This window comes from Acinetobacter sp. SAAs474 (genome assembly GCF_032823475.1).
GTDB lineage: Bacteria > Pseudomonadota > Gammaproteobacteria > Pseudomonadales > Moraxellaceae > Acinetobacter.
Map to the genome: position 1 here is coordinate 346029 of NZ_CP127915.1, position 461373 is coordinate 807401.

A 461373-nucleotide genomic window follows, 5' to 3' on the forward strand; every position below is an offset into this window, starting at 1 on the left:
TTTCATGATAACCAATAATTGTCAGTGTTTGCTTGCTGGGCTGTAATTGATTTCCGGCGATTGCAGGAACTGAACAGAGAGCGCTAGAGAGAAGTGCTGCGAGCACCTTCGAAAAAAAACGAGTTTTCATGTAATATTGCTCAAGATAAACAATATGATTAAGGTATGGGTTGCATATTATCTAGACATAATTGCTTTATTTTTTGCGATCATAGCCGTTCATCATTCTTGGCTATTTTAATGTAATTCAGCTTAAACGAAGCTTAAAAAAATATAATGCACAGTTATTTTTTATGATAATAACAATACTTTTTATAGGAAAAATAAAATTTACTCGTAAGATTAAACCGACCAAACAAGGCCTTAAGCCTGTGATGAATGCATATTTTCTATAAAATCATATTATTTTTTTCTTGGACATTTTTGACCATTACCACCAGGTAAACAGTCACAGGCCTGACCATCGCGATCACGATCAAGCTGTCGAGCTTTATGCTGAATAAAATAGGCTTGTGCTTGCTGCTGTGTTTTAAAATTTTTACATGAAACACGCTGTGCAAAAGTCATACTATTGATACACAATAGCGCAGAAAACAATGTCAAATAAAGCCAGTTATTCATATCAATTTTACACCATAATCTATTCAATATTGTTTAAATTACAAGCATTATCATAAGGAATTAAACACAATAAAACTAGGCTATTTAACGCAATATATCCAACAAATCAATCCAAAATATAAAATGATTTGAAATACCAAATTCAACGATAAAATCCGTTAAAATATCATGATTCATAGCGTTATATAGAGCAAAGCTGCATGTCTACACTCGATTGGTTATCTCAAGGAACACTGGTTCTTGCCAGTAATAACAAAGGTAAAATTGCCGAATTTGAAAAGCTTTTTGCTGAATTAAATCTTCCTGTAGATGTTGTTGCACAAGGTCAATTACAGATTGAAGATGCCATTGAGGATGGTTTAAGTTTTATTGAAAATGCCATTATTAAAGCACGCCATGCTTCACGTATCTCTGGTTATCCTGCAATTGCAGATGATTCAGGAATCTGTGTCCCGATATTATCTGGTGCACCAGGCATTTATTCAGCACGTTATGCAGGGGAACATGGTGATGATTTGGCAAACAACCAAAAACTCTTGAGTGAATTACGTCCACTGCGCCAACATGCTCAGCCTATTGAGGCAATGTTTGTTTGTGTATTAGCATTGGTACAACATGCAGATGATCCTTTACCACAAATTTTCCAAGGCATTTGGCAAGGCCAAGTACTTGAGCAAGCACGTGGTGAACATGGTTTTGGCTATGATCCTTTATTTTGGCTCCCAGAACTTGGCGTTTCCAGTGCAGAACTCAGCAAAGAAGAGAAAAATAAAATCAGTCATCGTGGGCAAGCCATGCAATTATTTAAAGCCAGCTTAAAACAATAACGGCATGGTGTATGTGTGTCTTCTCTCATAGAGAAAACGCACACTACAGACACCACTTGATGTGATGTTGTTCATCTAATGTCCAGCCTGATAAAATTTTTAAACCCAGAACTGCCATAATGCGCCATAAAATAAAATCACAATTACACTGGCAATCGTGCCTGATGCAATGATTTTAGCAGAAGATCCAGTCCCTCGATAATGCGTTTCTAAAGCAACAATATTGGCTGCTGGTGGTAAACAAAAAAACATCATCATCACAGCATAGGTCAATAGTTCATGAGGAATTGGCAATAAAAAATAAGCCATTAGACACAGTAGCATTGCAGCCCAGAGGCGATGACCGATCAACTTTAAACTCTGTTGTAAATCTGACCATGTCACAGCAACATGACTCAACCACATCCCCAAAATACACATGCCCGAAAAAGTAACTAAAATTTTATCAAGTTGATAGATGGCTTGAATTATGGGATGTGTTTCCAATGATGCTAAAGAATAAAATGACAATAAACCTGCTAACATTAAAGCAATGATCGGGGGAGATTGTAGAATATTTTTACTGATGTTCGTCACAGACTGCTGATGTTCACTTAATGCGATCACAGCACATACATTACCAAATACTGACCCACCAATATATAAAGCCACAATGATACTACTGGCCTCTGCACCAAAGACCACTAATGCCAATGGAAAACCCAACCATGCACCATTTAAGTAACTAAAACATAACGCATTTAATTTATCTTTTTGCAAATAATAAAAAATACTAAATAGTAGGATCGAGCTTAAAAAACTAAATCCAATCAACCATAAACGACCTGGTTGATAAAATACCATGTTGTAAACAATGATGACTGGAATAAAGAGACGGGCCAATAAACTCGAGAGTAATTTTTTTAAATAACTGCTCGCATCACTATATTTTCTAGCCAGCACAATCCCGCATAGAAATGCACAAAATGGCAGGATTAAGCCCATAATAATATCCAATTAATTTCATGCTGTTATGGTATCACTGCTGCAGTAATCGACCCATCATTCTTCTTTAATTGTTCAAAAAACTGTCATCGGAATGTCATAGAGAACTGATGAGATAAACACATCATTTAATCTATGAGTAACTGGATATGGCAGGTTTATCGATTTGGCATGTTGTAATTTTTGCAATTGTTGTCATTTTACTTTTTGGTACCTCAAAATTAAAAAATCTTGGTAAAGATGTGGGTGGCGCAGTTAAGGATTTTAAAAAATCAATCAAAGATGAAAATACTGAACCGCCTCAACTGCAAGATGCTCGTATTATTCAAGCTGATGTTAAAAATACTGACAGTACCATAAAAAGTTAAAAGTGATTATTTATGCTGAATATAGGAATGACCGAACTCTTGGTCTTTGGCATTATTGCATTATTAATTTTAGGCCCAGATAAGCTGCCAGAAGCAGCACGCTTTATGGGGAAGTGGTACAGTAAAATTAAACGCACCATTAATAATGTTCATCAAGATATTGACCGTGAATTACGTTTATCGGAATTACGTGCACAAATGCAACAAGAAATGCAGCGTATTCAGGCCTTAGAAGTAAAAATGCAGAATCAGCTCAATGCGTTGGAGCATCACCAACGACTTGATGAACCAGAGGTTAAGGTGCATCAAACATATCATTTTATTGCACAATCACCCAATTATGTCTTTCGCCCGTATGGTCGGCAACTGGCTTTATCTTGTCGTGCTATTAATAGTACGACAGCACAACAGATCAATCATCAGCATTTTAGTTCCCATGATTTAAACAATAAAAACTATCAGGTTGCACTATGAATCCTATTGTTCCCTCATCAATGACACCTGAAGCACAGCAAACAACGACTGAAACTTTAGCAGAAATGCCTATCACCAAACATTTGGTGATTCTTCGTCGCTATCTTTTTCGTAGTGTCGGTGTATTGTTAGTGCTATTTTTTTGCTTATTACCTTTTGCCAATCAAAGTTATCAAATGCTTTCTGAACCCCTGAGAGCGCAACTCCCATTGAGTTCAACCATGATTGCAACCGATGTCACTGCAACATTCATGGCACCATTTAAACTTAATTTTTTTCTGGCGCTGACTTTAGCAATGCCCTATTTGATTTATCAAGTTTGGTCATTTGTTAAGCCGGCCTTATATCAGAAGGAACGATCTTTGGCACTGCCTTTATTATTGGGTAGTATCAGCTTATTTTATCTTGGTATTAGCTTTGCTTACTATATTGCATTACCGTCGATTTTACATTTTTTCATTAGTGTCTCACCTGAAACGGTTGCGCCAATGACGGATATTAATAGTTATTTAACATTCTGTTTAAAGCTTTTTTTGGTTTTTGGTTTAACCTTTGAAATTCCAATTATCACCTTATTATTAATTTTAATTGGTGTTGTAACAACAGAACAGTTGATCGAAAAACGACGTTTTGTTGTAGTTGGCTGTTTTTTTGTCGCGATGTTTGTGACACCACCAGATGCATTATCTATGATTATGCTGGCAATTCCTATGTGGATTTTATTTGAAATCGGATTATTGTCGGCAAAACTGATTGAAAAACGTCAAACAAAGCAAGAGGCATAGCGACATCATTTTAATCTCAGCTATACCCACGATTGCATCATGATTGTTCGAATCAACTATCATCATGATGCAATATCATAATCGTGCAATTTACCGCCATAGCGTTTAAAAAAAATGCGATTCCCCAACAATATACTTGGCTAAAAACAAGCAATATTTCACTCAATCTCTACTTTGATTTTATTCAGTAAATACAACTATTTATTGTACCTCTAAGAATGAGTGGAGATTTAATCTGTTCTGGATTAAATCGCCATTCTTATTGATTAAAAATGCTTTGATGCCCATCACAACAATAAACATTTTTTAAGCGAAAAAATCCCAGACCATCTGAATAATTCATCATGATCAGCTTTAATCACATTGCAATATTAACTTCAAAAGCTTGTCATATTTAACGTCTATTTTGAGGGTAACTTTTTAAACCCAGCATAGATGCGCACTGTTAATATGATGAATAAACCTTATAACGAAGCTCAAGAACTTGACAATAATACGTCAGATAATATTCATTTTCGTGACATTCTTAGTCAACGGATGACTCGCCGTAGCCTAATTAAAAAAACAGCCAGTGGCGTTGCTGCATTGGCATTGGCCTCCACTTTGACTGGCTGTAATGATGACGACGATTCCTCATCTGGGAACGAACAAAATCCAACACCTCCCATCAAAGACCCCAATCAAAAACCAACTAAATTAAGCTTTAATCCTGTTGCAAAAAATTTAAATGATATCGTCACTGTACCTGAAGGCTATCAAGCGACTGTATTGTATGCGATGGGTGATTCAATTCATCCAGACTATCCTGCATGGGATGATAATCAGGTGCCGAATGGCGCAAGCTTTCAGTTCCGTTCAGGGGATTGTCATGATGGCATGAGCTTTTTTGGTCTGAATAGCAATACAGGTCGTTATGATCCGCAACAATCAGAACATGGTTTACTGGTGATGAACCATGAATATATTAATCCAACCTTTCTTCATCCCCAAGGCCCGACTAAGATCAATGGTCGACGTCCCGAAGATGAAGTGATACGTGAAGTCAATGCTCATGGTGTTTCAATTATTCAAATTAAAAAAAATACCAATACGCAAGCTGTCGAATTAGTTAAAAATTCACCTTTTAATCGTCGTATTACTGGTTCTACAGTGATGGATTTTAAAGGTCCTGCTGCTGGATCCGCATTACTCAGTACGAAATATTCTCCTACAGCGAAACAAACACGTGGTACACATAATAACTGCGGTAATGGCTACACGCCTTGGGGAACGTATCTCACGACAGAAGAAAACTTTATTGGTTATTTTGCACGTCATCAAAATGATAATAGTAAACGCTCACCACAAGAAATTGTGGCTTTAAATCGTTATGGTCTAAAAGAGGGTGCCAATTCTCGTTATGGTTGGGAAACTGCTGAAGGACGTATTGATCTACAGGATTCATATGATCGCTGGCTTGCCAATGTCTCAGCACAAACTGCAGCAGAAGACTATCGTAATGGTCCAAATACATTTGGCTGGATTGTAGAAATCGATCCATTTGATAGTCGTCAAAATCCTGTAAAACGAACCGCATTAGGACGTTTTGCTCATGAAGATTGTCGTGCCAGCCGTTTACGCGAAGATGATCATTTAGCCTTTTATATGGGAGATGATTCACGCGGTGAATATATTTATAAATTTGTCTCAGATCAAAAATGGGATAATCGTGATATCAATGGTGGCTATACTGTTGGCGATAAGTATATGAATAATGGCAAGCTTTATGTTGCAAAATTCCATAATGATGGCCAAGGTCAATGGATTGAACTCAGCTATGGTAAAAATGGACTGAATGAAAGTAATAGCGTTTATCCGTTTAGTTCCCAAGCCGATGTGGTTACATTTGCACGCCTAGCAGCAGATGCCGTCGGAGCGACGAAAATGGATCGACCTGAATGGGTTGCTGTCAATCCTGAAAATGGTGAAGTGTATGTAACCTTAACCAACAATTCTAATCGCGGTAGTAATGCGCAGCCACTAGATGCTGCTAACCCACGTTACTATGTTGATCCTGAAGGAGGTAAGGGTAATGTCAATGGTCATATTATTCGCTTCCGTGAACAGGGTGATACGACAACAGCGGAAAACTTTAGCTGGGATATTTATTTATTTGGAGCTGAAGCCGCAATGGCCAGCAATATTAATCTCTCAGGTTTAAGCGATAATAATGACTTATCTTCTCCAGATGGCATGTGGTTTGATCCACGTGGCGTGCTTTGGATTCAAACCGATGATGGTGCATATACCGATGTAACCAATTGTATGATGCTGGCAGCATTACCTGGTCAAGTGGGTGATGGTAATACAGCCATTACCTCTGCGGGTCAGCAAACCATTGTCGGTGCACAGGTCAATGATGAAAATTTAAGACGCTTTTTAACAGGTCCTAAAGAATGTGAAATTACAGGTGTTACCATGACGCCAGATTATAAAGCGATCTTTATTAATGTGCAGCATCCAGGTGAAGATTCCAAGTCTTATGCCCAACCAAGCAGTCATTGGCCAGCATCACAAACCGATGCAAATGCGACCTCACGACCACGTTCGGCCACTGTGGTTATTACGCGCCAAGATGGCGGTGTCATTGCAGGTTAATAGCGTTTAGCCGGTAATATAAAATGCCAACTGATGTTGGCATTTTGTATATTGCAACTCAAGCAATAAAGCTCACCAGTAACTTTTCCTGATCTATTCCAAATGAAATAACAGCAGATTGCATCAAAATATGTTGCCATTTATGGTCACGATATAATTTTACCATAGAGCTGGACAATATCTGACTGCGTTAACCCTTGCTGAGATTTTTCTGACCATTGCCAACTCGATGAAGTCATTTTAATCAAATTGGAACAACGGGTACCATAATCAGCACTCTGAATAAATGTAGAGGATAATAAAGCCTCCATTGCAGCATCAATTCCTGTATCAGGTAATAAATCGGGTACAACTTGACGCTGATCTTGTAATAAATCCCATGCCAAGCGTTGTAAGTCAATTAGATTGGTATCAGCATATTGCAACATCGGTAAAAATTCTTGAGTAAATCGATGCCGTAAATGCTGAGTTTTTTGCCAATATTGACTCATTAAAGTATTCGATAATACATAAACACCCGGTGCTAATATTTGTGGAGCTTCGCCACGATTACTCATATAAACGGCTTGCTGTTGATCACCAAGCACTAAATTAAATCCGGCATAATCACATTGTACTTTTTCTAACTGCTGTGCAAAGCGTATAGGTGTTAATGTAGATTCAAGAAACTTTTGCACTAAATGACCTCTGGACGTCGAATAGTGAGCTCGCTCATGACCATCTCTAAAATTTGTGATGACTGCCCAGCGACCTGTTAATGTCACCCCCATCCATGTACCACCTGATGTCAGATCTTGGCCAGCAATGACAGGGCTATTATGCCAAAAACCAAGTTGCTGTGTCGGCCGAGCATAGAACTCATCTCGATTTGATAACAGACATAATGGTAAATCATCCAATAATTGCCAAGCAATCGCGACAATACACATAACAGATTCCCTTTGATCTTTACACATCGAATGTACAACATTTTTTATAACATTGAGCTAAAATCGAGAGCAACATAATCAAAAGGAACAGGAATGCTGACCTATCCCAATATTGATCCGGTAGCGATTGCAATCGGCCCACTACAAGTACATTGGTACGGACTCATGTATCTATTGGCATTTTTATTTGCTTGGGGTTTAGCAACCTACCGTACCAAAAAACGTGATGGCTGGACCTCTGAAATGGTCTCAGATCTAATTTTTTATGGTGCACTAGGTGTTGTTATCGGAGGGCGTTTAGGCTATGTCTTCTTCTATGGATTAGACCAATTTTTAGCTAATCCACTATGGTTATTTGAGGTCTGGACAGGTGGAATGAGTTTTCACGGCGGCTTCCTCGGTGTCATGATCGCCATGATTTTTTGGTGTAAAAAGTATCAAAAGACTTGGTTTGAAACTTTAGATTTCATTGCACCATGTGTCCCCACAGGTTTAATGTTTGGTCGTATTGGTAATTTTATTGGTGGTGAGCTCTATGGACGTCCAGTCAGTGATCCTCACTTTGCACTCGGTATGATTTTTCCAACTGATCCTTTACAACTGGTACGTCATCCTTCACAGATTTATCAAGCCATTGCCGAGGGATTAATTCTTTTTCTTGTATTATGGTGGTTCAGTTCTAAGCCGCGTCCTCGTTATGCTGTTTCTGCCCTGTTTTTAATTGGTTATGGTATTGCACGCTTCGTGGTTGAATTCTTCCGTGAACCAGATAATGGACAACTTTTCATTGCTTGGATGAGTAAAGGACAATTTTTAACCATTCCAATGATTTTAATTGGTCTATGGATGATGTGGTATGCCTATCAGAAAAAAATCTACGACTGGGGACCTCAAAAACAACATTAAAATATATCCCGATCAATAAAATGGCGAGGCAGATGTCTCGCTTTTTTATATTTAAAATATGTTAAAGTTTGCACTGTCTACCACATGATTGATGCAAAATATGCTCGAATTCTGGTTTAATCCACAGCTTTCTATAGCAAAAAAAATACTATTTTTGATGCTGATCATCATTATTACAGCAGGGCTATATTTAAAATATCCACTTTCTCTTGACGCTATTTTAATGTTTCTAGGCACTGGGATTATTTTTTTGATCTGCCGCTATTGTCGCCTCCATTTTGTGGCGAATCGTCCAACTGGAATGCTCTATCGCTTACTCACTTGGATTCCAATCGCATTATTACTGGCACTCATTTTTATGAATATTAAAAATAATGAGATTCTCATGCCAGGTGTCCAAGGTCTAGGCTTTATGTGTATTGCCATCTGCGTATTTTCCCCTATGGCTTTATTGAGGAAAAATAGCTTAGAGGATCAATGATCATGCTCAATTTTTGGTATTCTACACGTTGTACGCGCCCCATAAAATTAATGTTCTGTCTAGGCACCTGTCTAATCATTTTACTCAGTGCAGATCCAATCAAACTTTCCTTACAACATAGCATATGGGCATTATCACTGGGTGCTTTACTACATGTTCTCTATATACTGCATCAGCAATTTAAGCAGCCCTATATTGAACGTCATGTGAATCTAATATTGATTGTCTTAATCAGCCTTATACTGCTATTGGTTAGTTCTAGCTTTCCTTCAGTGCAACGTACAATATTGACGATTCAATATTTTGCCTTCATGCTTTTAGGCTTTTTTATTCTTTCAATCTATAGCAATCGTAGCAAAAGAATGAGCGACTAACATAACTGTATAGATCATCAAAATATCAGCAATCACCACGATTATTCGCATTCGATTGCTGATTTGCGTTAAGTAATAATTACTCTAAACGATAGTATTCATATTTAATATTGTGATCTTTATAGACATCATAGCTGCGCTGTTTAAAATCAGACACCCACTCAGAACCGGTGAAACCAGCAATATGTCCATAATTATGTTTGGCGGTCCGCTGAATAATATAAATATCACCACGCCGTGGATTGGAAAATTCAGGGTGAATTTTACGAAAACCCAATTGAGTTAAAGTCGCCCCCCAATCTGCAGCAGCAACAGGATGTTTTTGAATTTGTGCACCTGCGGATTCCAGCGCAACACGAATACTACGCGCACATTTTTGAGAGCTTCTTAAACTATGAATACCACTTAAATATTGGCTAAATTTTTTGATATCAATTGCACTACGACTAAGAAATAATTTGGCTCGTTGTAAATGTGAATTTAACTGGGGGCTTTCCTCATCATCAGAACGATGTGCTTTATTATTACGAATGGTATAGTGAATCTCTGTAACATCTACCGCTTGATCTGCGTTAGAACTTATATAACTTGCCATTTTAAACAATAACCTTACAATTCAACTCAAATAAAACAGCAATCTTGCCGTATCTCTCTTAGAGGCTAGATATTACGCCAATCAGTTCGGTTTTTTACTAAAAAATGAAAAATACATCAAACTCACCCCCATTTATAAAAATCATAACTATCTGATAATTAATAATATACAACCAAAAGTAAATTACATTTTTTTACATTTAATTTATAACACTGCTTAAAAAAACACAGATTAATTTTTTCGATGCAGAGAAACTTAAAATTCACTTTTACTTTATTAATGATAATGATTATTATTTAAATATCTAAACAATACGATGATTTGAGGAATATCATGATGGCGAATATACACAATTTTTTAAGCAATCATCAGCGCACGCTTAAAAAAACATTTAGTTATTATATTATGCATATTAGTGTTGCCATGATTGTGGCTTATTTAGTGACAGGAAGCTGGATCATTGCCGCAACATTAAGTCTGCTTGAACCTACCGTACAAGCTGTTGCTTTTTTTATTCATGAACGGATCTGGGAACGTAAAGCAATCCTTCCTCAAGAAACCGAGATACCTTAAAACCATCGATCGGCTATATGAACAGATATCCTCAAAGATCATCATGGTGATGATCTTTTTTATTCACTCTATTATTTTGATGTCAAATACGAATTAATTTGAATATTTGATGACAAGACATCATTGCATCATCAACATTAAAATATAGGTAACCCAGTAGATTAGGATCGCAATTATTATAATTTTATTTTATAATTAATTTAAATTTTCATAACCCTTTTTTTATTATGAATCTTGCAGCATTTGAGGCCTTTGTTAAGGTCATGGAAACTGGCTCTATTTCTTTAGCAGCCGATCAACTTTTTATTACCCAGCCCGCTGTAACAAAACGTATTCATAGTCTAGAAGATTATTTCGGTGTGAAACTTTTTGAATCCGCAGGTCGTGGGGTACAAGCAACCCATGCTGCGCACTCGCTGTTGCCAAAAGTCAAAAATTGGTTGAATGAGCTCGGTGATATTCATCACACCTTAAGTCATGAACAAGCGCAAGTTCAAGGCAAATTAAAAGTAGGCACCAGCCATCATATTGGTTTACATCATCTGCCCCATCATCTCAAACACTATACGCAACATTATCCAAATGTGACTTTAGATGTTCATTTTGTTGATTCCGAACAAGCCCATGAACAAGTGTTAGCAGGTGATTTAGAATTGGCATTTTTGACGCTGCCGCCACAGGGCGATGAACGTCTACATTATGTGACGATCTGGAATGATCCTTTAATTTTTGTGACTGCACCCTTCCATCCTCTAGCGAAAAAGCACAATTTAAAGCTTGAAGATTTATTAGAATACCCAAGCCTACTCCCTGCAGCACAAACGTATACCAGTCAAATCACATTAGCTGAATTTGAAAAAAGAGCGTTAAAGCCAAAGATTACCATGAGTAATAATCCCCTTGAATCGATTCGCATGCTGGTGTCTATTGGATTAGGTTGGTCTGTTTTACCAAAAACTTTACTCAATCAAGATCTGCAACAGCTTGATATCCCATTTGAAATGAATCGCCGACTCGGGATGGTCTGGCATCCGGGACGTACTCAATCTCGTGCAGTGCAAGCGTTGATTGAAATGATGCAATAAAAGCTCAAGTGATCATCGTATGTTAATCTTGCGATAATCACCAGAGATCTCATGCCAATCGTACTGCTCATCACGGCATTAAATTATCAGCCCTGTACGATTGACATGATTAAACCGAGTCTTCATGCAAAGATTCATTTAATTGATCAACCACGATTGCCCATTCACCATCTGATTTAATTTTTTCAGCTAAAAATTGTCGCTGTGCTTCAGACCAAAAATCCGCTTCGGTAATTTTAGTATCGGCAGCAAGTTGGTGGGTCACGATAAATAACGCAATTGCGTCTGCAGAAGAATCTAATCCTAGTTGTTCAAAGAGGTGTGTCATTCTTGGGCGTGTTGACATTGTTATTCTCCTTTTTGCAGATTTATAAATCACTGAAACTAATGTAATCAATTTTGAAATCAATAACAATCCTCTCGCATCATCATTGACACTTCATTGCTTCACATTCAGCACCTTAAAGTGCTGAAGTAGAATAAACTAGCATGATGAATTGAATCATCTTTAATTTTTAACTCAGGTTAAATCGACCAATCTTGAATTTGCCATTCTTGCTGCTGTGCCAAATGTTTGAGGCGCTCATCGGGATTAACTGCAATCGCATGGTCAGCATATTCCAACAAAAAGCGATCATTGATCGAATCTGAATATGCCCAAGACTCAACCACATTTCTTCCTGCTAACCATTGATTTAAACGGACAAGTTTGCCTTGTTGATAACAAGGAATATTAATGACTTTTCCAGTATATTGCCCATCTATGACTTCTGCATTGGTTGCAATCACTTCAGTAATACCAAATTCATGAAAAATAGGTCGGGTAATAAAATCTGATGTTGCCGTAATCCCAACCAGTTGATGGCCTGCCTGTTGATGTTTCTGAATGGCCTTAAAGCCTTCAGGGCGCATTTGTGGTCGAATGACCTTTTGCATAAACAATTGATGTAATTCGGTTAAATAAATAGAATCATGCTGTGTTAAAAACTCAAAAACAAATTCGTTATACGCTATTGGATCAAGCTGACCTGCCTTATAATCCTCATAAAATTGATCATTCATTTGACGATGACGAACTGGATCAACAAGACCTTCATTCACGAGAAACTCTCCCCATGAATGGTCTGAATCTGTATTTAATAGGGTATGATCGAGATCAAATAGCGCCAATTTCATAAAAATACTCGTAAAAGCTTTAATTTAAGAAAAAAATTGTAAATCTATCTCCGCTAGTCGATAGAAATTCGTTAAGATCATAGCAATTTTAACATTTTTAAACTTTGCTTTTTTTCGAGTTGGATAAAGAAATAAAAATCCCCGAATGCAAAGAATTGAATTAAACATATTTTAGGTAGCCAAATGATCGATTCTGAAGGTTTCCGACCCAATGTCGGGATCATTTTGGCAAACGAATTTGGACAAGTTTTATGGGCAAAGCGCATTGGTCACAATGCATGGCAATTTCCACAAGGAGGTATCCAAAATGGAGAAACCCCTGAACAGGCACTTTATCGTGAGCTGAGAGAAGAGGTTGGCTTACTGCCCGAACATGTCGAAATTATAGCGCAAACAAAAGGTTGGCTGCGTTATCGTTTGCCACATCGATATATACGTATGGATTCAGATCCTGTATGTATTGGTCAAAAACAAAAGTGGTTTTTATTAAAACTAACAGCGCCTGTACAAAATATTCAACTGGATTTATCTGATCCACCTGAATTTGATCAATGGCAATGGGTAAGTTATTGGTATCCATTAGGGCAAGTCGTTAATTTTAAACGTGACGTATATCGAAAGGCCATGGTGGAGCTGTGCCATCAGTTACCACAAAATAAAATTTAAAAATCGCATTTTAATGCAGATTTTTCAAAAAACTATTGCTATAAATAACGGTAACAATTTTAGGGAGTAACCCCATGTCAAATATGCAACTGGATACATTAAGACGCATTGTTCAAGAAATCAATGCGTCGGCCAGTTTGCATGAGTCCTTGGATATCATGGTCAACCAAGTTGCTGAAGCCATGCATGTAGACGTCTGCTCTATTTATTTGCTGGATGAACGGAATCAACGCTATTTACTCATGGCATCTAAAGGGCTAAATCCAGAGGCAGTAGGACATATCTCTTTACATACCAGTGAAGGCTTAGTGGGCTTAGTCGGTCAACGTGAGGAAATTGTTAATCTAGATAATGCGCCTAAGCATGAACGTTTTATGTACTTTCCTGAAACAGGTGAAGAACTATATAACTCATTTTTAGGCGTCCCTGTGATGTATCGTCGCAAAGTCATGGGCGTATTGGTTGTACAAAATAAAGAATCTCAAGATTTTAGCGAGGCAGCAGAGTCCTTTTTAGTGACATTGTGCGCACAATTATCAGGCGTCATTGCACATGCACATGCAGTGAGCAATATTGACGTATTTCGTAAAGCCAGCAGTTTACCTGCCTATAAGACCTTTCAAGGTGTTTCTGGTTCTGGCGGCATTGCAATTGGTCGTGCTATTGTTTTATATCCACCAGCCGATCTCAATGCCGTTCCAGATCGTGAAGCAGAAGATATTAGTGAAGAACTGGCTTTACTCGATAATGCACTGGGTACTGTACGTAAAGAAATTCAAGCACTTGATGATAAAATGCAAGATGCCTTAATGGCTGAAGAACGGGCATTATTTAGTGTTTTTTTAAGAATGCTGGATGAAAATGCCCTACCGACCGAAATTAAAGATGAAATTCGTGCAGGCAATTGGGCACAAGGTGCTGTACGTAATGTCATTGATAAACATATTGCACTCTTTGCCCAAATGGAAGATGACTATTTGCGTGAACGTGTATCTGATTTAAAAGATTTGGGACGCCGTATTCTTGCATCCTTACAAGAGGCAGATTCAAGCCATCGTGAATTGACAGACGAAAGTATTTTAATTGGTGAAGAAATTTCAACGGCTGCCTTGGTTGAACTTCCTGTCGATAAAATTGCCGCGATTGTCACCAGTGAAGGTGCGATGAATTCACATATGGTGATTGTATCACGTGCCTTGGGTATCCCTACGGTTGTTGGTGTCACTGAATTACCGATCAGTACCCTCGATGATGTCGAGATGATTGTTGATGCCCATCAGGGTCGTGTCTTTATTAATCCGCCACGACGCTTACGTACACGCTATAAGGAAATTCAAAAAGAAGAAGAACAAATTGCTAAAGACTTAAAACAGTATGAAACCAAAGATGCTATTACGCCCGATGGTGTTGCAGTACGTTTATTTGTCAATACAGGCTTAATGATTGATGTCGTTCGTGGTGTACAACGTGGCGCTAAAGGTGTGGGATTATATCGCTCTGAAATTCCGTTTATGCTGCGTGATCGTTTTCCTGGAGAAGAAGAACAACGTGCCATTTATCGCCAGCAGCTGAGTCATTTTGCCAATAAATCAGTGGTTATGCGTACACTGGATATTGGTGCAGATAAAGATTTACCCTATTTCTCAATTGAAGAAGAAAATTCAGCTTTAGGATGGCGTGGTATTCGTTTTACACTAGATCATCCCGAAATTTTTTCTTCACAAATTCGTGCCATGCTAAAAGCCAGTATCGGTCTTAATAATTTACATATTTTATTACCGATGATTACCAGTGTGAGCGAGGTCGAAGAGGCACTATATTTACTTGATCGTGATTGGCATGCCGTACAGGAAGAAGAACAGGTTAAGATTACCAAACCGAAAATTGGCATTATGGTTGAAGTACCCAGTGTACTTTTTCAAATTGATGAGTTTGCAGATCTGGTTGATTTTTTCTCTGTAGGTTCAAATGACTTAACACAATACCTTTTGGCGGTGGATCGCAATAACTCACGCGTTGCCAATGTCTACTCTCACTTTCATCTGGCCGTATTACGTGCTTTAAATCGCTTGGTACAAACCTGCCATCAATATGATAAACCCGTCAGTATTTGCGGAGAAATGGCAGGTGACCCACTCTCTGCTATTTTACTCATGGCGATGGGCTTTAATACACTATCCATGAGTTCGAGTAATATCTTACGTGTTAGGAAAGCCATTTGTCATGTGCCAATGACCGATGCAAAAATGCTTCTAGAACGTGCATTAACGATTAATAATCCGCTTATTGTCAAAAGTATGATGGAGTATTATTTTAAAACACATGGTTTGGGAGAAATGGTGAAATCAAGTACACGAATAATTGGTGCTTAATCAAGAGATGAGTATCAATTTGGTTGTCATTAGACCATCAAAGCAACAGATAAAAAAGGGAGATAATCATTCGAATATCTCCCTTTTTTATGTTTACAATAGCCACGTTTAGCATTTTTCTTTCGATCAACAAAAACCTGACTCTGGTTAACTTCATGCATATATTTGGCAACAAAATTATGCTGAATCGGTTTCATCTCTTTCTGAGTGATTTTTTTGGCCATGATATTTACCTCTATCTATCATGAGATCATTGATATATCGTTATATTACGCCATCCTGTTTATTTTTCAAGCACAGTTGAGTGATAAGGTTTAGATTTATTCTTTTATACATTTTCGCCTATAATCAAAAATATAACGAATACTGAGAAGCAAAATAATGAACGAGATATTACTGATTAAATATTCAGTAGGTGTCTGTATTGCGGCCCTATGTATTGTCGCTTATGTTTTTAGTATTTTTCTGATCGATAAAAAGAAGCATTTAAAAGGTAGTATTCTCTTTCACCTCAGTCAAGCTTTTGCCTTATGTTGTTTAGTTGTTGTAGTGGGATTATATACCCAAATGGCAATCATCGACTTTAAACTGGCTTTTATCTCAATCAAAATTGTAGATTTTCTGATTGTACTGTCAATTGCCCTGATTTTAATGAGAAAGTTATTTTTACTGATTAACTTATTGGAACGTACTCAAATCCAAAAAGGCAGCGATCCAACATCAGCAAAAATTATTTCGCGTATATTTAAAATCAGCATTTTTTTGATACTTACCTTGCTCTTTGGTGAACACTTTGGCATGAGTTTATCTGGCCTGATGGCTTTTGGTGGTATTGGTGGTATTGCAGTTGCCATGGCCAGTAAAGATATTCTCAGTAATCTGTTTTCAGGGGTAATGCTATATTTTGATCGACCATTTAATATTGGCGATTGGGTCTGCTCACCTGATCGAGAAATTGAAGGAACAGTGGTGGAGATTGGTTGGCGCCTAACCAAGATCGTTACCTTTGATCATCGCCCTCTCTATATTCCCAATTCAGTCTTTTCATCGATTAGTGTTGAAAATCCGGGGCGCATGTCCAATCGACGTATTAAAACAGATATCGGTTTACGTTATGAGGATGCGAATAAAATTGCGGCTATTGTTGATGATATCTATAACATGCTACTACATCATCAAAAAATTGACACCAGTCAAACATTATTGGTCAACTTTAATGCCTTTGCCGATTCATCTCTCAATATTATGGTGTATTGTTTTACCAAGACCACCAATTGGAGTGAATGGCTCACTGCACAACAGGATGTGTATTTGAGTATTATTGAAATCGTCCATGCACATGGCGCTGACTTTGCCTTCCCATCACAAACGGTTTATCTCGATAAATCTTCACTCACTTCACAGCATAATGCATTCACCAATCATTAATATGATCGAACTCAATGCATTGTATTATGCTCATCATACACAGAAATTTATGCGATAGCTTTACACATCATCTTACCAAGCTAAGCTTGGCTCAATCGGCTGTTGACATGGCCATCTATGCAATCAATCATTTACTGAGACAGCATATCATCATGCTTGTTTCTTATAGCAATAAAATGGGGATAAGCGCACATAGCGGTTATCCCCTTTAGCATGAAAGATGATGACTTTAAAGACTGTTGATTGGCTTTAAAGTACCTTCTCATCATCGCTCGAACATTTATTTTACATCAAATCGATCTGCATTCATGACTTTGACCCATGCCGCAACAAAATCGTTAACAAATTTTTCTTTATTATCGTCTTGTGCATAAAATTCAGCATAAGCACGTAAAATCGAGTTAGAACCAAAAACTAAATCGACACGTGTTGCAGTCCATTTTACTGTTCCTGTTGCACGCTCAATGATCTGATATAAATTTTTTGCAACTGGTTGCCATTGATATGCCATATCCGTGAGATGAACAAAGAAGTCATTGCTCAATACCCCCACACGATCGGTAAACACACCTTCTTTTGCAGCTGCATAGTTAGCACCCAATACACGTAATCCACCGACCAATACTGTCATTTCAGGTGCAGTCAAGCCTAAAAGCTGCGCACGATCCAATAACATTTCTTCAGGATGAACCACAAAGTCCTTTGCAACAAAATTTCGGAATCCATCTGCCTTAGGCTCTAAATCCTCAAATGAATCAATATCAGTTTGCTGTGCTGTTGCATCACCACGACCGGCAAGAAATGGAACCTGAATATCAACACCTGCGGCATGTGCAGCTTGTTCAACAGCAGCTGTGCCAGCCAATACAATCAGGTCTGCCATACTGACTTTTTTGCTAAATCCTGCTTGAATTTCCTCAAGTTTTGCTAAGACTTTAGCTAAACGTGCTGGCTCATTGGCTAACCAATCTTTTTGTGGTGCCAAACGAATACGTGCACCATTTGCTCCACCACGATAATCCGAGCCTCGGAAGGTACGTGCACTATCCCACGCTGTGGCAATCAAATCAGCAGCAGATAAGCCACTATTCAATAACTGGCTCTTTAGCTGTGTAATTTCTGTTTCAGACAGCGTGTAATCTACGCTAGGAATAGGATCTTGCCAAATCAGCTCTTCATTGGGTACATCCTGACCTAAATAGCGTGTTTTAGGTCCCATATCACGGTGGGTCAATTTAAACCAAGCACGCGCAAAGACTTCTGCAAAATATGCTGGATCATGATAGAAACGTTCTGCAATCTGACGATATTCAGGATCAACTTTTAATGCCATATCGGCATCCGTCATCATTGGATTACGGCGTATATGTGGATTATGTGCATCAACGGGTTTATCCTCTTCTTTAATATTAATCGGCTCCCACTGTTTTGCACCTGCTGGACTGGTGGTTTTTTCCCATTCATACGTAAAGAGTAAATAGAAAAACTCATTGTCCCACTTGGTTGGATGCGTTGTCCACGCCCCTTCCAAACCACTGACCATGGTGTTTTCACCATTGCCCGTTCCCTCTGGGTTATGCCAACCTAAACCTTGAAATTCGACATCCGCAGCTTCAACATCTTTACCCAATAATTCAGCTTTACCATTGCCATGTGCTTTACCAACCGTATGGCCACCAGCGGTTAATGCCACTGTTTCTTCATCATTCATTCCCATACGGTCAAAGGTAACACGCATATCCTGAGCAGTTCGTAATGGATCCTGTATACCATCAACGCCTTCTGGATTAACGTAAATCAATCCCATTTGTACTGCAGCAAGTGGATTTTCTAGCGTTGAACGATCTTGATCATTGGCATAACGTTGTTCTGTCGGTGCCAGCCATTCACGCTCTTCGCCCCAATAAATATCTTTTTCAGGTGCCCAGATATCTAAGCGACCGCCACCGAAGCCAAAAGTTTTTAAACCAGCTTCTTCATAAGCAACCGTACCTGCCAAAATAATTAAATCGCCCCATGAAATTTTATTGCCATATTTCTTTTTAATTGGCCATAATAAACGGCGGCCTTTATCGGTATTGACGTTATCGGGCCAGCTATTCAATGGTGCAAAACGCTGATTACCGGTATTGGCACCACCACGACCATCTTGCTTACGATAAGAGCCTGCCAAATGCCATGCTGTACGTACAAACATGCCAATATAACTGCCATAATCTGATGGCCACCAATCTTGACTACTATTAATTAATTGGCGTAAATCTTGTTTTACTGCCTCTAAGTCTAAAGATTCAAATGCCTTTCGATAATCAAAATCGGTATCCATAGGATCCGTTTTTCGATCATGCTGTGACAAAATATCTAGATTTAAAGCATTTGGCCACCAGTCTGCATTTGAACGGGTCATATCTGTATTTCCACCTGCTTGGTGAAAAGGGCATTGACCTGATGTTGTTGCTGAATTTTGAGTCATAGTATGCTTCCCAATAAATGATGATTATCGTGAATTATCTTTTGTATATTAGAATTAACATACCTCGTTTTTATGACAATCCAAAGCTGGTTTTACGAATAAAAACAATCTCTAAAACCGATGTATATTACCCAAAAAACTAAGGACAACAACAAAGTCATCATCAAAATAATAGATGATAATTTTTAAGTTTTAATTAATTTTTAAATAAATAGACCAGCTTAAAGCATGCTGGATTGATGAGAGATAAAAGACAGCAGTCAAAATATTTTAGCAAAATAAATGCGATGTTAAGCCGTATCAAAACTTACAATAAAACAACATATAACAGCACATTAAATCAAAAAATCACTAGCTTTTTCTCCATAATCACCAGCATCATTGCCCGAGCTGGCAGAGAAAAATATACTGAAACAGCAAATATTTTTACGGTAGATAACGATACTATTGGCTCAATTTTCTAAACAATAATTTTTTTCCCTTCACGGATACAATAGAAAGGATTCACTAATTTTGAAGAATGGCGCATCGCTTTATGCAATTCAATTTCTGGCTGTTCTCTGGACTCATCTGTCAATTGAAAAGTTCGATAGCGAATGGCTAATGAGGATTTTGCTTGTAGGTCTTTATGTGCCTGAAATGCGTCCTCTGGATCCATATGCATATAGCGCATCAATTCACGTGGTGCATATCCACCAATCGGTAACATCGCGATCCGCGGCGCACCAAACTTTTGCTTGATTTCTTTAAAATGCCTTGAATATCCGGTATCACCAGCAAAAAAACAATGTTGATCTTGGTATAAAAGTGAAAAACCGCCCCATAATGCATGGTTCTGATCACGAAAACCTCGTCCTGAACCATGCTGTGCTGGCGTATATACAATTTTTAACTCTTTAAAATTAACTGTTTGCCACCAATCCATTTCGGTGACATGGAAATGTCGTGGTAAATACCAAGCATTGCCTAAACCGGTATAAATCATCATACCAAATTTATCATGCAACCAATTCAGTGTGGCTAGATCCATATGATCATAATGATTATGACTGAGTAAAACTGCATCTATTTTCGGTAATTCATCTAAACGTAATCCAGCTGGACATACCCGCTTAGCGCCAGTTCGATGGATTGGACCTGCGTAATCACACCATACCGGATCAGTGAGAAAATTATAGGGACCGATTTGTAGTAAGACCGTAGCGTGTCCAACAAACCAGACTTGCCAATCTTTTAAGTGAGCATGAGGACGTGCTTCAGGGACTATTTTCTTTTCATGAAGAGATGCATGGTGCACTTCAATGCTTTCATTTTCCCACTTCGGCACTTTTCGAGTAAACAACCAGCGAAACATATCTGTTTCAGCCTGCGGTGAATTTGGCTCAACTAAATTAGTGAATTTTACGCCATTACAATGTAGAGAATGACCAAATTTAAATTTTGGTTTTGTCCAGATATGCATCCAACTTCCCTGGGTTGGTAAATAAAGTGATTGCTTCTCTACAACGTCTTTCATATTGCTCACTCACCACCCTCATCTAGCGAAAACTTTGATTTTTTAAACAATTATTAGTATTTACAATAAATCTTGATGTCCAATCATAACGAGCGACCTAAGCCTATTAGCTGTATTTTTTGTGTTTTTATGTAGTCCTTAACTTGAGTGTTTATTTAAGTTTTTTTCCTACGATAGCAGATTAACATGCTTTAAATATGACAAAATCACATATAGATTAAATGATTATAAACATGAATTCTATCACATTTACTAACATTTAAAAGGGGGAATCACTTTCCCCGTATCTGCGATATTCCATCAAATTTAAGTGAAATATTGTGTTTTCCAATCGTTCCAAAAATATAAAATAATACCGAACATCACCACAATAATTCCAAATAATGCATGCTGGCTAATTTGTTCATGATTCAGTGTTGCACCTAAAATCAAGGCAATCACAGGGGTCATGACATTACTCAATGAAACCGTAGATGCACTTAAACGCTTGATCAACCAGAAATAACACAGCATCGCAACAATTGAAGACATAATCATGGTAAATACAAACCCCATTAGCGCATGTGTACTCGGAAGCTGTCGTGGTATATCGTGCCAAACAAAAGGTAAAATCAATAAGGATGCTACAGCAGAAATAATTAAAGAACCTGTTGCTTGAGACATTGGGCTCAAAGGTGCATTAATCTGTTTCACCCAAAAAATTGAACTAACATATGAAATAATACTAATCAACATCAGGACAACGCCCCAAGGATTTATGTGATTATCAGCAGAATCAACAAATACAAAACTCAGTCCAGAAACTGCAATCGCCATTCCTAGCCACTGTAAAGCGATCAATTTTTGTGTTTTTAAAATCATATGCCCAATCAAGCCTGCAACCAAGGGCGAAAAACCAAAAATCAGCGCCATTAGACCTGAGGTTAAATAATTGGCAGCTAAATAAATAAATAATTGAGCACCAATCAAATTTAAACTTCCCGCCAAATAACTTTGTATCGATATAGCATCTAAAGGTAATGGATCACGCATGATTTTGAGTAATGCCAATGCAATCAGCGATGCACCCAAATATCGAATCATTAATACCCACATGGGATGAACTTCTTGTACGCTCCATACTATCGCCAATGGCGTCGTCGCCCAAATCAGCACCAATAAAGCATAAATACTTGCCGTCACGAGCATGGGGGAAGAGTTTAAACGCATAATTTACTCAATCTAGAATCAGAACATTTTGACAGGCATAAAAAAATAGACTTAAGTTTCCCTAAGTCTATTTTTTTATCATATAAATTTATTTCACTAATTTACGCAAATCTTGGTTGAGATCCAAATACTGATCAGCTTCAAATACAGCTTGCTTACTAATCAGTTTTTTCAAATGACGCATTTCTTTAGCTGCATTTACCGTAATGCCTGCAACAATCACCCCATTGGTGACACCAAAGAGTACAAATGAAGACTGTGCGCCATGCGCTGGATTCATTTCACCACGTATCATCCATGCTGTAGCAGCCATATCACCAACAAATTGGTAATTAATCTCAAGCTGATCCGTCCAGAACCATGCTGGATTTGCTTTAGGATGCTCCACATTCATAACATGACGAGCAAAAATACCGGCTTGTAGATTGGCATTTTCCCAAGTCTCTACCCGGCGGTATTGACCACATTCACGTAATTGAGTAGCAACATCACCTGCTGCATAAATATCTGGATTTGATGTTTGACAGTTTTCATTGACTTTAATTGCAAAATCAACGTCTAAACCGGCATCAATCGCCAATTGAGCATTCGGTATAATCCCAATACCATAAATCACAGCATCGGCACGAAGTTGTTCGTTACCGTCTAAGGTAATAAGCACTTCTTCACCTTCCAGCTGGCAATCGATGATCTTGGTATCTAAACGCACATCTATGCCCGCTAGACGTTGCTGTGCCAATAAAAATTCGCTCAAAATACGTGGTGATGAGCGACCCATAACCATCGATCCCTGTTCAATCACCGTCACTTGGCAATCTCTAAAACGTGCAGATGATGCTAGTTCCAGCCCAATCACGCCACCGCCTACTAGAATAATACGTTGACCAGCTTGTAATACTGGAACCAATGCTTGAGAGTCTTCTAGATTACGTAATGTGTAAACATGTTTACCCAAGGCATCTAAGCTAGGTAAGCGACGTGCAGCTCCGCCTGTTGCAAGTAATAATTTATCATAAGCAATCTCATCACCATGTTGTAATGTCACTGTTTTAGCAGCAGGATTGATTTTGGTCACAGCATTTTCACGGATGGTCACCACATCTAACGCTGCTAATTTTTCATCCGATAAAATCTCGATTTTAGTTTCAGCAGGTTTTAAAATGACATCTTTCGATAACGGTGGACGCTCATATGGCAAATGTTTTTCATCACCAATTAAAATAATTTTACCGGCATATTTATTTGCACGGAGTTCTAAAATTGCACTTGCGCCCGCTTGACCAGCACCTACGATCACGATAGTTTCGACATTGCTCATGTGCTTAATCCTTACCAACAATTATTTCAATTCAGCAGATACGATACCGAAGCCCGCAATCCACTCACTAATATCTTCATAACAATGCGTCGTCATTTCATACGCACCTAATTCATCTAATGCAGCAAATGCAGCCATCCAAGAACGGACTTCTTGACCACCTCGGCCACCTTCTTGACGAATATCTGCTTCAGACATGGCTTCGATACGAGCAAAATCGGCTTGGGCAAATGTGGCTAATAAGGCACGATCCCATTCAGGGTTAAGTGGTACAGCGACAGATTGATCGCCAGCAGCAAGTTTTTGCCCTACAGCAATCACTTTGGCTTGACGATTATTACGCGCCTCCACACTCGGATTACGACCACAAATCAAGAATTCTTCTACTTCTGGTGGTACTGAACCCATTTGTGGTGTCGGTGGATCATGAGATAAACCACCTGTGCCCAAAATTAACACACGTTCATTTTCCAGGTTCAGCGACTGGATAAAACGTCCGACTGCACGACCTAAAGCCACAGTACGTTTAGTCGTCGGCATTGGTGCAGCAGCACCATTAATAAAAATGGGAATGGTTGGATAACGATCTAGCTGACCGCTACATAGAAAATGTAACGGCTGAGTTACACCATGATCAGCCTGCATACGATATGAATAAGCAACATCTACCCCTTCATCCAATACACGACGTACCAATGCAATCGCGGTATCTTCAGGGACATCTATCTTATTATTGTCTTTACCATAGTCCCAGTCACCCGCAGCTGTAGCACGAATACCGACACAGAAACTTGGCATCAAGTCATAAAAAAAACCATTAAAATGGTCTGGACCAAAGGTAATGATCAGCGTTGGGTCATAAGCTTTGACCTCGCCAGCAAGTTGAGCAAAAGTTTCACGTACTTTTTGCTCTTTATATTGCGCTTGAGGAGCAGCAAATTCCATTAAAGGGCTGTGCGATGCGCAAATGAGTTTAACGGCCATGTGTGACTCCTATATATGGAAGGCAGCCAAAAGGCTGCCAAAGAGATCCATAAATCTATGACTTACTCGTCAAAAAATCCTGCACGCGGCTGGCGTAAACCGCGAATACCTAGACCGCATTCTGCATTGATCAGAACACCAGTCAATGGACGGTTATTGGCACGAGACGCCAATAAGACATATGAACCAGTCATGTCTTCAGGTTCTGGTAAGAAATTGAGTGGCATGCCACGTGCAATCTTCTCTGGATCACGTGCATCCAGTAAACCAAGATTTTCTTGACCTAAAGATGCAGCACCCTTGATATTGACATTCATACCTGATGGTGCAACAGCATTCACTCGTACTTTAGGTGCAAGCTCATATGCCAATTCTTTCATAACACCCACACCAGCATGCTTAGATGCTGTATATACAGGGCCTCCGCCTGCTGAGTACAATGCAGAATTAGACAAAGTAAATATGATAGAACCTTCAGAAGCTATTAATGCATCAAGTGCTGCTTTAGCACCTAAAATTAAAGACTTGGTATTAATGCCCATAATTTCATCAAATGCTTTTTCCAGTTGTTCACCCGAAGTATTGACGATATCGGCATAATGATCCCAAATACCAGCATTACCAATAAAACAATCTAGCTTACCAAAACGTTCAATGGTCGCATTAACAGCACGGACATTATCTTCATAGCTGGCAACATCACCGGCGATCGCAATGATCTTGTCACCAAAATGTGCTTTCAATGCATCAACTTTGGCTTGTGAACGCTGAAGAACAGCAACATGTGCGCCTTCTTCTAAAAAACGCTCAACCAACGCCCAGCCTAAACCTGAACCACCACCGGTAATCAGTGCAACTTCGCCTTGTAGCCAACCCATGATTATGCTCCTGCCATTTCTACAAATAATGCACCATCTTCAATCACTACTGGGAATGTTTGAATTGGATCAGTTGCTGGCAAGCATAAAGCCTGACCAGTTTTTAAACAAAATCGAGCAGAATGTAATGGGCATTCCACAGTACCATCATCTTCTAAATAACCTTCAGACATTGAGGCATTACCATGTGAGCAACGATCATTCATCGCAAAGAATTCACCAGCATTATTAAATACTGCTAGAGCTTCAATACCATTGATACCACAATCTACTTTTAATGCTTCGCCTTCATCTAATTCATCAACTTGGCAAACAAAAATTTTATTCATCAGAAGAATACACTCAGGTTATGTGAGTTATAGGTCACTTGATCAAGAATAATCTTGCGGTTAAAAATCTGGAAACCAAGTCCAGTTTCAACTTTACGCAGCTTGTCATGACGCTTACCACAGTAAATGGTTACATCTTTCTCTTTTTGTGTACGATAAAGTAAATACGTCACGTATACATCGTATTCACCATCGACCTCAGTCGCTTCAACCATTACATTACTTACCATATGCGTGGTCCGTGATGGAGGCTCTTCAGCCCAAGCCATACCTGTTTCAAGACGAGCAACTCGACGTTCTAAAAGGTCTTTTGAGTCATTAAATACCCACGTCGTCGGTGGTTCAACAGAACGACGGCGATCACGTGTTTGTGCATTCGGTGTGGTACGCAAGGTGTAAGAGATATCTTCAGCCAAGGTATCTAACCAGTCACGAAATTTCCAGTCATCCAGAAGCTTCGCCTCTTGATATAAAAACTGACTAATTTGGTGATGAAGTTCTAAACTGATCTGACTCATTTCATAAGCTCCTTCTCATATTGGTCAGCGGCTTTTTCCACATCTTCCCATTTTTCATGGATTAATAAATCTGCCCAACGACGATACATACCACGTGCAGCAGTTTCAGAGAAAATATAGTTGGTAATTCCTGGAATACCATCTTCACGTACTTTTTCGTTACCTTTACCCATTTCCATAATGAGTTTATTTTGACGTGCTTTATAACCACGTAAAACTTTTTGAATTTCGATCCAGTTTTCTGAGTCATCTTGCTCCAAGAAACCTGCAGGACCAAAAGCGCGTGTTGCAGAACGCTCAAAAGCCTCTTTGACTTCCTGAGATGCTTCAGCATCCGCAATACAAAATGCCCAAACTTCTGTCTTATTTGGGCCACGTGGATGCCATACACGTAAAGTCGCGGTACCATTTAACCAAGATAAGGTTGGAAACATGGTATTATGTCCAGCCAGACGTAAAGCACGAACTTCGCCTAAACGTTCTTTTACTTCGTCATAAGTTTCACGGAAGTAATTGGCAACTTCACCATCAACCCATACGTTTGCATCTGGTTTTTCAGTAAAAAAGAAACCAGAACCATGACCACGTGAACCATATTGAATGGCATCCTTAGCCGTTTCCCATACTGGACGTGCGGTTTGTGCAGCACCTAATTTTTTCGATGCTTCATCATCTGGTTTTGCACCCAATACTTGAATGGCAGATGCATGTGAGAACAAAGCATGATATTGGTCAGATGCAAATTGTTCTGCGGCAAATTTCCAGTTACAGTCAATTTCCCACTTATGTACACCACCAATGATTTCCGTACCCCCTGGACGACGGTCAAGTACACCATCTAAGTACCAAGCGATATCACCCATATATTCTTCTAAGTCTGGTGTTGTTTCATCCCAGCAGCCGAAAATTAGCCCTTTATAGGTTTTAACACGGTTGACTTCCACTAAACCCCATTGCTCTTTACATGCACCATGTGGATAAGCACGCTCTTCAAGTGGAATATCTTTAAGTGAACCATCGATCCCGTAAGACCAGCCATGGTATGGACAGGTAAATGCACGGGTATTACCACAATCGGCAAAACTCACACGCATCGAACGATGACGACATTGGTTTAGAAATGCTTTGATTGAGCCATCTTTTTGGCGTGCCACAATGATTGGATCTTCACCCATATAAGTGTTGAAAAAATCACCTGCTTTAGGAATTTGACTTTCATGGCAAAGGAATAACCATGTACGACCAAAAACACGTTCAAGTTCTAACTCGTAAATGTCAGGATCAGTATAAATAGATGGCGTAATACGTCCATTTTGTGCATCGACTAATACGTCGATTTCTCGCACATCAATTTTTCCACTCATGAAAAGCTCTCCTGTGACCAATATATGGCACAAAGTAATCGACTCAACTTTTGCTTGATAATGGATTTAGGCTGGTTTTTGGTGAAATATTTTTTTTGTTTTAATTAATATTTTTTACTAATAAATTTAAGTTTATTTGTCTAAGTTTTTTAAGCCCAATTTTACGACCATCATTTATTATCTAAATACCAGAATAATCTTCACCTCATAGTTGTTTATAGATTATACTACCGTTCCTTATTTATAAGACTTTTTTTGGATAAATCTTTGGAATGGTTATATGGAATTACGTCATCTCAGATACTTCATTACCGTTGCTGAAGAACTAAACTTCAGCAAGGCTGCCTTAAGGTTATATACGGCTCAACCCTCTTTAAGCCAACAGATTAAAGATTTAGAAGAGGATGTTGGTGTAAAGCTATTACATCGTACAAAACGTAAGGTAGAACTTACAGAAGAAGGGGCCGTTTTTCTCGAACAAGCACGTCTTACGCTTGCACAAGCAGATAAAGCCGTATCTATGGCACGTCAAGTATCTCAGGCCAAACAGAAAATTTTGCGTATCGGTTTTGTCCCTGTTGCTGAGATGAAAGTATTTCCATATGTTTTACCCAATTTACGTGTACAAAGCCCTGATTTAAAAATCGAATTACTGAGTTTAAATAATACTGAGCAAATGAAGGCATTAAAACGAGGTGATTTAGATATTACCTTTACCCGCCATAATTTTCATAGTGATGAAATTGCCAGCCAATTTGTACTTCGTGAGCCTTTAATTTTTATCCTTCCCAAAGATCATCCCTTAGCAAAATTTGAAAGAATACCAGTTAAAGCATTAAATAATATAGATTTTATTATCCCATCCGATGAGGCATCCAGTACATTACACAACACCATCTTAAACTTTGCGAAAGAGCATGGTATTGAGTTTAATATTGTACAAAAAGCAGATAATATTTTATTTAATATTAATTCAATTGGTATGGGCTTAGGCTGTACAATTTTACCAGGTTATATTACGCCATTAGCCATGAATAATACGGTTATTCGTCCACTTAGTGTTGAACTGCCACAACTTGATTTATACGTTAGTTATCACAAAAACAACCAATCCACTGCCGTACAAAAATTCTTGGAATTATTGACCAAAGTTTTTTATCTCGACTTTGAACGTAGCAGTGAAATTTAAAAAACATATAATAGCTGACAAACACCATTATTTTTCAACTAAATAGTGGTGTTTGTTTTTTAAGCATAAACACCATTAAAGCCATTATTTATTAATAGAAAAAAAGTTATTTAAATGATCGTTCTTTGATATTTAAACATAATAAATATTGATCATTTCAGTGAAGTAGCCAGATCAGTTGAAAAAACAATCTAGCTTACCACTTAAGTCTAATACGATTTCCGATATATAGATCACACAAATAAATACGCATATTTAATCATTAGCCCACACTATTGATAATTATAATCATTTACATAATTAACAGATCTTTTAAAATAAAAAAAGATGACATTTGTCATCTTTTTAAGCAGATTAATTTCACTGTGACAGATCATTTATCTGGCAATATGCTGATTATATACACGTGAAAATGATCTATTGTCGTTATTTCACACCATGAACTGCCAAATAGTTCTTAATTACAGTGTTAAATTCTGCTGATTTTTCAACTTGGGACCAGTGACCACACTGACTAAAAATATGAGCATCCGCATGAGGCACAATATTTAAAATATCCCAAGTACGAGAAACTGGAATCACGACATCTTGAGTACCATGAATTAACAAGACAGGGACTGTAATCTCTTTCATCTTGTCAAAATCAAGTGGAAACTCAAAACGATCGCGATCACGCGCACCAACAACTTCCATCAAGCGATCAGATGCGTAATCATTTTTTGCAGAATCAAAACGCACTTTAACCAACTCATCTGTAATTAAGTCTTTGTTAACTACAAACATTGAAAGTGTTTTTTTAATCCCTTCTTCAGTTAATACAGGATTCGCATGTGCTTTAAGTGCAGCCGTTTGTTTTGCACCTCCTGTACCCATAGATACAATACCCAAAACACGCTCTGGATAATCTAAAGCCAGTTGGAATGCCAACCATCCACCAAGTGAGTTACCGACTAACCATGTTTTTTCAATACCAAGTGCATCCAAAGTACGAATCGCATGATCCACCCATGCACGGATACCATATGCAGTATTTGCTGCAACAACGGTTTGACCATAACCAATGGTATCAATTGCGATACAACGCGCCTGCTCACCAATAGAAGGTAAATTTAACCACCAGTTTGCTGCTGCAGATACCCCTGTACCTGAACCATGTAAAAACAGGATCGGTGTGCCTTCACCAATTTCATGATAGTGAGTCAACTCACCTTCTGCTGTTTCAATCCATTTATCTTCTAAACCGAAAAATGCGTCTGTCTTATATTCAGGAATTTGAACAGTACTCATACCTACTCCATTATCTCGCTGTACGTATTCTTTGCTGAGAATACACATTCAATTGTTGTAAAATGCCGATTTGACTTGAGTTATATTACTCGTTCAATTGCTAGAAATTCATACAAAATTTGAATGACATTGAAGAAAAAATATATTATTTAACCATTTGAATTTATTAAATAATATATTTCCAATACATTTGTTAGCCTAAAAAGGCGACCTCATCAAACCGTCGCCTTCTTTTCGAATAAACTTAGAATTTATAATTGTAGGTGGTTGCGATACGATACTCTTTTAAATCTGTTTTCCAGTCAAAGTCTGCATCAATATACATGGCTTGAACTCCCAAACCTTTGAGCTTACCTTCTGGAACCGTATAATTGACAATCAAATTCAATTCATTGGATTTTTGATCTTTTTTACCTGCGACCTCAGCACCATATCCGGTAAAGTAAGTTGCTGTGGTATTAAAACCTTTGATCCCTAAACCGGAAAAATCATATGCATAGGTAAAGCCCCATGATTTTTCTTTGGCATTGGTAAAGGTCGCAACTCCCCAGTTAACCAAGTAAGGCTGTGGAACCCAGCCACCTAATGTTGGGAAAGCATTTTCACCAAACATTTGCTGATAACCTAAAGCAACGGTATGTGAGCCATGCACAACTTTTCCACTTAATGATACGGCCTGATTATCAATCTTGCCATATAAGTCATTACTTGATGCTGAATTATCAAAATAACGTGCATAACTGCTTAACTTGGTTTGATCTGTTAAATTGGTGTTGTAATTGACACCCACATAATTTTGTTTATAGATATCTTCAACATTGGCAAACCAGTAGCTTGCACCCCATTGTTTATTAAACTGATAATCAACGCCTGCAATCCACATTCCATCAGCAGCAGGGCCATTATCATATTGTGGTGGGCTAAATTTGGTTAAGCGTTCAAAACTGTCATCATAACGATTGTTAATTCGATTGACATAAGCCAAAGTAAGTTTAGTATTTTTAATCTCTTTCGACTCTAACCATGCACCGCTAAAAGTGGTCAATAATTGTCGTGATGGATCATAAACCAACACAGGCGAAACAGGTAGTAACTCACCTACTTTTAATTCAGTTTGCGAGACTTTGGCTTTTAAGGTTGCGCCAATTTTACCAAATCCTGATTTGGCTTTATCACCATCATACTTTAATACAAAATCAGGTTTATCATGTAGTTGTTTAAGTTTAAATGCATATTGCGCAAGTAAATCAACGCCAACTTCAACACCACCAAGATCGTAATATCCTGATTTTGCATCTAAAGTCACGCCTTGAGACCAGCTTCCCCAGTCATTTTGTGGCGCATCTGCATACTGACGATCCAAATAAAAATTACGCAATTTCAATTGGACTTGGCTATCGTCAATAAAATCTGCATAAACGGCAGATGTTCCTAAAGTTGCTGTCGCAGCAAAAAGTGCTATCCATAATGTTTGACGACGCATGGCTAAATTCCTAATCATTCAATCAAGCTACGACATCATCATGCTGGACGATGATGACTTTAAAAATCAGACCACAGTCTTAAATATTTTTAATTTTTACTAATATTTTGAATTACTTAATCATTTTCCACTATGACTTATTTGTTTTAACTCTAAGATACTTCGGGCTAGATATGCTTCACTATGGCGTAATTTATTGTAATTCAATCGTTTTGTTTTGTAAAAAGCCTAATTATTTTAAATATTTAATATTTATTATCGTTTTTATCTTTAACACTATTTTTTAGATACTTTTTATATAAATATCAATTATAAGAAAAAACTTAGTTAATGTTGTTATTTTCTATGATGAATACGGCAATGAATACAATATTCTAATCCCACACCCTGTATCTTTCTCAGTCAATCACAGCTCCCTATCATGTTAAAATCATAAAAAATGCCAATCTCTCGATTGGCATTTTCAATACATTTAATTCAAATCAGCATTTCAAATGCTGTCTGCCATTAAGCTTGAAGTTCACGTACTTTAGACATGGTTAAAGCTAGATCTTCAATCATATCTTCCTGACCACCAACAGTACCACGGCGGCCTAACTCCATCAAAATTTCACGCGCAGATACACCGTATTTCGCTTCAGCACGTTTAGCAAATAATAAGAATGAAGAATACACACCTGCATACCCTAAGGTTGCTGCATCACGGTCAGCACGAATAGGCTGATGCATCATCGGAATAACTAAGTCTTCAGCAACATCTTGAACTTTAAACAGATCAACGCCTGTTTCCATGCCCATACGATTTGCCACAGCCACAAACAATTCTAAGGGCGTATTTCCTGCACCTGCCCCTAGACCAGCAGAAGCTAAATCAACACGAATCGCACCAGCTTCAACTGCTGCTACAGTATTGGCAACCCCCATACCCAAGTTATGATGACCATGGAAGCCTAATTCAATTTCTGCTGGAAGATGCGCACGTAACATAGCGACACGGTCAGTCACATCTTGTGGCAACATATAACCTGCCGAATCCGTCACATAAATACAGTTTGCACCATAAGACACCATTTTTTGCGCTTCTTCAAGCAGCTTTTCAGGTGATGCCATATGTGCCATCATCAAGAAACCGACCGTATCCATATTCAACTTACGTGCCGCAGTAATATGCTGCTCTGAAACATCAGCTTCAGTTGAATGAGTCGCCACACGGATGGTTGAAACCCCAACGTCATGCGCCATTTTTAAATGATCAACAGTCCCGATACCAGGTAATAATAAAGCTGACACCTTGGCTTGTTTTAAATTTGGAATCACTGCTTTTAAATATGCTTCATCACTTGCAGCAGCAAAACCATAGTTAACCGAATTCCCTCCTAAACCATCACCATGCGTCACTTCAATTAGAGGGACACCAGCATCATCAAGTGCAGTTGAAATCGCAATCATCTGTTCGATTGAGGTTTGATGGCGCATTGGATGCATACCATCACGTAACGTCATATCGTGAATAATAACCTTAGACATGTGACTACTCCTTAAGCTTCAACTGAATTGAGAACACGTTCTGCAAACATTTCTGCTGTACGTGCTGCGGCTGCTGTCATAATATCTAAATTACCTGCATATTTAGGCAAGAAATCTCCTAAACCTTCAACTTCCAAGAAAATTGATACACGGTTACCATCGAAAACAGGACCATTCACTAATTTATAACCTGGCACATATTTTTGAACTTCGCTGATCATGGCATGAACAGAAGCGGTAATCGCGGCTTGATCTGGCTCGCCTTCTACCAAGCAATGTACCGTATCACGCATCATGAGTGGCGGTTCAGCTGGATTAATAATAATAATGGCTTTACCTTGTTTGGCACCACCGACTTTTTCAATTGCACCTGCCGTGGTACGCGTAAACTCATCAATATTCTTACGTGTACCAGGACCCACTGATTTAGTGGATACTGTTGCAATAATTTCACCATATTCAACAGGTTGAACACGTGAAATTGCCGCAACCATTGGAATCGTTGCTTGACCGCCACAGGTCACCATATTGACATTAGGAACTTCACCGGCCGCCAATAATTCATCTAGGTTGACTGGTGGCACACAAAATGGACCGATTGCAGCTGGGGTCAAGTCAATCATTAATACGCCCAGCTCATTTAACTTACGACTATTTTCTGCATGAACATAGGCAGAAGTCGCATCAAATGCAATTTTAATCTCATCTTCAAGCACATGAGGCAATAACCCATCTACACCTTCAGCAGTGGTTTTTAAGCCCATTTTTGCAGCACGTGCTAAACCCTCCGAAGTTGGGTCAATTCCCACCATCCATACAGGTTCCAACCATTCACTACGTTGAAGTTTATACAGTAAATCAGTCCCAATATTACCTGGGCCAATCATTGCACATTTAATCTTTTTCATGGACAACTTCTCTTTAAATTGCAATTTATTCAGCAGCAAATGTTGCAGTCACTGAGGCAAAACCTTCAATTTCAACCTTAAACTCATCGCCTGGATGTGCGACAACCATCGGGCCTAATGCACCAGTTAAAATGATGTCACCTTTTAATAGTGGACGACCACGACGTACCATTTCATCTGCAAGCCAAACAGCCGCATTTAATGGATTAGCAAGACATGCTTTGCCGATCCCTTCCGAAACAATCTCACCTGAACGTGTCATCACCATTTTGCAGTTCACTAAATCCAACTGTTCCAGCGACACAGGTTGAGACCCCAAAACAAATGCCGCAGATGAGGCATTATCTGCCACTGTATCAATTAAACTGATTTTCCAATTTTCAATACGGCTATCTACGACTTCAATTGCAGGCAATGCATATGCTGTTGCACTAATAATGTCGGCAAAAGTATGTTTTTCTTTGGTCAAATCTTGCTGGATCACCAATGCAATTTCTGCTTCAACCTTAGGTTGAATCAATCGACCTGCAGGAATTGCTTCACCATCACCATATGCCATATCCGCAAATAACATCCCAAAATCAGGTTGATCCACACCAAGTTGTGCTTGTACAACTTTTGAGGTCAAGCCAATCTTACGCCCTACCAAACGTCGTCCTTCACCTAATGCACGTTGGGTATTCACTTCCTGCACAGCATATGCAATATCGACATCGGCATTTTCACCGCCCAATTGTGGGCGGATAGGTGCAATCGCAGCTTGTGACAATTCAGCAGATCTAAGTGATAAAGCAACTGATTCAACAACAGCAGAATTCGACATTCATGTTTCCTTAAACTGCAAAAATTGGATGAATACGTTGCTGACTGAGACATTGGGGAGATCGATACGTGAGCTACAACACCATTTTAATGACTGAGCACATCTCTATAAATGCTCATCTCAAACAACGCAATATAGATAAACTGCTTTAGCATGAAAAAATTGGTCGTGTTCTACCAATACTTATTTTATTTTTTACAATAGTTAGAAGCTATGAATATGATTGATAACTTTAAGTAATTAAAATAAATCTTATAAATCAAACACAAAAGTACATATTAAATAAAATACGCAATCCAATGATCCGTATAAAATAGATTTTATCTACGACTAAAAGCTAATAAAATAATCGTTTTACGTGTCCTGTACTGTCTTTTAAGGATGATTTGATGATGTTGCAATCCGCACCTCATCGATCAATGGCTTCAACACAGCCATTGATTAAGTCTGCACTAAAGATTTATCAAACTGCTGTGCTTAAACGCACTTGATGATTTAAAGCCTGATGTAGCATTTTGATATTATCAACAACACAAAGCGGTTGGTATTGCGTCAGGATATCAGTGGAATGTACCCCATAACTCACAGCAATACGCGGCATCGCAATATTTTGTGCCATTTCTAAATCATAAGTTGTATCACCCACCATAATGGCCTGCTCTGCCAAAACATCTGTCTGCGATAAAATCTCACTCAACATCTGTGGATGTGGTTTTGATCTTGTTTCACTTGCAGCACGTGTAATATCAAATAAGTGAACACTCTGGGTTTGTGCCAATACACGATCTAGACCTTTACGACTTTTACCAGTGGCAACTGCCAACTTTAAGCCTTGCTGTTTTAAATCTATTAACATTTCTGCCACACCAGCAAACCATGCATCATTTTTAGAATGTGCAACATAATGATCAGCATAGCATTCAAGAATCTGCTGATGTAAATCAGGAACGGTAGGAAATAAGATTTGTGCAACCTCAGGTAAACCCAAGCCGATAATACTTTTGGCTGCTTGATCAGTTAATGGTTGTTGAAATTCGGCTGCAGCATATTTTAAACTGGCTACAATTTGCCCAACTGAATCAAATAAAGTTCCATCCCAATCAAAGACAACCAGTTTGATATTTTTTTGCATGATCAAGGTCCAAAATAAAAAATTGACCTCGCTGATGATTGAAGCGAATCATCAAGCCAAGCCAGTATGGAGATTTGATGTTCGAATTCAAGCATCTTTCTTTTGTGCACGAAGCTGCGCCACTAAACTTTGCATATCCTCTGGTAAAGGTGCTTCAATGGTTGGATATCCTGGAATATCTAAACGCATCGCATGCAAACACAATCGACGTGGTGTCGGCCCACGATATTCTGTCTGATGACCATATTTATCATCACCCACTAAAGGATGACCAATACTGAGGCCATGAACTCGAATTTGATGGGTCCGACCAGAAAGTGGAGCGGCATACACTAAAGTTGCATGCATAAAGCGTTCTTGTACACGCCACTGTGTTTGTGATGCTTTACCTGCCTGCGTCACGCGCACACGTCGCTCACCATTGGCAAGTTCATAACGTAATAATGGCGCATCAATTAATTGCTGATCCAAACTCACCTGCCCTTTGACAATCGCAGCATAGGTTTTTTGAATTTTATGTTCACGCAATAAATCTTGCAGTGTTTTTAAGGTACTGCGCTTTTTACTGATCATCACTAAACCAGAGGTATCACGGTCGATCCGATGGATGAGCTCCAAATATTTTTTCCCGGTTGCGGCACGCATAGCCTCGATCAATCCATAAGCGACACCACTCCCGCCATGGACAGCAATACCTGATGGTTTATTGACCACGATCAGACCTTCATCTTCATATACCACACGGTTTAAAAGACCCTGTGCAACCTGATCAGATACCGGTGCGGCAGACTGATCTTTTTGCTCATAACGTATTGGTGCAACACGAATTTGATCACCAATCGCCAGTTTAGTTTCTGCTTTAATACGCTTTTTATTGACACGTACCTGACCTTCTCGAATCAAACGATAAATTCGACTTTTTGGTACGCCTTTTAAACGACTAAATAGAAAATTATCAATTCGCTGACCTGATTGATGTTCATCCACTTCAAACCAAGTGACACTTTGCCATTGCTGTGCAGAATTCATACAGTTACTGTGACCTAAAAAAAATAGTTTTGATTAAAAAATAATCATTTGAGCTATACTTTTCACAAGAAACCTTTGCTTAACCCATAGGCAGATGATTCAAGGTTTGGTATAGTCAGCGCACGGAAACCATCGTTCAAGAGTAACATTGCATTGATCCAGTTTTTACTGAACACTCAATTGCATAAAAGCTCTAACTCGGGAAGGTCCCAAACGAATTATGCCGAGGCCGAAGGCTTATTATATCGGTAAAACAGCAAACTGTTAGGTTTAATTGTATTTTCACGACCAACAGTTTGCATGAAAATATGTTGTCAACAGATATGTTGGCTTTTTAAACGTTAACTGATACACATCAGACAAGTTGCTCTCTAAAGTTTAATTCAGGCTACAGTGTTGATACATTGGATCTGCACAAATGATAAGATGCGATGATTAATTCCGTATCTCACTACTCTATCAACTATCAAGGGATGATCTAGAGTAATGTGACAGTGAAAGTTACTCACATCCAATGTACCGCTTATCCGCCAGTGAATGAAACAGAGAAGTTAAATCGTTTAAAGGTGCAGTCGTATTGCCATCATCAATACGTGAATCAAAACCGAAGCCCAGTTAAAGAGGCCGGTCATCATGCTCAGATCGCAGTCGGTTTATTTGAGATCTAAGATTGATCCACCGTTATTGATGTTTGCTACACTGATCGCGATGTTTGTTGTGTATCACTATAAGGTGTTACACCCATGAAACGTATGTTGATTAATGCAACACATGCAGAAGAAATTCGCGTTGCACTTGTCACTGGTCAACGTCTTTATGATTTTGACTTAGAAAATCGCACCCGTGAACAAAAAAAATCAAATATTTATAAAGGTCACGTGACTCGTGTCGAGCCATCTTTAGAAGCTGTATTTGTCGAATATGGTGCAGGCCGTCAAGGCTTTTTATCCATGCGAGAAATTGCCAATGCTTACTATCAAGCAGATCCACGTCAGACCTCAAATATCAGAGAATTAATCACGGAAGGTACAGAACTTCTGGTTCAAGTCGAAAAAGAAGAACGTGGCAATAAAGGTGCTGCACTTTCTACTTTTATTTCGCTTGCTGGACGTTATTTGGTACTGATGCCGAATAATCCAAAAGGTGGCGGAATTAGTCGTCAAATCTCTGGCGCTGTACGTGAAGAGTTAAAAGAAACCTTAGCAGCTTTAAATGTACCGCGTGGTATGAGTGTCATTGTACGTACAGCCGGTATTGGACGCTCTCAAGAAGAATTACAACTTGATCTGCAACACTTGCTAGATCTTTGGACTCAAATTCAAGATACTGCGAATTCTGGCCCATCTCCAATGCTGGTTCATCAAGAAGCAGGGGTCGTGACGCGTGCCATTCGTGATTATTTACGCGATGATGTTTCAGAAATTTTAATTGACTCAGAGCAAGCTTATAACGAAGCCTATAACTTTGTAAAAGCAGTCATGCCACGTCAACTCGACAAATTAAAAACCTATACACTGAATGAGCCACTATTTGCCCATTTCGGTATTGAAAGCCAAATCCAAACCGCTTATGAACGCGAAGTAAAACTTCCTTCAGGTGGCTCGATTGTGATTGATCAAACTGAAGCATTAGTTTCTATTGATATTAACTCTGCTAAATCAACACGCGGTCATGATGTTGAAGAAACTGCACTCAATACCAATCTAGAAGCGGCCGAAGAAATTGCCCGTCAATTACGTTTACGTGATATTGGTGGATTGGTGGTCATTGATTTCATTGATATGACTAAAGATCGTAACCAACGCATGGTCGAAGCAAAATTACGTGAAGCAACACAAAGTGACCGTGCACGTATTCAATTTGGTCAATTATCCCGTTTTGGTTTAATGGAGATGAGTCGTCAGCGTTTACGTCCATCTTTAGAAGAAGCAACGGGTTACGTATGTCCTCGTTGTCATGGTACAGGCATGGTACGTGATCTACGTTCATTGTCGCTCTCTATTATGCGTAAGGTTGAAGAAATTGCATTACGTGAGCGCCATGGTGAAGTTCAGGTTCAAGTTCCTGTCGAAATTGCTGCATTTTTACTAAATGAAAAACGTCATAGTTTAGTCTATCTAGAGCAGACCTCAAATGTTCGTGTGACTGTATTACCGCACCCACATTTAGAAACACCACACTATGAAATTTCTTATAACCCTGAAGGTTTTGCACCAACCAGTTATGAACGTACCGAAGCAGCACGTTCTAGCGAAAAAGAATTGGGCTATGAGTCATCTGAATGGCATTTAGATGATGAACATCAATTGCCTCATGTAGCGCAAGTTCAAGATAAACACCCTAAAAAAGCCAAAGCACAACATCAAACCAATGCACAATCTGCTATTGCAGCAGCTATCCCATCAACCAGTCCATGTGCATGGTTAGAAAATTTATTTGTACAAAAGCAAGCCACCACCATTGATCAAACGCGCACTGCAAATCATGCTGCTGCTGCAATTGAACAAATGATTAACAATGGCGCTGTAAGCCGTGGACAATTTGGTCAAGTCAATACAGCAATGACCACAACATTGCCGACCACTACCACAGCAAATAACAGTAATAATGCCTACTTAGCACCATCAACTGTAGCACAAAAAACTGAACGTGAATCACCAGAGCGTGTTGAACGTGAAGACAAACGTCCAAACAATAAAAAACGTAGCAAGCATAAAGAAACACGTGAGCAAAATCCTCAAACTGATCAGCAACAACATCAGATCCATGAGGAAGTAATTCAGGTTTCTCGTCAGGAACAGCGACAAGAAGCGCGTGAAAATAAACGCAATTCACGCCGCCAACCCTCACATGAACACAATGATGCTCAACAACAGGTAAATCCTGAGCAAAATAGTGTTCCACGTCGTGATCGTAACCACCAACAACGCCCAGCGAGACCAAACCGTCATCGCGATCAAAGTGTTTTAAATGAAGCACCTGTTGTGGCTGAAGTGGTAGAAACACCGATTAAACATGATCAGCAAACCAAGCAACCACGCGTTGAACTGATTGATACTCCTCAAGCTGACGTGATCACCACTGCATTAGTGGTTAACATTGATCAGTCACAAAGTGAAATCAAGGCATTGACGCATCAAGCTGCTGATTTAACCACAGCGAAACCTGTAGCTAAAACAGTAACTGAGAGCACTGCTGCGCCTCAAACTCAGTCTAAGGCTGAAGTTGAGAAAAAAGTGGAGCATCAAGAAGCACCCGTACAGCCGGTAAAACGTGCTAGCAATGATCCACGCCAACGTCGTCGTCACAAAGACGCCAATAAACCACAAACTGCGAAATTGAGCCCTTCTCAAATTCCGACGTTACGTAACTATACGGTGGATAGCTTAATTCGTCATATTTATGGTGAAGATTGTTCAGTGCTGATTGAGCAATTTGGTTTAATTCCAACCTTTAATCGCGCATTACAAAAATTTGCCGATCGTTACAGCACAATGGCAGTCGCTACGCCAGTCGCTCCTCAGGCTGAGAAAAAGCCTGTGACACGTGATGTACAAATTAAACACGTGACAGCAGAAGCAGAACCCGCACCTGTTTTGGATTTAACACCACCAAAACCAGTGTCGGCAAATCGTGTCGCCAATGATCCACGTGAACGTCGTCGCTTGGCAAAACAGGCAGCAGAACAAGCATTGGAGCAAGCAAAAAAAGCCCATATAGAAGCTGAAAAAGTTCAAGATGCCATTGTTGAACAACCAAGTTCAACTACTGAGCATCATGAAGCTGAAGTTGCTGCGGTGACACATGATGAGCCTGTAGTCAACATCATCACTGAAGTCACTACTGCTGTGCCTGCAGAGACCAATAGCCAGCCTACAGCAGTGACTGAAACGGCGACAGAAGTAGCGCAAGCCGCACCTGTCGCACAAGCTCAGGAAGCTCAGGAAGCTCAGGAAGCTCAGGAAGCTCAGGAAGAAAGTACAGCAGTTGCGGTAATGACAGCAACGACTGAGCAAAATCCTGCAATCCATGATACAGACGCTACTGATCAAAAAGTGGAAAAACCAAGTAAGGAAAAAGTGGTTCGTCCACGTCGTCCACGTGGTCGTCCACCTAAAAAAGTAGATACAACAACTGAATAAGTTGTCAGCCAGCACCTTTAAAATCCAGTCATTCAGATGACTGGATTTTTTTATGAATTTAGAAAATTAGGTTGATTGCACTAGAAATAAAGGATTAAAAGACAATTGTATAGAGAATAATGATCCATGGTCTCTATGACGCAAATTGTATTTGATGACAAACATTAGGATTCCTATGCACCATTCTCAACCAAATAACTGCATTGGTTTTGCAGATATTGCGACAAAATTACCAAAGTTTATCAGCAAAGTACCACATATACTCTCGGGTCTAAAGCAAGCCTATTTACGTACACCGCATACTCCGACTGGTCTTGGTATTGCGTTTGAAAAAGCCGTTAGACGCAATCCGACAGGTTATGCATTAAAATTTGAACAACAGCAATTTACGTATGCCGAGCTCAACCAATGGGCCAATCAAATTGCTCACTTTTACTTATCTTTAGGACTTCAAAAAGGTGACGTGATTGCCATCATGATGCAAAATCGTCCAGAATTGATTGCTACAGTAATTGCGCTGGCAAAAATTGGCGTAATTTCAGCCCTTGTCAATACCTCACAAGCAGGACAAGTGCTCAGTCAGAGCATTAATCTGGTTCAACCTACTGCAATCATTGTGGGTGAAGAGTGTCAAGATGTACTCATTGATATTCAATCACAGCTTAATCTAGCAGCTGAACATTACTACTGGTGGGCTAATCAAGCATTATCCATCGATTCTGGGATAGCACCTCAAGGATTTAATAATCTCCATCAATTAAGCCAGAGCTTTGCGACGTTTAATCCAGCGACCACGCATCAAGTGCAAGGGCAAGATGGTTTATTTTATATTTATACCTCAGGGACAACAGGACTACCTAAAGCCGTTATTTTTACACATAGTCGCTGGATGCTTGCCTATGGTACCTATGGCCATATTCTTAATCTTAATCAAGATGATGTCATGTACTGTACTTTACCGCTCTATCATGCAACAGGTATTGTGGTATGTTGGTGTGGCGTGATTGCTGCCAGTGCAACTTTTGTTATTCGCCGCAAATATTCAACATCCGCATTTTGGTCAGATATCCAAAAATATAATGTCTCCGCATTTGGTTATGTCGGAGAGTTATGCCGCTATCTACTGGATGCGCCTGTGCATGAATTAGAACAAGGACATCGTGTACATACCATGATTGGTAATGGGATGCGTGCACAAGTTTGGGATAAGTTTAAAACGCGTTTTGCGATAAATGAAGTCTTAGAGCTATATGCCTCTAGTGAAGGCAATGTCGGTTTCAGCAATATCTTTAATTTCGATCATACCATGGGCTTTTCTCCTACACCCTATGCCATCATTAAGTTTGATCAAACGACCCAGCAAGCTATTCGCGATTCCAAAGGCTGGTATCAAAAAGTTAAAAAAGGTGACGTAGGCTTATTAATTGGAAAAATCACATCTCGCTCACCCTTTGATGGCTACTCTGATCCACAAAAGAATCAATCTGTGATCATGAAAAATGTATTTAAAAATGGCGATGCATATTTTAATACTGGTGATTTAGTACGTGATATCGGCTTTAGGCATGCACAGTTCATCGATCGTGTAGGGGATAGTTTTCGCTGGAAAGGTGAAAATGTATCCACACTACAAGTAGAAAATATACTCAGTGAACATCCTAAAATTGCCGAAGCAGTCGTATATGGGGTTGAAATTCCAAATACTGAAGGTCGTGCTGGTATGGCAGCAATTACATTGATCGCAGATACACAGTTAACGACAGATGATTTTAAAGAAATGTATCAGCAATTTAAAACAGTACTACCTGCTTACGCCATACCTATTTTTTTACGGATTCAACATCATCTGGAAACGACAGCGACATTTAAGTATCAAAAAAATACGTTAAAACAGCAGGCATTCGATCTCAATCAGGTTAATGATCAAGTTTTAATCCTACTGCCTGGCCAAAACAGCTACTGCCTCCTCAATGATGAAATTTTCCACAATATCCAGCAACATCAATATCGCTTCTAAATGGATAAAGTTGGCTATTTTTTAGCTAGATAATACTATTTTGTTGTATTTATAAACAAACATAGCCAACTTTTTTTATTTTTTACTTGCGCTCGTTGCATATCTTGCTACAATACGCACCATCAAACAAAGTGGTGCATCAAAACTTTTTAGTTTTCCTGCATTATACAGTTGAATAAAAATCAATTGTTAATCAAGGGTCGTTAGCTCAGTTGGTAGAGCAGCGGACTTTTAATCCGTTGGTCCCGCGTTCGAGTCGCGGACGACCCACCATTTTATTTGAAACCTCAGATGGGTCGTTAGCTCAGTTGGTAGAGCAGCGGACTTTTAATCCGTTGGTCCCGCGTTCGAGTCGCGGACGACCCACCATCTTGATAAAATTGGCCAGATCTTGTAAAAAATTCGACTAATTTTACTATAAAATCTAGAATGGGTCGTTAGCTCAGTTGGTAGAGCAGCGGACTTTTAATCCGTTGGTCCCGCGTTCGAGTCGCGGACGACCCACCATTCACTGCATCAATTTAAAGATTACTCTGAATATCACTTAGCTGTATCTCATCACCGCTAATAACCAACATCATCTTGTTGAATATACAATCAATATAAGTTAAAAAGTTCGCTTAGACACCCACTGCCTTTTCTCAATCAATACAATGATTTTTCCATAGCTTAAGGTGCTTTTACTAAAATATAATTTTGCTGTGTTTGAGGATTATTGTCTTGTGCGTAAAACTGACGATTTGCCTGCATTACAGTTAACCGCTTGTCTGTATTCATCACCAAATGTCCTGCATTATCCACCTTAAAAAATAATTGTATACCGTCATCTTGCTCTAAAATCACTTCATGACGACTTTCATCATAAAACCAATGATATTGACGATACAAATTATTGGATAACTGCCCCATCTCTCCCAAATGTATAATCACACGATGTGCTGTACCATCAGGGAGTAAATTTAAAACTAGATCTGCATTGCCCTCATCGCAGTAAATCAACTGACCCAAGCAATCAATTTTAGTATGGTATCGACCAATATACTGTTTTGCCTCAGCGGTCAGATGCTTTTGAGTATGCTCACGATGATGTTGTTGTACATTGACTTGCCCTGCAATATCAATCAATTTTTTTGCAGAATAGACCATTTGCTCGTGATCATCATGATGGCTGATATGCTTTTGCACTGTATTTTGATTATCACAAGCGCTTAAGCCCAAGATACTGAGCATGACTAAACATGAAGGGTATACAATTTGATTTAGCACCAACTCATCCTATACATCCGCGGATCTGATCAATAGCCTAGTTTACATTGATAATTTTTCAAGAAAAACTCAGATGTTATCTATATTTTATTTTATTATTTGTCCGAAGATGCGGCAATTTTTTTTACATATCATAACTTTTTTAACTCATAAGACTTTATAGATTAAAAAACATCACCATATTAAGATTAATAGCACATAAATCTAGATGAATGATTGCGAATCATTGTAAACAATATACCAGATGAAAATAGTGATGGCGTGATATAAGCTATCAGTCAGCTCATACACCACCTCTTCATCTGTATATTATCGCTAATATTATTGCATATCATTTTTACCATCTAGTGAAATATATTTTTTGAGGAAACCAAAATGTCTCATACTGGCTTATATCGTTCAGACCACTCAAAAATTATTGCTGGAGTAATGGGAGGCATTGCACAACGTTTTGGTTGGAATGCCAATCTATTACGCCTTATTTTTATCTTGGTATCCTGTTTTAGTGCGGGCTTTCCAGGTATTTTAATCTATCTTATTCTTTGGTTGATTATTCCAAAACAGCCACATGCTGTTTTAAAATCCCCCTACTCTCAGCCAATTCGCACCATTCAATCAGAGACTAAACATTAATTAAATGTTTAGCCGCTATTTAGCGACGAATTGTTGATGTAAAGCAGCGATCATATCTGCCCGACTAATAATACCCACGAGACGTTTTTGCTCCACAACTGGAATATAATTAAATGATCGTTCAACAAAATACTCGATTAAATCGTGTAAGGGCTGTTGTGGCGTTACTGTAATCACTTGATAATTCATAATCTGATAAACTTGCTCATGCCAGACTGTATTGAGATCGGTTGTATGTTGCACTCGATCCATTACATCGGATAAAGCCAACGTACCCACCAAACGATCACCATCAGTCACGACAGGTAAACTCATTAAATTCGCTTGCTTAAATTGTGCAACAGCAGTTGCCAAATGATCTTCGGCAGCTAAAGAGATCACCTGTCGCGTCATAATATCTTGACAGCGATAACCATGATCTAGACGCATATTGGCAATTTTTTGCGCTTTTAGAATCATGTTTGCTAAATCATATTCACTAATATCTAATAATTCAGTCTGTTGATCAAATGCCTGTTGAATATCTTGCGGTAAAATTGTCGCTTTTTGCATGGGCGTTGGCTTTAACGGTATCGTTGCAATTTTAGCCTGTTCAGGGTAACGCTTTCCCATGATTTGATTAAATATAATGGCAATAGCAATCAGTAAAACTGAATTTAACAGCACTGGATAAAGTACAAAAAAGTAACCTAAATGATGAATTTCACTCCCACCTAATACAGCCGTAATTGCGACTGCACCACTTGGTGGATGCAATGCATCAGTAGTCATCATCAGAATAATCGACAGTGCAACAGCAACACTAAATGCTTCAGTCAAATTTACGATATATAAAGCACAGGTAATCCCAATAATTGCTGCAATGATATTACCCACCAACATATTCCAAGGCTGTGCTAATGGACTAGCTGGAATCGCAAATAATAATACTGATGAAGCCCCCATTGGCGCGATATACCATGGATTAAGATCGCCAAGTATCAACCAGCTAATAAAAGAAGATAGAGCCAGTCCCAGTAAAGCACCCATGCCACAAATTAGACGTTCTTTAATGGGTAAGACTTTAAAATTTGGTTTTAAGATATTTAACCAGCGATCATAAAAATGTAACACAGTTGCGTCAAGGCCCTAAATCAATCAGTGTCGCTATTATAAAAGGCTTGTTGATGCAAATATACCCGTATTAGCACTGAGATTGATGAGTTTAACTGATAGAGATCATTAGGCTTGCTCATACCATATCCTCAGTTAAAACATCATTTTTTCAATCAATTCATCAGATCGATGGCAAAATCAATAGAACCTTTGCCAGCCTTGTGGAAAATCCTTATAATTGAGCACAATTTTATCTAATTTTAAGTGGATGACCATGAGTCGCGCCATATCGCATATTGATACCTTTCAAGGCTTGATTCTTGCCTTACAAAACTATTGGGCGGAGCAAGGCTGCGTTGTTCTACAACCTTACGACATGGAAATGGGCGCTGGAACATTCCATACTGCAACTTTTCTACGTGCATTAGGACCAGAAACCTGGAATGCAGCCTATGTACAACCATCACGTCGTCCCAAAGATGGACGTTATGGTGAAAATCCAAACCGCTTACAACATTATTACCAGTTTCAAGTGGTACTTAAACCAAATCCAGATAATATCCAACAGCTTTATCTAGATTCACTGAAAGCGATTGGTATTGACCCACTGATCCATGATATCCGCTTTGTTGAAGACAACTGGGAATCCCCAACACTGGGTGCATGGGGACTCGGCTGGGAAGTCTGGTTAAATGGTATGGAAGTAACACAATTTACCTACTTCCAACAGGTTGGTGGTGTGGAATGCTATCCTGTCACAGGTGAAATCACCTATGGCTTAGAACGCCTTGCCATGTATCTACAAGGTGTTGATTCAGTTTATGATTTAGTCTGGACTAAAGGACAGTTTGGTACTGTTACCTATGGCGATGTCTTTCATCAAAATGAAGTTGAACAATCAAAGTATAACTTTGAACATGCCAATATTGAAAAAATGTTCGAGTTATTCGATTTTTATGAAGCAGAAGCCAGCCGTTTAATTGCAGCTGAATTACCTCTACCTGCTTATGAACAGGTCATTAAAGCATCACATAGCTTTAATCTATTAGATGCACGTGGTGCGATCTCTGTGACTGAACGTCAACGCTATATTTTACGTGTCCGTACATTGGCACGTTCAATTGCACAAAGTTATGTTGCAGCCCGTGCCAAACTTGGCTTCCCGATGGCTGAGCCACATTTACGCGATGAAGTACTGGCACAATTAAAAGCCCAAGTTGAAGCTGAAGCAAAAGAAACACAGCAGGAGAGCAAATAATGTCTAAACATACAGTATTGTTCGAGTTAGGCTGTGAAGAACTTCCGCCAAAAAGCTTAAAAAAATTACGTGATGCCTTACAAGCAGAAACAGTAAAAGGTCTGAATGATGCAGGTCTTACATTTGAGCATATTGAAGCTTATGCCGCACCACGTCGTTTGGCCCTTAAAATTGTCAATGTTGATGCTGCACAAGCAGATACGCAAAAACGTTTTGATGGCCCAGCAGTGCAAGCAGCCTACGATGCTGAAGGTAAAGCAACCAAAGCTTTAGAAGGCTTTATGCGTGGTCAAGGTATCTGTATTGATCAAGTCTCAACCTTTCAAGCAGGTAAGGTTGAAAAAGTATGTTATTTCAAAGATGTTAAAGGCCAAAGTCTAGACGTTTTACTGCCGCAAATTCTACAACATGCACTTGATCAATTGCCGATTGCCAAACGCATGCGTTCTGCAGCGAGTCGTACTGAATTTGTTCGTCCAGTTAAATGGGTGGTTTTACTGAAAGACCATACGGTTATTCAAGCCAATATTCAGGATCATCCAAGCAGTAACATCAGCTACGGCCATCGCTTCCATGCGCCTGAAGCGATTGTATTGAACCATGCAGATGAATATTTAAGTCAATTAAAAGCAGCACATGTGGTGGCTTCTTTTGAAGAACGCCAAGCAATCATTGATCAACAGGTTAAAGCACTGGCAGATGAAGTCAATGCCATTGCCATTGTACCAACTGAGCTACGTGATGAGGTGACTGCACTGGTCGAATGGCCTGTCGCATTACGCGCAAGCTTTGAAGAACGCTTCCTTGCCGTACCACAAGAAGCCCTGATTACCACCATGCAAGACAACCAAAAGTATTTCTGTTTGGTGAATGCTGAGAATAAGCTACAACCTTATTTTATTACTGTATCGAATATTGAGTCGAAAGATCCAACTCAAATTATTGAAGGTAATGAAAAAGTGGTCCGCCCTCGTTTGTCTGATGCAGAATTTTTCTTCCTGCAAGATCAAAAGCAACCCTTAGCCTCACGTCAAGAAAAATTAGCCAACATGGTGTTTCAAGCCAAACTAGGTACATTATGGGATAAATCAACCCGTATTGCCAAACTAGCTGTTGCATTGGCTAAAATTACTGGTGCTGATGCAGCAGATGCTGAAAAAGCAGCATTACTGGCAAAATGTGATTTAACCTCTGAATTGGTCGGTGAGTTTCCAGAACTTCAAGGAATTGCTGGTACCTACTATGCACGTCTTGAAGGCGAAAACAATGAGGTTGCACAAGCCTTAGGTGAACAATACCTACCAAAATTTGCAGGCGATGTACTACCACAAACCAAAACAGGTACCACTATTGCTTTGGCTGATCGACTAGATACCCTCACAGGTATTTTTGGGATTGGTCAAGCTCCAACAGGCTCTAAAGATCCATTTGCACTGCGTCGTTCTGCAATTGGTATCTTGCGTTTAGTCACTGAAAATGAGCTGGATGTTTCGATTGAAGATTTAATCAAACTGGCTTTAGCTGCATATGGCGATATCATTCAAGATCATAGCAAAACCCTCAATGATGCAGTGTCTTTCTTAGAAGGACGTTATCGTGCCAAATATGAAGATCAAGGTGTCTCGATTGATGTCATTCAAGCCGTACAAGCACTCTCGCCAAAATCACCTCTTGATTTTGATAAACGCGTCAATGCTGTTAATCATTTCCGCACATTAGCAGAAGCTGCAGCATTGGCCGCAGCAAATAAACGTGTGGCAAATATTTTAGCTAAAGAAGCTGCACCAGAAGGCCAAGTCATTGAAGCCGACTTAATTGAAGATGCTGAAAAAGCACTTTTTGCAGAGCTTAATCGCATTAGTCCTGAAGTCGAACCATTATTTGCCAACAAAGACTATACAGCGGCACTGTCTAAATTGGCTACACTTCGCGCAGCAATCGATGCCTTCTTTGATCATGTCATGGTCATGACAGAGGATGAAAAGCTTAAAGCTAACCGCCTACGCTTACTTGCTCAATTACGTGATTTATTTACCAAAGTGGCAGATATTTCTGTGCTTCAGCACTAAATTATTTTATCGTAAAACCGCTTATGATTATGCATGCCTAAGCATTTAAGTAATCCATAAGCGGTTGTACTATATAGATAAAAAATATAATAATCAGGCCGTCATCATGTTTATGAGTTTAAAAATACAGCTCTATTTTTAATCTTAATGCTTCATACAGAAATTAATTTTTTTAACCTTATCCATACACTATAAAATTTAAGTTGTCACTAATGTATCTTTAAATCTGCTTTATCTTCTATTTATTAATCATGGATCATCTCATGAGTATTACTGGTATAAAAATTTCTGCTGTCGAAATGTATCATCCTGCAACAATACGCGATAACGATTTTTATTTAAATAAATTTGAAGACAAAAACCAGTTAAAGCATATTTTTAATAAAGTTGGAAGAAATACAAGATTTGTTATTGATAATAAAGAAGAAAACTCTCTAACAATGGCAATGAATGCATCTGAAAAACTACTAAAATAGCATAATTTAACAGGCAATGATATTGATATTATCATATTTGCATCCTCGACTTTTGAGTATATATCTCCAACCAGCGCATTACTGATTCATGCCAAATTAGGGGTTAAAAAACAATGTATGTGTTTTGATATTAATGCAAACTGTTTAGGAATGTTTATTGCATTAGAACAAACCTCTATTTTATTAAACTCTAAACATAGCTATCAACGTGCATTGGTCATTGGTTCCGATTATTGAACAAAATTGGGAGATGAAACCAAACCCATTCCCTCTACCATTGTTGGTGATGCTGCTGCAGCGACTATCCTAGAAAAAAGTAGGGAAGAATCTGGCATGATTGACAGACTCTATCAGAACGATAGCAGTTTTAATGATACGATTGTTCTTCCACCACAAGGTGCATCCTATTCAAAACAGGATGAAAAAATTCATTGGGCACCATTTACAGGTATTGAAAGTGTTGAATTTGCTGCTGACGCACTACGAGAACTATTAGATAATCATCATTTAAAAATAGATGATATTTCGTGTCTTCTACTATCACAATTTACCAAATCAAATATTGATTTACTACAAAGTAAACTCAATATTCCCAGTGAAAAAATTGAATACATTGGTGATAAATATGGCTATACAGGTGTTAGCAGCTTTTTTATTGCATATAAAAATCGCTTAGAGAAAGGCCTACTCCAATCAGGAGATATCATTGTTTTTTGGACATTAGGCGCAGGTTATCAAACAGGTATAATGTTATGGCGGGTTTAAAAAAACATTTAAAAAAGTAAAGCAATTAAATTCAGACTAGACGCTTGGATGCTATGTATTTGATGATGGTGTTGCCCCAATAAGTCCTGACAATCATGGTCATTATAGAGGGCAGCATAGCCATCACAACAACAGCATTATTGGCTAATTCAGCAATGGATCATCATTCTATCATTGACATCCTCTCCGACCTAAAGTACGGAGATTCCTACAGCTAGACGCTCATGTCCGAGCGCAAGTATGTTTTTTGCGGAGTTTAAATCGCGTTGATTTATGCTACCACACTCACATTTCCATACTCTTATTCCAAGATCTGCCCTACCTTTCGGACTATTGCCAGATATTTTCTGACAGCACGAACAAATCTGGGTTGTGAAACTTTCGTTTACTTCTTCAAACAATACTCCCGCGTTCTCGCATTTATACTTGAGCATTGTTTTAAATGCTGAAAACCCTGTATCTAATACGGATTTTGCCATTTTAGTTTTTACAAGTTTTTTAGCACTCAAATTGCCAACAACAATCATTGCATTTTCTTTAACAAGCTTAGTGCTTGCCTTATGCAAGTAATCTTGACGGCTGTTTTTAATCTTTGCATGTATCGCACGTACATGACGTTTATTCTTTGCCCGTTGTGCAATCCCTAATTTTTGCTCATATTGACGATAATATTTAGGATTACTAATGACCATACCGTCCGAGCATATAGCAACGTCTTTTAAGCCTAAATCAATCCCTATGGCTTGTTTCGCTTGTGTTTGTTGTTTGACTGATTCAACAACTAAACACACGTACCAACGCCCACGGCTATCTTCTACAAACGATCCAGTTTTAACTGTGTACTTACTTAATCCGTAGCTATCCCATAGTTTGAATTGAGTTTTACCATATTGAATAAAACCATCGGCATATCGAATAGCTGACTTTTTAAAAGGTATCCATCCTAAAGAACATCTAGCCGATTTTTTATTACTAACACGCCAATTTAATTTAGCTTTTTTAAATTGTTTCCGGCGTATAACTAATTCTTCTGTAACAGCTTGCACTGTTTGACTATGAAGATTGCATTCTTTTGATGTGCCTTTTGTGTACTTAGCAATATCGTATGCAGAAAGAAACTCACGTTTTCTTTTTAAATGCTTAAAACTCAAATCATTTACATAATTCCAGACAAAATTAACCTCTGACGCTAATTGATTAAGTGCCTTAACGTGTTTGTCTTTTATGCGGATTTTAAGAGTTTTCATAGCTTAATATAGCACAAAGAAAATACGCATAGCATTGTAAGTCGAAGCTATGCGTCATAGGATGTCGTATTGCTTAACGTCACTCGCTTATATCCACGTCTTAAAAGACGAGGTTTTATGCTCAATGTGATAAAATATATCTGAATTAACCTTACAATCAAATAAGCTGAATATTCTGAATAATGTATTAGAGCATGATCTTGGATTGTTAATCACTTGATTATACTACTAAATTTATCAGGAAAACTAAATGAAGTGATCATCAATCATGATTAATATTGATGATTATTTATAATAACAATAAAATGAATTTAATCATTAGATATGATATTTTTTTAATTATCATAAATAAATAATGACTACTCACCATCATCAAAATTAATCAGCTTAATTAATACCGCTGCTAGATATATTTTATACTTTATTTTTTATTTATAAAAATTTAAATATCAATTACTTATTTCTAAATCTCTCTCTTTTTACATCTATTTAATTTCTTATATCCAATATAATCAACCAGCCGTTTAATTATATTATCATTGCTATTACAGTATTAAATACTGTTGAAATATAATCAATTAAAAGCAAAATTAACTTAAATAAACTCTCTGTGACATATTCAATACTGTTGTTAATAAAAAAGTGATTTATACATTAAAAAAACAACATGATATAAAAGAAAAGGAAAAATTAGAAATGAAATTTAACAGACACTTATTAGTGGTATTTTCATCAACGATAGAAAAAATACACCCCGCCTATCAATATCTACTACAAATCAATCAACATTTGGCTGAACGTGGTTTTCATGTCACGATAGCTGATAGTATTGAAGATGGTTTAAAGCTGGTCAAACAAAGTCCGAGATATAGCCTGATTGGCTTGGTGTGGGATAATTTAAATAACAAGATGAATACGGAGAGTGAATCTCTGGTTAACCAGATACGTGCACGCAATGAACATGTACCTATCTTTTTATTTTCTGAAGAAAATATTACAAATGACATCTCTCTTCCCATTTTACAACAAGTGAAAGAATATGTTTATCTCTATTCTGAAACACCTGCATTTACCGCGAACCGTATTTATACCGCAATTTATCAGTATGCAGAAAATCTACTCCCACCTTACTTTAAAACCTTAAAAAACTTTACTGAGGATGGCGATTATTATTGGGATTGTCCTGGGCATATGGGCGGAATGGCCTATTTAAAGCATCCTGTTGGCGTTGAGTTTATTAACTTTTTTGGCGAAAACATCATGCGCGCTGATATTGGTGTTGCAACGGCTGAAATGGGAGATTATCTCATTCATGCAGGGCCATCCAAAACATCAGAAGTCAAAGCTGCACAAATGTTTGGTGCTGATTGGACCTTCTATAGCGTTGCTGGATCTTCTGGCTCAAACCGAATTGTTGCACAAGGTGCTATTGGTGAAAATGAAATCGTATTAATGGACCGTAATTGTCATAAATCATTAAATCATGGTCTTACATTATCACGTGGTCGTCCGGTCTATTTAACGCCAACACGTAATGGCTATGGCTTAATTGGCCCAATTCCGTTACATCGTTTGAAAAAAGCCTATATTGATCAAATTGTCAATGAAAGTCCCTTAAAACATGATGCAGTCACCCAAGATCCAACTTATGCCGTGATTACCAACTGTACCTATGATGGTTTCTGCTATAACGTTAAAAAAGTCGTGGAAGAGTTAAAATCCAGCGTACCACGTATTCATTTTGATGAAGCTTGGTATGCCTATGCCAAATTTCATCCATTATATAAAGATCGTTTTGCGATGGATATCGATGAAGATATGCCAGATCGCCCAACGCTATTCGCTGTACAATCAACCCATAAAATGTTGCCAGCCTTATCCATGGCGTCAATGATCCATGTGCGAAAAAGTGACCGTGCACCATTAGATTTTGATGATTTTAATGACTCATTTATGATGCATGGTACAACCTCACCATTCTATCCAATTATTGCGTCAATTGACGTTGCTGTGAGCATGATGGAAGGAAAACCCGGCGAATCCTTAGTTCAAGAATCAATCGAAGAAGCCATTTCATTTCGACAAGCTGTGGTCAATATAAAAGAAAAACTCAAAGAAAATAACGGGCCATCCGACTGGTTTTTTGATGTATTACAACCGACTCAAGTCGAGGATCCAACCACACAGCAACAATATGCTTTTGGTTCTGCACCAATGTCATTATTAAGTACCACAGCGGATATCTGGACATTAAAAGAAAATGATGCTTGGCATGGTTTTGACAATGCTGATGTTGCAGAATCAGATATTATGCTTGATCCTGTAAAAGTCACGATTACCTGTCCGGGATTAAGTTCAGATGGTCAATATCAAGATATGGGCATTCCCGGTTACATCGTCACCAAATTTTTAGATGATCGTCGTACTGAAATTGCACGCACTGGTGACTATACCCTACTGATTTTATTCTCTGTCGGTACGACAAAAGGAAAATGGGGTACCTTAATCGAAAGTTTACTTGAATTTAAAAATCTGTATGACTCTGGTGCATGTGCTACAGATGCCATTCCATCTTTAAAATCTGCATCAGCAAAATATCAAGAAATGACCCTGAAAGAGTTATGTCAACAGATGCATGAAACCATGCGAGAACTTGAATTAATTCAACATATTAGCAGTGCAGTTAATAGCACACCTGTACCCGTGTTAACTCCATCTGAAGCCTATCAAAAAGTTGTTCGTTATAAAGCTGAACATATTCGTTTAGCTGATTTTACTGGCCGTATTGCGGCAAGCATGCTGGTTCCTTATCCACCAGGGATTCCTGTATTAATGCCAGGAGAACGTTTATCTCACGGAGATACAGGAATTTTAGGCTATCTACAGGCATTGCAAACTTTTGATAAAAAGTTCCCAGGATTTGATCATGAAATTCAGGGAATCAATGTAGATCAAAATGGCGATTATTGGGTAAGAGCAATTATTGAAGATGATCAAGTTGCTACCGCATTACCAAAACATATTCGTTTTAATCGAAAAACATCAACCTCAATCAAAAAAGGTCGCCAATAACCCAGCACAGAACTAAGCATGTTTATGCTTAGTTCTGATGGCTTATATCAAGGAATGTCTAATGGATGAAAATAGCAAAAAAACGACAGCTACAGATTCAAATAACGGTGCAAAACTTGGTTTATTGGCATTAATCGCAATCGTTGTGAGCTCAATGCTTGGCGGTGGTGTTTTTAGCCTGCCACAGAATACTGCAGCATCTTCAGCAGTTGGCCCAATCATCATTGCATGGATTATTGCAGGTATTGGAATTTATTTTATTGCCAATTCATTTCGTTTGTTGTCTGATTTAAGACCAGACTTACAAGCAGGCGTATATATGTACGCACAAGAAGGGTTTGGTTCATTTATTGGTTTTAATGTGGCTTGGGGATACTGGCTCATGACCTGCTTTGGCAATGTTGCTTTTGCAGTTATTCTCATGGACGCATTTAATGAATTTTTTCCTGGTGTTTTTACAGGTGGTAATAATTTAACCTCAATTATCTGTGGTTCTGTACTTATCTGGGGATATAACTTTTTAGTTCTTTCTGGTACGCGTGTTGCTGGCGCACTCAATACAATTGGTACGATAGCAAAGTTAGTTCCATTGATTTTATTTGTATTTATTTTAGGTTTTTTAATTAACTATACACAATTGTTTAGCAATTTCTGGGGTACAGATCCGGCTGTTTTAAGCACATCAGGCAATCATAGTGCACCCGTATCACTGGCGATGCAAATTCTGGCACCAATGACAGTAACGCTCTGGGCCTTTATTGGTGTTGAAGGTGCAGTGGTACTTTCTGGACGTGCCAAAAGAAAATCGGATGTCGGTAAAGCCACTTTAATTGGCTTTATTTTGGCCTTAGTGATTTATATTCTACTTTCCATTTTACCATTTGGTGCCATGACACAAGCAGCATTAAGTCAAGTGGCCAATCCATCAACTGCTGGGGTATTAAGTGCTGTTGTCGGTGAATGGGGAAATTGGTTAATGAGTATAGGACTCATTATTTCTGTGGTCGTGAGCTGGTTGGCTTGGACAATGCTATGTGCTGAAATTCCAATGGTTGCAGGTAAAAATGGCGCTTTCCCTAAGGCATTTGCTAAAACCAATAAAAATCATGCGGGTTCCGTTTCATTATGGACCAGTAGCTTTGTGATGCAGGCAGCCATGTTATTGGTTTATTTTTCCAATGATGCGTGGGTCACAATGTATAATATCAGTGCATTAATGGTTGTACCGGCATATATTACAACAACGCTGTTTATGGCCAAAATCTGTCTCAATAAGCAATATGATCAATACGCGAAAACAGGTAAAAATTTAGCGCTATGTAGTGGTATTTTAGGTGCCCTGTTTTGCTTATTTATCTTATATGCGAGCTCATTTAAATATGTTGCCTTAATCCCAGTGTTATTAACCTGTGGTCTACCTATTTATATTTGGTCACGAAAAGAGAAAAAAGATCAAAAACCAATATTTCACGGTATTGAAAAAGTTTACTTACTTATTTTACTTGGCTTGGATATTTTAATTCTTCTGTTATTTTTCACGACTAATCTATTTAAATAATTTTAAGCCATGTCCATGAATAAAAATCGATCAGAATATTTAGAATAAAGGAATAAAATGAAAATCATCTCGATATGGGTCATTCCGTTCATTTTTGGAGCCAGTAGTGTGATACATGCTACAGATTTTGCTCCAAATGGATCGATTAGTTTTACTCAAACCTTTTATGGCGATGCTGGTCCATATAAGACACGAACATCTCATCCAGAAATTATGCTGAGTTATAATTTTTCACCGCAATGGAATGTTCAATTTGAATGGGATCGTACATGGAATATGTTTGAATATACTGGTGCTGAAAATGAACAAAATAATAGCTACAGTGCCCCTAAACTGACACTCAGCAATAACTATGGCAAACTAGGAAATTCCAAAGTTAACTGGTCATCTTCATTATTAGCCAAATATGCAAATGATTTTGATGGTACAAGTCAAACTTTTATTTTGGCTGAAACAGGTTTTGATTTTTCAGAATATTTACCTAAAAAGAAATATTTAGATATCACTCAGTTTGCCATTACACCCATGTATTACTATGCTTGGAATAGCTCAGGCCCATCTGGACATAGCAATACTGCGGTCATGAGTTTATTAACGGAAAGCCAGATTACAGACCATCTATCGTTTACATTTAATGCCTATGGCTTTAGAAGCTGGAATCAAGGCAATTCTTTTGTAACGAACCCAGATGACAGTAAGGAAACCAGCAATTATTTTATGATTATTTCATACTTAAATTATGCGAAGGAAATACACAAATTCAATGATCATACATCATTAGACTTTAATTTTATTAGCGGTTTTGATCCATGGATTTCATCAAATAAGCGCACCACAGTGACCCCGTTTTTAATCAGTAACGAAATGTACGAGTGGCTTAGCCCAACCGTCTTTGAAGGTAGTTATAAACAGACATTTACATTTTTTTCACTGCCACAACTACAACTTAATTATGAACTATCTAAAGATTTATCTTTAAATTTCTTTGTACAGGCAAAATACTCCAATCAAGTTTGGGGGGATAAAGAAAAAGGCTGGAAATTCCAACCACAAGGCGGATTTAGTGTGACGCATAATTTTTGATCATCATGCTGCCACGATATTATCTATCAGGGAAGATCATGCTCTTGCCTGATATTTTTTATCGTAAATCATGTCTCATCCTAAAAGACCAGTGTCCCAGTTGCATACAACATGATAGCGATAACATTGCATAAGAGTAATACTGCAACACCGACCTTTTCATAACCATGGAAGATGGATACTGATGACGTATGTTTTTTAGCCCAAATAAAGAAAGGCAGTCCCAAAGTTAATAATAAAGGGGTGAGCACAACATAACGAATATCACTGGCATACAGCATAAAACAACAAAAAATAATACTGATAACGCTACTGATCACAGCAAAAAAACGACCTTTTACAAAGTACTGCTGTGCTGATGTTTTTTGTGAACTGATTTTAAATAGATATGCAGCAGATGAAAAGTATGCAGGCAATACTGTAATGGCTGAAATAGCCAACATCGTTAACCATGCATTTTTTGAAAAATAAACCAGAATAATAATCGCTTGCATAATGAGGCTACTGACCCATAATGATATGGATGCAGCCTCATTTTTATTCTTTTTGGCAAATGCCTGAGGAAAAGTACCATCTTTTGCAGCGACCATTGGAATTTCAGCACAAATCATGGTCCACGCAAGCCAACTGGCTAAAATAGAAATCAATACACCAATATTAATTAATAACTCCCCCCATGTACCTGTAATTATTTTGAGTACACCGGCGGTAGATGGAGTTGCAATTTGACTTAATACAGTTTGAGAAAGTACACCAAAGGGTAATATCGAGACTAAAACACAGATACTGAGTGAAATCATAAAACCAATAAATGTAGCTTTACTAATATCTTTTTTATTTTTTGCTCGATCAGACAATGCTACTGCACTTTCAACACCAATAAAGCACCATAAGGCAACATCAAGCGGATCAATGACTTGCTTTAAGATAGGACCTAAATTTTGTGATGTATCCGGAGATGAATGCCCCCAAACATTGCTGGTAAATTGCATCCAATTCAAATAATATAACACGATAAAAACAAACATAATCAACGGTATCATTTTAGCCAATGTACCTATTAAATTGATTGAACCTGCAACCTTTGTTCCCGACAATACTAAAAAATTAAATCCCCAGATTAATAATGATGCACCAATTAAGGATGGAATATTATTACCACCGATAAAATCACCGGGTAAAAAGTAATTCAAGACATCCATCACCATAATAGCAAATGCCACATTACTAAACATGGTCATAAACCAATATCCCCATCCAGAGATAAAAGCGGTTAATGGTCCAAATCCTTCACGAGCATACATATAAATGCCTGAAGATAAATCAGGGCGAATATTAGATAAGATCATGAATGTTTTCGCAATAAAAAACATACCAAAACCACAAATCAGCCATGCAATAAGCACTGGTGCCAATGCTGAATTTGCTGCCATATTTTGCGGCAAACCATCGACACCACTACCGATCATGGAACTTACTACAATTGCAATTAAGGCAAATAATCCGAGTTTCTTACCATCCTGAGTGCTTTTATCTGACATGTAGTGCTCCTGTTATAGTGTGTCTTTTATCGAGATCTTATACACTGACTGTTCATTCTTAATATTTTTAACGTTAATCATTATGTTAAATAATTTATAATAATCATATATATTATTACATTTTATATCGATAAAAAATTTCCTTTAAACGGATAGCCTACTCCAGATTTATTCCAGAATAACTTGATTAAAAATAAATAATTAAGTCATTATATTATTATTTTGAATGCCCTATTATTGCGTTAAATTTTATATATTATTCAAATTATAATTAATTTTATTCAATAAATTTATTAAATGAATTATATAGCTAAATAAACGATAAATTTTAATTACAAGTATCGAAATATAAGATAAAAAATCGTAGGCTAAATCACCACAAAATAATGGTTTTGTTTCCTCAATAAAGTCTCTATTATTCACAATATTATTTAACAGAAAAAGATAGGATTTTGTATGTTGATTTCCTATACTTAATCTAACAATATTCAACCAACAAGAATGAGCTTATGAAATTTAAAATACTTCTTTTAACCACCATCACAACTTTGGCCCTTGCAGCATGTAGTTCTGCACCAACGATTCCTCAATTGAATGCAGGTGTACTACAAGAAGTACAAAATGTGGATGTTTATCCAAATACAGTCAATAATAAAGCACAGCTCAATAAGCTTAATGACAAATGTGTGATTGAATTTACGGGTCATTTAGAAAATGGAAAGGTCGTTGAGCAATGGGCCTTTAAAGGCCTAACTTTATTTTCTGCAGGGTCTGCGGTATTTGCCAAAGATGGTACCAGTACAGCACAAAAATTTGATTTACATGATCAAGATGTACAGAAAAATTTCCTGTCTTTACGTAAAAATTTTGCACAAGCTGCTTTAGATCAATGTAACTAAACAGCAATGGGTCATGATCAATATCCTTGAAGCATGACCCTAGTCTCATCGCCATCAGCTGAAAATATGGATCACACCCCGACCATTTTTCTTGTCATCATATTGACAATCATCTGCTATTTATACACCTCATTATCGTTATAATTTAGATTGGAGATCCGCCAATATTGTTTAGCTTAGGAAGATTTAATCCTCATGAATAAAACGAAATATATACTTGCAACCCATTTATTTTTACTTTCTACAACATTATTTGCAGCAACAGCAGATCAGGATACTCAAGGCCTGATTACACCTTATGGTGATAATCCTAATATTTTTCACGTTTTTGCATATAAGACACAAACAGGGATCGTCAATGGTGTAACTCGGATGGGTGCCGCAACACAACGTGGTATAGATAAATTAAAACCAGCAGCAAAAACAGCACAGCAAGATCTTAAAACTGCTGCACAAAACACCGAACAAAAAATAACCGATGCCAAAGATATCATTTTAGCAACACCCAGCCAAGGTGCTGCACCAATCAGCCAACAACCATTAAGCCAAGATACGCATATAGCAGCGTCATCAACTTTATCTTCCGCACCAAATCAACCAAGTACAAAGACTTATGCGCTAACAGACTGATTATCAATCAGGTGTATTATGTAAAATCTTAACGGAATTGACTTGACGAAGAGGTTGAGCACTTTGAAAGGCTTGTACATTTTCGATCAGTTGATGAATGATACGTTGCCTTGCATCGATACTCCCCCACGCGCTATGTGGTGTGATAATCAAATGAGGAAGCGTAGGATCTAATAATACATTGCCAGCCCGTGGTGGCTCTACACTCAATACATCCACTGCTGCGCCTGCAATTTGATTTTTACGCAAAGCATCCGCCAATGCATCTTCATTGACAATTCCACCTCGTGCACAATTAATTAAAAATGCAGATTTTTTCATTTTTTGTAATGCAGCTGCATCAATTAAATGACGTGTTTCATCCGTTAATGGGCAATGTAGCGTTAAAAAATCAACCTGAGCAAGTAGTTCATCTAACATGATACGATCTGCTTGTGGTGGACGATGAGGTAATTGAGCAATTAAAATCTGCATACCAAATGCGGTTGCTAATTGTGCAACTGCATGACCTAGCTCACCATAGCCGACCACTCCCAATGTTTTTCCGGTTAATTCAACAATCGGATAGTTTAATAAGCAAAACTGATTGGCTCGCTGCCAATCCCCCTGTTGTACTGCTCGATCATAGTCACGAAAAGAAGTGGCTAAATTTAACATTAACATCAATGTATGCTGGGCAACTGCTGCTGTACCATATGCCTGACAATTACAGACGATGATATTTTGTGCATCACTTTGCACCAAATCAACGTTATTGGTTCCTGTTGCTGCAATTAAAATCAATTTTAATTGCGGACATTGCCGTATAGTATCAGCATCCATGATGACTTTATTGGTGATCACCACATCTGCATCTTGAATACGTTCAATCCGTTGATCTGGCGTAGTTGCTGGATAAAGTATTAATGCTGTAAATGCCTGCTCTAAATGAGTAAAATCCAGATCATTTTGATCTAAAGATGCATAATCTAAAAATACTGCTTTCACGTTCAATGTCCTTTTTGCTGATTGCTAAAGCAGACGATATCATCCCTGATATTGAATGAAGTCCTCTCTGCTGCTGAGATCAAGGATCCTCTATCAGGTTGGCTATGCTTCAAGCTCATGGATAAATTTGGCTGTTTCTGGAATATCTTCCACAAAAATATTACCACCGAACTCATCACTGCTTAAATTTAAATTTTTATAGCTAATCACTAAATAATCACTATATTTTTTGATAACTAAAGGATGCATTCCCAAACTCAAGTCTTCATGCTCTTTAAATAGTTTCATCACATGACGATCATTCATCGCCACAATATAACGCTCATCATTTAAGTAAATATGCACCAAACCACTATTTTTGGCATAAATCGGAATTAAAAACTTATGATTGAGTGCAATCGCATTCGGTGCATAACTTTCTAGCTTTTGAGTAATGACATTAAATACCAAGCCATGACCAAAATCATCAAGTAATAAGCTACGTGTTTCTTGTGGGACATTGACCTGCATGCCCAATTTTTTTAAATCATGCTGATCAACTTGTTTATTACTAAACAATGAATGAATTAAACTTTGTTTGAGTTTTGCATCAAAAAAATTGCTGTCGAGCTGAAAATCATTATTTTTTAAAATCTGTCCCAATGAGCGACGATGATTTGGTAATAATCCTTCAATCACCTTACGATAATAAAATTTACTATTTTTCTTTACTTGACGAATTTTTTTATAAAAATAAGTCTCATTAAATTCACGAGTCAGAAAATCATTTAATAATTCTGAACTGGCTAAAATAGCAATCGCATCATGGCCAGTATGTGCCAAATGTAATGTTTTTACTTGAGGTAATAATTGCTTAATTTTTTCATAATGAATTCGGTCTTCCTGATAATAAGGATCATAGACCACAATATATTCCCTAGATACAGACACATCTTGTGGGCTAATTTTCATATCTTTATTTAAATCAGCATGATAGAACATATTATAACGCAAATCGACCACATCATTTGGATCAATTGAAAACTGTGGCACCAACGCAACCACTCGCTGTAAATCTAACAAATTAGAATATTTAATTGCGGCATATCCGCCCATGGAGCCACCATAGCCAATACGAATTTTAAATGGGGCTAAATAATCTTGTATCGCCACCAACATATTCTTCATTGAGTATTCAGGAAACCATGATTTTTCTTTTGGCATAATACCAATAACATTATATTGAAACTTTTCTAACGATTTTTCTGCATTAATCGATAAGCCTTTTGCACGTGTAATTAAATCACCAAAAGAAATAATCAATTCTGTGGATGAACCTTTCAGAAAAATAGCGCGGATATGATCGTCTTCAAAAATTATGTGTTTATCCATTTCCACACCAGAGCGCATGCGCTGAGTTAATATGATAATTTAACAAATCAGTCATAGGATCATGACCAAAAAATGATTATGTTATTTTATAGATACACAACAGATTAAAAATCGCAAAATATGACACAATCTTTACATCCGAGTGCACAAAAAGGTTTTAGTTTAGCGGCTGAACGTTATCAACAAGCACGTCCTCACTATCCTGAAAATATTACCTACTGGCTCAAAAACCACTTACAGCTCACACCCAATCATATCATTCTTGACTTAGGCTCAGGAACAGGCAAATTTTTACCTTATCTACAACAAATTACATCTCATATTATTGCCATTGAACCGATTTCAGCAATGTTAGAACAACTGAAAATCAGTTATCCGCACATTCAAACGCAACAAGCTTATAGTCATCAGCTACCATTTTCAAATGAATTTGCTGATGCGATTACCTGCGCCCAATCCTTTCACTGGTTTGCTCAGCCTGAAACACTAACGGAGTTATATCGTGTATTAAAACCCAATGCACAGTTGATCCTCATCTGGAATCAACGCGATATTGATATTGCTTGGGTTAAACAACTTGATGATGTACTACAAACACTTGAATCAGATACACCACGTTATCATAGCCATCAATGGAAGAAGGTATTTGAGCAACAAACACAATTTAAGCCAATAGCTGAAACGACTTTTTCTTTATCTCATCATGGTACTGTAGAACAAGTGGTCTTGCAGCGTTTATTATCTACCAGCTTTATTGCCGCTTTACCCCATGCAGAGCAAAATAAATTAAAACAACAGTTTGCAGATATTGTTTATACACATACAGGCAAGACTGCACAAGATGAAATTGATTTCCCTTACACCACGCATGTCTATGCATTTCAAAAAATATAAAATCGCTTGGAGGATCGCTGATGTTAAATTTACGCACTGGTATAATACTCATTACCCTGATTAGCACCACATTATTGCTGAGCGCATGCCAACAAAAAAATACTGAACAGGCCAATGAAATGACGCCTGAAGATCAAGTTATGCAGGAAATAAGTTCTGAGCAAATTCGTAATTTTAGTAAAACCAGCAATGACGTACATGATATTCAACAATTAATTGACTATGATCATCGTTATAGCACCATGACCGAAGAACTTGAAAATGAACTCAATCAAATGCAAAAAAATGGTTCTTTAACTGCCGATTTTGCCTACAACCGTAAACGCGATAATATTTTATCTGCATTACAGATGCTCAAACAACTCGATTTAAAAACTCAACAGGGGCACTACATCCAAGGTCTATTATCGCGTTACTGGGAACAACAATCACAATGGATTGAAGCACATAAGACACAAGCCAATCAGGATACTCAAGTAACGGACAATAGTTTACAAAGCGCACAGGATTTTCTTCAGGCACAGGAACAACTCGAATACTGGCGTGATCAATATCCCGAATTAGAACCTGCGCATCAAAAAGCATCATAATGCTTCTTTTTACTGGTTAGGAAAAGTCTCATATTGGGGAAGATCATCATGAATTTCATCCCACTGTGCTTTTGACGCCACAAAAATATGCTGCGTGGGTTTTTCAGTCAATGGGGTATCCAAACTACCAATACGCAAACGATAAACGTCAGGATCATGCGCTTTAATACTGATGAGCGGTGAACCACATTCACGACAGAAACATCGTTCAGTTGTCGCTGTAGATTTAAATTTTTTTAGATATGCCTCACCTTGAGTCCATTGAAATGCTGCTTTGGCAACGGGTGCATTCGTGGCAAATGCTGTGCCATTGGCTTTACGACATCGTTGACAATGGCACTGAATAATAGGGCCAATTTCACCACAGATTTGATAATGAATAGCACCACATAAGCAACTCCCTGTATAAATTTTATTTTTGTCCATGATTATCTCACTGTGTGATTAATGCTTAATCATAGTATAAGCGGAAAAAATCCAAATCGTTGCAGAAAATCAAGTTAAAAACTGATGTACACCCTGTGCTGCCGCACGTCCTGTCGCAAAACACGCTGTTAATAAATATCCCCCAGTTGGTGCATCCCAATCTAACATTTCACCACACAAAAACACGGCTGGATGGGTTTTAAGTTGTAATTGTGTCGTTAAGCTGTCACGGCGAACACCACCTGCACAACTGATCGCTTCTTCGATGGGTCGAAAACTCTCTATATCAACGCAAAGATTTTTAATTTGAGTCGCCAACTGTAAAGGCTGATGCCATAATGGTTTAGGAACCAATTCACGGACCAAACTTGCTTTAGCCACATCTAATCCCGCTTTACGCCATACATTACTCAGTGAATGTTTTTTATGAGGTTGTAGTTTCTGTTGTAACTGTTGCACACTCTGATCAGGCAATAAATCGAGATATAACTGCATCTTTTGCTGTTGCTGATATTGCTGACGTAGGGCTCGACCATATTTATAAATCAAACCACTCTCTAAACCATAATGGGTAATGACCACATCACCGACTGTGGCAATCGAATCCTCTACCCAAACCGCAACTCGTTTGAGCGGTTGCCCCCATATGGGCTGCATAAATGATGACCAGCGGCGCTGTACGCCAACATTACTGGCCTGAAAAGGATTGATCTCTTTTGGATTTAACCAAGCTTGCCAGTGACCATCACTCCCCAATTGTGGCCAAGAGACTGCTCCACATGCCAAAATAATGGCATCAAATGGCAATTGTTGGCAATCTTGCGTTGTTAAATTACAGACGGTTAATTGTTGCTGAGTGAGATCCATGACCTGATGGCGATAATAAAATTTTACCTGAGCATTCAGCAAACGCTTTAACCATGCCCGTAACAAAGGTGCGGCTTTCATTTCAACGGGGAAAATACGACCTGAAGAACCGATATAAGATGCAATACCAAGATCTTGCATCCATGCTTGAATCCACGCAGCATCGTATTGCTTAATCCAAGGTTGCAGCCAATCGACTTGATCATAGCGCTGTATAAACTGTGCAATCGGTTCAGCATGTGAAATATTTAAGCCGGTTTTACCTGCCATTAAAAACTTACGTGCAGCAGATGGTTTTTGCTCAAAAACATGAATTTCATAATCATATTGGCTTAAATAATCTGCAGCCATTAATCCAGCAGGTCCAGCACCAACAATTGCAATTCGTTTGGCCATGAGATTAATCTACCTGAACAGGATTTTGTCCCAATAAAGGTGCAAAATCATCAAAGCGTGTCCGATATGCTTCTGGCTTGGTGATTTGTAATTGTTGACATAATTCACCGCGCTCTAAATATTTAATTTCGAAATGTGTCCGTGTTGATGTCGATGGAACAACTTCCTTCACAAAAGGCAAATGCCAGACATGGTTTAATTGTTGTTCTGCTTCTGCAATATAGTCAGGAATATTACTGGCTAAGGTAATTTGTCCTCCCACATTTAAACGCGATAATAAAAATTCAAAAAATGGCATATTTAACCAGCGCTGTGCTGGATTATGTGGCTCTGGATTCGGATATAAAATAAAGAACTGCTCGACTTGTCTAGGATATAAGGCATGGACTGACCAAGCGATTGCATCTGCATGGACAATAGACAAGTTACTTTGACCCTCTAATCCATGTTGCTTTTGCATAGCCAAAAATTTTTCTCGTGTGCGTTCAATCGCAATCAGCTGATGTTCTGGATGTTGACGACTATACGCTAATGCATGTTTTCCTTTACCTGCGCCAATTTCGACCCATACAGGCTCATGGCGAATCACATTAAAATCACGAGGGGCATGCATACGATGCGCTTGAAATTGACGAATAGACATAATCAGATCAAACTAATGAAAAACGCCACAAGTCTAACAAGAGTGGCATCATTTATCTAACGCTATGATGATTTTTCATTGGAGTATTTAATATGTCAACCCAACTCAACTGCCCTCGCTGTGGAAAACTGACCACTTGGCAAGACAATGACTATCGTCCATTTTGTTCAGAACGTTGTAAATTAATTGATCTCGGTGCTTGGGCCAATGAAGACTATAAACTTCCAACCCAAGATGCACCACAAGCCGAAGGCTGTCGTGAAGAAAATCAATTTTAAATTGAGCTCAAATGATCCCGTATGAATATAGGATGGTAACAATACCTATTTAACTGGATTTCCACAGCACTTGCTGCTGTAAAAAAATCAGTACTCATTGTTTAAAAATCATATAAATACTGGACAGATAATTTAAACCCGATCTTCAACTTAGCCTGCTGTTGCTGCCACAAAAGGATTATGTTGCTTTTCAAAACCAATGGTACTTACAGGACCATGTCCTGAAATAAATTGTGTTTCGTCAGGTAGGCTAAAACATTCACGTTGGATAGAATCTAACAGTTGTTGATGATCGCCACGTGGAAAATCAGTACGGCCTATCGAGCCTTTAAATAATACGTCCCCTGTCCATAACAAGCCATGTCCGTCATGATAAAACATGACATGTCCTGGCGTATGTCCTGGTGCAAAACGGACCTGAAAATGCTCATTTCCTAATTTTAATATTTCTCCACCTTCAAGCCATTGGTCTACTTCTACTTTTTCTGGAATGGGAAATCCATAACGTGCAGAGACCTCCTGAATCATATCTAACCAGAAAGCATCCTCTTTATGAGGACCAATCACAGGTACCTGCCATTCTTGTTTTAATGCACCTACTGCACCAGCATGATCTAAATGACCATGTGTAAGCCATAATGCTGTCACCTTAAGCCCCAAAGCCTCAACTTCTGCTTTTAATTTTTCAGGTTCACCACCTGCATCAATTAAAATGGCCTCTTTCGTATCTGAATCCCAAACAATCGAACAGTTTTGCTGAAATGCCGTCACAGGCACAATTTTCACATGTAACATCTGAATACCTCAAGGCAATCAATGGGCTAAAGTCTGTTTTAAGCTATCAAGGTTTGCTTGTAGCAAGGTTGTCAATAACTGTAAGTGGTCATCACGCGTATTTAATGCCGGAATATAAGCATAGTGTTGCCCACCCGCAGCTTTAAATGTTTCTTCATTTTGAATGGCCAATTCTTCCAGTGTTTCCAAACAATCTGCAGAAAATGCGGGACTCATAATCTGCACAGATTGTACCCCTTGTTGTCCCCATTCTGTTAATAATACATCGGTATATGGCTTGACCCATTCCTGTTTACCAAAACGCGACTGAAAACTAATCGCCCACTCATGTGCCTGCAAACCTAATGCTTCAGCCACCAAATTTGCGGTTTGACGGCAACGGTCAGCATAGGGATCGCCTTTATCAGCATAAGGTTGAGGAATACCATGAAATGACATTAAGAGTTTTTCAGCTGGACCATATTGCTTTTGATAATCGCGCACACTTTGTACTAAAGCTTGGATGAATAAAGGATGTTGATAATAATCGCGGATAATCGTTAAGCCCGGTAAATTACGTTGCAGCGGAATCCATCGTGCAATCGCATCATAGAGCGGTGCTGTTGATGTGGCAGAATATTGAGGAAATAATGGCAATACAATCAAATGATCCTGTGGATTTGTTTGACAGTTTTTTAAGACCTGATCAATCCCTGGACGACCATAGCTCATGGCTGGGACAATATTGAGATCAAACTCAGGATTGTGTTGCAATAACTGCTGTGCAACACCGTCCACTTGCTGCAATAAGATTTCTCGCATCGGTGAATCTTGCTTCCATACCATTTGATAAGCATGTGCAACACGTTTCGGCCGAAAAGGCAAAATAAACAGTCTTAAAATAATTTGCCAAATCGGTTTTGGAATCTCGATGACACGTTGATCAGACAAAAATTGCTTCAGAAAACGACGCACTGCAGCTGCAGTGGGTTCATCTGGCGTGCCTAAATTTGCAAGAATAATCGTGACTTTAGGTTTAACCATCGTAGCCATTAAGCCCTCTAAAAATTTGACCAAACACTTTACTTTAACAGTATTTTTGGCTTTATCAAACGAATAAACAGCTAGATCTATTCAGCCCACTCAAAGCATGTTCGACTCAAATCCTTTGATCAATCCGATATCGACTTAACGCAATTTGACTGCAATGATTATGTCTAGATCACTTGATCTTGTAAATTGGTCACTCGCCAAGAAATATCATTTGGAATCATACGTGCCAAGACGGGATATAAATGATCTGCATTATTGCCACTTAGATAACAGTGAATCTGTACACCTACAGGACGTCGATGTTCAAAAAGTAGTTTATTTTTACTTAAAATACGTGCAGTCTGGCGTGCCACGGCCACACCAGAATCAATTAAGGTCAATTGCTTAGCAAATAAACTTTCGATTGCTGGTTTTAAAAATGGATAATGGGTGCACCCTAACACAAGATAATCCGCATGCTGGTCGAGCGCTGGTTGTAAAATATCGCTTAATGTCTGTAAACATTGTGGTTGCATTTGTTGTCCAGCCTCCACAAAAGGAACCAAGTCTAAACATGCAATCTGTAACACATTGACGTGTAAAGGTTGGGCAAAACGCTGCATAACATCTTGAATCAATTGCCCACGAAATGTTGCTGGTGTTGCCAATACCGCGACAGTCTTGGTTTTAGTTTGTAACACAGCCGGTTTTAATGCGGGAACCAGCCCAATAATCGGAAAATCATCACCATAGTGTGCACGTAAATACTCTAGGCTAAATGCAGATGCGGTATTACATGCCACTACAGCAATTTTACATCCCTGACGATATAACCATTCAATCGCATGTGCTGTTAATTCCCGAATATCTTGATCATCTCGTGGTCCATAAGGAACATTCGCCGTATCCGCATAATAGAGAATCTGTTCATTCGGTAAATAACGGGCAATTTCAATTGCAATCGATGAACCACCAATGCCAGAATCAAAAATTCCAATAGGTGCAGCTGAATGTGCTTTTGGCATAGCTTGATTTAAAGGCGCGATGGGATGAATGGCTTTCATAAATCTCAATGAAGAAAGAATAGTCAAAAATAATTGCTCAAGCTTAAACCTCAAGTGCCTAATTGCAAGCAAAAATCTCCACTTTGTAACATTAAAATGGTGTCACCTTGCTCATTTTCAATCAACTGTCCCATTTCAACCAAATGGAAAAATGCCGCACGCTGAATCAGCGCATTCAAACCAAAGCGAACATAGATATAGGGTCTTGATTCACCTTCATAATCACGCATAAAAATAGGATGATCTGTATCCATGATAATCATATCTTGTGTCGTGGTGGTCAACTGGATATAACTGTGCTGGCCAATTTGGATCTGATCAACTTGATTAACAAATAAGGCTTCATCTTCGACCTCAATTTCAATTTGTTCAGCAGGCGTTTTTAAATAAAAGCGATCATCTTGTTTGTAAAGTACACTGGCAAATAAATCAATTAATGCTTGACGTTTGATTTTTTGTCCTTCATGCCACCATTCGCCATTGGCTAAAATTTTTAAATCCATTGCACCACAATGTGGTGGATGCCACTGATCTAAAGGAGGAATTGACTTTTTATGACCGGCCTGTACATCTTTTAAGTATTGTGCAATGTCCATTAAATTTTTATCATCCAAAGACGTTGCATTTTTTAACGATTTTGGTGAATTATTTTGAATTACCATAACTTAATGCTCTGATGATGTAAAATAATCGAGTTCAAGCAATTGGCGAGAACACGGTTTAAAACTATACTACCCCACAAGATAAAAGGCGCATAACAAATTTGCGTCTAGAATTTGCAGAACACTCATGGCAGCACCGCTTTTTAGTCTGCGGATGCCACCTTCGTTACGTATGAGGAGTCTTAAATGGAACACATCGAACGTGAATCGATGGAGTTTGATGTTGTTATCGTCGGTGCAGGACCTGCGGGCCTGTCAGCTGCGATTAAAATTCGTCAACTTGCGATTGAAAATAACCTCAATGATCTTTCGGTTTGTGTCGTTGAAAAAGGCTCCGAAGTTGGTGCGCATATCCTTTCAGGAGCAGTACTTGAACCTCGTGCTATCAATGAACTTTTTCCAAATTGGCAGGAAGACGGTGCACCAATCAATGTTGCCGTCACCGAAGATAAAACCTACTTTACGCTATCAGATACAGCCTACAAGGAAGCACCGCATTGGATGGTACCGAAAACCATGCACAATGACGGAAATTATGTTATCTCCCTAGGAAATGTAGTGCGCTGGCTTGGTCAAAAGGCAGAAGAATTAGAAGTCTCTATTTTTCCAGGTTTTGCTGCAGCAGAAATTCTGTACCATCCTGATGGTACAGTCAAAGGTATTCAAACGGGTGACATGGGGATTGGCAAAGATGGCGAACCGACCCATAACTTTGCACCTGGCTATGAACTGCATGCCAAATACACCTTATTTGCTGAAGGTTGCCGTGGCCATTTAGGCAAACGTTTGATTAATCATTTTAATCTTGATCAAGATGCTGATCCTCAGCACTATGGCATCGGGATTAAAGAGCTATGGGAAATAGATCCCGCAAAACATAAACCCGGCTTAGTCATGCATGGTGCAGGTTGGCCATTAAGTGAAACCGGTTCTTCAGGTGGCTGGTGGCTATACCACGCGGAAAATAATCAAGTCACACTCGGCATGATTATTGATCTTTCTTATCAAAATCCACATATGTATCCATTTATGGAAATGCAGCGCTGGAAAACCCATCCACTAATTAAACAATATTTAGAAGGTGGTAAGCGTATTTCTTATGGTGCACGTGCCGTGGTCAAAGGTGGCTTCAATTCATTACCTAAATTTACCTTCCCTGGTGGCTGTTTAATTGGTGATGATGCAGGCTTCCTTAACTTTGCCAAAATTAAAGGCTCGCATACAGCCATGAAATCAGGCATGTTATGTGGTGAAGCTGTATTTGAAGCCATTCAGGCCGGTGTTACACAAGGTGGTGATTTAGCCATTGCACGTGTTACAGAGGGTGAAGACTTTTTCAGCAAGGAATTAACGGGTTATACCGATAAATTCAACCGTAGCTGGTTAAAAGAAGAGCTCTATAATGCACGTAATTTCGGTCCAGCGATGCATAAATTTGGTCAATGGATGGGCGGTGCATTTAACTTTGTTGACCAAAATGTCTTTAAAGTACCATTTACCCTACACGATTTACAGCCTGATTTTAGTGCATTAAAAACAGTTGATGCGGTTCAGTTTAAGCCAAATTATCCAAAACCAGATGGTAAACTTACCTTTGATCGTTTATCTTCAGTGTTTATTTCAAATACGGTACATGAAGAGAATCAGCCTTCACATTTGAAATTGACGGATGCGTCTATTCCAATTGATGTGAATTTACCAAAATGGGATGAACCTGCTCAGCGTTACTGTCCTGCTGGCGTATATGAAGTCATGGAAAATGATGATGGTTCTAAGCGCTTTCAAATTAATGCTGCAAACTGTGTACATTGTAAAACCTGTGATATTAAAGACCCATCGCAAAATATTACTTGGGTTGCCCCGGAAGGCGGCGGCGGTCCAAACTATCCAAATATGTAAATCGCTATGATCATTAACCGAATGATCCTACAATGATGACTCCAATGCCAATGACGTTAACGTCATTGGCATTTTTAATCATTATTTTTCTCTGTATTTTTGACACCATCATCATCTCATGAATGACCAGCAGCATGGCTTCTTTTAATTCGGTAAAATTTTTAAATACTTATACTACAAAGCATTAACAATCGAAGTGCGACATAGGCTTTATGATGAGATTATCAATCATCGTTAAGTCGTATAAATATCTTAGTTATTTTTGGATATGCCGGCATTATCACTTGATTAATCATTATTTATTATTCAACTTAAGGTGAACATATGTTTCCAGAATATCGCGCTCTGATTAGTAAACTCAAGCAAGAAAATGCACATTTTTCTAAAATATTTGATGAACATAATGCTTTAGATCATGAAATCATACGTTTAGAACAAGATATCGTAACCAATGCCAGTACATCGGATGAAATTGAAGTATTAAAACGTAAAAAACTTAAACTTAAAGATGAAATTTATCTGATGCTCAAACAAGCAGAAGCCTAATAGCGTACAAGCTATCGTCTATTGTCAAAATACCCTTCAATATTCAAGGCAGCATACTCAGCAATTCATTTTCAACCATGTGATAACAAATAAAAAACCCGCATCATCTGATGCGGGTTTTAACGCTATTCAATCATTACAGCGCTTGTTCAATATCTTTCATGGTCAATTTAATACGACCACGATTATCAACATCTGCCACTTGTACTTTAACCTCTTGACCTTCAGTCAATACATCGGTCACATTGGCAATACGTTCATTCGAGATTTGTGAAATATGTAATAAACCATCTGTACCAGGAAGCAGGTTAACAAATGCACCAAATTCAACAATACGAATCACTTTACCGGTATAAATTGTACCTGGTTCAATCTCAGCAGTAAGCGCTTGAATTTTTGCAATTGCTGCAGATGCTGCTGCTTTAGTTTCACCAAATACACGAACCGTACCATTATCTTCAATATCAATTGCAGCTTTGGTTTCTTCTGTAATTTGACGAATGGTTGCACCACCTTTACCAATCACATCACGGATTTTATCTGGATTAATATTAATCACTTGGAATGTTGGTGCATGGATTGAAATTTCAGGACGGGCACGAGAAATCACTTGGTTCATCGCATTTAAGATATACATACGGCCTGCATATGCTTGATTTAATGCAACTTCCATAATTTCTTCGGTAATACCTTCAATTTTGATATCCATTTGAAGTGCAGTAATACCATTGGCTGAACCTGCAACTTTAAAATCCATATCGCCTAAATGATCTTCGTCACCCAAGATGTCAGAAAGTACTGCAAAACGTTCACCTTCTTTGACCAAGCCCATCGCAATACCCGCAACAGGTGCTTTAAGTGGTACACCCGCATCCATTAAAGATAAAGACGCGCCACATACCGATGCCATTGAAGAAGAACCATTTGATTCCGTAATATCAGAAACAATACGAATCACGTAAGGGAAGCGATCAACAGCTGGGAGTACTGCTTGTACACCACGACGTGCCAAACGACCATGACCAATTTCACGACGTTTTGGACCAGATTCACGTCCAGTTTCACCTACAGAATATGCAGGGAAATTATAGTGCAACATAAAGTTATCTGTTTTGGTGCCCGATAATGTATCGACCATCAACGCATCACGTGTATTCCCTAAAGTGGTGGTAACCAATGCTTGTGTTTCACCACGAGTAAATAATGCTGAACCGTGTGCACGACCCAATACACCAACCTGAACATCTAAAGCACGCACGGTTTTGGTATCACGACCATCAATACGTGGTTTACCTGACAAAATATTGTCACGCACTGTACGATATTTAAGATCTTCAAATAATTCATTCACTTCATCAGCAAGACCAGTATCGTCACCTTCTGGAACGAATTGTGCCAATGCTTCTGTATGTAATGCATCTAATGCTGCATAACGATCTTGTTTTACTGCAATCGTATATGCTTCAGAAATCTTCGCTTCAAAAGTTTCTTTTAGTTTTGTACGTAGTTCTTCATTTTTTTCAGGTGCAACCCAATCAGATGCTGTTGCGCCTGCTGCAGCTGCAAATTCTTTAATCGCTTGAATCGCAATTTGCATTTCATCATGGCCAAACAAGACCGCACCCAGCATTTGGTCTTCTGAAAGCTCTTTAGCTTCAGATTCAACCATCAATACCGCTGACTCTGTACCAGCAACAACAAGATCTAGATCTGAAGCACTCAGTTGTTCGTGATTAGGGTTTAAAATATATTCGCCATTAATTAAACCTACACGTGCTGCACCGATAGGACCACGGAAAGGTGTGCCTGCAATTGCCAATGCTGCAGAAGTACCAAGCATCGCTGCAATATCAGCTTCCATGGTTTTATCTGACGAAACAACCGTTGCCGTTACCTGAATCTCGTTATAATAACCTTCTGGGAATAATGGACGGATTGGGCGGTCAATTAAACGTGAAATTAATGTTTCTGCTTCAGAAGCACGGCCTTCTCGTTTACCATAACCACCTGGAATACGACCAGCAGCATATTGTTTTTCTTGATAATTTACAGTAAGTGGGAAAAAATCTTGACCCGCTTTAGCAGTTGGCTGAGCAACGACAGCAACCAATACCGTTACACCGCCCATGGTGATTAAAACTGTTTTTGCTTGACGTGCAATACGGCCTGTTTCTAAAACAACATTATATTGACCATATTGGAATTCTTTACGAACAATATTAAACATTGACATATTTTTTTGTTTCCTGATTTTATTCTAGTGGAGACCCCTAAGGTTTAGCATTCACTAGCCCATAAATATGGGCATTAAATGACAAAACTTAGAAGCCGACCTCACTAGACTTATGATTTTAAACACAAAGAAGGAGCGAATCATCGCCCCTTCCTCATCATCTAGACGATGCTAGATATAATTTTCTTTTCAGTCTTATAGCACATAACATGCAATAACACGAAAACATAGCTTTAATCGAATTAACGACGTAAACCTAAAGCACCAATCAATGCAACATAACGACCATGGTCTTTACCATTAAGGTAGTCAAGAAGCTTACGACGTTGGTTAACCATACGGATCAAACCACGACGGCTATGATGGTCGTGTTTATGTTCTTTAAAGTGACCTTGTAAATCATTAATTTGAGCAGTTAAAAGTGCAACTTGAACTTCTGGTGAACCAGTGTCATTTTCAGCGCGAGCAAATTTAGCAATGATCTCTGCGCGATCTGCGTTTGTTAAAGCCATTCGATTTCTCCGAGATGCTTAAAGTTAAAAATTACGATATAAATCAACTGTTATACAATTGACTGCCGTGCATCACTACAGCAAGTAAAGTATTTTAAGGGAAAAGGGTTTAAATTGCAAAACAAGAAATAAAAAAGCCTTGTAGTCTCTCCCAAAACTACAAGGCTTAGCGGCTGTAAGTTCCTCTATTACCTACGTCTTTGTAAGTTCGTTGCCTTTGGCTATAATTATCATTCTACGATTATATCCAGCTTTCCTTGCCAGATTATTTTATAAAGTCATCTTCTCAAAAAGTATCAGCTTCTTCATGAGCAAATATCTCGAATCCTTGTAAGCAATTTCCTACAAAAATGTTTACTTTTTAGATCACATATACAATTAAAGTAATTGATTAATTTTACTTAATAAACCGCTTTTTCTCGTGGTCCGATGCGTTAATGCACAGTGTAAGGCAGAACGATGGGCCAACAAGCTCACGACTGATTTAGCACGGGTAATTGCAGTATATAATAATTCCTGACTTAATAATTTAGTTGCTGTTTCATCTAAAACAATCGCGGTATGCTTAAACTCAGAACCTTGAGATTTATGAATCGTTAATGCATAAGCCGTTTCTATATTTTTAGGTAAGCGGGTAGCCAATACCCATTTTTGTAAACTCGGAAAATACACTTCAAATACACCATCTAAAATATCACCACGTTTTAAACAAATACCAATATCACCATTCGAGAGACCCAATTGATAGTCATTATAGGTCATCATTACAGGACGTCCGATATACCAATCTCCTTGTTTAATTTGATGAGTATCAGATAAAAATCGCTGTTCAATTTGTTGATTTAAATGATAAAGTCCGAATGCTGCATGACGAATTGCGGTCAAGATTCGATACGCATCAAAATGGTGCATAATGAGAGTTAAATCCTGCTCTAAGCTATTATTTTCTATATTTTTTTTAATTATTTCAGCATATGCGGAAAAACCATAGAACAGTTGATCATAACAGGATTGCCATGCTGCACTGGATTCTGTTTCATCAGCTAAATATTGTAGTTGAATAAAATCTGACATTTCATCATGTAATGTCACTGCTTTTAACTGTCCAGCCTTAACGATTTGCTGTTCAAATTGTGCTAAAACATCACCAGATGAATATTGATTTTGCTGTTGAATAAATTGTGCCATTTGACCAATGAGAGCACCTGCTTTAAAACGTCGACTCGTCACTAAATGTGCTCGATGAGATGCCAAAGCAGGAATCTGTTGTAAATCCGCCAATACATTACCAACATCAACAGCAGCCAACTGCTGTGCATCACCCAATAAAATCAATCGTGCTTGATCTGGTACAGCACAAAACAGCATATTGGCCAAATGAAGATCAAGCATCGATGCTTCATCAACTACAATTAAATCATAAGGTAATGGTTGTTTAGCATTAAATTTAGCTTGCTGATGATGACCCAAGCCCAATAAACGATGAATGGTAATAGGGGTAATATTTTTTAATTCATCACTGACAAAAGCCGCTAAATGGGGATCATTTAAAGCATATTGTAAAGCCTCTTTCATCCGCTGTGCCGCCTTACCGGTCGGTGCAGCTAAAGCAATACGCAGATCAGACTGAGTCTGACTTAATACCGCGATAATACGTGCCAAGGTATATGTTTTTCCTGTCCCTGGCCCCCCCGTAATCATCGTAAAGGCATGTTCTATGACTGTTTGTAAAGCTTGTTTTTGATAAGAATCACTTAACAGTTGCTCTATACCAGACAAAGCGATCGTGGTAATTTTCTGTTGTTTTAACCGCCAAACCTGTTGTGCCAATTCATGCTCTAATGCCCAATAACGATACAAATATAAATATTGTGCATCATAAATAAAGGGCGCGATATGTGTAGCGTTCACTTGATCTGCAGCTAAAACCATTCCCGCTAAATGCTGAATATCATCAGGTATCCGCTCAATACAGCTATCCCCTTGCTGAACAGCCATTGCTATTTTCGCAATAATTTCATGAAATACTTCGGAAGGTTTTTGATATTTAACACATTGTTGATATAAGTATGTTCCCCAAGTTTGATACCATGCTATAGATTGATCTTCAGATGATTGTTTAATCATTTTTTGATTGTTTTCCACACAATTATCCTCAAAGTTATCCACAAGTCATGCAAGAATGGATCTGTTATTAAACTTATTTTGACTTTACTCATCGTTTAAACTCACTCTCGATTGATGGCCAAGTAATGCATCCAATCGAAGAATAAGCTCTTTATCTGCTGGCCAATAATAATAACCATAGCCCGCCTCAGCATTCATTCCTCTTAAATATAAATAAATCGCGCCACCTAAATGTTGATCAATATTATAACCAACCAACTGCACAGTTAAATAACGATGTAATGCCACCAAATACAACGCTGCTTGTAACCAGTAACTTGCTTGTGACATATTGTTTTGAATGGCATCTACACCATAATCACTTTGTTCATTTCCTAGGAAATTACTTTTATAATCAGCAATATAATATTTTTGACCATCAAAAAAAACCAAATCAATCGAACCGGTTAAATAACGTGCTGACTGTGCCTGATTTAACTCCAGCATATAAATGCCATGTTCAATAAATAATTGATGTATTCTTTGCGTGGATAACACATGATCAGCCAATGCCAACTGAAACGGAAATTCTGTCAAATACTGATTTGCATCAAGATGCTTTAATTTAAAATGAGGATATAACGGTGTCTCTAATACATCATGTAGCCATTGTACAATTAACTCAATTAACTGCTGCTCAGTATGATCTGGAAAATCACGATACCATGCCTGACATAACTGTGCCCATAAAGCAGGATAGTCATTTTTAAAACGACGATGAATCTCTAGAGACCACAGCGTCGCATTCTGAAAATCAATATGCTGAAAAATCTCATGTAAAAAATTTCCAGCCACAGTACCCATTGGAAAATGCTGTTTAATCCAATCTAATGGCTGTTGTAAAATTTTTTCATTGGTCAGTACAATATTGATCTCATCAGTTGCTGATGATTGTTGTTCGGTTAAGGCAGCCAAAGCATCTTTGGCCTGCTGATGGCTTAAATGTTGTGATAGCGCACTAAAACTGGTTTTACTGCGTGGATAAAAACGTTGCTGTGGAAATGGCCGTGCAGATAACTGTTGCGGTATTGTGACTTGAGTTACATATTGCGCTGGACGTTGTGTTAAAGCAGGTTCATCACCACTCAAAAGATGCTGAAAAATCTCTGTGCCATGACCGCGCCAAAATGCCAATCCAGATAAAGATTGAGCATCTTGCTGATTAAGCAATACATATACACGATAACTGGCTCGGGTTAATGCCACATACCAAAGTCGGTGTTGCTCTGCCTCTGCACGAGATTGATGTTGCTGTTGTGCCTGATCTGAAAGTAAGGCTTTATCATTGATGGTAACGACACGATAAGGTTCGGTTTGCTGTGTTGCAGGATTGATAATGGTCTGTGTCGAAAAATTTAACGTCTTTGCAGGCTCCCTAAACGCCTTATTTGCACCCAGTAAAAATACAATTTTATATTCCAAGCCTTTAGATTGATGAATGGTCATCAATTGTATACCTGCGGCATTCGACAGTTTACGCTCTAATTCCCACTCTCGCTCACTGGGTGATTGCAATTGTTTTAAATACCAATCATATAAATTTTGTACACCCTGATGAGCTTCACTATGTTGATTTAAGATATCGGTAATATGACGTAAATTCACTACATTACGCTCATTGTCACGGCTTTGACTCGCCACTAAATTTTGCCAAACATGAAATAAATTTAAGGTAAATTGCCATGCAGTAACAAAACCTTTTTCTAACCACATTTCACGAATAAGATCAAAATCAGCAATATATTGACTCAAACCTTCCGGCTGATGTTGACATGCAATTAATTGCGCCAGATCAAAATTGAACAATCGACTGAGTAAAGCACGTTTAACTTTTTCCTCATCATAAGGATTCATGATGGCAATCAGTAATGCCCCGACATCTTTGGCCACCTGACTGTCAAATACACTTTTTTTCGAAGGACGATTAACGCGAATGGCTAAACGTTCTAATTCATATTGAACTTTATCTAAAGCATCATGATTTTTCGATAATATTGCAATATCATCTTCAATAATCGGTTGTTGCTCGGTAGCGTGCTCAATATACAGTTGTCCCTGTAAACTTTGATTGAGTAAGTCGCGAATCTGCCAAGCCACCTGTATTGCTTCATCTGCTTTATCTTCTAGCATCAACCAACGTAAGGGTAAATGATTGTTACCTTGTGTATCCACTAAGGGTGGATGCTGACGACCTGCTGCCACAGGATGATAAAATACATCCTCACCAAAATCCGTTTGACGTTGAAATAATGCATCAACCACCTGTACCAATTCGGCTACGGAACGATGGTTATATTTCAAGCTATAACAATGCCCTTGCTTGGCCAATACATCTTGACGTGCCTTGTTATAGGTCAGCATATCTCCACCACGAAAACCATAAATGGCCTGTTTAGGATCACCTACCATAATCATACATCCCTGCCAATAACGTGAACGATCACGCCATATTCGGGCCAAAACATCATCTTGGTCCTGATTGGTATCTTGGAATTCATCCACTAAAATCAATGGATATTTGGTATGAATAAACTGTGCCAGTCGCTGTCCCTGTACACCCTGTAATGCTTCAGACAAGTTGCGAATTTGCTGAGAAAAAGTCGTTTCACCTTTTTGATGTAATAAAGACGGTAAACGATATTTGACTTGTTGACTTAAATAAAATTTTAAATGGCTGTCTAAATGTTCAAGATGATTAACGAGCTGTTGAAATTGTTCAAAAAATTGTCGTAATGTCACAATGAGCGGATGGTGATTAAATTGTAGTAAAATATTTTCTGCACATTTATTTAATACTTTTTTACAACTAAGCTCCATCAATGCTTTTACCGTCGCTGAAAACTGTGGTGAAAATACGGCATAGCTTCTTTGTTCTTTTAATGCCGTTAACCATTCTCCAAGATCAACGCATAAAAGCTGCTGCAGCAAATTGTGATTGCGCCATTTTTTGGCCACTACGGTATAATGAGCACCATCAATTAAATAATAATCACTCAATTGATCAATTTGAGTCATATCTAATTGTAAGACCGCGTCAATGGCCGCTTCAAATTGCGCAATATCGATATTTGGACATGGAATTTCCTGAAAATGTGCCGAGCTAAAATTCAGACTTTGTTCTACCACACGACGATATTGATCAATCGACTTTAATTTTTGCTGTAACAACAAATAGTCAATTATCTGTTGCGGCTGATGTTGGATCCATTCACGTAAAACATCATGAATCAGTTGATCGGTATACGCCTTTGCGTCTTCAGTAATTTGAGCCGATTCAATTTTGCCACTTTCAAAGGCAAATTCACGTAAAATTGTCTGTGTAAAGCTATCCAATGTGCCAACAAATAATTCATCAAGCTGATCAATAACCAGTTTTAAACGTTCTTTGGCATAATCAATTCTTGGTGCATAGTCCTGTAGTACTTTTTGAAATAGTGGATCTTTTTCATGTTGTAAATGCTGCTGGATTTGCTGTTGGCTATCAGATTGCAAACGGACCAAAAAGTTTAATGTTTCCACTAAACGAAGACGGATACGATGTTTTAACTCTGCTGCTGCTGCACGGGTGAATGTGGTGGCAATAATTTGATTGGGTAAATATGCACCCAGTAAAATACGAACCATTAAACTCGATAAGGTATAGGTTTTTCCTGTACCAGCAGAAGCCTCAATCCAATGTAAACCTTTAAACTGCATATCATGGATAGGTTGATAAGACCATGCGCCAGTATGATGATGAAGCGTCATAACTTAATCCTTAATCGCATGTTGATAACAAAAAATAGGAGCATACAATCGATAAGCATAGTCTTCACATGCTGCTTGCAACAGCAGTAAAGCGTCCTGCTGCTGTAAAATAAACTGCCAATCGCGATGAAATTTACTGGCCTCATTGGCCGTAACATCAAAAGAACTAAACTGTCCGTTATCATTCCATAGCTTTAAGATTTCAGGCATCTGATCCAGCAACATCCGCCCCTGCTCATCGCCATGCCAGCTCAAGACCTGATCCTTTTCCATACATTTTAAAAGCAACGCAGCAGGCAATACCAAAGGTTGAGATTGTCCATAACGCCAAGCCTTTAACCATTCAGTTAAATATTGTCTGGCTTGCTCTGAACTCACGCCTTGACAGATAATCGTTTGATCACTAAAAACCATAATACGTTGATAGTCTGTACCTCCCTGACCTAAATTTAAATAAGCCAACCAAAGTAAATATTCTAACCAAAGTTTGGCACGACGATTGGCACGTGCACTGGCAGCACTGAGCGTTACCCAGTCGGGATGATGTTGTTTGGGTAAGCTAATATTCATATATAACTGAGCTTCTATACGCCATAACTGTGATGTTGTGACGGTTTCAGTCGCTGCATAACACTGTAAACGCTGCTGAAGTTGGCGTTGTTCTAACTGGCTCATCTGCCATGCACTGTGCTGAATTTTACCTACAGGCAATTGATCCATCAGTAATGCTGGATCCGCCAGACCATCATGTTGATGTAAAAAATGTCGTATGCTATAGCGTGCTAAACCATCCAGTAATAAAGGCTCAAATTGATCAGGAATATCCTGAGGATTTAAATTTTGTACGCCTATACTTTTTAGATATAAACGTGCAGGAAAGGTAATATCGTTAATCCATTGCTGGCTATCTAAAACTTGAACATCTTGATCTAATACAGGATAGGCGACATTGGCCCATTGTTGAGCTGAACCTTGTGCATAACGAATTTGCTGTGCAACCCGAAACCATTGATCTTGATAGCGAATTTTAGATGAATTTTCAAAACCATTCGGATCAAAAGGCTGTAAGGGATGAACATGATATAAAGATTGTAGATGTTGAGGTACGGCCAAACCATTGAGCATTACCGTTTGCATGGTGGCATGATGTGGATCTGGTCTAATAATCAGTGTTAAGTGTTGAATAAGCTCTTGTAAAACATGTGATGGCTCTCGAACCTCACCATCACTGACGTCAAAACCATTATAAAATAACCACAGATTCTCTTGAGCCAACAACAATACATCTAAAAATGCACCTTGATCATCCTCTAAGCGTGAACGATCGCCCAATTGAGGTTTGAGAAGTTGCATCAAATCAAAAGGTAAATGAACATTACGGTTGGGAAATTTACCACTATCCAAGTTAAGCATGACAACCAGTTTATAAGGCACTGGACGAATTTGTCCAATTTGACTAAACGTAATATATCCTGTTGGTTCTGCCTGCTCTAATTGCCCCTCAATCATTTGATTAATTTCTGCAATTAAATACGGTAGTGGTAATGATAGATAATCTAAAGCATGCTGTTGATCTTGATCATAAAAGTTAGCCAAAGTTAACATACGTTGATACTTTTTAATGATGGTATATACCGTATTTAATGCCTCCACTCCAGCCTGTATAAACTCAGAGACATCTTGCATTAAACGTTCAAACCACTGCTCCACATGCAATATTTCGCCCAATTCATGCCCAATCATCCAGTCACGACGATGTAAAAAATCTTGGTAGATTTCGATTAATTTTGCAATGAGTTCAAAATCACTGGGTAATACTTGTCCATCACTGAGTATATTTTGAAATACGGTATGTTCAGGGATGGCAATACCCAAAGCTAAACGATCTAAAGCAAATTTAAAACTAAAACGATAATCTTGATCTGAGTGACTTAAGCTTTGCTGTAAATGAATATCATCAAAACCACGTTTAAAACCTGCTTTTTCCAACAGAATCACCATACGGCGCACTTGATTAATCTCTAAATCATAACGACATAAGGTGGCATTTAAACTTAACCAATCGGCAAAATCTTCTAAATAAAAACGCCCTTGAACCAATTCAATACGCCCCAACACAGCACGCCAAGCATGTTGAACATCTAAACGCATGACCCCTGCAATTTGAATTGGTAAATAAATCGAATCCGTACTTAATCGTTCCTTGCTATTCGCTGTATAAGGTGGAGGAGCAAAATGACTGCGAATCAGTGGTTCTAACTGCTTTAAATTTGGCATGAGCACCAAAATATCACTCGGTTTACGAGGCTGTTGTATGGTGCTTTTCGATAGCCAGTCAATTAAATGATCTTTTAATACCTCTAGTTGACGTTGAGCAGAATGACAGACATGGATTTGTATTGAATCATCGTTGGGTTGTAAAACATAATGATGAGGCTCAGGTTCGGCCAAATATAAAATATCTGATTGTACTTTGGCCAATAAATGATCAGCATATTCGTTGACAAATAAGTCTGCCCACATCCCCTCTTCACCAGAAGACAAACTGGATAATAAGGAAAAATGATCACGTGCCTGTTTACCTAAACGAGTCAATAGCGGATGACGGGATTCACGGTTCTGTGCATTAAAATTTAAACTAAACTCGGCAAAAAATTGCTGAATTTCAGCATCGGTAGCGTGAGGATTTTTTTCAATAAAACGCTCTTTAACACGTACATCATAACGTGTCTTCCAGTGTGGATCGACACTATCTGCCCAGTATTCTTGTGAAGGATTATAATGAAAGACAAAAATATCAATATATTGCCCCAGTTGTCTTAAAAAGTTTAATTGGCTGGGAGGCAGATCTAACAAAGTAAATACCACCAATTGTGGTGGTAGTTTTTTAAGTGCCTCATCAGGCCGAAGAGGATCTCCCAATGCTTGCCAAAACAACTGATCAATCTGTTGTATTTCGATAAAATCCTGTGAAAAACCCTGTTGCCATAACCAACGTTGCCATCCTTCTAACTCTTGTGCCTGCTGTAAAGTAAAAGCAGAAATTTCTGTATTGCTATTAAAAAACATGTGCTCAATATCTAAAACACCATGTTCATGCCAGTGATTCAACCATTCACTACGATAAGTCATATAATGACTAAATAACTTAGAGACTTGCTCTGCAACCCAATACAACATATCTTGTTTTTTAAGCTGTTGTGCCATGCCATATTCGACTTGCTCGGCACTGGCATAAATACGTTGAATTATTGGAAATAATGGATGTTGTTGATCTAGGTGAGATTGTTCATGTTCAATATAGGGCTTGAGTAATTGGAAAATGCGCCATTTAATAATAATACGTGGGATATTGGCTTTACGTACTTTATCTTTATGCGCATCTAAAACCCACTGATAAGCAGACCACTGGAAACCACGAATACGGTGATAAAACTGTATATTGGCGCTAATTCCTTGTTGTTCAGCAATCTGTGTATTGAGCCATGTCTCAATGGCCGCAGAAGGAACAATAATATGCTGTGTTTTTAACGCGTCAAATGGACTTAATGTGCTCTGTTTTGTAGTCTTTAACATTGCATGTAATAAAACATCAATGCGTTGACTTTGAATCACATGAATCCCCATTTTGCGTTTCCTTTCTTTAATTACTCAGTCAATTTTTGGATTATTGATGATATCGTGCAGTGTGTCTATGATGCATTTGCAAAACTGCTTGTGCATAAATTTTTAAACAAAATTGTCATTTAACTATTATAAAGTGATTAATATCACAGTGTTTCAGCAAAAAATATACAAATTACGATAACTTAGCACTAAACTCTTATAAAACTGCGTTATACACTTAAGCCATACGATGACTTTTGATTTGATCTTCGCTAGACATAAAATACCGCCATCTTTTAATCAATAAATACAATGGATTTATATGATGAAAATAGACAATCTTCCTCAATCAATTGATAGCAATTTAAATTTAGAACAAGTACGTGAAGAATGTCTTGCACTCAGCAAAAAACGTGCTTACTTTTCTGCTGGTGCAGCAATTGTTCCACTGCCTTTTTTTGATGTGATGATTGATGTGAGTATTTTATCGCAACTGATTCCACAAATTAGCGCACGATTTGGATTAGCACCGGAACATATCAGTGTTTATGATCCTGCCACCAAGCAGATACATTGGCAAGAATTACGTAAACGTGGCATTGAATTCTCTGGATTAGTGATTGCACGTACGGCGATTAAAAAATCTATCAATAATGCGGCTGCCAAATATATCACCAAGCAAGTCACCAAATTTATTCCAATTGGTGGGCAAATCATTGCTGCAAGTTTAGGTTACTTGGTGATGAAAAAAGTCGCTGAAGCACATATTAATGACTGCTATCAATTAGCCAAAAAAATTCAAGCGAAGCAAACGATACAACAGGTTAATTAAAACGGTCATCGTCTTTAATTCAATACCTCAGCTAAAGTCGCTAACGCGACTTTATACAATACAATCCGTAAATAACTTCAGCAAACCAACAGGCAGCATGCCTGTGATCTAGACGTCTGTTAGATACTGTTGCATGCGATATACAAGCGCGCAAGCTGTAAAACTCACGCTTTTAACTGTGTCAGAATATGCTGTAGCACGTCCAAACGTGCACGATATTTATCATTGGTTGCAATCACATGCCATGGTGCATATTGCGTATTCGTCCGTTGCAATAGATCTGCAGCTTGCTGTAAATACTCATCCCAATGGCTACGATTACGCCAATCTTCATCGGTAATTTTAAAGCGTTTATGCGGCATACTTTGACGTGCTGTAAAACGTTTTTCCTGCTCATCTTTACTAATCGCTAACCAAAATTTAATCACGACAGTCTGATGATCCGATAAATCTTTTTCAAAGCGATTAATTTCAGCATAAGCACGTTGCCATTCAACCTCACTGGCAAACCCTTCAGTTCGTTCAACCAGAACACGACCGTACCAACTACGATCAAAGATCGTAATTTTTTCATCCGGTTGAATTTTAGTCCAAAACCGCCATAAATATGGCCGAGCAAGTTCATATTTATGTGGTGCAGAAATACTATAAATTTCATACTCACGTGGATCAAGCTTCTTTACAATACGTTTAATTGCACCGCCCTTACCCGCAGCATCCATTCCTTCAAATAAAATCACGATATTACGTGCATCTTGACGTAATGCATCAGCAACTTTTTTACTCAATTTTTTTAATTCTATTTTATATGCTGCTTTATCCATACTCGCTTCAGTTGGGTGCAGTAAGGATTCTGGAATGATCGCTTGCTGCCAAACACTTTGAGCTTTACGTAAATGTGCTGGGCAATGCTTTAACGCTTTTAAAATATGTTGGGCAAATTTTTGATCGCGTTGTTTTTTATCTTCACAGTCAATCACCAACCAATCTTCGGTAAAGCGTTGGCGTAATTTTTGTACTGTGTCATATTGCTTTTGGCTACGCCAATCCAAACCATGTAATTTATGCCAACGAATCTCACTTGGATCCATACTATCTAGACGTTTTTGTAATGATTTCCATGACAAATCAAACCAAACTTTAATGACATCAACATGATTGTTTTTTAAGTCTTGCTCAAAAGCACGCATACGATCAACATAATGATCAAATAAAGTTTCATCTATGGGTAACACCACATTCATGGTGGTGGATAATAAGTCACCATACCAGTTGCCAAACATCACCAATATTTGTCCTTCAGCAGGAATAAATTGGGCATAAGGACGCCAAAATGGATAATGATCAGAAAAAGGATGTGGCGCATCTGCTTTTACTTTTAAATACCGTGGATCAACCCATTCTCTAAGCTGCTTTACGGCCTCACCTTTACCCGCCAATTCAATTCCACTGACTAAAATCACTAAACTTTTTGCTTTTGCAGTGCCTTGGGTATTTTTTAAGGCATATTGTGCTTCAATCAGGTCAACCGATAATTGGTCTTCAGCAATCATTTTAAAATCATTATTTTCAGTGACCATTATTATACTCTTGGCTTTATAGTCATGTGATTATAACTTGATCTATATCATTTTTTTGTGTTTTTACATTATTAAAATAATATAATTAAAATAATATATTTTTATCATAAAACTATTGGATTATTCACAATTAGTGATCCAATGCTATAGCTGCTTTAAACAGATCGTTTTACACTTCCTGTTTAGCTCAACATCTTAAGGACATATATGGCTAAGCTTGCTGTATTCGATACGCTTTTAGAACGTTACCATCAGTTGGATTATCATCGTGATCAAAAAATTTTTCAGCGATTACAAGAAGTACAATCATGGAAACGTACACGTCTTCAATACACGCATCGACAACTATTCTCAGAAAAAGCCAATGTCATGATGGCAGAATATTTTTTAAATCGTTTATATGGTGGTCCAGATTTTGATCAATTGGCAGCACAAATTGCACGCTTAATGCAATTTGCCCATAAGGCGGAAAAACTGATTCCAGAAAATGCGCTTAAAACAGGAACATTAGCCATTTCATTGGCAATTTTAGCCGTACAGCTCGATGAGGATATTGCCGTACAACTATTAAAAGACTACCCAGCATCCCAAGCCATTGATGATGAAATGATGCGTCTAAGCTATTTAAAACTCGACCAGCTGAATAGCCGTCAAACCCAATTAAAGATGCTTAATGAACTGGGGCTATATTTAGATCGATATATGCGTTCATTTATGATTTATACCGCCTTTAAAATGTGTAAAAGTACCGCATATAAATATCAGTTTATAGCCATGTATCAATTTATAGAGGAAGGTTTCGCTGCGATTAAGCCACTCAAATCTGCTGAAAAATTTATTCATCTATTTACCTCACTAGAACAAAAAGTGATTGAGAAAGTGCATACAGGCCACCCAGATCCATTTAAATAAGCTAAACTAGGACGATTTTTCTGTATATTATTCATAACAATCGTATGATGATTGCTGTACAACGACCAATAATCTGTCATCATGCATGCACTGCAACATTTAACCCTATTTTTTGTTAGGAGTGACTCGAATGTCGAATGAAGACCAAACACTGACTACAACAACCAAGTCGACACAACATACAGACACAGTGAGTCCATTCTTGACTGAGCCACTTCCTCAAGGTGCGCCTCAAGGACAACAACAGTCTTTACAGCAGCAAGTAGATACTCCGACGAATACAGCTATTCCTAAATATAATCTACCACGTGGTGCCGATAGTGGCCGTGTAGGTCATACTACTCACTTTGGCTACCAAACGGTAAACAGTGAAGAAAAAGCACAAAAAGTTGCTGAGGTTTTTCATTCTGTTGCCAGCAAATACGATATTATGAATGACCTGATGTCATTTGGTATCCATCGTTTATGGAAACGTTTTGCCATTAATATGTCTGGTGTACGTCGTGGTCAGCATGTCCTTGATATTGCTGGTGGTACAGGTGATCTTGCCAAAGTATTTAGTCGTGAAGTTGGTCCAAGCGGTCATGTGGTGTTGTCAGATATCAACGAATCAATGCTGAATGTAGGACGTGATCGTTTAATTAATGCAGGCTGTAGCAATGTTGATTTCGTACTGGCCAATGCAGAAACGCTGGAACCTTTTGCAGATAACAGTTTTGATTTAGTCACTATTTCTTTTGGTCTACGCAATGTAACAGATAAAGATGCTGCACTTGCTGCAATGTATCGTGTCCTCAAACCAGGCGGCCGTTTACTAATTCTAGAGTTCTCTAAACCAGTATTTGAACCATTCTCTAAACTGTATGACTTATATTCATTCACAGCATTACCAATCATGGGTAAAATTGTTGCAAATGATGCGGAAAGTTATAAATATCTAGCAGAATCGATTCGTATGCATCCTGATCAACGTACCTTAAAAGGCATGATGGAACAAGCAGGTTTCCAAAATTGTGACTATCATAATTTAACTGGCGGTATTGTTGCTGTCCATCGTGGTTTTAAACTATAAAAGAAAAGGCATATAGCTCATGTGGTCTATTCTCGTACTGGGTGCTGCTGAAAAATGTATAAATCAGCTGATTGATTTGGACGCCATTACGCGAATTCAAATCAATGGCTTGCAAGGTCAATTATTACGTGTGGTGATTGATTCGCCACAAATGGCGATTGATGTCTTCTTTGATCAAGGAAAAGTCCGTTTATCAACAACACCCACTGGTCAAGCGACGCAGTCGACCTTGTTTGAACAACGTCCGTTTGATCAAGCGGATACAATTATGGATGCAACAGCAACCTTACATGTCACAAACTTGGTTGAACTGATTAAATTACTAATCACAGATGATGTAGGTAATATTCCATTACAAGGTGATTTTCGTATCTTACAAGAAATTAAACGGATTATTGATCAGGCTGAACCTGATCTTGCCGCGCAATTATCACTGTGGGTCGGACCGGCATTAGCACATGAAATTTCTAAAATTCAAAAGCTCCCGAAACAGATCAAACGTAGCGTTTCCAGTCATTTATTTTTTGCTCAAGACGCCTTAAAAGAAGACAGTGGTCTATTTGCGCTGCGTTGGCAAATGGATGATCTCAATCAAGATACCCGTATTTTCAATCAAAACTTAGATCGTGCTGAAGCAAAAATTCAACGACTGCAGCAATTGATTGAAACACTTCCAAAAACTCCTCACAACTAGGTAATTACATCTATGATTCCGCATGTTTCACGTTTACTCGAACTTTGGCGTATTGCTGCGCACTATAGACTCGACACGTTGTTTCCTGCAGATGAATTACCCGAAAAAGCTCGCCATGTTATCAGTATTATCCGGATGCATCCTGCGGCTTGGTCAAGCAAGGAACGTAAAAACCCGCTCAAGCTGAAACAAGCACTTGAAGATATGGGACCTTTGGCGATTAAGTTAGGACAGTTATTATCTACCCGTCGTGACTTAATTCCGCCAGAAATTTTACAACAACTGGTGTTATTACAAGATCGTGTTAAGCCCTTCCCTTCCAATATTGCCAAAATGCGTATTCAACAGGGATTAAAAGCGGATATTGCGACATTGTTTAGTCGTTTTGATGAACAGCCATTAGCTGCGGCTTCTATTGCACAAGTGCATACAGCTGCTTTACATGATGGCCGTGAAGTCATTGTTAAAGTGACTCGTCCTCATATTCGCGCACAAATTTTACAAGATTTCGAGATTCTGGCTTGGTTAGGAGAGCGTCTAGAAAAACGTCTAGAAAGTGCTCGTGCACTGCATTTAGCTGAAATTATTCAAGACTATCGGCATATTATTTTAAAAGAACTGGACCTGAGTTTAGAGGCCGACAATACCCGTCGTATGCGTCATTACTTTACCGGTTCAACCATGATGTATGTCCCTGAAGTCTATATGGACAGTAAAGATGTGATGGTCGCTGAGCGTATTATCGGCGTACCGATTTCAGATACTGCAACCTTTGACCGTTTAGGCATGGATCGTGCAGATTTGGCGCGTAAAGGATTAACCATTTTCTTTACCCAAGTATTTCGTGACAACTTCTTTCATGCAGATATGCATCCTGGCAATGTATTTGTTGAAACCCTGCATCCAGCAAACCCACGCTTTATTGCACTCGACTGTGCCATTATGGGGGAGCTATCTAAACATGACCAAATGACTGTGGCACGTATGCTATTGGCTGTGATGAATAGCGATTTCATGCAACTGATTCAAATTGTGCATCAAGCTGGATGGATTCCGCCAGGTACAGATCAAGATGCACTGGCACGTGAAATGCGACGTACTGTTGGTCCAATGGTCTCTAAGCCCATGCATGAACTCGATTTTGCTGGCATCTTATTAGAAGTGATGGACATTGCGCGACGCTTTCATTTAGAAATTCCGCCACAATTAATGCTCTTACTCAAAACATTGGTACATGTTGAAGGTTTAGGAACAGATTTGTATCCAGATCTAGATATTTGGAGTTTGGCTAAACCCATCTTAACAGATTGGGTAAAAGCACAAATGAATCCACAAAAAAATCTGAAAGAACTGGGACAAAAATTACCAGACTTGCTGTTAGGTGCACAAGATTTACCTAGCCTGATGATTGATAGCTTAAATGGTTTAAAAAATCAATCTGCTTGGCATGCAAAACAAATTCATGAATTACAAACTATACGTTTGCAAATGGAAAGCCAGCATAAACGTAGTTGGATTTTTGGTACCATCATCGCCATGCTGTTAGTCATTGCGATCATTACACCTTGGTATGTTGGCATCATCATGCTGATCTTAAGTAGCCTATTGTCGATATGGCGACTGGCCAAACCTTAAATCATCTATTGATTTGATGCATGCTTAATTGGCAGTGTAATTGACCAAACCATAAATTGATTTGGTCAATACTGCATCATACTCGATATTCAATATTGCTATTCGGCACATCTCAGCATGATTGATGCATTAGACACCTTCTGTTTGTGGCGTTGGTACCACTGTCACATCGGGTTCTGAATCAGTAAAAGCCCAAATCATTCCTGCAACCAATAACAGAATAATACAAAACCATGCCATTATTTGATTGGTTCGAGATGGCTTTTCACCACAATTTTCACATGCTTTACTCGGATGGGTCAGTGTTGCATGACATTTTTTACATTTTTTTGACGTCATAATCGTTCCAAATATATCGATTTATACTATTAAAAGACTTTAAATTTATGATTTATCTATTCTATTAAAATGGCATCATAAATATTGATTGCTCATCAAGCAAGCCTAAAATACTAATAGTCTTATCAAGTGATTTATTTTGTAATAAATCCAAGATTACTCGCCATAAAATGGCAGGATAGTGCAAAATTTTTCATTGTTATCATTCTACTTAAAATAACAAAATGATGCTTTTATTTTATCCAATAATCACGCTATTTTAATTCTGCACATCCATAAAATTAGAGACTTAACTCGTGAATAATTTATTCCAAAAATTAATTGAAAATCGTCGTAGTATCTACGCAATTGGTAAACAGGTACAACTGAGTAATGAACAATTAACAACACTTATTCAGCAAGCGATTATCTACGCACCTTCTGCCTTTAATTCTCAATCCTCTCGTGCTGTGATTTTATTTGGTGATGAGCATGAAAAATTTTGGCAACTGGTCTTTGAAAAATTACAAGAATTTTTGTCAAATGATGATGCCATCAAAGCCACTCAGCAAAAAATTGCTAGCTTTGCTGCTGGTGTCGGTACCGTGTTATTCTTTGAAGATCAAGAAATCGTACAAAGATTACAAGAGCAATTCCCATTATATGCCGACAATTTTCCAGTTTGGTCAGAACATTCCACAGCAATTGCTCAATTTGCTGTATGGACTGCACTCGCAGAACAAGGGATCGGAGCATCACTGCAACACTATAATCCAATTATAGACAATAACGTCCATGCTGAATGGGAGATACCATCAAATTGGAAATTACGTGCTCAGCTTGTTTTTGGTTCAATTGAAGCTGCAGCAGGCGAAAAATCATTTATTGACAATGATACTCGCTTTAAAGTCTTTCAATAACCACTGAACCAGCCTCTTCAGGCTATGCTTAATGATCTATATTATTAAAGCAGTTTAAAAATGATGTGACTAAAACAACGGCATATACACAAATCTTGATACTGTGGTATGCCGTTGGATTAAACATCTTATTTAAGCTGATAAGACATCAAGCATCGCATTGTGTTGGTGCTATTTTTATCAATTGCATCGTGTAGATGTTATTTTAAATCACATGACTATCAAGTCACGCTGTGATTTTTATCGCCATTGCTGTCCTTCAATACTTGATTACAATTTATATATATCTTAATAATTTACATTAATTATGACTTATATTCTCAAGCAACACCCCCCTGCACTTTCGATTCGTGCAGGATCTATTGCAAAGCAACTGATTCAGCAAGAAGGTTTACATGCCGCACAAGTTGATATTCTTCCCGGTGCAGCGGGTGGTCCTAAAGGACTGGGAATTCAAGGTTTAGACCAAGCCATTTTTGGAGATTTTTTACCACAAGCGCCTCAACGCCGAACATTGATTGGTTCTTCAATTGGTAGTTGGCGCTTTGCCAGTATTATGGCTTTAGGTGCCAAAGCAGGGACCGAGCGCCTTGCACAGTTGTATACACAACTGTCTTTTCATAACAAGATGACCCGCTTTGAGGTGGGTGAAATTTGCCAAAATATGATTAATACACTGATTGATCATCAACAACACCAATTGATCCATCATCCAGACTACCATTTAGCCGTACTTGCTGTGAAATCACAACATATCTTTAATAGTGATAAAACCTTTGCATTGTTTGCCTCAGTTTTAGGGATTGTTGGTAGTAATGCCATTGCCCGAAAACATAATCGTTTCTTTATGCAACGTGTAATTAGTCAACCCCAGTTTGGTGCACAATTTCAGGTTAATGATGACTTTCCCACACTCTATCAAAGCTTAACACAAGAAAATGTCATTCCATGGTTAATGGCATCGGCTTCAATTCCAATTGCAATGTCTGCTGTACGTAATATTCCAGATGCCCCAGATGCCAGTTATCGTGATGGTGGACTGATTGACTACCACCTCGATCTACCTTTTCAAAGTAAAGGGATTGTCCTCTATCCTCATTTTAGTGAGCAGATTATCCCGGGTTGGTTTGATAAAATGTTTAAAAGCCGTCAGGCCAATCCTACAAATCAAGCACGCACATTATTACTGTCACCATCTGCCGAATATTTACAAAATTTACCGCTAGGGCGTTTGCCTGATCGTAAAGACTTTACTCAAAAAGGCTTGAGTAATCAGCAGCGTATAAAAATGTGGCAACAATGTATTGCTGAAAGTCAGCGTCTTGGAGATGAGTTTTTAGAATTGGTTGAAAAACAAAATATCGCAGCAGTACTGCATAATTTATAATATAAATGAAAAGCACATGATGGTATATCCAGTCATATACTGTCATGTATCATCCAGCAGATCTCGGTGCTGTTTTTTCCCTGTCGATACACAATATAGCCCAACTAAAATTAAACTCACTGCTGGCACCAACATATTGCTTAAACGTTCATGTAAAAAAATAAAACCCAAAAAAATACCGACTAAGGGCACTAAATAATTGGTTGTGGCAGTAAACACGGTACCGATCTGATCAATTAAGTAATACATTAAGATTAATGCGCCCGCAGTTGAAATGAAAGCTAATCCTAAAATAGACCACCATGGAGCAGTCCATATGAGTTTAGGCAATGGCATCAAAGATAACATCGGCAATAACAATAAAGAGGCTAAACTTAAAACACCACAACCAATTAACGCAGGTGCTAAAACCGAAAGAGCCTTACTTTTATAGATTGAAAATGCATAACAAATTGCAGCCACAAAACAAGCCACATGCCCCCACAACCCATGAGAAAAATTACTCAGTAAATCATTTATAAACAATAAAATTACCCCAATAAAACCCAAAAACAAACCGAGATAAGCACGTAAACTAAAACCGATATTTTTTCTAAAAATCACTTCAAAAATAGAGACAAAAATTGGAATCAATGCCATATAAATTGAAGCAACACCGCTTGCAATATACTGACCCGCCCAAGCAATCAATAAAAAAGGTATGATCACTGAACTTAAACTGAGTAATAATAAAATAGGAAAATGTGCTTTTACGACTGAAAAAATATCGCTATATCGATAAAAAACAAATAAGTAAATACATGGTAATGCAAGTATTATCCGTAAAAAAACTACATTAAAAGGATTCAGGAAACTTACGGCTATTTTAATAAATAAAAATGCGGCACCTTGTAATACGCCCAATAATAACAATAAAAATAGATACTTTTTTTCCACGATTTAATCTCGAAATGCAAATGTTTCGTGTATGAGGATTTGAGTAAATTTTTAAGCATCTTCTCATTCAGACTTATCTTGCATAAAGCCCTCACTTTTCTATTTTTAATTAAATGTGATGCATTTCACTTTTTATAACATAAAACAAGATAAAAGAAACAAAATAGTAAAAATCATCCAACCTATCAATCAATCTAGGGATAAGAATTACCGTACGATTGATCTAGATCATCGGTCAATCAGCGAGATTACCCATGCTTTATCATCTGGAATCTCGTCTTTTAAACTGAATATCCTCATAGCGCTAAAACAGTAATCTCACTACTCAGTGGCACTGCAATCGATTACAATAGGCTTAGATTTTTTCCCTCTTACGCTATGAATGCCGTAGACTATAAAATCTACTCGGTATTCCAATCGATATTTTTTCAACATTTTTGGTGAAACACTCATGAATAATATGCAATGGCTCGATGAAGTAAAATTTAACGAACAAGGATTAATTCCTGCCATTGCTCAACATCATCAAACTGGACGGGTATTGATGGTGGCATGGATGAATCGTGAAGCACTTGCATTGACGGCTGAAAAAAATCAAGCTGTTTATTTTTCACGCTCACGTCAAAAATTATGGCATAAAGGCGAAGAATCTGGTAATTTTCAAACCGTACATGAAATTCGTTTAGATTGTGACGCTGATGTCATTATTTTACAGATTGAACAACAGGGTGGTATTGCCTGCCATACTGGTCGTGAATCGTGCTTCTATCGCAAACTGACAGCCAACGGCTGGGAAATTGTCGATGCACAACTCAAAGATCCAAGCCAGATTTACGCTCATCAATCAAATCATCCACATAGTCAAGTCATGAATGCATCAATCGCCCAATCAGAACAGGTTGAAGTGTTATCTTATTTAGGTAACATGATGGCGGAACGCAAAAAAGCAGATCCAGACTCATCTTATGTGGCCAAGCTTTATCACAAAGGCTTGAATAAAATTTTAGAAAAAATCGGTGAAGAAAGTGTTGAAACGATCATTGCAGCGAAAGACTTCAACTTTGCGGCACACTTAGATCATCAAAATGATCTGATTTATGAAGTTGCTGATCTTTGGTTCCATACCATTGTCATGTTGGGTTATTTTGATTTAGATCCACAATTGGTACTCAATGAATTAGCACGTCGCCAAGGTTTATCTGGCTTAGTTGAAAAAGCCAATCGCCCAAATTAAATGACTCAATCTTCTGTCGGCCACACAGCCACTTACGAACAAGCCATTGCCATCGACAATGCGCGTTTGGGAGAGTCATTTAAGGTCGTTGCTTATGCTGGCACGGGAAAAACCACGACCTTACAAATGATGAGTGATGCCATGCCACGACGTCGTGGCATGTATCTGGCATTTAATAAGTCGATTGCCACTGAAGCACAACATAAATTTGCCGCCAATGTGGATTGTCGTACTTTTCATTCACTGGCATTTCGTAGCGTACCACGCGGGATTACGGATAAATTACGTTTACCTCGTCTGAGTCCAAGTTTTCTTGCCAAAGAATATGCCTTAGTCCCCCTGACATTACGACGTATGATGGGTGGGCGTTATGAAAAATATGTATTAATGCCTTCACGTTTGGCCAGTTTGGTCGCAGATGCAGTCAGCTATTTTTGTTCCACCAGTTCACAGTATCCAGCCCCACGTCATGTACAAGCACCCAACTGGTTACATCCAGATGATATTGATAGTCTACAAAAATATCTCTATCCAGCCGTAGAGCGTCGCTGGCTAGAATCGATTGATCCCCATCATCAAGCTGGTATTGGACATGATATCTATTTAAAACTATGGGCCTTATCTGAACCGAATATTCCAACAGATTATATTTTATTTGATGAAGCACAAGATGCTGATCCACTCATGCTCGGAATTTTACTGAGACAACGTCAAACACAAGTGATTTATGTTGGAGATGCCCATCAGCAGATTTATGCTTGGCGCGGTGCAATTAATGCCATGCAACAATTACCTTTACCTGAATCACGCCTCACCACATCATTTCGTTTTGGTGCTGAAATTGCACTCCATGCCAATGCCATTTTAACCGCACTTAAAGAAACCGTACCACTTTTGGGTAATCCTGCTCTCAATTCTAAAGTGGTCAATAAACCCCACACACAATTACGTGATGCTATTCTCTGTCGTACCAATGCACGTGCCATGGAGCTTCTACTGGCTGGTTTGATTCATGGCGACAAAGTTAGCCTGCAAGCAGATCATCTACGCTTAAACCGCTTTGTTGATGCGGCAAATATGCTAAAACAAGGTAAACGTGTCATAGATGTACCAGAATTGGCTTGGTTTAATTCATGGCATGATGTACATGAGTATTGTGAAACCAATGAAGGTAGTGATATTAAACCTTTAGTCAAACTGGTTGATGATCATGGCATTGATCCTCTCAAGAAAGCATTAGCGAAAATCACCCCCATTGATCAAGCGGACTATATTATTTCCACCGCACATAAAGCCAAAGGTCTAGAATGGAACCGTGTTCATATTGAAGATGATTATCAATTTAAACTCAATCAACACGATCATAAAATCAGTCCCGAAGAATTACGTTTACTTTACGTTGCTTGTACCCGCGCCAAACTCAGCCTCAATATTCATCATATTTATGACTTAATGCAGCAACTGAAAAAACAAGCTGTAAAATAAGCGTCAACAGATAGCGGCTCAATATGCTGCTTAGCTTGGAAAAAATATAACCGCGACAATGATTGTCATAGCAAAATCGACCACATTTCAATCATAATCGGCGGTATATGGGCTAAAGTGCTGAGAGTGCAAAAGTATGAATCTTCGTGATATTGAATCGATAATGTACTTCAATCACCGTATGATGATGCTGAAAAAATTACATTATTTACATATATTCATCATCAGTTCAATCTAAAATAATTTAAATCAAGCATATAATCACATCGATCTTTATAAAAAAGATTGATGTTGTTGTTTTGCTGTAATATGATCGGTTTTATTTGCGATTTTTAAAATGAAATCGGAAATTACTATCGAATAACAAGTGGTGCGATACCCTTGCTTTTCAATGCATTATATATGCAATGGCTTTTAAGATTGAATTTTGGGCCTCTCTTTGACGTCCTATAGTCCTTAAAAGATTAAGATTTACTGCGGTTTTCAACCGATTTCTCAACAATGGATACGAGTGTGCTACCAATTATTATATTGTTACCGTTAGTACTGGGCACAATACTTGTCTCGTGGCTGAATAAATTTTCACGCGAGGTAACGGCTTTAGGTGCAATCGGAGTCAGTTTAGCAAGTTTTATCTTGTTACTGACTCAAGCAAAAAAAGTATTTGATGGCGCTACGCTATCAGAAAGTTGGGCCTGGCTGCCTCAACTGGGTATTGAGTTAAGCTTTCGCTTAGATGCCTTAAGCCTGTTATTTTCATTACTGATTACAGGAATCGGCACACTCATCTATATTTATGCTTATTATTATCTTAGTCCTAAAAATTCACTCAAAAAACTGTATGTATTGCTGATGCTCTTCATGGCAGCAATGTTAGGTATTTCATTATCCAATAATTTAATCGTGCTGTTGGTCTTTTGGGAATTGACCAGTATTAGTTCATTTTTATTGGTCGGCTATTGGAGTAATTACGAAGCAGCACAACGTGGTTCACGTATGGCACTGACGATCACCGGATTTGGTGGTTTAGCCATGCTGGGTGGATTTGTGCTGATTGGTCAGATTACTGGTACCTATCAAATTGATCAAATTACCCAAATGACAGCATTAATTCAGGAACATCATTTATTTGTTCCTGCGCTATTACTTATTTTACTTGGGGTATTTACGAAAAGTGCTCAGTTTCCATTTCACTTTTGGTTACCCAATGCGATGGCAGCCCCCACGCCTGTATCAGCATATCTGCATTCTGCAACCATGGTCAAAGCTGGGATCTTTTTACTCGCCAGATTAATGCCAATTTTTATCGGATCTGCAATTTATCATAATTTAGTGACCTTTATTGGCTTATTCACTTTATGTATGGCTGCATTTTTTGCCATTTTTAAAGAAGATCTAAAAGGATTACTGGCTTATTCTACGATTAGTCACTTAGGACTGATTGTGTGTTTGCTTGGTATTGCGTCTCCACTGGCTGTTGCCGCTGCTATCTTTCATATTATTAACCATGCGACATTTAAAGCGGCATTATTTATGATTGCCGGCACTATTGATCATGAAACAGGTACACGAGATTTACGCAAACTCAGTGGTTTATGGCAGTTATTACCATTTACCGCAACCCTCACCATGATTACCGCTGCCTCAATGGCAGGTGTACCATTGACCAATGGATTCCTATCTAAAGAAATGTTCTTTACTGAATTATTGGCCAATTTATCTGGTCCAGTGATGATTTTCTCTGCAATCATCGCAACATTGGCTGGTCTGTTTGCTGTAGCTTATTCCGTACGTTTGGTACACGGGGTATTTTTTGATGGTCCGCTAGGTAAAAATATTCCGAATCAAAATGCACATGAACCCGCATTTGGTATGCGTGCACCCGCAACATTTTTGGCTATTTTATGTATTCTGGTCGGGATATTTCCTGCCCTTTTAGTACAAAAAATCATTAATGCCTCCACACGCTCAAGTACCCAGCTTAGTGATTTTCCAGGGGTACATCTGGCGATTTGGCATGGATTTAATGCACCATTGCTGATGAGCATGATTGCCTTAGTTGGTGGTTGTCTATTCTATTTTGCATTGGCTAAAAATGGTCGAATTCGACATATTGATTTGGATGTTTACTTAGGTAAATTCCAAGGCAAAATACTCTTTGACTTATGGCTAAAATCTTTACTACTGTATTCACGTCGTTTAAAACGTGCCAGCGAAAATGGTAAATTACAAAGTTATCTGATTTGGATTATTTTATTCAGTTTGGCATTGGTTGCCATGCCTTTTATGATACAAGGGCTGAGTACAGGTACACGTGAACTCACCTATGCACCACCTATTGCAATTGTACTGTGGCTCATTTTATTTTCATCATGCTGGATGATGCTTTGGTTTCATCATGAACGAATTAAAGCCATCCTGATCAGTGGTGCTGTCGGTTTAGTGGTGACTTTAGTTTTTATTTGTTTTTCAGCACCCGATTTGGCATTAACACAAATTACAGTTGATGTTGTCACGACTGTTTTATTACTGATGAGCCTTTCCCTGTTACCTCAATTGACCCCTTATGAGTCAAGTGTCTCACGGCGTTGGCGTGATGCCCTAATCGCCATTAGTGCTGGCTTAGGTATCGCTTGGATTACTTGGTTAATCTTAACGCGAGATCATCAATCTATCTCTTGGTTCTTCCTACAGCAATCTATTCCATTGGGTGGTGGCAGTAATGTCGTCAATGTCATTTTAGTCGATTTCCGTGGCTTTGATACCTTTGGTGAAATCACGGTATTGGGAATCGCAGCAATTGGCGCACTGTGTATGATGGATGGCATGCGTACCCATGGCAGTACCATTACGCAAGGTCTTACCTATCGTTTTAATCCATCTCCTCTGATGTTTCGTATTACTTCATCATGGATTTTACCACTGGCTTTAGTGGTCAGTTTATATATTTTCTTACGTGGGCATAATTTACCAGGAGGCGGCTTTATTGCGGGTTTAATCACTGCATTAGCACTGATTATTCAATATATTGCCATTGGTCAAGATCAAACAGAAACCATGCTTAAAGCAAAATCTGGACGTTTATATGAGATCTGGATTGGTACAGGTTTGAGTATTGCTGGCTTGACTGGCGTTGCTGCATGGTTTTGGGGACGACCATTCTTAACCAGTGCACATATTTATATCTCTCCACCGATAATTGGTGAACTGCATCTAGCTTCAGCAGCCTTATTTGATGTCGGCGTTTATATTACCGTTGTCGGTGCCACGATGTTGATGATTTCAGTTCTGGGAGACTCGCGTCATTCAAGTATGACAGGCCCTGTGCTTAGGAGAAGAAAATAATGATTAGCCTCGAATTTTTACTCACCTCAGCAATTGGCTTATTAACGGCAACAGGTATTTATCTTATTTTACGTGCACGGACCTTTCCTGTAGTTTTAGGGCTGGCAATGCTCGGTTATGCGGTAAACCTATTTTTATTTGCCATGGGACGTATTCAGATCAATGCGCCTGCCGTTTTGACTGAAACAACTAAATCAACTGACCCTTTGCCTCAGGCATTGGTTCTAACCGCGATTGTTATTGGTTTTGCAACTACGGCTTTTATTGTCCAGCTTGCACTACGTACTCGCTATGAAACAGGTACAGATCACGTTGATTCAAAAGAAGAAATATCAACAATTGACCCACGTGAGGATGAGCCATAATGACTGATCTTACTCAACTGTGGATACAACATACGCCTATTATTAGTATTTTAATTCCTGCCTTTACTGCTTTTATTTTAGTATTGCTTGGTAATCCTGGTTCTGGTTCACTTGCTCAGGATTGGCGTCAACCTTGGCGTCGTACCATCAGTAATGTATCTGCAATATTGGGATTATTAACAGCCATTAACTATCTGATCTTTGCAGCAAATGGACAGATTACAGTCTATAACTTAAGTGAATGGGCTGCACCCTTTGGTATTGTTCTGGTACTGGATCAACTATCGGCATTTATGTTGGTATTGACCTATACACTCGCTGTACCTGTGCTGTGGTTTGCCAGTAAAGAATGGGATGAAAGAGGCCGCTACTTTCATGTCATGTTTCATTTTTTACTGATGGGTCTCTGTGGTGCTTTTCTCACAGGCGACTTATTTAATTTATTTGTTTTCTTTGAAATTTTATTAATGGCATCCTATGTACTACTGCTACATGGACAAGGTAAAGCACGTTTTCAACTTGGCATTCATTATGTCACCATCAATCTCTTGGCATCGGCATTATTTCTGATTGGCTTAGGAATGATTTATGGCAGCGTCGGCAGCTTAAATATGGCCGATGTTGCTCGTCTAATGCCGATATTGCCAACCGATCAACATACCATTGCGGTTGCAGGAGGACTGCTGTTATTTGTGGTATTTGCGATTAAAGCGGCAATACTGCCGGTCGGTTTTTGGCTCCCTAAAACCTATGCAGTGGCAAGTACTCCTGTGGCTGCCCTCTTTACCATTATGACCAAAGTGGGTGTATATGCGATTTTACGTGTCAATGGTACAGTCTTTGATGATTTCATGAGTCGTGAGATTTTACAAAACTGGTTATTAGTGCTTGGTTTAATCACGTCACTATATGGTGCGATTGGTGCGATTGGTGCTGAACGCTTACGTCGCTTTGTAGGCTTTATGATCTTGTCATCTATTGGTACGATTATCATTGCCATTGCCCTCTTTAATACTCAAGCTTGGGCTGCTGCATTATATTATCTGGTTCATAGTACGCTGATTGGTGCCGCATTCTATCTACTCTGTGGATGGATTACTTCACAACGTGGTGAATTTAAAGATCATCTTAAAATTGCACCAATGATTAAGCAGCATAAATTGGTTTCTATTGTTTATTTTATGATTGCTTTAATGATGGCAGGCTTACCGCCGTTTAGTGGCTTTTTTGGTAAAGTATTTATTTTACAGGCAACACAATTTTCGCCTTACCAAATCCCCATTATTATTGTCATATTGACAGTCAGTTTACTCAGTATCATTGCCTTTACCCGAGTAGGTTTTATCTTATTTTGGCGTGCTACACGCCCAGAAAGTGATCCAGATACACAGGAATATCAAAAGTATCAGGCACTGCCTTCACATGCACCTGCACGTAATGATAAAACCATTTATATCTTGCTGGCTAGCTTAATCATCTACATGATTGGTTCCAATCCGGTCTATCACTACCTATTTAATGCTGCAGAGCAAATACAAAATAATGCGCTTTATAACGTGGCTATTTTGAAAAAAGACGAGCATGATCAAGTGATCAGTGTACAACCATTCGATCCAAGCAATTTACCAGAAACCAAATATGGCGGTGAAGTCATTGATCCAAATGCACATTTGATTCCATACTTGATTGCACCTAAAACTTTAGATGGTGAACATATTTCTAATTATAAGTTACGACAAATTGAAGAACAGCATGATCTTGATATCAACACAGAAATAGATCAACTTAAACCGACGGAGGGACCATAAATGGCTATATCATCGTTTTTAAATCGTTGGTTTCCGCATCCTTTAGTGTCCTTTCTGGTTGGGATAAGTTGGTTAATGTTGGCGCATAGTGCCGATGCCGCATCACTAACGATGGCATTATTGCTGGCTATTTTTATTCCTAAACTGATTAATCCATTTATTGATCGAACCCCCAATATTGATTGGAAAGCAGCCAACAAACTGTTCTTCATTGTGTTATGGGACATTATTATCAGTAATATTACTGTGACCAAACTGGTACTTGGGCCAACAAAAAACCTACATCCTAAATGGTTTCGTGTCCCTTTAGAAACACAGCATGAAGAAGTCAACTCATTACTGGCAATGATTATTACCACAACGCCGGGTACTGTTTCTGCAGGTATTGATCAGGATCGTGGTGATATTTTGGTTCATGCATTAAATACCCATGATGCAGATGAAGAAATCAAGACTATCAAAGCACGCTACGAACAACCATTAATGCTTATTTTTGGTGTAAAAGCAGGAGATCAATCATGACTATTCTCTCTTATGCATTAGCGATCTGTATGATTGCGATTACGCTGTCAATGCTACTATGCCTTATTCGTTTAATTATGGGACCATCTATTGTTGACCGATTACTGGCACTAGATACCTTATTTTTAAATGCAATCTGCTTAATGGTCATACTCGGAATTTATTGGGCCACCAGCTCATTATTCGAAGGTGCGTTATTGGTGGCAATGCTAGGCTTTGTTTCTACTGCTGCATTGGCTCGCTATTTTACGACCAGCCATGTCATAGACTAGGAGCCTCATCATGCAGCTCACCATAGAAATTTTCGTTTCAATTTTTTTGATTATTGGTGCATTTTTTATGTTGGTCGGTAGTATTGGTATGGTTCGCCTTCCCGATCTTTTTATGCGACTCCATGCACCGACCAAATCAAGTACACTGGGTCTTGGCAGTTTTTTAATTGCTGCCATTATCTTTTCTGCATTTCATGGTCGTATTGGTTTTGCAGAAATTCTAATTACCCTATTTTCTTTTATTACCGCACCCGTATCTGCCAATTTAATTGCGCAAGCTGCACTTCACTTACGCTTACGTTCAATGAGTGGTGATGTACCTGAAGCATTGGAGCGTCCACTCCCTTGGCAACGTACCCGTCGCCGAGCGTTTTATGCCAAACATAAATCCAATAAAGATGATACACGCTAAACTCAATCCTGTTTAGATGTTCGCGAGTAGGAGAGATGATACCCTATCGAATACTCGCCCTAATCCTTCACTATTACGCTACTTTAACAGCAGTAAATAACTTCAGGACCATGGCAACAAGCATGATCTGTCATGGTGTTTTTCCAATCTAAAATTAAAAAAACAGTGCAACGAGATCTTCAAAACTCAGCTATGTCGTGATTGCCAATCACAATTTTAAAGTGCTGTTTATAGCTCAATACGAGATATTTTGAATATCAATCCCAGTGAGTCCAACCAAACAAGATGCTGCTATTGCAATTTATTAATATTTAGATCGATGTGAAAAATATGATAAATAATACATTAATAATATAATTGTCTAAATCAAACACAGTATTAAGCGATATCGTGTAAATTTTCCAACGCTATGTAGTACAAATGTTAAGCAGAGCCTTAATTCAAGCTGATATATTGACAACCTACCTTCTAGTAGGTAGATTTGTCTTAACGACGATATTTTCATCACAGAAGAGTATTAAAATGAAATTTATATCTGCACTATTCTTTGTTATTGCATCAAGTACATCTTTTGCTGCCATCAGTAGTCAACAATTTACCGAGAGTACTCAATTAAATCGTACTGAAAAACAACACCAATTCTATAATGATGTCAAAACATCGGATAGTGATTGGGCTGATCAAAATAACGGTTAATAATCCTGCCATTTTTCGAGGCTTATATAATGAATAAATTACTCTATAAATTCACCAACAGTAATATTGATATTGGCATATTACGTTTTGGCGTGATCATGATTTTTATGTTATTTGGTACCTATAAATGGTTTGACTTTGAGGTAAGAGCATTAGAACCGATTATCTCAAACTCATGGTTAAATATCTTATATACTGGATTGGGTATGCATGGTGCCAGCTATCTGCTCGGTATCGTTGAAACCATTGCATTTATTGCCTTAATTATTGGATATATGAGACCCAAAGTCGGAATTTTAGGTGATATTCTGATTATTATTACCGGAGTAACCACCTTAAGCCTGCTACCACAATTAGGTAAAATCGACAGCTTTATTTTTAAAGATATTTTACTGATTGGTGCAGGATTAGTACTGCTTAAATATGATTTAAAAAGATCTGGCCTTGTCCACTCACCCTCTCATACACATTAAATCAAGGAGAATTCAGATTTCTACATACGATAAAATCTTAGATGTTGCGAATATTTATATTCAAAAGTTTGGTTTTGAGGGATTTAGTTATTCTGATCTCGCACAAGAACTGGGGATCAAAAAAGCCAGTATCCACTATCATTTTCCCAATAAAATGGATTTGGGTCTGGCCTATTGTCAACTCAAACGAGAGGCACTGATACAACTTGATCAACGCATGTCATCTCACACCACTATTCAAGAAAAAATATCAGATTATTTGGCTGCATTTGCGATCTGTGCTGAACAAAATATGATGTGTGGAATCTATGCCATGTCGAGTGATAGTGCTTTATTTAGTCCAGTACTACAAGATCAAATTAATGATGTGGTACAAACTGAACTCAACTTACTTGAAAAGGCCTTTAGTGAAACACAAGCTACATTGCCCTGCCCACTAAACCATTTAGAACCGAAGGCACTGGCGGTGATGGTCAACTCTACGGTTAAAGGTGCACTGATGTTAAATCGGATGTTTAAAGATCCTCAGCAATATACACAAACCACTACAGCATTACTAAAAATGCTCGGTTAATGCTCAATGGACATGACATTATCAGCTATTAAAAAAAGGCTGCCTTATAAAAAGACAGCCTTTTTTAATTGAAACATGTATCTCGGCAGATCAAAATTTTCAGTGATCGACCAAGAACAAGATAAAATTACTGATCCTGTTGCTGATCATCTGTTGGAGGTAAATCCTTGACAGCTTCTGCAATCAGACCAAACATATAGTTACCATATGCATTGGTTTTATCATAATGAAAACGTAAACGTGGTGTAATCCGCGTCTTAATACGACGACTCAGTTCATGGCGCAAGAAACCAGATGCTTTATTTAACACCTCTAAAGTTTCTTTATTAGCTACTTCACTTTGTTCATCACCCAATTCACGTCCCATTACAGTGACATAAACTTCAGCATAACCTAAGTCTGGGCTTACTTTCACGGCAGAGATGGTCACTAGACCACCTAAACGTGGATCTTTCAGCTCTTGACGGATCAATTCAGATAACTCACGTTGTACTGAATCCGCCATACGCTTCAGACGTTGACTACCCGCCATTAAAGACTCCGTTTGATTAATTGAACATCATATACTTCAATCTTATCAAGTGCTCTGATATCGTTATAGCCTTTAACTGCAAGACCACACTCCATCCCTGCTCGAACGTCTTCAACCACTTCTTTATAACGACGTAGCGATTCAAGTTCACCTTGGAAAATAACCACATCATCACGTAATACACGAATTGGTTTATTACGATGCAAGACACCTTCAAGAACCATACAACCTGCTGCTGCACCAAATTTACTTGAGTGGAAGACTTCACGTACTTGAGCAACACCTAAAATCGTTTCACGATGTTCTGGTGCTAACTTGCCACTCATTGCAGCTTTCACATCATCAATCAATTGATAAATGATACTGTAATAACGAATATCAATGCCATCAGCTTCTGCTTTTTGACGTGCAGTATTATCAGCACGAACGTTAAAGCCAAGTAATACCGCTTCTGAAGATTCAGCCAAAGTAACATCGGATTCAGTAATTGCACCTACACCCGAACCAATCACACGGACTTTTACTTCATCTGTTGCGAGCTCAGCCAATGCAACATGTAGTGCTTCTAAAGTACCACGGACATCTGTTTTTAACACGACATTAACAATAGGGACTTCTTTTTTACCCATAGATGCCATGATATTTTCAAGACGCATTGCAGACTGACGTTCAAGACGTTTTTGACGTTCACGATCCATACGTGCATCAGCAACTTCACGTGCTTTTTTCTCATCATTCACAACAAGAACTTCATCACCAGCCATTGGTGCTTCTGGAAGACCCAAAATTTCCACTGGAATTGAAGGACCCGCAGATTGAATACGCTGACCATTTTCATCGACCATGGCACGGACACGACCATAAGATGAACCAGCAAGCACAAGATCACCTACTTTTAAGGTACCATTTTGGACTAAAATAGATGTGACTGTACCACGGCTATTATCAACACGTGCTTCAATTACTACACCCTGTGCAGCGCCTTCTTCTGATGCTTTCAACTCTAACAGTTCTGCTTGAATCGAAATCAAATCTAAAAGCTCATCAATACCTTGACCGCTATGTGCTGAAACCATAGCTACTGGAACATCCCCACCCCATTGCTCAGGAACAATTTCTTTGGTGGTTAATTCATTAAGTACACGATCTGGATCAGCAGATTCTTTATCCATTTTGTTGATCGCAACAATAATTGGTGTTCCTGCTGCACGTGCATGATCAATCGCTTCTGCAGTTTGTGGCATTACACCATCATCTGCTGCAACGACAAGTACCACGATATCAGTTGCTTTGGCACCACGTGAACGCATTGCAGTAAATGCCGCATGTCCTGGAGTATCTAAGAAAGTGATAATGCCTTTGTCTGTCGTAACATGATAAGCACCAATATGCTGGGTAATACCACCTGCTTCACCTTGTGCAACTTTGGCACGACGGATACGATCAAGCAATGATGTTTTACCATGGTCAACGTGACCCATAATAGTGACCACTGGTGGACGTGTTGATTGCACACCACGAGCTTCTTCAGCCGCTTCAAGTAAGTTATCTTCCGCTTGTGTATCAGATACTAAGACTGGATTATGTCCCATTTCTTCCACGATCAATGCAGCAACTTCTTGATCAATAGCTTGGTTTTGTGTCACTAACTCACCCATTTTCATGAGAGATTTAATAACTTCACGTACCTTAACTGCCATTTTCTGAGCAAGATCAGCAACAACAATCGTCGAACCAATTTCAACATCATAAACTTGCTTTTTAACAGGTTTTTCAAAACCATGCTTATTGGCTTGGCTGGTTTTAAAGCCACGTTTAAACTGGTTATGATTAAATGACTGTTCTTCTTGACCACGACGACCACCTTTTTTAGGTGAACGTGCATTATTGGTATTGGTACCACGTTTAATTTCACGGTCTTCTTTGGCGAAAGAATCTTCATAAGCTTGACCAACTAGGCCTGCTGCTAATGGAGAATCATCCACAACCCGAATTGTCGCTGTAGAATCTTCTGAAGAATACTTCGATGCCATTTGACGCATCTGCTCTAAGGTACGCTGTTGCGCTTCCTCAGCAGCCTTACGACGAGCAGCCTCTTCTGTTGCTTTTAACTGTGCTGCCTGTGCTTCACGCTCACGTTTTTGCTCAGCAGTTTCAACAACTTTAGTTTGTGCTTTAGTGATTGGCTTATTGGTTGATTTACGTTTTACCACAACAGCCGCTTTAGGAACATCCTGTTTTGCAGTTTCTTGCTTTGCTGCTGCACGCATTGCATCTAGCGCTTGTTTTGCTTTTGAAGCGCCAGATTGGTGATCTTCTACTTTAGCTTTACTAGTAGCTTCTTCACGTGATGATTTTTGCTTGTCACGCGATTGAGCTTCTGTCTCAGCTTGTGCCTTCGCTAAAGCTTCTGCTTTAATTTGTTCTGGGTCTGGCTTTACAAATGTATGTTTTTTACGAACTTCTACATTAATAGTTTTCGCCTTACCCGATGTACTCGCCACTTTAGCAGTACTGGTAGTTTTACGTTTCAACGTGATTTGTCCTGCATTACCTGCTTCTTGACCATGAATTTTCTTCAAATGGTTTACAAGTGCATCTTGTTGTTCAGTAGAAATAATATCGTCAGCTTTGCGTTGTGGCAAACCTGCGTCACGAACCTGCTCTAGGAGCTTCTCAACGGGACGACCCACGCTGAGAGCTAACTCTTTAATCGACTTGTCCGTCATATATTACCTCCTAGTTAAACCATGATTCGCGCGCTTTCATGATAAATTGACCTGCCTTTTCGGCACCTAAACCGTCAATATCTTCGATATCATCGGTTGCTTGATCAGCAAGATCATCGATTGTTATGATTCCACGAGCAGCAAGAGCATAAGCAATTTCTTGTGTCATTCCTTGCATTGCGAGAAGTTCAGCACTCGGATCTTGGATATTTTCTTGTTGTTTTAATGCATCAGCTAAAGCCACTTCTTTAGCACGACTTTGCAACATTGCAACAACCTCAGCATTTAATTCGATTTCTTCGAATGTTTCAGCTGGCACATACGCAATTTCTTCTAATGAAGTAAAGCCCATTTCAACCAATGCCATCGCAAGCTCTGGTGCAATTTCTAGACGTGCAATAAACATATCTAAATATTGTTGTGCTTCATTTTGCTGACGTGCGTAATATTCCTCTTCTAACATCATATCTAGCTTATAGCCAGTTAATTCAGATGCTAAACGAACATTTTGTCCTTGTGAACCAATTGCACGCGCCAATTGATCACTGGTTGCAAAAATAATATCTGCAGTATGTGCATCTTCATCAATCACAATACTCGATACATCAGCAGGCTCTAAAGCACTGGCAATATATTGGGCTGGATCATCTGACCATACAACAACATCAATACGTTCACCATTTAACTCTGATTGTACCGCTTGGATACGTGTACCACGCATACCAATACATGCACCCACAGGATCAATACGATGATCATTGGTTTTTACTGCAATTTTTGCACGTACCCCAGGCTGACGAGCAGCCGCTTTAATTTCAATGATTTCTTCAGAAATTTCAGGAATTTCTTTTTTCATCAAAGCAATTAACATTTCAGGTTTAGAACGTGAAAGTAATAATTGAGCACCACGTCCTTCGCGATTAACACTATATAAAATAGCATTAACACGTTGTTTAGGACGTAAAATTTCTCTTGCGATCATTTCTTCACGTGCTAAATATGCTTCTGCATTATCACCTAAATCAATAATAAAGCCATCTTTGGTTTGTTTTTTAACTTCACCATAAATGAGCTCACCCACTTTAGCTTCATATGCATCGGCAACTAAGGCACGCTCTGCTTCACGAATTTTTTGAACAATGACTTGTTTCGCAATTTGTGCAGCAATACGACCAAAATCAATCGACTCAACTTCAAGCTCACGAATATCGCCAATAGCCCATTTTGCAGGATCTACATCTGAAATCGCATCTTGACAAGCAGGCATCTCATGATCTTCATCAGCAACAACTTCCCATTGACGGAAAGTACGATAGTCACCTGTTTTACGATCGATTTCAACACGTAAACGTGCTTCTTCAGAGTGCGTTCCTTCGTAAAATTTCTTTTTAGTCGCTGCAACAAGAGCCTGTTCAAGCGCCTCAAAGATTGCTTCACGACTTACACCTTTTTCGTTACTAACCGTTTCTACTACGGTAAGAATTTCGCGTGCCATAAGTCACCTATTCGTTAAATTCTTATTTACATTAGTCTTGGTAGATTAAGTTCGCTTTATCGATATTGTGACTATCAATCTCCAATATCTGTTGCTTTTCTACTTCAACTTGAATCATTTCATTTTCTAGATCAACAGTCACAAGCTTTGCCTGGAATTTACGACGATTATCGACTGCGCTAATAAGACGCAAAGCAATCTGCTGCCCAATATACCCTGACATTTGTTCAAGTTTAAAGAATGGTCGATCCCATCCTGGAGATGAAACTTCCAGCGCATATTCACCAGAAATTGGATCATGTACATCAAGTATTGCCCCTGCCTGTTGTGTCACGCGAACACAATCCTGCACGCCAATACCTCGGCCTAACTCAACTTCACCATCTTCATTTATAATAGGCTCTGCATTTTCATCAACAGTTTTATCTATATAAATACGTAATAATGAACGTTTACCTTGTGGGATAAATTCAATCCCCCAAAGTTCTACATCACATGCTTGCACCGCTGGGGTGATTAAATCCTGAAGTGCTTGAGTTTTATTTGATAGCTTCATTTACTCTCGTCAATTTTGTGCGAAAAAGTGGTCTGATTAACCATAATAAATTTACTATAGTGAAGCATTTTGACCTTATGCCGTAACCGGCTCATATCGACACTACACGATAGCCAATAAAAAAGGGCGTAAATCGCCCCAATTACTGCATATTAGATATTTGATAAAACCTAATGTGCAAAAAGGCCCACCTTGTTGTGAGCCTCTTATAAGAAACTTGGTAGCGGGAGCTGGATTTGAACCAACGACCTTCGGGTTATGAGCCCGACGAGCTACCAGACTGCTCCATCCCGCATCAACGTGCAAAAATTATATACAAAACACGAACTATTTTCAATCAAATTCTATGTTTTGCCCAATTAAGTTGCAACTTAATTGGTGATTGGTAGCGGGAGCTGGATTTGAACCAACGACCTTCGGGTTATGAGCCCGACGAGCTACCAGACTGCTCCATCCCGCATCCATGTGCATGTTTTAATCTCAACTTATATAAAGTTGTCTAGTTTAAGTATGCCACTTAAAACCAGTGTTGATTGGTAGCGGGAGCTGGATTTGAACCAACGACCTTCGGGTTATGAGCCCGACGAGCTACCAGACTGCTCCATCCCGCATCAACAGATTAGTTGCTTCACCAATAAATAAATTCTGGATTATTTATTGGTGCGGAAGGGGGGACTTGAACCCCCACGCCCGAAAGCACTACCACCTCAAGGTAGCGTGTCTACCAATTCCACCACCACCGCAACTGTGACGCATTCTAGTCTGATCACAGCAAAAAAGAAAGGCCTAAATAGAATTATTCAGTACTTTTTGGCGCATTTGATGAAGTTTCAGGCAACTTGGCTGGTACAGAGTTGGTCACTGGATGTGGATTTAAACTATATGCATCTGCAGTTTGTTTTTTGGCAAATACCGCCAAAGTTAGGCTGGTCACAAAAAACAATGCCGTTAAAATTGCAGTTGCACGTGTTAGAAAGTTTGCAGAACCATCAGCACCAAAAACAGTAGCAGCACCGCCACCACCAAAGGAAGCACCTGCATCTGCCCCCTTACCGTGCTGAATTAGAATTAAACCAATAATCAAAACAGCTAAAATAATATGCACGACTAACACAAAAGTTTGCATGCTGTACTCCTAATTATTTTGTATTCGCAAATGCCTGAGCAATTTGATAAAAAGACTCAGCATTCAAGGATGCACCACCGACAAGTGCACCATTAATATCTGGGCAGGCGGCTAACTCTACTGCATTTTCAGGTTTAACACTACCACCATATAAAATTGCAATTTGTGCACCATAAGGACTAATTTGACAAAGACCGGCACGAATCTGAGCATGCATCATTTGAGCATCTTCTGGCGATGCTGTCTTTCCTGTACCAATCGCCCAGACAGGTTCATAAGCAATCACAATATTGCGCCATTGTTCAGCTTGAACGACAGCAGCGATATCACAAATTTGTTGCAACACAACACTTTCAGCTTGACCCGTCTCACGCTGTTCTAAACTCTCACCAACACAATAAATGACAGTTAAACCTGCATTTAACGCATTTTTTATTTTTCGATTTAAAATCTCTGCATGTTCAGCAAAAATTTCACGGCGCTCTGAATGGCCTACCAAAACATAATTAATTTGATAATCTTGAAGTAGCTCAGCACTGATTTCACCAGTATATGCACCCATTCCTGCCATCACAGAAACATCTTGTGCCACGGTATATATCATTCGATTTGCAGATTCAAAATCAGCCTGTACTTTTGTTAAAGCAACTGCAATGGGCGCCACACCTAAATGACAGCGATGCTCGTCAATAGGGTTAGTTTGCAATAATTGTTTAAAACCTTCAATAAGTTGTACTGTATCGGCTTTCATTGGATTCATTTTCCAATTGCCCACAACCCACGGTGTAATCGTCGACCCCGACATACAAAAACTCACAAAAAACTATTTTTAAATCGAGCACATTCTACACTGAAATCAATTTTCTGTTAAAAAAATATGATGTTTATATTTTTATCAATTAAAAAGAAAAAACTATTTTTAAAATCCTGTTAGAATCCAATGTCTAATAAAACTCAAACACATTAAAATTGTGCCAGATGATACAACCATATTATGGCATTTGTGTATAACAAACGTATTTTAATAAAAAAAAGAATTATTTTTTTCACTTTTGATCTGTTGGGGAGAACATTAAGTTGATGCATCTGCAACCTAAATTCACAGGCTTTATTCAGCGTCTGGTCGATACTGGTATCGTAAGTACTGAGCTGATGCGTAATGCATTAGAAAGCACGAGAAAAAATCAACAAGATATTGTTGCTCATTTGGTACAAAACCATCATATCTCATCCTATTTGATTGCACAAAATATTGCCAGTGAGTTTGGTGAGCCTTTTTTTGATTTATCTGTTTACGATACCCGCTTTTTGGTTAAAGCCAATATTGATGAAAAAATAATAATAAAATACAACATACTGCCAATCTTTAAACGTAAAAACTTACTTTTTATTGCTACGGCAAATCCAATTGATCTGGATGCTTTAGAAGCCATTCGTTTAAACAGTAAAATGCATATCGAAACCATTATTGTCGAGTTTGATAAATTAAAATGGCTCATTGAACAACATTATACTGGTCGTGCTTATGTGGCATTAAACAATGATGACACTGCATTTGACTTACACTATGAACCCATAGAAACAACAACAAATGAAGAAACGACGTATGATGAGTCACCTATTGTCAAATATATTAATCAATTACTATTAGATGCGGTTCATATGGGGGCATCTGATTTACATTTTGAACCTTACGAAAAACTTTATCGTGTGCGTTATCGTATCGATGGTATTTTAAGGCAAATCGCAACCCCGCCTTTAGCACTGGCCAATCGCTTAACTTCACGTTTAAAAATCATGTCACAAATGGATATTTCAGAAAAGCGCATTCCTCAAGATGGGCGAATCAAGCTAAAACTTTCTCAACAGCAAAGTATTGATTTTCGTGTGAATGCTTTACCTACCTTATTTGGTGAAAAAATGGTATTGCGTATTCTAGATCCATCAAGTGCCATACTGGGCATTGACATTTTAGGCTATGAACATGATCAAAAAACACTTTTTATCAATGCATTAAAAAAACCACAAGGGATGCTACTGATTACTGGTCCCACTGGCTCTGGTAAAACAGTTTCACTCTATACCGGCTTAAATATTATCAATCAAGAAAATATCAATATTTCTACTGCAGAAGATCCTGTAGAAATTAACCTCGAAGGTATTAATCAGGTCAATGTCAATACTAAAGTGGGTCTAAGCTTTAGCGCCGCACTCAAATCTTTTTTACGTCAAGACCCAGATATTATTATGGTCGGTGAAATTCGTGATCTTGAAACCGCCGAAATCGCCATCAAAGCAGCGCAAACAGGTCATATGGTCATGTCTACATTGCATACCAACAGTGCCGCTGAAACACTGACACGTTTACGCAATATGGGTGTGGCAGCATTTAATATTGCCACATCGATTAACTTAGTCATTGCACAGCGCTTGGTTCGTAAGCTTTGCGAACAATGTAAAATACCGCTTGATATTCCTGCTGCCAGTTTATTTGAAATGGGATTTACAGCAACGGATTTAACACGCACTGACTTTCAAATCTATCAAGCAAATGGATGCATGGCTTGCAAAGAAGGCTATAAAGGACGAATAGGTCTCTATGAAGTCATGCAAATTACACCTAATCTTTCTACACTGATTATGCAAGATGCTAATGCATTACAAATCGTACAAGCAGCGCAGCATGAAGGTTTTTATAATTTAAAACGCTCAGGATTAATTAAAGTCATGCAGGGACTCACCTCTTTACAAGAAATCAATCGTGTCATTTTGGAATGAATTGCATCTCCAGCGTAGAGTAAATTTACCATGAAAATAAATAAAAATAAGAAAATGTATCGCTTTCACTACGAGGGTATTAATGGCAAAGGGATAAAAATTAAAGGAGAAATAACGGCAATCAACTTAATTATGGCAAAAATTACTTTACGTAAACAAGGCCTTAATATTCAATTTATACGAGAAAAAAGAGCAAATATTTTCGAACATCTCGGTGCTAAGAAAGTCACCACATTGGATATCGCTATTTTTACACGTCAATTGGCCACCATGTTAAAGTCGGGTATACCTTTAGTACAAAGCTTCGATATTGTTCATGATGGCTTGGATAAACCTGCAATGCGCAGGATAATTCTGGGGATTAAAAGCGAAATCGAAAGTGGTCACACCTTAGCAGATGCATTAAAAAAATATCCACAATATTTTGATCGTTTATTCTGTGCCTTGATTGAATCGGGAGAACTCTCTGGCTCACTTGATATCATGCTTGATCGAGTTGCAATTTATAAAGAAAAAAATGAACTCCTTAAACAAAAAATTAAAAAAGCCATCAAATATCCGCTCACTGTCATTATGGTTGCCATGATTGTCACGTTAATTTTAATGCTCAAAGTTGTTCCCATTTTTGAAGAACTTTTTATTTCATTTGGTGCCGAACTGCCTCTATTTACCCAACTGATTGTCCAACTGTCTAAATGGGTACAGCAATATTGGCTCATTTTGATCTGCACAACCACGATAAGCATCATCAGTACTGTAACATTAAAAAAACGTAGCCAAAGATTTCAAGATCTATCCGATCATCTGGCGTTAAAATTCCCTATTTTTGGTCAACTCGTCTATAAAAGTATTATTGCACGTTATAGTCGAACTTTAGCAACAACCTTTGCTGCTGGGGTTCCGCTCATTGATGCTTTAGAATCGACTGCAGGCGCCACAAATAATGTCATCTATAAAGCAGTGGTCATGCAAATTCGTGATCATGTCGCTGCAGGTCAACAGCTACAACTGGCCATGAAAATGAGTAACAAATTTCCCAATATGGCGATTCAAATGGTTGCAATTGGTGAGGAGTCTGGAGCATTAGACTGCATGTTAGATAAAGTTGCTATTTATTATGAAAATGAAGTCGATCATGCTGTTGATGGCCTGACATCAATGATGGAACCCTTAATCATGGCAATTTTAGGCCTTTTAATCGGTAGTTTAGTGATTGCCATGTATTTACCAATTTTCCAAATGGGTTCAATTATCTAATGTACGTGTTTTTTTCTTATTTTGCGACTCATCCTGTTGCACTCTATCTTGCTGTTGGATTGTTCAGTTTATGTATTGGAAGCTTTCTTAATGTTGTGATTTATCGAATACCGAAAATCATGCAGCAAGAATGGCAACAAGAATGTCACCTATTACTCCATCCCGAGCAGGTGATCATTGATCCAGCTAAGCTAAGCTTAAGTACGCCCCCATCGAGTTGCCCTCACTGTCAGACCACCATTCGCTGGTATCAAAATATCCCCCTCATCAGCTGGTTGATTTTAGGTGGGAAATGTGCGCATTGCCAAACCCCAATTAATATACGTTATCCATTCATTGAACTACTCACTACACTGTGTGGGCTGGTGATCGTCATGGTCTTTGGCCCTAGTATCAAAATGCTGTGTGCTTTATTACTCAGCTATGTCTTGATTGCTTTAACCTTTATCGATTTTGATCATCAACTGCTTCCTGATCGTTTAACATTAACACTCGCTGCTGCTGGTTTAGCAATCAATAGTTTTACGATTTTTACCACAGCCACTTTGGCCATTTGGGGCTATATCATCGGTTTTTTATGTTTATGGATTGTGTACTACCTATTTAAACTATGTACAGGCAAAGAAGGAATGGGATATGGCGACTTTAAACTTCTTGCAGCATTAGGTGCTTGGCTAGGCCCCTTTATGCTGCCCTTGATTATTTTACTCTCCTCTTGCATGGGGGCAATCATCGGTTTAATCCTCATCAAAGTACGCCAACAAAACCTGCCATTTGCTTTTGGTCCCTATATTGCTATTGCAGGATGGATTGCTTTACTCTGGGGCGAATCAATTATGCGTATTTATCTCACCCCATAAGGCAGATTATGAAATTTATTTTAGGATTAACAGGTGGAATTGGCAGTGGAAAATCTGCCGCAAGTCAATGGTTTGAATCACAGAATATTCAAGTGGTCGATGCAGATATTGTGGCCAGAGAAGTCGTTCAAGCAGGGCAACCTGCTTTATTACAAATTCAACAGGTATTTGGCGACTGGGTATTATTGGCAAATGGCGAACTGAATAGAGCTGCACTACGTGAATATATTTTTGCAAATACGACTGCACGCCAAACACTTGAGGAAATTACTCATCCCGCCATACGTCATCGTATCATTCAACAACTCAATCAGGCACACAGTCCTTATGTGATTTTGGTTTCACCTTTACTGTTTGAAACCAATCAGCATCAACTCACCCAACATACCTTATTGATTGATGCAGCTGAATCATTACAAATTCAACGTGCAGTACAACGTGATGGACAGAGCATTACACAGATTCAAAACATCATTCGCGCACAAATGTCACGGCAACAAAAACAAAAACTGGCTGATGATGTTGTCGTCAATGATGGCCATTTAGATCATTTATATGCCAAACTGCTGCCTTTACATCAACAATATCTGGCTTGGGCAGAGCAAGAGCATTTTATCCCCCAGTCAGTCACTGATAAATCAACAGAATAAACCTTAAGAAGAATGCTTTTTTTGCTGTAGTTGTTGCTGCAAGCTATCTTGTCGATTCAACCAGCGCCATGGCTGCAAAGCACCAATCGCCATGCCGACCAAACCACAAATAATGGCAAAACTCAGTGGCTCACCCAACAAAGGAACGGCTAATACCGCTGCAAGAAAGGGAGCTAATGTCACAATACTGCCTGTTTTAAAGGCACCTAAACGCTTAATGGCTTCAATATAGGTCAGTGTTGCGACAATCACCACAAAAATGCCATGAAAAAGTGTTTGTAACAGCAAATGTAGTGGCGCGGGCTCTGTTAAATGTTTCGGTAAAAATAATAAATAAATTGGTACATAAATTACGGCCGACCAAATTGCAACACCCGACATGGCATGCCAAGCTGAAAGCTGCCACTGGCGTAATAAGACCGTAAATATCCCCCATAACACCGCACTAAAGAAAAAAAGTAAATCGCCGAAACTAAAAGCAACGCCAGTTTCTTGATACATTAACCAACTCATCATGCTTAAGACGATCAACATGATTGTCAAACTGAGCCAAGTATGACGATCAAAAGGCTGTTGAAATAACAACAGTCCGGCAAATGCGGTACATAATGGAATACAACCATTTAAAAAAATGGCGGCATGTGCGGCAGGAACATAATGAAAGGCGCTATAAGCCGTTAAACAGTAAGCTACACCACCAATCAATGCCAAAATTAAAGGCTCTTTCTTCCATAAAAAAGCGGTATCTTTTTTCCAAATCAACAACGGCATCAAGATACAAAATGCCAAGGCAAACCGTAGTGCAGTAATATCCCACGCTTCAATTTTCCACTGTACATTTAATCTTGAGGTCAGGATAAATCCGCCCCAAATACACATGGTAATGAGAATATAGAAATATCCCTGAGTTTTTGTGGTCATAACATCGTCTTAATAGGAATAAGCGTTTAAAAGTAAGTTAATCGCAGCGACGTTGACGACAAGCCTCATACAAGGCCATACCTGTTGCTACACTGACATTTAGACTCTGTAACTGTCCTGCCATTGGAATATATACGGTTTGATCACACTGCGCCTGTGTAATTGGACGTAAACCCGTATCTTCAGCTCCCATCACAATACAAATAGCCGTTCCAGTAAAATCAAACTGTGCTAATGGCAATGCACTTTCATCAAGCATAGTGCCCACGACACGCACATTAAAATCTGCTTTAATTTGGCTGAGTGTACGTGCCAAATTGGTCACTTGAATAAATTTAACTTGTTCTGCACCACCAGCAGCAACTTTACGCGCTGTTGGTGTCAAGCTTGCTGAACGATCACGTGGTACAATTACGGCAGCAACGCCCATGGCAGCGGCAGTACGAATACAAGCACCTAAATTATGTGGGTCAGTCACTTGATCCAATGCCAGCAATAAAGGCTGTTCTGCACTATTTAAGAGATTTTCTAAATCACGTTCATTTAAAGTCGGATGTGGGCGAACAGCAGCAACAACACCTTGATGAAAAGGTAAACCTGCCAGTTTCTCTAACTTATCACGACTTGCTTGTTGTACACTAATCCCAAAAGGTTCCGCCAACGTTAAAATATGCTTTAAACGCTGATCATCTCTTCCCTTTAGGGTAAATAAAGTCAATACGCGTTCAGGCTCAATCGTTAACAATGACTCCACTGAATGAACGCCATAATAATATTCTGGTTTCGCCATGAACGACCTCTGCTCAAACCTAGTATCAATGAAAAAATCCTGTAAATAAGCTTTACAGGATTTATATAAGATGAATAGTTTAACCTATTCAGGTTAAAAATTCCTTGCTGTATTTATCTTTAGCGCTAAAGTTGTGGTCTATTTTAGCCATATACCCTTTATATCAGTACAAGCTATATCGCCTTAATTAAACTTAACCTTCTAAATGACAAACATAATCTAGCACATCATCTGTTTCAATTTTAAAACGGCTATTGCCTGGCACATAAAAAGATTGACCTGCACGAAATAATTCGCTTTCCTCACTGTCTGCAATCAAAACACGACATTCACCTGAAATAATTTCCATGCGTTCAGGTACATGTGTTTCGAAGGTTAAAGGTGTTTCTGTTGGTAAAATAACACCTAAGGTTTTTTTAGTCCCATCTTCAAATTGAACAGTATGACTAATACATAAGCCACCAAAATAAACATTTGATTTTTTTACAACGGATACATGATCAAACTGAACAGACATGTGCGCATTCTCCAGCTAACGCTTTTCTTTTATACCATTGAATAAGTCTAAAAAACTAGAAATAAACAATCCATCTATGCCAAGGCTATAAATCTCTTTTATAACAGTTAGGTAATTGCTTAGTCCTACCCACAATTCACATAAAATACAGCTAGATTTATAACAATTTTCCGAAAGTCTAAATCAACTCTGAATGAATCACAAATAACTTTTTCTATAACCGAATAAATAATAATAGCGAATTTTATCTAAATCGTGATCCGTGCTATACCAGATTAAATGTCGGCAGATTGAATCGTGAAATCAATTTCATTCAGACATAAAATAAAGCAAATCATATGCCACCCTATTCTGGCTTAATTGAGCATTTAAATCAAAATCAACAACAAATTTAACGGCCATGACGGATGAGCATCATTTATTGCAAAATCGCGTTTCAAATCTATGAAATTCTGATGATCTTCAAACAATGAATACAATAATTCGATTTTTGGCTTTAAAATTAAGATAAACTCATTGGGTTTTGAATCAAATTCGAATATAAATAACATTGTGACTCAATCCTGTTACCTTCAATTCAAACTTTTCGCAGTGCGGATGCGTTTATGCTGACACATTTAACTTTGATTAATTTTGCTTTAGCCGATCAACTTGCCATCGATATTGAACAAGGTTTTAATGTCCTTACTGGTGAAACTGGCGCTGGGAAATCACTTTTACTCGATGCACTTTCAGCATGTCTAGGCGAAAGAACGGATACTCACTATGTCCGTTTTGGTTCAGATAAAGCAGATGTGACTGCGACTTTTAGCTATCAGATAGACTCTCCTGAAGCACAGTGGATTCAAGCACATGAACTGGATGATGAGTCTGGAGAGATTCATTTACGTCGTGTCATCTTTGCGACAGGTCGTAGTAAAGCTTGGATTAATGGCCGTCCAAGCAGTTTATCTGAGTTAAAAGAAATTGGCCGTCTTTTGGTACAACTCTATAGCCAACATAGTCAACAACAACTGTTAGATCCCCCTTATCCTAAGCATTGGCTGGATAAATATTATAGTTTTCACCAACCTGCACAAGCCGTACGTGACGCCTATCAACAATGGCAAAAAGATATTCGCCAACATCAAGCTGCACTAGATGCTCAAACGACACGTCAACAGCGTATTCAAACCTTAGAGCAACAGCTTGAAGAATTAGAAGCAGTGCTTGAAATACAATATCAAGAGATTGAACAAGAATTTGACCGTCTCAGCCACCATGAACATATTATGCAAGACTGTGGTGCCGCACTGAGTGCATTAGATGATGCAGAGCAAAATATTAATCAAGAGCTCTCTTCAATGCTACGTCGTATTGAATCTCATGCTGGACGCAGTGAACAATTATCCGTAATTTATACTTCTTTACTCAATGCGCAAAGTGAGCTTGATGATGCGACTGCGAATTTACGTCAATTCATCGATCGTCAAAGCTTTGATCCTGAACGTATGGAAGAACTCAATAGTCAATTAGAAATCTTTCATCGTTTAGCACGAAAATATCGTACTCAACCAGAACAATTACAGACGGAATATGAATGCTGGCAAACGGAATTGGCACAATTACAGCAATTACAAGATCCTGAAATGTTGGCCGAACAAGTCAATATATCCTATCAAGATTTCCTAGCGAAAGCACAATATTTAGACCAAATTCGTCGTGATGCTGCCCCTTCATTAGCCCAACAACTCACTGAACAGGTTAAACAACTGGCACTGCCTGAAGCTTATTTTGAATTTAAATTTGAGCCTTTAGAGCATGCATCTGCTGAGGGATTAAGTTTTATTCAATTACTCTTCACAGCCAATAAAGGTATTCCGCCTCAACCATTGGCCCGTATTGCATCAGGTGGCGAATTATCACGTATCGCACTTATCATGCAAGTCATGAATGCTGAAAAAACGGAGGCAGAAGTTCTTGTATTTGATGAAATTGATGTCGGGATTAGTGGTGGAACTGCAGAGATTGTTGGCCGTTTATTGGCTGACTTGGCTCAACATGTACAAATCTTGTGTATTACGCATCAAGCACAAGTTGCAGCACAATCCGATCAACACTTATTGGTCAAAAAACGCCAGACAGATCCTGCCAGCAGTACAATTCTCACACTCGACGAAGATACACGTATTTTTGAGCTGGCACGAATGAGTGGCGGTGTAGAAATCAATCAAACTACCTTACAACATGCCAAACAGTTACGACAACTCAAGTTTCAATGACTTGATTAAAAAATCAAGGTGGACATCCTCCCCGATCTCAAGGGACGGGGCTTTATATTAGATGGATGCAAAATACCAGAGTCATCTATATATAGATGCAATATCCGTGACACTCAATCTCATCAAAATGCAGTATCACACATATGAAAAGATTAAAAATAATCGCATTATAATTTTTTTTAAAGTTGCTCTGTTACATAAAATAGTGCTATGTTGAGTTTCACTCACATTGACGATGACACAAACAAAAATTAAAAAGTTAAACGGTCTTGATCCCAAAGATGAAAATCGATTGATGGATTCAAGCGGTCATCAGCATATATCGCGATGACAAACTTATCTTTATCAATTCATTACATAAATATTCATTATTGAATTAAAATCAGTTTAGTATCTTGCTATAGATCAAACGATTTAAACTCACAATCAATCTATCAGGAGAGTCTATTTGGTGGCCAAATCATATCTGACACATCGCTGTCTTATAGCTCCGCCCAATATGGATGATGATTTTTTTGCAAATACCGTCATCTATTTGGCACGCCATGATGAAGATGGCGCTCAGGGTATTATTATTAATCGGCCTTCTGGTATTCAAGTCAAAGAATTACTCAATGATCTTGATATTGAAGCCGATAATGTTAATCCTCATGAAGTTTTACAAGGAGGACCTCTTCGACCGGAGGCCGGTTTTGTATTACATACAGGACAGCCGACTTGGCATTCTTCTATTGCAGTCGGTGAAAATGTCTGTATTACCACATCTAAAGATATTTTAGATGCGATCGCACATAATCAGGGTGTAGGACGTTATCAAATTGCATTAGGTTATGCCAGTTGGGGGAAAAATCAGCTCGAACAAGAAATTGCACAAGGTGATTGGCTGGTATGTGATGCCGATATGGATTTGATTTTTAATCTTCCTTATAATGATCGCTGGGATGCTGCTTATAAAAAAATAGGCATTAACCGTATTTGGCTTTCTTCTGAGATTGGACATGCCTGACTTAAATACAACTGAAATGATCATGGCATTTGATTTCGGTACACAAAAGATGGGCATAGCTGTAGGTCAGTCTTTGATTGCAAGTGCTCATCCATTGGCTTTATTTCCAATGCGAGATGGTATTCCCAGTTGGGATGCATTGCATAAAATCATTAAACAATATCAACCAACATTATTGTTGGTTGGTTTGCCCTTAAATATGGATGAAAGTGAATCCGAACTGTCGACACGTGCACGTAAATTTGCACGACGTCTCCATCATCAAACCCATATTCGTACTTGGATGGTCGATGAGCGTTTAACAACACGTGAAGCGCGTGATGAGCTTGATCATTACCAGACTCAAGGTCGTGGTAAAAAAGTGTCTGCAGATAGTCTCGCTGCAGCTTTATTGATTGAAAGTTGGTATCGTGATCCTCAAGGCGTAACACCTTAAATCACATAAAAAGCGTATCTTATCGATACGCTAAAATAGACAACTAAGAACAAAGCTGTTTTTGAAATCCTTTGACTTTCTGCCCACGTGCACATTGATATTCTTTAAGCTGATCAATCTGCTGCCATTGCTGATTATGATATTTAAAACGGTATGTGCTACGAATTGCACGAACCGAATCATCCAATAAGCCGGTTTGTACAATCACGACACGTGCTGCTGTAGGTGACTCAGTGGCATTAAATACTTGACGAATTTCAATATTATTTAATTCAGATTTAAGTTCAGGCTGAGCTTTAAGAACCAATTGTAATGGAGATATTGTCTTATTATCAACTTGTGAGACCCATTGCTGGGTAGCTGCACATCCAGCTAAGGCTGTAGATGCCAATGCTAACAGCATGATTTTATTTAACATATAATGCTTATCCAGTTCAGTTTAATCGACCATAAAAAGCATAACGTGGAATCATGTTATGCCTTGATAGAATAGCCAGAGAATAGGCTTAATATGACATCGTCAATGCAATCATTAAGCACGTCAATTGAATCTTATTCAAGATCAAATAATTTACCAGGATTCATAATGCCATTTGGATCAAAAACCTGTTTAAGTGCTTTCATGTAATCAATTTCTGCTGCAGAACGTGTATAGGCCAAATAAGGTTTTTTCGTCATGCCCACGCCATGTTCTGCTGAAATAGAGCCATCATATTTTTTAACTGTCTCAAATACATATTTATTCACATGCTGACACTTATCAAAAAATTCATCTTTGCTTAAATTATCTGGCTTTAAAATATTTAAATGTAAATTACCGTCACCAATATGGCCAAACCAGCAAATCTCAAAATCAGGATAATTTTCACTGACAATTGCATCAATTTCTTTAATAAATGCAGGAACATGTGTAATCAATACTGAAATATCATTTTTATATGGTGTAAACGGTGCAATCGACTCAGAAATATCTTCACGTAAACGCCATAAACTGTGTAATTGATCCAGACTTTGACTCATTACACCATCGAGTACCCAGCCTTGCTCCATACAATGCTCAAAAATTTCCATCGCTGCATCCATAATAGGCTCATATGGTGCTTCAAATTCAAGTAATACGTAGAATGGACATTCCGTTTCAAATGGACGCTGTACATGACCATTGGCTAAAACTTTCTGCATCGAAAGTTCGCCAAAAAACTCAAATGCAGTTAAATCAATTTTATTTTGAAAGGCATGCAACACTGGCATAATGGCATCAAAATCAGGAACACCAAGTACCATCACCTGTAAATCATGCGGTTGACGTTCTAACTTAATTTCTGCTTCAGTGACTAAACCTAAAGTTCCTTCTGCGCCAATAAATAAATGCTGCAATGCATAACCTGTTGCATTTTTAATCATGCCTTTATTTAAACGAAGTATATCACCTTGACCAGTGACCACCGTTAGACCCAATACCCAGTTGCGTGTCATACCATATTTAATGACTTTAATCCCCCCCGCATTGGTTCCAATATTGCCACCAATTTGCGAAGATCCAGAAGAAGCAAAGTCAACAGGATAATACATCCCTTGCTCTTCAGCATAATTTTGTAATTGCTCAGTCACCACACCCGCTTGTACACGCACCATACGATCTGCAGGAAAAAATTCCAAAATTTGGTTCATTTTATCCATGCTCACCACAATTTCGCCATTGGCAGCAACTGCACCTGCAGATAACCCTGTACGGCCACCACTTGGTGTAATCGCAACATGAAATTGATTGGCTAATTTTACAATCTGCTGAACTTGCTCAGTGCTCGATGGAAAAACAATCACAGATGGATTTGGATCAAAGTGTTTGGTATGATCACGTCCCCAATTTTGTAGGCTATCCGCATCTGTTTTTATGCGGTTTTCACCCACAATGGCAGTTAATTGTGTCAATAACTCTGGGGTTAAAGCGACTGGAGCATTCATCGTTTTCAGACCTTACAAGAAGTAAACAGGTGGTTTTTTAAAACGTATCATCATGGAGTTAAAAGCATCACTTTGCCTTTTAATTCCGCAAATAGATTAATACATCATAAAAGTAAAATTCATCGTTTGCACGGCTACACTTTTATGAAATGCTATTATAAGGCATTTTTATGAAATGCCATATAAAATCGTGTTTTTAGCATGATACCTTTGAAATTACACAGTTAATTAGACCAAATATCAGAAGTCTTGATATCTTTTAGCTAAAATACCTTTGTGGATGATGCTAAAGGAAATGTCAATAAGATTACTTCCTATGCTATGATATGGCTACTAAATTTGGCCTTTGTAGCGGAGCAGTAATGAGCCAACATCTTTCACTTCCTAAAGATAAAATTCGTTTCTTGTTGTTAGAAGGCGTGCATCAAAATGCAGTTGATACCTTAAATGCTGCTGGATACACCAATATCGATTACCGTAAAACTGCACTTGAAGGTGATGCATTAAAAGAAGCCATCAAAGATGCTCATTTTATTGGTATTCGTTCGCGTACTCAATTGACTGAAGAAATCTTTGAGGCAGCAAATAAACTAATCGCTGTCGGTTGTTTCTGTATTGGAACCAACCAAGTGAATTTAAATGCAGCTATGATACGTGGTATTCCTGTATTTAATGCACCATATTCAAATACACGTTCAGTGGCTGAACTGGTACTTGCTGAAACCATTCTATTACTCCGTGGTGTGCCAGCAAAATCAACAGCATGTCATCGTGGTGGTTGGGAAAAATCCGCAGTTGGTTCATTCGAAACTCGTGGTAAAACTTTAGGTATCGTGGGTTATGGCTCTATTGGCTCACAACTTTCAGTCCTTGCCGAAAGTTTAGGCATGCACGTCATTTATTATGATGTAGTGACTAAATTGCCAATGGGTAATGCACGTCAAGTGGGTTCACTTAACGAATTATTGGCCAATGCAGATGTGGTCACATTACATGTTCCAGATTTACCATCTACACGCAATTTCTTTACTAAAGACCAGTTTGCGCAAATGAAATCAGGCTCTATTTTCTTGAATGCTGCACGTGGTACATGTGTCGTGATTGAAGATCTTGCTGAAGCGATTAAATCTGGTCATATTGCAGGTGCGGCAGTCGATGTATTCCCGAAAGAACCAAAAGCCAACGGTGAAGAATTTGTTTCTCCATTACGTGGTTTAGACAACGTGATTTTAACGCCTCACGTGGGTGGTTCTACCATGGAAGCACAAGCCAATATCGGTCTGGAAGTTGCTGAAAAATTTGTTGCTTATTCAGATAAAGGAATGACGCTCTCTGCAGTAAACTTCCCAGAAATTGCATTGCCATTAACTGAAGGTAAACATCGTTTATTGCATATCCATAAAAATGTTCCTGGTGTTTTATCTAAAATTAACAATCTATTTGCAGAGCATGGCATCAATATCTCTGGTCAGTCATTAATGACTAAAGGTGATGTGGGTTATCTGGTAATGGATGTTGATGCAACTGCATCTCAAGAAGCGCTTGATACCCTTCATGAAGTTGAAGGCACAATTCGTGTGCGTGTATTATTCTAGTCCATGTTTAAAATATAACCACAGCATTGATGCTGTGGTTTTTTTTATTGCGCTTGAGCAATATAAAAATTAAGCATGCCTATCACTGTAATAAAGAATTTTAATTTACCTTGGCATGATGAAAACAAATTCCACACTCAATGCACTATTACTATTATTGATTGCAATGATCAGTTTACAAAGTAGTGGTTCACTGGCCAAATTTTTATTTCAACAATTTCCTGTACTGAGTGTTTCCTTGATACGCTTAATGTTGGGTAGCCTGATTTTATCAATTATTTTTAAAATATGGCGTATCAATTTTAAAGCCGTACAATGGCGCGCTATTATCAGCTATGGCATTGCCTTGGCCGGAATGAATGCATTATTTTACTTATCGATCTCCCGCCTTCCCTTAGGCATTGCCGTTTCTTTTGAGTTTATTGGTCCATTGGCCGTTGCCTTATATTATGCACGACAAAAATATGATCTGATTTGGGTCTGTATGGCAATACTGGGATTAATGTTACTGTTTCCGTTTCAGGAGGCACAACATGGTTTAGATCCTCTTGGCATTATACTGGCATTAAGTGCGGGTGCTTGCTGGGCCTTATATATTATTGCTGGACAAAAACCGAGTGGTATCTCAGCCAATCATACCGTTTGCTTGGGCATGTTTGTCGCTATGCTCTGCATGTTACCGATTGCACTATATTTTAACTTTCCTCTACAACAACTGTTACAAACTGAAAATTTATTGGCATTTTTGGCCTTAGCCATTTTGGCCAGTGCCTTACCCTTTTCATTAGAAATGATTGCTTTACGTCGATTAAGTCCTTTAGTTTTTGGCACACTCACCAGTTTAGAGCCCGCTATGGCAGCACTGTCTGGCTTTATTTTTTTACATGAGCAATTACTTTGGACACAGTGTCTGGCACTCGCTATTATCATCTCTGCATCAATTGGATGTACCATTACTACCCATCAAGCCAAGCCAATGACTTAATTGTTTATGCTTTAAGCCTGTCTATGTGCTGAGTCATCTATGCTTAACTCACAACTCCTTGCAGTCTTTTTCATGGTCTTATCCATGATTTCCTATCAAGTTAGTGCGGCATTTGCCAAATCACTGATTGCCATTTTAGATCCCTTATCGGTCACTATTTTGCGGCTATTTTTTGCAGCAATAATTGTCTGTTTAATGTTTCGTTCATGGCAAATTTTATCCCGCTTAAGCCACTTAAAATGGAAAAGCTTACTCTGCTATAGTGCAGCATTAGGCTGTATGAATATTTTATTTTATATTTCTTTAGGTAAATTACCCCAAGGCATTGCTGTGGGTTTAGAGTTTATTGGTCCTTTAGGTCTGGCACTATTATCCACCAAAAATAAACAAGATTATATTTGGGTGGCTTTGGCTATACTGGGCATTGCACTCATGGTTCCTTGGGGCAGTAATCAAGATCATCAATTCTCAATCATTGGTGCATTATGTGCTTTGGCTGCAGGTCTATGCTGGGCTGCCTATATTCATTTTGGTCAACAGGTGGTACAACAAAATATCGGAATGCATGCACTGACGATCGCCATTAGCTTATCTGTGATTTGCTTGTTGCCGATTGGACTCTACCAACATGCTGAGATTTTATTTGACCAGCGCTATTGGGGACAAGCACTGATCATTGCTATTCTCGCGACAGCCTTACCCTATACACTCGACTTACAAGCATTAAAGCGCTTAAATAAGGCCAGTTATGGCGTACTGTCCAGCCTGTCACCAGTATTGGCCGCATTGACTGGTTTATTATTATTGGGCGAAAAAATTACCATGGCACAGTGGATTGCGTTGCTCTGTATCATGTTGGCCTCGATTGGCATAACCTATCGCTCAATACAAATTGCAAAAAACACTGCAAAAACCTAAACTTAAAAGCAGATTGACGAGATGTTCACATCAGGCCAATATCGCCAAAGCCAGTCTATCTGGCTGGCCTATTACATCTATTTGGATCTGATTTTGCTTAAAAATTGACTTTTTTTATGAAAGTATTTTGGTCAACGGTATTTTTTTCTATGATTACCGATCTGTTTGTTGATTCGGTGTTAAATCGCCATATATGACAATTTGATCATTTTATATTTAAACAAATAAAGACATAATTTTTATAGTAATGATGCATATAATCATCTAAAAATTATACTACAAATTAATCAGGTGCCATCTATGAATACCATCTTTTACTTATTGTTGATTATTGTCAGTGATACGGGTTCATCCATTGAAAAAATACCACAAAAATCCTTACAAGAATGCCAACAAAATGCCGCTAAAATCAATACGGCTAAACTACCGGATTCACAAGGTATGACTATACTATGCCTATCGGGAATTAAACAGTAATCACCAAATCAAATACTCACTAAAAATTCAAGTGAAAAATGAGAGGATCATCTCTCATTTTTTTATCCATTATTTTGTCATTTATTAACACTATAAACAAAAAAATGATGCATATCTTTCTAATCTCATTGATCTACAAATTTTAGTCTCTATATGACTTTTATCGTCAACCATGATGATTTATTCATGACCATCTAACATATATTTTCAATAATATTTTGCTAAAAAAAAACCGACTTGTAGCCAAGTCGGTTGAACGAGATCGTTCTAGAGGGTATAACTTATAATAGGATACTGAGCTTAAAGTAATATTAAAAAATAGGGTAATAATCAAACAAAAAAGTGCTGATCTAACATCAAGTTCAGCTAATTTATAGATGACGTACAAGATGTTATAAATATCATCATGCTGATACAAATTTTTAAATCTCTTGAATGATAAATAATATTATCGAGTATTTACATTCTCTATCATCGGTATGATCATCATTTTTAAAATGCTTAAATAATGCCAAGATTTTCTAGTGATTTATAGGCAATCTCATGACGCATAGCACCTGGCATATTGGGCTTCATCTCTAAATTTAACGAGAATGATATTATTTTGCCAGTAGGCTGCTCTACCCAACCAGTTAACCAACCCACTTACGGACTAACATCCATTCCCCAACCACTTTTAGCATAAATTTTACTGCCATTTATTTCTTTGATCAGAAGCATCTGTTTAACTTTTTCTTGAGTTTCGGCTTTAAAGGGCAATGTGTTATGTGCAAGACCTTCAACAAATTCAACCTCTTGTATAGGGGTAATCGTTAAAGGTCCAACCAGCCAAAAATTATCAACTTGGCGACCAATAATCGTCAGGTTAAATCGCTATTAACATTTATGTTTTACATCACACCGATGATATTAAACGAGGATTGACTATTTGATATAACACATGCTTTTCAAGATCGTGGCCTGAACTCAGTTTTGGATGATTGAACTCACCCACTTTACTCATTCCGATTCTTTTCATCACAGATTGCGAAGGCAGATTGATCTCTGCAGTAAAGGAAACAATTTTATTGAGATTGAGCTGATTAAAGGCATATACTATGGCTGCCTTAGCACCTTCTGTGGCATAACCATTGCCCCAATATTGTCTCGCTAAGCGCCATCCTATTTCAACACAGGGAGAGAACTCAAATTGCTCTGGTTGATGATGTAAGCCAATAAAACCAATAAACTCCCCTGTTTGCTTTAACACTACAGCCCAAAATCCCCATTGATTTTGATCAATAATATCTTTCACTGTATCAATGAATTGAAGACTTTCCTCCCGAGTCAAAAGATCAGGAAAATATTGCATAACTTCTGGGTCTAATCCCATGTTAATAAAAGGTAGATAATCTTGCACTTGCCATTGCCGCAATATTAATCGCTCAGTTTCTAACATCTTCGGCCTTAGAATCGGTATCAAATTTTATGTTTTCATCCATTTTGGATGAAATGAAAATTTAAATCAAATTTATGGCTGAGTATCATATTTTTAATATTGTTATGGGTAACTTTAACATCATAAATATAGGCTAAAATTAACATCTCTTGTAATGGTATTCCAGTCATGGCGGTTAAATGACTATCCTCTAAAATATAATATTCTAGATTTTTTATATGTTTTCATCTTGCATACGACTGATCCATCCATGTTTTATCATGCTATTTGATCATTAATATCACGTATTTTTTTGCTTTTTATTTAGATTTTAGCGTTACTTGTGATGATAAGTAACGCTATCCATCCGCTTAATTCACGCCCATGACAATTTGATAGCTTAAACGGATAATCAATACACTGACTAAAATTAAAAATAAAATACGAATAAAACCACTGCCATATTTTAATGCAGCACGTACGCCCACTAAAGAACCAATAATATTGGCTGCAGCCATAGCTAAGCCAATACCAAACAATACATGCCCTGTTGGAATAAAAAAACTTAACGCAGCAAAGTTAGTGGTAAAGTTTGCAATTTTAGACAATGCAGATGCATGTAAAAAATCGACCTGTAAATAACGAATAAAGAAAAAGATAAAGAAACTACCTGTCCCTGGACCAAAAATACCATCATAAAAGCCAATCAATAAACTACCAACTGCAGCTAAAATCAACATTTTTGTGGTCAGTTGTTGTTGTACATGGACTTGGCCAAATTGCTTTTTCATAAAAGTATAAATCGCAATAATCACCAGCATCACCAACACAAAGGGTTTTAAAATCTCTTTGGGAATTAAAGGGACACAGGCTGCACCAACAAATGCACTAATTAAAGCACAACTCGCAACGACTGCCATTAACTTCCAGCGTAATTTAACTTTACGTAAAAAACTCCATGCAGCAGAGGCTGTACCAAAAATCGAAGAAAGCTTATTGGTGCCAAAAACTGTTGCGGGTGCTAATTGCGGCATACCGCCCATAATGGCAGGAATTTGAATTAAGCCTCCACCCCCTACTGCAGCATCAATCGCACCTGCGCAAAAAGCAAAAAATATCAGACTGAGTAGAATATCAACATCTATCACAACAACAACCTTGTTTATAAAAAGTAAAAATATTAGAGATTAAGCACACGTTTAGGAACGAGTCTTTTCTGCTCAGTAATTTCAGCCAAACCTAAGCAGCGCTCACCATCAAAAACTAAAACTTGTGTTTCAGCTGCATGATCAATATTACTTTCCATACCACGACTAAAATATTCAGCACGTCCTTCAGGTACTTGTATCTGAGGAAAATGTGCAATCGGCGAATAGACACTGAGCAATAATGCTTCACGCTGCTGTTCGGTTAAACTTTCTAAATACTCAATGGTATATTCAGGAATTAAATGGAAATGTCCTGTCTGTGTTCGTTTTAAATAGGTTAGATGGCCATAACTATTTAAAGCTTTGGCAATATCCTCCCCTAACACTCGAATATAAGTTCCCTTAGAACAAGTCACGTCCAAGTCAATACTGTTGGCAGTAAACGAGAGCAACTCAATGGCGTAAATAGTAATTGGACGTGCTTCTCTTTCTATTTCAATACCTTGTCTCGCCAATTCATATAAAGGACGCCCTTGTTTTTTTAAGGCAGAATACATGGGAGGGACTTGTTGAATATCGCCAATAAATTGCTGTAATACATTGTTAATCTGAGCTTCATTGAGTTCAGCAATTGGTTTTTCCAACAGAATTTCACCTTCGGTATCACCTGTCGTCGTACTATGTCCTAAATAAATTGTGGTTTGATAACGCTTCGTCGAATCCAAAAGAAAATGAGAAAACTTAGTTGCCTCACCTAAACAAATCGGTAATAAGCCTGATGCAAGTGGATCAAGTGCACCAGTATGTCCTGCTTTTTGCGCACGAAAAAGCCAACGTACTTTTTGTAAGGCAGCATTTGAACTAATTCCCAAAGGTTTATTGAGTAAAAAAACCCCACTAATAGGACGACGTTGTATTTTTGACGAAGATACTTTCATAACAAGAATATTCAAATTTTGGACCATGCCATGGTATCAATCTGCCAAGAACTTTTACAACCTATGAATCGAGTTGTTTGGCTATGTTATCGCTAGACTGATCCACCATATAAAAAAAGACGCCCTAAGGCGTCTCTTTATTTGATTTAAACCGATCTTATAGACCGTTGTTAAATTCTTCGTTAAATGCTTGGCTTAATGCTTGATCAACATCAGAGAAATCATTTTGTAGCTCAAGCTCTGCAGCTTCTGCTTCTTGACGACGACGCTCTAAATGATAAGCAAGACCTGTACCTGCTGGAATTAAACGACCAACAACCACGTTCTCTTTTAAGCCACGTAAATCATCTTCTTTGCCTGTTACAGCAGCTTCAGTTAATACACGTGTTGTTTCTTGGAACGATGCAGCTGAAATAAATGAGTCTGTTGAAAGCGATGCTTTGGTAATACCCATTAATTGACGTTCAAATTTCGCAGGGAACTTGTTTTGAGCCAATAATGCTTGGTTCTCTTGAACCACACGAATGTAGTCCACTTGCTCACCTTTGATAAAGCTTGAATCACCACCATCAGTAATATCAACTTTACGCAACATTTGACGTACAATGACTTCAATATGCTTATCGTTAATTTTTACACCTTGCAGACGGTAAACATCTTGAACTTCATTCACGATGTAATTCGTCAATGCAACTTCACCTTTCAAGCGTAAGATGTCATGTGGATTTTGTGGACCATCAGAAATGGTTTCACCACGGTTCACATGCTCACCCTCAAACACGTTGATTTGACGCCATTTTGGAATCAATTCTTCGTAAATTTCAGAGCCATCATCTGGTGTAATGACCAAACGGTTTTTACCTTTTGTTTCTTTACCAAAGCTCACGATACCTGAAATTTCTGCCAAAATCGCATGCTCTTTTGGTTTACGCGCTTCAAATAAATCGGCAACACGTGGTAAACCACCGGTAATATCACGGGTACGTGAAGATTCTTGCGGTACACGACCAATAACATCACCCACACCAATCGTTTCACCGTCACGAACAGTAAGAATGGTATTTTGTGGTAAGAAGTAGAACTGTTCATCACCATCGACTGTATCCAGTACAACCGCAGGACGTAAATCTTTACCAGATGCAGGACGAGACGTCACTGGTAAAATTTCTACCGTAGTCATCCCTGTTGCATCATCAGTTTTCGATGTTGCAGTCACGCCATCAGCAATTTGGCTAAAGCGTACTTTACCGGCAACCTCAGTCACCAATGGATGTGTATGCGGATCCCAAGTTGCGACAATACCGCCAGCTTCAACAGATTCACCATCTTTTAATAAGATTGATGCACCATAAGGCAATTTATAACGTTCACGCTCACGACCTAAATCATCTGCAATACCAATTTCACCTGAACGGGAAACTGAAACCAAATGACCTTTAGCATGCTGTACTGTTTTCACATTATGGAAACGTACTGTACCTTTATTACGGACTTGCACACTATTGGCAGCAGAAGTTCGGCTCGCAGCACCACCGACGTGGAATGTACGCATGGTTAACTGTGTACCAGGCTCACCAATCGACTGTGCAGCCATAACCCCAACAGATTCACCTGGGTTCACCAAATGACCACGGGCTAAGTCACGACCATAACATTTCGCACACACGCCAAAAGTAGATTCACATGCTACAACTGAACGTACTTTAACTTCATCAACACCAGCTTCTTCTAAATAAGCTGCTAATTTTTCATCAATTAAAGTATTACGTGGCAGAATGATTTCATCTGAACCTGCTCTCTTCACATCTTCAGCAACCACACGACCAAGGACACGTGTACCCAAGTTCTCGATGATATCGCCACCTTGGATGAATGGTGTCATCACCAAACCACCTAAAGTGCCACAATCTGGCTCAGTAATCACCAAATCTTGAGCCACATCGACTAAACGACGTGTTAAGTAACCTGAGTTTGCTGTTTTTAATGCAGTATCGGCCAAACCTTTACGTGCACCATGTGTTGAAATAAAGTACTGAAGTACGGTCAAACCTTCACGGAAGTTTGCCTTAATTGGTGTTTCAATGATCGAACCATCTGGTTTCGCCATCAAACCACGCATACCAGCCAACTGACGAATCTGTGCTGCCGAACCACGGGCACCCGAGTCAGACATCATATAAATCGAGTTAAATGATTTTTGCTTCTCGTCTTCACCCTGTTTATTTTTCACCGTGGTAAATGACAAGTTATCCATCATCGCTTTAGCAACTTGGTCGTTAGTACGTGCCCAAATATCGACCACTTTGTTATAACGTTCACCAGCAGTTACGAAACCTTGCTCAAACTGTTGTTCAATTTCACGAACTTCAGTTTCTGCTTTTTCGATAATTACTTCTTTAGTTGGTGGAATCAACATATCTTCCATACCAACCGATACACCTGAACGTGTCGCTTGACGGAAGCCAAGATACATCAATTGGTCAGCAAAGATAACAGTATCTTTTAAACCCAATTTACGATAGCAAGAGTTAATCAATTTAGAGATGTTTTTCTTGGTCATCTCAACATTAATTTGCTGGAAATCCATACCTTCAGGTACAACTTCCCAAAGTAAACAACGACCTGGTGTGGTATCCACAATAATCGTTTGTTGCTCACGCTCACCATCATCATTAATCACAGTTTGATGTACACGTGCTTTGACACGCGCATGTAAATCAACTTGACCTGTTGCAAGTGCGCGGTTAACTTCATGCGTATCCGCAAAGACCATGCCTTCGCCCTTCGCATTTACTGCATCACGTGTGATGTAGTAAAGACCCAAGACCACGTCCTGAGAAGGTACGATGATCGGCTCACCATTGGCAGGAGACAAAATGTTATTGGTCGACATCATTAACGCACGCGCTTCTAATTGCGCTTCAAGTGTTAATGGTACGTGTACCGCCATTTGGTCACCATCGAAGTCGGCGTTAAACGCAGCACAAACGAGTGGGTGTAAACGAATCGCTTTACCTTCAATCAGAATCGGTTCAAATGCTTGAAGACCTAGACGGTGAAGTGTTGGCGCACGGTTTAACATCACTGGATGTTGACGAATCACAGATGCTAAAACATCCCAAACCTCAGGGGTTTCGCGCTCAACCATTTTTTTCGCAGCTTTAATGGTGGTTGCTTGACCTGATGCTTGTAATTTCGCAAAAATAAATGGCTTGAACAGTTCCAGTGCCATTTTTTTCGGTAAACCACATTGATGTAAACGTAAATTTGGACCTACGGTAATCACCGAACGACCAGAATAATCGACACGTTTACCCAACAAGTTTTGACGGAAACGACCTTGTTTACCTTTGATCATATCTGCCAAAGATTTCAATGGACGTTTATTCGAACCTGTAATTGCACGACCACGACGACCATTATCAAGTAAAGCATCTACAGATTCTTGTAGCATACGTTTTTCATTACGTACAATAATATCTGGTGCTGCAAGATCAAGTAGACGTTTTAAACGGTTGTTACGGTTGATTACACGACGGTAAAGATCGTTTAAGTCAGAAGTCGCAAAACGACCACCTTCAAGTGGTACCAATGGACGTAAATCTGGTGGAAGTACTGGAAGTACATTCATCACCATCCATTCAGGTTTGTTATTTGATTCTTTAAACGCTTCCATTAACTTCAAACGTTTCGATGCTTTTTTCAGCTTCGTTTCTGAAGTTGTATTTGGAATTTCTTCACGTAAACGTGAAATTTCGTTTTCAAGATCAATATCTTTTAACAAATCTTGAACAGCTTCTGCACCCATTTTCGCAGTGAATTCATCACCGTGCTCTTCTAATGCATTAAAGTATTCTTCGTCATTCAGAAGTTGATATTTCTCAAATGGCGTCATACCTGGATCGGTAACCACATAAGATTCAAAATACAATACACGTTCAATATCACGTAGCGTCATATCGAGCAATAAACCGATACGGCTTGGTAATGATTTCAAGAACCAAATATGTGCAACTGGAGAAGCAAGTTCAATGTGCCCCATACGTTCACGACGAACTTTGGCAGTGGTTACTTCAACGCCACATTTTTCACAAATGACGCCTTTATATTTCATTCGCTTGTATTTACCACACAAGCATTCATAATCTTTTACTGGACCAAAAATTTTGGCACAGAATAAACCATCACGTTCAGGCTTAAACGTACGATAGTTAATGGTTTCTGGTTTTTTAACTTCACCATGAGACCACGACTTAATCATTTCTGGTGACGCAAGACCAATGCGGATGCGATCAAACTCTACAGGAGCATGACCGTCTGAATCCGTCTTTTTGCGCATGATATCGAGCAAGTCTTTCAATTTTTTTCTCCGTGTGTCGGTAAGTTTTTCACTTGCCGACTGGGTCACAAATATTGTTTTCTAACTGAATACCCCCTCACTTCTTAGCTTGCTGAGCACTAAGCCTTGGGTGAATACACACAAGGCTTAATATAAACAAGGACGAGGAGGATTTAGGTTACTTAGTCACCATTTTTCAGTTCAATGTTGATACCTAAAGAACGGATCTCTTTGGTCAATACGTTGAACGATTCAGGCATACCTGGGTCCATATAATGGTTACCATCTACAATATTCTTATAGATACGGGTACGACCTTCGACGTCATCCGATTTCACAGTCAACATTTCTTGTAATGTATATGCTGCACCATATGCCTCAAGTGCCCATACTTCCATCTCACCAAAACGCTGACCACCAAATTGAGCTTTACCACCCAATGGTTGTTGAGTCACTAATGAATAAGAACCTGTAGAACGTGCATGCATTTTATCATCAACCAAGTGGTTGAGTTTCAGCATATACATATAACCTACAGTAACTGGACGATCGAAACGTTCACCGGTACGACCATCATAAAGTACAGTTTGACCAGTACGTGATAGACCACCAAGCTCTAACAATTCTTTAATTTGTGATTCTTCAGCACCATCAAATACTGGTGTTGCAATCGGTACACCTTTACGTAGATTGCCAGACAATACTAAAATTTCTTCATCAGTTAAGCTATCAAGATCTTCTTGTTCGCCACCAACTTTGTTATAGATTTTGTCTAAGAAATCACGCAACTCGATGATTGTACGCTGCTCTTTCATCATCTTGTCGATTTGATCACCAAGACCTTTTGCAGCCATACCTAAATGCGTTTCTAGAATCTGACCCACGTTCATACGTGATGGTACACCAAGAGGGTTTAATACCACATCTACAGGAATACCATTGGCATCATGCGGCATATCTTCAACAGGTAAGATGTTAGACACAACACCTTTGTTACCGTGACGACCCGCCATCTTATCACCCGGTTGAATACGACGTTTAACCGCTAGATAAACCTTAACAACTTTTAAAACACCTGTTGTTAACTCATCACCAGTAGAAAGTTTGCGTTTTTTCTCAGCAAATTTTTCATCAATTTCAAAGCTCTTCTCTTTTAAGAAAGCTTGAATTTGAGTTAAACGTTCCGCAATACCTTCATCACTTGGTTGAATTTCAAGTAAATCAACTAATGCTAAACCAGACAATACATCTTCTGAAAGTTTATCACCGCGTTTTGTTGTACCGCCACCATTTGACTCTTGGCCTTGTAGTAGACGAATAATACGTTCACGTGCTGCTTCTTCAAAGATCTTGAATTCTTCTTTCAAATCTTTACGGTAAGCATCTAATTGTGCTTTCTCAATCGCTTGAGCACGCTCATCTTTTTCAAGACCATCACGTGTAAACACTTGTACGTCAATGACAGTACCTTTAACACCTGAAGATACACGTAAAGAAGAATCTTTAACATCAGCTGCTTTTTCACCAAAAATTGCACGAAGCAGTTTTTCTTCTGGTGTTAATTGTGTTTCACCTTTTGGTGTAACTTTACCTACCAAAATATCGCCAGCAGTTACTTCTGCACCAATATAAACAATACCAGACTCATCCAGTTTTGATAATGCAGCTTCACCTACGTTCGGAATATCGGCAGTAATTTCTTCCGCACCCAATTTAGTATCACGTGCAACACATGATAATTCTTGAATGTGAATTGAAGTTAAACGATCTTCTTGTAAAACGCGCTCAGATAATAAAATTGAGTCTTCGTAGTTATAACCATTCCAAGTCATAAATGCGACACGCATGTTTTGACCCAATGCTAACTCACCGCCATCTGTCGATGGACCATCAGCTAACACATCACCACGACCAACTTTATCACCTAGATTGACCAATACTTTTTGGTTAATACAGGTGTTTTGGTTAGAACGTGTATATTTGATTAAGTTATAAATATCTACGCCCGCTTCACCTGCGATCATTTCGTCTTCATTGACACGAATCACGACACGTGACGCATCAACATATTCAATACGACCACCACGCTTAGCAATGACACACACACCAGAGTCATGCGCTACGTTCGCTTCCATACCGGTACCCACAAGTGGTTTATCGGCAATCAGCGTTGGAACAGCCTGACGCTGCATGTTTGAACCCATCAATGCACGGTTAGCATCATCGTGTTCAAGGAATGGAATTAATGATGCAGCAACAGAAACAACCTGCTGTGCAGAAACATCCATATGGGTCACTTTTTCTGGTGGCATGCGTACAAATTCGCCTTGATGACGAACAGATACCACTTCTTCAGTTAAGTGACCATCTTGATCTACAGCAGAATCGGCCTGTGCGATCACAGTACCCACTTCTTCAATTGCAGATAAATACTCAACATCATCTGTTACACGGCCATCAACAACTTTGCGGTATGGTGTTTCCAAGAAACCAAAGTTATTCGCTTTTGCATACACAGACAATGAGTTGATCAAACCAATGTTTGGACCTTCAGGTGTTTCAATTGGACATACACGACCATAGTGAGTTTGATGTACGTCACGTACCTCAAAGCCTGCACGTTCACGTGTTAAACCACCAGGACCAAGCGCTGATACACGACGTTTATGCGTGATTTCAGACAATGGATTGTTTTGATCCATAAACTGAGACAATTGGCTTGAACCAAAGAATTCTTTAATCGCAGCAGCAACTGGCTTGGCATTGATTAAATCTTGTGGAGACAAGTTATCTGTTTCAGCTTGTGATAAACGCTCTTTAACTGCACGCTCTACACGAACTAAACCAACACGGAATTGGTTTTCAGTCATTTCACCAACTGAACGAACACGACGGTTACCCAAGTGATCGATATCATCGACTTCACCTTTACCGTTACGAATTTCAACCAATGTTTTTAAGACATCGATGATATCGTCATTCGATAAAATACCTTCAACTTCGCGAGATTTTTGATCTGTACCCACTTCGTAAGGACGACCCAAACGACGGTTAAACTTCATACGACCTACTGGAGATAAGTCATAACGCTCTGAAGAGAAGAATAAGTTATTAAATAAGTTTTCAGCGGCTTCTTTTGTTGGCGGTTCGCCTGGACGCATAACTTTATAAATTTCAACCAGTGCTTCTTCACGGCCTGTGGTTGTATCTGCACGTAATGAATCTGCAACGAATGAACCACGATCGATATCATTGGTAAAGAGAATGTTAAATTGTTTAACACCACCTTCTGCCAATTTCACCATGATTTCATGCGTTAATACAGTATTTGCTGGAAGTACATCACCATCTCTTAACGTGATATTTTCAGCAATAATACGCTCATACAAATATTCATCAGGTACTGAAAGTTTACTTAATCCAGCAGCTTCCATTTGACGTACATGGCGCGCGTTGATACGCTTACCTTGTTCAACAATCACCTTACCATCATTATCGGTAATATCGAATTGCGCCATTTCGCCACGTAAACGTTCAGGCACAAGGTCAATTTGATAACTGCCCATATCAAGATATACAGGTACTTTTTCATAGAACAAATTCAAAATTTGCTCATCTGTATAATCTAAGGCACGAAGAATCACAGTTGCCAATAATTTACGACGACGGTCAATACGTACATAAACTAAATCTTTGGCATCAAACTCAAAATCTAACCATGAACCACGGTAAGGGATAATACGTGCTGAATAAAGTACTTTACCACTTGAATGTGTTTTACCTTTATCATGGTCAAAGAATACGCCTGGAGAACGGTGTAATTGTGAAACAATCACACGTTCAGTACCATTGATAACAAAGGTACCATTATCCGTCATTAATGGCATTTCGCCCATGTAGACTTCTTGTTCACGTACATCTTTAATGGTTTTCGTTTCGCGATCTTTTAAGATCAAACGAATTTTTACACGCATTGGTGCAGCATAAGTTGAACCGCGAAGAATACATTCGCGAACGTCAAACTCAGGCTTACCAAGACTATACTCAACAAATTCTAAAGCAGCATTTCCAGAATAACTTTCAATAGGAAAAACTGAACGAAATGCGGCTTGGAGACCGATATCTTCGCGGTTTTTTGGTGATTTGCCATCTTGTAAAAATGTTCTGTACGAATCGACTTGAATCGAAAGCAAGTACGGAACATCCATCACGCTAGGCAATTTACCAAAATTCTTACGGATCCGTTTCTTTTCGGTATATGAGTATGCCATCTGGAGTCCTCGGAAAGTGTAAACCAAGCCCGCCTGCAGAACGGGCTTAGAAGGAATTACGCAGGCCGATATGGCCACCACTTTTACAAATGCTGCAATTTATAGTGGTATTAAAACGCTTAACAATATTTTCAAATATGAAAAAATATTGGTAAACATTTGAAAAATAAAAATATTTTTAATTTGATGGTTTTTTAAACCACTTAAGTAAAAATCGAGCCGATTATTGTAACGCAAAAAGGCTGATGACCCAAGAGCCATCAGCCATTTTTTGGAGTCGATAATAAAAAAATCGACTCCGCTTAAGATTACTTAAGTGTAACTGTAGCACCAGCTTCTTCAAGTTTCTTCTTAAGTTCTTCGCCTTCTTCTTTAGAAACAGCTTCTTTAATCACTGAAGGAGCGCCTTCAACGATGTCTTTAGCTTCTTTAAGACCAAGACCAGTTGCTTCACGAACTGCTTTAATTACTGCAACTTTGTTTGCACCAAAAGAAGTCAATTCAACATTGAATTCTGATTGTTCTTCAGCAGCAGCAGCGCCAGCGCCAGGAGCAGCAGCAACAGCTACAGCAGCAGCAGAAACGTTGAATTTTTCTTCGAATGCAGAAATAAGTTCAACAAGTTCAAGAACAGTTTTTTCAGCAACTGCGTTTAAGATTTCTTCGTTTGTTAAAGCCATGAGAATAACTCCAAATGGAAATTGAATGGTGTGAAAATAGATTTAAGCTTATGCTGCTTCTGACTCGTTTTTCTCTTTGAGTGCTGTAATAAGGCGACCCAATTTCGAAATAGGAGCTTGAAGAACGTTTGCAAGCATAGTAAGCGCTTTTTCTTGGTTTGGAAGATTCGCGATAACGCTGACTTCAGCACCTTGATAAAGCTGACCATCAAATGCAGCTGCTTTTAGTTCAAATACTTTATGAGTTTTCGCAAATTCTTCAAATAAACGCGCAGCAGCGCCCATATCATCTTCAGAAGTTGAGAAAGCCAAAATTGTTGGACCAACAAGGTGGTCATTCAAGATCGTAAATTGCGTATCTTGAAGTGCACGTTTAGCCAAAGTGTTACGTACAATACGTGTATGAACACCAAGTTTACGCGCTTCAACACGAAGAGCAGTTAACTGCTCAACAGTCAAACCTTGATAGTCAGCAACAACAGCAGCAAACGCTGTAGAAGCAACTTCCGCTACTTCTGCTACGATCTGTTTTTTGCCTTCGATAAGAAGAGCCATTGTAAAACCTCCTAACGGTGATTTATGTACCTTAAAGCAGTACACTCCCAATTCGTTAATTCATCGCTGAATTAACACGCGGAGGATGAACAAATCACACCACCGCGTCTACTCAGGACAGTACATTAAGAGCGAAGCATAAAACTCCCCTCGCCTGAGGTCTTTGACGCTGATAAATCAATATTTATCAATTCAAAGTTTGCCTAAGTTTGTAATTAATTGATTGCAATCTTTTACATGTCTTTGCACACCATGGTGCAAAAACAACTCAGGGCTTTAAAATTCTATTGGTCTATACAGACTTATTTAGAGACATTCGCTACGTCAACGATAAGGCCAGGACCCATAGTTGAACTTAACGTAATCTTTTTAATGTATACACCTTTCGATGTTGCAGGCTTCAAGCGTTTTAAGTCAGCAACTAATGCTTCAACGTTCGAACGAACAGCTTCAGCAGAAAAACCAACTTGACCAATTGAAGCATGGATGATACCTGCTTTGTCTACACGGTAACGCGCTTGACCAGCTTTTGCATTTTTAACTGCTGCAGCTACATCAGGAGTTACTGTACCCACTTTAGGGTTTGGCATTAAGCCACGTGGACCAAGAATTGTACCAAGCTTACCAACAACACGCATTGCGTCTGGAGCAGCAATCACAACATCAAAGTCTAAGTTACCAGCTTGGATGCTTTCTGCAAGATCATCAAAACCAACAACATCTGCGCCTTCAGCTTTAGCAGCTTCAGCAGCAGCACCTTGTGCAAATACAGCAACACGTACAGTTTTACCTGTACCTGCTGGCAATGTTGTTGCACCACGAACCACTTGATCAGATTTACGCGGATCAACACCAAGGTTTACCGCGATATCCATAGATTCTTTAAATTTAGGCGCAGGAAGACTTGATAAAACTGCAACCGCTTCTTCTAGCGTATAGACTTTTTGCGCTTCAACTGCAGCAGCAATCGCTTTTTGACGTTTAGTTAATTTAGCCATGTCTTAAAGCTCCACTTCCAAGCCCATAGAACGCGCAGAACCAGCAATGGTACGTACACGAGCGTCTAAGTCAGCACCAGTTAAATCTGGTTCTTTAGTAGTCGCAATTTCTTCTAACTGAGCACGAGTCAACTTACCAACTTTAGTTTTGTTTGGTACAGCAGAACCCTTTTGGATACCAGCAGCTTTCTTAAGAAGAATCGCAGCAGGTGGAGTTTTCATGATAAATGTGAACGACTTATCGTTGTACACAGTAATCACAACAGGAATTGGCAAGCCTGCTTCAAGTTTTTGTGTAGCAGCATTGAATTCTTTACAGAATGCCATGATGTTTACACCACGTTGACCAAGTGCAGGACCGATCGGTGGAGATGGATTTGCTTTACCAGCTGGAACTTGCAGCTTGATATAGCCGTCAATCTTCTTAGCCATTTAAAATTACCTCTGGGTACAAGCGCCGTTAGGCTCCCCATTTTTTAAGTAACGCTACTGTTACAACATGAACTGATGCTTACAATAAACAACAGTGTTTTCAACCCACTCTTTAAATTGTTTTTTCGACTTGACGAAATTCCAATTCAACTTGAGTTGGTCGATTAAATACATTAATCGTGAGCGTTAAACGCGATTTTTCGTATTGAACTTCTTCCACCACACCTTTAAAGTCTGTGAATGGACCGTCAATTACCAGTAATTCTTCCCCAGGTTCAAACATCGTCTTCGGACGAGGTGCTTCACCCTTATTATGGACACGTGCCAGAATTGCATCTGCTTCTTTTTGCGTAATTGGGGCAGGTTTTTCTGCGGTACCACCAATAAAACCAAGAACTTTTGGACATTCTTTGACAATATGCCAAGTGTCATCATTCATTTCCATTTCAACCAATACATAGCCAGGAAAGAATTTACGTTCTGATTTACGCTTTTTACCATCCTTCATTTCTACCACTTCTTCGGTAGGAACAAGAACTTCACCAAAGCTATCGGCAACAGCGCTACGCTGGATTCGATCATTAAGCGAACGCATCACTTGTTTTTCATAACCAGAATAGGCATGAATAATGTACCAACGTTTCATAGCTCTTCTATCCGATAATTAACTTAATTGCCCAGCCTAAAATCGAGTCAAAGCACCACAACACCAAGGATGCAATTACCACCACCACAAGAACATGCCAAGATGTGGACACTGTCTCTTGCTTTGTTGGCCAGGTCACTCGACGCAATTCAATACGCGAATCTTTGAGTAAACGCACAAAGCTTTTACCTTGATGGGTGGCGTATAATAAACCTAAAGCAACAACGATACAAGCCAAAATTATCGCTACTCTGACCCAAATATCATTTGCAGGAGCCCAGTGTGCAGCCAAATTTTGACTGACATAGATTGTTCCCGCCAATAAAATCAAGGCAATAATCCACAGAACATAGTCAAGTGGAGAACTAGAATTAGCAACTTCAGCTGAATTATTTCTTTGAGGAATTGGCGCGTCGCCTAATGCGTCGCGCGATTTATCATTCGACATTTTTGTACTCGTCGTAGAACTCGCGACTTATTATATGACCAATTTAGCCAGCATCAAGTTTTTTTAAAAAAAGTGGCAGGCCAGGAGGGACTCGAACCCCCAACATTCGGTTTTGGAGACCGACGCTCTACCAATTGAACTACTGACCTATAAAGAAATCGGAAACCTTGGCTTCCGATTTTAATTCTAACGCATTTTACAGCTTATGCAATTACTTTAGCAACTACACCAGCACCTACTGTACGACCACCTTCACGGATCGCAAAACGTAAGCCTGCGTCCATTGCGATTGGGTGGATTAATTCTACTGACATTTCAACGTTGTCACCAGGCATAACCATTTCAACGCCATCTTTAAGTGAGATCGCGCCAGTTACGTCAGTTGTACGGAAGTAGAACTGTGGACGGTAACCGTTAAGGAATGGAGTATGACGACCACCTTCTTCTTTAGAAAGTACGTATACTTCTGCATCAAATTTAGTGTGCGGCTTGATTGTACCTGGTTTTGCAAGTACTTGACCACGTTGTACGTCTTCACGCTTAGTACCACGTAGAAGAATACCACAGTTCTCACCTGCACGGCCTTCGTCAAGAAGTTTACGGAACATTTCAACGCCAGTTACAGTTGTTTTAACTGTATCTTTAATACCAACGATTTCAACTTCTTCGCCAACTTTAACGATACCAGTTTCTACACGACCAGTAACTACTGTACCACGACCAGAAATTGAGAATACATCTTCAATTGGCATTAAGAATGGAAGGTCAATTGCACGCTCTGGCTCTGGGATGTAAGAGTCAAGTGCTTCAACAAGTGCAACTACTGCATCTTCGCCATACTGACCCGCTTCACCGTTAAGTGCAGCAAGTGCAGAACCACGGATTACTGGAGTGTCATCACCTGGGAAGTCATAAGTAGAAAGAAGTTCACGTACTTCCATTTCTACTAATTCAAGTAATTCTTCGTCATCAACAAGGTCGCATTTGTTTAAGAATACAACGATGTATGGTACACCTACTTGGCGAGAAAGTAGGATGTGTTCACGAGTTTGTGGCATTGGACCATCAGTCGCAGCACATACAAGGATCGCACCATCCATTTGCGCAGCACCAGTAATCATGTTTTTAACATAATCGGCGTGTCCTGGGCAGTCTACGTGCGCGTAGTGACGGATTGGAGAGTCATATTCTACGTGTGAAGTATTAATGGTAATACCACGTGCTTTTTCTTCTGGAGCAGAGTCAATTGCAGCGTAATCTTTTGCTTCACCGCCGAATTTTTTTGCACAAACAGTTGCAATCGCAGCTGTTAAAGTTGTTTTACCATGGTCAACGTGACCAATTGTGCCCACGTTAACGTGTGGCTTATTACGTTCAAACTTAGCCTTAGCCATGTTTCACCTTCCTCGTTTACGTCGAACACAATACCTGAGCAAACTCAGCCTCGACATATTATCCAAAAAAATGGACGCCTAATACTCGAAAAGCAGACTAATAAGCCTGCTTCTTGGAAATCTTGTGCAATCAAGTTGCTAAATTGTAATCTGGAGCTCTTATCGAGATTTGAACTCGAGACCTCTCCCTTACCAAGGGAGTGCTCTACCACTGAGCTATAAGAGCAAAACTAATGCTTCAATGGAGCGGGAGACGAGGGTCGAACTCGCGACATGTAGCTTGGAAGGCTACCGCTCTACCAACTGAGCTACTCCCGCACGGTGTTGGTACAAAACCACTTATTGAAGTATTAAAATTGGTGGTGAGAGAAGGATTCGAACCTTCGAAGCTTACGCGACAGAGTTACAGTCTGTTCCCTTTGACCGCTCGGGAATCTCACCATTTTACACTTACTTTCAGTGCCGTTCTTTACTTTACGTTTTAAACTACCTAAGATGGTGCCGGCACACGGATTCGAACTGTGGACCTACTGATTACAAGTCAGTTGCTCTACCAACTGAGCTATGCCGGCGTTTCTTAGTGTTTCGTACGTTTCGTATCGGAACGGTGTGCAGTTTAGCAAAACTTAGAATACTTGCAAGTGTTTTTTTTAAAAAAAGTGCAAAAAACTTATAAAATCAATCCATTTGATGATAATTCAACCGCTTTGATCACTGCGCGAGCTTTTATTTGCGTTTCATTCCATTCAGATTCGGGATCTGAATCTGCAACTAGACCCGCTCCTGCCTGAACAAAGACTTTATTTTGACAAATAACACAGGTACGAATCGCAATCGACATATCCATTTCACCATGCCAGCCTAAATATCCCACTGCCCCGCCAAAAACACCACGTTTTACAGGTTCAACCTCATCAATAATCTCCATTGCACGTATTTTAGGTGCACCTGAAAGTGTACCAGCAGGAAAAGTGGCTTTAAAAACATCTAAAGCATCAACATCATCACGCACCTCTCCTTGCACATTAGACACAATATGCATCACATGCGAATAACGTTCGATTACCATTTGATCTGTGACCTGAACTTTACCAATTTTTGAGACTCGTCCAATATCATTACGACCAAGATCAATTAACATTAAATGTTCGGCAATTTCTTTTTCATCCGAAAGTAAATCCCGCTCAAGTGCCAAATCTTCTTCTTTGGTTTTACCACGTGGCCGTGTCCCAGCCAATGGGCGTACTGTCGCAATACCTTGCTCTAAACGAGATAAAATTTCCGGAGATGAACCCACAATATGAAACGGCTGTTGATGATCTAACGTCCGTCCTTGCACCAAAAATAAATAAGGTGATGGATTTAGATGACGTAAAGCACGATAGACTTGCAAAGGTTCACCATCAAAATCAGATACCATACGATGTCCAGGCACCACCTGCATCACATCACCAGCACGGATATACGCTTTAACAGTTTCAATCGACTCAAGATACTTATCTTTGCCTGTCAACGATTCAAAATGGGGCGCAGTATGAGGTTTGGCCTGTAAATCAACTGGTGTTGCCAACAAGGCTTCTAGGGCATCCAGTTGCTGCTGTGCAGCAGCATATGCCTCTGGATGACTAACATCTGCATGTACAACTAAGAATAAAGTATCTTTTAAATTATCAAAAACAATCACTGTTTTAGATAGCATCATCCAAATATCAGGCAATCCTACAGGATCTGCCTCAGGAGCATTATTCAGTTTTGGCTCAATATAACGAACAGCATCATAACCAAAATAACCCACCAAACCACCAGTAAAGCTCGGTAACTCAGGTAAATCTTGTTGGGTTGGAACATTAAACTGTGCTTGAAAGTCACGAATAAATTGAAATGGATCTAAACACGCTTGCTGCTGAACTTCGCCATTACTTTGCTGTATGGTCAATACGCCTGCATTACAAGAAAAAACGGTCGACTCACCCAAACCAATAATTGAAAATCGTGCCCAGTTTTCTCCACCCTCGACTGACTCAAACAAATAGGCTTGTTGATGTTGCTTGAGTCGTGCAAATACTGAAAGCGGTGTTTCTGTATCCGCTAAACGACGACGATAAACAGGAATCAGATTATAACCCTGTGCTTTAAGTGCTGAAAATTGAGCTAGTGTGGTCATAGTGATGTACTCTAAATGTATTTAAATATAAGGTTTGACTTGTATCGATATTTAAATTGAGCTTCGCCATCGAAAAACCACACACTGACGCATTACAATATTCCTTCACTCAGCTTTTTGATTTTACTAACATTGTTAAATTTTCTACCACTTGTTGTGGCTGACAATCTAAAATATTTTCACCATGATTATACCCATAGCTCACAACAATACAATCAATGCCAGCACGACGAGCAGCCTCAACATCATTACTTGAATCACCAATCATTAACAGTTGCTGTGGTTGTAGCCCATAATGTTCAATACAGTAGAGCAATTGACGTGGATGAGGCTTTCTTTGTTCAAAACGATCCCCACCAATGACATCATCAAAATAATGATCTAATTTTAAGGTTTCCAGAATTGCTTTCGCAGGTATTTCAGGCTTATTGGTTACACAAACCAACGTTTTATGATGCATTTTCGCCCATATCAAAAATTCAACAACCCCCGCAAAAGGTTGTGTCGTTACACATGGCTCAGCATTATAGACCGTTAGAAATGTTTCCAAGAGTCGCTGATGCTGAAGCAAATCTACTTGTCCAGTTAAATACTCCAGTACACTATGACAGAAAATAGCACTGCCCTTGCCAACCCAGTTACGAACCTGTTGTTCTGTTACACACGGAAGTTGCAAAATTTTCAAGCTCATATTCATCGCTCGATATAAATCAGACGCTGAATCAACTAGGGTTCCATCCAAATCAAATAAAATCACTTGACGTGTATCTAACTGAGCAATAGACATATATATTTCCATAAAGAAAAGGCATGCCATTGCATGCCTTTAAAGATTCTTAAGTTTTATTGCTGAAATAATACCCAAGCAATAATCGCCACAATAATCAGAACAACAAGACTAATCAAGCCAATAGAGGCATTTTTTTGCACTTCTTTTTGTTGTTGTTCTGCATGATCTGCAACAGGTTCAACTGCTGCTGGTTCCGCTACAGAGGGAACAGCATGAATATCGATACCTTCTGGAATAGGTGCTGGTTTTGGTACAGCAACACCTTGTGGCATACCATCACGATTAAGTTGTACCGAGTGATCACGCTCTTTTAATTCAGGCATACCTTGATCATTCATTTGCTGAGCTGGATTTTTCTCGATCACTGATGTTGCTTGATCTTCTGGCTGGACAACTGCCACCACATCAACTGAAGATGGTGGTGATGCAACCTCAGCAGTCACAAGCTGCTCAGCCACGGCAGCTTCCTGCTGCGGATTCACATTCGATAATACAGAGAATTTTAGACTTGCAAACTGAACCATATCACCATGATTTAAGATGGTTTCAGTATTGATGCGCTGATCATTGACAAAAGTACCGTTAGAAGAACCTAAGTCCTGTACAGATAAAACGTCATCTTTGAGTAACAATGCTGCATGTTTACGTGAAATTTCAGCAGATTGCAAAATTAAATCAGCACTCTGATGTCTTCCAACTAACATATCATGCTGAATCAAGATCTGTTGCCCAGCTAATTCATCCGTAATGGCTTGTAGTGTCCAAGTCATAAAAAAGCTCTCTAATATGATGTTTGACCATCATAACATGACCAAGAATAATTTGAGATTCTCATCAAATCAAAGCCTGAAATGATGCTGATTGAAATCATCACTTACCCCTCACCAGCAACTGGTGTGATAGTCACGGGTGTTTTAATGCCTGAGGGAGTGGTGATTGCTGTTGTCCCACCGGATGGCAAAGTTTGAAATTGTGTCGTCGGCTTCACTGTCGATGAACTTACAGGAATACGCTGCTGATAAATATCAGTCACATTTTCAGGCAACTTGGCAAATGAGCCATCTTTATCTAAAGCCAATTGCAAGCTATATAGTTGTTGATAACGTTGTTGGGATAATTGCTGAACACTCTGCCCATCGCCGATAATGGTCGGATGTATAAATACCACTAAATTTCTTTTTTCATTTTTCTTAGCATCTGCACGAAATAAACGACCAATAAAAGGGAGTTCACCCAAGCCGGGTATCGCTTGTCGGCTGTGGATCGAGTTATCTGAAATTAATCCCCCTAATACAATCGTTTGACCATGTTCTGCAAGAATTGACGTTTTAATCGCACGTTTACTGGTTACCAAATCAGAAGCTTGACCTTTATCTTCTACTGCTGAAACTTCTTGTGCAACTTGCAATCGAATAGAACCACCCTCACCGATATGTGGTACAACCTTTAACGTCACCCCGACATCCTTACGCTCAATAGATGTATAAGGGTTGGCTGTGCCACCTTGTGTTGAGACAGAGCCAGTAACAAAAGGCACATTTTGTCCCACCACAATATAAGCCTCTTCATTATCCATCGTCACAATCGAAGGCGTCGACAATAAATTTGATTTACTGTTCTTTTTTAAAGCCTGAATTAATGCACCATAGATTTGTCTTGATCCATCCGCTGTTTCTTTTGATGTGCCCAATAATAAATTAGAACCCGTCATACCTGCAGCAGCGCTGCCCAGACCTGCAGCACCACCTGTTAAATATCCAGATGCCAACTGAGTTAAACTGCTCCCAACGTTATCAAAACTGACCAAGCCAATACCATGACTTAAATCACCCAATGCCCATTGTACGCCCAGTTGATCTGCATCGTTGCCGGTAATCTCCACAATGGCAGCCTCAATTAACACTTGTTGACGCCGAATATCTAACTGCTGAATCGCAGATTCAATTTCACGCATCAATTGTGGATCAGCTTTAACCACCAAAGCATTTTGTGCACTATCTGCAATAATACTGACACCATTGGCACTAAAACTATGAATATCATTTTTCTGCTGTGTCGAAAAATCTGAATTGAGTGCAACGCCTTGATTAGATGCTGTCGCTGAAAGTGCTTGATTATCACCTGAAACGATACTTTGAATCGGATTTTTTTCTGAAGTTTTTGTCGTCGTTGAACGACTATCATCGCTCTTACCTGAAACTAAACCTTGTAAAATTTTCGCCAAATCCTGTGCACTGGCATATTTTAGACGAAAAACTTTAAGGCCATCTAGACGTTCTGCAGAAGGCACATCCAATGTTTTAATCATCTGACCAATACGTTTTCTGGTCGCTGGATCACCTTTAATGATAATACGATTGGTTCGGCTTTCTGCCACAATGCGTACCCGAGATCCCAGTACATCTTTAGATGTCCCTGTACCACTCATCGCTTCGAGTAAACCAATCATTTCTACCGCTTGGCTAAATCGTAGTGAAACAGCTTCAATATCATTTTGCCCTGTTCCATCTAGATTACGAATAATATGTTCTAACTGATTAATATTACTCGCACGATCAGAAACAATAATTGCATTGGTTCCCGCAACTGCAGAAATATGGGCATACTGTGGCATTAAAGGACGCAAGGCTGGAATTAAGTCTTGTGCATTGGTATTGTCTAACCAAATTACGCGCGTCACAAATTGTTCGCCTTTAATATTTTGTCGAATATCAAAAGGCACGGCCGAATTTTTAACCAAACTATCCGGTGTAATTTTAATGGTATTGCCAGAAGGAATGGCCACAATACCATTCACATTTAAAACACCTAAAAAAAGATCATAGACTTCAGCTTTATTTAAAGGTTTATTGGAAATAACCGTTACATTCCCTCTTACACGGGGATCAACTGCAAAGTTTTTTCCTGTAATATCAGCAACCTCATTAATAAAAGCCGTTAAATCTGCATCACGCAAATTAATTTTCCAAGTTTGCGCCAATGTTGCTGAACTCGCCAATACCATTAAAGGCGCTAAAGCACATGCAGCAATATAAGGATTATTATGAATAAAGCGCATAAAATTATATAATTCCTAATTTTATTGTGATCATCTATCACTCAAAATTCTGTTGCACCGTGATCACTTGATCACCACGTTTTACTTCTAATTTCACTTGACCCTCTCGCTTCGCTTTCTCCAGTAAATCTATTTCATTTTGACCCTGTACCTTTTGACCATTTAAGGTCAGAATTTGATCACCATCTTGTAAACGTAATTTCTGTTTTAAAGCATTTGGTGTTTTAGCCGTGACTTGATAACCATGTTCACCCTTATTTTGAATTCCGATATCTTTTAAATATCCTGTCTTATCTTGCTGTAAGTTCTGTATGGCTTGATTCATGGCCTGCTGAGTTGATGTATCAGTCGATAGCGTAGCGGATGATGCATTGAGGCTGTTTGTTACTGGCAACATCGGCTGATACAGGCCATTCTCAATTGCTTTAAACTGAATCACTTGTGGGCTACCTGAAGGACCCATCAACACCACATGATCCCAATGCACAGCAACCAGTTGATAATTTGTCGATGCAACCATATCACCCACACGATATCGTTCAGCGACATCATTAAGCATAATGACTGCTGAAGATTGCTGTGGTGTATCTGCCAACATCACACCTTGTAACTGAAAATTTAAATTTGATTGGGTAAGGTTCTGCTGTGTTTCAGCAAATAAGGCAAATGAACTAATATTCGGTATGCTCAGTTGTTGTGAGCCCAATTTAACTGGTGCAGTTTGCATCATTTGGGGTGGCGCAATGATTAACCAAAATAGGCTAGCCAATCTCCAGCATAAATAAAGAATCACTAAAACCAATAATAAGGGGGCGATTTTATTAAGCTTTTGCCACTGAATATACTGAAGTTTTTCTAACCAAATATTCATTGCATACGCCCTTTAATCAATGGCTGACGCATACTAATCACATAACTATCAATCGCTGCTTGACCTGTATAACCCGAGGCATGCTGCATCATGCGTTGTGTCACTTGTAAATCTAATATGCCATTTGCATCCAATACCAGATATAACATTTTATGTGTTTTCTGATTACGTATATCCGCAATCAGTTTACCTTGGTCACTCAAAAACTGACCATTTAATGCGGGCAATAGCATTTGCTCTTGATGCATCGCAAGACGATAAACAAGTTCACCACCTTGCCATTGCAGCTGACCACTACTGTTTTCAAAACCTGTTTTTTTACGATAGCGGGTATTAAAATCATGAATAAATAGGGTTGAATTTGGCCAACGCCATGAATTCAATTTACGCAAAGTGTCAGGGCTAATTTCTCCCTCTATCGATTGAAATATCCAATCACCCAAGCGATAGCCAACAATACCCTCTAATTGGCTTTTATCACTATACAGCTGGACATGACTAGATACTTTAAATAACAGTAAGTCTAATGGACGATAATGCCAATGAATTGTGCCCTTTAACTGCCCTTTTTCCCAATCTGCCTGACCATTCCAGACATTACCCACAACATTATAAAAATTTTGATTGTTCTTATTAAATTGATTCATCAACCATGCGGCAGGTATTTGTAAAACAATACAGATTAACAAGACACTTACTGCAAAAAACCACCACAATGCATACTTTGCTTTTTTGCGCATGACACCATAACCAATTTAAATTTAATATCGCTCTTTCTATCTCTCTTATCCTTTGCTGCGCTCATCATGACTACATAACTTTCTCCATCAAAACTTTTTGGTAATAAAAAAACCAAGTTAAATAACTTGGTTCTTTTATTAAAAACAGTTTAGATGACAATCTAATGAAACATTAGATCAAAAAGTCTTCTAATTTTGCACCTTTTTCCAATTCAGCAACTAACCAGCGTGGTTGTTTACCGCGACCTGTCCAAGTTTCTGCAGGATTCTCTTTACTACGATATCTTGGTTCAACTGCTTTACGCGAACCTTTTTTACGTTTAGATGCACCAAACTCTAAAATTTCTTCAACAGTTAAACCTACGCTTTCTGCAGTCTCTAAAATTTGATGATATGCATCTTCAATCGCCTGATCTTTTTTAGATGCAATTAAAGCCTCAGCTTCAAGTTGTAATCTTTTTAACTCTTCGACAGATAAATTACTAATATCTGGCATTTCATTTCTCCAAAATAAACTTTAAATTCAGCAAAATAATAAACTATATAAATAATGTAGAAAAATACTTTCTAAAATAATATTTCATTAAAAAATACTTAAATAACTACAATAATAAAATACCAATCTTATTTCTCGTCTATTATAAATCATTATGAGAATCTATTTCTATAGCGATAATCTTTTCTCTAATAGCATTTGGTAACGGAATTTTAATACCATTATCTTTATTTACACAAACAAGTATGGCTTCAGCTTCTGCAACTATTTTTTGCTGCTGGCGACTCCATATAATATAAACCATTCTAAATCCAGAAGTTCTTAGTTCTGATATTTTTACTCTGATCTCAAGTATATCCGGATATAAAACAGGACTTAAATATTTACATGAATTAAAAGCAACAACAACATAAATAGGATAATTAAATATATCTAGCTGATCTAAATATGAAATTCTCGCATTCTCAATATAGCGATAATAAATGACATTATTGATATGGCCAAATGCATCCATATCTCCCCAAGCTACATTTTGTATATAAATATGATTATAATTTTCACAATTCTGCATCTATTGTCCTAAATTTTAATTTCTAAATAATTAGAATTATTTTGAAAAACAATATTCAATTGCTGAACTAAATCATCTTGATCCTGTAATTTTGATTTTATTCGTAAATAACTCATTAAAACATTATCTGGATATAAATCTAACAATTGATTTGCTTCCTCATAACGCTGTGTGGCCATATATAGATGCCATTTTACAAAACTAAATATAGGCATAGTTAAATATTTATCTTCCCATGCATATATTCGCTGCTCAATGTCTGCATAGTTTGGATTTCCCTTTAATATTTGTTGTTGAAACCACAAGTAAAATACGTCTTGATCAAATTTTTCATTCAGTAAGGCAATAACCAGTTGTTCATATTCATCATTAAATTCAGTCAATCGAGATAAAATTTTTAACCATAAAACACGAATTTCATAAGATTGCTGCGCAAAATTATCTTTTAAATTTAAATAATATTGTTTAAGTCGTTGGATATCTTCTCGATCTGCTTGATCAAAATGAGATAGAATTAATTCTAACCACTTTATTTTGATAGACGCCTTAAGAGCAGTTGATGAAGCTGCTGTTAAATATAACCAAGGATAATGCAGCGCAAATTCTCCCCATAAATCAATTAATTTTATTTGATATGCAGCTTTTACATCATTTAACCAAGGTGATAGCTGATGCTGATCAAGAAACTGTAAATGCGTCAATGCTTTTTCAGCCTCTCCTTGAGCCAAATATATTTTAATTCGTTGTAATTCAGCCAACTCAAAAGCCATGATATTGGTATGATCTAAAGCATGTAATGCTTGTGAAAAGTCTTGTTGTATAAAGTAAAGATGAGAGTCCATTACCCCTTTAAGCAAACCGGATTGTGTAAAAATTTGACTGACAAAATCCTTTTGCTCTTTTTCTGCATCTAATAATAAAATCACAGTCAATTGTTCATAAGGATGTAAACTCGAAAAATCTAAAATAGTTTCAGTTTTCCTTCTCTCTTTATATATATAGACTTTTAAAGTTCTCACTATAATATGTAAAGTAAGACTTACAATAATCAATAAAAAGGTAAGGCCCCAAATGGTTGTTTGTAACTGTATATCACGCCAATATATATAAACATAACCAGCACTATAGCCATAACTAAATACACTTAATAGTGCGATTAAAAACAAAGATAATAATAAGTATGTTAAAAAAATAGTTTTCATCACTTAACCTATTAATGATCGTGTATTTAATGTTGGCTGAGGAATTACTGTATTTGATCTTAAAGTCTCAATTTGTGCCAAAATTTGTTTAGTTTTTTGATCAGGTAATGGCTTCAATAAATCAGTAATTTCGTTCAATTCACGCTGATACTGTGCATATTCGCCATCCATTAATAAATTACGTGCCATCAACAATCTTAACTGTGCTTCTTTCATCATTAATGGACGATTAATCAGTTCAGTTGCGGGCACAGTTGCTGTATTTATACTGAACCATTTTTGCCAAAAATATTCATTATTTTGCTGATCAGGCACTAAATGATGATTTAAGCTTTCATTTTTTAACTCTAATGAAATTTTATTTAATACTTTTTCAATTTTTTCATCTTGTTCAGTTTTTCTTACAATATATTGTTTAATTAAATCAATATCTTTATTTATGGCTTGCTGCAAGCTTTGTTTTAACTCTGGTGAAAGTGGATACGTCGGTATCACACGACTTAATTCAATGAGTTTTTCTAACGCATAATAAGGTTGCTGCTGCTTTAAAGCAAACTCAATCAATAATAATTGTTGCTTCATCAAATTCTGTGATAAATCATTAAAATGGTCTGTCAATAATATTGGCGTTGTTGATTGAATAGTTTTTACTTGATTGAGTTCAATCCGTTGTAATGCAGTTAATTGATCATTTAATTTTGAATTTGATTTTTCAAGCTGATGAGTTATTTGCACTAAATTATGTTGTTGCTCAGATATTTTAAATACATCATAACTTAACTTAGCGATCCAAATTACAGCGATGCCAAGCAATAAAATATAAAGCTTCTTCATAATTTTCCTTGCAGTTGAATAACGTGTTCAAGAATTGATTCTATGCTAAGACTATTGAGTTTTATAATTTCAAAATTAAAATCATAGCGCTGTTTATAGTCGGATAAAATACAAAATAGTCGCTCACCTAATACCCAATACTGTGCTTTATTTAATAAGCTTGAATCAAATTGAATTAATTCCAACCAATTTAACCAACTGGCTTCACTACTCACCAAGACAATATAATGCTGCTGTTGTAATATCGGGATAATCTGATGAATTTTATGCCTTGATTGTATCGGGCATTTTCGTTCATATAAAACAAAATTTAATACCTCTATCCCATCATTTTGCAATTGTTGCATCATAAATTGTCGTCCACCATGACCACGCCAAAATGCAACCTTAGTAAACGTATTTAATTGCTTAAAAATAGGTAAACTCAACATTCCTTCAGACGTTTCAACCTGAGGAACAAGACTAGAGATATGATATTGTTTTAAAGCCTGTGCTGTCTTTTCTCCAACCGCAATCCATTCAATATGTGCCAATACAGTGGGATCAATCTGTAATTGCTTTAAATATTGCATCCCAATCTCAACAGCGGTTGGGCTAACCACAACAATCACATCAACTTGAGATAATTGACTATATAACTCAATAAGTTGATCAGATAAAGGACAGGCATGCAATGCTAACAAAGGCAACTCAATCACTTGTACGTGATGATCAAAAAGAGCTGAAGTTAATGCTTCAGCTCGATCTTGTGGTCGGGTATTCACAAATAGCATTGTTAATGCAACGCTTTCAAAAGTGCTCCTGCACCTTGATCCAGTAATTGTTGCGCTAAGCGTTCACCAAGTTCAATCGCATGGTTTGGATCATCCTGCGACTGTACTTGTAATAAGGTTTGTCCATCTACACTCCCCACACGCCCTTCCATATGAAGTCGACCCTGATTTAAGGTCGCATAGCCGGCAATTGGAACTTGACAGCCGCCTTCCAAATACGCATTAAAAGCACGTTCTGCACGAACACAAATATCTGTTTCAGGATGTAACAAAGGTAGGATTAAGTCCAAAACAACCTGATCAGTTGCCCGACATTCTAATCCTAATGCACCTTGTCCTACAGCTGGTAAACTTAATGCCGGATGTAATGTATGACGAATACGCTCTATTAGGCCCAAACGCTTTAAACCCGCACTGGCTAAAATAATAGCATCATATTGTCCTGCATCTAATTTAGATAAACGCGTCCCCACATTTCCTCTTAAATCAATTATTTCCAAATCGGGACGCGCCTTTAATATTTGACATTTACGACGCAAACTTGATGTACCTACTTTTGCACCTTGAGGTAAGTCATCAAAATGTAGATAGTGATTCGATACAAATGCATCCAAAGGATCTTCACGTTCACAAATGACCGCAAGTGCTAAACCTTCAGGCAAAACCATAGGTACATCTTTGATTGAATGTACGGCAATATCTGCGCGACCATCAAGTAATGCTGCTTCAAGCTCTTTAACAAAAAGGCCTTTACCGCCAATTTTAGCTAATGGCGTATCTAAAATTTTGTCTCCTTGCGTGACAAAATGAACCAATTCAATTGCTAAATTAGGGTGTATACTTTTGAGGCGTGCACGAATATGTTCAGCTTGCCATAATGCAAGTGGGCTTTGCCGGGTCGCAATTTTCAAAGTTTTCATCATGCGATTTAAAATTCTAAATTAAATTACTCATCATAAACTTAACTTGAAATATAAAAAATGCAAGCGGATTAACATAATCCTATTGATAATAGATCAAGTACTAAAGCTGGCGGATATAAGCTTTTAATGCAGGTAAATAGCGCCGACTCACCATTAAACGCTCTTCTAGCTCAGTACATCTGACTTGATATTGACCCGAGCCTACGGACTCTAATCCAGCTAAAAAGCGTACTGCGACCAATGCATTACGATGAATGCGAATAAATTGCTGACAAAACTCTTGTTCTAAATTTTTTAAGGTTTCATTAATTAATAATGTGCCATTTTTATGACGAACTGCAATATATTTCTGATCCGCTAAAAAATAGTAAATATTTTCCACTGAGATTAACTCAATACCACGATGTGTCTTTGCAATAATTTTATTGCGTTGAGATTTTAATTCATTCATATTATCTTATTATTTTATATAACTTATTTAATTTATTTTATATTAATTCAATCTAATTTTTTTATTTTTATTCTATGATGATCTCACCTCATATTCATCAATATATTTATCCTAAAGGCGATTGATTGGCATGTCAATTTTAGTTGAACTCTTAACTATTACAGATAAATCCCCCATACAACATAAAATTTTAACGAAACGACTACGATACAATGAAATCATCTGCAATCACATGAAGAATTTGACCAATGCGTTACACGAGAGTAGCAAATCACTGTGAGATATAAAAATACTATTTTATGACTAAGTTTGTAAAGTTAATCGGTATATCTCACGCTATAAAAGGTAAATAACAACCTGAAATATTAATTTAACATTGCACAATATAAACAGCTAAGTACTTAAAATTTATTTTTTTATGATGAAAATTTAAAAAAAATACTAAGTTTAAATAAATTATTCATCATATATATTATATCCATATAGCTATACAGCTCATTTTTTGGATAATAAGTTAAATCCCCATCGCGATCAATTTTTTATTTTGGCTTACTCTCACCCAATTTTATCAGAGATGAGCACTGAGATCTTCCGCACTTAATCCAATAGGATTTATTTGTTTTACGTTATAAATAATTTAAAAAATCAAATAAATATATTTTTTGTACAACTTTGTACTTCGGCAACTGAATTTGAATTTGGTATACTCTTTATCAAATTATCGCTTTATTTTATTGAGCCATCATGACCACATCTTCTCATTCATCAAATCCATCACACAGCCAAACCTCTGGTATGTGGGGCGGTCGTTTTTCTGAAGCTACCGATGCATTTGTTGCTGAATTTACAGCCTCTGTTCAATTTGACCAACGTTTTTACAAACAAGATATTGCCGGTTCTATTGCACATGCCACCATGTTAGCGAAAGTTGGTGTTTTAACAATACAAGAACGTGATGATATTATTGATGGGTTAAATACCATCAAACAGGAAATCGAAGCAGGAAATTTTGAATGGCGGATTGATTTAGAAGATGTTCATATGAACATTGAATCACGCTTAACACAACGTATTGGTATCACTGGTAAAAAATTACATACTGGCCGTAGTCGCAATGATCAGGTTGCAACAGATATTCGTCTCTATGTCCGTGATGAAATTGACGCTATTTTACAATTATTGGAAAAATTACAAAAAGGTATTTTAGGCTTAGCTGCAACAAATACCACCACCATCATGCCTGGTTTTACCCATCTACAAACAGCACAACCTGTCACTTTTGGCCACCATTTAATGGCATGGTTTGAAATGCTAGTCCGTGATTCAGAACGTTTAATTGACTGCCGTAAACGTGTTAATCGTATGCCATTAGGCTCCGCTGCATTAGCAGGGACCACCTATCCAATTGATCGGGCCTATACTGCTGAATTATTAGGCTTTGAAGCCGTGATTGAAAACTCATTAGATGCCGTTTCTGATCGTGATTTTGCAATTGAATTTAATGCTGCTGCATCTTTAATTATGATGCACTTATCACGTATGTCAGAAGAAATGATTTTATGGACTTCAGCACAATTTAAATTTGTGAATATTCCAGATCGTTTCTGTACTGGTTCATCCATTATGCCACAAAAGAAAAATCCAGATGTTCCAGAATTAATTCGAGGTAAAACTGGTCGTGTTTATGGTGATTTAATCAGCTTATTGACTTTAATGAAGGGACAACCTCTCGCATACAATAAAGACAACCAAGAGGATAAAGAGCCATTATTTGATGCAATTGATACCGTTCGTGGCTCATTAATGGCATTTGCTGACATGATTCCAGCATTACGCCCTAATATAGACATTATGCGTGAAGCAGCATTACGTGGCTTTTCTACCGCGACAGATTTAGCTGATTATTTGGTAAAAAATGGCGTTGCTTTCCGTGATGCACATGAGATTGTGGGTAAAGCAGTTGCTTTAGGCGTACAAGAAGGCAAGGACCTCTCTGAACTTACTTTAGCACAGCTGCAGCAATTTTCTGACTTAATCCAAGCGGATGTCTATGAAAAAGCATTAACACTTGAAGCATCTGTAAATGCACGTAATCATATTGGTGGAACCGCACCTGCGCAAGTTAAAGCTGCAATTGAGCGCGCTTATCTTCGTTTAGAACAACTGTATGCTTAATTGGGAAAAAATAGATATGTCTAGACAAGTATTTTGCCGTAAATATAAAACCGAAATGGAAGGTTTAGATTTTGCACCTTTTCCTGGTGCTAAAGGTCAGGAACTATTTGATACGGTCTCTAAACAGGCTTGGCAAGAGTGGTTACAACATCAGACCACATTAATTAATGAGAAACGCCTCAACGTTTTTGAAGCTGATGCTAAAAAATTTCTTGAAGAGCAACGAGAAAAGTTCTTCAACAATGATGCTTCACTCGAAAAAGCGGAAGGCCTTAAACCGCAGACTTAACCAGATCAGCAGCGTACTTAATGTATACATAAGTATATAAATGAGCAATCCTAAGAAAAGCTGAAAGGTATCATTGTACCTTTCAGCTTTTTTTATATTTTAACGCTATTGAGATTCAACTCACTCTGTAGAAAAAAGTATTATTCAAGATTAAAATAACTTTAAAGAAAATAATTATTTTCAACTAAGTAGCAAAAATTACCGTGTATTTACTCGGACTAAATATGATTAAGCTATCGAATAAAAACACTATTTTTTGTAACTGAGCTCATACATTTTTAAAGTAAATATAACATTAAAATACATTAAACCACATGTATTTTAAATGTAAACTTACTACTATATTAGACATAGAAGATATTAATCATAGCTTAATATCTCCAATTTTCAATCTCAGATTTCCCCCAAAATCTGAGATTTTTTTTATGATGAATCTCAGATTTATTGGTATGCTGGCGAGTGTGAAAATATACTGATCAATGATGACAGAAGATACAGATGCAAAAATGCCATGCGTGCGATGACTGCTATGGCATTATCTAGATGTCAGATTATTTTTGTACTTTTTCTTCAATTTCAGTCAAGCTGGTATGTCGGACATCTAAACCTTTTACAATATAAATGACTTGCTCTGCAATATTGCGTGCATGATCTCCAATTCGTTCTAATGCTCTTAATACCCACATTACATTGATAACACGCGTAATATGGCGAGGATCTTCAATCATATATGTCATTAATGTTCGTGTTGCAGACTGATATTCTCGATCAATATCTGCATCGGCAAGCAGAACTTTTAAAGCTTGATCAACATCTAAACGTGCAAAAGCATCTAGTGCATCATGAATCATGACCCGCACTTGATTACCAATATGACGCGTTTCCATATAGCCACGTGGTGACCCACCCTCTTCACATAAATTTTGTGCAATACGGGCAATTTTTGCAGCTTCATCACCAATGCGTTCTAAATCAGTATTGGCTTTTGACATTGCAATCACCATACGTAAATCAATTGCGGCAGGATGGCGTCGTGCTAAAATTAACGTCAATGCCTCATCGATTTCTGTTTCTAAACGGTTGACGACGTTATCTTGAAACTGTACATCAATTGCAAGCTCAACATTTGTATCAAGTAAAGCATGAATAGCATTGGCAACTTGTTGCTCTACCAATCCCCCCATGGTCATAAACTTGGTATTTACACCATGTAATTCCTCATTAAATTGTGAAGAAATATGGTGACTTAATACGGGATTACTTGGGCTCAACGAATCTCTCCGAACAGCAAATTGATGAATTAAACCACTATTAAAACATAAAAATAATGACGCTTATATGACAACCTGCATAAATCAGCTTAACTTTTTTTATCCTATATAACCCGAATCCTGCTTAAGCCGATGACTTCATAATTTTAATTATTGGCTTATTTAAATGAGTGAATTGATATGCACATAACGAGGCATAAATTCCACTTAGAAATCCATGAATACTACGTGCTTTACTCGTGACCAAATTGTATTGCCCTTTCAATAAGCTGAATAAAGTTTCTATCTTGTTACGTTGTCTTAAGTGATATTCATCTGACGCAGTAAACTGAATTGTCTGCATGTTTTTCCGATGATAGGTAATCAAATCAATATTTTCCTCCTTTAATCTGCTTTTTAAATCTTGGCTGATGTAGCCTCGATCCGCATAAATCTTAGCTTCTAAGCCGTTAACCAATTGCTCAACCATTTTGATGTCAGCAACATGACCATTTGATAAAGCTGAACATGCTATTTCACCCAATTGATTCATCGCAATATGTAATTTACAACCATAAAACCAACCCATCGAACTTTTACCACGAGTTGCGATTTTAGCTAGAGATTTATGGCGCTGAATCCGTTGATTTTTACAGACTGGTAGTGTTGTTGAATCAATCCATAAATATTGTTTATCTTGACCTTTCATCAGTGACACATGTAAAGCATGTAGGGCGAGTTGGTGCATATTGATCAAATGAATCATACGTTGATAACAAGGTAAGTACTTAAATAAATGAATTTTGTCTTCTTTGAGCCATGCGAAAAAGGCTTTGAAATTATTGAAATGAGAGCATTTGTACCAAATGGCAATAAAGCAGATCTCTGAAATTGTGAGTTGAGCTGTTCTAATTCTTAAGGAATTACGATTTTGTTTGAGAAACTGCCAATAAATTGCTTCAAATTTAAGAAAAAAATCATCAATTACGCAGAATAATTCGGTATTATTAAACATCGGGATTAGAGCTTTATGTTTAGTGTGGTAACTCAACTGATGGCTCTAGTCCTCTTATTTTTCAAGTCAATTTCTTATCCGCGATTTGGGTTATATAATATTTATTGCTATACATATATCCAAACATAGTCGCGTATCAATATTAATAAATAAGTATCTAAAACAATTAAAATTAAAGCTCGATTATTTTTTATTAAAAATCTGATTTAAAAAAAATAGATCATGTAATAAAAAATATCATTACCTCAAAAACACCAAATCCCTTATAAATAATCAAAGCAAAAATGTTATATTTATTACTGATAAATTTTATTGTCTAAGTCTCTTTAACAAAATACTTGCAAGTATTGCAACAAATCCACCGATAAAAGTTTCATAAATTCTAGAATAAGGTAATTGATAATTAGGATCATGCAAATATAATGTTTTTTCAAGCAACAATAAAACAAAAATAGTAATTGCAAAAGTTTTCAACATATAATTCATTTTAAAGAAACTAGGCAAAATAAAAATAACAGCAGCTAAAATAATAAAATAAATATAAATATGTTTAAAATTTAAAATCTGCAACAATAAGATCACAAATAAAGCACCTAAAAAACTACCAATAAAACGATGACATGTTATTTTTAATATATCTGTTTCCTTTGGTCTTAATAAAATAATAAAAGTCAGAGGTGCCCAATATGGACGATATAAATCAAAATAATCAGGTAAAAACAAACTTAAAAAAAGAAAAAAACTATATGTAAATGATCTTAAAAAAATATTTCTGTTGCCAATATAAATCTTTCGTGCCAATAGACCATTTCTAAATGATTTATTATCATAATTTTTATGCCGTAATAAACTAAGACATAGCAAACTGATTGTAATACCTGTCAGATAGGCAAGAATAGAGTCTAAATTCGCACTGGGTATCACTGTTCCAATACAAGAAAAAATGAGAATAAAAGGCATTGTGCTATCAAAATAGGGATCTTTATCGTAAGAAATATAATAAAAATATGAAATTGCAAAAATATATAAATAAAATTCAACAGAAATTTTTAATAAATGCCCTACTGCTCCACCAAGAATAACCAAACACAATAAAAACCAAACATAGAATATATTTTCTTCTTCTTTTTTTACTTCATAGACAATATTAGAGAAAAGAACAGTAATAATACCAATAACAACACCAATTACACCAAAAATAACTGAACAAATCAAACTGTTAATAATAGCAGTAATAAGAAAAACACCATTGTCACGAAAGTTTATTTGTATATATTTATTGTTTAATATATTTTCTTTCATATCATTTCCTAGATTAGGACAAATCCATTATTTCCAACATTTAAAAATAAAAATATTTAATTATAAAGTATTTAAATTATTTTTAATTTTATTATTCACTTTAATTATTCACATTATAAAATAAAAGCTTTAACTATGATGCTATATAATACTGACACAGTATTAAAAGGGATTAAAAATATTATTTATTCTTTAAATGATTTAATAAAATATATTTATTTTTAATCATCATTCTACAGTGAAAATTTTATTTTACATTTAAACCTAAATCGCGACAAGACAGCACTTCGATCATTAATCAAACCCAGATTTTTTATCAAAAATAAAACGATTGGTTTTTTAATTATATGATGATAAGTGAGTCTACAATAATACTAGCATTGATCGGAAGTACACACCAATCAATATATAATTAAAATTAATCTCATTAAATCGATATTTTCACAGTAAAATAAAAAATTGTAGACCATTTCAATTAAATTTTAATGATGTATTTCGATAGCAGTAAAATTGCTGCAAAACATCAGTCATTAATCATATATGGCTACATCAAAACTCATCTTTCTGATATATAGTACTCGCAAAGCATTACTCATCGATACGTTATTCAAGTAATTTAATTTTAGAAAAATGATACCACCATCTTGTTATATCTCTGTTTTCAATCTACTACATCGATATATGTCTTAATGTACCGACATCAATTATATTAAAAATCAATAAATTAAACAAATATATATGCGGTATAGCACAACAAAATATTGAATATAAATCTTTTGTGTTAACATGCATCTATCGCTTGACGGAGCGCGAGTAATTTCTCGCTGAGATCATTCAAATCAATTGTGAAATACAAATGTAAGAATGAGTACCGTTGAACCTGATCAGGTTAAGACCTGCGTAGGAATCAAGCCATCTAAAAACTAAAGTTTCAATTTATCTTTAATTATATAAGATATCTCTATCACGTTTTTAGTCGTGCTTGATTCGTTGATGTCATTCATAAGGATCATTGCAATGGACCAATTAACGAATCGCTCTGCTTCAGATATTTTAGCGCAACATGAGCAAGATGCTAAAGATCTCACCCGTATATTACCGGCCTCTCGAAAAGTTTATATTCAAGGTTCACGCCCTGATATTCAAGTTCCTATGCGTGAAATTACCCTCACAGATACCCCTACTGGATTAGGTGGGGAGAAAAATCCTGCACTTTGGGTGTATGATACTTCGGGTGCCTATACAGATCCAAATATTACCATTGATTTAAATCGTGGTTTGCCTAATATCCGCGAGTCATGGATCACAATGCGTCATGACACTGAAACGCTAGCCAGCTTAAGCTCTAGCTTTGGCCAAGAACGTCTCAAAGATATTCGTACAGAAAACATTCGTTTTCGTCATATTCAGCAACCTAAACGGGCTAAATCAGGACGCAATGTGACCCAGATGCATTATGCCAAACAAGGCATAATTACACCTGAAATGGAGTATATTGCGATTCGTGAGAATCAACGCCAACGTGAAGGTGTCGATATGCGACAACATACAGGGCAAAATTTTGGTGCTAAAAATTTAACTGAAATCACCCCAGAATTTGTCCGCCAAGAAGTTGCTGCTGGTCGTGCCATTATTCCTGCCAATATTAACCATCCTGAATGTGAACCCATGATTATTGGTCGTAACTTTCTGGTAAAAATTAATGCCAATATTGGTAATTCTGCACTGGGATCAAGTATTGATGAAGAAGTTGCCAAAATGACTTGGGCAACTCGTTGGGGTGCAGACACCATTATGGATCTATCGACAGGAAAAAACATTCATGAAACACGTGAATGGATTATTCGTAATTCTCCTGTACCGATTGGTACCGTACCCATTTATCAGGCATTAGAAAAGGTCGATGGTATCGCTGAAGATCTCACTTGGGAAATTTTTAAAGACACGCTGATTGAACAGGCTGAACAAGGTGTAGACTATTTTACCATTCATGCAGGGGTATTATTACGCTATGTACCACTGACAGCGAATCGCCTGACTGGGATTGTATCTCGTGGTGGCTCAATTATGGCTCAGTGGTGTTTGGCACATCATCAAGAAAACTTCCTTTATACCCATTTTGATGAAATTTGTGAAATCATGAAAGCCTATGACGTATCATTTAGCTTAGGTGATGGTTTACGTCCTGGATGTATTCAGGATGCTAATGATGAAGCACAATTCTCCGAATTACGAACTTTGGGTGAGCTGACTCATCGCGCATGGCAACATGATGTTCAAGTCATGATTGAAGGACCTGGCCATGTTCCTATGCATATGATCAAAGAGAATATGGATCTACAACTTGAAGTCTGCCAAGAAGCACCTTTTTATACACTTGGGCCACTTACCACAGATATTGCGCCAGGTTATGATCATATTACGTCTGCAATTGGTGCAGCAATGATTGGCTGGTATGGTACAGCAATGCTCTGTTATGTTACCCCCAAAGAGCATTTGGGCCTACCAAACAAGAAAGATGTTAAAGATGGCATTATTACCTATAAAATCGCAGCCCATGCTGCTGATTTAGCTAAAGGACATCCTGGTGCACAGGCACGTGATAATGCTTTGTCTAAAGCACGTTTTGAATTCCGTTGGGAAGACCAATTTAATTTAAGTTTAGACCCAGATACAGCACGCGAAATGCATGATGAAACGATGCCTAAAGAAGCACATAAGTCAGCACACTTCTGCTCCATGTGCGGTCCTAAATTTTGTTCAATGAAAATTACACAAAATGTTCGTGATTATGCGCAAAATCAAAAGCTCAAAGCCGATGAAATTGAAGTGGGTTTAAGCACGATGAAAAATGTTTATCATGAACAAGGACAAAAGCTATATCACAAAGTCTAAGCTAAAAAGAATGTTGAACGATTAGCACCAGCCAATATGCAAAACTATACGCCTAATCACAGCAGATTAAGCCAGCAGTTTGCATCTAATTCAATACCAATATAAGCCAGCAACCGCTTAAGAAAAATTTTAGATTTTTCTTAAGCTCAATCTGTCACGAGATGTCATTTTTATCACGATTATATTTAAACTCGCGACAGCATTGAAAACTCAAGCTCGTTACAGCGCTCAAATTCGTCGACAACAACGATAATCTTTGTGATAGATGTCTGCTCAAGCTGCAAAAATTGCAGATTTAAATGTATCCTGCTTATCATTAACGATAAACTGGATTAAAATTCTTGGACGATATCTTGATGACGATTATGCAGCACGCAAGCTATAACAAACATGACTTTAATTTACATCAACGCCAATACATCTATCGTGGTTTTATTCAAGTTGAAAAAGTAAGTCTCTCACATCGTTTATTTAATCAATCCCAATATACACCGATTTTAGAACGAGAACTGATTCATCGACCAGAAGCAGCCGGCGTTATTCTCTATGATACTACCCAGAAAAAATTTGCTTTAATTGAACAGTTTCGTATTGGTGCGATCAATGATCCCGATTCTCCTTGGCAATTGGAAATTATTGCAGGCGTTCTTGATCAAAATGAAACAGCTGAAACATGTATTCGTCGCGAAGCATTAGAAGAGTCAGGTTGTCATATTGAGCAATTACAGCATTTATTTAGTTTTTATCCATCTGCTGGCGCATGTGATGAACTGTTTCATCTCTATGCAGCAACAGCTGACTTACCCGTAGAGGGCGGAGTTTTTGGTATGCCAAATGAGGGAGAAAATATTAAGTTACATATTTTTGCGTATCAAGATATTGCCCAACTATTACATCACGGTAGAGTTAAAAATGCACCAGTGATTATGGCATTACAATGGTTACATAGTATGATAAAAACCAATTCCATCTAGGGAAATGAATATGGCTTTATCGGCAATTCATCAACATGATTTTACGATCATTCAGATTTCAGATACACATTTAATGGATCAAGAGCATTTAGCTTTTGCACAGAGCAATCCTGCTGAAACATTAAAAGCTGTACTGACCGATATCAAGCAACGCTATCCGCACGCAGATGCTATTTTTCATACAGGTGATTTAGCTCAAGTCGCTGTTGATTGCACCTATCAATATTATCTCAACTTAATGCACAGTTTGGCGATAGCTCACTATCAGATTCCAGGCAATCATGATGATTTAACGCTATTTCCATTTCATCAAGGATCTGATCAAGTACATGCCATACATCTAGGTCAATGGACCATCATTTTACTGAATAGTGCTGTTGATAATGAAATTTATGGCTGTATTAGTTCCACACAATTACAACAACTCGAATCCTTACTTAAACAATATTCACAACAACATATTATACTGACCTGTCACCATCATCCTTTTGAAATCCAGTCAAAATGGATCGATCAGCATATGCTAAAAAATGCAGATCATTTCACGGCAATGCTTACACGACACATGCATATCAAAGCTGTTTTATTTGGTCATGTTCATCAGGAATCATGGCAAAATTGGAACGATATTCAATTTTATTCAACCCCATCAACCTGTATACAATTTAAACCGAATAGTGATATTTTTGCTTTAGATCAAGCGGCACCAGGTTATCGTGTGCTACATTTAAGTAAAAATGGTCATTTTAAAACTGAGATTCACCGCATAGAGAATGCAATAATATCAATAAATCCAAATATTTCAGGTTACTAACTTTTAATTTTTATTTTTTTGCATTATGTTAATGCGTGCTAAAGGAAACGTGATAGGTCTATTCTAAGCATCAAAAGACTATCAAAATAGTTAAAAAGTCTATATGATGACGCCCCCGAAGAGAGTATTTTCTCTGCTGGTTGTAAATGAAAGACACTTGCATATCACCATATTTTTTACGTATCGCAAATACGTATATGATGAGGAATGCCCTATATGGCGAATGACAATCAAAATCAAGTCCTAGACGAACAAGTTGAGATTGTAGATGATAAATCTACAAAACGTGTGCGTAAGCCAAAATCAAAGGCAGAAGGTAGTGGAACAACTGCTAGCTTATTTGGTATTGAGCCTTATCAGCTTAAAAAAAATGAAGAATACATGTCTGAAGGACAATTGGAACATTTCCGTAAAATTCTTTTGGCGTGGAAAACTGAGTTAATGTCTGAAGTTGACCGTACACTCAATACCATGCAAGATGAAAACACAGCTCTTCCGGATGTGAATGACCGTGCTACACAAGAAGAAGAGTTTGCGATTGAACTTCGTACACGTGATCGTGAACGTAAACTGATTCGTAAAATCGAGCAGTCTATTGAAGCGATTAAAAATGATGACTATGGTTTTTGCGAAACATGTGGTATTGAAATTGGCTTACGTCGCTTAGAAGCACGTCCAACAGCAACCCTATGTATTGACTGTAAAACTTTGGCTGAAATCAAAGAAAAACAAAATAACGGTTAATTCTGTGTTCGAAGATGCCTCCCTTCCTTTGATCAAGGAAGGGAAAAACGCACAGCGTTACGTGGGCCGTTTTGCGCCATCACCCACAGGCCCACTGCATTTCGGTTCATTAATTACCGCTGTTGCAAGTTACTGTGATGCACGTGCACATCAAGGGATATGGCATGTCCGTATTGAAGATACTGATATTCCAAGAATATTCCCAGGTAGTGAAACACATATTCTAAAATCGATTGATGCCTTTGAGTTTGAGCTTGATTTAGAGATTATCTTTCAAAGAAATCGTTTAGCATTATATGAAGATGTAATTGAGCAATTAAAACAAAAAAATGCACTCTATGCCTGTCAATGTACCCGCAAAATTTTAGGCTCAAACCATATCTATAATGGAACTTGTCGCCATCTCGATCTTCCTTTTGCACATCAAGCCATTCGAGTGAAAGTGAATCATGATGTCATTTGTTTTACAGATCGCTTACAAGGGCAATATTCTTCTAATCTCGCCAATGAATTAGGCGATTTTGTGATTAAACGTCGTGATGGTATTATCAATTATCAACTTGCTGTTGTTGTCGATGATTATATGCAAGGTATTACCGATGTGGTGAGAGGCGCAGATTTATTAGACAATACAGCCAGACAAATATGGTTAGCGCGATTACTTAACTATTCATCATTGCGCTATATGCATCTTCCGCTTGCCATGAATGCACAAGGACAAAAACTCTCTAAACAAAATATGGCACAGGCCTTAGATTTAAATCAAGCACCTCAATTATTACAACAGGCATTACAGGCATTACAACAACCACCTGTTGCATTAGATCGCCCTGCAAAAATGCTACAACAAGCCATTGCACAGTGGGATACTGATTTGATTCCTCAAACCATGCAATTCAATGCAATCTATCAATAAAAAACCGTGTATATCATCGTTATACACGGTTCTGATTCGCTATAAAACCTATATTAAAAGCTAGATTCTTCTCGACTGGGATTGGTTTGATGGGTCGTCGCTTCAATTTTAAGAATCAATGCAATCATCACAGCACAAATAATCAAGGATGAACCGCCATAACTGATAAATGGCAAAGTTAAACCCTTCGTCGGCAATAATCCCATATTCATACCCGCATTCACCAAAATTTGCAGTAAGAAAATAATACTAATTCCATAGGCCAAATAACCTGCACGTAAATACTGATGCTGTAAAGCACGATGTCCTATACGAATACAGCAAATCAGCATACTAAAAGAGAGAATTAATACCGTTAAAATACCAAAGAAACCAAACTCCTCCCCCAGTACAGCCAGCATAAAATCAGTATGTGCTTCAGGTAAATACGACATTTTTTGGATACTATGCCCTAACCCAACGCCAAACCACTCACCACGACCAAATGCCATTAACGCGTTGGAAAGCTGATATCCAGCACCTAATGGATCACTCCACGGATTTGAAAATGACATCAAACGCTCAAAACGATAAGGTTCAAACACCACTAAAAATACAAATGCAGCAATAATAGCGCCAAAGGCAATTGCAAATTGAATCAATGGTGCACCTGCTAAAAAGAATACCCCCAGCATGGTCAAAGCAATGACCACGGTAGCACCTAAATCAGGCTCAGCCATCACCAAACCAACTGTAGCGGCCATAATGACTGCTAAACGGATAAGACCCTTAATATTATTACGCACTTCTGCAGCACGGCGTACCACATAATCAGCAGTAAAAATAGCCATCATCACTTTGGCGACTTCAGAGGCCTGTAACGTAAAACCAGCGATACGAATCCAGCGTTTAGAACCATTGACTTCTGTTCCAACCACTAAAACAGCTGCCAACAAAATAATCGTAATAATCCATAGAAAAAATGTGTTATTGAACCAGACATTTAAAGGCACCCGATAAACGACCAGTGCTGCAACTGCTGCCACAAAAATTGAAATACCATGTCTACTCACATAATGAAAGGCATTTTCATGCATGCGATCTGCATACGGCATTGAAGCGGAAGCCACCATAATGCTACCAATACACAATAATGCTAAGACACAAAAAATCAGAACATTACGTACATTGATCTCTTGAGGTAATCGAGGTGCCCAACGTTGTAATGTCTGATAAAGTTTTTGTATAGTATTCTGAGCAAACCCAGCCATACCGTTAATCCTTATTCTTCTTGATTTAAATGATTGACCAGTGCAACAAATTGTTGCCCACGTTGCACATAACCAGTAAACATATCAAAACTTGCACATGCAGGTGATAATAAAACTACATCATTCGGCTGAGCATGTTCTTGACATTGCATGACGGCATCAGCCAATGAGTCTGCATGTAAAATCGTAGTTGTACCTGAAATAGCTTGTTCGATGATGGCACGATCTTGTCCGATTAATACGGCACATTTTACATATTTCTGTAATGCCGTTCTTAATGCTGTAAAGTCTTGCCCTTTGCCCTGTCCACCTAAAATAAGGACCACTTGACCTTGTTGCACTGCAATTGCAGCACCTAAGCCCTCAATTGCCGCAAGCGTTGCACCAATATTTGTGCCTTTAGAATCATTGTAATAACGAACCTGATCTAACTCGCGAACAAACTCACAACGATGTTCTAAACCTTTAAACGTCTTCAGTGTTTGTAACATACCCTCAAGCGGTAATCCAATTGCCTCACCTAATGCCAAACACGCCAATGCATTGGCAATATTATGTGTCCCCTGAATATATAGCTCAGTACTTTTTAATAACCGCTCACGTCCACGTGCGAGCCAAATCATACCGTCTTGATCTTTTAATATGCCATATTGATTGATATCAGGTGCATTAAGTCCAAAACTCTGCATGATGGTCGTATCCGGAACCAATGGCCGTGTTAATGCATCGTCACGGTTATAGACCACTTTTTTTACACCTTGGAAAATACGGTGTTTTGCCGCATGATAGCCCAGCATGTCACCATGACGATCTAGATGATCTTCACTCATGTTTAAAACGACTGCCACTTCAGCATTTAACTGTGATGTACTTTCTAATTGAAAACTGGAGAGTTCTAAAATATACATCTCAGGATCATCTTTGACTAAATCAAGCGCCGGACGTCCTAAATTCCCACCAACAGCCACTCGAATTCCTGCATCTTTGGCCATGAGGCCGATTAAAGTGGTTACCGTACTTTTAGCATTAGATCCAGTAATCGCAACAATAGGACGATCTGTCACTCGACGTAAAACCTGAATGTCACTGATTACAGGAATTCCCTGAGCAAGTGCTGCTTGAATGGCAGGAAGTTTAAGATCCAGTCCTGGACTGACCACAATCTCTTCAGCTTGTAATAAAAGTTCTGTATCTAAACAACCAAAATGACGCTGAATATCTCGTGGGATTTGATCATGTCCTGGCGGATTTTCACGTGAATCGGTTACTGCAACGCGATAACCTTTTTCATGTAAAAAGTTAACTGCGGCAACACCAGAAATCCCAAGCCCAGCAACGACTTTTAACCCACCACGCTGAATTAACATTTTTATTTCACGATCCGATTATTTCAAATGATAGAAATGTTAGCACTTTGGTGTTTTGTTTGCTTTTTCTGTTTGCATTTTCTTGCATATTTTTGTGTCAGCGCGTAAAAAAGCCGTCAAAATCGACGGCTATCATGGAGATATTTAACGGATTATTTCCATTTAACTGCTTGTACTTCAACTTTCTTATTGGCTTGCTCATCAGATGCAGCACAACCACAATGACCACCACAACCACTCGCGAGTGCGGGTTTCAACCATTTCGCTAGTTTTAACCATCCTTTTTGCTCACAATAGTTGGCAAGTGTAGTAAAGACTGAATTTGATGTTCGAGGAAAAACCTTCTTAAACACCACAACAGCGCTCCAGATCACCAATAATGCAACAACAACAATTTCAATCATTTTCAACCTCCACTTTTGGACTGTGATTAGCCCCAGTAATGTGATGCAATTTGATAAGTTAATAATGACATCAAATAAGCCAAACCGAATAAATATACGGTCATAAAACTCACCGTTTTCCATGATCCTGTTTCACGGCGAACTGTTGCCAACGTTGCTAAACAATGTGGTGCATAAATAAACCACACCAATAACGATAAACCCGTTGCCAATGACCAACCCAGATCACTGCTACCACTGATGATCGAAATCAGTCCCTCAGACATGGTATCTTCATCTACTGCAGATAAAGCATATACAGTGCCCAATGCAGCAACAACAACTTCACGTGCAGCCATTGCAGGGATCAATGCAATACAAATCTGCCAGTTAAATCCTAATGGTGCAAAAATAGGTTGCAATAAATGGCCAAGCATCCCAGCAAGGGAGTAATCAATTGCAGGTAATGTTGCACCTTCGGGCGGCTGTGGAAAGGTACAAAGGAACCAAAGCAAAATTGATAATGCAAAGATAATCCCACCCACGCGCTTTAAGAAAATTTTGGCACGATCAAGCAAACCGATCCAAACATTCTTTAAATCAGGAAAACGATAGCTCGGTAATTCCATCAATAACATCTGTTGTGATTTATCTTTTTGGAAAAATTTCAAGACAAAGGAGACGGCCAATGCACTTAAAATTCCAGCCATATATAAACCAAACATGACCAAACCTTGTAAATTAAAAATCCCCCATACTGTTTGGGAAGGAATAAAGGCAGCAATTAATAAGGCATATACAGGCAAACGTGCCGAACAGGTCATCAATGGTGCAACAAAAATGGTCGTCAAACGATCACGTGGATCTGAAATACTACGTGTTGCCATAATGCCTGGAATTGCGCAGGCAAAACTCGATAATAATGGGATAAATGCTCGGCCGCTTAAACCCGCTTTATACATTAATTTATCAAGTAAAAAAGCAGCACGTGGTAAATAACCTGACTCTTCTAAGACTAAAATAAAAAAGAATAAAATTAAAATCTGAGGTAAAAATACCACCACACCACCAGCGCCAGCAATAATACCATCAACCACCAAGCTATTCAGTAACGGTTGAGTAATATACTGCCCTGCTTGTTCACCTAACCAGCTAAAGAAATTTTCAATTCCATCCATAAAGGGTGCTGCCCAGGCAAATACGGCCTGAAAGATGACAAACATCATCACTGCCAGACTCACTAAGCCCCATACGGGATGCAGAAAAATTTTATCGAGAAAATCCGATCGCTTATCTTCTTCTTCAACATAATGAACCACATCATTTAAAATGCTTTCAATTTGCTGATGTTGCTGGCCAACTAAACCACTAAGTTCAGTCGCTGGTTGAGTATATTTTTGTTCATCTAAAGCATGCAATAAGGCTTCAATACCCGTTTGACGCACCGCGACCGTTTCCACAATTGGAATGCCTAAACGCTGTGACAATTTTTGGGTATTAATTTGCATACCACGACGGCGTGCCTCATCCATCATATTAAGAACGAGCAGTATAGGGCGGCCTACTGCAATCATCTCAAGGACTAAACCTAAATGAAGTTTCAAGTTTGTGGCATCCACGACACATAAAAATGCATCCTGCATCCCTTCTTCTTGAATTTTTCCCAAAACAACATCACGGGTAATCACTTCATCAGGGCTGGCAGCATTTAAACTATAGGCACCTGGTAAATCTAGGACACGAACTGCACGCCCAGAAGGAAGCTTAAATTGACCAATCTTTCGTTCTACTGTCACACCTGCATAGTTTGCAACTTTTTGTCGCGTACCCGTTAAATGGTTAAATAACGATGTTTTACCACAGTTAGGATTACCCACTAGGGCTATACGCAATGCATCACTCATGCAGACACTCCTGTAATTTCGACTTTTTCAGCCTCAACTTTACGTAAGGCAAAACGAGTGAATCCAACTTGAATTAAAATAGGATCTCCACCAAAGATACCCTTAGTAATCACCTGTACTTTGATACCTGGCACAAATCCTAAAGTTTCTAAACGACTTGCAACAAGATCAGCCTCAGCGTTATGATCACTCACACGATGTACTTTATGAATGATGGCTGTCTGTTTGACTTTTAAATCAGATAAACGCACGCACCTAATCCTAAAAAATTTTGAACATTATACAAGCAAATGAGAATAATTCACAAATCGCATTTGATTTACTTTCCCATTTAATTATCAAACATCGACAGTGGTCAAAAATTCAATTACAGTGATGACTGCTTAGATCTTGATGATCCATTTTAATACACAATTAGATCCTTATGATGCTGAATAAAAAACCGCGTATTCCTGCTGCTGTGATGATTCCTGAAACACTTAGTTTTTTAGAAGGTTATCGAGATTATTTAATTGCACAGACTGTTAGTCCACATACGCGCAATGCCTATTTATCAGATCTGATTCAATGTAGCGATCTGCATCAGCAAGCCATGCCAAATTGGTCAAGTGAGGATATTACCGAGGTATTATTTAACTTAACGCAACAAGGTAAAAGCCCACGCTCAATCGCCAGAAGCCTTTCTGCACTACGCTCATTTTTTAAATTTTTACGCGAACAGAAACTACGTTTAGATAACCCAGTTGCCCTACATAAAACACCAAAACTTGGCAGAGCATTGCCTAAAGATCTGTCAGAGCAAGACGTGGAAAATTTAATTGCTGCACCGAATATTGATACTGCACTTGGTCTTCGGGATCGTGCGATGTTTGAAGTACTTTATGCTTGTGGTCTACGTGTCTCCGAATTATTAAACCTTCGATTGGAACTGATTAATTTAAATCAAGGTTATTTGCGTATTGTGGGTAAAGGTAATAAAGAACGGCTAGTTCCTTTAGGCGAGCTCGCTTGCCAATGGGTTGAAAAGTATCTTCAACTGGCTCGACCAAACTTATGTAAAACAGCAACCGATTATCTATTTTTAACTCAACATGGCGGTATTATGAGCCGTCAAAATTTCTGGTATGCGATTAAACGTTATGCATTACAAGCCGGGATTCAGACTGAACTCTCTCCTCATACCTTAAGACATGCCTTTGCCACCCATTTACTCAACCATGGTGCAGATTTACGTGTTGTACAAATGCTATTAGGACATAGTGACTTATCCACCACTCAAATCTATACGCATGTCGCACAAGTTCGTATGCAGCAACTGCACGCACAACATCATCCTCGCGCCTAAAACATCTACGGATATCAGCCACCTTGATCCGTTGGATAAATAAGTTTTATCGCTATGCAACATTTTTTTGTTATGCTAGTGCACTATTTTTAATCTTGACTAGAAAGGGTTAGCCATGACATTTACCCGCTCAAAATTCTTCCTCGCATGTGCGGTGGCCTCTAGTATATCTATTTCAGCATGTTCTAATTCAGATAATAACGATCAAAAAAATGATACATTGACTGCAACTGTTCCTGCCACTGGCGAAGCATCTACGCTCTCTGAACGTAATGCACAACAACGACTGATCAAGACACTCAATCAGCATTTTAAAACTGCAGGTATCAATGCCAAAGTGGAAAATATTCAGCCCACTGAGGTACCTAATTTATTTTGGGTCAACATTGAGGGTATGCCTGCGATTTATGCCACTGCAGATGGCAAATATATTATTCAAGGTGATGTGATTCGTTTAGGTGATAAACAACCTCATAATGTCAGTGAATCATTACAAGCTGCTCAAAATAAAATACTTCTTTCACAATTAAAACCTGCAGACTTAATTACCTATAAAGCCAAAGGTCAAACCAAACACATCATTTATGTCTTTACGGATGTGAGTTGTCCTTATTGTCATAAATTACATGAGCATATGGCTGAAATAAATGCACAAGGCATTGAAGTACGTTATATTGCTTGGCCACGTGGTGAACAGTTTATACCAGCTATGGAAACGGTATGGTGTAGTCCAGATCGCCGTGCTGCATTTGATAAAGCCGTGACAGGTGAAGTACTCGATACTATTAGCTGTAAAAATCCTGTTGCTGAACAATATCAATTAGGTATTAAAATGGGTGTCAACGGTACCCCTGCAATTTATGATGAAAATGGTAACTATTTAGGTGGCTACTTAAGCCCTGAAGAACTTTCAAAACGCTTAAATAACTAATTTTTATATTTCAATATACTGTTTTTTATAGGTAAATATATTATTCAATATTTCCTAGAGTCCTAGCGTTTTTTTAGCTATGATCTATGTTTGCCTATAATTGATTAATATGGAGTGTGACGTGAAACCAGTTCGTCTGGCAATCATCGGTCTAGGTACCGTTGGTGGTGGAGCCCTTAAACTCTTAGAAGAAAATGCTGCTGAGATTAAACGTCGCACCGGTCGTGAAATTCAAATCACTTATGTGGGCACGCGTCGCCCGCGCCCAGATTTAGGATTACCCGATTCAATCAAGCAAAGTGCTGACCTACTTGATATCGTACGTCAACCCGATGTTGATGTTGTCGTTGAACTCATGGGCGGTATATCACCGGCTTATGAGGTGATCAAAGAAGCTATTTTAAATGGTAAACAAGTCGTTACAGCCAACAAAGCTTTACTGGCTGAACATGGCAATGAACTCTTTAAACTCGCTGATGATCATGCTGTACAAATTGCTTATGAAGCAGCTGTCGCAGGCGGTATTCCAATTATTAAAGTCATGCGTGAAGGTTTAGCAGCCAATAAAATTGATTGGTTAGCTGGCATTATTAATGGTACCGGTAATTTTATCTTAACTGAAATGCGTGATAAAGGCCGTACCTTTACGGATGTTTTAGCAGAAGCACAACAACTCGGCTATGCAGAAGCAGATCCAACCTTTGATGTTGAAGGTACTGATGCCGCACATAAACTTACGCTACTGGCGTCAATTGCATTTGGTATCCCGTTACAGTTTGATAAAGTCTTTACTGAAGGCATTAGTAAAATTACCGCTCAAGACGTCAAATATGCTGAAGAACTGGGTTTTCGTATCAAGCATTTAGGTATTGCCCGTCGTGCTGCAACAGGAATTGAGCTGCGTGTTCATCCCACATTAATTCCTGAAGACCAACTGATTGCAAATGTCAACGGTGTTAAAAATGCTGTATTGGTACAAGCCAATGCTGTCGGTCCAACATTATATTATGGTGCTGGTGCTGGTGCTGGCCCAACGGCATCTGCTGTTGTTGCTGATATTGTCGATATTGTCCGTGATATTTCTTATACTGAAGATGGTGCAGGCACAATTCCACAACTGGCTTTTGAAAATTTAACCGATTTGCCAATCCTGCCACGTGAAGAAATGACCACAGGATATTACATCCGTATTAATGCAGAAGATCAAACGGGTGTTCTGGCTGATGTCACCACGATTCTTAGTCGTGCAGGAATTAGCATTGATGCCATTATGCAACAACCACGTTTAAAAGATCTCATTCCTATCGTGATTCTCACTGATCCAGTGAAAGAATCAAAAATGGATGAAGCATTAAAACAAATTCAAGCCCTTCCTGTTATTCGTGGCGAAATCGTCCGAATTCGTTTAGAATCGCTTGATAACTAATCAGGTTAAGGGAAAACATAGCTGTTTTCCCCCTCACCAAGCTCTACTCATAATTGGAACATCATCATGTCGAATGCCAATCGTTATACTGGTTTAGTTGACCGCTATCGCGACCGTTTACCAGTGTCTGCAACTACTCGTGCAATTTCTTTAGGTGAAGGAAATACCCCACTGATTAAACTGGAAAATATTCCACGTATTATTGGCAAAAATGTTGAAATTTATGTGAAGTACGAGGGCTTAAACCCGACTGGTTCATTTAAAGACCGTGGTATGACCATGGCTGTAACCAAAGCCGTTGAAGATGGTTCTAAAGCGATTATTTGCGCATCTACAGGTAATACTTCTGCTGCCTCTGCTGCCTATGCCGCACGTGCAGGTATTAAAGCATTTGTTTTAATTCCGGAAGGTAAAATTGCCATGGGCAAAATGGCACAAGCGATGATGTATGGTGCAATCACGATGCAAATTCGTGGTAATTTTGATGATGGTATGCGTCTTGTTAAAGAAGTTGCTGATCAAGCGCCAGTGACCATTGTTAACTCGATTAATCCATATCGTTTACAAGGTCAAAAAACGATTGCTTACGAAATTGTAGAAGCTTTGGGTCGTGCGCCAGATTATCACTGTTTGCCTGTCGGTAATGCAGGTAATATTACTGCTCACTGGATGGGATATACAGAGGCTGTTGCAAATCAACCTAAAGATCAATTCCAGCAAGTAGTTTATGATCCTGAAACAGATCAATTTACTGGTCCTAAACCAGCAGGTTTACCGATCATGGCAGGTTATCAAGCGGCTGGTGCTGCACCATTTTTACGTGGTGCTCCAGTTGCAAATCCAGAAACTGTTGCAACAGCAATTCGCATTGGTAATCCACAAAGCTGGAATCATGCCAAAGCCGTTGTGCGTGACTCAAAAGGTTGGTTTGATGAATTAACTGATCATGAGATTCTAGAAGCTCAGCGCCTACTTTCTATGTATGAAGGCGTATTTGTAGAGCCAGCTTCTGCAGCGTCTGTTGGTGGTGCAATTCGCGATATTAAAGCAGGTAAAATTGCTGAAGGTTCCGTGATTGTATGTACGGTAACAGGAAATGGATTAAAAGATCCAGATACTGCAATCAAACAATGTCAAGATGCTGTAATGCTTTCCATTGATGCAACAATGGATCAAGTGAAAGATTCTATTTTATCAAATATGTAATTGTATTTGATATCAAAAAAGCCCTATCTATTCATATAGGGCTTTTTTGATTTAAGATATTTAAATGTTGAGTAAATTCAAATACCGCAGCACATCCATATCCATTATAAATTTTTAGATAAATGGCTTACCCAAGTCATTAAACTGACAGCATCTTCATTACGTGCTTGTGTAGTAGGTGCACCTAAAAGTACCACAACAGCAGGACGATTTTTTAAGGTGGTATGCATAACGACACAGCGCCCTGCTTCATTAATATAACCCGTTTTCGATAAGTTAATATTCCACCCTCCATTACGTACTAATGCATTGGTATTATTGGACTTCAATACACGATAACCGAGATTAAAATCATAGGTTGGTGTAGTTGAAAATTGACGAATCAAACCATACTGTGATGCAGCCGTGACTAAAATACCTAAATCACGTGCAGAAGAAACGTTTTCTGGATGCAGTCCTGTTGATTCGATATAATGGGTATTCAGCATGCCCAACTGTTTGGCTTTTTTATTCATTGCAGCAATAAATGCACTGCGTCCATTTGGATAAGTCCGTGCTAAAGCTGAAGCTGCAGGATTTTCAGATTTCATCAAAGCAAATAATAATGCTTCAGCACGATTCATTTTATCGCCAGCACGCAAAGTTGAACTGGAGCTTTTACATCCGCTACAAGAAAAATCACTCGGTAATAAAGTGATTTCTTCTGACATATTTAAACGTGCATCTGCAATCACCACTGCAGTCATCAACTTTGTGATAGATGCAATTGGTAATGACGTATTGGAATTTTTACTATAAAGCACCTCACCTGTTTGTGCATCCATAACCAAAGCAGCTTTTGCATTCACACTTGGCTGATTACTATAACCACTGGTATCAATAATTCGTACCGTATTTGCTGGGACTTGAGCTGTACCGCTACGAATCGTAGTCGTCACACTAACCGCAGCTGGTGGACTAACTTCAGTATGAGAGACATCATCATTCAATAAATTATTTACATCTTCAGATGACCAGCTAATATTTGCTTGACCTGAAGATGGATTCATTACAATATCAGCGTACGTCGCTGCGGTCATGGAAAAGAGACATGAAATCCCGAATACACGTATCCAAAAAGTTTTAGATGTTTTCACTGGCATTTACTCAACGTTGAAATAAGATAATATACATTTGCCTATTACCTTGAATATGGCTTACATTTACAATAATGGTAAACAGTTTGCATTCTTAGGTCATGAGATGGCGATTTTCTATTAAGGTACTTTATAGCATTGCTAATTTTAGTATTTCATTGCAAGCTTATTTTGCGTTATGTAACAAAAATATGAACAGTAATCAGAGGGAGAACTTCGGTGATCACAGTTTTAGTGGTAGATGATCATGAATTAGTGCGTACAGGTATCTGTCGCATGCTTGAAGACCATGCTGAAATTCAGGTCATTGGACAAGCTGAATCTGGTGAAGAGGCGATTAATCTTGTTCGACAAAATCAGCCCAATGTGGTGTTGCTCGATGTAAATATGCCTGGTATCGGTGGTGTAGAAACTACACGTCGTCTGTTACAGACCGTCCCTATGACAAAAGTTATTGCTGTCAGTGGCTTGGCAGAAGAACCCTATCCATCGTTGTTACTAAAAGCAGGCGCTAAAGGCTATATTACCAAAGGTGCACCAGTAACAGAAATGGTTCGCGCAATTAATAAAGTCATGCAAGGTGGTAAATATTTTAGTGCTGATATTGCAGAACAAATTGCCAGCTCTTATTTATCTGATAGTCAGCAATCGCCATTTGATAATTTATCAGAACGAGAAATGCAAGTTGCAATGATGGTGGTCAATTGTATTTCAACCCAAGAAATTGCGGATAAACTGTTTGTCAGTGTAAAAACTGTAAATACCTATCGTTACCGTATTTTTGAAAAACTCAATATTGATAGCGATGTTAAATTAACACATCTGGCCATTCGTTATGGTTTAATTAAGCCATGATCATGACAATCCAGTATTCTCGTTTAGGCATCTGCCCTATCCACGTGTAACTGGATGATTTTATCCACGCCACATGTCGTCTACTTGATCGCTTTGTGGCACAGGATTGTACTATAACCTCAATCAAATCATGTACTCAAAAAGGATGGAGAGATTGTATGACGATCATTTTCCATTTAATGATTTGACCGTTAGAATTCATTCAAACCGCCATAAAAGGTGACTTTTACGCTCTTCAGATATCTTAGTACAATCGATTAACATGAAGGTGTTTCATTCAATCGACTAAGACACATTTTATCATCATTATTAAACTCAAGTCTCAGTATAATAAGTGATCATTGACACTTTATCGTAAATATAGATCTATCCTTTATCGTCTTAACATATCATCTTAGAATATCGTCATAACATCCAATATAACATCACTATTTTATCGCTATTTTAGCTTTTGTTTGCTTAGTATTTAGCAAGAATTCAACACATAATGAAATACTCATACCACTTAATGTCTTATGCTCAGCATAGAATGAATCGTTACCATCTTGGCTTAGGATATGCATCATATCGCTGCCTAATTGCGATCGTTCTACTGATTATTTTTATGATGATCGAGATAAAAATCGTCTATTTATACCCGACATTTTATGCAATTACATTAATCATTTATTTAGCGATCAGCAGTTTACAATTACTCATCTATAGTCTGCTACAACATGACATCGCGCTCAAACAGACCAATATACTGTTGATGATCGATGTCGTGATCTATAGTGTACTTATTTTGACAGGCCATGGCTCTGAGCTACATCTTCACTGGCTATTTATTATCGTAATTTTTGCTGCATCTATTTTATTGACGGCACGCATGGCATTTATAATGACCTTAATGGCGGTAATTAGCTTAATCTATCCACATGTCATCTATCATTTTTTTCACTTTTCTTTATTGAATCATTTCGCGCAGCATTTATTACTTTGCGTATTATTTTTATGTATTTATATCTTTGCACAAATGATAGCCAAATATTTTCAAAGCCTAGAATATTGCTATATGAGACAGGCATTTACCTTAGAACGTTTACAAGGTATTAATCATGTCGTTTTAGAGCAGAGTGAAACTGGATATTTAGTTTTGGATGAACATCAACATATTATTCTCATCAATCCAGCTTCACAATTATTACTGGGCATTCAAGTCAATTTGACCACTACGCCATGTGCTTTAAAAAGCATACATCCTGAACTGTTTAAATTTTTACAGCGTTACACACAAAAAGAACTAACAAAAATGCCATTTAAATCCGCTATCAGTGAATATTCTACATTGATTACAATTCAAAAACTCAATATGACCAATCATATTCTGAGCTTATTGGTGATTCAAGATATTAAGACGATTCACCAACATGTTCAGCAACTTAAATTAGCCGCTTTAGGTCAATTGGCTGCCAGTATTGCACATGAAATCAGAAATCCCCTCAGTGCAATTATTCAAGCCAATCAATTATTTTTAGGCAGTGCCGCTGCCACACAAATACAATTAAACATGATGATCAAAAAACAGGCTGAACGTATTAATAGAATTATTGAAGATACTTTGGCAATGGCTAAAAATAAATCAACCTCTCCTGTACATCTTGCTTTAGATCATTTTTTTAAACATTTTATGAGAGAGGATCTATTTGATATCCACGATCAAATAGAAGTCGAAATCCAATCTCAATTAAGCCTATATTTTGATGAAATGCAACTTAGACAAGTACTGATTAATCTTATTCGTAATGCGGTACGCCATCATCACTCACAGCATGAACTGGTCAAAGTTAAAATATATCAACAAGATCGCTGTATAAGAATCGATATACAAAATTGTGGTCAGCCAATTTCTGGAGCACATATTAAACAGCTATTTCAGCCATTTTTTAGTACAGAAATTAACGGAACAGGATTAGGATTATATTTATCAATGCGCCTTTGTGAAGCAAACCAAGCACAGCTCAACTATATACCACAACCATCTGGTACATGTTTCAGAATTGAATGCTCAACGTTAAACATAACTTGATTTTTGAGGAAACATGATGACTTTAAACCCAGTCGTATTATTGGTTGACGATGAAGAAGATTTATGTACGCTGATGTCGCTAACATTAGCACGCCTTGGTATCCAAACACAGTGTGCTTATGGTCTTCAACAAGCAAAAAAATTATTACAAATACATCATTTTAATGCCTGTCTAACAGACTTAAATCTACCTGATGGTAACGGTATTCAACTGGTAGAACATATTACCGCCTACTTTCCTAACTTACCTGTCGCCATACTCACTGCTTATGGCAATATGGAAACTGCAATGCGTGCACTTAAAGCTGGCGCTTTTGATTTTCTGAATAAACCACTGTCAACCCAACATTTAACACAAGTATTGACCCAAGCCTTCAATTATACCCATTCAGTGAATATCACGGATCCTTTAGCACGACACCCACAACTGATTGGTGAATCTAGCTGTATGCAGCAGCTCAGAATAACCTTAAAAAAACTAGCACGCTCACAAGCTCCTGTATTTATTACTGGTGAATCTGGCACAGGTAAAGAAGTTGTTGCCCACTTGATTCATCACTTAAGTAAACGTCATCAAGGGCCTTTTATTACCATTAATTGTGGTGCAATCCCCGCTGACTTAATGGAAAGTGAATTCTTTGGATACAAAAAAGGCAGCTTTACGGGTGCAACACAACATCATACGGGATTAATTGTTGCAGCAGATCAAGGCAGTTTATTTTTAGATGAAATTGCCGAACTTCCCTTACACATGCAAGTCAAATTATTACGTGCTGTTCAAGAAAAAAAAATACGGCCAATTGGTTCAGATATCGAAATTAAAGTCGATTTTCGTATTATTAGTGCCAGTCACCAAAATTTAGAGCAGCTCATACAACAAGGTAAATTCCGTCAGGATTTATTTTTCCGTATTCATGTTATGACGGTTGCACTTCCTGCTTTACGTGAAAGAGGGCATGATATCCTGTTATTAGCCCATTATTTTAGCCATCAAATTGCCACTGAATGGGGTATTGCAAATAAACCTTTAAGTCAGCAAGCTCAAGATTATCTGTTGAGATATAATTATCCAGGCAATGTTCGTGAATTAAGAAATATCATAGAACGAGCAATGACTTTATGTGATGATCAAGTTATTGATATACAGCATTTAACAACAAAAATACCCTCCTTCTTTAGTACGACAACACAACACCATACCGTACAAGAAAAAAACGTAGCGATACATCCATCTGCGACGAACAGCCCGACAAGCCTGTTACCAAACGAAGGATTAGAAGCACATTTAGCACAAATCGAGAAAGATATTTTACTTCAGGCACTCTCTTTAACACATTGGAATAAAACCTTAGCTGCCAAAAAATTAAGAATGTCTTTCCGCTCACTCCGTTATCGTCTAAAGAAATTTAAACTCGATCTTCCTGAGTAAATATCATCATTTAAATAGCCGGATAGATCTTATTCTGCTATACAAAGTCCCCAGTCTAACTGGGGAATCTATGTTACAGCCAGACTAAGATGGCAGTAAAAAAGTACGGATTGTATCTTGCATAGCAGTCGTTGCTCGGCCAATTAATCTCGATAAATCCAAACTGTCACTGTACAAATCACCTTGTGATGCACCTTGATCTGAATTGGCCAGTACAGCAGCAAAAGTCTCTGGTAGACCTTCTTTGATCAATAATGCCTGATATTCCAATTCAGATAAATCTGTATAAATTACTGGTTTATGACTGAATCCACTGGCCCAAGATGCAACATCATCCAATGTATAGTACTGATCTCCAGCCAATTCATACGTTTTATTGTCATGGCCTGCTTGCATCAATACCACCGCAGCAGCAGTTGCATAATCTAATCGTGATGCAGATGCAATTTTTGCATGATGTGTAGCACCAAAAATTTTACCGTGTTCAACTGCATCAGCAAGCCCCATTGCATAGTTTTCACTGTACCAATTATTACGCAGAATCGTATATGGTTGTAAAGATGCTTTTAAATATTGCTCCGTCACCACATGTTCTTGAGCCAAAACTAATGTTGATGTATCTGCTTTTAATAAACTGGTATATACAATCAATTTGATCTGTGCCAATTGAGCTGCATCAATTACATGTTGATGTTGTATAACACGCTGACCAATTTCACTTGATGAAATCAGTAGCAGTTTATCAATATCTTTTAATTGCTCTGCCAATTGTGCTGCGGTTTGGTTGTAATCAAAAGGCCGAACTTCAATACCCTGAGTGGCTAGATCTGCTAATTTTTCCGGCTGACGAGCCAATGCCACGATATTTTTAGCTTCAGTACGTTCAAGTAGTTGAGCGATTACCAATTGACCCAGTTGGCCTGATGCTGCTGTTACTGCAATACGCATCATGTTCTCCATTAATACTATATTTATTGCGTGTTTTTTATGCTAATATAGAGCAATACTAAAAGTAAGTACTTACCAAAAAGTAAGCTTAAAAATAATGGTATTTTTTTTACTGCTCGAGGCAAATAGCTATGCAAGGACAGGTTTTTTCAGCGGATTGTCCATCACGAAAAATTTTAATGGATTTAACCAATCGTTGGAGTGTACTGATTTTAGTTGCCTTACGTGAGCAACGTTTACGCTTTAGTGAGTTAAGGAATACCATCGATGGGATTAGTGAGAAAATGCTGGCACAAACTCTAAAAACACTTGAACAAGACGGTTTTATTCAGCGCACTGACTATGCTGAAATACCACCTCGTGTTGACTACCAATTAACCCATTTTGGTCAAGAAGTTTCTAGCCGATTCTTTGATCTCACCACTTGGCTAGAAAGTCAGTTACCTAATTTATTAAATCAACAACAGCAGAACATCATGGAGCATGATCGCTCATCAATCCCATCAAAATAAATTGAATTGACCGCGGGTGATTATGCTTGGACTTAAGGTTTATGATGCAATAACAACTCTGCGACATGTTGTAAATAAACATCATCTTTCATTTCATAAGGTAATGGATAAACTTGATTAGGCTCAATACCAATCCCTTCAATTTCCTTTCCTGATGGCGTGTAATAATGTGAAACTGTCATTTGTAATGCAGAATCATCAGATAATGGAAATAGTTTCTGTACCACACCTTTACCATAACTTTTTTCACCAATCACCCAAGCACGCTGGTGTTCTTTTAATGCTGCGGTAAATACTTCTGCAGCAGATGCCGAACGATGATTAATCAGTATTCCAAGTTTTAACTGATCAAATTCAAAACTGGGCAATGCTTGAAACTGTTGATCGCTTTCCGAGCGACTTTTGGTTGAAACAATCACACCTTGATCTAAAAATAAATCGGCTGATTCAACTGCCGCAGACAATAAACCACCGGGGTTATTTCTTAAATCGATTAATACTGCCTTAATACCACTACTTTGATACTGCTCAATTAAGTTTTTAATTTCACTTGCAGTACTCTGCTGAAATACTCGAATTTTTAATACCAATACATGATTGGATAAAAGCTGTGCTTGAATATCTGTTTCTATTTTTTTATTCCGTACCAATGTCATCGGTTGACTACGATCATTGAATTGAATACTCAAAGTACTCCCGATGGCACCTGATAAAAGATTGTTGACTTGACTTGGATTTAATTTAAGCAGTTCTTGATCATCAATCTTAAAGACACTCATACCATTACGCAGACCTTGCTTATAGGAATCACTGCCGGATTTTAGTGCTTGAACCAACCATTGACGGGTCGCAGTATTATAGATGAGTTCAAAATCTACAGAAGCAATATCACCTTCTGTATATTGGACTAACTGTTTATATTCTTCAGGTGTCAAATAACGTGAGTAACGATCTAAACCACCAACGAGCCCTTGAATTGCCTGTTGAAAAAGTTGATCATCATTTTTATCTTTTACATAATTATCTTTAACCAGACTATAAATCCGAACGAATTTCTGAATGGACTCTACAGGAACTTCACCTGTATTTGTTTCAATATCATCATCTAAATCCAAAGGATTCACAGGTGGCCGCGCAGCACAAGCTGAGAGGCTCACACACAATAATATCATTGCGAATATCATATTTTTGTGTGGAGCCATAGCGTTACCTTTTCTAACTAGGGGGTAAGGGTAATGATATTTCTACCCTTCATATCTTCAGGAATAGCCAACTGCATCAGATTTAAAAGTGTGGGAGCAACATCTGCCAGCACTCCATCTTCGGCAATGACGGCCTGTGTTGGACCTACATAAATAAATGGCACAAGCTCTGTGGTATGTTGAGTATGAACTTGCCCACTTTCATAATCTTGCATTTGTTCAACATTACCATGATCTGCAGTGATAATCATATGGCCTTTTTGTGCCATTACAGCGTCATAAACACGGCCTAAACAACGATCAACGGCCTCAACGGCTTTTACGGCTGCATCAAATACACCAGTATGGCCAACCATATCGCCATTGGCAAAATTCACCACCAATAAGTCAAATTCTCCAGATTGAATCGCGGCAACAAGTTCATCGGTTACTTCGAAGGCACTCATTTCTGGCTTTAAATCATAAGTTGCTACATTTGGTGATGGAATTAAAATACGTTTTTCACCAGGATATTCTTCTTCGCGACCACCACTAAAGAAAAAAGTCACATGTGCATATTTTTCAGTTTCCGCAATACGCAACTGGGTTTTGCCTAGCTTAGATAAATACTCGCCAATTGAATTTTTTAATTCTTCTGGCATATAGGCAACAGGTGCATCAATAGTGGCTTGATAGCGCGTTAACATCACGTATTTGGCTAATTGCGGCACAACTTTACGGCTAAAACCAGTAAATTCTTTTTCAACAAATGCTTTGGTTAATTCGCGTGCACGATCTGCGCGAAAATTCATAAAGACAACACTATCACCATCTTGAATCGTCGCTGGCTCACCAATACGTGTTGCTTGTATAAATTCATCACTTTCACCTGCTGCATATGCCAAAGCCAATGCTTCATGAGCAGAGTCTGCATTACGAACCGCTTGGCCTTCAGTTAAAAGCTTATAGGCTTGTTCAACACGATCCCAACGATTATCCCGATCCATGGCAAAATAACGCCCAATCATGGTAGCAATTCGGCCCTGTCCTGGATATTGCGCAAATAATGCATCGAGTTTGGCTAATGAAGGTTCTGCACTTTTCGGTGGTGTATCGCGGCCATCTAAAAAAGCATGTAAATAAACTTGAGCCCCACGCTTCAATGCAAGCTCGGCCATTGCCACGATATGATCTTCATGCGAGTGTACACCGCCTTCAGACAGTAATCCCATAATATGGACTGCACCATGTGCAGCTTTTGCTTGTTCCACAGCATCAATCAATACTTGATGCTCAAAAAAAGCGCCACTACGAATGTCTTTGGTAATACGGGTGAAATCTTGGTATAAAACACGCCCAGCACCTAGATTCATATGTCCAACTTCAGAGTTACCCATTTGCCCAGCAGGTAAACCAACGTCTTCACCAGAACCAGAAATTAGGCCATGCGGATGTTTTTCCTGTATTGCAGTCAAATTCGGGCGTTTTGCTGCCAGAAAAGCATTATCTTTTTCATCAACACGGTGTCCCACACCATCCATAATTACTAATACGTGAGGGACTTTACCAGCATGTGCATCCGTCATGACATTTACTCTTTATGTTTACAAAATCATCAATATATCTTACCGAATTTTCGGTAAGGACTCTATGTTAAGCATAGGGTTAAAGACTCATCGATATTGTTTTGTTCATCTAGCGATAAATCAAGCAGAATAATTGCCACTATATTTCACCGTAGATTACTGATATTACTCATATATTAAAAATGATAAAAGATAATCAAATCTCGATTGAGTCGTTAACGCTACGCAGGATAGTTAAAATCATCGATCGTTTCTATCTGGCTTTATGCAGTAAATATCCACCAATCATAAAAATCACGACAATCGGTAAAAATACAAACCAGAACGGTGATGGTGCATATACTAAACTTGCATAACCAAAGAAATCTTGAAGATAGTAAAAGCCCAAACCCGTAAATAAAGCAATGACTAAACGAAATCCCATCGATTGTTGACGTAAGGGACCAAAAATAAAAGAACAGGCGATCACAACCAGCGCAATCAAAGAAAATGGTGCAGCCACTTTACGCCAAAATGCCAACTGATAAGTCTTAGGTACCTGACTATATTCCTGCATATAACTGGTAATACTGACCAACTGGCTCGGTGATAACTCATCAGGATCAACGGTAACCATATGCACATATTTTGGCTGTAAGGCTAATGCCAAAGGTAATGTTGCATAAGCCGTCACTGTGGCATTACCGTTGGTTAAAATATCCATCTGTTTCACGGCATTTAAATCCCAACGACCATTTTCTACAAAATGACCTCGTGCTGCAGTCATATTTGATCTAAGATTATACTGATCATCTAAATCGATCACTTCAATATTACTTAATTGACCTTGAGCATTGGCGTAATCAATATAAATAAAGCGTTGGCCTTCACGTGACCAATAACCTTGAACTGTACCAAGCTCGGCCACAGTACGATGTTTTTTAACATTTTTTGCTTGCTGATTGGTATAAGGTATAACCCATTCACTTAACATAAAAGAAAATACGACCAAGATCAGCGCAGATCGAATCACCCATCCAACAATACGCCATAGGCTAATACCTGAGGCACGCATCACAATCAGCTCACTATTGGATGCCAAAGTCCCTAGACCCAAAACCGCACCAATTAATGCTGAAATTGGTAAAATTTCATTAAGATATTTGGGTGCATTCCACAGTACATATTTTAATGCTTCCCATGCACCATAATGATCTTCAAGTGAACCCAGCTCACCTAAATAACTAAACAGTACTTGTAAGCCAGATAAAACCAAAGTGGTTCCTAACATTGCAAGTGCGGTCGTTTTCGTTACATGTTTTGCAACAATTCGACGAGCCAACATAATTAAGACCTCACTTGCTTATTTGGATTTTTAAATTTTGCCGTCAACTTTTGTTTTCGTGCAAACAAAGCAGCAAAAAGACTATAAATCAGTAATATTACGGGATATGTCCAAGCCCCTACTTCATCTTTACTAATCCGTGTTTTCAATGCCATCAGAATCACAATCAAACTGGCAAAGATCAGTAATGAAGGAAAAAGTTTTAAATAACGCCCTTGACGCGGACTGACTTCAGAAAGTGCGACTGCCAAAAACAACGCCACAAAGATAGAAAAAGGAACAAAAACGCGCCACCATAATTCACTGGCAACAACGGGATTATGCCGATTTTGCCATAATTGTGATGTCGGTAATGCAGTAACTTCATCGGTAACAAATTCAGCTTTTTTATTATTTTCTAACCGTAATCGGTAGCTTTCAAATTCAATATGCGTATATTTGGGACTACCTGGAAATATGGCGTAGCGTCGACCTTGACTTAAATCCACCACGCTGGCAGTATCATTAGGCATATCAATACGCTTAGCTTCTTTCGCCATGATGATCACATCGGGCTTGTCTGCTGTTTGTGCGCGTTGATAAACAAAAATATCTTTGAGATTTTGCCGGTCTTCAGATAAATCACCTGCATAGATGGTATAAGGACCTGATGAGATAAACTCTCTCGGTCGAACCAAATCAAATCCTGAACGTACGGCTTGTATCGAGGTTAATTCCTCATATTTACGCAAGCCCCATGGTGATGCCCAGAACATCAAAAATGCTTGTAATACAAGAAATACCACTGTTAACGGTACTAATAACTTTGCTAAATATTGACGACTAATACCACTACTGTTAAGTACTGCCATTTCATGGTCAACATATAAACGGCCAAACACCAACATTAAGGCAATAAAAAATCCTAATGGTAAAATGAGCGTTAGAAATTCTGGTAAGCGATAGCCAATGATACTAAATAAGATACTAACATCAAGTCGGCCCTGTGCTGCAACGCCAAAATACTTGATCAGACGACCACCCATCATAATCAACGTCAATAAGGCGATGACTACTAATGATGTCGAAACCACTTGTTTGACCAGATAACGCCGAATAATCAAATTGAATCTTCCAAAAATGGGATGAAAAAACTATCACTAGTTTACCCTAAAGTTGAAAATATAGAACTATACTGATGTTGAAGATTGAAACTGATTTTATAAAAATGTTTCAATGAAACTTAAATTGATATAAGGTCCAAGATCCAGCATATGAAACTTACGCTTACATCTGCAGCTCAAAGCTCGCTGCACCACGGTCAGCCGATATTTATCATCACTGATTCTGCACAAATAAATCATGTTGCAACACGTTATGCAATTGATCATCTTGAAAACTTAGTAGAATCAACACAATTTCAAGCCAGCTTAAATGACACTTTGCCATTACTTCAATGCATCGATAATCATTGCAATAGTATGCTGATTGGTATGGGAAAAGTTGATGAGTTATCAGCGACTCAAGTGGCTAAAATTGCCCAAACAATTATTCAGGCAGCTCAAAAAAAATTTAAGCATATTCACATTGATATCAATGCTCTCCCTGCTGAGCTACACTATATTTTCGCACTAAGTTTGACTCAAGCAGCCTATGGATTCGATGAGTATAAATCAAAGAAAAATCAGTTTATTCTTGAAAATATCCACTTTATTACTGAACAAAGCACATTAACACAATCACAACTTGATTTAATTGAAGCGATCCAATCTGGGCAAAATCTGGCACGTGATCTCGGCAATCAACCTGGCAATATTTGTTTTCCAGAATACCTAGCGGCACAAGCACAAGCCTTGGCAGCAGAATATCCAGATTTACTCACAGTGACTGTACTTGAAGAACAACAACTTGCCAATTTAGGTATGGGTGCATTTTTAGCAGTGAGTCAAGGTTCTGATCGTCCTGGACGTATAATTATCCTTGAATATCATTCAGATCGTACAGAAGATCCAGTCGTTCTGGTCGGTAAAGGGATTACTTTTGATACCGGAGGCATTTCATTAAAACCTGGTTTAGGGATGGATGAAATGAAGTTTGATATGTGTGGAGCGGCTTCTGTACTCGGTACAATACGTACATTATGTGAAGCACGTTTAGCGATTCATGTGGTCGGTGCGATTGCAGCAGCAGAAAACATGCCGTCGGCTAAAGCGACTCGTCCAGGTGATATCGTCACCACAATGAGTGGACAAACTGTCGAAATTTTAAATACAGATGCTGAAGGGCGTTTAGTGTTATGCGATACCCTCACCTATGTTAAACGCTTTAATCCTGCACTGGTTATTGATATTGCAACACTGACAGGTGCATGTGTAGTTGCACTGGGTTCAGTATTAACCGGCATGTTTACACCAGATGATGAATTAGCTACAGACTTAACAACTGCAGGCAAAATTAGTTTTGATCGTGTATGGCGCATGCCTGTCCTTGAGGATTATCAAGAACAGTTAAACTCGCCTATTGCAGATATTGCCAATATTGGTGGTCCCAAAGCTGGTGCTGTCACAGCCGCGTGTTTCTTACAACGTTTTACCCGTGACTATCGCTGGGCACATCTAGATATCGCAGGAACAGCTTGGAATTCAGGCAACCATAAAGGTGCGACTGGTCGTCCCGTTCCACTATTGGTCCAGTTTTTAGCCAACCGTGTAAATCTTGATGACTAAAATCAACTTTTATCTATTTGAAAAAAGCCCTGAACGGCAAGTACTTGCAACTTGCCGTTTATGTCGGAAAATTCTTCGACAAGAGGCACAAAGAATTTGGCTATGGTGTGAAGACTCAAATACACAACAGGATTTAGATACTCAATTATGGTCATTTGATCCAAGTAGCTTTATTGGGCATGGCATTGATCGCAGTCAGGATCCAGTGTGTATTTCAGCGACATTACCCGAAGAAAGTGATTGGATTATCATTAATTTTAACAAGCAGCCACTTGAACAATTCAGTAAATTTAGTCACATTATTGAGATTATTGAAAATCACGATATTGCCAAAGCATTGGGACGTGAAAAATTTAAATATTATCGTAAGCTAGGCCTTCAGCCTAAAACATATAAGTTATAGTGATTCACTTAAGGAGATCTGCGGTGGCGTTAAATGTCGGACCCGATTTTAAACAGCGTTGGTTACAGGTACCTGAAGCTGTTCGTCAGGCATATCTTGAAGATTTCAAACGCATTTCTGATCTATTGAAACCAGAAACATCCTTAGATGACTGGATTGCTCATGATGATGAGCAACAACAATATTCTCTGGATAAAATTGCAACTGCTTATGCAGAGCTTAAAGCCCACTTAATTCAAGAGGCGAAAATTCGTCATCAACGAATTTTAGAACAAAAATTAGCACAAAAACGTGCAGAACAGGCAGCCTATGCAGCTCAACTACAACAAGATGAAGTAATCAAATTTGCCAAAGAAACAGAAAAGTTAACTCAGCTTCGACAAAATTTAGATCAAGAAATTTGTCAATATACTGCACGCTATCAACAAAATCCTGAACAAACAACCACTGCAAACCAAGCCACGCAACTACTGAGTCAAGCTGAAATTCAGACACAACGTGAAAATCTAAAAATTCGTCTAGAATTGGAGGCTGATACGTTAATTGAGCAAGCCGTAACTATTTTTAGAGCTAAATTACATAGTGCTGCTCAAGAAGAAATAGAATATATTTTAAAAAGTGCTGACCAGATCATTGATACGAGCAATGAAAATCATCAATCATGAAGATTATGCATTTCAGGTACCTTACACCCTAAAGGACTTAAAAAACATCTGCAACTGCATATAGCGTATGCCCTACGCCATAACCAATGGCCAATAATAGACCAATCCAAATAAAACCACCAATCACGTTATAAAAGGTAAAACTTGCCAGATTCATTTTTGCTGAGCCTGCTGCAAAAGGTGCAAAGGAACGTACAAAAGGAACAAAGCGTGCAACGAGAATTGTTTTTCCGCCATGCTTTAAAAAATAGTTATTGGTTTTCACCATATATTCAGGCTTGAAATACCGTGTGTGCTTATTAAAATACTTAATGCCTAAAAAACTTCCCGTATAGTAATTCACGGTATAGCCTAAAATACTTGCTGTAATTAACGTAATGCCCATATAATGCAAATGAATCACATCTGTGGTAGAACATAATGCACCGATGGCGATAAGTAAGCTATCTCCTGGTAGAAAAAACATAAACACTGAACCTGTTTCAGCAAAAATTACCAGAAATAAAATGGCATAAATCCATACTCCATAGTTTTCTAATAAGACGGGAAGCCATTGTTCAAGGTTCAATAAGAAATCAAGCATACTTTTGGTCCAAATCTTAAATTTTTCTCGAATCACACGTGAATCATTGATAAAAAATAAAATAGTCTGATCTATGCTCGACTATTTTATAAACTATCCTTTATTTTAAAAATCCATGTTCGGCCAAAAAGTCGACACTGATTTTAGATGGTTGCGATATAGACTCTGCTGCCTTATCACCTAATAATAAACGTTCAATATATCGAGCAATAACATCAACTTCCAAATTTACTTTGCAACCTACTTGCCAGGTTGCAATATTCGTTCGTTCGGCAGTATGTGGAATGAGGTTAAGACTAAGAATATGACCACGCAAATGATTAATGGTAAGACTAATACCATCGACCGTGATGGAACCTTTTTCAGCAAGATATTTAGCAATTTCAACAGGTGCCGTAACTTCAAAATATAATGAACGTGCATCATGTCGAACCAATGTAATTTCACCAACAGCATCAACGTGACCACTCACAATATGACCACCAAAACGTGTTGTCGGTAACATCGCTTTTTCAATATTTACAAGCTGGCCAATACGCCAATGTTCGAGTGTCGTTCTTTGTAGACTTTCTCTAGAAACATCTGCGCTATACCAGTTGTCACCCCAATCAATCACAGTTAAACAAATACCATTGGTTGCTATTGAATCTCCTAAATGTACATCGGACATATCAAGGTCAGTTTCAATGCGCAAACGGAGATCTCCTCCTAAATTTTGCAAGCTTTCGACCCGACCAAGACTTTCAATAATGCCTGTAAACATTTTTCACCTGTGAGATGTGTAATGACAACATTATATTTTAAATATTGAAAAACACATATTTTCAATATGTTATAAATGTTGCAAGTCAATTTTTTTTCATTGCAAAATATTTTACTTTCGCATTTTTTTAAGACTATCATAAATTACATCATGTCTTATAGCAGCAGCCATAAAGTTCTATCGTTTCATCTGTATGACGCAGCTATGATTTTACAATATTTATATTATGCTACTGAATACGAAATTATTCACAAAAACCAAAGATGAAAACAGCATATAAAGACGAGTATACAACCCGATATAATTAGATAAACAATTAAAATATATAATTTTATTTTTATTTGATATTTTTTTGACGGTCATAAAGACCGTCTAAACCATTATAAAATTCATAGCGATAATCAGCAAAACATCCTCTTAAATCCAGATCATTTATCGATACTGATAGTATTGATAATACCCATCAAGATGCTTAATTTAATATATTTTACAAGATATTTTACGAGATATTGATCACAATTTTATAGCAGAAAAATTGTGATTTAACAGAAAATAACGCGATAACGATCTTTACTAGTGCTGGGATAACGTCTCTTTGATTACCATAACGCCAATTGCGTACTGACTCCACTGGTGTCTACACCACCTAACTCGGCAAAATGATGTAACTGAGTCAATAATTGACGCATAGATGGTCCAGATTTACGATGCGTATCCGTAATCACGATAAATTCTAAGACCCGTGCACGTTCAGATTGTCGTTGTTTGCTTACACGATAACGCGGTACATCTTGTGTTAATAATGTAACATGGCCACGGGTTAAATTGGCCTGTAATAAATCAACTGCATCGATATTGCCATCTGTCGAATAACTAGTCAAAATAAAGCGTGCATTAATCGTTTCTAAAAGCTTTTCATAAGCTTCTTTTGCGTACTTTGAAGAATTATATGGACTTGGTCGCTCTTTTCGCCAAGCACGATCAATACCACTTTTAAATCCTTTGGTATCAGGTGATGGTAAATCGACTTGATCCCACAGCGTCAATGCATTTAAAACATGATAATTACTACTATAAGCATGTTGATTATAGGGTGGATCCAAATAGGCAACATCAACTTCAAAACTGCTCATTTGATTGGCAAGATGTTGTGCATCCACGCACCACATTTCGGCTGCTGGACGTTTAGAATCGCCACGCTCACAAAAACGACTTGGTGTTAGCCAAAGTAACGATTCTATACGCTCTAATGCTGTTTGGGTTTTTCCTCCCCAACCATGATGAAAGCTTTTAAATACTCCACTGGTATTACTCACAAAACTGGCTGAATAAAGTAATGGTGCCAATAATGCACTCATTTCAACATCATCAATCGCACCTTGTGCCTGCCATGTTGCAATTTGCTGACGAATAGCATCAATTCGCATACCATTACGGCGTTTAAAAAATAAACGATCTTTTGCCGGATCATAAATTTCATCGTTACGTGGACAAAGATTATGCGTGACCCATCCCTTAACTTCAGGTAATCGATTTAAATAATCAATTGCATGCTGATAGCTGCCTAATTCTTTAAATGCTGGTGCATCAACACAAGATAAAATAGCACTATTTAATGCATGGCTATAGGGTTCCCAATCGTTGGCAATGACACGATAACCATTTTGTCGTGCCAAACGTGATACCACACCTGAACCTGCAAAAAAATCCGCAAAAATAGGAGATCGGCCTTCTGAACAATTTAAGGTCCCCGTACTTTCTAATGCCTCAAGAATCAGATGTAATAAGCGCCGCTTATTACCTAAATAAGGAACCAACTGATGGAATAAATATTCATCTGTAGTACGCGCTGCATGACGGCGTTTATGATAAACCGTAGACTCTAAATTCATACTGTCTCTTGAGAAGGTTTTAATCTTAAACGAATATCCTCACCCAATGGTGTGACATCAATAAGCTTAAAACGGAGTTGTTCTGCCATATGATTAAACTTTGCATGAAACATTGCAGATGCAGATTGACCTAAAAAAGTAGGTGCAACATAACTGATCACTTCATCTACAAGTTTTTCTTGCAAAAAAACTGTCGATAAGGTTGCACCAGCTTCAATCATTACGTCATAAATTTGAAAGTCTTGCACTAAACAACGGCATAAATCAGACAAATCTTGTATTGCAAGTTGCGTTACGCCAAGATCTGCCAATGCTTGACGATAAGGCCCCATCACCATGACTGTTTCAGGCTGTTGTAAAATTTTTGCCTGTAAAGGCAAACGACCTTGTCGATCTAAAATAAGGCGTTTTGGCTGTACCACGTCAGATAAATCATCGACACCGATCAACTGTCGCACATTAAGTTGGCAATCATCAGCAAGAACGGTATTAATTCCAGTGATCACCACACCCGAGATTGCTCGCCAGTGTTGTACGTCCTGACGTGCCTCAGGACCTGTAATCCACTTGGATTCACCTGAAGCCATCGCTGTTCGGCCATCTAGGCTTGAAGCAATTTTTAAACGAAGATAAGGCATACCAGTAGCCATTGCCTTTAAAAAACCTTCATTTAACTGATGGGCTTGTGGCTCACAGCATCCCACTTGAACATCTATCCCAGCCTCACGCAAAATACTGACACCTTTGCCAGCCACCAATGGATTTGGGTCAGGACATGCCACGATTACTCTTTTAATTCCTGCATTTACTAAACCTTTGGCACAGGGTGGTGTACGACCATAATGAGCACAAGGCTCTAATGTGACATAGGCTGTTGCACCTTGAGCCAACTCACCGGCTTGTCTTAATGCAAATACCTCAGCATGTGGCTGTCCCGCTCTAGGATGGAAGCCTTCACCAACTTTTTGTCCATGATTGACAATCACACAGCCCACATTAGGATTAGGTTTGGTGCTATATTGTCCAAGTCGTGCCAATTCAATCGCACGCTGCATCCAAACTTGATCTAGATCAGAAAAATCTTGGCTTAACTTAGACATAATCAATACAATCTCTTTGGCGACATTTTAATCTTTAATGATCACGTTGTTGCATTTGTTCAATTTGACGACGAAATGCTTCAACATCTTGAAAGTCTTGATATACTGATGCAAAACGTACATAAGCAACATGATCAAGCACAAATAATGTTTGCATGACAATTTCACCAATGGTACGTGATTTAACATCACGCTCTCCAAGCCGGCGAATCTGTAACTGAATATCGCTTAATACCGTTTCAATTTGTTCTTGCGTGACTGGACGCTTTTGTAAGGCATGCATCAAAGAACGGCGTAATTTAGCCTCATCAAAGGGCTCATTCTTACCATCTGACTTAATCACTCTTGGCATCACGACTTCATAGGTTTCAAAAGTCGTAAAACGTTCGCCACAACTAATACATTCTCGACGTCGACGAATTTGACAGCCTTCGGCAGCCAAACGAGAATCGATCACTTTACTATCTGCGGCGTTGCAAAAAGGACAATGCATAGCGGTTTTATTGAACACATCTGAACGAATTCTGAGTGTAGCAAAAAAACCAAGTTTTGTAGAGTCTTCTTCTACATATAGAAAAAAAACAGCCCAAATGGACTGTTTTACACAATATATTGATAATATGATTTTATTCGACACGTTCGCCATGTTGACTTAAATCGAGTCCCATTCGTTCATCATCAGAGATAACACGAATACCAATCACCAGATCAATCACTTTTAAGATGATAAAGGTTAACACGGCAGAATAAGCGATCGTTGCCAAAACACCTTCAACTTGAACCCAAAGTTGCAACAGTAGATTACTCGGTGCATTTTCTCCCATAATAAAATCACTGGCAAAAAATGCGGTTAAGATTGCACCAACGATTCCCCCAATACCATGCAAACCAAAAGCATCCAGTGCATCATCAGCTTTTAAGGCACGTTTTAATGCAGTAATTGCCCAAAAACATACCACACCCCCAATTAATCCCATCACTAAGGCACCACTCACGGTCACAAAACCTGCCGCTGGCGTAATCACCACCAAGCCCGCAACTGCACCTGAAGCACCACCTAATACAGAGGCTTTACCACGAATGATTCTTTCAACCAACAACCAAGAGATGGTCGCCGCTGCCGCAGCAACTTGTGTCACAATTAAGGCGTATCCAGCCGAACCATTGGCACCTAAAGCCGAACCACCATTGAAACCAAACCAACCTATCCACAGTAAACTGGCACCAATCACTGTAAGTACTAAATTATGCGGTGCCATGGATTCACGTCCTAATCCCATACGTTTGCCAAGCATATAGGCAGCAACTAAACCAGCAACACCAGAGTTAATATGAACTACTGTACCACCAGCAAAATCTAAAGCACCATCACTGCCAAGCCAACCACCACCCCACACCCAGTGAGTAATCGGGGCATAAACGACAATCACCCAAATGGTAATAAAGGCAACAAAAGCACTAAATTTCATTCGTTCAGCAACAGAACCACTAATAATTGCGACAGTAATAATGGCAAAAGTCATTTGAAAAATAACAAATAAAATTTCTGGAATTGTCCCCGTAAGTGCTTGGGTTGTGATGCCGCTCAGCATCACTTTATCCAGTCCGCCAATAAAAGCATTACCTTCGGAGAATGCTAAGGAATAGCCAATGACCACCCAAGCAATACTGACAATTGCCGCAGCAACCAAACTATGTGCCATTGTACTGAGGACATTTTTTTTGCGTACCATTCCCCCATAAAATAACGCTAAGCCAGGAATGGTCATTAATAAAACAAGTGCTGTTGAGATTAAAATCCAGGCAGTATCACCAGTATTTAATGTTTCTTCTGCTTGTACAACTGGTGTTGGCTCTTTATCGGTTTCAACTTCAGGTGTTAATGCCGTTGTAGCTGCTGGTTTGACCTCGACGACAGTGATATTTTCTGTTGCTGGTGCCGATACGTCTTCAGCCCAAACCACAGATCCACCTAAAAGTGCGCTTGACAAACTCAGCGCAAATAGTATTTTCTTCATTCGTGTCCCCCGACCTAGTTATAATGAGTGATTTATTACTCAGCAAACTTTATGCAATATTAATTAAACAGCATCTGCACCTGTTTCACCGGTACGGATACGAATGACTTGCTCTAAATTGGTAACGAAAATTTTTCCGTCACCAATTTTTCCTGTGCTAGCAACACGAGTAATTGACTCAATCACTGAATCAACCATGTCATCACTAATCGCAATTTCAATTTTGACTTTAGGTAGAAAATCAACAACGTATTCAGCGCCACGATACAGTTCTGTATGTCCTTTTTGGCGACCAAAACCTTTAACTTCAGTTACAGTGATCCCTTGAACACCGATGTCAGATAATGCTTCACGCACATCATCTAATTTAAAGGGTTTTACAATAGCAGTTACTAGCTTCATCTGTATTTTCCTTAGGCTTATTTCACCAGTAAGATTTTATGTTCAAATTTCATGCCAAATTTCTTAAGTCGGGGGAAATAAAATATTAGCAATCATTTTTCGTTCTTCTATTTTATACACTTAAATACTTTTGTTCTGTATAAAATCGACTTTTTTTTACAACAACAATAACGATTTTAGTGATCGAATCCTCCTAGAACGATGATAAAATGCTATAGTCATCCTCTCAATAAAATGATTTTGAGCGAACGCTTTTATGATTGAAACTTTATTACAAGCGATTCTTGAACAAATGGATCAGCCTAAAAAAGACCTAGAACATAATCTACGGGCATTATTAAATGAAGCGGTTAGTAAAATGGATTTGGTTTCTCAAGATGAAATTGAACGTCAACGTACACAATTACATCAAGCCAATTTACGTTTAGATCAATTATTAGAACAAATTGCGCTACTTGAAACACGTTTGAGTGATAAAAAATAAGCACATTTTTTGTGTGCGCAAATAAAAATTAAAATAAAAATGCACCAAAATGGGATCATTATAAATGTCGCTTGCCAAAGTTTATACCCGTGGCCTATTCGGTATTTACGCCCCACAGATAGAGGTTGAAGTCCATATTAGTCAAGGACTTCCCTCTCTAACTATTGTTGGATTAGCTGAAGCTGCTGTCCGTGAAAGTAAAGATCGTGTACGTTCTGCCATTATTAATAGTGGCTTTCAATTTCCCACTAAACGCCTCACGATTAATCTTGCGCCAGCAGATTTGCCCAAAGATGGTTCAAGACTCGATTTAGCAATTGCATTAGGCATCTTGATTGCCACAGAACAGTTACCACAAAATGCAACAGAAAATATTGAATTTATTGGAGAATTAGCACTAGATGGACACCTTCGCCCTGTTACTGGTGCATTAAGTATTGCAATTGCTTGTCAAAAAGATGCACATCAACTGATCTTACCACTCGACAATGCTGATGAAGCAGCTCAGCTTAATGCATTAACCGTTTTTGCAGCACAGCACTTAAAACAGGTTTGTGATCATTTACAACAGTTAACTTTAATGGATGCTCACCATCTTTCTCCTCAAGCAACGATAGCAAGCCACGCACCTGATCTGGCAGAAGTCAAAGGTCAAATTCGTCCACGGCGCGCATTAGAAATTGCAGCTGCTGGTGGTCACTCTATTTTATTTAGAGGCCCACCGGGGACTGGTAAAACCTTATTGGCTTCTCGCTTAGCCAGTATCTTACCTCCGCTAAATTTACAAGAAAACTTAGAAGTTGCCAGTATTTATTCGGTCGCCAATATGCCGCATCATTTTGGTCAAAGGCCCTTTCGTGCACCACACCATACTGCTTCAGCGGTGGCTTTAGTCGGTGGTGGTTCTCAGCCTAAGCCCGGGGAAATTACTTTAGCCCATTTGGGCGTATTATTTTTAGATGAATTACCAGAGTTTGATCGTAAAGTGCTAGAGGTATTAAGACAACCTCTTGAATCAAAGCAAATTATCATTTCAAGGGCATCTAGGCAAATTAGCTTTCCTGCAAATTTTCAACTGATTGCAGCCATGAACCCATGTCCCTGTGGCTATGCTTTTAATCAGGATCAGCGCTGCCAATGCTCTGCCACGACCATTCAACGCTATCAACAACGGATTTCGGGACCACTACTTGATCGCATTGATTTACATATTGATGTGCCGCCATTATCTGTAGATGAATTACATCGTCATCAAGTCGTCGAAAACTCCGCAACTGTTCAAAAACGTGTGATCAATGCCTATGAAAAACAAATACAGCGACAACAATGCTTAAATATGGCTTTAAACCCTCAACAATTAGAAAAATTTATTGTTTTAGATCATGTTGCGATGCAAATGCTACAGCATGCCCAGCAACGATTAAAATTATCAGCGCGCAGTTATCATCGTGTACTACGCGTTGCTCGTACTATTGCGGATTTAGCTGATGCTGATCAAGTAACAACGACTCATCTAAGTGAAGCCCTTTCCTATCGTCATGCTGAACACTAATATTTTTCATTGATTAATGATCATGGAATACAAAAATAACCGTTTAAAAACAGAGGAGTAGATAAATTTAAGTTTTGACATGATCAAATTTTATATAGCCTAAAATACCTAAAACAGGCCCAATTAACATGATCCACAGCGCATTTATACCCAATTGGTCAAAAGCCATGGTCGTGATTGCAATTGAAATAATCGTTAAAAAAAATCCAAATGAATTTTGTAACGCTAAAGCACCCCCAAGTTGCTCAATTGAACAAGCCTGAGCTGATAATGCTGAAAATTGAGGTGAATCAGCAACAACCGTCATTCCCCAAATAATTAAAATGATCAATAAAAGCCATGTTGGGATAATATCCCAACCCAATACAAAAAATAAGCAACACAAACCTGATGACGCTAAGGCCACTAAAGCCACGACACGATTAGATACATATCGACTGAATATACCACCAAAAATACACCCTATTGCACCTACAGCAATAATAAAAAAAGCCAGTAATGAACTATGAATCATAGTAAAACTTGTATCTATGTTTGTTTTAACTATCAGTAAAGGGACCAGTGTCCAAAACGTATATAATTCCCACATATGCCCAAAATATCCCACTGCGGCTGCTTTAAAACGAGGAATTTTAAATGCTGAAAAAGGACTGACTAAACTACTTTTACGGCATTTTTGCCGCACTTTTAAATTCTGTTTATCGCCAAGATAAAATATACAAATCGCTGCAATTATGGCAAGTATTGAAGATATTGAAATAATATATTGCCATGACAAATCTGTGGATATGCTATTGAGTGCATAAGGTAGTGCTGTACCAAGTGTAAGCATTGCTACCAACTGTGATAATGCCTGTCCTGCCTTATGAGGTGCCCATTCAATAATAAGTTTCATCCCGATGGGATAAATGCCAGCTAAGCTGATTCCAACCAGCAATCTAAAAAATAATGCTTCCATGATATTTTGAGATAACCAAGCAAAACATAAGTTAAAGATGCTGCCAAATAAAGCTGAACATGAAAAAATCAAACTTGCTTGATAACGATCCGCAACTCCCGAAAAGGCAATCAAAAATGTGCCTAAAATAAATCCTGCTTGTACGGCATTGGTTAATAAGCCAATATCTGAAATATCAATCTGCCATTCACGTATTAAGTCAAATCCCGCACTATTGGCACTAAACCATAATGATGTGGCAAATAATTGAGCAATACTAATCATTAAAACAGGATGTGCCCTTAAATATTGAAGCATCCTTGTAAATTCCTTTTCATTTCAGTCATTCATATTGCAAATCTTCATGACGTTATGGATCATAAAATTATTTTATTTCAGGATATATCACTCTGTATTGATATGCTAATTCAAATGATTACTTCAGGATAAATTGATGTGTTAATACCTGAGATCCTCTATCCCTAAGCACTCAATCATGGATTTATGCGGATTGTTTAACTGAATGGGCTAGAAATATAAATGCCCATCTAAATATATACAGTGCATATACTTGGGCTTAGCGCTGATAAAGCGTTGCTCTATCACATGATTTATCAGTATAGGTCTGATATCGAAAGGGACAAAGATATGTGTATAGCTCGTTGCCCCACGATAAGCTACGGTTTAATGGTGGACGTCTGTCAGGTAGACTTTTGCAGAGCGAATATAAAATCACTCCATCCTTACTCCAAATGAAGTGATCGATATATTGCTGAACTAGATAAGCATAAACTGTATGCGCTTAAAATTGATATTTAATACCAAATACGACTTTATTTTTAAGACTGGTATCATCACGAAGTTTGCCACCAATAATATAATCCATTGATACCGTTGCCCCTGTATCACCAAGAGGATGACTCAAACCTAAAGTCACATGACGAAAAGCAAATTTTTTCTGTGTATTTAACGCAGATTCAAAATCACCTTTATCACGATAATAATATGCTCCTAATAGTGCATTTAAGCTAAAATCTTTAGGTAACGCATGATTATAGCTAGCGACCAAATAGGTATCACCTTTATTTCCCCAAGTGACATCACCCAATAAGGTCTGAGTATTAAAAGCAAAATTTTTATAATTTAAACCAATTAAAGTTTCCCATGTATTACTTTTAACGTCTGATTGATAGTAATAATAATAAGTTGCGCCAACGGTATAACCTAAATCCTCAGTAATTGTCCCTTTATATCCCGTATAAAAATCATGTTCAAATGCTTTACTGCCTGTAAATTTTTGCTCTGTATCATTCCAATTTGTCAATGAATAGCCGAGCGTAGAACCCCAATATCCTAAATAGAAACCAGAGGCATGTTGATAATCCAAACCACCTTGAATTGTCGCATTATCATTTTCAGGTGCTGCGGTATTACCACGTAGGATATATTCAGAAATAACACCAATATTACCTGAAATACTATGTTCAGACGTAGATTGCTGTTCAGCAAATAACCACGGCGAGGTGACCAATGTCAGCACAGATAAATTGAATCGATTTAGAATAAAGCTCATTATATTTCCCCCAGTATCTTATTTCAGGATCATTTTTCCTGATGATGTCATCACTCTTCTAGTGATTTGCAATTGCTATGCCAGCGTATAAAAAAATGCCGGCAAATTTAAAAAAAATATTTTAAGATACTGATTTAAATTAATATTTACTTTTTTATTCTAAAAAAAATAAGGTTTTTTTATCCTGAAGCACAACATGATTAGAAAAATTGTAAAAAAAAATAATGTTTTGTCAGTAAAATCAATAAGACTGAACAAAAATAGTGCATATTGAGATGAAATAAGCACTGAATCTTAACGCTAAGATCATGCAATCTCCCAACCATGACAGTCAATCATGACTCATTTAGTGATGAATTGAATCATCATTAAAATAACAAAAATACTACTGACAATTGCATCATTAGGATTCATCTTCATGATTAAAACCAATTAAAATTTAAAAAAAATTAAATAAGATATTGATTATTATAATAAAACAATTTTGCATAACATTTTATTTACCAAGATCAATTTATTTTTTATGAAATATTTATGTAATAAAACTTTAATTAGCGATAAAATCTTGGCTTTTTCGTCATATGCAAAAAGAAATCGGATTTCTTGATCATTTTATTATTATGAGGCTCTCCATGATAAAAACACAGAAAGTTGCACTGGCAATCTTGATTCAGGCTATTTTCATAACCCCAGCTTTTGCCAGCGAACAAAGTGATGCAAAAGGATTTATTGAAGATGCTGAAGGCTCAGTTTTATTCCGTACTGGTTTTATTGACCGTGATCTAAAAGGTGTTGACGCAGGTAAAGATACACGTTCTACAGCACAAACTGCGATTTTTGATCTCAACTCTGGCTTTACTCAAGGTATCGTCGGTTTAGGCATCGGTGTGATTGGCGACTGGTCATTTAAGTTAGGCAGCAATCATCATGCTGGAAATCAAATGATCCCAATTAAAAATAAATTAGCAAATAATGAAGTAGAACCTTATAACCAATGGACACGTGGTGGTGCAAACATTAAGGCACGTTTTTCAAATACCACCCTGACTTATGGTACACAAGTACTTGATATTCCTATATTTGCTAGTAATACTGCACGTTTAGGGCCAGAATATTTTACTGGCGTATTGGCCACCAGTCGTGAAATTAAAGACCTAGAACTCATTTTTGGTAAATTTACCAAAGACCAAATGTCTGATCAGATTTCAACCGATGGCAATGACTTAAAGCGTGCTTATGTTTGGGGTGCGAAATATAAAATCAATGATGCGGCAAAAGTGTCATATTATGGGCTAGACAGTAAAGATCGCCTTAAGCGCCACTATATTAATACCAACTATCAACAAGCCTTGGCCAACAATAGTAGCTTAACTTACGATTTTAGTGGTTACTATACCAAATGGAATCGTGAAGCCAATAATCGTTTATACTCTTATATTGGTTCAGCAGATGATAGCTACCATAACTCTATTTGGGCGGTCTCTGCGACCTATGCCACTGGTCCACATAGTGTGATGCTTGCCTATCAACAAAACGATGGTAATGTTGGCTATGATTATGGTCAACATGCAGATGGTTTCCAAAGTATTTATTTACCAAACTCTTATATGTCTGACTTTATTGGTAATAAAGAAAAATCTGCACAAATTCAATATCATCTAGATTTTAGCAACTATGGTATTGCTGGTCTAAATTGGACTTCAGCTTATGTATATGGTTGGAATATTCACACGAATACAGCGACCGAAGAGGGTGGAAAAGTTATTTATCGTAGACCAGGGATAACAAATGCCAAAGAACGTGAATTCTTTAACCAGCTAAAATACACGGTACAAAGTGGCTTTGCCAAAGATGCCAGCTTACGTTTACGTTACTCACATTATCGTGCAGATAAAGCCTACAGTGAGAACTATTTACCAGATACCAATGAATGGCGTATTTTCTTAGATATTCCGGTTAAATTATTTTAATTTTTAAGTCCGATTTTATCTCTGAAATAAAAAAACCTGCACATGCAGGTTTTTTTATTTCAATCGAATGCCACCACAATTAAATGATAGCGATATTCATTATTGTGCAGCAGCAATTGCTTTTAATACTTCTTCTTTAGCGACTTCTGAACCTTCCCAACCGGTAAGTTTTACCCATTTTCCTGGCTCTAGATCTTTATAATGTGCAAAGAAATGCTCCACCTGTTGAATCAATAAAGGCGGAAGATCAGTATATTCTTTTACATCTTTATATAATGGTGTTAGTTTTTCATGCGGCACTGCAATTAATTTTGCATCGATACCACCATCATCTTCCATATTCAATTTACCGACAGGACGGCAACGAATCACTGAACCTGGTTCTACAGGATGTGGTGTTACCACCAATACATCTAATGGATCGCCATCTTCAGATAATGTATTTGGCACATAACCATAGTTTGCTGGGTAAAACATCGCAGTACCCATAAAACGGTCTACAAATAATGCATCAGAATCTTTATCAATTTCATATTTGATTGGTGCAGCATTCGCAGGAATTTCAATAATTACATAGATGTCATTTGGAGCATCTTTACCAGCAGGGATATTGCTGTAACTCATAGTATTACTCTTTAACGTAGTTAGTGTATCTTCAACCATTAAACATTATAACGGTTTTAAAACTTGATCGAGATCCATTATACATCTGCAACACAAAAATATACTTTCTAAGCGTATATTTACGTCGTAATTTTAATCACTATCCATAATAAACTGACAGGACATAATGTAGCGAGTATCCACATAATAGAACGAAGTGTGGCAAGATTTGCTAAATAACACAGGCCATATAATACTCTAAAGACCAAATAAGCAATCCCAAACAGCATAATCCAAGATTGTGCAACCACCATATATTCTGCCATTAAAATCGCAGCAATAAATAGCGGCAAACCTTCAAAACTATTTTTCTGTACATCATTCGCTCGAGCAGCCAGTCCTGTAGCCTTGGCTAAAAATTCGCGAGGATTACGATTATCTGCAATTTTAAATCCGGCAGCAATCCTCGCAATCAAGGCAAATACATAAGGTAAAAAACAGGCAGCTAAAATTAGATAAATTATTCCACTTATGCTTTGCATTTAAATCATTCTCATCTGTTTTTTATCGTTCTATCATAACATGGCATTTATTTAATAAATTTTGTTAAATATAGTGTTTCTAGATAAAATCTGTTAAGGGTCTATATATGGTCACACCTGATCAAAAAAATATGTTCGATGTACTGGCTAAGCAACAACAACACCAAGGTCAAGTAAATCGTGTCTTAAAAATTGTACTCCCTATCGTTGCATTTTTATTAACGGTCATTTGTGCCAATATGAATGTTTGGTCAACTGTTTTAACTTTTATAATGCTCTGGGTGACTTTTTATATCACCGCTATTAAAGGTTTTAGTTTATGGTATGGCATTATCGCCATTTTTGCTTATACTTTAATCGACAATTTACTGAGTTATACAGTATTTAATCTACCAGGCTTTAGTCGTCAATTTGGTACTATGGCGGCTTTTGTTGCAATATTTGCAATTGGTCGGCCTTATTTTGATCGCTGGTTAATGAAATAAATAGGCTTAGCCTACTACTGTCGTGTTACAACAGTTGAGCATCGTTTTAATCTAAAACAGATATTTGGCCAAATCATTGATGATTAAAAATGCCAAACAGTAATCTGCTTGGCATCTATGGATAAATAATTGAAATACAATGACTTGATATTTTTATTTAACTATTTTTACGTAAATCCTTACGTAAAATTTTACCCACATTAGATTTTGGCAATTCAGTCATAAACTCTACATAACGAGGACGCTTATATCCTGTTAAATTAGCTTTGGCATAAGCCAAAATTTCTTCAGTGGTTAAAGATGGATCTTTTTTCACCACAAATAATTTAGGAACTTCACCTGATTTTTCATCAGGCACACCAATTGCAGCAACCTCTAATACTTTCGGATGTTTAGAGACTACACTTTCAATTTCAGCAGGATAAACATTAAAACCAGAAACTAAAATCATATCTTTTTTACGATCAACAATTTTAATATAGCCACGTAAATCCATTACACCGATATCTCCCGTACGGAAGAAACCATGAATCATGACTTTTTCTGTTTCATCAGGGCGATTCCAATAACCTTTCATGACCTGTGGGCCACGGATACAGATTTCGCCTTGTTCTCCTTGTGCCACCTCATTGCCATCATCATCTAAGATAGCAACATCAGTCAATGGAATAGGAATACCAATTGATCCTGTAAACTCTTCTGAATTTGGAGGATTTACTGTTGCGACAGGCGATGTTTCCGATAAACCATAACCTTCAATAATATGAGTACCGGTAATATCTTGCCAAGCTTGTGCTGTCGATTGCAGTACCGCCATTCCACCACCCATTGCCAGTTTTAAGTGACTATGATTAAGCTGCCTAAATTCTTCATTATTCACTAAGGCATTGAATAAGGTATTCACAGCAGGGAAAAAGGTTGGCTTATATTTACGCAGTTCTTTAATGACCGAATTTAAATCGCGTGGATTTGGAATAAGAACGTTTGCTTGCCCTTTATACATTCCATAAAGTGCACAAACCATAAATGCAAAGATATGATATAGCGGTAAAGCACAAAAAATTCGATCATCTGGTGAACCATCTTTTTTACCAAATTTACTTTGGAAAATCGCATCACACTGTAACATATTGGCAACAAGGTTACGGTGGGTCAGTTCAGCACCTTTAGAAACACCCGTCGTTCCGCCCGTATATTGCAATAATGCGGTATCACTTAAGGTTAATTGCGGACGTTTATAATGACTCGGGCTGACTTTGCTAATCGCAGTATTATAGGTAATATGGCCTGGAATATTCCACGCAGGAATCTGTTTACGTACTGAACGTAATACAAAATTAACAAGGCTGCCTTTTAAGAAACCCAACATATCGCCTACAGAAGAAACGATGACATATTTAACGGGTGTTTTACCTATAATCTTTTGATATACAGAAGCAAAGTTTTCAATAATCACCAAAACTTCTGCACTGGCATCATTAAGTTGATGTTCAAGTTCACGTGCAGTATATAAGGGGTTAACATTGACCAAAACCAGACCAGCACGAAATACCCCCAATGCAACGATTGGATACTGAAGCACATTCGGCATCATTACGGCAACACGAGAACCTTTAGGCAAACCAAGACTCTGTAAATATGCAGCAAATTTACGACTTTCTTGCTCAAGCTGATCAAATGTGATCACTTTATCCATAAAGATAAAGGCATCACGCGAGCCAAATTTTTGGAAATTACGTTCAAAAATATCGAGTAATGACGTATTTTCAGCAGGAAGATCAACCGTTTCAGGAATACCCGTTCTTTGATACTCAGCTAACCAAATTTTCTCCATACAGCTAATTCTCCTATTTCATAATCCTTAATCGTTGCACTGTTATTCCCAATATTAAGCATATTAATTATTTAAATTTTTTACTTAATATTGCACCTATTTTAAAATATGTCTCATATATAACGTATTTCAATATATGGATGCTAGTCTTAATTCTGAACCAACAGTTTATTTGCTTTTTGATAGCCTCGTGGTAAAAGCTGCCCTTTTGAGCCTCTTTTACCGACATATTTCAATAGGTCATCCCCTTTTAATTTTAATTGTTGTTGGCCTGAAATAACATGTATGACTTCATTCAAGCTTAAGGTTAGCATGGCAACAATATGATCTTTCGTTTCAAGTTGTATTAATTTATTACCTTTACCTTTATTTAATGATGGTAAATCATCGAGTTCAATAATAAGAATGCGCCCAGCAGAGCTTAAAACAGCCAGATGAGTCGCCTGTTGTATTGCGATTAATGCTAATGCAGTACTTCCCTCAGGGAGAGTTAAAAATGCTTTCCCTGCTTTCGCACTGGTATCAAGTTGTTTGGCTTGGGTCTTAAAACCATAGCCTTTGCTACTTGCCACCAATAATTCCACATCATCGTCAGCAATAAAGACTTGTTTAAAAGCAATACCGTGTGCTGGGGTCAGTTTAGAACTTAATGGCTCACCCAAACTACGGGCTGAAGGTAATGCATTAATCGGTAATGCATAACTACGGCCAGCTTCATCTAAAATATACACACGTTGATTCGATTTACCCAAAGCATGGCTCAAGTATTTATCACTTGCACGGTAATTTAAATTTTCAACATCAACATCATGTCCTTTAGCTGCCCGAATCCAGCCTGCCTCAGATAACACGACTGTGACCGGATCAGCAGGTAACATTTCATGTTCACTAATCGCAATCGCTTCAGCACGTTGTACTAATGGAGAACAACGATCATCACCAAATTTTTTTGCATCCGCTTTTAATTCCTCAATCATCAAAGCTTTTAGAGATTCTGGATTATTGAGTTGTTCACGGATTTCTGCTGCACGTGCTTCAAGTTCATTTTGTTCACGGCGCATTTCCATTTCTTCAAGTCGAGCTAAATGACGTAATTTTAATTCTAAAATTGCTTCTGCTTGAATATCGTCTAAAGCAAATCGTTGAATTAAAGCAGGCTTTGGTTGATCTTCTTGACGAATAATATCAATTACTTCATCAATATTTAAATAGGCTATAATTAAACCTGCTAAAATATGTAAGCGCTTTTCAATTTTATTTAAATGGTACTGTAAACGACGTGTGACCGTCATTTTACGAATTTCAATCCATTCCAGTAAAATACCACGAATTGATTTGACTTGTGGGCGCCCATCTGCACCAATCATATTCATATTGACACGATAACTAGACTCTAAATCCGTTGTGGCAAATAAATGGCTCATTACCGATTCTGCATCAATACGATTTGACCGTAAAACAATGACTAGGCGTGTTGGATTTTGATGGTCTGATTCATCACGTAAATCTGTAACCAAAGGCAATTTTTTGGCCTGCATTTGATCTGCGATTTGTGCAATAATTTTCGACCCAGAAACTTGATAGGGTAGCTCTGTAATCACAATTTCATTTTTTTCAACGTGATAAATCGCACGCATACGATAACTACCACGACCTGTGGTTTGAATTTTTAATAAATCTTCAGGTGATGTAATAATTTCAGCTTGAGTTGGTAAATCTGGAGCAGGAATATATTCAGCCAGTTTTTCATGACTTAAATGAGCATTACGAATTAAGGCAATCGTGCCCTTTACCACTTCACGTAAGTTATGGGGCGGAATATCAGTTGCCATCCCAACGGCAATACCCGTGGTACCATTCAATAAAATATTCGGTACCCGTGCAGGTAAAGTAATTGGCTCTTTTAATGAACCATCAAAGTTATCTTGCCATTCACAGGTCCCTTGTCCCAACTCAGACAATAATAATTCACTGTATTGAGAAAGTTTAGCTTCAGTATAACGCATGGCAGCAAAAGATTTGGGATCATCAGGTGATCCCCAGTTACCCTGCCCTTCAATAAAAGGATAACGATAACTAAAAGGCTGTGCCATAAGCACCATGGCTTCATAACATGCTGAATCACCATGTGGATGATATTTACCCAGTACATCACCAACCGTACGCGCAGATTTTTTGGGTTTACCGCTATATTTTAAACCCAATTCACTCATGGCATAGACAATACGACGCTGGACGGGTTTTAGACCATCACTGATATGTGGTAATGCACGATCCATAATCACGTACATGGCATAATTTAAATACGCTTGTTCTGTAAATTCAGCTACGGAGCGGTTTTCTGTCGCATGATGCGCAAGGCTTGTCATAACAACTGCTAATCCTAAAGTCGTTTTGTCTATTTGAAGTTCTTATGCTATGTCGCAGGTGCACACGACACAAGAGTATGAAGTCACACTCTACGACAATTTATTCTTTATGGCGTAAAATTATCCATTTTAGTACAAGAATTCAACTAAAAAATGATGAGATTACTTTGCTATGGATTCTAATTGCTTACCTTTGGTCTCTTCACCCAGCACTAAAATAATCACCGCAACTGCAATCAAAACACTGGTAAACATTAAAAATACATGGCTAAAGCCATTTTCCATCACCATAATATTGGTCACCACTAAAGGTGCAACAATACCGCCAATACGACCAATTGCTGCTGCCCAGCCAGAACCGAAAGCACGGATATGCGTTGGATACTGCTCTGGTGTGTAGGTATATAGCACTCCCCATGCACCCAAGTTAAAAAATGACATCAAGCAACCCCAAACAATGATTGATGCTACGCTATCGGCTTGACCAAAAAAGTATGCCGATAAGGCACAACAGGCAATGAATCCTGCCAAGGTGAGTTTACGCCCCCACTTCTCAACCAACCATGCCGCAACGATATAACCAGGTAATTGCGCTAAGATCATCACTAAAACATATTCAAACGATTGTATAATGCTATATCCTTGTTTCACCAAAAGACTCGGTAACCAAGTAAAAATGCCATAATATGAATAAACAATACCAAACCAAATTAACCATAACATTAGGCTACGGCGTATCATTGGACCTGTCCATAATGCTGAAAAGGTAATTTTATGTTGTTGAGTCACGGGTTGTACTTTAAAAATTTCAACCACTTCAACTCCACATTGCGCTTCAATTTTTTTGACCAACCGATATGCTTCTTCAAAACGACCTCGATTGACCAAATAAGGAACTGATTCAGGCACCATCTTCCAAATGACGATGGCATATAATGCGGGTAATCCACCAATTAAAAAAGCCGTATGCCAATCAAATCGAGGAATCACAAAATAAGCCACCAGTGCAGCAGCTAACCAACCGAGCCCCCAGAAACTTTCCAGTAATACAATAAAACGACCACGTACAGATGCTGGAATATATTCACTCACCAAAGTGACTGCAACAGGAAGCTGTCCGCCTAGACCTAAACCAACAATAAAACGAAAAACCAATAACCAAGTTAAATTTGGTGCAAATGCACAGGCTGCTGTGGCTAAACTATAGATCACTAGCGTTGATGCAAAAATCGTTTTTCGACCATAGCGATCTGCTAAGCCACCAGAAAAAACAGCACCAATCGCCATACCGATAAAACCAATTGAAATTACCCATCCTTTTTCATTAGGGGTCATGGCCCAATCTTCAGCCATTTTAGCCAGAATAAAAGAAATTAAACCGGTGTCCATGGCATCAAACATCCAGCCCAGTCCAATGACCCATAGCAAGGTATAATGGAATTTACCAATTGGTAAGCGTTGTATACGTGAAACTAGATCCATAACAAAATCTCTGATTTGGTGAAAGAATAAATGCTGCTTTCCCAACAGGATGTATAATTTTCATGTGGTTAAAATCAATCATGTCTGGCTGCTGATTGTATACACGACATCAAAAAGCAATGTGTGATCTACCAACCGATTCATCAAATGGAATAGATCTATTTGCGATCAATTATCTCAAATGTCAGTACATCCTCGAGCAAATATCGAATCAATTATCCTAGAGATTATATCGAGCGATCAACAACAGATAGATGACTGTTAAAATGAGCCTATATTCATGATAAGTCTTTTGAAGATGCGGATTGATCATCATCATCTTTATAAATAAATTTCGGCATTTCTAAACCAAAATAAATTGCAATTAAACGCAATGTAAAACCAAAAATAAGTGTAGCAATAACCGTTAACTCTAAAGATAAACCAGCAGCAATACAGAGCCAATAACAAATCACCGCAACAAATGAAATGCTGGCATATAATTCGCGTCGGAAAACTAAAGGAACATCATTACATAGAATATCGCGTAAAATACCGCCAGAAACACCGGTTAATACGCCAGCAACAGCAGACACGACAAAACCATGGCCCATTTCCAGTGCAATTTGGCACCCAATAATGGTAAAACCAATCAGTCCTAATGCATCTAATATTAAGAAGATAGAGCGTAAATGACGCATCCATTTAGCGATAATAATGGTGACAAATGCCGCACAGCAAGTCAGTACAAGATATTCGGGATGTTTAACCCATGTCAGTGGATAATGTCCTAACAGCACATCACGAACAGATCCGCCGCCTAATGCAGTCACACAGGCAATTAAGGTGACTCCAAACCAATCCATACTTCGCCGACCAGCTGATAAGGCTCCTGTCATTGCCTCTGCTGTAATTGCGATAATATAAATAATTGTCAGCAACATCGCCCTGATTCCATAACATATAGGGTTATTGATGAACGCTATTCTAAGCGATTACACCATAAAAGTTATAGAAAATGTGCACAACATTGCTTAAATTTTTTACCAGATCCACAAATACAGGCTTGTTTCATGCTAAGTGACTGATCAAGTGTTGGATCTAAAAAATACCAATTTGTTTTGAATTGGACAAAATACGAAAGCTCATGATGAATATGATTTTGCCCATTCTGTTGGTAATAGGCTTTAAACTCTACCGAAGCATGTTGTTTATCGAGTTTTTCATGGGTTTGTATAATCTCTAATTTTAACCAATGATTTTCTTGACTCCATTGTTGAAGTGCCATGACATCAAGCATAGCCTGTTGTCCCAAGGCAGTCGTTTTTACAATATAGTCAATCTGTTGTAATACAAATGCACTATAGCGAGAACGCATCAGTTGCTGTGCTGTTTGCGCGGTCTTTAATCCCAGATGCAGTGGTTGACAGCAATCTGTATAGAGCGCTAACCCACAAGGGCATGGTTGTTGATACATGTAAGCATCTTCCTTAAATCTCTCGCTTGCAGCATAAGACGTTAAATATGATATTTTGCCATCACAGCATCAATCATACAGATAAAAATAGCCCAATCTTTTGGGCTATTTAAATTTAATCCAACCAACCATCATGATTAACGTGGATGGATGGTGATTTTATGCTGATGTGGCATAATATGCACCTTTTCAATTTTATGCCCATCCATCGTCACCACTTCAAAAATATAACCATCCATCTCCAGTTTTTCACCATTTTGTGGTAAACGACCTAAATGAAACAGAATATAACCTGATAAAGTTGAATATTGCTCGGACTCATCCACCAAATCGCAGCCCAATAATAAAGAAAGGTGACGAATGTCCGTCGAACCATCCAACATTAATGTGCCATCATCCAGACTTTCAGCCACTGTTTCCAATTCATCTTCATCTGGAAACTCTCCAGCAATCGCTTCAAGTACATCAATAGGTGTAGCAATTCCTTCAATTGAACCATATTCATTTAAAACAATCGCCATTTGTAAAGGGGCCTGACGTAACTGTTCCATCACCATCAAGACCTGTGCATTTTCATGTACAATCACAGGTTCACGTAAATGCGCTTGGAAATCTAAGCGACCAGTTTCAATATATTCATTCATGATTTTATGGGTCAAAACAACACCAGCCAAATTATCCAGCTCGCCATGTGCCACAATTAAACGTGAATGAGTCATACTTAATAGACGTTCTTTGATGACCGTCTCTGGTTCATCCAAATCAATCCACTCTAATTCCGGACGCGGAGTCATTACTGATTTCACTGGACGTTCAGACAATCCAAGTACACCTTGAACCATTACACTATGATAAACACCATTCTCTTCCTCATCAAAAACCTCATCCGCAAAAGCACGTGTTGCTAACACATCTTCACGATTATCATGGGATGATTCAGGGTTAATACTTTTTCCCCCCAGCATTCGCATTACTGCAGAGGCGGTCCGATAACGTAAATCAGTAGTTGTCACCATTTTTTCTTGATTATGGCGCATCGTTTGATTTAAGAACTCAATCAGTACCGAGAAACCAATTGCGGCATATAAATAACCTTTTGGAATATGGTATCCCAATCCTTCAACCAATAATGAGAAACCAATCATCATTAAAAAGCATAGACACAGGATCACCACGGTTGGATGGCGATTAACGAAATCCATTAACGGTTTAGATGCCCAAAGCATGATCCCCACCGCCAGAATAACCGCAATCATCATCACAGAAAGATGTTTAACCATTCCCACTGCAGTAATGACACTGTCTAGTGAGAAGACAGCATCTAATACCACAATCTGAATAATGACCATCCAGAATGTGGCATGGACAGGACTCTCTTCCTTCAGACCACTATTGCCTTCCAAACGCTCACGTAATTCCATCGTTCCTTTAAATAACAAGAACACACCACCAAATAGCAGGATCAAGTCTCGGCCTGAAAAAGGATGATTAAATATATGGAATAAAGGATTGGTTAACGTGACGACCCAAGCAATCGATGCCAATAAAATTAAGCGCATCACCAAAGCCAATAAAAGGCCGACAACACGTGCTTTACCGCGTTGTTCTGGAGGCAATTTTTCTGCTAAAATTGCAATAAAAACAAGGTTATCTATACCTAAAACAATTTCAAGCACAACCAGCGTCAATAAGCCGACCCACGCCGCAGGATCAGACATCCATTCAAAAATCATGGTGTCTTCTCCTGAATTTTAAGCCATTGATACTGTATATGGTCATTTGCATGACAAGCATCTAAATTTAAAAATGTGTTTATTTTAATGGACTGAATTTTGTTGGACTCCCAACTGCCACTACCCATATCGATTCTATTGTTGTGAAACACAATTTCAGTATAGGAAAGATTCTTGATTTTGGCATCTTTTTTTTATTTTTTATTTGATTTTAGCCATGATCATTTGGCCTTTATCGCCATCATGTCATGGTTTTAGATCTTATCACTAAAGTCATAGCATCATGATCAATTTTCATTATCATTGATCATCATCGCCTCTGCTACCCATTGAGTAAATGGACGATTAGATTAGTCCACAACAGCACTATGCCTTATTGCTGCTCTGAATCATTAAAACTATTTTAAATATAGCATTCATATTTTTGTCATCTGCTAGAGAGATCATATAGAACATGATAATGTTAAAAAAAACATCACAATGATCGAGGAAAAATGACCAATCAATATCAAAATCCTGCAGCAAAAACAACTCAACCACTCATTGCACTATATTGTGGCTCACGTTTAGGTAATCAGCCTATTTATCAAGAAAAAGCCATTGCACTTGCTCAAGGTCTTGCAGCGCATGGATTTGGCTTGGTTTATGGTGGTGCCAGTATTGGTTTAATGGGACAAGTCGCAGATACCATGATTGATGCAGATGCAGAAGTTGTGGGTGTGATACCAGCCTTTATGCTTGATTATGAAATTGCCCATAATCATCTCACTGAATTACATATTGTAAAAACTATGCACGAACGTAAAGCCATTATGGCTGAACGTGCTTCTGCATTTATTGCATTACCCGGTGGTTTGGGTACATTTGAAGAAATCTTGGAAATTGCAACTTGGGCTCAACTCAATCAACATCAAAAACCCATCATGCTTTATAATGTCAATGGTTTTTATAACGCACTGATTCAACAATTAGATCATGCTGTTCTAGAAGGCTTTTTACCTCCACAACATCGCGCAAAACTGATTGTTTGCCAATCATCACAACAAATTTTTAGTGTCTTGAAAAATTTAGATGCGCCACAAAATGTCGTGGTTTAAATCTGACCTTACTCGGCAGTTCAGTCTCTGCTTCTGCCGTCATCGACATACTTTAATCATCAATCTACACAATTAGCATTAGCAGATGGTTTTATGCGATTATGATTATATCAACCAGATGATCAAGACACTGCGTATAGTTTCCTATAAAAAATAATGATGTGATGCTTTTTATCTACCGTGAGCTCGGCTAGAATAAATTATATTTTTTAACAATTTACTTACGTTTTAATACGCTTATTGCATTTTATATCCTGTATAAGATATTGAAATATCATTATTTTAATACCATAAGATACCGTTTTTTACGCGTATCATGAGATGCCACTGCCTATGAATGCCTCAACATCACATCAACCTTTACAACGTGAGTTTAGACTCCTTGTACTTTTGGTGTCTATTGGCTTTTTTATGCAAGGTCTAGACAGTTCAATTGTCAATACTGCACTCCCTGCAATGGCAAAAGATTTAGATGAAAGTCCATTACAAATGCATAGTGTTATTGTGGCGTATGTATTGGCAATGGCAACCTGTATTCCTTTAAGTGGCTGGCTGTCAGATCGATTTGGACCCAAAATCACCTATTTAAGTGCCATTATTATCTTTACCTTAGGCTCTCTAGGCTGCGGCTTATCTGAAAGTGTCAATCAATTACTGTTTTATCGTGTGATGCAAGGGATTGGCGGTGCTTTACTGCTACCTGTCGGTCGCTTGGCCATGTTAAAAGTCATTCCCAGAACACAGTTTTTATCTGCAATGAGTTTAATGAGCCTTGCTGGTTTAATTGGTCCTATGATTGGCCCCACGTTAGGGGGCTGGATTGTGGAAGTATATACTTGGAACTGGATCTTTTTAATTAATATTCCGATGGGGATATTAGGCGTCTTGATGACTTTGAAAGCAATGCCAGATACCACTGAGCCAAATGTACCTGCATTTGATTTAAGAGGATTTATTTTCCTGATTATTGGTATGATTGGATTATCTCTCGGAATTGAAAACTTTTCTGACCCCAGATATTCAATATTTTCCAGTATCATTTTAATTGTGGTTGGATTGGCTGGATCAGTAATTTATGCATTACATGCGCATAGCCATAAAAATGCATTATTTCGCAGTAAATTATTTAAAAATAAAATTTATTCGATTGGTATTTTAGGAAACTTTTTTGCCCGTTTAGGGGGCAATGCGATTCCATTTTTATTACCACTGATGCTACAAGTCGCTTTTGGTTTTTCACCGCTGCTGACTGGTATTTTAATGATTCCAACCGTTCTAGGTGCATTAATCTCTAAACCAATCATTCGGCCTTTAATCCAAAAATTTGGTTATCGCCACGTGTTACTGATCAATACTGTTTTAGTCGGTGCGTGTATTGTCAGTTTTGCATTAAGTACGGCAGATACCCCTTTATGGCTTAGAAGCATTCACTTTCTGATTTTTGGTATTCTAAATTCAATTCAATTTGTGGCAATGAACACGCTCACACTCAAAGATTTACCTCAACAAGATGCCAGTAGCGGTAACAGTTTTTTATCGATGATTATGATGTTATCAATGAGTATTGGCGTTGCTTTGGCAGGGACTTTAGTCAATATTTTTGAAATACATTTAGGTCAAGCGTTGATCACCACTGCTTTTCATTATACTTTAATCTGTTTAGGATTTATTAACGTCATCACAGCCATGATCTTCTGGACGATTCCCAAAGATACCACTGCATAATATACGATTGGCTCTAAATAGCCATATCCTATTAAGCAGCGTATGATCCATATTGAGGCATAGTGATTAATCGCTTAAATCAAAACGTGATGATGATAAAACCACCACAATGAAACATTACGCTATAATCGAATACAGGTAATTTGCAATCTTCAAGCTCACATATTACCTGTGACTGACCCTGTTTGATTCATGATTCGACTACTCACGATGATCCAACATAACATGATATTGAAATCTAAAACGCTACTTGGCTCACTGTTAGGTTGTAGCTTCATGGGGCTAAGTCTCATTATATATATGGTCTTTTTTCAAAATCATATTGCAGCTGCAAGCGAATATAAAGTGCAAGGATTTGATGTCTCACATCATCAAGGCAATATTGCTTGGCATAAAATTTCCCTGCAAAATTATGCTTTTGTATACTTAAAAGCAACCGAAGGTGGAGATTTTCAAGATCGGAAATTTCAAGATAACTGGTTACAAGCAAGAGAACAGGGTTTATTAGTCGGCGCCTATCATTTTTATCGTTTATGTCGTAACGGCAGTATTCAAGCTGAAAACTTTATCCATACTGTTCCCAAAAAAGCGGATGCCCTTCCCCCTGTTATTGATCTTGAATACGATAGTGATTGCATCAATACATTCACTAAACAACAGCTTCTGCAAGAAATTCAGATCATGCATGATCAACTGTATCAACATTATGGCAAAGCACCTATCTTTTATACTTCAAAAGCTTTCTATAATATTGTTCTAGCTGGCGAGTTTCAAAAAACGCCATTATGGATTCGTGAGTATAATGGTCAACCCAATTTAAAAGGTGAACCAGATTGGCTATTTTGGCAGCATACCAATCAAGCTAAAATAACCGGCATTAATACCACAGTAGATCTTAATGTTTTTAATGGTGATATGGACGATTGGTTAAAGTTTTTAGAAAAAAATCAGTTAAGTCCACCATCTAAAATCCCATAAATCATCTGATCAGATGCAATGATCTAGATCAGCATCACAGTGAATATCGTAATCATGAAAAAAATTATTCACATTGATATGGATGCTTTTTTTGCATCTGTAGAATTACGTGACCGACCTGAACTAAAACAGCATCCTGTGGTGATTGCGAGCCATCATCCACGTGCCGTAATTGCAGCAGCATCTTATCCTGCTCGTGCTTTTGGGCTACATTCAGCAATGCCAATGCATCAAGCCAAAAAACGATGTCCTGAACTGATTGTCATTGAACCCAATTTTAAAAAATATCGTGATGTTTCACGCCAAATTCATCAAATTTTTCAAAAATATACTCAATTAATTGAACCCATATCTTTAGATGAAGCTTATTTAGATGTAACAGATAACCTACAGCAGATTACCAGTGCAACTGAAATCGCGGTACAAATTAGAGCTGCCATTTTAGATACAACAGCACTCACTTGTTCTGCGGGTGTCGCACCCAATAAATTTTTAGCAAAAATTGCCTCAGACTGGCATAAACCAAATGGCATTTATGTAATAAAACCTTCACAGGTTCAAAATTTTATCAAGAATCTGCCACTAAAAAAAATTCCTGGTGTCGGAAAAGTGACTCAAGAAAAATTACATCATATGAAGCTATTCACCTTAGGCGATTTACAGCATCTTGATGAGCAGATCTTAATTGACCATTTTGGTAAATATGGTCAGCAGTTATTTTTATATGCGCAAGGCATTGATCATCGCGCAGTACAAATAGAACGCGAACGACAACAAATTTCTAAAGAAATCACATTTAATCAAGATCTTTATTTACATCAATGTCATCACTACTGGCCCCAATTGGTTCATCGTATTTGGCAAAGCCTAACTGAAAAAAAATTACATGCCCACGGTATTTCAGTGAAATTAAAGTTAAAAAATTTTCAGGTTTTACAACATAGTAAATGCTTTAAACAACCTTTTTATACATCAGATCAATTATTAAATGGCATCACATTATTACTTAACGAAATGCATATCACGGCACAGCAACAATTTCGATTGGTTGGTGTTGGGGTATATCAATTATGCACTCAACAACCACAATCCCAACTAGATTTCTGGTATTAATACAATAATTAGACTATTTCTTGTACAAATAAATCAAAAATCATAATTTTATCTGCATAACTGTTATTTTTAGAGTAATCTATGACCGCAATACATTATCCATGTATCTGCTCAGATGCTAAAAATCACCTCTACTTTTAGCATGCTGTCCTGTGATTAACGTGACGATCAAATCCGAATATTACAGGGCAACTGTAAGGTGATATATTGACCTGTCCATTCTCAATGATTCTGCTATTTTTTTTCATTCTATTCTAATTATCAACCAGCACTAAATCTCACCCACTCTATATTAAATACATGATCATCCTCGCATGTCTCTTTGGTTATGCCTGTTTTATTATCAATTTATTGATAGATGTGCAATTCTTGATGCTACGCTATATCAATCAGTGGATGATATTCATCTTTAAGACGCCATTTAACCCTTAAATTCATGGCATGATCAGCATTCGGTTTATTCCCGATTTGATCTCCAGCGTATGACGCTGACTTAACCATCAGGATATTTTAATGAGCATTACACGTTTACATGTACAACCTCGCTTTTCTGAAATTGCCATATGCGGTAATTTAGTTCATCTCGCTGGACAACTTGCTTCAGATTTAAGCCTAGATATTCGCGGACAAACACAGCAAACACTCGATACCATTGATCAATTTCTGGCAGATGCTGGTACCGATAAAAGTCATATTTTATCGGTGATGATTTTTATTAAAGATATTGCACACAATTATGCAGCGATGAATGAGGTCTGGGATGCTTGGGTGGCAGATATGGATGCTTTACCACGTACTTGTGTAGAAGCCAATATGTATCAGGATGATGTTTTGGTTGAAATGACTGTCGTTGCAATCAAACCAGATTAATCATCTTCACGACCTAAAAAACCTCACTGTGCTTGCGATGTAATACATCAAGGCCTAAAAAAGGAGATGTTAAACATCTCCTTTTTGAATAATTAATTTTTCTTAGCCTTGGTCTTTTTGCCACCAAATGGCTTTTTGCTATCACCGGTTTCACGTGGTGGCAAACCGGTATGTTGCGTCAATATCTGCCCACGTTGCGGCTGTTTTTTTGTCCGTGTTGTTGATGCTACAGATGTACGCTCTGTCTGATGACGTTTAACAGAATCACCTGCGAGCGTTGAGTTCTTTCTACGTGCAGATTGGTATTGTCCTTCCGTACCACTTGCTGGCTGATAGGTTGGAATTAAATGCTGTTTAGAATTGCCAATTAAATCAGCACGCCCCATTTCTTTCAGCGCATCACGTAATAATGGCCAGTTATTTGGATCATGATAGCGTAAAAATGCCTTATGTAAACGGCGACGTTTTTCACCTTTAACAATATCCACATTTTCGGTATAACGGGCCACTTTAGCTAAAGGATTTTTACCTGTGTAATACATCGTGGTTGCCGTAGCCATTGGCGAAGGATAGAAGGTCTGAACCTGATCGGCACGAAAACCATTTTTCTTTAACCAAATCGCCAAATTCATCATGTCATAATCCGTTGTTCCCGGATGTGCCGCAATAAAATAAGGAATTAAATATTGTTCTTTGCCTGCCTCTTTGCTAAAGCGGTCAAACATTTGCTTAAAACGATCATAAGTCCCAATACCGGGCTTCATCATTTTCGATAATGGCCCTTTTTCAGTATGTTCAGGCGCAATTTTTAAATATCCGCCCACATGATGTGTCACCAACTCTTTGACATACTCAGGATTTAATACCGCAAGGTCATAACGTAATCCAGAACCAATTAAAATCTTTTTAATGCCTTTTAGTGCACGTGCTTTACGATATAACTGAGTTAATGGTGCATGATCGGTATGTAAATTTTGACATACACCTGGAAAAACACAGGAAGGTTTACGACAATTCTTTTCAATTTCTGGATCTTTACAATGTAAACGATACATATTGGCAGTAGGACCGCCTAAATCAGAAATAATGCCAGTAAAACCAGGGGCTGTATCTCGAATTTTTTCAACTTCACGTAAAATTGATTCTTCTGAACGATTCTGAATAATCCGGCCTTCATGTTCTGTAATGGAACAAAAGGTACATCCGCCAAAACAGCCGCGCATGATATTGACAGAAAATTTAATCATATCAAAGGCTGGAAAGCGCGCATGGCCATACGCTGGATGTGGCAAACGTGCATAAGGCAAGTCAAAGACATAATCCATTTCTTCTGTGGTCAATGGAATCGGTGGTGCATTTAACCAGACATCACGCTCACCGTGTTTTTGAACCATCGCACGCGCATTACCTGGATTGGTTTCCAAATGTAAAATACGATTGGCATGTGCATACAACACTGGATCATTGACCACTTCTTCAAAAGCAGGTAAACGAATTACCGCCAATTCACGTGGTGGCAATTTATGTTTAATTGCTTTAGAACTGGTTTTTAACTGAACAATCTGAGTATCTGCTGCTAAATCATCTCCTGCACGAACAACAGGGTTAACAACCACTTCTTTTTCAAAACCTTGATACTGGGTGAGGCTATCTTTACCTTTTTCAATCTCACAACCTTCTAGATCTTCAGTCATGACATATGGATTAATGATCGGATCTACTCGACCGACTTGATCTACATCATTAGATGCAATTTCAATAAATTTTGCTTTAGAGGCACGATTATTTTTATTTACAATAAATGCTGTACCACGAACATCGGTAATCTCATAAATTTTTTCACCGCGTGCCAAGCGGTGCATAATCTCAGTAATCGATCGTTCCCCATTACCATACATTAATAAATCCGCTTTAGAATCCATTAATACCGAACGACGTACCTTATCAGACCAATAGTCATAATGTGCAATACGACGCAATGAAGCTTCAATTCCCCCTAAAAGTACAGGTACATCAGGATATGCTTCGCGTACACGTTGACAATACACGGTCGCTGCACGATCTGGACGTTTATTCGGTACATTATCAGGAGAATAGGCATCATCTGAGCGAATTTTACGATCAGCCGTATAACGGTTAATCATTGAATCCATATTCCCAGCTGTTACGCCCCAAGCTAAATTTGGTTTACCTAAAGCTCGAAATGCCTCAACATTGGTCCAATCTGGCTGCGCAATAATACCGACGCGAAAGCCCTGTGCTTCTAAAACACGGCCAATAATACCGGAACAAAACGAAGGATGATCAATATATGCGTCCCCACAGACCAAAATAAAGTCACAACTGTCCCAACCGAGTTGATCCATTTCCTCACGCGACATCGGCAAAAATGGTGCGGGTTCAAAACATGACGCCCAATATTTGTCGTAATCAAACAACGCCTTTGGCGCAGTTTGCATGGTATAAGCAGTAGACATGGCTAGCAATTCTCGGCTGGCAAGTGGAAGATCAGAAAAGATCAAAGATGAAAGCCGATCATTTTAACATGAAAGTAGCTCAAGCTAACAGCTTAAAATTTATGCAAAATAAAATTTTATTTACATGCAGTTTAATTTTTCTTTATAAAATTAAATCAAATATTTAAATATGAAAATGCAGTTTATCCATATCACATAAACTGCATCTTCCGATCAAATAACGCTATTCCATATTTAATTTGTTGTTACAACTTTAACTGAATGATGATCATATTTATTTTTTCAATAGTCTTAAACCATTTGCCACGACCAATAAACTGACACCTACATCCGCAAAAACTGCCATCCACATCGTTCCTAAATTCATTAAGGTGATGATCAAAAAAACTAGCTTGGTCAGTAAAGCCAAACTAATATTTTGTATTAAAATTTGATGCGTTTTTTTAGATAAACGAATAAAGGTTGGAATTTTACGTAAATCGTCATCCATTAAAGCAACATCTGCAGTTTCAATTGCAACATCTGTTCCCATAGTTCCCATCGCAAAACCAATATTGGCACGTGCCAAAGCGGGAGCATCATTAATGCCATCACCAACCATTGCAATAGAACTATGAGTCGCATATTGCGCGACCAGATTTAGCTTATCTTCGGGTAAGAAATTACCTTTGGCCTCATCAATTGCTAACTGCTGAGCAATGGCTTGTACAGTATGTACATTATCACCACTGAGCATCAGTGTTTTAATACCCAACTGATGTAATTCATCAATCGCTTGCTGACTGGTTGCCTTAACTGTATCTGCAACAGCAACAATCGCCAGAATATGCTGATCTTGTGCAAACAGTACTACGGTTTTTCCTTGTTGTTCAAGTTGAGTAATCTGTTGTTCTAATGCTTCAGAACAATATTCTAATTCATGTATTAAACGATGATTGCCTAAATAATAACGTACGCCTGCAATTACTCCGGAACTACCTCGACCAAGTAATGCTGTAAAGTCATCCACATCGACAAAATCATGGCGCTGCGCTGCTTGCACAATGGCTTGGGAAACGGGATGATCTGAACAGTTAGCCAAACTGATTAATGCAGTAATAATATCTGGCTGATTAATTTCACTCAGCAAAATAAGATCAGTTTGTTTTGGTTTGCCATAAGTTAATGTACCGGTTTTATCAAATGCTAAATATTTAAGTAATCGGCCTTCCTCCAGATAAACACCCCCTTTAATCAAAATACCTTGACGTGCAGCAGCAGCTAAACCACTCACTACGGTAACAGGCGTTGAAATTACCAATGCACAAGGACAAGCAATCACCAGAATAACCAATGCTTTATAGATCCAATCTAACCATGCTCCCCCCATCAGTAAAGGTGGAATAATGGCAATTAAAATCGCAAAAAGAACCACTAAAGGGGTATACACTTTTGCAAAACGATCAACAAAACGTTGTGTTGGTGCCTTTTCACCTTGTGCCTCTTCTACGGCATGAATAATCCGTGCCAAAGTAGTATCTTGTGCTATCGCAGTCACACGATACTCTAATGCACCAGCTTGATTAATCGTTCCCGCATACACTACGTCACCAATCATTTTATCAACGGGTAAACTTTCACCGGTAATTGGCGCTTGGTTAATTGAAGATTGCCCTTTAGTGATTTCACCGTCTAAGCCAATTTTTTCACCAGGTTTAACACGCACAATCTGTCCAAGTCTCACCTCATTGACTGCTTGTATTTGCCATTGCCCTGCGGCATTTAATACAGTCACTTGTGTAGGTGCCAGTTGCATAAGTTGGCTAATCGCCTGACGTGCACGTGCCAAAGAACGTGCTTCAATCAATTCAGCGACAGCAAATAAGACCATAACCATTGCAGCTTCAGGCCAATGTCCAATCAATAATGCACCTGTGACAGCAATACTCATCAGGGCATTAATATTCAAATTAAAGTTCTTAAGCGCAATTAAACCTTTCTTATAGGTTTCAATTCCAGAAAGTGCGATAGCGATTACACTGGCTACAAATGTAAACCAAATAGGCAAATCAAACCAAGCACCACATTCAGCAGCAAAAGCCACAGCACCAGCCAAAACAAGAATCCAAATTGATTTATGCTGTTCTGGCTGAGTTTGATTAAATTGCCCTTGTGCATTGGCCACTTCAGGATCAAAACCTAAATCACGAATGGCATTAAGAATATCGGTTAAAGCAGCAGGTTCATGTACTACCGTCAGTACACGTTGAATAAGGTTAAAATCCAATGATTTTACTGCTGGCATCTGTGCGAGTTTTTTTTGAATTAAGCCTTCTTCAGTAGGGCAATCCATTTGCATAATACGTATCGAAGTTTTTAAATCATCACCCATATGCTGTGATTCAGGTAATGGATTTAAGTCTGAAAAACGCATATCTGTTGTTTCACAACACGTGGTTTTTTGCTTCGTAGCGCATTCTTTAGTTATTGATTTTTCGATCACACCACAACATGAAGATTTTACATGCTGATGCGGAGCTGTATGTGCATTTGGCAATTTTGCATCTTTTTTGTCCATGACTGATCCTGATAAATGTTATACTGTCATTAAACACCCTGAAGTGACTTCAGACTCAAGCGGAAAATGATAAAATGAAAATTGGTGAAATAGCACGACAAATTGGTTGCAGTGTTGAAACCATACGATTTTATGAAAAAGAAGGGCTATTGCCGAAACCCTTACGTAATACGCAAAATAATTATCGAGAATATCAGCAACAGCATCTGGATCGCTTACGTTTTATTCGTCGTTGCCGTTCTTTGGGTATGACCCATCAAGAAATTCGCACACTATTAATGATGAAAAATAATCCAGATCATTGTGATGCAATTAATGATTTAATTGATGTACATTTACAACATGTACAACATCGTATTCATGAAATACAAGCGCTAGAGCAAGAACTCCTAAACCTAAGAGAACAATGTCAGGGAACAACCGCCATGCAAAAATGCGGTATTCTAAAAGAACTTGAACGTGAAGTCCCGATACATGATAGTGCTGATCACATCCACTCGACTCAAGTTTGCGGACATAAACTATAATGACTATAGCCGATTCCATCGCACTGTTAATTATGAAAATCCGTGAGCTAAAAACCATAAATTAAATGGTGGATTGAGGATCATATTATATGGGCAATAGATAGTCCTTAATACAGCTCAACAGCACGATCGATCACTTACGCTCATTCTCGCTTTTGTAAATAGCATGCAATAGCAACACCCAAGCATAAAATTGTTGCAATCGATAAGATTAAGCCAAACCATCCCAAAGATTCCCAAATTGCACCACTACTGCTACCTAAAATACTCGAACCACAGTAATAAAAAAATAAATATAATGATGATCCCATTGCTTTATATTGTAAGGACTGTATTGCAACCCAACTACTTACTGTGGAATGGGCTGCAAAAAATGCAAATGTAAATATCATTAAACCCAATAAAATAAATCCAATATGACTAATTAACATGGTCATTAAACCAAGTAACATCAATAATAACATGGCGATTAAAACATGATTCCGACCAAACCTTTTTCCCCACGCTGCTGCACGTGGTGAACTATAAATTCCGCACAAGTATGCTATTGAAATTAAACCAATCATCGATTGTGAAACATGAAATGGATGTTCTAATAAGTGATAGCTGATATAGTTAAAAATCGATACAAAACATCCCATTAAAATAAAACCCTGTACAAATAACAGGCATAATTTAGGATCTCGTAGATTGTGCATTAATGCTGTTTTAAAACGTGTAAAACAAATTGGATAAGCTTTAAAATGTTTTGATGCTGGTAATAATAAGTAAAAAATAAATGCAGCCAATAAGTTAAGAATACCTATAAACAACGTTGCTGATTGCCAAGAAATAAAATCAACCAGTACCCCAGCAATAAGGCGTCCCCCCATCCCCCCGATTGCGGTTCCTGAGATATACAGCCCCATGGCAAAACCAATATCTTTTTGTGCAATTTCCTCACCAATATACGTCATTGCGACAGCTGCTACACCACTTACTGTGAGGCCAAGTAATATCCGTGTCAGTAAAAATATATGCCATTTGGGAAAACAGGCACTTAAAATCAGTAAACTTGCTGCACAAAATAATGAATAGACCATAATCGGCTTACGGCCAAAACGATCGGAAATCAACCCCGTAAAGAGCAACCCTATAGCGAGGGCAATGGTTGAAACAGATAACGTTAAACTACTCTGCGTGGGTGATATCGCAAAAAATTGAGTCAAAATAGGCATCATTGGTTGTACACAGTACAACGAAGAAAAAATTGCAAAACCCGCTAAAAATAATGAAACTAAAATTGCAAAGAACGATTTAGAACTATATTCAATGTATGGCGCTGTACTAGCTGTACTATCAGACATGAAGACTCCTCATATCGATATAGTATAATCAGCTGCTTTATGAAAATAAAATCATTCAATAAAAAGTTAAATCAGTATCACAACTAAAAATAAAACCAAAAAAAAATCCCCCAAGCGACTGCTTGAGGGATTTTCGAATAATGAGCTGGCGATGACTTACTCTCACATGGCTAACGCCACACTACCATCAGCGCGAAGAGGTTTCACTTCTGAGTTCGGGAAGGGATCAGGTGGTTCACTCTTGCTATTGTCGCCAGCACAACTGTTTATGGATACTTGCTTAGACTTACCTATTGCTAAGTTTTCTACCAAATGAGTTATTAACAGAGATTATATCTGAGTTGGATATGATGTTCGATCAGCGATACTAAATCAAGTATTTTCATCGTTAGATGATGTTTTATGAATCGATTGATGCTTTGTATACAACTGTTTGGGTGTTGTATAGTCAAGCCTCACGAGCAATTAGTATTGGTCAGCTTCACATGTCACCATGCTTCCACATCCAACCTATCAACGTCGTAGTCTTCAACGGCTCTTTAGAGGACATAAAGTCCAAGGGAAATCTTATCTTGAGGTAGGCTTCCCGCTTAGATGCTTTCAGCGGTTATCCCTTCCGAACATAGCTACCCGGCGATGCGACTGGCGTCACAACCGGTACACCAGAGGTTCGTCCACTCTGGTCCTCTCGTACTAGGAGCAGATCCTCTCAAATTTCCAGCGCCCACGGTAGATAGGGACCGAACTGTCTCACGACGTTCTAAACCCAGCTCGCGTACCTCTTTAAATGGCGAACAGCCATACCCTTGGGACCTGCTTCAGCCCCAGGATGAGATGAGCCGACATCGAGGTGCCAAACACCGCCGTCGATATGAACTCTTGGGCGGTATCAGCCTGTTATCCCCAGAGTACCTTTTATCCGTTGAGCGATGGCCCTTCCATACAGAACCACCGGATCACTAAGACCTACTTTCGTACCTGCTCGACTTGTGGGTCTCGCAGTTAAGCGCGCTTTTGCCTTTATACTCTACGCGTGATTTCCGACCACGCTGAGCGCACCTTCGTACTCCTCCGTTACTCTTTAGGAGGAGACCGCCCCAGTCAAACTACCCACCAGACATGGTCCTCGTCCCGGATTACGGGACAGAGTTAGAACCTCAATATTACCAGGGTGGTATTTCAAGATTGGCTCCACCGAAACTAGCGTCTCGGTTTCAAAGCCTCCCACCTATCCTACACAAGTAAGATCAAAGTTCAATGTCAAGCTGCAGTAAAGGTTCACGGGGTCTTTCCGTCTAGCCGCGGGTACACCGCATCTTCACGGCGATTTCGATTTCACTGAGCCTCTGCTGGAGACAGCGCCCCCATCATTATGCCATTCGTGCAGGTCGGAACTTACCCGACAAGGAATTTCGCTACCTTAGGACCGTTATAGTTACGGCCGCCGTTTACTGGGGCTTCGATCAAGAGCTTCGCTTACGCTAACCCCATCAATTAACCTTCCAGCACCGGGCAGGCATCACACCCTATACGTCCACTTTCGTGTTTGCAGAGTGCTATGTTTTTAATAAACAGTTGCAGGGGCCTGGTTTCTGTGGCTGCCATCAGCTCAGGAAGCAAGTTCCATCACCGACAGCAGCGTACCTTCTCCCGAAGTTACGGTACCATTTTGCCTAGTTCCTTCAGCAGAGTTCTCTCAAGCGCTTTGGTCTACTCGACCTGACCACCTGTGTCGGTTTCGGGTACGATTCCTGTGTAACTGAAGCTTAGAGACTTTTCCTGGAAGCATAGTATCAGCCACTTTGCGAGTAAACTCGCTTGCTATCAGATCTCAGCATAGAGTACCCCGGATTTGCCTAAGATACATGCCTACATCCTTTCACCTGGACAACCAACGCCAGGCTGACTTAACTTTCTCCGTCCTCTCATCGCATTACACAGAAGTATTGGAATATTAACCAATTTCCCATCGACTACGCCTCTCGGCCTCGCCTTAGGGGTCGACTCACCCAGCCCCGATTAACGTTGGACTGGAACCCTTGGTCTTTCAGCGAACGGGTTTTTCACCCGTTTTGTCGTTACTCACGTCAGCATTCGCACTTCTGATACCTCCAGCAGACTTCTCAATCCACCTTCATCGGCTTACAGAACGCTCCCCTACCACGTATACAAAGTATACATCCGCAGCTTCGGCATATAGTTTTAGCCCCGTTACATCTTCCGCGCAGGCCGACTCGACTAGTGAGCTATTACGCTTTCTTTAAAGGGTGGCTGCTTCTAAGCCAACCTCCTAGCTGTCTATGCCTTCCCACATCGTTTCCCACTTAACTATAATTTTGGGGCCTTAGCTGGCGGTCTGGATTGTTTTCCTCTTGACTACGGACGTTAGCACCCGCAGTCTGTCTCCCGGATAGTACTCATTGGTATTCGGAGTTTGCATCGGTTTGGTAAGTCGGGATGACCCCCTAGCCGAAACAGTGCTCTACCCCCAATGGTATTCGTCCGAGGCGCTACCTAAATAGCTTTCGGGGAGAACCAGCTATCACCAAGTTTGATTAGCCTTTCACCCCTATCCACAAGTCATCCCCTGGCTTTTCAACGACAGTGGGTTCGGTCCTCCAGTTAGTGTTACCCAACCTTCAACCTGCTCATGGATAGATCACCTGGTTTCGGGTCTACACCCAGCAACTAAACGCCCTATTAAGACTCGGTTTCCCTACGGCTCCCCTATACGGTTAACCTTGCTACTGAATGTAAGTCGCTGACCCATTATACAAAAGGTACGCAGTCACCGAACAAGTCGGCTCCCACTGCTTGTATGCATGCGGTTTCAGGATCTATTTCACTCCCCTCACAGGGGTTCTTTTCGCCTTTCCCTCACGGTACTGGTTCACTATCGGTCAGTCAGGAGTATTTAGCCTTGGAGGATGGTCCCCCCATATTCAGACAAGGTTTCACGTGCCTCGCCCTACTCGTCATCATTATGTGTGCCCTTTCGTGTACAGGACTATCACCCACTACGGTTGCACTTCCCAGAGCATTCCACTAAAACACACATAACTTAATGGGCTGTTCCCCGTTCGCTCGCCGCTACTGAGGGAATCTCAATTGATTTCTTTTCCTAAGGGTACTGAGATGTTTCACTTCCCCTCGTTTGCCTTGCAACACTATGTATTCATGTTGCAATACCTACCTTATGGTAAGTGGGTTTCCCCATTCAGAAATCTCCGGATCACAGGATATTTGCCGCCTCCCCGGAGCTTATCGCAGGCTATTACGTCTTTCATCGCCTCTGACTGCCAAGGCATCCACCACATGCACTTAATTACTTGACTATACAACCCCAAACAGTCGTTTGTTCCTACAAGTAGAACAACCAACATTACAGTTTAGAGCTTTGTGAACTTAATCACTATACAGCTTCAATTAGATTCATATACCAAAACGCTTGATTCAGTTTAATCGCTAGTAACTCATTTCTTGTAATTACTTACTTGAAACGAGTATGAACAAATTATTTCAACTCAAATATATTCTGTTAATGATTAACTACTGCCTCGTCAGCACGTAGTAAACTGTGATAAATCACAGAGATTAATAACAATGCATTATACAATGCTTTATCACTAAGCTCTATAATCTAGCTTTCGTTCGATTAAAGTCTAAACACTCAGAGTAACGCTACGCGCAGCATAGCTGCTTGTCTTGCGTTTGGGCGAAATATATTTCGCTATTTCCAAACTCTGGTGGAGACTAGGAGAGTCGAACTCCTGACCTCCTGCGTGCAAAGCAGGCGCTCTACCAACTAAGCTAAGTCCCCAGCTTAAGATCTCAATATATCTTGTTTCTTTTCACTCAGAATCCTTGAACCCATACACTACGCACTCACTTTCGTTCGTTTGTCTTGCACTTCGCCTTAAAGTAGTACTTTAAGTCTTGTTCATGGTGGGTCTGACAAGACTTGAACTTGTGACCCCACGCTTATCAAGCGTGTGCTCTAACCAACTGAGCTACAGACCCTCAGATATATTGCATGAAGAACAACTTGTTGTGGATTCTTACCAATCGTCAATCTTTCGTTAAGGAGGTGATCCAGCCGCAGGTTCCCCTACGGCTACCTTGTTACGACTTCACCCCAGTCATCGGCCACACCGTGGTAAGCGTCCTCCTTGCGGTTAGACTACCTACTTCTGGTGCAACAAACTCCCATGGTGTGACGGGCGGTGTGTACAAGGCCCGGGAACGTATTCACCGCGGCATTCTGATCCGCGATTACTAGCGATTCCGACTTCATGGAGTCGAGTTGCAGACTCCAATCCGGACTACGATCGGCTTTTTGAGATTAGCATCCTCTCGCGAGGTAGCAACCCTTTGTACCGACCATTGTAGCACGTGTGTAGCCCTGGTCGTAAGGGCCATGATGACTTGACGTCGTCCCCGCCTTCCTCCAGTTTGTCACTGGCAGTATCCTTAAAGTTCCCACCCGAAGTGCTGGCAAATAAGGAAAAGGGTTGCGCTCGTTGCGGGACTTAACCCAACATCTCACGACACGAGCTGACGACAGCCATGCAGCACCTGTATGTAAGTTCCCGAAGGCACCAATCCATCTCTGGAAAGTTCTTACTATGTCAAGACCAGGTAAGGTTCTTCGCGTTGCATCGAATTAAACCACATGCTCCACCGCTTGTGCGGGCCCCCGTCAATTCATTTGAGTTTTAGTCTTGCGACCGTACTCCCCAGGCGGTCTACTTATCGCGTTAGCTGCGCCACTAAAGCCTCAAAGGCCCCAACGGCTAGTAGACATCGTTTACGGCATGGACTACCAGGGTATCTAATCCTGTTTGCTCCCCATGCTTTCGTACCTCAGCGTCAGTATTAGGCCAGATGGCTGCCTTCGCCATCGGTATTCCTCCAGATCTCTACGCATTTCACCGCTACACCTGGAATTCTACCATCCTCTCCCATACTCTAGCTTCCCAGTATCGAATGCAATTCCCAAGTTAAGCTCGGGGATTTCACATCCGACTTAAAAAGCCGCCTACGCACGCTTTACGCCCAGTAAATCCGATTAACGCTCGCACCCTCTGTATTACCGCGGCTGCTGGCACAGAGTTAGCCGGTGCTTATTCTGCGAGTAACGTCCAGTACTCTTGGGTATTAACCAAGGTACCCTCCTCCTCGCTTAAAGTGCTTTACAACCAAAAGGCCTTCTTCACACACGCGGCATGGCTGGATCAGGGTTCCCCCCATTGTCCAATATTCCCCACTGCTGCCTCCCGTAGGAGTCTGGGCCGTGTCTCAGTCCCAGTGTGGCGGATCATCCTCTCAGACCCGCTACAGATCGTCGCCTTGGTAGGCTTTTACCCCACCAACTAGCTAATCTGACTTAGGCTCATCTATTAGCGCAAGGTCACAAGTGATCCCCTGCTTTCTCCCGTAGGACGTATGCGGTATTAGCATCCCTTTCGGAATGTTGTCCCCCACTAATAGGCAGATTCCTAAGTATTACTCACCCGTCCGCCGCTAGGTCCAGTAGCAAGCTACCTTTCCCCGCTCGACTTGCATGTGTTAAGCCTGCCGCCAGCGTTCAATCTGAGCCATGATCAAACTCTTCAGTTAAAATCATTTTGTAGCTTTAATCTAAGCTACTAAATCTGGCTCATCAATTTTCTGACAAATTCTCTCAAATAAACTTCGAGTAATTTAAACCAATCAATCAATGATAATATTTCGATCAATCAATCAGTAAAAATCCACACAAGTTGTTCTTCATAATTTCTTAATGATCTTCTTGTTGGTTCGTCACCAGCAAGCTAGGTCGGCTATATTACGCTCTTCGGTAGAAAAGTCAACTGGTTTTGTTAATTTATTTTCTAACAAATCTAAGTTTAACCTTAAACTCAAAACCCTAATCAGAATCTTAACACTTAAGCAACTTATTGATTTATCAGAAGTTTTATTTAACATCACCGCCGATGGATGTGCATTCTACAGTATTTCACATCGAACACAAGCCCTTTTTTGAATTATTTTTTTTGCCTGATGTTTTTTCAAACCAACAATACTTTAAATACATGTTTTATATAAAAAATTATTTTTATATTTATTTTAAATCACTTAAAAATATAGATAACACATTGATTTTTAAATATTAATACTAAAAATATTATATAATTAAAGTAAATGTGTCGTAATAATAAACATATTTTGCTGCTTTACTGATCATAACTAAATATTACTTGGCTTTATATCAATAGCACTCAATAAAAACAGACAGCGCTTTCGCCCTGTCTGCTTCTCTTTCATGGTGATTTAGTTGATTAACTCTTTTTGTTTATCCATAACCAAAAAGATTAATCCATTCTCAGAACAGTTAAAACTTCATTGACATTCTTGCCCAATAATTCCGACCAATATTATTAAATTGTTCATTACTGGCAAAACCAAAACCTGAATTACCTGCTTTGTTTAAATGTTCCGCATAATTTTTATTCAATAGATTATCGATTCCAACAGATAAATCGATACCTTGCTTAATATGGTAGGTACCATTCAGTGCCAATGTCGCAAAACCTGCACTTTTCCCCATATCATAACCAACAATATTACCTTCATTTAGACTAATACGATTTTGACGATCAACCACACGCCATAATAAACCTAAGTTATATTTATCCTGAATATAACGTAAGTTAAAACGTCCTTCTAATGGCGCAATTTGTGGTAGTGGAGTATGGTCTGTGGTATTTTCACCCCAAGCATACATCGCACTTACATCTGCCTGAATATGATCGCTAAATTGATAAGCGACGCCTGCTTCTGCACCCGCAATAGTTGCATCAACATTACGCGAGTCTACCGTATTATTTTTCCCACTATTATTACTCATTGAATGCCCATGCATATTATTCTGAGTATTTGGATAAATCATCAAAATATAATCTTTAACCAGACCTGCATATGCGGATACCCATGAGCTTAATGCACCATGTTGATGTTGATAACCTAAATCAAGTTGTAAAGTTTTTTCAGTTTTTAACTGGCTAAAAGTATTTGCACCGACACCTTGGTAATCTGTTTTAAATAATTCCCAATAATCAGGCATACGTTCAACATAACCCAAACCAATATAAGTTTTTACATCATTGCGCTCTGGATGTGAGTTTTCCAACCGTATAAAAGCACTAGGTAGATTTTCTGTACGCTTAAGACCCGTTTTTAATCCATTTACTTCTACATGGTCCAAACGGATACCTGTTACGACTTTATTTTGATCTGAAAATTGCTGACTAAGCTCTGCAAACGCACCGTAAGATTGATATTTCATATCAGCTGTTAATGGCATATTCATCATTTTAGAACGCATGCCGCCTGCATGCTTATTATGTTGTGAGTCAACACCAGTAATCAGCTCTGTAGCATTCCACGCACTGGTTAACGCTAAACGTGTATTTAATGTACGTCGCGTTACTTGCATTGAAGAAGGATTATCAACCATTTGATGAGTCTGCATATCATGAGTTTTCGGTACAGTACGCAAACTATAGTTATCCATCACATGGTCATTAAAACTATAATTTACTTGTCCTTCTACTTTTTTAATTACTTCACTGATATTTTTCTTTTCAAAACGTAAACCCAAGCTCTTACGTGCAAACTGTGAGCCATCCATTGCTCTACCTGCATAAACTGCTTCACCATCTGCCTTGCCGCCTGTTAACTCCAGCCAAGTATCTTCATCAGGCGTCCAACCCAATGCTAGATCTGCATTCCAGCGTTTCCAGTCGGAAGGCACTGTATTTCCTGCACCATCTTGATAACTATCTGCCACAGATCGGCTGGCATTAAGGCGAATATACTTGGTTTCATCACCGATTGCTGTTTCAAGATTATGATCTAAACGACCAAAAGAACCGAATAAAACACTGGCTTGACCACGGTACATTTTTTCAGAATTCAGTTGTTCTGGCTGACGCTCAAAAAGTACTGTAGCGGCAGAGCCAGTATTGGCATACTGAACAGTTTGCGGACCTTTAATGACCGAAACACGGTCGTAGCTTTCTGGGGAAATATAGGATGTTGGTGCATCCATACGACTTGGGCAAGCACCTAAGTTTTCACTACCATCGGTTAAAATTTTAATCCGCGAACCAAACATCCCACGGAAAGTCACATCACCATTGGTTCCTGCACCACTTTGCACAGCATTAAAACCGACAATACTTTGTAAATAATCAGCACCATCACTGGCTGGAATGGGCTGAGTCGGTTGTTTTGGATCTGCACGTACAATCAAGCCATTGGCATCATTACCATGCTGAGCAGTCACCACAATTGGTGCCAAGGTTTCAACTTCACTACTGTCAATAGTAGGTTTAAGCTGGGTTGGTGTTGCTAAAATTGTCGTTGAATAGACAACACAGATCGCAGCCGCTAAAGGCTGTAATAAAAATTTTGGCTGTAGCATTGTTGTTTCTCATTGAATGTGTAAATAAAACGCAACTAGAGTCAATAGGGACTCGCAATAAAATGTTTTACCTTATACAAACAATGGTGGTGCTCGACCTTGTGGCAGCAGAAACAGCCGCTGTAATACAAACCAGACATAAGCACATGACTTTTGAAAGGCAAGTAAACGAACTTGAATACGATCAAGTACTTCTTTTACAGCTAAATCTGGTGGTAATACCAAATTACCATAGACTGTACAATACTGACACTGATGACCGATATCATGATCGTGTTCAGTATGTGAAGATAGGCTAGATTTAAAGGTGGAATGATCTGATGCAACTGAATGTTGAGCATGTTGCATCGTCGTGGATTGTAAAAGTGCACGCGTAATGGTTTCACATACCGGAGCAACCTGATATTGCTTTGGTAATAATGGCTGTAAAAACACAGCTATTTGAAAAAACACTGCTATACAAGCAAATAGCAGACCAATACGTAATAACAATTACAAACTCTAAAATTATTTTACGGAAGTATAACAAAATTCGATCAATATTGAACTTTGCTATACTATTTTATAGCAATAATTTTAGCGACGTACATCAACTTTTTGACGCTGACGTATAACTTTTTCTACTTTTTCACGTGCACGTTGACGTTTGAGTGGTGATAGATAATCAACAAATAATTTTCCATTTAAATGATCAATTTCATGTTGAATACAAACAGCCAACAGACCATCAGCTTCTAAGCTAAATGATTCACCCTCAAGATTAACTGCTTCAACTTTGACACGTGATGGACGCTCCACCTTGTCATAAATTTGTGGAACCGATAAACAACCTTCCTCATACGGTTGAGTTTCTTCGGTTAATGGCGTAATTTGAGGATTAATAAATACCATGGGTTGATCTTTTTCTTCAGACAAATCCATGACAATCAACTGAATATGTCGATCGACTTGAGTCGCTGCCAGACCAATACCAGGTGCTTTATACATGGTTTCAAACATATCTGCCGCTAACTGACGAATTTCATCAGTAACTTCTTCGACTGGCTGTGCAATGGTACGAAGACGGGGATCTGGAAAACTCAGAATAGGTAATAAGGCCATATTGCTCCTCACTTATGCCATTGATCAAAAAAACCAAAATGAAGGAGTACTTCATCGAAAATTCTGTGTAAGCTAACTATTATAACGCAACTACAGCAATAATTTTACAGATTATCATCATGAAAAATATGTAAGACAATCATCATTTTTTTGATATTTGAAGATTTAAAGCCAATATTTTTGAATTAAATTTGAGTTTAAATAAAATTGACACAACAATATATATAGTAATTTCATTTAATTAAGCTAATTATTTTGGCCCAATAACCATATTGTAATCATGCATTAATAGAGATATTGAAAACACAGTATGAGGCTGATAAAAATAGCGATTCGCTTAACACGCTTGGCGAGGTGATTACAGCAAAATATGAGCACATATTCCAATAGAATCCTGATCTAGCGTATAACTTAACTAATAATTAAAATATAAATCAATATGTTAGAAAAAATATCCACATCACATCTAGAGCACATTATCTTATGGTATGTTATTCAACACTCTGTATCCAGTTTTTATAAACTGAAAGCTTATTTTAAGACACCAAGGCAAGCATTATGTAAAGCAAACCAAACACAATGGCAAAAATTAGGTCTACATAAAAATCATCTACTCAGGTTACAACAGTTAGATTCCCCCTCCACACAACAGTTACTACAAAAAATCATTGAATCTATTCAACAACATTGTGATTTTATTTTAACAGAAGATGATCCCGCCTATCCGACACAGCTATGCCCCTTTGAAGATCGACCACCGATTATTTTTGGACAAGGAAATCAACAAGCACTATTACAACCACAAATCGCTTTGGTGGGTAGCCGTAAAGCGAGTCCATATGGTCGACAAATCAGCTATGACTTTGCGTATTATTTAAGTGAAAAAGGCTTTTATATTACCAGTGGTTTAGCATTAGGTATTGATAGTGCAGCTCATCAAGGTGGTTTACAACATCATAAAACGATTGCCATTATGGGCACAGGAATTGAACAAACCTATCCTCAACAAAATCGTACTTTGCGCGCACAAATTCTGCAACATCATGGCGCAGTCATTACAGAGTTTTTACCTTATAGCAAAGCACTACCAGCACATTTTCCAAGGCGAAATCGTTTAGTCAGTGGTTTAAGTTTAGGCGTTATTGTCACTGAGGCTCACGTAAAAAGTGGTTCATTAATTACAGCAAAATGGGCAGCCGAACAAGGACGCAGTATTTTTGCACTTCCTGGACATATTTATAATGCTTCATCTCATGGCTGCCATCAATTAATTCGTGATGGTGCTATTCTTGTCGATCATCCTGAACAGGTGATTGAAGATCTCGCCTTACCTACACAATGGCATCAGCAAAATCTTATTGCGTCAGATTTAAACCAACATGCTCAAATACCCCAACATTTAATGGCAATTTATAACCAGCTTGATTGGATCGGACAGAGTCTAGATCAATTAACCATACAACTAAATATTGAGATTGCAATGTTAACCGCATATTTAACTGAACTCGAGTTATTAGGATTATCCATGCAACAATCTGGGCTATATTTACGTTGTCGTTCTACTCAATAAGGTTCAAAATAGTATTTTTATTTTATCAAGGTGATCTGGTCATGATTACAACCTCTGTTACAGAAGCTGCAAAATGTCTAAAAGAAGGACAGGTTTTAGCATATCCAACAGAGGCTGTTTGGGGTTTAGGCTGTGATCCTTATCAGCAACAGGCATTTCAGCAGATTTTAAAATTAAAACAACGCCCGATTGAAAAGGGTGTCATTTTACTTGCTGGTCATATCTCACAAGTTGAACATTTACTTCAGCATATTGATCCGGCAATACAACAAAAAATAATTGCTTCATGGAGTAATCGACAACCCACTGAAAGAGCCACAACATGGCTTTTACCTGCTGGTGATGATATTCCTCAATGGATTAAAGGCAATCATGCCAAAGTTGCCGTTCGTGTAACAACACATCCTTTATGTGTGGCACTTTGTAATTCATTTAATGGCTTTATTGTCTCAACCAGTGCCAATATTGCAGGTCTAGAGCCTGCTCGTTCCTTACAAGAAGCCAATGCTTACTTTCAAACCGAATTAAATTACTTAAATGGTGATTTAGGTTTAAGCCATGAACCCAGTAAAATTATTGATGCTGAAACAGGAATCGTTATCCGTGCTTAATGCAAGATAAATCCGTATCTTTGATCTACATGACGCTGTGAAATCAAATGAAAAAAAATCGCTTAAATTGATATAAAGATAATGCTGTAAGCGGATTGAATATATTATGGTGTTCAGTTTTTTATCAATCATCAGTATCAATTCTTATTTGCTGTTTTATAAGATGCAAACTAAGCTTTTCATAAATTTGAACCACTTTATCAAGTCATTTGCTGATAAAAAAAGCAATCATTGTTGAATATTTAGACAAAAAAAAGCCCAACCATATAGGGATGGTTGAGCATAAAAAAGGATGTGAATCACATCCAGAGGGTCTGAAATCTCTGATGAATAACAACATTTTTCATGATAAATGTTGATTTATTCAATGGAGGGCATTATCTAGTATTCTGATTTTGAGTAGAAATACAAAATAACTATTACAAAAAACTTAAAAACTATAATTTAGATGAAATTTTAAACTATTAGTAAAAATATCTTACTCTTTTACTGATATTTTTTTGCAATATCTCATTTAGATAAAAATTATGCATGGTAATATAACTAATACATTTTAGTTTATTATGATCTTTTATCGATCAAAAAAAAATCAAACAAACCATCATATATAAGCTTAATATTTAATCATATTACTCATACTGGCCACTTTATATCGATTAAGCCCATACTTAATTGCAAATCAATCATCCGTTTTAAATATCCGATACTCAATTGGTCCTTATTTTTTTCTGTGCCAATCCTACCCCAGCAATTGCCATCAATGTCCCTACGGTATGATAAATGCTCCATTGTTCACTTAACCATACATAGGCAATAATTGCAGTAAAGATAGGCATTAAATTCATAAAAATACTGGTTCGATTTGGCCCTAATTGCTGAACAGCCAACATCCATAATAAAGGTGCAATCAATGATGGAAAAACACCAGCATAAAGTACACTCCAGACATTATCTGGGCGGATATAATCCAGTCCTTGCCATGCGACCAAGGGAATATGATATAAAACAGCAAAAACTATTTGCACATATAAACTAATGAATAATGGAATTTGTAATTGCCATTTTTTTAAAAATACACCATAAAATGCATAAAAAAAGACTGCAGCAATCATCATCAGATCACCCGTATGCTGTCCTAATTGTAACAACTGCATAAGGCTGCCTTGCGCAATCACTAACAATAGACCGCTAAACGAAATTACACTACCAATGATGGCAAAACGATTCGGCCATTCTTTTAAAATCACAATCGAAATAAAGATAGTAAATATTGGAATAAAGGCATTAATAATACCCATATTGGTCGCAGAGGTATAATGTGCTGCACTATAACTTAGACCTTGATAAAGCAACATACCAAAGGCAGCCAATACTGCCAGTTGCCATAAATGCTGCCAAACCAACATACGATGCCGCCAAACTTTTGGCAATAAAAATGGCGTCAAAATAATACAGGCAATCAACCAACGATAAAAGCTGATACTCAGTGGTGAAATAAACTCTGTCACATAACGTGTCACCACTATATTTAAAGACCAAATTAATACAGCAATTAAAGGGAAAAATATTGCTGCTTGGATATTTTTATAGGGGAATGACATATGAATGAGCTAAATAATAAATTGAATCCTATTGTGAATAATTTTAATAAATATTCAACTTTAATCTAAAGCAATTCAAAATCAAGAGATTGTGTAACACTATTATGCCAAGTATTTGACACAAGATTGATTATATCGTGCTTAAATCAAGCAAATAATCATCATAAAACAGTTCACATCATGTTGTATTCATCAATATTTACATCAGATAAATAGAAAAGATTGCATTAGAGATAATGCTGAAAAAGTACCATCCATACGATATTTTCAAGTGAAAACGATGCGGCTACATAAAATCAATATCAATACAACTTGCTTAGCTTAAAAAATAAAGCTACAACATCTATGCATATATTTAGGATGAATTGATTATGAGCTCAATATACGATATTTCAGTCAAAACCATTGATGGTCAAGAAACCACGCTACAACCTTTTGCAGATAAAGTCTTACTTATTGTTAATGTTGCATCCAAATGTGGATTAACCTCTCAATATGAAGGTTTACAACAACTTTACCACAATAAAAAAGATACTGATTTTGAAATCTTAGCCTTTCCTTGTAATGATTTTTTACAGCAAGAACCGGGTTCAAATGAGGATATTCAAGCTTTTTGTAGTTTAAATTATCAAGTTGATTTTCCATTATTTTCTAAAATCACCATTGTTGGTGAAAATAAACATCCGCTCTATCAATATTTAACGACACAAGTACCTGAGCGTATTGGGGAAGGCCCATGGTGGAATGACTTAGTAAACTATGGTTTAACACCGAATTCTCCGCCAGAAGTTTTATGGAATTTTGAAAAGTTTCTTGTCAATAAAAAAGGACAAGTCATTGCTCGTTTTGCACCTGATATTGGTGCAGATGATCCAAGATTATTAGATTTAATTGATCAAGAGCTTGCTCAATAATTACGATCAATCACATTGACCATAACAAAAGCACCACATCATGGTGACTTTTGTTATCGATCAGCTGATATTAACAGATTTAATTGATGGTTTATTATTAATTGAATTTGTTAATTTTTTGTAATTATAACATTTTTCTCCATGATCCAAATTTATAGTCAAAACTAAATTTAGCTACACGTTGATTATGAATAAACAATTTTTGCAAAATAGCATCATATCGTTATCATTATTTAGTTTTGGACTGCTATTAGCAGCCTGCGACCAAACGCATTTATCATCAGAGAATAATTCAGCTGACAATGATCAACAAACGATATCGACAACACTGGATACTCAACAACAGCGAACAAGCGGTAAGCTATTAGATATAGTACAAGACATTGCTAATTTACAATTAAAAGCAGGCAATTATATTGAACAACTACAACAAACACAGCAGCAACTCAAAGATGCTGTCAACATGCAAGATTCAATAACATTACAGACAACTGCAGAACAGCTACAGACACAACTGCATCAACTTAATCAAACTTTAAATGTATTGGATCTAAAAAGTCAGGAAATTAACGAAATTCGCCAGAAAATGATGATTGCCAATCAGCAAATATTAGCTTCACCTTTTTTAAATGGACAAATTCATCTGACTCAAGTGGATTTTAAAAAACTTGAACAGCAAATAAATAGTGTACAAACAGAAATGCTTAAACTTGCCGCTTTGCTACTAAGTGAACAAACACCTCATACAGATACATCTATAGAAGATGCTTAAGTACATCTATAGAAGGTGCTTAAGGTAAATCATTTTCTCACCAGACCAATTTAATGATTAAATTGGTCTTTATCCAGCAATAGGCTTGAATAAACTTAAAGACTTAAATCAACGACAACTCGGCCATCAATTTTACCTTTTTCCATACGCTCAAAAATATCATTAATATTTTCAAGTGGTTCAACATTAATATGTGCTTTTACTTTACCCTTAGCAGCAATATCAAGTGCCTCTTTAAGATCTAGACGTGTACCCACAATTGAGCCACGTACCGTAATACCTTCTAGAACCATATCAAAAATCGACAAATCAAATTTACCTGGTGGTAAACCATTTAATACCATGGTACCGCCACGACGAATAATGGATACAGCTTGCTCAAAGGCTTTGGGTGAAACAGCAGTCACCAAAACACCATGACAACCTTCACCTGTTGCTGCTAAGACCGCTTGTTTAACATCTGTTTGAGCAGCATTCACCACCACATCGGCACCCAATGTTTTTGCCAGTTCTAGTTTGGAATCATCAATATCAATGGCAACAACATTAAATCCCATGGTTTTTGCATATTGAATCGCTACATGTCCTAAACCACCAATACCAGAAATTGCTACCCAATCGCCAGCCTTGGCATCTGTCATCTTTAAGCCTTTATAGACAGTGACACCAGCACATAAAATTGGCGCTATCTCTAATAAATTAACACCTGATGGAATTACACCAACATAATCACCATCTGCTAAACAATACTCAGCAAAACTACCGTTCACTGAATAACCAGAATTCTGTTGTTGTTTACATAAGGTTTCCCAACCCGCATAACAATGATCACAATGTCCACATGCTGAATAAAGCCAAGGAATACCCACAATATCACCCACTTTTAAATGGGTAACGCCCTCACCAATTTCAACAACTTCTCCTACTCCCTCATGCCCAGGAATAAAAGGTAATGTGGGTTTAACTGGCCAATCACCATGCATTGCATGTAAATCTGTATGACATACTCCTGTGGCAATCATTTTGACCAAAACTTTTCCTGACTGAATTTTGGGAATCTCAACCTGTTTAATTTCTAATGGATGATTAAATTCTGTCACCACTGCGGCTTTCATTAATTGCGCCATATTATTTTCCTTTTAATTTATTTATTCACGTTATATACAATTCAATTCAGTGGACCTGAATGAATCTGTCTTATGCTACATAAGCAGATTATTCATCCATATGATGATTTGCAAAAATCATAACTAAACCAAAGAATAGTTACAAAGATGCAGGATTGAATCGTGTGATCGCAAGAGTTATTGATTGGTGAATGTCATTCTGTTCGATAAAATAGTCAACTTATTCTATGACTTCACATTAAAACTAAGGATGTTTCATGAAATTTCGCAGCGCCATTCTCACCGTATTATGCTGTGCCAGTATACCTTTACATGCAGAATTTGTTGCGGAGCAACCGTTGACTCCTGCCCCACCTTTAAGTCTATTTGAAGGCTGGAATACCCCAATAGAACCATTTCAGATCGTAAATCAATTGTATTATGTCGGAACAGAAAATCTTTCATCAATATTGATTGATACTGGTGCTGGTTTAGTCCTGATTGACAGTGGCATGGATCAGTCAGCAATACAAATTAAGCAAAATATTGAAAAATTAGGATTTAAAATAACGGATGTTAAATACTTGCTTAATAGTCATGCCAGACTAGATCAAGCCGGTGGATTTTCCAAATTAAAGCAATGGACAGGCGCTCAACTCGTCGCCAGTGCAGAAAATGCTAAAATGCTTAAAAATGGCGCAGCGACAGATTTTGCATTGGGCAATCAACTGCCATTTCCAGCAGTAAGCGCTGATATTATCGTTAAAGATGGAGATCAAATTACTTTAGGTCAACAGATCTTCACTGCTCATCTAACTCCTGGCCATCTTCCTGGCTCTACCTCATGGACCACAAATATTTCTCATCAAGGTAAAAACTATCGTGTAATTTATGCAGATAGTCTATTTACTGGTGGTTATTACCTGATCAATAACAAAAACTATCCCAATATTGTGCAAGATATGCAACAAACTCTAGCTAAGCTCAACTCAATTCATGTTGATATTTTCCTTGCCAATAAAGCTGACCGCTTTGATATGCAAAAGAAACGACAACAATTACAAGCTGGCAACCCAAATGCCTTTATTGATCAACATGCATTACAACACTATGTTGCAGAAGGTAAAATCGCTTTTGAAAAACAATTGGCTGAACAACAGCAATAAAATAATACACGGATTATCCTATATCTCGCCATGTAAATTTGGACATAAAAAAACCACCCTTTCGGGTGGTTTTTTATCTCAAACCAACACTTATTGTGCGCGGTTTTTGATTTTGCGGATCGTTTCCAATTGTGCAGCAGTTTCTGCAAGCGCAGCCAATGCAGCAGCTGAATCCAAGTCGCTCTTTTGATTTGCAAGCAATTGCTCAGCATTTTTACGTGCTTCAATAATTGCAGCTTCATCTAAATCAGTCGCACGAACTGCTGTATCAGCAAGAATCGTAACCACATGCGGTTGAACTTCTAGAACACCACCAGATACATAGATCAACTCTTCTGTACCATTTTCAAGCAAAACACGAATTGCGCCTGGCTTGAGCAAAGTTACTAGCGGTGTATGACCAGGCATGATACCCAGCTCACCACCAGCACCTCTAGCAATTAGCATAGTCACTGTGCCAGAGTATAATGACTCTTTTACACTAACAACATCACATTGCATTGTCGCCATGAGAACCTCCTAAATTAGGTAGCTAATTAAAGTTTCTCGGCTTTAGCAATCACTTCGTCAATACCACCAACCATATAGAACGCTTGTTCTGGAATGTGATCGTATTCACCAGCTAGAAGACCTTTAAAGCCACGAATAGTTTCTTTAAGCGGTACAAGTTTACCAGGCGCACCTGTAAACACTTCTGCTACGTGGAACGGTTGAGAGAAGAAACGTTGAATCTTACGTGCACGATAAACGATAAGTTTATCTTCTTCTGACAATTCGTCCATACCAAGAATTGCGATAATGTCTTTCAATTCTTTATAACGTTGAAGAACGTTTTGAACTGAACGTGCAATTTCGTAATGCTCAGTACCCACAACCAGTGGATCTAATTGACGTGAAGTTGAGTCAAGTGGATCGATCGCAGGGTAAATACCTTGAGATGCAATATCACGGCTCAATACAACAGTCGCATCTAAGTGAGCAAACGTTGTTGCTGGTGATGGATCTGTTAAGTCATCGGCAGGTACGTATACCGCTTGAATTGACGTAATAGAACCAGACTTAGTAGAGGTAATACGTTCTTGAAGAACACCCATCTCTTCTGCAAGAGTTGGCTGATAACCTACTGCAGATGGCATACGACCTAGCAGTGCTGATACTTCAGTACCTGCTAGTGTATAACGGTAAATGTTGTCAACGAATAATAATACGTCACGACCTTTACCATTTTCATCTTTTTGATCACGGAAATATTCAGCCATGGTCAAACCAGTTAACGCAACGCGTAAACGGTTACCTGGTGGCTCGTTCATCTGACCGTAAACCATTGCTACTTTATCAAGAACGTTAGAATCTTTCATCTCGTGATAGAAGTCATTACCTTCACGAGTACGCTCACCAACACCAGCAAACACAGATAAACCTGAGTGAGCTTTTGCGATGTTGTTGATCAATTCCATCATGTTGACAGTTTTACCAACACCAGCACCACCGAATAAACCAACTTTACCACCTTTCGCAAACGGGCAAAGTAAGTCAATGACTTTAATACCTGTTTCTAAAAGGTCAGTAGACGCTGCTTGTTCAGCATAAGAAGGTGCTTGACGGTGAATTGGCAAACGCTCTTCAGTTGCAACTGGACCAGCTTCATCGATAGGACGACCAAGAACATCCATAATACGACCAAGTGTCGCTGTACCAACAGGTACAGAGATTGGTGCATTGGTATTGGTTACATTTAAACCACGTTTAAGACCTTCAGTTGATCCCATCGCAATTGTACGTACAACACCGTCACCAAGTTGTTGCTGAACTTCTAAAGTCGTTTCAGTACCATCAACATGGAGAGCGTCATAGATCTTTGGAACGCTATTGCGTTCAAACTCGACGTCGATAACCGCGCCGATGATCTGAATGATACGACCGCTACTCATTGCTGTCTCCTCATTTCAAAATAATGTTAAACGGCAGCGGCACCACCAACGATTTCAGAAATTTCCTGAGTAATCGCGGCTTGACGCAGCTTGTTATAAATAAGTTGTAGGCTCTTAATAAGCTCACCTGCGTTATCAGTTGCAGCTTTCATTGCAACCATACGAGCAGATTGCTCACATGCGATATTTTCAATCACACCTTGATATACCACAGACTCGATATAGCGAACCAATAAGCCATTTAAAAGCTCTTCAGCTTCTGGCTCATAGATATAATCCCAACCATATTGACGATTAAGATTCTCGTCATCTTCAGCTGCCGCTAAAGGAACAAGTTGTTCCACTTTTTGATCTTGAGTCATGGCATTGACAAAGCCGTTTGATACGAGATAAATACGATCTAATTCGCCTTTATCAAACGCATCTAACATCACTTGCACAGAACCAGATAACTGTTCAAGACTTGGTGCATCACCTACATTTGTAGTTGCGCCAAGCACTTTACCGCCGTAGCTTTTAAAAAACGAAACCGCTTTTTGACCAATCAAAGCAAATTGAACTTCAATTGACTGCTCTTGTTGTTGCTGTACATGTTTAACAACTTTCTTGAACAAGTTAATGTTCAAACCACCTGCTAAACCGCGATCTGAAGACACAATAATATAGCCAACGCGTTTTACTGGACGCTCAACCATATAACGGTGTTTATATTCAGGATTTGCTTGTACTAAATGAGCAATTACACGGCGCATATTTTCGGCATACGGACGGCCTTGAGCCATGCGCTCTTGCGCACGACGCATCTTAGAAGCTGCTACCATCTGCATCGCGCGAGTAATTTTCTGCGTGCTTTTGATACTAGCTACTTTGGCGCGAATTTCTTTTAAATTTGCCATACGCTTAACCTAGTATTCGAAAGCCCTGACGAGCTCTCGAAGGTTGATCCGTGAACCAAACCAAAACTAAATTCAACATCGTTGAATCTTAGTAAGTTTGAGTCGCTTTAAAGCTTTCAATACCTGCTTTGAATTCAGCTTCGATGTCTTTGTCATAAGCACCAGTTTCATCGATTTTTTGCATCAATGCAGCATGCTCTGAACGGAAGTAAGGAATTAATGCAGCACTAAAATCTACAATTTTCTTCACGTCAACGTCAGACATATAGCCTTCGTTTGATGCATAAACTACAATAGCTTGGTCAGCAATTGAGTAAGGAGCATATTGTTTTTGCTTCATTAACTCAGTTACACGTTGACCATGTTCAAGCTGCTTACGGGTTGCTTCATCAAGATCTGAAGCAAACTGAGCAAATGCTGCTAATTCACGGTATTGTGCTAAAGCGGTACGGATACCACCAGACAATTTTTTGATGATCTTCGTTTGTGCAGAACCACCAACACGAGATACCGAGATACCTGCGTTCACTGCAGGACGAATACCCGCATTGAATAATGATGTTTCAAGGAAGATCTGACCATCAGTAATCGAAATTACGTTCGTTGGTACGAATGCAGATACGTCACCAGCTTGAGTTTCAATAATCGGTAATGCAGTTAATGAACCTGTTTGGCCTTTCACTTCACCGTTAGTGAATTTCTCAACATATTCAGCAGATACACGAGAAGCACGTTCAAGAAGACGTGAGTGTAAATAGAATACGTCACCTGGATAAGCTTCACGACCTGGTGGACGACGTAAAAGCAATGAGATTTGACGATAAGCAACTGCTTGTTTAGACAAATCATCATAAATGATCAATGCGTCTTCACCGCGGTCACGGAAGTATTCACCCATTGTACAGCCAGAGTATGGAGCCAAATACAACATTGCTGCTGGATCGGCTGCAGCTGCTGCTACAACAGTTGTATACGCCATAGCACCAGTTTCTTCTAACTTACGTACTACGTTCGCAATGGTCGATTGTTTTTGACCGATAGCGACATAAATACATTTAATGCCAGAATTTTTCTGTGCGATGATCGCGTCGATCGCCATTGCTGTTTTACCAGTTTGACGGTCACCAATAATCAACTCACGTTGACCACGACCAACAGGGATCATTGTATCTACTGAAATATAACCAGTTTGTACAGGTTGATCCACTGATTGACGCCAAATTACACCTGGTGCTACTTTTTCAACAGCATCAGTGAGTTTTGCATCAATTGGGCCTTTACCATCAATTGGGTTACCTAAAGCATCGACTACACGGCCTAAAAGTTCTGGACCAACCGGAACTTCTAATACACGACCTGTACAACGAGCTTTTTGACCTTCTTGAAGGCTTAAGTAGTTTCCTAAAACAACGACGCCCACTGAATCCTGTTCTAGGTTCAGTGCCATACCGTATAAGCCGCCGTCGAATTCGATCATTTCACCGTACATTGCGTCAGCAAGGCCGTGAATACGCACAATACCGTCGGAAACCATAACAATGGTTCCTTCGTTCTTTGCAGTCGCGCTGGTGTCCAGATCGCCGATACGCTGTTTAATGAGCGCACTGATCTCGGATGGATTCAGTTGTTGCATTGCGCTATACCTCAATCTTTTTTAAGTTCAGTCTTTTTATACGCAGCTATTTTCAAGCTCTATTACGCAAGAAGACGTGTCCGCATTTTTTCAAGCTTGTTAAGCGCAGAATCATCTATCACTTGGTCGCCTGCACGAATAACAACACCAGCAATTAATGCCTGATTTACTTCAACAGTCACACTTACCTTTGCTTCGAATTTTTTCTCTAATGCAGTAGTCAGTAATTGTTCCTGTACTGAAGTTAATGGGAATGCTGATTCAATCACCACATCCACACTATTGTTATTTTGTGATTTGAGCTGTTCGTATTCCACTTGAATATCTGGAAGAAGTGCCAAACGGTTATTTTCTGCAAGCAATGTCAAAAAGTTTGACACCGCCGCCGTTTGCTCTTCACCCAATACTTTCGCAAAAACACTTACCTGCTCTGCAGGAGTAAGCTCCGGGCGATTTAAGTAAGCTGAAAATGCTTCATCTTGTACCGCAGCACTGAGCAATTGAAGTGCATTTGACCAGTTGTCAGTTGCACTTTGCTCAGATGCGTAAGCAAATGCTGCTTTTGCGTATGGGCGTGCCAACGTCAAGAGTTCAGCCATAATCCGCCTCGCTTAAAGTTTAGCAGCCAGCTGAGTAAGCATGGCATTGTGAGCTTCTGCGTCAACTTGCTGGCTAAGAATTTTCTCAGCACCAGCAACTGCAAGTGCAGCAACTTGTTGACGTAATTCTTCGCGAGCAGCATTGATTTCTGTATCAACAGCTTCTTTCGCTTGTTGACGAATACGCTCACCTTCAGCAGTTGCTTGAGTACGAGCTTCTTCTACCAATTGCGCTGCGCGACGGTTCGCTTGTTCGATCAATTGAGCCGCTTGTGCTTTTGCTGCATCTAACTCAACTTTTACCTGAGCTTGCGCATCAGCAAGATCAGCTTTCGCTTTGTCAGCAGCATTTAAGCCATCAGCGATTTTACGCTGACGCTCACTAATCGCATTGATTAGTGGTGGCCAAACAAACTTCATGCAGAATGCGACAAAAATCGCAAATGCAATCGCTTGGCCAATCAATGTGAGGTTGATATTCATTGCTCTCTATTCCTCAAATAGTGGATTTTTCGGAATTAAGCTGATTAACCTACAAATGGATTAGCGAAGATGAAGAACAAGCCAATACCAACACCAATCATAGGCACAGCATCAAGAAGACCCGCGATTAAGAACATACGAGTTTGAAGTTGTGGCGCCAATTCTGGTTGACGAGCAACAGCTTCTAAAAAGCGACCACCTAAAAGACCGAAACCAATCGCTGTACCTAAAGCACCAAAAGCAATCAAGATAGCAGATGCAATTGCAACTAGACCTAAAGTGAGTTCCATGAAAAATTCCTCAGAGGTTAGGTTTATACCCAATTAAAGTAAAAATTTGTGCCTCGCTATCTTCAAATATAACGAGGCAATACCATTAATGTTTTTCGCTTGCCATGCTCAAGTATACGATGGTCAGCATCATAAAGATAAATGCCTGCAACGTAATAACAAGAATGTGGAAGATCGCCCAAGGCACAGATAACGCCCATTGAATCCAGAACGGTAATAATGCAATTAAGATGAAGATCAATTCACCTGCATACATGTTACCGAACAAACGAAGAGCCAATGAAACTGGACGTGCAAGGAAAGTTACCAATTCAAGGAGTAAATTCACTGGAATTAAGCAAGCTCTTGCAACTGGGTTACTTGGATTAAATGGATTCAGTGCCAATTCGCCTACAAAACCACCAACACCCTTCTCACGGATGCTGTAGAACAAGATAAGTACAAATACTGACAATGACATACCAAGGGTAACGTTCGGGTCAGTAGTTGGAACAAACTTGAAGTAAACGTGGTGTGGATCCATGCCAAATACATGAGCACCAATCAATTGAGCTGTATACGGGATAAAGTCAATTGGGACTAAGTCCATTAAGTTCATGAGGAAGATCCACACGAAAATGGTCAGTGCTAATGGCGCAATTAAGCGTGATTTGCCATGGAAAGTGTCACGGACACTTGAGTCAACAAACTCGATAATGATTTCAATTGCAGCTTGGAACTTGGTTGGAACACCAGAGTTTGCAGCTTTCGCTACAATCCAAAACAGCAAACAGAAAATAATACCTAAGCTAATTGACCAACCCATTGAATCCAAGTGAATAGCAGTGAACCCCATCTGTTGAGCTTCATCAGCAGTCTCAGCCAACTTCCACGTACCATCAGGCATTTTGCCATAGGTCATGTTGGTCAAGTGATGCTTGATATACTCGGTCGAAGTAAGGGCATGTTCTTCAGCAGCCATAAATCACACCTGGTCAATGTCAAATACTAAAGAGACAGTGAATATCGCGTGCTGCTTGATATCTCACTTATCTCCCCAAAAACTTTTCAATTTTTGTTGTGTTTACACTCGCTGTTGTAGACGTGACACCCAAAATGGAGCGACCCACGACATGGCTTGAACGAGAATAAAACCACAAAACAATGCTACCGGGGATAACGGTTTAACATTGATTAAAATTAAAATGAATCCTACGATCAAAATTGCAAACTTCCCCAGCATTCCTCTATACATGTTTGCTAAAACTTGTTTAGATGCTCTCGCGCCTGCGGCACGAAATGATTGCCATGAAAAATAACTACTTGCAAGCCAGCATACCAAAGCACCCAGTGCCGCACTTAATGCTGCAGTTGAATCCTTGATACACCATGCAATCACGGCAGAAACAGGAATCATTAATGCTTGTAAATAGACCAAAGCTTTCGCTAATCGTCGGTCAATCAAGCGCCTATTTGGGCTCATTGTCTTATCCATTCACAGCATAATGCTTGACAAGTTTAACTGATGATCGTTTTTTATCGCAGGCATTATAGAGTTACACCCCTGAACATGCAATCTTTTCCCGACCTTAGTCGAGAATTTTTACATGTGTAACAAATAACCTGAAATGTATAATTTGTTTAAAAAGCACATTACTTCTGTTCACTTAACACACACTTCTGTGTTTCTGCTGCAAGTTTTGACCATGCTTGAATAAAATTCTGCTCCCCTGCCATACTCTCATCGACCTTTTGAAACACAATCGGTTGTAATTTTTGGTATTGATTTGCACTGGCATGCCCTTCTGCCAAGAGACACATACGACGATATGGACGATGATCATTCAAGTATTTAATTTGTGCTAAAGTTGGTGCAACATGAGGATCTGCTGTTAATGCACCAGCAAATTTCAAATTCAGTGGTCGCTCTAAATATTGGTAAGCATCATGATAAGCCCAATAGGGATGAGACATGCTATCGGGACGATATTTTGCCGATGCTGCCAACATATCTTTGGCAAAATTTTGTGCATTATTCCAATATTGTGTTTTAAATTCAGGTTGTTGCTGTGAACGCAATGCCGCAATAAAAAAACCAATCCGAATGGCATTGTTTGGATCTAACCAAACATGAGTATTCATGGTATTTGCAAGTACTTCACCCCGCGTATTACGCTGTGGTAAAGTCTGAACCAGATCTGAATTCAATATGGAAATGGCTAAAGGATTTTTTTCAAGTAATTTACTGAGTGGTGCCTCATGCTGTGGACCTAGCCAAATCACCAATGAAGCATCATTGATCATTTTCCGATGTAGCGGAGTTAAGGTCACATCATGTCCAGATTGATTTTCAAGTAGCAATGTTGGCTGTTCCACACCTTGTGTTACTTGTTTGGCAATTAAATAAATAGGATAAGTAGACACAACCAATCCCTGGGTCCATCCCAAGGAGCTACAGATCAGTAAAGATAACAACATAAATAAACGAGACATAAGCGAAATCATCAACAAGTCTTTTACTGTTTGTTATAATATAACACATGAAGAAAAATACCTACGTAGATTCGTAAGTCAATTCGCTTCATGCTAAAATAATCAGTCTAATTTTAATTCTAAGTAAATGAGATGGCTATGAGTATTTGTTCTCACGAGCATCATGATACATTACATGGCGTACATGACCATGATAATGTAAGCCAACGCTTAGCAGAAGCTGAAACCATTTGCGCGACTATGGGAGCGCGTTTAACTCCTTTACGTAAAGAAGTTTTAGCGCTCATTCTCAAAGCCTCTGGCCCTATGGGTGCTTATGATCTTTTGGCGAAAATCAAAAGTAATGATGATCGTCCTGCTGCACCACCAACGGTGTATCGTACACTCGATTTTTTATTGGAAAAAGGCTTGATTCATCGTTTAACCTCGATTAATGCCTATATTCCATGCTGTCATCCCCGTGAAGGCCATCAAGCAGCATTTCTCATCTGTATGCAATGTAAAGCTGTTAAAGAGGCCTCTGCTCAGGGCCTAATGCAACAATTAAATACACTTTCTGCATCAGATCACTTTACAGTTCATCATAGTATTATTGAAATTTCCGGAATTTGTCAGCAGTGTCGCAATCCATAAAAAGTTCTTTGCCACTGATCGAATTACGCCAAATTAGCGTAAATATTGATGGTAGAACGATCTTAAAAAATATTGACTTCAGTCTTTATCAACAAGAAATTGTGACACTGATTGGTCCAAATGGTGCAGGTAAATCAACATTAGTAAAAGTACTATTAGGGATTCAAAAACCCAGTTCAGGAACCATACAACACGCCAATCGCCTAAAATTTGCGTATGTTCCACAAAAATTTAATCCATCACATAGTTTACCTCTACGTGTTAAAGATCTACTTGATCTAGAAAAATGTTCAAGCGCATTTAAACAAGAAATTATTGCCGATACGGGTATTGTTAAACTACAAAATTCAAAAGTGCAGCAACTCTCTGGTGGTGAACGCCAGCGTGTTTTATTAGCACGTGCTTTATTACGCCAACCTGATGTATTGGTGTTAGATGAGCCAATGCAAGGTCTAGATATTCAATCTGAAGCAGAACTCTATGCCTATGTACGGAGTTTACCTGAGCGATATCATTGCGCTATTCTGATTGTTTCTCATGATTTGCAATGGGTAATGCAAGGAACGCAACGTGTTATTTGCCTTAATAAGCATATCTGCTGTAGTGGCTTGCCAGAGAACATACAACAGCATCCGGAATACCAAGCTATTTTTGGCAAAAATCGCGTCTTTTATCAGCATCATCATGACCATTGCTTACATAGCGATACTGCAACCACTTGCCAGCATAATACCCAACCACACATCCACCCCGAACCGGAAGCTTAAACCATGATGGAATGGTTAGAACTCTTATTACCTGCATGGATTATGGGTACCTTATTGGTCTTTCTGACCGCACCTTTAGGCTGTCTAATGCTATGGCGACGTATGTCATTTTTTGCCGATACTATGGCACATGGCACATTATTGGGTGTTGCAATCGCAGGTATATTACAACTACCTTTATGGCTTGGTGTCGGTTTTTTAGCAGTTTTATTGGTTGGAATTTTATGGATCTTGCACGACCAACGATTACCCAATGATGCCCTTTTGGCGTTATGTTCCGCAACCCTGCTCTGTTCTGGTTTACTGCTCATCCAAAATTTACCGAGCTTGCGTCCTGAATTACTCAGTTATTTATTTGGTGATTTATTACAAATTGCGTGGACAGATCTACCCTTTTTTATCATCATTATTTTTGTCGCTTTGGCGATATTATCTTATTATTGGCAAGCACAAATTCAAATTGCTATTGATCCAGATATTGCCATGAGTGAGGGAATTAATGCCAAATGGCAACGCTTAATTTTTATGCTCCTACTTGCCTTATTTACCGTCTTGGCCTTACGTGCGGTAGGTTCGCTGCTCATGGGTGCATTGTTAGTCATTCCAGCACTGAGTGCCCGCTTACTGGCCCACTCCCCTAAACAAATGGTCATCTGGGCATTTATTTTAGCGCAATTTGGTGTCACGATAGGTCTATGGTCAAGTGCTGCTCTAGACACATCCACAGGATTAACCATTGTATTGACTATGGCCATCATCTTTAGTGGTATTTTTTTAATACAAAAATTAAGGAAGCCTGTAGTCACCGACCAGGCTTAAAGCTAGTCAGCATGACCTTGAGCTGTATACCCAAAAGATCAGTATTCTCACAAGGTCATATCTAGTACAAAATCAGTCCTTGTATTGCTCTAGTGTCCATCACAAAAATCATCGCATTATACTAAACAGTAAAATTTTAATACCATGAACCCGTTCTTTAAATACCAAATGATCAGAATCCATTGCATCTAGATTAAAGCTTTATCTCCAAGTATCTGCATCACTAAGCCTATACGGGTTCAGGATCCATAGCGTTTATAAGCACTTAAAACCAACAGGATCTTATCCAGCGCTTGGTATATATTTAATAAAGTATTTGCTCAAACAAAATTAAATCCATATCCACAAGGAAATTACGCTTTTATAGCCTACTTATAAAAATAAGCGACTTAAACTGACATAGGCACCATATACAGCAATCAGTATTAAGATCAAACCACATAAAGCCAATATCTTCTGATAATAAGCTGTTTGAGATAAACGATTAAAAGCAAAATAAACCACAGACAGTGTGATAAAGTCTAAAATAATCCAAGTGCAAACTAAAATGCTTAAACTGATATTGATATTGCTATGTACTGTAATAAACTGCGGGAAAAAAGCAGAAAAGAATACAATATCTTTAGGATTAGAAATTCCGACTAAAAAACCTTTTTTTAGTCCAACTGTACGAGGGATTACTTTTTCGGTCGATGATAACTGGGATTGAAAAAACTCGTTTAACATCCCCCATCCCAAATATGCAATATAACCACAGCCCAACAACTTAATCAGCACAAACCAAAGCTGATCTAGACTAAACAAACCTTTTAAAATCAAAATCGCTACTGCAATCAAAACCAGTGAAGCTAAATTTGTGCCAACAATTGTACGTAATGCACTACGATATCCCCCTTGCAAACCTGCACTTGCCACCAGAATCATCACTGGTCCGGGCATCGCAATCATCAGAATCACCGTGATCACATAGACATAGAAATCAAAATAATGCATCACTCAATACCATGAGATTCAGAATTTAAATGCGTTCATACTAAAAAATACACATTATCGATCAGTACAGATATTTACCAGCAAAAATTAAAGCAACAATATGGCATGAATTTATGATTGATGTAGCAGACTTAATAATCCAGCTGCTCCAGCAAATAACGCTGCAAAGGTACGATTCATATATTTTTGCTGTTGAGGTGATTTTAATAATCTCAGTACTTTCGCAGCCAAACCGGTGTATCCAGCCATGACAATCAAATCAATACTAATCATAGTGATCGCCATTAGAGCATATTGTCCTGTTTGTGGTTTCGAAAGATCTAAAAATTGTGGCAATACTGCCAATAAGAATACAATTGCTTTTGGATTACTCATATTCACCAAAAAGCCATTCAATACCAATTTGAATGCTGATTTATGGGTGACATCCTGGTAAATTACGATTGACTGTACCGCTGCTGTCCACTGCATATAAGCCAAATATAATAAATAACCCACGCCAAACCATTTCACCACTAAAAAGGCCCACGGTGTCGTTGCAAATAATACACCAGCGCCTGCTGCAACAATGACAAACTGTACCAATAATGCTAATTGCAAACCAAATGCATTCCAATACCCATGACGAAAACCATAATGTAATCCACTGGACATTGACGCGATTGCACCAGCACCTGGTGAAATACTAATCACCCAACATGCCAACATAAATGCAATCCACATTTGATAAGCCATCTTTTGCACCACCAATAAAAAAACCATAAAAGTATACGTTTTTTTATACGGTAAAACTTACTAAGTTTACATAATATACGCTACTCAGTTGTTTTAGATTCAGGCACAATAATGCTTAGCCACTGATGAATATAATTATTTTAGGAGCTATCAATGACCGCCCAATCTGTGATTTTACCTTTACCTTCAGATCATGCACGTTTTATTGTTTTACGTTTAAAAGATTTATCACTTGAAAAATTAAAAGCAAAACTCTCTGATTTAATCAGTACTCGCAACCGTTTAATTGCATCTTACCCACAGCTAGAAATTAAAACAGCAATTGCTTTTGGCCCTGAATTATGGTGCAAATTATCTCCTGAACTTCCACCAGGATTTAAAGCATTAGCACCAATCAACGCAGCTTTTGAAATGCCAGCAATTGCCGCAGATGTACTCATTCATATCGCCAGTACACGTGCAGATTTATGCTTTACTTTAAGCCAAGCATTTTTTGATGGCATCCAAGATCAAATTGAACTTTTGGATGAACGTGTATGCTTTCGCCAAATTGAAGGACGTGATCTCACAGGATTTATTGATGGCACCGAAAATCCACAATTTCCAGATGATCGCGCAGAAACGGCATTACTTGGTAAAGATACGGGTATTTTTGCCGATGGTTGTTTTGTTTTTGCTCAACGTTATGTACATCATTTAGATAAATGGAAAAAACTAAAAGTAGATACTCAAGAACAAGTCATCGGTAGAACCAAATTAGAGAGTATTGAACTGGATGATCAGGTCAAACCAGAAAACGCACATATTGCACGAGCAGTAATCGAAAATGATGAAGGTGAAGAGCTGGAAATTTTGCGTCATTCATTACCTTATGGTGATGGCCAAGGTGAACAGGGCCTATTTTTTATTGCCTATACTAAAGATTTAGCCATTATCGATCGAATGCTGGCACGTATGTTTGGCAACCATGGTGATGGTATTCATGATCGTTTATTACATTTTGTAACTCCACAAGATGGCGCTTATTTTTTTGCACCAAGCGATGAGTTATTAACAGATATTATTGAAACAGCATAAATCTATTCGTCATTACTCAACATTTAAATCATAGACCGTATAGAAGCATAAACCATTCATCTACACGGTCTATATTAACTGCACAAATAATAAATATTTATATATCAGTAGTTTAATTTTAGAAATATATCATATAACCATAGTTTAATAGGTGATTCGCTTATAATCTCGGTACTCAGGTTTCCAAAAGTTTTGCTCAATCGCCTGAATTAACAACTCATCACTCATCAAACTCGCAACACCAGCCTGCATAGCTGCTTTAGCAACTTGAAATGCAATCATTTTAGATACTTGTTGGATATCATCAAGATCAGGCAATAAATCTGCCTCATGATCAATAATTTTTGGAGAACAAGCAGCCAATGCATTACTTGATGCCATCAACATACTATCCGTCACTCTGGTCGCACCTGAAGCGATTACACCTAGACCTATTCCAGGAAAAATATAAGAGTTATTACACTGTGCAATCGGATAAATCTTGCCATGATAATTCACTGGTGCGAATGGGCTACCTGTTGCAATTAATGCACGGCCTTCTGTCCAGTTGATAATATCTGAAGGTACTGCTTCAACACGTGAGGTCGGATTAGATAATGGCATCACAATGGGTTGATCACAATTTTTTGCCAAAGTACGAATCACATCTTCAGTAAACAATCCGGGTTGACCAGATACACCAATCAACACCGTTGGTTTGGCATTTTGTACGACTTCAAGTAATGAAATACTACCTGCAGCATCTGCCCATGCAGAAACATGCTCTGCTTGCTGTGCTAAAGGACGTTGAAAATCGAGTAAATTAGGCTGATTTTCGGTAATCAATCCAAAACGATCAACCATCAATACACGACGACGTGCTTCTTGGTCAGTTAAGCCTTCAGCGACCATTTGAGCAATAATTTGTTCAGCAATTCCACAACCTGCAGAACCTGCACCTAAAAATGCGACAATCTGATCTTTTAATTGCTTACCTGCCGCATGTGAAGCTGCAATTAAACTCCCGACTGCAACAGCAGCAGTGCCTTGAATGTCATCATTAAAACAACACAATTGATCACGATATTTATTTAATAATGGCATGGCATTATTTTGTGCAAAATCCTCAAACTGAATCAATGCTTTTGGCCAACGTCGTTTAATTGCATCGATCACCTGATCAACAAAGCGATAGTACTCATCACCACTAATACGAGGCTGTTTAAGTCCCATATAAATTGGGTCATTCAGTAGTTGTTGATTATTGGTGCCAACATCTAAGGTAATAGGTAAGGTATATGCCGGACTAATACCACCACATGCCGTATATAAAGATAATTTTCCAATCGGGATTCCCATACCACCAATACCTTGGTCACCTAAACCAAGAATACGTTCACCATCAGTAATCACAATCACTTTAACGTTCTTTTTATTAACGTTATATAACAATTGTTCAATATGATCACCATCAGGATAAGAGATAAAAATACCGCGATGACGACGATAGATATCTGAAAACCGCTGACATGCCTCACCCACTGTTGGTGTATAAATCACCGGCATCATCTCACTGAGATGTTGCTCAATGAGATGATAAAACAACGTTTCATTGGTATCTTGAATATTGCGTAAATAGATATGTTTATTGATTGCATCATTAAATGCAGTAAATTGTTGATAAGAACGCTGACTTTGCTCTTCAATTGTTTCAATGACCTGTGGGAGAAGACCATATAAATTAAAATCTGCTCGCTCTTGCATTGTAAATGCAGAGCCCTTGTTAAGTAACGGTAATTCAAGAAGCGTATTCCCTGCATAAGGAATATATAAAGGTTTTTTTATAACTGTTGTTTCTGCGACCATTTCCAATCTCATTTTAGCCAACATCAATCCAATATTCTAAAAAGAACATGATCAAGCTCGTTTCGAGTGAATAGCTTACCTGTATTTCCCTAAAAAATGTCATTTTGTAATTTGATAGTAAAAACATCTCTATTTTATTAATAAATAAAAAATATAATCGCAAAAAAATGTGGTTTTTATCAACGAAAATTTGTTTTTTGTTAAAAATTAACCTAAATACGATATATGATAAGATTCATTTATGGTATTTTCACGTTGATACATTTATTTAGCGCACCATAACTGTGCAGTATATATTTTATTAATAAATACCTTTGCGATTGCTATAAGCTATATTTCATCATGAAATCAATCTAATCCCGCCAGACCAGTATCATTGATTTTATAATGATCATGACAAAATAATCACAGCCAATCGATTGTATACAATTGCATTTAGCTAAAAATCAGGAAATTTGTTATATTTATACTTTCTCTGCGACTTTTATTTTTGACTGATTATGAATACGGCTATACAAGCAGCACTAGAGCATGCGGTACAATCCCTTCAAGCAGAAGGTGTACTCCCATCTGACTGGAACAACACAGGCAATTTAACCCGTACTAAAGATCGAAGTCACGGTGATTTTGCCTCAAATATTGCCATGATCAGTTCTAAAGCTGCGGGTATGAAACCGCGCGACTTAGCAGAAAAAATTCTAGCGAATCTGCCAGAGGTTGCAGATATCAGTAAAGCAGAAATTGCAGGCCCTGGCTTTATTAACTTCTTTTTAAATGCCAATCAGCGTTTTGCAATTTTAGATCAAATTCAAGCACAAAAAGATCAATTTGGCCGGACAACCGTCAATGCGGAAAAGCGTATTCAAGTTGAATTTGTCTCGGCAAACCCAACCTCTAGCTTACATGTTGGCCATGGTCGTGGTGCTGCTTACGGTATGACCGTTGCCAATTTACTTGAAGCAACAGGTGCAAAAGTTGATCGTGAATATTATGTCAATGATGCCGGTCGTCAGATGGATATTCTTGCCACTTCAACTTATTTACGCTATCTAGAACTTACGGGTCAAAGCTTAGTCTTTCCTAAAAATGCCTATCAGGGCGACTATGTCAAAGAAATTGCTCAAAGTATTATTGATCAAGACGCTGATGCGCATGTTCGTCCTGTAACCGATGTCTACTTTGATGTGCCAGAAGATGTGCAATATGCTGCAGAGCTTGATGCAGATGGCAATAAAGTCATTGTTTCGGGTGATAAAGAAAAACATATTGATGGTTTAATTCATAATTCACAACGATTACTAGGTTCAAGCTATCGCGTCTTTCATCAAGCTGCTTTAAAAGCGATTCTAGATGATATTAAAGACGATCTTGGTGAGTTTGGCGTTACATTTAATCAATGGTTTAGTGAAGCGTCTTTAACTGCAAAAATTGATGAAGCACTACAAACCTTAGACCAACGTGGCTTTTTATATGAAAAAGAAGGCAATATTTGGTTTAAATCGACAGAATTTGGTGATGAAAAAGACCGTGTAGTAAAACGTCGTAATGGACAAACGACTTATTTTGCATCAGATATTGCTTATCACTTAAATAAACTACAACGCGGTTATACAGACTTAATTGATATCTGGGGTTCAGATCATCACGGTTATATTTCACGTGTTAAAGCTGCCATTGATGCAATGGGCTATGATTCTAAAAAACTGACCGTATTACTGGTACAGTTTGTTAGCTTATGGCGTGGTGGCGAAATGGTACAAATGTCGTCTCGCTCGGGACAGTTTGTTACTTTACGTGATTTACGTAAAGAAGTTGGCAATGATGCGGCTCGTTTTTATTATGTTATGCGTAAATCTGAGCAACATATTGATTTTGATTTAGACCTTGCGGTTTCACAAAGTAAAGATAACGCCGTCTATTATATTCAATATGCGCATGCACGTATTTGCCGTATGTTAGAAAAAGCGGCCAATATGAATATTAACCCGACATCTACAACGGAATGTTCTCATCGACTGGTATTAGATGCTGAAACAGAAATTTTAGCTAAACTTGCTGCATACCCAGAAATTTTAGTTCGTGCAGCCAACTGTTATGAACCGCATCAAGTGGGTAACTACCTAAAAGAGTTAGCAGCACTATTCCATGGTTGGTACAATGAGCATAAAGTACTGAATGAAGATGATCTTGAGTTAACTCAAGCACGTTTACTACTTTCTGTAAATGTACAACAAGTCTTACATAATGGTTTGGAGTTACTCGGCGTTTCTGCACCTGAATCAATGTAAAACAATATGACTATTGTTTTGTCATGATGATGACAACAATATAATTTCATCCTAATTTAGTAAACAGGACCATTCGTCCTGTTTACTTCTTTAAATGACTCAAGTAATGTTCAAAAGATCAAACAACCATCAATAACCATGAGGTTTTCACGTGTTTGGAAAAACGCAACGCGGTGTATCAGAAAGACCCAATAAGCCTAAAAAATCTTTAGTGCCAACATGGCTAGGAACACTTGTCGTAATTCTTATTGTGTTATGTTTTGGGCTGGCCTTATTGTTATGGAAACCTTGGGAACCTGTCAAACCAAAGGATGAAGTAACCACAGAACAAACGCAAGAGGATACCAATCATGACTATCGTTTTTATGATTTACTCCCGCAGCAGCAAGTAACACCTATTCCAGAGCAGGCAGTACCTGAAAATAAAAACCCTTCTGCTGTGGTGATTGTTGAAGCCCCTGAAACACAAGCCAGCTCTGAAATCAGTGATTTAAATCAAACAGAATCAGCCCCACACAGTAGTTTTATTTTACAAGTACGCAGCTATAGTGATCCTGATGCAGCAGATGCGCGTCGTGCTGAAATTATCTTAAATGGCCTCTCTGCTGATGTAATTAAAACCACTGAAAATGGCGAAACATGGTATCGTGTGATTTCTGGTCCTTATGAATCACAACAAGCAGCGATTATTGCACAGCAAACCCTACAAAATAGTGGTATAGACTCGATTGTGATTAAACGACAATAATCCATCACCAGTGCATAGTGCCCGCCCTACTCAGCACCAAATGGATTATAGTCTGCCAAATAATCTGCTATTGATGACTTAACAAAATAGGCGCATTTTTACAGCTAAAATAGTCAACCACCTCATCATAAAAAAGAGCACCGTAGTGCTCTTTATAGGTATTGATTTAGTCCACTAAATGGCGTAAATCTATTATTCCCACTCAATGGTTGCAGGTGGTTTTGATGAAACATCATAGACCACACGAGAAACATCAGCAATTTCATTCATGATACGCGTTGAAATTTTATCTACCAGATCATAAGGTAAATGGGCAAATCGTGCGGTCATAAAATCAACCGTTTCGACCGCACGTAAAGCAATTACCCATGCATAGCGACGACCATCACCAACAACACCGACAGATTTAACCGGTTGGAATACTGCAAATGCCTGTGCTGTTTTGTCATACCAACCACTAGCACGAAGCTCTTCCATAAAAATTGCATCAGCAAGACGCAGGATATCGGCATACTCTTTCTTGACTTCACCTAGAATACGTACACCTAAACCTGGGCCTGGGAATGGATGGCGATATAACATTTCAAATGGTAAGCCTAAAGTGGTACCTAAACGACGGACTTCGTCTTTAAATAAATCACGAATAGGTTCAACCAATTCAAAAGCTAAATCTTCAGGTAATCCACCAACATTATGATGTGATTTAATCACATGTGCTTTACCTTGTTTGCTGGCAGCAGATTCAATCACATCTGGATAAATCGTCCCTTGTGCAAGAAACTTTACACCATCCAGCTTACGTGCTTCTTCAGCAAAAACTTCAATAAACTCACGACCAATAATTTTACGTTTTTTCTCTGGATCCACTTCACCCGTAAGCGCAGTTAAAAAACGCTCTTCAGCATCAGCACGAACCACACGAATACCCATGTTTTTAGCAAACATGTCCATCACCTGATCACCTTCGTGTAAACGGAGTAAACCATTGTCCACAAAAACACAGGTCAACTGATCACCAATGGCACGATGTAAAAGTGCAGCCACAACAGATGAGTCCACACCACCAGAAAGGCCTAATAATACTTTTTCATCACCAATTTGTTGACGTAATTGCTCTACACGCAAATCAATAATATTTTCTGCAGTCCATAAGTTACGGCAACCACAAATCTGATGGACAAAGTTTGAAAGAAGCTCTGCGCCTTTTGCAGTATGTGTGACTTCTGGATGGAATTGAATTCCATAGAAACGACGGGCTTCATCAGAAATCATGGCCACTGGACAACTTGGTGTACTTGCCGTAATTGTAAAACCTTCTGGAATCGCAGTGACTTTATCGCCATGACTCATCCAAACTTTTAGCGTATTGGCACCATCTTCAAGATCACCAATTAACTGATCACGAATTTGAATATTTACTTCGGCATAACCAAATTCATGTACTGTACCAGGCTCAACTTTACCACCCAGTTGTTCTGACATGGTTTGCAGTCCATAGCAAATACCCAATACAGGAACACCTAACTCAAAAATACATTGTGGTGCACGAGGACTATTGGCTTCATGAACACTTTCTGGTCCGCCAGATAAAATAATACCGTTTGGATTAAATGCGCGAATGTCTTCTTCAGACATGTCATAAGCATACATTTCAGAATATACGCCAGCTTCACGTACGCGACGTGCAATCAGCTGACTATATTGTGATCCAAAATCTAGAATCAGGATACGATCTTCAGTAATTTGAGTATTGGTAGTCATGACAAACAACTATGAAAGGCAAACGGAGATAAGCACATTATTCTAACATTTTTATTAGGATTACGCACATTATTCGGACAAAGTCTGTGATTAAAAGCGGGATTAAAATCATTTGATCTATAAATAATTTAATCTGAAATACAATACAAAGCTTAAATTGCTATTTTGATTCTATGCCATCCACATGAATCAGATTGAATTTTTAGCTCAAATCACTATATTTTTATTGAAGTTATTCAGTATATCGATTGTCATTACCCATATATTGAATATTACAAAGTTTGATATCACTGTAATAAATTTATTTTTATCTAGAACAAACAACGCATTAATATTGACTAATCATTAAATCTATAGCGATAACTCACCCATAAATCGACTTGTCTCATCCCATCTCAATGCAGCATTCTATTTTTACAACCAATATAAATAAAAATAATTGATTTTTGATACTGACTTTCTATATCTAGGCTGCTAGGATTTGTGTACTTTTTTGTATTATTGTCCAGCATGGAACTGATTGATTTTATCTTACATATAGATGAGCATTTACTTGAATTTATTAGAAATTATGGTATTTGGATCTACGCAATTTTATTTTTAATTATTTTTGTAGAAACGGGCTTTGTGGTAATGCCCTTCCTGCCAGGTGATAGCCTGTTATTTGCCGCTGGTGCTTTAGCAGCATCTACAGGTGCTATGGACCCTATCTTACTGATTATTCTTTTATTTTTTGCAGCTGTTCTTGGTGATACACTCAATTATCATATTGGCAAGTATTTAGGGCCACGTGTTTTTGAGCTGGAATCTAAACTTATTAATAAACAACATTTAATCGCTACGCAAAAATTCTTTGCAAAACATGGTGGTAAAACCATTATTTTTGCACGCTTTATTCCATTTGCACGAACTTTTGCCCCTTTTGTCGCTGGGGTAAGTCATATGAACTATAAGTTTTTTATTACGTTTAATATTATTGGTGGTTTTTGCTGGGTAGCTTCTTTTATTGTTTTAGGTTATTTATTTGGTAATATGCCAATCATTAAAGATAATTTTACTTATCTTATCTTCGGTATTATTATTTTAAGTATATTGCCTGGTATCTTAGGTTTTATTAAACAACAATTTAAGAAAAGAAATAATGCTTAGATCTAGATTGATCAAAAAAAACCAATCACGATAGGCAACATACAAAGAATGAGAATTAAAGCCGATCCTTTATAGAGATAGGCGGCTTTAATTTGATCCGTTTTTCCCGCTAAAATTGCTCGACCAAATGCCATCCAAAATATGGCTGTTGGGATCAATACAATAGAAAATACCAAATAGACCCACAAGCAATGTGCCACACTATTCCAAGTTTGATCTGGAAAAATACCTGCAGCAAACAGCAATGCTTTGGGATTTTTAAAAGTTGCAAAAAATAATTGTCTTGGGCGAATATGATGATGTTGCTGATTATATTGCTCTAAATAAGACAGTTTCCATAAACGAAATGCTAACCATCCAACATAAATGATACTTAAAATATGTAAAATTGGTACTAAATGTGGCCAAGTAGGTTCACCAATATGAATAAATAACGCCCAGATACTAATTGCATATAAATAACCAAATAGCTCTGCGGGAATAAATAGGCTCGTTTTAATAATACCTTGTTGATGTGCTGAGCTCGCCAATAAAGCATTGGTGGGTCCAGGAATCATCAAAATAGCAATGATTGCTAAAACAAAAAGCCAATTTTCAATCATAAAGACTGATTATTCCAAATCAAGTAGCTGCACACCTTATATGAAACAGAATAAAAATAACAAGTTATAAATTTAAAAAAATGATCAATAGTCTAATTTTTCAATGAAAATTTTAAATAAAAAACTGTTTTTTAATCATGTTTAAGTCTATTTTAGATATTGTTATTGAATACAAATCCCATAACAATATCAATATCTAGTTTATTTTTTTGCTGTGGTACGAACAATCGGACAACCTTTAAACTGGGCTGCCTGAACCAACGCTTCTTGCTCTCCTAATAGGCGTGCAAGCTCAGTATTCTTGGTATTAGAAGATTGCCCCATATTGACCGAAATACTCGGACCAAATCCCCATCCACCACGACTTCCCCAACCGCCACCTAAACCAACGCCTACGCCAACACCAGTTCTTTTTGCAGGTTGTACGCCTTGCTGAATATATTGTTCAATCCGTTGATATTCACTATGCAACTGACCACAGTTGAATGCTTGATATTGTGTCGGAGAAACATAGCTAGGTTTCACTGTCGTGGTACATGCACTTAAAAGCAGTGCAGATCCGACCAAAATTAGAAAATACGTTGCTTTCATGGTATGGCTGGCTCTATTGATTGAATGATGTATTTTAATTGAACAACGTTTCATGCATACAGTCAATTTATCTTATTGGGTAAAGTTTAAGATCATCGCATCAATATAGAATAACTTTCGCTAAAGCATCCGAATCCTGCTGAAGCAAATGAGGATATTTATCATGAAACTGATTTTTGATTTCAAGAATAAAAAAAATCTTTATTGGATCAAACCATAGTCAAAATCAAGCATAAAATTACAGTTACTTTATGCTTTAAAAGAAAAATCCTTATCCATAATTTAACTTAAATAAGCTAAATATCATGACTGTAGCTATAAACAGAGTTGTCGATTAAGTAAAATTGGGCTGCAATATAACTAAACCATAAATTGCAACAAATGCAATACACGCTAAAAGCCAGCCTGCTTTACGCTGAATCAATAATATAGATGAATCATTTTTATATGCTTTAATTAAAGAAGAAAACAAAACTAAAAATAAAATGATTTTGGCATAAAACCAAGTTTCTATTTTAAATTGCATCATCACCAACAAAGCAATGCCGGAAATCAATAACAATGTTAAAGCTAGATGCTGTAAAGCAATCAAAAATTTACGCCACTTTAACGTGACCACTTGCTGCTGTTGAGTTTGAAATAATGAGATCCCTCCTAAGACCAAAGCACTTAATAACAGAATCACACCCATAATATGCAAAACACTTAACCATGATGTCGCTAACATATATGATACCTTTTGCCTTATTTGGCTGCATGTGCACATTCAGGACTTGAAGTATCCTGATCTTGCCATTCTGAAGGAAGGAATGCATGAATTGCTAAAGCATGAATTTTGTCAGATGCCAGTAAATTACCTACGGCTTCGTATACTTTTTGATGACGCTGGACCAAACGTAACCCGCTAAAAATATCACTTACAATGACCACTTTAAAATGTGATTCCTTGCCCGGAAAATAACCACCATGACCTGCAGATTCATTGACGATCTCTAATTGACTCGGCGATAAAGTTTGTAAACGCTGTGTCAGTTCTTGTTCTAAGCTCATGGCATTACTCCAACCAAAATCAAAATGATATACGTTTTAGTATACGTTAATTTTCTCAATATTCACGCTTAAAACAAGATCATTTAAGCAACAGTATTTGTTCTTTAAAGCAGTGACTCTCTCAGCTATATACGATTAAGATGATAAAAATTGATGATATTTTAGTCCATAGAATCAGATATTAATGACCTCTAGCGCATTTTTTTAATGGATTTGCTTCTTATTTATGCAATTGATACAACTTTTTGCATAAAGTTATTGACCCTAATGCTGCATAATGTATTATACACCGCATGCGGGAATAGCTCAGTTGGTAGAGCACAACCTTGCCAAGGTTGGGGTCGCGAGTTCGAGTCTCGTTTCCCGCTCCAAATTCTTTTTCGTTTAGTTTTTATAGTAAAAATTATTCACCCTGCGGGAATAGCTCAGTTGGTAGAGCACAACCTTGCCAAGGTTGGGGTCGCGAGTTCGAGTCTCGTTTCCCGCTCCAAATTCAAAAAGCCCTAATCGAAAGATTAGGGCTTTTTTCTTGTTGATTACTAATAATATTTTTTCTAAAACCTATATGTTTTAGCTTTGGAAGAAGCTCAAAAAAAATTTAGACAACGTGTTTTTTAAGCTGGTTCGTGACCAAAAGTGCCCTAAACGTGCCTTCCCTTTATTATATACGAATCAATTCATTCGCTATTTTGGTATTTTTTAATCAATTTTAGTATACATAATCAGAACACCCTCCCCATACACCTGACTTCCCTTTTTTCCATCTATTTTAGTATTTCTTTATTTGCTTTATTTTGATGGTGACCAAATTTGGTCACCAAAAATATATAATTAAAACAATTACTTATTAACGAAAAACTCAACTTAAATCTCTTTTAATCAAGCATTCTGCTCTTCATTTTTCTGAAGTTTTAATAAATCACCCACTTCAACATTAAGTAATACACACAATTTTTCTAAGGTATCAAAATCTATTCGAGTCGATTGACCATTATATAACTTATGCAATGTTGTCTTACTCATTCCAGTTGCTCGAGCTACATCTGCTACTTTCATTCTTCGTTCCGCCAAAAGAACAGGTAAGTTACAAACTATCATTAATTACCACCATTGTGTAATAAAGTACTTGCATGATGTATTAAATGCATTTATTATCGCATTGTGGTCTTAAATAACATCATTGTGATACTTTGTTAAAGGATACAAATATGAATCTTACTTATATTACTACAAAAGAATTGGCAGAACGAATCCATTATAACGAACGTACCATCCGTAATCAGTTAAAGGATAGCGTTTTGATCGAGGGCATTCATTACATTCGCCCTTTTGGTGGGCGCAAAATTTTATATGTATGGGAGCGTATTGAAGAAGATATGACTAAAACCACTTTAGGCTCGTTACATAGCCTACAACTTCAGTAAGGAGAACATATTTATGGCTGCTATTCGTACTAGGTACGGTAAGTTATGTGTCGATTTTCGATACTTAAATATTCGTTGCCGTGAAACCACCGCTCTTGAAGACAATACTCAAAATCGAAAAAAGCTTGAAAAAGTGATTGAACGAATGGAAGCAGAAATCTTATTGGGTATTTTTGACTATGCCAAATACTTTCCAAAAAGTTCTCGTTTAAAAGAAATCAAAAATGCAGAAAACAGAGTAAATGAAATCAGCTCAAAAACACCTCTATTTTCTAAGTTCTGTGAAATCTGGTTCACTGATAAAGAAATAGAATGGCGTACAAGCTACAAGGAAAAAATTCAAATTGTGATCAGAAAGTATTTAATTCCTTTTTTTGGCACAATTCCGGTTATTAATATCAAAAAGTCAGACATTCTTGGATTCCGTTCATCCCTCGCCAAAGTGACTTACGGGAAAAACCAAGAATGCCTTTCACCATCAAGAATCAACCAGATTATGATAGCACTTCGTATGATACTCGATAGTGCTGCCGAACGATATGACTTTGACAGTCCTTATAAGAATATCAAGAACTTAAAGCAAGGAAAAATTGAAGTCACGCCTTTTTCATTAAAGGAAGTACATGCAATCTTGGCCACAGTTCGTGATGATTTTAAGCCTTATTATACTGTTCGATTTTTCACAGGTATGCGCACCAGTGAAATTGATGGGTTGCAATGGAAAAATGTGGACTTGCAACGTCGGGAAATCCATATTCGTGAAGCCTTGGTGAATGGGGAACTGGGTGGAACCAAAACCTATGGTTCTGACCGCACGATCCAAATGAGTGACCGCGTTTACCAAGCCTTTCTACAACAGAAAAGCTTAAATAATAGTAAATCAGAGTTTGTATTCTGTAATCGTGATGGTGGACCTCTCGATTATCGCCTAGTGAATAGACGTGTCTGGCATCCTTTATTACGCTATTTAGGCCTAAAGCCACGTCGTGCCTATCAAACACGTCATACAGCAGCAACGCTCTGGCTGTCAGCAGGAGAAAATCCCGAATGGATCGCACGTCAATTAGGACATTCAACGACTGAAATGCTATTCCGGGTCTATAGTCGTTATATCCCCAATGTTACGCGTCGCGATGGCAGTGCTTTTGAAGCCATGCTGGAAAAACTGAATAGAGGAGCTTGCACATGAATAGTAAAGCTTTCTTTGGTGGTGTGGTCGTCAGTCCTGAAGCTGATACTGTCGCTCGTGAATTAATCCATGAGCTACACATTCCTAAACTGCACAATCTGGCGTTTTTGCTGGAGATCAACAAATGCTTCGATGATCACCAGGCATTGAGACTCTGGTTACAGCGACTGCTGGATGATGGACAAGCCCATTACGATGATTTAGCCCAACAGGCACGCCTCCGGTTAATGAGCTTAACTCCCTGATCACATAAATATACAAGGTCATCTGATTGATGACCTTAGCCCTCTATACCTATAAAAAAGGTGAACACATGCATAAAGACATTTCAATTTGGATGCCACTCTATATTGGTGACCTACAGGCGAAATTTGCACGAATGACAGCAGAACAAATTGGTGCAGCACTACTGTTAATGATGGATTTCTGGAAAAATGGTGCTATTCCTCATGACCTAGCAACAATATGTAGCATCACAAAATTATCGCAACATACCAAGGCTAAAACCTTGTTGAATACGCTAATAGCCCTAGAATTGTTTGAAGTCGAATCTGAGCAGATTCATTCAAGTTTTTTAACCAGTTTAAAAAGCCAGGCATTGCAAAATCAGCAAATGAAATCTGATAAAGCTAAAAATGCAGCTCAAGCACGTTGGGGGAAATCCGCCAGTAATGCTCAAGCATCAGCCAAGCAACGAAAAGTAAATGCTCAAGCAGCTCCTGAGAATAGCCCGAGTATTACTCAAGTCATGCTTGAATCATGCCCTTCATCTTCATCTTCATCTTCATCTTCATCTTCATCTTCATCTTCAAATTTTGAAGAAAAAAATGAGGATTTTTTAGAAAATTCCAAATGGATTTAGGAGAATAATCATGAATACCATGCTTAAAACGCTCCAGTTTCGCGCAGAAACAACGGAAACACTTTGCCCTACCCATCATATACCCCTGATGGAAATTGCCGGTTACAGGCTCTGTAAATTGTGTGCCAAAGAAACCGTCCAACACTCACATGCAGCCTATGAGAATGAACTGCAACAGCGATTGCTAAAACAGAAAATTAAAAATTCAGGGCTCAATAAACGCTACCTGGATCGGGGCTTCAAGAATTATGTAGTTGCATGCCCTGCACAAGACAATACCATCAAACTATGTCAGGCCTTTGCACAGCAGATTATTTCTGACCACAACCCGAACATGTTGATGATTGGTACACCAGGTACAGGTAAAACCCATCTGAGTGCATCAATTATTCGCAACATTCTGCATAACAGTACAAAATCTGCACGCTACTATACCAGTGCAGAAATTGCTCAAAAAATGATGGACACTTGGTCAGATGCTTCACGCTCTGAAAAGGAAGTCATCGACCATTTCTCCAGCTTTGATTTATTAGTGATTGATGAATATGGCTTGCATGACCGGCATGAGAAACGTCTGGAGATGGTGCATAAGGTTCTGTATAGCCGTTATGACAATATGAAGTCCACGCTGCTAATTTCCAATTTCACATTACAGAATATGCAGCGGGATTTAGGTGTCCGATTATGGTCACGGTTGCATGAAAACAATTTGATTGTAGTGCCGTGTTATTGGGATGACAGAAGATTAACTGGGTAACAAAATCTGCATAGCCAATCACCCTAAGAGCAGGGTAATTGGCTTTTTATAATAAAAACGAATTTTATATATATAATCTAACCAGATCTAGATTTAATTATTAAAAAAAATAACTTCCATATATATTTTTTTAACTTCCAAAAGCCAATATGCTGATATAATTTTATTTTTTAGCGGTTAAAATTTTCTTAGCATGGACGGAAATTGGTTCGAATTCATAGCAATACAAGGCTTACAAGCTCGTAAAGCCTTTTACTGAATAGCCACCGATTTTGTAGACACCTTTTAGTTAGATAAAATGGCTAATTAACGAGGTGCTTATGAGCAGTAAACGATATCCTGAAGAATTCAAAATTGAAGCAGTAAAACAGGTCACTGAGAAAGGTCATAGTGTGGCCGAGGTTGCTACGCGTTTAGGAACCACCACCCATAGTTTGTATGCTTGGATTAAACGTTATGATCCACAGCAGCCCAAGACGATAGAGTCTAATGATCCAAGTGCAGAATTAGCAAAGTTAAAAAAAGAGCTGCAACGGGTTACTGAAGAAAGGGACATATTAAAAAAGGCCGCGGTGTACTTCGCAAGCCAGTCCAAATGAGGTACGCCTTTATTCAGGACAATCAGCACATATGGCCTGTTCGTCGTTTATGTTCAACATTAGATGTTCACCACAGTGGTTATTACGCATGGTTAAAGCAACCCACTAGTGAAACTGCAAGGAAACGGCAACAGCTTTCAGAACTGATTAAACAATTCTGGCTGGAATCTGGCGGAGTCTATGGCTATCGCAAGATTCACTATGATTTGAAAGATGTTGGCGAAAGTTGCGGGATCAATCGAGTACATCGACTGATGAAAGCAGATGGTCTTAAATCACAGCGTGGTTATCGTAAACCTAGAGCTCACGCTGGTACTCCAGCGGTCATTGCCGCAAACAGCTTAAATCGACAGTTTAATCCAACTCAGCCGAACCAATTATGGGTGACGGACATTACCTATATCCGTACACATGAAGGGTGGTTGTATCTTGCAGTTGTGATTGATCTATTTTCACGTCTTGTTGTTGGTTGGTCTATGAAATCCAGAATCACGACAGATTTGGTTTTAGATGCGTTATTGATGGCTTTGTGGCGAAGAAATCCAAAGAACAAAGTCCTAATTCATTCTGATCAAGGTAGCCAATATACCAGCCATGAATGGCAGACATTTCTCAAGCATCATAATCTTGAAAGTAGTATGAGTCGTAGAGGTAATTGCCATGACAATGCTGTTGCAGAAAGCTTCTTCCAGCTATTAAAGCGGGAACGAATTAAAAAGAAAATCTATGTAACTAGAACTGAAGCAAGATCCGATATCTTTGAATATATAGAGATGTTCTATAATTCAAAACGCAGACATGGTTCCAATGGTCAACGTTCTCCATTAGATTATGAAAAGGCCCATCAAAAGATGGTTATGTGTGTCTAGAATTTTGGTGGCTATTCAAGGTATCTTCTTTTCTAAATTCGTTTGTAAACTCTCAGTTAGAGCTAGTATAGGAAAAATTGACTCTAAACTTTTCTCTACTTGCTTATAACCTCTTTGCAAGCAAACCCTCTCTCTACTAGCTTTTTCACTATCTAAAATAAAATAGCATTCCTTCACTAAAGGCTCTTTAGCTTCTTTCCATCCATTGACAGATAAAGACAATTGAGTGGTGTAGATGAACATATATAGTTCTAAAAATAACTGTATATTTTCTAAAAAATATTTTGATTTAGTCGTTAAAAAATCTAAATCCTTAGAAAATATATTTGATATTTTAGGTAAATAACTTATTACATCTGCAGTATTAGGTTTTTTTGTTGGAAAATATTTATTGAATACTTCATTGATCTTATTTTCAATGAAATTCAGATTTGGCATGTTATCTTCATAAATTTTATCTTTGGAGAATAATGTTTTCATTAAGGACACTATTCTTTTCTCCACTGCAGAGTTATCTACATTATCTGCTAATGAATATATACTCAGCTTAGGTGAAACTTTAGCAATATTTTTTCCATTGAAATAAATTTGCTTAATGAAAGAACAAGCATCATCACTACTAAGTAAAACATTAAACTCATCCTCGCAGATATTTTCAAAACTTTCTAATTGAGCGTGAATTTCTGAAGATTTTTTTTCAGTGAAATTCAAACCATATAAATTACTTAAAAATAACCCAGATATAATACTCCAATTAAAATCATCACTATTTTCTTGTGTTCTAATTGGATAAAATGAAGCCATACTAGTCCTAGTATCCACCTTAAGATCAAGATTTAGACTCATTTTACATACTCACTTCAATATAATCATCTTCAAAGGTAAATGTCATTTCTTTAATAGAATCTTTCTCTATATTTTTAAAAGTTAACTCTTTTGATTTATTACCTAGAGTAATAATTCGATTAACTATCTCATTTAAGAGTATTACAACACTTCTATCATTCTTATTGGGTCGATAACCAGATTTAAGTTTCATTAATAGTTCAAAAAGATTAATATCTACTGGAAATTCAACCTCCCCACAATCTTTTACTTTTAAAAATACATAAAATGAGGATCCATTCACATTGACTACATTTTGTTTCAATGCACCCAAATCAGCTGAAAACTTTAAATTAGCAATAACCTGATAACCTCCATATTCGCGTATCAAATATTGATCCATACTCAAATAGGGAGATTTTTTATTAATGTAATTTCTCAAAGATGCCAATAAATCATTATTATAATAGTCTCTTAGTTTCTTTATTAAAGAACTGTCAACTTCTAAAAATTTATGATATCGATAAATATTTAGAAAATCATTCAAAAGTTTCTCTGAAAAATCATCTTCGAATTCCTTGTGGAAATTATATTTTAATTCATAAAATTTCAAAAAATAAAACAATCTAATATATGAATGAGAACTATCTAACGGTTCAAGATAAAATTTTTCAAAAATTTCTCTCTTAAAGTTTTCAAATTTTTCACTAGTTTCTTTTAATTGATAAGAAATCAAGAACCGATCAATTAGTTTAGTTTTTAAAAAAACTGGGTCAAATTCACTTAACTTTTCTAAAATCTCATTGTTTCTTGAAATAAAAATGTTATCAAATATATACCCTTCACCTATTACTAGTTCATATATCAAATCTAATAATGTACGTGTAGTTATGAACTGGTTCCGATATAATCTTACCTTTAACAATAAATCAATTATCACCTTTTGAATTTCATTAGAACAAAGAAGGTTATAATTAATAAATATTATTTTTTCCTGTGATTTAAGTCCGGCATCTTTACTTTCACTATAAACTTTATAAATTAGAGATTCTGAATTAGTTATTTTTTCAAAAATTTTAGATATGAATTCAGCATGATAATCATCTCTAGTAATATCAAATTTTGGATAATCTTCAAAACTTAAAAATTCATAACCATCTGAAACTTGTTTTTTTTCTAAATATTTTTTAAGAACATAACCTATATTTTTATTTTCTGCTGCTGCCGCATAGTTTCCCAACATCCCAATATTTATTGCTATTACTAGTGAATGGTGTCCAACTTCATATTCATTAAATAATTTATTTAGAGTATCGACTGCAGAATCATGCGGAGCAAAACTATGTGTGGCATCTAAATGAAATTTGATATATGGCCTATTAAATTTTTCTCGAGCCCTTAATAAAAGTTCAGATTTTCCATCGCCACTACTACCACAAAGGAATATGACTTTTTTAGAGTCTTCTTTAATGGATTCTAATAATTCAAAAAGATGCTCTTCAATTGGCATCACAACATATAAATCAGATTTTATTGCAGATAAAGCCGCATCAAGGTCACTTTCAGTAGAAACTGCGTAAGAAGAGGATTTAGACAACACACTTATTGCATCAATAAAATTCATTCTTAACCTGTGTTATATAAATATTTTAAAATTATTCTATTCTGCCATGCCCCAACCCTGAAATCACTAAATAATACCTAATAATCTTTTTTAAACATACAAATACGTATACCAACATAACTCTAATCTATTTCAACCCAAACCCATCTAGGGTCGAAGGGTCAAAATTTTCATCAAACATAAACTCATCAGCTCGCTCTTTTTTTAATGTCACCAGGGCATAAAAGAAACATTTCTCACATAACTGCAACTCATATCTTTCCCCATCATGCCTGGAACCATAGCCCCAATGTGCCGATAATGTTCCAAACTCCAATTTCGTTGATTGGTTGCATACATCACATAAAACATCTGTAACGACTTCTACCTGTTTCAATTGTTTAATTTCCATATTAAGAACCTCTAAGTTTTAAAATAAATAGCATTGCTATAAGTTGTGACCCAGTTCCTAAAAATACAAAAAATCACAATATATTGTATATGAGTTGTAAATAGACACAAAGTATGGGGTAGGTCAATCTTGTTTAATATTTCAAAAAATTATAAGAATATTCACGTGATTATTTTTTACACTTATAGGGGACTATGGAAACAGCTTTTGATTTCAATGAAAAATGTGGTACACCTAAAAAATTGTTGTGCAAAAATTTTAATAAAATCCAAATCAGCATACATCCTGATTTTTCTGGAATTTATCTTTGCTATCAAGAGGCTTTCAAAGCTTTAAAAACAGATCTAGGTATGTTGAATCCAAGTCCCGAAATTCACGTCTGGAAAGATACTAATCTATCCGGTTATACCATCGCCAGTAATTTCCAATGGTTCCTATATTGGACTCAGAATGCACCCAAAGAAATTAATCTAATTATCCATTCTCTTCCCAAAGATAACAAAAAAATCGAACTATTAAAAAATGTGGTTAGTTCAGAATTTCTAAAATTTCTATCATCTACTTATCATGATCTTAATCGATTGAATCCCAAAAGGTTACATAACTTAATAAATGAATATATTTCTGCCGAGGCTATTTACAAGTTAAACAAAGAAAACTCTTTCAAACCTCACCGTACAATGAGTTTGGATCTGCTTGCCAATCTGCTGTCATGCACTCGAAATCAACTGAATCACCGCAATAAAGTTATACATCAAAAAAGACAGAATGTGCTTGATCAACTGCAACAAACCAGTGGAATTGTGCAACAGCTTTTAAACAATGTAGACTTCGTTCTCACGCCTGATCAGCTATGGAAAACATAATGTCAGAATCTAACCCAAGCCATCAAAATGCTGCTGATATTCCGCGGGTATCATTAAAACAGACACTGGAAAAACTCTTTGATGATGAGCAACTCCAACGTACCGAACATATTCAATATGTTGCTGATTTACTGACTTCACACCCAATCGATCAATGTCTACAGGGTCTCAATCTCGATCTATTAGATTTTGATCTAGTAACCAATTCTGTTGTTGCTAGACCAGCTGCCTTGGTCTCATCTCGAAAACATACTGTTAGCGCAACACCAGTCACTTGGTATGTGAACTCAATTGCACAATTAGCAAAGTCAGAAGAAAATGCTTTAATCTGGAATATCCTGGTCTTAAAAGCAGCAGTTTACCTAATTGCGCTTCCAGACATTCATCCTGAACTTTTTAAAGAGGATCACACTGAACATTTCAACACTGTAAAACGTTTATTCCAGCGCTTCCGTACCGCCAATCGGGTTCTGAGTTCCGAAAAAGAATATCAAAATACTCCTGAGTATATGCTTCTTTGGAAAAAGTATCTTAAAGATCCCTCCCTTTCCTTAGTTGAATTTATTCGGTATTTGAATGAGGTTATTGATGAAGAACGTGATAAAGAGTCATCAAATGATTTTATGCAAAACCTGCTAACAGTGATCCGCATCACCTTTAATTATGTTTTGGAAAATAAGGCAAAAATTGCCAAAGAGAGCATCGAGACTCAACTGCAACATGAATTTTTAGACGAAGATCAGCTGATTGTAGAAAGTTCAGAAATTAAAAAAGGGCAAAAGTCTAAAGCTCTCAATATAGAAAAACAACTAGATGACCAAGATACACGCCAAATACTTGTAGACCCAACCATCATTACCCCCATTGCTGCATATTCAGAATCCAGCCAGAGCTATGTGCTGCCTCTGGTTGCCAAGCATATTCAACGAAAAGAACATTTGCTGGCATACAGCAGTCTCTTTCCTAATACCGCAAGTACAAGTGCCCTAATTACTGAACTCTATAAAAACTACCTTGTTGAAATTAAAGAAGACTCTAAAGACAAGGATAAAGAAACCAAAAAAAAGAAGGCTTCCTTGATCCTGATGCTGTCATTTCTGACAGGAAATAAAATCCAGGAGTGGCTACGTCTACAAAGTAAACGTGCTAAAAATTTAAATGCTCGCCAACAGATCAAGCAAAGCAATGGGCAATATTTTCTGAGAAGTAAATTTTCAATTTTTGAAAATAAGGATTTTGCATATCCAGATGGCTTGCTCAACCAAACAGTCTATCTGGATATTCCAATTCCAAATTCATTTATTGCTTCGCTACGAGATGGTGACACCGTTACTGAAGAGGACCTCAAGCAACATTTGAAACAGCTGAGAACCAAACTTTATATTCCAAAATTATCATTGATAAGAATTAGCTCTCTTTTACATCAGACTATTTTGCAAAGCACTGGAAATAAACAGCTTGCTGACCTCCTCACTGGTATTGATGCAAATAAGTCTTCTTCTACTTCTTATTGCCATCAGAATATTCCGGCTTTACAGACCGAGTATGTCTCAATTTTAAAAGAGCTGTGTGAGTCGTTATCCGATGACTACCAGAGCATTGATTATAGTAAAGAAAAAAACTTTGGGAGCCGCAAAGCACCAACTTCAAATGTGATTAAAAATACCTTTGCCACACTCAAATCCAGAATAATTTCACAAAAAGAAGGTGACTGGATAGCAATTTTCAATCATTACAATCTGTGGATGTGGCATTTCTTGTTGCTCTTTACTGCTGCACGACCCGTCGCTGAATTTCCAGGTTTTTTAAAAAGCTTTAACCTGAAAAGAAAAATATGCATGGTTTCTGATAAAGAGGTGGGGGGGCGGCAGGGCTATGGGCGTTTAATTCCCCTAGGTCATTTTGTTGTACAAGAACTCCAGAAATTCATAGATTTTTTAGATTATTTTAAAACTCACATTGTTCCTAGTCAGCCAGAAATTCCACAACGTATTCAACAAATTTTAGAGAGCAAGCTCCCACTGTTAAATATCTTTCAGAATGGTCAATGGCAACCTTTAAGGCCGTCGATTATAAAAAAATTTAATCCTGAGTTAGGTTTGCATCATGAAAACTGGCATCGACATACTGCCAGTGCGTTTCTCAGTCATAAAATTAGCGAAATTGAAATTTTAGCTTTATTTGGTCATGAACCGATGCAGCAAGAAGCTGCTCATCCTTATTCCAGCTTATCTATTTCACAATATTCAAGCATTGCCCATGTTCTTGAACAAATGAAAGATCATTTTCAAATTACCGGTATTGAACTCGATGTCCTCACTCAATAAACGTACTAAGCAAACTCGAACACTATATGCCGAAGTACGTAGAAAACAAGACCGACTCGATCAGGAAAAACAGCTTCGAGCAGATGCAGAACAGGAGCTAATTCAATATTTTCAAGAGCAAGATTTGGAACAAAAAGAGCATCTTGAGTCCTTCTATCCAGCAATTTATGAGTTTATTAAACGCAAAGCTCCAAGCTTGGCATGGAAAAAATATGCGCATGAATTTTTTAAGTCATATATCAAGCAAATCAATTTAAATCGTCGTGAGACTTTGCCCCTACCGAATCTGACATTTGAGATGCGGCGTGATCAGCCGGTTTTTACCATGGACTGGATCGAGAAGGGACATCAGGTTGATGAAGTTCTTGATAAGCTTTAGGACTACTGGATTCTAGCGAAAGATAGTAAGACATTTTCTGATGATGAAATCATTGGAAATATTGTTATTTCTGCCCTGCTTTACTCAGGCTTAAATCAAAAATCCTCTTTAGAAGCTTTGCTTGAACATTTAAAAGATCCGGCAAAAATCAGAAAGATCGAGGATCTGAACATTATATTTTTAGAACCCCTCTCCCCCTCCTATGGAGATCTATTTATTGATGAAAAAATCATCCGTAAATCGCGTAATTTTATTCCGGATCAAATTACCCGCTTATGGTTGATTCATTTCAATAGCAGAAATATTCGCACAGTAAATCAGAATGTAGAAGATTATCTACAGCTTATTTTTAATAAGATTAAGTTACCATTTAATCTCAAAACTTATAAATTATTACGCGACTATGCCAACTTTAACTGGATGCAACTCCCGAAAGTTGACATTGATCCTGCTCTCTCACAATGTCTCATTGAAAATACTGCAACCTGTGGCTTATCAGAAATAGAATTTGAAAGATTTCTTCATCCAAAATTTAAATATCAGCAAGACACTCTTATTGATTCAAATGTAGAAAAATCACCATCTATTGTGGGTCAATCCTACTCTAATGATGACATTCAGCAAGCCTTGGATGATGTTATAAAGATTCACAAAGATCTTTTACAACTGATTCGTACATCACAAACTGATCGCAGTATCGATGCATTAATCATTAAATATTGCATTGAAAATACTAATAAATTTAATGAGTACAGTAAACGTGTCGCCTTATGGCTCATCAGCCTTTATAAACCTGAATTAGAACAGATTCAGCCACTGGCTGAACGTTTTAATTTTTGCGTAAACCAATTTCAAAAATCGTTTCAGCAGAATAAGCGTTTAAAAGACGGTTCGATTTACACTTATTATTCACGTATTGCCGAGCCATGGTTAACTCACTCTTTACAATATCTAGATAGCGAAGATGATCTGAATACAATACTGGCGAAGATCTACCCACAAATCATTACGAATACTCGACTTGCAGATGAGGCAGGCGAGCTTAACTTTAAAAAATCCAGTGGTCAGACCGTCAGGATGTTGAAACGCTTCCATAGCTTTCAACAAACAGTTTTTGAAGCTGAGTCTCTCGAATTAGAATCAATTGCCATACAAAACAGACCGAGAGCACGTATCGTTGGCCCCATGACTTATCAAGCTTTCATGAACAAGTTAGATACCTTATTCTCAGCAGCTAATTGTCAAGAAAATACTTATAAGACATTAAAAATTATCTATATCTTAGCTTACCGTACCGGTATGCGTATTAATGAAATTCTCGGCTTACGTGTGCGGGATATCGAGGGCTTGAGCTGTTTATCCGTTTGGATTCAGCCCTACGGCTCAAAAAAGAAAGGAAACTTACATCAACTTAAAACAGATAGTGCTGAACGCAAAGTCCCTGTGTATTGCTTATTAAAAACTGATGAATATCAACTATTTCATAATCATGTAGTCGAGCAACGTCTACTCAATCAGGAAAACTTATACCTATTCAGCAACTGGAATGAAAATAGCAAGCTGAACAAACATACGGTGACAACACCTTTTAGAATGATTATGAACGAGCTTTTTAAAACTCATGATTATTCTTTTCACTCATTTCGACACACGGCTGCCAATCACTTATCCGTTATTCTGAACTGTAATTACGCTCCCCTAGTCAAGAATCTGACGGATTATACTGAAGAAGAATATCAGTCTATTCGGACAGAGTTACTCCGTAATACGCATGGTCAAAATCATTGGTTTATGATTGCCCATTTACTGGGTCACATTGACCCTACGGAAACCTTTAAAAGCTATATTCATCTGAGCTACCTGATCGCTGGACATAAAATACTGCAATATCACCCAGACATTGATACTCAATTAGCAAAGAAGATGATGGGCTACCTACCTTCTTTCAATTTTTTAAACACAGTAAAAGATTCTGCTCCATTCAATTTCGAAAAATATGCTGTCCATTTAAGTCAGCAGTTACTCAACGATCAAACTGACTGGTTAAAAAGTAACGTAGAAGACATTCTAGATGAGGTTTCATTTAACTCTCAGCCTCATGATTTTTTTAAATATTTCGCTGGAACAAAGGAATCCAAAGTTTCATTTGCATGGTTTTTTAAGTGCCTAAATTTACTGGAAATTCATCATGATCCAGATCGGGTATCACAAGAAATGAGTTTACCTGTCGAACTGGTTAACTATTGGTATGAAAATGCAAAACAACTAGGCCAGCTCAAGTCTCAAAAAAACAACCCAAGATTATTTGATCTCAGCAACATAAATCATCTGGATAAACCTTTGAAACCCGCCATGATTGATACCGTTGAAGAGCGCACAGCAAGGAACTATTTCTTTGAAAATATTCAAAATATCTTTGAAAAAAAGCCAGATCAAATAAAAGCGGTGCTTGAGACATTTTTAAGTCGTGTTACGGTTTCGCATACTGGCATTCATTATCGATGGAATAAAATTGATCAATTGGAATCATTTTATCTCAAGGTAACAGACCTGTTTCCCCATCAATTTTGGCATTTGCTTGGACAAGACTTGGTACAATTGTTAGATAAAAAGAAACAACCTTTATTACTAAAGCTGGCTAAATCAAGCACAACAGAGCATCCTACGACCCAAGAAGATTATGTTCGTCTTCAGCTTTACTCAACAAAAGACGCCAAAGCACTGGCAGCGTTTAAATTTTGTTTACATCTAGCTTGTATTGGCAGACCTCGATCTCTTGAACTCCAAGTTGCAGGACTGGAAATCACTACATGCTGTTAAATAATTTAACCGTTGTTTCCTTATCTAAAGTCAAATTTAATATATCTTTAGTAAAAATTGGATTTCTGATCAATGATAATTAAATAATATAAGCTCTATGAATTAGCAGCGTCTGAAACAGGGATCGGTCATGCGTACAACATCAGAAAAAACTGCAAAACAGAAAATGATATTAGCTAAGGCTGTTTTAGCTGCTGCTGAACTACTTGGTCTTGCACAGGATCAACTAGCCTTAATACTGAATATAGATTCAGTGAAAAATTTAACCACTCTTGAATTAGATCCCACTTCAAAACAGGGAGAAATCGCTTTCACTTTAATCCGTATTACCACATCACTAGATGCTCTGACAGGTGGGGATATAGCCTGGATGCAGCATTTTATGAAATCACCCAATAAATTGATGAGTGGCATTCCAATAGAACAGATTCAGAACCCTCAGGGATTGGTCTCTATTTTACAATTGGTGGAAGGTCTTCGGGCTAAACTTTAAGATAAGCAAAGTATTAAAGAAAAATTTGAAAGTGATAGTCCTCTCCAATAATTCAAATACAAGGTATAAGAATTCCCCCTCTTCTAAAGATGTATATGTCTGGTCTAATTCCGTAAATTGATTGCGAACTGCTGCTATATATTGGATTTTATTAACCTGATGAGAGGCAAAATCGAATCTTATAAATCAATAACTATTCAAGAACCAGTCTACAAAGTTTGCTATATGGCTAACAAATTTCGGGAGAAAAAATTGATATATCTACAAGAGTCGAAATAGGTAAAGAAATACGTTTGGCGAGAAAAGAATTAGGCTATACACAGAAAAGTCTTTCAGAAAAGACTGAAGTCAATAAAATAACAATTTCAGAGATAGAGAATGGCCGTTTTATAGGTTCATTTGACATATTTGAACGTGTGCTTGATGGCGTAGGATTAGAATTCGAAGTGAATAAAAAAAGTTTAACTTGCCGCATTGGGATGAAATTGAAGCAATATTTGCAGAAGATGATGAATGAAATTATTCAGAAGCTCTTATCATTTGGTATTTACATCCAACAACATAGACATAACAGCTGCATACATACAAGTAGGGCTGTTTTACAGATCGAAATGATAAATTCATAAATTGCTTTTCAAAAAAAAAGAAACTAATATGTTTCCTACAACACCTAAAAGCAATAAATGTGTCTACAATGAGTGAATCTTTACTCCAGCAAATCAAAAAAAGACGAACCCTATTGGGCTTAAAGCAAATTGATATGCAATCCCGTACAGGCATTTCAAGACAGCAGTACCAAAAACTGGAAAGCCAGGGCAATCCTAGATTAGAGACCTTAGAAATTATCGCGGCAGGATTAAATGCTCAACTGATGCTTATCCCTGATGATAAGGTTCATTTGATCAGACAATTATTGAATGATGAAATTAAAGTCACTATTGAAGATCAGGATGACTTAATGACAAACCCATGGAAGGGTCTTCTCGGAGAAGAGGAACCATGAATACTGTTGCCGTCCTAAAATTAACATTACATCACGCTGTCGTTGGATACTTGGCAGGATTTCAGAGCGGAAAAAATATTCTGGTTTTTACAGATTCTTTCCGCTTTGATCAGCAACGCTCGACCTTAAGCCTGCTGACTTTCCCCTTGTATCCTCAAGCGGATAAGATTTTAGAAAAGACCTATGTTACACATCAGCGTTTACATCCCTTGCTATCAAACTTATTACCAGAAGGTGCATTACGTGAACTGATTGCACAAAGCCTCAAAGTACATATAGACAATGAATTTCAGTTATTGGCAGCTTTAGGTCATGACTTACCTGGAGCACTCATTGCGACCCCATTAGATCCAGAAAAAATTCCAGATGACATAAAATTCAAACTGCAGATCTCGAATCCAGATCAGATATTAAAGCAAGAGATTCGAACAGATAATAAGTTTTCCTTGGCCGGCGTCCAAATGAAGTTTTCCATGAAAGCCAAAGATGGGCGTTTTACACTAGCTCCGGTAACGGAAACGACTCTACTCGGGGACTGGATTATCAAAACACCTTCTTCCAGACATGCTTTTGTTCCGCTAAATGAATATTCTATGATGACCCTTGCCAAATCGGTCGGAATAGATGTCCCTGAGATTCGCTTAGTGGATATGGCACTCTTACAAGACCTTCCACCATTAAATTTACCCCAAGAGCAATATGCTTTTGCAATTAAGAGATTCGATAGACAAAGTACTGCTAACACTACAGAGCTTATTCATATTGAAGATTTTGCTCAAATCTTTGGTGCATACCCACATCAGAAATACAACACCACAAATTATGAACAGATAGGCAAGATCATTTACCAGTATTCAGATAACAAAATTTTTGATATTCAGCAATTTGCCAGCCGTTTACTCATAAATATTTTACTCGCCAATGGAGATGCACACTTAAAGAACTGGAGTATGATTTATCACGATAAAAAAACACCAAGATTATCTCCCGCATACGATATATTGATGACAAGTGTATATATTGAAAATGAGCGTCACTTCGCATTGAATCTTGCCAAAAATAAAGATTGGTATTTAGCTGAGATGAAACACTTTGAGCAATGGGCAGAAAAAGTCGGTGTTCCATGGCGTGTAATTGAAAAACAACTTCACGAGATCATGGACAAAGCACGGTCAGTATGGCCAGCGCTATTACTAGATTTACCAATGGGTTCTGCCCATAAAGAAAGACTAAGAGAACATTGGAAAAAATTGCATCCAGACTTTCAAATACTTGCAAATGATTAAAATCCGTAAATACGGTGAGTCTGATAACTGCTATGCTAGCTTATCGTTTTTGACTGGGAAAATCTTGATGGGGCTCAGCGGACGCTTACCAAGAATCTAGGTCAATTTGTTTGACTATTGCTGCTTACCAAATTCAGGACTCCTCAGCAGCTAAATAATTTTTATCAAATAGTAAAAAATAAAAATAATAAAAAATAGAAGCATATTTTATGTTGGTTATTATTGTTGAATTTTAATGCATATTAAAGTGACCAACTTATTCTTACCCTACCCTACTTTAAATTACACCATTAAATATTAAGGAATTAAATATTTGTTTTATATTGATTTAGTTTAATATACTTTTAATATATTTAATGTAATTTATGTCGGTGAATATTGCCAAGGTTGGGGTATTAAAAGAATTAGAAGAACTCTTTAAACCTCATTTAAACAGTGTAGAAGACATTCTCCGCTATGAGAGCAATACGGCTCGCCAACGTATCAAAAGGAAATAAACCCATGCTCAAAAAACTTAATGTTTACTACAATGGGTGGGGGGAATATTGGCTTTAGGGTACACTGCTCTCCTCAACTGCAATCACAGATCGATGTATTAGCCCCTATAAAAACGGACATTTAACTTGCTAATTTTAGCGAACGAAATTCCCGAGGGGATTTCATTTTTAACCCACTATGTGGATGATTGCAATTATAGTCTTCAATCCAGATAGGTAAATATTGCTACTGGTACTGATCTGAATCATCAGCATATATCATCCCATCATCTTACTTTGATTGAGCTGTTTTTTTAAGCGATAGTCTAATGCTGCTCGACTAATACCCAATAATCGCGCTGCTTCAGATACATTCTGCCTTGATTTTTGCATTGCCATAGCAATCAATTGTCTTTCATGTTCATCCAAACAAAAACCCGGAGTAATCATGGCCTCTAAATTGGCTTGATGATCCGTAACGGTGACGCTATCTTGCTTAATTTGTGGAAATAAATGATGTAATTTAATTTCCTGTTGATCATCGACCAATAAAGTCGCTCGTTCCAATAAATTTTCTAATTCACGAATATTGCCCGGCCAGTCATAACTCATCACAAAATTTTTTGCTTTATCACTTAAGCCTTTTAAAGTTTTACCATACATGTTTTCAAAACGTGATAAAAAGTGTTGTATCAACAGTGGAATATCATCACGGCGTTCTCTTAAAGGGGGTATTTCGACTGGAAAGATATTTAAGCGATAATATAAATCAGCACGAAAACGCCCATCTTTCACTGCTTGTTCTAAATCTTCATTGGTTGCAGCTACAATACGAACATCTACTGTACGGGTTTGATGATCACCAACACGCTCAAACTCTCCCTCTTGTAGCATTCTTAATAATGCAGCTTGTGCACGTGCTGAGAGTTCAATTACTTCATCTAGAAAAATAGTGCCATGATGCGCACGCTCGAATTTCCCCATTCTGGTTTGTGTTGCACCAGTAAAAGCACCTTTTTCAACGCCAAATAATTCAGCTTCAATCAAATCTGGAGGAATACTGGCACAGTTTACAGCAACAAATGGCTGTCCTTGACGACAACTACTTTCATGAATACCGCGAGCAAAAGCTTCCTTGCCAACCCCAGTTTCACCTTGTAATAAAACAGCGACTTTACTGCCCGCAGATTTTTTTAATAAATCACAGACATGACGATAAGCAACCGACTCCCCAATAGAATTAAACATGGTGTAATCAGATTCAGCTTCAGTATAGATATTTTTTTTCAGTTCATTTAATTCGGCCTGTAAAGCGATTAATTCATCTGATACCGGATCTGGAGACATAAACTGAATGAGTTCATCCGCATTTTCCCATTCTTTTAATGGTTTACCAATGATGCGACAACATTCATCCCCTTTAGCAACACAATGTGTTTCTTGATAAATAATGGTTTGCCCCATCACAAAACTGGTATAACCGCAGGCATAGCCCAACAACATCCAACATGCTGACTCTTTCGCTGTACCAAATTCATTAAAATGTACTTCGGCTTCAAATGAATTTAACCAGTTAAAATCAGCATAAAATTGCTTATCTTCATGACTCAGTTTTAGCTCATTCACTTCAACTTGTACCATGCCACGGATACCGTGCATTTGTGGTCCTGCCATGAAAGCTTCGGCTTCGTTTAAATTAGGACGTAATTTCGATGTTACTTCTGCATCACGCAGCCCTGCCTGATAACCACAGCGAATAAAAAATCGTTTTGTTCTTTCCCATCCCAACATGTCACATAAATCTTTACGTAGATATCCCATCATGTGGGTGTGCATCAGTAACATTCGGTTTTCATCAAACCAAATTTTACCATGTTGAGTATCAAACTGAATTTTATCCAGCAAATCTTGAATATCTTTATTTTTTTCTAAAATTTGCGTATAAAATTTCGCATCTTTGGCTACCGGCATGACGAAATATCCATCCTTGGCTACATGTCGAAGTCTTCATCTTACCTAATCCTGACCAAAAAGCTTTACTACTTTATTATCATAATTTAATACTTTTAAAGTATTTAAATTTTTTAACCTGCTATTCACACAACTGACAGATCAGCATCGACCGCTCCATCTTCGAACTCAGATGATATTATCGCGATTTCACATATTCATCATTTGATGAAATGCACTACTTTCCAATTCATCTTTAGATGAATTTTAAATTGGCTTTATTTAAAAAAACAACAAATTAAAATAATAACTTTTTGATTTATATAACTTTAAAAAAGTTGGCATAGCTTTTGATATTACAAATACAGAATTTAAAAAATTTAATGTTGAAATGATTTCAACACATTGATGAAAGGATGACTTCAATGACCTTAGCACCACCACCTGATCAACTGATCAAATATATTCGTATTACAGGTGATCGTCATGCCAAGTTTGTCGAGTTCGACTTTGCCATTCATGATCCAACTTTATTTGTTGAACTGGTTCTTCCTCAAGCGGCTTTTCAACATTTTTGTGAAATTAATCACGTGGTCGAAATGACTGAAGCACAACAGGCTTGGAATGATGCTCAAGAAGATAAATGGCGTTATGGACTTGAACCTACGCTGATACATACGCCTTCAACTCAACTTGATCAAGATGATCAGCACTAAGTTTATAAGGAGATTCATATGACTTTAGAAATCAAAACATCCAGCATTACACCGATTCGTCAAAATTATGCCTATATAGAACGTCGTTTTGGTGCTAAACCTGCAACGCGTTATCAAGAAGTCAGCTTCGATATTCAAGGTGCGGCTAACTTTCATTATCGTCCCTTATGGAATCCTGATAAAAGTTTAAATGATGCAAATTATACTGCTTTAAAAATGCAAGACTGGTATGTCTTTAAAGATCCCCGTCAATTTTATTATGGTGCTTATGTACAACATCGCGCCCGTTTACAAGATATTGCAGAAAGTAATTATGCTTTTTTTGAAAAACGTCAACTGGCAGACAATTTAACGGCAACCGTCAAAAATAAAATCATCAGTTGCCTATTGCCCTTTCGTTATGTCGAACAAACAGCCAATTTACATATGATGTCTGGCAGTGCTTATGGCTATGGTACCGTGATCACCCAAGCCTGTATGTTTGCTGCTATGGATCGATTGGGTATGGCGCAATATCTTTCACGTATCGGCTTATTACTGGATGGTAATACAGGTGAGTCCTTACAACAGGCCAAAGAGATCTGGATGAATGATCCTGCATGGCAACCCTTACGTCAACTCTGTGAACAAAGCTTAACTGAACAGGATTGGTTCAAACTTTATCTATTACAAACCTTATTGATCGATAGTTTTATGCAAAGTCTGGTCTACGGACAATTTGATCAACTTTTGGTTGAACAAGGTGCACGAGATATTGCCATGCTGACTGAATTTATGCAGGACTGCATTACAGATTTACGTAAATGGGCAGATCCGGTCTTAAAGCTTGCTGTCGCAGAGTCTGATCAGAATAAAACATTAATTGAAGATTGGATTGCAACATTGCGCCCTCAGGTTGAAGCTGCTTTTTCTGCATGGTCAACACTTGCCTTAGCTGGCCAACCGATAGATGCAGGTTTAATCACACTCGAAGAGCGTATGAAAAAAGCCAATTTAAATAGCCTTACACCAAGCGCATAAGGACATGCCATCATGAGCTCTAAAGTTTATTTAGCCCTACAAGATAATGATACTTCACGTTATATCATTGAAGCGATAGAACAAGATAATCCCAATGCAACAATTCAGTATCTCCCAGCCATGATTCGTGTAGAAAGCACAACTGAACTGGTGATTCGTGCCGAAACAGTGACTGAAAAACTAGGTCAAGACTGGGACATTCAAGAATTACAACTGAATATGATTACCCTCGGCGGTAATGTCGACGAAGACGATGACACATTTACCTTGAAATGGAATTAAAGCTCAGCGTATGACGCTGATACACGCTCAAAGGATAATTAAATGAATACTCACGCTAAAACCTCAGCTAAAACAGCAACTAAAAAACTGAATGCCAAAGATCGCTATCGTATGCTGACACGTGATCTGGATTGGGAGTTTTCTTATGCAGACCGTAAAGATGCTTTTCCCTATGAAGAGTTTGAAGGCATTAAAATTACAGATTGGTCAAAATGGGAAGATCCATTTCGTCTAACCATGGACTCATACTGGAAATATCAAGCAGAAAAAGAAAAAAAACTTTATGCGATTTTTGATGCTTTTGCGCAAAATAATGGACAGATGAATGTTTCCAATGAACGTTATTTAAATGCAATTAAATTATTTCTTACGGCTGTAACTCCTCTTGAATACCAAGCCTACCAAGGCTATGCCCATGTTGGGCGCCAATTTAGCGGCATTGGTGCACGGATCGCATCACAAATGCAATCAATTGACGAATTACGTCATGTACAAACGCAAATCCATGCGATGAGCCATTACAACAAGTTCTTTGATGGCTTTCAGGACTGGGCACATATGCATGATCGTGTTTGGTATTTATCGGTACCAAAATCTTTCTTTGAAGATGCACGCTCTGCTGGGCCATTTGAGTTTTTATTGGCGATCAGCTTTGCCTTTGAATATGTGCTCACCAACTTGCTGTTCGTACCATTTATGTCGGGTGCTGCCTATAACGGTGATATGGCAACAGTAACCTTTGGTTTTTCAGCACAATCAGATGAAGCACGCCACATGACACTTGGCCTAGAAATTGTCAAATTCTTACTGGAACAACATGAAGATAATGTGCCGATTGTCCAAGAATGGATTGATAAATGGTTTTGGCGCGGTACACGCCTACTGTCGATTGTCGGCATGATGATGGACTATATGCTGCCAAATAAAGTCATGTCATGGAAAGAGGCTTGGGAAACTTATTTTGAAGAAGCTGGCGGTGCGTTATTTAAAGATCTCAGCCGTTATGGTATTCGCATGCCAAAATATTCAGAAGTTATTGAAAAAGAAAAAGAACATGTTTCACATCAGGCATGGTGGATCTTTTATAACTTTGGCCATGCAGCAGGATTTCATACTTGGATTCCCACTGATGAAGAAATGGACTGGTTATCTGAAAAGTATCCAGACACTTTTGATCAATACTACCGTCCAAAATGGGAACTGGCACGCAAGATGGAAGCTGAGGGTAAACGTTTTTATAGCGCAGGTTTACCACAACTCTGTCAAATCTGTCAGGTTCCAATGACCTTTACTGAAATGGATGGTGATCAAACCATGTTTAGTTATCGTGATTCCATCTATAAAGGTGAACGTTATCATACCTGTTCAGATGGTTGTCACGATATTTTCGAACGTGAACCTGAAAAATATGTTCAAGCATGGTTACCGGTAAATCAAATTTTACAAGGCAATTGTGGTGGTCCTGATTTAGATAGCATTTTACGTGATTATTATCAATTTAATGTCGGTGCAGATAATCTCGATATTGAAGGCTCACCAGATCAGCAACGCTGGAAAAAATGGAAAGGTGCCGTTTAATCGCGCACTGATTAAATCATAAGATCATCGATACCAAGATGATCTTCTTCTCAAGGACATTCGGAGAACACTCATGCCAGTAAAAGCCATTCGTCAAGACTATCAATTTGAGCCTCGTGATCTACAGAAAAATTATGGGGATAATCTACTACTTTATGTCGGCTGGGATCATCATACCCTCTTTTGTGCCGCACATGCACTACTGGTTTCACCACAACAAACACTACAAGATTTAATTGATCAACAAATCACAGCGACATTTTATCAACATCCTGAATTTGAAAAAATTGATTGGTCAACGGTGCAACTGATCTTAAATCGTCAACCTTTAGCTGCTGATTTTTCTAAAACCTTGGCTGAGCTAGGTTTTGACCATAAATCATTATTACGTTTTATCACACCAGATTTGAATGGTTATCAAGGTCGTCATGTATAAGGGAGTCTGTCGATGAGTTATCAAGTCACCATCGAACCTTTGGGTACCACCATTGAGGTTGAAGAAGATCAAACCATTTTAGATGCTGCACTACGCCAAGGTGTATGGCTGCCCTTTGCTTGTGGTCATGGCACATGTGGGACATGTAAAGTCACCGTCAATGATGGTTTTTTTGATGTTGGTGAGGCATCACCCTTTGCCTTAATGGACATTGAACGTGAAGAAAATAAAGTGCTTGCCTGTTGTTGTAAACCTGAATCAGACATGATCATTGAAGCAGATGTCGATGAGGATGAAGACTTTTTAGGTTATTTGGTACAGGATTTTCAGGCAACCGTATTAGAGATTGTATCGCTATCTCCAACCATTAAAGGTATTCGCTTAGCACTTGATCGTCCTATGGACTTCCAAGCAGGACAATATGTCAATATTCAATTCCCTGATATTGACGGAACACGTGCATTTTCAATTGCAAGCCCACCAAGCCAAAATCATATTCTTGAACTACATATTCGTCAGGTTCCAGGCGGTGCAGCAACACGCTACGTTCATGAACATTTGCAAGTGGGCGATACGCTCGATATTTCTGGTCCATATGGTCAATTTTTTGTCCGTAAATCAGATGATCAAGATATTATTTTCATCGCAGGTGGCTCAGGTTTATCTAGTCCACAATCCATGATTATGGATTTACTAGAACAGGGGGATAACCGTAAACTGTATTTATTCCAAGGCGCACGTGATCGTGCAGAACTATATAATGCAGATATTTTTCAACAATGGGCAAAGGACTATCCTAATTTCCATTATATTCCAGCTTTAAATGCAGCCAAAACAGCAGATCAGTGGGACGGCTTTAACGGTTTTGTCCATGAGGCTGTTGCCGATTTTTTCAGCCACAAATGCAGTGGACATAAAGCCTACTTATGCGGTCCTCCACCGATGATTGAGGCTGCCATTTCTACGTTGATGCAAAGTCGTTTATTCGAAAAAGATATTCATACAGAACGCTTTTTAAGCGCAGCTGATGGCGCCAGTGCCAATTCACGCTCTGCTTTATTTCGCCACATTTAATCAAGATCAGGTGAAACATATGTTTCACCACATCGAATCTATTTTATAACATGCTTTACCTGAGCAAGGATGATGCCAATGAACTATCAAGAGATTGATCATTTAGTTAAAACCATGAATGTGGATACTGCAAAAGGCCCAGTAGATCCCCGAGTCCAACAGATTGTTGTGCGTTTGGTCAGCGATTTATTTAAAGCGATTGAAGATTTAGATATTTCACAAACTGAATTATGGAAAGGGATTGAGTATTTAACAGATGCAGGTCAGGCCAATGAACTTGGCTTATTGGCAGCAGGTCTAGGTCTTGAACATTTTCTAGATCTACGTGCAGATGAAGCTGATGCACAAGCAGGTATCAGTGGTGGTACACCACGTACCATTGAAGGTCCACTGTATGTTGCTGGCGCACCTGAATCAATAGGTTTTGCACGTATGGACGACGGTACTGAATCACATCGATGTGACACTTTAATTATTGAAGGTAGTGTCAAGGATCATCAAGGCCAAATCATTCCCAATGCGAAAGTTGAAATCTGGCATGCCAATAGCTTAGGACGTTACTCATTCTTTGATCAATCACAATCAGATTTTAATTTACGTCGTTCAATTATCAGTGATACACATGGTCAATATCGTGCCCAAACCACTATGCCTGTTGGTTATGGTTGCCCACCAGAAGGCACAACCCAGTTTTTATTAAATAAATTAGGTCGTCACGGTAATCGACCATCACATGTTCATTATTTCGTTACAGCACCTGGTTATCGGAAATTAACCACACAATTCAATATCGAAGGTGATCAATACCTTTGGGATGATTTCGCCTTTGCAACACGAGACGGTTTAGTTGCAACAGCAATTGATATCAACGATCCAGCAGAAATAACAGCCCATGGTCTCACTGCGCCATTTAAGTATATTCAATTTAATATTGAATTGGTGCCAGATCAGGCAGGTGCACCATCCACTGATGTTAATCGTCGTCGCGCAAGCGCATAACGTTCGAACTTAAATCATGATGCTGCAGATGTGTTGATAGGTGATGTACGAACAATAAAGTTATTTTTTGCAATGCCTTTACTGCTTGCTCATCATGCGATCAATACATCATCTGCATGAGACGAAAATATAAATCAGCTTTTAATATCTGAATACAGCATAACTTTCATTAAAAAGGATTTTTTATGAATAAATTTGTGATTACAACTGCATTATTACTGATAACAAACAGTTTTATACAAAGTAGTTTTGCAACTGAAAATGGCTCAGATTCCTTTGCATTAGGTGCAGAAGGTATGATGGCCGGTGCATTACCACCGCCAGGGATCTATCTACTTAACTATTATCAAAACTATCATGCTGGAAAATTTATTGATGGTCCAGAAAATTTTCAACTCGATGTTCATGCCTTGATTCCACGCTTGGTGTGGATGACTGAAAAAAATTATTTAGGCGGACAACTTGGCGTTTATGCCGCACAACCCATCGTTAATTTACAATTGAATATTGCTGGCACTAGCGATCATCAAACAGCTTTAGGTGATTTAATTGCAGGTTCAATGTTAGGATGGCATCATGGCAATCATCACTGGATCACTGCATTAGAGGCAGTTTTTGCGACTGGCAAATATAATGCACCGACTGCAACAGAGCCAGTCATTGCAAATATTGGCAAAAATTATAATACCATTCGCCCAATTTTTGCATATAGCTATGCACCTGAAAATGGTTTAGATCTTTCTACCAAAATCTCTTACAGTTTTAATGATAAAAATGATGATACACAGTATAAATCTGGGCAATATTTTGCTGGAGACTATAGTATCGGGTATCGTTTAAATTCTCAGTTTAAAGTGGCTATACAAGGCTATGTATTTAAGCAAATGACTGCTGACCGTCTAGATGGTGTAGATATTGGACAGAAAGGGCAAGTTTTTGCGATTGGTCCAGGCATACAATATCAAGATAAAAATTGGTCATTAGAAGCAAAATATTTGACGGAAAGCCATGTGGAATATCGTCCCAAAGGACATAATGCTGTATTAAAGTTAACATGGGCATTTTAAGCGTTGTTGTCATTCACGAAGCTATGCAGACTGAAATTGTAAAAAGTCTGTATAACACAACACCATAAGAATCCACGTATCTTTCCTTTATATCCATTTCATTTATAGCAGTATTGTTGGCCAAAATGACATCACAGCAGAACCCTGTCAATCGTGTAAATTTTACATTTAATTTTAATATAAAATCTGAAGTCATTTTGCTTACAATCCTGCCAACAAACTATATTTTTAGGCAATATCACAATCCAGTTAACCACTTATTTTTATGTTTAATTTAATATTTATCTCTAATGATCTCCCCCTTCATACTCACATATAAAAACATATTTATAGTCATCACATAGCAGCGTATAGACGATCAAATATCAATTTAGTTACTTAAATGATCAATTTTATATCAAAAAATATGATAACCTTAAGTTTCTTGAGTATGTGCCTTACATTAAAAGTAAAATTAAAATATTGATTTAACTATTAATTAAACACATATTTATATTTTTTAATTCATATCCTATTTTGAGTAGATACATGATGATCTATAAATTTAGGACAGTGTTTTTTATCTAGAATCCTAAATTTAAACTCAACCTAGGAGCTGTATTAAGAACTCAAAACTAATGGAGATAGCAATGAGTCGAATTGCAATTATTGGCGCTGGCCCAAGTGGGATGGCACAACTAAGAGCGTTTCAATCGGCAAAGGCCAAAGGTCTACAAGTTCCTGAAATTACCTGTTTCGAAAAACAAAATGATTGGGGCGGACTATGGAACTATACATGGCGTACAGGTATAGATAAACATGGTGAACCCGTTCATGGCAGCATGTATCGTTACTTATGGTCTAATGGTCCTAAAGAAGCATTAGAATTTGCTGACTATACATTTGATGAACATTTTAAAAAACCAATTGGCTCTTATCCGCCACGTGCTGTGTTATGGGACTATATTAAAGGGCGAGCAGAAAAAGCCGGAGTAAAGCATCTGATTCGATTCAATAGCACAGTGCAGCGAGTTGATTATGATGCTGAAACAGAAAAATTTACGCTAGCAGTCGAAGATTACCAAAAGCAACAACATTATACTGAACAATTTGATTATGTTATTGTTGCATCTGGACACTTTTCAACACCGCATGTGCCTGTATATGATGGCTTTGAACGTTTTCATGGACGTATTTTACATGCACATGATTTCCGTGATGCATTAGAGTTTAAAGGAAAATCTATACTTTTACTCGGCAGTAGTTATTCTGCAGAAGATATTGGTTCACAGTGTTACAAATATGGTGCCAAGACCATTTATAATTGCTATCGTAGCAAAAAATTGGGCTATAAATGGCCAAAAAACTGGTTTGAGAAACATCAGCTATTACGCGTAGATGAAGATACTGCCTACTTTGCCGATGGTAGCTCTGCCAAAATAGATGTGATTATTCTATGTACAGGATACTTACATCATTTTCCATTTATAGCCAATGATCTTCGTTTAAGAACACATAATTGTTTATATCCTTTAGGACTGTATCAAGGTGTTGTATGGGAAAAAAATCCACGATTATTTTATCTGGGTATGCAAGATCAGTGGTATACCTTTAATATGTTTGATGCTCAGGCGTGGTATGTCAGAGATATTATCTTGGGACAAATTACATTACCGCCCGCAATACAAATGCAACAACATACTCAAGTATTACATTATCAAGAGCAACAACTTGCTAATGATGAGCAATTCGCCAAATTTCAGGGTGATTATATTCAAAATCTAATCGATGCAACTGATTATCCTTCATTTGATGTTCAGGCTGTCCATCAGATTTTCATGCAGTGGAAAAAGCATAAGAAAGAAAATATTATGGGATTTCGAGATCAAATCTATCGCTCTGTCATGACAGGAAGAATGGCTAAAAAACATCATACGCCATGGTTATATGCACTTGATGATTCTTTAGAAAGCTATCTTGATGAGGTCGTACAACAATACGCCATATAACGAGAGTGAACAATGAAAAACCTGGTGTCTATCAGGTTTTTCTGATCATTGCTTCTTTGATAACAATGACATATATCGTAAATCATATTGATCCATCCTATTTAATCATAAACTTTTTAAATCAATAATCAGAAATAAGATATAAAAAAATAAGCAAATGATAAAATTGATTTTAGGCTAAATCTTCCAATATAATTAAATTACATCGCTTCAGGGCGGGGTGCAATTCCCCACCGGTGGTAAATAAATATCAAGGTATATTTATCAGCCCACGAGCAAAGTTGCTAGCACAACAATGCAGATTTGGTGCAATTCCAAAGCCGACGGTATAGTCCGGATGAAAGAAGACGATGTCATGTGAAAATTGAAGTATTCATTTAATAAAATGAATGCTATTCATTTGGCATATTTTTTTTCTTGTCCTGAAATGTTCATTGCTATTTTACGTATACAAGAGCGTTTCAATGTCTAATTTAACTCAATCTAAACATATTCTTTCCTATCTTGCGGATTCAGAGCAACGTATTCAACAAGCATTACATGACATTCAAATGGGTAAACCCATTTTAGTTATGGATGATTTTGATCGTGAAAATGAAGCAGATTTAATCGTTGCTGCTGAAACATTAAATGTTGCAACCATGGCACAGATGATCCGTGATGGTTCTGGTATTGTGTGCTTAACATTAACCGAAGCATGGGCAGACCATTTACAATTGCCTCCGATGGTAATCGATAATTCCAGCCAATTTAAAACTGCATTTACCATTACCATTGAAGCGGCAACTGGCGTCACAACAGGTGTATCTGCTCAAGATCGTACCACGACGATTCATGCTGCTATTCAAGATGGTGCTGTCGCACAAGACTTAAATCGTCCCGGACATGTCTTTCCTTTACGCGGTCAAAATGGCGGTGTCTTAACACGTCGTGGGCATACTGAAGCATCGATTGACTTAGCAATTTTAGCCAATTTAAAACCAGCAGGTGTATTGTGTGAATTAACCAATCCAGATGGAACAATGGCTATTGGTGAACAAGTATATGCCTACGCTCAGCAACATCAATTGACATTAATTACCATTGATGAACTAGTACAATATCGCATTAAGTATCAACGTTAAAGCCTGACTAAGTTGATGGTATTTCGCGAGTGCTAATCAGCATAATGTACAGCGTAATCATCGATTCTAACGTGATCAGGTTTAATTGGATGATCAATATTATGATTGATCATCCAAACTACGCTTTTCATGTCAATACGAGGATCATTCGTCCTTTCACAAAGATGATCATGTCGTAATCTGAAAAGCCAAAGAAATCGCTGAGGCAGGTGTTGTTTGAGATAGTGGCCATTTTTGAGAAATGGTTTTTAATTGGGTATAAAAACGTGCTGCATCTGGGCCATACAAATGTGACTCACCAAATCTAGACCGTCTTAAGCCTCCAAAATTAAAGTAACTCACAGGCAATGGGACCGGCACATTGACACCGATCATTCCAGCTTCTACATTCATAAAAAATTGCTGTGCTGCCTGACCATTGGCTGTAAAAATAACAGCGCCATTGCCAAGTTCATGTTGATTAATTACCGCAATTGCCTCATCAAGTGTTTCCACTCTCAAGATGCCACGGACTGGGCCAAATACTTCTTGTCGATATAAATCCATTTCTGTAGTCAAGTGATCAAATAGTGTTGGCCCAACATAAAAACCTTGCTGATGTTCAGCATGCAAAAAATCTGCGCCATCAATCACCAGTTCCGCACCATCTTCGATCGATTGTTGAATAGACTTTAGGATATTATGCTGAGACTGTGCTGAAATGACGGCTCCAAAATCTGCATGAGGATCATTATAAGCACCTACTTTTAGTTTCTGCATTTTTTCGATAATTAATGTCTTTAACTGATTGGCAGTCTCTGTGCCAACAGGAACTAAAACAGAAACAGCCATACAGCGTTGACTGGCAGAACCAAAACCTGCTGAGATAAATGCATTGGCTGCAGCATCAAGATCAGCATCTGGCATCACCACCATATGATTTTTTCCGCCTGTAAATGCAGCAACCCGTTTATGTAAAGCCGTGGCTTGTTGATAGACATATTCTCCAACCTGCGTTGAACCTACAAAGCTAATAGCATCAATATCTGGATGTGCCAACATTGCATCAACCGTTATTTTATCACCTTGAACCACATTAAAAACACCGTCAGGTAATCCAGCTTGTTGCCATAATTCAGCTAAAAATATCGCTGCAGAAGGAACTTTTTCTGACGGCTTGAATACAATTGAATTTCCTACAGCTACAGCCATCGCGGTCATTACAACTGGAATCATGATTGGAAAATTAAAGGGTGTGATACATCCGACAACACCGATTGGCAAACGTAGTGAAAAAACATCAATATCGCCAGCAACATTCCGAGAATACTCACCTTTTGTAATATGCGGTGCATTACATGCAAACTCAATTCCTTCAATGGCGCGGCCAATTTCACCTTCAGCATCAGCAAGCGTTTTACCATGCTCACGACCAATAATTTCTGCAAGTAACGGTGTTTTTTCAATCAATAGTTCACGGAGTTTAAACAATACTTGTAAACGTGTCGCATGTGAAGCTTTTGCCCATTTTCGCGCATTTTCGGAAATTGCAGCCTGTACAGCCAAATCCACTATTGCGGCATCTGCATATGCACAACGAGCAATTTGCTCACTTGTAGATGGATTGTAGACCACCCCTGAATGTTGAAAGGTATCAATATGGCAACCAGCAATATAATGTCCAATAATAGCATCATGCATTTTTATGTCCTTGAAAATCAATCTATTGACTCATTATGAATACATCATGGTCAACGTCTCATAATAAATATAACCTGATTCTAAGCTGACAAATTTCTGATTTTGTACCATACAAATTCAAAAATCGATCAGCCAAATTCAATTTAGAATGCATTTAAGTCAATCTAAATCATGTTGTAGATCAATCCGATCGAAGTGATGTTGTTGGTTTTACTTTATGTAATGATGTTTGATGATGATCAATCAAATGATCTCGTTTCATAAAACAAGTACATAAAATTGCAAACAGAGCCATGGCAATAATATAAATAACGATTAAATCTGGACGACCATTTGCCATACTCAATAATTTAGTGGCAATTAATGGTGCCAACCCGCCGCCTAATACACCAGCAAACTGTACTGAAATGGAAATACCACTGTAGCGAATTTCTGCAGGAAACTGTCTGGCAAACAATTGTGATTGTGGTGCATACATAATGGGGAAAACGACACCGATTGCCAAAACAATAGCAAGCCAAACTAAAAATGAATCTTGACTATTTAATAGACTAAAGAAAGGATAACTATATAAACTCAATACCACGAGGCCAAACATAAACATATTACGTTGACCAACCTTATCGGATAAATAGCCACACAGTGGTGTCATCACCATAATCAATGCTGCGCCACAAATTGTTGCAAAAAGAATTTCTTGGCGTGCAATTCCAAGCTGAGTCGTGGTATAAGCCAGAGCAAAGGTTGACGCCAGATAAAACCAAGCATTTTCAGCTGCACGAGCAAAAATAATCGTGAAAACTTCACGTGGATGATTTTTAAAAACTTGCATGGCTGGAACTTTAATCTCTTGTGCCTGCGCCTTAATTTTTTCAAAATCTGGAGATTCTGGTACTTTGACACGAATATACCAGCCGACTCCCAATAAAATAATGCTTGCCAGAAAAGGAAGTCGCCATCCCCAACTTAACAAACTTGCTTCTGGAAGGAGAGATACTGCGCCTAATGCTAGAGAAGCAAGTAATAATCCTCCCCCAGAGCTGGCTTGAGGTAAACTCCCCCAAAAGCCCTTATTTCCTTCTGGTGCATGTTCAACAGCCATTAATACTGCGCCGCCCCATTCCCCTCCCATAGCCATACCTTGAATAAAACGCAATACCACTAAGAAAAATGTTGCCCAATACCCAATACTGTCATAAGTTGGCAGTAGACCAATCATAATCGTCGGAATACCCATCATCATTAATGTCGTTAGCAACATTGCTTTACGGCCAACTTTGTCACCAAAATGGCCAAAAACAATGCCACCGAGTGGACGTCCAATAAATCCAACGGCATAAGTTGCGAATGCGGCCAAAACACCCGTCAATGGATCTAGATTTGGGAAAAAAAGTTTATTGAAAATTAAAGCAGCAGCAGCGCCATAAATAAAGAAGTCATACCACTCTATAGTCGTACCGACCATACTTGATATACCTGCTAAGCGATGTGAAGATTGTTTTACTGGCGTTGTCGAACTGTGTAATTGATCCATAATACACCTCTACATTTTTTTAATTTTTCATCCATGTTTGACCTCATAGCAATCAAGTTATCGGTCTATTTTTATCATACTGATCAAATCATATATCCATCATCTAATGCTGAATATTCAAATCTGTTATCAGCATAATTACTGTGGATTAATTCTAATTTTCAGTCAATCTACTTAATTACTTAAGTAGTTTACTTCAAGAAATTGATATAAATAAATTATTGAGATTAATGATTTAATCTTATAATTTTGCAAATATTAATATTTTTATTCACAATTGATTTAACTTTAGTCTTAATTCTATTCAAATTTACCAATTGATACAAATTCCCATCGTATCACCTCTAGCAATTTATTATATTGATAGATTAAACCAACAAATATATTAAATGAATGATGATAGATTATAATCAACTTGCTTTTAAATTTAGTCCCGCCCCTCTCGTTGTTCTTCGTTATAGACATATTGTAGAAATGAATACAGCCTTTGCACGAATGTTTGGTTATAGCAAAGAAGAACTGATCAATTTATCGATTGTAAAAATTTTCCCAAGCGTTGAGGATTTTGAAAAAATTGGTCAAGATGCATTAAATAGCTTACGTCGCCAGAATAGTCGTTTTTATTCTGATCAACGTTTTATGCAACATAAAAGTGGGGAATTATTTTGGACACATACTCATGGGCAAACCTTGACACCCGATGATCCATTTCAATTAATGGTGTGGCACTTTGAGCGTAAAGATCGTATTCTTCATGCCACAGAAAAATTAACCAAACGTGAAACAGAAATCACCCAACATATTGTCAATGGTTTAACATGTAAAGAAATTGCCAGAAAACTCAATCTCTCTCATCGCACGATTGAAGTACATAAAGCCAATCTAATGAAAAAACTAGAAGTTCACTCCAAAGCCGAATTAACCTCCAAAATTATTATTCAGGAACATTTATAATTGTTGGATTGAATCGACATTTCTCATACCTGAAAATTAGGATCAATTATACTGTCTAATTCACTGATCAAAATCAATGCGATCAAGCAACATCAATCATGGCCATCGATAGCAGATTAAATGCTATCAAGATGATGGATGTTGTAGATACATTCCCTCATTTTTTTCAATTAATTTTTGGCATAAAAGAATCACTTTTTTGGTATGAAGAATAATCAGTTTTTGATGCTCAAGCTGTTTTTGATCCATAGGTTGACTGAGATGCTGATGCAGTATTTCTTCGCAAAAAAATAGCTCGAATGCAAGCTGATTTAAATTTTCATCATAAATTTGACTATGCACAAAAATATGTAATTCTTTAGCAAAAACAGGAATTAAGTTTAAATACAAACTGTCTAAGGTATGTAAGATATTTTCAGGATTATTTTCATGATGAACCATTTGATTTAAAAAATCTTCACTATAACGTCGAATGCGATACAAACTGGGAAATAACAATACAAAATATTTTTGTTTTTGTATTTGAAGTAAATATTGCGCCTTTTTCTGTTCTAAGTGATTTAAATATAATGGAATACTAATGGCAACAAAAATAGCAAAAACAGATCCAACAGCCTGAACCCAAGCCGCCAATTCTTGATTAAAAATTAAATCTGATTGTGTTAACACTGCAACATTCCTATTGATTATCAAATTATTGTATTGATTGGTTTTTTATCAGCAACAGCATCCATTTTCAAACGCTCGTGTAGCTTATCTTTTTATAGCAATCGCTGTGATCATCAACCATGATGTCAATGATTTATGATTCTACTCAACATATAAAAATAAAATATTTTTAACATCTTACAGCATGCTTTATTTTTTTGGCTGTTTTTTACAAAAGTTGATCATAAACAAAATTGTAGAGGCTATTGTGAAAATTTCTTATGGAGTCTATATCGCCTTTATTGATGAATATAGACCAGAATAAGACATTGAAATTAATTTATTTATAATACACTTCATAATTTAAGGTGGATGTAAAACGGCCTGAAGCGGTCGGTTTACGCAAAAATAATACGCCTGCTTCAAATTGATTAATCAATACGGAGCCATTACTTTTACCCAAATCAATATTTTGTTCTAATGAGATTGGGGCAGCCTCTCCCTGTTTAAAAATTTGAATACCGACACTATTTTTCAGCGCTGTTTCTGATGTGGTTAAAGTATTTTGATTATATTTTTGGTTAGAAGTAAAACGGCCAACAAAAGGGTAATTTGGACAATCTTCGCCTTCAGTTCTAATCGTTAAAGTAAAAGGCGTTTTTCTTAAGATCACCCCCGTTTGCTCTAAAGCAGAATACGTCCCTAAATCAACATCCTGTGTGGTTAAAATCGGTACACATTCAATATAATTCACTGTCATATTATTGACGTGTTCTTGAAAGTTACCATTGCTATTACGCCCTCCCACACCATCCAGTTGAAATACCTGAAATTTCTTATCGAGGCTAGAGAGATTCTTTCCTGTACCGCGCGATTTAATATACAGTGAATAGTTGACTGTAATGGTTTTTGGATCTGCACATTTATCGGCACTATTGTTAATTAACCTACAGTTACGTTTAGCACTATTAGATGATGACTGACTTTGTAACGCTAAAGTACCTAAATTAATACGATCGGTACTGCCGATTGGATATTCTCGACCATTAAAACGCACACCAATAATCAAGTTACTGCTATTAAACAATGTCGCTAAACTGCCACTGACATCATCTAAATATAAATAAGCATTTTCAGACTTATTGGTATTATAGTCATCATAACAAGTAAAGGTGGTACTAAAAGGTGATGATTCCCATAGTAAGGTTCCTGCTGCCTGATTTGAGTTCGTCACTCGAATAATGCCGACTGAAGTGGTATGTGTGGTATTTAATGCCTTAGAAATATCAAAATTACTGCCCGCTTTTGAACCTTCTAAACAACGCAATGCCCAGCTTTGTTGTATACCCATAAAACCGAGGAGAATGAAGAAACTGCATTGCATAAAATATCTAAGTGATTTTTGCATCATTGCTCTTCTCCTACTGCATGGCATTCTAAGGAAATTTCATCATAACCAAAGTCACGTGCCTGTAGTTCTGGTAAAGTAAATTGGCATTGCTCAGCTTTACTGTCGCCCCATTTTGCCAATAATATTTGTTTTGAATCTACTGCGCTTAAATAGGCTTGACCATTGAGACCAATCATACCCACTGGCGTTTGCTGTACTGCATCTAATACCATTGCACCTGTCACTACCGATTTATGACGATATTGAAGATTCGCCAAGACACTATGACCATTTTTGACATCAAATTTAACTTTAACAATCGCCATTTTAGTTGGCACAATATCATTGATCACAGAATTTTCTACGCTCACATTTTGTCCTAAATCTTCGGCACGTAATGCAACACGATTTTTTAAATATGCACTACTATTACTAATAATCGCATAACCATTTTGATCAATTTTAAGGCCAGGTTGATTTTCTAGACGTACCCCTTCAGCCCCTTTAGCTTCAATAATAATTGGGTTACTATTCATCTGTTGACCCAATAAAACCCCACCCGAATGAATCAACATACCACCACTTATACCGGCAGAAACTTGTTGATAGCGATGGCTATAGGTATAACCAAAATTAGAATTGTGTTTGGTACCGCGATAACTGGAACTTAATGCAATACTACTATTACTTTCTTTTGAGTTTGTAACTTGCATTTGTAGATTTAAATTTTGATCCTGTAAAAAACTTCCAGATAATGATGTTTGTATCGATGAGCCTGCTTGATTGCTATGTTGATAACTACTATTTGAGGTCACATTATGTGATTTAAGCAGTTTTGGTCGATCTAATAAAAAGCTCAGTGCAATACCTACACTATAGTTTGAACCAGAAAAAAATGACTTATCTTGTTGATAATATAGACTATAATTGGCACGTTTATAGTTATTGTTATAGCCTAATTGCCAGCTTTGCATATTATAATCTTTTTGCCAATAATCTGTTTTGGTAAAATTACCGTATAGTTGTCCCCAACGTCCTAAATCCTGACTTAACGCAATCTGTGACTGGTTCTTTTTATTATAAAAAGTTGCAGAATAATAGGTTTGCTGCTGATTAATATCAGTTAAACTATTATTAGCACTCGTATTACTCGTTGTATTGGTATAGGCATATTGGCCATTATGCCAGCTTGCTTTTTCTTGGACTGCGTCTGCTAAACTATAATAACCTGCCGTTGAATAGCGATAACCGACTAACCGAAAATTTGTTCCAAGCTGATTTAATGATTTCGCATATAGAAATCGAAGACTGACTCCATCTTTTTTCTCATCATTCACCAGTGTATTACGTGCATAAGTCGCATCTACTGAAAATGAACCCAAAGTACCGAATGACCATGCCATACCTGTGGCAAGTGCATAATAATCTTCTGCAACCACAGTTCCTGCATAAGGCGTAATATAGTTATTTAAACCATAAGCATAGGTCAATTGTCCAAAATAAGGATGATAATTACTGTGATCACCCGTGCGATATTGTCCTGATGTCAACTGATATTTATGTTGACCTGGACGAATCATATTCGGCACTGAAGAGAAAGGCTGGATAAATTTTTCAACACGCCCATCGCTCTCATTGACAGTAACTTCAAGATCACCACTCTCATTAGCTGCATATAAGTCATCAATAACAAAATTACCGGGTGCCACATTGGTACTATAAATCAAATAACCATTTTGCCGAACATCAACGACAGCATTGGTATAGGCAATACCACGAATAATCGGTGCATAATTTTGTAATCCGGCAGGGAGCTGTGCCGTATCACTGCTGATTTGTATGCCTCTAAAATTATAACTGTCAAAAACATCACTGCTGGTATTACTATCGCCTAGCTCAAGTCGCGCTTGATAACGAATCAAATCGCGTTCTATTTTATTGGCAATATTCTGAAATTGATGTTTTTCTCTAGCATACTTGGTCAACATACTTTGGTTACGATAGCGCCAAGCACCCAAATTCACACCACCATTTAAAAAGAGTGTGCTATTTTGATAGCTTTGTTCTCCTTGCTTCTTATAATAATTGGTATTGGCCGTATAGTTGACAATAACTGCATTAATCCCTTCATCAAACAATTGAGGAGATACATAACCACGAGGAACTTTGACTAAGTTGACTTGTGGTAAAGACAGTTTGATTTCTTGTTGAGCCACATTAACATCTAATACTGCGCGCTCAATTAAGCTAAGATTATAACAACCTTCGGCATTTGCCTGAGCTTGTTCTGGAGTATTTAATAGAATTTGATAAGCATCGATAAAACCCTGATCAATACAAGGTTCTATCTGGTGATCAGGTGTTTCATAAAAACGTAATGTTCGACTACCTAAGTTTTCGTGATTAATAATAATACTAAACTTATATAGACCGGGTGCAATCGCATAACCACGTTTGACGGCATCAACTGCAACCTGATCAGTCAAATCTAATAAAAAGTCGGTATTAAACTGTTCAGTATCTGCATATACAGCGCTATATACAAAACTTAAATACACAATCGTAAAAGAATGTCGTAGAGAATAAGTCACGGTGCACCAATATCGCTTTAATGATAAAGAAAATACAGACGATTAAACAGCGAATAATATTTCGACTAAGTCAATTCAGTATTAGCGTAATTGAACAATCGGCATGGCTTCATTGCCCCCATATTCACTAATATAGGTATAGTGAAGACTCGATAAATCTGCAGGAACACCTTTTAATACTGCTGCAGTACTGAATGGTGCAATCATGTCTTGATTAAGATTCATCACCACACTATTTTGGTTACCTAATCTAAGATCACCAATGGTGACATAAAGTGGACTTTTATTTTCGACATATAAAGTTTTATCTTGAACAAACCATCTCAGTTGTTTAACAGCATCTTTTAATTCAATATCAAGCTGTTTTGGACGATAAAACAATTTAATTTTAGTTCTGACTGCCAGTTGTAATACATTTTCCTGTTCAGGTTTTGGTGGAATTTCTTGAATATTAATCCAAAATTGACTTTCACGATCTTCTGCTAAACCCTGACCTGAATACATAAATCTTAAAATCGATTCTTTTTGTGGTTCAATTTTAACCAATGGCGGCGTGACCACAAAAGGAACTTTATTGTCTTGTGGCATGGCTTCACCAGGCTCAAGCCAAGACTGCACCATATAGGCTTTATCTGCATGATTCTTTAAAGCTAAAGTCGTAGCTTTATAATGGCCATCATAAATCACGCGACTTGCCAAGGCTTGAATCGCACTATGTGCATAGCTCATTCCAACTAAAGTGGTTAAAACTGCAGTAAAAATTAATGATTTCAAGCGCATGACAAATCTCTTTTAATTACTTTTGTTGTAATGTTACACGTACAGTTGCATCTGCTTGACCAGCACCAACTTGATCTTTTGTTGATTGGTAATATGCTTGTAACGGTAAGCTTGCTGCACCTTTACCATTCGCAATCGAAACGTTTGCATTTGATTCTTCACCAGCAGTTGTATTTAATTTTATTTGTGTATTATTTGCATCCGCAATCGCAATACCAACACCATCAGCTACACTCACTTTTAATAAGTTTGAGTTGGCAGTATCGCTGGTGCCTGTAAAGTTAAATTTAAAATTACCATCGGTACACTCTGTCACATCAATGGTAAATTTTTGCGGAATACTTTTATCACCTATCTCTTTAAACGTAGAGGTCGGCCATTGTCCAAGATTAACTGTACCATTTTGATTACCATTAATCGCAATATTACATGCCGCACTAATAATCTTGCCAGTAAAATTAATATTACCTGAACCGGTATCTGCTGTTGCAAAAACAGCACTAGATACGGTTAAAGCAAATAACGATGTTGCCATAAAAGAAAATGATTTTTTCATAAAAGATTCTCAATAAATATTATATATCCACTTAAACAATCTAATACTGCCAATAATCAGAGAATAACTTAAGAATACTGGTCTTATTAAATTGAGCGTATAATACACTCGCCTTTATAAAAAACAAGATCCGATACAAAATAAATAATCTTATTATTTTATAAAGCTTTGCATCAATGAATTTTATTGTTAGAAAAATTAATTAGTCTTAAATCATGTTAAAAATAAATGAAATCATAAGAAAATTTAATAAAAATAAAGAAAAAACAAATTAATTAATAAAAACAATCACTTAAAAAAATATAAAAATCTAATTAAAAATGAATATTAATTACAAAATAATAAAGATTTATAAAAGAAACTAACTATCAATTAGTAACTATTGTTATTTACAGCCTTTCTTAAAAACACATTCAATAATAATATAATTTAAATATTATTAATCTATAAACAGATTATAAATATAAATAATATTTAAAATATTTATCCAAACACATTATAAATATTATATCGATTATAAAAAAATATTTTAATTAATTTATTAATTATTTACATTATAATTAAAATTTAATTTACTTATCACATAAAATTAAGTTAATAAATATATGAAAAATTATTTTATTTTGATTAGTTTATAATTGAGCTTTTTAATCAACAAATTTATAACTTATTGTTTTATTTGGTTTTTAAATAAAAGGTAAGTCATTAAAGAGAACTTGTATATATTTTGTATTTTTTATCGACTAAAAAATCATTAAAATACAAGACAACAAAATCAAGATACTTTTTACGTACATAAAACAAACACGATACAGATTAAAACAGATTAGATTCGTATTAAATCGTGATTTTTAGGTAGAGAATATATTGATTAACAACTAATTTTTAGGGGAATAACAATGAAAATATGGCTATTAATTTCAGGATTACTTATAAGCAATATCGTATACGCTGATAGTACACGTATCGACTTTAAAGGTGCCATTACACAGCCCGCATGTATCATGGTCAATCCCGTTTCTCAGCAATGTGAACCGATCGCAAGAGACAGTGAAGTGATTAAAGTCTTAAATCAGGAAAAAAGTAGCATCACCCCAGATGACATCAATAATTTTGTTATGAATTATCAATCATCTAAAGCAAAAATTGAATTAAATCAATCAACAAAAAACAATCAAATGATAAATTTATTAGTTACTTATAAATAATTTAACCAAAGATATCATATGATGAGCAATAAAATTTTAGACCATAAAAGCAGGTTGAGATTGTAGCGAATTTTAATACGACAATCTCTTCTGCTTTAAAAAGCAAAATAAAAGTAATTGATTAAAAAAACTTCACAAATAATAAATTTAATTACTCTTGAATCAATCAGCTATATTCCAGATAAAAAAAATCTACAAGGACAGATAAAAGCTAAAAAATATAATATTTATCATGTTTTTAAAATATAATGCCACATAAATCATATTTTATAATTTACAATTTAATCGCACGAGTGTAAGCGCTAAATTTATCCAAAATACAATGATCAGATGAAAAAAATCGAATTTGATCTAATCATATAGTAATTCAAAAAAAATTTATCTGTTCTTGATCAGCAATGTCACATTGATATTCAACTACCTCTATTGATCCATATCACACTCAAAAATTTGCAATATGCGGTAATTGATGCTGCTGTGTATTGCTTAAAATATGCTGATTTGATTGCATCAATCACTTTGTGATGTAGAAAAGTAGGCGATCAGACCGTAAAAAAGAATCAAGACAGATCATCATACTATGTCATATGGTGATTATTATCCTGAATCCAGCACTCAAGATATGCTCATTCTCTTTAATCAAGAATGAGCATAATAAATTGAAAAACAAGATAAATAATAATGTATTAAGAGACAATAAGCCTCATCAATATGCCCATTGAATGAGTAGCCGAAATAATCCAGCGATTAAAGCAAGACTCAGTACACCACCCAGCCAAAGGACAATACACCAGCCCGCAGCATTCAGTTTCATTTGGCCTCCTTAGTGATAACCCTCATCGCCTACACGAACCTTGTCACGAAAAACCCAATAAGATAGCCCAGTATAAAATAAAATGATTGGAATCAAAATTAATGCACCAATCAATGCAAATAACTGGCTATTTGCAGGTGCAGCAGCCTGCCAAATGGTTACTGATGGTGGAATAATATAAGGCCATAAACTAATCAGAAAACCACTATACGCCAATACGACCAATGCTAATGTATAAATAAAGGGACGAAATTCATGACGTTGTTTACAAGCACGTAAAATCATCAATACACAAAATACTACGAGTACTGGTACCGGACTAAAATAAAAAATCTGGGGTTGGCTAAACCAACGTGTTGCAATTTCTGCATGTACAATGGGGGTATAAATACTCACAGCAGCAAAGATACACAGCAGTATCATGATTAATTTAGGCATCAGATGATACATTTTATCTTGTAGTTTTAAATCCGTTTTAAAGATTAGCCAACCACAACCTAATGTGGCATAGAGTACAATAACACCAAGACCAGTAAATACAGAAAATGGACTCAACCAGTCTAAACTTCCTCCAGTATAAATACCATCAGTGGTTTTAATACCCTGAATATATGCGCCTAAAATTACACCTTGTAAAAACGCACTTAAAATCGATCCCCAAATAAATGCTTGATCCCATAAATGTTGAGTACGATTTGCTTTAAAACGAAATTCAAAGGCCACACCACGAAAAATTAATGCAATCACCATCAAAATAATCGGCAAATATAATGCGGATAGTACTGTTGAATAAACCAAAGGAAAAGCTGCAAATAATCCTGCCCCTCCCAATACCATCCAAGTCTCATTACCATCCCATACCGGTGCGACAGTATTCATCATCACATCACGTTCATGACGATCAGCAATAAAAGGAAATAAAATACCAATACCTAGATCAAAGCCATCAAGTACCACATAAATCAATACACCTAAGGCAATAATAACAATCCAAATTAATGATAAATCAATCATTTTTTTGCTCCTGATGATCAGCTACTGCATGTTGCGCTAAGGTTTTTTCATCATCAATCGTACTCATTGGACGATGAGAGGCACGAATGACATCATTTTCATGCTGTATATTTGAGTGAATAAATTCTGGTCCTTTGATCATCATTTTCAGCATATAATAAATCCCAATACCGAAGACAATAAAATACACCACAACAAAAATGATTAAAGTTAAGCCAACTTGTTCAGCAGGAACAGGCGACAATGCATCTTTTGTTCGCATAATGCCGTAAACCACCCATGGTTGACGTCCTACTTCAGTAGTAAACCAACCTGCTAATAAAGCAATAAAACCTGAAGGTCCCATCAATAGCGCAAATTGATGTAGTCGAGTAGACTCATAAAATGTCCCTGTTTTACGTTGCCATAGTCCCCAAATAGCCAATAAAATCATGAGTATTCCCATACCGACCATAATTCGGAAACTCCAAAATACCACCAAGGAATTCGGTCGGTCTTCAGGGGCAAAATCTTTTAAACCTTTGACCTCGCCCTTTAGACTATGCGTCATAATGAGACTACCTAAATAAGGAATACCCACTGCATATTGAGTTTGCTCTGCTTTCATGTCAGGAATACCAAATAAATACAATGGCATACCATCATCTTTATTGGTTTCCCAATGACCTTCTATGGCTGCAAGTTTTGCAGGTTGATATTTCAAGGTATTTAAACCATGTAAATCACCAATAAAAATTTGTAAAGGTGCTAATGCTAAAATCATCCACATTGCCATGGAAAATGATTTTTTCACTAAAGCATCACGACGCCCTTGCAGTAAGTGCCATGCAGCAGTTGCAGCAACCAGTAAACCTGAAACTAAAAATGCAGCCAATGCCATATGCGCTAAGCGATATGGAAAAGAAGGATTAAACACAATAGCAAACCAGTCTTGTGGAATGATCATGCCATTTTCAATACTAAAACCTTGTGGTGTTTGCATCCAACTGTTGGATGATAAAATCCAGAACATTGAAATACAGGTACCAATGGCAACCATTAAGGTGGCAAAAAAATGTGTTTTAGGGCCAACACGTCCCCAACCGAATAACATAATGCCCAAAAAACCAGCCTCTAGAAAAAAGGCACTGAGTACTTCATAGGACAATAATGGGCCCGTAATACTTCCTGCGACTCTAGAAAACTCACTCCAGTTGGTGCCGAATTGATAACTCATCACCACACCAGAAACCACCCCCATACCAAAACATAAAGCAAAAATTTTGATCCAAAATTTAAATAAATCACGATATACCGGATCTTTACTTTGAAGCCAGCGCCATTCTAAAACGGCTAAAAAACTGGCTAAACCAATAGAAATTGCAGGAAAAATAATATGAAAAGATACTGTAAATGCAAATTGAATACGTGCGAGTTCGAGTGCTGTTAAACCTAAATTCATCTCATTATCCTCGTCCGATTCGTGATAAATGAATTGTCATCAGACCACGATACTCAACAGGCATACTAGGTAGATAAAAAATATTAAATAACTGATTTAAAACATTATTGATAAAATGTTTTTCCAGGATGAGTTGTCTCATAACGCAATTGCATAATTGCGAAAAATTAATCTTCATGATGTAAAGCTCTTTAAAACGTTTGAAATATAGACAGCCTTAGATTTACTGTCGTATCCATGCGTAATTTAAAGTGCAATTGGTGGTGCTCGACCTTGTGGTAATAGATAAAGCTTTTGTAATGAAAAATAAACGTGCCAAAAGCTTTGCTGATAAAAGCTTAGTCGAACTTGAATACGATCGAGTACTTCATCCACACCAAATTTAAAAGGTAAAACCAGATCACCATATACCGTACAATATTGGCATTGATGATTATGCTGATTATGATCTGAATGATGCTCAGGAAGCAGATGTTGAACTAACTCATGGTAGCTCGAGTGGGTATGTTGATGCTGTGCAGGCGAAAGAAGATTATGTGTAATAGACATACATACCGGAGCAATATGATATTTTTCCGGTAACAGTGGTTGTAAATATACTGCTATTTGCAATAGTAAGGTTACCAATGCAAGATACAGTCCACTACGTCTTAGCAATGACTTCTCTCAAATTTTGATCCAAAGAGGCATAAAAGCTGCAAAGCCAGATCAGACTTGAAATCCGATGAGCGCAATCAACTTTTGCTCAATTAATATATAATATATAATTATGTTATTAAAGTTTTTTATTCATTATTTCTTATTATAAGTATCAGAATAGTAAATAAAAAATAATCTTTTATGTATAAAACTACGTTTTAATACTTAGATGATTACCAAACCCTCCTCCGTCAGCATATGCTTATTTAACCTTTACAGTTGATATTGCCAATGATCATCTATGCGCGTAAATCATGGAGATCATTTTCTTAGATGAGCATCTATCGATGACTCATCCTAATTCATCAATAAATCAATCTGACTTAAAATAGTTTAAAGGTAGTTTTAAATAAGAAATACCATTCGCTTCAACGGGAGGAAACTGTCCTGCACGCATATTGATTTGAATCGCGGGAAGAATCAATTTTGGCATCGCTAAACCAGCATCACGTTGTTGACGCATTTTAATAAAATCAGCCTTATCAACACCTTGATGAATATGAATATTTTTTATTTTCTGTGTCTGAATGCTGGTTTCACATTGATAATGTTGTCGTGATTCAGGTAAATAATCATGACATAAAAAAACCCGTGTGTTATCTGCTAGACGATAGAGCGCTTGTACCGAGTCAAATAATATTTCTGCACTGCCTCGTGGGAAATCACAACGTGCTGTACCATAATCTGGCATAAACAACGTATCCCCAACAAAGACAGCATCGCCAATCACATAGCTTAAGCAAGCAGGCGTATGTCCAGGTGTTGGAATATTATAGGCTTCAAGCTGACCAATCTTAAAAACCTCATCATCAGTAAATAAATAATCAAAAGGCTGTTCTAAGTTAAATTGCTTGATATCTAAATGATAAATCGCGCTAAAAGTTTCTTGTACAATAGCAATATGATGACTCATGGCAATTTTACCGCCCAGTTTTGCCTTGAGATATTGTGCTGCTGTTAAATGATCAGCATGTACATGTGTTTCTAAAATCCATTCCACATGTAAATCATGACGATGTACATAAGCAATAATTTGGTCTGCATGCGTCGTTGCTGTAGATGCAGAGGCAGCATCATAATCTAAAACACTATCAATAATTGCACAGCAGCCAGTAAGCGTATCACTGACGACATAACTAAAGGTATTACTTTGTTCATCAAAAAAATGTTGCACGATCGCCTGTGTTGACATCGCTATACTCCTACCCATTTACGATGAATCAATACCCCAATCAACATCGCTACAATAAAATATAAAATTTGATAGTCACCCAAACCAATTAAAGTAAAACTTGGTGCAGGACAAACACCTGCAATTCCCCAACCAATTCCAAACAGTAAACTTCCTGAAATCAGTTTAAGATCAATAGCTGTATTCGATGGTAACTCAATAGGTTGATGAAAAATTGTTTGTGGTTTAGTCGCACGTATGGCTTTTTGAAATGGAATAAACGCCACGACAATGGCACCAATCATGACAAAAGCCAGACTCGGATCCCAATCACCAAATACATCCAAAAAACTCAGTACTTTTTCTGGATTAGACATCCCCGAAAGCATTAAACCAATCGAAAATAATGTGCCAAAAATAAAAGCCAGCATATTTTTCATTTCAAATGCCTCCAAGCATATGACGCATCACATAAACTGTGACAATACCTGCCAACATAAATGTCATGGTGGCAATGATCGAACGTTTAGACAAACGGCTGATACCACAAATGCCATGCCCACTAGTACAACCTGATCCTAATCGAGTACCGAAACCGACTAATAGTCCAGCAATGATTAATGTGATAGGTTGACTCTCTAATTCAATAGTTGGTTGAACAAATAAGCCATAAATAAAAGGGGTGATGATTAAACCACTTAAAAACCAAATTGCTGGAGTTTTAAATAATGTTGCTGGATTAAGGACTTGGCCAATTAAGCCACTAATTCCTGCAATACGCCCATTGACATATAAATAACCCACAACAGCAATACCCAGTAGTGTTCCGCCGAGGAAAGCCATTACAAAATCATGCATAACTTATTTTCTTTTCAATAGTATATAATTTTATATTATATGTTTAAAAATATTAATCAAGTAATTTATGCTATTATTATGTAATTCTACGATGATTAACTTGGAGTCAATAATTACGATATGAGTACAAAAACTGATATGACTGCATTGGATTTTTCACAAATTGATATTGTGAGTAACTGTTTAAAAGTATTATCTAACCCTGATCGGCTTAAAATTTTATGCGTATTGGTCGATGGTGAACTCAATGTACAGCAAATTGAAGATTGTACAGATATTCATCAACCAACTTTATCGCAGCAATTGACTGTTCTTAGAACCAATCATATGGTTAGTACACGTCGCGAAGGTAAACAAATTTTTTATCAAGTCGCCGATGAAAAAGTACTTAAAATTATGCAAAACTTATATCAACTCTATTGTAGTGTTTAACAGCTTAGTATTTATTCGATTATTGTCATATTAAACACTAAATAACCCAATATAAGTACATTTAATAACAGCAATCTAGAATAGAGTTTGACAACTACGTCTGCGATTAAACTCAGACATTAACATTCTGTAATGATGCAATATGTAGATTTACCATCTACATTTACATCATTTTATATGCAAATCATTATTGATCAAGCTCATGATCTTCTGTAGTCAGTCGCGAGCTATTGATTCATTTCATCTGTTTATTGATCACCAATCACTTCACTATTTTAATCATGACCTTAGTCATTTTGCTTAATTAATTAGATCAAGCTGAATGATCAATCCATAAATCGCTAAATCAATGACGATAATAGCAGTAAAAAAGAGCAACAATATGCGCTAAAGAGAATCTTTCTTTTATAAATATAAATAAGTTGTTATTAAATTTTATAAAGTTTGTAATTGCTTTGACTAAAGCGTATTGTTCTTAGACACTGAATCAGTCATAATTTGCATAAGCATTATTCAATGATGACTTATTGGATTTTGACCCAATCAAAATACTGCACCATCCACTTTTTTGTCTTTATATTGATTTACGTGGATGGAAAAATAGGATATTTTTCAAAAATGACTCAGCAAGCACAGATCATTCAAGGCTCTATCGTCGCAATCGTCACCCCTATGCTTAACGATGGTGGTGTGGATTGGAAGAGCCTTGAGAAGCTCGTTGAGTGGCACATAGAACAAGGCACTAACAGTATTGTTGCAGTTGGAACTACTGGTGAAGCATCAACACTCAGTATGGCTGAACATACACAAGTGATTAAAGAAATCATTCGTGTTGCAAACAAACGTATTCCAATTATTGCTGGCACTGGTGCCAACTCAACACACGAAGCAATTCAACTTACACAAGAAGCCAAAGAGCTCGGCGCAGATGCTGCATTACTGGTGACCCCTTATTATAATAAACCAACACAAGAAGGACTTTATCAACATTATAAAGCAATTGCAGAAGCGGTAGATTTGCCTATTATTTTATACAATGTCCCTGGTCGTACAGGGGTTGATATGGACAATGATACTGTCATTCGTTTGGCAGATATTGAAAATATCGTTGGCATTAAAGATGCGACAGGCGATGTTGCACGTGGTCAAGCATTGATCTCTGGTCTAAAAAATAAATCGATGACTGTTTATTCTGGTGATGATGCAACAGCATATCAGCTCATGGCACATGGTGCATTAGGTAATATTTCCGTTACAGCAAATATCGCACCTAAAGCAATGAGCGATATATGTGCAGCTGCATTGGCAGGTCAACATGAGCAAGCAGCCAAACTTAATCATGATATTGTGGCATTACATGACATTCTATTTTGTGAATCCAATCCTATTCCTGTGAAATGGGCATTACACGAAATGAATTTAATTGATACAGGTATTCGCCTACCCCTTACTCCACTGGCAGAACAATATCGCGCTCCGTTACGTATAGCACTTCATACAACAGGCGTGATCAAATAAAAAGAGCTTTTCACTATGCAATTACGTTTTGGTCTATTTACAGTACTTTCAGTATTAAGTTTAGCTGGTTGTAGCTCTTTGAGTATAGATAATGGTTCTTTAGACTATAAAACTAGCTCAACCACAGCACCATTAAAATATCCTGAAGGGACTATGGTTCGACCAGCAACGCCATTGTATCCAGCACCCTCAATTGAGCAACGTGCATTAGAGCACGCGCCTAAAGTTGAAAATGGCAAAGGCAACCGTTTCGCTTTACCTCGACCAGAGTTCATGTCTACAACAACAAATTCTCAAAATGTTGTAGACATAACACTGGGGCGTCCACAAGCACTTATTGATGGTAATAAAAATCCGTTGCTCAAAATAGATGGTCCATCATCAGCAATCTGGCAGTATTTAATTGCGACATTAAATAGCTTGAACTATAACATTATCAGTCAAGATGAAAATCGTTATCAAACCACGATTAAAGTAGATGAAACTACTTACGTCTTGAAAATGACACCACTTGGTAATAGTTATAGTATTGCCCTATTCAATATTGATAATAGTTTTGCAGACCCAAAAATTGCTGCAGAAATATTAGCCCAAATTTACCAAAATTGGCCAGCCTAGTCGTACTAGGCATTTTTTTTGAAAAAGGTTCCCTCATGTTAAAACAAACCTTGCTCTATACCGGTAAAGCGAAATCTGTCTATGAAACGGATAGTGCAGATCACTTGATTTTAGTCTTCCGCGACGATGCTTCAGCATTTAATGGTGAAAAAATCGCACAACTCGATCGCAAAGGTAAGGTAAATAACCGTTTTAACGCATTCATTATGGAAAAACTTGCAGCCGCAGGTATTGAAACTCATTTTGAAAAACTTTTAACACCTAATGAAGTATTAGTGAAAAAGTTAAAAATGATTCCCGTTGAATGTGTTATTCGTAACTATGCAGCAGGTTCTTTATGCCGTCGTTTAGGTGTAGAAGAAGGTAAAGAATTAACACCACCAACATTTGAGCTTTTCTTTAAAGATGATGCTCTTGGTGATCCAATGGTCAATGAATCTCAAGCGATTGCTTTAGGTTGGGCGACAGCGGAACAACTTGCTCAAATGAAACAGCTCACTTATCAAGTGAATGATGTACTTAAAGCTGTATTTGATTCAGGTAATATGCTTCTCGTTGATTTTAAACTTGAATTTGGTGTATTCCATGATCGTATCGTTTTAGGTGATGAATTTTCGCCAGATGGTTGCCGTTTATGGGATAAAGATACCAAGAAAAAACTTGATAAAGACCGCTTCCGTCAAGGCCTAGGCGGTGTAGTTGAAGCTTATGAAGAAGTTGCTGCTCGTATTGGTATTGATTTAGCTGATATTTAAAATATTAAAGGGGTCATGCGACAAAATAGCCGATGATACCCTAAGCTTATGCTCAAAGACGAAATTTGCTCGCAAATTTCGTCTTTTATATTGTATTAACCATTTTATCGAACAGCGCTATTTTCAGGATGAGCATTACACTCAAGATTCTAAAATACTCAAGTGATGATATTCATCAATTGGTGTACGCTGATGTCACATGCTCATGATGGCATCGCTATTCAAAGCTGTTTTGTTTTAACAAAAAAACATCAATATTTTTATTTTTCACATTCTTTTTCTTATTTTTCCCTATTTAAATTACAACTATTTGAGTATAGAATATCAGTAGTAGCTATGTACAAGGCAGCACATATCTAGCAAAATTATATGAAATTAATTCTAAATTAAAAAAATTAAATTTTGACTAAAATAATTCTTTGACAACTGATATTTCCACCTATTAATAACATACAACATGATGTTTTATATCGTGTTGCATATTATTTAATCCTTACCCTCTAGGATGTTATCTCCCAAAACAACATCCTTTTTTAATGTCCAATTCATATTGAATTGGACTTTTTTTTATCAGATTAAGCCAAAAACTCCATCATTTAAGATGCTGTAATGGTTAAATTTATATTACTGCTCGAAGACAAAGATAATGCCGATATCAAAAATCTAAAATAACCATAAACTTGCTATAGTCTAATCATTGCTGCACGATCCAACGGCGTTGTTGTAAACGTTCACCTTCAACTTCTCGTTTATTTCGTGCTGCCTCATACAGCTTGGTACCTTTTAATTCAGGTGGCAAATATTCTTGCAATACAAAATGTTCTGAGTAGTCATGTGGATATAAATAATCGACACCATAGCCTTGCTGTTTCATCAGCGAGGTAGGCGCATTGCGTAGATGTAACGGCACAGCAAGATTTGCTGTCTTTTCAGCCAATTCCATCGCTTTATTAATTGCCAAATAAGTACTGTTGCTTTTAGCACTTGTGGCTAAATAAACAGCACATTGTCCCAAAATAATTCTTGCTTCTGGCATACCGATGACTTGAACAGAACGAAAACATTCTCCAGCTAAAAGTAAGGCATTGGGATTAGAATTACCAATATCTTCAGAAGCAGCAATCAACATACGACGTGCAATAAAGACTGGATCTTCTCCGCCTTTTAGCATGCGTGCCATCCAATATAGCGCAGCATCAGGATCACTCCCCCGAATTGATTTGATAAATGCGGAGACCAAATCATAGTGTTGCTCACCTGATTTGTCATAACGTGCAATATTTTGCTGAGCAACCTTAACGACCAGTGCATTATTAATGATATTTTCGCTATTTTCCTCAAAAGTACTAGCAATTAAATCAAGTAAATTTAATGCTTTACGGGCATCACCTGCAGAGAACTGCAATAGTGCCTCAAACTCCTCAATATGAATTGTACGCGTATTTAAAAAAGCGTCTGTTTTTAATGCGCGGAGTAGTAAAGTCTGTAATGCTTGTTCATTTAAGGCATGTAGTGTATAAACCTGACAACGTGATAATAATGCACTATTGACTTCAAATGATGGATTTTCTGTCGTTGCACCAATAAGCGTAATTTTACCGCGTTCAACTGCATGTAATAATGCATCTTGCTGAGATTTATTAAATCTATGAATTTCATCAATAAAAACAACAGGTATCAGTAAATCACCACTATCAGCAATGACTTCGCGCAATTCTTTAACACCAGTATTTAATGCAGATAGACTAACAAATGGACGATCTACAGCCTGTGCTAAAAGTAATGCGATAGTCGTTTTACCGACACCCGGTGGTCCCCAAAAAATAATTGATGGTAAATGACCTTGATCAATCATTTGACGCAAAGGTGCGCCTTCTGCTAATAAATGATCTTGTCCAATGATTTCAGACAGATCTCTCGGACGTAAACGCTCAGGTAATGGAATATGACGATCTGACATCTTGTGATCACTTTACAATATTGGCAATGACGTTACTATGTTATTGCAAAATGATCTATTTTCCTAAATTGTTTTTGAAGTGCATGATGATAAACCAATGAAATATTTAATGAGTGCATGCTTAGCAAATCAACCTGTTCGTTATGATGGTAAAGCTTACAAAATTACTGCCATTGAAAATTTTTTAGCTCATCATCAAGTAATTCTGGTCTGTCCAGAAATTTTAGGTGGATTAGCAACACCTCGTGCACCAGCAGAAATTCAAAATCATTCTACCTTAGCTATTTTACAAGGGACTGCACAAGTCATTGATATTGATGGTCACGATGTGTCTGAAGCCTTTATGCAAGGTGCTTATGCCACTTTACATATGGCACAAATACATCAAGTTGATGTGGTGATTTTAAAAGAAAATAGCCCTTCATGTGGTTCACATTTTATTTATGATGGCTCATTTTCAGGAAAAAAAATTATCGCTGCGGGTATCACAACAACCTTATTACGCTCACATGGATTTCGGGTCATTTCGGAACAAGAATTACTGCAACAGTTACTGATACGCGATTAACGTATCCAACGTACAATGTATTCTTCAATTTCATCTTCAACAATATCACGCTCTGAAATACAGCGTCCTGCAGCTGACTTTTTAGCAGCGACAATACTTTGATGTGAGCCTGTATTTAAATAATGCCATGCAGGTAAACTTTGACCTTGTTGTAACCGTTGATAAGCACATGTTGATGGTAACCAATGAATCGTCGCTAATTTTTCTGGTGTTAATTGAATACAATCTGGTACTTTTTGCTGACGTTGTGCATAATCTGAACACTGTGCCGTTTGACAATCCAATAACTGACAAGCGACCTTGGTATAGGCAATTTCTGCACTTTCATCATCTTCTAATTTAATTAAACAACATAAGCCACATCCATCACATAAGGCCTCCCATTCAGCCGGATTTAATTCAGTAAGCGAATATTTTTTCCAAAATTGGGGGCGTAGTAGTTCAGTCATAGCACAAATCAATTATCCTGATCCAACACAGTATAGCAAGCTTTCATCCTGCCTATAAAATATCTTGATTAATAAACTATGCCTTCAATTTGGTACACTTTTCAAACAAAAAACGCATATTATTTAAAAATATGATCTCGATATACTCAAAATAGATACAAGCAAGGAGAAAGCGCAAATGTTTCGTTGGGCCATTATTTTTGCAGTGATTGCATTGATTGCAAGTCTTTTTGGTTTTAGTGGTGTCGCAGGACTATCTAAAGACTTTGCGATTATTCTACTGATTGTCGCTGTAGTTCTCGCAATTGTCGGTTTCTTATCTCAAGCGAAATCCAAATAATATTGTTCGCTGAATTTAAATCTAAATCGTGGTTGGCTAAAATTAACCAGATGAACGTCATATCCTTTCAGTAAAATCAATACTGATACCATGATCAATTTATCATTATTTTAGCCTGCCTCGAATGACTTTTTAAAAAAATATAGATTAATAAATATCACATTTTATCGATCTATATTATCATCTGATTAGGCCATATTTTCCTTATAACAGCCCTTCTAACACCACAATATCAACATTCTCGCACCACAATGAATAAATAAAATATGAAGCCTTAACAATAGATATCCATTAAAGTCAACCATCAGTAGGCTGGTATTTAGACTTGGCAAAGTCTATATTTTTTGATACTTAATTAAAAAATAAATCTGATCTTTTTATGCTTTAATCAAATCAATAATCTTTTTAAGGAAAAAATGATGGCGTGCACAATCACCACACGTGAAATTCACTACACAGCAGCAGATGGTACAGAATTAATTGGCTATTTTGCTGCACCTATCAACCAAATACCAGTTGCAGGTATTCTTGTTGCACCCGAATGGTGGGGACGTAATGAATATACAGAACAACGTGCACGTGAGCTTGCAGCCCATGGTTATGCTGCCCTCGCAATTGATATGTATGGCAATAAAAAAGTGACATCGGTAGCAACTCAAGCCAATCAATGGATGACTGAAACATTTGCTCAGGCAGATACCATTGTATTAAGAGCATCTGCTGCACTAGAAGCTTTGGCGGCTCAAGATGAAGTTAATCCGGAAAAATTAGCTGCGATTGGTTTTTGTTATGGTGGAAAGGTTATGCTCGATTTGGCACGATCTGGTGCACCATTAACTGCTGTTATTACATTTCATGCCAACTTATCGTCTCAAATAGCTATACAAGAAGGACAAGTACACGCTGACATTCTCGTTTTACATGGCGAACAAGATAGTATGGTCTCACTGGATGATGTGGCACATTTTCATGCAGAAATGGAGGCAGCCAAGGTGAAGCATGAAATCATTATTTTTGAAAATGCCAAACATGGCTTTAGTAATCCTTTAGCCGATGAACGTGCTCAAGCCAATCAGGTTGATTTAGCGTATAACGCCACAGCAGAACAACAAGGCCTAACTGCCATGTATACCCTTTTAGATCATTATTTTAAAGATTTTAAAGCTTAATTAATATTCATAATAATATGATATTTACAATTTAAAATAGGTTATAAATTTAAATAAGGATAACATCATGACAACAGATCAATGCCCATACTGCCACTACGACGAATATGATGTCATTACGCAAAATGATTTTGGTGTGGTACTCCCTGAACCGAATGCATTATCAAAAGGCCATTGCGTGATTATTCCTATCCGTCATGTCAGCTCATTCTTTGACATTACCGATAAAGAACGTAAAAGCTTAATGAGCTTATTAGAACTGGCACACAATGAATTAAAGTTACGCCATCAACCATCAGGTTTCCATGTGGGCTTTAACGATGGCAATATATTTGGTCATGTATCTGAACATGTACACATTCATATTATTCCACGATATGAAAATCAACAACTACAACTAGATGCGCGTTGGGGTATGACCAATCATCTTTAATTCTAAGTGCTAAAATTACTTATTATTGGTGCTTAGGCACCAATTTTTACATGGATCAACCTAAAAAATAGTTCCTATAATCTCAGAATATTCAACAAAATTTGCTTGAAGCCATTAAGCTATACATGATCTTTATTTTTTTTCACAACAGTATGTCAGCATTTTCTTTTTCACACGCCTTATTATCTTGGTTTGATCAACACGGTCGGCATGACCTTCCTTGGCAAGTCGCTAATGATCCCTATAAAGTTTGGGTATCTGAAATTATGCTGCAACAAACCCAAGTGAAAACAGTACTCAACTATTTTGAGCGTTTTATTGACCGGTTTCCAACAGTACAAAGTTTGGGGCGGGCATCATGGGATGAAGTTGCTCCCTATTGGGCAGGTTTAGGCTATTACGCTCGCGCCAGAAATCTCCATAAAGCTGCAGGTATTGTGACACAACAAGGTGACTTTCCTCAAACACTTGAACAATGGATGGCATTGCCTGGAATAGGCCGCTCGACTGCAGGTGCGCTTATGTCTTTGGGTTTACGTCAATATGGCGTCATCATGGATGGCAATGTCAAACGTGTACTGTCACGTTTTTTTGCAATTGAAGATGATCTATCCAAACCTATTCATGAGCGAGCAATGTGGAAATTAGCAAGTTCACTTTGTCCAATTGAACGGAATCATGATTATACTCAAGCAATTATGGATTTAGGTGCCACTATTTGTACCCCCAAAAAACCATTATGTTTATATTGTCCCATGCAGTCACAATGTAAAGCCCATCAGCAAGGCTTAGAAACTGAATTACCTTTTAAAAAGGCAAAAAAACCGATTCCAATCAAATATGGCAAAGTGTTATTGCTACAGTGTCAAGAGCAATGGCTATGGCAACAGCGTCCTGCGAGTGGATTATGGGGTGGATTATGGTGCTTACCCATTATTGAAGATGAACAGCTTTTTCAACAATATTGTCAGTCTTTAAATTTACTCACCGTCAAACAGTGCGTTAAAATTTCACATAGCTTCACACATTTTACTTGGCTATTAGAAGCCATATGTTTTGATGTCGATCCAGATCAATTGGCATATTTATCGCTTGAACTTGATGCGAAATGGCTTAAACCACAATATGCACTTGATTTAGGTATTCCAACTGCCATGAAAAAATTGATCTGTGCTATCCAGTTATGACATAGTCAATAGATTAAAACGAGACACATATAAAATCAGGTCATTTTGTTGATCTGGTTCAATTGCAACAACAATAATGATTGGAATAGAATATGCTGCGTCCTCCTTTAACTATCATGTTTTTATTCACTTTCTGTATACTCATTCTTTCTGCATGTTCTACGACACCTAAAAAATCATCTGCCCCACTACCAGCAGCACAAGTCAAAAGATTAACTGAGATGTCACTCGATCGTCAGTTACCCATTCCTGTTCACGGTGTAAATAGACAAAATTTGAGTGATACTTGGGGTGCATCACGTAGTCGTGGACGCCTACATGAAGGCATTGACATCATGGCGCCACGCGGAACAAAAGTATTCAGTGCAACAGAAGGGCTTATTGTAGACTTACGTAATAATAATTTGGGTGGTAAAGTAATTTGGATAATGGGGCCAGGACCTAGCTGGCATTACTATGCCCATCTTGATGGGCATAAACGTGGACTACAAGTCGGTGATTATGTCAAAAAAGGCCAGTTTATCGGCTATGTTGGCAATACTGGAAATGCACGTCATACAGCTCCTCATTTACATTATGGTCTTTATTTGCAAGGTAAAGGTCGTGGTGTAGTGAATCCCTATCCTTATTTACGCTAATTTATAGGAACGATACATGTCAGAAGTTTTGATCGACCGTCTGGTTGAGTTTGCAGAATCAGGTAATCAACAGAAAATAGTACTGCATGAAACAGTCTATCAGGGTTGGATCATGGAAATTACCGATACAGCATTACTGATCAGTACCGGCTATTCAGATAAAGTGGGTAAAGATCATTGGATTGATTTTGCTGATCTGATCCAAGCACAACTTTATTACTGGAATAATATCGATCACCAATGGCAATCATTTGATTTATAATTCATGATGATAGGAGCATCAAAATGACGATTATACGCTGTGGCTGGTGCTCTGATGATCCAGTCTACCAACATTATCATGATCATGAATGGGGTCAACCTAGCTATGATGAAGCACATTTATTTGAAATGTTATGTTTAGAAGGACAACAGGCTGGATTATCTTGGATTACCGTATTAAAAAAAAGACCTGCATATCATCAACATTTTTTTCAGTATGATATTCAAGAAATTGCACTATTTACAGACGAGATGATTCAGCTCAAACTAAAGGATGCTGCCCTAATTCGCCATATCGGAAAATTATCCGCTATTCGAGATAATGCTATTGCGTGGCAAAAGCTTAAACAACAAGGGATAAATGTCAGTGAATGGTTATGGGGATTTGTTGACCATCAGAGGCAGCATCATGATGTTGTCAATTATCGAGAGGCTCCAGCACAAACACCACAAAGTCAACAGATGTCTAAAATACTCAAAAAAAATGGCTTTCGTTTTGTTGGTCCAACAACCTGCTATGCATTTATGCAAGCTGTGGGCATGGTTAATGATCATGAAAATCACTGCCATTTTAAAACTTTATAAACCAGATATCGTCTTTAGTCGCGTTTGGATCCCATTCGATTATATTTAGTTTAATCTGATTATCGCGATGATCATTGAGTCTAAAACCATTCTAATCATGTATTTGATCACCTATATGAGTGAAATAACCAAATATTGCAAAAGCCATGATCAATCTATTTTGATCGAAATATGAAAAGAGATCAGCATGTCAAACACTATTATTTCTGCTTATGCAGCGCTACAACCAGGTGCTTCACTTGTGCCTTATCAATTTGATGCAGGCGAATTACAGCCACATCAAGTTGAAGTAAAAGTTGAATATTGTGGGTTATGTCACTCCGATATTTCTGTGATTAATAATGATTGGCACAACTCAATTTATCCAGTGATTGCTGGTCATGAAATCATTGGCACAATCACACAATTAGGTACAGAAGCAAAAGGCTTAAAAATCGGTCAACGGGTGGGTATCGGCTGGACAGCAGAAAGCTGCCAATACTGTCATGCATGTATTTCAGGTCATGCTGTACAATGTAGTGGTACATCTATCGCCACAATCGTTGGTCATGCAGGAGGATTTGCAAATAAAGTCCGTGCTGGATGGCAATGGATTATTCCTCTTCCGGATGATCTTGCAGCTGAAAGTGCAGGTCCTTTACTGTGCGGTGGCATTACCGTTTTTGATCCTATACTTAAACATCAGATTCAGGCAATTCATCATGTTGGTGTCATTGGTATTGGCGGTTTAGGTCATATTGCGATTAAATTACTTAAGGCATGGGGCTGTGAAATCACTGCATTTACATCAAATTTAGATAAAACTGCAGAATTAAAAGCAATGGGAGCAGATCATGTCATTGATAGTCATGATCGCGAAGCAATCAAAATGCAACATGGTAAGTTTGATCTTTTATTGAGTACAGTCAATGTAAGTCTGGATTGGAAGGCCTATTTAGCAACTCTAGCACCTGAAGGCACATTACATATGCTAGGTTTAGTCCTTGAACCCATGTCTATTGCAGCAGGTCACCTCATTGGTGGTGCAAAATCAGTCTCAGGCTCAGCCACTGGTTCGCCAGCAGCGCTAAGACAATTATTACAATTTGCAGCACGTAAAAATATTGCCCCCACCATCGAAATGTTTCCCATGTCAAAAATTAATGAGGCGATTCAACGCTTAGAATCAGGACAAGCACGTTATCGTATTGTTCTTCAAGCAGATTTCACATAATGCTGTAATTCCATTCGCGTCCAATCTGCTAAAGTATCAATTGCTTGGCAGATTTTTTTAGACAATGCATGTCCCGTATTTAATCGAATACAATTGTTATATTTTTCATCTTCACCAAAAACAATGCCAGGTACAATATTAATTCCTTGAGATTGTGCATAACGATACATTTTCAAGCTATCCAGCACGGCTGGAAATTGTAGCCATAAAAAATAGCCGCCTTGTGGCTGAGTTAATCTTAATTCCACATCATAAAAAGATTGAATAATATACTGTCGATATTGTTCAACTTGTCGCAATAAAATCGGCTGTAATTGTGCTAAATATTCTCGATAAGCACGTGAATGAATTAAATCAGCCAGTCCGAGTTGTAATGGTGTATTGACCGTTATATTATAATTTAACATTTTGGTTTTAAGGTGCTGTAATCTTGAACTGATACAGAACCATCCAACACGATATGCCGGTGATAAAGATTTAGATACTGAACCACAATACATCACAAAGCCTGCCTCATCCCAATGACGAATAGGTAAAGGCCGTCTTGAACCAAAATAACATTCAGCAAAAATATCATCTTCAATCACATAACATTGATACTGCTGCGCCAATTCAGCAATACGCTGTTTTTCAATATTTGTTAAACAGTATCCTAACGGATTTTGGTAATTTGCAGTCAGTAGACATACTTTTGCACCGGAATAACACATTTCATGTTCTAAACGACATAAATCAAAACCCTCGTGTGAGGTCGGTATTTCAACAATTTTACGTTTTAAAGTGGCTAAAAGCTGTCGTTGTCCATTAAAGTGTGGCGTAGGAACAATAATACTCTCACCTTGCTCTGTTAATGTCTGAATAACAACCGCTAAGGCCGGTATACATCCATTACTAATGAAAATATCATCTGATGCAATAAATAGCCCATCTTCAGCCCAATGCTGTACTAAAGCCTCACGTAGACGAAGATGTCCCTGTGGATGATTATATAAAAAATCTTCAGGTTGACTATGTTTTAATGCACGCTGTAATGAACGACGCATTGCCTGCATTGGCATAAGGTCGGGTGAAAGTTGAATTGCGCCTAAATGAATGAGTGGTGTCTGAATAGAGGCTTGCTGAATCTCGATTTGTAATTCTAAATTTGAGACTTCACGTGCATGAGATGCAAAATCATGATGCTGTGGTACATCAATCTGTCCAACATTATGACGTTGTACAAAATAACCAATTTTAGGTTTTACTATAATTAAACCTTGTGCTTCCAATAATTCATAACAACTTTTTGCTGTATTTAAACTGACTTGATGTTGTTGTGCAAAATTTCGCAATGAACTTAAACGTTGACCGACCACTAACTCACCCCGATATATTTTCTGGCTAAGCTGTGCAGCAAGTTTTTGATACTGAAATACCACCCGTCTGTACCTATTTTTTAAAATGATGTGTATCTGTACTCAAATTACAACTGATTTTATGCTCTGCGTATAGTGTTAAAGAGAATTTTTATTGTGAAACTCATGCTTATTTTCATGATGACATTGGTCATCAGTGCATGTCATCCAATCCAAAATGACGTTCAACAGCATCAATCTCACTTTATTTGCCAAGCACTCATTCACGGCTATTTAAAAGCGCAGCACTTGGGGGAATATGAAGTTCATCAGCAAACAAATCAGCTTAATCGTATCAACTATGTCTATCAAAAACCGACGACTTCGGGCTTAGTATTGGGAATTCCACCTTTACAGCAAATCAAATTTGAATGTCGTCAATCTTCTCAACATCAGTATCAAGTTTTCCTAATTGAACCATCTTTGGCTAAAACTGCAGTGTTATATTTTAATGCTACCAATAACATCAAATAATTGTAGTTCATCAAGCTAAAAAATTGGATTTTTTAGCTTGATTGCGATGGTAAATATATACTGTTTATTGTATAAAAAATGTTTTATATATTTAGTGTATTCTAGAATAAAATCAATGATGAGAATATAGTGGATACATTCTTGAGTAAGCTTCAAATGAAGCATGTTCAATTGGAAAAGTCTGCTAAAATGCACAATGACTTTTTAATTAAAATGAATTTGGAAAAACCTAATGAGTAAAGCCTTACCCATCGCTGTTGCTATCATTTTAGGCGGTGCTGCACTTGTTCCTGTTTATTATGCGACTCAACATCCAGCAACGCAAACAACAACAGTGCCTGCGAATGCATCGTCTGTTGAAAAAATTAGTTATGCTCTTGGCTATGAGGTTGCAAATCAAACACCTCCTGAATTAGACATCAATAGTTTTGTCACAGGTGTCCGTGCAGGCCATGCCAAAGAAAAACCGGCTTATACTGAAGAAGAACTACAAAAGGCTTTTGAACAATTCCAAAAAGAACTTCAAGAAAAACAAGCCACTGAAACTAAAAAAGTTCAGTCTGAAAATAATTCCTTCTTGGAAAAAAATAAAACTCAACCTGGCGTAAAAACAACAGCTTCAGGTTTACAGTATAAAATTACCAAAGAAGGCACAGGTAAATCACCGACTCCAACCTCAATGGTTAAAGTACACTACACTGGAAAATTGGTTGATGGTAAGGTTTTTGATAGTTCAGTATCACGTGGTGAACCGATTGACTTCCCATTAAATCAAGTTATTCCTGGCTGGACTGAAGGCTTACAATTAATGAAAGAAGGTGGTAAGGCAACATTTTATATTCCAGCCAATCTGGCTTATGGACCACAAGGTGTTCCAGGTACGATTCCACCAAATAGTACTCTTATTTTTGATGTTGAATTACTTCAAGTAAAATAAACCATATCAATGAAGGAGAGCAATTGCTCTCCTTCATTTATTCTGAGGCTGATATATGAAATTACCTATTACACTTTTATGTCTTACTTTATCAAGTACAACTTTATATGCACAAACTGGCAATACGATAGATACAACAGCCAATGTAAACAATACCATGACACAGCAATCAGGATTTAAAACGACAGCATCTGGTTTGCAATATAAAATAACTCAAGCAGGCACGGGTCAAACACCCAAAGCCAATTCAACCGTTAAAGTGCATTACACTGGTAAGCTCTTAAATGGTGAAATATTTGATAGCTCTGTTGCACGTGGTCAACCCATTGAATTTCCATTAAATCAAGTCATTCCTGGCTGGACTGAAGGATTGCAATTAATGAAGGAAGGTGGCAAAGCAACATTCTATATTCCTGCACGTCTCGCCTATGGTGCTCAAGGCGTTCCAGGTGTAATTCCACCCAATAGCACTTTAATTTTTGATGTTGAATTAATTCAAGTCAAATAACAATAAACAACAGTATCTAATGCAATCTTTCTATATTTGAGATGAAATTATGAAATTATCTATGACCGTTGTATGTCTTGCACTGTGCAGCACAGGATTAGCTGCAAAAACGATTAATAGCCAAAGTCCATTTGAAGATAAAGTTAGCTATAGCTTTGGTTATGTAATTGGACATAGCAATGCTGAAGCACTTAAAAATATTGATTTAGACTCATTCATCAAAGGATTAAAAACAGCAACAACAGATCAGCCGGCTGCTTTATCTGATGAAGAAATGGCAAAGACATTGAATGAGTTTAAACAGCGTAATGATGCTAAGCAACTGATTGAACAACAAAAACTTGCAGCTATAAATGCACAAGCAGGTCAAAAGTTCTTAACAGAAAATGCGCAGAAATCAGATATACGTGTGACCAAATCAGGATTACAGTACCAAATTTTAGCACCAGGTACAGGTAAAAAACCAACCGCAACCTCTAAAGTTAAAGTCAATTATGAAGGACGTTTACTTGACGGTACGGTATTTGATAGTTCAATTGCACGCCAACATCCTGTTGAGTTTCAAGTCAATCAAGTCATTGATGGATGGAAAGAAGGTCTACCATTAATGAAAGAAGGTGCAAAATATCGATTCTTTATCCCTGCAAAACTGGCCTATGGAGAGATTGGTGCTGGTGATGCAATTCAACCCAATAGTACCCTTATTTTTGATATCGACCTATTAGAAGTTAAATAGTTAAAAGCAACTTTTTTTAACGACAATTTTGATCTAATCCAATATCACATCGAAGAATTAGACTCAAATACATGTTGGGTGAATGCGAACATCAATCACCCAGCAATATAAGCCATTTAAAGATCTAAGATATACACAGTCAACTATACTTATCCACAGCAGATGCTGAATATATCGTACTTATCCACAAAAATGCCTTGAAGATCAGTAAAATTCAATACCCGAATAAGTATTCGTATATAAAACAAAGCAAGTCATCTTGCTTATACTACGCGCTACGCTTGTCTTGCAGCATAAAACAAAGCAAGTAATCTTACTTATACTAAGCGCTACGCTTGTCTTGCAGCATAACAAAGCAAGTAATCTTACTTATACTACGCGCTACGCTTGTCTTGCAGCATAACAAAGCAAGTATCTTGCTTATACTACGCGCTACGCTTGTCTTGCAGCATAACAAAGCAAGTATCTTGCTTATACTACGCGCTACGCTTGTCTTGCAGCATAACAAAGCAAGTATCTTGCTTATACTACGCGCTACGCTTGTCTTGCAGCATAAAACAAAGCAGTGCTTTGTTTTATGCTTCAGGTTTTAGGTCCCGAGGACGGAAGCCCGCTATAAATAATGTGATTGCATAGGTCAATACACCAACAACACACAGTCCGATCACTTCTAATACACGAATCCATTGTGAAACTTCACCATTATAATGGCTTAAAGCAAACCATAATGCTAATACCATTGCCATATTGGCAATCGCAAATTGAAGCACTAATTTTTTCCAATGGCTGGCAAAACGAAAAATATTACGTTTATGTAAATAGAAATAAAGCATTCCCGCATTGACTAAAGCAGATCCGGACGATGCAATTGCTAATGCCATATGATCTGCATGCCAATTAATTAACTTAAATAATCCAATAAAAATAACGTTAAAAATAGCGTTTGCCGCGACCGCCATTAAGCCAACACGAACAGGAGTTTTCATATCTTGCTGTGCATAAAAACCCGGTGCAAAAACTTTAATTAACATAAAGGAAATCACACCAGCACTCATACATTGCAGTGCTAAAGCCGTCATTTGTGTATCTTCTAAGGTAAATTGACCACGCTGAAATAACGCTTGAATAATCGGTGTAGAAAGCATAAATAGTGCAATACTCGACGGGACACCAACTAGAACCACAACTTTAGCAGCCCAATCCATTAAGCCTTTAAATTTAGTTTTATCTTGCTGTGAATACTCTGCTGAAAGTGATGGTAAAATAACCGTACTAATTGCTACACCAATTAAGCCTAATGGTAGTTCTGTCATTCGTTCAGCACTATACAACCACGAAACTGCACCATCTTGCATAAATGATGCCCAAATTGTATTCAGTAATAAATTAATTTGCGTTACAGATACCCCAAATAAGGCAGGTAACATCAGCCGGAGAATACGTTGTACACCTTCATGCTTAAAATCAATTTTGGGTGGTATAAGTAATTTTCTCTGCCATAACTCTGGTACTTGAATTGCAAATTGTAAAATACCTGCAATCAATACTGCCCAACCTAATGCCATAATCGGCTCAGCCATATAGGGAGTGAGCCAGAGTGCAGCAGCAATCATCGCAGCATTCAGTAAAACAGGTGCAAATGCAGGAAGGGCAAATGAACCATAACTATTCAGAATACTACTGGCAAATGCAGTTAATGACATAAAGAGTAAATATGGAATAGTCAGACGGAACATTTCTGTTGCCATGGTAAATTTTGCCGCGTCATGATTAAATCCAGGTGCATAGATATAAATAATGACAGGTGCTGCAATCATGGCCAGCATCGTTAATAAGGTCATAAAGGCACTTAAACAACCAAATACACGACTGATCAGAATCTGGACTTCAGCATGTATTCTCGTCGTTTTATATTCAGTTAATACAGGAATAAATGCTTGTGAAAATGCACCTTCAGCAAAAAGTCGCCTAAAGAAGTTAGGAATACGAAAAGCCACAACAAAAGTATCAAAGTCTTTACCAGCACCAAATACATTCAGCAAGACCACATCACGTACTAAACCCAATACGCGAGATAGCATGGTCAATGCACTTACAATCACGGTCGATCGCCACAGCGCCATCGTAATCACCTAATTAAAAATCAAGTCGCTATTGTAATGAAACTCGTGTTGATGTCCCATTGTTTAATCATTCAACAATTGATCTGTTGATTGGTTTTTTAATTGTTTGAGTAAATTTCTAAACTTCATCCAGTTAAAAAAAGGCCCAGGATCTGTTTTTCTTCCAGGTGCAATATCTGAATGTCCTGCTATATGCTGTTGAATTTTTGGATATTTTTCTTGTAAAACCACAACAACTTCTGCTAATTTTTGATATTGTATCATTGTAAAATCTAAATCATCACTGCCCTCTAACTCAATACCAATTGAATAATCATTACACTCATTTTTTCCAAGATAAATTGAACGACCCGCATGCCATGCACGATCTGCAAAGTTAACAAACTGCAATACATCACCAGTTCTTAAAATTAATAAATGTGCAGAAACCTGCATACCTTCAATCGTTTTAAAATAAGGATGTATATTCCAATCTAATTGATTTTGAAAAAATTGTTGAATATATCCTCCACCAAATTGTGAAGGTGGCAAACTGATATTATGTAAAACAATCAACTCAATTTCTGTATCATTCGGACGCTGATTAAAATTAGGTGATGGAATCAGTTGTGCGCCAGATAATTGCCCTTCTACCACCCGAAAGGGAGAGTGTCTTTGCATAAAATAATTCTCATGATCTGTAAAAGGTACGATATACAGATATCCTAAAACCTTCTGCATAAAATCTCAAACCTGATGCAAGACTTGATTAAAAAATGCGATTCGATATGAATAATGCTACTATAGCGCCACTTTTGATACGTTTGAGATATACGGAAATATACATGAACATCTCACCTACTTTATTGAATCACGCCATTGCAATTAATGTTCAGCAAGCATTACAAGAAGATATTGGTGAAGGTGATATTACCGCATTACTGAGTCCAGAAAATGAACGAGCAACAGCCACAATTATCAGCCGCGAAAATATGATTCTGGCCGGTCAACCTTGGGTCAATGCACTCATCAACGCATATGATCCTGATGTAGAAGTGATTTGGCTCAAAAATGATGGGGATCTTGTTACAGCCAACGAAACTTTTTTAACACTTGCAGGTACGGCTCGTAGTCTTCTCACCATTGAACGCCCAGCATTAAATTTTATTCAAACATTGTCTGCTGTGGCTACAAAAACAGCAGATTATGTCCAGCAGTTAACGGGCCTAAATACACAATTATTAGATACACGTAAAACCTTACCAGGCCTAAGAATTGCACAAAAATATGCCGTTGCAGTAGGTGGTGGTAAAAATCATCGTTTGGGTTTATTCGATGCATTTTTAATTAAAGAAAACCACATTATGGCAGCAGGAGGAATTGCTCAAGCCATTGCTCAAGCACATCAAATTGCACCCAATAAACCTGTTGAAGTTGAAGTTGAAACATGGGATGAACTTAATCAGGCCTTAATAGCACAAGCCGATATTATTATGCTGGATAACTTTAGCCAGCAACAGATGATTGATGCCGTCCAACATGTTGCTGGTCGCTGTAAACTTGAAGCTTCAGGTAATATTACGATTGATAACTTACGTGAAGTGGCGACCACTGGTGTCGACTATATTTCAATGGGTGTGCTGACTAAAGATGTCAAGGCGATTGATTTATCTATGCGTTTTAATAGTTTAGCAGCTTCACAATCCTGATAATTTAAGCATGCCAATTGATGTTCATCATGACATAAATTGGCAGCTCAAGATGCAATAACAGTAGTAAATTGCAATCCGTTTTTACTTACCAACCCAGCGCTTGCTGCTGTTTTTGAATCAATTGCTGAATTCCCTTTTCTGCCAATTCTAACATGGCATTACACTGTGTACGTGTAAAGGGTTTATCTTCAGCAGTACCTTGAATTTCAATAAATTCGCCTGCTTGTGTCATCACAACATTCAAATCGGTTTGACAGTTTGAATCTTCTTCATAACAAAGATCCAATAACACCTCATCTTGATACATTCCTACTGAAATTGCAGCCACTAAACCTTTGAGCGGATCATGTTTAATTTTCTTTTTTTCCAATAGTACATTCATTGCATCGATTAAAGCCACTGCTGCGCCCGTAATTGCGGCTGTACGTGTACCACCATCAGCTTGAATCACATCACAATCAATGGTAATGGTATTTTCACCCAGCTTTTTAAGATCAACCATCGCACGTAAACTACGTCCAATTAAACGTTGAATTTCTTGCGTCCGACCACTTTGTTTACCACGTGCAGCTTCACGATCACTACGGGTATGTGTAGAACGTGGCAACATACCATATTCTGCTGTTACCCAACCTTGTCCTTGACCTTTTAAAAACCGTGGTACTGAATGGTCAATACTTGCAGTACACAAGACTTTGGTATGACCAAACTCGACCAACACTGACCCCTCTGCATAACGTGTATAGTTACGAGTAATTTTTACATCTCGTAATTGATCTAAACTACGTTGGTCAATACGCATAATCTGTCCTTATTTTGTCTTCAATAAAATTCTTTTAAAGTATAGCAGATGACCATATAAAAACGGCGCTAAGCATGATATTTAGGCTAAATCAATCTACCATATCGATTAGGATTCTTCGGTGTTATGTTTATTTTAAAAGCAAGATTTTGCTACAATCTGTTTTAAATTCTAATTTTTCTTGAGAATCAATATGTCGATACGTGAAGAACGCAAACTTCAAAGTCGCCAAGCGCTTTTGGATACGGCATTGTTGCTCAGTACATCTGGACGTTCATTTAACAGCATTAGTCTCAGAGAAATTACCAGACATATTGGCCTAGTTCCTACCGCATTTTATCGTCATTTTGAAAAAATGGATGCTTTAGCCTTGGAGCTGGTCGATCAGGTTTCGCTACATTTAAAACGCATTATGCATCAAATAGGACAAACCTATTTATATTTGCCCGATGCTAAAACTAAAAATTGTCTCGACTTATTTTTTAACGCTGTTGATAAAAACCCAGAGTTATGGATTTTTCTCATTGCAGAACGTTGGGGAGGTTCAGAGATTTTAAGACAATCCATTGCAAGAGAATTGGACTTTTTAATTGAAGATTTTGCCAATGACCTACATAAAATTCCAGGTATTCAGCATATTGAAAATCAACAGGACTTAAATGTTTTGGCACAAATTCTGATTAACTTATCATTTAACTGGGCCATGACATGGATCGGTTATAAACGTCAATTTAAAGGCAATATATTAGAACAACAACAGCTTGCATTTAAAGAGCAGACGATTATTCAAATTAACTTACTCTTTCGTGGCATATCAAACTGGAATCCACCTCAGCAAGATGAAAATAACATGCTCTAAATATTCTGCTTCAATTTAATAGAATATTCATCATATACCTGAAATGAGGTGATCTTCACCTCATTTCAATTTCTGAATATGCCGACTAGAGAATTATTTTTTAGCTTTTCTTTCTTTTTCAATTAAATAATTAACAACTTGAGGCACTTTATCCGTTTCGCCTTGTACCACATATTTTCCATTCACAACCACTGCAGGAACGCCTGTTAGCTGATATTGACGTGCCAATTGATTGGACTGTGTAATTTTGGCTGTGATTGGAAAAGAATTATACATGCTATTAAATTTAGCTTCAGGAATACCATATTTGACTAAAAATTTTGCTTGTGATTTTTGATCAAAAATTTGCTGACCTTGTTCATGAATTGCATGAAATAATGGTAAATGTGTATTACGACGAACACCTAATGCTTCTGTAACATAATAAGCACGTGCACCAGATTCCCATACTGGATTCATCGCAGCAGGTGTTCTCACAAAATGGACATCAGCTGGTTTTTTTTTCAACCATGCTTGCATATGTGGTTCTAATTTATAGCAATGTCCGCAGCCATACCAAAAAAATTCTCGTACTTCAATTTTACCAGGTACTTCAACTTTACCAGGATTCGCTAAAACAGTGTAATCTTGTCCTGCAACAAAATTCGCTGCCATGACACCACTAGAGAGTGCTAACATCGTAGTCGCTAAACCACCTAAAAAGAATGTTTTCATTCAGTATATTATCCTTGAAATTTTACATAGCTTATAGAATTACTATAAATCAATTATGCTGATTTAGTTTTATTTCTGTGAACTTTTTTACAGTGCTTATCGCTTTTTTTGCAATAATCGCTACACTACTGATGAAGAGAATTTATTAAATTCAGATGACTTAAATTGAGGTAACAATGATGTCGCAGTTGAATGTTGATCCACAAGAAATTGCCAAATTTGAAGCATTTGCAGCCATATGGTGGGATCAGCATTCTGAGTTCCGTCCATTGCATATGATTAATCCTTTACGTCTAAATTGGATTGATGAACATAGCGGTGGTATTCACGGTAAGAAAATTCTAGATGTTGGCTGTGGCGGTGGAATTCTAGCTGAAAGTATGGCACGACGTGGAGCAGATGTACTGGGTATTGATATGGGAGAAGCACCATTACGTGTAGCACGTTTACATGCAGAACAAGAAAACGTACATAACATTGCGTATCGTCAAATTCCTGTAGAAAGCTTAGCTGATGAACAAGCAGGACAATACGATATTGTCACCTGTATGGAAATGTTAGAACACGTACCTAATCCTGCTTCCATTATTCAAGCATGTTATCAGTTGGTTAAGCCCGGTGGTCATGTCTTTTTTTCAACAATTAATCGTAATCCTAAATCGTATTTATTTGCCATTATCGGTGCAGAATATATACTCCGTATGTTAGCCAAAGGAACGCACGATTATCATAAATTTATTAAGCCCTCAGAACTTGCTCATGATATTCGTGAAGCGGGTTTACAACTGAAAGAGATGACAGGTTTACATTATAATCCTCTCACCAAACGTTACTGGTTAGCCCCAAATGTCGATGTAAACTATATGGTTCATACCATAAAAGCAGGTCTTTAAATGATCAAAGCCGTATTATTTGACCTTGATGGAACATTAATTGATACCGCTGCTGATTTTATTCGTATTATTCAGCAAATGTGTCGAGAAGAAAATCGTATTGTTATCCCCGCTGAAATCATTCGTAGTCAAGTTTCCGAAGGTGCAGCAGCGATGGTACAGTTGGTTTATCCTGAACTGGCTCAAAACGATCCCACTTTGCTCGCGCATCGCCAACGCTTTTTAGATCTTTATGCTGCAAATATTGCGATTGATACAACCCTATTTCCAGGAATGTCATCACTACTTGCAGAACTAGAACATCAATCTATACCTTGGGGTATTGTCACCAATAAACCGCGTCAATTAACTGAACGACTGCTGCATGCTTTAAATCTGAGTTCACGTTGTGCAGTATTGGTCTGTCCAGAAGATGTGAGTAAAACTAAACCCGATCCTGAGCCGATGTTACTGGCGGCACAACAGCTTGATCTTGCTGCACAGCAATGTATTTATATTGGCGATCACCCAAGAGATATTGACGCAGGTCGATCTGCGCATATGTTCACCATTCTGGCAGCATATGGTTATTTACCATTACAACACAAAGATGACTTAACAGCATGGCATGCAGACTGTATAGTGCATAATGTGACTGAATTACATCACAAGATCAGTAGCTTAATTACATCCGTATAAAACATTTCCTATATCAAAAATAACGATCATTAGGAGGTAAAATATGAAATTTTCACACTATCAGCCACGTCCAGATCTATTAAAAGATCGTATTATTCTGATTACAGGTGCCAGTGATGGTATCGGTCGTGCAGCTGCAATCAGCTATGCATTACATGGTGCTACAGTGGTTTTACATGGGCGTACCTTAAATAAGCTTGAAGTCATTTACGATGAAATTGAAAGTTTAGGTGCACCTCAACCAGCTATTTTACCATTACAGTTGTCAAGTGCTTCAGCACGTGACTATGAACTTTTGGTGAGTACACTACAACAGCAATTTGGACGTTTAGACGGTATTTTGCATAATGCTGGCATTTTAGGTGAACGTACCGATTTAATGAATTATCCTGCTGAAATATGGGATGATGTCATGGCTGTCAATTTACGTGCCCCATTTGTATTAACCCAAGCATTGCTTCCTTTACTGCTAGCGTCAGAACGTGCTTCAGTCGTTTTTGCAAGTTCGGGAGTAGGCCGTGAAGTACGTGAAAATTGGGGTGCCTACTCGGTATCTAAAATTGCAATTGAGGCTGTTAGTTTACTGTTTGCAAAAGAAAATCAGCATCCAAATATTCGTTTTAACTGTATTAATCCCGGTGCGACACGTACTGCCATGCGTGCTAAAGCATTTCCACAAGAAGATCCCAAAATTCTGCCAACACCTGAGTCAATTATGCCTGCCTATCTATACCTCATGGGGGATGACAGTCTAGAGCTGAATGGCCAAAGTATTGATGCTCAAGATTAATCGAGCTTTTGACATCCTCTCCGACCTAAAGGACGGAGATTCCTACAACTAGACGCTTATGTCCAAGCGCAAGTATGTTTTTTGCGGAGTTTAAATCGCGTTGATTTATGCTACCGCATTCACATTTCCATACTCTTACTCCAAGATCCGCCCTACCTTTCGGACTATTGCCAGATATTTTCTGACAGCATGAACAAATCTGGGTTGTGAAACTTTCATTTACTTCTTCAAACAATACTCCCGCGTTCTCGCATTTATACTTGAGCATTGTTTTGAATGCTGAAAACCCTGTATCTAAAACAGATTTAGCCATTTTAGTTTTTACAAGTTTTTTAGCACTCAGGTTGCCAACAACAATGAGTGCATTTTCTTTAACAAGCTTTGTGCTTGCTTTATGCAAGTGGTCTTTACGACAATTTGCAATTTTGGCGTGTAATGCACGTACACGTTTTTTATTCTTTGCTCGTTGAGCAAGACCTAATTTCTGCTCATATTTTCGATAGAATTTAGGGTTTGAAGTCACTGTACCATCAGAACAGGTAGCAACATCCTTTAAGCCTAGATCAATACCAATTGATTTAGTTGCAGTTGCACTTGGTTTATCTTGTTTAGGTGAGTCAACAACAAGGCACACGTACCAACGCCCACGGCTATCTTCTACAAACGATCCAGTTTTAATTGTGTACTTACTTAATCCGTAGCTATCCCATAGTTTGAATTGAGTTTTACCATATTGAATAAAACCATCGGCATATCGAATAGCGGACTTTTTAAAAGGTATCCATCCTAAAGAACGTCTGGCCGATTTTTTATTACTAACACGCCAATTTAATTTAGCTTTTTTAAATTGTTTACGGCGTATAACTAATTCTTCTGTAACAGCTTGCACTGTTTGACTATGAAGATTGCATTCTTTTGATGTGCCTTTTGTGTACTTAGCAATATCGTATGCAGAAAGAAACTCACCTTTTCTTTTTAAATGCTTAAAACTCAAATCATTTACATAATTCCAGACAAAATTAACCTCTGACGCTAATTGATTAAGTGCCTTAACGTGTTTGTCTTTTATGCGGATTTTAAGAGTTTTCATAGCTTAATATAGCACAAAGAAAATACGCATAGCATTGTAAGTCGAGGCTATGCGTCATAGAGTGTCGTATGGCTTAACGCCACTCGCTTATATCCCCGTCTTAAAAGCATAGGTATCTACACAAATCTATAAAGTTAGTTTAAATTGGAGAGCATGCTCTCCAATTTAATATCCCAACGTTAGATCCTCGTTTAGGAAGACGATACGAGAATCTCGTAAAACTGAATATGAACCCACTCGCATCTTTAACGCCAGCAATAAAAGATATTGCATCTGCTCAGAAAACTAGCTTTGCTACATTATGTTATCCTCGACATGACAATTTAAAGATTGCATTTTTGTGCAAGATCAAGATACTGGGCAAACACAATTTAGATTTGAGATGGCTATGTCTAACTTCAATAATATTTCAGTGACTGTATTAGATGATGGTATGGTCGCGTTACACGTGGATCATCAACCTATTTCTGATCGATATGAAATGAAATTTGAAGCCAGTATTGTTGATGAATTAAAAGCCTTAGCAACGGGTCAACAACTTAAATTATTTGAGCAATTTATATTTTCTCATACTGATCTAAATTTTGAACATCACTATCAATATGTCACTGCAATTGTACGTCATGATCAAAACTTTTCGATTAGCAAAAATTTTGTATATATCATTAAAATTGAAGGACAGCCTAAAATTGATCATGTGATTACCAAACAAGGGCAACCCATGACTGAACAGGATGTTCGTGAATTTATCCAAGCACATCTAGAAAAATCTTTAACAGAGTATACTGATTTAAAATACGCCTACTAAAGCCAATTACGCATAGATAACAAATGACTATAATCGATTAAACTCGTACTGGTATCTAGCACATGATCATGTGATTTTTAAATTTTTTTATCAAATTTCATGATCGTTTAACCATCATTCTCGATCATGATCAATATTATCGTGATCGTACCTCAATTCAGCTATTTTTTAATTTTATACGTATCAATTTCATTGATAACAACATTAATTTTATCTTTTCAATGTTGGCTAAGATCAAACATAATATTATCATCATAGATGACATAAAAAGAATTGATTTCTTTTCTTCATCATTTCTCTGCATTTTTTATATAAATTAAAGTATGAGAAAATGATCTTTGATTTATGAGAGTTTAACATGAAAAATATTTTTACTATTTTAACGATATCTTTCAGTGTGTTGAGCATAAGTGGGATTTCTTTTGCTGCACCCCAAGATCGAAAGTATGAGAATCAATATCAACGATCTTATCAACCTAACAATCACAATTCACATGATAACAATGATGATCAACGTTTTGAAAAACGTCGTATACGTGAGGAACGTGGCGTCAAACGTTTACAACAACATCAATGGCAAGCCGGTTATGTATTACCTCAACATTATCGAGGTAACCGTTATAAAGTGGAATATAAAGAACATAATTTACAAAAACCAAATAACAATGAGCAATGGTATAAAATCAATAATGACTATATTTTAGTTGATCCAGAAAGTAATAATATTATTAAAATTATCAATCATTAATTGATCATTTAAAATTGAAGATATTTTCGATCTAGCGGTGGTGATATGTCATCGCATTAGCTGACTGATGATCTATTAAAACTGATGATCTATTACAATAGTATACAAGACCATTTCACTTTAAATTCTCAGACATCATTATGTTTTATGGATGAGTTATTCGCGATGATCTTCTTATTTTCTTCATCTCTTTCACAATCTTATAATATGACTCTCATTATTTCTCAGCACTTTCATCTTATGCTCATGCAATCGAAATAATATGTTGAGATCTACATCATGAAGATGATCAAGCCCACCTTAATATTATCTTTAACAGCATTGCTTGCGACTTCCGCGATTGCTGCACCAGCATATCACGCTACCAATGATCATCATTCGTCATCCCAGTCACATTGGGATCGTAATGATGCAAGATGGCATAATAATTCTCATCAACATTATAAAACGATTAAACCCGCACGTGATTGGAGAGTCGGTCAAACCCTACCTCGTCAGTTTAATAGCAGACACTATGAGGTCAGTTATAAAGATGCTGCTCGATTATATAAACCCAATCGTAACCAACAATGGTTAAAAATTAATGGAGATTATGTCTTAATTAATGAACGCAATGCGAAAATTATGCGTATTATTGCTTAAATTTTAGGATGATATTAAAGCTCAGCTAGGCTAGCCTATCTAAATATCTAGCCGGATGATGATCATTTGCAGCATCTATTCCTGAATAATTACTCTCACTAAATCAACATGGAATAGTCAGCATGGAATAGCACGATGCGTGACTGTTCCATGACCCTTAAAATGATGATTTATCCCCCACAAAGAGCCTTTTCATGTTGTTGAGTTCAATCGTAATCTGATGTGTTATACAATTATGTCATAAACATGATGTTTATCTTTTTACGATAAAATTTGAATGTTAGTATAATTTCTCTTTTCGATTTATATTTTTTGATTAAAATCGAACGTATCTTGACTTAAATTACGGCTTGGAAATGAATCAATCAGAAACGTCTCACAGCACAACATTACAATATGTGCATTGGTTTCGTCATTCTGCGCCCTATATCAATGCTCATCGCAATAAAACATTTATCATCATGTTCGATGGTGAGGCGATCCAACATGAAAATTTCAAACATATTATTCATGATATTGCATTATTGCATTCATTAGGGATTCGATTGATTTTAGTGTACGGCGCACGCCCTCAAATTAATCAAAATTTATTAGAAAATAATATCGTCACTCCCTTTCATCAACATAAACGTATCACCACCCGAGAATCCCTGAGTGCCGTGATCAATGCTGTGGGTTCTATTCGTTTACAAATCGAAGCATTGTTATCTATGGGCTTAGCCAATTCGCCAATGTATGGTGCACGCATAGATGTGGTTTCTGGTAATTTTGTGACCGCAAAACCTTATGGTATCCGTGATGGTGTGGATTACCAACTCACAGGGGAAGTACGTGCCATCGATACTGATGCAATTCATCGCCATTTAAATAATCATAATATTGTACTATTAGGATCTACGGGCTATTCAACTACAGGTGAAATTTTTAATTTATTGGCAGAAGAAGTTGCCACTAAAACAGCCATTCATTTAAAAGCAGACAAGCTGATTTTTTTAGGAAAAGAACACGGTTTATTTAATTCAGATGGCCAATTACAACGTGAAATTACGCCGCAACAATTAGAAACCCATATTCATAAATATAAACAATTGAATCCTGAATTTGCTTTACATTTAACTGCTGCAAAAGAAGCATCCTTAAATGGAGTCAACCGTGTTCATCTTATTTCCTATTGCCATGACGGTGCAATGTTAGAAGAACTGTTTACCCGGGATGGTTCAGGCACCATGATTACAGATGCACATTATGAAGATGTAAGAACAGCCAATATTCAGGATGTTGGTGGTCTGATTAGCTTATTAAGACCATTAGAAGAAGATGGTATTCTGGTGTATCGTTCTCGAGAACGTATTGAAAATGAAATTGAACAATTTGCTGTCATTGAACGTGATGGTACCATTTTAGCTTGTGCTGCACTTTATCCGATTCCAACGGATGAAACTGAGTTACGCTCTGCTGAAATTGCTTGTGTTGCCGTACATCCCAGCTATAGAAAATCAAATCGAGGCAGTCAGATTCTGCATTATCTTGAGCATAAAGCAAAAACATTAGGTATTCAGCAGTTATTTATTCTGACTACACGTACTGCACATTGGTTTTTAGAACAAGGTTTTGTACAAAGTTCTGTCGATGATCTTCCGAATGCCAGACAAGCACTCTATAACTATCAGCGTAACTCACTGGTATGTAAAAAACTATTATAAATATTTAATCAGATGATGATGCATACCAATCTAGAGAGATCATTGGTATGTTTTCATCCTCGACCTATATAAATAATATTAAATTTTTCAATATCTTATGCTGAATTATTTTTTATTTCATTTACGAGATCAATGTCTAAACTTATCCACAGCTATATCTTTTTTTTTGCAATACTTATCTGAAATTCAACCTCATATTCATCTTATCCTATATCACGAATGATCATATTTAAATTCAACTTACTGATTAAGCATTTAATTATTTAAATTTCAAATACTTAAAAATAAAGATTAATGATGGTAATGATTTTTTTATAGCAGTTTTTTAACTATGTTTTGCACTTTTTACTTTATCTTTTTTTCTGATTATCACTTTATGAAATATTATTTTTTTTGAATAATCGAACGTCCTAAATTATGCGCTATTCATCCTTGGCATTTTTTAAGGACATTGCGCATCATGAATCGTTTAAACCGTCCAATCATGACTAAAACCTTGACACTTTCTTTACTGGTGCTCAGTGGCATAATGCTATCAGGTTGTGAAAAAAAACCACAACAACAAACTACTTTTCATATTGGTTTCCAAAAATATGGTCTTTTACCAATTGTTAAAGAACGTGGGGTATTAGAAAAAACACTTAAAGCGCAAGGCATTCAAGTCAAATGGATTGAATTTCCTGCAGGCCCACAATTATTAGAAGGTTTAAATGTGGGTAGTGTTGCATTTGGTGAAGCAGGTGAAGCACCACCAATTTTTGCACAAGCAGCTGGTTCTCAGCTAATTTATGTTGCCAATCAGCCTAGCGCACCCAATGCTGAAGCATTGATTGTCCCTAAAAACTCTTCAATTCATTCAATACAGGATCTAAAAGGAAAACGTGTTGTTTTAAATAAAGGCTCAAATGTACATTATTTATTACTACGATTATTAGAGAAGCATCAATTAAAACTCAGTGATATCAATATTATTTATCTACCACCAGCAGATGCACGTGCAGCATTTGAACGTGGTGCTGTTGATGCATGGGTGATTTGGGATCCATTCTTTGCTGCAGCAGAACAACAGCTCGGTGCCCGAGTCATCGCTACAGGACAAAATGTAGTTAAAAATTATCAGTTTTACTTAGCAGATCGTCAATTTGCTCAACAACACCCTCAATTACTACAAACAGTCATCAAAGAACTTAACACGACGACACAGTGGGTAGCACAACATCAAACTGAAGCAGCAAAATTATTAGAAAAACCGACTGGTCTTGATTTAAATATTCTAAAAACTTCAATTTCTCGTATGGGATTTGGTGTCCAGCCAATCTCTAGTGAGGTCATCAAACAGCAACAATATGTGGCTGATGCTTTTTATCAAGAAAAGTTAATTCCTCATCACATTGATATTCAAGCCGCTATTTTAAATCACACGGCATTTAAGGAGTGATGTCATGGCTATTAACCATCAATCATCGCATGTCATCACACCATATATCGCTTATCCCCTGTTATTTCATAACGCATTTAATTCTAGCCATGACGATACAGTACGCCGAATACAACATACTGCAATAAAGCGTTTCTTCAATATATCCCCTTTTAGATTGCAATTGATCCGTTCAGTGATCTCACCTATGTTAAGGACACAATAATGAAAATTTTTTGGTTTATTCCGACTCACGGTGACAGCCGTTATTTAGGTACCAGTAAAGCTGCTCGTCAAGTTGATCATGCCTATATGAAGCAAATTGCTGTTGCCGCAGATCATCTTGGCTATGAAGGTGTACTGATTCCAACGGGACGCTCGTGTGAAGATCCATGGATTACTGCTGCCAGTTTAATTGATGCAACCAAGAACTTAAAATTTCTTGTTGCATTGCGTCCAGGTGTGACTACACCCGCACTGGCGGCACGGATGGCAGCAACTTTTGATCGTCTATCCAATGGTCGTGTTTTACTGAATTTAGTCACAGGTGGTGATGAACATGAGTTACAAGGAGATGGTATTTACGAAGATCATGCTACCCGTTATCAAACAGCAACGGAATACACCACTATTTGGCGTGAAATTCTCCAACGTTCACATACCGGTGAATCATTTACTTTTCATGGTGAACGTTTAAGCGTAGATGATGCCAAATTACTCTACCCACCTGTGCAGCAACCGTATCCACCACTCTGGTTTGGTGGTTCTTCAGCAGATGCCATTGAACTGGCAGCTGATCAAGTAGATACCTATTTAACATGGGGAGAACCGCCAGCGGCTGTTAAGGAAAAAATCGCCATTGTTAAAGCCAAAGCCGATGCTAAAGGGCGCCAATTAAATTATGGCATTCGTTTACATGTCATTGTACGTGAAACCAATGCTGCAGCATGGCAAGCAGCAGAAGAACTTATTCAATATGTCGATGATGCAACGATTGCCGCAGCACAAGCTAAATTTAAAAGCATGGACTCTGTTGGACAACGCCGTATGGCTGAACTGCATCATGGTGATCGTAGTAAACTTGAAGTCTCACCAAACTTATGGGCTGGTGTCGGTTTAGTTCGTGGTGGTGCAGGGACAGCACTGGTTGGAGATCCACAAACCGTTGCTGCACGTATTCAAGAGTATGCAGATCTTGGCATTAACACTTTTATCTTTTCAGGTTATCCACATTTAGAGGAAGCCATTCGTTTTGCTGAATTAGTATTCCCACTGTTACCAATAGAAACTCGTCAAAAATTAGCTCAACCCAATTTAACAGGCCCATTTGGTGAAATTGTTGCCAATAGTTATATTGCAGATAAAACAAAAAATGAGCCCGAATTACAGGAGCTTGCTTAATGTCAATCCAGCTGTCTAGGCAAACAGATTCAGCAGGTCAAGTTTCACGTGGAACCATAATCAGGCAGCTTTTGCTGCCTTGGTTCGTCCCCTTGGCCATAATTCTAATTTGGCAAATTGCAGCATCAACAGGTTTATTGGCCAGTCGTATTTTACCGGCACCGACTGCTGTTGTGTCAGCATGCTGGAATTTACTGATCAGTGGTGAGTTATGGCAACATACTAAAGTGAGTGCGGGTCGAGCATTACTGGGTTTATTGATTGGTGGTGGATTAGGCTTAGTACTGGGACTACTCAATGGTTCATCAAAAACAGCGTCAGCCTTGCTAGATACCACATTACAAATGATTCGTAACATTCCAGCATTGGCCTTAATCCCATTAGTCATTCTATGGTTTGGTATTGATGAGAGTGCTAAATTATTTTTAGTGGCAATCGGTGTCTTTTTTCCAATTTATATTAATACGTATCATGGTATTCGCTCTGTTGATCCACAGCTTATTGAAATGGGGAAAAGTTATGGTCTAACATCTTGGCAATGCTATAAAGAAATTATTTTACCTGGTGCAATGCCATCAATTTTAGTCGGTCTACGTTTTTCATTAGGTTTGGTCTGGGTCTTGCTTATTGTCGCTGAAACAATTTCTGCACAATCTGGAATTGGCTATATGACCATGAATGCACGTGAGTTTTTACAAACAGATATCGTCTTAGTCGGAATTTTACTCTATGCCCTTCTTGGCAAATTGGCCGATGTCCTTGCAGTGAGCTTAGAGCACTATTTACTGCGTTGGCATCCTGGATATCAAAAATAAGGAATTCAATATGTCTGATTTAAGTTTTACATTAGCCCATGCTGCCAAAATTATTTCCCCGAAGATCGCTGATCAGGATGTCAATCTTCATCAGGGCGCTGAAATTAATATTCAACAATTAAATAAATATTATGGCTCAGTAAAGGTCTTAGAAAATCTGAATTTAAATATTCAACCTGGTGAATTTGTTGCTATTGTTGGCCGGAGTGGGTGCGGTAAAAGTACATTATTACGTTTAATTGCTCAATTAGAATTACCCACTCAAGGTGCAATTAGATTTAAATCAAAACGTATTGGTGAAGATATCAGTGCAGCAGATATTCGAGTGATGTTTCAAGATCCTCGCTTATTACCATGGCGCAATATTAAACAAAATGTACAATTAGGTTTAGCCAAAACAGATGATACTCAAACATTGTCCATGTTAGAAAAAGTCGGATTAAAAGAAAAAGCTGATTTATGGCCTTCACAACTCTCTGGCGGACAGCGCCAACGGAGTGCCTTGGCACGTGCTTTATCACATCAACCTCGTATTTTACTTTTAGATGAACCTTTGGGTGCTTTAGATGCATTAACGCGTTTAGAAATGCAAAATCTCATCGAATCACTTTGGCGAGAACAAGGTTTTACTGCGATTTTAGTAACCCATGATGTTAGTGAAGCGGTACAATTGGCCGATCGTATTATTTTATTAGATCGAGGTCATATTGCTGAGCAATTTATGGTCAATCTTCCACGACCGCGTCAAAAGAGTTATGACTTTACTACACTTGAGCAACAGGTATTAAATGCTGTACTGGCGACCTAATCTCCGATTTATCGTTCAATAAAGCCATCTATCATTGATCATGATCTTAAATGATCATCAATGTGATTTAAATCATATTTTTGGCATAAAATGTTTTTTTATCGATGTTAATTTGGTAATTATTTTTGACAATCAAGGATGATTATTTAAAAAATAAGCATATTAATTATGCATCAACTGACGATTTGCCGTACAATTAAAGATTATTTCTTTTTTCACTGTTTAAAAATTTGATAATGGAACAAAAAAAGAGCACGCAAAAGCGTCATCAACTGCTCAATGCAGCACTTGATGTATTCTCCCTCTATGGCTTTAATGGAGCAAGTTTAGATGAAATTGCTCAAATTGCAGAAATGCACAAATCGAACATTTTCTATTACTATGAAAATAAGGAGGCTTTATATATTGAGGTTCTTACAACTGTATTGCAAAAATGGCTTGCACCTTTACAAATGCTGGAAGCTGATTTAGCACCCGAAGAAGCCATTACTCAATATTTATTGCAAAAAATTGAGGTCTCTCGTACTCAGCCTAAAGCTTCACGTTTATTTGCTTTAGAACTGATTCAGGGCGCACCGCATATTCTCGATATTTTAAAAGGACCATTAAAGAAACTGGTCAAACGAAAAGCAAAAGTGATTAGTGTTTGGCAAGAGCAAGGTAAAATTTCTGCGGAGATTGATCCAGAACTGCTTATTCTGAATATTTGGGCCATCACACAAAATTATGCTGATTTTTCAATTCAAATCGAAATGATTACAGGCAAAACTTTACGTAATAAAAGCATGCAGCAGCGTATTATTCAACATACTGTTCATATGATGTTATATGGTATTCTTCCTCGTAATCATCAGTTCTAATCATTCGCGCTAATTTTGGCATACGACCATAGCGATCTATGGTCGCCGAACTCTTAATCTTCAAGTACAGTCTGATACAAATCAAATAATTTTTTTGCGCCCAGTAATAAATTCTCTTCCCAATCCAAATGTGCTGTATGGTTGGCACCATCTGTAATATATTTTACCGAAATTAAACGTACACCTAACCGCTTACAGGTTTTAGCCAATGCATAGCCTTCCATATCGACTAGATTACAAGCAACTTTTGGCTGTGCTGTTTCAAAACTATCTCCAGTACCACAAATACCTTTCGCTAAATGTGAAAAATAGCCTTCTAAATCAATTGCTGCAGGATAATCTAGATCGACAGGTGTCACACCAACATCAAAGCCAAGTGGAGAAACATCCATATCACGTTGCACAAATTGTGTCACTTCAATTAAATCATGCGCATTAAAATAGTGACTACCTGCTGTACCTAAGTTAAATAAAGTTTTACAACCCGTAGCTTGAATGACTTCAAATGCTTTAAATGCAGCATTGATTTTACCAATACCGCTATAATGGACAGGAATATTTGCCGCTTCAAATAACCCTTTAGATTCATTGGGCAAAGCCATAATTAATGCAACATCGGAAGTCATCATGTTATTCAATATCAATAAAAATAAAAATTTAAAGTAAAAGTATAACGAATTCTTGATGATGACTAACTATCATTTTTATTCTATTCTCTGCTTTCAACAGCATGATATGTTCCACGACCATCAACATCCCCTTTAAAGAGGATATGATTATTTTAAATCGGCATGATCAAGCATGCCATTATATTTAAAATGATTGTTTTTTACGCTCTAAATAAGCCTTTAAACAAGGTGAAAAAAATAAATTTCCTTGATAAAACCCTTTAACTGTTTTGGTCGCAACCAATAACCATAATGCAATCAGAATAATAGCAAAGAAATAGGCCATCTGATGAATCCAAACTAAATGCATTTGCTGTGCTAAATTAAATAATGCTAAGGTAAATACACCCAATGGAAAAGTCAGTCCCCACCAACCTAAATTAAAAGGTAAAGCAATTCGCGCATGTTTTAAGGTAGTTAATACCGCAATCCCCAGCCACCATAAACCAAATCCAACTAAAATCAGACTGGCTAGTAAGCCAAGATTTTGTGCCATAACACCCAAATTTTGTAGATCAATACTACTTAAAACCTGAGGTGCATGTTGGCCCAAGACCAATAAAGCCAATGCTCCTGTACCAATTGGACCAAGTGCCAACCAACTACTCATCGCTAATTCTTTGCTTGGCAGTTGATGTAAAGCCAAACGCAGCATTAAAATCGTCAAAATTGCAAAAGCAGGCAGTACAGAAATTCCCCACAGCATATAACTGATCAATAAGATCATGACACTATGTTGGCTCGGTAATAAATAAGCCAATAATAATCCTCCAGATGTTGCAGCAACTTCACAAGCCACAATAGGAAGAAGCCATACGGCTGTCATTGTATGTAATTGATGTTGCTGTTGATGATACATACAAAATGGAATTAACCAAGCAATCATTACCGCTAGAATAACATCGATATACCACAATACAGATGCGATATCTAAAGCAATATCCCCATACAGCACCACACCAAATTTTAGAAATCCATTTAAAATAGTGGCCAATCCCATTGGAATGGTGCCTAAAAATAAACTCATCACTGGATGTGTAAAAATTTGTTTTGCTTCTTGAGGATAAATGATCCAGCGTAATAGATATAAAATGCTAAATAAGCAAAATAATACAATGTTCAATTGCCATAAGCACTGCCCCAAGATCCATGTCAAGGATTCAGTTAGAGGTAATTGTGGCAAAATAAGTGCCACCACACCTGTCCCCATAATGACTGTAAACCAATTTGGGGTAAAATGCCGAATAATATCGTGTAGCTGTTGTAGCTGATAAAATGGTTTATGCATCACTGAATCCTCAATGAAGTGGTAATGCAATTATTCTATAAATAATTATATATAAGTAAAATTGATTATTTTTAATTTAAATAATAAGTTTAATTGATATATATTTTTTCTTAAATATGTTGAGTAAAAACAGAACAACAAGACGAAATCATTAGAATATGGCAATATATACTCATCATCAATATTGACTTAAAATTCATCCATGAAGTTACTGCGCTTAAACGCTTTACCTACACACTCTCAATTACCACCGACTGCTGTCACGATTGGTAATTTTGATGGCGTACATCTTGGCCATCAAGCCATGATTAAGCAATTGCAGCAGATTGCTTCACAACATAATTTAAAAACTTTGGTGATGATCTTTGAACCACAACCATTAGAGTTTTTTAAAGGTTATGAAGCACCACCTCGAATCAGTTCATTACGAGAAAAAGTAGAATATCTCACCCAACTGGGTGTGGATTATATTGTTATTGCCAAATTTGATAATAATTTTCGAAACTTAGATGCAGAAACCTTTGCTGAACTTTTAAAAAATAAACTCAATACATCATATTTAGTACTGGGTGATGATTTTCATTTTGGTAAAAATCGTCAAGGTAATAGCGAATTTTTACGTCAATTTGGCTTTGAAGTAACCAATTTACATACAATTGAATTAGATGGAGAACGTGTTAGTTCAACCCGTATTCGTCAAACCTTACAGGCCGGTGATCTCGCCTTAGCCGCCAAACTATTGGGTCGTCCTTATAGTATGATTGGTCGCGTACAATATGGTGATCAAATTGGGCGAACTATTGATTTTCCAACAATTAATGTGCGACTCAATCGTCATCGACCTTGTTTACATGGTATTTATGCGGTTGAAGTCATGTGTGAAACAAGCGATTTATACCATAAAGTGCAAATAGGACATACGACAGCACAAGGTATTAGCGGTTATCAACCAACGACATTATTTGGTGCAGGTCATGTTGGAACACGTCCTGCAATTCAACAAAATCATCCAACATGGCGATTAGAAGTACATTTCCCTCAAGTTTCTGCTAATCTGTATGGTCTATTAATGCGAGTCACGTTCCTACACTATTTACATGGTGAAAAGAACTATCCTTCGCTTGATGCACTACGTGCTGGAATTAACGATGATGTAAAGCAACTCCTTGAGTTTCGCCAAACAACTTCAGAATTCCCTTTTTAAATCGTCAATTTTTAATGTGAAATGCGTCAGTTCAACACTGATTAACTTGGAAGAAAATTTGCATGAGCGATAAGCAAACTCCTGAAAATGCAGTGGATTATAAAGCCACGTTAAATCTCCCAGGTACTGAATTTGCAATGAAAGCAAATCTCGCAGTACGTGAAGTGAAATGGTTGGAAGAGTGGTATGCCGACAACATTTATCAGCAGATTCGTGCATCGCGTATTGGTAAGAAAAAGTATATTCTTCACGATGGTCCTCCGTATGCCAATGGTCAAATTCATTTAGGCCATGCCGTCAATAAAGTTTTAAAAGATATTATTATTAAAAGTCGCGTGATGGATGGCTTTGATGCCCCTTATGTACCGGGTTGGGACTGTCACGGTTTACCTATTGAACTTAAAGTTGAAGAAAAAGTAGGTAAAGTTGGAGTTAAAGTTGACGCCTCGACTTTCCGTAAAGCATGCCGTGAATATGCTTATACACAAGTCGAATTACAGAAAAAAGATTTTATCCGCATGGGTGTATTTGGCGACTGGGATCAGCCTTATTTAACCATGAACTTTAAACAGGAAGCCGACATTGTTCGCGCACTGGGTGAAATTGCACGTAATGGTCACATTCAACCGGGTCTTAAACCTGTTAACTGGTGTTTAGATTGTGGTTCAGCACTAGCTGAAGCAGAAGTTGAATATGAAGATAAGAAATCAGACGCCATTGATGTTGGTTTTAGTGTTGTAGACTTAGCTGATTTATCGCAACGTTTAGGGATTACAGTTCAAGATCCAACCGATATTGTGATTTGGACCACGACACCTTGGACACTTCCAGCCAACCAAGCAGTTGCCTTACACGCAGATATTGAATACCAGTTAGTAAAAGCGACTGGTGAAAATAAAGCTGCACAGCATCTAATTCTTGCCAAAGATCTCGTGGAATCTGCAACACAACGTTATGGCTTTGAGTCTTTCGAAGTTTTAGCAGATTTTGTTGGTGCCAAACTTGAACATCTGATCTTACAACATCCATTAATTGCAACGCGTCAAGTTCCGGTAATTTTAGGTGAGCACGTCATTGCAACCAGTGGTACAGGTGCCGTACATACTGCACCAGGTCATGGTGTTGATGACTATAAAGTCGGTCTGCAATATCAGTTAAAAGTTGAGAATCCTGTTGGCGGTAATGGTGTTTATTTACCAAGCGCTGCGATTTTTGCAGGCGAACATATTTATAAAGCCAATCCTAAAATTATTGCAGCATTAGGTGAAGCCAACAAACTGTGGGCACATCATCCAATTAAACATAGTTATCCACATTGCTGGCGTCATAAAACACCAATTATCTTTCGTGCAACACCCCAATGGTTTATTAGCATGGATGAAAAAGGTTTACGTCAAGGTGCATTGGATGCCATTGAAAATGAGATCAGTTTTGTCCCTGATTGGGGTAAAAATCGTATTCAGTCAATGATTGAAGGCCGCCCAGACTGGTGTATTTCACGACAAAGAACTTGGGGTGTACCTATTCCGTTCTTTGTACATAAAGATACCAATGAGCTACATCCTCGTACACCTGAGTTAATTGAAGAAGTTGCAAAACTCATTGAACAAGAAGGTATTGATGCATGGTTTAATCGAGATGCACAGGACTTTATTGGTGATGATGCTCAGCAGTATAATTGTGTCCGTGATACCTTAGATGTATGGTTTGATTCTGGTACAACACATTATGGTGTATTACGTGAACGTGAGGAACTTCAAGATCCTGCGGACTTATATCTTGAAGGCTCAGATCAACATCGTGGTTGGTTCCAATCTTCTCTACTGACATCTATTGCCATTAATCAACGTGCCCCATATAAAGGTTTGTTGACGCATGGTTTTGTCGTCGATGAGAAAGGACGTAAAATGTCGAAGTCGATTGGTAATATCATCATGCCACAAGACATTATTAAAGATATGGGTGCTGATGGTTTACGTTTTTGGATTGCATCCGCTGACTATCGCTATGAAATGACGGCAGGTAAAGAAATCTTTAACCGTGCCTCTGATGGCTATCGCCGTATCCGTAATACACTACGCTTCTTATTGGCTAACCTTAATGGCTTTAAACCTTCAACAGATGCCTTGGCTGTCGATCAACTGATTGCATTAGATCAATATATTTTACAACGTGCTGCTGAAGTACAAAATGTCATTCAAAAAGCATATGAAGACATGAACTTCCATATTGTGACCAATGCTTTAACTAATTTCTGTATCAATGATCTTGGTGGTTTCTATTTAGACATTATTAAAGATCGTCAATATACGACCAAAGCAGATTCACAAGCACGTCATTCAGCGCAAACTGCCCTATATCATTTGGTACAAGCATTTGTTCGCTGGATGGCACCTATTTTAAGCTTTACCGCACAAGAAGCTTGGCCATTGATTCCTGAACAAACAGAGAAATATGTCTTTACAGCTGAATGGTATGATATTCCTGTAGCAACAACAGCGAATTTAATTTCTGAAGCAGAATGGCAAACACTGATTGAAGTGAAATCAGCAGTCAATAAGCAAATTGAAACTGCACGTAATGCAAAATTAGTTGGCTCAAACTTATCGGCAAAAGTAGAACTTTGGGCAACAACACATCTCAAATCCCTACTTGATCAATTAAGTGATGAACTCCGTTTTGTGTTAATTACATCACAAGTCATTGTATATGAATATGATGAAACACAGGGTGAAATGACTGATCTGGAAGGTTTACGCGTTAAAATTTCAGCTGCTGATGGTGAAAAATGTGCTCGTTGTTGGCATGTTCTACCAGATGTAAATACTTATTCTGAACATCCTGGCTTATGTGGTCGTTGTATTATTAATTTACCGACAGGCCAAGGTGAAGAGAGAAAATATGCCTAATCCAGACCATAAAAAAGGCTTGTTTCAGTTTTACCCACACAATTTGGTGTGGGTAGGACTTGCTATTGTTGCCATTATTTTAGATCAATGGACGAAATGGATTGCAGTGACACATTTACATTATGCTGTTTCTGTTCCCGTACTGCCCTGTCTAAACTGGACCTTGCTCTATAATTATGGTGCAGCTTTTAGCTTTTTATCTGATGCTGGCGGATGGCAACGTTATTTTTTTACCACATTGGCAGGTTTAGTTTCTGTTGTTTTTGTTTTTTGGTTAATGCGGATGCCAAAAAACTTAAAAGTACTACCTAGTGCGATTGCACTGATTTTAGGGGGTGCTGTAGGCAATTTAATCGACCGTATTTCTTTGGGTTATGTGGTCGATTTTATTCATGTCTATTATAATAATAGTCACTTCCCTGCTTTTAATCTTGCCGATAGTGCCATTACTCTTGGTGTAATCTTATTATTGATTGATACCTTTTTCTTAGAAAAAAAACGTATCCAACGTGCGGAAGCGCAAAAATGACAGATTTTATAAATCCCAATGAAACAACTCGTATTGCCGAGGGTTCTCAAGTTGATCTACACTTTTCAGTCGCAATTGAAAATGGTGCTGAAATTGATAATACACGTACACGTACAGAACCTGTGCGTTTAGTGATTGGTGATGGTAATTTACTGCCTGGCTTTGAAAAAGCATTACTCGGTTTATGTGCAGGTGATCGTCGTACTGTTAGCTTAATGCCAGAAGATGCTTTCGGTCCATGGAATCCAGAAAATGTTCAAAAATTTGATACAGTGAAGTTTGAACAACCGCCGATTGTAGGACATATGATCGAATTCGAAGATAAAGCCAAATCGAGTCTTTACGGTGTAGTAAAAACGGTCAATGATGATATTACCGAAATTGATTTTAATCATCCATTAGCAGGTAAAAATATTACTTTTGAAGTCGAAATCTTTAAAGTAACACCTGCTGGCCAGCAAGGTATAAAAATAATGTAAGGTGCACTAGCACATAAAAAATGCTCGTCTTATGACGAGCATTTTTTATTTATAATCCTTTTAAATAGCATACAACAGCATTATTTCCTGCCATTTCTGCCAACTCTAAAGCATTATATTTTCCTTGGGAAGCAAGATCAGCACCTTGTGTAATCAAATATTGTACAACTGCAAGGTGATCGTTTTCAGCAGCAGCTTGTAATGCACTATAGCCTTCATCATCACAGCTATTTACATCACAGCCCCGCGCAAGGCTCTTTTTTACTTCACTCAAATCACCCAAAGAAGCCCAATAAACCAATTCAGGTAAATGAAGCTCAGCTTCATCTGCAGGAAGCATAGAAAATGCGTTGAATTTCATGATTCAACCCTCTCAAGTAAATTGAAGCTTAATGTACATTTGAATATGCTGCTCAAGCTAAACAGCACACTGATCAAGATACATCATAATATAGCACTTTAGTTTTCAAGCAGGAATAATACTGAAGCTGAATTGTTGAAAAGCATAGCCAAAAAAAATCCCCCAAGCAATGGCTTGGGGGATTTTCGAATAATGAGCTGGCGATGACTTACTCTCACATGGCTAACGCCACACTACCATCAGCGCGAAGAGGTTTCACTTCTGAGTTCGGGAAGGGATCAGGTGGTTCACTCTTGCTATTGTCGCCAGCACAACTGTTTATGGATACTTGCTTAGACTTACCTATTGCTAAGTTTTCTACCAAATGAGTTATTAACAGAGGTTATATCTGAGTTGGATATGATGTTCGATTAGCGATACTAAATCAAGTATTTTCATCGTTAGATGATGTTTTATGAATCGATTGATGCTTTGTATACAACTGTTTGGGTGTTGTATAGTCAAGCCTCACGAGCAATTAGTATTGGTCAGCTTCACATGTCACCATGCTTCCACATCCAACCTATCAACGTCGTAGTCTTCAACGGCTCTTTAGAGGACATAAAGTCCAAGGGAAATCTTATCTTGAGGTAGGCTTCCCGCTTAGATGCTTTCAGCGGTTATCCCTTCCGAACATAGCTACCCGGCGATGCGACTGGCGTCACAACCGGTACACCAGAGGTTCGTCCACTCTGGTCCTCTCGTACTAGGAGCAGATCCTCTCAAATTTCCAGCGCCCACGGTAGATAGGGACCGAACTGTCTCACGACGTTCTAAACCCAGCTCGCGTACCTCTTTAAATGGCGAACAGCCATACCCTTGGGACCTGCTTCAGCCCCAGGATGAGATGAGCCGACATCGAGGTGCCAAACACCGCCGTCGATATGAACTCTTGGGCGGTATCAGCCTGTTATCCCCAGAGTACCTTTTATCCGTTGAGCGATGGCCCTTCCATACAGAACCACCGGATCACTAAGACCTACTTTCGTACCTGCTCGACTTGTGGGTCTCGCAGTTAAGCGCGCTTTTGCCTTTATACTCTACGCGTGATTTCCGACCACGCTGAGCGCACCTTCGTACTCCTCCGTTACTCTTTAGGAGGAGACCGCCCCAGTCAAACTACCCACCAGACATGGTCCTCGTCCCGGATTACGGGACAGAGTTAGAACCTCAATATTACCAGGGTGGTATTTCAAGATTGGCTCCACCGAAACTAGCGTCTCGGTTTCAAAGCCTCCCACCTATCCTACACAAGTAAGATCAAAGTTCAATGTCAAGCTGCAGTAAAGGTTCACGGGGTCTTTCCGTCTAGCCGCGGGTACACCGCATCTTCACGGCGATTTCGATTTCACTGAGCCTCTGCTGGAGACAGCGCCCCCATCATTATGCCATTCGTGCAGGTCGGAACTTACCCGACAAGGAATTTCGCTACCTTAGGACCGTTATAGTTACGGCCGCCGTTTACTGGGGCTTCGATCAAGAGCTTCGCTTACGCTAACCCCATCAATTAACCTTCCAGCACCGGGCAGGCATCACACCCTATACGTCCACTTTCGTGTTTGCAGAGTGCTATGTTTTTAATAAACAGTTGCAGGGGCCTGGTTTCTGTGGCTGCCATCAGCTCAGGAAGCAAGTTCCATCACCGACAGCAGCGTACCTTCTCCCGAAGTTACGGTACCATTTTGCCTAGTTCCTTCAGCAGAGTTCTCTCAAGCGCTTTGGTCTACTCGACCTGACCACCTGTGTCGGTTTCGGGTACGATTCCTGTGTAACTGAAGCTTAGAGACTTTTCCTGGAAGCATAGTATCAGCCACTTTGCGAGTAAACTCGCTTGCTATCAGATCTCAGCATAGAGTACCCCGGATTTGCCTAAGATACATGCCTACATCCTTTCACCTGGACAACCAACGCCAGGCTGACTTAACTTTCTCCGTCCTCTCATCGCATTACACAGAAGTATTGGAATATTAACCAATTTCCCATCGACTACGCCTCTCGGCCTCGCCTTAGGGGTCGACTCACCCAGCCCCGATTAACGTTGGACTGGAACCCTTGGTCTTTCAGCGAACGGGTTTTTCACCCGTTTTGTCGTTACTCACGTCAGCATTCGCACTTCTGATACCTCCAGCAGACTTCTCAATCCACCTTCATCGGCTTACAGAACGCTCCCCTACCACGTATACAAAGTATACATCCGCAGCTTCGGCATATAGTTTTAGCCCCGTTACATCTTCCGCGCAGGCCGACTCGACTAGTGAGCTATTACGCTTTCTTTAAAGGGTGGCTGCTTCTAAGCCAACCTCCTAGCTGTCTATGCCTTCCCACATCGTTTCCCACTTAACTATAATTTTGGGGCCTTAGCTGGCGGTCTGGATTGTTTTCCTCTTGACTACGGACGTTAGCACCCGCAGTCTGTCTCCCGGATAGTACTCATTGGTATTCGGAGTTTGCATCGGTTTGGTAAGTCGGGATGACCCCCTAGCCGAAACAGTGCTCTACCCCCAATGGTATTCGTCCGAGGCGCTACCTAAATAGCTTTCGGGGAGAACCAGCTATCACCAAGTTTGATTAGCCTTTCACCCCTATCCACAAGTCATCCCCTGGCTTTTCAACGACAGTGGGTTCGGTCCTCCAGTTAGTGTTACCCAACCTTCAACCTGCTCATGGATAGATCACCTGGTTTCGGGTCTACACCCAGCAACTAAACGCCCTATTAAGACTCGGTTTCCCTACGGCTCCCCTATACGGTTAACCTTGCTACTGAATGTAAGTCGCTGACCCATTATACAAAAGGTACGCAGTCACCGAACAAGTCGGCTCCCACTGCTTGTATGCATGCGGTTTCAGGATCTATTTCACTCCCCTCACAGGGGTTCTTTTCGCCTTTCCCTCACGGTACTGGTTCACTATCGGTCAGTCAGGAGTATTTAGCCTTGGAGGATGGTCCCCCCATATTCAGACAAGGTTTCACGTGCCTCGCCCTACTCGTCATCATTATGTGTGCCCTTTCGTGTACAGGACTATCACCCACTACGGTTGCACTTCCCAGAGCATTCCACTAAAACACACATAACTTAATGGGCTGTTCCCCGTTCGCTCGCCGCTACTGAGGGAATCTCAATTGATTTCTTTTCCTAAGGGTACTGAGATGTTTCACTTCCCCTCGTTTGCCTTGCAACACTATGTATTCATGTTGCAATACCTACCTTATGGTAAGTGGGTTTCCCCATTCAGAAATCTCCGGATCACAGGATATTTGCCGCCTCCCCGGAGCTTATCGCAGGCTATTACGTCTTTCATCGCCTCTGACTGCCAAGGCATCCACCACATGCACTTAATTACTTGACTATACAACCCCAAACAGTCGTTTGTTCCTACAAGTAGAACAACCAACATTACAGTTTAGAGCTTTGTGAACTTAATCACTATACAGCTTCAATTAGATTCATATACCAAAACGCTTGATTCAGTTTAATCGCTAGTAACTCATTTCTTGTAATTACTTACTTGAAACGAGTATGAACAAATTATTTCAACTCAAATATATTCTGTTAATGATTAACTACTGCCTCGTCAGCACGTAGTAAACTGTGATAAATCACAGAGATTAATAACAATGCATTTTACAATGCTTTATCACTAAGCTCTATAAGCTATCCGGTTATTTGCTTATAACTTATCCGTAGGATAAGTGGTGGAGACTAGGAGAGTCGAACTCCTGACCTCCTGCGTGCAAAGCAGGCGCTCTACCAACTAAGCTAAGTCCCCAGCTTAAGATCTCAATATATCTTGTTTCTTTTCACTCAGAATCCTTGAACCCATACACTACGCACTCACTTTCGTTCGTTTGTCTTGCACTTCGCCTTAAAGTAGCACTTTAAGTCTTGTTCATGGTGGGTCTGACAAGACTTGAACTTGTGACCCCACGCTTATCAAGCGTGTGCTCTAACCAACTGAGCTACAGACCCTGAGAAAAATCAAAGCACTGCTTTTTTTTGCAAGACAAATAAGCTTCGCTTATGCGTAGTATCTGCTCACAAAGACAAATCAATTACTCTGTTTTATCTTTAAGATATATTGCATGAAGAACAACTTGTTGTGGATTCTTACCAATCGTCAATCTTTCGTTAAGGAGGTGATCCAGCCGCAGGTTCCCCTACGGCTACCTTGTTACGACTTCACCCCAGTCATCGGCCACACCGTGGTAAGCGTCCTCCTTACGGTTAGACTACCTACTTCTGGTGCAACAAACTCCCATGGTGTGACGGGCGGTGTGTACAAGGCCCGGGAACGTATTCACCGCGGCATTCTGATCCGCGATTACTAGCGATTCCGACTTCATGGAGTCGAGTTGCAGACTCCAATCCGGACTACGATCGGCTTTTTGAGATTAGCATCCTCTCGCGAGGTAGCAACCCTTTGTACCGACCATTGTAGCACGTGTGTAGCCCTGGTCGTAAGGGCCATGATGACTTGACGTCGTCCCCGCCTTCCTCCAGTTTGTCACTGGCAGTATCCTTAAAGTTCCCACCCGAAGTGCTGGCAAATAAGGAAAAGGGTTGCGCTCGTTGCGGGACTTAACCCAACATCTCACGACACGAGCTGACGACAGCCATGCAGCACCTGTATGTAAGTTCCCGAAGGCACCAATCCATCTCTGGAAAGTTCTTACTATGTCAAGACCAGGTAAGGTTCTTCGCGTTGCATCGAATTAAACCACATGCTCCACCGCTTGTGCGGGCCCCCGTCAATTCATTTGAGTTTTAGTCTTGCGACCGTACTCCCAGGCGGTCTACTTATCGCGTTAGCTGCGCCACTAAAGCCTCAAAGGCCCCAACGGCTAGTAGACATCGTTTACGGCATGGACTACCAGGGTATCTAATCCTGTTTGCTCCCCATGCTTTCGTACCTCAGCGTCAGTATTAGGCCAGATGGCTGCCTTCGCCATCGGTATTCCTCCAGATCTCTACGCATTTCACCGCTACACCTGGAATTCTACCATCCTCTCCCATACTCTAGCTTCCCAGTATCGAATGCAATTCCCAAGTTAAGCTCGGGGATTTCACATCCGACTTAAAAAGCCGCCTACGCACGCTTTACGCCCAGTAAATCCGATTAACGCTCGCACCCTCTGTATTACCGCGGCTGCTGGCACAGAGTTAGCCGGTGCTTATTCTGCGAGTAACGTCCAGTACTCTTGGGTATTAACCAAGGTACCCTCCTCCTCGCTTAAAGTGCTTTACAACCAAAAGGCCTTCTTCACACACGCGGCATGGCTGGATCAGGGTTCCCCCATTGTCCAATATTCCCCACTGCTGCCTCCCGTAGGAGTCTGGGCCGTGTCTCAGTCCCAGTGTGGCGGATCATCCTCTCAGACCCGCTACAGATCGTCGCCTTGGTAGGCCTTTACCCCACCAACTAGCTAATCTGACTTAGGCTCATCTATTAGCGCAAGGTCACAAGTGATCCCCTGCTTTCTCCCGTAGGACGTATGCGGTATTAGCATCCCTTTCGGAATGTTGTCCCCCACTAATAGGCAGATTCCTAAGTATTACTCACCCGTCCGCCGCTAGGTCCAGTAGCAAGCTACCTTTCCCCGCTCGACTTGCATGTGTTAAGCCTGCCGCCAGCGTTCAATCTGAGCCATGATCAAACTCTTCAGTTAAAATCATTTTGTAGCTTTAATCTAAGCTACTAAATCTGGCTCATCAATTTTCTGACAAATTCTCTCAAATAAACTTCGAGTAATTTAAACCAATCAATCAATGATAATATTTCGATCAATCAATCAGTAAAAATCCACACAAGTTGTTCTTCATAATTTCTTAATGATCTTCTTAGTATCTCGTCAATACTAAGCTTTGAACTTCAATAAACTAAACAACTTAGCACTTCGTGCTAACTTCGTTTCCGTCTATCTCGTCGGTATGGGGTGCATTCTAGAGCATTTACATTTCTTTGCAACCCCTATTTTTAATATTTGTGAACAGGTGCTCTATTTTTCACCAAAAAATAAGGAAAATATATATATTTAGACGTTTTTTATACAATTTAGCGCTATTTTAAGTCAAATAATGAAATTTCATAGGTTAAATACAGTATTAACGTTGAAGATAAATCCTCAAGTCCTGTTGATCTATCAATTTAAACTGACTGGCTTATATCGTATGATTGGCGCTTATTGCAACAATGGGCAATGAATCACTATGCAATCATAAAAAAATTAACACTTAACACCATCATAAATAAAATAGATCACCACGGATAAAATATCATCCAGTCGTATATCGCATTGTTATGTTTAGAACAACAGTACTGGAACTGTGTGAATTAAACAAAGCGTTATAGCGCACTTAAATTGATGATGTAAAATCAGTATTTTTATCAAGCATATATTAAGGTCATTTAATTTAAACAAAAAAAAGAAAGAGATCTCTCCCAAAATCTCTCTCTTGTAGCTGAATCCTCTAGCGATTCATGGTTTTATTATAATTATTATTCCTCTTATTAATATTTCGATAATTAATTAATCTACAACAGTCAAAATGGTTTTTTGAACGATCATCTTAGATCAATATATTTTCTCATATGGCCCTAAGCTTAATCTACGTTTATTTATAATTGCAATAGCAAAAAGTAAATTTAAGTACTTTTTTTATAAGGTATTTTTGAAGATGCTTATTTAATTTTCAAATATCAAACCAAAGTATGATAAAAGCAGGCCAAGGCCTGCTTTTATTTTAAAACTATCATGCAATTCAGCATAAATGATCGTATAACACTCAATATTTTATAATATATGAATGGTGTGATCTTTAAGATCACACTATAGTGCTTCAATCTCGTTATAGATTTCTATTAATCTATAAATGTTACTTTCGCAATTGCTTTTTTACTTGCCTGAACAATTAAAGTAACTTTCTCTTTAACAGAAAAAGATGCATCAACAGCTTGCCAATTTACTTTGACTGCACCGCGCCCTACCGCATCTTTTGCTTGTGCTGCATTTTTAGTTAATCCGGCTGCACGTAGAATCGATGCAATAAAAATTTCACCTTGATATTCAGCCAGTGAAATCGTAACTTCAGGGGTACCTTCAGGTAATTCACCTTCAGTAATTAAATTACCAGCACCTTTATGGGCATTTTCTGCAGCATCACGGCCATGAAAACGCTCTACCAATTCTAAAGCCAGAATACGTTTTACCTCTTGAGGATTACGACCTGCAGCAATTTCTGTCAACAAAATTTGAATTTCATCAACAGATTTAAAACTCAATAAATCAAAATAACGTTCAATCAAAGCATCAGGCATTGATAATACTTTTTGATACATTGCTCCTGGTGCATCAAATACACCAATATAGTTACCTAAAGATTTAGACATTTTTTGAACACCGTCCAAACCTTCTAAAATAGGTACCGTAATACATACCTGCGCTTCTTGATCATAACGACCTTGTAATGTACGCCCCATTAACAAGTTAAAAGTTTGATCAGTCCCGCCCAGTTCAACATCTGCCTCTAAAGCAATCGAATCATATCCTTGTACTAAAGGATACAAAAATTCATGAATCGCAATTGGCTGATGATTATGATAACGCTTGGTAAAATCATCACGCTCCAACATACGAGCAACAGTCTGTTGTGATGCCAATTGAATTAAATCAGCAGCAGTTTTATTGGCAAACCACTCAGAGTTAAATACAACCTTGGTTTTGTTTGGATCAAGAATTTTGAATACTTGCTCTTGATAGGTCTTGGCATTTTCCAATACTTGTTCACGTGATAATGGTGGACGTGTTGCGCTTTTACCTGTTGGGTCACCAATCATGGCAGTATAGTCACCAATCAAGAAATAGACCTCATGACCTAAATCTTGAAATACTTTAAGTTTATTAATTAAAACCGTATGACCTAAATGCAGATCGGGTGCAGTAGGATCAAAGCCTGCTTTAATTTTTAATGGACGATTCTGTTTGAGTTTTTTTAATAAATCCTCTTCAGAAATAATTTCATGAGTGCCTCGTTGAATGAGGGCAAGTTGTTCTTCAGCCGGCAGGAAATTTGACATTACAAAATCCAAATACATCAGTTATCCAATTTGTACGATATACTAACACTTTTTCAGCATATTGCAGGCTTAAGAATAATCATGACAGCAATCTATATTGGGGTAATGACCGGCACAAGTATGGATGGTGTTGATATTGTTGCAGCTTCTTTTGACCCATTACAGCTTCATGCCACCTTAACTTTACCATTTGATCCAGATTTAAGAGATGAATTAATGGCATTAACGTTACCAGGTGATAATGAAATTGATCGCATGGGAAAAGTTGATGTTGCTTTAGCAAAAATGATTGGCAACGGTATTAATAACTTAATTGAAAAAAATAATATCGATAGAAAAATGATTAAGGCAATTGGTTCTCATGGTCAAACAATTCGGCATCGTCCAGAGTATGACTTTACATTACAAATTGGTGATCCAAATATTATTACAGAACTGACCAAACTACCGGTTATTTCAGATTTTCGACGTCGGGACATGGCTGCTGGTGGTCAAGGTGCACCTTTAGTACCAGCCTTTCATCAAGCAATTTTTCAACATCAACATATCCATCGTGTAATTTTAAATCTTGGCGGTATTGCCAATGTCAGTTTACTTCCCGCAGGTCAGCCAGAACAAGTATCAGGTTTTGATACAGGCCCAGCCAATATCCTGATGGATGGCTGGTGCCACCGCTATACAGGACAGCCTTATGATGAAAATGGCAATTGGGCAGCATATGGCACTCCCATTCGTAATCTTCTCGATCGTCTGCAAAATCATGATTTTTTTGCCAAAGAACCGCCAAAAAGTACAGGACGTGAAGATTTTAATTTAGAGTGGTTAGATGAGCAAATTGCCGATTGGCGTAATGATCTTGATTATAACGAACTTGAAGATACACCTGAAAATATCCAGGCGACCTTATTAAAACTCACCACCCGTGCAATAAAAAAAGCCATCTACCGTTCAGGTATGACCACAGGTGAAGTTTATGTATGTGGCGGTGGAGCCTATAACTCTCATTTACTTGAACAATTACGCTGGCGTTTACGTAAACACGAATGGACGGTGCAAAGTACTGCAGATTTAGGACTTAGTCCAACTTGGGTGGAAGCAACCGCATTTGCTTGGTTAGCTATGCGCTTTATACAGCAATTAACGGGTAATCTACCTGCCGTGACCGGTGCGCAGGGTTACCGTATTTTAGGCACGATCACCGCAGTATAATCAAAAATGCCAGTCTTAGACTGGCGATATTTTTAGCACAGCGAACTATTTTATATTTAAATCGAGAATGAAGAGCCACAACCGCATGTTGTGGTTGCATTTGGATTTTGTACGATAAAACGCGAACCTTCCAATCCTTCAATATAATCGACAACAGAACCAACCAAATATTGATAACTCAATGAGTCAACTAACATTTTAACATCACCATTGATAAATTCAGCATCATCTTCATTTTGACTTTCTGCAAAATTAAAGCCATAAGAAAAGCCCGAACATCCTCCACCAGTCACATAAACGCGTAGCATTAAATCGTGGTTACCTTCACTGTCACGCAATTGGCGTACTTTTTTGGCAGCGTTGTCAGTCATCACAAGAGCTGGAGCATTCATGTCGGCATTCCTCAGTACAATGGAGTCTTAAATCAATCATAAAAGACAATATATAAGTATAACATACCCAATATAAGGCCATTTATTACAATTCAAAGTTAAACTTGACTAATTTTATCAGATTTTTACCTGATCAAGTACAATGTGATAAATAATTGAACCCGATGGGTTGTATTTAATTTTATCATTTTCATCATTAATAAAATATTCAGTGCAGACGATCGAAAAAGTGTGATCACATTTTTGCTTTAAGCAATACATCATTTAGAATGAAGCAACTTTTTTATTAGATTTGATAACACCATGATTCAGCTCGATCAAGTTTCTTTACGCCGTGGTGGTCGTGTTTTATTTCAAAAAGCATCTATGCAAATTCATCCTGGTTGGAAAGTTGGTCTAACTGGTGTTAATGGTGCAGGTAAATCAACCTTATTTGCCGCTTTACTTGGTGCTTTAACGCCAGACGAAGGCTATTTACATCGCCCTCAAGTCTGGACTATTGCCCATATGGCACAAGAAATAGAAGCATTAAACATGTCTGCTCTAGATTTTGTGCTATCTGGTGATGAGGAATATTGGGCAATTCAGGCACAACTCAATCATGCTGATCAGCTGAGTGATGATCAATTGGCACAGTTACATGGTCGTTTTGATGAAATTCATGGATATACCGCACCATCTAAAGCAGCACAACTGATGGCAGGTTTAGGCTTTATGGAGCATCAAAATCAACACGCGGTATCCAGTTTCTCTGGTGGATGGCGCATGCGCTTAAATCTAGCACGAACGCTCATGAGCCGTTCAGATTTATTACTACTTGATGAGCCTACCAACCATTTAGACTTAGATGCAATTCTATGGCTAGAGGACTGGTTAAAAGCCTATTCTGGAACATTGATTTTGATTTCGCATGATCGTGATTTTCTAGATGCAATTACTGATCATATTTTACATATTGAAAATCAAGAGTTAACGCTCTATACAGGTCATTATTCAACTTTTGAAACGACACGTAGTGAACGTTTGGCACAGCAACAACAGGCGTATGAAAAACAACAAGAAACACGTGCACATTTACAAAAATTTATTGATCGCTTTAAAGCCAAAGCCACTAAGGCTCGCCAAGCTCAAAGCCGTATTAAAATGTTGGAGCGTATGCAAGATCTTGCACCTGCACATGTAGACACGCCCTTTACCTTTAGTTTTCGTGAACCTTCTAAAATGAGTTCACCATTATTAAGTTTAGAAAATGCAACGATTGGTTATCCTCAGAAAGTTATTGCACATCAAGTCAATTTACAAATTACCCCCAATACACGTATTGGTTTATTAGGAATGAATGGTGCGGGTAAATCCACACTCATTAAAAGTCTTGTTGGCGATTTAGACTTACTGGGAGGGCAAAGAAACGCCTCTGAATTACTGAATATTGGTTATTTTGCTCAGCATCAAATGGATGCACTCGATAATCAAGCCAGTCCAATGTTACAACTCTCTCGAATTGCTGATCGCAAAATTAGCGAAGCGACATTACGTTCATTTTTAGGTAGTTTTGGCTTTAATGGCGAACGTATGGATACACCATGTGATCGTTTTTCAGGTGGAGAGCGTGCTCGTTTGGCATTGGCATTAATTGTTTGGCAGCGCCCAAATGTACTGATTCTGGATGAACCCACCAACCATTTAGATTTAGATATGCGCCATGCATTAACCATGGCATTAACAGATTATCAAGGTGCTGTAGTACTGGTATCACATGAGCGTCAACTGATTGCGAGTGTTTGTGATGAACTATTTCTCGTACATGGTGGTCAATGCCAAGAGTTTGAAGGGGATTTAGTTGACTATGCACAGTGGTTACGTCAAGCACGTCTAGAAATGATTAGACAAGGTGGATTAAATGAAACATTACCAACAGATCTTCCTACTGAAAAAATCGCAACTGTAAAAATAGATAAAGATGCTCAACGTAAACAAGCAGCACAGCGACGAGAACAAACACGTCCTATTCGTAAGCATATTGAAAAATGTGAAACACAAATGAATAAATTACAGTCTAGATTGGCTGAAATTGATTTATTATTGGCAGATACAGCCTTATATGATGCCAATAACAAAGATGCTTTACTCAAACTGATGAGTGAACAAACAGAATGTAAAACTGCATTGGCAGATGTGGAAGAAAAAATGCTAGAACTGATGATGGAGCTTGAGCTTTTAGAAGCGTCTTTTGATGCCTAAGTCATAGACAATACTGTTCCAAATGGTGGTCATGCTGTATGACCACCATCTCTCTATTGACTGACGATCGAATACCCTCAATATTGAAGTGCTTCATTTCAACAGATCACTGTCTGACGGCTTTAAAAAACGAAGTTCTGATATTTTCCATCCTTGTTCATATAACCAAGATTCTCGAATTAAGCGCGCCCCTTCTTTTAAGCCAACTAAAATATGGCATAGGGTTCCATCTCGATTAAAATTAAACTCTTCAAACATAATATCTGGATTACGTGGTTTCCAAACACCATTTTGTACGGCATGGGCAATACGATCATATCGGGTATAGTTGGCTTCAACCCGACCCTCTTGTTCATAAATTACTTTAAAGCTACGATGTTCATAGTGTGCCAGAACCTCATAATTACCAGTAAAAAATGCATTTTCCCAAATATCTCGACTTTGTTGTAATTCTAGTTCCACGATATATACCCAGCATATAATGATATTACTTGATCATTATCATAGGTAATAAATAAGTCAATTTTATAAAAGTATCTGAAGTGAAATTTTAAACTTTAAAAATCAGCATAATATTACAAACTATCAATCTTTTAATATTAGAAAATTAAACTTTAATGATCAATATAGAACAAAATAAAGTGATATCACGCTATGTTGTTTATCTATTATCGCGATATTGATACAAAAAACCTGAGCTTTAAAGTAAATGATATTCCAATATCATTTTATCTTTAACACTCAGGTTTTTATAGGATTTATACTGTAAGATTACCTTAAAGTACGAGCAATCATCAGCCATGATAATATCATACTGATTAATATCTCACATCACGCATCAATATCTGCATTTAAGGCATTTTCTTCAATAAAGGCACGACGTGGTTCCACATCATCCCCCATGAGGCAAGAGAACATTCGATCTGCTTCAATCGCATCTTGCACAGTGACCTGTAACATATTACGGTTTTCAGGATCCATCGTGGTTTCCCAGAGCTGTTCAGCATTCATTTCACCTAAACCTTTATAACGCTGAATCATCATGCCGCGACGAGAGTCCTGTAAAATATTTTGCCACACTTGATGGAAGCTGGATACTAAGATTTTACGTTCACCTTTTTGTAAATAAGCACCCTCTTCAAGCAAGCTAAACCAGCTTTTCGAATTTTTCAATAACCGTGCATATTCACTTGAACCTAACAAAGTTGCGTCTAAGACATAACGATGCGGTAAATTATGTATATATATAGTAATACATGGCAGGTAACATTGAATCTGCTGCCCATCAGGAGTGATTTTTTCAATTGTTTCCAAGGTTAGTTCAGGGCGCAAACTGGCTTGTGATTTTTCAATATTTGCACGTACACGCTCTGCCCACTGTTGAACATAGCCTTGATCACTATTTTGATCTAATTTAAATGCTTCTACTGCAAGTAAAGCATCTAATAAGCTCGCAGGATAACGTAAAGTTAAACGTGCTAAACTTTTTTGCGAGGTTTGATAATCTGCAATCACACTGGCCAATGCTTCACCACGAATTGCTGGTGCATCTGAGCTAATATGTAATTCCAACTCGTCAATCGCATTAGAAATTAGATATGTATCCAATGCTTCATTATCTTTAATATATTGCTCTTGCTTGCCCTTTTTAATCTTATAAAGGGGTGGTTGTGCAATATAAATATGACCACGTTCTACCAATTCCGGCATTTGGCGGAAGAAAAAGGTCAATAACAATGTGCGGATATGTGAACCATCAACATCGGCATCCGTCATAATAATAATTTTATGATAACGCAGTTTATCGGGATTGTATTCTTCACGACCAATACCACAGCCCAAGGCAGTAATCAGTGTTCCAACTTCAGCCGATGAAATCATCTTATCAAAACGAGCACGCTCAACGTTAAGAATTTTACCTTTCAACGGTAAAATCGCCTGCATTTTACGATTACGCCCTTGCTTCGCAGAACCACCTGCTGAGTCACCTTCGACTAAATAAAGTTCAGAAAGTGCTGGATCTTTTTCTTGACAATCAGCAAGTTTCCCAGGAAGACCGGCAATATCTAAAGCACTTTTACGTCGTGTCATTTCACGTGCTTTACGTGCTGCATCACGAGCACGTGCTGCATCAATAATCTTACCAGCAATTGATTTGGCTGCTTGGGGATTCTCGAGTAAATACTCAGAGAATGCTTTATTCATTGCTTGTTCAACAGCAGGTTTTACTTCACTCGATACCAACTTTTCCTTCGTTTGCGATGAAAACTTAGGGTCTGGTACCTTAACTGAAACAATGGCAGTTAATCCTTCACGTGCATCATCACCAGAAACAACGACTTTCTCTTTTTTCAAGATATTTTCGCTTTCCATGTAGCTATTCAAACCACGTGTCAATGCAGCACGAAAACCGGCTAAATGGGTTCCACCATCTTTTTGTGGAATATTATTGGTAAAACAGCGCACATTTTCTTGATAAGAATCATTCCACTGCAATGCCACTTCAACCACAATGCCGTGATCTGATTGTGTCGTAAAATGAAAAATTTCATTTAGGTTGTTTTTACCCTGATTAATGTATTTAACAAATTCAGATAAACCACCTTCATAATCAAAGATATGTTCTAGATTAACGCGCTCATCACGTAATACGATACGCACACCAGCATTAAGAAAAGATAACTCACGTAAACGACGTGCTAAAATTTCAACCTGAAAAATAGTTTGACTAAAAGTTTCAGCACTTGGCCAGAATCGTACAGTGGTCCCAGTTTCTGATGTTTCATCGGTCGCTTTTAATGGGTATTGTGGATCACCATGACGATATTCTTGTTGAAAAACTTGTCCGGCACGTTTAATCGTTAACTCTAGTTTAGCAGAAAGCGCATTAACAACAGAGACACCAACGCCGTGTAAGCCTCCAGAAACTTTATAGCTATTATCATCAAATTTACCACCTGCATGCAAAATGGTTAAAATTACTTCTGCTGCAGAAACACCTTCCTCCGGATGAATATCTGTTGGAATACCACGTCCGTTGTCGGAAACACTCACAGATTCATCGTCATGAATGGTGACAATAATTTCATCACAATGACCTGCTAAAGCTTCATCAATTGCATTATCAACAACCTCAAACACCATATGGTGTAAGCCTGTACCGTCATCTGTATCACCAATATACATGCCTGGGCGTTTACGAACAGCATCTAGGCCACGTAATACTTTGATACTAGAGGAATCATAAGCCTTTTCATTGGTTTGTTCTGTTTGAGTGACAGATTGATCTTCTGAACTCATGGTTTCTCCCTAGTGAAAAATAGGTCTATCCAAAGATGGTAAATCATTGTGTAACAGCTCGAACCTCGCCGTTTTCAACATTGAATAATTGATATGGAATAGATAAATCATATAAGTGATTTTTGACTGATTCATACTCTAAAGTGGTAATAAAAACTTGACTACCAAGTTGGCTCAATCGCTCAATTAAACGTTGTTGTGCGGTTAAATCTAATTCTGCCGTCAGATCATCTAATAATACCACAGTTTCCTTATTACAAGAATGCAGCATTGCAATCTGTGATAGCTTTAATGCCATGATCAAGAGTTTCTTCTGGCCTCTTGATAGAACAACACTCGCATCACCCATTGATGTTTTTAGACGAAGGTCAGCGCGATGTGGACCATATTCAGTATAGCCACGTTCTAAATCTTTTTGATGATAATGACTCAGATCATTAAACAAGCTCTGCTCACGATGGAAACCCGGATAATATTCCATTTGAATATCTAAATGAGGGAGTAACTGTTTTAAATCTTGTTGTAAATAAGTTTGCCAGCGTTCAACCGCCATTGATCTTAAAGCATGTAAAAGATCACCATAGTCACTTAATGTTTTATTCCATGGCTCTAAATCAGATAAAGACAGATAACGATTGGACTTTAATAAACGATTACGTTGTTGCAAAGCACGTGTATAACATTGCCATGTATGATAAAACTCATGTTCCACGTGAAACATAAGCCAATCTAATAGTTGACGTCTGGCTTTAGCACCATGATCGATAATTTCGGTGCTCTGTGGTTCAATATACTGTACCGGTAAAATTTTAGCCAATTGACCTTGTGTCGCAATGGAGTCACCATTGACTCTAATGACCTGCTCACCAGAGCTAAACTTCTGTACCCCCACCTTATCTTGCATTGATTGAGCAAAAATCAATGCATCAGCGCAATGAAGCTGGATATAATGTTTAGGTATATGGGTTCTAAATGAACGTCCCGTAGCTAACAAATGAATAGCCTCTAAAATAGAGGTTTTTCCTGAACCATTTTCACCATAAAAAAGATTAAACGGCTGCAATCCATGGAGAGCAACCGTATTTAAGTTACGAACACGCTCGATATGTAAACGCGTAATATGCATAATAAATTGTATTGTTAATTAAACACGCATTGGCATAACGACATAAGTTTGGTCAACATGTTGTGGATCTTGTACTAAAACCGATTGATTCGCTTCAGTCATTGTCATTAACACATCGTCACCATCTAATACATTTAAAACATCTAACAAATATTGAGCATTAAAAGACATTTCTAGCGGTGCATCACTATATTGGATCGCTAAATCTTCAATTGCCTCATCCTGTTCTGGATTATTAGCACGTAACTGTAATGAATCAGCATTAAAATTCAAAAATACACCACGTAATTTTTCATTACTTAAAATAGCAACACGTTGTAAGGATTGTTTAAAGACATCATGAGCAATCATTACATTTTTATTACCACCACGTGGAATTACCCGACGATAGTCTGGAAATTTACCATCAATTAATTTAGTGGTAAAACGAACGGTAATATCACTTTGTTCTTTATCGCGGTTTGCAATAACAATGGTGACATTTAATAATTCACGACCAATTAATAATGCCAATTGCTCATCTTCAACACTTAACAAGCGTTGTAATTCACCTACAGCTTTACGCGGTACAATTGCTTGTACTAACTGCGTTGCATTAGATGATGAAGTCGTTTCACACATTGCCAATCGATGTCCATCTGTCGTGACAGCACGTAATTGGTTCTGATCAATTTCTAATAAGGTACCTGTTAAATAAAAACGTACATCTTGAACAGCCATTGCAAATGATGTTTTTTCAAATAAACGCTTTAATTCTCGTTGTGTGACATTAATATGTGTACCTTGACTATTTTCAGTTGCTAATAATGGATAGTCTTCTGCTGGTAAAATTCCTAAGACAAAACGACTGTTACCCGATTTTAAAATACAACGTTGATCTTCGCTAATATGCAAATCAATTAATGCTGTAGAGGGTAAAGATTTACAAATATCCATCAGTTTACGTGCTGGCACAGTGGTTTCACCAGCCTGTATGCAAGCCCCATCTGCTAACGTAGTACTGGCAACTAATTCAACCTCTAAATCCGAACCGGTAATGGTTAAAGTATCAGAATTAACTTGAATTTTGACATTAGAAAGAATATTCAAAGTATGGCGACGTTCTACCGCTCCTACAACATGTGACAAAACATTAAGTAAGCTTTCTTTCGCGATTTTTAAACGCACGGGGCATCCCTCTAATAACAACTGAAGATAATAAAATATTTTTTAGCACTGTACTATGCGGCAGAATATGGTGTATTGCAAGAATATAATTTGATCAATAGCAGTCAACTTTGCAACAAGCGTTGTAAGTTTTTATAGTCTTCATTAAAGATAGGATCTTGGTCACGCAAACTCAGCACTTTTTCACAAGCATGCATTACGGTACTATGATCACGACCACCAAAAGCCATCCCTATTTCAGGAAAACTATCTCCTGTTAATTCACGTGCTAATCCCATCGCAAGTTGACGAGGACGTGCATAAATTCGAGTCCGTTTAGGACCAATCAATTCTTTTAATGGAATTCTAAAATATTCACTCACGACACGCTGAATATTTTCCGTACTAATGGTTCTTGCACGGATTGCCAATACATCTTTTAGTGATTCACGCACCACATCTAGATCAATTGCAGTACCTTTAAAACGAGATATTGCAACAACTTTATTTAAAGCACCTTCTAATTCACGTACATTGGCAACGACTTGTTGCGCAATAAATAGGGCACAGTTCCGAGGTAAATCAACACCACTGCTTTCTGCTTTTTTGAGTAAAATTTCAATGCGAGTTTCAATATCAGGCGGTTCAACCCCAACAGATAATCCCCAGGAAAAACGCGATACTAAACGCGGATCCAATTCGGTCAACTCTTTTGGATAGCGATCAGAGGTTAAAATAATTTGCTTGGACTCATCCAATAAAGCATTAAACGTATAAAAAAATTCGACTAAGCTTGCTTCTTTACCTGCCAGTAAATGAATATCGTCAACCAGTAATAAATCTAAAGAACGACAATTTTTTTTAAACTCTTCAACTTTACCCTGTTGTAATGAACTTACAAAATCTTGTACAAAACTTTCAGCAGTCATATACATGACTCGAGCATTAGGTTTTGCTTGTAATAAAGCGTTTCCTACTGCCTGCATTAAATGTGTTTTCCCCAATCCCGTTGGGCCATATAGAAATAATGGATTATGTTGTGAGGCACCTAACTGTGTTAATACTTTACGGCAGGTCTCTGCTGCCATTTGATTCGAACGACCTTCAACAAATAAAGAAAATGTAAATAATGGATTTAGTTGACGTTTACGATGATTTTTTGGTAAGGATTCTTCTTTTTTGGCTTTTACAATAGGAGCGGAAACTGGCATCGATTCTAATGCAGAAGTCGTCGTAGCAGGCTGTTCATCTGCAGATAAAATTGCACCTGGACGTGAATCAACTAAAATTTCAACTTTACGAATCTGCCCTTCAGAGAGTTGTTCAACTAAAATTGAAATCAATTCTAAATGATGTTCTTGAATATAACGTGTCCAATAAGGATTGGGGGCGTATAAACGCAATGTATCTTGAGTTTCCTCTGCCAGCAATGGACGAATCCACATTGTAAAGACATTGCCAGATAACTCTTGTCGTAAACGAGTCAAGCACTCTGTCCAAAGCATGTGAATCCCCTATTCATTTATTGGTAAAGCAGAAAATAATGGTTGATCGCTAAAGCGGGTCGCCATTCTAGCGAAGTTATCCACATCTGTCATGATAAATTCATTCCAGCACTAAAATATTTATCAGCGAATTTAAATTTAAATCAGCATGTGGATAAGTTTATCCGCATGCTGTGGATAAAATATATCACAAACTTATCCACAAAGTATTAAAATTATAGAAACATAGTTATCAACATGATATATTATTGATATTAAAAAATAAAACCTTGTTTTCCACAGATAAATGCCTTACTAATAATAATAAATTTGAATTTTAAAATTTAAATTTATTTATAAGCAACCTCAATTTTGTGGATAAGTTTAAATTCAAATTGAATTTTAAAATTAACAACGCGTTTTAATCATGATCAGTTAAAAATGTTTATAAGGCTGTTGATATCTTATATATTTATATCTAATTCAATTAATTAGATTGTGAATACTTTATTTTAATCAAATCAAGTGCTATTCAACAAGTTTTATTTTATTTGGTAATAAATCTTGTTTTTGATTGACAGCTCAAGCAATGAACACTAAAATCGCGGACCTTTATAGAAAGATCATTTTTGGAGTTTCGATATGAAACGTACATTTCAACCATCTGAATTAAAGCGTAAGCGTGTTCATGGTTTCCGTGCTCGTATGGCTACTAAAGCTGGTCGTCAAGTATTAGCTCGTCGTCGTGCAAAAGGTCGTCACAGCTTGACTGTTTAATTGGCTTAAGCAAAGATCTTGGGTGTTATGACAACACTTTATGGCTTCAGCACAGAGGTAAGATTACGCTGTGCTTCCGACTATAAAAGTGTGTTCGATGGTGCGCTTTTTAAAGTGCATCAGCCCCATTTTTTATTGTTAGCAACGATTGCCAAACAGCCAAATAGCCGTTTGGGACTTGTTGTTGCTAAGAAAAAAGTGCGCCGTGCGCATGAACGCAATAGAGTAAAACGACTTGCTCGTGAGAGTTTCCGCTTGCATCAACAGCAATTAAAACAATTAGATATTGTTGTTATGCCTAAAATAGGTATAGATACAATTCCTAATGCTGAATTGCATCAGCAATTACAATTTGCTTGGCAAAAACTTCAACGCCTTGCTAAAAAGCATTCAAAAATAGTTCCCTCCCCACAAAAGTAGAGATGGCCAATGGTACGATTACTGCATTGGTTGATTCGATTTTATCAGATTGCAATTAGTCCATTATTAGGACCTCGCTGTCGTTATATACCTACTTGTTCTCAATACGCTTTAGAAGCAGTTCATCAACAGGGTGCTGTTAAAGGTGTGTGGTTGGCAACTAAACGTGTTTGCCGTTGTCATCCGTGGGGCGGTTCTGGATATGATCCGGTACCACCTAAAGCAACTCGTTTTATTTCATTTCATGAAATAGATTCTCAAAAGCTTCACATTACTGTACCCTTTCGTGATCGTTTCATGAACCAAAATCACTCTAACCACTTGGGGTAATAGATATGCAACAATGGGCCAGGATTGCAATTCTCGGAGCCATGTTTGTTGTCGCATACTTGCTCATTTTGGCTTGGCAGCAAGATTACGGAAATGCAAAACCACAACCACAGCAAACTGCAAAGGTTGTTACGCAAGAAGTATCTGCTGATTTACCAAATGGCCAAACTGCCACGGCATCTACAGATGTGCCACAAGCAAATACAGCGACTTCGCAACAAGCTACAGATGCAACAGCACCTTTAAGTCAACAGCTTATTTCAGTACAAACTGACCTTTATCATCTTTGGATTAATCCTAAAGGTGGTGATATTGTTCGTGTTGAATTACTCAATCATGATGAAAATAAAGACACGAATAAGCCTTTTGTATTACTGGAAAGTGATCCAAAACGGACTTATGTTTCTCAATCGGGTCTGATTGGTCCGAATGGTCCAGACAGTAGTCGTAATGGTCGTCCTGTTTATGAGTTTGAAAAAGCGCAATATACTTTAGCAACAGATGCTAAATCTTCTAAACAAGAAGATGGTAAGACGCTAAAAGTTTTAACTGTACCTATGGTGTATAAAACAACAGACGGTATTGAAATCATTAAAACTTTCACCTTTACACAAGGCGATTATCCAATTGTCGTGACACATAAAGTTGTCAACCGCAGTGCGAACAATTGGCAAGGCCAAATGTTTGGACAAATCAAACGTGATAGTTCTGAAGATCCAGGCAAATCAGATCAAGGTATTTTTACTTTAGGTACTTATCTGGGTGGGGCTTGGGGAGATCCTGAAGATCCGTACAATAAAATTAAATTTGCTAACTTTAATGATGAAAAATTAAATGTTGAAGCAAAAGGTGGTTGGGTTGCTATTGTTCAACACTATTTTGTGAGTGCATGGGTTCCTGGACAACTGAAGCTTACACAAGGTGCAGGTCAAGAATATCAAGCACACTTGGAAACACGTGCTGCAAGCAATGATATGAATATCATTGGTTTTACCTCTCCAATCATTAACGTTCCAGCGGGTACCGTGGCTGAAGTTGATGCAACTTTCTATGCTGGTCCAAAAATTCAATCTGAACTCAAAGATTTGGCTGTAGGTTTAAACCAAACTGTCGATTATGGTTGGTTATGGCCAATTGCTAAATTATTGTTTTTAGGTTTGCAATTTTTCCATGGTATTGTTGGAAACTGGGGCTGGTCAATTATTTTATTGACTGTTTTGGTAAAATTAATTCTTTGGCCATTATCTGCGAAAAGCTATCGCTCAATGGCAAAAATGCGTGTCATTGCACCAGAAATGCAACGTATGAAAGAAGAGTTTGGCGAAGACCGGATGCGTTTCTCTCAAGAAATGATGGCACTTTATAAGCGAGAGCAAGTCAATCCATTGTCAGGATGTTTGCCATTATTGCTACAGATGCCAATCTTTCTTGCATTGTATTGGGTGTTGATGGAGTCAGTTGAATTACGTCATGCACCATGGATTTTATGGATTCAAGATTTATCTGCAATGGACCCATGGTTTATTTTGCCATTAATTATGGGCGCGACCATGTATATTCAGCAAATGCTTAATCCTCAACCTGCTGATCCAATGCAGGCTAAAGTATTCCGCATTATGCCAATTATCTTTACAGTATTTATGTTGTTCTTCCCAGCAGGCCTTGTGTTGTACTGGATTGTCAACAACAGTATCACGATTATTCAACAGTCTTTAATTAATAAGAGTGTTGAAAAGCAGCGTGCAAAAACTGATACAGCGAATTAAGTCATACTGAATAGCTGAATAAATCCGCTTAAGATGGTAATCTTAGGCGGATTTTTTTGTGTATATTTTTAAGAAAGCTGTAGGTGAATGTTATGTTAGACCGAACCACGATTGCGGCAATTGCAACTCCACCAGGACGTGGTGGTGTAGGTGTTATTCGCTTATCTGGACCAAAATCCTATCAAATCGCAGCGTTATTAACACAAAAGGAATTACCTCAAGCACGTTATGCTGGTTTTCGTCAATTCTATGATGACCAAGGTGAAGTGATGGATGAGGGTTTGGTGATTTGTTTTCCAAATCCGCACTCATTTACCGGAGAAGATGTAATTGAATTACAAGGTCATGGTGGTCCTATTATTCAAAATGCATTATTGGCACGTTTATTTGAACTGGGGGCAATTGCGGCAAAAGCGGGTGAGTTTTCTATGCGTGCTTTTGAAAATGGTAAATTAGATTTGGTTCAAGCTGAAGCCATTGCCGATTTAATTGATGCCACTTCACAAGCGGCTGCACGTTCTGCGGTACGTTCTTTACAGGGTGCTTTTTCGCATAAAGTCAATCATGTTCTTGAACAGCTCATTCATTTACGGTTACATGTCGAAGCAGCAATTGATTTTCCTGAAGAGGAAATTGATTTTCTTGCCGATGGTAAAATTTTAACCTTACTTGATGGTGTTGCAGATGCCGTCACAGCAGTACAACAATCGGCACGGCAAGGACAATTATTACGTGAAGGTTTACAAGTGGTAATTGCTGGTAAACCCAATGCAGGTAAATCTTCTTTGCTGAATGCTTTGGCAGGTATTGAACGTGCAATTGTGACCGATATTGCGGGAACTACACGTGATGTACTGCATGAAAGAATCACGCTAAATGGCTTGCCAATTACCCTGACCGATACCGCAGGTTTACGTGAAACAGGTGATATTGTTGAAAAAGAAGGAATTCGTCGTGCAATTCAAGAAATTGAACAGGCTGATTTGCTGTTGTTGGTCTATGATTTAAGTCAAGATGAAGATCCTTTAGTCTTGGCACGACAATATTTTGCTGATGATATTGAACCTAAACGTTTAATACTGATTGCCAATAAATGTGATTTAACTGATAGCGCTGCTGATCTTACGGCATTACAGGGTTTTCGACATCTTACGATTTCAGCTAAACAAGAAACAGGTGTTCAGATGCTCGTAGATGCGATTACAGCACATGCAGGCTTTCAGCCTGAGGAAGATACTTTTATTGCCAGAACACGCCACCTAGATGCAATGAAGCGCACACAAGCATATCTGGCAGAGGCACGTGAACAACTGGTGATTTACCATGCTGGAGAGTTGGTGGCAGAATCATTACGTTTAGCACAAAATGCATTAGGTGAAATTACGGGTGATTTTAGTGCGGATGATTTATTAGGAAAAATTTTCGGCTCATTCTGTATCGGAAAGTAAAATGCATTTAATGCTGTTACGGTAATTACTGCATCATGAATTTGAGGTAGTAGACGGTTATACTTCTAAAAATACATTGCTGCATAAAAAATCAACGAATGCGCGTACCTTTGGAATAGGATGTTTACCTGCAGGCCACAGAATATGGAACACTCCTGTTCGTTCCACATAATCAACTAACACTGATTGCAGTTGGCCGGTTGATAATTGTTGACGTATAGCGAAATCTGGTAAATAGGCAATGCCCAGTCCTTGCATTGCGAAGCATACGCGGGTTTCGATATTGTTACAGATCATTGATATTGGTAATTGGAGTGGCGGATCTGCTGGGTGCATTTTTAGCGCCCATGGCTCTAATTTACCACTATGAGGACAGCGATAATGCAGGCAGCGATGTTGTTCGAGATCTTTTGGATGTACTGGTATGCCATGAGTGTTGAGGTATTCTGGGGAAGCCACTAACAGAGAACGAAATTGACCTAAACGACGTGCAGTCAACCGAGAGTCATGTGGAACACCTGTTCGTAGCACTGCATCAAAGCCATCTTTAATCACATCAACCACTTGATCTGTAAAATCTAAGTCCAATTCCACCTCAGGATATGTTCGCATAAACTCACCTAAGACGGGTAAGACTAACGAACTAACCAGAGGAAGACTCACTCTTAGACGTCCATATGGAGCAGCATTTACTTGAGATAGCTCCTGCTCTGCTGCTTCGATCTCAATCAAAATACGTCTACAGCGTTCAAGAAACATCTCGCCTTCGATCGTGAGCTTAATACTACGAGTATTACGATGGAACAATCGCACATCTAACTTATCTTCAAGTCTGGCGATACTTTTTCCAATCGCTGATGCGGATATCCCTAGCAGACGTCCTGAAGCAGCAAAGCTCCCTGTTTCTGCAACTTTGACGAATACAACAATACTATTAAGACTATCCATTCGCGTTCCTATTGCGGACAATTTTGTCCTTATAACAATGAAATGTAGCTATATTTTTCTTGAGTAACAAGTCCTTTAGTCTTGGTATGCCAGATTTAATCATCATAGAGAATAGCAACCAACATGACTTCAATTCGATTTCCTTCGAGTATCCAAGATTCAAGCGCTACGTTGTCTCAACGTATGCAAAATATTGTTAAACACGCGATTGACTCCCATCGAGTGGTCGGTGCCGTTATCCTAGTGTCTCATCGTGGGCAACTGATTTATCAGACCGCAGCAGGCTGGGCAGATAAAGAATCCAAACGCTTGATGAATATTGATACAATTTTTCGCTTAGCCTCAGTGAGTAAGCCTATTGTATCTGTTGCTGCAATGATATTGGTGGCCAGAGGGCTATTAGATTTAGATAAAGATATCCGTTGTTGGATGCCTGAGTTTCGGCCATTACGACAAGATGGATCAGAAGCCATCATTACGTTAAGACAAATACTCAGTCACACGGCAGGATTAGGATATCGTTTTTTAGAAAACGACATCACCGGCGCATATGCACTTGCATGCGTATCTGATGGGATGGACACTTCGGGAATAACGCTTCAGGAAAATCTACGCCGTATCACCAAAGTACCATTGCGATATGAGCCTGGTTCTTCTTGGCAATATTCTTTGGCTACTGATGTGTTGGGTGCTTTGTTAGAGCGGATTCTCAATATGCCACTAGATCAAGTTATTCAGCAATTCGTCACAGAACCATTGGCAATGTCCAATACCAGTTTCTGGGTCAATGATCGCAAACGAGTCGCTACAGTTTATGTAAATGATGAACCACGACCTCATCGACTTGAGGAAGGAGAAATCGTTTCACCGTTTGATGGTGCAGTGGGAATTATTTACAGCCCTGATCGTATCTTTGATACACAAGCGTTCCCATCTGGTGGCGCTGGAATGGCAGGTACGGCACACGATTTTATGGTGTTACTGGAAACTTTACGACAAGATGGTGGAAGACTGTTATCACCTTCACTGATTGATGAAATGGGGCGTGATCAAACAAATGGTTTATTCCTACCCAATACTCCTGGATTTGGTTTTGGATTAGGTTTTTCAGTACTGCGTGATCCTCAACTTGCAGCATCACCAGAGTCGATCGGTACTTGGCGCTGGGGGGGAGCTTACGGGCATTCATGGTTTGTTGACCGATCACATGAACTGAGTGTTGTCGCATTTACGAATACGATGTATGAGGGAATGTCTGGACGTTTCGTGATTGATATTCGTGATGCGGTATATGATTCGGTGGTCGATAGCCAATGAGTGTTTCTACACAGTCCAGACTGCCTTTATCTTCACTACTGGCACTAGCTACAGCAGTATTTATCACAATTCTAACCGAAGCATTACCAGCAGGTGTGATGCCGCGCATGGCGCTAAGTCTTCATGTCTCAGAAGCTTTGGTTGGTCAAACTATCACGATTTATGCCATAGGATCACTTGTTGCTGCGATCCCTTTGACGATAGCTACACAGGGAATGCGTCGTCGGCCTTTACTGATGTTGGCGATAGCAGGCTTTTTGGTTGCCAATACTGTCACAGTATTTTCTTTGAATTATATGCTTACGATGATAGCGCGTTTTTTAGCGGGTGTATCAGCTGGCGTATTGTGGGCACTATTGGCCGGTTATGCTTCCCGTATGGTGCCGAATGAACAAAAAGGAAAAGCGATTGCTATTGCCATGGTGGGGACTCCCCTAGCGTTTTCACTCGGGGTTCCTGCAGGAACTTTTCTCGGAAATTTAATGGGCTGGCAAGTGAGTTTTGGCTTAATGAGTTTAATGGCATTTGTCCTTTTATTTTGGATTTACTTTGCGGTTCCAGACTTTGAGGGTCAGCCTATCACAGCACGTTTACCAATAAAATCTGTATTGATGATCGCTGGTATTCGCCCAGTTTTATGGGTTGTACTTTGTTTTGTTCTCGCTCATAACATTCTTTATACCTACATTACCCCTTTTCTGGGGGCTGTTGGGATGTTAGCGCAAACAGATACGGTATTGTTGATATTTGGAATTTTATCATTACTGGGAATTTGGGGTGTGGGTATATGGGTTGACCGACACTTGCGTATGCTGATTATAAGCAGTGCTGTGTTATTTATTTTGGCTATCTCATTGATTCATTTTGCAAGCAGTATACCTCTTTTAATTTTCTTTGCTGCTGCTATGTGGGGAGTCGCTTTTGGTGGCTTAGCAACGCTTTTACAGACAGCGATTGCTAAAGCTGCTGGAGATGCTGGAGACATTGCCCAGTCCATGCTGGTCACATCTTGGAATACCGCAATTGCTGGTGGTGGGCTAATAGGTGGCATATTGCTTGAAAGTTTTGGTATCGGGTCGTTTACAATGATTTTATTCATGCTTATGATTGCTACACTGGTTATCATCGTTTTAGCAAAACATCATGGCTTTCCATCAAGATAAAACTGATTTAAGCATATTAAAGCAAAGCGTTGATGAGCTATATTTTGGCATCTTCAAGTAGAAACCCAAGCAAGAGTTGCAACAGATGCAGATTCCAATTGTCTAGATGTGATGATTTTAGTTGTTATAGTATTAAAATTTAAGGATATACAATTTTACGTTGATTGAGTATTTCATCGGTATCATTGTTTTTAGTCAAGGCTCAAGACTGAATTGTCGCAATGGCGAAAAATTTATATTGGTAAAGTAATCATGGCATACCATACCGCAGCCAATTTTCGCTAAATTCAAGTGGTTTGAGTTTAATATCGATCAAGATGAGTTAAGTGATTGACTCGTTTTAATCAGCATCAGGCATGTTATATGCTATTGAATATGACCAGATGCTGATATTAATAATGAGGTAAATGTGTTTGTTTTTGCTGTTGATAGCGAATAATCAGCCATAAACACAGCAGTCCAATTGTGATACAGAAAGTTAAAATCGCTGTGATAAATCCAAAATAGTCCGCCAAGAAACCGACGCCTATGATTGGAATAATAGTACCTAAGTAACCAATAAATAAATAGGTAGACATCACTGCTGCCCGATTTTTCAAATTTGTCATGAGATGAATCAGTGAAAAGGCACCCATTAAACCTAAGCCATGCCCAACCCCAATCAAGATATCACTGATAAAAAATAAAAATCCCCATTGTTGCGTCATGCATAGTGCCAATAAAACATAACTGAGAATTAAGCTAGATAATCCAATTTGAATACATGTTTTTGGTAACAGATTTTTGGCAAAAAATTGTATGATGGCTGAAACCAATAAAATACTTGAAATGGCAATTCCACTCACCAGTGGGCCATGCCAAGGGATTGCATCTTTTACAAATGAAGGGGCTAATGATGCAAATAGACTAAAGGAAGCAAAGGCACTAAACGCCGTAAAACCAGCAATATAAAATAAAGGTTTAAATAACGATTGCGGTAGTTCTAGATGAGGTGCTACTGAAAATGATTCAGATTGAGTTTGAGGCACACGAATATTAAATAGACCAAATAAGCAGACAATAGCACCTAAAATAATCGGTAAATAAGGTGTAATTAAAGGCTTAGGAAAAAATTGTGCAATCAAGCCACCAATTAAAGGACCTAAACCAAAACCAATCACAGTAATGATTGAACTAAATTGGGCTGCATTTTTCTTGTAAGCATCTGGAATAGTCAGCACTAAACCGAGCATAGCGGATGTGTTAATTAATCCTGATGCAATACCAATAATAAACCGAGCAAAAGCTAGACTAATCATATTGGGTGCAAATGCAGAAAGACTTAAACCTAAAATGGCAAAACAGATCCCGATCTGTAAAACTTTTAAAAAGCCAAAACTGTTACTGGCACGACCTAAAAATAATAAGGTCGCCAAACAACCAAACATATAAGCAACAAAAATATAAGTAATTTGGCTCGGCAGTAAATGCCATAGTGTTTGATAGATGGGATAAAGTGGACTGGCTAAAGCTGTACCGATTGTGCCCATGATAAGCGCAAGGCTTACCATAATGAATGGTCGCCAAGATTGAGAATTTGTCATTTAAAATGTCACATTAGAACAGCAAAAAAAGAATATAAATTGCATATGAAGAAAAAATAAAGCATATAAATATCTTCAGTGATTATCAATCATTTTTTAGATAAAATCATCTTGGAAAGTGGTTAAATCGTCGTTTTAGTAACGCAAGTATGATGGTTATATAATGCATTATTCATTTGTGATCACAGTACTGATATCAAGATCACTTAGCAATTATCGAATCAGCAATATTAATGTTTCACGTGGAACGTCTATGTGATCAATCTATTTTGATGATCTATTGTGAACAAATATCAGTATGCTATGAATCATTGTTATACTGCTAAACTGTAATTTAATAATGGATGAGTCATAAGTTAAAATGAAAAAAACAATATTATGGATGGCAGCTTTAGCCTCTACATTGAGTCATGCCAACCTTGAAACTGCAAGCAGCAATTTAAGCAAAAATTATCCCAACATCAAAGTTGAGCAGATTGCAGCGACTGAAATGAAAGGAATTTATAGCGGTACTTTGAGTGGGCAAATTGTTTATTTTAATGATGATGCTCAGCATCTAATTGCTGGAACAATGGTACGTCTTAAAGATCAAAGAAATTTAAGTAAAGATTTGATGGTCAAACAAAATACCATTGATTGGAAAAAGCTTAATTTAAATGATGCGATTAAAATTGTAAAAGGTAATGGTAAGCGTCAAATCGCTGTTTTTTCTGATCCGAATTGTCCATATTGTAAGAAACTTGAAACAGAGTTAGATCAATTAAATAATGTGACAATTTATATGTTTATATTACCATTTAAACCGCAATCTGTTGCGCCGTCAAAACAAGTATATTGTAGTCAAAATCCGGCACAGGCATGGACAGATTTAATTAACTCTGGTATTCAACCGACGGTTCAAAAAACCTGTAATAATCCAATTGAACGTAATTTAGCAATTGCTAAATCTTTGGGAATTACGGGTACACCGACCATTATTTTTTCTAATGGTTTAAAAGTAGTCGGTGCTTTTCCTGTGGAACAAATGGAAGAAATTTTTAAAGATTTTGGTTTATAAAGAGTAGGTTTATAACTATTAAAAGCACCTCATAGGCTGAGGTGCATATTAAAATTAAGCATTTTTTGTCAATAAACCATACAGATATAAAATCACAATAGCGCCAATGACAGAAGCAAAGAAACCGGCGGTCGCATTTTCACCATACAAACCAAGTGCTCGTCCACCATACGTTGCGACTAAAGAGCCTCCCATACCGAGTAAAGTCGTAATGATAAAACCTGCTTTGTTATTACCTGGTTTAATGGCACGTGCAATTAAACCTGCAATAAAGCCGACCAAAATTGCGACAATTAATGACCACATTACGCTTCTCCTTGTTATCTAACTTATTTACTATTCATACTCTCTTGACATGATATTGACATAAATTTTCATGAGATAGAATGATGCTATTACATTTGAAGCAGATTTATTCAACAGATAAATATGACTAAAATAACAGGATAATCCGCTATATCATGATGATAAATCATATAGTGCTATCATCAAGTTATTCAAATAAATCAAAAATAGTTAAAATGATACAAGTTGTTGTGCTTTTGTGTTGGTCTCATCATAAGGGATTAAAATGAGCTGAAAATCATTAGTCTTGCAGTATTAGCTCATTCAAGAAACATCATATGTTGAGGATAGTTTTGCATTAAACAGATCATACTCAAACAATCGCTAAAACTATTGTTTGAGTATGCTAGATACAGCTTTAATGGTTTAAAGGCCAATTTCACCAATAAAAGGAATATGACGATATTTTTGATTATAGTCTAAACCATAACCTACAATAAATTTATCTTCTACTTCAAACCCTAAGAATTTAACTTCTAAGTCAATTTCACGGCGTGAAGGTTTACTGATTAAGGTACATAATTCAATGGAATGAGGTTGACGTGTCTTGAGAATTTCTAAAACTTTACTGAGTGTATTACCTGAGTCAATAATATCCTCAACCACCAAAATATCCTTGCCACGAATATCACCATCTAAGTCTTTTAAGATTTTAACATCACGACTAGATACGGTATTACCGCCATAACTTGAAACTGTCATAAAGTCTAGTTCATGCGGTTTCGCAATTGTACGACATAAATCTGCCATAAAAATAACAGAACCACGTAGTAGGCCAATAAGTACAAGCTCTTTGTCACTGTTTGCGTAGTGTGCATCAATTTTTGCACCAAGCTCTTTTACTTTGGCTTGAATTTCTTGCTCAGAAATCATTACGCTCATTTGAACGGTCATGGGTAGATACCTAATGAATAAAAAATATAAATAAAAAAGGCGTTTATTCACAACGCCTATAAGTACTATATGCTTAATTTTAATCGATCTACACTTGAGATGCATCCTTTTACATGACGAAAAATGTAAGCATTTTGATTGAAATAAAGTTATTATTTGAGTGATTATGTTTGATCGTATATGGCAAATTAACCAGGATAGGCATAATTTTGATAAGACAGGCCTCCCCTACGCGCTATATTTTAAAAGATCATTAGGATTGCTTTATGACTACTGAATTGTTGATACAGCATACTTAAGGCCAATATTACCAGTAGTGCTGCTAAGCATTGGCGTAAAAGGCGTTGTACTGTGTGATGAGCAAGAAGTTTTTGTAAATGCCATGCAAAAAAAATATAGATACAGCCAATCAATATTAAAATTAAGCCAGTAAGAACAATAATGAGTAATATCTGTTGCTGTACAGCAGATGGACCAAAAATTGCAGGAACAAGAGCAATGTAAAAAGAAATTGTTTTGGGATTACTTAACGTGATGAGTAAACCATCTCGATAAGAATATAATACTTCTTGAATTGGAGGATGTGATGATATTGATAATAAATTGCCCTTAAATGACCAAAATTTATAGGCAAGGTATAGCAAATATGCGCTAGAAAGTATGATCAAATAAGCTGAAAAATTGGGCAGTATTTGATTTAAGGATGATACGAAAAGAATAGAGATAATTAAAAAAATAATATCACCTGTGATCAGACCGAGTAACATGATAAAACTATTTCTATATCCTTGTAACAACGTTTTAAACATTAATCCTGTCATGCCTGGCCCTGGAATAATGGCAGCAATCGTGAGTGTGAGCAAATAGCTCATGATGGGTGTTATGTCGTGCATGGAAGCAATATCTATATAAAAAAGTTGTTATATTTTTTCTTAAAAATAAAGGTTAAAACGATCTATTTACTTTATAAAATAGATAAAAAAAGGTATAAAATGCTCATTATCTTTTATCCATTAGATGTTTATGCCTAATCCAAAAAAAATAGATAAAATAGATCAAAAAATTTTAGCACGCTTACAAAAAAATTCACGTATCACCATTGCGGAGCTATCAGAACAGCTTAGCTTATCGACATCACCCTGTTGGCGTAGAATTAAACAGCTTGAAGATCGTCATATCATTAAAGGCTATGGTGTATTACTTGATCGTAAAAAAATAGATTTAGGTGTTATGGTTTTTGTTCGAGTATCTATTGATCACCATAGTGAAAAAGAAGCTAAAAAATTTGAAGAAGAAGTTACGGCATTAGATTATGTGGTCGCATGTTATAGCATTGGTGGTGATGCTGATTTTTTATTACAAGTCGTTTCTCCAGATTTAGATACATATGCTGATTTTTCGATGTCGATCATACGACGATTACCAGGCATTAAAGAAATGCAAAGTATGTTTGTATTAAAAGAAATTAAACCATTTACCGGATTTCCTCTATCAGATTTTTGATTACATCTTATTTAATCAGGATAGGATTAAAGCGTTTTACACATAAAAATATCGATATGTTTGCATATCGATGCTTCGCTCACGTTATTGCTTCAATTTTTTCTTTTATCGTTATATTTAAATATGAACATTTAATGAGATGACTGCTCTAAAATATCAAACTTTTTAAACCAATCTAGCGCTATGGATTGGTCATTAGTTTTATATATCAGGAAAATCAGTGTATTGATTACATGATAGATATATTGTCATCATCTTGTCGTGCTATCGATAAAGTATGAGCATCACATCAAAAGATGATTTCATTTAATCCGTCCATTGATTGACGCTGTTGGAGGCTAGTTTTGATGCTGTACCCATATAATCATCATAAGATTGTAATAATAAACATGTGATGATCATCAGTATCGATAATATAATTTTACTTTTTATTGTCATATCGTTACACACCTCATTTAATTGTAGAACGAAAAAGATATAACAATTTATCTATCTAATCTAATATAGAAAAAGCATTCATTCAGCGAATTTTGAGATATGTTAACCTTAAAGCAATGTCATTATTTTATTTGTATTGTTGAAAGTGGAAGTTTTACGGCTGCTTCAGAAAAATTATTTATTGCACAATCAGCATTAAGTCGGCAAATCAAAAATTTAGAAGATGATATTGGTTTTGATATTTTTGATAGATCAGAGAAAAAAATTAAATTGACTTCTGCTGGAGCAGTACTGTATCAAAATTTAAAACAGCATATTGATCAAATTAATACTTCTGTTGCATTAGCGAAGCGAATTAGTCAAGGTGAAGATAGAACAATTAAAATCGCTCATTCCAGTAGTATTATTATGGATCATCATAAACTACAGCTTTTAGATCAGTTATGTGAAAATCATAAAATTAATATTGAAATTAATACCTTATCATCTGAAGCCCAAATTGATGCGATATTAAATGGTGAAATTGATATTGGTTTTATTCGCCCCCCTGTTTATCATGATTTGAGTTTGATCAATAGCATCAGTTTATATCAAGCACCTTTATATGTAGCTGTTCTAGCGACAGATGCTGCCTTTATAGACCGATCAACAATTGATATTGATGATTTAAAAGATTTTAATTTTGTTTCTACACCACATGCACAACGTGGAGGCTTAAGTTATTTAGTTGCTAATCTATGTTTAAGTCATGGATTTTTCCAAAAAAGATCTAGAGTTTCATCTAGAAAATTATCTCAACTAGATTTAGTTGCGCATGGTTTTGGGATTTGTATTGTTCCTGAGGAATTTGGTACTGTGCTTCCTCAGCAGGTCAAATTATTAGCAATAGAGAATCAAAGTTATCAATCCGAGGTTCGATTAATTTGGAAAAAAGATCATGATAGAATCATTGAAAATTGTACGGGAATGATTCAGCAATTTTATCACGAAGATCATCTTACTACTCTCAATCCTTCTACAAAATAATCTGTTTAATCATGAGTTTGTAAGTGTTTTACAATATAGCAATTTTCAATTTTTTGATTATTTTCACATCTATTTTTTAAATGATCTAATTGCTGTTTAAATGATGTTAGCGTGTGAATTTTATGCTCCAGATCTTGAGTATGTTTTGCTATTAATTCATTAATTTTATGACAATTTTGTTCAGGTGTTTCTAATTCTTTTAAAAGATAAATAATCTCCTTAACTGATAATCCTAAATGTCTACAATTCAGAATAAAATTTAATTGATATAGTGAATTTTCATCATAGTATCGATAGTGATTACTGGCTTTTATTTTGGGTAAGAGTAGTCCTTTTTTTTCATAAAATCTAATTGTATCAATGGTGGTATGCGCTTTTTTTGCCAGTTGAGAAATATTAATCAGCATATGCGTTCCTATTGACCTTGGTCTTAAACCATAGTTTTTAATCAATGTATTAGAAGGAGATTGATATGGAAAATTTACTAAAACATACTGCACTTTTAGATTATCAGCATAGTGTTATACAGGAGTTAATTCAGCAAAAACAATGGCAACAGCTTAATGATCAGCAAAAAATACAGATGATTTATAATTTTGTTCGTGATGATATTCAGTTTGGCTACAATTGTCGTGATGATATTCCAGCCTCGCAAGTTCTTCAAGATGGCTATGGTCAATGTAATACCAAGGCTACATTACTGATGGCGTTATTAAGAGCTGTTCATATCCCCACTAGATTACATGGTTTCACGATTGATAAAGCCTTGCAGAAAGGCGCTATTGATGGTTTATGGTATCAATTATCACCGGCCAATATTTTACATAGTTGGGTTGAAGTCTATATTCAGGGACAATGGTTTAATTTAGAAGGTGTTATTTTAGATCGTCCATATTTACAGCGTCTACAGTCGATAAATAAAGAGGTCAAAAATACTTTTTGTGGTTATGGTGTATATACTGAAAATTTTCAAAATCCCCCAATTGATTGGAATTTAAATCATACTTATATCCAAGATAAAGGTATCAATCAAGATTTTGGTTTATTTGATAGTCCTGATTTATTTTATCAACAGCACCAGCAACAACTGGGTTATTTTAAGAGATTGGTTTTTAAATATATTATCAGGCATCTGATGAATCAAAATGTCAATATGATTAGAGACGGTAAATCTTGTTAATCCATCGTTAATCATGATATTTCTTACTCGTTATAGATGATGCTGAGCTTGATCCATGATCTTTGTATATTGACTTAGGTCGTGTTTAAAAAAGCCTTTCTGATCTTTCATACCTCATGGATGATCTTGATCATGGAACAACCATAAATGAAGTGGTTGTTCAATAAAATCGCATTGAAAGAACTATGGCCATGAGATGGATTAATGTCTTAAGACAAATCAAATTGATGATCTAGATTCATTCAATCAGATAAAGACGCTTAAAAAATGTAGCTGGAGTAGTGATCAACATGATGAATAAGGAGAATTAATTTAAAAAAATATTTTTTTACAAATGTTAATAATTTATTTAAATATCAATGACATATATTTTTTTATTAGTCTAACTATGATCTAAAATCATGCTATGTGGTAATTTTGAGTAAATTAACAATGTGATTAATATCATTTTTTTTAATAATTATGTGATTTTATTTGAGTTATGGTGATATTTTTTTAATTAAAAATGCTGCTGTATAGAAGATAAATGGTTAATTAATACTTGATCTTTTTAGTATGAGTTAAAACTTAGTTATTGATTTTAAATGATTAATTAAAATTTTCACTATTCCAACTGTTTTGCTGCGTTTTATTTAAAAAAAAGATGGGGTATGCTTATAAACATAACAAGATGAATAGATTAATATTCACATCCAGAGAGAAAAATAATGACAATATATTATAATAATAGGTTAAATTTTTCATAGAAAAAACCGACATTTATGTCGGTTTTTTTTTTATGATTTTTTAGTTTGTGATCACCATCAATTGACTGATATTGACGATTGCAACAGTAATGATAAAAAAAGCCCAATTCAAGTGAGAATTGGGCTGAAAAAGGATGTTCTTGGGAGAGATACATCCAGAGGGTAACTGGTTTTAGTCAATTATATCAATAGTTAATCTTCTTATCGTTACTATATAACAAAAATAATAATATGTAAAAGTGATTATTTTTATCATATTGATTTGTTTTGACGATTAAATTAAAGCAATATCAAATCATATATTAGTGCTATCAATTGTGTATATCTCAGTTTTTATCCACAGCCTTCTTTTCTATTGGGGATAACTAGGAACAAAATATTGCAAATGATTTTAATGATGATCAGATCAATACTGTGCTCATCTATAGATGCCTGCGATAAAATATTATGTTAAATCTATATATGATTAAGATTAATTTTCAATGACTTAATAACATAAATGCTAATCGGTACACATGCTAACTTTTCAAGTATAACTAACGATTTTATGGTATAAAATATTATTTTTACAACATGATTTTCATGATTTATCCATGCCATTTATGCAATATATCTAGATCGAACATTCCCTGATGATGAGTTAGATTGATAGTTTTAACCACATTCCTCCCCAAGAATGTGGTTTTTTTTACTTTAGATAGATTGATCTATTATGTGATGAACATTGATATGAATCACCAACTACTGATCATGATTGTTTTGACTGTAAACACATTGTCCATAAATATATGTCGCATCAATATTTCGGTCATCTCCTAACATCATTAAGGCAAATAACGCATCCTCTAGATTTTTACTCTGTTGTTGTCGTAATTGCTGTAAGCGTGTTGCCGATAAGTTTAACACCACAAAATCTGCTTCTTTTCCAATGTTAAAATTCCCGAGTTTATCATCTAGATCCAATGCTTTCGCACCACCTAAGGTAGCGTGATACAGTGATTCAAATGCTGAAAGTTTATAGCCTTGTAATTGTTGTACTTTATAGGCTTCATTCAGTGTTTGTAGCTGACAAAATGAAGTTCCTGCACCAATATCTGTACCCAAACCGACTTTAACCTGCTTTTCCCAAGTTTTTTGCAGTGGAAATAGACCACTCCCTAAAAATAGATTGGATGTTGGACAAAAAGCAATGCTTGAATCAGTCTGATGCATACAATCCCATTCATGTTCATCTAAATGGACACAATGTGCAAAGATAGAGCGTGAACCTGTTAAACCATAGTGATGATAAACATCAAGATAGCCCTGCTGTTCGGGGAACAAGCTTTTAACCCAAGCAATTTCATTTTGATTTTCACTTAAATGCGTATGCAGATAAACATCTGGATATTCAGTTTTGAGTTGCTGTGCTTTTTGTAATTGTTCGGGTGTTGAGGTGGGTGCAAAGCGTGGTGTAATCGCATATAGATTACGCCCTTTATTATGCCATTGTTCAATTAATGTCTTAGAGTCATGATAAGCACTTTCAGCAGTATCACAGAGTTGTTCTGGCGCATGACGATCCATCATGACTTTACCTGCGATGATACGCATATGGTAATGCTGTGCAGCCTCAAATAAAGCATGTACCGATGTGGGATGTACGCTACAAAATACTAAAGCAGTTGTGGTGCCATGTTTAAGTAATTCTTCAATAAAAAATTGTGCAATTTTTTCTGCATAAATAGGATCTTCAAATTGCATTTCTGTTGGGAAAGTATAGGTATTTAACCATTCTAAAAGTTGCTCACCATAGGCCCCCATCATCTCGGTCTGTGGAAAGTGAATATGTGTGTCAATAAAGCCTGGAACAATCAACTGTTCTGGATAATGTTGTACAGTCGTGTGTGAATCCAGCAAAGCTTGTCCGTCAGACCAGATGCCGAACCACTTAATTTTACCATTTTCGGTGATCAATAAACCATCTTCGATATAGCGCACTTGATCATGAATGGCATCTGCTTGAGTTACTGTATTTTGAATATCGAGAAAACGACCACGAATTGCCGTTGTTGCAATGACAGGAGACATTTAAAACCTACGCTTTTTACTTTTTTCAATTGATTGTAACGTAAAATGATGTTTATCAGGCCACCAGATCAACATCAATAGCAATACAATGACAGATATTTACTTATGATTGATACTTTAATGCCATTAGATCATCAAAATAAACTCAGTCATATCCTATTAAATCATCCATATTTGACTGCGATTTTACAGCAATTGTATGAGATTGAACCTGATGCTTATATTGCTGCTGGTGTCATTCGTAATACAATTTGGGATTATTTACATGATCGTCAGTATGATTTAAACCATACTGAAGTTGATATTGTGTTTTATGATCCAGATGATGATGGTCGTCAACATCAAAAAATTGAAGATAAAATAACTAAAATATTTCCATCTATTCAATGGGATGTAACGAATCAAGCTTTAGTACATCAATGGTATCGTACTGAAGAAGGTGCATCGATCTCTGCATTGCAATCTTTAGCACATGCCATATCTTTATGGCCAGAAACAGCAACAGCAGTCGCAGTGCGTTTTAATCATCAAGGTAATATTGATTGTCTCGCTCCACTTGGTTTAGCAGATTTACTGCATTTAAAGCTTAGATGGAATCCTGCATTGGTTGCTTATTCAGTATTTTTACAACGCATTCAACAGAAAAAATTCTTGTCTCGATGGCCGAAATTAAGTTGTGTGGATATTTAGCAACCCACAATTGAGAGGTAAAACATATCATTTTAAAAATGCCAGTGATTTAATCCACTGGCATTGTGTTTGACAACATTAGGGTGAGTAAAATTTTATAATGTTGTTTCATGATGTTTTTTACTATGTTGAATCGACATCCATGCAGTAATGGCAAGTACAATCACAATAAAGCTAAGCGAAATCCAGATTGGCATATGGAACACATCTAACATTAACATCTTAAAGCCGATAAATAATAAAATAATACCTAGACCATAAGGTAAATAATGCATTTTAGATGCTGCACCAGAGAGTAAAAAGAACATGGCACGTAGGCCTAAAATTGCCATTAAATTTGCAGTTAATACAATAAATGGATCACTGGTGACTGCAAAAATTGCAGGAATAGAATCGACAGCAAAAATAACGTCTGATGCTTCAACCAAAATGAGGACTAAAAATAATGGTGTTGCCCATAGTACGCCATTTTGGCGGACAAAAAATTTGTTATCCTGCATCGTTGGCGTAATACGTAAATGTTTACGCAAAAACTTAAGAATAGCCATATCTTCAATATTGGGGTCCTCTTCTTGGCCTTTTAGAAATTTAAAGCCGGTATAGACGAGAAATGCACCGAAGATATACAGTACCCAAGAAAATTCTTGGACAAACCATGCACCAATAAAAATAAAGATACTACGTAAAATAATGGCACCGAGCACACCATATAAAAGGAGCTGGCGTTGTAAAGCAGGTGGAATCGCAAAAGCTGCAAAAATCATAAGCCAGACAAAGACATTATCAATCGCTAATGATTTTTCAAGCAGATAGCCTGCAAAGTATTCCATGACTTTGGTATTTGCTACAGCAATACCCGCAGTTTGTTGCAGATATAACCATAAACCACCACCAAAAAGTGCAGCAACAGAAACCCACGCAATGCTCCAAAATGCTGCTGTTTTGATTTTAACTTCTTGGCCTTGTTTTTGTTTAAAGCCTAAAAAGTCAATAATGAGCATGACTGCAACAATGCCAAAAAATGCAAGATACAGCCATAAGGTACCGATCGTTTCCATGTGTATTCCTCCACATCTGACGACCAATCATAAAAAAACCCTGATCAGTCGCTAGATGATATCAAACATCTATTACAACATGATCAAGGTCTTGCCTACATCTTGTGTTAAATAAGATGCTCAGATACCGACTTTTTGCAAAGTGTAATGACGATATACTGACGCGTTAAATAAGCTTTATCAGTTATTTAACGTTTGGAGGAGGCTACTCCCCTTGTTCAACTATTCTGTGTTTGGGTTTAATCCCAAAGTGAGCAGAATGATGACAGGTTTTTCATCAATATGCAAATCTAAATCAGCACGATTATGACTTTTGCGTGATGGAAAAATCGCTACGTTTGACGAGATAGAGTGCTAATAATGTACCTAAAAAAGCAATCATGCCCCCTACTATGCCAATATAGTTCAGCCCTAAATGTATGGTTACCATACCACCAATCAATGCACCACCTCCAATACCGACATTATATAGACCTGAAAAAATCGCCATGGCAACATCCGTTGCATCTGAAGCAAAATGAAGCGTTTTAGATTGAAGGGCTAAGCTAAAGCCAATAATGGCAATTCCCCAAAATACGCTTAAGATACTTAAAGTGAAAAAACTTATTGCAGCACTGAGTAACAATAGCATGGAGATTGCTAAACAACTGGTCATTAAAGGAATCAAAATTTGATCTAATTTTTTGGCAAACCGACCAAATAAGTAAGAGCCAATAAATCCAGCTCCCCCATAAATTAATAATAAGGTTGTGGTTTGTTGCGAACTCAGCGCGGCAATATCCAGTGCAAAAGGTTCAATATAACTATAGGCGGTGAATTGTGCGCTAATTATAATGACCACTAAAGCAAAGATCAGCATGAGACTTGGTCGTTTTACCAATATTTTTAAGCTACTTAGAGAGCCAGAATTGATACTGGGGAGGCGTGGTAATGTTTTTGATAAAATAAGACAAATGATGGTGGCACAAATTGCAATCAGACCAAAAGAATTTCTCCATCCATATTCATCGCCAATCATACGGCCTAATGGAATACCAAGTACCATAGCCAGTACTGTGCCTGTCGATAGCAATCCTAAAGCTTGAAATTCTTTTCCTTGCGGTGCAATTCGAACCACTAAAGAAGCCGTAATCGACCAAAATAAAGCATGTGCCATCGCAATACCAATACGACTCAGCAATAAAATCGAAAAGCTCCATGCCAGATAGGATAGAACATGACTTAAAATAAAGACAATAAAGAGTACAATTAACAGTAAACGTCGTTCAACATTTTTGGTTAATAGCATGATCGGTAGTGAAATAAGTGCCACGACCCATGCATATACTGTAATCATGATACCGACTTGAGTGACTGGCATTGCAAAGCTTTGACCAATATCGCTGAGTAAGGCAATCGGAATAAACTCAGTGGTATTAAAAATAAAGGCAGCAAAGGCAAGCGTAATCACGCCAATCCATTGCTTCGGAGTGGCGTGAGAGGGATGAGATGATGTAGAAGACATTGAACCAGAAGAGTAAATAATTTTATCAGATATTTTAAAGCAGTTATTTTATGATGTGATCAAAATCTAACAATTGAATTGTATCTTGATTTAAGTTGATGAGAGATGATTTAGTATGATCTTTTACAGATGAGATGATAGAACAACGATAATCCTGTAAATAGATAGATGATTTTTAAATGGAGTGAGTGTTGATTAAGATAGGATGACTGATGATCACTCAATCCATGAAATTTTGATCAGATCTATTTTATGGATTGAGTACCTCTATGATATTACTTTAATATTTTTTTCAATTTGGCACTTAAACCATGAAAAAAACGATGCTTGGCATTGGCTTTTTCACTGGTTAAAAAATTAATTTGAATAGACTGACGTTGCCCTTCAAATGGGATGTAACCATGCCAACCATTATCTGTGACTTTAAATGCAACTAATGATCCTGGTCCTGCATTAATTTCTGCAACATAATCATTGATATCATGTTGATTATTCAAAATACGTAAACGGCCTGTCGTATGATCCCATGATTCATTTAAATAAATTAAGATCGTGAGCAATTTACTTTTTGAATCACTATGAATACGGCCATCTTTTTGACGTGAATAACCACGTAATGTAATCATCATCGGATGATGCATGACATCAATTTGGAATTTGTCGGTTAAGATTTGACGAAATTCAGCTGTATCCAATGCTTTTAATAAATGATCAAAATTGGGTTTAATTTCTACATCATCTAAATTAAAGCTACCGCCATGTGTAATTTTTGGAAAATCCTGAATAACTGCTTGTACGGCATGATCGGCAATCGCATGATCGACTACAAAATAAGGATAAGGACTTTGTTGAACTTGAGCATCTTTTAAGGCATCAAGCCTTAGGATATCTGACATTTTTATGACTCATTGGTGTAGATTATTTTTAGAAACTATATCAATAAATGGCCGTGTTTTTCTACTGCTATTGATTTTTGTTATATTTAGTCCTATTTAATCAAGGTTTACAGATTTTATTAGCGCTATGTTAAAGGCATGCATATTATATGATTGTCATGCAGTGGGCTAAATGATATCACCTGCTGAATATTATGTTGCCATGATAAAAAGAAATCTATTGAGTGATCAATTATGCTATGTTTTAAGCGCATCATAGATTCAGTCAACTGTTAAAGTGATGATCAGGGCAATATCAGTTCAGCATTTCCCAACCAACAATAATTGAAAACAGGAGTGATTATGTCGACTAAATACCCAATACAACATGATGATGGTATATTTTGGATTGCAGAAGATCAACATAAATTAGCTGAAATCACCTATCGTTGGCACAACGATAAAACTATTATTGCAGATCATACTTGGGTTGATGATTGTTTACGTGGCCAAGGTGTTGCAGCGCAGTTGTTAGATGCTTTGGTTACATTTGCACGTCAACATCAACTCAAAATCATTGCCGAATGTAGCTATGTACAGGTCATGTTTCAGCGTGACCAACGTTTAGCGGATGTAATCGCTTCAGCTTAATGAATGATATGATCCTGAAAGTGACCATAAATTATTGCACTTTCAGGATATTGAACAAGATTTATAGGGTTGATGTCGTTAAAGCCTGAATTAGTTTTTGATGTAATCCACCAAATCCACCATTAGACATAATCACAATAACATCGCCTTCACTCGCTTGACTCACCACGGTATTAATGATGTTGTCTAAAGATTGGCAAATGATGGCTTGATTGGTGGCAGCCGCAATAACAGGATGTAAATCCCAATCTAAACCTTCCGGTTGATACCAAATCACTTGATCCGCGAGACGTGCTGAATGAGCCAAATTATCTTTATGGCTTCCCATACGCATGGTATTTGAACGTGGTTCAATAATCGCCCAGAGTTTACGTTGACCAAAACGTTTACGAGCGCCTTCAAGTGTAGTTTCAATCGCTGTGGGATGATGTGCAAAATCATCATAGATCTCAATACCACGTATGTTCGCAAGTAATTCCATACGGCGTTTAACCCCAGCAAAATTTGATAATGCTTGACAGGCTGTTTCAATACTAACACCGACATGTTCAGCGGCAGCAATCGTGGCCAAAGCATTGGCAACAGAATGTTGCCCTGTCATATTCCACTGTACTTCACCTTTAACAATACCATGTTGCAATACTTTGAAATGGCGACCATCTGCTGTTAACTGTTCGGCATAAAGTGCACTATGTTCATTTGCATTTAATGATGTACGTACAACAGGCGTCCAACATCCCATTGCTAAAACTTCATCGATATGTTTTTCAGTAATTGGCGCAATAATGCGCCCTTCACTTGGAATTGTTCTGACTAAATGATGAAACTGTTTTTGAATTGCTGCTAGATCATCAAAGATATCGGCATGATCAAATTCAAGATTATTTAGAATTGCAGTTTTAGGATGATAGTGAACAAATTTAGAGCGCTTATCAAAGAAAGCAGAATCATATTCATCAGCTTCTACACAAAAATATTTTCCAGCCCCTAAACGTGCACTTTCACTAAAACCAAGAGGTACGCCACCGATTAAAAAGCCGGGATTGAGTCCTGCTTGATCGAGTACCCATGCTAGCATGGTGGTGGTGGTGGTTTTACCGTGTGTTCCTGCAACACCTAAAACATGTTTGCCCTGTAAGACATGATCTGCCAAAAACTGAGGGCCTGACACGTATGCTAAACCTTCATTAAGCATATATTCTATGGCATCAATCCCACGTTTCATGGCATTACCCACAATTACTAAATCAGGATGTGGCTGTAAATGACTGCGGTCATAACCTTGCATTAAGGTAATGCCTGCTTGTTCGAGTTGAGTTGACATTGGTGGATAAACGTTCTGGTCTGACCCTGTCACTTTATGACCTAAGTCGCGTGCTAATAATGCTAAAGACCCCATAAAGGTGCCACAGATACCTAAAATATGCAGGTGCATACGTTGAACTCCACTTCTTCTTGTGACATATCCCCCCAGTGTTAGGGAGATCGCATGATTTATTCAATTCAAAAGTAACGATAGCAAGGGTCTTGAGGAAAAGATAGTTTTTCTTGTATTTATTCTTGGCTTTTATCTTTGCTGAATCATAAAATACTAAAATGTAATTTTTTGATATAAATATGTATTTAAAACAAACCAATACGTAGAATAATTTAAATTATCTCCCTACTGAGGTTTATCATGCTACTGCCTTTAGCCTTATTGATTATCGCCAATTGTTTTATGACACTGGCATGGTATGGGCATCTTAAATTTTTACATGATGCACCAATGTGGCAAGCGATTTTATTTGGTTGGATTATTGCACTATTTGAGTATAGTTTGATGATTCCAGCAACCCGGATGTTGGCACAACAAGGTTGGGGCCTGGGCCATATGAAAATCACGCAAGAAGTTTTGACTTTAGTGGTTTTTGTTCCCTTTATGATTTTACTCTTTAAACAACCTTTTAAATTGGATTACCTGTGGGCAGGTTTATGTTTATTGGGCTGTGTATATTTTGTTTTTCGTAGTCAATAATCAATGAAATGATTCGACTTCTGGCATGATTTATTCAGAATTGAATTAAAAAATCATAAAAATCGCTGCTCAGAGAGATTGCATAATTTTATTGAGATGAAAAATCAGTCTATAATATGGGGCTCTTATTAAAGCTTGGCTCTCGTCGAGATTTATTTCTCTTACTTTAATCTCTGGAAACATTGCAATGAATGCGGCCGCTTCTCAAGACACTCCTCTCGTTGGAATTATCATGGGCTCTCAATCCGATTGGGCTACGCTCGAACACACTGCCAATATGCTTAAACAGCTTGGCGTCCCTTTTGAAGCTGAGGTTGTATCTGCACATCGTACTCCAGATCGATTGTTTGAATATGCAGAAATGGCACGAGATCGCGGTATTCAGGTGATTATTGCCGGCGCAGGCGGTGCTGCACATTTACCGGGTATGTGTGCCGCTAAAACAGATTTACCTGTACTTGGCGTACCAGTCAAATCATCTATCTTAAATGGTGTTGACTCATTGTTGTCTATTGTACAAATGCCAGCCGGTATTGCTGTTGGTACATTGGCGATTGGTCCTGCTGGAGCGACCAATGCCGCGATTATGGCCGCACAAATTTTAGGTCTTACACGTCCTGAAATTGCACAAAATGTGGCAGCATTTCGCCGTGAACAAACTGAAAAAGTAGCCAGTAAAAATATTCCGGGTCAAGCTTAAATACGGGACATATGTTATGAATAAAACCATCGGTATTTTTGGTGGTGGTCAACTTGGTCGTATGATGGCGCAAGCTGCATTGCCACTCAATATTCAATGTACATTTTTTGAAGCCAATACAGATTGCCCTTCAGCAGCATTGGGACCAGTGATTTCGAGTCAAGCTGCAGATGGCTTGGCACAATTTATCACCAGTGCAGATGTATTTAGTCTTGAGTTTGAAAATACGCCGCTTACAGACGTCGATATTTTAACTGAAAATAAAGTACTTCATCCTCCTCGTTTAGCTTTAGCAACAGCTCAAAACCGTTTACAGGAAAAAGCATTATTTGATGCACTCGATATTCCGGTTGCACCTTATAAGGCTGTAGATTCATTGCATAGTCTAGAAAGTGCAGTCGCTGAGTTGGGCTTACCTATTGTACTTAAAACAGCCACTGGTGGTTATGATGGCAAAGGGCAGTTTGTTTTACGTGAGCATCATCAAATCGCACAAGCATGGGCAGAATTAGGTCCGGCAGGTACTTTAATTGCTGAAAGCTTTGTGGAGTTTTCTCGTGAAGTCTCAATTATTGCTGTACGTGGACAAGACGGTGATGTAAAAACTTGGCCATTGGCTGAAAACCATCATCATCATGGTATTTTGTCACACTCTATCGTTCCTGCGCCCAATAGTGCTGATTTACAACCGATTGCTCAAGATTATATTACACGTCTACTTAACCATTTAAATTATGTGGGAGTGCTGACACTTGAGCTTTTTGTAACAGAACAGGGTTTATATGCCAATGAAATGGCACCACGTGTTCATAATTCTGGACACTGGTCAATTGAAGGCTCAATTTGCTCTCAATTTGAAAATCATATTCGCGCTGTTGCAGGCTTGCCATTAGGTGCCACAGATCTGGTCCGACCAACGGTAATGATTAATATTATTGGTCAATATCCAAAGTCTGAAGAAGTGTTGGCTTTAGCTGGTGTACATTTGCATCTTTATAATAAGACCGAGCGTGAAGGACGCAAGATTGGTCATATTACTTTAATGCCAAATGATCATCGTGAACTCACCACTTTATGTCGTCAACTGGCAAAAATTTTACCAAATCCGTTGGCATTAACTGAAGATATCACCATTTAACTCAAATTTTGCGTAATAAAAAAGCGCTCATGTGAATGAGCGCTTTTTTTATGTTAAAAGTTCAGGCATGATGGCGCCCCCAATGAAAAATACACAATAAAAATCAGCTTTAGATCAGCATTGATGATGATTTTGCGTGAGGTCTGATGTGATTGATCTAAAAATAAAATAATATTTAGCGAGAGAGAATTTTTGAATTTAAAATATTTATTTTGAATTCAAACTGGTCTATGGAATGAATTCAAAGTCGATTCGTTTGAATTTAAATTTATATGTTTTTGCAAATTATGAATTCAAAATAATTTTAAATGAATTTAATTTGCGCTTTTTATTGAAATTATGCTGTTATTTGGGGGTGATATGTGGATAAGTTTGAGGTTTTTGTGTGGAAAGTTTGAATTTAAAATTGTTTTTTTAAATTCAAATGTGTGATTTAGGTTAGATGTTTTAAATTTAAATACATTAAATAAATTTAAATTGCAGATTTCTTTTATTTTCTACGCCAGATAATGCTATGGTTTATCTATAATTTAAATTCAAAATATTTTAGGTTATCTATGCGTAATTTAGCTTTGGTGTGTTTCTCTTCTTTGTTGGTATTTTCTCAGACACATGCAGAACTGATTATTAATCAGCAAGTGGCGTCAACAACGACACCGATTAATATGTCGCAAGCTTCTGATGTCGATAGCAGCAAATACATACGTTTTCAGACATGTTTAGCTAATCTGCGTAGTCAAGCGATTGCTGCGGGGGTATCTGCTGAAACATATTCACGCTATACACAGCAATTAACACCTGATTATTCAGTCATAGAAAAATTAAACTATCAGCCAGAGTTTTCTACACCGATTTGGGATTATCTTTCTGGATTGGTTGATGATGAGCGAGTTCAAGTTGGACAGCAGAAAATACAACAATATCAGGATCTATTAAATCGTGTTGCAATGACCTACGGTGTTCCTGTTGAGACGATTGTTGCTGTATGGGGGGTGGAAAGTAATTTTGGTGATATTTCTGGTAAATATCCTTTATTACAAGCTTTGGGAACTTTAAGTTGTGAAGGACGTCGCCAAGCGTATTTTCGTGGCGAATTTTTTGCAGCAATGCGTATTTTACAGCGTGGTGATGTAACCGAAGAGCAGTTGAAAGGTTCTTGGGCCGGTGCATTTGGTCATACCCAATTTATGCCTTCTACTTATGAAGAGCTTGCAGTTGACTTTGATGGTGACGGTCGTCGTGACTTGGTCTCAAGTACTGCTGATGCCTTGGCCTCTACAGCAAACTTTTTAAAGAAAAGAGGATGGCAAACTGGACAACCCTGGGGATTTGAAGTGCAATTACCTAAAGGAATGTCGATTGATGGTGAAGGGCGTCGTAATAAGAAAGCATTATCGAATTGGATTGCACGTGGTGTTACACGTATAGATGGTTCACCTTTAATTCAAGGTAATTTATCTCAAACAACACCTGCCGGACTCATGGCACCAGCAGGTATTAACGGACCTGTATTTTTAGTATTTAAAAATTTTGATGCTATTTATAGTTATAATGCAGCAGAAAGTTATGCGTTGGCCATTGCGCATTTATCAGATCGTTTGCAGGGTAAAGGTACTTTTGTCGCTACTTGGCCAACAGATGATGCGGGAACGTCACGTGCTGAACGTCGAGAAATCCAACAATTATTACTCAATCGTGGTTACGATATTGGGACTGTAGATGGATTGATTGGTGATAAAACGCGTCAGGCGATTCAGCGAGAACAAATTCGTTTGGGTTTAGTGCCGAATGCACGTGCTGGACAGAAAATTCTACAGGCTTTGCGCCAAGATCATGCCCGATCTTTAATGCAATAAATTTGATTAAGTCTAACATTAGATATCAAGCAGATATTGAATCTGCTTGATATTTTTGAATTCACTGTACTGTTTGTTGCGATATAAATGATTTTGAATCTCAAGCTATATTCAATATCATAAAAAGCATGGAGCCAAAGCGATCTATACGGATGATGTCATCAGAACAAAGTAAAAAATGATCGCTTTGATTTGGTCATCAATTGGCTATTGCTATGGATCTATACTGTATTTTAGTCATTAAAATTAATCTGGAATCAGTATGCATGAATATATTTAAGATATTGTTAGTTTTTTAATGTCATTGCTTCAATCAGATCAAAAGTGACAGTAGTAACATCTTGACTTAAATCACGATTATTAAAAATTTCATATGCACTGATAGTAATTTCAGTATCGCTTGGTAATAAGCGTTGTTCTTCTTCTATTAAGTCATGGATGGGTAGTAAGGTTTGTTGAATTTCTAGGTGTAAAATATCTTGGTATTCAATATTTTCATCTTCAAACTCAATCGATTGCTCATTGAAATAAGGCAGTAATATTGCATGGAGGTGGGGTTGAATTTCAGTAATATCAAAGATTTCAATATCACGCGTTTGTTCAATCGTGCTGATGTGGTCATTCACTTCAATAAGAATATGGTAGTAACTCACATTGCTCTCCAAAATGATTCATTAATTATTGTGTATTAAACATAGCATGAATAGAGACCAATCTTCAAAGAAAGCATTTAAAAAAATAACCAAATAGCTTTGGTTTTATGAGATTAGTATGTGTTGAAAAGATTTGATCATCTCAACATGGTGGGGATATATTGCATTATATTTGGATAAAGTATTGTTTTAAAAGCTTATTGAAGTGGTATCAATAATGATAGATATCATCTATTAAATTAAAAAACCGCGCTTTTAGCGCGGTTTTTTAATTAAAGTGATCAATTATTTTTTATCATCTTTAACTTCAGTGAATTCAGCATCAACAACGCCATCATCCGCTTTTTGTTGTTGACCCGCAGCATCACCTTGGAATGCATTTGGATCAAAACCTTGTGCACCCGCCTGACCTTGAGCTGCTTCATAAGCACGTTGCGTAATTGGCATCAAGATATTTTGTAATGCTTCAGTTTTTGCTTTGATTGCGTCAACATCATTTTCTTTTGTTGATGCTTCAAGTTCGTTAATCGCAGTCTCGATTGCAGTTTTTTCGTCTGCTGTTACTTGTTCACCAAGATCTTTAACTGCTTTTTGTGCACTAGCAACTAATGCATCCGCTTCGTTACGTGCTTTAGCAAGCTCTTCAAATTTACGATCTTCCTCAGCATTTGCTTCAGCATCTTTAATCATTGCATCAATTTCAGCATCGCTTAAGCCTGAGTTAGCTTTAATTTGAATTGATTGCTCTTTACCTGTGCTCTTGTCTTTTGCAGACACTTTTAAGATACCATCTGCGTTAATGTCAAATGATACTTCAATTTGCGGTACGCCACGTGGTGCAGGTGGAATATCGCCTAATTGGAAGTTACCCAACAATTTGTTTTGTTGAGCCATTTTACGTTCACCTTGGTAAACTGAAATGTCTACGGCTGGTTGGTTGTCTGCTGCAGTAGAGAACACTTGTGATTTTTTCGCTGGAATTGTGGTATTTTTTTCAATGATTGGTGTAAGTACACCGCCCATTGTTTCAATTCCGAGTGTTAACGGCGTAACGTCAAGTAGCAAGACGTCATTTTTATCACCAGAAAGTACAGCACCTTGAATTGCAGCACCCATTGCAACGGCTTCATCTGGGTTTACATCTTTACGTGGTTCACGACCAAAGAATTCTTGTACTTTTTGTTGTACAAGTGGCATACGTGATTGACCACCAACTAAAATTACATCAGAAATATCTGAAGTTGATAAGCCTGCATCTTTTAATGCAACTCTACATGGCTCAATCGTACGTGCCACAAGATCAGCAACTAAACTTTCTAATTTTGCACGTGTTACATTGATCACTAAATGTTTAGGACCTGTTGCATCTGCAGTGATGTATGGTAAGTTGATTTCTGTTGCATTTGCAGAAGAAAGTTCAATTTTTGCTTTTTCAGCAGCTTCTTTTAAACGTTGTAATGCAAGTGGATCATTTTTAAGATTCACATTTTGATCTTTTTTAAACTCTTCAACTAAATAGTCGATCAATGCATTATCAAAGTCTTCACCACCTAAGAATGTATCACCATTTGTTGACAATACTTCGATTTGTTGGTCGCCATCAAGATCGGCAATTTCGATGATTGATACGTCAAATGTACCACCACCTAAGTCATATACTGCAACTTTACGATCGCCTTCTTTTTTATCCATACCGAACGCAAGTGCTGCTGCTGTTGGTTCGTTGATAATACGTTTAACATCTAGGCCTGCAATTTTACCTGCATCCTTAGTTGCTTGACGCTGTGCATCGTTAAAATAAGCTGGAACGGTAACAACTGCTTCAGTAACAGTTTCGCCAAGGTAATCTTCTGCAGTTTTTTTCATTTTTTTCAAAATTTCTGCAGAAATTTGTTGTGGCGCTAATTTTTTATCGTTTACTTCAACCCAAGCATCGCCATTGTCTGCTTTGATGATTTTATAAGGTACAAGACCGATATCTTTTTGAACTGCTGCATCATCATATTTACGACCAATTAAACGTTTGATGGCAAATAATGTGTTTTTAGGGTTGGTTACTGCTTGGCGTTTTGCTGATTGACCAACGAGAATTTCCCCATCTTTATACGCAACAATCGATGGTGTAGTACGAGCACCTTCTGCGTTTTCAATAACTTTAACTTTGTCGCCTTCAAGAACAGCGACACATGAGTTGGTTGTACCTAAGTCAATACCAATGATTTTAGCCATTAGATGTTTTCCTCTAAAATTCTTTTGTGATTTGCATTTGTTATCGAATATGAGAGCCATTCAAAAATTTTCAAGTAATTTTTCATAATTTTTTTAATAAACTCTCGAACTTATAAGGCTTAAGCGCCAACCATCACCATAGCAGGGCGAAGTAAACGACCATTTAAGGTATAGCCTTTTTGTAATACATTGCCAATCTCATTACTTTTCACTGAAGGATCAATACCTACAGCTTGATGAAAATCAGCATTAAATCCATGATCAGTATCTACGACCACAACACCAAATTTTTCAAGTGTAGTCAGCAGTGATCTTAATGTTAATTGAACGCCCTCAAGCAAAGGTGATGCTTGGTTGTCAGCTGCCTGAATTGCACGTTCTAGATTATCGACAGAATCTAGCAATTCTTTAGCAAATTTTTCTAAAACGGTATCTTTATGTTTTTCAGATTCACGTTGAATACGTTCAATACTTTTTTGTGCTTCATAGACTGCATTTGCAGTACGTGCTGTTTGTAGCTTGAGATCTTCTTCGAGTTTGACAATTTGTACTTGTAAACTGTCAATCGTCACTTCAGCTTGCTCTGTATCTTGAGCCGTGTTTTGTTCCATTTGCTCTTGTTGGAGATCTTGAGCTTGTTCATTGTGCTCAGTTGCCATTGATTTACTCCGTTTAAATGGGTTTTTAAACATGTACAGTCCTTAATCGGCAGCAGAGTTAACTGCGTTAATGCTGAACTGCCATGAGTCTAATAAATTTCATGATTAGTGTAGAAGTCGGGGCATGTCCTTAAAATTCAAGCGAATGAGATGATTAATTTTATATATTTGTATGAATATGGGAGCATTTAAGCGCACATATTAAGTATTTTTTAGTTACTTGGTTAAAGATAATGCATGCGTAAATATATTTATTCTGTTGTTTTTAAGTTTGTTTTTTAGTCATTTTTTTATTGTGACTCAATATAGCCTTAGTTTATGTTGGTCGTAATTTAACTTAATTTTTATAGGATGCAGAAATCAAAATGTTAAAACATATCGTATTGACGAGTTTAATAGCGGGATTTACGGTCAATGTTTTTGCTGCTAAAAGCTGTGCAACGATTAGCACCGATATGGGGATGATTGAAATAGAGCTTTATCCAGATAAAGCACCAATTTCAGTCAAGAACTTTACACAATATGTAAATGCTAATTTTTATCCAGGTACGATTTTTCATAGAACTATTGATGGCTTTGTAATTCAAGGAGGTGGTTTGACTCAGCAGTTGCTGACTAAGCCAACGTATGCCGCGATTAAAAATGAAGCCAATAATGGCTTGTCTAATTTGCGTGGTAGTGTCGCAATGGCAAGAACCCTCAATCCAGATTCAGCAACCAGCCAGTTTTTTATTAATCTTGCTGACAATTCATATTTGGACTATTCGACGACCAATGCTGGCTATGCCGTATTTGGGCGGGTTATTAAAGGTATGTCTGTGGTCAATAAAATTGCGCAGCAGCCACTGAGTCAGTCACAAATGTTTAAAGATCTTCCTGCTCAACCTGTTGAAATATTGAGTGTGAAAATGACTTGCACAAAATAAGTGCAAACATATTAAAATCATTGAAAATAATTTTTCAATATTATTTTCAATTACTTATTAAATTTATTGCATGTATGTTGTTCAGTTTGTGCATAAAAATAGAGCACCTGTTCACAAATATTAAAAATAGGGGTTGCAAAGAAATGTAAATGCTCTAGAATGCACCCCATACCGACGAGATAGACGGAAACGAAGTTAGCACAAAGTGCTAAGTTGTTTAGTTTATTGAAGTTCAAAGCTTAGTATTGATGAGATACTAAGAAGATCATTAAGAAATTATGAAGAACAACTTGTGTGGATTTTTACTGATTGATTGATCGAAATATTATCATTGATTGATTGGTTTAAATTACTCGAAGTTTATTTGAGAGAATTTGTCAGAAAATTGATGAGCCAGATTTAGTAGCTTAGATTAAAGCTACAAAATGATTTTAACTGAAGAGTTTGATCATGGCTCAGATTGAACGCTGGCGGCAGGCTTAACACATGCAAGTCGAGCGGGGAAAAGTAGCTTGCTACCGGACCTAGCGGCGGACGGGTGAGTAATACTTAGGAATCTGCCTATTAGTGGGGGACAACATTCCGAAAGGGATGCTAATACCGCATACGTCCTACGGGAGAAAGCAGGGGATCACTTGTGACCTTGCGCTAATAGATGAGCCTAAGTCAGATTAGCTAGTTGGTGGGGTAAAGGCCTACCAAGGCGACGATCTGTAGCGGGTCTGAGAGGATGATCCGCCACACTGGGACTGAGACACGGCCCAGACTCCTACGGGAGGCAGCAGTGGGGAATATTGGACAATGGGGGAACCCTGATCCAGCCATGCCGCGTGTGTGAAGAAGGCCTTTTGGTTGTAAAGCACTTTAAGCGAGGAGGAGGGTACCTTGGTTAATACCCAAGAGTACTGGACGTTACTCGCAGAATAAGCACCGGCTAACTCTGTGCCAGCAGCCGCGGTAATACAGAGGGTGCGAGCGTTAATCGGATTTACTGGGCGTAAAGCGTGCGTAGGCGGCTTTTTAAGTCGGATGTGAAATCCCCGAGCTTAACTTGGGAATTGCATTCGATACTGGGAAGCTAGAGTATGGGAGAGGATGGTAGAATTCCAGGTGTAGCGGTGAAATGCGTAGAGATCTGGAGGAATACCGATGGCGAAGGCAGCCATCTGGCCTAATACTGACGCTGAGGTACGAAAGCATGGGGAGCAAACAGGATTAGATACCCTGGTAGTCCATGCCGTAAACGATGTCTACTAGCCGTTGGGGCCTTTGAGGCTTTAGTGGCGCAGCTAACGCGATAAGTAGACCGCCTGGGGAGTACGGTCGCAAGACTAAAACTCAAATGAATTGACGGGGGCCCGCACAAGCGGTGGAGCATGTGGTTTAATTCGATGCAACGCGAAGAACCTTACCTGGTCTTGACATAGTAAGAACTTTCCAGAGATGGATTGGTGCCTTCGGGAACTTACATACAGGTGCTGCATGGCTGTCGTCAGCTCGTGTCGTGAGATGTTGGGTTAAGTCCCGCAACGAGCGCAACCCTTTTCCTTATTTGCCAGCACTTCGGGTGGGAACTTTAAGGATACTGCCAGTGACAAACTGGAGGAAGGCGGGGACGACGTCAAGTCATCATGGCCCTTACGACCAGGGCTACACACGTGCTACAATGGTCGGTACAAAGGGTTGCTACCTCGCGAGAGGATGCTAATCTCAAAAAGCCGATCGTAGTCCGGATTGGAGTCTGCAACTCGACTCCATGAAGTCGGAATCGCTAGTAATCGCGGATCAGAATGCCGCGGTGAATACGTTCCCGGGCCTTGTACACACCGCCCGTCACACCATGGGAGTTTGTTGCACCAGAAGTAGGTAGTCTAACCGCAAGGAGGACGCTTACCACGGTGTGGCCGATGACTGGGGTGAAGTCGTAACAAGGTAGCCGTAGGGGAACCTGCGGCTGGATCACCTCCTTAACGAAAGATTGACGATTGGTAAGAATCCACAACAAGTTGTTCTTCATGCAATATATCTGAGGGTCTGTAGCTCAGTTGGTTAGAGCACACGCTTGATAAGCGTGGGGTCACAAGTTCAAGTCTTGTCAGACCCACCATGAACAAGACTTAAAGTACTACTTTAAGGCGAAGTGCAAGACAAACGAACGAAAGTGAGTGCGTAGTGTATGGGTTCAAGGATTCTGAGTGAAAAGAAACAAGATATATTGAGATCTTAAGCTGGGGACTTAGCTTAGTTGGTAGAGCGCCTGCTTTGCACGCAGGAGGTCAGGAGTTCGACTCTCCTAGTCTCCACCAGAGTTTGGAAATAGCGAAATATATTTCGCCCAAACGCAAGACAAGCAGCTATGCTGCGCGTAGCGTTACTCTGAGTGTTTAGACTTTAATCGAACGAAAGCTAGATTATAGAGCTTAGTGATAAAGCATTGTATAATGCATTGTTATTAATCTCTGTGATTTATCACAGTTTACTACGTGCTGACGAGGCAGTAGTTAATCATTAACAGAATATATTTGAGTTGAAATAATTTGTTCATACTCGTTTCAAGTAAGTAATTACAAGAAATGAGTTACTAGCGATTAAACTGAATCAAGCGTTTTGGTATATGAATCTAATTGAAGCTGTATAGTGATTAAGTTCACAAAGCTCTAAACTGTAATGTTGGTTGTTCTACTTGTAGGAACAAACGACTGTTTGGGGTTGTATAGTCAAGTAATTAAGTGCATGTGGTGGATGCCTTGGCAGTCAGAGGCGATGAAAGACGTAATAGCCTGCGATAAGCTCCGGGGAGGCGGCAAATATCCTGTGATTCGGAGATTTCTGAATGGGGAAACCCACTTACCATAAGGTAGGTATTGCAACATGAATACATAGTGTTGCAAGGCAAACGAGGGGAAGTGAAACATCTCAGTACCCTTAGGAAAAGAAATCAATTGAGATTCCCTCAGTAGCGGCGAGCGAACGGGGAACAGCCCATTAAGTTATGTGTGTTTTAGTGGAATGCTCTGGGAAGTGCAACCGTAGTGGGTGATAGTCCTGTACACGAAAGGGCACACATAATGATGACGAGTAGGGCGAGGCACGTGAAACCTTGTCTGAATATGGGGGGACCATCCTCCAAGGCTAAATACTCCTGACTGACCGATAGTGAACCAGTACCGTGAGGGAAAGGCGAAAAGAACCCCTGTGAGGGGAGTGAAATAGATCCTGAAACCGCATGCATACAAGCAGTGGGAGCCGACTTGTTCGGTGACTGCGTACCTTTTGTATAATGGGTCAGCGACTTACATTCAGTAGCAAGGTTAACCGTATAGGGGAGCCGTAGGGAAACCGAGTCTTAATAGGGCGTTTAGTTGCTGGGTGTAGACCCGAAACCAGGTGATCTATCCATGAGCAGGTTGAAGGTTGGGTAACACTAACTGGAGGACCGAACCCACTGTCGTTGAAAAGCCAGGGGATGACTTGTGGATAGGGGTGAAAGGCTAATCAAACTTGGTGATAGCTGGTTCTCCCCGAAAGCTATTTAGGTAGCGCCTCGGACGAATACCATTGGGGGTAGAGCACTGTTTCGGCTAGGGGGTCATCCCGACTTACCAAACCGATGCAAACTCCGAATACCAATGAGTACTATCCGGGAGACAGACTGCGGGTGCTAACGTCCGTAGTCAAGAGGAAAACAATCCAGACCGCCAGCTAAGGCCCCAAAATTATAGTTAAGTGGGAAACGATGTGGGAAGGCATAGACAGCTAGGAGGTTGGCTTAGAAGCAGCCACCCTTTAAAGAAAGCGTAATAGCTCACTAGTCGAGTCGGCCTGCGCGGAAGATGTAACGGGGCTAAAACTATATGCCGAAGCTGCGGATGTATACTTTGTATACGTGGTAGGGGAGCGTTCTGTAAGCCGATGAAGGTGGATTGAGAAGTCTGCTGGAGGTATCAGAAGTGCGAATGCTGACGTGAGTAACGACAAAACGGGTGAAAAACCCGTTCGCTGAAAGACCAAGGGTTCCAGTCCAACGTTAATCGGGGCTGGGTGAGTCGACCCCTAAGGCGAGGCCGAGAGGCGTAGTCGATGGGAAATTGGTTAATATTCCAATACTTCTGTGTAATGCGATGAGAGGACGGAGAAAGTTAAGTCAGCCTGGCGTTGGTTGTCCAGGTGAAAGGATGTAGGCATGTATCTTAGGCAAATCCGGGGTACTCTATGCTGAGATCTGATAGCAAGCGAGTTTACTCGCAAAGTGGCTGATACTATGCTTCCAGGAAAAGTCTCTAAGCTTCAGTTACACAGGAATCGTACCCGAAACCGACACAGGTGGTCAGGTCGAGTAGACCAAAGCGCTTGAGAGAACTCTGCTGAAGGAACTAGGCAAAATGGTACCGTAACTTCGGGAGAAGGTACGCTGCTGTCGGTGATGGAACTTGCTTCCTGAGCTGATGGCAGCCACAGAAACCAGGCCCCTGCAACTGTTTATTAAAAACATAGCACTCTGCAAACACGAAAGTGGACGTATAGGGTGTGATGCCTGCCCGGTGCTGGAAGGTTAATTGATGGGGTTAGCGTAAGCGAAGCTCTTGATCGAAGCCCCAGTAAACGGCGGCCGTAACTATAACGGTCCTAAGGTAGCGAAATTCCTTGTCGGGTAAGTTCCGACCTGCACGAATGGCATAATGATGGGGGCGCTGTCTCCAGCAGAGGCTCAGTGAAATCGAAATCGCCGTGAAGATGCGGTGTACCCGCGGCTAGACGGAAAGACCCCGTGAACCTTTACTGCAGCTTGACATTGAACTTTGATCTTACTTGTGTAGGATAGGTGGGAGGCTTTGAAACCGAGACGCTAGTTTCGGTGGAGCCAATCTTGAAATACCACCCTGGTAATATTGAGGTTCTAACTCTGTCCCGTAATCCGGGACGAGGACCATGTCTGGTGGGTAGTTTGACTGGGGCGGTCTCCTCCTAAAGAGTAACGGAGGAGTACGAAGGTGCGCTCAGCGTGGTCGGAAATCACGCGTAGAGTATAAAGGCAAAAGCGCGCTTAACTGCGAGACCCACAAGTCGAGCAGGTACGAAAGTAGGTCTTAGTGATCCGGTGGTTCTGTATGGAAGGGCCATCGCTCAACGGATAAAAGGTACTCTGGGGATAACAGGCTGATACCGCCCAAGAGTTCATATCGACGGCGGTGTTTGGCACCTCGATGTCGGCTCATCTCATCCTGGGGCTGAAGCAGGTCCCAAGGGTATGGCTGTTCGCCATTTAAAGAGGTACGCGAGCTGGGTTTAGAACGTCGTGAGACAGTTCGGTCCCTATCTACCGTGGGCGCTGGAAATTTGAGAGGATCTGCTCCTAGTACGAGAGGACCAGAGTGGACGAACCTCTGGTGTACCGGTTGTGACGCCAGTCGCATCGCCGGGTAGCTATGTTCGGAAGGGATAACCGCTGAAAGCATCTAAGCGGGAAGCCTACCTCAAGATAAGATTTCCCTTGGACTTTATGTCCTCTAAAGAGCCGTTGAAGACTACGACGTTGATAGGTTGGATGTGGAAGCATGGTGACATGTGAAGCTGACCAATACTAATTGCTCGTGAGGCTTGACTATACAACACCCAAACAGTTGTATATAAAGCATCAATCGATTCATAAAACATCATCTAACGATGAAAATACTTGATTTAGTATCGCTGATCGAACATCATATCCAACTCAGATATAATCTCTGTTAATAACTCATTTGGTAGAAAACTTAGCAATAGGTAAGTCTAAGCAAGTATCCATAAACAGTTGTGCTGGCGACAATAGCAAGAGTGAACCACCTGATCCCTTCCCGAACTCAGAAGTGAAACCTCTTCGCGCTGATGGTAGTGTGGCGTTAGCCATGTGAGAGTAAGTCATCGCCAGCTCATTATTCGAAAATCCCTCAAGCCATCGCTTGAGGGATTTTTTTTGGTTTTATTTTTAGTTGCGATACTGATTTAACTTTTTGTTGAATTAATTGTGACTTGATCTCGATTTTAATGCTTAAAAAAAGAATAAATTTTGTTTAGCGCAGGATTATATTTTCTCAATTTCTTAAAAAAAGCCAAATGAAAAGAGTGAATTTGCTCATTTTACAAAAAAAAACTGGTCTGATGAGGTTAGTTTTTTGGCCGCTTATACGACTTTCGTATAGTATTTGTGCTATTTTTTGTATGGTCAACTACTGGCATAACACATTGCTCGTCAAATAAGCACGTCACAATAAAAGCTTATGACGCCTAATGGATGTAAAAATAATGAAGTAAATCTCACAGGAGGTGAGAGATGACTAGTAATACTGTTAGTGTTAATGATGTGATTAATAAGGCAACTTTTAAACCTTTTCACTTAAAAATCATACTTTGGTGTTTGTTTATCGTACTTTTTGATGGCTACGATTTGGCAATCAATGGGGTTGTATTGCCATTATTAATGCAAGAATGGAATATGACGGCAGTTGAAGCTGGAATGTTGGCCAGTACTGCTTTGGCTGGGATGATGTTCGGCGCAATGTCATTTGGTATGTTGGCAGATCGCATTGGTCGTAAAAAAGTGATTATGATCTGTGTAACGTTATTTAGTGGTTTTACATTTTGGGGTGGATTTGCTTCTAATCCAACAGAATTTGCCGTATTACGCTTTATTGCAGGTCTAGGTATTGGTGGGGTATTACCTAATTTAGTGGCATTAACCTCTGAATATGCACCACAACGTTTAAAAAGTACTTTAGTGACAACCATGTTTAGTGGTTATGCGGTCGGCGGTATTATGGCAGCATTATGTGGTTCATGGTTTACAGCGAGTTTCGGCTGGCAAATTATGTTTTACATAGCCGGTATTCCACTGATTTTTTTACCATTATTTTGGAAATTTGTACCTGAATCTTTAACCTATTTAGTGAAAGAACAGAAACTTAAGGATGCACGTCACTTTTTACAAAAAGTTGAACCGACCATCCAACTTAAAGCAGATACTCAATTGGTTTTATCTAGCACAGATCAAACACAAACTGCATCAGTGAAAGCATTATTCACCGAAAATAGAGCGGGTGGAACGGTGTTATTTTGGGTGGCCTTCTTTATGTGCTTGCTGATGCTTTACGCATTAGGTAGCTGGTTACCAAAATTGATGATGGCAGCAGGTTATTCTTTAGGAAGCAGTTTAATGTTCTTACTTGCACTGAATATTGGTGCAGTGATTGGAACCATTGGTGGTGGTATTCTGGCAGATCGTTTTGATTTTAAACCTGTCTTGATTAGTATGCTAACGGTCGGCGTGTTGTCTTTAGTTGGCTTAGGTTTTAACTCTCCACAACCGGTGATTTATTTATTGGTTGGTTTAGCAGGCGCATCTTCAATTGGTAGTAGTATTTTACTGTATAGCTATGTAGCTCAATATTATCCGGTTGCTGTACGTTCAACTGGTATTGGCTGGGCTTCTGCGGTGGGGCGTACTGGTGCGATTGTTGGCCCAATTGTAATTGGTATGTTATTGGGTATGGAATTACCACATAAATGGAACTTTATTGCAGTTGCCTTACCGGGTATTGTGGGTGCTTTTGCGATTGCATTTATCCGTGTTCCACAGACTTCACCGGTATTATCAAAACAGTTAAAAGCAGCAAAAATTTAAAAATATTGATTTAATTCAATTACTCCTGATTAGAAAGCCCCTGAATATATTGGGGCTTTTTATATTTATAATTAAACTATTTATAAGATAAATTTAAAAAAAATCGATTTATTTTTATATAAGTTATTAATAATTAGACTAATGTTGAATTTTTATATCACTATAAATCATGTGAATATAGCGCCACTACTTTAGTGAATGACTTCAGGCATGCAATCAGAGCAAGATGCAGCTGAAGGGCGCTAGTTAAAGTGCAAGGAAACATAGATTCACAGGCGATAGGCATGACACTTCAAGCAGTAAACGTCAATAATATTATTGATAAAGCAAGATTTAACTCTTTTCATTTTAAAGTAGTGGCATGGAGCTTACTTATTATTCTTTTTGATGGCTATGATTTAGCGATTAATGGAGTTGCCTTACCTTTGCTCATGGAAGACTGGGGATTAACTGCTGTACAGGCTGGAATGCTTGCTAGTACCGCACTTGCTGGTATGATGTTTGGGGCCATGATTTTTGGTTCTTTAGCCGATAAAATTGGCCGAAAAAAAGTCATTATGATTTGTATTGTCCTTTTTAGTGGACTGACTTTTGCGGGTGGTTTTGCGTCTAATCCGACAGAGTTTGCAATTTTACGCTTTTTAGCTGGTTTAGGCATTGGTGGTGTAATGCCAAATTTAGTGGCATTAACTTCTGAATATGCACCACAAAAAATGCGTAGTACTTTGGTGACAACCATGTTTAGTGGCTATGCGGTAGGTGGCGTGTTGGCTGCTTTACTTGGTGCATGGTTTACCCCGCAATATGGTTGGGAAATTATGTTTTGGATTGCAGGTATTCCTTTATTTTTATTACCCGTGATCTGGAAATTTTTACCAGAATCCTTAACGTTTATTGTGAAAGAAAATCGACAACAAGAAGCGCGTCAGATTGTACGCCGCTTGGATCGTCAAGTGACTGTAAAAGACGATACTGTATTTGAATTACATCAAGTTGATGTTCCTGAATCAGCATCAGTTTCAAGCTTATTCAAGCGTGGCCGTGCAATGAATACACTATTGTTTTGGTTAGCCTTTTTTACCTGTCTTCTGACGATGTATGCATTAAGTAGCTGGTTGCCAAAATTGATGATGGCAGCAGGTTATTCAATGGATAATAGCTTGATGTTTATGATGGTGATGAATATTGGTGCAGTGATTGGTATTGTCGGTGGCGGTATTCTAGCTGACCGTTTCCATTTAAAACCAGTGTTAATGTGCTTAGGTTTAATAGGTGCGATTGTGATGAGTTTAATGGGATTACAATCTAACCAATTTTTATTATATCTGTTGGTATTCTTAGCCGGTGCAGCTTCTATTGGTTCACAAATGTTACTGTATAGCTATGTTGCACAGTATTACCCATTGGCGATCCGTTCTACAGGAATTGGCTGGTCATCTGCAATTGGTCGTATGGGTGCGATTGTTGGTCCTATTTTAATTGGTGCATTATTAGGGATGAGCTTACCTGCCTATGTTAATTTTATCGCAGTAGGTTTACCAGTATTAATCACTGCTATTGCAGTGTCATTAATTCGTCATGAAGACACACCTGAAAAAATTAATCTCGCGCAGTTAAAATCTGCCAAAGTGTAATACCTTCAATTCAATACTCTGATTTGATCAATCAGATCAGAGTATCCTCACTAATGGTTAAACATCAGTTTATCCAACCTCATCTTAATCAACCTGATTCTAAAGCGATATCACATCATTTTAAAAATAGACTATGGCCTATAACGATCAATTAAAGCGATCTAAAGCCACCATCATGTTGATGAATATTAAAATAACCAATCCAGTGATGTTAACTTGTTATGGTCATTATTTTGCTTGATGTTGACATAAACGCTATTTTTTGTGATTTATTCGTTTATTTACCAAGATTGGATGATGACAATTGATCTTTGTTCATACAAAAGGAACTTTTTAATTTTTCTAATTAAAAGTATGATCAATACTCAACATACTGAGAATAATTTACAGAAAATCTTTGAAAATATCGGTATTGTTTGAATGATCTTCAGATAAATTTTCAACATTATCTTTAACCAAGAAGCGATGAACATTTATCCGTTTGTACAGGGAAATAGTATGCTCAAAAGGTATCATTTCTCGACAAACCACAATATTTTATTGGTATTTGACATGTTGATTTAATAAGCAAAATAAATAGCATGTAAGTATACCTAAAGTTTTAGGTGTTTTATGACAAATTCTCGTGAAAACTGGTCTGCCCGATCAGGTTTTATTATTGCGGCAATTGGTTCTGCTGTTGGTTTAGGTAATATTTGGCGTTTTCCTTATGTTGCTTATGAAAATGGTGGTGGAGCCTTTTTAATTCCATATTTGATTGCTATTTTTGCTGCTGGATTACCGTTATTATTTCTGGATTATGCGGTAGGCCATAAGTTTCGTAAAGCACCACCAACGGCATATAAAAAATTAATGAATGCCGAATCTTTAGGCTGGTGGCAGGTCATGGTGACCTTAATGATTGGCTTGTATTATGCCAGTGTGTTGTCATGGGCTGGAACCTATATGTTCTATTCTATTGGGCAACAATGGGGAACCGATACACAGCACTTTTTCTTTTCAACCTATCTACAAAATGCCGATCAGTTAACGTTTGGTTTTGTACCTGTACTGTTTTTAGGTTTGGTGACGGTATGGCTGGTGATCATGCTGATTTTATATGGCGGTGTACGTCGTGGTGTAGAGTTAGCCAATAAAATTTTTATGCCGTTATTGGTGGTTTTATTTACCATTTTAGTGATTCAAGCATTACGTTTACCCGGTGCTGTAGATGGTTTAAATGCATTTTTTACTCCAGATTGGCATGCCATGATGAATTATAAGGTTTGGCTGGCGGCATTTGGTCATATCTTCTTTTCGCTGTCAGTCGGTTTTGGCATTATGTTGACCTATGCCTCTTATCTGAAGGAAAAAACCAATTTAACGGGTTCAGGGATTGTGGTGGCATTGGCCAATTCGTCTTTTGAAATTTTGGCGGGTATTGGTGTTTTTGCAGCGTTAGGCTTTATGGCATTTAGCTCTGGTGTTGAAGTTAAAGAGGTTGTCTCTGGTGGGATTGGCCTTGCATTTATTGCTTTTCCTAAAATTATTTCCAGTATGGGGGCAGGCGGGGATGTTTTTGGATTCCTGTTTTTTGCATCACTTACGGTTGCAGGTATCACCTCCATGGTGAGTATTTTGCAAGTTCCGATTGCAGCCTTTCAAGATAAATTGGGGTGGTCACGGTTTAAATCAGTCACCCTGATTGCAGGTAGTTCGGCTGTTGTTTCTACACTCATTTTCTCAACACATAGTGCCATTACTTTTGTCGATATCATTGACTATTTTGCCAATAATATTGGTATTGTCGGTGGTGGGGTATTATCGATTATTTTACTGTCATGGTTCCGTCGTCCATTACTGGCGCAACTACAAGCACATATCAATCAATATTCAAGTATTAAATTAGGTCGAGGCTGGAACTTTTTATTGACGATTGTGACGCCACTGTCTTTATTGATCGCATTAGGTTTAACATTTAAATCTATTGTATTAGAAGGCTATGGTGGCTATCCAACCATGACATTATGGTTGATTGGTGGCGGAACATTAGCGGTGCTGATTTTCGGTGCTGTTGCATTTCGCTTACCAAAAGATCAAGAATAGAAGGAGTCTAAATAGATGAATACTTCTGCAATGATAATGCTTATTTTATCCACGTTATTATTATGGGGTGGCTTGATTTTAGCTGTTATTCATTTGGTCAAACATCCTGATGAAGAAGATTAAGCATGGCTTGAAATGAGGAACCATAAGGTTCCTCTTTATATTGCATTAAGCTGTTTTTTCAATACGACAATAAAAGAAACCGTCGCCTTGATGGCTTGCAGGTAATAATTGTCTACCATGAATTTGTTCTATTCCCCAATCAACATTGAGTTTAACTTCTTTGGCATTGTGATGTGTTGCAAAAAAATCAATCATCTGTTGTTCATTTTCAGCTTTTAAAATAGAACAGGTAATATAGAGTAATGTGCCACCAACTTTCAGTTGTTGCCACAAATGATTTAGAATTTGTTTCTGTAGTGCAACAATATGTTCAATATCGCTAGATTGGCGTAATAAACGAATATCAGGATGACGGCGTAATACACCAATAGCCGAACACGGCGCATCCAAAATGATACAGTCGATGGCTTCTTTGGCTTGCCAAGTGCTGGCATCTGCCGTCACAATTTCTATTTCTGTATATTGCTCTAATGATAAACGTGCCAAGTTTTCATGCACGCGTAGTAAACGTTTGGCATCTTGATCTAGAGCGATGAGTTTTTTAGGGGTAAATTTTTCCAGCAGATGTGTAGTTTTACCTCCAGGTGCTGCGCAGGCATCCAGAACGATTTTTCCGTTTAAATCTGGCAATAGACTCGCGCAGAGTTGAGCATGTTCATCCTGAACAGAAAATCCCCCTTCATTAAAGCCTGGCAATTGTGGAATATGTACTGCTTGTTCAATGATAATACCCACTTCAGAACGTTGACATGGTCTCGCTTGAATATCATGTTCAGCTAAAATTTCCATATACTCTTCACGGTCAGTAACGCGGTTATTCACCCTTAAGGTTAAAGGTGCAGTCTGTTTGAGTTCTGAATAAAGTTGTTCTGCAAGTGCCACTCCCCAGTCTTTTTTTAACCGTTTAAATAACCAGCTGGGTAAACCATGTGCTTGGTTTAAGGCGATTTGGAATTCATTTGTTTCACGTGAAACACGACGCAGGATAGCATTCACGACACCGCTTAAGGCTGAAAAACCTAATTGTTTTATGGCAGTAACGGTTTCTGAAATCGCTGCATGTGCTGCAATACGTGTACAGAGCAGTTGATATAAACCGACATATAAACATGTTTCTACCGTCGGATTATCTAAAGGTTTTACCAAGAGAGGGAGCGTGATACTTTTAAGCGCATACCATTGACGTAATGTGCCTAATACCAGTTCATGAAATAATGCGCGATCTCGTTCAGCAACTTGCATCAGGTGTACGGGCATAATACTGGCAAGTGATTGGCCTTGTTGTACAGCAATTAAGGTTTGAATCACTTGAGCACGTAAGTTACGCTGTGACGTTGCGTGTTGCAATTGATTCATATTAAAACTTGTCCTACATTGAGCTTCTGGGTTTGATTAATCTGTACTGGATTTAAGGGTTTACCACCTGGCCATTGCAGTTGCTGCAGACAGACGGCTTTTCCATCCCCACAGGCTACATGTACGCCTTGTTTATTGATGGCAATAATGGTACCTGCAGCTTGACCTTGCGTATCTTGTTCAGAGCATGATGAATGCCAAACCCGTAAATTATGCTGATCATCTATTGGCATAAAGGCCACAGGCCATGGATTAAAGGCACGAATATTGCGATCAATACTGACAGCACTTTGTTGCCAGTCAATTTTCGCCTCAGCTTTTGAGAGCTTATGTGCATATAGCGTTAAGCTTTCATCTTGTACTTCACGATGATTTAAAAAGGTTTGTAAACTGTGTTCTGATGCTAAAACATGCACAATCGCTTGAGCACCTTGTTGCGCCAGTTTGTCGTGTAAGCTGGCTGAAGTATCTTCGGCTTCAATCGGGCAAACCGTTTTGTAGAGCATATCTCCAGTATCTAAACCAGCCGCCATTTGCATAATGGTAATGCCTGTCTCGCTATCTCCCGTTGCAATAGCACGTTGAATTGGGGCTGCACCACGCCAGCGTGGTAACAATGAGCCATGAATGTTGAGACAACCATACTTAGGCATATCTAAAACGCTTTGCGGTAAAATTAAACCATATGCGGCAACGACCATCACATCGGCATCAAGACGAGCCAATTGTTGTTGTGCAGCTTGGCCGTCCTCTGTTGAAGATTTAAAATGTAGTGGTTGGTACACTGGAATTTGATGTTGCTGTGCAACCTGTTTGACCGCAGAAGGGGTCAGTTTTTGTCCACGCCCCGCTTTACGATCGGGTTGAGTATAAACGGCAACAATATCATGCTCGGTTGCAACCAGTGCCTGTAATGCAATCGCAGCAAACTCAGGAGTACCTGCAAAAATAATTTTCAAGAGATCAACTCGGTGGCTCAATGTCATTTAATTATAGCAAAGCTCAGCTATTTTTTTGTTGCTTGATTTTGATAACGATCATGCGCTATTGACGATCATCAAATGGATTAGATGATACTAACGCTGCATTTTTGCCTATATGTAATTGTCATGAGGTATTATCGATTTGCTAGCGATATTATCTTGATGATAGTTCTAAACATAGAGAATATCTTGGTATAAAAGACAAATGATCAACAAAGTACTGCATTTTTTGCAGTATGTTTAACCTAAAATAGTTCAATATCAATAATTCAATCCATGTCCTAAAAGCCAAGATAAAGTGAGAATAATATATGGATTTTATAATTTATTTAATGAGTGGTGCATTTGCCGGTTTTATTGCTGGATTATTTGGCATTGGTGGTGGACTGATTGTTGTTCCTATTTTATGTATCGTTTTCACCCAATTAAATTATGATCCAGCGATTGTGATGCATATGGCGATTGGCACATCCTTATCGACCATGATCATTACCTCAACCAGTTCAGTATTGACCCATCATCATCATGGTAATGTGATGTGGCCTGTATTTCGTTATCTTTCAATTGGAATGATTGTCGGTTCTTTATCGGGCGCTGCAATTGCCAACTTATTACCCAGTCATGCATTACAGCTGATTATTGGGCTATTTGCACTATGGATTGCCTATCAAATGTTTCAAGATGCTAAAGTTGAAGTTGATACCAGTCGTCATTTACCTAGAGCACCGTTACAAGTATTGACGGGTGGAGGAATTGGTTTTGCATCTGCTATTTTTGGTATTGGTGGTGGAAGCTTTACCGTACCGTATTTAACCCATCATGGTGTTGTGATGCAAAAGGCGGTGGGAACATCTGCAGCATGTGGATTAATCATTTCGATTGTAGCGACCATTGGTTTTATTTGGTTTGGCTCACAAAAAAGTATTGCCATTGCTGGGGCGATTGGTTATGTCAATATCTATGCATTTATCGGTATTAGTATGATGAGTTTTATCACAGCAGGTTTTGGTGCAAAAGCAGCCAATAAATTACCTGCAGGTATTTTAAAAAAATATTTCTCCGTGTTGATGTTGGTGGTTGCAAGTTATTTTTTCTATCAATTCTATCGTCATTAAATGATCACAGCATCATTTTAAGGTCTTAATATATAATTTTTATTTATGCAAAATTGAAAAAATATTCATGAAAGTTTTTAATTTTATTTTTTTATATCGCGCTATAGTAAGTTTTAAATGCAAATTTAAGCGTTGATATAAGGGCATTATTGATTTGCTTGTATCTTTCTGACGTGGTGTCAATCAACTGACAATACGAATATGGATCAGAGCAGCATAGCGCCAATTTAGCCTATATCATTTTTAGATTTGAATACATCATGATCATGGCGTCTTAGCGGATTTGATTCGATATCTATAGGATTGATTGAGGTGAAGAATGATCAGCTCAAATTTAAACAATACTGGATTTAATCAAGTAAAAAATAAGTGTATTTTTTACTTGAAGACAGAGTTTAAATGAGATTGCGTTTGTTGTTGGTCTGGCTCTTTTGCTAATGCTATATTGAACAAGGCTATAACCCTTTCAATCGATCCCTTTAGCTTTGCTGATGATGGTTGCCTAAGTCAGTATAAATACACGTTGCGCTGATCTCGTCAGTATGATGGAGGCTGTCCAAGTCAACACTCGACTAAACAGAGAAAAGCAATGTTTAGTGTTCATCTATTAAACATAAGTTATAGTATGATAGAGCCGTCTTGGACGAATTATACTGATAGACGCTAAGATATTTCGCCAGAGTGGATGTATTCATTCATTCAAGCATACACAAAATTGTTGGATAAAACACCATGCCTGATTATCGTTCAAAAACATCGACACACGGAAGAAATATGGCTGGCGCACGTGGTTTATGGCGTGCGACAGGAATGAAAGATGAAGATTTTGGTAAACCCATTATTGCGGTGGTCAATTCATTTACACAATTTGTACCAGGTCATGTGCATCTTAAAGATTTGGGTCAATTGGTTGCTGAACAAATTCAAGCATCTGGTGGTGTAGCAAAAGAATTTAATACCATTGCGGTTGATGATGGAATTGCAATGGGGCATGACGGAATGCTGTATTCATTGCCTTCACGTGATTTAATTGCAGATTCTGTTGAATATATGGTCAATGCGCATTGTGCTGATGCCATGGTCTGTATTTCCAACTGTGACAAAATTACACCGGGAATGCTAATGGCCGCAATGCGCCTAAATATTCCAGTGGTGTTTGTTTCAGGTGGCCCAATGGAAGCGGGTAAAGTTAAAATCCGAGGTAATGATAAAGCTATTGATTTAATTGATGCCATGATTGTGGCAGCAGATGATCATTATACGGATGAAGAAGTGGCCGAGTATGAACGTTCGGCATGTCCAACGTGTGGTTCATGCTCAGGAATGTTTACAGCCAATTCAATGAACTGTTTAACAGAGGCATTGGGTTTATCTTTACCAGGTAATGGTTCAACGTTGGCAACACATGCCAATCGTAAAAAATTATTTGAACGTGCAGGCCAATTGATTGTGCAATTGGCTAAGCGCCATTATGAACAAGATGATTACAGTGTTTTACCACGTGCGATTGCGACCAAAGCATCTTATGAAAATGCCATGACTTTGGATATTGCCATGGGAGGATCGACCAATACGGTATTACATTTATTGGCAGCAGCCAATGAAGCTGGGGTTGATTTTACCATGGACGATATTGATCGTTTATCACGTAAAGTCCCTGTACTATGTAAAGTCGCACCTGCAAAAAATGATGTTCATATGGAAGATGTACATCGTGCCGGTGGTATCATGTCGATTCTTGGCGAACTTGATCGTGCTGGATTACTGGATACAACCGTTACCACGGTACATGAAGCAACCTTAAAAGATGCATTAGATAAATGGGATATCATTCGTACTGAAGATGAAGAGGTCTATCAATTTTTCCGTTCGGCACCAGGTGGTGTTCCGACACAAACTGCATTTTCACAAGAGCGTTATTATGCACGCTTAGACGGTGATCGTGAACAGGGTGTGATTCGTAATGCTGCGCATGCATTTTCACAAGATGGTGGTTTGGCTGTATTGTATGGCAATATCGCACTGGATGGTTGTATTGTAAAAACTGCTGGTGTCGATGACTCAATTTTAAAATTTAATGGTACAGCACGTGTATTTGAAAGTCAGGATGCTGCTGTAGATGCCATTTTAGCTGGTCGTATCCATGCTGGTGATGTAGTGGTCATTCGTTATGAAGGTCCACGTGGTGGTCCGGGTATGCAAGAAATGCTTTATCCAACAAGCTACTTAAAATCTAAGGGCTTAGGTAAAGAATGTGCATTATTGACAGATGGCCGTTTCTCTGGTGGTTCATCAGGTCTGTCGATTGGTCATGTTTCACCTGAAGCGGCTGAAGGCGGTACGATTGGTTTGGTTGAAGATGGCGATCGTATTGAAATTGATATTCCAAACCGTAGTATTCATTTGGCAGTAGATGAGCAGACTTTAGCGCAGCGCCGTGTATTACAAGATGAAAAAGGCTGGCATCCTGTAGAGCAACGTCCACGTAAGATTTCTAAAGCACTCAAAGCCTATGCTATGCATACCACCAGTGCTGCTAAAGGTGCAGTACGTGAGATCTAAGACAATTTTATTGTAGTGAAATTGTCATGCACATTATGCCAGTGAGTTTATCTCACTGGCATTTTTTATCTTTGAACACATTGTATTTAACTGGATTGGCGTCAGCGTATATTTCATGCGGCCGCGATGATATCGCGTGGTGTACTGTAGCAATAATGCCTGTATGACCGCGATAGCGTAGAAAATTAAAGCTGTTATTGCACAGGAAATATTGAACATTTTGTTTTGACTTGATATAAGTTTTGATATTGATTTATGGTTTGCAACCATAATTAAGGTATAAAAATACATCAAGACATTGTGTGTAGGTGTATTTATTTTAGAGGCTAATTCCATGTCATTGTTACGCCGCTGGTTTGATCCAATCCGATCAAGTTGGTTTTATGAAAAACCAATACGGCAAACGGTGTTATCTATTGAACAAGGGCTAAGTATTCATCTACGATTAGATGATGTCTATAGCTATTTAGCAGTACAACAACTACCGCAATTAAATGAAATTTTAGCAGATGTACTGAAACCGATTAAGATTATTATTTCTAGTCAAGCTGCTGAACCTCCTAATCATATGTCTGCCCAAGCTTGGCAAAATTATTGTTTAAATGATGCCAAAATTCTGTCGAAACAGCATCGTTTTCGTTTTCATGATACCCCTGAGCAACCGACTGCTGAAGCACTACAACAGGCAGAAATTATTTTAAGAAATACGCCTTTAAGAGGACAGGATTTTTTATATTTGCTGGAAGATATTTTTCATATGTTGTGGCAACAACAGTATGGCAAATTAAGAACCTTATATGCGATGGCTAGCCGTCATCACCAAGTTCAGCATTTCCCTGAACGTATATTTAATGATCAAGCTATTTTGGTGAGTTATTTTTCTATTGGTGGGCGACAGTATCATGCTGTGGATGACTTATTACGTTTAACACGACGTTTAAAACAACAACATCTGTTTACAGGCAATCCTATTTTTCTGATTAATCATATTGAATGGCGAGAACATTTAATTAATGATGCAGAAGAACTGAATGAAATTCAAGCCTTAGATCCAGAGCTAGATATTTATATTGCTTTAGAAGATCCGATTTCTTGGCTATTACTGGCCTATATTCGAGAAGAGTTGGCAAGTTATTATAATATTCAATTAAAAGTTTATCCGCTCAGTTATCAGGGGCGAGATTTATTTGACTGGAATTTAGCCACGCGCTTATCTCGTCGCACTAAAGTGGCATTTACCCCTTTTTGTCGTCCAACCGAAGCAGCCAGTATACAAATGGCCAAATTATTTTATAGTGTACCTGAACAACAGCAAATTGATGCGATTTATACCTTACTAGAAGCAGTATGGACCAAAGGAAAAGATCTATCTTATCCACCACATTATCATGCATTAATGACTGAACTGGGTATTGAACAACTTCAGCCTGTTGATGTGATTCAACAACTCATGATCAATGATCAGCATTTGGCCATGGAGGAACAGCCCAATGTTCCTGTATTGGAATTACGGATAGATGGTCAAAAATATATCTTTAATAGTCTATATCGTGTTTGGATGATTGAAAGTATTTTCAGTAATGTGTTAGAACAAAAGTATAAAAGTGAAAATCATTTGAGTAGCGAGTCAATAACACATGAATAAAGAAAAAGTACAAAGCTTAGCGCAGGCGCGAAGCAAAATAGATGAAATTGATTCACACATTATTGAGTTAATCGCAACACGTCAATTTTATGTAGATCAGGTGATTCGTTTTAAACGTAGTATGGAGAATGTACCCTCACCACGTATTGACGAAGTATTAAATCATGTGAAAACACAGGCACAAGAACAAGGTTTAGATCCTGATTTAATTGCACAGCTCTATCAAGAGATGATTCAGCATTTTATTCGTCGCGAACTTAAAGAAATACGTCCTTAATAGCACAGAGCATCAGGTTAAATTTTGATGGTGCTTTTACATTATTTAATCATTGATCATCAGCGTAATGATCGCTGTTATGATCCTTGTATTAGATTAAATCGGTCGAATGAGGTACACCGTCCGTTCAGTTTTTAGACTGCAGTAGATCGGTATATTGATAGAATACTCCATCTGCTTGCGCTTGAATGCTGGGCCAATCTGTATGTGACCAGTGATCATAAATTGCAATCACATCAATCCCTGCATGTTTGGCTGCTTCCACACCAATCAATGAGTCTTCGAAAATGACGCATTGTTCGGCACTGATTTGAAAATGATTTAATGCTGTTAAATAAATTTCTGGGTCAGGTTTAATATTTTGGACATTTTCTCGTGTCAAAATCAGAGAAAAAACGTCATTAAAGTTGAGCTTTTTATAAATCGCCGCATTATTCTCTTGGTAGCGTCGTAAATTATTTTGACTGGTCGTCGTGGTGAGTGCCAATACAAAGCCTTGTTGCTGTAGGGCCTGTAGCCATAATTCAGCATCAGGTTTTAACTCGACCACATGATCTAAAAAATATTGAGAAATTTTATATCTTTCTGTTTTAACATCATTTTTTTCTTTGTGGAAGGTGTATTTCTTATTGAGAAAACCACAGTATTCTAAATAGGGATCAGTATGATGTTTAAATTTTGTCAATTGTCGATCACGATCACTTTGTATGGTAACGAAATCAATATGCTGTCCACCTAATTGTAAAATTAATGCGGCATCGACTTGATTCCAAATACCGACTGAGTCCAGTAAGGTCCCATCCAAATCAAAACAAATCAGCTTTTTATCTTTTAGCCATTGCAGCATCGTTTTACTCTTTTCTAGTCACAGAGATTATATTATGCCATTTAAGCCTCAATATTTGCTTGAGCTTTACTTCTAAAAACAGTGATATTGCCAAATCCTAAAACACTTTAGCATCGGTACTTGCAATACTGTGTTGGGGAATAATGATGATTTGGTTGGTGATGGCGGTATTTTCGATTGCTGGATTAATAAAAGGAACCATTGGTTTGGGATTGCCAGCAGTCTCTATGGGATTATTGACCATGGTCATTAGTCCATTTCAAGCGGCGACTTTATTGATTATCCCCTCTATGGTGACTAATTTTTGGCAATTGTTTTATGAAGGTCATGTCCTGCGATTGATTCGCCGTTTTTGGCCAATGTTACTTGCTATGGCTGTGGGCTCTGTATGGAGTATTTTTCCGCCGTTAGGACAGGGTGATTTTAATAGTGAAATGTTGCTGGGCAGTATGTTGGCACTTTATGGATTATATGGGCTTTGTGCGAAAAATATGCCAAATCTATCAAAATATGAAAACTATTTATCACCGGTCATTGGCTATTTAGGTGGTGCTTTGACGGTAGCAACAGGTGTTGTGATTATTCCTGTTGTGCCATATTTACAAAGTTTACAGTTACAAAAAGATGATTTAGTTCAATCGCTCGGACTTGCTTTTACCACATCAACACTGTGCTTATTGATTTCGTTAAATCGTCATACATCGGAACATTTATCATTTGACTATACCTTATCTGCGCTTGCCTTAGTGCCTGCTTTATTGGGGATGTGGCTGGGCAGTAAATTGCGTTATCGTATTTCTGAAGCAAAATTTCGCCAAGTATTTTTTATTGGACTGATCAGTTTGGGAACATATATGGTACTGCGTACCTCTTGATCTTTAGTGCTGGTTAAGTATGTTAAGTGTTTGTGCGTATATTGCTCTGGTATGATGAGAGAAATGTGGATAAATGTTGATATGCAGGAGATAAATCTGCAAAGTTTTTGGCAACCAATAATAATTTGCGATTGGCCCATTGACCTTCAAGTGGAATTTGTTGAAAGTTAAAGTCAGTCGCATAGCGTTTTGCAGCGCGTTGAGGAATAATGGCAATGCCTACACCATCAGCAATGACCTGTACAATGGCCGCAAAATTGGGTAAACGTAAGCGATATTGAATTTGTGTATTGAGTTGTTTAGCTTGAGTATCAATGGACTGTTGTAAAGAATGATGTTGCATTAAACCAATAAATGGCTCGTGTACAACCTGTTGTAGACTAAGCTGTTGAGAGGAGGCTAACCGATGTTGTATCGGGCAAATCAATACCAGTGGATCTGTTGCAAACTCTAATGTTGATAAATGATCAACAGCAAAAAAACTAGAAATCAGTCCCAGCTGTGCCGAGCCGTTTTCAATCGCATGGATGATCATGCTGGATTCAGCTTCTTTAAGCTGAAGATGTATATTGGGATTTTGCAGTAAATATTCTGGGAGTAAGGTGGGTAAATATTCACTTTGTGCAGATGAATTACACCACAGTATAAGATCGTGATAATGACCTGTACTAAAAGGCAGCATTGCGAATTCTAGCTGCTGTGCTTGTTGTATCATTTGCTCGGCATGCTGAATAAAGATTTGACCCGCCAAGGTCAGTTTTACCCCCGAAGCATGACGTGTAAATAAATCTACGGCATATTGTTGTTCGAGTTTTTTGATTCGTTCACTACATGCCTGTAGTGATAAGGCAGCTTGTGCTGCACCTTTGGTTAAACTCCCTGTTTCCACAATATATAAGACCAATTGCAAATCAAAAAGATCAAGACGTATCATGAGAGTGAAATCACTTTATCATTGAGCAAGTTCAGCATCATATATTAAAAAAGCAGTCCGAAGACTGCTTTTTAGCGATCAATTTGATTTGGATGATTCGGTTAAACTAAAAAACCAGTTTAGTAATAAGGCTGCAAATGTTGCTGTACCAATACCACCTAAATTAAAGCTACCAAATTGTAAAGCAAAGTCACCGGTACCTAAAATCAGCGTGACAGCAGCAACAATCAGATTTTTGTTTTGAGAAAAATCGACTTTATTTTCAATCCAGATTTTTGCACCAGCAATAGTAATTAAGCCAAATACTACAATTGATGCACCTGTTAAAATTGCGGTTGGAATGGTATGAATCACAGCACCAAACTTGGGGGAGAGGCCTAAAAATATGGCAAAAATACCCGCAATTGCAAAAATAATCGTGGAATAGACGCGAGTGACTGCCATGACACCAATATTTTCACCATAGGTCGTCATCCCCGGCGCACCGACACTCCCCGAGAGTGTGGTTGCAACACCATCTGCCAAAAAGGCCTTGCCAATTTGTGGATCAAGATTCTCTCCAGTCATTGCACCCACTGCTTTAATATGACCTAAATTTTCAGCCATTAAAATCAGAGCGACTGGTGCAATAATTAGAATGGCATTGATATCGAATGTTGGCGCGTGCAGGGTGGGTACACCAAACCAGCTGGCTTGTTGAATGGGTAAAAAGTTAATCGGTGTGCCATAACCGAATACATTACTAATGAGATAGTAAATAAAATAGGCCATGACCAGACCAACCAGTAACAATAAGCGTTGTAATAGGCCTTTGGTAAATACCGCAATAGCGCCCATACATAATACGGTCAAGAGCGACATCCACATATTAAAAGGATTACCCGCAACACTTTTTACCGTAACTGGCGCTAAGTTTAGGCCAATAATCATCACCACTGCACCAGTCACAACAGGTGGCATTAATTTTTCAATCCAAGCTGTGCCCGTTGCCATGACCATTAAGCCAAAAATCGCATATAAGATACCGCAGGCCATAATACCGCCTGCTGCAACGGCCAGATTGGTATTGGGCGCGCCTGTTCCTGATGCGGCATAACCTGTTGCTGCAATAACGACACCAATAAATGCAAAACTTGAACCCAAATAACTCGGAACACGACCACCGGTCATGATAAAGAATAAAATGGTACAAATTCCTGACATTAAAATGGCAAGATTAGGATCAAATCCCATGAGAAATGGTGCCAGTACGGTTGAACCGAACATGGCAAAAGCATGTTGTATCCCTAAAACAATACTTTGATTGGTTGGAAGATATTCATTTGTGCCCACTGGGCGTGCATCGATATTGCCCTGATAAGGACGCCATTGGGGAAACCAATTGGACATAAAATGAGCACTCAAAAGCTAAATTGTGCACATGATACTCTTGTTTATAACAAGATTTAATCCATTCAAGTGAAATTTTATTAAAACTAATTATATGACTTACATCAATTTTTACCATATGGTAAAAGTTTTTTATAATTATGTTCTCTTAACTTGGTGAATTCAGATCAATTTTTAAAATATGATCAGCCTAAACATGATTTTATCGAGCGAGTGCCAAACTGATCATAGTGATTAAAATGTGTTGAATAAAGAAGCAGATCATCGCGATCTGCTTCTACAGTCATGATCAATTAGCCTGTATTGCGAAGTCCTGCTGCAATTCCGGTAATACTCACCATCAGTGCATGATCAATCGGTGTATGTTCAGACTGTTGTGTTGCAATATAGGCACGACGACGTTTCATTAATTCAGCTTGTAGCAGATGTAAGGGGAGTAAATAAGGTTTACGCACTTTCATCGACTGATCGAGTACATCATTACTACTCAATAGTTTTGATTCACCTTTTAATAGCAATAAGGTGTCTACCGCATTTTTTAGGCGTTGACGTAACTCTGCACCTAAAATTTTTAAATGTTCATCATCCGTTAAATGTGATTCATAATACAGTGCAATATGTGCATCTGATTTGGACAGCACCATTTCCAGCATATCAATTAAGGTTTGGAAATATGGCCATTCCAGCAACATTTGATCAAGAATTACTTTTTGATCATCTGCAATCATTTGATGCAGTGCAGTTCCTGTACCGAGCCATGCAGGTAACATCAGACGAATTTGAGTCCAAGCAAAAACCCAAGGGATAGCACGTAGTGATTCAATTCCACCACTGACTTTACGTTTTGCAGGACGTGATCCTAGTGGTAACATTTGTAATTCAAGCTCAGGTGTTACTGTTCTTAGATATTTTACAAAATGTGGATTTTCACGTACGGTTTGACGATAAACCTGTACCGAACGATTGGTCATCAAATTCATCAAATGACGCCATTCTGCTTTAGGCACAGGTGGAGGAAGCAGCGTCGCCTCTAACGTTGCTGCAGTATAGACTTCCAGATTTTGCAGTGCCACACCCTCTAAGCCAAATTTAAAACGAATCATTTCACCTTGTTCAGTGACACGAATTGCGCCAGAAATTGAACCTGGAGGTTGTGAAAAAAGAGCTTGCTGTGTCGGTGCACCACCGCGACTGATTGAACCACCACGGCCATGGAATAAGGTCAGTTGTACCTGATGTTGCTGAGCGATTGCGGTTAATTCTTCTTGTGCTCGATATTGTGCCCAGTTGGCGGACATAAACCCAGCATCTTTTGCCGAATCTGAATAGCCAATCATCACTTCATGTTTACCTTGAATATGCTGTTTATACCAATGCATATTAAATAAGGTATTCATGGTGTCTGCCGCACCATCTAAATCTTTGAGGGTTTCAAATAAGGGAACGACTCTTAAAGGATGCTGAATACCCGCTTCTTTTTGTAATAATAATACAGCTAAAATATCACTTGGATATTCAGCCATCGAAATAATATAGGCACCTAAGCATTCTTGAGGCTGTTGTGCCAATGTGCGCATAGTGGCAAAAACTTCTTGTACATCTGGATGTTCAATCAGACTTTGCTGTGGCTCTTGCAAAAACTTAGGTAATAAAGGGCGTTTGCTTTGTAACTCTTGTAATAAAAAGTTTTGACGTGCTTGTTCAGTCCATGTTTCAAAATTGCCCAGACCCAAATATTCAGTAATTGCTGAAATAGCCTGACGATGACGTCCAGACTCTTGACGAATATCCAGTTTTAACAGTTCGATACCAAAACAATTCACACGATGAATAAAGTCGAGCAATTTGCCATTGGCGATTTCTGCCAGATTCGATTCTACCAACGAGCGATAACACAGTTGTAACGGTTGTAATAGTTCATCTTTACTGTGAATAATACCTGTTGCATCGGCTTGTCGACCAGCCAGTTTTTCTGCCAGCCAGTGACGAGTTGCTTTTAATTGTTCACGGGTATGGCGTAAATATTCACGATAAGGTTCAGCATGTTGATAGCCTAATGTTTGTTGTAGCTCTGCAGAACATTGTGATATGGACAGTTCCCAGCGTAGTGCTTCAATATCACGTAAATAGAGATCGGCAGCCTTCCAGCGCGATAACCACAGTACTTCTTGTGTGACTTGATGAGTTACGTTTGGATTGCCATCACGGTCTCCTCCCATCCAAGAAGCAAAACGTATTGGTGAAATATTCAGGGGTAAATGTTGTTGGCAGTGATGATGAACCAGTTCATCCAATTCACGCATAAATTTAGGAATCGCATTCCATAGCGTTTGTTCGATGGTGGTAAAACCCCATTTTGCCTCATCAATCGGTGTTGGACGGTGCTGGCGAATTTCATCGGTCTGCCATGCAGAACAGATGAGTTGTTTGAGATCATCAAGGATTGCTTGACGTTCACGTGGCGTTAGTTTTTGTTGATCTAATTTAAATAAACAGTCATTAATACCATCATATTTTTGAATCAATGTTCTACGACTGACTTCTGTAGGATGTGCGGTAAGTACGAGCTCGATCTTTAATTCACAAATTTGTTGATATAGTGCTGTTGTGGAAATTTGTTGTGTTTTAAATTTTTCAAATAAATGATCGAGTGGATTTGGTGATGGAGAATGAGGATCAAATTCACGTTGTCGACGACTGCGAACGACATGGTATTGTTCGGCAATATTGGCAAAGTTTAAAAAATGGCTAAATGCACGCGTGAGTGGCAAAATTTCTTCATCGTTTAAACTCGATAATAAGGTCGCCAATTGTTGTTCTGCTTCAGCTTGACCATCTCTGGCACCTTTAGATAAAGCACGAATTTGCTCTACTTGATTAAACAAATCTTGTCCGACTTGTTCCTTGAGTATTTCTCCTAATAAATTCCCAAGTAAACGTACGTCTTCGCGTAAAGGGGCATCAATTTGTTGAATCATTTATCATTCTCCTTACATTCTTTATTTGACTATACTCTGAAATAATGACAATCCAAGTGACCTCCAGACAAAAGTAGCAGTGAATAAACCGCTAAATTCAAGCACTGTTATAGCATGGAAATATCAAAAAACTGGCCGATATTGATATTTTTATTTATTGAATTATCTTTTTAAAATAGAAACGGCTATTCATGCGATTACTGGGTTAACTATGATAAGTATATTCAATCAGTATAGCGCAAAAAGACAAAATAATCGTACTTTACACGACAAGTTAATGACGAATAAATAGATATTAATAGTTGATTTTTATGTAATCTTTTAAATGATGAGATCTGTTATTGGTGTTGGGTATCGCCCAGTCAATTGCGCTTAAATGATTTAAGCTGAAATATCATCTACAAGATGCTATTGCATTGCTTACAGCAAGGGGCAATCGCGCTTTATTTTTGGTATTGTCATGATCACCATACACCATTGTTCCAGCATTCAACAGCAGAGCGTTGAGCAGCATGATTTTTTGAGTGGTATCAGTTTATTTTAAGTTAAAAAAAACAACAATATTAATTCTGGATTATGCTAAAATAGGGTGCTAAATGTTTAAAATTTAAATATAGTTGCACGCTATATAACATTCAAATTTTAAATAATTCTTTTATGATCGAAGTCATGCCATCAAATATAATACAACAGTATGGCAATCGGGGTTGAGCTAAACATGGATACAGATAACCTAAAAAAATATCGTCGTTCGATTATGATCGCCTATATCTGTATGTTTCTTGCTTTATTTACCTTTCTTTTTAGTTTGTTTGCCTATCTATTTGCACGAAAAGTTGCCTTGGCCAGTGATGCGGAAGTCTGGTTACAAGCACAAGCGCTTTGGTTGATGCGCAGTTCGATTATTTATTTTATCTGTATGATTTTCGCTGCACTGTGGTTTGTACCGTTGTATTTTTATTATTGGGATACCTATATTTGGGTAACCACATGCACTGTGATCGGTGTGGTGTTTACAGTCGTCGCATTTCTTTATTTATTAAATGCATGGATTAAAGGTATTTCAAAATTTGTCAAGAATAAAGCTGTTTATTGACGGTTGAAAATTTTTTTCTGTGATTGCTCTTGTAAAATACAGTTATACCCCAACGTTACCCAACAGTAAATATTGAATGAATTTCCGTGAGGAGCATCGCCAGACATGGCTAAACGTGATTATTATGAGGTTTTAGGTGTTTCTAAAACAGCTAGTGATGATGAGATTAAAAAAGCCTACCGTAAGTTGGCGATGAAATATCATCCAGACCGCAATCCAGACAGTGCAGAAGCAGAAGATAAGTTTAAAGAAGCTTCAGAAGCCTATGAAGTATTGTCTGACAGCGAAAAGCGCAGTATGTATGACCGTATGGGACATCAAGCTTTTGAAGGCGGTATGGGCGGTGGCGGCTTCGGCGGTTTTAGTGCTGAAGACGTATTTAGCCAATTCGGTGATATTTTCGGTAATGCATTTGGTGGCGGACGAGCACAGCAACGTGCACGTCGTGGATCTGACTTACGTTATGTGATGGAATTGACCCTAGAAGAAGCAGTACAAGGGGTTAAAAAAACCATTACCTTTACTGCACCAGCACCATGTGACGTGTGTGATGGTAAAGGATCAAAAAATCCAAATGATGTTGAAACCTGTAAAACCTGTCATGGTGCAGGTCAGGTTCGTATGCAACAAGGTTTCTTCTCTGTGCAGCAAACCTGTAGCACCTGTCGTGGACAAGGTAAAATTATTAAGAATCCTTGTCAGAGTTGTCATGGTTCAGGTGTTTCTGATCGTCAACAAACACTTGAAGTCACTATCCCTGCAGGGGTTGATAATGGTGACCGTGTCCGTTTATCGGGTAAGGGTGAAGCAATTCGTGATGGTCAGGCCGGAGATTTATACGTTGAAGTCGTGGTTCGTGAGCACGAAGTGTTTCAACGTGATGGTGCCGACCTGTATATGGATGTGCCAATCAGCATTGCAGATGCAGCATTGGGTAAAGAAATTGAAATTCCAACACTGGAAGGGCGTGTAAGTTTAAAAGTGCCTGAAGGTACACAAACCGGTAAATTATTCCGTTTACGTGGTAAAGGGGTTAAGCCGGTACGGACCAGTATGACCGGTGATTTATTGTGTCGTATTGTGGTTGAAACACCGGTACATTTAACATCACGTCAGCGTGAATTACTGCAAGAATTACAAGCAACGCTTGATGGTGCTGATAGTAAATCATCACCAAAGAAAAAATCTTTCTTTGATCGTTTATTTGATTGATCACGCCATAATTAAAAAAATCGCCCAACTGGGCGATTTTTTTTAAATCCATGACTGATCAATCGATAAAATCATTAATGCAGACCCAGTACATCTTTCATGTCGTAGTGCTGTGCTGGACGACCCGCTACCCAAGCTGCTGCACGAACTGCACCTGCGGCAAAGTTCATGCGATTGGTTGCTTTGTGGGTAATTTCAATACGTTCACCTTCACCAATAAACATGGCAGTATGCTCACCAACAATATCACCACCACGAATGGTTTGAAAACCAATCGTTTTACGCTCACGTGCTCCAGTTTGCCCTTCACGACAATAGACGGCATCTTGTTTTAGATCTCGTCCTAAGGTGTGTGCAATGGCTTCACCCATCATGAGTGCGGTACCTGATGGTGCATCCACTTTATGACGATGATGTGCTTCAATAATTTCAATATCGACGGAGTCTGCAAACACTTGTGCTGCCAATTCTAATAATTTAATCGAGACATTGACGCCGATGGAGTAATTGGCTGCATAGACAATTGGAATTTCCGTTGCAGCATCTAATAGATAGGCCTTTTGCTCATCATTCATCCCTGTAGTACCAATCACCATTGCAACACCTGCTTGACGGCACAGTTTGATATGTTCAATGGTCGCTGCTGGTGCAGTAAAGTCAATGATTACATCACACGCGTCAAGCAATGCTGCCAAGTCATCACTGATCAGGGTATTTAATTTACCAATTCCTGCCAACTCACCGGCATCGCTACCAATAAGACTACTATCTGGTCGTTCAATGGCTGCACTAAGTTGATAGTGTGCTTGATGAACAGCTTGTATCAGGATACGGCCCATACGGCCACCTGCGCCTAAAATACCAATGCGTGGAGTTGTTGACATAAAGTTTTCCTAACAAGATAACAAAACAAGGCTAATCATATTGCATATTAGCCCATTTTGCGTAGATATCAATCAATGCAATTTTACTGATCTTTATGACTGGTATATTTGTAATTATATTGATAAGCATAGCGTGCAGAATGCTGGGTAATATTATTTAAAATAAATCCATCTACATTGCTACCGACTTGAGTAAAGCGACTTAATGATAATTTAATTTCTTTTAACTCGGTTTTGCCATAGCTGATCACCATAAGGTTGGTACCGGCATGTTTGGCAATAATACTGGCATCGGTCACCGCAAGTATAGGTGGGGTATCAACAATAATATAGTCATACTGTGCTGAAAGTTGTTCAAAAATTTCGGCAAATTTCTCTGAATGTAGCAGTTCTGTTGGATTTTTTGGATAAGGACCAGAGGTAATAATATCAAATTGATTCACTGCAGTTGGGCGAATCACATCCTGAAGCGAACGCTCACCCAGTAAGTAAGAGCTTAAACCAAGACTATTGTCGAGATTACAATATTTATAGAGATAACTACGACGCATATCGGCATCGATTAATAAAATACGTTTATTATTCTGTGCCAGAATGGTCGATAAGTTAATTGAAACAAAAGATTTACCAATCCCTGGTGCAGGTGCTGAAATTGAAATGACATTATTTTTGGCACTATGGGTAGTAAAATATAATGCTGTACGCATACTACGTAAACTTTCAATCGAGATATCTTCACTATCATGCACCGCCAAAATCGGCAAGCTTTTTTTCTTTTTAAGCAGTTTAGAAAATTTAAATTGAACAGGTGAATGCGGGATTGTGGCATAGACCGGTAAACTAAATTCAGTTTCCAGCTGTTCAGTATCTTTAATTCCAGAGCGCATCATATTGCGTAACAGTGCCAACAAGGTACCGATAAAGCCACCTAAAAACAGTGCTAATACCAGAATACTGAGTTTTTTCGGTTTAATTGGTTTTAATGGATTGACTGCATTATCGACAATACGAATATTGCCAATTTCACCTGCTTTGGCAATACGTAATTGTTGATAAGAATTGAGTAAATTGGTATAGAGTTGATTTTTAACTTCAACTTCGCGGTAGAGTTGTAGATAACGACGTTGTAAGTCAGGGAGCTGTTTAAGGGTTTGCTCAAGTTTGGCCTGTTTTTCATTGATGCTGGCCAATTGTGCTGTCATTTGCTGCATCACTGGATGGTCGGCAGTATATTTGGCGCCTGCCTCAGCAACTTCTTGTTCTAAATTGGCTTTCTGTGTTTCAAGTGCAACACTTTGACTTAAATATAGCTCAGATTCTTTGTTGATATCGACAGTATTGTATTGTTCACGGAAATAGTTAAATTGACGTTCTGCCTGATCGAGCTGAGCCTTGAGCTCGGGTAATTGTTCATCAAGAAAATTTAAAGTTTGGGAGGTTTCCGCCGAACTTCTTTCAATATTTTGTTGATGATAGGCCACTAAAATGGCATTTAAAACCTGACGAATATGGGCTGGATTTCTGCCTTCATAATTTAAACTTAAAATACCCGTCAGTTTGCCTTTTTCTGCTACGGAGAAATTGCTTGAAATTCGATCGACTGCAGCCGGTAAAGAGAGTTTTCTAATGATATAACTTTGATCGAAGGAATCTTGGCTATAGATTGCCAGCTCAATCACGCCATCCGGTGTGCTAATTCGACCGGGTTGATTGAGTGAGATTTCCCCGAGGACTTGCTCGGTTTTCTGATCCGCGACCTGTATTTTGCCTTGATTAAACGTGAGTAGCAGTGGCTGATTTTCTAAGGCCGGTGATACACTAAATTTTCGAATTTGAAAGCTTTTATTGTTATCAGAAAAGTTAATCAGCTTTTGGCTATATTCAGTTTGATAGTCATGTGGACTAAATAAACGATATAATACAGAGTTTTGGGTACCGGAAATCACGGTGTCCAAATTTAAGCGTTGAATGGCATTACCGAGCACCAAACGCGATTTTAAAATTTCAATTTCGGCTTGGGCGGGCTGTTTTTGGTCAATCACACTGGATAAATCACCCAGTAAAGCAGATGAGGCATTTTTACCTTCGCTGACCTGTACCAAGGCATTGACCTGATAGGTTTCAGGTGTAACTCGAAGATACAATAAGGCACAAACCAGACTGAGTAAAATACAGAGTGAAATTAGTTTCCACTGCGCAATCAGGGAAAAGAATAACGCTTTTAAGTCAATTGTATCTTCAGTATTTGTATTTGCGCTCATAGTCATCTATTCAAAAGTTAAATGTATTTTTTCCAGTCTGCGACACAAGCTTTAATCAGTGCGCAAGTCTCATCAAAAACGCTTTGCTCGTGTTGATAAGGATCAGCAATATTTTTATTTTGCCAGTGGCCCAGGCGAAATACTTTGCCTTTGGCATAAGGCCAGTTTTGTTCAAGCTGTTTTTGCTGACTGGAACTCATCACCAAAATAAGATCAGCCTGTTTTACCAGTTGATCGTTAATTTGCTGTGCAATATGTGGTTCGAGGTTGATTGAAAACTGCTGCATCGCCAACAATGCTTTAGGGTCGGCAGGGTGGCCAGCTAGGCTGCCCAGACCTGCAGAACAGATCTGCCGCTCAGGATAATCATGCTTTAAAAAATATTCGGCCATAGGGCTGCGACAAATATTACCAATACAGACCACAAGAATATTTTTAAAATTCATTATTCACCTATACGGCCAAAGTTATACAGGGCATTAGAGAATGGAATCACCTGATTAACAACACGTTGCCAGCGTGTTAAGCCTGTAGAGTCAACATAAACAATATCGTTACTACGTACTTTAAACTGGTTCGCCAAACCAAAATCACCAATATTGCTCAGGTCTAAATGATAAATTTCGGTGATAGGGCTTTGTTGATTGCTACGGACCACAAAAATACGGCTATTACTTGCCGATAACGGGTTAATCCCTAAGCTTTCCCCCAATACATCGCTTAAGGTCATGCCTTGATCGCGCAGGACTAAGGCTTGATTTTTACCTGCTTCACCCATGATATAGATTTTTTGATTTTCACGTGCATTGACATAAATGGTGTCATTGGGCTGGATCAGCAGTTGATGTAAAGAATAGCCTGCTTTTTCAAGTGCAAGGGTATTTAACTGATAGTTTCTACCATTACGGACCAACACAATTGCCGCATTATTGCCCAGTTGGGCATTGACGCCACCAGCTAAACCCAAGGCGCTATACAGGCTGATTGGTTGATCGGTTAGGGCGTATTGACCGGCTTTTAGGACATTGCCCTGTACTGAAAAATGTTTGCCCTGATAAGATAATACACGTACCACCACGTCAGGAGTTTTTAAATAACGTGACAATTGCTGACGTAATTCCTGATTAATCTGTGTCAGTGATTTGCCTGCCGCATGGTAACGGCCAATCATCGGAAACTGGATATAACCCTGTTGGTCAATTTGATAACCATTGGACTGTACGCTGGTTTCATTACTAATAGCACTGGTTGGCGGTGTGATTTCAGGATAGGCCCATAAATAAATGGACAAGATATCACCAGCACTTAATTTATAGGTTTTATTTTTCTGGATAAATAATGGGGCATAATCATTTAAATTTTCTTCTGCAGCTTGGGAGGCAAATAAAGATTCTTGCGTCAAGCGAACCACATTAACTGGTGTACCCAACTCGGTTTGGTACAGTCCTTCACGTGGTAGATTATAGGTTTGAAAACCAGAAATAACAGAGCACCCACTTAGTGCTAAAGTGAATGCAAATATAGAACTAAACTTATAATAATTCACTGCACTGCCTGTAGTTAAATTAAATGGTATCGTTAAACGCTGGGCGATATAATATCTGATTTAGGCGATTAAATCATTATCAAAAAATATTATTTTAATGATTTTAATTTGGTTGATTTAACTATGCTATATAAATAGTAATATCTAGGTAAAATTTCTAATCAATATGTAACGTTAATCACAACAATGGATTAACAATATATGCTGGATATGATTTAACAATAAAGCGAAATATAGTTTATTGATTAATATGTTATAATCTATAAAAGTATCATGTGATTACTTATGCCATTTACACTTTCTCATGCGATTTTGGCCCCGCCAATTGCCAAAATGACTGGATATCGGCTGCCTGTAGCCGCATTGGCGATTGGTTGTATGACACCCGATCTTTATCGTTTGTTGATTCGTGCAGGGCATGATGATGGTTATTTGGCACATTATTGGAGCGCATTATTATATCCGAGTTTATGTGTGGGGATGGGTTTTACTGTACTGTGGTATTTAATATATCGTCCCGTTATATACCGTTTTATTGGTATTGAACATGCGATACCCTTGCGGCATTTAAAAAGCTGGATTCAATTTAGTATAGCCAGTTGTTTGGCATTATTGATTGGAATTTGTAGTCATATTCTCTGGGATGGTTTAACCCATGCAGATTTTAGAACGCTTTTCTTTAAAAACTTTCTGGCACAGAATATCCGTTTATTTGATATGGTTTTTCCTTTACACCGTATATTGCAAGTATCAACCTCGGTGATTAGCTTGCCAATTTTGCTGTGGATGCTATGGGCTTATTATCAGCGTTATAAAACGCCATATCCAATAGCGCTGTATATCCGCTGTTTAGGCTGGGGCTTGGTATTGATAACGATATTAAGTGGCTGGTTGGCCATGCACTATTATCTTGAAGCGATTCCCTCTCGGCTTTGGCAAGACAATCTCTATAGTATCATTGGGATGTGCTTTAATGAGTTTAGTCAGACTGCACTGTGGGTGTTTACACTTGGCTGTATGATTTGGCGTCTGTTCATCAAAGATTGAAATAGACAACACTGCATAAAAGTCCTTTTCTAGATAAATGTCAGGATGATTCAATTAAAATTCCAATCATTGAATCACCTCATTCAAATGGCATTTTCTGTTATATTAGTCCTTGCTTAACTGCTGCTATTTTATCTGGCTTAGTATTGATATTTTCCAACCTGAATAGGTTGGAGCAACTGTAATCTGTAGAGATTAAACTATTCATAAGGTTCTAACATGCGTCAACTTTCTGATCTCAACATCGCTATTATTGGATTGGGATATGTGGGTCTACCTTTGGCCGTTGAGTTTGGGCAGAAGGTACCGGTATTAGGTTTTGATATTCATCAAAAACGTATTGATGAGCTGCGATCAGGTCAGGACCATACTTTGGAAGTTTCATCGAAAGAACTCGCAGCAGCAACATATCTGAGCTATAGCGCAGATGTAGCAGATTTAAAACGCTGTAATTTTTTTATTGTGACAGTTCCCACACCGATTGATGCCTTTAAACAGCCTGATTTGACACCATTGATTCAAGCTTCAACCACGATTGGTCAGGTGTTAAAGCCTGGTGATATTGTGGTGTATGAATCTACCGTCTATCCGGGTGCGACCGAAGAGGTGTGTATTCCGGTATTAGAGCAATATTCGGGCTTAAGTTTTAATCAAGATTTCTATGCAGGCTATAGCCCAGAACGGATTAATCCCGGTGATAAATTGCACCGTGTTAAAAATATTTTAAAAATTACCTCTGGATCAACTGCTGAAGTTGCTGATTTTGTTGATCAGGTCTATAACCTAATTATTGAAGCTGGAACCCATAAGGCAGCCAGTATTAAAGTGGCTGAAGCGGCAAAAGTGATTGAAAACACCCAGCGTGATGTCAATATTGCACTGATTAATGAATTGGCCCTGATTTTTAATAAAATGGGTATTGATACTGAGGCTGTGTTGGCTGCTGCTGGAACCAAATGGAACTTTTTACCATTTCGTCCTGGTTTGGTGGGTGGGCATTGCATTGGTGTAGATCCTTATTATTTAACCTATAAAGCACAGGCAATTGGTTATCATCCTGAAATTATTCTAGCCGGTCGTCGTTTAAATGATGCCATGGGAAGCTATGTCGTGACCCAACTGGTTAAAAGTATGATTAAGAAAAAAATTCAGGTTGAAGGTGCCAAAGTATTGGTATTGGGCTTAAGCTTTAAAGAAAATTGTCCTGATATTCGCAATACTAAAGTTATTGATATTATTAAAGAGCTTCAAGAATATCACATTGATGTTGATGTTTATGATCCTTGGGTCGATGCCAGTGCAGCACAGCATGAATATGGCCTCACCATGATCGAAGAGCTCGATGATGGATTATATGATGCGATAATTTTGGCAGTCGCACATCAGCAATTTGTGGCGCTAGGAGCAGCAGCGATTCGTGCTTTGGGTAAAGCGCAGCATGTTTTATATGATTTAAAATATATTTTAGCTCAAACTGAGTCTGATCTTCGTTTGTAGTTTGAAATCAGCTTTGCTAAGGAATACATCACATGAATCAATTTGACGCCACATGTTTAGAATTACAACGTGCCCCTAAAACATGGTTAGTTACAGGGGTCGCTGGTTTTATTGGTTCTAATTTATTAGAAACCTTATTAAAGCTTGATCAAAACGTGATTGGACTGGATAACTTTGCCACCGGCCATCAAGCTAATCTAGATGAAGTGCAATCCTTGGTGAGCGCAGCGCAGTGGGCGCGATTTCGCTTTGATCAAGGTGATATCCGTAATTTAGCAGATTGTCAAACAGCTTGTAAGGGTGTGGATTATGTGTTGCATCAGGCAGCTCTGGGTTCAGTACCGCGTTCGATTGCAGATCCAATTACCACCAATCAAACCAATATCGATGGTTTTTTAAATATGTTGACGGCAGCTCGTGATGCAGGAGTGAAAAGTTTTACCTATGCAGCCAGCAGCTCAACCTATGGCGATCATCCTGCATTGCCCAAAGTAGAAGAAAATATTGGCAAACCGTTATCCCCTTATGCCGTCACCAAATACGTCAATGAGTTATATGCAGATGTTTTTGCAAAAACTTATGGTTTTAAGGCGATTGGTTTACGTTATTTTAATGTATTTGGTCAACGTCAAGATCCCAATGGTGCATATGCCGCAGTTATTCCAAAATGGACTGCAGCCATGATTGCTGGCGAAGACGTATTTATCAATGGTGATGGTGAAACCAGCCGTGATTTTTGTTTTATCGACAATACTGTACAGGCCAATCTCTTGGCGGCAACCACGCTCAATGATGATGCTAAAAATCAGGTGTATAATGTTGCAGTTGGCGATCGCACTACACTAAATGATCTTTTTTATGCGATTCAACAGGCTTTGGCTGCCAATCAGGTTGATTATTTAAAAGCACCGCTATATCGCGAATTCCGTGCAGGTGATGTACGTCACTCTCAAGCCAGTATCGCTAAAATTCAGCAAACTCTGGGTTATGCGCCACAATTTCCGATTGCGCAAGGGATTCAGGTCGCGATGCAATGGTATGTTAAAAACTTAACATGATTCAGCGGCTGGTCGTAAAATATAAATCGATTGGGCTGATTAGCCTCAGTCTATTGGTTGGTGCGATGATGACATTTATCGCACTGCCTTTTCTAACCCGATTATATTCAGTCGCTGATTTTGGTGAGTATGGTATTGCATTGGCGATCGTGAGTGTATTGTCAACTGTAGCCAACTTGCGTTTAGATCAGGCACTCTTAATTGCAGATCATGCGGATCAAAAAAGTTTAATTTTCGAAAGCTGTATTTTTTCGGTTATCTTCTGTATGGCCAGTGCCATCATATTAAGCTTTTTCTTTAATCTATCGATTGTTTGTGCCGTATTTTTGGGCATATTGTCCAATAGTCTGATTCAAGCAGTATATAACTATCAATTTTCTCATCAAGCAGAGCTATTTTGTGCGGGCTTAAACCTACTAAGAAGTGTGTTGGTAATTGCCGTACAATTGTGTTTACCTATATTGATGTCGATTACATTGGTGATGAGCTATGCAGTGAGTGCTTTCTTGATCACGCTGTTGCTGCTGTTTTATATTCAGTTTAAACGGCTCTATCAAGTGAGTTGGCATAGTTTTAAACACTATCAAGATTTTATTTTTGCCAATACGCCACATGCATTATTAAATAGTTTCTCGCATAATCTGCCTTATTATGTGGTGTCACATTTTATGGGCTATCAGGCGGTAGGGTATTATTCGATTGTTGAACGTACCTTACGTGTTCCGATTAATTTAATGTCGCAAACGTTACGTCAGTTTTTTATTCGAAAATTTAAAGATAATATTTCGAGTAAGATTGCACTTAAAAACAGTATCGCCCTCAGTATCATATCATTGCCTTTTTTTGCACTTTTTTTACTGATTCCAGAATCGTGGTATTTAATGGTATTTGGTCAAGAGTGGACGGGTATTCAGGTTTATTTTCAAATACTGGCTTTAGGCTACTGGGCCGTTTTTTGTAATCCACCGAGTTCGGCCTATTTAATTGCGAAACGTCAAAGCAGTCGCTTATTTAAATTGCAAATAATTGAATTACTGATTAAATTAATATTATTTGCCATACTTTATTACAGTATGGAAAATAAAATGTATATGCTGATAGCTGTACCTATTGCACTGATTTTTTATAATTTTGCCATTTTATATCGGGTCGGGAGAGATCATCGATGATTTTTTTTAGCGCATTAAGATGGTGGCAGCGATGTACAGCACTCTATCGAAAAGTGATCTATAACTTAGCGTTTTCTACACGATTTCAATATTTTGGTCATGGCACACAACTCGATATTCGTGGTCAGGTAAATATCGGTAAAAATGTCTATATTGGTGATCATGTGACCTTGATTGTCGAAAAAGGCGCAGTCTTTACCTTGGGTGATCATAGTTTTATTGGTGAACATTGTTATATTAAATGCTTTGGTGGAACTGTTGAGATTGGCCATGATGTGAGTATTAATTCCAAGTCATTTTTAAATGGCTGTGGTGGCTTAAGTATTGGTCATAATACTCGAATCGGTACACAAAGTATTTTAATTGCCAGTAACCATAAGTTTGATGATCCCAATGTTTTGGTGAAAGATCATATTACCAAACAGGGAATTCGCATTGGTGAAAATGTATGGTTTGGTGCACGTGTAACTGTATTGGATGGTGTTGATATTGCAGATAATATTGTGGTTGGCGCATGTTCACTGGTCAGTAAACATTTAACAGATACAGGTGTTTATGTGGGTATTCCAGCCAAAAAGCGATAAATAGCATGAAAACAATCACTTGGTTAAAAATAAAATCTGGATATTGATTCAGTCGCATCATAGCGTATCTGAATGCTTTATTTTCAGTTAAAATAGACTTTGCTTTTATACAGACCGATCAATCAACGGTCTGTTCATCCTTCTTCACGTGACGTGATGCTGTGCAAGGTTCCCATCATGAAATTTATAGCTGCTATTGTACGTCAAATACTGGATTTGATTTATTTCGTACTTAAGGGAAGTGTGGCCTATGCACGTAAAAAAGGCGTGGTAGTGGGTGAGCGTTGTCGTATTTATATTCGCACTTGGGGTTCAGAACCCTTTTTAATCCGACTGGGAGATGATGTCACTGTCACTTCTGGTGTCAAGTTTATTACCCATGATGGCAGTACTTGTTTGATTAAAGATCAGCAAGGTAGACGTTATCAACGTTTTGCCCCCATTTGTGTTGGTTCGCATGTATTTATCGGGGTAAACAGTATTATTATGCCGGGCGTGACCATTGGATCATATGTAGTCATTGGTGCGGGTTCTGTTGTCACTAAAGATATTCCGGATCATACTGTTGCCATCGGTGTACCGGCCAAAGTGGTTTCCAGTTTTGCTGATTATGAAGCAAAAATAAAAGCGACTTGCGTCAGTGATAGTGAGTTAATGGCATTTACCAACTATCGTCAACGCGTCCAGCAGGCGATACAAATGCAAAACCAAAAACAATCTTAATTTCTTTCTTTAGGTCTTGTTATGCTCAATAAAGTCATGTTCTTTTTACCAACACTTGGGGGTGGTGGTGCAGAACGTACCGTGATTCAATTGGCCAATAGTTTTGCTGAACAAGGTCTGGAGATTGATCTGGCTGTATGTAGTCTACGCGCTGATCAAGGTAAATTATTGCCTGAGGTGAGTCCGAAAATCAGCTTGATTGATTTTGATTGTGGCCGAGTGATGAATGCCATATTGCCACTAAAACATTATTTGCAGCAACAGCATTATGATGCTGTGATTGCGACCCAGACACATAGTAATATTATTTGTGCAATTGCAAAAAAACTGGCTCGGGTCAAGACACGATTAATATTTCGTGAAGTCTCTACACCGTCTAAAAACATGCCACAACGTGGTGTAGCACGCTTGATTTTAAAAGGTATGGTTAATCTTACCTACCCTTGGGCAGATCATGTGGTCTGTGTTTCTCAAGGTGTCGAGGCCGATTTTCGTCAATATTATAACTATCAATATGCAAATCTACAGACTATTTATAATCCGGTGCTGGATGAACAGTATTTTGCCAAACTAGCAGCACCTGTACAGCATTGTTTTTTTAATGATCAACATCATGTCATCATGGCTGTGGGGCGTCTCACGGCTGCCAAAAACTTTGCATTTTTAATTCGTGCCTTTGCTACTTTATATCAGCAGTATCCCGATATCCGATTAATCATTTTGGGGGAGGGTGAGCTACGTACAGAGCTGGAGCAGTTAATTGTTGAATTAAATGTGGTTGATGTGGTTGACTTGGCAGGATTTGATCCCAATCCCTATGCCTATTTTAAATATGCCGACTTATTTGTGTTGAGTTCAAACTGGGAAGGTTTACCCGGGGTGCTGATTCAAGCCTTGGCGGCAAAGATTAAAGTGGTCAGTACCAATTGTCCTAGCGGACCAAGCGAAATTTTACAACAGGCAAAATTTGGTTTATTGGTTGAATGCAATGATGTGGTGGCTTTGGTGGCAGCAATGCAATCGGCATTATTTGAGCATGATCTAGATTATGATCCAACCGAGTTTGAGCAACATTGTCAGCAATTTCATAAAACCACCGTATTACAGCATTATCGCCAAATGATGGAGTCTCAGCATCATGTCGAATAAACCGGTTTTGGTCCATGTGATTACCAATTTTGCGGGTATTGGTGGGGCTGAAATGATGCTCAGCCGTTTAATTACCGCGACTGAAGATCAGTATCAGCATGTGATCATTGCCTTGATGAATATTTCTGATGTTTATGCCCAGACTTTGGCACGTTGTCAGGCATATTATGCCTTACATTGGAATGGGCTAAATACGGTAAAAGTATTATATCAATTGCGTCAACTCCTTAAGCAACTGGCACCGCAAACGGTACAATGCTGGATGTATCATGCCAATGTGATGACCAGTTTAAGTGTATTGGGATTACGTCAAAAACCAGCCGTTGTTTGGGGGATTCACCATTCATTGGCAGCACCGCAACAAGAGTCGATCAGTACCAAGCTAGCGCTGTATTTAAGTCGGTTGTTGACCACACAATGTCATGCGATTATTTATTGCGCTCATTCTGCTTTGACTCAGCATCAGGACTTTGGTTTGCAGCATACACAAGCGCATGTGATTGCCAATGGAATTAATCTAGATCAGTTTCAGCCGCATATGGCATTACAGCAACCTTGCGTGATTGGTTTTGCTGGTAATTATCGGCCAGCAAAAGGCTATGATTATTTATTTGCCACCATTGCACAACTCAAAGATCAACCGATTGTGTTTAAAATTGCCGGTCAAGGGGCCGATTTAAACCATCCGGAAATTCGTCACTATTTTGAGCAATATCAACTGAGTGAAGGGCAAGTGCAACTCTGTGGCCAAGTGTCAGATATGCCAGCATTTTATCAATCTGTAGATGTATTTTTAATGACATCGATTACAGAAGGCTTTCCCAATGTTTTGGTTGAAGCCATGGCATCTGGTTTACCGTGTATCAGTACGGATGTCGGTGATGCTGCTTATATTGTGCAAAATATCGGTGAAATTGTTGCACCACGTGATGTTCAGGGATTGGTACAGGCGATTTTAAATTATCTACAGTTATCGACCAGTGAAAAACTACAACTTAAACAGGCTGCGCGGCAGCGGGTGACAGGTCATTTTTCGATTGAATCGGTCAGTCAGCAATATCTTGATGTCTGGAGCAAGAGTCAATGAAATTTCTAATGATCAGTAGCTATTTACCGTCTGTACTCAATTTTCGAGGTAAATTACTGGCAGCCATTCAAAGCAAAGGCTTTGAGATCCATATTATTGCACCAGATTTAGCTGAATTTCCTGATCAATTACGGCAGTTACAGCAACTGGGCTATCATGTCCATGCTATTAATATGCAACGTACTGGGACCAATCCGATTCAGGATCTAAAAACATGTTTTGCACTGTGGCAATGTATTAAAAAAATTAAGCCAGATTATATGCTGGCCTATACCATTAAACCGGTTATTTATGGTGGCCTTGCTGCATGGTTGGCTAAAGTACCGCAGCGTTTTGCCTTAATTACGGGTCTTGGTTATGCCTTCCAAAATGTGGACAGTGCAGCACCAACTGCTTTGCAAAAATTGGTTTATCATCTATATGCACAGGCATTAAAACATGCCACTCGGGTATTTTTTCAAAATCCAGATGATTTGGCTTTATTTCAACGGCTAAATTTATTAGCAGCACATACTGCTACGGCTGTGGTCAATGGTTCGGGAGTCAATGTTCGCGAGTTTGATGTGGTGGCTTTACCCTGTCAGCCAACAGGGCAGCCCAAAGCGGTCTTTTTAATGATTGCACGTTTGCTTGGTGATAAAGGTGTTCGTGAATACGCTCAGGCAGCCCGCCGTATTAAAGCACATTATCCTGATGCCGAATTTCATCTGGTTGGCTGGATTGACGATAATCCAGCAGCAATTGAGGCAAGCGAATTAGACAGTTGGATCAGTGAAAATATCTTGCACTATTGGGGGAAACTCAGTGATGTTAAACCTGCAATTGCTGCATGTTCGGTCTATGTTTTACCTTCCTATCGTGAGGGGACACCACGGACCGTATTAGAGGCGATGGCGATGGGACGTGCCATTATTACCACCGATGCACCGGGGTGTCGTGAAACTGTCATTGACGGTAAAAATGGTTATCTGGTGGCGGTTAAATCTGTCGATGATCTGGTGGTTGCCATGCAATCCTTGATTGAAAATCCTATGTTAATTTCCAGCATGGGACAATGTTCCAGAGAAATTGCTTTAAATAAGTATGATGTTGAACAGGTCAATCAGCAGATGCTCG

General features: G+C 38.1%; 395 protein-coding genes, 20 tRNA genes, 9 rRNA genes, 8 pseudogenes and 2 riboswitches (2 of these 434 running past the window's edge). Of the genes and pseudogenes, 213 read left to right on the forward strand and 219 right to left on the reverse strand.

All coding sequences use genetic code 11. The annotated features are described in order from the left end of the window. Both pgaB and QSG86_RS02615 read right to left on the reverse strand, forming a co-directional pair. A pseudogene (gene pgaB / locus QSG86_RS02610) lies at nt 1-130 on the reverse strand (poly-beta-1,6-N-acetyl-D-glucosamine N-deacetylase PgaB) (it extends 1862 nt beyond the left edge of the window). Nucleotides 131-402: 272 nt separating this feature from the next. Then, a complete protein-coding gene (locus QSG86_RS02615) occupies nt 403-621 on the reverse strand; it encodes an excalibur calcium-binding domain-containing protein (RefSeq protein ID WP_317030078.1) in 219 nt (72 codons plus the stop codon). A gap of 200 nt (nt 622-821) precedes the next feature. Here QSG86_RS02615 and rdgB point away from each other — a divergent pair, with 200 nt between their 5' ends. Beyond that, the gene (rdgB, locus tag QSG86_RS02620) at nt 822-1448 is read left to right on the forward strand and encodes an RdgB/HAM1 family non-canonical purine NTP pyrophosphatase (RefSeq protein ID WP_317030079.1); all 627 of its coding nucleotides are present in this window, start codon (nt 822-824) and stop codon (nt 1446-1448) included. A gap of 99 nt (nt 1449-1547) precedes the next feature. On the opposite strand, the gene QSG86_RS02625 is transcribed toward rdgB, so the two are convergent. Next, nucleotides 1548-2432 carry a permease gene (locus tag QSG86_RS02625; protein WP_317030080.1) on the reverse strand — a complete coding sequence of 295 codons (885 nt, stop codon included), beginning with the start codon at nt 2430-2432 and terminating at the stop codon, nt 1548-1550. Between the two features lie 149 nt (nt 2433-2581). Here QSG86_RS02625 and QSG86_RS02630 point away from each other — a divergent pair, with 149 nt between their 5' ends. The 4 genes from QSG86_RS02630 to QSG86_RS02645 all read left to right on the forward strand — a co-directional run bounded on the left by QSG86_RS02630 (nt 2582) and on the right by QSG86_RS02645 (nt 6696). After that, the gene (locus QSG86_RS02630; protein ID WP_317030081.1) at nt 2582-2800 is read left to right on the forward strand and encodes a Sec-independent protein translocase subunit TatA; all 219 of its coding nucleotides are present in this window, start codon (nt 2582-2584) and stop codon (nt 2798-2800) included. 12 nt (nt 2801-2812) lie between these two features. Further along, a complete protein-coding gene (gene tatB, locus QSG86_RS02635; RefSeq protein WP_317030082.1) occupies nt 2813-3274 on the forward strand; it encodes a Sec-independent protein translocase protein TatB in 462 nt (153 codons plus the stop codon). 20 nt (nt 3275-3294) lie between these two features. After that, complete coding sequence (gene tatC / locus QSG86_RS02640) at nt 3295-4059, forward strand: twin-arginine translocase subunit TatC (RefSeq protein WP_317032647.1); 765 nt, start codon at nt 3295-3297, stop codon at nt 4057-4059. A 450-nt stretch (nt 4060-4509) separates the two neighbouring features. Continuing rightward, a complete protein-coding gene (locus tag QSG86_RS02645) occupies nt 4510-6696 on the forward strand; it encodes a PhoX family protein (RefSeq protein ID WP_410487439.1) in 2187 nt (728 codons plus the stop codon). Between the two features lie 146 nt (nt 6697-6842). Here QSG86_RS02645 and QSG86_RS02650 read toward each other — a convergent pair whose 3' ends face one another. Next, on the reverse strand, nt 6843-7625 hold the full coding sequence (locus QSG86_RS02650) for an NRDE family protein (protein ID WP_317030083.1): 783 nt from the start codon (nt 7623-7625) through the stop codon (nt 6843-6845). Between the two features lie 93 nt (nt 7626-7718). On the opposite strand from QSG86_RS02650, the gene lgt reads away from it, so the two are divergent. The 3 genes from lgt to QSG86_RS02665 all read left to right on the forward strand — a co-directional run bounded on the left by lgt (nt 7719) and on the right by QSG86_RS02665 (nt 9386). Then, nucleotides 7719-8531, forward strand: coding sequence for a prolipoprotein diacylglyceryl transferase (gene lgt / locus QSG86_RS02655; protein ID WP_317030084.1), 813 nt, complete (start codon nt 7719-7721; stop codon nt 8529-8531). Between the two features lie 100 nt (nt 8532-8631). Then, complete coding sequence (locus QSG86_RS02660; protein WP_317030085.1) at nt 8632-9012, forward strand: AzlD domain-containing protein; 381 nt, start codon at nt 8632-8634, stop codon at nt 9010-9012. Between the two features lie 2 nt (nt 9013-9014). Beyond that, entirely contained in the window at nt 9015-9386 is a 372-nt protein-coding gene (locus QSG86_RS02665) for a hypothetical protein (protein ID WP_317030086.1), read from the forward strand. 79 nt (nt 9387-9465) lie between these two features. Here QSG86_RS02665 and QSG86_RS02670 read toward each other — a convergent pair whose 3' ends face one another. Beyond that, nucleotides 9466-9981, reverse strand: a complete 516-nt coding sequence (locus tag QSG86_RS02670; protein WP_317030087.1) for a CHAP domain-containing protein — start codon at nt 9979-9981, stop codon at nt 9466-9468. Nucleotides 9982-10317: 336 nt separating this feature from the next. Here QSG86_RS02670 and QSG86_RS02675 point away from each other — a divergent pair, with 336 nt between their 5' ends. Together QSG86_RS02675 and QSG86_RS02680 are read left to right on the forward strand one after the other, a co-directional pair. Further along, complete coding sequence (locus QSG86_RS02675; protein WP_317032649.1) at nt 10318-10554, forward strand: DUF2061 domain-containing protein; 237 nt, start codon at nt 10318-10320, stop codon at nt 10552-10554. Nucleotides 10555-10781: 227 nt separating this feature from the next. Beyond that, complete coding sequence (locus QSG86_RS02680) at nt 10782-11639, forward strand: LysR family transcriptional regulator (protein ID WP_317030088.1); 858 nt, start codon at nt 10782-10784, stop codon at nt 11637-11639. Nucleotides 11640-11748: 109 nt separating this feature from the next. Here QSG86_RS02680 and QSG86_RS02685 read toward each other — a convergent pair whose 3' ends face one another. Both QSG86_RS02685 and QSG86_RS02690 read right to left on the reverse strand, forming a co-directional pair. Further along, complete coding sequence (locus QSG86_RS02685) at nt 11749-11985, reverse strand: DUF2789 domain-containing protein (protein ID WP_317030089.1); 237 nt, start codon at nt 11983-11985, stop codon at nt 11749-11751. 179 nt (nt 11986-12164) lie between these two features. Next, a complete protein-coding gene (locus tag QSG86_RS02690; protein ID WP_317030090.1) occupies nt 12165-12815 on the reverse strand; it encodes an HAD family hydrolase in 651 nt (216 codons plus the stop codon). A gap of 183 nt (nt 12816-12998) precedes the next feature. Here QSG86_RS02690 and QSG86_RS02695 point away from each other — a divergent pair, with 183 nt between their 5' ends. Beyond that, complete coding sequence (locus QSG86_RS02695) at nt 12999-13481, forward strand: RNA pyrophosphohydrolase (RefSeq protein WP_317030091.1); 483 nt, start codon at nt 12999-13001, stop codon at nt 13479-13481. Nucleotides 13482-13555: 74 nt separating this feature from the next. After that, complete coding sequence (gene ptsP / locus QSG86_RS02700) at nt 13556-15853, forward strand: phosphoenolpyruvate--protein phosphotransferase (RefSeq protein ID WP_317030092.1); 2298 nt, start codon at nt 13556-13558, stop codon at nt 15851-15853. Nucleotides 15854-15882: 29 nt separating this feature from the next. On the opposite strand, the gene QSG86_RS02705 is transcribed toward ptsP, so the two are convergent. Next, entirely contained in the window at nt 15883-16077 is a 195-nt protein-coding gene (locus QSG86_RS02705) for a hypothetical protein (protein WP_317030093.1), read from the reverse strand. Nucleotides 16078-16234: 157 nt separating this feature from the next. Here QSG86_RS02705 and QSG86_RS02710 point away from each other — a divergent pair, with 157 nt between their 5' ends. Next, a complete protein-coding gene (locus QSG86_RS02710; protein ID WP_317030094.1) occupies nt 16235-17281 on the forward strand; it encodes a mechanosensitive ion channel family protein in 1047 nt (348 codons plus the stop codon). 280 nt (nt 17282-17561) lie between these two features. Here QSG86_RS02710 and katG read toward each other — a convergent pair whose 3' ends face one another. Further along, nucleotides 17562-19754, reverse strand: a complete 2193-nt coding sequence (gene katG, locus QSG86_RS02715) for a catalase/peroxidase HPI (protein WP_317030095.1) — start codon at nt 19752-19754, stop codon at nt 17562-17564. Between the two features lie 239 nt (nt 19755-19993). Between katG and QSG86_RS02720 the strand changes: the two genes are divergently transcribed. After that, on the forward strand, nt 19994-20218 hold the full coding sequence (locus QSG86_RS02720; protein WP_317030096.1) for a hypothetical protein: 225 nt from the start codon (nt 19994-19996) through the stop codon (nt 20216-20218). Here QSG86_RS02720 and QSG86_RS02725 read toward each other — a convergent pair. The 8 genes from QSG86_RS02725 to hcaE form a co-directional block, all read right to left on the reverse strand. Continuing rightward, entirely contained in the window at nt 20215-21270 is a 1056-nt protein-coding gene (locus QSG86_RS02725; RefSeq protein WP_317030097.1) for an MBL fold metallo-hydrolase, read from the reverse strand. The genes QSG86_RS02720 and QSG86_RS02725 overlap by 4 nt on opposite strands. 306 nt (nt 21271-21576) lie before the next feature. Further along, on the reverse strand, nt 21577-22479 hold the full coding sequence (locus tag QSG86_RS02730; RefSeq protein ID WP_317030098.1) for a DMT family transporter: 903 nt from the start codon (nt 22477-22479) through the stop codon (nt 21577-21579). An 88-nt stretch (nt 22480-22567) separates the two neighbouring features. Next, a complete protein-coding gene (gene hcaD, locus QSG86_RS02735) occupies nt 22568-23797 on the reverse strand; it encodes a 3-phenylpropionate/cinnamic acid dioxygenase ferredoxin--NAD(+) reductase subunit (protein ID WP_317030099.1) in 1230 nt (409 codons plus the stop codon). A gap of 21 nt (nt 23798-23818) precedes the next feature. Continuing rightward, nucleotides 23819-24781: a 3-carboxyethylcatechol 2,3-dioxygenase gene (locus QSG86_RS02740; protein ID WP_317030100.1), complete on the reverse strand. Its 963-nt coding sequence runs from the start codon at nt 24779-24781 to the stop codon at nt 23819-23821. Between the two features lie 62 nt (nt 24782-24843). Next, complete coding sequence (gene hcaB, locus QSG86_RS02745; RefSeq protein WP_317030101.1) at nt 24844-25659, reverse strand: 3-phenylpropionate-dihydrodiol/cinnamic acid-dihydrodiol dehydrogenase; 816 nt, start codon at nt 25657-25659, stop codon at nt 24844-24846. 2 nt (nt 25660-25661) lie between these two features. Beyond that, nucleotides 25662-25988: a 3-phenylpropionate/cinnamic acid dioxygenase ferredoxin subunit gene (gene hcaC, locus QSG86_RS02750; RefSeq protein ID WP_317030102.1), complete on the reverse strand. Its 327-nt coding sequence runs from the start codon at nt 25986-25988 to the stop codon at nt 25662-25664. Beyond that, nucleotides 25988-26506 (reverse strand): 3-phenylpropionate/cinnamic acid dioxygenase subunit beta, encoded by a 519-nt coding sequence (hcaF, locus tag QSG86_RS02755; RefSeq protein WP_317030103.1) that lies wholly within the window; start codon nt 26504-26506, stop codon nt 25988-25990. The genes hcaC and hcaF overlap by 1 nt, the downstream gene beginning before the upstream one ends. Next, entirely contained in the window at nt 26503-27870 is a 1368-nt protein-coding gene (gene hcaE / locus QSG86_RS02760; RefSeq protein WP_317030104.1) for a 3-phenylpropionate/cinnamic acid dioxygenase subunit alpha, read from the reverse strand. Before hcaE ends, hcaF begins: the two co-directional genes overlap by 4 nt. 280 nt (nt 27871-28150) lie before the next feature. On the opposite strand from hcaE, the gene hcaR reads away from it, so the two are divergent. Next, nucleotides 28151-29059, forward strand: a complete 909-nt coding sequence (hcaR, locus tag QSG86_RS02765) for a DNA-binding transcriptional regulator HcaR (protein ID WP_317030105.1) — start codon at nt 28151-28153, stop codon at nt 29057-29059. A gap of 426 nt (nt 29060-29485) precedes the next feature. Here hcaR and QSG86_RS02770 read toward each other — a convergent pair whose 3' ends face one another. From QSG86_RS02770 to QSG86_RS02800, 7 genes are all read right to left on the reverse strand, one after another. After that, nucleotides 29486-30346: an alpha/beta fold hydrolase gene (locus QSG86_RS02770; RefSeq protein ID WP_317030106.1), complete on the reverse strand. Its 861-nt coding sequence runs from the start codon at nt 30344-30346 to the stop codon at nt 29486-29488. 244 nt (nt 30347-30590) lie between these two features. Beyond that, nucleotides 30591-31829 carry an OprD family outer membrane porin gene (locus QSG86_RS02775; protein WP_317030107.1) on the reverse strand — a complete coding sequence of 413 codons (1239 nt, stop codon included), beginning with the start codon at nt 31827-31829 and terminating at the stop codon, nt 30591-30593. 507 nt (nt 31830-32336) lie between these two features. Then, nucleotides 32337-33356 (reverse strand): 4-hydroxy-2-oxovalerate aldolase, encoded by a 1020-nt coding sequence (gene dmpG, locus QSG86_RS02780; RefSeq protein ID WP_317030108.1) that lies wholly within the window; start codon nt 33354-33356, stop codon nt 32337-32339. 11 nt (nt 33357-33367) lie between these two features. Further along, on the reverse strand, nt 33368-34264 hold the full coding sequence (locus QSG86_RS02785; RefSeq protein WP_317030109.1) for an acetaldehyde dehydrogenase (acetylating): 897 nt from the start codon (nt 34262-34264) through the stop codon (nt 33368-33370). Between the two features lie 25 nt (nt 34265-34289). Then, nucleotides 34290-35087 carry a fumarylacetoacetate hydrolase family protein gene (locus tag QSG86_RS02790; protein ID WP_317030110.1) on the reverse strand — a complete coding sequence of 266 codons (798 nt, stop codon included), beginning with the start codon at nt 35085-35087 and terminating at the stop codon, nt 34290-34292. Between the two features lie 463 nt (nt 35088-35550). Beyond that, nucleotides 35551-36219, reverse strand: a complete 669-nt coding sequence (locus tag QSG86_RS02795; protein WP_317030111.1) for an HAD-IA family hydrolase — start codon at nt 36217-36219, stop codon at nt 35551-35553. 87 nt (nt 36220-36306) lie between these two features. Then, nucleotides 36307-37248 (reverse strand): RluA family pseudouridine synthase, encoded by a 942-nt coding sequence (locus QSG86_RS02800; protein WP_317030112.1) that lies wholly within the window; start codon nt 37246-37248, stop codon nt 36307-36309. 743 nt (nt 37249-37991) lie between these two features. On the opposite strand from QSG86_RS02800, the gene QSG86_RS02805 reads away from it, so the two are divergent. From QSG86_RS02805 to QSG86_RS02825, 5 genes are all read left to right on the forward strand, one after another. After that, nucleotides 37992-41390, forward strand: coding sequence for an Rne/Rng family ribonuclease (locus QSG86_RS02805; protein WP_317030113.1), 3399 nt, complete (start codon nt 37992-37994; stop codon nt 41388-41390). 175 nt (nt 41391-41565) lie between these two features. Then, nucleotides 41566-43407: a long-chain-acyl-CoA synthetase gene (locus QSG86_RS02810; RefSeq protein WP_317030114.1), complete on the forward strand. Its 1842-nt coding sequence runs from the start codon at nt 41566-41568 to the stop codon at nt 43405-43407. A gap of 197 nt (nt 43408-43604) precedes the next feature. Further along, a tRNA-Lys gene (locus tag QSG86_RS02815) sits at nt 43605-43680 on the forward strand. A 20-nt stretch (nt 43681-43700) separates the two neighbouring features. Further along, a tRNA-Lys gene (locus QSG86_RS02820) sits at nt 43701-43776 on the forward strand. 62 nt (nt 43777-43838) lie between these two features. Further along, nucleotides 43839-43914, forward strand: a tRNA-Lys gene (locus tag QSG86_RS02825). 162 nt (nt 43915-44076) lie between these two features. On the opposite strand, the gene QSG86_RS02830 is transcribed toward QSG86_RS02825, so the two are convergent. After that, the gene (locus tag QSG86_RS02830) at nt 44077-44673 is read right to left on the reverse strand and encodes a hypothetical protein (protein ID WP_317030115.1); all 597 of its coding nucleotides are present in this window, start codon (nt 44671-44673) and stop codon (nt 44077-44079) included. 375 nt (nt 44674-45048) lie between these two features. Between QSG86_RS02830 and QSG86_RS02835 the strand changes: the two genes are divergently transcribed. Continuing rightward, entirely contained in the window at nt 45049-45306 is a 258-nt protein-coding gene (locus tag QSG86_RS02835) for a PspC domain-containing protein (RefSeq protein ID WP_317030116.1), read from the forward strand. Nucleotides 45307-45321: 15 nt separating this feature from the next. Here the strand turns inward: QSG86_RS02835 and QSG86_RS02840 are convergent, their stop codons facing one another. Next, nucleotides 45322-46419, reverse strand: coding sequence for an HPP family protein (locus QSG86_RS02840; RefSeq protein ID WP_317030117.1), 1098 nt, complete (start codon nt 46417-46419; stop codon nt 45322-45324). Nucleotides 46420-46675: 256 nt separating this feature from the next. Between QSG86_RS02840 and glyQ the strand changes: the two genes are divergently transcribed. The 5 genes from glyQ (at nt 46676) to QSG86_RS02865 (ending at nt 50969) form a co-directional block, all read left to right on the forward strand. Then, nucleotides 46676-47659: a glycine--tRNA ligase subunit alpha gene (gene glyQ, locus QSG86_RS02845; protein WP_317030118.1), complete on the forward strand. Its 984-nt coding sequence runs from the start codon at nt 46676-46678 to the stop codon at nt 47657-47659. Further along, complete coding sequence (gene glyS, locus QSG86_RS02850) at nt 47659-49728, forward strand: glycine--tRNA ligase subunit beta (RefSeq protein ID WP_317030119.1); 2070 nt, start codon at nt 47659-47661, stop codon at nt 49726-49728. The genes glyQ and glyS overlap by 1 nt, the downstream gene beginning before the upstream one ends. Before the next feature lie 263 nt (nt 49729-49991). After that, a complete protein-coding gene (locus QSG86_RS02855) occupies nt 49992-50204 on the forward strand; it encodes a hypothetical protein (RefSeq protein WP_317030120.1) in 213 nt (70 codons plus the stop codon). 117 nt (nt 50205-50321) lie between these two features. After that, nucleotides 50322-50441 carry a hypothetical protein gene (locus tag QSG86_RS02860; protein ID WP_317030121.1) on the forward strand — a complete coding sequence of 40 codons (120 nt, stop codon included), beginning with the start codon at nt 50322-50324 and terminating at the stop codon, nt 50439-50441. 6 nt (nt 50442-50447) lie between these two features. Beyond that, nucleotides 50448-50969 (forward strand): 3-oxoacyl-[acyl-carrier-protein] synthase III C-terminal domain-containing protein, encoded by a 522-nt coding sequence (locus QSG86_RS02865; RefSeq protein ID WP_317030122.1) that lies wholly within the window; start codon nt 50448-50450, stop codon nt 50967-50969. 191 nt (nt 50970-51160) lie between these two features. Here QSG86_RS02865 and QSG86_RS02870 read toward each other — a convergent pair whose 3' ends face one another. After that, nucleotides 51161-52216, reverse strand: a complete 1056-nt coding sequence (locus QSG86_RS02870) for a transposase (RefSeq protein WP_317030123.1) — start codon at nt 52214-52216, stop codon at nt 51161-51163. Between the two features lie 696 nt (nt 52217-52912). Here QSG86_RS02870 and QSG86_RS02875 point away from each other — a divergent pair. The 3 genes from QSG86_RS02875 (at nt 52913) to QSG86_RS02885 (ending at nt 57929) form a co-directional block, all read left to right on the forward strand. Next, a complete protein-coding gene (locus QSG86_RS02875) occupies nt 52913-55288 on the forward strand; it encodes an Orn/Lys/Arg decarboxylase N-terminal domain-containing protein (RefSeq protein ID WP_317030124.1) in 2376 nt (791 codons plus the stop codon). 61 nt (nt 55289-55349) lie between these two features. Continuing rightward, entirely contained in the window at nt 55350-56846 is a 1497-nt protein-coding gene (locus QSG86_RS02880; RefSeq protein WP_317030125.1) for a basic amino acid/polyamine antiporter, read from the forward strand. A 57-nt stretch (nt 56847-56903) separates the two neighbouring features. Continuing rightward, the gene (locus QSG86_RS02885) at nt 56904-57929 is read left to right on the forward strand and encodes a hypothetical protein (RefSeq protein ID WP_317030126.1); all 1026 of its coding nucleotides are present in this window, start codon (nt 56904-56906) and stop codon (nt 57927-57929) included. A gap of 80 nt (nt 57930-58009) precedes the next feature. On the opposite strand, the gene QSG86_RS02890 is transcribed toward QSG86_RS02885, so the two are convergent. Beyond that, nucleotides 58010-59470 (reverse strand): basic amino acid/polyamine antiporter, encoded by a 1461-nt coding sequence (locus QSG86_RS02890; protein WP_317030127.1) that lies wholly within the window; start codon nt 59468-59470, stop codon nt 58010-58012. A gap of 509 nt (nt 59471-59979) precedes the next feature. Between QSG86_RS02890 and QSG86_RS02895 the strand changes: the two genes are divergently transcribed. Together QSG86_RS02895 and QSG86_RS02900 are read left to right on the forward strand one after the other, a co-directional pair. Next, nucleotides 59980-60369: a hypothetical protein gene (locus QSG86_RS02895; RefSeq protein WP_317030128.1), complete on the forward strand. Its 390-nt coding sequence runs from the start codon at nt 59980-59982 to the stop codon at nt 60367-60369. Nucleotides 60370-60564: 195 nt separating this feature from the next. Continuing rightward, entirely contained in the window at nt 60565-60999 is a 435-nt protein-coding gene (locus tag QSG86_RS02900) for a hypothetical protein (protein ID WP_317030129.1), read from the forward strand. A gap of 3 nt (nt 61000-61002) precedes the next feature. On the opposite strand, the gene QSG86_RS02905 is transcribed toward QSG86_RS02900, so the two are convergent. Continuing rightward, entirely contained in the window at nt 61003-61986 is a 984-nt protein-coding gene (locus QSG86_RS02905; protein ID WP_317030130.1) for a 2-hydroxyacid dehydrogenase, read from the reverse strand. A 102-nt stretch (nt 61987-62088) separates the two neighbouring features. Beyond that, nucleotides 62089-63357 carry a hypothetical protein gene (locus QSG86_RS02910; RefSeq protein WP_317030131.1) on the reverse strand — a complete coding sequence of 423 codons (1269 nt, stop codon included), beginning with the start codon at nt 63355-63357 and terminating at the stop codon, nt 62089-62091. Nucleotides 63358-63477: 120 nt separating this feature from the next. On the opposite strand from QSG86_RS02910, the gene QSG86_RS02915 reads away from it, so the two are divergent. Both QSG86_RS02915 and QSG86_RS02920 read left to right on the forward strand, forming a co-directional pair. Then, nucleotides 63478-64251 (forward strand): class I SAM-dependent methyltransferase, encoded by a 774-nt coding sequence (locus QSG86_RS02915; protein WP_317030132.1) that lies wholly within the window; start codon nt 63478-63480, stop codon nt 64249-64251. Nucleotides 64252-64271: 20 nt separating this feature from the next. After that, entirely contained in the window at nt 64272-64841 is a 570-nt protein-coding gene (locus QSG86_RS02920) for a hypothetical protein (protein ID WP_317030133.1), read from the forward strand. A gap of 9 nt (nt 64842-64850) precedes the next feature. Here the strand turns inward: QSG86_RS02920 and QSG86_RS02925 are convergent, their stop codons facing one another. The 3 genes from QSG86_RS02925 to QSG86_RS02935 form a co-directional block, all read right to left on the reverse strand. Next, a complete protein-coding gene (locus QSG86_RS02925; RefSeq protein ID WP_317030134.1) occupies nt 64851-65267 on the reverse strand; it encodes a GFA family protein in 417 nt (138 codons plus the stop codon). A gap of 69 nt (nt 65268-65336) precedes the next feature. After that, the gene (locus QSG86_RS02930; RefSeq protein ID WP_317030135.1) at nt 65337-66530 is read right to left on the reverse strand and encodes a TIGR03862 family flavoprotein; all 1194 of its coding nucleotides are present in this window, start codon (nt 66528-66530) and stop codon (nt 65337-65339) included. Between the two features lie 4 nt (nt 66531-66534). Further along, entirely contained in the window at nt 66535-67179 is a 645-nt protein-coding gene (locus QSG86_RS02935) for an SAM-dependent methyltransferase (RefSeq protein WP_317032650.1), read from the reverse strand. A gap of 86 nt (nt 67180-67265) precedes the next feature. On the opposite strand from QSG86_RS02935, the gene QSG86_RS02940 reads away from it, so the two are divergent. Then, the gene (locus tag QSG86_RS02940) at nt 67266-67451 is read left to right on the forward strand and encodes a DNA gyrase inhibitor YacG (RefSeq protein ID WP_317030136.1); all 186 of its coding nucleotides are present in this window, start codon (nt 67266-67268) and stop codon (nt 67449-67451) included. A gap of 150 nt (nt 67452-67601) precedes the next feature. Here QSG86_RS02940 and QSG86_RS02945 read toward each other — a convergent pair whose 3' ends face one another. The 4 genes from QSG86_RS02945 to QSG86_RS02960 form a co-directional block, all read right to left on the reverse strand. Then, a complete protein-coding gene (locus QSG86_RS02945) occupies nt 67602-68246 on the reverse strand; it encodes an MBL fold metallo-hydrolase (protein ID WP_317030137.1) in 645 nt (214 codons plus the stop codon). 18 nt (nt 68247-68264) lie between these two features. Then, complete coding sequence (hemH, locus tag QSG86_RS02950; protein WP_317030138.1) at nt 68265-69278, reverse strand: ferrochelatase; 1014 nt, start codon at nt 69276-69278, stop codon at nt 68265-68267. 164 nt (nt 69279-69442) lie between these two features. After that, a complete protein-coding gene (murI, locus tag QSG86_RS02955) occupies nt 69443-70321 on the reverse strand; it encodes a glutamate racemase (RefSeq protein ID WP_317030139.1) in 879 nt (292 codons plus the stop codon). 50 nt (nt 70322-70371) lie between these two features. After that, nucleotides 70372-70983 (reverse strand): DUF1285 domain-containing protein, encoded by a 612-nt coding sequence (locus QSG86_RS02960; protein ID WP_317030140.1) that lies wholly within the window; start codon nt 70981-70983, stop codon nt 70372-70374. Between the two features lie 186 nt (nt 70984-71169). On the opposite strand from QSG86_RS02960, the gene QSG86_RS02965 reads away from it, so the two are divergent. Beyond that, a complete protein-coding gene (locus tag QSG86_RS02965) occupies nt 71170-72882 on the forward strand; it encodes an electron transfer flavoprotein-ubiquinone oxidoreductase (protein WP_317030141.1) in 1713 nt (570 codons plus the stop codon). A gap of 324 nt (nt 72883-73206) precedes the next feature. Further along, on the forward strand, nt 73207-73428 hold the full coding sequence (locus tag QSG86_RS02970) for a YdcH family protein (RefSeq protein ID WP_317030142.1): 222 nt from the start codon (nt 73207-73209) through the stop codon (nt 73426-73428). Between the two features lie 136 nt (nt 73429-73564). On the opposite strand, the gene pnp is transcribed toward QSG86_RS02970, so the two are convergent. From pnp to QSG86_RS02995, 5 genes are all read right to left on the reverse strand, one after another. Then, on the reverse strand, nt 73565-75655 hold the full coding sequence (gene pnp, locus QSG86_RS02975; RefSeq protein ID WP_317032651.1) for a polyribonucleotide nucleotidyltransferase: 2091 nt from the start codon (nt 75653-75655) through the stop codon (nt 73565-73567). 248 nt (nt 75656-75903) lie between these two features. After that, a complete protein-coding gene (gene rpsO / locus QSG86_RS02980; RefSeq protein ID WP_004637724.1) occupies nt 75904-76173 on the reverse strand; it encodes a 30S ribosomal protein S15 in 270 nt (89 codons plus the stop codon). A 378-nt stretch (nt 76174-76551) separates the two neighbouring features. After that, nucleotides 76552-78300, reverse strand: a complete 1749-nt coding sequence (recD, locus tag QSG86_RS02985; RefSeq protein ID WP_317032652.1) for an exodeoxyribonuclease V subunit alpha — start codon at nt 78298-78300, stop codon at nt 76552-76554. Between the two features lie 84 nt (nt 78301-78384). Beyond that, nucleotides 78385-82086 carry a UvrD-helicase domain-containing protein gene (locus QSG86_RS02990; protein ID WP_317030143.1) on the reverse strand — a complete coding sequence of 1234 codons (3702 nt, stop codon included), beginning with the start codon at nt 82084-82086 and terminating at the stop codon, nt 78385-78387. A gap of 3 nt (nt 82087-82089) precedes the next feature. Then, nucleotides 82090-85713 carry an exodeoxyribonuclease V subunit gamma gene (locus tag QSG86_RS02995; RefSeq protein ID WP_317030144.1) on the reverse strand — a complete coding sequence of 1208 codons (3624 nt, stop codon included), beginning with the start codon at nt 85711-85713 and terminating at the stop codon, nt 82090-82092. 304 nt (nt 85714-86017) lie between these two features. Between QSG86_RS02995 and QSG86_RS03000 the strand changes: the two genes are divergently transcribed. Beyond that, nucleotides 86018-86524, forward strand: a complete 507-nt coding sequence (locus tag QSG86_RS03000) for a hypothetical protein (protein ID WP_317032653.1) — start codon at nt 86018-86020, stop codon at nt 86522-86524. Between the two features lie 164 nt (nt 86525-86688). Here QSG86_RS03000 and QSG86_RS03005 read toward each other — a convergent pair whose 3' ends face one another. After that, nucleotides 86689-88104: a phosphate--AMP phosphotransferase gene (locus tag QSG86_RS03005; RefSeq protein WP_317030145.1), complete on the reverse strand. Its 1416-nt coding sequence runs from the start codon at nt 88102-88104 to the stop codon at nt 86689-86691. A 207-nt stretch (nt 88105-88311) separates the two neighbouring features. On the opposite strand from QSG86_RS03005, the gene QSG86_RS03010 reads away from it, so the two are divergent. The 4 genes from QSG86_RS03010 (at nt 88312) to QSG86_RS03025 (ending at nt 92417) form a co-directional block, all read left to right on the forward strand. Further along, the gene (locus tag QSG86_RS03010) at nt 88312-89016 is read left to right on the forward strand and encodes an FFLEELY motif protein (protein WP_317030146.1); all 705 of its coding nucleotides are present in this window, start codon (nt 88312-88314) and stop codon (nt 89014-89016) included. Between the two features lie 130 nt (nt 89017-89146). Next, complete coding sequence (gene ubiE, locus QSG86_RS03015) at nt 89147-90088, forward strand: bifunctional demethylmenaquinone methyltransferase/2-methoxy-6-polyprenyl-1,4-benzoquinol methylase UbiE (protein WP_317030147.1); 942 nt, start codon at nt 89147-89149, stop codon at nt 90086-90088. Nucleotides 90089-90107: 19 nt separating this feature from the next. Then, nucleotides 90108-90782 (forward strand): hypothetical protein, encoded by a 675-nt coding sequence (locus QSG86_RS03020; RefSeq protein ID WP_317030148.1) that lies wholly within the window; start codon nt 90108-90110, stop codon nt 90780-90782. Nucleotides 90783-90794: 12 nt separating this feature from the next. After that, a complete protein-coding gene (locus QSG86_RS03025) occupies nt 90795-92417 on the forward strand; it encodes an ABC1 kinase family protein (RefSeq protein ID WP_317030149.1) in 1623 nt (540 codons plus the stop codon). A 129-nt stretch (nt 92418-92546) separates the two neighbouring features. On the opposite strand, the gene QSG86_RS03030 is transcribed toward QSG86_RS03025, so the two are convergent. Beyond that, nucleotides 92547-92756: a hypothetical protein gene (locus tag QSG86_RS03030; RefSeq protein WP_317030150.1), complete on the reverse strand. Its 210-nt coding sequence runs from the start codon at nt 92754-92756 to the stop codon at nt 92547-92549. A gap of 296 nt (nt 92757-93052) precedes the next feature. Here QSG86_RS03030 and QSG86_RS03035 point away from each other — a divergent pair, with 296 nt between their 5' ends. Both QSG86_RS03035 and QSG86_RS03040 read left to right on the forward strand, forming a co-directional pair. Next, a complete protein-coding gene (locus QSG86_RS03035; protein WP_317030151.1) occupies nt 93053-93655 on the forward strand; it encodes a nitroreductase family protein in 603 nt (200 codons plus the stop codon). A gap of 307 nt (nt 93656-93962) precedes the next feature. Beyond that, the gene (locus QSG86_RS03040) at nt 93963-95042 is read left to right on the forward strand and encodes a patatin-like phospholipase family protein (protein ID WP_317030152.1); all 1080 of its coding nucleotides are present in this window, start codon (nt 93963-93965) and stop codon (nt 95040-95042) included. Nucleotides 95043-95084: 42 nt separating this feature from the next. Here the strand turns inward: QSG86_RS03040 and QSG86_RS03045 are convergent, their stop codons facing one another. Continuing rightward, nucleotides 95085-95978 carry a DMT family transporter gene (locus QSG86_RS03045; RefSeq protein ID WP_317030153.1) on the reverse strand — a complete coding sequence of 298 codons (894 nt, stop codon included), beginning with the start codon at nt 95976-95978 and terminating at the stop codon, nt 95085-95087. Between the two features lie 451 nt (nt 95979-96429). Between QSG86_RS03045 and hisIE the strand changes: the two genes are divergently transcribed. The 11 genes from hisIE (at nt 96430) to QSG86_RS03100 (ending at nt 107164) form a co-directional block, all read left to right on the forward strand. Beyond that, on the forward strand, nt 96430-97212 hold the full coding sequence (hisIE, locus tag QSG86_RS03050; RefSeq protein WP_317030154.1) for a bifunctional phosphoribosyl-AMP cyclohydrolase/phosphoribosyl-ATP diphosphatase HisIE: 783 nt from the start codon (nt 96430-96432) through the stop codon (nt 97210-97212). Continuing rightward, the gene (locus QSG86_RS03055; RefSeq protein WP_317030155.1) at nt 97213-98697 is read left to right on the forward strand and encodes a 3'-5' exonuclease; all 1485 of its coding nucleotides are present in this window, start codon (nt 97213-97215) and stop codon (nt 98695-98697) included. A gap of 501 nt (nt 98698-99198) precedes the next feature. Next, the gene (locus tag QSG86_RS03060; protein WP_317030156.1) at nt 99199-102042 is read left to right on the forward strand and encodes a monovalent cation/H+ antiporter subunit A; all 2844 of its coding nucleotides are present in this window, start codon (nt 99199-99201) and stop codon (nt 102040-102042) included. Next, nucleotides 102042-102407: a Na+/H+ antiporter subunit C gene (locus QSG86_RS03065; protein ID WP_317030157.1), complete on the forward strand. Its 366-nt coding sequence runs from the start codon at nt 102042-102044 to the stop codon at nt 102405-102407. The genes QSG86_RS03060 and QSG86_RS03065 overlap by 1 nt, the downstream gene beginning before the upstream one ends. Further along, nucleotides 102407-104215, forward strand: coding sequence for a monovalent cation/H+ antiporter subunit D (locus tag QSG86_RS03070; RefSeq protein WP_317030158.1), 1809 nt, complete (start codon nt 102407-102409; stop codon nt 104213-104215). The genes QSG86_RS03065 and QSG86_RS03070 overlap by 1 nt, the downstream gene beginning before the upstream one ends. Then, on the forward strand, nt 104216-104737 hold the full coding sequence (locus QSG86_RS03075; RefSeq protein ID WP_317030159.1) for a Na+/H+ antiporter subunit E: 522 nt from the start codon (nt 104216-104218) through the stop codon (nt 104735-104737). It begins immediately after the preceding gene. Further along, nucleotides 104734-105009 (forward strand): monovalent cation/H+ antiporter subunit F, encoded by a 276-nt coding sequence (locus QSG86_RS03080; protein ID WP_317030160.1) that lies wholly within the window; start codon nt 104734-104736, stop codon nt 105007-105009. Before QSG86_RS03075 ends, QSG86_RS03080 begins: the two co-directional genes overlap by 4 nt. Nucleotides 105010-105019: 10 nt before the next feature. Further along, nucleotides 105020-105421 (forward strand): Na+/H+ antiporter subunit G, encoded by a 402-nt coding sequence (locus QSG86_RS03085; RefSeq protein ID WP_317030161.1) that lies wholly within the window; start codon nt 105020-105022, stop codon nt 105419-105421. A 522-nt stretch (nt 105422-105943) separates the two neighbouring features. Further along, nucleotides 105944-106117, forward strand: a complete 174-nt coding sequence (locus QSG86_RS03090; protein WP_317030162.1) for a hypothetical protein — start codon at nt 105944-105946, stop codon at nt 106115-106117. Nucleotides 106118-106146: 29 nt separating this feature from the next. Beyond that, nucleotides 106147-106590 (forward strand): DUF417 family protein, encoded by a 444-nt coding sequence (locus QSG86_RS03095; protein WP_317030163.1) that lies wholly within the window; start codon nt 106147-106149, stop codon nt 106588-106590. Next, complete coding sequence (locus QSG86_RS03100; protein WP_317030164.1) at nt 106562-107164, forward strand: TetR/AcrR family transcriptional regulator; 603 nt, start codon at nt 106562-106564, stop codon at nt 107162-107164. Before QSG86_RS03095 ends, QSG86_RS03100 begins: the two co-directional genes overlap by 29 nt. Before the next feature lie 127 nt (nt 107165-107291). On the opposite strand, the gene QSG86_RS03105 is transcribed toward QSG86_RS03100, so the two are convergent. From QSG86_RS03105 to tpiA, 10 genes are all read right to left on the reverse strand, one after another. Continuing rightward, nucleotides 107292-107696 (reverse strand): ribosome-binding factor A, encoded by a 405-nt coding sequence (locus QSG86_RS03105; protein ID WP_317030165.1) that lies wholly within the window; start codon nt 107694-107696, stop codon nt 107292-107294. Beyond that, nucleotides 107696-110425: a translation initiation factor IF-2 gene (gene infB / locus QSG86_RS03110; protein WP_317030166.1), complete on the reverse strand. Its 2730-nt coding sequence runs from the start codon at nt 110423-110425 to the stop codon at nt 107696-107698. Before infB ends, QSG86_RS03105 begins: the two co-directional genes overlap by 1 nt. A gap of 10 nt (nt 110426-110435) precedes the next feature. After that, nucleotides 110436-111920 carry a transcription termination factor NusA gene (nusA, locus tag QSG86_RS03115; RefSeq protein ID WP_317030167.1) on the reverse strand — a complete coding sequence of 495 codons (1485 nt, stop codon included), beginning with the start codon at nt 111918-111920 and terminating at the stop codon, nt 110436-110438. Between the two features lie 31 nt (nt 111921-111951). Continuing rightward, nucleotides 111952-112476: a ribosome maturation factor RimP gene (rimP, locus tag QSG86_RS03120; protein WP_317030168.1), complete on the reverse strand. Its 525-nt coding sequence runs from the start codon at nt 112474-112476 to the stop codon at nt 111952-111954. Between the two features lie 218 nt (nt 112477-112694). Continuing rightward, nucleotides 112695-112771 (reverse strand) — tRNA-Met (locus QSG86_RS03125). Nucleotides 112772-112859: 88 nt separating this feature from the next. Further along, a tRNA-Met gene (locus QSG86_RS03130) sits at nt 112860-112936 on the reverse strand. A 74-nt stretch (nt 112937-113010) separates the two neighbouring features. Then, a tRNA-Met gene (locus QSG86_RS03135) sits at nt 113011-113087 on the reverse strand. 47 nt (nt 113088-113134) lie between these two features. Further along, nucleotides 113135-113219: transfer RNA gene (locus QSG86_RS03140), tRNA-Leu, on the reverse strand. A 53-nt stretch (nt 113220-113272) separates the two neighbouring features. Then, the gene (gene secG / locus QSG86_RS03145; protein ID WP_317030169.1) at nt 113273-113602 is read right to left on the reverse strand and encodes a preprotein translocase subunit SecG; all 330 of its coding nucleotides are present in this window, start codon (nt 113600-113602) and stop codon (nt 113273-113275) included. Nucleotides 113603-113615: 13 nt separating this feature from the next. After that, nucleotides 113616-114407, reverse strand: a complete 792-nt coding sequence (tpiA, locus tag QSG86_RS03150; RefSeq protein WP_317030170.1) for a triose-phosphate isomerase — start codon at nt 114405-114407, stop codon at nt 113616-113618. Nucleotides 114408-114673: 266 nt separating this feature from the next. Between tpiA and pilB the strand changes: the two genes are divergently transcribed. Genes pilB through coaE form a run of 4 tightly spaced genes read left to right on the forward strand, consistent with a single transcriptional unit; the run spans nt 114674 to nt 119147 of the window. Further along, complete coding sequence (pilB, locus tag QSG86_RS03155; protein ID WP_317032654.1) at nt 114674-116380, forward strand: type IV-A pilus assembly ATPase PilB; 1707 nt, start codon at nt 114674-114676, stop codon at nt 116378-116380. Nucleotides 116381-116410: 30 nt separating this feature from the next. Further along, nucleotides 116411-117637, forward strand: a complete 1227-nt coding sequence (locus tag QSG86_RS03160; protein ID WP_317030171.1) for a type II secretion system F family protein — start codon at nt 116411-116413, stop codon at nt 117635-117637. After that, entirely contained in the window at nt 117637-118497 is an 861-nt protein-coding gene (locus tag QSG86_RS03165; protein ID WP_317030172.1) for an A24 family peptidase, read from the forward strand. The genes QSG86_RS03160 and QSG86_RS03165 overlap by 1 nt, the downstream gene beginning before the upstream one ends. A gap of 8 nt (nt 118498-118505) precedes the next feature. Then, on the forward strand, nt 118506-119147 hold the full coding sequence (gene coaE / locus QSG86_RS03170; RefSeq protein ID WP_317030173.1) for a dephospho-CoA kinase: 642 nt from the start codon (nt 118506-118508) through the stop codon (nt 119145-119147). A 3-nt stretch (nt 119148-119150) separates the two neighbouring features. Here the strand turns inward: coaE and QSG86_RS03175 are convergent, their stop codons facing one another. From QSG86_RS03175 to QSG86_RS03185, 3 genes are all read right to left on the reverse strand, one after another. After that, nucleotides 119151-120068, reverse strand: coding sequence for a DMT family transporter (locus QSG86_RS03175; protein ID WP_317030174.1), 918 nt, complete (start codon nt 120066-120068; stop codon nt 119151-119153). Between the two features lie 37 nt (nt 120069-120105). Continuing rightward, complete coding sequence (rlmB, locus tag QSG86_RS03180; RefSeq protein WP_317030175.1) at nt 120106-120858, reverse strand: 23S rRNA (guanosine(2251)-2'-O)-methyltransferase RlmB; 753 nt, start codon at nt 120856-120858, stop codon at nt 120106-120108. A 193-nt stretch (nt 120859-121051) separates the two neighbouring features. Beyond that, entirely contained in the window at nt 121052-121375 is a 324-nt protein-coding gene (locus QSG86_RS03185) for a pyrimidine/purine nucleoside phosphorylase (protein ID WP_317030176.1), read from the reverse strand. Nucleotides 121376-121980: 605 nt separating this feature from the next. Here QSG86_RS03185 and recN point away from each other — a divergent pair. The 3 genes from recN (at nt 121981) to ruvX (ending at nt 125078) form a co-directional block, all read left to right on the forward strand. After that, nucleotides 121981-123636: a DNA repair protein RecN gene (recN, locus tag QSG86_RS03190; RefSeq protein ID WP_317030177.1), complete on the forward strand. Its 1656-nt coding sequence runs from the start codon at nt 121981-121983 to the stop codon at nt 123634-123636. A 451-nt stretch (nt 123637-124087) separates the two neighbouring features. Next, a complete protein-coding gene (locus QSG86_RS03195; RefSeq protein WP_317030178.1) occupies nt 124088-124642 on the forward strand; it encodes a YqgE/AlgH family protein in 555 nt (184 codons plus the stop codon). Beyond that, nucleotides 124635-125078, forward strand: a complete 444-nt coding sequence (gene ruvX / locus QSG86_RS03200; protein ID WP_317030179.1) for a Holliday junction resolvase RuvX — start codon at nt 124635-124637, stop codon at nt 125076-125078. The genes QSG86_RS03195 and ruvX overlap by 8 nt, the downstream gene beginning before the upstream one ends. Before the next feature lie 43 nt (nt 125079-125121). Here the strand turns inward: ruvX and QSG86_RS03205 are convergent, their stop codons facing one another. Next, the gene (locus QSG86_RS03205) at nt 125122-125496 is read right to left on the reverse strand and encodes a hypothetical protein (protein ID WP_317030180.1); all 375 of its coding nucleotides are present in this window, start codon (nt 125494-125496) and stop codon (nt 125122-125124) included. Between the two features lie 134 nt (nt 125497-125630). Beyond that, on the reverse strand, nt 125631-127043 hold the full coding sequence (locus QSG86_RS03210; protein ID WP_317030181.1) for an FAD-binding oxidoreductase: 1413 nt from the start codon (nt 127041-127043) through the stop codon (nt 125631-125633). Between the two features lie 362 nt (nt 127044-127405). Here QSG86_RS03210 and serA point away from each other — a divergent pair, with 362 nt between their 5' ends. The 4 genes from serA (at nt 127406) to QSG86_RS03230 (ending at nt 131018) form a co-directional block, all read left to right on the forward strand. Next, nucleotides 127406-128638, forward strand: a complete 1233-nt coding sequence (serA, locus tag QSG86_RS03215) for a phosphoglycerate dehydrogenase (protein ID WP_317030182.1) — start codon at nt 127406-127408, stop codon at nt 128636-128638. 115 nt (nt 128639-128753) lie between these two features. After that, nucleotides 128754-129623 carry an EamA family transporter gene (locus QSG86_RS03220; protein ID WP_317030183.1) on the forward strand — a complete coding sequence of 290 codons (870 nt, stop codon included), beginning with the start codon at nt 128754-128756 and terminating at the stop codon, nt 129621-129623. A 39-nt stretch (nt 129624-129662) separates the two neighbouring features. Next, nucleotides 129663-130541 (forward strand): EamA family transporter, encoded by an 879-nt coding sequence (locus QSG86_RS03225; protein WP_317030184.1) that lies wholly within the window; start codon nt 129663-129665, stop codon nt 130539-130541. A gap of 300 nt (nt 130542-130841) precedes the next feature. Continuing rightward, entirely contained in the window at nt 130842-131018 is a 177-nt protein-coding gene (locus QSG86_RS03230; RefSeq protein ID WP_317030185.1) for a hypothetical protein, read from the forward strand. Between the two features lie 501 nt (nt 131019-131519). On the opposite strand, the pseudogene QSG86_RS03235 reads toward QSG86_RS03230, so the two are convergent. The 31 genes and pseudogenes from QSG86_RS03235 to QSG86_RS03385 all read right to left on the reverse strand — a co-directional run. Beyond that, nucleotides 131520-131873 (reverse strand): annotated as a pseudogene (locus tag QSG86_RS03235) (penicillin-binding transpeptidase domain-containing protein); the annotation flags it as partial. Nucleotides 131874-131913: 40 nt separating this feature from the next. Further along, nucleotides 131914-132456, reverse strand: coding sequence for a GNAT family N-acetyltransferase (locus QSG86_RS03240; RefSeq protein ID WP_317030186.1), 543 nt, complete (start codon nt 132454-132456; stop codon nt 131914-131916). Nucleotides 132457-132806: 350 nt separating this feature from the next. Next, entirely contained in the window at nt 132807-133580 is a 774-nt protein-coding gene (locus QSG86_RS03245; protein WP_317032655.1) for a sulfite exporter TauE/SafE family protein, read from the reverse strand. Nucleotides 133581-133615: 35 nt separating this feature from the next. Then, nucleotides 133616-134521: a tRNA pseudouridine(55) synthase TruB gene (gene truB / locus QSG86_RS03250; RefSeq protein WP_317032656.1), complete on the reverse strand. Its 906-nt coding sequence runs from the start codon at nt 134519-134521 to the stop codon at nt 133616-133618. Nucleotides 134522-134678: 157 nt separating this feature from the next. Beyond that, nucleotides 134679-138881 carry a DNA-directed RNA polymerase subunit beta' gene (gene rpoC / locus QSG86_RS03255; RefSeq protein ID WP_317030187.1) on the reverse strand — a complete coding sequence of 1401 codons (4203 nt, stop codon included), beginning with the start codon at nt 138879-138881 and terminating at the stop codon, nt 134679-134681. 161 nt (nt 138882-139042) lie between these two features. Then, nucleotides 139043-143131, reverse strand: coding sequence for a DNA-directed RNA polymerase subunit beta (gene rpoB, locus QSG86_RS03260; RefSeq protein WP_317030188.1), 4089 nt, complete (start codon nt 143129-143131; stop codon nt 139043-139045). Nucleotides 143132-143439: 308 nt separating this feature from the next. Further along, nucleotides 143440-143811, reverse strand: a complete 372-nt coding sequence (rplL, locus tag QSG86_RS03265) for a 50S ribosomal protein L7/L12 (RefSeq protein WP_004975779.1) — start codon at nt 143809-143811, stop codon at nt 143440-143442. Nucleotides 143812-143859: 48 nt separating this feature from the next. Further along, nucleotides 143860-144366, reverse strand: coding sequence for a 50S ribosomal protein L10 (gene rplJ / locus QSG86_RS03270; protein ID WP_317030189.1), 507 nt, complete (start codon nt 144364-144366; stop codon nt 143860-143862). A gap of 302 nt (nt 144367-144668) precedes the next feature. Beyond that, complete coding sequence (rplA, locus tag QSG86_RS03275) at nt 144669-145364, reverse strand: 50S ribosomal protein L1 (protein WP_317030190.1); 696 nt, start codon at nt 145362-145364, stop codon at nt 144669-144671. 3 nt (nt 145365-145367) lie between these two features. Further along, a complete protein-coding gene (rplK, locus tag QSG86_RS03280) occupies nt 145368-145796 on the reverse strand; it encodes a 50S ribosomal protein L11 (protein WP_004813566.1) in 429 nt (142 codons plus the stop codon). 112 nt (nt 145797-145908) lie between these two features. Further along, a complete protein-coding gene (nusG, locus tag QSG86_RS03285) occupies nt 145909-146442 on the reverse strand; it encodes a transcription termination/antitermination protein NusG (protein ID WP_317030191.1) in 534 nt (177 codons plus the stop codon). A 7-nt stretch (nt 146443-146449) separates the two neighbouring features. Continuing rightward, a complete protein-coding gene (gene secE / locus QSG86_RS03290; protein ID WP_317030192.1) occupies nt 146450-146890 on the reverse strand; it encodes a preprotein translocase subunit SecE in 441 nt (146 codons plus the stop codon). Between the two features lie 73 nt (nt 146891-146963). Then, nucleotides 146964-147039, reverse strand: a tRNA-Trp gene (locus tag QSG86_RS03295). A gap of 54 nt (nt 147040-147093) precedes the next feature. Then, complete coding sequence (gene tuf / locus QSG86_RS03300; protein WP_317030193.1) at nt 147094-148284, reverse strand: elongation factor Tu; 1191 nt, start codon at nt 148282-148284, stop codon at nt 147094-147096. A gap of 151 nt (nt 148285-148435) precedes the next feature. After that, nucleotides 148436-148510: transfer RNA gene (locus QSG86_RS03305), tRNA-Thr, on the reverse strand. 16 nt (nt 148511-148526) lie between these two features. Further along, nucleotides 148527-148602: transfer RNA gene (locus QSG86_RS03310), tRNA-Gly, on the reverse strand. 39 nt (nt 148603-148641) lie between these two features. After that, nucleotides 148642-148725, reverse strand: a tRNA-Tyr gene (locus QSG86_RS03315). Nucleotides 148726-148780: 55 nt separating this feature from the next. Then, nucleotides 148781-148856: transfer RNA gene (locus QSG86_RS03320), tRNA-Thr, on the reverse strand. A gap of 98 nt (nt 148857-148954) precedes the next feature. Continuing rightward, the gene (trpE, locus tag QSG86_RS03325; protein ID WP_317030194.1) at nt 148955-150448 is read right to left on the reverse strand and encodes an anthranilate synthase component I; all 1494 of its coding nucleotides are present in this window, start codon (nt 150446-150448) and stop codon (nt 148955-148957) included. Between the two features lie 109 nt (nt 150449-150557). Further along, nucleotides 150558-151235 carry a phosphoglycolate phosphatase gene (locus QSG86_RS03330; RefSeq protein WP_317030195.1) on the reverse strand — a complete coding sequence of 226 codons (678 nt, stop codon included), beginning with the start codon at nt 151233-151235 and terminating at the stop codon, nt 150558-150560. Nucleotides 151236-151291: 56 nt separating this feature from the next. Next, on the reverse strand, nt 151292-152008 hold the full coding sequence (locus QSG86_RS03335) for an FHA domain-containing protein (RefSeq protein ID WP_317030196.1): 717 nt from the start codon (nt 152006-152008) through the stop codon (nt 151292-151294). A 104-nt stretch (nt 152009-152112) separates the two neighbouring features. After that, a complete protein-coding gene (gspD, locus tag QSG86_RS03340; RefSeq protein WP_410487509.1) occupies nt 152113-154242 on the reverse strand; it encodes a type II secretion system secretin GspD in 2130 nt (709 codons plus the stop codon). Nucleotides 154243-154333: 91 nt separating this feature from the next. Then, nucleotides 154334-155167 carry a type II secretion system protein N gene (locus tag QSG86_RS03345; protein WP_317030198.1) on the reverse strand — a complete coding sequence of 278 codons (834 nt, stop codon included), beginning with the start codon at nt 155165-155167 and terminating at the stop codon, nt 154334-154336. Further along, nucleotides 155164-155907: a type II secretion system protein N gene (gspN, locus tag QSG86_RS03350; RefSeq protein WP_317030199.1), complete on the reverse strand. Its 744-nt coding sequence runs from the start codon at nt 155905-155907 to the stop codon at nt 155164-155166. Before gspN ends, QSG86_RS03345 begins: the two co-directional genes overlap by 4 nt. Before the next feature lie 172 nt (nt 155908-156079). Then, entirely contained in the window at nt 156080-156403 is a 324-nt protein-coding gene (locus QSG86_RS03355; protein WP_317030200.1) for an H-NS histone family protein, read from the reverse strand. A gap of 142 nt (nt 156404-156545) precedes the next feature. Beyond that, nucleotides 156546-156974: a thioesterase family protein gene (locus QSG86_RS03360; RefSeq protein ID WP_317030201.1), complete on the reverse strand. Its 429-nt coding sequence runs from the start codon at nt 156972-156974 to the stop codon at nt 156546-156548. Between the two features lie 8 nt (nt 156975-156982). Beyond that, nucleotides 156983-158176, reverse strand: coding sequence for a heme biosynthesis protein HemY (locus QSG86_RS03365; protein ID WP_317030202.1), 1194 nt, complete (start codon nt 158174-158176; stop codon nt 156983-156985). A gap of 3 nt (nt 158177-158179) precedes the next feature. After that, nucleotides 158180-159010 carry a hypothetical protein gene (locus tag QSG86_RS03370; RefSeq protein ID WP_317030203.1) on the reverse strand — a complete coding sequence of 277 codons (831 nt, stop codon included), beginning with the start codon at nt 159008-159010 and terminating at the stop codon, nt 158180-158182. Beyond that, the gene (locus QSG86_RS03375) at nt 159007-159783 is read right to left on the reverse strand and encodes a uroporphyrinogen-III synthase (protein WP_317030204.1); all 777 of its coding nucleotides are present in this window, start codon (nt 159781-159783) and stop codon (nt 159007-159009) included. The genes QSG86_RS03370 and QSG86_RS03375 overlap by 4 nt, the downstream gene beginning before the upstream one ends. A 2-nt stretch (nt 159784-159785) precedes the next feature. Then, nucleotides 159786-160703 (reverse strand): hydroxymethylbilane synthase, encoded by a 918-nt coding sequence (hemC, locus tag QSG86_RS03380; RefSeq protein WP_317032657.1) that lies wholly within the window; start codon nt 160701-160703, stop codon nt 159786-159788. A 103-nt stretch (nt 160704-160806) separates the two neighbouring features. Beyond that, nucleotides 160807-161163: pseudogene (locus QSG86_RS03385) on the reverse strand (LytR/AlgR family response regulator transcription factor); the annotation flags it as partial. Nucleotides 161164-161901: 738 nt separating this feature from the next. Here QSG86_RS03385 and argH point away from each other — a divergent pair. Continuing rightward, nucleotides 161902-163332, forward strand: coding sequence for an argininosuccinate lyase (gene argH / locus QSG86_RS03390; protein WP_317030205.1), 1431 nt, complete (start codon nt 161902-161904; stop codon nt 163330-163332). A gap of 16 nt (nt 163333-163348) precedes the next feature. Then, nucleotides 163349-163621 carry an oxidative damage protection protein gene (locus tag QSG86_RS03395; protein WP_317030206.1) on the forward strand — a complete coding sequence of 91 codons (273 nt, stop codon included), beginning with the start codon at nt 163349-163351 and terminating at the stop codon, nt 163619-163621. Nucleotides 163622-164172: 551 nt separating this feature from the next. On the opposite strand, the gene phoU is transcribed toward QSG86_RS03395, so the two are convergent. The 3 genes from phoU to QSG86_RS03410 all read right to left on the reverse strand — a co-directional run bounded on the left by phoU (nt 164173) and on the right by QSG86_RS03410 (nt 167188). Then, the gene (phoU, locus tag QSG86_RS03400) at nt 164173-164892 is read right to left on the reverse strand and encodes a phosphate signaling complex protein PhoU (RefSeq protein WP_317030207.1); all 720 of its coding nucleotides are present in this window, start codon (nt 164890-164892) and stop codon (nt 164173-164175) included. 124 nt (nt 164893-165016) lie between these two features. After that, entirely contained in the window at nt 165017-165886 is an 870-nt protein-coding gene (locus QSG86_RS03405) for an IS982 family transposase (RefSeq protein ID WP_317030208.1), read from the reverse strand. A gap of 309 nt (nt 165887-166195) precedes the next feature. Continuing rightward, complete coding sequence (locus tag QSG86_RS03410; protein ID WP_317030209.1) at nt 166196-167188, reverse strand: FUSC family protein; 993 nt, start codon at nt 167186-167188, stop codon at nt 166196-166198. A gap of 793 nt (nt 167189-167981) precedes the next feature. Further along, a riboswitch (TPP riboswitch) is annotated at nt 167982-168112 on the forward strand. A gap of 93 nt (nt 168113-168205) precedes the next feature. Here QSG86_RS03410 and thiC point away from each other — a divergent pair. The 5 genes from thiC to gluQRS all read left to right on the forward strand — a co-directional run bounded on the left by thiC (nt 168206) and on the right by gluQRS (nt 173531). Continuing rightward, nucleotides 168206-170083: a phosphomethylpyrimidine synthase ThiC gene (gene thiC / locus QSG86_RS03415; RefSeq protein ID WP_317030210.1), complete on the forward strand. Its 1878-nt coding sequence runs from the start codon at nt 168206-168208 to the stop codon at nt 170081-170083. A 356-nt stretch (nt 170084-170439) separates the two neighbouring features. Then, nucleotides 170440-171057, forward strand: coding sequence for an NUDIX domain-containing protein (locus tag QSG86_RS03420; RefSeq protein ID WP_317032658.1), 618 nt, complete (start codon nt 170440-170442; stop codon nt 171055-171057). A 4-nt stretch (nt 171058-171061) separates the two neighbouring features. Next, nucleotides 171062-171871: a metallophosphoesterase gene (locus QSG86_RS03425; protein ID WP_317030211.1), complete on the forward strand. Its 810-nt coding sequence runs from the start codon at nt 171062-171064 to the stop codon at nt 171869-171871. A 216-nt stretch (nt 171872-172087) separates the two neighbouring features. Further along, nucleotides 172088-172615 carry an RNA polymerase-binding protein DksA gene (dksA, locus tag QSG86_RS03430; RefSeq protein WP_317030212.1) on the forward strand — a complete coding sequence of 176 codons (528 nt, stop codon included), beginning with the start codon at nt 172088-172090 and terminating at the stop codon, nt 172613-172615. A gap of 4 nt (nt 172616-172619) precedes the next feature. After that, nucleotides 172620-173531: a tRNA glutamyl-Q(34) synthetase GluQRS gene (gluQRS, locus tag QSG86_RS03435; RefSeq protein WP_317030213.1), complete on the forward strand. Its 912-nt coding sequence runs from the start codon at nt 172620-172622 to the stop codon at nt 173529-173531. Nucleotides 173532-173584: 53 nt separating this feature from the next. On the opposite strand, the gene ftsW is transcribed toward gluQRS, so the two are convergent. The 5 genes from ftsW to QSG86_RS03460 all read right to left on the reverse strand — a co-directional run bounded on the left by ftsW (nt 173585) and on the right by QSG86_RS03460 (nt 178686). After that, nucleotides 173585-174781 carry a putative lipid II flippase FtsW gene (gene ftsW, locus QSG86_RS03440; RefSeq protein WP_317030214.1) on the reverse strand — a complete coding sequence of 399 codons (1197 nt, stop codon included), beginning with the start codon at nt 174779-174781 and terminating at the stop codon, nt 173585-173587. 11 nt (nt 174782-174792) lie between these two features. Further along, on the reverse strand, nt 174793-176148 hold the full coding sequence (gene murD, locus QSG86_RS03445) for a UDP-N-acetylmuramoyl-L-alanine--D-glutamate ligase (protein WP_317030215.1): 1356 nt from the start codon (nt 176146-176148) through the stop codon (nt 174793-174795). A 152-nt stretch (nt 176149-176300) separates the two neighbouring features. Beyond that, entirely contained in the window at nt 176301-176552 is a 252-nt protein-coding gene (locus QSG86_RS03450) for a DUF6587 family protein (RefSeq protein ID WP_317030216.1), read from the reverse strand. Between the two features lie 26 nt (nt 176553-176578). Next, nucleotides 176579-178435, reverse strand: a complete 1857-nt coding sequence (gene feoB / locus QSG86_RS03455; protein ID WP_317030217.1) for a ferrous iron transporter B — start codon at nt 178433-178435, stop codon at nt 176579-176581. Beyond that, nucleotides 178432-178686 (reverse strand): FeoA family protein, encoded by a 255-nt coding sequence (locus QSG86_RS03460; RefSeq protein WP_317030218.1) that lies wholly within the window; start codon nt 178684-178686, stop codon nt 178432-178434. The genes feoB and QSG86_RS03460 overlap by 4 nt, the downstream gene beginning before the upstream one ends. A gap of 176 nt (nt 178687-178862) precedes the next feature. Between QSG86_RS03460 and xerD the strand changes: the two genes are divergently transcribed. The 4 genes from xerD to thrC all read left to right on the forward strand — a co-directional run bounded on the left by xerD (nt 178863) and on the right by thrC (nt 183343). Beyond that, nucleotides 178863-179780 carry a site-specific tyrosine recombinase XerD gene (gene xerD, locus QSG86_RS03465; RefSeq protein WP_317032659.1) on the forward strand — a complete coding sequence of 306 codons (918 nt, stop codon included), beginning with the start codon at nt 178863-178865 and terminating at the stop codon, nt 179778-179780. A gap of 115 nt (nt 179781-179895) precedes the next feature. Next, nucleotides 179896-180711 carry a DsbC family protein gene (locus QSG86_RS03470; protein ID WP_317030219.1) on the forward strand — a complete coding sequence of 272 codons (816 nt, stop codon included), beginning with the start codon at nt 179896-179898 and terminating at the stop codon, nt 180709-180711. 121 nt (nt 180712-180832) lie between these two features. Beyond that, entirely contained in the window at nt 180833-182137 is a 1305-nt protein-coding gene (locus tag QSG86_RS03475; protein ID WP_317030220.1) for a homoserine dehydrogenase, read from the forward strand. Nucleotides 182138-182203: 66 nt separating this feature from the next. Continuing rightward, entirely contained in the window at nt 182204-183343 is a 1140-nt protein-coding gene (gene thrC, locus QSG86_RS03480) for a threonine synthase (RefSeq protein WP_317030221.1), read from the forward strand. Between the two features lie 104 nt (nt 183344-183447). Here thrC and QSG86_RS03485 read toward each other — a convergent pair whose 3' ends face one another. Then, nucleotides 183448-184479, reverse strand: coding sequence for a D-alanyl-D-alanine carboxypeptidase family protein (locus QSG86_RS03485; protein WP_410487440.1), 1032 nt, complete (start codon nt 184477-184479; stop codon nt 183448-183450). Nucleotides 184480-184698: 219 nt separating this feature from the next. Here QSG86_RS03485 and QSG86_RS03490 point away from each other — a divergent pair, with 219 nt between their 5' ends. From QSG86_RS03490 to QSG86_RS03500, 3 genes are all read left to right on the forward strand, one after another. Then, a complete protein-coding gene (locus QSG86_RS03490; protein WP_317030223.1) occupies nt 184699-185334 on the forward strand; it encodes a response regulator in 636 nt (211 codons plus the stop codon). Nucleotides 185335-185863: 529 nt separating this feature from the next. Beyond that, nucleotides 185864-187402 carry a HAMP domain-containing sensor histidine kinase gene (locus QSG86_RS03495; RefSeq protein WP_317030224.1) on the forward strand — a complete coding sequence of 513 codons (1539 nt, stop codon included), beginning with the start codon at nt 185864-185866 and terminating at the stop codon, nt 187400-187402. 13 nt (nt 187403-187415) lie between these two features. Next, nucleotides 187416-188831 (forward strand): sigma-54 dependent transcriptional regulator, encoded by a 1416-nt coding sequence (locus QSG86_RS03500; RefSeq protein WP_317030225.1) that lies wholly within the window; start codon nt 187416-187418, stop codon nt 188829-188831. 84 nt (nt 188832-188915) lie between these two features. On the opposite strand, the gene QSG86_RS03505 is transcribed toward QSG86_RS03500, so the two are convergent. Further along, entirely contained in the window at nt 188916-189779 is an 864-nt protein-coding gene (locus QSG86_RS03505) for an SDR family oxidoreductase (RefSeq protein WP_317032660.1), read from the reverse strand. Nucleotides 189780-189910: 131 nt separating this feature from the next. Between QSG86_RS03505 and QSG86_RS03510 the strand changes: the two genes are divergently transcribed. Beyond that, entirely contained in the window at nt 189911-190291 is a 381-nt protein-coding gene (locus QSG86_RS03510; RefSeq protein ID WP_317030226.1) for a helix-turn-helix domain-containing protein, read from the forward strand. Nucleotides 190292-190323: 32 nt separating this feature from the next. On the opposite strand, the gene QSG86_RS03515 is transcribed toward QSG86_RS03510, so the two are convergent. From QSG86_RS03515 to lptF, 4 genes are all read right to left on the reverse strand, one after another. Then, nucleotides 190324-191493 (reverse strand): S41 family peptidase, encoded by a 1170-nt coding sequence (locus tag QSG86_RS03515; protein WP_317030227.1) that lies wholly within the window; start codon nt 191491-191493, stop codon nt 190324-190326. A gap of 17 nt (nt 191494-191510) precedes the next feature. Next, nucleotides 191511-193058, reverse strand: a complete 1548-nt coding sequence (gpmI, locus tag QSG86_RS03520) for a 2,3-bisphosphoglycerate-independent phosphoglycerate mutase (protein ID WP_317030228.1) — start codon at nt 193056-193058, stop codon at nt 191511-191513. A gap of 253 nt (nt 193059-193311) precedes the next feature. Further along, complete coding sequence (lptG, locus tag QSG86_RS03525) at nt 193312-194382, reverse strand: LPS export ABC transporter permease LptG (protein ID WP_317030229.1); 1071 nt, start codon at nt 194380-194382, stop codon at nt 193312-193314. 2 nt (nt 194383-194384) lie between these two features. After that, entirely contained in the window at nt 194385-195485 is a 1101-nt protein-coding gene (lptF, locus tag QSG86_RS03530; protein ID WP_317030230.1) for an LPS export ABC transporter permease LptF, read from the reverse strand. Nucleotides 195486-195635: 150 nt separating this feature from the next. Here lptF and QSG86_RS03535 point away from each other — a divergent pair, with 150 nt between their 5' ends. From QSG86_RS03535 to QSG86_RS03545, 3 genes are read left to right on the forward strand one after another with little or no spacing between them, the layout of a single operon-like run. Then, nucleotides 195636-197087, forward strand: coding sequence for a leucyl aminopeptidase (locus tag QSG86_RS03535; protein WP_317030231.1), 1452 nt, complete (start codon nt 195636-195638; stop codon nt 197085-197087). Then, on the forward strand, nt 197080-197490 hold the full coding sequence (locus tag QSG86_RS03540; protein WP_317030232.1) for a DNA polymerase III subunit chi: 411 nt from the start codon (nt 197080-197082) through the stop codon (nt 197488-197490). The genes QSG86_RS03535 and QSG86_RS03540 overlap by 8 nt, the downstream gene beginning before the upstream one ends. Before the next feature lie 23 nt (nt 197491-197513). Continuing rightward, nucleotides 197514-198155, forward strand: a complete 642-nt coding sequence (locus QSG86_RS03545; RefSeq protein ID WP_317030233.1) for a hypothetical protein — start codon at nt 197514-197516, stop codon at nt 198153-198155. Nucleotides 198156-198192: 37 nt separating this feature from the next. Here the strand turns inward: QSG86_RS03545 and QSG86_RS03550 are convergent, their stop codons facing one another. The 7 genes from QSG86_RS03550 to glnK form a co-directional block, all read right to left on the reverse strand. Continuing rightward, nucleotides 198193-198738, reverse strand: a complete 546-nt coding sequence (locus QSG86_RS03550) for a VTT domain-containing protein (RefSeq protein WP_317030234.1) — start codon at nt 198736-198738, stop codon at nt 198193-198195. 100 nt (nt 198739-198838) lie between these two features. Continuing rightward, a complete protein-coding gene (locus QSG86_RS03555; RefSeq protein ID WP_317030235.1) occupies nt 198839-199501 on the reverse strand; it encodes a riboflavin synthase in 663 nt (220 codons plus the stop codon). A 599-nt stretch (nt 199502-200100) separates the two neighbouring features. After that, nucleotides 200101-201393, reverse strand: a complete 1293-nt coding sequence (locus QSG86_RS03560) for a DNA adenine methylase (RefSeq protein ID WP_317030236.1) — start codon at nt 201391-201393, stop codon at nt 200101-200103. Next, nucleotides 201390-202493, reverse strand: coding sequence for a bifunctional diaminohydroxyphosphoribosylaminopyrimidine deaminase/5-amino-6-(5-phosphoribosylamino)uracil reductase RibD (gene ribD / locus QSG86_RS03565; RefSeq protein ID WP_317030237.1), 1104 nt, complete (start codon nt 202491-202493; stop codon nt 201390-201392). Before ribD ends, QSG86_RS03560 begins: the two co-directional genes overlap by 4 nt. Nucleotides 202494-202527: 34 nt before the next feature. Continuing rightward, a complete protein-coding gene (gene nrdR, locus QSG86_RS03570) occupies nt 202528-202986 on the reverse strand; it encodes a transcriptional regulator NrdR (protein ID WP_317032661.1) in 459 nt (152 codons plus the stop codon). A gap of 133 nt (nt 202987-203119) precedes the next feature. Then, nucleotides 203120-204511, reverse strand: coding sequence for an ammonium transporter (locus tag QSG86_RS03575; RefSeq protein WP_317030238.1), 1392 nt, complete (start codon nt 204509-204511; stop codon nt 203120-203122). Between the two features lie 63 nt (nt 204512-204574). Then, nucleotides 204575-204913, reverse strand: coding sequence for a P-II family nitrogen regulator (glnK, locus tag QSG86_RS03580; RefSeq protein ID WP_067722465.1), 339 nt, complete (start codon nt 204911-204913; stop codon nt 204575-204577). A 256-nt stretch (nt 204914-205169) separates the two neighbouring features. Here glnK and QSG86_RS03585 point away from each other — a divergent pair, with 256 nt between their 5' ends. Further along, the gene (locus QSG86_RS03585; RefSeq protein WP_317030239.1) at nt 205170-205397 is read left to right on the forward strand and encodes an accessory factor UbiK family protein; all 228 of its coding nucleotides are present in this window, start codon (nt 205170-205172) and stop codon (nt 205395-205397) included. A gap of 64 nt (nt 205398-205461) precedes the next feature. Beyond that, a complete protein-coding gene (locus QSG86_RS03590; RefSeq protein ID WP_317030240.1) occupies nt 205462-206949 on the forward strand; it encodes a YifB family Mg chelatase-like AAA ATPase in 1488 nt (495 codons plus the stop codon). A gap of 67 nt (nt 206950-207016) precedes the next feature. On the opposite strand, the gene QSG86_RS03595 is transcribed toward QSG86_RS03590, so the two are convergent. Next, nucleotides 207017-208204: an MFS transporter gene (locus QSG86_RS03595; RefSeq protein WP_317030241.1), complete on the reverse strand. Its 1188-nt coding sequence runs from the start codon at nt 208202-208204 to the stop codon at nt 207017-207019. 484 nt (nt 208205-208688) lie between these two features. Beyond that, complete coding sequence (locus QSG86_RS03600) at nt 208689-209459, reverse strand: TorF family putative porin (RefSeq protein ID WP_317030242.1); 771 nt, start codon at nt 209457-209459, stop codon at nt 208689-208691. Nucleotides 209460-210091: 632 nt separating this feature from the next. Here QSG86_RS03600 and QSG86_RS03605 point away from each other — a divergent pair. Further along, a complete protein-coding gene (locus QSG86_RS03605) occupies nt 210092-211429 on the forward strand; it encodes an OprD family outer membrane porin (RefSeq protein ID WP_317030243.1) in 1338 nt (445 codons plus the stop codon). 99 nt (nt 211430-211528) lie between these two features. Here QSG86_RS03605 and ppa read toward each other — a convergent pair whose 3' ends face one another. Then, nucleotides 211529-212053, reverse strand: coding sequence for an inorganic diphosphatase (gene ppa / locus QSG86_RS03610; protein WP_317030244.1), 525 nt, complete (start codon nt 212051-212053; stop codon nt 211529-211531). A 119-nt stretch (nt 212054-212172) separates the two neighbouring features. After that, the gene (locus QSG86_RS03615) at nt 212173-212574 is read right to left on the reverse strand and encodes an MAPEG family protein (RefSeq protein ID WP_317030245.1); all 402 of its coding nucleotides are present in this window, start codon (nt 212572-212574) and stop codon (nt 212173-212175) included. A 107-nt stretch (nt 212575-212681) separates the two neighbouring features. Here QSG86_RS03615 and QSG86_RS03620 point away from each other — a divergent pair, with 107 nt between their 5' ends. Further along, nucleotides 212682-213059, forward strand: a complete 378-nt coding sequence (locus tag QSG86_RS03620; RefSeq protein WP_317030246.1) for a hypothetical protein — start codon at nt 212682-212684, stop codon at nt 213057-213059. 157 nt (nt 213060-213216) lie between these two features. Here QSG86_RS03620 and QSG86_RS03625 read toward each other — a convergent pair whose 3' ends face one another. From QSG86_RS03625 to QSG86_RS03650, 6 genes are all read right to left on the reverse strand, one after another. Next, on the reverse strand, nt 213217-214893 hold the full coding sequence (locus QSG86_RS03625; RefSeq protein WP_317030247.1) for an AMP-binding protein: 1677 nt from the start codon (nt 214891-214893) through the stop codon (nt 213217-213219). Between the two features lie 149 nt (nt 214894-215042). Next, nucleotides 215043-217262: a DNA topoisomerase IV subunit A gene (gene parC, locus QSG86_RS03630; protein WP_317030248.1), complete on the reverse strand. Its 2220-nt coding sequence runs from the start codon at nt 217260-217262 to the stop codon at nt 215043-215045. A 162-nt stretch (nt 217263-217424) separates the two neighbouring features. Further along, the gene (locus QSG86_RS03635; protein ID WP_317030249.1) at nt 217425-218744 is read right to left on the reverse strand and encodes an MFS transporter; all 1320 of its coding nucleotides are present in this window, start codon (nt 218742-218744) and stop codon (nt 217425-217427) included. 278 nt (nt 218745-219022) lie between these two features. Further along, nucleotides 219023-219667, reverse strand: coding sequence for a trimeric intracellular cation channel family protein (locus QSG86_RS03640; RefSeq protein WP_317030250.1), 645 nt, complete (start codon nt 219665-219667; stop codon nt 219023-219025). Between the two features lie 65 nt (nt 219668-219732). Beyond that, a complete protein-coding gene (locus QSG86_RS03645) occupies nt 219733-220200 on the reverse strand; it encodes a YchJ family protein (protein WP_317030251.1) in 468 nt (155 codons plus the stop codon). Nucleotides 220201-220337: 137 nt separating this feature from the next. Further along, a complete protein-coding gene (locus QSG86_RS03650; RefSeq protein WP_317030252.1) occupies nt 220338-221933 on the reverse strand; it encodes a TerC family protein in 1596 nt (531 codons plus the stop codon). Nucleotides 221934-222427: 494 nt separating this feature from the next. Here QSG86_RS03650 and QSG86_RS03655 point away from each other — a divergent pair, with 494 nt between their 5' ends. The 5 genes from QSG86_RS03655 to QSG86_RS03675 all read left to right on the forward strand — a co-directional run bounded on the left by QSG86_RS03655 (nt 222428) and on the right by QSG86_RS03675 (nt 227716). Continuing rightward, on the forward strand, nt 222428-223030 hold the full coding sequence (locus tag QSG86_RS03655; protein WP_317030253.1) for a TIGR00730 family Rossman fold protein: 603 nt from the start codon (nt 222428-222430) through the stop codon (nt 223028-223030). A 333-nt stretch (nt 223031-223363) separates the two neighbouring features. Continuing rightward, entirely contained in the window at nt 223364-224755 is a 1392-nt protein-coding gene (gene mdtD / locus QSG86_RS03660) for a multidrug transporter subunit MdtD (protein WP_317030254.1), read from the forward strand. 225 nt (nt 224756-224980) lie between these two features. Continuing rightward, nucleotides 224981-225733, forward strand: coding sequence for a GH25 family lysozyme (locus QSG86_RS03665; protein ID WP_410487441.1), 753 nt, complete (start codon nt 224981-224983; stop codon nt 225731-225733). A 54-nt stretch (nt 225734-225787) separates the two neighbouring features. Further along, nucleotides 225788-226846: a DNA polymerase IV gene (gene dinB, locus QSG86_RS03670; RefSeq protein WP_317030256.1), complete on the forward strand. Its 1059-nt coding sequence runs from the start codon at nt 225788-225790 to the stop codon at nt 226844-226846. A 513-nt stretch (nt 226847-227359) separates the two neighbouring features. Next, complete coding sequence (locus QSG86_RS03675; RefSeq protein WP_317030257.1) at nt 227360-227716, forward strand: RidA family protein; 357 nt, start codon at nt 227360-227362, stop codon at nt 227714-227716. Nucleotides 227717-227808: 92 nt separating this feature from the next. Here QSG86_RS03675 and QSG86_RS03680 read toward each other — a convergent pair whose 3' ends face one another. Further along, the gene (locus tag QSG86_RS03680; RefSeq protein WP_317030258.1) at nt 227809-230193 is read right to left on the reverse strand and encodes a YgiQ family radical SAM protein; all 2385 of its coding nucleotides are present in this window, start codon (nt 230191-230193) and stop codon (nt 227809-227811) included. A gap of 274 nt (nt 230194-230467) precedes the next feature. Beyond that, nucleotides 230468-232750 carry a heavy metal translocating P-type ATPase gene (locus tag QSG86_RS03685; protein WP_317030259.1) on the reverse strand — a complete coding sequence of 761 codons (2283 nt, stop codon included), beginning with the start codon at nt 232748-232750 and terminating at the stop codon, nt 230468-230470. A gap of 74 nt (nt 232751-232824) precedes the next feature. On the opposite strand from QSG86_RS03685, the gene cadR reads away from it, so the two are divergent. Continuing rightward, nucleotides 232825-233277 (forward strand): Cd(II)/Pb(II)-responsive transcriptional regulator, encoded by a 453-nt coding sequence (cadR, locus tag QSG86_RS03690; RefSeq protein WP_317030260.1) that lies wholly within the window; start codon nt 232825-232827, stop codon nt 233275-233277. Nucleotides 233278-233420: 143 nt separating this feature from the next. Here the strand turns inward: cadR and QSG86_RS03695 are convergent, their stop codons facing one another. The 9 genes from QSG86_RS03695 to def all read right to left on the reverse strand — a co-directional run bounded on the left by QSG86_RS03695 (nt 233421) and on the right by def (nt 244191). After that, complete coding sequence (locus tag QSG86_RS03695) at nt 233421-234623, reverse strand: MFS transporter (RefSeq protein ID WP_317030261.1); 1203 nt, start codon at nt 234621-234623, stop codon at nt 233421-233423. A 143-nt stretch (nt 234624-234766) separates the two neighbouring features. After that, nucleotides 234767-234881 (reverse strand): 5S ribosomal RNA (rrf, locus tag QSG86_RS03700). 186 nt (nt 234882-235067) lie between these two features. Beyond that, nucleotides 235068-237958: ribosomal RNA gene (locus tag QSG86_RS03705) — 23S ribosomal RNA — on the reverse strand. Nucleotides 237959-238367: 409 nt separating this feature from the next. Next, nucleotides 238368-238443, reverse strand: a tRNA-Ala gene (locus tag QSG86_RS03710). Between the two features lie 123 nt (nt 238444-238566). Next, nucleotides 238567-238643, reverse strand: a tRNA-Ile gene (locus tag QSG86_RS03715). Between the two features lie 60 nt (nt 238644-238703). Then, a 16S ribosomal RNA gene (locus QSG86_RS03720) occupies nt 238704-240242 on the reverse strand. A 754-nt stretch (nt 240243-240996) separates the two neighbouring features. After that, a complete protein-coding gene (locus QSG86_RS03725) occupies nt 240997-243090 on the reverse strand; it encodes a TonB-dependent copper receptor (protein WP_317030262.1) in 2094 nt (697 codons plus the stop codon). A gap of 72 nt (nt 243091-243162) precedes the next feature. Then, on the reverse strand, nt 243163-243582 hold the full coding sequence (locus QSG86_RS03730; RefSeq protein WP_317030263.1) for a DUF2946 domain-containing protein: 420 nt from the start codon (nt 243580-243582) through the stop codon (nt 243163-243165). 84 nt (nt 243583-243666) lie between these two features. Beyond that, nucleotides 243667-244191, reverse strand: a complete 525-nt coding sequence (gene def, locus QSG86_RS03735) for a peptide deformylase (protein WP_317030264.1) — start codon at nt 244189-244191, stop codon at nt 243667-243669. 439 nt (nt 244192-244630) lie between these two features. Between def and dprA the strand changes: the two genes are divergently transcribed. Then, nucleotides 244631-245761: a DNA-processing protein DprA gene (gene dprA / locus QSG86_RS03740; RefSeq protein ID WP_317030265.1), complete on the forward strand. Its 1131-nt coding sequence runs from the start codon at nt 244631-244633 to the stop codon at nt 245759-245761. A gap of 41 nt (nt 245762-245802) precedes the next feature. Then, nucleotides 245803-246372 (forward strand): L-threonylcarbamoyladenylate synthase, encoded by a 570-nt coding sequence (locus QSG86_RS03745; protein WP_317030266.1) that lies wholly within the window; start codon nt 245803-245805, stop codon nt 246370-246372. Between the two features lie 707 nt (nt 246373-247079). Here QSG86_RS03745 and QSG86_RS03750 read toward each other — a convergent pair. Beyond that, on the reverse strand, nt 247080-247973 hold the full coding sequence (locus QSG86_RS03750) for a DMT family transporter (protein WP_317030267.1): 894 nt from the start codon (nt 247971-247973) through the stop codon (nt 247080-247082). 368 nt (nt 247974-248341) lie between these two features. On the opposite strand from QSG86_RS03750, the gene QSG86_RS03755 reads away from it, so the two are divergent. Both QSG86_RS03755 and QSG86_RS03760 read left to right on the forward strand, forming a co-directional pair. Beyond that, nucleotides 248342-248887 carry a glutathione peroxidase gene (locus QSG86_RS03755; RefSeq protein ID WP_317032662.1) on the forward strand — a complete coding sequence of 182 codons (546 nt, stop codon included), beginning with the start codon at nt 248342-248344 and terminating at the stop codon, nt 248885-248887. A 187-nt stretch (nt 248888-249074) separates the two neighbouring features. Next, the gene (locus QSG86_RS03760; protein WP_317030268.1) at nt 249075-249659 is read left to right on the forward strand and encodes a hypothetical protein; all 585 of its coding nucleotides are present in this window, start codon (nt 249075-249077) and stop codon (nt 249657-249659) included. Between the two features lie 95 nt (nt 249660-249754). Here QSG86_RS03760 and adhP read toward each other — a convergent pair whose 3' ends face one another. Continuing rightward, on the reverse strand, nt 249755-250786 hold the full coding sequence (gene adhP / locus QSG86_RS03765; protein ID WP_317030269.1) for an alcohol dehydrogenase AdhP: 1032 nt from the start codon (nt 250784-250786) through the stop codon (nt 249755-249757). A 257-nt stretch (nt 250787-251043) separates the two neighbouring features. Here adhP and QSG86_RS03770 point away from each other — a divergent pair, with 257 nt between their 5' ends. Continuing rightward, nucleotides 251044-251931: an HARLDQ motif MBL-fold protein gene (locus QSG86_RS03770; protein ID WP_317030270.1), complete on the forward strand. Its 888-nt coding sequence runs from the start codon at nt 251044-251046 to the stop codon at nt 251929-251931. Between the two features lie 90 nt (nt 251932-252021). Here the strand turns inward: QSG86_RS03770 and QSG86_RS03775 are convergent, their stop codons facing one another. From QSG86_RS03775 to QSG86_RS03820, 10 genes are all read right to left on the reverse strand, one after another. Beyond that, a complete protein-coding gene (locus tag QSG86_RS03775) occupies nt 252022-252441 on the reverse strand; it encodes a F0F1 ATP synthase subunit epsilon (RefSeq protein ID WP_317030271.1) in 420 nt (139 codons plus the stop codon). A 26-nt stretch (nt 252442-252467) separates the two neighbouring features. Then, nucleotides 252468-253862 (reverse strand): F0F1 ATP synthase subunit beta, encoded by a 1395-nt coding sequence (gene atpD / locus QSG86_RS03780; protein WP_317030272.1) that lies wholly within the window; start codon nt 253860-253862, stop codon nt 252468-252470. Between the two features lie 26 nt (nt 253863-253888). Beyond that, nucleotides 253889-254758: a F0F1 ATP synthase subunit gamma gene (gene atpG / locus QSG86_RS03785; RefSeq protein ID WP_317030273.1), complete on the reverse strand. Its 870-nt coding sequence runs from the start codon at nt 254756-254758 to the stop codon at nt 253889-253891. 88 nt (nt 254759-254846) lie between these two features. Further along, nucleotides 254847-256391 (reverse strand): F0F1 ATP synthase subunit alpha, encoded by a 1545-nt coding sequence (gene atpA / locus QSG86_RS03790; RefSeq protein ID WP_317030274.1) that lies wholly within the window; start codon nt 256389-256391, stop codon nt 254847-254849. 62 nt (nt 256392-256453) lie between these two features. Next, nucleotides 256454-256990: a F0F1 ATP synthase subunit delta gene (locus QSG86_RS03795; RefSeq protein WP_317030275.1), complete on the reverse strand. Its 537-nt coding sequence runs from the start codon at nt 256988-256990 to the stop codon at nt 256454-256456. Between the two features lie 12 nt (nt 256991-257002). Continuing rightward, entirely contained in the window at nt 257003-257473 is a 471-nt protein-coding gene (locus QSG86_RS03800) for a F0F1 ATP synthase subunit B (RefSeq protein ID WP_317030276.1), read from the reverse strand. 44 nt (nt 257474-257517) lie between these two features. After that, a complete protein-coding gene (gene atpE, locus QSG86_RS03805; protein WP_000424060.1) occupies nt 257518-257763 on the reverse strand; it encodes a F0F1 ATP synthase subunit C in 246 nt (81 codons plus the stop codon). Nucleotides 257764-257848: 85 nt separating this feature from the next. Next, a complete protein-coding gene (gene atpB / locus QSG86_RS03810) occupies nt 257849-258724 on the reverse strand; it encodes a F0F1 ATP synthase subunit A (RefSeq protein WP_317030277.1) in 876 nt (291 codons plus the stop codon). 102 nt (nt 258725-258826) lie between these two features. After that, on the reverse strand, nt 258827-259225 hold the full coding sequence (locus QSG86_RS03815; protein ID WP_317030278.1) for an ATP synthase subunit I: 399 nt from the start codon (nt 259223-259225) through the stop codon (nt 258827-258829). Nucleotides 259226-259395: 170 nt separating this feature from the next. Beyond that, nucleotides 259396-260235, reverse strand: a complete 840-nt coding sequence (locus tag QSG86_RS03820) for a metal ABC transporter solute-binding protein, Zn/Mn family (RefSeq protein ID WP_317030279.1) — start codon at nt 260233-260235, stop codon at nt 259396-259398. A gap of 138 nt (nt 260236-260373) precedes the next feature. On the opposite strand from QSG86_RS03820, the gene QSG86_RS03825 reads away from it, so the two are divergent. From QSG86_RS03825 to znuB, 3 genes are read left to right on the forward strand one after another with little or no spacing between them, the layout of a single operon-like run. Beyond that, nucleotides 260374-260868 (forward strand): transcriptional repressor, encoded by a 495-nt coding sequence (locus tag QSG86_RS03825; protein WP_317030280.1) that lies wholly within the window; start codon nt 260374-260376, stop codon nt 260866-260868. Continuing rightward, nucleotides 260853-261635: a zinc ABC transporter ATP-binding protein ZnuC gene (znuC, locus tag QSG86_RS03830; RefSeq protein ID WP_410487442.1), complete on the forward strand. Its 783-nt coding sequence runs from the start codon at nt 260853-260855 to the stop codon at nt 261633-261635. The genes QSG86_RS03825 and znuC overlap by 16 nt, the downstream gene beginning before the upstream one ends. A gap of 3 nt (nt 261636-261638) precedes the next feature. After that, nucleotides 261639-262454, forward strand: a complete 816-nt coding sequence (gene znuB / locus QSG86_RS03835) for a zinc ABC transporter permease subunit ZnuB (RefSeq protein ID WP_317030282.1) — start codon at nt 261639-261641, stop codon at nt 262452-262454. Between the two features lie 372 nt (nt 262455-262826). Here the strand turns inward: znuB and QSG86_RS03840 are convergent, their stop codons facing one another. Next, on the reverse strand, nt 262827-263447 hold the full coding sequence (locus QSG86_RS03840) for a LysE family translocator (protein ID WP_317030283.1): 621 nt from the start codon (nt 263445-263447) through the stop codon (nt 262827-262829). Between the two features lie 111 nt (nt 263448-263558). Beyond that, complete coding sequence (locus QSG86_RS03845; RefSeq protein ID WP_317030284.1) at nt 263559-264182, reverse strand: LysE family transporter; 624 nt, start codon at nt 264180-264182, stop codon at nt 263559-263561. Between the two features lie 153 nt (nt 264183-264335). Here QSG86_RS03845 and QSG86_RS03850 point away from each other — a divergent pair, with 153 nt between their 5' ends. Next, nucleotides 264336-265259 (forward strand): Dyp-type peroxidase, encoded by a 924-nt coding sequence (locus QSG86_RS03850; protein ID WP_317030285.1) that lies wholly within the window; start codon nt 264336-264338, stop codon nt 265257-265259. A 144-nt stretch (nt 265260-265403) separates the two neighbouring features. Here QSG86_RS03850 and QSG86_RS03855 read toward each other — a convergent pair whose 3' ends face one another. After that, the gene (locus QSG86_RS03855; RefSeq protein WP_317030286.1) at nt 265404-267104 is read right to left on the reverse strand and encodes an NAD-dependent malic enzyme; all 1701 of its coding nucleotides are present in this window, start codon (nt 267102-267104) and stop codon (nt 265404-265406) included. A gap of 500 nt (nt 267105-267604) precedes the next feature. On the opposite strand from QSG86_RS03855, the gene argS reads away from it, so the two are divergent. Beyond that, on the forward strand, nt 267605-269392 hold the full coding sequence (gene argS / locus QSG86_RS03860; protein ID WP_317030287.1) for an arginine--tRNA ligase: 1788 nt from the start codon (nt 267605-267607) through the stop codon (nt 269390-269392). Between the two features lie 151 nt (nt 269393-269543). Continuing rightward, a complete protein-coding gene (locus QSG86_RS03865) occupies nt 269544-270140 on the forward strand; it encodes an SPOR domain-containing protein (RefSeq protein ID WP_317030288.1) in 597 nt (198 codons plus the stop codon). A 192-nt stretch (nt 270141-270332) separates the two neighbouring features. On the opposite strand, the gene guaA is transcribed toward QSG86_RS03865, so the two are convergent. Continuing rightward, on the reverse strand, nt 270333-271901 hold the full coding sequence (guaA, locus tag QSG86_RS03870; RefSeq protein ID WP_317030289.1) for a glutamine-hydrolyzing GMP synthase: 1569 nt from the start codon (nt 271899-271901) through the stop codon (nt 270333-270335). A 510-nt stretch (nt 271902-272411) separates the two neighbouring features. Between guaA and QSG86_RS03875 the strand changes: the two genes are divergently transcribed. Continuing rightward, nucleotides 272412-273050 (forward strand): DedA family protein, encoded by a 639-nt coding sequence (locus QSG86_RS03875; RefSeq protein WP_317030290.1) that lies wholly within the window; start codon nt 272412-272414, stop codon nt 273048-273050. Nucleotides 273051-273061: 11 nt separating this feature from the next. On the opposite strand, the gene QSG86_RS03880 is transcribed toward QSG86_RS03875, so the two are convergent. The 4 genes from QSG86_RS03880 to QSG86_RS03895 form a co-directional block, all read right to left on the reverse strand. Continuing rightward, entirely contained in the window at nt 273062-273652 is a 591-nt protein-coding gene (locus QSG86_RS03880; protein ID WP_317030291.1) for a LysE family translocator, read from the reverse strand. 201 nt (nt 273653-273853) lie between these two features. Continuing rightward, a complete protein-coding gene (locus QSG86_RS03885; RefSeq protein WP_317032663.1) occupies nt 273854-274243 on the reverse strand; it encodes a hypothetical protein in 390 nt (129 codons plus the stop codon). A 334-nt stretch (nt 274244-274577) separates the two neighbouring features. Beyond that, complete coding sequence (locus QSG86_RS03890; protein WP_317030292.1) at nt 274578-274970, reverse strand: SirB2 family protein; 393 nt, start codon at nt 274968-274970, stop codon at nt 274578-274580. A 17-nt stretch (nt 274971-274987) separates the two neighbouring features. Beyond that, a complete protein-coding gene (locus QSG86_RS03895; protein WP_317030293.1) occupies nt 274988-275293 on the reverse strand; it encodes a BolA family protein in 306 nt (101 codons plus the stop codon). 295 nt (nt 275294-275588) lie between these two features. Between QSG86_RS03895 and QSG86_RS03900 the strand changes: the two genes are divergently transcribed. Both QSG86_RS03900 and QSG86_RS03905 read left to right on the forward strand, forming a co-directional pair. Further along, nucleotides 275589-275664: transfer RNA gene (locus QSG86_RS03900), tRNA-Gly, on the forward strand. A 43-nt stretch (nt 275665-275707) separates the two neighbouring features. After that, nucleotides 275708-275783: transfer RNA gene (locus tag QSG86_RS03905), tRNA-Gly, on the forward strand. Nucleotides 275784-276172: 389 nt separating this feature from the next. Here the strand turns inward: QSG86_RS03905 and QSG86_RS03910 are convergent. Beyond that, nucleotides 276173-276391: a helix-turn-helix transcriptional regulator gene (locus tag QSG86_RS03910; protein WP_317030294.1), complete on the reverse strand. Its 219-nt coding sequence runs from the start codon at nt 276389-276391 to the stop codon at nt 276173-276175. 110 nt (nt 276392-276501) lie between these two features. Here QSG86_RS03910 and QSG86_RS03915 point away from each other — a divergent pair, with 110 nt between their 5' ends. The 6 genes and pseudogenes from QSG86_RS03915 to QSG86_RS03940 all read left to right on the forward strand — a co-directional run bounded on the left by QSG86_RS03915 (nt 276502) and on the right by QSG86_RS03940 (nt 280993). Continuing rightward, nucleotides 276502-276717, forward strand: a complete 216-nt coding sequence (locus QSG86_RS03915; protein WP_001054887.1) for a hypothetical protein — start codon at nt 276502-276504, stop codon at nt 276715-276717. 13 nt (nt 276718-276730) lie between these two features. Beyond that, nucleotides 276731-277910 (forward strand): annotated as a pseudogene (locus QSG86_RS03920) (Arm DNA-binding domain-containing protein). After that, on the forward strand, nt 277903-278151 hold the full coding sequence (locus QSG86_RS03925) for a hypothetical protein (protein WP_317030295.1): 249 nt from the start codon (nt 277903-277905) through the stop codon (nt 278149-278151). Before QSG86_RS03920 ends, QSG86_RS03925 begins: the two are co-directional and overlap by 8 nt. A 68-nt stretch (nt 278152-278219) precedes the next feature. Next, nucleotides 278220-278768 carry a DUF1376 domain-containing protein gene (locus tag QSG86_RS03930; RefSeq protein ID WP_317030296.1) on the forward strand — a complete coding sequence of 183 codons (549 nt, stop codon included), beginning with the start codon at nt 278220-278222 and terminating at the stop codon, nt 278766-278768. Nucleotides 278769-278778: 10 nt separating this feature from the next. After that, nucleotides 278779-279525 (forward strand): ATP-binding protein, encoded by a 747-nt coding sequence (locus tag QSG86_RS03935; RefSeq protein WP_317030297.1) that lies wholly within the window; start codon nt 278779-278781, stop codon nt 279523-279525. Nucleotides 279526-279845: 320 nt separating this feature from the next. Continuing rightward, nucleotides 279846-280993, forward strand: a protein-coding gene (locus QSG86_RS03940; RefSeq protein ID WP_317030298.1) for an IS3 family transposase whose coding sequence is annotated in 2 segments (ribosomal slippage) — nt 279846-280092 and nt 280092-280993 — 1149 coding nt in all. Because the reading frame shifts where the segments join, the coding sequence is not laid out codon by codon here. A gap of 15 nt (nt 280994-281008) precedes the next feature. Here QSG86_RS03940 and dptG read toward each other — a convergent pair. The 3 genes from dptG to QSG86_RS03955 form a co-directional block, all read right to left on the reverse strand. After that, nucleotides 281009-281797, reverse strand: a complete 789-nt coding sequence (gene dptG, locus QSG86_RS03945) for a DNA phosphorothioation-dependent restriction protein DptG (RefSeq protein WP_317030299.1) — start codon at nt 281795-281797, stop codon at nt 281009-281011. Between the two features lie 43 nt (nt 281798-281840). Beyond that, nucleotides 281841-283442 carry a DNA phosphorothioation-dependent restriction protein DptF gene (gene dptF / locus QSG86_RS03950; protein WP_317030300.1) on the reverse strand — a complete coding sequence of 534 codons (1602 nt, stop codon included), beginning with the start codon at nt 283440-283442 and terminating at the stop codon, nt 281841-281843. A gap of 127 nt (nt 283443-283569) precedes the next feature. Beyond that, entirely contained in the window at nt 283570-283833 is a 264-nt protein-coding gene (locus QSG86_RS03955) for a hypothetical protein (protein ID WP_317030301.1), read from the reverse strand. A gap of 194 nt (nt 283834-284027) precedes the next feature. Here QSG86_RS03955 and QSG86_RS03960 point away from each other — a divergent pair, with 194 nt between their 5' ends. The 8 genes and pseudogenes from QSG86_RS03960 to QSG86_RS03995 all read left to right on the forward strand — a co-directional run. Continuing rightward, nucleotides 284028-284699 carry a hypothetical protein gene (locus QSG86_RS03960; RefSeq protein ID WP_317030302.1) on the forward strand — a complete coding sequence of 224 codons (672 nt, stop codon included), beginning with the start codon at nt 284028-284030 and terminating at the stop codon, nt 284697-284699. Continuing rightward, complete coding sequence (locus QSG86_RS03965) at nt 284699-287026, forward strand: hypothetical protein (RefSeq protein WP_317030303.1); 2328 nt, start codon at nt 284699-284701, stop codon at nt 287024-287026. The genes QSG86_RS03960 and QSG86_RS03965 overlap by 1 nt, the downstream gene beginning before the upstream one ends. After that, a pseudogene (locus QSG86_RS03970) lies at nt 287010-290225 on the forward strand (tyrosine-type recombinase/integrase). Before QSG86_RS03965 ends, QSG86_RS03970 begins: the two are co-directional and overlap by 17 nt. Nucleotides 290226-290355: 130 nt before the next feature. Further along, nucleotides 290356-290718 carry an antitoxin Xre/MbcA/ParS toxin-binding domain-containing protein gene (locus tag QSG86_RS03975; RefSeq protein ID WP_317030304.1) on the forward strand — a complete coding sequence of 121 codons (363 nt, stop codon included), beginning with the start codon at nt 290356-290358 and terminating at the stop codon, nt 290716-290718. A gap of 257 nt (nt 290719-290975) precedes the next feature. Continuing rightward, nucleotides 290976-291235, forward strand: a pseudogene (locus QSG86_RS03980) (helix-turn-helix transcriptional regulator). A gap of 177 nt (nt 291236-291412) precedes the next feature. After that, on the forward strand, nt 291413-291721 hold the full coding sequence (locus tag QSG86_RS03985; RefSeq protein WP_317030305.1) for a helix-turn-helix transcriptional regulator: 309 nt from the start codon (nt 291413-291415) through the stop codon (nt 291719-291721). Next, nucleotides 291718-293007, forward strand: coding sequence for a type II toxin-antitoxin system HipA family toxin (locus QSG86_RS03990; RefSeq protein WP_317030306.1), 1290 nt, complete (start codon nt 291718-291720; stop codon nt 293005-293007). The genes QSG86_RS03985 and QSG86_RS03990 overlap by 4 nt, the downstream gene beginning before the upstream one ends. Nucleotides 293008-293378: 371 nt before the next feature. Next, nucleotides 293379-293504 (forward strand): annotated as a pseudogene (locus QSG86_RS03995) (XRE family transcriptional regulator); the annotation flags it as partial. Between the two features lie 258 nt (nt 293505-293762). Here the strand turns inward: QSG86_RS03995 and mobR are convergent. After that, nucleotides 293763-295454, reverse strand: coding sequence for a phenol degradation transcriptional regulator MobR (gene mobR, locus QSG86_RS04000; RefSeq protein ID WP_317030307.1), 1692 nt, complete (start codon nt 295452-295454; stop codon nt 293763-293765). A 404-nt stretch (nt 295455-295858) separates the two neighbouring features. Here mobR and QSG86_RS04005 point away from each other — a divergent pair, with 404 nt between their 5' ends. The 10 genes from QSG86_RS04005 (at nt 295859) to ribB (ending at nt 305717) form a co-directional block, all read left to right on the forward strand. Beyond that, nucleotides 295859-296149: a phenol hydroxylase subunit gene (locus QSG86_RS04005; protein ID WP_317030308.1), complete on the forward strand. Its 291-nt coding sequence runs from the start codon at nt 295859-295861 to the stop codon at nt 296147-296149. Between the two features lie 18 nt (nt 296150-296167). Next, the gene (locus tag QSG86_RS04010) at nt 296168-297169 is read left to right on the forward strand and encodes an aromatic/alkene monooxygenase hydroxylase subunit beta (RefSeq protein ID WP_317030309.1); all 1002 of its coding nucleotides are present in this window, start codon (nt 296168-296170) and stop codon (nt 297167-297169) included. Between the two features lie 12 nt (nt 297170-297181). Continuing rightward, the gene (locus QSG86_RS04015) at nt 297182-297451 is read left to right on the forward strand and encodes an MmoB/DmpM family protein (protein ID WP_317030310.1); all 270 of its coding nucleotides are present in this window, start codon (nt 297182-297184) and stop codon (nt 297449-297451) included. Between the two features lie 42 nt (nt 297452-297493). After that, nucleotides 297494-299029 carry an aromatic/alkene/methane monooxygenase hydroxylase/oxygenase subunit alpha gene (locus QSG86_RS04020; RefSeq protein WP_317030311.1) on the forward strand — a complete coding sequence of 512 codons (1536 nt, stop codon included), beginning with the start codon at nt 297494-297496 and terminating at the stop codon, nt 299027-299029. Nucleotides 299030-299102: 73 nt separating this feature from the next. Beyond that, nucleotides 299103-299465 (forward strand): phenol hydroxylase subunit P4, encoded by a 363-nt coding sequence (locus tag QSG86_RS04025; RefSeq protein ID WP_317030312.1) that lies wholly within the window; start codon nt 299103-299105, stop codon nt 299463-299465. A gap of 12 nt (nt 299466-299477) precedes the next feature. Continuing rightward, nucleotides 299478-300539, forward strand: coding sequence for a phenol 2-monooxygenase domain-containing protein (locus QSG86_RS04030; protein ID WP_317030313.1), 1062 nt, complete (start codon nt 299478-299480; stop codon nt 300537-300539). Between the two features lie 78 nt (nt 300540-300617). Then, the gene (gene catA, locus QSG86_RS04035) at nt 300618-301538 is read left to right on the forward strand and encodes a catechol 1,2-dioxygenase (RefSeq protein WP_317030314.1); all 921 of its coding nucleotides are present in this window, start codon (nt 300618-300620) and stop codon (nt 301536-301538) included. Between the two features lie 185 nt (nt 301539-301723). Continuing rightward, nucleotides 301724-302605, forward strand: coding sequence for a transporter (locus QSG86_RS04040; protein WP_317030315.1), 882 nt, complete (start codon nt 301724-301726; stop codon nt 302603-302605). A gap of 629 nt (nt 302606-303234) precedes the next feature. Next, nucleotides 303235-304593 carry an NAD(P)/FAD-dependent oxidoreductase gene (locus QSG86_RS04045; RefSeq protein ID WP_317030316.1) on the forward strand — a complete coding sequence of 453 codons (1359 nt, stop codon included), beginning with the start codon at nt 303235-303237 and terminating at the stop codon, nt 304591-304593. 203 nt (nt 304594-304796) lie between these two features. Then, a riboswitch (FMN riboswitch) is annotated at nt 304797-304946 on the forward strand. Nucleotides 304947-305057: 111 nt separating this feature from the next. Then, entirely contained in the window at nt 305058-305717 is a 660-nt protein-coding gene (gene ribB / locus QSG86_RS04050; protein ID WP_317030317.1) for a 3,4-dihydroxy-2-butanone-4-phosphate synthase, read from the forward strand. A gap of 168 nt (nt 305718-305885) precedes the next feature. Here ribB and QSG86_RS04055 read toward each other — a convergent pair whose 3' ends face one another. Next, complete coding sequence (locus QSG86_RS04055; RefSeq protein WP_317030318.1) at nt 305886-307397, reverse strand: CoA-acylating methylmalonate-semialdehyde dehydrogenase; 1512 nt, start codon at nt 307395-307397, stop codon at nt 305886-305888. 181 nt (nt 307398-307578) lie between these two features. Further along, the gene (locus QSG86_RS04060) at nt 307579-308931 is read right to left on the reverse strand and encodes an MFS transporter (RefSeq protein WP_317030319.1); all 1353 of its coding nucleotides are present in this window, start codon (nt 308929-308931) and stop codon (nt 307579-307581) included. A 393-nt stretch (nt 308932-309324) separates the two neighbouring features. Between QSG86_RS04060 and QSG86_RS04065 the strand changes: the two genes are divergently transcribed. Further along, nucleotides 309325-309885, forward strand: coding sequence for a LuxR C-terminal-related transcriptional regulator (locus QSG86_RS04065; protein ID WP_317030320.1), 561 nt, complete (start codon nt 309325-309327; stop codon nt 309883-309885). A gap of 126 nt (nt 309886-310011) precedes the next feature. Here QSG86_RS04065 and QSG86_RS04070 read toward each other — a convergent pair whose 3' ends face one another. The 5 genes from QSG86_RS04070 to QSG86_RS04090 all read right to left on the reverse strand — a co-directional run bounded on the left by QSG86_RS04070 (nt 310012) and on the right by QSG86_RS04090 (nt 315850). Continuing rightward, on the reverse strand, nt 310012-310554 hold the full coding sequence (locus tag QSG86_RS04070; protein WP_317030321.1) for a hypothetical protein: 543 nt from the start codon (nt 310552-310554) through the stop codon (nt 310012-310014). 319 nt (nt 310555-310873) lie between these two features. Further along, nucleotides 310874-311944 (reverse strand): fimbrial protein, encoded by a 1071-nt coding sequence (locus QSG86_RS04075; RefSeq protein WP_317030322.1) that lies wholly within the window; start codon nt 311942-311944, stop codon nt 310874-310876. Next, the gene (locus tag QSG86_RS04080) at nt 311941-314514 is read right to left on the reverse strand and encodes a fimbria/pilus outer membrane usher protein (protein WP_317030323.1); all 2574 of its coding nucleotides are present in this window, start codon (nt 314512-314514) and stop codon (nt 311941-311943) included. Before QSG86_RS04080 ends, QSG86_RS04075 begins: the two co-directional genes overlap by 4 nt. Nucleotides 314515-314595: 81 nt before the next feature. Continuing rightward, nucleotides 314596-315294 (reverse strand): molecular chaperone, encoded by a 699-nt coding sequence (locus QSG86_RS04085; RefSeq protein WP_317030324.1) that lies wholly within the window; start codon nt 315292-315294, stop codon nt 314596-314598. A 16-nt stretch (nt 315295-315310) separates the two neighbouring features. After that, nucleotides 315311-315850 carry a fimbrial protein gene (locus tag QSG86_RS04090; RefSeq protein ID WP_317030325.1) on the reverse strand — a complete coding sequence of 180 codons (540 nt, stop codon included), beginning with the start codon at nt 315848-315850 and terminating at the stop codon, nt 315311-315313. Nucleotides 315851-316749: 899 nt separating this feature from the next. Here QSG86_RS04090 and QSG86_RS04095 point away from each other — a divergent pair. After that, nucleotides 316750-317058, forward strand: coding sequence for a hypothetical protein (locus tag QSG86_RS04095; RefSeq protein WP_317030326.1), 309 nt, complete (start codon nt 316750-316752; stop codon nt 317056-317058). Nucleotides 317059-317764: 706 nt separating this feature from the next. Here the strand turns inward: QSG86_RS04095 and QSG86_RS04100 are convergent. The 7 genes from QSG86_RS04100 to QSG86_RS04130 form a co-directional block, all read right to left on the reverse strand. Beyond that, nucleotides 317765-317872 (reverse strand): DUF2474 domain-containing protein, encoded by a 108-nt coding sequence (locus tag QSG86_RS04100; protein ID WP_317030327.1) that lies wholly within the window; start codon nt 317870-317872, stop codon nt 317765-317767. 9 nt (nt 317873-317881) lie between these two features. Beyond that, a complete protein-coding gene (gene cydB / locus QSG86_RS04105; RefSeq protein WP_317030328.1) occupies nt 317882-318886 on the reverse strand; it encodes a cytochrome d ubiquinol oxidase subunit II in 1005 nt (334 codons plus the stop codon). After that, nucleotides 318879-320327, reverse strand: a complete 1449-nt coding sequence (locus QSG86_RS04110; protein WP_317030329.1) for a cytochrome ubiquinol oxidase subunit I — start codon at nt 320325-320327, stop codon at nt 318879-318881. The genes cydB and QSG86_RS04110 overlap by 8 nt, the downstream gene beginning before the upstream one ends. Before the next feature lie 246 nt (nt 320328-320573). Further along, nucleotides 320574-320984 carry a DUF2946 domain-containing protein gene (locus tag QSG86_RS04115; RefSeq protein WP_317030330.1) on the reverse strand — a complete coding sequence of 137 codons (411 nt, stop codon included), beginning with the start codon at nt 320982-320984 and terminating at the stop codon, nt 320574-320576. A 355-nt stretch (nt 320985-321339) separates the two neighbouring features. Further along, nucleotides 321340-322218 (reverse strand): MBL fold metallo-hydrolase, encoded by an 879-nt coding sequence (locus QSG86_RS04120; protein WP_317030331.1) that lies wholly within the window; start codon nt 322216-322218, stop codon nt 321340-321342. Nucleotides 322219-322220: 2 nt separating this feature from the next. After that, nucleotides 322221-322637 (reverse strand): YeeE/YedE family protein, encoded by a 417-nt coding sequence (locus tag QSG86_RS04125; protein ID WP_317030332.1) that lies wholly within the window; start codon nt 322635-322637, stop codon nt 322221-322223. A 1-nt stretch (nt 322638) separates the two neighbouring features. After that, nucleotides 322639-323055, reverse strand: coding sequence for a YeeE/YedE family protein (locus QSG86_RS04130; protein ID WP_317030333.1), 417 nt, complete (start codon nt 323053-323055; stop codon nt 322639-322641). A gap of 120 nt (nt 323056-323175) precedes the next feature. Here QSG86_RS04130 and QSG86_RS04135 point away from each other — a divergent pair, with 120 nt between their 5' ends. The 4 genes from QSG86_RS04135 to purC all read left to right on the forward strand — a co-directional run bounded on the left by QSG86_RS04135 (nt 323176) and on the right by purC (nt 326378). After that, nucleotides 323176-323487 (forward strand): metalloregulator ArsR/SmtB family transcription factor, encoded by a 312-nt coding sequence (locus QSG86_RS04135; protein WP_317030334.1) that lies wholly within the window; start codon nt 323176-323178, stop codon nt 323485-323487. A gap of 618 nt (nt 323488-324105) precedes the next feature. Continuing rightward, a complete protein-coding gene (gene dapA, locus QSG86_RS04140) occupies nt 324106-325005 on the forward strand; it encodes a 4-hydroxy-tetrahydrodipicolinate synthase (RefSeq protein WP_317030335.1) in 900 nt (299 codons plus the stop codon). Nucleotides 325006-325020: 15 nt separating this feature from the next. After that, complete coding sequence (locus QSG86_RS04145) at nt 325021-325623, forward strand: lipoprotein-34 precursor (NlpB) (protein WP_317030336.1); 603 nt, start codon at nt 325021-325023, stop codon at nt 325621-325623. Between the two features lie 35 nt (nt 325624-325658). After that, the gene (purC, locus tag QSG86_RS04150; protein WP_317030337.1) at nt 325659-326378 is read left to right on the forward strand and encodes a phosphoribosylaminoimidazolesuccinocarboxamide synthase; all 720 of its coding nucleotides are present in this window, start codon (nt 325659-325661) and stop codon (nt 326376-326378) included. Nucleotides 326379-327072: 694 nt separating this feature from the next. Here the strand turns inward: purC and QSG86_RS04155 are convergent. After that, nucleotides 327073-328338: a replication-associated recombination protein A gene (locus QSG86_RS04155; protein ID WP_317030338.1), complete on the reverse strand. Its 1266-nt coding sequence runs from the start codon at nt 328336-328338 to the stop codon at nt 327073-327075. A gap of 97 nt (nt 328339-328435) precedes the next feature. Here QSG86_RS04155 and QSG86_RS04160 point away from each other — a divergent pair, with 97 nt between their 5' ends. Next, a complete protein-coding gene (locus tag QSG86_RS04160; protein ID WP_317030339.1) occupies nt 328436-328906 on the forward strand; it encodes a DUF523 domain-containing protein in 471 nt (156 codons plus the stop codon). On the opposite strand, the gene QSG86_RS04165 is transcribed toward QSG86_RS04160, so the two are convergent. Continuing rightward, nucleotides 328903-329355: a YcgN family cysteine cluster protein gene (locus tag QSG86_RS04165; RefSeq protein WP_317030340.1), complete on the reverse strand. Its 453-nt coding sequence runs from the start codon at nt 329353-329355 to the stop codon at nt 328903-328905. The genes QSG86_RS04160 and QSG86_RS04165 overlap by 4 nt on opposite strands. A 178-nt stretch (nt 329356-329533) precedes the next feature. Here QSG86_RS04165 and QSG86_RS04170 point away from each other — a divergent pair, with 178 nt between their 5' ends. The 8 genes from QSG86_RS04170 to QSG86_RS04205 all read left to right on the forward strand — a co-directional run bounded on the left by QSG86_RS04170 (nt 329534) and on the right by QSG86_RS04205 (nt 335181). Beyond that, nucleotides 329534-329695 carry a DUF1328 domain-containing protein gene (locus tag QSG86_RS04170; protein WP_317030341.1) on the forward strand — a complete coding sequence of 54 codons (162 nt, stop codon included), beginning with the start codon at nt 329534-329536 and terminating at the stop codon, nt 329693-329695. Between the two features lie 419 nt (nt 329696-330114). Further along, nucleotides 330115-330864, forward strand: coding sequence for a dienelactone hydrolase family protein (locus QSG86_RS04175; protein WP_317032664.1), 750 nt, complete (start codon nt 330115-330117; stop codon nt 330862-330864). A 67-nt stretch (nt 330865-330931) separates the two neighbouring features. Then, nucleotides 330932-331297, forward strand: a complete 366-nt coding sequence (locus QSG86_RS04180; RefSeq protein ID WP_317030342.1) for an HIT family protein — start codon at nt 330932-330934, stop codon at nt 331295-331297. Between the two features lie 152 nt (nt 331298-331449). Continuing rightward, nucleotides 331450-332484 (forward strand): A/G-specific adenine glycosylase, encoded by a 1035-nt coding sequence (gene mutY / locus QSG86_RS04185; protein ID WP_317030343.1) that lies wholly within the window; start codon nt 331450-331452, stop codon nt 332482-332484. Nucleotides 332485-332576: 92 nt separating this feature from the next. Further along, on the forward strand, nt 332577-333122 hold the full coding sequence (locus tag QSG86_RS04190; protein ID WP_317030344.1) for a M23 family metallopeptidase: 546 nt from the start codon (nt 332577-332579) through the stop codon (nt 333120-333122). A gap of 16 nt (nt 333123-333138) precedes the next feature. Beyond that, nucleotides 333139-333384, forward strand: coding sequence for a hypothetical protein (locus tag QSG86_RS04195; protein WP_317030345.1), 246 nt, complete (start codon nt 333139-333141; stop codon nt 333382-333384). A 23-nt stretch (nt 333385-333407) separates the two neighbouring features. Next, nucleotides 333408-333968 (forward strand): DNA-3-methyladenine glycosylase I, encoded by a 561-nt coding sequence (locus QSG86_RS04200; RefSeq protein WP_317030346.1) that lies wholly within the window; start codon nt 333408-333410, stop codon nt 333966-333968. 187 nt (nt 333969-334155) lie between these two features. Next, complete coding sequence (locus QSG86_RS04205) at nt 334156-335181, forward strand: NAD(P)-dependent alcohol dehydrogenase (RefSeq protein ID WP_317030347.1); 1026 nt, start codon at nt 334156-334158, stop codon at nt 335179-335181. On the opposite strand, the gene QSG86_RS04210 is transcribed toward QSG86_RS04205, so the two are convergent. Further along, nucleotides 335163-336599, reverse strand: a complete 1437-nt coding sequence (locus QSG86_RS04210) for a PLP-dependent aminotransferase family protein (RefSeq protein ID WP_317030348.1) — start codon at nt 336597-336599, stop codon at nt 335163-335165. The two genes, QSG86_RS04205 and QSG86_RS04210, sit on opposite strands and share 19 nt — an antisense overlap. 114 nt (nt 336600-336713) lie before the next feature. Here QSG86_RS04210 and QSG86_RS04215 point away from each other — a divergent pair, with 114 nt between their 5' ends. The 4 genes and pseudogenes from QSG86_RS04215 (at nt 336714) to QSG86_RS04230 (ending at nt 339230) form a co-directional block, all read left to right on the forward strand. Continuing rightward, nucleotides 336714-337049 carry a hypothetical protein gene (locus QSG86_RS04215; protein ID WP_317030349.1) on the forward strand — a complete coding sequence of 112 codons (336 nt, stop codon included), beginning with the start codon at nt 336714-336716 and terminating at the stop codon, nt 337047-337049. 232 nt (nt 337050-337281) lie between these two features. Further along, nucleotides 337282-337986: an FKBP-type peptidyl-prolyl cis-trans isomerase gene (locus tag QSG86_RS04220; protein WP_317030350.1), complete on the forward strand. Its 705-nt coding sequence runs from the start codon at nt 337282-337284 to the stop codon at nt 337984-337986. A gap of 163 nt (nt 337987-338149) precedes the next feature. Next, nucleotides 338150-338494 (forward strand): annotated as a pseudogene (locus tag QSG86_RS04225) (FKBP-type peptidyl-prolyl cis-trans isomerase); the annotation flags it as partial. 49 nt (nt 338495-338543) lie between these two features. Further along, complete coding sequence (locus tag QSG86_RS04230; RefSeq protein WP_317030351.1) at nt 338544-339230, forward strand: FKBP-type peptidyl-prolyl cis-trans isomerase; 687 nt, start codon at nt 338544-338546, stop codon at nt 339228-339230. A gap of 575 nt (nt 339231-339805) precedes the next feature. Here QSG86_RS04230 and murJ read toward each other — a convergent pair. Together murJ and ampD are read right to left on the reverse strand one after the other, a co-directional pair. After that, nucleotides 339806-341362 (reverse strand): murein biosynthesis integral membrane protein MurJ, encoded by a 1557-nt coding sequence (gene murJ, locus QSG86_RS04235; protein ID WP_317030352.1) that lies wholly within the window; start codon nt 341360-341362, stop codon nt 339806-339808. A 54-nt stretch (nt 341363-341416) separates the two neighbouring features. Continuing rightward, nucleotides 341417-342013, reverse strand: a complete 597-nt coding sequence (gene ampD / locus QSG86_RS04240; protein WP_317032665.1) for a 1,6-anhydro-N-acetylmuramyl-L-alanine amidase AmpD — start codon at nt 342011-342013, stop codon at nt 341417-341419. A gap of 164 nt (nt 342014-342177) precedes the next feature. Here ampD and nadC point away from each other — a divergent pair, with 164 nt between their 5' ends. After that, a complete protein-coding gene (gene nadC / locus QSG86_RS04245; RefSeq protein ID WP_317030353.1) occupies nt 342178-343041 on the forward strand; it encodes a carboxylating nicotinate-nucleotide diphosphorylase in 864 nt (287 codons plus the stop codon). Nucleotides 343042-343129: 88 nt separating this feature from the next. Here the strand turns inward: nadC and rph are convergent, their stop codons facing one another. Beyond that, nucleotides 343130-343846, reverse strand: coding sequence for a ribonuclease PH (gene rph, locus QSG86_RS04250; protein WP_317030354.1), 717 nt, complete (start codon nt 343844-343846; stop codon nt 343130-343132). A 193-nt stretch (nt 343847-344039) separates the two neighbouring features. Here rph and QSG86_RS04255 point away from each other — a divergent pair, with 193 nt between their 5' ends. Further along, on the forward strand, nt 344040-344705 hold the full coding sequence (locus QSG86_RS04255) for a TetR family transcriptional regulator (protein ID WP_317030355.1): 666 nt from the start codon (nt 344040-344042) through the stop codon (nt 344703-344705). Nucleotides 344706-344798: 93 nt separating this feature from the next. On the opposite strand, the gene QSG86_RS04260 is transcribed toward QSG86_RS04255, so the two are convergent. Beyond that, nucleotides 344799-345419 (reverse strand): thiol:disulfide interchange protein DsbA/DsbL, encoded by a 621-nt coding sequence (locus QSG86_RS04260; protein ID WP_317030356.1) that lies wholly within the window; start codon nt 345417-345419, stop codon nt 344799-344801. 179 nt (nt 345420-345598) lie between these two features. On the opposite strand from QSG86_RS04260, the gene ubiG reads away from it, so the two are divergent. From ubiG to QSG86_RS04275, 3 genes are read left to right on the forward strand one after another with little or no spacing between them, the layout of a single operon-like run. Next, nucleotides 345599-346312: a bifunctional 2-polyprenyl-6-hydroxyphenol methylase/3-demethylubiquinol 3-O-methyltransferase UbiG gene (gene ubiG / locus QSG86_RS04265; protein WP_317032666.1), complete on the forward strand. Its 714-nt coding sequence runs from the start codon at nt 345599-345601 to the stop codon at nt 346310-346312. Between the two features lie 3 nt (nt 346313-346315). Then, nucleotides 346316-346990, forward strand: a complete 675-nt coding sequence (locus tag QSG86_RS04270; protein ID WP_317032667.1) for an HAD-IA family hydrolase — start codon at nt 346316-346318, stop codon at nt 346988-346990. A gap of 43 nt (nt 346991-347033) precedes the next feature. Further along, entirely contained in the window at nt 347034-347780 is a 747-nt protein-coding gene (locus tag QSG86_RS04275) for a YciK family oxidoreductase (protein ID WP_317030357.1), read from the forward strand. A gap of 25 nt (nt 347781-347805) precedes the next feature. On the opposite strand, the gene QSG86_RS04280 is transcribed toward QSG86_RS04275, so the two are convergent. Beyond that, the gene (locus QSG86_RS04280) at nt 347806-348870 is read right to left on the reverse strand and encodes a transposase (RefSeq protein ID WP_317030358.1); all 1065 of its coding nucleotides are present in this window, start codon (nt 348868-348870) and stop codon (nt 347806-347808) included. Between the two features lie 388 nt (nt 348871-349258). Here QSG86_RS04280 and QSG86_RS04285 point away from each other — a divergent pair, with 388 nt between their 5' ends. The 9 genes from QSG86_RS04285 (at nt 349259) to QSG86_RS04325 (ending at nt 358072) form a co-directional block, all read left to right on the forward strand. Continuing rightward, nucleotides 349259-349678 carry a hypothetical protein gene (locus QSG86_RS04285; RefSeq protein ID WP_317030359.1) on the forward strand — a complete coding sequence of 140 codons (420 nt, stop codon included), beginning with the start codon at nt 349259-349261 and terminating at the stop codon, nt 349676-349678. A gap of 358 nt (nt 349679-350036) precedes the next feature. Then, nucleotides 350037-350426 (forward strand): RcnB family protein, encoded by a 390-nt coding sequence (locus QSG86_RS04290; RefSeq protein ID WP_317030360.1) that lies wholly within the window; start codon nt 350037-350039, stop codon nt 350424-350426. A gap of 279 nt (nt 350427-350705) precedes the next feature. Beyond that, nucleotides 350706-351068: an RcnB family protein gene (locus tag QSG86_RS04295; RefSeq protein WP_317030361.1), complete on the forward strand. Its 363-nt coding sequence runs from the start codon at nt 350706-350708 to the stop codon at nt 351066-351068. A 356-nt stretch (nt 351069-351424) separates the two neighbouring features. After that, complete coding sequence (argA, locus tag QSG86_RS04300; RefSeq protein WP_317030362.1) at nt 351425-352771, forward strand: amino-acid N-acetyltransferase; 1347 nt, start codon at nt 351425-351427, stop codon at nt 352769-352771. A gap of 484 nt (nt 352772-353255) precedes the next feature. Continuing rightward, the gene (locus QSG86_RS04305) at nt 353256-354209 is read left to right on the forward strand and encodes a sulfonate ABC transporter substrate-binding protein (protein WP_410487510.1); all 954 of its coding nucleotides are present in this window, start codon (nt 353256-353258) and stop codon (nt 354207-354209) included. Between the two features lie 204 nt (nt 354210-354413). Then, nucleotides 354414-355589: an FMNH2-dependent alkanesulfonate monooxygenase gene (gene ssuD / locus QSG86_RS04310; RefSeq protein ID WP_317030364.1), complete on the forward strand. Its 1176-nt coding sequence runs from the start codon at nt 354414-354416 to the stop codon at nt 355587-355589. Continuing rightward, complete coding sequence (ssuC, locus tag QSG86_RS04315) at nt 355589-356404, forward strand: aliphatic sulfonate ABC transporter permease SsuC (RefSeq protein WP_317030365.1); 816 nt, start codon at nt 355589-355591, stop codon at nt 356402-356404. The genes ssuD and ssuC overlap by 1 nt, the downstream gene beginning before the upstream one ends. Nucleotides 356405-356414: 10 nt before the next feature. Then, nucleotides 356415-357212 carry an ABC transporter ATP-binding protein gene (locus tag QSG86_RS04320; RefSeq protein WP_317030366.1) on the forward strand — a complete coding sequence of 266 codons (798 nt, stop codon included), beginning with the start codon at nt 356415-356417 and terminating at the stop codon, nt 357210-357212. A gap of 236 nt (nt 357213-357448) precedes the next feature. Then, the gene (locus QSG86_RS04325; RefSeq protein WP_317030367.1) at nt 357449-358072 is read left to right on the forward strand and encodes a TetR family transcriptional regulator C-terminal domain-containing protein; all 624 of its coding nucleotides are present in this window, start codon (nt 357449-357451) and stop codon (nt 358070-358072) included. A gap of 53 nt (nt 358073-358125) precedes the next feature. On the opposite strand, the gene QSG86_RS04330 is transcribed toward QSG86_RS04325, so the two are convergent. Then, nucleotides 358126-358698, reverse strand: a complete 573-nt coding sequence (locus QSG86_RS04330) for a 5'-nucleosidase (protein ID WP_317032668.1) — start codon at nt 358696-358698, stop codon at nt 358126-358128. Nucleotides 358699-358885: 187 nt separating this feature from the next. Beyond that, a complete protein-coding gene (locus QSG86_RS04335; protein ID WP_317030368.1) occupies nt 358886-360028 on the reverse strand; it encodes a TDT family transporter in 1143 nt (380 codons plus the stop codon). Between the two features lie 202 nt (nt 360029-360230). Here QSG86_RS04335 and ribF point away from each other — a divergent pair, with 202 nt between their 5' ends. The 4 genes from ribF to QSG86_RS04355 all read left to right on the forward strand — a co-directional run bounded on the left by ribF (nt 360231) and on the right by QSG86_RS04355 (nt 365149). Then, the gene (gene ribF, locus QSG86_RS04340) at nt 360231-361232 is read left to right on the forward strand and encodes a bifunctional riboflavin kinase/FAD synthetase (protein WP_317030369.1); all 1002 of its coding nucleotides are present in this window, start codon (nt 360231-360233) and stop codon (nt 361230-361232) included. Between the two features lie 62 nt (nt 361233-361294). Further along, complete coding sequence (ileS, locus tag QSG86_RS04345; protein ID WP_317030370.1) at nt 361295-364141, forward strand: isoleucine--tRNA ligase; 2847 nt, start codon at nt 361295-361297, stop codon at nt 364139-364141. After that, nucleotides 364134-364670 (forward strand): signal peptidase II, encoded by a 537-nt coding sequence (gene lspA / locus QSG86_RS04350; protein ID WP_317030371.1) that lies wholly within the window; start codon nt 364134-364136, stop codon nt 364668-364670. The genes ileS and lspA overlap by 8 nt, the downstream gene beginning before the upstream one ends. Next, on the forward strand, nt 364667-365149 hold the full coding sequence (locus tag QSG86_RS04355; protein ID WP_317030372.1) for a peptidylprolyl isomerase: 483 nt from the start codon (nt 364667-364669) through the stop codon (nt 365147-365149). Before lspA ends, QSG86_RS04355 begins: the two co-directional genes overlap by 4 nt. Before the next feature lie 49 nt (nt 365150-365198). Here QSG86_RS04355 and QSG86_RS04360 read toward each other — a convergent pair whose 3' ends face one another. The 7 genes from QSG86_RS04360 to tyrS all read right to left on the reverse strand — a co-directional run bounded on the left by QSG86_RS04360 (nt 365199) and on the right by tyrS (nt 373640). Then, a complete protein-coding gene (locus QSG86_RS04360; RefSeq protein ID WP_317030373.1) occupies nt 365199-365510 on the reverse strand; it encodes an ankyrin repeat domain-containing protein in 312 nt (103 codons plus the stop codon). A gap of 195 nt (nt 365511-365705) precedes the next feature. Then, a 5S ribosomal RNA gene (gene rrf / locus QSG86_RS04365) occupies nt 365706-365820 on the reverse strand. Between the two features lie 186 nt (nt 365821-366006). Further along, nucleotides 366007-368897 (reverse strand): 23S ribosomal RNA (locus QSG86_RS04370). Between the two features lie 344 nt (nt 368898-369241). After that, nucleotides 369242-369317, reverse strand: a tRNA-Ala gene (locus QSG86_RS04375). Nucleotides 369318-369440: 123 nt separating this feature from the next. Next, nucleotides 369441-369517 (reverse strand) — tRNA-Ile (locus QSG86_RS04380). Nucleotides 369518-369677: 160 nt separating this feature from the next. After that, nucleotides 369678-371214: ribosomal RNA gene (locus QSG86_RS04385) — 16S ribosomal RNA — on the reverse strand. A 1193-nt stretch (nt 371215-372407) separates the two neighbouring features. After that, nucleotides 372408-373640: a tyrosine--tRNA ligase gene (tyrS, locus tag QSG86_RS04390; RefSeq protein WP_317030374.1), complete on the reverse strand. Its 1233-nt coding sequence runs from the start codon at nt 373638-373640 to the stop codon at nt 372408-372410. 63 nt (nt 373641-373703) lie between these two features. Between tyrS and QSG86_RS04395 the strand changes: the two genes are divergently transcribed. Beyond that, complete coding sequence (locus QSG86_RS04395; protein ID WP_317030375.1) at nt 373704-374831, forward strand: anhydro-N-acetylmuramic acid kinase; 1128 nt, start codon at nt 373704-373706, stop codon at nt 374829-374831. 56 nt (nt 374832-374887) lie between these two features. Here the strand turns inward: QSG86_RS04395 and erpA are convergent, their stop codons facing one another. Beyond that, a complete protein-coding gene (erpA, locus tag QSG86_RS04400) occupies nt 374888-375223 on the reverse strand; it encodes an iron-sulfur cluster insertion protein ErpA (RefSeq protein WP_317030376.1) in 336 nt (111 codons plus the stop codon). A 303-nt stretch (nt 375224-375526) separates the two neighbouring features. Between erpA and QSG86_RS04405 the strand changes: the two genes are divergently transcribed. After that, nucleotides 375527-377464, forward strand: a complete 1938-nt coding sequence (locus QSG86_RS04405) for an ATP-binding cassette domain-containing protein (protein WP_317030377.1) — start codon at nt 375527-375529, stop codon at nt 377462-377464. Nucleotides 377465-377557: 93 nt separating this feature from the next. Here the strand turns inward: QSG86_RS04405 and QSG86_RS04410 are convergent, their stop codons facing one another. The 5 genes from QSG86_RS04410 to dnaA all read right to left on the reverse strand — a co-directional run bounded on the left by QSG86_RS04410 (nt 377558) and on the right by dnaA (nt 384541). Then, nucleotides 377558-377929, reverse strand: a complete 372-nt coding sequence (locus tag QSG86_RS04410) for a hypothetical protein (RefSeq protein WP_317032669.1) — start codon at nt 377927-377929, stop codon at nt 377558-377560. A gap of 366 nt (nt 377930-378295) precedes the next feature. Further along, entirely contained in the window at nt 378296-380764 is a 2469-nt protein-coding gene (gene gyrB, locus QSG86_RS04415; RefSeq protein WP_317030378.1) for a DNA topoisomerase (ATP-hydrolyzing) subunit B, read from the reverse strand. Nucleotides 380765-380807: 43 nt separating this feature from the next. Beyond that, nucleotides 380808-381890 carry a DNA replication/repair protein RecF gene (recF, locus tag QSG86_RS04420; RefSeq protein WP_317030379.1) on the reverse strand — a complete coding sequence of 361 codons (1083 nt, stop codon included), beginning with the start codon at nt 381888-381890 and terminating at the stop codon, nt 380808-380810. A gap of 18 nt (nt 381891-381908) precedes the next feature. Continuing rightward, nucleotides 381909-383057, reverse strand: a complete 1149-nt coding sequence (gene dnaN, locus QSG86_RS04425; RefSeq protein ID WP_317030380.1) for a DNA polymerase III subunit beta — start codon at nt 383055-383057, stop codon at nt 381909-381911. A gap of 104 nt (nt 383058-383161) precedes the next feature. Continuing rightward, complete coding sequence (dnaA, locus tag QSG86_RS04430) at nt 383162-384541, reverse strand: chromosomal replication initiator protein DnaA (protein ID WP_317030381.1); 1380 nt, start codon at nt 384539-384541, stop codon at nt 383162-383164. A gap of 621 nt (nt 384542-385162) precedes the next feature. Here dnaA and rpmH point away from each other — a divergent pair. The 5 genes from rpmH to mnmE all read left to right on the forward strand — a co-directional run bounded on the left by rpmH (nt 385163) and on the right by mnmE (nt 389261). Next, nucleotides 385163-385297, forward strand: coding sequence for a 50S ribosomal protein L34 (gene rpmH, locus QSG86_RS04435; RefSeq protein ID WP_000831329.1), 135 nt, complete (start codon nt 385163-385165; stop codon nt 385295-385297). Nucleotides 385298-385324: 27 nt separating this feature from the next. Next, the gene (gene rnpA, locus QSG86_RS04440) at nt 385325-385717 is read left to right on the forward strand and encodes a ribonuclease P protein component (RefSeq protein ID WP_317030382.1); all 393 of its coding nucleotides are present in this window, start codon (nt 385325-385327) and stop codon (nt 385715-385717) included. Between the two features lie 9 nt (nt 385718-385726). Next, a complete protein-coding gene (gene yidD / locus QSG86_RS04445) occupies nt 385727-386047 on the forward strand; it encodes a membrane protein insertion efficiency factor YidD (RefSeq protein WP_317030383.1) in 321 nt (106 codons plus the stop codon). 5 nt (nt 386048-386052) lie between these two features. Then, complete coding sequence (gene yidC / locus QSG86_RS04450) at nt 386053-387813, forward strand: membrane protein insertase YidC (RefSeq protein WP_317030384.1); 1761 nt, start codon at nt 386053-386055, stop codon at nt 387811-387813. 92 nt (nt 387814-387905) lie between these two features. Then, the gene (mnmE, locus tag QSG86_RS04455) at nt 387906-389261 is read left to right on the forward strand and encodes a tRNA uridine-5-carboxymethylaminomethyl(34) synthesis GTPase MnmE (protein ID WP_317030385.1); all 1356 of its coding nucleotides are present in this window, start codon (nt 387906-387908) and stop codon (nt 389259-389261) included. 57 nt (nt 389262-389318) lie between these two features. Here mnmE and QSG86_RS04460 read toward each other — a convergent pair whose 3' ends face one another. After that, the gene (locus tag QSG86_RS04460) at nt 389319-390209 is read right to left on the reverse strand and encodes a LysR family transcriptional regulator (protein ID WP_317030386.1); all 891 of its coding nucleotides are present in this window, start codon (nt 390207-390209) and stop codon (nt 389319-389321) included. Nucleotides 390210-390332: 123 nt separating this feature from the next. Here QSG86_RS04460 and QSG86_RS04465 point away from each other — a divergent pair, with 123 nt between their 5' ends. Then, complete coding sequence (locus QSG86_RS04465) at nt 390333-391526, forward strand: serine hydrolase domain-containing protein (RefSeq protein ID WP_317030387.1); 1194 nt, start codon at nt 390333-390335, stop codon at nt 391524-391526. Continuing rightward, on the forward strand, nt 391523-392689 hold the full coding sequence (locus tag QSG86_RS04470; RefSeq protein ID WP_317030388.1) for an MFS transporter: 1167 nt from the start codon (nt 391523-391525) through the stop codon (nt 392687-392689). The genes QSG86_RS04465 and QSG86_RS04470 overlap by 4 nt, the downstream gene beginning before the upstream one ends. Nucleotides 392690-393081: 392 nt before the next feature. On the opposite strand, the gene QSG86_RS04475 is transcribed toward QSG86_RS04470, so the two are convergent. After that, nucleotides 393082-394239 (reverse strand): MFS transporter, encoded by a 1158-nt coding sequence (locus QSG86_RS04475; RefSeq protein ID WP_317032670.1) that lies wholly within the window; start codon nt 394237-394239, stop codon nt 393082-393084. Nucleotides 394240-394633: 394 nt separating this feature from the next. On the opposite strand from QSG86_RS04475, the gene QSG86_RS04480 reads away from it, so the two are divergent. Further along, a complete protein-coding gene (locus tag QSG86_RS04480; RefSeq protein ID WP_317030389.1) occupies nt 394634-395329 on the forward strand; it encodes a DsbC family protein in 696 nt (231 codons plus the stop codon). Nucleotides 395330-395383: 54 nt separating this feature from the next. On the opposite strand, the gene QSG86_RS04485 is transcribed toward QSG86_RS04480, so the two are convergent. The 3 genes from QSG86_RS04485 to QSG86_RS04495 form a co-directional block, all read right to left on the reverse strand. After that, complete coding sequence (locus QSG86_RS04485; RefSeq protein ID WP_317030390.1) at nt 395384-395635, reverse strand: GlsB/YeaQ/YmgE family stress response membrane protein; 252 nt, start codon at nt 395633-395635, stop codon at nt 395384-395386. A gap of 405 nt (nt 395636-396040) precedes the next feature. Next, a complete protein-coding gene (gene hpt, locus QSG86_RS04490) occupies nt 396041-396568 on the reverse strand; it encodes a hypoxanthine phosphoribosyltransferase (protein ID WP_317030391.1) in 528 nt (175 codons plus the stop codon). A 242-nt stretch (nt 396569-396810) separates the two neighbouring features. Then, nucleotides 396811-397440 carry a LysE family translocator gene (locus QSG86_RS04495; protein WP_317033357.1) on the reverse strand — a complete coding sequence of 210 codons (630 nt, stop codon included), beginning with the start codon at nt 397438-397440 and terminating at the stop codon, nt 396811-396813. Nucleotides 397441-397591: 151 nt separating this feature from the next. On the opposite strand from QSG86_RS04495, the gene QSG86_RS04500 reads away from it, so the two are divergent. Both QSG86_RS04500 and QSG86_RS04505 read left to right on the forward strand, forming a co-directional pair. Then, a complete protein-coding gene (locus tag QSG86_RS04500; protein WP_317030393.1) occupies nt 397592-398071 on the forward strand; it encodes an Lrp/AsnC family transcriptional regulator in 480 nt (159 codons plus the stop codon). A gap of 537 nt (nt 398072-398608) precedes the next feature. Further along, a complete protein-coding gene (locus QSG86_RS04505; protein ID WP_317030394.1) occupies nt 398609-399535 on the forward strand; it encodes a LysR family transcriptional regulator in 927 nt (308 codons plus the stop codon). Between the two features lie 5 nt (nt 399536-399540). On the opposite strand, the gene QSG86_RS04510 is transcribed toward QSG86_RS04505, so the two are convergent. Beyond that, nucleotides 399541-399942 (reverse strand): MerR family transcriptional regulator, encoded by a 402-nt coding sequence (locus QSG86_RS04510; RefSeq protein WP_317030395.1) that lies wholly within the window; start codon nt 399940-399942, stop codon nt 399541-399543. Between the two features lie 65 nt (nt 399943-400007). Between QSG86_RS04510 and QSG86_RS04515 the strand changes: the two genes are divergently transcribed. After that, entirely contained in the window at nt 400008-400715 is a 708-nt protein-coding gene (locus tag QSG86_RS04515; RefSeq protein ID WP_317030396.1) for a transglutaminase-like domain-containing protein, read from the forward strand. 1487 nt (nt 400716-402202) lie between these two features. Here the strand turns inward: QSG86_RS04515 and guaD are convergent. After that, entirely contained in the window at nt 402203-403531 is a 1329-nt protein-coding gene (gene guaD, locus QSG86_RS04520) for a guanine deaminase (protein WP_317030397.1), read from the reverse strand. A 105-nt stretch (nt 403532-403636) separates the two neighbouring features. Between guaD and QSG86_RS04525 the strand changes: the two genes are divergently transcribed. Beyond that, nucleotides 403637-404221 carry a nucleotidyltransferase family protein gene (locus QSG86_RS04525; RefSeq protein WP_317030398.1) on the forward strand — a complete coding sequence of 195 codons (585 nt, stop codon included), beginning with the start codon at nt 403637-403639 and terminating at the stop codon, nt 404219-404221. Nucleotides 404222-404316: 95 nt separating this feature from the next. Here QSG86_RS04525 and QSG86_RS04530 read toward each other — a convergent pair whose 3' ends face one another. The 3 genes from QSG86_RS04530 to QSG86_RS04540 all read right to left on the reverse strand — a co-directional run bounded on the left by QSG86_RS04530 (nt 404317) and on the right by QSG86_RS04540 (nt 407679). Continuing rightward, nucleotides 404317-405279: a TerC family protein gene (locus QSG86_RS04530; protein ID WP_317030399.1), complete on the reverse strand. Its 963-nt coding sequence runs from the start codon at nt 405277-405279 to the stop codon at nt 404317-404319. 304 nt (nt 405280-405583) lie between these two features. Continuing rightward, on the reverse strand, nt 405584-406783 hold the full coding sequence (locus QSG86_RS04535) for a sugar transporter (protein ID WP_317030400.1): 1200 nt from the start codon (nt 406781-406783) through the stop codon (nt 405584-405586). Between the two features lie 275 nt (nt 406784-407058). Further along, nucleotides 407059-407679 carry a 2OG-Fe(II) oxygenase gene (locus QSG86_RS04540; RefSeq protein ID WP_317030401.1) on the reverse strand — a complete coding sequence of 207 codons (621 nt, stop codon included), beginning with the start codon at nt 407677-407679 and terminating at the stop codon, nt 407059-407061. Nucleotides 407680-408021: 342 nt separating this feature from the next. Here QSG86_RS04540 and QSG86_RS04545 point away from each other — a divergent pair, with 342 nt between their 5' ends. Next, the gene (locus tag QSG86_RS04545) at nt 408022-408309 is read left to right on the forward strand and encodes a GNAT family N-acetyltransferase (protein WP_317030402.1); all 288 of its coding nucleotides are present in this window, start codon (nt 408022-408024) and stop codon (nt 408307-408309) included. A 61-nt stretch (nt 408310-408370) separates the two neighbouring features. Here the strand turns inward: QSG86_RS04545 and mpl are convergent, their stop codons facing one another. Beyond that, nucleotides 408371-409744, reverse strand: coding sequence for a UDP-N-acetylmuramate:L-alanyl-gamma-D-glutamyl-meso-diaminopimelate ligase (mpl, locus tag QSG86_RS04550; RefSeq protein WP_317030403.1), 1374 nt, complete (start codon nt 409742-409744; stop codon nt 408371-408373). A 243-nt stretch (nt 409745-409987) separates the two neighbouring features. Here mpl and QSG86_RS04555 point away from each other — a divergent pair, with 243 nt between their 5' ends. The 4 genes from QSG86_RS04555 to QSG86_RS04570 all read left to right on the forward strand — a co-directional run bounded on the left by QSG86_RS04555 (nt 409988) and on the right by QSG86_RS04570 (nt 414020). Then, nucleotides 409988-410326 (forward strand): DMT family protein, encoded by a 339-nt coding sequence (locus tag QSG86_RS04555; RefSeq protein ID WP_317030404.1) that lies wholly within the window; start codon nt 409988-409990, stop codon nt 410324-410326. Nucleotides 410327-410513: 187 nt separating this feature from the next. Further along, nucleotides 410514-411026 carry a 5-(carboxyamino)imidazole ribonucleotide mutase gene (gene purE, locus QSG86_RS04560; protein WP_317030405.1) on the forward strand — a complete coding sequence of 171 codons (513 nt, stop codon included), beginning with the start codon at nt 410514-410516 and terminating at the stop codon, nt 411024-411026. A gap of 16 nt (nt 411027-411042) precedes the next feature. Then, nucleotides 411043-412164 (forward strand): 5-(carboxyamino)imidazole ribonucleotide synthase, encoded by a 1122-nt coding sequence (locus tag QSG86_RS04565; RefSeq protein ID WP_317030406.1) that lies wholly within the window; start codon nt 411043-411045, stop codon nt 412162-412164. Nucleotides 412165-412721: 557 nt separating this feature from the next. Continuing rightward, a complete protein-coding gene (locus tag QSG86_RS04570; protein WP_317030407.1) occupies nt 412722-414020 on the forward strand; it encodes a lytic murein transglycosylase in 1299 nt (432 codons plus the stop codon). A 287-nt stretch (nt 414021-414307) separates the two neighbouring features. Here QSG86_RS04570 and QSG86_RS04575 read toward each other — a convergent pair whose 3' ends face one another. From QSG86_RS04575 to grpE, 3 genes are all read right to left on the reverse strand, one after another. Continuing rightward, on the reverse strand, nt 414308-414685 hold the full coding sequence (locus tag QSG86_RS04575; RefSeq protein WP_410487443.1) for a hypothetical protein: 378 nt from the start codon (nt 414683-414685) through the stop codon (nt 414308-414310). A 273-nt stretch (nt 414686-414958) separates the two neighbouring features. Beyond that, nucleotides 414959-416902 carry a molecular chaperone DnaK gene (dnaK, locus tag QSG86_RS04580; RefSeq protein WP_317030409.1) on the reverse strand — a complete coding sequence of 648 codons (1944 nt, stop codon included), beginning with the start codon at nt 416900-416902 and terminating at the stop codon, nt 414959-414961. A 119-nt stretch (nt 416903-417021) separates the two neighbouring features. After that, nucleotides 417022-417561, reverse strand: a complete 540-nt coding sequence (gene grpE / locus QSG86_RS04585) for a nucleotide exchange factor GrpE (protein WP_317032671.1) — start codon at nt 417559-417561, stop codon at nt 417022-417024. A 365-nt stretch (nt 417562-417926) separates the two neighbouring features. Between grpE and QSG86_RS04590 the strand changes: the two genes are divergently transcribed. The 10 genes from QSG86_RS04590 to QSG86_RS04635 all read left to right on the forward strand — a co-directional run bounded on the left by QSG86_RS04590 (nt 417927) and on the right by QSG86_RS04635 (nt 429983). Further along, nucleotides 417927-418487, forward strand: coding sequence for a peptidylprolyl isomerase (locus QSG86_RS04590; protein WP_317030410.1), 561 nt, complete (start codon nt 417927-417929; stop codon nt 418485-418487). Between the two features lie 432 nt (nt 418488-418919). After that, nucleotides 418920-420457: ribosomal RNA gene (locus QSG86_RS04595) — 16S ribosomal RNA — on the forward strand. 60 nt (nt 420458-420517) lie between these two features. Next, nucleotides 420518-420594: transfer RNA gene (locus QSG86_RS04600), tRNA-Ile, on the forward strand. Nucleotides 420595-420717: 123 nt separating this feature from the next. After that, nucleotides 420718-420793: transfer RNA gene (locus QSG86_RS04605), tRNA-Ala, on the forward strand. A 409-nt stretch (nt 420794-421202) separates the two neighbouring features. Then, a 23S ribosomal RNA gene (locus QSG86_RS04610) occupies nt 421203-424093 on the forward strand. 186 nt (nt 424094-424279) lie between these two features. Beyond that, nucleotides 424280-424394 (forward strand): 5S ribosomal RNA (gene rrf / locus QSG86_RS04615). A 400-nt stretch (nt 424395-424794) separates the two neighbouring features. Continuing rightward, nucleotides 424795-426141: an MFS transporter gene (locus QSG86_RS04620; RefSeq protein ID WP_317030411.1), complete on the forward strand. Its 1347-nt coding sequence runs from the start codon at nt 424795-424797 to the stop codon at nt 426139-426141. Between the two features lie 284 nt (nt 426142-426425). Next, nucleotides 426426-427775: an MFS transporter gene (locus QSG86_RS04625; RefSeq protein WP_317030412.1), complete on the forward strand. Its 1350-nt coding sequence runs from the start codon at nt 426426-426428 to the stop codon at nt 427773-427775. Nucleotides 427776-428387: 612 nt separating this feature from the next. Further along, nucleotides 428388-429860 carry a sodium-dependent transporter gene (locus tag QSG86_RS04630; RefSeq protein WP_317030413.1) on the forward strand — a complete coding sequence of 491 codons (1473 nt, stop codon included), beginning with the start codon at nt 428388-428390 and terminating at the stop codon, nt 429858-429860. Nucleotides 429861-429875: 15 nt separating this feature from the next. After that, nucleotides 429876-429983, forward strand: coding sequence for a methionine/alanine import family NSS transporter small subunit (locus QSG86_RS04635; RefSeq protein WP_317030414.1), 108 nt, complete (start codon nt 429876-429878; stop codon nt 429981-429983). Nucleotides 429984-430028: 45 nt separating this feature from the next. Here QSG86_RS04635 and rsmB read toward each other — a convergent pair whose 3' ends face one another. Then, nucleotides 430029-431339, reverse strand: a complete 1311-nt coding sequence (gene rsmB / locus QSG86_RS04640) for a 16S rRNA (cytosine(967)-C(5))-methyltransferase RsmB (protein ID WP_317030415.1) — start codon at nt 431337-431339, stop codon at nt 430029-430031. Next, entirely contained in the window at nt 431336-432298 is a 963-nt protein-coding gene (gene fmt, locus QSG86_RS04645; protein WP_317030416.1) for a methionyl-tRNA formyltransferase, read from the reverse strand. Before fmt ends, rsmB begins: the two co-directional genes overlap by 4 nt. A 335-nt stretch (nt 432299-432633) precedes the next feature. Here fmt and QSG86_RS04650 point away from each other — a divergent pair, with 335 nt between their 5' ends. From QSG86_RS04650 to QSG86_RS04665, 4 genes are all read left to right on the forward strand, one after another. Beyond that, entirely contained in the window at nt 432634-433437 is an 804-nt protein-coding gene (locus QSG86_RS04650; protein WP_317030417.1) for a sulfite exporter TauE/SafE family protein, read from the forward strand. Nucleotides 433438-434169: 732 nt separating this feature from the next. Then, a complete protein-coding gene (ilvD, locus tag QSG86_RS04655; protein ID WP_317030418.1) occupies nt 434170-435999 on the forward strand; it encodes a dihydroxy-acid dehydratase in 1830 nt (609 codons plus the stop codon). Between the two features lie 334 nt (nt 436000-436333). Beyond that, a complete protein-coding gene (locus tag QSG86_RS04660) occupies nt 436334-437644 on the forward strand; it encodes a hypothetical protein (RefSeq protein WP_317030419.1) in 1311 nt (436 codons plus the stop codon). Next, nucleotides 437637-437921, forward strand: a complete 285-nt coding sequence (locus QSG86_RS04665; protein ID WP_317030420.1) for a chorismate mutase — start codon at nt 437637-437639, stop codon at nt 437919-437921. The genes QSG86_RS04660 and QSG86_RS04665 overlap by 8 nt, the downstream gene beginning before the upstream one ends. 127 nt (nt 437922-438048) lie before the next feature. Here the strand turns inward: QSG86_RS04665 and QSG86_RS04670 are convergent, their stop codons facing one another. Continuing rightward, nucleotides 438049-438768: an HAD family phosphatase gene (locus QSG86_RS04670; RefSeq protein WP_317030421.1), complete on the reverse strand. Its 720-nt coding sequence runs from the start codon at nt 438766-438768 to the stop codon at nt 438049-438051. 146 nt (nt 438769-438914) lie between these two features. Between QSG86_RS04670 and QSG86_RS04675 the strand changes: the two genes are divergently transcribed. Further along, nucleotides 438915-439643 carry a sulfite exporter TauE/SafE family protein gene (locus tag QSG86_RS04675; RefSeq protein ID WP_317032672.1) on the forward strand — a complete coding sequence of 243 codons (729 nt, stop codon included), beginning with the start codon at nt 438915-438917 and terminating at the stop codon, nt 439641-439643. A 22-nt stretch (nt 439644-439665) separates the two neighbouring features. On the opposite strand, the gene QSG86_RS04680 is transcribed toward QSG86_RS04675, so the two are convergent. The 3 genes from QSG86_RS04680 to ppc all read right to left on the reverse strand — a co-directional run bounded on the left by QSG86_RS04680 (nt 439666) and on the right by ppc (nt 444944). Then, nucleotides 439666-440574, reverse strand: coding sequence for a LysR substrate-binding domain-containing protein (locus QSG86_RS04680; RefSeq protein ID WP_317032673.1), 909 nt, complete (start codon nt 440572-440574; stop codon nt 439666-439668). A gap of 81 nt (nt 440575-440655) precedes the next feature. Next, complete coding sequence (locus tag QSG86_RS04685) at nt 440656-441966, reverse strand: solute carrier family 23 protein (protein ID WP_317030422.1); 1311 nt, start codon at nt 441964-441966, stop codon at nt 440656-440658. Nucleotides 441967-442259: 293 nt separating this feature from the next. Continuing rightward, entirely contained in the window at nt 442260-444944 is a 2685-nt protein-coding gene (ppc, locus tag QSG86_RS04690) for a phosphoenolpyruvate carboxylase (protein WP_317030423.1), read from the reverse strand. Nucleotides 444945-445662: 718 nt separating this feature from the next. Between ppc and QSG86_RS04695 the strand changes: the two genes are divergently transcribed. Beyond that, nucleotides 445663-446040, forward strand: coding sequence for a hypothetical protein (locus QSG86_RS04695; protein WP_317030424.1), 378 nt, complete (start codon nt 445663-445665; stop codon nt 446038-446040). Nucleotides 446041-446145: 105 nt separating this feature from the next. Continuing rightward, a complete protein-coding gene (dnaJ, locus tag QSG86_RS04700) occupies nt 446146-447252 on the forward strand; it encodes a molecular chaperone DnaJ (RefSeq protein ID WP_317030425.1) in 1107 nt (368 codons plus the stop codon). A 74-nt stretch (nt 447253-447326) separates the two neighbouring features. Here dnaJ and dapB read toward each other — a convergent pair whose 3' ends face one another. The 4 genes from dapB to QSG86_RS04720 all read right to left on the reverse strand — a co-directional run bounded on the left by dapB (nt 447327) and on the right by QSG86_RS04720 (nt 451943). Beyond that, on the reverse strand, nt 447327-448136 hold the full coding sequence (gene dapB, locus QSG86_RS04705) for a 4-hydroxy-tetrahydrodipicolinate reductase (protein WP_317030426.1): 810 nt from the start codon (nt 448134-448136) through the stop codon (nt 447327-447329). A gap of 83 nt (nt 448137-448219) precedes the next feature. Beyond that, a complete protein-coding gene (locus QSG86_RS04710) occupies nt 448220-450397 on the reverse strand; it encodes a polysaccharide biosynthesis tyrosine autokinase (protein ID WP_317030427.1) in 2178 nt (725 codons plus the stop codon). A 17-nt stretch (nt 450398-450414) separates the two neighbouring features. Then, complete coding sequence (locus QSG86_RS04715) at nt 450415-450843, reverse strand: low molecular weight protein-tyrosine-phosphatase (protein ID WP_317030428.1); 429 nt, start codon at nt 450841-450843, stop codon at nt 450415-450417. Continuing rightward, the gene (locus tag QSG86_RS04720; RefSeq protein ID WP_317030429.1) at nt 450843-451943 is read right to left on the reverse strand and encodes a polysaccharide biosynthesis/export family protein; all 1101 of its coding nucleotides are present in this window, start codon (nt 451941-451943) and stop codon (nt 450843-450845) included. The genes QSG86_RS04715 and QSG86_RS04720 overlap by 1 nt, the downstream gene beginning before the upstream one ends. A gap of 285 nt (nt 451944-452228) precedes the next feature. Between QSG86_RS04720 and QSG86_RS04725 the strand changes: the two genes are divergently transcribed. The 9 genes from QSG86_RS04725 to QSG86_RS04765 form a co-directional block, all read left to right on the forward strand. Then, nucleotides 452229-452990 (forward strand): DUF4184 family protein, encoded by a 762-nt coding sequence (locus QSG86_RS04725; protein WP_317030430.1) that lies wholly within the window; start codon nt 452229-452231, stop codon nt 452988-452990. Nucleotides 452991-453209: 219 nt separating this feature from the next. Further along, nucleotides 453210-454487 carry a Vi polysaccharide biosynthesis UDP-N-acetylglucosamine C-6 dehydrogenase TviB gene (tviB, locus tag QSG86_RS04730; protein WP_317030431.1) on the forward strand — a complete coding sequence of 426 codons (1278 nt, stop codon included), beginning with the start codon at nt 453210-453212 and terminating at the stop codon, nt 454485-454487. Between the two features lie 32 nt (nt 454488-454519). Continuing rightward, complete coding sequence (locus QSG86_RS04735) at nt 454520-455545, forward strand: NAD-dependent epimerase/dehydratase family protein (protein WP_317030432.1); 1026 nt, start codon at nt 454520-454522, stop codon at nt 455543-455545. Then, nucleotides 455542-456714, forward strand: coding sequence for an oligosaccharide flippase family protein (locus QSG86_RS04740; protein ID WP_317033358.1), 1173 nt, complete (start codon nt 455542-455544; stop codon nt 456712-456714). Before QSG86_RS04735 ends, QSG86_RS04740 begins: the two co-directional genes overlap by 4 nt. Then, a complete protein-coding gene (locus tag QSG86_RS04745) occupies nt 456711-457298 on the forward strand; it encodes an acyltransferase (RefSeq protein WP_317030434.1) in 588 nt (195 codons plus the stop codon). Before QSG86_RS04740 ends, QSG86_RS04745 begins: the two co-directional genes overlap by 4 nt. 177 nt (nt 457299-457475) lie before the next feature. Further along, nucleotides 457476-458021 carry an acyltransferase gene (locus QSG86_RS04750; protein WP_317030435.1) on the forward strand — a complete coding sequence of 182 codons (546 nt, stop codon included), beginning with the start codon at nt 457476-457478 and terminating at the stop codon, nt 458019-458021. Nucleotides 458022-458042: 21 nt separating this feature from the next. Continuing rightward, a complete protein-coding gene (locus QSG86_RS04755; RefSeq protein ID WP_317030436.1) occupies nt 458043-459170 on the forward strand; it encodes a glycosyltransferase in 1128 nt (375 codons plus the stop codon). Further along, entirely contained in the window at nt 459160-460257 is a 1098-nt protein-coding gene (locus QSG86_RS04760; protein ID WP_317030437.1) for a glycosyltransferase, read from the forward strand. Before QSG86_RS04755 ends, QSG86_RS04760 begins: the two co-directional genes overlap by 11 nt. Beyond that, nucleotides 460254-461373: the 5' portion of a glycosyltransferase family 4 protein gene (locus tag QSG86_RS04765; RefSeq protein WP_317030438.1), read on the forward strand. It continues 20 nt past the right edge of the window; the window shows 1120 of its 1140 coding nt (coding positions 1-1120); the start codon lies at nt 460254-460256; its stop codon lies off the right edge, out of view. The genes QSG86_RS04760 and QSG86_RS04765 overlap by 4 nt, the downstream gene beginning before the upstream one ends.

Bases quoted from the DNA above. Each gene is read 5' to 3' on its own strand.
- QSG86_RS02615 (WP_317030078.1), bottom strand. From the start codon at position 621: ATGAATAACTGGCTTTATTTGACATTGTTTTCTGCGCTATTGTGTATC.
- rdgB (WP_317030079.1), top strand. From the start codon at position 822: ATGTCTACACTCGATTGGTTATCTCAAGGAACACTGGTTCTTGCCAGT.
- QSG86_RS02625 (WP_317030080.1), bottom strand. From the start codon at position 2,432: ATGGGCTTAATCCTGCCATTTTGTGCATTTCTATGCGGGATTGTGCTG.
- QSG86_RS02630 (WP_317030081.1), top strand. From the start codon at position 2,582: ATGGCAGGTTTATCGATTTGGCATGTTGTAATTTTTGCAATTGTTGTC.
- tatB (WP_317030082.1), top strand. From the start codon at position 2,813: ATGCTGAATATAGGAATGACCGAACTCTTGGTCTTTGGCATTATTGCA.
- tatC (WP_317032647.1), top strand. From the start codon at position 3,295: ATGACACCTGAAGCACAGCAAACAACGACTGAAACTTTAGCAGAAATG.
- QSG86_RS02645 (WP_410487439.1), top strand. From the start codon at position 4,510: ATGATGAATAAACCTTATAACGAAGCTCAAGAACTTGACAATAATACG.
- QSG86_RS02650 (WP_317030083.1), bottom strand. From the start codon at position 7,625: ATGTGTATTGTCGCGATTGCTTGGCAATTATTGGATGATTTACCATTA.
- lgt (WP_317030084.1), top strand. From the start codon at position 7,719: ATGCTGACCTATCCCAATATTGATCCGGTAGCGATTGCAATCGGCCCA.
- QSG86_RS02660 (WP_317030085.1), top strand. From the start codon at position 8,632: ATGCTCGAATTCTGGTTTAATCCACAGCTTTCTATAGCAAAAAAAATA.
- QSG86_RS02665 (WP_317030086.1), top strand. From the start codon at position 9,015: ATGCTCAATTTTTGGTATTCTACACGTTGTACGCGCCCCATAAAATTA.
- QSG86_RS02670 (WP_317030087.1), bottom strand. From the start codon at position 9,981: ATGGCAAGTTATATAAGTTCTAACGCAGATCAAGCGGTAGATGTTACA.
- QSG86_RS02675 (WP_317032649.1), top strand. From the start codon at position 10,318: ATGGCGAATATACACAATTTTTTAAGCAATCATCAGCGCACGCTTAAA.
- QSG86_RS02680 (WP_317030088.1), top strand. From the start codon at position 10,782: ATGAATCTTGCAGCATTTGAGGCCTTTGTTAAGGTCATGGAAACTGGC.
- QSG86_RS02685 (WP_317030089.1), bottom strand. From the start codon at position 11,985: ATGTCAACACGCCCAAGAATGACACACCTCTTTGAACAACTAGGATTA.
- QSG86_RS02690 (WP_317030090.1), bottom strand. From the start codon at position 12,815: ATGAAATTGGCGCTATTTGATCTCGATCATACCCTATTAAATACAGAT.
- QSG86_RS02695 (WP_317030091.1), top strand. From the start codon at position 12,999: ATGATCGATTCTGAAGGTTTCCGACCCAATGTCGGGATCATTTTGGCA.
- ptsP (WP_317030092.1), top strand. From the start codon at position 13,556: ATGTCAAATATGCAACTGGATACATTAAGACGCATTGTTCAAGAAATC.
- QSG86_RS02705 (WP_317030093.1), bottom strand. From the start codon at position 16,077: ATGGCCAAAAAAATCACTCAGAAAGAGATGAAACCGATTCAGCATAAT.
- QSG86_RS02710 (WP_317030094.1), top strand. From the start codon at position 16,235: ATGAACGAGATATTACTGATTAAATATTCAGTAGGTGTCTGTATTGCG.
- katG (WP_317030095.1), bottom strand. From the start codon at position 19,754: ATGACTCAAAATTCAGCAACAACATCAGGTCAATGCCCTTTTCACCAA.
- QSG86_RS02720 (WP_317030096.1), top strand. From the start codon at position 19,994: ATGAGAGATAAAAGACAGCAGTCAAAATATTTTAGCAAAATAAATGCG.
- QSG86_RS02725 (WP_317030097.1), bottom strand. From the start codon at position 21,270: ATGAAAGACGTTGTAGAGAAGCAATCACTTTATTTACCAACCCAGGGA.
- QSG86_RS02730 (WP_317030098.1), bottom strand. From the start codon at position 22,479: ATGCGTTTAAACTCTTCCCCCATGCTCGTGACGGCAAGTATTTATGCT.
- hcaD (WP_317030099.1), bottom strand. From the start codon at position 23,797: ATGAGCAATGTCGAAACTATCGTGATCGTAGGTGCTGGTCAAGCGGGC.
- QSG86_RS02740 (WP_317030100.1), bottom strand. From the start codon at position 24,781: ATGGCCGTTAAACTCATTTGCGCATCGCACAGCCCTTTAATGGAATTT.
- hcaB (WP_317030101.1), bottom strand. From the start codon at position 25,659: ATGGGTTGGCTACAAGGCGAAGTTGCACTGATTACCGGTGGTGGTTCA.
- hcaC (WP_317030102.1), bottom strand. From the start codon at position 25,988: ATGAATAAAATTTTTGTTTGCCAAGTTGATGAATTAGATGAAGGCGAA.
- hcaF (WP_317030103.1), bottom strand. From the start codon at position 26,506: ATGAGTCAGATCAGTTTAGAACTTCATCACCAAATTAGTCAGTTTTTA.
- hcaE (WP_317030104.1), bottom strand. From the start codon at position 27,870: ATGAGTGGAAAAATTGATGTGCGAGAAATCGACGTATTAGTCGATGCA.
- hcaR (WP_317030105.1), top strand. From the start codon at position 28,151: ATGGAATTACGTCATCTCAGATACTTCATTACCGTTGCTGAAGAACTA.
- QSG86_RS02770 (WP_317030106.1), bottom strand. From the start codon at position 30,346: ATGAGTACTGTTCAAATTCCTGAATATAAGACAGACGCATTTTTCGGT.
- QSG86_RS02775 (WP_317030107.1), bottom strand. From the start codon at position 31,829: ATGCGTCGTCAAACATTATGGATAGCACTTTTTGCTGCGACAGCAACT.
- dmpG (WP_317030108.1), bottom strand. From the start codon at position 33,356: ATGTCTAAGGTTATTATTCACGATATGACGTTACGTGATGGTATGCAT.
- QSG86_RS02785 (WP_317030109.1), bottom strand. From the start codon at position 34,264: ATGAAAAAGATTAAATGTGCAATGATTGGCCCAGGTAATATTGGGACT.
- QSG86_RS02790 (WP_317030110.1), bottom strand. From the start codon at position 35,087: ATGTCGAATTCTGCTGTTGTTGAATCAGTTGCTTTATCACTTAGATCT.
- QSG86_RS02795 (WP_317030111.1), bottom strand. From the start codon at position 36,219: ATGCAAAAAAATATCAAACTGGTTGTCTTTGATTGGGATGGAACTTTA.
- QSG86_RS02800 (WP_317030112.1), bottom strand. From the start codon at position 37,248: ATGAATTCTGCACAGCAATGGCAAAGTGTCACTTGGTTTGAAGTGGAT.
- QSG86_RS02805 (WP_317030113.1), top strand. From the start codon at position 37,992: ATGAAACGTATGTTGATTAATGCAACACATGCAGAAGAAATTCGCGTT.
- QSG86_RS02810 (WP_317030114.1), top strand. From the start codon at position 41,566: ATGCACCATTCTCAACCAAATAACTGCATTGGTTTTGCAGATATTGCG.
- QSG86_RS02835 (WP_317030116.1), top strand. From the start codon at position 45,049: ATGTCTCATACTGGCTTATATCGTTCAGACCACTCAAAAATTATTGCT.
- glyQ (WP_317030118.1), top strand. From the start codon at position 46,676: ATGAGTCGCGCCATATCGCATATTGATACCTTTCAAGGCTTGATTCTT.
- glyS (WP_317030119.1), top strand. From the start codon at position 47,659: ATGTCTAAACATACAGTATTGTTCGAGTTAGGCTGTGAAGAACTTCCG.
- QSG86_RS02855 (WP_317030120.1), top strand. From the start codon at position 49,992: ATGAGTATTACTGGTATAAAAATTTCTGCTGTCGAAATGTATCATCCT.
- QSG86_RS02860 (WP_317030121.1), top strand. From the start codon at position 50,322: ATGTGTTTTGATATTAATGCAAACTGTTTAGGAATGTTTATTGCATTA.
- QSG86_RS02870 (WP_317030123.1), bottom strand. From the start codon at position 52,216: ATGAAAACTCTTAAAATCCGCATAAAAGACAAACACGTTAAGGCACTT.
- QSG86_RS02875 (WP_317030124.1), top strand. From the start codon at position 52,913: ATGAAATTTAACAGACACTTATTAGTGGTATTTTCATCAACGATAGAA.
- QSG86_RS02880 (WP_317030125.1), top strand. From the start codon at position 55,350: ATGGATGAAAATAGCAAAAAAACGACAGCTACAGATTCAAATAACGGT.
- QSG86_RS02885 (WP_317030126.1), top strand. From the start codon at position 56,904: ATGAAAATCATCTCGATATGGGTCATTCCGTTCATTTTTGGAGCCAGT.
- QSG86_RS02890 (WP_317030127.1), bottom strand. From the start codon at position 59,470: ATGTCAGATAAAAGCACTCAGGATGGTAAGAAACTCGGATTATTTGCC.
- QSG86_RS02895 (WP_317030128.1), top strand. From the start codon at position 59,980: ATGAAATTTAAAATACTTCTTTTAACCACCATCACAACTTTGGCCCTT.
- QSG86_RS02900 (WP_317030129.1), top strand. From the start codon at position 60,565: ATGAATAAAACGAAATATATACTTGCAACCCATTTATTTTTACTTTCT.
- QSG86_RS02910 (WP_317030131.1), bottom strand. From the start codon at position 63,357: ATGGATAAACACATAATTTTTGAAGACGATCATATCCGCGCTATTTTT.
- QSG86_RS02915 (WP_317030132.1), top strand. From the start codon at position 63,478: ATGACACAATCTTTACATCCGAGTGCACAAAAAGGTTTTAGTTTAGCG.
- QSG86_RS02920 (WP_317030133.1), top strand. From the start codon at position 64,272: ATGTTAAATTTACGCACTGGTATAATACTCATTACCCTGATTAGCACC.
- QSG86_RS02925 (WP_317030134.1), bottom strand. From the start codon at position 65,267: ATGGACAAAAATAAAATTTATACAGGGAGTTGCTTATGTGGTGCTATT.
- QSG86_RS02930 (WP_317030135.1), bottom strand. From the start codon at position 66,530: ATGGCCAAACGAATTGCAATTGTTGGTGCTGGACCTGCTGGATTAATG.
- QSG86_RS02940 (WP_317030136.1), top strand. From the start codon at position 67,266: ATGTCAACCCAACTCAACTGCCCTCGCTGTGGAAAACTGACCACTTGG.
- QSG86_RS02945 (WP_317030137.1), bottom strand. From the start codon at position 68,246: ATGTTACATGTGAAAATTGTGCCTGTGACGGCATTTCAGCAAAACTGT.
- hemH (WP_317030138.1), bottom strand. From the start codon at position 69,278: ATGGCTACGATGGTTAAACCTAAAGTCACGATTATTCTTGCAAATTTA.
- murI (WP_317030139.1), bottom strand. From the start codon at position 70,321: ATGAAAGCCATTCATCCCATCGCGCCTTTAAATCAAGCTATGCCAAAA.
- QSG86_RS02960 (WP_317030140.1), bottom strand. From the start codon at position 70,983: ATGGTAATTCAAAATAATTCACCAAAATCGTTAAAAAATGCAACGTCT.
- QSG86_RS02965 (WP_317030141.1), top strand. From the start codon at position 71,170: ATGGAACACATCGAACGTGAATCGATGGAGTTTGATGTTGTTATCGTC.
- QSG86_RS02970 (WP_317030142.1), top strand. From the start codon at position 73,207: ATGTTTCCAGAATATCGCGCTCTGATTAGTAAACTCAAGCAAGAAAAT.
- pnp (WP_317032651.1), bottom strand. From the start codon at position 75,655: ATGTTTAATATTGTTCGTAAAGAATTCCAATATGGTCAATATAATGTT.
- rpsO (WP_004637724.1), bottom strand. From the start codon at position 76,173: ATGGCTTTAACAAACGCAGATCGCGCAGAGATCATTGCTAAATTTGCT.
- recD (WP_317032652.1), bottom strand. From the start codon at position 78,300: ATGATTAAACAATCATCTGAAGATCAATCTATAGCATGGTATCAAACT.
- QSG86_RS02990 (WP_317030143.1), bottom strand. From the start codon at position 82,086: ATGACGCTTCATCATCATACTGGCGCATGGTCTTATCAACCTATCCAT.
- QSG86_RS02995 (WP_317030144.1), bottom strand. From the start codon at position 85,713: ATGGGGATTCATGTGATTCAAAGTCAACGCATTGATGTTTTATTACAT.
- QSG86_RS03000 (WP_317032653.1), top strand. From the start codon at position 86,018: ATGAAAATAGACAATCTTCCTCAATCAATTGATAGCAATTTAAATTTA.
- QSG86_RS03005 (WP_317030145.1), bottom strand. From the start codon at position 88,104: ATGGTCACTGAAAATAATGATTTTAAAATGATTGCTGAAGACCAATTA.
- QSG86_RS03010 (WP_317030146.1), top strand. From the start codon at position 88,312: ATGGCTAAGCTTGCTGTATTCGATACGCTTTTAGAACGTTACCATCAG.
- ubiE (WP_317030147.1), top strand. From the start codon at position 89,147: ATGTCGAATGAAGACCAAACACTGACTACAACAACCAAGTCGACACAA.
- QSG86_RS03020 (WP_317030148.1), top strand. From the start codon at position 90,108: ATGTGGTCTATTCTCGTACTGGGTGCTGCTGAAAAATGTATAAATCAG.
- QSG86_RS03025 (WP_317030149.1), top strand. From the start codon at position 90,795: ATGATTCCGCATGTTTCACGTTTACTCGAACTTTGGCGTATTGCTGCG.
- QSG86_RS03030 (WP_317030150.1), bottom strand. From the start codon at position 92,756: ATGACGTCAAAAAAATGTAAAAAATGTCATGCAACACTGACCCATCCG.
- QSG86_RS03040 (WP_317030152.1), top strand. From the start codon at position 93,963: ATGACTTATATTCTCAAGCAACACCCCCCTGCACTTTCGATTCGTGCA.
- hisIE (WP_317030154.1), top strand. From the start codon at position 96,430: ATGAATAATATGCAATGGCTCGATGAAGTAAAATTTAACGAACAAGGA.
- QSG86_RS03055 (WP_317030155.1), top strand. From the start codon at position 97,213: ATGACTCAATCTTCTGTCGGCCACACAGCCACTTACGAACAAGCCATT.
- QSG86_RS03060 (WP_317030156.1), top strand. From the start codon at position 99,199: ATGGATACGAGTGTGCTACCAATTATTATATTGTTACCGTTAGTACTG.
- QSG86_RS03065 (WP_317030157.1), top strand. From the start codon at position 102,042: ATGATTAGCCTCGAATTTTTACTCACCTCAGCAATTGGCTTATTAACG.
- QSG86_RS03070 (WP_317030158.1), top strand. From the start codon at position 102,407: ATGACTGATCTTACTCAACTGTGGATACAACATACGCCTATTATTAGT.
- QSG86_RS03075 (WP_317030159.1), top strand. From the start codon at position 104,216: ATGGCTATATCATCGTTTTTAAATCGTTGGTTTCCGCATCCTTTAGTG.
- QSG86_RS03080 (WP_317030160.1), top strand. From the start codon at position 104,734: ATGACTATTCTCTCTTATGCATTAGCGATCTGTATGATTGCGATTACG.
- QSG86_RS03085 (WP_317030161.1), top strand. From the start codon at position 105,020: ATGCAGCTCACCATAGAAATTTTCGTTTCAATTTTTTTGATTATTGGT.
- QSG86_RS03090 (WP_317030162.1), top strand. From the start codon at position 105,944: ATGAAATTTATATCTGCACTATTCTTTGTTATTGCATCAAGTACATCT.
- QSG86_RS03095 (WP_317030163.1), top strand. From the start codon at position 106,147: ATGAATAAATTACTCTATAAATTCACCAACAGTAATATTGATATTGGC.
- QSG86_RS03105 (WP_317030165.1), bottom strand. From the start codon at position 107,696: ATGGCGGGTAGTCAACGTCTGAAGCGTATGGCGGATTCAGTACAACGT.
- infB (WP_317030166.1), bottom strand. From the start codon at position 110,425: ATGACGGACAAGTCGATTAAAGAGTTAGCTCTCAGCGTGGGTCGTCCC.
- nusA (WP_317030167.1), bottom strand. From the start codon at position 111,920: ATGGCACGCGAAATTCTTACCGTAGTAGAAACGGTTAGTAACGAAAAA.
- rimP (WP_317030168.1), bottom strand. From the start codon at position 112,476: ATGAAGCTATCAAATAAAACTCAAGCACTTCAGGATTTAATCACCCCA.
- secG (WP_317030169.1), bottom strand. From the start codon at position 113,602: ATGCAAACTTTTGTGTTAGTCGTGCATATTATTTTAGCTGTTTTGATT.
- tpiA (WP_317030170.1), bottom strand. From the start codon at position 114,407: ATGTCGGGGTCGACGATTACACCGTGGGTTGTGGGCAATTGGAAAATG.
- QSG86_RS03160 (WP_317030171.1), top strand. From the start codon at position 116,411: ATGAAAATAAATAAAAATAAGAAAATGTATCGCTTTCACTACGAGGGT.
- QSG86_RS03165 (WP_317030172.1), top strand. From the start codon at position 117,637: ATGTACGTGTTTTTTTCTTATTTTGCGACTCATCCTGTTGCACTCTAT.
- coaE (WP_317030173.1), top strand. From the start codon at position 118,506: ATGAAATTTATTTTAGGATTAACAGGTGGAATTGGCAGTGGAAAATCT.
- QSG86_RS03175 (WP_317030174.1), bottom strand. From the start codon at position 120,068: ATGACCACAAAAACTCAGGGATATTTCTATATTCTCATTACCATGTGT.
- rlmB (WP_317030175.1), bottom strand. From the start codon at position 120,858: ATGGCGAAACCAGAATATTATTATGGCGTTCATTCAGTGGAGTCATTG.
- QSG86_RS03185 (WP_317030176.1), bottom strand. From the start codon at position 121,375: ATGTCTGTTCAGTTTGATCATGTATCCGTTGTAAAAAAATCAAATGTT.
- recN (WP_317030177.1), top strand. From the start codon at position 121,981: ATGCTGACACATTTAACTTTGATTAATTTTGCTTTAGCCGATCAACTT.
- ruvX (WP_317030179.1), top strand. From the start codon at position 124,635: ATGCCTGACTTAAATACAACTGAAATGATCATGGCATTTGATTTCGGT.
- QSG86_RS03205 (WP_317030180.1), bottom strand. From the start codon at position 125,496: ATGTTAAATAAAATCATGCTGTTAGCATTGGCATCTACAGCCTTAGCT.
- QSG86_RS03210 (WP_317030181.1), bottom strand. From the start codon at position 127,043: ATGAATGCTCCAGTCGCTTTAACCCCAGAGTTATTGACACAATTAACT.
- serA (WP_317030182.1), top strand. From the start codon at position 127,406: ATGAGCCAACATCTTTCACTTCCTAAAGATAAAATTCGTTTCTTGTTG.
- QSG86_RS03220 (WP_317030183.1), top strand. From the start codon at position 128,754: ATGATGAAAACAAATTCCACACTCAATGCACTATTACTATTATTGATT.
- QSG86_RS03225 (WP_317030184.1), top strand. From the start codon at position 129,663: ATGCTTAACTCACAACTCCTTGCAGTCTTTTTCATGGTCTTATCCATG.
- QSG86_RS03230 (WP_317030185.1), top strand. From the start codon at position 130,842: ATGAATACCATCTTTTACTTATTGTTGATTATTGTCAGTGATACGGGT.
- QSG86_RS03240 (WP_317030186.1), bottom strand. From the start codon at position 132,456: ATGTTAGAAACTGAGCGATTAATATTGCGGCAATGGCAAGTGCAAGAT.
- truB (WP_317032656.1), bottom strand. From the start codon at position 134,521: ATGAAAGTATCTTCGTCAAAAATACAACGTCGTCCTATTAGTGGGGTT.
- rpoB (WP_317030188.1), bottom strand. From the start codon at position 143,131: ATGGCATACTCATATACCGAAAAGAAACGGATCCGTAAGAATTTTGGT.
- rplL (WP_004975779.1), bottom strand. From the start codon at position 143,811: ATGGCTTTAACAAACGAAGAAATCTTAAACGCAGTTGCTGAAAAAACT.
- rplJ (WP_317030189.1), bottom strand. From the start codon at position 144,366: ATGGCTCTTCTTATCGAAGGCAAAAAACAGATCGTAGCAGAAGTAGCG.
- rplA (WP_317030190.1), bottom strand. From the start codon at position 145,364: ATGGCTAAATTAACTAAACGTCAAAAAGCGATTGCTGCTGCAGTTGAA.
- rplK (WP_004813566.1), bottom strand. From the start codon at position 145,796: ATGGCTAAGAAGATTGACGGCTATATCAAGCTGCAAGTTCCAGCTGGT.
- nusG (WP_317030191.1), bottom strand. From the start codon at position 146,442: ATGAAACGTTGGTACATTATTCATGCCTATTCTGGTTATGAAAAACAA.
- secE (WP_317030192.1), bottom strand. From the start codon at position 146,890: ATGTCGAATGATAAATCGCGCGACGCATTAGGCGACGCGCCAATTCCT.
- tuf (WP_317030193.1), bottom strand. From the start codon at position 148,284: ATGGCTAAGGCTAAGTTTGAACGTAATAAGCCACACGTTAACGTGGGC.
- trpE (WP_317030194.1), bottom strand. From the start codon at position 150,448: ATGACCACACTAGCTCAATTTTCAGCACTTAAAGCACAGGGTTATAAT.
- QSG86_RS03330 (WP_317030195.1), bottom strand. From the start codon at position 151,235: ATGTCTATTGCTCAGTTAGATACACGTCAAGTGATTTTATTTGATTTG.
- QSG86_RS03335 (WP_317030196.1), bottom strand. From the start codon at position 152,008: ATGACTTGGACACTACAAGCCATTACGGATGAATTAGCTGGGCAACAG.
- gspD (WP_410487509.1), bottom strand. From the start codon at position 154,242: ATGGTATTGGCGAGTTCAGCAACATTGGCGCAAACTTGGAAAATTAAT.
- QSG86_RS03345 (WP_317030198.1), bottom strand. From the start codon at position 155,167: ATGAATATTTGGTTAGAAAAACTTCAGTATATTCAGTGGCAAAAGCTT.
- gspN (WP_317030199.1), bottom strand. From the start codon at position 155,907: ATGCGCAAAAAAGCAAAGTATGCATTGTGGTGGTTTTTTGCAGTAAGT.
- QSG86_RS03355 (WP_317030200.1), bottom strand. From the start codon at position 156,403: ATGCCAGATATTAGTAATTTATCTGTCGAAGAGTTAAAAAGATTACAA.
- QSG86_RS03360 (WP_317030201.1), bottom strand. From the start codon at position 156,974: ATGCAGAATTGTGAAAATTATAATCATATTTATATACAAAATGTAGCT.
- QSG86_RS03365 (WP_317030202.1), bottom strand. From the start codon at position 158,176: ATGAAAACTATTTTTTTAACATACTTATTATTATCTTTGTTTTTAATC.
- QSG86_RS03370 (WP_317030203.1), bottom strand. From the start codon at position 159,010: ATGAAGAAGCTTTATATTTTATTGCTTGGCATCGCTGTAATTTGGATC.
- QSG86_RS03375 (WP_317030204.1), bottom strand. From the start codon at position 159,783: ATGCTATTTGTGAATACCCGACCACAAGATCGAGCTGAAGCATTAACT.
- hemC (WP_317032657.1), bottom strand. From the start codon at position 160,703: ATGAAAACTTTGAAAATTGCGACCCGGCAAAGCCCACTTGCATTATGG.
- argH (WP_317030205.1), top strand. From the start codon at position 161,902: ATGACCACATCTTCTCATTCATCAAATCCATCACACAGCCAAACCTCT.
- QSG86_RS03395 (WP_317030206.1), top strand. From the start codon at position 163,349: ATGTCTAGACAAGTATTTTGCCGTAAATATAAAACCGAAATGGAAGGT.
- QSG86_RS03405 (WP_317030208.1), bottom strand. From the start codon at position 165,886: ATGTTTAATAATACCGAATTATTCTGCGTAATTGATGATTTTTTTCTT.
- QSG86_RS03410 (WP_317030209.1), bottom strand. From the start codon at position 167,188: ATGAAAGAAAATATATTAAACAATAAATATATACAAATAAACTTTCGT.
- thiC (WP_317030210.1), top strand. From the start codon at position 168,206: ATGGACCAATTAACGAATCGCTCTGCTTCAGATATTTTAGCGCAACAT.
- QSG86_RS03420 (WP_317032658.1), top strand. From the start codon at position 170,440: ATGACGATTATGCAGCACGCAAGCTATAACAAACATGACTTTAATTTA.
- QSG86_RS03425 (WP_317030211.1), top strand. From the start codon at position 171,062: ATGAATATGGCTTTATCGGCAATTCATCAACATGATTTTACGATCATT.
- dksA (WP_317030212.1), top strand. From the start codon at position 172,088: ATGGCGAATGACAATCAAAATCAAGTCCTAGACGAACAAGTTGAGATT.
- ftsW (WP_317030214.1), bottom strand. From the start codon at position 174,781: ATGGCTGGGTTTGCTCAGAATACTATACAAAAACTTTATCAGACATTA.
- murD (WP_317030215.1), bottom strand. From the start codon at position 176,148: ATGTTAATTCAGCGTGGTGGGTTAAAAGTCGTTGCTGGGCTTGGGATT.
- QSG86_RS03450 (WP_317030216.1), bottom strand. From the start codon at position 176,552: ATGATTGAAATTGTTGTTGTTGCATTATTGGTGATCTGGAGCGCTGTT.
- feoB (WP_317030217.1), bottom strand. From the start codon at position 178,435: ATGAGTGATGCATTGCGTATAGCCCTAGTGGGTAATCCTAACTGTGGT.
- xerD (WP_317032659.1), top strand. From the start codon at position 178,863: ATGCTGAATAAAAAACCGCGTATTCCTGCTGCTGTGATGATTCCTGAA.
- QSG86_RS03470 (WP_317030219.1), top strand. From the start codon at position 179,896: ATGACATTTACCCGCTCAAAATTCTTCCTCGCATGTGCGGTGGCCTCT.
- thrC (WP_317030221.1), top strand. From the start codon at position 182,204: ATGTCGAATGCCAATCGTTATACTGGTTTAGTTGACCGCTATCGCGAC.
- QSG86_RS03495 (WP_317030224.1), top strand. From the start codon at position 185,864: ATGAATCGTTACCATCTTGGCTTAGGATATGCATCATATCGCTGCCTA.
- QSG86_RS03500 (WP_317030225.1), top strand. From the start codon at position 187,416: ATGATGACTTTAAACCCAGTCGTATTATTGGTTGACGATGAAGAAGAT.
- QSG86_RS03505 (WP_317032660.1), bottom strand. From the start codon at position 189,779: ATGCGTATTGCAGTAACAGCAGCATCAGGCCAACTGGGTCAATTGGTA.
- QSG86_RS03510 (WP_317030226.1), top strand. From the start codon at position 189,911: ATGCAAGGACAGGTTTTTTCAGCGGATTGTCCATCACGAAAAATTTTA.
- QSG86_RS03515 (WP_317030227.1), bottom strand. From the start codon at position 191,493: ATGGCTCCACACAAAAATATGATATTCGCAATGATATTATTGTGTGTG.
- gpmI (WP_317030228.1), bottom strand. From the start codon at position 193,058: ATGACGGATGCACATGCTGGTAAAGTCCCTCACGTATTAGTAATTATG.
- lptG (WP_317030229.1), bottom strand. From the start codon at position 194,382: ATGTTGGCTCGTCGAATTGTTGCAAAACATGTAACGAAAACGACCGCA.
- QSG86_RS03535 (WP_317030231.1), top strand. From the start codon at position 195,636: ATGAAACTTACGCTTACATCTGCAGCTCAAAGCTCGCTGCACCACGGT.
- QSG86_RS03540 (WP_317030232.1), top strand. From the start codon at position 197,080: ATGACTAAAATCAACTTTTATCTATTTGAAAAAAGCCCTGAACGGCAA.
- QSG86_RS03550 (WP_317030234.1), bottom strand. From the start codon at position 198,738: ATGCTTGATTTCTTATTGAACCTTGAACAATGGCTTCCCGTCTTATTA.
- QSG86_RS03555 (WP_317030235.1), bottom strand. From the start codon at position 199,501: ATGTTTACAGGCATTATTGAAAGTCTTGGTCGGGTCGAAAGCTTGCAA.
- QSG86_RS03560 (WP_317030236.1), bottom strand. From the start codon at position 201,393: ATGAATTTAGAGTCTACGGTTTATCATAAACGCCGTCATGCAGCGCGT.
- ribD (WP_317030237.1), bottom strand. From the start codon at position 202,493: ATGTCTAAGTTAAGCCAAGATTTTTCTGATCTAGATCAAGTTTGGATG.
- nrdR (WP_317032661.1), bottom strand. From the start codon at position 202,986: ATGCATTGTCCTTTTTGCAACGCCGCAGATAGTAAAGTGATCGATTCT.
- QSG86_RS03575 (WP_317030238.1), bottom strand. From the start codon at position 204,511: ATGAAGAAAATACTATTTGCGCTGAGTTTGTCAAGCGCACTTTTAGGT.
- glnK (WP_067722465.1), bottom strand. From the start codon at position 204,913: ATGAAGCTAGTAACTGCTATTGTAAAACCCTTTAAATTAGATGATGTG.
- QSG86_RS03585 (WP_317030239.1), top strand. From the start codon at position 205,170: ATGATTGAAACTTTATTACAAGCGATTCTTGAACAAATGGATCAGCCT.
- QSG86_RS03590 (WP_317030240.1), top strand. From the start codon at position 205,462: ATGTCGCTTGCCAAAGTTTATACCCGTGGCCTATTCGGTATTTACGCC.
- QSG86_RS03595 (WP_317030241.1), bottom strand. From the start codon at position 208,204: ATGCTTCAATATTTAAGGGCACATCCTGTTTTAATGATTAGTATTGCT.
- QSG86_RS03600 (WP_317030242.1), bottom strand. From the start codon at position 209,459: ATGAGCTTTATTCTAAATCGATTCAATTTATCTGTGCTGACATTGGTC.
- QSG86_RS03605 (WP_317030243.1), top strand. From the start codon at position 210,092: ATGATAAAAACACAGAAAGTTGCACTGGCAATCTTGATTCAGGCTATT.
- ppa (WP_317030244.1), bottom strand. From the start codon at position 212,053: ATGAGTTACAGCAATATCCCTGCTGGTAAAGATGCTCCAAATGACATC.
- QSG86_RS03615 (WP_317030245.1), bottom strand. From the start codon at position 212,574: ATGCAAAGCATAAGTGGAATAATTTATCTAATTTTAGCTGCCTGTTTT.
- QSG86_RS03620 (WP_317030246.1), top strand. From the start codon at position 212,682: ATGGTCACACCTGATCAAAAAAATATGTTCGATGTACTGGCTAAGCAA.
- QSG86_RS03625 (WP_317030247.1), bottom strand. From the start codon at position 214,893: ATGGAGAAAATTTGGTTAGCTGAGTATCAAAGAACGGGTATTCCTGAA.
- parC (WP_317030248.1), bottom strand. From the start codon at position 217,262: ATGACAAGCCTTGCGCATCATGCGACAGAAAACCGCTCCGTAGCTGAA.
- QSG86_RS03635 (WP_317030249.1), bottom strand. From the start codon at position 218,744: ATGGATCTAGTTTCACGTATACAACGCTTACCAATTGGTAAATTCCAT.
- QSG86_RS03640 (WP_317030250.1), bottom strand. From the start codon at position 219,667: ATGTTGCTGACAATTATTTATATTATCGCAATTACAGCAGAGGCAATG.
- QSG86_RS03645 (WP_317030251.1), bottom strand. From the start codon at position 220,200: ATGTATCAACAACCATGCCCTTGTGGGTTAGCGCTCTATACAGATTGC.
- QSG86_RS03650 (WP_317030252.1), bottom strand. From the start codon at position 221,933: ATGATTTTTGAATGGATGTCTGATCCTGCGGCGTGGGTCGGCTTATTG.
- QSG86_RS03655 (WP_317030253.1), top strand. From the start codon at position 222,428: ATGACCAATCAATATCAAAATCCTGCAGCAAAAACAACTCAACCACTC.
- mdtD (WP_317030254.1), top strand. From the start codon at position 223,364: ATGAATGCCTCAACATCACATCAACCTTTACAACGTGAGTTTAGACTC.
- QSG86_RS03665 (WP_410487441.1), top strand. From the start codon at position 224,981: ATGATATTGAAATCTAAAACGCTACTTGGCTCACTGTTAGGTTGTAGC.
- dinB (WP_317030256.1), top strand. From the start codon at position 225,788: ATGAAAAAAATTATTCACATTGATATGGATGCTTTTTTTGCATCTGTA.
- QSG86_RS03675 (WP_317030257.1), top strand. From the start codon at position 227,360: ATGAGCATTACACGTTTACATGTACAACCTCGCTTTTCTGAAATTGCC.
- QSG86_RS03680 (WP_317030258.1), bottom strand. From the start codon at position 230,193: ATGTCTACTGCTTATACCATGCAAACTGCGCCAAAGGCGTTGTTTGAT.
- QSG86_RS03685 (WP_317030259.1), bottom strand. From the start codon at position 232,750: ATGGACAAAAAAGATGCAAAATTGCCAAATGCACATACAGCTCCGCAT.
- cadR (WP_317030260.1), top strand. From the start codon at position 232,825: ATGAAAATTGGTGAAATAGCACGACAAATTGGTTGCAGTGTTGAAACC.
- QSG86_RS03695 (WP_317030261.1), bottom strand. From the start codon at position 234,623: ATGTCTGATAGTACAGCTAGTACAGCGCCATACATTGAATATAGTTCT.
- QSG86_RS03725 (WP_317030262.1), bottom strand. From the start codon at position 243,090: ATGCTACAGCCAAAATTTTTATTACAGCCTTTAGCGGCTGCGATCTGT.
- def (WP_317030264.1), bottom strand. From the start codon at position 244,191: ATGGCCTTATTACCTATTCTGAGTTTTCCAGATCCCCGTCTTCGTACC.
- dprA (WP_317030265.1), top strand. From the start codon at position 244,631: ATGTTAGAAAAAATATCCACATCACATCTAGAGCACATTATCTTATGG.
- QSG86_RS03745 (WP_317030266.1), top strand. From the start codon at position 245,803: ATGATTACAACCTCTGTTACAGAAGCTGCAAAATGTCTAAAAGAAGGA.
- QSG86_RS03750 (WP_317030267.1), bottom strand. From the start codon at position 247,973: ATGTCATTCCCCTATAAAAATATCCAAGCAGCAATATTTTTCCCTTTA.
- QSG86_RS03760 (WP_317030268.1), top strand. From the start codon at position 249,075: ATGAATAAACAATTTTTGCAAAATAGCATCATATCGTTATCATTATTT.
- adhP (WP_317030269.1), bottom strand. From the start codon at position 250,786: ATGGCGCAATTAATGAAAGCCGCAGTGGTGACAGAATTTAATCATCCA.
- QSG86_RS03770 (WP_317030270.1), top strand. From the start codon at position 251,044: ATGAAATTTCGCAGCGCCATTCTCACCGTATTATGCTGTGCCAGTATA.
- QSG86_RS03775 (WP_317030271.1), bottom strand. From the start codon at position 252,441: ATGGCGACAATGCAATGTGATGTTGTTAGTGTAAAAGAGTCATTATAC.
- atpD (WP_317030272.1), bottom strand. From the start codon at position 253,862: ATGAGTAGCGGTCGTATCATTCAGATCATCGGCGCGGTTATCGACGTC.
- atpG (WP_317030273.1), bottom strand. From the start codon at position 254,758: ATGGCAAATTTAAAAGAAATTCGCGCCAAAGTAGCTAGTATCAAAAGC.
- atpA (WP_317030274.1), bottom strand. From the start codon at position 256,391: ATGCAACAACTGAATCCATCCGAGATCAGTGCGCTCATTAAACAGCGT.
- QSG86_RS03795 (WP_317030275.1), bottom strand. From the start codon at position 256,990: ATGGCTGAACTCTTGACGTTGGCACGCCCATACGCAAAAGCAGCATTT.
- QSG86_RS03800 (WP_317030276.1), bottom strand. From the start codon at position 257,473: ATGAATATCAACCTCACATTGATTGGCCAAGCGATTGCATTTGCGATT.
- atpE (WP_000424060.1), bottom strand. From the start codon at position 257,763: ATGGAACTCACTTTAGGTCTAGTTGCAATTGCATCTGCTATCTTGATT.
- atpB (WP_317030277.1), bottom strand. From the start codon at position 258,724: ATGGCTGCTGAAGAACATGCCCTTACTTCGACCGAGTATATCAAGCAT.
- QSG86_RS03815 (WP_317030278.1), bottom strand. From the start codon at position 259,225: ATGAGCCCAAATAGGCGCTTGATTGACCGACGATTAGCGAAAGCTTTG.
- QSG86_RS03820 (WP_317030279.1), bottom strand. From the start codon at position 260,235: ATGTCTCGTTTATTTATGTTGTTATCTTTACTGATCTGTAGCTCCTTG.
- QSG86_RS03825 (WP_317030280.1), top strand. From the start codon at position 260,374: ATGAGTATTTGTTCTCACGAGCATCATGATACATTACATGGCGTACAT.
- znuB (WP_317030282.1), top strand. From the start codon at position 261,639: ATGATGGAATGGTTAGAACTCTTATTACCTGCATGGATTATGGGTACC.
- QSG86_RS03840 (WP_317030283.1), bottom strand. From the start codon at position 263,447: ATGCATTATTTTGATTTCTATGTCTATGTGATCACGGTGATTCTGATG.
- QSG86_RS03845 (WP_317030284.1), bottom strand. From the start codon at position 264,182: ATGGCTTATCAAATGTGGATTGCATTTATGTTGGCATGTTGGGTGATT.
- QSG86_RS03850 (WP_317030285.1), top strand. From the start codon at position 264,336: ATGACCGCCCAATCTGTGATTTTACCTTTACCTTCAGATCATGCACGT.
- QSG86_RS03855 (WP_317030286.1), bottom strand. From the start codon at position 267,104: ATGGTCGCAGAAACAACAGTTATAAAAAAACCTTTATATATTCCTTAT.
- argS (WP_317030287.1), top strand. From the start codon at position 267,605: ATGAATACGGCTATACAAGCAGCACTAGAGCATGCGGTACAATCCCTT.
- guaA (WP_317030289.1), bottom strand. From the start codon at position 271,901: ATGACTACCAATACTCAAATTACTGAAGATCGTATCCTGATTCTAGAT.
- QSG86_RS03875 (WP_317030290.1), top strand. From the start codon at position 272,412: ATGGAACTGATTGATTTTATCTTACATATAGATGAGCATTTACTTGAA.
- QSG86_RS03880 (WP_317030291.1), bottom strand. From the start codon at position 273,652: ATGATTGAAAATTGGCTTTTTGTTTTAGCAATCATTGCTATTTTGATG.
- QSG86_RS03885 (WP_317032663.1), bottom strand. From the start codon at position 274,243: ATGAAAGCAACGTATTTTCTAATTTTGGTCGGATCTGCACTGCTTTTA.
- QSG86_RS03890 (WP_317030292.1), bottom strand. From the start codon at position 274,970: ATGTTAGCGACATCATGGTTAAGTGTTTTGCATATTATGGGTGTGATT.
- QSG86_RS03895 (WP_317030293.1), bottom strand. From the start codon at position 275,293: ATGAGCTTAGAACAAGAACTGACACAGCGTTTACAAACTTTATCGCCG.
- QSG86_RS03910 (WP_317030294.1), bottom strand. From the start codon at position 276,391: ATGATAGTTTGTAACTTACCTGTTCTTTTGGCGGAACGAAGAATGAAA.
- QSG86_RS03915 (WP_001054887.1), top strand. From the start codon at position 276,502: ATGAATCTTACTTATATTACTACAAAAGAATTGGCAGAACGAATCCAT.
- QSG86_RS03925 (WP_317030295.1), top strand. From the start codon at position 277,903: ATGAATAGTAAAGCTTTCTTTGGTGGTGTGGTCGTCAGTCCTGAAGCT.
- QSG86_RS03930 (WP_317030296.1), top strand. From the start codon at position 278,220: ATGCATAAAGACATTTCAATTTGGATGCCACTCTATATTGGTGACCTA.
- QSG86_RS03935 (WP_317030297.1), top strand. From the start codon at position 278,779: ATGAATACCATGCTTAAAACGCTCCAGTTTCGCGCAGAAACAACGGAA.
- dptG (WP_317030299.1), bottom strand. From the start codon at position 281,797: ATGGCTTCATTTTATCCAATTAGAACACAAGAAAATAGTGATGATTTT.
- dptF (WP_317030300.1), bottom strand. From the start codon at position 283,442: ATGAATTTTATTGATGCAATAAGTGTGTTGTCTAAATCCTCTTCTTAC.
- QSG86_RS03955 (WP_317030301.1), bottom strand. From the start codon at position 283,833: ATGGAAATTAAACAATTGAAACAGGTAGAAGTCGTTACAGATGTTTTA.
- QSG86_RS03960 (WP_317030302.1), top strand. From the start codon at position 284,028: ATGGAAACAGCTTTTGATTTCAATGAAAAATGTGGTACACCTAAAAAA.
- QSG86_RS03965 (WP_317030303.1), top strand. From the start codon at position 284,699: ATGTCAGAATCTAACCCAAGCCATCAAAATGCTGCTGATATTCCGCGG.
- QSG86_RS03975 (WP_317030304.1), top strand. From the start codon at position 290,356: ATGCGTACAACATCAGAAAAAACTGCAAAACAGAAAATGATATTAGCT.
- QSG86_RS03985 (WP_317030305.1), top strand. From the start codon at position 291,413: ATGAGTGAATCTTTACTCCAGCAAATCAAAAAAAGACGAACCCTATTG.
- QSG86_RS03990 (WP_317030306.1), top strand. From the start codon at position 291,718: ATGAATACTGTTGCCGTCCTAAAATTAACATTACATCACGCTGTCGTT.
- mobR (WP_317030307.1), bottom strand. From the start codon at position 295,454: ATGCCGGTAGCCAAAGATGCGAAATTTTATACGCAAATTTTAGAAAAA.
- QSG86_RS04005 (WP_317030308.1), top strand. From the start codon at position 295,859: ATGACCTTAGCACCACCACCTGATCAACTGATCAAATATATTCGTATT.
- QSG86_RS04010 (WP_317030309.1), top strand. From the start codon at position 296,168: ATGACTTTAGAAATCAAAACATCCAGCATTACACCGATTCGTCAAAAT.
- QSG86_RS04015 (WP_317030310.1), top strand. From the start codon at position 297,182: ATGAGCTCTAAAGTTTATTTAGCCCTACAAGATAATGATACTTCACGT.
- QSG86_RS04020 (WP_317030311.1), top strand. From the start codon at position 297,494: ATGAATACTCACGCTAAAACCTCAGCTAAAACAGCAACTAAAAAACTG.
- QSG86_RS04025 (WP_317030312.1), top strand. From the start codon at position 299,103: ATGCCAGTAAAAGCCATTCGTCAAGACTATCAATTTGAGCCTCGTGAT.
- QSG86_RS04030 (WP_317030313.1), top strand. From the start codon at position 299,478: ATGAGTTATCAAGTCACCATCGAACCTTTGGGTACCACCATTGAGGTT.
- catA (WP_317030314.1), top strand. From the start codon at position 300,618: ATGAACTATCAAGAGATTGATCATTTAGTTAAAACCATGAATGTGGAT.
- QSG86_RS04040 (WP_317030315.1), top strand. From the start codon at position 301,724: ATGAATAAATTTGTGATTACAACTGCATTATTACTGATAACAAACAGT.
- QSG86_RS04045 (WP_317030316.1), top strand. From the start codon at position 303,235: ATGAGTCGAATTGCAATTATTGGCGCTGGCCCAAGTGGGATGGCACAA.
- ribB (WP_317030317.1), top strand. From the start codon at position 305,058: ATGTCTAATTTAACTCAATCTAAACATATTCTTTCCTATCTTGCGGAT.
- QSG86_RS04055 (WP_317030318.1), bottom strand. From the start codon at position 307,397: ATGCATGATGCTATTATTGGACATTATATTGCTGGTTGCCATATTGAT.
- QSG86_RS04060 (WP_317030319.1), bottom strand. From the start codon at position 308,931: ATGGATCAATTACACAGTTCGACAACGCCAGTAAAACAATCTTCACAT.
- QSG86_RS04065 (WP_317030320.1), top strand. From the start codon at position 309,325: ATGATGATAGATTATAATCAACTTGCTTTTAAATTTAGTCCCGCCCCT.
- QSG86_RS04075 (WP_317030322.1), bottom strand. From the start codon at position 311,944: ATGATGCAAAAATCACTTAGATATTTTATGCAATGCAGTTTCTTCATT.
- QSG86_RS04085 (WP_317030324.1), bottom strand. From the start codon at position 315,294: ATGCGCTTGAAATCATTAATTTTTACTGCAGTTTTAACCACTTTAGTT.
- QSG86_RS04090 (WP_317030325.1), bottom strand. From the start codon at position 315,850: ATGAAAAAATCATTTTCTTTTATGGCAACATCGTTATTTGCTTTAACC.
- QSG86_RS04095 (WP_317030326.1), top strand. From the start codon at position 316,750: ATGAAAATATGGCTATTAATTTCAGGATTACTTATAAGCAATATCGTA.
- QSG86_RS04100 (WP_317030327.1), bottom strand. From the start codon at position 317,872: ATGAAACTGAATGCTGCGGGCTGGTGTATTGTCCTTTGGCTGGGTGGT.
- cydB (WP_317030328.1), bottom strand. From the start codon at position 318,886: ATGATTGATTTATCATTAATTTGGATTGTTATTATTGCCTTAGGTGTA.
- QSG86_RS04110 (WP_317030329.1), bottom strand. From the start codon at position 320,327: ATGAATTTAGGTTTAACAGCACTCGAACTCGCACGTATTCAATTTGCA.
- QSG86_RS04120 (WP_317030331.1), bottom strand. From the start codon at position 322,218: ATGTCAACACAGGCGATCGTGCAACATTTTTTTGATGAACAAAGTAAT.
- QSG86_RS04125 (WP_317030332.1), bottom strand. From the start codon at position 322,637: ATGAAAAATATGCTGGCTTTTATTTTTGGCACATTATTTTCGATTGGT.
- QSG86_RS04130 (WP_317030333.1), bottom strand. From the start codon at position 323,055: ATGCATGATTTTGTAATGGCTTTCCTCGGCGGAACACTACTGGGTATT.
- QSG86_RS04135 (WP_317030334.1), top strand. From the start codon at position 323,176: ATGAGTACAAAAACTGATATGACTGCATTGGATTTTTCACAAATTGAT.
- dapA (WP_317030335.1), top strand. From the start codon at position 324,106: ATGACTCAGCAAGCACAGATCATTCAAGGCTCTATCGTCGCAATCGTC.
- QSG86_RS04145 (WP_317030336.1), top strand. From the start codon at position 325,021: ATGCAATTACGTTTTGGTCTATTTACAGTACTTTCAGTATTAAGTTTA.
- purC (WP_317030337.1), top strand. From the start codon at position 325,659: ATGTTAAAACAAACCTTGCTCTATACCGGTAAAGCGAAATCTGTCTAT.
- QSG86_RS04155 (WP_317030338.1), bottom strand. From the start codon at position 328,338: ATGTCAGATCGTCATATTCCATTACCTGAGCGTTTACGTCCGAGAGAT.
- QSG86_RS04160 (WP_317030339.1), top strand. From the start codon at position 328,436: ATGAAATATTTAATGAGTGCATGCTTAGCAAATCAACCTGTTCGTTAT.
- QSG86_RS04165 (WP_317030340.1), bottom strand. From the start codon at position 329,355: ATGACTGAACTACTACGCCCCCAATTTTGGAAAAAATATTCGCTTACT.
- QSG86_RS04170 (WP_317030341.1), top strand. From the start codon at position 329,534: ATGTTTCGTTGGGCCATTATTTTTGCAGTGATTGCATTGATTGCAAGT.
- QSG86_RS04175 (WP_317032664.1), top strand. From the start codon at position 330,115: ATGGCGTGCACAATCACCACACGTGAAATTCACTACACAGCAGCAGAT.
- QSG86_RS04180 (WP_317030342.1), top strand. From the start codon at position 330,932: ATGACAACAGATCAATGCCCATACTGCCACTACGACGAATATGATGTC.
- mutY (WP_317030343.1), top strand. From the start codon at position 331,450: ATGTCAGCATTTTCTTTTTCACACGCCTTATTATCTTGGTTTGATCAA.
- QSG86_RS04190 (WP_317030344.1), top strand. From the start codon at position 332,577: ATGCTGCGTCCTCCTTTAACTATCATGTTTTTATTCACTTTCTGTATA.
- QSG86_RS04195 (WP_317030345.1), top strand. From the start codon at position 333,139: ATGTCAGAAGTTTTGATCGACCGTCTGGTTGAGTTTGCAGAATCAGGT.
- QSG86_RS04200 (WP_317030346.1), top strand. From the start codon at position 333,408: ATGACGATTATACGCTGTGGCTGGTGCTCTGATGATCCAGTCTACCAA.
- QSG86_RS04205 (WP_317030347.1), top strand. From the start codon at position 334,156: ATGTCAAACACTATTATTTCTGCTTATGCAGCGCTACAACCAGGTGCT.
- QSG86_RS04215 (WP_317030349.1), top strand. From the start codon at position 336,714: ATGATGACATTGGTCATCAGTGCATGTCATCCAATCCAAAATGACGTT.
- QSG86_RS04220 (WP_317030350.1), top strand. From the start codon at position 337,282: ATGAGTAAAGCCTTACCCATCGCTGTTGCTATCATTTTAGGCGGTGCT.
- QSG86_RS04230 (WP_317030351.1), top strand. From the start codon at position 338,544: ATGAAATTATCTATGACCGTTGTATGTCTTGCACTGTGCAGCACAGGA.
- ampD (WP_317032665.1), bottom strand. From the start codon at position 342,013: ATGCAAAGACACTCTCCCTTTCGGGTGGTAGAAGGGCAATTATCTGGC.
- nadC (WP_317030353.1), top strand. From the start codon at position 342,178: ATGAACATCTCACCTACTTTATTGAATCACGCCATTGCAATTAATGTT.
- rph (WP_317030354.1), bottom strand. From the start codon at position 343,846: ATGCGTATTGACCAACGTAGTTTAGATCAATTACGAGATGTAAAAATT.
- QSG86_RS04255 (WP_317030355.1), top strand. From the start codon at position 344,040: ATGTCGATACGTGAAGAACGCAAACTTCAAAGTCGCCAAGCGCTTTTG.
- QSG86_RS04260 (WP_317030356.1), bottom strand. From the start codon at position 345,419: ATGAAAACATTCTTTTTAGGTGGTTTAGCGACTACGATGTTAGCACTC.
- ubiG (WP_317032666.1), top strand. From the start codon at position 345,599: ATGTCGCAGTTGAATGTTGATCCACAAGAAATTGCCAAATTTGAAGCA.
- QSG86_RS04275 (WP_317030357.1), top strand. From the start codon at position 347,034: ATGAAATTTTCACACTATCAGCCACGTCCAGATCTATTAAAAGATCGT.
- QSG86_RS04280 (WP_317030358.1), bottom strand. From the start codon at position 348,870: ATGAAAACTCTTAAAATCCGCATAAAAGACAAACACGTTAAGGCACTT.
- QSG86_RS04285 (WP_317030359.1), top strand. From the start codon at position 349,259: ATGTCTAACTTCAATAATATTTCAGTGACTGTATTAGATGATGGTATG.
- QSG86_RS04290 (WP_317030360.1), top strand. From the start codon at position 350,037: ATGAAAAATATTTTTACTATTTTAACGATATCTTTCAGTGTGTTGAGC.
- QSG86_RS04295 (WP_317030361.1), top strand. From the start codon at position 350,706: ATGAAGATGATCAAGCCCACCTTAATATTATCTTTAACAGCATTGCTT.
- argA (WP_317030362.1), top strand. From the start codon at position 351,425: ATGAATCAATCAGAAACGTCTCACAGCACAACATTACAATATGTGCAT.
- QSG86_RS04305 (WP_410487510.1), top strand. From the start codon at position 353,256: ATGACTAAAACCTTGACACTTTCTTTACTGGTGCTCAGTGGCATAATG.
- ssuD (WP_317030364.1), top strand. From the start codon at position 354,414: ATGAAAATTTTTTGGTTTATTCCGACTCACGGTGACAGCCGTTATTTA.
- ssuC (WP_317030365.1), top strand. From the start codon at position 355,589: ATGTCAATCCAGCTGTCTAGGCAAACAGATTCAGCAGGTCAAGTTTCA.
- QSG86_RS04320 (WP_317030366.1), top strand. From the start codon at position 356,415: ATGTCTGATTTAAGTTTTACATTAGCCCATGCTGCCAAAATTATTTCC.
- QSG86_RS04325 (WP_317030367.1), top strand. From the start codon at position 357,449: ATGGAACAAAAAAAGAGCACGCAAAAGCGTCATCAACTGCTCAATGCA.
- QSG86_RS04330 (WP_317032668.1), bottom strand. From the start codon at position 358,698: ATGACTTCCGATGTTGCATTAATTATGGCTTTGCCCAATGAATCTAAA.
- QSG86_RS04335 (WP_317030368.1), bottom strand. From the start codon at position 360,028: ATGCATAAACCATTTTATCAGCTACAACAGCTACACGATATTATTCGG.
- ribF (WP_317030369.1), top strand. From the start codon at position 360,231: ATGAAGTTACTGCGCTTAAACGCTTTACCTACACACTCTCAATTACCA.
- ileS (WP_317030370.1), top strand. From the start codon at position 361,295: ATGAGCGATAAGCAAACTCCTGAAAATGCAGTGGATTATAAAGCCACG.
- lspA (WP_317030371.1), top strand. From the start codon at position 364,134: ATGCCTAATCCAGACCATAAAAAAGGCTTGTTTCAGTTTTACCCACAC.
- QSG86_RS04355 (WP_317030372.1), top strand. From the start codon at position 364,667: ATGACAGATTTTATAAATCCCAATGAAACAACTCGTATTGCCGAGGGT.
- QSG86_RS04360 (WP_317030373.1), bottom strand. From the start codon at position 365,510: ATGAAATTCAACGCATTTTCTATGCTTCCTGCAGATGAAGCTGAGCTT.
- tyrS (WP_317030374.1), bottom strand. From the start codon at position 373,640: ATGTATTTGGATTTTGTAATGTCAAATTTCCTGCCGGCTGAAGAACAA.
- QSG86_RS04395 (WP_317030375.1), top strand. From the start codon at position 373,704: ATGACAGCAATCTATATTGGGGTAATGACCGGCACAAGTATGGATGGT.
- erpA (WP_317030376.1), bottom strand. From the start codon at position 375,223: ATGAATGCTCCAGCTCTTGTGATGACTGACAACGCTGCCAAAAAAGTA.
- QSG86_RS04405 (WP_317030377.1), top strand. From the start codon at position 375,527: ATGATTCAGCTCGATCAAGTTTCTTTACGCCGTGGTGGTCGTGTTTTA.
- gyrB (WP_317030378.1), bottom strand. From the start codon at position 380,764: ATGAGTTCAGAAGATCAATCTGTCACTCAAACAGAACAAACCAATGAA.
- recF (WP_317030379.1), bottom strand. From the start codon at position 381,890: ATGCATATTACGCGTTTACATATCGAGCGTGTTCGTAACTTAAATACG.
- dnaA (WP_317030381.1), bottom strand. From the start codon at position 384,541: ATGCTTTGGACAGAGTGCTTGACTCGTTTACGACAAGAGTTATCTGGC.
- rpmH (WP_000831329.1), top strand. From the start codon at position 385,163: ATGAAACGTACATTTCAACCATCTGAATTAAAGCGTAAGCGTGTTCAT.
- rnpA (WP_317030382.1), top strand. From the start codon at position 385,325: ATGACAACACTTTATGGCTTCAGCACAGAGGTAAGATTACGCTGTGCT.
- yidD (WP_317030383.1), top strand. From the start codon at position 385,727: ATGGTACGATTACTGCATTGGTTGATTCGATTTTATCAGATTGCAATT.
- yidC (WP_317030384.1), top strand. From the start codon at position 386,053: ATGCAACAATGGGCCAGGATTGCAATTCTCGGAGCCATGTTTGTTGTC.
- mnmE (WP_317030385.1), top strand. From the start codon at position 387,906: ATGTTAGACCGAACCACGATTGCGGCAATTGCAACTCCACCAGGACGT.
- QSG86_RS04460 (WP_317030386.1), bottom strand. From the start codon at position 390,209: ATGGATAGTCTTAATAGTATTGTTGTATTCGTCAAAGTTGCAGAAACA.
- QSG86_RS04465 (WP_317030387.1), top strand. From the start codon at position 390,333: ATGACTTCAATTCGATTTCCTTCGAGTATCCAAGATTCAAGCGCTACG.
- QSG86_RS04470 (WP_317030388.1), top strand. From the start codon at position 391,523: ATGAGTGTTTCTACACAGTCCAGACTGCCTTTATCTTCACTACTGGCA.
- QSG86_RS04475 (WP_317032670.1), bottom strand. From the start codon at position 394,239: ATGGTAAGCCTTGCGCTTATCATGGGCACAATCGGTACAGCTTTAGCC.
- QSG86_RS04480 (WP_317030389.1), top strand. From the start codon at position 394,634: ATGAAAAAAACAATATTATGGATGGCAGCTTTAGCCTCTACATTGAGT.
- QSG86_RS04485 (WP_317030390.1), bottom strand. From the start codon at position 395,635: ATGTGGTCATTAATTGTCGCAATTTTGGTCGGCTTTATTGCAGGTTTA.
- hpt (WP_317030391.1), bottom strand. From the start codon at position 396,568: ATGACCGTTCAAATGAGCGTAATGATTTCTGAGCAAGAAATTCAAGCC.
- QSG86_RS04495 (WP_317033357.1), bottom strand. From the start codon at position 397,440: ATGAGCTATTTGCTCACACTCACGATTGCTGCCATTATTCCAGGGCCA.
- QSG86_RS04500 (WP_317030393.1), top strand. From the start codon at position 397,592: ATGCCTAATCCAAAAAAAATAGATAAAATAGATCAAAAAATTTTAGCA.
- QSG86_RS04505 (WP_317030394.1), top strand. From the start codon at position 398,609: ATGTTAACCTTAAAGCAATGTCATTATTTTATTTGTATTGTTGAAAGT.
- QSG86_RS04510 (WP_317030395.1), bottom strand. From the start codon at position 399,942: ATGCTGATTAATATTTCTCAACTGGCAAAAAAAGCGCATACCACCATT.
- QSG86_RS04515 (WP_317030396.1), top strand. From the start codon at position 400,008: ATGGAAAATTTACTAAAACATACTGCACTTTTAGATTATCAGCATAGT.
- guaD (WP_317030397.1), bottom strand. From the start codon at position 403,531: ATGTCTCCTGTCATTGCAACAACGGCAATTCGTGGTCGTTTTCTCGAT.
- QSG86_RS04525 (WP_317030398.1), top strand. From the start codon at position 403,637: ATGATTGATACTTTAATGCCATTAGATCATCAAAATAAACTCAGTCAT.
- QSG86_RS04530 (WP_317030399.1), bottom strand. From the start codon at position 405,279: ATGGAAACGATCGGTACCTTATGGCTGTATCTTGCATTTTTTGGCATT.
- QSG86_RS04535 (WP_317030400.1), bottom strand. From the start codon at position 406,783: ATGTCTTCTACATCATCTCATCCCTCTCACGCCACTCCGAAGCAATGG.
- QSG86_RS04540 (WP_317030401.1), bottom strand. From the start codon at position 407,679: ATGTCAGATATCCTAAGGCTTGATGCCTTAAAAGATGCTCAAGTTCAA.
- QSG86_RS04545 (WP_317030402.1), top strand. From the start codon at position 408,022: ATGTCGACTAAATACCCAATACAACATGATGATGGTATATTTTGGATT.
- mpl (WP_317030403.1), bottom strand. From the start codon at position 409,744: ATGCACCTGCATATTTTAGGTATCTGTGGCACCTTTATGGGGTCTTTA.
- QSG86_RS04555 (WP_317030404.1), top strand. From the start codon at position 409,988: ATGCTACTGCCTTTAGCCTTATTGATTATCGCCAATTGTTTTATGACA.
- purE (WP_317030405.1), top strand. From the start codon at position 410,514: ATGAATGCGGCCGCTTCTCAAGACACTCCTCTCGTTGGAATTATCATG.
- QSG86_RS04565 (WP_317030406.1), top strand. From the start codon at position 411,043: ATGAATAAAACCATCGGTATTTTTGGTGGTGGTCAACTTGGTCGTATG.
- QSG86_RS04570 (WP_317030407.1), top strand. From the start codon at position 412,722: ATGCGTAATTTAGCTTTGGTGTGTTTCTCTTCTTTGTTGGTATTTTCT.
- dnaK (WP_317030409.1), bottom strand. From the start codon at position 416,902: ATGGCTAAAATCATTGGTATTGACTTAGGTACAACCAACTCATGTGTC.
- grpE (WP_317032671.1), bottom strand. From the start codon at position 417,561: ATGGCAACTGAGCACAATGAACAAGCTCAAGATCTCCAACAAGAGCAA.
- QSG86_RS04590 (WP_317030410.1), top strand. From the start codon at position 417,927: ATGTTAAAACATATCGTATTGACGAGTTTAATAGCGGGATTTACGGTC.
- QSG86_RS04620 (WP_317030411.1), top strand. From the start codon at position 424,795: ATGACTAGTAATACTGTTAGTGTTAATGATGTGATTAATAAGGCAACT.
- QSG86_RS04625 (WP_317030412.1), top strand. From the start codon at position 426,426: ATGACACTTCAAGCAGTAAACGTCAATAATATTATTGATAAAGCAAGA.
- QSG86_RS04630 (WP_317030413.1), top strand. From the start codon at position 428,388: ATGACAAATTCTCGTGAAAACTGGTCTGCCCGATCAGGTTTTATTATT.
- QSG86_RS04635 (WP_317030414.1), top strand. From the start codon at position 429,876: ATGAATACTTCTGCAATGATAATGCTTATTTTATCCACGTTATTATTA.
- rsmB (WP_317030415.1), bottom strand. From the start codon at position 431,339: ATGAATCAATTGCAACACGCAACGTCACAGCGTAACTTACGTGCTCAA.
- QSG86_RS04650 (WP_317030417.1), top strand. From the start codon at position 432,634: ATGGATTTTATAATTTATTTAATGAGTGGTGCATTTGCCGGTTTTATT.
- ilvD (WP_317030418.1), top strand. From the start codon at position 434,170: ATGCCTGATTATCGTTCAAAAACATCGACACACGGAAGAAATATGGCT.
- QSG86_RS04660 (WP_317030419.1), top strand. From the start codon at position 436,334: ATGTCATTGTTACGCCGCTGGTTTGATCCAATCCGATCAAGTTGGTTT.
- QSG86_RS04665 (WP_317030420.1), top strand. From the start codon at position 437,637: ATGAATAAAGAAAAAGTACAAAGCTTAGCGCAGGCGCGAAGCAAAATA.
- QSG86_RS04670 (WP_317030421.1), bottom strand. From the start codon at position 438,768: ATGCTGCAATGGCTAAAAGATAAAAAGCTGATTTGTTTTGATTTGGAT.
- QSG86_RS04675 (WP_317032672.1), top strand. From the start codon at position 438,915: ATGATTTGGTTGGTGATGGCGGTATTTTCGATTGCTGGATTAATAAAA.
- QSG86_RS04685 (WP_317030422.1), bottom strand. From the start codon at position 441,966: ATGTCCAATTGGTTTCCCCAATGGCGTCCTTATCAGGGCAATATCGAT.
- ppc (WP_317030423.1), bottom strand. From the start codon at position 444,944: ATGATTCAACAAATTGATGCCCCTTTACGCGAAGACGTACGTTTACTT.
- QSG86_RS04695 (WP_317030424.1), top strand. From the start codon at position 445,663: ATGGATACAGATAACCTAAAAAAATATCGTCGTTCGATTATGATCGCC.
- dnaJ (WP_317030425.1), top strand. From the start codon at position 446,146: ATGGCTAAACGTGATTATTATGAGGTTTTAGGTGTTTCTAAAACAGCT.
- dapB (WP_317030426.1), bottom strand. From the start codon at position 448,136: ATGTCAACAACTCCACGCATTGGTATTTTAGGCGCAGGTGGCCGTATG.
- QSG86_RS04710 (WP_317030427.1), bottom strand. From the start codon at position 450,397: ATGAGCGCAAATACAAATACTGAAGATACAATTGACTTAAAAGCGTTA.
- QSG86_RS04715 (WP_317030428.1), bottom strand. From the start codon at position 450,843: ATGAATTTTAAAAATATTCTTGTGGTCTGTATTGGTAATATTTGTCGC.
- QSG86_RS04725 (WP_317030430.1), top strand. From the start codon at position 452,229: ATGCCATTTACACTTTCTCATGCGATTTTGGCCCCGCCAATTGCCAAA.
- tviB (WP_317030431.1), top strand. From the start codon at position 453,210: ATGCGTCAACTTTCTGATCTCAACATCGCTATTATTGGATTGGGATAT.
- QSG86_RS04735 (WP_317030432.1), top strand. From the start codon at position 454,520: ATGAATCAATTTGACGCCACATGTTTAGAATTACAACGTGCCCCTAAA.
- QSG86_RS04740 (WP_317033358.1), top strand. From the start codon at position 455,542: ATGATTCAGCGGCTGGTCGTAAAATATAAATCGATTGGGCTGATTAGC.
- QSG86_RS04745 (WP_317030434.1), top strand. From the start codon at position 456,711: ATGATTTTTTTTAGCGCATTAAGATGGTGGCAGCGATGTACAGCACTC.
- QSG86_RS04750 (WP_317030435.1), top strand. From the start codon at position 457,476: ATGAAATTTATAGCTGCTATTGTACGTCAAATACTGGATTTGATTTAT.
- QSG86_RS04755 (WP_317030436.1), top strand. From the start codon at position 458,043: ATGCTCAATAAAGTCATGTTCTTTTTACCAACACTTGGGGGTGGTGGT.
- QSG86_RS04760 (WP_317030437.1), top strand. From the start codon at position 459,160: ATGTCGAATAAACCGGTTTTGGTCCATGTGATTACCAATTTTGCGGGT.